Source organism: Micromonospora sp. AP08 (assembly GCF_008085935.1).
GTDB lineage: Bacteria > Actinomycetota > Actinomycetes > Mycobacteriales > Micromonosporaceae > Micromonospora > Micromonospora chersina.
Map to the genome: position 1 here is coordinate 1 of NZ_VSEZ01000004.1, position 382640 is coordinate 382640.

The window sequence follows — 382640 nt, forward strand, 5'->3', positions numbered from 1 at the left end:
CAATCAATTTGGCACTGGCTTATCAAGCACCCTGTTGAGTTCTCAAAGAACAACCACACACCATCCGGAACCCCGCATCAGCAGGACCCCGTCCGGGGCATTTCGTTCGTCCCGCACCCACCGCTCTCGCGCCGGGCACTTTTACTACGTTACCCGGTGGTTTCTGCCGTGTCAAACCGGAGTTTCGCGGTTTGTCACGCCTTCCGCCCTTTTGCCGGGCACCACTATTCGACCGGCTCGCGCCGGGCGCTTCGTGGATTTCGGCAGGACGGCCGCTGCGGTTTCCCGCTCGCTCGTCCGTGTCCCTGCCGGTCGACAACCTTACCCGGTCGGTTCCGCCTCGCCAAATCCGCCTCGCGGCGAATCCGGGGCACCGCCCGGTCCAGGATCCGATGGAGTCAACCATCCTCGCCCGGTCGTCATTCCCGCGCTCCGGCCTCCCAGGTCTTTCGCCTGTTTCGTCCGTTCCGCGCTGGCAGAGAAAAAGTTACGCGCCCGGCGGATTGATCGTCAAATCCGCCGGGCGCGTCCCGCGTCACACCGTCGACGTGGAGCTATCTGCCCAGCTCAACGCCGGCGAAGTTGCGCTTCCCGCGCCGCAGCACGAGGTATCGGCCGTGCAGCAGGTCCGCCGGCGACACCGTCGCGTCCACGTCGGCGATGCGCACGTTGTTGACGTACGCGCCGCCCTCGGCGATGACCCGGCGCGCCTCCTTCATGCTCGGCACCAGGCCCGACTCCTTGAGCAGGCCCGCGACGTCGGGCAGCTCGTCGAGGTGCACCAGACCGGCCTCGGTGAGCGCGGCGCGCAGCGTCTCCGGGGACAGCTCGTCGAGCGAGCCCCGGCCGAAGAGCGCCTGGCTGGCCGCGACGGCCTGGGCCATCTCCCGTTCGCCGTGGACGAGGGTGGTCAGCTCCTCGGCGAGCGCCCGCTGGGCGAGCCGCGCCTGCGGCCGTTCCGCCGTGGCCTTCTCCAGCTCCTCAATCTCCTCGCGGGAGCGGAAGCTGAAGTACCGCAGGTAGCGGCCGACGTCCCGGTCGTCGGCGTTGACCCAGAACTGGTAGAAGGCGTACGGGCTGGTCATCTGGGGGTCGAGCCAGACGGCGCCGGTCTCGCTCTTGCCGAACTTGGTGCCGTCGGACTTGGTCACCAGCGGCGTGGTGAACGCCTCCACGGGGCCGGCCCCCCGGCGGCGGATGTAGTCCACGCCCGCGGTGATGTTGCCCCACTGGTCGGAGCCGCCGTACTGGAGCTGGCAGCCGTGCCGGCGGTGCAGCTCGAAGAAGTCGTTGGCCTGGAGGAGCTGGTAGCTGAACTCGGTGTAGCTGATGCCGGTCTCCAGCCGCGCCTTGACCACCTCGCGGGCCAGCATCTTGTTCACCGGGAAGTGCTTGCCGACGTCCCGGAGGAACTCGACCACCGACATCTCGCCGGTCCAGTCCAGGTTGTTGACCAGTTGCGCCGCGTTCTCCCCGGTGTACGAGACGAACGGCGAGAGCTGGTCGCGGATGCGCTGCACCCAACCGGCGATGACCTCGGGCGGGTTGAGGGTGCGCTCGGCGCTCTCCTTCGGGTCGCCGATCTGACCGGTGGCGCCACCCACCAGCAGCAGCGGCCGGTGCCCGGCCAACTGGAGCCTGCGGGCCATCACGACCTGCATGAGGTTGCCGACGTGCAGGCTCGGCGCGGTCGGGTCGAAGCCCACATAGAAGGTGGCACTCCCGCCGTCGAGCAGCGCGCGCAGCTCGTCGAGGCCGGTCGAGTCCTGGATCAGGCCCCGCCACAGCAGGTCGTCGGTCAGGGAGTCCCGCCCCTGCGGGAGGTTTCTGTCGGTCACGGTCACCGATTCTCCCCCATCACCGGCCCCGGACCGTACCGGGTTTGCCTCTCGGGGGTCGCGACTAGGCTGGCGGCGGCGTCGCGCGAGAGGGAGGGGTCGCCGTGGAGGAGCCGGATCTGACCGGGGGTTTCGTCGCCCTGCTGGGCCTGAAGTTCGACGAGGTGAGCGGGGACCGGGTGGTGATCCGCTGGCAGGTCCGCCCGGAGCTGCACCAGCCGTACGGGATCCAGCACGGCGGGGTCTACTGCTCGGTGGTGGAGACGGCGGCCAGCATCGGCGGCGCCCTGTGGCTGGGTGACAAGGGCAAGGTGGTCGGGGTGTCGAACCAGACCGACTTCCTGCGTGCCGTCCGCGACGGCGAGCTGACCGCGGTCGGCACCCCGATCCACCGGGGCCGCAGCCAGCAGCTCTGGCTCGTGGAGATCACCGACGACGGTGGCCGGCTGGTCTCGCGCGGTCAGGTGCGGTTGCAGAACCTGACCGGCGCCTGATCCCGGGCTGTTCGATTCGCCCGAAAAGAGGGATCTGACGCCGATATCGTCGCGTCGATGAGACCGCCCGCTCCCGACCCGACGTGAGGAAGCTCCTCGCCGCCACACTCGGCGTGCTGTCCGCCATCGGCGGCTTCGTCGACATCGGCGACCTCGTGGCGGCGAGCCAGGCCGGCGCCCGCTTCGGGATGGCCCACGCCTGGGTGCTGCTCGTCGGGGTGGTGGGCATCTGCGCGTACGCCGAGATGGCCGGACGGATCGCGGCGGTGAGCGGCCGGGCGGTGTTCGACCTGGTCCGGGAGCGGCTGGGGCCGCGCGTCGCGCTGCTCAACCTGGTCGCCTCCTGGCTGGTCACGGTGATCACGCTGGCCGCGGAGCTGGGTGGCGTGGCCCTGGCCTTGCAGCTCGCGACCGGGCTGAGCTACCTGCTCTGGGTGCCGGTGGCCGCGGTGGTGGTCTGGTTGGTGCTCTGGCGGATGCGCTTCGAGCTGATGGAACGGGTCTTCGGGCTGGCCGGGCTGGCCCTGCTGGTCTTCGCGGTCGCGCTGTTCGCGCTGCCCACCGACTGGGCGGAGCTGGGGCGCGGGGCGCTGCGGGTGAGCTCCGGTGGCGAGACCTGGTCGGTGTACTGGTTCGTGGCGGTGGCGCTGTTCGCCTCGACGGTCAGCCCGTACGAGGTGTTCTTCTTCTCCTCGGGCGGGGTCGAGGAGCGGTGGAGCGCCGCCGACCTGGCGCACGCCCGCTCGAACGTGCTGATCGGCTTCCCGGTCGGCGGGTTCCTGGCGCTGTCGCTGATCGCCGTGGCGACGGTGGCGTACCACCCGTCCGGGGCGTCGCTGGACACCCTCGACCAGGTGGCCCGGCCCGTGCTGACCGCGCTGGGCGGGGCCGGGCTGGCCGCCGCGGTGCTGGCGTTCTTCGCGGTGACCTTCGGGGCGGCGCTGGAGACCGGGCTGTCGGCCGCGTACGCGGCGTCGCAGTACTTCGGCTGGCAGTGGGGCAAGCGGGTCAGCCCGCGGGAGGCGGCCCGGTTCCACAGCGTGCTGCTGGTCGGGCTGCTGCTCGGGGTGCTGCTGCTGATGACCGCCGTGGACCCGGTCCGGCTCACCGAGTACATGCTGGTGCTCAGCGCGGTGGTGCTGCCGCTGACCTACCTGCCGATCCTCGTGGTGGCGAACGACCGCAACTACCTCGGCGACCGGGTCAACGGGTGGTGGACGAACCTGCTCGGGGCGGTGTTCCTGCTGCTCATCGTCGCCGCGTCGGTGTCGGCGCTCCCCCTGGCGATCATCACGAGGATGGGGCGATGAGGATCCAGCTCGACAAGCAGTTGCTCGACCGGCAGATCGTCGACGTCGACGGCCGGCTCGTGGGGCGGGTCGACGACATCGCGTTCGCCGTCGACGAGGAGGGCTACCCGTACGTGGACTGCCTGCTCACCGGCCAGGCGGCATTGGGGCTGCGGATCGGCGGCCGGATCGGGCGGATCCTGACGGCCGTGGCCGACCGGTTCACCGACGCCCCGCCGGTGCCGCCGCGGCGCGTGGCGCTCACCCAGATCGACCGGGTGGACAGCGTGGTGCGGCTGCGCTGCCCGGCGGCCGACCTGCCGCCCTCGCCGGTGGAGTCCTGGCTGCGCCGGCACCTGATCGACCGGATTCCGGGAGCCGACCGTGCGAGCGGGTGAGCTGCTCGGCCGGACCGCGTACGACCTGCGCGGGCGACGGTTGGGCCAGGTGGTCGACGTGGTGGTGCGGGGCGGCTGGCCGCCGGAGCGGCTGCGGATCACCGACGTGATCGTGGCCGGCCACTGGTGGGCCCGGGTGGCCAGCCGGCTGATCGGCCCGGAGCGGCACCCGTCGGGGCCGTGGCTGCTGCGCGCCGTGACCCGGCTGCTGAGCCGGAGCACCCGCCAGTTCCCCGCCGACTCGGTGCAGCTGCTCCCGCCGGTGCCCGGCTTCCCGTTCGGGGCACCGGCCGACCGGAGCTGAGGCCGGGGCGGCCGCGGGCCGGCGGCCGAATCAGCCCCGCGCCTCGTCGAGGACCGGCGCCTCGACCTCCGCGGAGTCGTCGGGCCGCTCGTGGCGGCGGTGGCGGCGGACCCGGACCTCGGTGATCGCGTGGTGATCGACGCCGGCCACCGCCAGGTCCCAGCCGTCGACGCGGACGCTCTCCCCCGCCACGGTCGGGATGTGCCCGAGGCAGATGAGCACCAGCCCCGCGATGGTGGTGTAGTCGCCCGCCGGGCGGTTGGGCAGGTCGACGCCCAGGTCGGTGAGGTCGTGCACCGGGAAGGTGCCGGGCAGGACCAGCGTCCCGTCCTCCTCGGTGCGGACCGAGCTGAGGTCCCGGTCGGTCTCGTCGTAGATCTCGCCGACGATCTCCTCGAGGATGTCCTCCAGGGTGACGATGCCGTCGACCGCGCCGCGCTCGTCGACCACCAGCGCGATGTGCTGGCGTTCCGCCTTGAACTGGCGCAGCGCGTCGACCACCGGCAGCGAGTCGGGCAGCAGCATGGGGGGCCGCGCGATCTCGTCGACCGGCCGGTCGTCGGGGACGCCGACCAGGTCGCGCAGGTGGATCACCCCGACCGCGTCGTCCAGGCCGCCGTGCCGGACCACCGGCGCGCGGGAGTGGCCGGTCGCGGCGAGGACCAGCCGGGCCGCCTCCGCGGTCGTCCCGCTGTCGAGGGTGAAGACCTGCAACCGGGGTACGAGCACCGCGCGCAGCTGCCGGTCGGCGATCTCCACGGCGCCGGCGATGATGGTCCGCTGCTCCTTGGTGAAGCCGTGGTTGCCGGCCACGATGTCGCGCAGCTCGTCCGGGCCGATCTCCTCCGGCTCGTGCTTCGGGTTCAGCCCGAAGAGGCGGACCACCAGATCGCTGGTGGCGCCCAGGGCCCAGACCGCCGGTCGGGTGACGCTGGCCAGCAGGTCGAGCGGGCGGGCCACGACGAGGGCCCACCGCTCGGCGGACTGCATGGCGATCCGCTTCGGGGCCAGCTCCCCGAAGACCAGGGTGACGAAGGTGAGCGCCAGGGTGACGCCGACGATGGCGACCGTCTCGGCGGCGTCGCCCAGCGCGCCGAGCAGCGGGACGAGGGGCTTGGCCAGCGACACCGCGGCGGCGGCGGAGGCCAGGAAGCCGGCCAGGGTGATGCCGATCTGGATGGTGGCCAGGAACCGGTTGGGGTCCTTGGCCAGCCGGGCCAGGGTGCGGCCCGCCCGGCTGCCGCGTTCCAGCCGCTGGAGCTGGCTGTCGCGCAGCGAGACCAGGGCCATCTCACTGCCGGCGAAGGCCGCGTTGACGATCACCAGAACTCCGACCAGGGCCAGCTGGCTCCAGTAGCTCTGCACGCGCGGTTCTCCCTCGGCCCGACCCGGGCCGGCCGCCGTGGCCGCCCCGGCGCCGACCGTGTCCCGGGCGGCGTGGCCCCTCTGTTGCCCCGCGGGCGGGCCGCGCAATCCTCCGGCGGCGGGTCAGGCGGGAGTCGGCAGGTCCAGCACGTACGCGTCGCCCTCGGGCCGGAAGCCGAGCCGGTGGTAGTAGGGGGCCACCATGCCGTGCGGGCTGACCACCCGGCGGAAGCCCCGGTCGGTGAACAGGCGGCTGCGCCGGTAGACGAACTCGCCCGGGGTGAAGTCGCGGAACGGTGGGGTCACGTAGTCCAGGTCGATCTGGGCCACCCCGCCCGCCTCGGCGTGCGAGACCACGACGCCGACCACCTCGTCGGCGCGGACCACCAGGAACGCCGAGCGGTCGGCGGCGGCCGGGTCCCAGCGGAAGTCCGGGTTGAACCGGGCGATGTCGGCGGCGTGCACCCGCAGGGTGTGGGCCAGGAAGGCGTCGCCGGTGCCCACCTCGACCACCTCGTAGGTCTGCGCGTCGTGCCGGGTGGCCAGCATCTTCCGCAGGTACCAGACGTTGATCACCGCGAGCACCACGTTCAGCCCGACCATGGGCCACACGTGCACGGCGGCGTTGTAGCCGATGAGGATGAGGCAGCCGAGCAGGTTGAGCGCGCGCAGCCGCAGGATGCGGGTCTGCAGGAGCGACCAGACCAGCAGCGCGGAGCCGGCCCAGCCGACGAGTTCCAGCCAGTTCACCCCGGGGAGACTAGTGGCCGCCCTGGTCGGTCGCCTCGGCGGGCAGCTCCAGCACATACTCCTCGACCTCGGCGCCGCGGCCGGCGGCGTACCCCGAGTCCTCGCCGACCACGACGAAGCCGCACTTGCGCAGCACCGCCAGGGAGGCGGCGTTGTCCTTGGCGGCGCGGGCGTGCACCGGCCGCTGCGGCACCTCGCGCAGCAGCGCGGCGAGCGCGGCGGTGGCGTGGCCGCGCCCCCAGTGGGCGGAGTCGATCCAGTAGCTGACCTCGGTGCGCTCCCCGACCGGGAACGCGGCCACGCGCCCGACCACCGTGCCGTCGACGGTCACGGTGCGGTTGACGATGCGCGGGTCGGCCCGGATGCGGGCCCAGTGGGCGTCGAAGGCGGCCCGGTCGGCCGGGTCCTTCGGGCCGAACGCGGCCATCCAGTTGGCCTGCGGATCCTGCTCGTGGGCGAAGAACGCCGACAGGTCCTCGTCGCGTACCGGGCGGAGCCGCACCTCACTGGTCACCCGGCGGAGGATACGCGGACCCACCGACAGGTTCGGGACCTCCGGCCCGGCCCGGGTCCCGGCCGGCCCTGCCGCGCCGGCCGGTCGCCCCGGTTACCTGGGAGTGGGACACCGGGTCCCGTGCTGAGCCGAGGAGGCCGGACATGGCCAGGTACCGACTCCGGCTAGGAGGGCAGCTGCGATGACCGCCATCTTCAACCCGACGGGTCCGGCCCCGGCCCCGGTGCCGACCCGTCCGCTCCCCACCCCCACGCTCACGCCGGTGGCGGTCGGGCCGGTCGGCCCGGTGCTGGAACTGCCCGGCACGCCGGCCGCCGCGCTGGTGCCGGTCACCCACGCGGGCCGGCCGGTCGGGGCGTTCGTCGTGGCCGGCGGGCGGGTCCGTTACCGCCGGCTGGCCGACCCGGACCGACTCGTCGCGGCCGCCGCCGGGGCCTTCGCCGTGGCCGCGCTCGTCACCGCCGTGGGGGTGGTGGCGACGGCCCGGCGCCGGCCGCCGGCGATCCGCACGGTCACCATGGGCCCGGGCGGCCGGGTCAGCCTGCGCGGCGCCCCGCTGCCGCCGCTGCGGCCGGACCGGCGGCCGTGGTGGGCCCGGGCGCTGCGGGCCCGCCGCCTGGTCGTCGACCGCTGACCCGCACCGGGTACGGCCGCCGCCTCCGTCGAGGCCGGCGGCCGTGCCCGATCCCGGACCGTCGAGGTGCCGGGCCCGTCCCGTCACACGGCGGGTGGACCGGCGCCCCGACCGGCGCCGGACGGACCGGGAGGGGCGGAGGATCGTCGGGGTGAACAGGATGCTGCAGCGCCCGCGGAGCCGGGCACTTCGGATGCACACCCTCCGGGCCCGCGTCGTCGGCCCGACCGCGGCCGGCCCACGTGCGCTGGGCCCGACGGCGGCCGCGCCGCTGGCGCTCGCCGCGGCGGCGCTCGGCGCGGTGGCGATCGGCCGGCTCATGATCGCCCGCCTGGCCGTCAAGCGGGCGGTGATCCGTGAGCTGCGGATCGGCCGGCTGGAGGTGGACGACCTGGTCGTCCACCGGCACACGGTCGGTCACCCGGTCGGCGGCAGCACCGCCGGCAGGTCGTAGAGGTCGAGCAGGCGGACCCGGGCCGCGTGGAGCCGGTCCACCACGACGCTCATGAAGCGGGTGGTGAGCTGCCGGCCCAGCGCGTCGTCGGACTCCATCAGCCGGCGTACGCCCGCGGCGCTCAGCTCGACCGCCGTGCTGCGCTGCACCGCGACCGCGCCGAACTGCCAGCGGTAGGGCGGGAAGAGCCAGGACCAGCCGAGCACCCCGCCCGGGCCGATCGTCTCGATCCCCACGTCACCGCGGCCGGGCACCGGGAAGTCCAGCGCCACCTGGCCGCCTCGGACCAGCCAGAACCGCTCGGCCGGCTGCCCGGCCCGGAACAGCCGGTGCCCGGGGTGCCAGACCACCGGGCGGGCGTATCCGGTCAGCGGGGGCAGCCACTCCTCGGGCAACCCGGCGAGGAAGGGGTGTGCGCGGAGCATCTCCAGCGGGGTCATCGGTCGCTCGCCTCCCAGGGTCGGACGGGAAACCCCGGCCGCCCACCGGGTCCCGGTGCGCACGCGTCACGGGGCGGATCGTCCCGACTCCATCGGACTCCCGTCCGGCCCGGAATGTCAGGGCCGTTGGTCCCGAACCGGCCGGGTGCAAGGCCTCTGCCGGCGGGTCGCCCGCCGGAAGACCGTGGAGGTGGACGAAGGAGGACGTGATGACCGACAGATCCGGTGCCCCCGTCGTGGTGGGCGTGGACGGTTCCGCCACCGCTCTGGACGCGGTCCGGGTGGCCGCGCGGGAGGCGGTGGCCCGCCACCGGCCGCTGCGGGTGGTGCACGCGTTCCTGTGGCCGCTACTCGGCACCCCGCTCGGCCCGATGGCGGCCACCCTGCCGCACGAGGACCTGCGGCGGGAAGCGGACAAGCTGGTCGCCGAGGCGGTCGACGAGGCCCGCAAGGTCGACGCCGAGCTGCCGGTGACCGGCGTGGCGCGCGACGGCGGCGCCGTCGCCGTGCTGCTGGAGGAGAGCCGGGACGCGGCGCTGCTGGTCCTCGGCCACCGCGGACTGGGCGGCTTCGCCGAGCTGCTGGTCGGCTCGGCGGCCGTCGGGCTCTCCGCCCGGGCGGACTGCCCCGTGCTGGTGGTGCGGGGCGAGCCGCGCGCCGACGGCCCGGTGGTGGTCGGGGTGGACGGCTCCGACCTCTCCACGGAGGCGATCGGCTTCGCGTTCGCCGAGGCGGCGCAGCGCGGCGCCGACCTGGTGGCGGTGCACGCCTGGCTCTACCCGGCCCCGGTCGGGCCCGGCGACATCGTGCCGCTGGTCTACGACCCGGAGCAGCTGCGTGCGGAGGAGGAGCGGGTGCTCGCCGAGGCGGTCGCCGGCTGGGCCGAGCGCTACCCCGAGGTCCGCGTACGGCGGAAGCTGGTCGCCGGCGCCCCCGCGCCGGTGCTGCTGGCGGAGTCCGCCGACGCGCAACTGGTCGTGGTCGGCGCGCACGGCCGGGGCAGCCTGGGCGGGCTGCTGCTCGGCTCGGTCAGCCACGCGGTGCTGCACCACGCGCGCAGCCCGCTGGCCATCGTCCGGCACCGCCGGGGTCACGCCGCGGGCTGACCCCGACATCCGTCCGCGCCGGCCACTTCCCCCCTCGGCCGGCGCGGACGGCCGTCGGCGTTCGGACGCCACGGGCCGGGTGGTGGTCGACAATGGGCGGAACCGACCGGAAGGATGCCGATGAACCGACCAGTCGTGGTGGGTGTCGACGGATCGTCGACCAGCCTCACCGCCGCCGAACACGCCGCCCGGGCCGCCGTGGCGCGGTCCCGGCCGCTGCACCTGGTGCACGGCTACCTGCATCCCCTCGGCTACGGCGTGCCGCTCAACCCGTACGACCTGGGGGTGCCGGCGCCCACCGAGGAGTCGCAGAAGATGTTGGAGCAGGTGGCCGCCGAACTGGTCGGCCGGCATCCGACCCTGCGGGTGGAGGTGCGCCAGGTGGCCGGCGGCCCCGGCGCCACGCTGGTCGAGGAGTCCCGCCGGGCGGAGCTCGTCGTGGTGGGCAGCCGGGGCGTGGGCGGCTTCGCGGGGCTGCTGCTCGGCTCGGTCAGCAACCAGGTCGCGCAGCACGCGCACTGCCCGGTGCTGGTGGTCCGCCCGGCGGAGCAGCCGATCCCGGTGCGGGGCCCGGTGCTGGTCGGGGTGGACGGGTCCGAGTCGGCCGGGCACGCCCTCCGGCTCGCCGCCGACGAGGCGGTCCGCCGGGACGCCGCCCTCGTGCTGGTCCACGTCCGCACGCCGGAGCGGGGCGCGGTGGCGCCCGACGCCGCCGCCGAGGCCACCGCCGCCGGGCAGGCCGAGTCCGCCGAGCTGCTGGCCGGGGCGGCCGCCCGGATCCGCGCGGACCATCCGGTGCTGAGCGTCGGCGAGCGGCCGGTGGCGGCCGCCTCCCCGGAGCAGGCGCTCATCGAGGCGAGCGGGGAGGCGGCGCTGGTGGTGGTCGGCTCCCGGGGCCGGGGCGGCTTCGCCGGGCTGCTGCTCGGCTCGGTCAGCCAGGCGCTGGTGCAGCACGCCCACTGCCCGGTGCTGGTGGCGCACCCGTACGAGCCGGCCGACGACTGAGTCGCCGGCCCGCGCCGGGGTCGGGCTGATCGGCCGCCGGGTTGCGGCCCGGCTCAGGCCGGGTCGCGGCCGGCGAGCAGGTCCTCGAAGCTGGTGGTGAGCGCGAACGGGTCGGCCGGTTTGGTCGCCGCCGGGCGGCGGTCCACCTGCTCGGCCAGCTCGATGCCGGCCCGCCGGATCCGGGCCCGCAAGGCGCTGTCGTCGCCGTCGCCGGCCCAGTCCTCGGGCGCGGCGAAGACCGCCGTCGGCATGACGACGGCCCGAAGGTAGGCGAACATCGGCCGGACCGCGTGCTCCAGGGCGAGCGAGTGCCGGGCCGTGCCGCCGGTGGCCCCGATGAGGACCGGCCGGTCGGCCAGCGCGTCCTTCTCCACGACGTCGAAGAACGACTTGAACAGCCCGCTGTACGAGGCGTTGAAGACCGGGGTGACCGCGATCAGCCCGTCCGCGCCGGCGACGGCGTCCAGCGCCGCGCGCAGGGCGGCCGGCGGGAAGCCGGTGAGCATGTGGTTCACCACGTCGTGGGCGTGCTCGCGCAGCTCCACCGTGCGGATCTCCACCTCGGCGCCGCGCCGGACCAGCTCGTCGCGGGCGGCCGCGGCGAGCTGGTCGGCGAGCAGCCGGGTCGACGAGGGCTGGCCGAGGCCGGCCGAGACGACGGCCAGGGTGCGGCGGGTCATAGGGCCTCCTCGGGTGCCTTGCCGGTCACGTCGTCGACGGCGTGGACGGTGCTGTCCTTGGCGCCGCCCGCCGCGGCCAGCAGCGAGGCGTGCGTGGGCGCCTCGGGCACGTGCGCCGGGCGCAGCGAGTCGAACTCCTTGCGCAGCACCGGGACGACCTCCTCCCCCAGGATGTCGAGCTGCTCCAGGACGGTCTTCAGCGGCAGCCCGGCGTGGTCCATGAGGAAGAGCTGGCGCTGGTAGTCGCCGACGTACTCGCGGAAGCCCAGCGTCCGGTCGATGACCTGCTGCGGGCTGCCGACGGTCAGCGGGGTCTCCCGGGTGAACTCCTCCAGCGACGGGCCGTGCCCGTAGACCGGGGCGTTGTCGAAGTACGGCCGGAACTCGCGCACCGCGTCCTGCGAGTTCTTCCGCATGAACACCTGGCCGCCGAGGCCGACGATGGCCTGGTCGGCGGAGCCGTGGCCGTAGTGCGCGAAGCGCTGCCGGTAGAGCCCGACCATCCGCTGGGTGTGCTCCTTCGGCCAGAAGATGTGGTTGGCGAAGAAGCCGTCGCCGTAGTAGGCGGCCTGCTCGGCGATCTCGGGGCTGCGGATCGAGCCGTGCCAGACGAACGGCGGCACGCCGTCGAGCGGGCGTGGGGTCGAGGTGAACGACTGGAGCGGGGTGCGGAACCGGCCCTTCCAGTCGACCACGTCCTCCCGCCACAGCCGGTGCAGCAGGTCGTAGTTCTCGATGGCGAGCGGGATGCCGTTGCGGATGTCCTGCCCGAACCAGGGGTAGACCGGGCCGGTGTTGCCGCGGCCCATCATGAGGTCCACCCGGCCGTCGGCCAGGTGCTGGAGCATCGCGTAGTCCTCGGCGATCTTCACCGGGTCGTTGGTGGTGATCAGCGTGGTCGCGGTCGACAGCAGCAGCCGCTCGGTGCGGGCGGCGATGTGGCCCAGCATGGTCGTGGGCGACGACGGCACGAACGGCGGGTTGTGGTGCTCGCCGGTGGCGAACACGTCCAGCCCGACCTCCTCGGCCTTGAGCGCGATGGCCACCATCGCCTTGATCCGCTCATGCTCGGACGGCAGCCGCCCGTTGGTCGGGTCGACCGTGACGTCGCCGACGGTGAAGACTCCGAACTGCATGACCGGCTCCTCGCGTGGGGCCCGGACCACTCCGGCCCGGCATCGCTCCGCACAACATATTTGACGAGTCAACTATTCCGGAGCGGCCCCGACACGACGTGGCCCACCTCACCCCCACCGCGACCCCCCAGCCCCGCCAGAATGATCAAGAGGTTTGCGTCAGGATCCGGGCCGATTCCGACGCAAACCTCTTGATCAATGGCGCTGGCGGGGGACGGGGGCGGTCGGGGTCAGCCGCCGGCCACCGAGGGCAGCACCTGGATCTCGGCGTTGTCCGGGACCGGGGTGTCGAGGCCGCCGGCGTGGCGGCAGTCCTCGCCGTCGACGTAGACGTTGACGTAGCGGCGCAGCTCACCCCGCTCGTCGCGGATCCGGCGCGCCAGCCGGGGCCAGGTGGCGGCCAGCTCGTCGAGGACCGCCCCCAGGGTGCCGGCGGCGGCCACGGTCAGCCGACTCTCCCCGCCCGCCTCGGGCCGGAGCGGGCCGGGCAGCAGCACGGTGACCACTCAAACCTCCGCGGCCCGGACACAGAGCACGTCGGGCAGGTGCGCGGCGACCCGCGACCAGGAGTCGCCGTCGTCGGCGCTGGCGTAGACCTCGCCCGAGCGGGTGCCGAAGTAGACCCCGGCCGGGTCGTGGTCGTCGGCGCACATCGCGTCGCGCAGCACCGAGGGATAGAACGGCCCCTCGGGCAGGCCGGCGGTCAGGGGGTCCCAGCTCTTTCCGGCGTCGGTGGAGCGGTAGACCCGGCAGCGCCGGTCGGTCGGGAACCGCTCGCCGTCCGCCGTCAGCGGGAAGGCGTAGACGGTGCCGGGGCGGGACGGGTGGGCGACGATCGGGAAGCCGAAGTCGCTGGGCAGGCCCGCGGCGATCGAGGTCCAGCTGAGGCCGTCGTCGTCGGAGCGGTAGACGCCGTGGTGGTTCTGCGCGTAGAGGCGCTCGGGGTCGCCGGCGTCCCGGGCGATCTTGTGGACGCACTGGCCGAACTCGGGCCACTCGTCAGGCAGGAAGTACGCCCGGATGCCGGTGTTGCCCGGCGCCCAACTCGCCCCGGCGTCCTCGGTGCGGTAGACCCCGCCGGTGGACATCGCCACGGCCATCCGGCCCGGGTCGCGCGGGTGCGGGAGCACACTGTGGACGGCCTGCCCGCCGAAGCCGGCGGCCCACTGCTCGCGGTGGGGGTGGTCCCAGAGCGCCCGGACCAGGCTGAAGCTGCGACCGCCGTCGTCGGAGCGGAACAGCGCGGACGGTTCGGTGCCCGCCCAGACCACGTCGGGCTGGTCGGGGCCGGCCGGGGTGAGCTGCCAGACCCGACCCAGGCTGGCCCCGGTGTCGGCCGGGAACGCCACCGGCGCCTGCTCGGGCTCCTGCCACGAGCCGCCGAGGTCGTCGCTGGTGGCCACGCTGGGGCCGAAGTGCGAGCTGGTCATGCCGGCCAGCAGCCGGGGCCGGCCGGGGCGCTTGTCGACGGCGACCGCGTAGACCCCGGTCATGGGGAAGTGCGGGCCGCTCACCGCCCAGTCGCGCCGGTCGGTGCTGGTGGCCAGGAAGAGTCCCTTGCCGGTGCCGATCGCGAGCAGCGTCGTCATGCCGGTCCTCCCTTGTCGACGGGTGCCGTGATTATCGCCACACCCACCGACAGGATTCCCGCCCGGCTCGCCGAGCGCCGGTCAGCGTCGGGTCCGCGGCACGTGCCGGCGGTACGCGCTCACCGTCGGGTCGCCCGCGATCCAGAATCGCCACGGCACGTCGTGGGCGCCGGTGACGCCCACCCGCGGCCCGGCGGTGACCGCCGCCTCCGGCACCGGCGCGAGCGGGGGCCGCAGGCGCACCGGACCGTCGCCGAGCAGGTCTGCGCCGTAGACGGACCGGTCGATGCCGAGCGCCGCGCAGAGCCGGGCGGGCCCGCGCGCGAGATCGACGTCCCTGCGTACGGCCGGCCGGCGCTCCCGCGCGACGTCGAGGCCGTCGACCACCTCGCCGGCACGCAGCAGCACCGCCGCGGCCTCGCCGTCCGGCCCGGTCACCACGTTCACGCACCAGTGCATGCCGTAGGTGAAGTAGACGTAGGCGTGCCCGGCCGGGCCGAACATCACCGCGTTGCGCGGGGTGCGCCCGCGGTGGGCGTGTGAGGCGGGGTCGCCGGCGGTGCCCGCGTACGCCTCGACCTCGGTGATCCGGACCGTGACCCCGTGGCCGCTGAGCCGGCAGCCGAGCAGTCCCCGGGCGGCGGGAACCACGGGGCCGGCGAGTAGGTCGGAAAGGACGGAGAGGTCGGTCGCGGTCACCGGAGAACCCTAACCGGATCCCCGAAGGTGAGCACGAATTGCTTTCAACGGGGCGTTGACAAAATGTCGTTCAAGGGTGTGGGATGGACGACATGGTCACGCTGGATAACGACCCGTTCACCGCTCCGGATGCTGCCCAGGCGCGGGCCCACCGCAACTACGCGGCGCTGCTGCGGATCGCCGAGCGGCACGCCGGCACCGACGCCCGCCGCCGCCGCTACGCGCACCCCGACGTCCCCGACGCCTACGAGGCGGCCACGCTGGTGATGGCCCTCGCGGGCGGGGCGGAGCTGGCGGAGGGCGAGGAGCCGGTCGACCAGGCCGACCTGATGGCCGCGCTGACCCTGATCCCGCACGTGCGCGCCGAGGTCGACGCGCTGGAGGCCGGGCTGCTCCAGGTGGCCCGCGGCCGCGGCCTGACCTGGCAGGCCATCGCCTTCGGGCTGGGGCTGGGCAGCGCCCAGGCGGCCCGGCAGCGCTACGAGCGGCTCACCGTGCGCACCGGCACCGGCGACTGACCACCGCCGACTGTCACAGCGGCGGGCGAGACTGTCCCGGACGAGGGCACGGGAGGACGCGATGACGCGCGAGGAGATGCTGGCCTACTGCCTGGCCAAGCCGGGGGCCTGGCTGGACCGGCCGTGGGAGGGCGACGAGGTGGTGAAGGTGGGCAGCCGGATCTTCGCCTTTTTGGGCGCCCCCGAGGGCGAGGCCCGGGTCGGGGTCAAGTGCGGGCCGTCCCGGGAGGTGGCCGACGAGTGGCTGCACCGGTTCCCCGACGACGCCCGCTCCTCCCCCTACATCGGCCGCTCCGGCTGGAACACGCTGCGGCTCGGGGGCGGCATCCCGGACGACGAGCTGATCGAGGCCGTCGACGGGTCGTACGACGCGGTGGTGGCGAAGCTGCCCAAGCGCGAGCGGCCGACGGTCTGACCCCGCGCGGCGGCCGGGGCCACCGCGCGGGGCGTCGGACTCAGCGGGGCACGACCCGCTCGGCGGTCCAGTCCCGCCAGCCGGCCAGCCGGTCCGCGGCGGCCGCGAGTTGATCGGCCACCGGCCCGGGGCCGGTCGAGCCGGGGGTGGTCCGGGCCGCCAGGGCGGAGCGCACGGAGAGCACGTCCCGCACCGACGGGTCGAGGTGCTCGCTGACCGCGGCCAGGTCGTCGTCGGAGACCTCGTCGAGGGCGCAGTCGCGGGCCACGCAGAGCGCCACCAGCTTGCCGGTGATCTCGTGCGCGTCGCGGAACGGCACGTTCCGGCGGACCAGCCAGTCGGCGACCTCGGTGGCCAGCGAGAAGCCGACCGGCGCGGCGGCAACCAGCCGGTCGACCCGGACCGTCATCGTGGAGATCATTCCCGCGAGGGCGGGCAGCAGCAGCTCCAGGGTGTCGACCGCGTCGAAGGCCGGCTCCTTGTCCTCCTGCATGTCCCGGTCGTAGGTCATCGGCAGGCCCTTGAGCATGGTGAGCACGCTCATGAGACCGCCGACCAGGCGGCCGGACTTGCCCCGGGCCAGCTCGGCGATGTCCGCGTTCTTCTTCTGCGGCATGATCGACGACCCGGTGGCGAACGCGTCGTCCAGCTCGACCCAGCCGAACTCGTGCGACGTCCAGAGCACCACCTCCTCGCCGAGGCGGGACAGGTGCACGCCGATCATCGCGGTGACGAAGAGGAACTCGGCGACGAAGTCCCGGTCGGCCACCGCGTCCATCGAGTTGGCGAAGGACGTGCGGAAGCCCAGCTCCTTGGCGACCGCCACCGGGTCCAGCGGCAGGCCGGACCCGGCGAGCGCGCCCGCGCCGAGCGGGCTCACGGCACACCGGTGGTCCCAGTCGCGCAGCCGCTCCAGGTCCCGCAGCAGCGGCTGCACATGGGCGAGCAGCCAGTGGCCGAAGGTGACCGGCTGGGCGTGCTGGAGGTGGGTCATGCCGGGCGCGGCGGTGTCCACGTGCCGCTCCGCCTGCTCGACCAGGGCCTCGGCCAGCTCGACCAGCCGGGCGGCCACGCCGCGGGCGTGGTCGCGCAGGTAGAGCCGCAGGTCGGTGGCGACCTGGTCGTTGCGGGAGCGGCCGGCGCGCAGCTTGCCGCCGAGGCTGCCGAGCCGCTCCAGCAGGCCGCGCTCCAGGGCCGTGTGCACGTCCTCGTCGTCGACCGTGGGGCGGAACGCCCCGGAGGCGCAGGCGGCCTCCAGGTCGTCCAGCGCGGCCAGGATCCTCCCCAGCTCCTCCGGGTCGAGCAGGCCGGCGCCGGCCAGGACCCGGGCGTGCGCCCGGGAGCCGGCGATGTCGTACGGGGCAAGGCGCCAGTCGAACTGGACGCTCACCGACAGCCGCGCGAGCGCCTCGGCGGGTCCGCCGGCGAACCGGCCTCCCCAGAGGCTCGTCCGGTTGGCGGGGGCGCTGTTCTCGGTCAGGCTCTTGTCGTCCACCCCACCCATTGTGGCAGCGCTCACCTTTCGCTCCCGACTGCGGGGCTCACTCGCTTCGCTCCTTCATTCCTCGCGCTCGCACTCACGATCAGAGTCCGCCCAGCCGGGCGTCCCGCGCGGCGGCCATCTTGCTGGGCAGGCCCCAGAGCTGCACGAAGCCCTTGGCGAGGGACTGGTCGAAGGTGTCGCCGGTGTCGTAGGTGGCCATGCCGAAGTCGTAGAGGCTGGCCTCGGAGCGCCGGCCCGTGACGGTGGCCCGGCCGCCGTGCAGGGTGAGCCGCACCTCGCCGGAGACGTGCTGCTGGGCGTCGTCGATGAACGCGTCGAGGGACTTCTTCAGCGGCGAGAACCAGAGGCCGTCGTAGACCAGCTCGCCCCAGCGCTGGTCGACCCCGCGCTTGAACCGGGCCAGGTCCCGCTCGACGGTGACCGCCTCCAACTCCTGGTGGGCGGCGATGAGGGCGATCGCGCCGGGGGCCTCGTACACCTCGCGGCTCTTGATGCCGACCAGGCGGTCCTCGACCATGTCGAGCCGGCCGACGCCCTGGGCGCCGGCGCGCCGGTTCAGCTCCAGGATCGCCTGGTACGGCGTGACGGTCTCGCCGTCGACGGCGACCGGCACGCCGGCGTCGAAGGTGATGACCACCTCGTCGGCGTCCCGCGGCTCGGCCGGGTCGGCCGTGTACGAGTAGAGGTCCTCGATGGGGCCGTTCCAGATGTCCTCCAGGAAGCCGGTCTCCACCGCGCGTCCCCACAGGTTCTGGTCGATGGAGTACGGCGACTTCGCCGACACGTCGATCGGCAGGCCCTTCTCCTCGGCGAAGGCGATCGCCTTGTCCCGCGTCCAGGCGAAGTCGCGGGCCGGCGCGATGATCTTCAGGTCGGGGGCGAGCGCGTTCAGCCCGACCTCGAAGCGGACCTGGTCGTTGCCCTTGCCGGTGCAGCCGTGCGACACGATGGTGCCGCCGTGCTTCTTGGCCGCGGCCACCAGGTGCTTGACGATGAGCGGCCGGGACAGCGCGGAGACCAGCGGGTAGCGGTCCATGTAGAGGGCGTTGGCCCGGATCGCCGGCAGGCAGTACTCGGCGGCGAACTCGTCGCGCGCGTCCACCACCTCGGACTCGACGGCGCCGCAGTCGAGCGCGCGCTGCCGGATGGCGTTCAGGTCCTCGCCGCCCTGCCCGACGTCGACCGCGACCGCGATCACCTCGGCGCCGGTCTGCTCGGCCAGGTAGGGAATGGCGACGGAGGTGTCGAGACCCCCGGAGTACGCCAGGACGACCCGCTCGGTCATGGTGTGGTGCTCCCTTCAACGTTCTCTTCGCGGCGGGCCCACGCGGCGAGCTTCTCGCCCAACGCGGCGCCGCCGACGGCCTCGCGGGCCACGACGAGGATGGTGTCGTCGCCGGCGATGGTGCCGACGATCTCGGACAGGCCCGCTCGGTCCAACGCGCTGGCCAGATAGTGGGCTGCGCCCGGCGGGGTGCGCAGCACGGCGATGTTGCCGCTGGAGTCGACCCCGTTGAGCAACTCGCGCAGCAGCCGGACGAGGCGCGCCGGCGCCGCCTCGGCCTCGCGCAGCGGCCGGTGGCCGTCCTCGGGGATCAGGTAGACGCCCCGCCCGTCGCCGCCGCGCGCGGTGACCGCCCCGAGCTCCTTGAGGTCCCGGGAGAGGGTGGCCTGGGTGACCTGGATGCCGTCAGCGGCGAGCAGGTCGGCCAGCTCGCTCTGCGAGTGGATGGCCTGGTCGCGGATCAGCTCCACGATGCGGGCGTGCCGGGCGGTACGGGTCAGCGGGGCGGTCATGATGCCTCCAGGAGAAACGTCAGCAGCGCCTTCTGGGCGTGCAGGCGATTCTCCGCCTGGTCGAAGACGGCGCTGCGCGGCCCGTCGAGCACCTCGTCGGTGATCTCCTCGCCCCGGTGGGCGGGCAGGCAGTGCAGCACGATGACGCCGGCCGCGGCGTGACCGAGCAGCGCGTCGTTGACCTGGTACGGCAGGAACGGGGTGATCCGGTCCTGGCCGTCGGACTCCTGGCCCATCGAGGTCCAGGTGTCGGTGGCGACCACGTCGGCGGCGCGGACCGCCTCGACCGGGTCGGTGAGGACCCGCACCGACCCGCCGGCGCCGGCGGCGATCTTCTCGGCCCGGGCGACGATCTCGGGATCCGGCTGGAATCCGGCCGGGCCGCCGATCCGCACGTGCATCCCGGCGGTCGCCCCGGCCAGCAGGTACGAGTGCGCCATGTTGTTCGCCGCGTCCCCGACGTACGCCAGGGTGCGCCCGGCCGTGCCGCCGCAGCGCTCCCGGACGGTGAGCAGGTCGGCGAGGAGCTGGCAGGGGTGGTACGTGTCGGTGAGCGCGTTGACCACCGGCACGGTGGCGTGCGCGGCGACCTCGGCGATCCGGTCGTCGCCGTGGGTGCGCAGCACGATCGCGGCGACGTAGCGGGACAGCACCCGGCCGGCGTCGGCGAGGGTCTCGCCCCGGCCGAAGTGGGTGACCTGGGTGTCCACCACGAGGGGATGCCCGCCCAGCTCGGCGATGCCGGCGTCGAAGGAGATCCGGGTGCGCAGGCTCTGCTTGTCGAAGAGCACCGCCACCGACCTCGGCCCGGCGAGCGGCTTGTGGGCGAACCGGTCGGCCTTCATCCGGGCGGCCAGGTCGAGCACGGCCGCCTGCTCGGCGGGCGTGAGGTCGTCGTCCCGCAGGAAGTGGCGGATCATGCGGGGACCTCCGTGGTGGCGGTGGGGGCGGGCGCCGCGGCGTCCAGGGCGGCGGGCAGCGCGGCGAGGAAGGCGTCGGCCTGCTCGGCGGTGAGGATCAGCGGCGGGGCGAGCCGGACCACGCTCGGCTGCACCGGGTTGACCAGGAACCCGGCCTCGCGCAGCGCGCCGGTCACCGCGCCGGAGACCGGCGCGTCGAGCACGATGCCGAGCAGCAGGCCGGCGCCGCGGACCTCGGTGACGAGCGGGTGGCCGAGCCCCTCGACGCCGCGCCGCAGCCGCTCCCCGATCCGCTTCACGTGGTCGAGCAGCCCCTCGTTGGCAATGGTGGCGACCACGGCGAGCGCGGCGGCGCAACTGACCGGGTTTCCCCCGAACGTGGTGCCATGCGAGCCGGGCGTGAGCAGGTCGGCGGCCCGCCCGAAGGCCATACAGGCGCCGAGCGGCAGCCCGCCGCCGAGTCCCTTGGCCAGGGTGACGACGTCCGGCTCGACGCCCTCGGCCTGGTGGGCGAACCAGTGCCCGGTGCGGCCGACGCCGGTCTGCACCTCGTCGAGCACCAGCAGCGCGCCGTGCGCGGCGGTGATCCGGCGGGCCTCGGCCAGGTAGCCGGGCGGCGGGACGACGACGCCGTTCTCGCCCTGAATGGGCTCGACGATCACCATGGCGGTGGCGTCGGTGACCGCCTCGGCCAGGGCGGCGGCGTCCCCGTACGGCACGTGGGTGACCTCGCCGGGCAGCGGGCGGAACGGGTCGGCCTTGGCGGGCTGGCCGGTCAGCGCCAGGGCGCCCATGGTGCGGCCGTGGAAGCCGCCGTGGGTGGCCACCACGTGGGTGCGCCCGGTGAGCCGGGAGAGCTTGAACGCGGCCTCGTTGGCCTCGGCGCCCGAGTTGGCCAGGAACACCCGGCCGGGGCGGCCGGCCAGGGCCAGCAGCAGCTCGGCCAGGGCCACCGGCGGCTCGGCGACGAACAGGTTCGACACGTGCCCGAGGGTGGCGACCTGCTTGGACACGGCGGCCACCACGGCCGGGTGGGCGTGGCCGAGGGCGTTGACCGCGATGCCGCCGACCAGGTCGACGTACTCCCGGCCGGTCTCGTCCACCACGACGGCGCCGGAGCCGGCGACGAGCGCCAGCGGCGGGGTGCCGTAGTTGTCCATCATGGCGGCGCCCCAGCGTGCGACGAGCGTGCTCATGAGTCGACCACCATCGTGCCGAATCCTTCCGAGGTGAACACTTCGAGGAGCGTGGAGTGGGCGACCCGGCCGTCGACGACGTGCGCGGCGGGCACTCCCCCGCGCACCGCCCGCAGGCAGGCCTCCATCTTCGGGACCATCCCGGACTCCAGGGTGGGCAGCAGCTTCGCCAGGTCGTCGGTGGTGATCTCGCTGACCAGGCTGGCCGTGTGGGGCCAGTCGGCGTAGAGGCCGGGCACGTCGGTGAGGACGACCAGCTTGCGGGCGTCCAGGGCGACGGCGAGCGCGGCGGCGGCCGTGTCGGCGTTGAGGTTGTGCAGCACCCCGTCCGCGTCCGGCGCGACGGTGGAGATGACCGGGATCCGGCCGGCCGCGATGAGGTCGGCCACCGCGGAGACGTCCACCGACTCCACGTCGCCGACCTGCCCCACGTCGACCGGTTCCCCGTCCACGTACGCGGGGCGGCGCACCGCCGTGAACAGCCCGGCGTCCTCGCCGGAGAGGCCCACGGCGAACGGGCCGTGCGCGTTGATCAGCCCGACCAGCTCGCGGCCGACCTGCCCCACGAGGACCATCCGGACCACGTCCATGGCCTCGGGGGTGGTGACCCGCAGGCCGCCCTTGAACTCGCTGGCGATGCCGAGCCGGCCGAGCATGGCGGAGATCTGCGGACCGCCGCCGTGCACGACGACCGGCTTGAGGCCGGCGTACCGGAGGAAGACCATGTCGGCGGCGAACGCCCGCTGGAGTTCGGGGTCGACCATGGCGTTGCCGCCGTACTTGACCACGACGGTGGCGCCGGAGAAGCGGGCCAGCCAGGGCAGGGCCTCGATCAGCGTCTCGGCCTTGGCCTGCGCCCGGGTGAGGTCGGCGGTGAGGCTCATGACCGCGTCGGCTTTCCGTTCGCGACTGCGGTACTCCGCTGCGCTGCGTTCCTCGCGCTCACGATGAGTACGCCGAGTTCTCGTGCACGTACGCGTGCGACAGGTCGTTGGTCCAGATCGTGGCCGCCGCCTCGCCGGCGTGCAGGTCGATCCGGATGGTGACGTCGCGGCCGGCGAGGTCCACCTTGGCCCGGTCCTCGGCGGCCGCGCCGCCCCGGCACACCCAGATCCCGTTGACCGCGACGTCCACGCCGTCCGGCTCGAACGTGGCGGCGGTGGTGCCCACGGCGGCGAGGATCCGCCCCCAGTTGGGGTCGTTGCCGAACAGCGCGGTCTTCACCAGGTTGTTCCGGGCCACCGAGCGCCCCACCTCGACCGCGTCGTCCTCGTCGGCCGCGCCGACCACGTCGATGGCGATCTGCTTGGTGGCGCCCTCGGCGTCGGCGACCAACTGCTGGGCGAGGTCGTGGCAGGCGGCCGTCACCGCGGCGGTCAGCTCCGCGACGCTGGGCTCGATGCCGGAGGCGCCGCTGGCCAGCAGCAGCACGGTGTCGTTGGTGGACATGCAGCCGTCGGAGTCGACCCGGTCGAAGGTGACCCGGGTGGCGGCGCGCAGCGCGGCGTCCAGGGTCTCCGGCCCGGCCACCGCGTCGGTGGTGAGCACGCAGAGCATGGTGGCCATGGCCGGGGCGAGCATCCCGGCGCCCTTGGCCATGCCGCCGACGGTCCAGCCGCTCCCCCGGGCCACGGTGGTCTTGGGCCGGGTGTCGGTGGTCATGATCGCCTCGGCGGCCGGGTGGCCGCCGTCGCGGGACAGGCCGCGCACCGCGCCGCGGACGCCCGGGAGGAGCTTGTCCATGGGCAGGCGCTCGCCGATGAGGCCGGTGGAGCAGACCGCCACCTCGCCGGCGCCGACCATGAGCCGGGGGCTGCTGGCGGTGAGCACGGCGGCGGTGTGCTCGGCGGTGGCGTGGGTGTCCTGGAAGCCGGCCGGGCCCGTGCAGGCGTTGGCGCCGCCGGAGTTGAGGACCACGGCGCGGACCACGCCGCCGCGCACGACCTGCTGGGTCCAGAGCACCGGCGCGGCCTTGACCCGGTTGGCGGTGAAGACGCCGGCGACGCCGGCGTCGGGGCCGTCGTTGACGACGAGGGCGACGTCGCCGGCGCCGCTGACCTTGAGGCCGGCGGCCACGCCGGCGGCGCGGAAGCCCCGGGGGGTGGTGACTGTCATGGGGCTACTCCCATCGCGGAGAGGCCGGTGGTCTCGGGGAGGCCGACCATCAGGTTGGCGTTCTGCACGGCCTGGCCGGCCGCGCCCTTGCCCAGGTTGTCGATGGCGCTGACCACGATCACCCGGCCGGAGTCGACGTCGACCGTGGCCTGGAGGTGGCAGGAGTTGCCGCCCGCGGTGGCAGCGGTGTGCGGCCAGGCCCCCTCGGGCAGGACGTGCACGAAGGGCTCGTCGGCGTACGCGGCGGCGAGGACCTCGCGCGGGTCGGCGTCGCCGGTGGGGACGGCCGTGACGGTGGCCAGGATGCCCCGCGGCATGGGCGCCAGGACGGGGGTGAAGGAGAGGCTGGTCGCGCCCGTGGCCTGCTTGATCTCGGGCACGTGCTGGTGGGCGCCGACCTTGTAGGGCGACAGGTCGCCCATCACCTCGCTGCCCAGCAGGTGCGGCTTGGCGGCCCGGCCGGCGCCGGAGGTGCCGGAGGCGGCGACCACCACCACGTCGGTGGGGAACACCGCGCCGGCGGCGATCAGCGGGGCGAGCGCCAGGGTGGTGGCGACCGCGTAGCAACCGGTGCTCGCGACCCGGTCGGCCGCCGCGATGGCGGCCCGCTGTCCGGGCAGCTCGGGCAGCCCGTAGGTCCAGGCGCCGGCGTGGTCGCCGCCGTAGTAGCGGGCCCAGGCGTCGGCGTCGCGCAGCCGGTGGTCCGCGCCCAGGTCGACCACCTTGACGGGGCCGGGCAGGGCCGCGGCGAGGGCCGCCGACTGGCCGTGCGGCAGGGCCAGGAAGACCAGGTCCGCGTCGGCCAGGGTGGTCGGGTCGGTCGCCCCGAACACCAGGTCCAGCCCAACGAGCTGCGGGTGTACGGCGGCGACGGGCCGGCCGGCCGAGGCGTGGGCGGTGGCGGCGACCAGGTCGAACTCGGGGTGCCCGGCGAGCAACCGGAGCAGCTCGCCGCCGGCGTACCCGCTCGCGCCGGCGACTGCGACTCGGATGCCCATACTCACCTCCGCATGACTATGCAACGAAGGCTAGCAGCGATGATCCGTTCCTGCAAGTTAATACGGCACACTGCATGAAGCTGCACAGCCGGCGGGAAGCATCCGGACAAACGACGACGGCCCTGCGGGTAACCCGCAGGGCCGTCGTCGGCAGGTGTTCTCAGGCGCCGCGCAGGGTGGCGCCGAAGCGGCGGGCGGCCTCGGCGACCGCCGCGTCCCGGGCGGCCACCGCCTCCTCGCCCGCGAGGGTCCGGTCCGGTGCCCGGAACGTCAGCTTGTACGCCAGCGACCGGCGGCCCGCGCCGAGCTGCTCGGAGGCGTACACGTCGAAGAGCCGGACGTCCTCCAGCAGCGGGCCGGCCCCCTCGACGAGGGCGCGCTCCACCTCGGCGGCCGGGACCGACTCGTCCACCACGAGCGCCACGTCGATGAGGGCGGGCGGGAAGGTGGAGACGGCCGGGCCGGCCACCACCGGCGCGGCGGGCAGCGCGTCCAGGTTCAGCTCCATGGCGCTGGTCCGCCGGGGCAGCTCCAACGTCGCCACCACGGTCGGGTGCAGCTCACCGGCGTACCCGACGACCGTGTCGTCCACCAGCAGCTCGGCGCAGCGGCCGGGGTGCCAGGGGGCGCGCTCGGCGGCCCGGACGGTGACCCGGTCGGCCGGGATGCCGGCGGCGGCCAGCACCGTCCGGCCGGCCTCGACGGCGTCCGCCCAGCCGGCCGCGCGTCCCGCGCCCCACCAGCCGGCCGGATCCATCTCGCCGGTGAGCGCCACGGCCACGTGCCGCGGCTGGTCCGGCACCACCGCGTCGGCGCGGGCGAACTCCTCGTCGGTCGGGCGCCGGTCCACGCCCATGGCCGGCGGCGCGCCGGCGCCCGGGCGCGGGTGGAACACCGTGCCGATCTCGTAGATCGCCACGTCCCGCTGGCCCCGGCCGACGTTTCGCTTGAGGATGCCGAGCAGCGGGCCGAGCAGCGTGGTGCGCAGCAGCGGCTCCTCCTCGGACAGCGGGTTGGCCACCCGCACCGCGCGGCGGCGCGGGTCGTCGGCCGGCAGGCCGAGCTGGTCGGCCAGCTCCGCGGACACGAACGGGTGCGCCAGGACCTCGACGTACCCGCGCTCGGCGAGCGACCGGGCGACCGCCCGGCGGCGCTGCTGCGACGGGGTGAGGCCGCGGCCGGGGGGCGCGGTGGGCAGCACCGACGGCACCCGGTCGTAGCCGTCGAGGCGGACCACCTCCTCGACCAGGTCGGCCGGGTCGGTGAGGTCGGGCCGCCAGCTCGGCGGGGTCACGCTCAGCACGTCACCGCCGGCCGCGGCGGCGGCGCCGGTCTCGCCCGGGTCCTCGGCGAGCCGGTCGGCACCCCGGGTGACCGTGCAGCCGACCTGCTCCAGCAGCTCCACCACCCGCTCCGTCGGGTACGCCACGCCGACCCGCCGCGAGGGCAGGTCCGCCGGCAGGGTCACCGGCGTGCGCGGCCGGACGTGGTTGATGTCGAGGACCTCGGCGCCGACCGTGCCACCGGCGTGCTCGGTGAGCAGCCGGACCGCCTTCTCCAGCGCGACCAGCGGCAGCGCCGGGTCGACGCCCCGCTCCCAGCGCTTGGCCGCCTCGCTGAACAGCTTGTGCCGCCGGGCGGTGCGGCCCACCATGGCCGGGTCCCAGTGCGCCGCCTCGAAGAGCACGTCGGTGGTGGAGGCGATGACCTCGCTGGTCTCGCCGCCCATCACCGCGGCCAGCGAGATCGGGCCGGTGTCGTCGCAGATCACCATGTCCTCGGCGACCAGCGTGCGGGTGACACCGTCCAGCGTGGTCAGCTTCTCCCCCGCCTCGGCCCGGCGGACCACCAGCGGTCCGCTGATCCGGTCGGCGTCGAAGGCGTGCATCGGCTGGCCGAGTTCGAGCATCAGGTAGTTGGTGATGTCGACCGGCAGCGAGATGCTGCGGACACCGGCCACGGTGAGCCGCCGGGACATCCAGCCGGGGGTCTGCGCGGTCGGGTCGACGCCGCGGACCATCCGCGCGGCGAACCGGTCGCAGCCCACGGTGTCGCGCACCTCGACGGGGTACGCCGGCTCGGCGGTCGCGCCCGGGGCCGGGATGTCGGCCGGGTCGCGGAACGGCACACCGAGGGCGTGCGACAGCTCGCGGGCGAGGCCCCGGACGCTGAGCGCGTACCCGCGGTCCGGGGTGATCTCCAGCTCGACCACGACGTCGTCGAGGCCGACCACCGGGCGGGCGTCGTCACCGGGCTTGGCCGGGGTGTCCTCGGGCAGCACGATGATGCCCGAGTGGTCGTCGCCCAGGCCCAGCTCCTTGGCGGAGCAGATCATGCCGTTCGAGTTGCGCCCGTACGTCTTGCGCGCGCCGATGTGGAAGTCGCCGGGCAGCACGCCGCCGGGGAGGATCACCACGACCCGGTCGCCCTGGGCGAAGTTGCGCGCCCCGCAGACGATCTCCTGCGGCTCGCCGGTGCCGTTGGCGGCGCCGACGTCCACCCGGCAGAACCGGATCGGCTTCTTGAAGCCGGTCAGCTCCTCGATCTCCAGGACCTCACCGACCACCAGCGGGCCGGTGACGGTCTCCCGCAGGTCCACCACGGAGTCGACCTCGATGCCGAGGTCTACCAGCGCCTGCTCCAGGTCGCCGGTGGGCAGGTCGGCCGGGAGGTCGACGTGCTCCCGCAGCCAACTGACAGAAACTCGCATGACTGTTAAACCACCGTCTCCGTAACTCGTGCCCGCACCGTCAGACCCCGAACGCGCGGGTGAACCGCACGTCGCCCTCGGCCATGTCCCGCATGTCGCTGACCCCGTGCCGGAACATCACGGTCCGGTCGATGCCCATGCCGAAGGCGAATCCGGAGTAGACCTCCGGGTCGATGCCGCAGGCGCGCAGCACCCGCGGGTTCACCATGCCGCAGCCGCCCCACTCGACCCACTGCGGACCGTCCCGGTGCTCCGGGAACCACACGTCGAACTCGGCGGACGGCTCGGTGAACGGGAAGTAGTGCGGCCGGAACCGGGTCTTCGCGCCCTCGCCGAACATGGCCCGGGCGAAGTGGTCGAGCGTGCCGCGCAGGTGCGCCATCGTGATGCCCTTGTCGACCACGAGGCCCTCGACCTGGTGGAAGACCGGGGCGTGGGTGGCGTCCAGCTCGTCGGTGCGGTAGACCCGGCCGGGCACCACCACGTAGATGGGCGGCTTGCGGGTCAGCATGGTGCGGGCCTGCACCGGCGAGGTGTGGGTGCGCAGCACCAGGCCCGAGCTGTCCGCGCCGGGCTGCGGCGCGATGTGGAAGGTGTCCATGAGGCCGCGCGCCGGGTGGTCGGCGGGGATGTTCAGCGCGTCGAAGTTGGTCCACTCCAGCTCGACCTCGGGACCCTCGGCCACCTCGTAGCCCATCCCGATGAACAGGTCGCTGATCTGCTCCATGAGGATGCTCAGCGGGTGGCGGGCGCCGCGCGGCCGCCGATCGTAGGGCAGGGTCACGTCGACCCGCTCCTCGACCAGCACCCGCTCGGCCTGCTCGCGCTCCAGGATCTCCTGCCGGGCCGCGTACGCGGTCTCGATGGCGCGGCGGGCCTCGTTGACCCGCTTGCCGGCGTCGGACTTGGCGGCGGGCGGCAGCGCGCCGATCTCCCGGCGCGCGAGGGACACCGGGGACCGGTCCCCGAGGTGCGCGGGGCGCAGCGCGGTCAGCGCGTCCGGGTCGGCGGCGGCGGCGAACGCCTTCTCGGCGTCGGCCACGGCCGCGGCCAGGGCGTCCGGGTCGAGCAGGGCGACCTGCTTCGGGTCGTACGGATCGTTGCGGTAGCTCATGGCGTACGGGCACTCCCTCACGGCGGCGCCGGCCCTCACGGGCGGCTAGGCGAGTCTACGGACGCGCGGCTTCGCCGCAGCCCGCCGGTGGGAGTTTCGCGCAGGAGGAAGGGTCAGGCCCGCCGCCCGCCGGCACCGGCGGGCTGGCTAAACGAACGCCGTGGCGCGTTCATCATCCGGCTGACTCCCCTGCTGTGTGGCCGCGCGGACCCGCGGGTCGGCGCAGAGCTCTCGCTGAAGCGTACAGGCAGACGGCCGCGGCCGCAGCCAGGTTCAGGCTCTCGGCGCGCCCGTGCAGCGGCACCCGCACCCGGGCGTCGGCCGCGGCGGTCAACTCCTCGGGCAGCCCGTGCGCCTCCGAGCCGAAGAGCCAGGCGGTCGAGGCGGCGAGCCGGCCGGCGTCGGCGAGGTCGTCGAGGTCGCTGTCGCCGTACCCCGTCGTGGCCAGGACGGTGAGCCCGGCGGCCCGCAGCGCGGCGACCACGGCGACCGGCTCGGCGGCACGGACCACGTCGACGTGGAAGAGGCTGCCGGCGGAGGCCCGCACGCACTTGCCGTTGTAGGGGTCGACGGCGTCACCGGCGAAGATCACCGCGCCGGCGCCGGCCGCGTCGGCGGTGCGCAGCACGGTCCCGGCGTTGCCCGGGTCGCGGATCTCGGCGAGCACCGCGACCAGGCGCGGTCCGCGCGCCAGGGCGGCCTCCAGCGGTACGTCGAGGTGCCGGCAGACGGCGACCAGGCCCTGCGGGGCGACGGTCTCGGCGAGCGCGGCGAGGGCCTCGTCGGTGACCTCGGAGACCGGCACGTCGGCGCGGGCCGCCCGCGCGGCGAGGTCGGCGTGCCGGTCCAGGGCGGCCGGGGTGCCGAACAGCTCGACCACGGTGCCGGCGCGGGCCAGCGCCTCGCGGACGGCCTGCGGCCCCTCGGCCAGGAACCGGTCGGTGGCCTCCCGGTCCCGCCGGCGCTGGAGCCGGCGGGCGGCGACCACCCGCGGGGTACGCGGGGTGAACGGGCCGGGAACAGCGTCGAGGCGCCTCCCGTGCGGTGCTGACGGCATGGGAGACGCCTCGATCTGCTGGTGCCGGTGGATCAGGCGGCCTGGGCCGCGGCGCCACCGGTGCCCTCGGCCGCCACGGCGGCGCGGGCCAGCTCGACGATCGCGGCGAACGCCGCGGCGTCGTTGACGGCCAGGTCGGCCAGGATCTTGCGGTCGACCTCGATGCCGGCGAGGCGCAGGCCCTGGATCAGCCGGTTGTAGGTCAGGCCGTTGGCCCGGGCGCCGGCGTTGATCCGCTGGATCCAGAGCTGCCGGAAGTCGCCCTTGCGGTCGCGACGGTCCCGGTAGGAGTACTGCATCGAGTGCAGCACCTGCTCCTTGGCCTTGCGGTAGAGCCGGGAGCGCTGACCGCGGTAGCCGCTCGCGGTCTCCAGCAGGGTACGACGCTTCTTCTGGGCGTTAACAGCCCGCTTGACGCGTGCCATCTCAACTCCTTCTTCGGTTCAGGTGGCGCGCGTCAGCGGCCGAGCAGCTTCTTGATGCGCTTGGTTTCGGCCTTGGCCAGTTCGACCGTGCCGGTCAGCCGCCGGGTCTGGGTGGAGGGCTTCTTCTCCAGGTTGTGGCGGAGGCCGGCCTGCTGGGCGACGATCTTGCCCTTGCCGGTCACCTTGACCCGCTTGCCCATACCCGTGTGGCTCTTCATCTTCGGCATGTGGAACGTCTCTCCCTGTTACTGGCCGCTGGTGTCAGCGGTCGGGCCGGTCTCGCCGGCTGCTGCGGTCTCGCCGGCCGCCGGGGTCTCGCCACCTGCCGGGGCGGCCGACTCCTCCGCGGCCCGGTCGCGGGGCCCGCCGCGGGACGCCGTGGCGGCGACCGCGGAGGCCTTCACGGCCCGGTGCGGAGCGAGAACCATGATCATGTTTCGGCCGTCCTGCTTCGGAGCGGCCTCGACGTATCCCAGGTCCGTGATCTCGGACTCGAGCCGGCGCAGGAGCCGGTAACCCAGCTCCGGGCGGCTCTGCTCGCGACCGCGGAACATGATCGTCACCTTGACCTTGTCGCCGGCCTTGAGGAACCGCACCACGTGACCCTTCTTGGTCTCGTAGTCGTGCGGGTCGATCTTCGGCCGGAGCTTCATCTCCTTGATGACGGTCTGCTGCTGGTTACGCCGCGCTTCGCGCGCCTTGAGTGCGCTCTCGTACTTGAACTTGCCGAAGTCCATGAGCTTGCACACCGGCGGGCGCGCCATCGGCGCAACCTCGACCAGGTCCAGGTCGACGTCCGCGGCCAGCTGCAGGGCGCGCTCCAGCGGGACGATGCCCACCTGCTCACCCTCAGGGCCGACCAGTCGGACCTCACGTGCCCGGATCTGCTCGTTCACGCGTGGTTCGACGCTGATGGGGCCTCCTCGAGTCGAGTCTTCCATGGTGCCGACTCCGCGGGCTCCCGGACGGGAGCCGACCCGGAAAGCAGAAGGCCCCGGCGCATGCCAGGGCCCACTCGACCGGTCGGCACGATCACAGGATCGCGCATCCGGGACCGGGACGTGCCCGGAACCGGGAGACCGGGACCCGGCCACCTACGGTGGGCGACTCGGGTGGGAGCAGGCGCTCCGCTTCAGGACCGCCCGGAGGGCAGTCTGGTCGACTCCGCAACACTACACCCTCGCCCCAGCCCTCCCCAAACCGGGCCGACCGGCACGCGGCGGGGCGGTCAGCGCGGCGTGGCCGGGTCGGCCAGGGCGGCCAGGTGGGCCTGGTGCAGGCGGCGCAGGGCGCGAACCGCCTCGACGGCGCGCTCCTTGTCGGCGGCCTGGAGGGCGACCATCGGCAGCAGGTCGTCGTCGTGCAGCTCGAGGCTGGCCCACGGGGCGCCCCGGTCGAACCGGACCCCGCGGATCACCTCCCACGGCAGCTCGTACGAGCCGATCACGTTGCGAACCCGGACACCCCGGGCGTCGGCCACCACCCGGGGACGGGTGAAGAGCAGGAAGCCGAGGGCCCCGAAGACGCCCAGCCCCACCATGGCGAGCTGGTCGCCCCGCTGGAACGAGCCGTAGCCGTCGCCGGTGGCGCCGGTCAGGGAGGTGGCCACCAGGCTGAACACCACCAGCAGCGTGACGGCCGACGTCCAGCAGACCAGCCGGACCCGCCGCGGCCGCACGGTCACCACAGAGTCACTCACGAGACCAGTCTGCCATCCGGCTCGCGCTCCGGTTCCGCCGCCACACGGCGCGGGGCGCGGCGCCCCCGGCCGGCCACCAGCACCGCCACCCCGGTGAGCACCGCCCCCGCCAGCACGGGCAGGCGCACCCCGGGACCGCCGGGCACCGCCACGTCCAGCAGCAGGGCCCCGCCGAGCTGCCCGGCCACCAGCGCCAGGCCGGTGCGCAGCACCCCGGCGGCGCGGACGCCGACCAGCAGGGCGAGCACGATCCCGACGCCGAAGAGACCGCCGACGTAGAGCCACCACTGGCTGGGCCAGCTCGGGTGCCGGGCCAGCGCGGCGGCCAGCGCCGCCACCGCGGCGATCACCGACGTGCTGACCGCGAAGTTCACCGCCAGGCCGGCGGCCGGGCCGACGGCCGCGGCGACCCGCCCGTTGAGCGCGGACTGCAACGCCACCGCCAGGCCGCCGGCGACCGAGAGCAGCACCAGCCCGACCGCCAGGTCGCCGACCGGACGGCCGAGCTGGGCCAGGGTCACCGCGGCGATCCCCAGCAGCGCCCCGACGACCCGGGGACCGGTGAGCGGCAGCCGGCCGGTCGCCGCCAGCCCGGCACGGTCGACGGCCAGGCCGCCGAGGCTGCCCCCGGCCACCTGGGCGATCGTGAAGATCGCCACCCCGAGCGCCGGCACCACGTACGGGCCGATCACCACGATCGCCGCCCCGCCCAGGCCGCCCAGGAAGGCCCACCAGGGCAGGCCGGAGCGGCGCAGCCCGGCCAGCCCGGCGCGCATCGAGGGGACGGCGACCAGCCCGAGCAGCACGATCAGGCAACCGCCGACGTTGTTGACCACCGCGCCGATGAGCGGGTCCCCGGCCCGCTCCCCCAGCTCGGCGTTGACCACGCCCTGGGCGGCCGAGGCCACCCCGCCCAGGACGACCACGGCCAGGGCGGCCGGGACCGGCAGCGGCCTCACAGCCGGCAGGCGTGGATGTTGGTGACGAGGATGGCGCGGGCGCCCAGCTCGTACAGCTCGTCCATGATCCGGTGCACGTCGTCGCGCAGCACCATGGCCTGCACGGCCACCCAGCCCTCCCGGTGCAGCGGGGAGACCGTCGGCGACTCGATGCCCGGGGTGAGCGAGCTGGCCCGGTCCAGCAGGCCGGCCGGCACGTCGTAGGCGAGCATCACGTACCGGCGGGCGACCAGCACGCCGTGCAGCCGGCGCAGCAACTGCTCCTGCTGGGCGCTGCCGGGGGCGCCGGCCCGGCGGACCAGCACCGCCGAGGAGCGCAGCAGCGGCTCGCCGAAGACCACGAGGCCGGCCTGGCGCAGGGTGGCGCCGGTCTCCACCACGTCGGCGACCACGTCGGCCACGCCGAGCCGGATGGCGTTCTCCACCGCGCCGTCCAGCCGGATCACCTCGGCCTTGACGCCCAGCTCGGCCAGGTGCCGCTCGACCAGCCCCGGGTACGCGGTGGCGATCCGGCGCCCGCCGAGCTGCTGGACCGAGTCCACGTCGTCGGGGCGGGCGGCGAACCGGAAGGTGGCCCGGGCGAAGGTGAGGTCGACGACCTCCTCGGCCGGCGCGCCGGAGTCGACCAGCAGGTCGCGCCCCGTGATGCCGACGTCCAGGTCGCCGGAGCCGACGTAGGTGGCGATGTCCTTGGGGCGCAGATAGAAGAACTCGATGTCGTTGGGCTCGTCCCGGCAGACCAGGTCCTTCGGGTCGGTGCGCTGGCGGTAGCCCGCCTCGCGCAGCATCCCGGCGGCCGACTCGGCCAGGGCGCCCTTGTTGGGTACGGCGACACGCAGCATGTGAGTGCTCCTTCGATCGGGGAGGTGATCAGCGGACGGGGCACTCACAGATGTCGGTAGACGTCCTTCAGCTCGAGACCGGTGGCCAGCATCAGCACCTGGGCCTGGTAGAGCAGCTGGGAGATCTCCTCCGCGGCCCGCTCCGGGCCCTCGTGCTCGGCGGCCATCCACGACTCGGCCGCCTCCTCGACGACCTTCTTGCCGATGAAGTGCACGCCCTTCTCCAGAGCGGCGACCGTGCCCGAGCCCGGGGTGCCGGCGGCGGCCTTGGCCTGCAACTCGGCGAACAACTCCTCGAACGTCTTCACGGAAGGCGATTCTTCCAGCCGCCCCGGGTGACCGTGCGCCCCGGGTCCGGCCGGTTCCGGATGGCGGTCAGGTCGCGGTCGCCGGCCGGCCCGGCAGTTGTCCCAGGCCGGCGGCCCGGGCGCGGGCCACGGCCTCGCCCCGGTCGGCCGCGTGCAGCTTGCCCAGGATCGTCGACACGGTGTTGCGGACGGTCTTCGGGGCGACGGAGAGCCGGCGGGCGATCGCCTGGTTGCCGAGCCCGTGCGCCACCAGGTCGAGGATCTCCATTTCCCGCGGTGTGAGTTCCGGGAACGGCCGGGCCGACGCCGATCGGGGGCCCTCGGCGAAGAAGCGCAGCACCCGCTGGGCGATCTCGGTGCCGAAGACCGCCTCGCCGGCCGCGACGGCGGCCACCGCCCGCGTCACGTCGGCCCGGGCGGCGCCCTTGAGCAGGTATCCGGCGGCGCCGGCGCGGATGGCGGCGTACACCGACTCGTCGTCGGCGTGCATGGTGAGCACGAGCACCGCGGCGTCGCCCCGGGCGGTGATCCGCCGGGTTGCCTCGACGCCGCCGATGCCCGGCATGGCGAGATCCATCAGCACCACGTCGGGGCGCAGCTCCCCGACCGCGAGCAGGGCCGTCTCGCCGTCGGCGGCGGTGCCGACGACGTCGATCCCGGGCAATCCGCCCAGCGCTGTCAACAGCCCGTCCAGGAAGATCGGGTGGTCGTCCACCAGGAGCACCCGCACCGGGTCCGGCATGTCAACTCCTCCCGGCCGCGACGGGCACCGGCAGTTCCGCCCGCACACTCGTGCCGCCGCCGCTTCGCGGCTCGACGACGAACGTGCCGCCCAGCTCGTCGGCCCGCTCCCGCATCGACGACAGGCCGACGCCGTCCCGGTGCGGGACGACCAGCCCGCACCCGTCGTCGGCGACCTCCAGCCGCAGCAGGCCGTCCCGGAGGGCCATCCGGACCCGGCAGGTGGTGGCGCGGGCATGACGGGCCACGTTCGTCATCGCCTCGGTGACGATGCGGTAGGCGGCGACCTCGACGGCCGCGCTGGTGACCCGCAGGTCGTGGTCGCAGTCCACGTCGACGTCCAGCCCCGTGGCGCGCAACGCGGCGGCGTGCTCGCGGACGACACCGGGCAGACCGAGATCGTCCAGGGACGGCGGGCGCAGTCCGTGCACGATCTCCCGCACGTCCGAGACGGACTGGCCGATCACGGACTTGATCTTCGTCGCGAGCGGATGGGCGGTGGGGTCCGCGGCGACCCGCTCGGCGAGCACGTCGACCTGGAGGCTGGCCGCCGCCAGCAGTGGCCCCAGCCCGTCGTGCAGATCCCGCCGCAGCCGGCGCCGCTCCTCCTCCCGGGCCCGGACGATGCGCTCCCGCGACTCGCGCAGGTCCTCCTCCAGCCGGGCCGCCCGCACGGCGACCGCGATCTGCCCGGCGAGGTCGCCCAGCAGGTCCAGCTCGCGCGCCTCGAACGGGGTGTCGCCACCGCGCCGCCCGACCAGCAGGATGCCCTCCTGCCGGCCGTTGCTGACCAGCGGGAACGGATGCGCGTCGGCCGGGGGGTCGACCAGGTCACCGGGGACGACCCGGGCGTACGGCACGCGGAGCATGGTGGTGAGCGTCTCCGTGACGGTCTGCAGCAGCTCCTCCAGCGCCTCGGTGCGCGACAGCCGCTCGGCCAGCCGGGTCACCACCTCGTACGGGCGGTCCCGGTCGCCGAAGAGCAGCCGGTCGATCCCGCTCATCAGACGGTCCTTCACCGGGTTGAGGGAGACCGCGACCACGGCGGTCGCCACCAGCGAGGATCCCCGGCTTCCCGCCGGGTCGAGCAGAGCGGAGGTCACCGCGAGGCAGCCGAGGTAGGTGACGACCACGATCGCGGACAGGGCGGTGTAGGTGAGCGTGCGGTCGAGCACGGTGGCGATGTCGAACAGGTTGGCCCGCAGGACGGCCATCCCGGTCGCCACCGGCAGGGCGGCGATGCCGACGCTCTCCAGCAGGGCGCCCACCCACGGCGCGGTCCACCGGTCGACGAGCAGGCCGGTCAGCGTCGTGCCGATGAAGATCAGGGCGGCCAGCGCCAGCCAGGCGAGCCGGCGCCGGTCCACACCGCCGGCCCGACGCCACCGGACGATGAACGACGCCATCGCCGCCAGGGTCAGGGCGAGCAGCGCGAACAGGGTGACGTTCGTGATCAGCGGGGCGAGGCCCGCCAGCGCCGGCACGCCGAACGGATTGGCCGCCGCGTCATCCTCGATCACCCGACCGGGGGTGACCACGACCGAGGCGACGACGACCACCAGCGCGACCGTGGTGGCGGGGCGGATCCACGCCCAGCGCGGCGACGGCGGACGGCCGTCGGGGAACAGCAGCAGCGGATAGGTGGTGGCGCAGACCCACGCGACCGCGAACAGCGCGTTCTGCGCCAGGACCAGCACGGGGCCCATCGGGCAGCCGGGACACGTCGTCAGGGTGTGCTGGGCGAGGCCGTCGAGGACCGCCGCGCCGAACTGGAGCACCCCGACGGCGAGGAACAGCCAGCCGACGCGGTTGGCCGGCCGGTGCACCGCGATCACCGCGCCCACCAGCGGGAAGGCCAGGAACCCGGTGAACCAGACGAGGTCCGCGGCGGTCGGCGGGGTGACGCCGGAGACGAAACCCGCCCCCACCACGGTCAGGCCGTAGCAGGCGATCGACAGGCCGAGGCTGCCGACGGCGACGGCACGGGCGGTGCCGCGACCTGCCACGGGACCCTCCTCGCATCCGACGGTGCGGACGACCCTAACGTCGCCGGTGTCCCACTGTCGCGGGACGTTCGTCCCGTTCCGTCCGGGCGGTCGGGTGGGCACGGCGGGGACGGGCGTCCATCGCGCCCGGGGCGCGGGTCGGCGAAGAGTCGAGGCAGGCAGAACCCTCTCACCACGTTGGAGATCGCATGTCCACGACCACTACCGGCGCCGATGTCGAACCGGTCACGCCGCAGGCTCCGGCGCGAGCCGGACTGGGCGTCGCGGCCGGCGCCTCCCTGGCCCTGTTCGCGTTGATGTTCGGCACCTGGACCCCCGAGTCGCCGGAGGTGGGCCGGACCGACGCCGCCGGCATCCGGGCCTGGGCCGCCGACGCCGCGTCCACCCTGCAGCTCAACGCGTTCGCCGGGGTCCTCTCGGTCGTCGCGTTGCTGGTGCTCACCGCGGGGCTCGCGAACCTGGTCCGGCAGGCCGCGCCGAACTCGGTGCTCGGCGGGCTCACGCTGCTGGGCGGCGGCCTGCTGGCCGCGATCAACACGTCCGTCACCGGTTTCACCCTGCTCTGGGTGCTGCCCGACCTGGCGGCGGTCGACGACGCCACGGTGCAGACGTGGTACGCCACCGCACACGTCGGCCAGATGCTGGGCGAGATCGCCGTGGTGGCCCAGTCGCTGCTGATGGGGGCGTTCTCGCTGGCCGCCCTACGCGGGCGGATCGTGGCCCGCTGGCTGTGCTGGCTCGGCATCGTCCTCGCCGTCGCCGGTCTCAGCAGCGTGGCCGGGGTGGTCGTGCCGTCGCCGGTCTTCCAGACCACCTGGCTGGTCGGGCTCTACGGCTGGGTGCTGTGGCCGCTGCTCGCGTCGATCACGTTCGCGGTGCGGCTGCGCCGCCGGTGAGGCGCTGACGCCCCGGCGTCGCGGGAACGGAGACGGGCCGCCCCCCCCAGGGGGACGGCCCGTCTGCGTGCGCGGCCGGACGGCGTTCAGACGCCGAAACCGACCCGCTTGCCGCTGGTGGCGTCCAGGCCGCGAACGGCCAGCGCGGCGTCCAGCGCCGCCACGGTGGCCGCCCAGCCCTTGTCCTCCGCCGAGCCGGGCAGCCCGGCCCGGTCCCGGGCCTGCTCGATGGTCTCCACGGTGAGCACCCCGTGGGCCACCGGCTTGCCCTCGTCGAGCGCCACCCGGGTCAGCCCCTCGGTGACCGACTGGCAGACGTAGTCGAAGTGCGCGGTCGCGCCCCGCACCACCACGCCGAGGGCGACCACCACGTCGTACCGGCGGGCCATGGCCTGCGCCACCACGGGCAGCTCCACCGAGCCGGCCACCCGGGCCACCACGGACCGTGCGCCGCACGCCTCGGCCGCGGCCACCGCCCGGTCGACCATGTGGTCGGTGAGGTCACCGTGCCAGCGCGCGGCCACGATGCCGACGGTCAGCCCGGCGGCGTCCACCACGGTGACGCCCGGTTCGCCGAAACCCGCCATGTCTACGCTCCGATCTCGTCGCCGGCGACCGGGCGGCCCATGGGCGCCTCGGTCACCTCGTCCAGCCCCTCCAGGAGGTGGCCCATCCGGTCCCGCTTGGTCCGCAGGTAGCGCACGTTCTCCGGGTTGGACCGCACGGGCAGCCCCTCCCGGCCGCTCACCGTGAGGCCGTACCCCTCCAGGCCGGCCCGCTTGGCCGGGTTGTTGGTCAGCAGCCGCATCGAGCGGACGCCGAGGTCGTAGAGGATCTGCGCGCCGGTGCCGTAGTCCCGCGCGTCGGCCGGCAGGCCCAGGTCGAGGTTGGCGTCCACGGTGTCCCGCCCCTGGTCCTGGAGCTGGTACGCCTGGAGCTTGTGCAGCAGGCCGATGCCCCGCCCCTCGTGCCCGCGCACGTAGAGCACCACGCCCCGGCCCTCCTGGGCCACCCGGGCCAGCGCGGCCTGCAACTGCGGGCCGCAGTCGCAGCGCAGCGAGCCGAAGACGTCACCGGTGAGGCACTCGGAGTGCACCCGCACCAGCACGTCCTTCCCGTCGCCCAGGTCGCCCATGACCAGCGCCACGTGCTCGGCCGGGTCGTGCTCGGCGCGGTAGCCGAGCGCCCGGAACACCCCGTACGGGGTGGGCATCCGCGCCTCGGCGACCTGCTCGACCTGCTTCTCGGTGCGCCGCCGGTAGGCGATCAGGTCGGCGATGGTGACCAGGGTCAGCCCGTGCTCGGCGCAGAACTTCTCCAGGTCGGGCAGGCGCATCATGGTGCCGTCGTCGTTGACCAGCTCGCAGAGCACCCCGGCCGGGCGCAGCCCGGCGAGCCGGGTCAGGTCCACGGCCGCCTCGGTGTGCCCGGGGCGGCGCAGCACCCCGCCCTGGCGGGCGCGCAGCGGCACCACGTGCCCGGGGCGGGCCAGGTCGGTCGGGTCGGTCGACGCGGCGGCGAGCAGCCGGATGGTGTGCGACCGGTCGGCGGCGGAGATGCCGGTGCTGATCCCCTCCCGGGCGTCCACGGTCACCGTGTACGCGGTGCCCCGCCGGTCCTGGTTGGTGTGGTGCATGGGCGGCAGGTCCAGCCGGTCGCACTCGCTGTCGGTGAGCGGCACGCAGATGTAGCCGGAGGTGTAGCGGACCATGAACGCGACCAGCTCCGGGGTGGCCAGCTCGGCCGCGAAGATCAGGTCGCCCTCGTTCTCCCGGTCCTCGTCGTCGACCACGACGACGGGCCGGCCGGCGGCGATGTCCGCCACCGCCTGCTCGATGCTGCCAAAGCTGCTCATGCCACTGCCTCCGAGTACGTCGGCGGGATCGGGGTGCGGGCGGGCGGGGTGGCCCGGGACGTGCGCCACCAGGCGTACAGGCCGGCGGCGCAGAACCCGCCGTAGACCAGGTACATGGCGGCCGACGGGTAGAAGCCGCCCTGGAGCAGCAGCGGCACGCCCACCGCGTCGACGGCGATCCAGACCAGCCAGAACTCCACCCAGCCGCGGGCCATGCCGTAGGTGGCGAGCAGGCTGCCGACGAGGATCCAGGCGTCCGGCAACGGCCCCCAGGAGCCCAGCGCGGCCAGCACCGGGTACGCGGCCGCGGTGCCGACCACCGCGGCGGCGAGCAGGCCCAGCCGCTCCGGCCAGGTGGCCCAGCGCGGGGTGACCGCCGGCTGCTCCCCACCGCCGGCACGGCGGTTGCGCGACCAGCGCCACCAGCCGTAGACGCTGACCGCGAAGAAGAAGACCTGCCGGCCGGCCTGGCCGTAGAGGTCGTGCGCCTGCGGGGTGGCGAACACCCCGCCGAGGAAGACGGTGAACAGCAGCGCGTTGCCGATCATGCCGACCGGCCAGGCCCAGACCAGCCGGCGCAGCCCGAGCAGCGCCGAGGCGAGGCCGAAGACGTTGCCGACGATCTCCCGGACCAGCACCGGCGAGCCGGCCACGTGCACCTGGGCGTCGAGCAGCCAGCCGAGCGGGCCCATCAGCGGTCGCCTCCCGCCGCGCGGTCGCCGAGCAGCCGCTCGACGTACTTGGCCAGCACGTCCACCTCGAGGTTGACCGGGTCGCCGACGCCCCTGGCGCCGAGGGTGGTGAGCTTGAGGGTGGTGGGGATCAGCCCGACCGAGAACCAGTCGTCGCCGACCCCCGCGACGGTCAGCGAGATGCCGTCGACGGTGATCGAGCCCTTCTCCACCACGTAGCGGGACAGGCCCGCGGGCAGCCGGAACCGGACCGTCTCCCACTGCGCGGCCGGCTCCCGGCTCAGCACCTCGCCGACCCCGTCGACGTGCCCCTGCACGAGGTGGCCGCCGAGGCGGCTGTTCAGCGCGGCGGCCCGCTCCAGGTTGACCGGGTCGCCGGGGCGCAGCGCGCCGAGCGCGGTGCGGCGCAGCGTCTCCCCCATCACGTCGGCGGTGAAGACGCCGTCGGAGACGTCGACCACGGTGAGACAGACCCCGTTGACCGCGATGGAGTCGCCGTGCCGGGCGTCCGAGGTGACCAGCGGGCCGCGGACCGCGACCAGCGCCGAGTCACCTCCGGTGTCGGTGGTCCGGACGATCTCGCCCAGTTCCTCGACGATGCCGGTGAACATGTCAGGCCTCCCTCTTCCGGGGCAGCGCGGTGATCCGCAGGTCGGGGCCGACCTGCGTGACGTCGGTGAGCTCCAGGTCGATGGCGTCGGCGATGGTGGTCACGCCGGCGTCCAGCAGCGCGGTCGGGCCGGCGCCGAGCAGCTTCGGCGCGACGTACCCGACGATCCTGTCGACCAGGCCGGCGGCGAGGAACGCGCCGGCCAGGGTGGGGCCGCCCTCCAGCAGCGCGGCCCGCACGCCGCGGTGGTGCAGCTCGGCGAGGAGCGCCGCGAGGTCGACCCGGCCGTCCGGGCCGGCCCCGACCTCCGCGGCGGTGGCCACCCAGGTGCGGGCGGCGCCGTCGCGGACCCGGGCCTGCGCCGGGGTACGCCCCGAGCTGTCCACCACCACCCGCAGCGGCTGCCGGATGGCGAGGGTGCCGTCGCGCAGGTTGCGGGCGGTGAGCCGGGGGTCGTCGGCGAGCACGGTGCCGACCCCGGCGATCACCGCGTCGACGGTGCCGCGCAGGGCGTGCACGTCGATCCGGGACGCCTCGGACGTGATCCACATGCTGGTGCCGTCGGCCGCGGCGGAGCGCCCGTCGAGGGTGGCCGCGTACTTCCAGATGAGGTACGGCCAGCCGCGGCGCATCGAGGTGAGCCAGGCGATGTTGCCGGCCTCGGCCTCCTCGGCGCGTACCCCGACCTCGACCTGGATGCCGGCGGCCCGCAGGGTGGCCGCGCCGCCGGAGGCGACCGGGTTGGGGTCCGGGACGGCGACGACGACGCGGGCGACGCCGGCCGCGATGAGCGCGTGGCTGCAGGGGCCGGTGCGGCCCGTGTGGTCGCAGGGTTCCAGGGTGACCACGGCGGTGCCGCCGCGGGCACGCTTGCCGGCCTGGGCCAGCGCGACGATCTCGGCGTGCGGACCGCCCGCGTACGCGTGGAAGCCCTCGCCGGCGACCTCGCCGTCGGCGTCCAGCAGGACGCAGCCGACCACCGGGTTGGGGCTGGTGGCGCCGAGGCCGCGGGCGGCCAGCGCGATCGCGCGACGCATCGCCTCGTCCACGGAGACGCTCGCCATCGCCAGCCCTGTCCTCTCGCTCGCCGGTCACGCGCGGGCGGTTGAGGGAGAAGGCGGCACGGGTGCCGCGGACACGCGGCGGCGGAGATCCGGGGACGGCACAGCCGGCCCCGGGGAGCCCACGCGGCGGCTGAGGGTGCTCAGCGCCCGGCAGGGCCCTCCCCGTCCCGCGCGCTGTCTCCCATCCGGACTTTCTGGGGGCGGACGAGCCGCACCCCAACCGTCGGCCCCGGATTCTCACCAGGTCCACCGTCCGGCCGAAGCCGTCCGGGTCGCGGGCTTACCACGGTCGGACCGTGGATCACCGCCGGTTCGGAATTTCACCGAGCCCCGCCAGCGCGTGGTGGGTACACCGGAAGTCTTACACGCCGGGCGGCGGGTCGCGCCACAGAGGCGAGCTACCTCACAGCGCGGGCCGGATCGTCACGTCACGCCCCGGCGCCGGTCGACCGCGACGTATGAGCCGGGTTGGCTCTTGGCGACCGTCTTCATCTCGGAGGCGACGGCGATCGCCTCGAGCGGGTCGGTGAAGCGCTTGCCGGAGTCGGAGAGGGAGACGCCGATGGAGAGGGTGACGAGGGCGGCCCGGCGGATGTTGCCCCGCCGGTCCTTCAGCTCGACGAAGCCGCGCTCCCGGTCGGTCGGGTCGTAGAGGGCGTCGGCGGCCGTCTCGAAGTCGACCACGGCCCGGCTGGTGAGCGGCCGGACCTGGGACGGGGTGCAGACGATGACGAAGTCGTCGCCGCCGACGTGGCCGAGGAAGGCCGGCGGCAGCCCGATCGAGACCACCGCCCGGTGCAGGCTGCGGGCCAGCGCGGAGATGAACTCGTCGCCGCGGACGAAGCCGTACCGGTCGTTGACGCTCTTGAACCGGTCGATGTCGATGTAGCCGACGGCGTAGTCGACGCCGCTGCGCACCCGGTCGCTGATCTCCCGCCGGATCCGGCTGTTGCCGGGCAGGCCGGTCAGCGGGGAGACCTCCCGGAACTCCTTGTTCCGGCGCAGCGTGGAGCTGACCCGGGCGACCAGTTCGGCGGTGTCGAAGGGCTTGACCAGGTAGTCGTCGGCGCCGGCGCTGAGGCCGTTGACCTTGTCGGAGGTCATCCCCTTGGCGGTCAGCATGATCACCGGCAGGGCCGAGGTCATCGGGTCGGCGCGCAGCCGGCGGGTCAGCTCCAGGCCGTCGATCCGCGGCATCATGAGGTCGACCACGGCGAGGTCCGGCCGGTGCCGCTCGATGACCTCCAGGGCCTCCTGGCCGTCGCCGGCGTGCAGCACCTCGAAGCCGTGCAGCCGGAGGTTGAACTCGACGAAGCGGGCGATGTCCTCGTCGTCGTCGACGACCAGGATGACGTCGGGTCGGTCGCCGGCCGGGTCCACGTCAGGCCCCGGTCGTCGCGCGTTCCGCCAGGCCGCGCAGCCGGCGGACCGCCTCGGCCGGGTCGTCGGCGCCGTAGACCGCGGTGCCGGCCACGAAGGCGTCGGCACCCGCCGCGGCGGCCTGCTCGATGGTGTCCGCGGCGATGCCGCCGTCCACCTCGATGCGCAGTTCCAGGTGGCCGCTCGCGATGTGCCGCCGGGCGGCGCGCACCTTGTCGAGCAGGTGGGGGATGAACCGCTGGCCGCCGAAGCCCGCCTTGATCGTCATGATCAGCAGCGTGTCGAAGCTGGGCAGCAGGTCCAGGTACGGCTCGATCGGGGTGTCCCGGTCGATCGCCAGCCCGGCCTTCGCCCCGGCCGAGCGCAGGTCCTTGGCCAGCGCCACCGGGTCGTCGCACGCCTCGGCGTGGAACGTGACGTTGTACGCGCCGGCGTCGGCGTACCCGGGCGCCCAGCGGCGCGGGTCCTCGATCATGAGGTGCACGTCGAAGGGAAGCTCGGTCGCCGCGCGCAGGCTCTGCACCACCGGGAGCCCGATGGTCAGGTTGGGCACGAAGTGGTTGTCCATGACGTCCACGTGCAACCAGTCGGCGGCGTGCTCGACGGCGCGGACCTCGTCGGCGAGGCGGGCGAAGTCGGCGGCCAGGATGCTGGGCGCGACGATCAGCGGCGGTGCGGTCACGGGGCCAGTGTACGAACGCCGTCACCCGCCGCCCGCAGGGCGGCACCGCCGGGAACCCGCTGTGACCCAGCCGTGACCCCGGGTGCAGAATCGGCCCGTCCGGCGCGGGAAATCGACACGAGAAGCCATCCGCGTCTGGCCGATCGATCGAAACGGGGCGAAACTCCTACAGGGACGGTCACGTATGCTGCTCGCCTGTCGCGGGGAACGCCGCACGGGCCGTGACGACCGGCTGTCATCTCCCGGGAAGGGCGGACGATGCGACGGTGGCTCCTGACGCTGGCGCTGGCCGGCACGGCGACGGTGGTCCTGGCCGGCTGCGTCCCGCCGCACCGGGCCGACGGGGACCTCACCGACGACTGGGCCGCGCTGCCGGCGCCGCGCCTGTTCGTCCCCGCCACGGACGCCTGCCTGCCCCGGCTCACCGCGGTGGTGCAGGCCGCCACCTACGAGACGGTGGACTGCGCGGGCAGCCATCTGGCCGAGGCCGTGCACGTCGGCACCTTCACCGGGCCGACGGCGCAGGGCGCCCGGCCGGAGCCGGGTTCGCCCGCGCTGCGCACCGCCCGCGCCGAGTGTGACCAGCGGGCCCGCGAAGTGATCGGCGGGGACTGGCACTCCGCCCGGCTCACCCTCAACATCGCGCTGCCCCCGGTGACCGCCTGGGTGGCCGGGGCCCGCTGGTTCCGCTGCGACCTGGCCGAGACCGACAGCATCGACAACACCCGGCCGGTCAACCGGCTGGGCAGCCTGCGCGGCGCCATGGTGGGCGACAACTCGCTGGTGCACCGCTGCTTCGACCCCAAGCTGATCGGCGAGAACCTGAACTACATGGCCCCGGTGCTCTGCACCGAGCCGCACCGGGCCGAGTTCGTCGGCGTCTACGAGGAGCGGGACCGGACCTGGCCGGACTTCACCCGGGCGGCCCCGGAGGTGCACCGCCGCTGCATGGCGCTCATCGCCGCGTTCGCCGCCGTGCCGAACAACGCCGACCTGCCGTACCGGGCCGGTTCGATCTTCTATCCGCCCTCGCAGCGGGAGTGGGAGGAGGGCGACCGGGGGGTGCGCTGTTTCCTGTGGAGCGACGACCGCAAGCTGACCCGGTCGATGCGCGGGGCCGGCCCCGAGGGACTACCCGTCATCTGAGCCCCGGTGCCGTATGCTGCACCGCCGAGGCGTACCCGGCGCGCGGCGCCGGTGGCCCGACCACGGACGGCGGGGAGGTCGGTCGCGATGCGGCGATGGTGGGCGGCGGTCGCCGTGGGCGTGACGGCGGCGGTGGCACTGGGCGGCTGCGGCGCGCCGGCCGGGGTCGACCGCGACCTGGCCGACGACTGGCCCGCCTTCGGCGCCCCGACGGCCTTCGTGCCCGACTCCGGCGCCTGCCACCGCACCATCCAGGACGTCGGCTACCTCAGCGGCTACAACCCGGTCGACTGCGCGACCACGCACCGCGCCGAGACGCTGCACGTGGGCACGCTCACCGGCCCGGACGCGGAACGCAGCGCTCCCCCGCGGGCCGGCTCGGCCGGCACCCGGACCGCGCACGCCGAGTGCACCAGACAGGTCAACAAGGCGGTCGGCGCGGACTGGCACGCGGGGCGGCTGCGCCTGTCGGTGGTCTTCCCGTCGGCCCTGGCCTGGACCGGCGGGGCCCGCTGGTTCCGCTGCGACGTCTCCGAGGTGGCCGGTCTGGACGACGGCAGCGTCACCGCGCGCAGCGGCAGCCTGCGCAACGCCCTGAAGGCCGGCTCGCCGCTGGCGCTGGGCTGCTTCAACCCGAAGCTGAAGAAGGACCACGTGGAGGAGATGCAGCCCGTCGCCTGCACCGCCAAGCACCACGCCGAGTTCGTCGGGGTCTACCGCTTCCCCGACATCAGCTACGCCGAGTTCCAGCGCACCTCGCTGCGGGCGCACAAGGGCTGCCGCGGGCTGATCGCCAAGTACGTGAAGGTGCCGAACAACGGCGACATGGTCTACCGGGCCGGCACGATCATCTACCACCCCTTCGAGGAGGAGTGGAACGACGGCGACCGCGGCGTGCAGTGCTTCCTCTGGGTCTCCGACCGGACGCTGACCCGCTCGCTCAAGGGCGGCGGCAGCAAGGCCCTGCCGGTCACCTGAGCGGGAACGGGGTGGGCCCGCGAGCCCACCCCGCCCGGGTCGCTCAGCCGACCTGGAGTGTGACGTCGTCGATGACGAAGCTGGTCTGGAGCGAGGCGTCCTCCACCCCGGTCCATTTCAGCGTCACCGTCTGCCCGGCGTACGCCGCCAGGTTGAAACTGCGCTGCGCGTAGCCGCTCGCCTTGTTGAGGTTCGAGTACGTCGCCAGGGTCGTCGAGCCGACCTGCACGGTCAGCTTGTCGTACGCGACGCTCGTGGTCGTCTCGGCCGAGTCGATGTGCAGCCAGAACGACAGGGTGTAACTCGAACACCCGGCCGGGATGCTCACCGACTGCGACAGCGTGTCGGTGTGGGTGCTGCCGTACCCGTCCAGCCACGCCTTGTACGAGCCCGTCCGCGCCGCCTGACTCGACGAGCTCGTGATGACACCCGACGACGCCGTCCACGGCGCGCTGCCCGACTCGAAGCTGCTGTTGCCGATGAGCTGGCCGCCCGTGCAGCCGCCGGCGCCGGTCACCGTGAGGGTGTAGGCGGCGCTGCGGGTGACCGACCCGGCGCCGGTGACCGTGATGGTGAAGGTGCCGGTGGTGGCCGTCGCGGAGGCGCTGACCGTCATGGTGGCCGAGCCGCCCGAGGTGACCGACGACGGGCTGAAGCTCACCGTCACCCCGCTCGGGGCGCCGGTGGCCGACAGGCTCACGGTCTGGGCGCTGCCGCTCGTGGTGGCGGTGCTGACGGTGGCGGTGGTCGAGCCGCCCCGGGCGACGCTGCCGGAGGCCGGGCTCACCGCGACGGAGAAGTCGTTGGTCGGGGTGCCGCCGCCGACCGCGAGCTGCCAGATCGCGTACGCCACGCCGTCGGCGCTGCGGTTGAGCACCGTCGCGCTGATGTTGCTCGTGGTGTCGCAGGAGCGGTGGTAGCAGGAGTCGTACGCCACGTTCGCGGTGCCGCCCCACTTGGTGGCCTGCGCGCCGGTCTTGCGGGCGCTGGCGCCCGCCGCGTAGCCGGAGGTGGGGATGCCGGCCTGCTGGAAGGAGTAGTCGTCGGAGCGGCCCTGGCCCTCGACGTTCTCCTCCGGCTGGAGGTTGAGCGAGTCCCAGTACGCCTTCAGCGGCGCCGCCGTGGTGGAGGTGAGCCGGTTGATGAAGTAGCCGCCGTTGGTCGAGCCGACCATGTCGAAGTTGTAGTAGCCCTTGATGTAGCCGCGCTGGGTGGCGCTGAGCGAGTTGACGTAGAACTCCGAGCCGTTGAGGCCCTGCTCCTCGTCGGTCCACCAGGCGAACCGGACCCGCTTGGTCATGCTGGGGTTCTGCTGGGCGAGGACCAGCGCGTTCTCCAGCAGGGTGGCCGAGCCGGAGCCGTTGTCGTTGATGCCCGGGCCGGCGGAGACGCTGTCCAGGTGCGCGCCGAACATGACCACCTGGTCGGCCGGGCCCTGCGGCCACTCGGCGATCAGGTTGTTCGACGGGTAGGTGCACGCGGAGCAGTACTGCTCGGTGACCGTGTAGCCGGCGGCCTGGAGCTTGGCCTTCACGTAGCTGACCGAGGCGGTGTAGCCGGCCGAGCCGGCCCGCCGGGTGCCGCCGTTGTTGGTGGCGATCGTGTTGAGCTGGGTGAGGTGGGCCTGGACGTTGGTCACCGAGATGTCCGGCGCGGCGGCGACGAGCGCGGGGGCGGCGCTCACCGGTGCGGGGGCGGCGGAGGCGGCCGTGGTGGTGAGGGTCGTCGTCACGGCGGCGAAGAGGGCGAGCGCGAGGCCCGCGGTCGGCGTTCTGCGTCTCATGGAGACTCCTCGTGGGGGTCGGCGGGGACGTGCTGGCGGGGTGGCGCGACCCGTGGACCCCGGTGGGAGCCTCGGTGTCGGCGGACCGGTGATCGGAACAGTTACATGTATCGATGAAGGAGTCAACGGTGCCGTCACATGACACAAAGCGGGACCGGCGTCGCCGGTCCCGCTTTGGGGTTCACCTGTGGACATTCGACCCGGTGGCCGGGTCCGCGCTCAGCCCTTGCGCAGCACCGCCAGGAACATCGCGTCCGTGCCGTGCCGCTGCGGCCACAGCTGGACCGTGGGGCCGTCCCCCAGCCCGGGCATGCCGGCGGGCAGCAGCGGGCGGGCGTCGACGAAGTCGACCGGGAAGCCGCACCGGCGGGACGCCTCGGTCACCGTCACGTGCGTCTCCACCGTGTGCGGCGAGCAGGTCACGTACGCGACCAGGCCGCCCGGCCGGACCGCGCGCAGCGCCGCGGTGAGCAGCTCACGCTGCAACCGGGTCAGCGGCGGCAGGTCCGACGGCTGGCGGCGCCAGCGGGACTCCGGCCGGCGGCGCAGCGAGCCCAGCCCGGTGCACGGGGCGTCGACCAGCACCCGGTCGAAGTGCCCCTCCGGCAGCTTCGGATCGGCCCCGACCGTGCGCCCGTCGGTGTGCAGCACGGTGACCGGCAGGCCCCTCGTGGCCTGGGCGACCAGCCGGGCCCGGTGCTCGGCCACCTCGACCGCCGTCAGCCGGGCGCCGCGCTCCGCGGCCAGGGCGCCCAGCAGGCCGGCCTTGCCGCCCGGGCCGGCGCACAGGTCGAGCCAGCGGCCGTCCGGCCCGTCCAGCGGCGCCACGGCGAGGGCGTTCGCCACCAGCTGGGAGCCCTCGTCCTGGACGTGCGCGCGCCCCTCGGTCACCGCCGCCAGCTCGCCCGGGGCGCCGCCGGAAAGGTAGACCGCGTACGGCGAGAAGGCGCCCGGCGCCCCGCCGACCTCGTCGGCCAGCGCCACCGGGTCGGCCAGGCCCGGCCGGGAGCACAGGTGCACCGGCGGGCGCTCGTTGTCCTCGATGAGCAGGCGGGCGGTCTCGCGCAGGTCGCCGCCGAGCGCCTCGGCGAAGGCCCGCACGATCCACTGCGGATGGCTGTACGCCAGCGCCAGGTGGCCGATCGGGTCGGTCTCCTCGGACGGGGCGAGCCTCGCCACCCAGCCGTCCGCGTCACGGCCGGCCACCTCGCGGAGCACCGCGTTGGCGAAGCCGGTGGCCCCGGGACCGACCGTGCGGACCAGGTCCACGGTGGACGACACGGCCGCGTGCGCCGGAACCCGGGTGTGCAGGAGCTGGTAGGTCCCGAGCCGCAGCGCGTCCCGCACCGGCGGGTCGATCCGCTGCACGTCCCGACCGGCCGCGTCGGTGATGATCGCGTCCAGGGTGCCGGTGTGGCGCAGCGTGCCGTAGGTCAGCTCGGTGGCGAACGCGGCGTCCCGGCCGGTCAGCCCCTCGTCGCGCAGCATCGCCGGCAGCACCAGGTTGGCGTACGCGTCGTCCCGGTGCACCGCCGCGATCGCCTGGTACGCGACGTGCCGGGGCAGGTCCACGGCCGGACGGGCCGGACGCCGTGCGCCGCCGCGCCGGTCGGCGCCGAAACGCCCCTCGCGCGGCGGCCCGTCACCCCGGCGCCCCGGGCGCTCACCGCGCTCCGGGCGGCCCCGGTCCCGCTCGCCGCCGCGGCCGGCCTCGCCGGAGCGGCCGCCACGCGGGCCGTCGGAGAAACGCCCGGGCTCGGACGGCCCGGTCACGCCAGCACCTCACCGGCGGCGACCCGGGCGCCGCGCGCCCAGTCGCCGGCCGACATGGCCTTCTTGCCGGCCGCGCGCACCTCGCCGAGCTGCACCGGCACGGTGCCCGTGCCGGCCAGCACGCGGGCCTTCTCCACCAGCAGCTCGCCGGGCTTCAGCTCCGGGCCGTTGGCCACCGGGGTGACCGGGCCGAGCTTGACCCGGTCGCCGCGGAAGGTGGTCCACGGGCCGGGGGCCGGGGTGCAGGCACGGATCCGGCGGTCCACGGCGAAGGCCGGGTCGGCCCAGCGGACCCGGGCGTCCTCGACGGTGAGCTTCGGCGCGAGGGAGACCCCGTCGGCCGGCTGCGGCTCGGCCCGGGCGGTGCCGGCCTCCAGCGCGTCGAGCACGGCCACGAGCAGCCCGGCGCCGGAGTGGGCGAGCCGCTCCAGCAGGTCGCCGGAGGTGTCGGCGGGCCGCACCTCGTCGGTGACGGTGCCGTAGACCGGGCCGGTGTCCAGGCCCTCCTCCAGCTGGAAGACGCTGGCACCGGTCAGCTCGTCGCCGTGCAGCACGGCGTGCTGCACGGGCGCCGCGCCGCGCCAGGCGGGCAGCAGCGAGAAGTGCAGGTTGATCCAGCCGAGCCGGGGGATCTCCAGCGCCGCCGGCGGCACCAGCGCGCCGTAGGCGACCACCGGCACGCAGTCCGGGGCCAGCTCGCGGAGCCGGTCGAGGAACTCGGGCTCGCGCGGCCGCGCCGGGGTGAGCACCTCGACGCCGTGCGCGTCGGCCCAGGCGCCGACCGGGGAGCGGACCAGGCCCCGCCCCCGGCCGGCGGGGGCGTCGGGGCGGGTGACGACGGCGAGCAGCTCGTGGCCGGAGGCCGCGATGGCGTCCAGCGCGGGCACGGCGACGGCGGGCGTGCCGGCGAAGACCAGGCGCATCCGGGTCACCGCCCCAGGCCGAACGGGTTGCCGACGGCGTGCGGGCTGAGCTTGACGGTCGGCGGGGCGGCGGCGTCGTACCACTCGGCCTGGCGGATCGCCTTCATGGCCTCCTTGCGGCCGGCCGGGTCGAGCCGGTCGACGAAGAGCACCCCGTCGAGGTGGTCGGTCTCGTGCTGCACGCAGCGGGCCATCAGGCCGGTGCCGACGATCTGCAGCGGGTCGCCGTAGCCGTTGAAGCCCTTGGCGATGACGTTCTGCCGGCGCTTGGTGTCGAAGTAGAGCCCCGGGATGGACAGGCAGCCCTCGGGGCCGTCCTGCTCCTCGGAGTCGGGGAACTCCAGCACCGGGTTCACCAGGTGGCCGAGGACGTCGTCCACGTCGAAGGTGAACACCCGCAGGCCCACCCCGAGCTGCGGCGCGGCCAGGCCGGCGCCGCTCTGCTCGCGCATCGTGTCGGTCAGGTCGGCGATGAGCTTGCGCAGCTCGGCGTCGAAGTCGACGACCGGGTCGGCCGGCGTGCGCAGCACCGGATCGCCGAACAGACGGATGGGCTGAACGGTCACGCGGAGTGGCTCCTTGTCTGGGACGAGTGGTGCCGTACCAGTCTACGGAGTCGATCCGGTCGCCCCGGCCGGCGTACCGCGATCGGTGACCGGGGACGCTTCGTCACCCACGGTGACCGGCAGGGTGGCGTATCCGCGCAGCGTGAGCCGGACCCGCCGCTCGCCCGGCCCGGCCAGGGCGAGGCCGGGCAGCCGGCGCAGCAGGAGCGGGAACGCCACCTGCGCCTCCAACCGGGCCAGGCCAGCCCCCAGGCAGTAGTGCGGGCCGGCGCCGAAGGAGAGCGCGTGCACCGCGGGGCGCCACGGGTCGAACCGGTCGGCCTCCGGGTAGCGGCCGGGGTCCCGGTTGGCCGCACCGAGCAGCACGATGAGCCAGCTCCCGGCGGGCAGGTCCACCCCGCCGTAGCGGGTCGGCGCGGTGCTCATCCGCGAGGTGAGCTGCACCGGAGAGTCGTAGCGCAGCAGCTCCTCGACGTAGCCGGGGGCGAACTCGGGGCGCTCGCGCAGGGTCGCCGCCTCGGCCGGGTGGTCGAGCAGCACCACGAGGCCGTTGCCGAGCAGGTTGGTGGTGGTCTCGAAGCCGGCCACCAGCAGCACGACCAGGTTCGACAGCAGCTCGTCGCCGGAGAGTCGATCGCCGTCGCCGTCGTGGGCCTGGACCAGAGCCGTGGTGAGGTCGTCGGCCGGGGCGCGCCGGCGGGCCGCGACCAGGTCGGTGAAGTAGTCGCGCAGCTCGGTGGCGCCCCGGTCGGCCAGGGCCAGCTCGTCGGGGCTGATCTCCGGCTCCAGCACACCAGTGAGGTCGGTGGCCCAGCGCCGGAACAGCGGCCGGTCCGCCGCCGGCACGCCGAGGAGCGCGCAGATCACCGCCACCGGCAGGGGGTACGCGAATTCGGCCATGAAGTCGACCGGCTCCCCCGCCCGGGCGCGGGCCACCATCCCGTCGACCAGCTCGTCGGCCTGCGCCTCGACCACGTCCCGCATGGCGGCGATCCGGCGCGGGCTGAAGGCGCCCGCCGCCAGCCGGCGCATCCGGCTGTGGTCCGGCGGGTTGGTGCGCAGCATCGACCGGGAGATCGAGGCGACGGCGGGGCTGTCCCGCCAGCCGGGGAGGAACTGGTCGCGCAGGTCGTCGTCCATCACCCCGAACCGGGCGTCGCGCAGGATCGCGTCGGCCTCCGCGTAGCCGGTGACCAGATGGAACGCCGGCCCGGCCTGGACCACCGGGCCGTAGCCACGCAGCCGCTCGTAGGTTGGGTAGGGGTTCACCCGACCCTGGGGGGACAGCAGCAGCGCGAGGGCGTCGGCAGGGTCCACGGTCGGCCTCCCCGGGCTTCGGAAGCCTCCATCATGCTCCCGCCCGCCCGATCCGGCGATCCCCCGCGGCCCGGGCGGTACGCCTCAGGCGCCGGCGCCCGGCTCCCCCGCCAGCACGGCGCCCCCGCCCAGCAGGGCGTGCTCGGGCAGCGGCAGCTGGAGGCCGTGCGCGGCCTCCCAGTCGTGGATCAGGCCGGGCCGGGCCTGCGCGGCGAAGTAGTCGACCGCGCTCATCCCGCCGACCACCGGCTCCTCCACCTCGGCGACCAGCCGGGCGGGGACCAGCGGGAAGCCGCTCTGCAGGGCCGCGCTGAGCCGGCGGTGGCCGTCGACCACGAAGAAGTACTCGCCGGTGTAGCCGATGTTCACCGGCTCCAGGGCCTCGTCGCCGGACCCGGCCACCTCACCCACGAACTCCGAGTCCCACAGCCCGCGCAGGGTGGTGATGTCCTCGGTCGGGTAGACCCGCGCCGGGTCGAGCAGCAGCAGCGGCTGGCCTTCGCGCAGCACGTCCGCGCCGAGCCGGCCCTCGTAGACGTCGATGACGTGCTGGATCACCTGCTCCGGCGTGGCCCGGGTGGTGTCGCAGACCAGGTCGTAGTTGCGCAGCCGGGCCTTGTCGACGCCGTAGCGCACGATGAACCGGCCGCGCTCGCTCTCGCTGCGCTCGCGGAGCTTGGCCTTCGCCTCCTCCAGCGAGGTGTAGCTCTCGGCCGGGCCGGACGGGCGGGCCAGCACCCGCCGGGCCGCCTCGGTCGGCTCGGTGATCATGTGCACCTTGAGCGCGTCGGTGAAGAAGTGCCAGGCCAGCCGGGAGTCCATCACCAGGCTCTCGCCGGAGGCGGCGATGTCCCGCTGGAGCTGGTCGACGTAGCCGTCGACGGCCTGGTCCAGCTCGGCGTGCAGGTTGAGCTGGAGGGCGGTCATCTGCCGCTTCTGGGCCATCTCGCGGTAGAGATCGCCGACGCTGACCCGGCGCAGCCCCAGCCGCTTGGCGATCTCGACGGAAACGGTGCTCTTGCCGCTGCCGAGGTCACCGTTGAAGACGATCGACTGACGAACGGTCACGACTGGTCCACCCCTGATCACCGGCTGATTGACATCATCGAATCCGCGTCGGCTCGACGCACCCCCTGCGCCGCGCCGCGCCCGGGAGCCGTCGTGCGCCTGGGCATGACGGGCGATGCTATCACGCGTCGTCCACCCATTTGCCGGACGAGGTGTCCGACAAACCCCAGGTCACGACCGTACGCGACGGCCCGGGTGCGCCACGTCACGGGTGGCGGGCCAGCTCAGAACAGGCTGAGCGGGTCGATCTGGAGCCGCACCGGGTCGGCCGCCTTGCGGGCGCTGCGCTGCCCGGCGGCCGCGTGCAGCGCCCCGGCCAGGGCGGCGGCCCGCGCCCGGGGCACCCGGACCAGCATCCGTTCCCGCCCCTCGTCGGCCGGCACCGGGCCGAGCACCTCGGCGCCGTCGGGCAGGGCGGCGCCGGCCAGCAGGTCCGCCACCGCGTCGGCCACGCCGGTGACGCTGGCCATCCGCACCGCCGGCGGGAAGCCCAGCTCGCGACGCTCGGCCAGCTCGCGGGTGGCGAACCAGGCGGAGTCCCAGCGCAGCAGCGCCTGCACCGGCGCCAGGGCGCCGTCGGCGACCACCACCACCCGGCCGCCCGCCGGGCCGGGCCGGGCCAGCGCCGCGGCGGCCAGCCAGCGGCGCAGCGCCTCCTCGCCGGCCCGCAGGTCTGCCCGGGTGAGCAGGGCCCACGAGTCGAGCAGCAGCACCGCCCCGTAGCCACCCTCCGCGACCGGCTCCGCGCCGGGCGTGGCGATCACCAGGCCGGCGCCCGCCGGCACGGTGGCGAGCACCTCCTCCCGCCCCGAGGTGCGCACCGGCACCCCCGGGAACGCCCGGCCCAGCTCCTCGGCGGTCCGCCGGGCCCCGGTGACCGAGGCGCGCAGCCGCCGCCCGCCGCACTCCGGGCAGGCGTACGCGGCGGCGACCCGGCCGCACCAGCGGCAGGCGGGCGCCCCCTCGGCCGACGGCAGGCCCAGCGGCCCGGCGCAGTGCGGGCAGCGGGCCGGGGCCCGGCAGTCTGCGCAGGCCACCGAGGGCAGGTAGCCGCGGCGGGGCACCTGCACGAGCACCGGCAGGTCGGCGCGGAGCGCGTCCCGGGCGGTGGTCCAGGCCAGGCTGGGCAGCCGGGCGGAGGCGGCGCCCGGGTCCCGGGCCAGGTGCGGGTCGTCCCCCGTGGGTGCGATGGCCGGCATCCGGGCCCGTACGGTCGCCCGGTCGGCGACCACCTCGCGGGCCCAGCCGGTCTCCACCAGGAGCTGGGCCTCGGCGGTGCGGGCGTACCCGCCGACCAGGGCCGCGATCCCGACGAGCTGGGCCCGGGTGAGCAGCACGTCCCGGGCGTGCGGGTAGGGCGCCCGGGGCTCGGCGTGCAGGTCGTCCCCGTCGTCCCACACGGCGACCAGGCCGAGCCGCTCGACCGGAGCGAACATGGCCGCCCGGGTGCCGATCACCACGGGCACGTCGCCGCGGCGGGCGGCCAGGAAGGCACGGTAGCGGCGGGCCGGTCCGGCGGCCGCGGAGAGGCAGGCGTGCCGCCCCGGCCCGAGGACGGCGGTGAGGGCGGCGTCCAGCCGGTCCAGGTCCCGGGCGTCGGCCACCACGATCACGGCGCCCCGGCCGCCGGCCACGGTGGCGGCCACGGCGTCGGCGTACCGGTCGGCCCAGTCCTCGCCGGGCAGCGCCGACCAGACGGCCCGGGGGGCCCGGCCGGCGGTGAGGGCGCGCAGGAACGCCGGACCGGCCGGGTAGTCCCGCCACCCGCGCGGGTCGACGGGGTCGGCAGCGCCCGGGCCGGTGTCCGCGGAGCCGGTGGCCGGGGTGGCGGGATCGGCGGGGGCCGGCGGGGTGGCGCCGGCGGGGGCCTTCGCGGTGACGTCCTTCTCTACCCGGGCGTGCCGGGGCGGGACGGCGAGCCGGAGCACGTCGGCGAGGCTGCCGGCGTAGCGGTCGGCCACCGCGCGGGCCAGCTCGGCCACCTCCGGCGCCAGCACCGGCACCGGGGAGACCACCTTCTCCAGGTATGCCAGCTTCGGGTGCGCCGACTCCGCGACACGCTCCAGCAGCCAGCCGTCGACGAGCTGCCCGGCGAAGCGGACCTTCACCCGCACCCCGGGACGGGCGTCGGCGTCCAGGGTGTCCGGAACGAGGTAGTCGAAGGGGCGGTCGAGGTGCGGCAGGGGCACGTCCACGCAGACGCGAGCGACCGGCGACCCGTCGGCGGGTCGCCGGTCGCCGCGCCTGGTGCCGGTCAGGCTCCCGCGGCCGACTTGAGGTCGGCGGCCCGGTCGGTGCTCTCCCAGGTCAGGTCCGGCAGCTCCCGGCCGAAGTGGCCGTAGGCGGCGGTCTGCTGGTAGATCGGGCGGAGCAGGTTGAGGTCCCGGATGATCGCGGCCGGGCGCAGGTCGAAGACCTCGGCGACGGCCTTCTCGATCGAGGCGACCGGCACGGTCTCGGTGCCGAAGGTCTCGATGAAGAGGCTCACCGGGTGGGCCTTGCCGATCGCGTACGCGACCTGCGCCTCGCAGCGCTCGGCCAGGCCGGCGGCGACCACGTTCTTGGCCACCCAGCGCATGGCGTACGCGGCGGAGCGGTCCACCTTGGACGGGTCCTTGCCGGAGAACGCACCGCCGCCGTGGCGGGCGTAGCCGCCGTACGTGTCGACGATGATCTTCCGGCCGGTGAGGCCGGCGTCGCCCATCGGGCCGCCGATCTCGAAGCGCCCCGTCGGGTTGACCAGCAGCCGGTAGCCCTCGGTGTCCAGGCCGAGGCCCTCCAGCTCGGGGGTGATGACGTGGTCGCGGACGTCCGGGGTGAGCAGCGACTCGAGCGAGATGTCGGCCGCGTGCTGGCTGGAGACCACGACGGTGTCGAGCCGGACCGGGCGCAGCCCGTCGTACTCGATGGTCACCTGGGTCTTGCCGTCGGGCCGCAGGTAGGGGATCGTGCCGTCCTTGCGCACCTGGGCGAGCCGGCGGGCCAGCCGGTGGGCGAGCGCGATCGGCAGCGGCATGAGCTCGGGCGTCTCGGAGCAGGCGAAGCCGAACATCATGCCCTGGTCGCCGGCGCCCTGCGCGTCCAGCGCGCTCTCCGACGAGCCGGTACGCAGCTCGAACGCGTTGTCCACGCCCTGGGCGATGTCCGGCGACTGGGCGCCGATGGAGACGCTCACGCCGCAGGAGGCGCCGTCGAATCCCTTCTTCGACGAGTCGTAGCCGATCGACAGGATGGTGTCCCGCACGATGGTCGGGATGTCGGCGTACGCCTTCGTGGTCACCTCGCCGGCGACGTGCACCTGGCCCGTGGTGATCAGCGTCTCGACCGCGACGCGGCTGTGCGGGTCCTGGGCGAGCAGTGCGTCGAGAATGCCGTCACTGATCTGGTCGGCGATCTTGTCCGGGTGGCCTTCCGTGACCGATTCGGACGTGAAGAGACGTGTCACGGCACTCCTAAGCATGTGAAGACTTTTAAGGTCGCTCGGCGGCAGTTTAGTCACCGTGCTCCCAGGGTGACCCGGGGAACCGGAGAGTGACCAACCATCAGGACCGCTCCCGCAACCGGGCGGCCACGAGGTCCCAGACGGCGTCGGCCAGGTCCTCCTTGGGCTGCTCGGGCATCCGGTGCACCGACCCGTCCGCCCCGATGACCGTGGCGGCGTTGGTCTCGGCCCCGAACACCTTGTCCACCCCGACCTCGTTGATCACGATGAGGTCGGCGCGCTTGCGGGCCAGCTTGGCCCGGCCGTTGGCCTCGGCGTCGCCGGTCTCCGCCGCGAAGACCACCAGCACCTGCTCCGGCCGCCGGCGTCGGCCCAGCTCGGCCGCGATGTCCGGGTTGGTCACCAGCTCGATGGTGGGCGCACTGCCGTCGTCCGATTTCTTGATCTTACCGGGCGCGTACGTCGCCGGGCGGAAATCGGCGGGCGCGGCGGCCATCACGACGGCGTCCGCGTCGGCGGCCGCCTCCAGGGTCGCCTTGCGCAACTCCTCCGTGCTGCCCACCCGGACCAGGTCCGCGCCGGCCGGGTCGGCGAGCGCGACGTTGGCCGAGACCAGGGTGACCCGGGCGCCGCGGGCCACGGCGGCGCGGGCGAAGGCGTAGCCCTGCTTGCCGGAGGAGCGGTTGCCGAGGAAGCGGACCGGGTCGAGCGGCTCCCGGGTGCCGCCGGCCGTGACCACCACGTGCCGGCCGGCCAGGTCGGCGGGGGCGGCGCCGCCGCGGGCGAGGGCCCGGCGGGCGACCGCGAAGATCTCGCCCGGGTCGGGAAGTCGCCCCTTGCCGGTGTCCTTGCCGGTGAGGCGGCCCACCGCGGGCTCGACGACCACGACGCCCCGGGACCGCAGGGTGGCCACGTTGGCGACGGTGGCCGGGTGCTCCCACATCTCGGTGTGCATGGCCGGCGCCAGCACCACCGGGCAGCGCGCGGTCAGCAGGGTGTTGGTGAGCAGGTCGTCGGCGAGGCCGTGGGCGGCCTTGGCGAGCAGGTCGGCGGTGGTGGGCGCCACCACGACGAGGTCGGCGTGCTGCCCGAGGCGGACGTGCGGCACCTCGTGCACGTCGGACCAGACGTCGTCGGCGACCGGCTGGCCGGAGAGCGCGGCCCAGGTCGGCGCCCCGACGAACCGGAGCGCCGACGCGGTCGGCACGACCCGGACCCGGTGGCCGGATTCGGTGAAGAGCCGGAGCAGCTCACACGCCTTGTAGGCGGCGATGCCGCCGCCGACCCCGAGGACGATCTCGGCGGCCATCGGCGCGGGCGGGGCTTACGGCTGGTCGGTCGGCTCGGCGGTGAGCAGACCCGCGTTGATCTCGCGCATGGCGATGGAGAGCGGCTTCTCCTGGGGGGTGGTCTCCACCAGCGGGCCGACGTACTCCAGCAGGCCCTCACCGAGCTGGCTGTAGTAGGCGTTGACCTGGCGCGCGCGCTTGGCGGCGAAGATGACCAGCGCGTACTTCGAGGTGGTCTTCTCGAGGAGCTCGTCGATCGGCGGGTTGGTGATGCCCTCGGGGTTGGCGATGGATCCCACGAAATAACCTCTGCGTCTTTGTGCACCGCCCGGAGGCGGTGGCCTCTCAACCGCTCGGGCGCGGTCGGGCCGGAGCCAGGAAGGAAGAACCGAGCAAGCCTACCAGCTCCTCGGCCGCGCGCTCGGTCCGGTCGTGCAGCACGGCGTGTGCGAAGGCGGCCGCGACGGCCGGGTCCGGCCGGTACGCCGGCGGGGTGAGCAGCACCAGCCGGGCGTCCGGGACGACGGCCCGGACGGCGAGCGCGCCCGGCAGGTCCAGCGGGAGCAGCACCGGCTGACCCTGCGCGAGGCGGGACCGCACGCCCGCGCGCGGCACCCCGCGCCGGTACGGCCCGATCCGGCTCCACTCCAGCAGCTCGTCGGCCGCGACCATGCGGTCGAAGCCGGTCGCGTCGAGGAAGATCCGGTCGACGCCGTCCACCTCGCCGGGGCAGGCCGGCCGGGTGGTCGCGGCCACCGGCACCCACACGGACGGGAGGCGCGCCCGGACCAGCTCGACGACACTCCCCCCGCCGGCCCCAGAAGGTCCGGCCAGGACAGTGAGCCGAGCCGCCGGGCGCGCCTCGTCATCCATGCTCACCGCTTGTTTCTACACGGTGAGCCGTTCAGTTGGCGGCGAACTCTCCAAGCAGCGCCTTGCGCTGCTGCTCGCCCAGGCCACGCAGCCGGCGGCTGTCAGCGATCTTGAGCTTCTCCATGATCTGGGTGGCTCGGATCTTGCCGATGCCCGGCATCGCCTGGAGCACGGCCGAAACCTTCAGCTTGCCCACGACGTCGTCGGACTCGGCCCGCTCGAGGACGGTGGCGAGGGTGGTCTTGCCCTGCTTGAGCTGCTCCTTCAGCTCAGCACGGGCCTTGCGGATCTCCGCGGCCTTCTCCAGCGCGGCAGCGCGCTGTTCGGGGGTCAGTGACGGGAGCGGCACCAGTTCTCCTCAGGTCCCTAGTACGACGGGCGGGGCGCACCGCCGCATCTGTGAAACGTGGTGTCGCTGGCAACCAAAGGGGTCCGTGGTTCCCAGCGCGGGGAAAACTAGCGGTCAACGGAGTTTTCGGCAACGTGGACGCGCGAAGATCAACGGAAAGTGACCGAGCCGTCAGTCAGTCAGGAGGTGGCCAGGGCGGCCCGGCACTCGGCCAGCACGCGGTCGGTGGCGGCCCGCAGAGCCTCCTGGTCCGGCCCCGCGCCCAGCACCTCCCGGGAGTAGGACGGCAGCACCGAGGGCAGGCTGGAGCCGAACACGGTACGCAGGTCGGCGGCCGTCGCGCCCTGCGCGCCGAGCCCGGGGGCGAGCAGCGGACCGTTCACCGCGGCGAGGTCGTGGCCGGTGTCGCCGATCGTCGCGCCGACCACCAGACCGAAGCTGCCGAGGGGCTCGGCACCCCGGTTGAGCTGGGAAATCTCGTCGATGACGGTCTGCGCGACGGTGCGCCCGTCGGCCCCGACGGCCCGCTGCACGGCGGCGCCCTCGGGGTTCGAGGTGAGGGCCAGGACGAACACCCCGCCGCCGTGCGCGGCGGCCAGCTCGAACATCGGCGCGAGCGAACCTACTCCCAGATAGGGACTCGCGGTGACCGCGTCGACATACAGCGGGCTGGATGGATCGAGGTACGCCGAGGCGTACGCGCTGACCGTCGAGCCGATGTCGCCGCGCTTGACGTCGAGCAGAACGAGCGAGCCCGAATTTCGCAACTGTCGGATAGTTGACTCAAGAATTCCGACACCACGGGACCCGAAGCGCTCGAAGAACGCCGACTGGGGCTTGACGACCGCCACCCGGTCCCCGATCGCCTCCACCACGATCCGGCAGAACCGGTCGAGGCCATCGACGTCGTCGGACAGTCCCCAGCGGGCGAGCAGCCCCGGGTGCGGGTCGATCCCCACGCAGAGCGGTCCCCGCTCGGCCACGGCCCGGTGCAGGCGGGCGCCGAAGGTCTCCATGCGACTCTCCCTCTCCCTCGCGCGGTCTCGCGCCGCGCTGTCCGGCGACGGGTGCGCCGCCGCTCGTGCTCCTGTCCCGGCCGCCACACGGTGGCCGGACCGTCCTGCCGCCACCGGACGCCGGTCGCCGGTGGCCTCCCGCCCGGCTCAGCCCGCCTTGACCGCCGCCTCGATCCCGGCCGCGATCCGGGCCACGTCCGCCTCGTCGGTGACGTACGGGGGCATGGTGTAGATCAGGTCCCGGAACGGGCGCAGCCAGACGCCCTGCCCGACGGCGGCGGCGGTCGCCCGCGGGATGTCCACCTCGTGGTCGAGCTGCACGACGCCGATCGCGCCCAGCACCCGCACGTCGGCCACGCCGGGGGCGCCGCGCAACGGCTCCAGGCCGGCCCGCAGCCCGTCGGCGATCCTCGCCACCCGCCCCGCCCAGTCCCCGGCGCGCAGCAGGCCCAGGGAGGCGTTGGCGACCGCGCAGGCGAGCGGGTTGCCCATGAAGGTCGGGCCGTGCGCCAGCACCCCGTCGGCGGAGATGGCCCGCGCCACCTCCGGGGTGCAGAGCGCCGCGGCCAGGGTGAGGTAGCCGCCCGTGAGCGCCTTGCCGACGCAGAGCACGTCGGGAGCGACCCCGGCGTGCTCGGCGGCGAACATGGTGCCCGTCCGGCCGAAGCCGGTGGCGATCTCGTCGAAGACCAGCAGGATGCCGTGCGCCCGCGTCACCTCGCGCAGCACCCGCAGGTAGTGCGGGTGGTGGAACCGCATCCCGCCGGCGCCCTGCACCACCGGCTCCACGATCACCGCGGCCAGCTCAGCCGCGTGCCGCTCCACCGCGTCCACCAGCGCCGCCTCGTACGCCGGGTCGGGCGCGGTGTCGAAACCGGCCGGCGGCACCGGGGCGAACACCTGCCGGGGCAGCACGTCGCCCCAGAGGTGGTGCATGCCGCCCTCGGGGTCGCAGACGCTCATGGGGTGGAACGTGTCGCCGTGGTAGCCGCCCCGCCAGGTGCCCAGCCGGCGGCGTTCCGGCCGCCCCACGGCCCGCTGGTACTGGAGGCACATCTTCACGGCCACCTCGACGCTGACCGACCCGGAGTCCGCCAGGAAGACGTGCTCCAGGCCGTCCGGGGCCAGCTCCACCAGGGTCCGGGCCAGGCGTACGGCGGGCTCGTGGGTGAGGCCGCCGAACATCACGTGGCTCATCCGGCCGAGCTGGTCGGTGACGGCGGCGTCCAGCACCGGGTGCCGGTAGCCGTGGATCGCCGCCCACCAGGACGACATCCCGTCGACCAGCTCCCGCCCGTCGGCCAACCGCAGCCGCACTCCCTGGGCGCTCTCCACGACGTACGGCGAACTGGCCGCCGGCAGCGCCGCGTACGGATGCCAGACATGCCGCCGATCAACGGCAAGGATCTCGTCAGGCGTCACGGTCTCCCCTCTCCCCTCCCTCCCCTCTCCCCCGCGATCTTGCAGTTCCGGCCCCCGCTGTGACCGGAATGACCGGTGTGCCGGGGCGATAACTGCAAGATCGCGTGGAGGTGGGGGTCAGCGTCCGGCGGTCGTTTCGGCGGCTGCCCGGACCAGGGCCGGGCCGCGGTAGATGAAGCCGGTGTAGAGCTGGATCAGGCTTGCGCCGGCGTCGAACATCCGGGCGGCGTCGTCCGGGTCGAGGATGCCGCCGACGCCGATCACCGGCAGCCGGCCGCCGGTCTCCCGGTGCACGAAGGCGACCACCTCCCGGGCGCGGGCGGCCAGCGGGCGGCCGGAGAGGCCCCCGGTCTCCGCGCCCCGCGCCCGGTCGGCCGGGGCGAGCCCGTCGCGGGCCAGCGTGGTGTTCGTGGCGATCACCCCGGCCGCGCCGCGGTCGAGGCAGACCTCCAGCAGCTCGGCGATCGCCGGCTCGGTGAGGTCGGGGGCGATCTTCACGAGCACCGGCTTCTCCCCCACCAGGGCCGAGAGCAGCGCGTCCAGGTGGGACCGGTCCTGAAGGGACCGCAGCCCCGGGGTGTTCGGCGAGGACACGTTGACCGCGAAGTAGTCCCCGTGCCCCTTCAGCGCGCGGTAGGAGGCCAGGTAGTCCTCGACGGCCTCGTCCAGCGGGGTCACCTTGGACTTGCCGAGCGAGATGCCCAGCGGCACGCCGATCGGGCGCGGCAGCGCCGCGAGCCGGGCCGCGAGGGCCTCCGCCCCGGCGTTGTTGAAGCCCATCCGGTTGACGACGGCCTCGCTGTCGCGCAGGCGGAACAGCCGGGGCCGGGGGTTGCCCGGCTGGGCGTGCGCGGTGACGGTGCCGACCTCGACGAAGCCGAAGCCCAGCGCCGGCCACGCCGGCAGCGCCACCCCGTTCTTGTCCATCCCGGCCGCCAGCCCCACCGGGTTCGGGAAGTCCACCCCGAACACCGTCCGCGGCGCAGCCCGGAAGTATCGCGCCCGCAGCGCCCTGAGCACGGCCGCCCGCCGGGACACGGAGGCCAGCCGCTCCAACGTCCACTCGTGCGCCGCCTCGGCGTCCCCACCGCCGATCCCGAACAACCGAGGCCGCACGACCTTCTCGAAGATCACGCCGCACCCACCCCCGCCGCGGTGATCATGAGGTTGCCGGCGATGTCGATCTCCTCGACTGCCACCAACCTCATGATCGACGGGGTCACGGCGGCCAGGGGCGTCACTCGCCGGCCCGGAGGGCGGCGTGGAGCTCCTGGAGGGGGCGGACGCGCATGTCGCCGCGGATCCTCGCCTCGATGCCCATCACCGCGGCGGCCGCGCCGGGCACCGTGGTGATGCAGGGGATGTCGGCCGTCACGGCGGCGCTGCGGATCTCGTAGCCGTCGGAGCGGGCGCTGGCGCCGGAGCCCTGCGGGGTGTTCACCACCAGGGCCACGTCGCCGCCGAGGATCAGCGAGACCGCGTCCTCGCCCTCACCCGACTCGTAGTGCTTGCGGATCTGCTCGCAGGCGATGCCGTGCCGGCGCAGCACCTCCGCCGTGCCGGTGGTGGCCACGATCTCGAAGCCCAGGTCGGCCAGGCGCTTGATCGGGAAGACCATGCCGCGCTTGTCCCGGTTGGCCACCGAGACGAAGATCTTCCCGGCGGTCGGCAGCGACCCGTACGCGGCGGACTGCGACTTGGCGAAGGCGTGCCCGAAGTTGGTGTCGATGCCCATCACCTCGCCGGTGGACTTCATCTCCGGGCCGAGCAGCACGTCGATGCCCTTGCCGGACGGGGTGCGGAACCGCTTGAACGGCAGCACCGCCTCCTTGACCGCGATCGGGGCGTCGGCGGGCATGGTGCCGCCGTCCCCGGTGGGCGGCAGCATCCCCTCGGCGCGCAGCTCGGCGATGGTGGCGCCGAGCGCGATCCGGGCCGCCGCCTTGGCCAGCGGCACGGCGGTGGCCTTGGAGACGAACGGCACCGTCCGGGAGGCGCGCGGGTTGGCCTCCAGCACGTACAGCATGTCGCCCTGGAGCGCGTACTGGACGTTGAGCAGGCCCTTCACCCCGACGCCGCGGGCGATCTCCTCGGTGTAGCGGCGGACCTGGGCCAGGTGCGAGCCGGCCAGGGTGATCGGCGGCAGGGCGCAGGACGAGTCGCCGGAGTGGATGCCGGCCTCCTCGATGTGCTCCATGACGCCGCCCAGGTAGACCGCGCCGTCGGCGTCGACCAGGGCGTCCACGTCGATCTCGATGGCGTCGTCGAGGAAGCGGTCCACCAGCACCGGGTGGTCCGGCGAGATGTCGGTGGCCCGGCCGATGTAGTCGCGCAGGGTGGCGTCGTCGTAGACGATCTCCATGCCCCGCCCGCCGAGCACGTACGAGGGGCGGACCAGCACCGGGTAGCCGATCTCGTCGGCGATCGCCTTGGCCTCGTCGTAGGAGGTGGCCATGCCGTGCGCCGGGGCGCGCAGCCCGGCCCGGGACAGCACCGCGCCGAACGCGCCCCGCTCCTCGGCCAGGTGGATCGACTCCGGGGAGGTGCCGACGATCGGCACGCCGGCGTCCTTGAGCCGCTTGGCCAGGCCGAGCGGGGTCTGCCCGCCGAGTTGCACGATCACCCCGACCACGCCGGGGCCGCCGGCCGCCTTGCCGGAGGAGTCCTCGGCGTGCCAGACCTCCAGCACGTCCTCGAAGGTGAGCGGCTCGAAGTAGAGCCGGTCGGCCGTGTCGTAGTCGGTGGAGACGGTCTCCGGGTTGCAGTTGACCATGACGGTCTCGTAGCCGACCTCCCGGAGCGCCATGACGGCGTGCACGCAGGAGTAGTCGAACTCGATGCCCTGCCCGATCCGGTTCGGCCCGGAGCCCAGGATGAGCACCTTGGGCCGGTCCGAGGGGCTGACCTCGGTCTCCTGGTCGTACGTCGAGTAGTGGTACGGCGTGGTCGCCTCGAACTCGGCCGCGCAGGTGTCCACCGTCTTGTAGACGGGCCGGATCCCGAGCCGCTGCCGCAGGGTGCGGACGCCGTCCTCGGCGGCCAGCTCGGGGCGGAGCGCGGCGAGCTGGCGGTCGGACAGGCCGGCCCGCTTGGCCCGGCGCAGCAGGTCGGCGTCGAGCACCGGGGCGTCGACGATCTCGGCCCGCAGCTCCACGAGGGCGGCGATCTGGTCCAGGAACCAGGGGTCCATCCCGCCGGACGCCTCGGCCACCTCGGCGATCGAGGCGCCCAGCCGCAGCGCCCGCTCCACCGTGTAGATCCGGCCGTCGTGCGGCATCCGCAGCGCGGCGAGGGTGTTCTCCTTGGTTGCCCCCCGCGGATCCGGCACACTCCAGAAGCCGGCAGATTTCGTTTCCATCGAGCGCATGGCCTTGTTCAGCGCCTCGGTGAAGTTGCGCCCCAGGCTCATGGCCTCGCCCACCGACTTCATGGTGGTGGTCAGCTCCGGGTCCGCGCCGGGGAACTTCTCGAACGCGAACCGGGGGATCTTCACCACCACGTAGTCCAGGGTCGGCTCGAACGCCGCCGGGGTCTTCAGGGTGATGTCGTTGGGGATCTCGTCGAGGGTGTAGCCGATGGCGAGCTTCGCGGCGATCTTGGCGATCGGGAAGCCGGTGGCCTTCGACGCGAGGGCCGAGGAGCGGGACACCCGCGGGTTCATCTCGATCACGACGATCCGGCCGTCGGCCGGGTTGACCGCGAACTGGATGTTGCAGCCGCCGGTGTCGACCCCGACCTCGCGGAGCACCGCGATGCCCAGGTCGCGCAGGCGCTGGTACTCCCGGTCGGTCAGCGTCATGGCCGGCGCCACGGTGACGCTGTCGCCGGTGTGCACGCCCATGGGGTCGACGTTCTCGATCGAGCACACCACCACCACGTTGTCGTGACGGTCGCGCATGAGTTCGAGCTCGTACTCCTTCCAGCCGAGCACGCTCTCCTCGATGAGCACCTCGTGCACGGGGCTGGCGGCCAGGCCGGCGCCGGCGATCCGCTCCAGGTCCTCGTCTGTGTGCGCCATGCCGGAGCCGAGGCCGCCCATGGTGAACGACGGCCGGATCACCACGGGCAGGCCCAGTTCGCCGACGGTGTCGCGGACCTCGTCCATCGAGTGGCAGACCCGGGAGCGGGGCACCAGCGACGACGGGTCGTCCAGCCCGAGGCGTACGCCGGCCTTGGCCACGATGTCCTTGAACAGCTGCCGGTCCTCGCCCCGGTTGATGGCGTCGATGTTGGCGCCGATCAGCTCGACGCCGTACTTCTCCAGGACGCCGGCCTCGTGCAGGGCGACCGCGGTGTTCAGCGCGGTCTGCCCGCCGAGGGTGGGCAGCAGCGCGTCGGGGCGTTCCTTGGCGATGACCAGCTCGACGAACTCCGGGGTGATCGGCTCGACGTAGGTGGCGTCGGCGAACTCCGGGTCGGTCATGATCGTCGCCGGGTTGGAGTTGACCAGGCTGACCCGGATCCCCTCGCTGCGCAGCACCCGACAGGCCTGGGTGCCGGAGTAGTCGAACTCGCAGGCCTGGCCGATGACGATCGGCCCGGAGCCGATCACCAGGACGTGCTTGAGGTCGGTCCGCTTAGGCATCCTTGCGCCCCTCACTCTGCTTCCGGTCGAGGCCGCGGCCCTCGATCAGCTCGGCGAAACGGTCGAAGAGGTAGTCCGCGTCGTGCGGGCCGGCCGCCGCCTCCGGGTGGTACTGGACGGTGAAGGCGGGCACGTCCTTGGCCCGCAGCCCCTCGACCACGTTGTCATTGAGGCAGACATGGGACACCTGGACGCCGCCGAACTCGGTGTCGATCACCTGGTCGGGGACGACCGCGCCGTGCGCCGCGCCCGGCACCTCGACCGCGAAGCCGTGGTTGTGGCTGGTCACCTCGACCTTGCCGGTGGCCCGGTCGAGCACCGGCTGGTTGATGCCGCGGTGGCCGTACCCCAGCTTGTAGGTGCCGAAGCCCAGCGCCCGGCCGAGGATCTGGCTGCCGAAGCAGATGCCGAACAATGGGATCCGCCGGCTGAGCACCTCCCGCGCCAGCGCGACCGGCCCGTCGGCGGTGGCCGGGTCGCCCGGCCCCGGCGAGAAGAAGACCGCGTCCGCGCCGGTGGCCAGCAGATCCTCGATCGAGGAGCCGGCGGGCAGCACGTGGGTGGTGACGCCGCGGGCGGCGAGCCGGCGCGGCACGTTGCGCTTGATGCCCAGGTCCAGGGCCGCGACGGTGAAGCGGTGCTCGCCGACCGCCTCGACGACGTACGGCTTCTCGGTGGTCACCTCCGCGGACAGGTCCGCGCCGACCATCTGCGGCGCGTGGCGGACCCGGTCGAGCAGGGCGGCCGGGTCGTCGTCGACGCTGGAGATGCCGACCCGCATGGCGCCCCGCTCGCGCAGGTGCCGGGTGAGCGCCCGGGTGTCGACACCGCTGATGCCGACCACGCCCTCGGCGGCGAGCCGGTCCTCCAGGCCGCCGGTGGCCCGCCAGTTGGAGCCGATCCGGGCCGGGTCGCGCACCACGTAGCCGGCCACCCAGATCCGGCCGGACTCGTCGTCCTCGCCGTTGACGCCGGTGTTGCCGATGTGCGGCGCGGTCTGCACCACCACCTGCCGGTGGTAGGAGGGGTCGGTGAGGGTCTCCTGGTAGCCGGTCATGCCGGTGTTGAAGACCGCCTCACCGAAGGTCTCCCCGACGCTGCCGTACGCCTCGCCGTGGAACGTGCGCCCGTCCTCCAGGACGAGGATCGCGCTTCTGCGCTTCGCCATTTACTTGACAGCCTTTCCGTCCAGGACCGTCGGCTCGCCGCGCAGGAAGGTCGCCACGATGCGACCCGGCAGCGTCATGCGGGCGTACGGGGTGTTGCGACTGCGACTGGCCAGTTCCGCCGGCTCGATCACGCGGCGGGCGGCCGGGTCGACCAGGGTCAGGTTGGCCGGCACGCCGGGGGCCGGGTCGAGGCCGTGGGAGTCCAGCCCGGCGATCCGGGCCGGTGCGCGGGACATCCGCTCGGCGATCAGGTCCCACTGGGGCCCGAGCACGTCGAGCGCGATGGAGAGCGCCGTCTCCAGGCCGAGCATGCCCGGCCGGGCGTACGCCCACTCGCACTCCTTGTCCTCCACGGCGTGCGGCGCGTGGTCGGTGGCCACGATGTCGATCACGCCCTCGGCCAGGGCGGCCCGCAGCGCGGCCACGTCGGCCGCGGTGCGCAGCGGCGGGTTGACCTTGTAGACCGGGTCGTACGTGGTCGCCTTCTCGTCGGTCAGCAGCAGGTGGTGCGGGGTCACCTCGGCGGTGACCTTCACCCCCCGCGCCTTGGCGTGGCGCAGCACCTCGACGCTGCCGGCCGTGGAGACGTGGCAGATGTGCAGCCGGCTGCCGACGTGCTCGGCCAGCAGCACGTCGCGGGCGATGATCGCCTCCTCGGCGACCGCCGGCCAGCCGGTCAGCCCGAGCCGGGTGGAGACCTCGCCCTCGTGCATCTGCGCGCCCTCGGTGAGCCGGGGCTCCTCGGCGTGCTGGGCGATGACCCCGTCGAACGCCTTGACGTACTCCAGCGCCCGCCGCATCAGCTTCGGGTCGGCGACGCAGTGCCCGTCGTCGGAGAAGATCCGCACCCGGGCCGCGGAGTCGGCCATGGCGCCCAGCTCGGCCAGGCGCTCGCCGGCCAGGCCGACCGTCACCGCGCCGATGGGCTGCACGTCGACCAGGCCGGCCTCCCGACCGAGCCGCCAGACCTGCTCGACCACGCCGGCCGTGTCGGCCACCGGCGAGGTGTTCGCCATGGCGCAGACCGCTGTGTAGCCGCCGAGCGCCGCCGCCCGGGAACCGGACTCGACGGTCTCGGCGTCCTCCCGGCCCGGCTCGCGCAGGTGGGTGTGCAGGTCGACGAGGCCGGGCAGGGCCACCAGGCCGGTGGCGTCGAGCACCGTGGCGTCCGGCGCGGTCAGCCCGGCGCCGGTCTCGGCCACGACGCCGTCGCGGATCAGCAGGTCGGTCGGCGCGCCGCCGACCACACTCACGTTCCGGATGAGGTACGCGGTCACCGGTTGTTCCCTCCGAGCAGCAGGTAGAGGACGGCCATCCGCACGGAGACCCCGTTGGCGACCTGTTCGACGATGGTGGAGCGGGGCGAGTCGGCCACCTCGGGCGTGATCTCCATCCCCCGGTTCATGGGGCCGGGGTGCATGACGATCGCGTGCTCGGGCAGCCGGCGCATCCGCGGGCCGTCCAGCCCGTAGCGGCGGGCGTACTCGCGGGCCGAGGGGAAGTAGGAGTCGTTCATCCGCTCCCGCTGCACCCGCAGCATCATCACCACGTCCACACCGGGAAGAACGGTGTCGAGGTCGTAGGAGACATCGGTGCCGGGGGCGAGCGCGGGTGAGATGTCGACCGGGATGAGGGTCGGCGGGCCGACCAGGGTGACCTTCGCGCCGAGGGTGGACAGCAGCAGCACGTTGGAGCGGGCCACCCGGGAGTGCAGCACGTCGCCGACGATCGCCACGTGCAGGCCGTCCAGGCGGCCCAGCCGGGAGCGCATCGTGTACGCGTCGAGCAGCGCCTGGGTGGGGTGCTCGTGGGTGCCGTCGCCGGCGTTGACCACCGAGCCGTCGACCCAGTTGGCCAGCCGGTGCGGGGCCCCGGAGGCGGGGTGCCGGACGACCACCGCGTCGGCTCCCATGGCCTGGAGGGTGAGCGCGGTGTCCTTCAGGCTCTCCCCCTTGGCCACGCTGGAGCCCTTGGCGGAGAAGTTGATCACGTCGGCGCTCAGCCGCTTGGCGGCCGCCTCGAACGAGATCCGGGTGCGGGTGGAGTCCTCGTAGAAGAGGTTCACCACGGTGCGGCCGCGCAGCGCGGGCAGCTTCTTGACCTCACGCCCGGCCACGGTGGCCATCTCGGCCGCGGTGTCCAGGATCTGGATGGCGGTGGCCGCGTCCAGGTCGGCCCCGGAGAGCAGGTGACGGATCATGAGGTGCCTCCGTGCAGCCGGACCTCGTCGGCACCGTCGGTCTCGGCCAGGGTGACCTTGACGTTCTCGGCGAGCGCCGTGGGGATGTTCTTGCCGACGTAGTCGGCGCGGATCGGCAGCTGGCGGTGCCCCCGGTCGACCAGGACGGCGAGCTGCACCGAGGCCGGGCGGCCGACGTCGGACAGCGCGTCGAGGGCGGCCCGCACGGTGCGGCCGGAGAAGAGCACGTCGTCGACCAGGATGACCCGCCGGCCGTCGATCCCGCCCGGGGGCAGGTCGGTGGGGCCGACCGCGCGGGTGGCGTTCCGGCGCAGGTCGTCGCGGTAGAGGGTGATGTCGAGCACGCCGACCGGGACGGTGACGTCCTCGAAGGTGCTGATCCGGGCGGCGAGGCGCCGAGCGAGCGGGACGCCGCGGGTGGGGATGCCGAGCAGCACGGTGTCGGCGGCGCCCTGGGTCTTCTCCAGGATCTGGTGGGCGATGCGGTCGACCACTCGCGACACGTCGGCGGCGGCGAGGATCACCTTCACCGAGGGTTGTCGCGGCGGCGACGGGTGGGCAGCCGGTGGGTAGGCCACGGCGGACCTCCTTCCCCGCCTCACGGGACGGGTCGTTAAAGGACGTCTGGTAGACCGGGCGGGCCGCGGAGGGCCCGGACCGGGGCTTCACGCCACGTTACCAGCGGTCACCGGGTGGACCGCCGCCGGTCCTGACCAGCGGGTCAGCGTGGAGAAATGCGGACAAGCCGTACGCCCTCCCCAACTGGGGTCGTCACCAACACTTGACCCGGTGTCCCAATCCCCGTACCGTCACGCTCCGTAGCGATAGCTGGGAGAACCCCGAGCAGCACTGGGAGTGTCCGAATGCCCTCTGAATACGCCAAGTCGCTGGGCGCCCGCCTGCGCTCCATCCGCCAGCAGCAGGGCCTGTCCCTGCAGGGGGTGGAGGAGAAGTCGAACGGGCGGTGGAAGGCCGTGGTGGTCGGCTCGTACGAGCGCGGCGACCGGGCCGTCACCGTGTCCCGCCTGGCGGAGCTGGCCGACTTCTACCGCGTTCCCGTCTCGGAGCTGCTGCCCGACGGCAGCGGGGTGCGCCACGAGCCCACCAGCAAGATCGTTCTGGACCTGGAGCGGCTCTACGACGAGGCCTCCGAGGACCTCGCCTACGTCGCCCGGTACGCCCGCGCCATCCAGCAGCAGCGCGGCGACTACAACGGCCGGGTGCTCTCCATCCGCGCCGACGACCTGCGCGCCCTCGCGATCGTCTACGACGCCTCGCCGTCGGGCCTGATCGAGCGGCTCACCGAGCACGGTGTGCTGGTCGCCGACCCGCGGGCGTTCTTCGCGTCCTGACCCGCCCGACACGAAGGGCCCGCGCCGTTCGGCGCGGGCCCTTCGTCGTGTGCGGGGTGGTTCAGCGGGTGGCGTACTCGGCGATGCGGCCGAGGATGCCGTTGAGGAAGCGCGGCGAGTCGTCGGTCGACATCTGCCGGGCCAGCTCGACGGCCTCGCTGATCGCCACCGCGTCGTCGATCTCGTCGACGTAGAGCAGCTCGTAGACCGCGATGCGGGCCAGGTTGCGGTCGACCACCGGCATCCGGTCCAGCGTCCACCCCTCGGCGTAGCTGGCGATCACCTCGTCGATCCGGTCCAGGTGCGCCGCGACGCCCTCGACCAGGCCCACCGCGTAGCCCACGTGCTCCGGGCGGGGCTTCTCGATCCGCTCCAGGTAGCCGGCGAGCACCTCCACGGGCGGCCGGTCCCGCAGGTCGGCCTCGAAGAGCACGTCCAGCGCCCGCTTGCGCGCCTTGCGGCGCGCCGGCATCTGCTGCTTGGGACCCTCGGCCATCAGGCTCGGCCGAGGTAACGGCCGTCGCGGGTGTCGACCTTGATCTTCTCGCCGGTGGTGATGAAGAGCGGCACCTGGACGGTCGCGCCGGTCTCGACGGTGGCCGGCTTGTTGCCGCCGGTCGACCGGTCGCCCTGCAGGCCCGGCTCGGTGTAGGTGATCTCCAGCACGACCGAGGTCGGCAGCTCGATGTAGAGCGGCACGCCCTCGTGGGTGGCGACGGTGGCCTCGGCCTCCGGGAGGAGGTAGTTGGCCGCCTCGCCGACGGTGCCGCCGGGGACGGTGATCTGGTCGAACGTCTCCAGGTCCATGAAGACGTAGTCCTCGCCGTCGGCGTAGAGGTACTGCATGGTGCGCTTGTCGACGGTCGCGGTCTCGACCTTGGTGCCCGCGTTGAAGGTCTTGTCGACCACCTTGCCGGACAGCACGTTCTTCAGCGTGGTACGCACGAACGCACCGCCCTTACCGGGCTTGACGTGCTGGAACTCGACGACGGCCCACAGCTCGCCGTCGAGGTTGAGTACCAGGCCGTTCTTGAGGTCGTTGGTGGTGGCCATTTCCTGCCTTGATCATCAATTGGCGGACAGACCTGTGAAGTCTACTAGCTGTGTCGAACCGGGTCCGCCGCGCTGAGCGCCGGCCACCGCCCACCGGCCCGATCCACCCGCCCCGGACGTGCCGAAGGTCACCGAACGCGGCCGGCCAGGTGGTGCAGGGCCAGCCGGTAGCCGTCCACGCCCAGCCCGCAGATCACCCCGGTGGCCACCGCCGAGACCACCGAGTGGTGTCGGAACTCCTCGCGGGCGTGGATGTTGGAGATGTGCACCTCGACCAGCGGGCCGCGGAGCATGGCGCAGGCGTCCCGGACCGCGATCGAGTAGTGCGACCAGGCGGCCGGGTTGAGCACCACGGCCGCGCCCTCGTCGGCCGCCGCGTGCAGCCAGCCCAGCAGCTCGTGCTCGGCGTCGGTCTGCCGGACCACCACGTCCAGCCCCAGCTCGCCCCCGGTCTTCTCGCACATCGTGACCAGGTCGGCGTAGCTGGTCACCCCGTAGACGTCGACCTGGCGGGTGCCGAGCCGGCCCAGGTTCGGCCCGTTGAGCACGTACACCCTCATGAGCTGATCTCCTCGTACGCCCGCGCCAGCAGCTCGTCCGGCGGCGCCTCCAGGATCGCCGGCCGGGCCAGGCCGTCCAGCACCACGAAGCGCAGCCGGCTGCCCCGGGCCTTCTTGTCCACCCGCATGGCGGCCAGCAGCTCGGGCCAGGCGTCGGCCCGGTAGCCGGTGGGCAGGCCGAGCGCCGCCACCACGGCCCGGTGCCGCTGCGCGGTGGCCGCGTCCAGCCGCCCGGCGAGCCGGGCCAGGGTGGCCGCGTAGACCAGGCCCACCGCGACGGCGTGCCCGTGCCGCCAGCGGTAGCCCTCCACCTTCTCGATGGCGTGTGCCAACGTGTGCCCGTAGTTGAGCACCTCGCGCACCCCGGATTCCCGGAGGTCGCCCGAGACGACGTCGGCCTTGACCCGGACCGCCCGCTCGATCAGCTCGCGGGTCACCGGCCCGGTCGGGTCCAGCGCAGCGGCCGGGTCCCGCTCCACCAGGTCGAGGATCACCGGGTCGGCGATGAACCCGCACTTGACCACCTCGGCCATCCCGGCGGCCAGGTCGGCCCGCGGCAGGCTGTCCAGCGTCGCCAGGTCGCAGATCACCCCGGCCGGCGGGTGGAAGGCGCCCACCAGGTTCTTGCCGGCCGCCGTGTTGATCCCGGTCTTGCCGCCCACGGCGGCGTCGACCATGCCCAGCAGGGACGTCGCCACCGGCACCCAGCGCACCCCGCGCAGCCAGCTGGCCGCGACGAACCCGGCCAGGTCGGTGACGGCGCCGCCGCCCACCCCGACCACCGCGTCGGTGCGGGTGAACCCGGCCTCGCCGAGCCGGTCCCAGCAGGCCGCCGCCACGTCGACGTGCTTGCCCGCCTCGGCGTCCGGCACCTCGATGAGCAGGGGTGCCACCCCGGCCGCGCGCACCCGCCCGGCCAGCTCCTCGGCCAGCCCCTTGAGCGGGGGCGCGTGCAGGAAGGCCACCCGGTCGGCGCCGGGCAGCAGCCGGGGCGGCGGGTCGAGCAGGTCGCGTCCCACCAGCACGTCGTACGGCCGGTCGCCGCCGACCGGGATCCGGGTCACCTCGTCCATCGCCGGCAGCCTAGTCGAGCGGACGGTACCGGGGCGGCGAGTGTCCACTCCGTGGCCGGCACGGCGTCACCGACGGTTGACGGGACGGGTGCGGGCGGTAACGGTGGGACGAAACCCCCAACGGCGGAGGTGCGGGCATGAACCGACCAACCATCGACGGCGCGGACATCCGGGTGCCGGCCACGATCCTCGGAGTGGGGCTCGGCGGCTTCGCCGACGGCATCCTGCTCCACCAGCTGCTCCAGTGGCACCACATGCTGAGCAGCACCGACAGCGACCGGGTCGGGATCAAGCCGTACCCGGTCGACACCGTGCCCGGGTTGCAGATGAACACCGTCTGGGACGGGCTGTTCCACACGGTCACCTGGGTCGCGGTGCTGACCGGCCTCGCGCTGCTCTACGCCCGCGTCACCCGGTCCCGGGGCCGGCTGTGGCGCTCTCCCGCGCTGTGGGGCGGGGCGCTCGTCGGCTGGGGCCTGTTCAACCTGGTCGAGGGGATCGTCGACCACCAGATCCTCGGCATCCATCACGTGCACGGCGGCCCGCACCAGCTCTGGTGGGACCTGGGCTTCCTCGCCCTCGGCGCGGTCCTCGTCGCGCTCGGCTGGGCGGTGCGGCGGCGAGCCGTCGTCGTCGACCTCTGCGCCCCGCAGCGGTGAGCCTCACCCACGCCGGGCACCCGGCCGGCGGTTTCCCGGCCGCCGCGCTCGTACCCCTGGCGCTGTTCTGGGCCTATCTGGCGGCGGCGCTGCGGCAGCGGGACCCGGGCCGGCCCGGGTGGGACCACCGGCGGACGGCGAGCTTCGGGCTCGGCGCGGCGCTGCTCGCCGCCGGGCTGCTGCTGCCCGTGGCCGACCTGCCCCGGCACATGGCGCAGCACCTGCTGCTGGGCATGCTGGCGCCGCTCGCCCTGGTGCTCGGCGCCCCCGGCACGCTGGCGCTGCGCACGGTGGACCGGCGGGTCGGGCGGGCGGCGCTGCGGCTGCTGCGGCACCCGGTCCCACGGGTGCTCGCCCACCCGGTGACCGGGCTGGTGCTCACGGCGGGCGGGCTCTGGCTGCTGTACCTGACCCCGCTGTACCGGGCCACCCTGGCGAGTCCGGCGCTGCACGGGCTGGTGCTGCTGCACTTCGTGCTCAGCGGCTACCTCTTCACCTGGTCGGTTGCCGGCCCGGATCCCGGACCGCACCGCCCCCGGGTACCGGTCCGCCTCGTGGTGCTCGGTGCGGGGGTGGTGGCGCACGCCGTGCTCGCCCAGCTGCTCTACGCCGGCGTGCTGGTGGACGTGCCGGCGACCGGCGACGAGCTGCGGGCCGGCGCCACGGTGATGTACTACGGCGGCGACCTGGCGGAGATCCTGCTCGCCCTCGCCCTGCTCGTCACCTGGCGGCCGGAGCGGGCGGCGCCCCGGCCCGCGGCGGTCAGGGCTTGAGCAGGGCGGCGACCTCGGTGGCGATCTCCTCGGGGTCACGCCCGTCGGTGCGCACGGTCGCGGTGGCCACCTCGGCGTAGAGCGGGCGGCGCTGCTCCATGAGGTGCTTGAGCGTGGCGCGCGGGTTCAGCGCCAGCAGCGGGCGGCCGGAGCCCAGCCCGACCCGCTTCACCGCGTCGGGCAGCTCCACCGACAGGTGCACCACGGTGTGCCCGATCAGCGCGGCGCGGTTCTCCTCGGCGAGGACCGCGCCGCCGCCGAGGGCCAGCACCCCCGGGTGCGAGGCCAGCCCCGCCGCCACCGCGGCGCGTTCGAGGGTACGGAAGTGCTCCTCCCCCTCGTCCACGAAGATCTCCGGGATCGGCTTGCCGGCGAGCTGCTCGATGTCGGTGTCGGTGTCCCGGAACTCGACGCCGAGCGCCGCGGCGAGCGCCCGTCCCACCGTGGTCTTGCCGGAGCCGGGCGCCCCCACCAGCACGCAGACCGGCCGGGTGCTCATTTGATCACCAGCGCGTCAAGGTAGCCGGAGAGGTTGCGGCGCATCTCGGCGACCGAGTCGCCGCCGAACTTCTCCACGGCCGCCTCGGCCAGCACGAGCGCCACCATGGCCTCGGCCACCACGGCGGCGGCCGGCACCGCGCACACGTCGGAGCGCTGGTTGATCGCGGTGGCCGGCTCGCCGGTGACCACGTCGACCGTGGACAGGGCCCGGTTCAGCGAGGAGATCGGCTTCATGGCCGCCTTCACCCGCAGCGGCTCGCCGGTGGTGATGCCGCCCTCCAGGCCGCCGGCCCGGTCGGTCACCCGCCGCACCCCGGTGGCCGTGGGCAGGATCTCGTCGTGCGCCTCCGAGCCGCGGGAGCGTGCCTGCGACCAGCCGTCGCCGATCTCCACGCCCTTGATGGCCTGGATCGACATCAGCGCGGTGGCCAACCGGGCGTCGAGCTTGCGGTCCCACTGCACGTGGCTGCCCAGGCCCGGCGGCACCCCGTACGCCAGCACCTCGACCACGCCGCCGAGCGTGTCGGCGGCCTTCTTGGCGGCGTCGACCTCGGCGACCATCCGGGCGCTGGCCTCCGGGTCGAGGCAGCGCAGCGGGTCGGCGTCGATCCGGGCGGCGTCCTCCGGCGTGGGGCGTAGGCCGGGCTTGGCGGCGACCGGGCCCAGCTCCACCACGTGGGAGACGATCTCGATGCCGAGGGCCTGCCTGACCAGGGCCTTGGCGACCGCGCCCACGGCGACGCGGGCGGCGGTCTCCCGGGCGCTGGCCCGCTCCAGGATCGGCCGGGCGTCGGTGTGGCCGTACTTCTGCATGCCGGCTAGGTCCGCGTGGCCGGGGCGGGGGCGGGTGAGCGGGGCGTTGCGGGCCTGCCCGGCCAGCTCGTCGGCGTCGACCGGGTCGGCGGCCATCACGGTGCGCCACTTCGGCCACTCCGAGTTGCCCACCCGGACGGCCACCGGGCTGCCGATCGTCACGCCGTGCCGGAGCCCGCCGATGACCTCGACCTCGTCCTGCTCGAAGGACATCCGGGCGCCCCGGCCGTAGCCGAGCCGGCGCCGGGCCAGCTCGCCGGAGATCTCCGTGGTGGTCACCTCGACGCCGGCGGGCACACCCTCCAGCAGCGCGACGAGGGCGGGTCCGTGCGATTCACCTGCAGTCAGCCAGCGCAACACAGCGGTCAGTCTGTCACGGCCGGTGTCCGCCGCGTCGCCCTGCCCGCCGCGTCCCGCCCTACGGACGCGCCCGTCCGGTCGGCGGCCGCGGCGCGGCCCGCTGATCTCGTGGTCAGGCCGCGGCGCGGGCCTCCGCCAGCGCGGCGCGCATCGCCTCGCGGGGCGCGGCGACGCCCGTGAAGTGCTCGAACTGGCCGACCGCCTGGGCCAGCAGCAGGTCCAGCCCGGAGACCACCCGGCAGCCCGCGGCGAGCGCCGCCGCGGCGAGCGGGGTGGGCCACGGGTCGTAGACCACGTCGAAGAAGACCGTCGCCGGCCGCCAGTCGAAGTTCTCGGCGAGCGGGTCGGCCACGCCCTTCGGCACCGTCGAGACCACGAGGTCGGCCCGGGCGTGCGCCGGGTCGCCGTCCCAGGGCGCACCGACGAGCGGAACACCGACCGCCTCGGCCATCGGGCACAGCTCCTGCACGGCCTCCGGCCGGCGGGCCACCACGGTCACCTCGGCCGCGCCGATCCGGGCCGCCGCCGCGACGGCCGCCCGGGCGGTGCCGCCCGCGCCGAGCACGGTCACCGTGGCGCCCGACGCGCAGCCGGCGGCCGTGAGCACGTCGACCATGCCGGCGACGTCGGTGTTGTCGGCGTACCAGGTGCCGTCGGGCCGGCGTACCAGCGTGTTGGCGGCGCCCACCGCGGCGGCGACCGGCGAGACCTCGTCGGCCAGCGCGAGCGCCGCCTCCTTGCCCGGCATGGTGACCGACAGGCCGGCCCACTCCGGGCCGAGGCCCGCGACCAGGCCGGCCAGCTCGTCGGCCGCGCACTCGATCCGGGTGTACGACCACCCGGTCAGCCCGGCCGCCGCGTACCCGGCGTTGTGGATCACCGGGGAGAGCGAGTGGGCGATCGGCCGGCCGACGACGGCGGCCTTCATCAGGTGCAGTTCTCCCCGGTGAGCACCTTGTTGTCGCACATCTGCCTCTGCAGCTTCCGGAAGTCGGCGTCGTTCGAGCCGTAGCCCATGGTGCCCTTCTGGTCGACCGTCATGAAGAAGATCCAGTCGCCGGGCGGGGGCTCCAGGGCGCCCTTGAGCGCCGCCTGGCCCGGGTTGCTGATCGGGGTGATCGGCAGGCCGGCCACGTTGTGCGTGTTGTACGGGTTCTTCAGGTCGTTGATCTCGCTCTGCAGCAGGTCGTCGGAGTCCTTCGGGTCCTTACCCTGGAGCCGGAAGTAGTAGTTGATCCCGCTGTCGATGCCGAGGCACTTGCAGCCGATCTTGCCGGCGTAGACCCGGTTGTAGATCACCCGGGAGACCTTGGGCAGGTCGACCGCGTTGACTGACTCGGCCTCGGCGATCGAGGCGGTGATCAGCGCCTCGTACGGGGAGATCTTGCGCTCCTTCTGCGCCCGGTCGACGAAGTTGAGGTCCTGGGTGACGCGCATGAACTCGTCCACCATCATCGACAGGATCTGCTCGGCGGTGGCCTTCGGCGGGATCTCGTAGGTCGACGGGTAGAGGAAGCCCTCGATGCTCTTCGGGCCCTTCTTGCCGTCCTCCCGGTTGAACCAGAAGGCCGGCACGCCCAGCTTGACCGGATCCTTCGCGGCGTCCTGGAACTCCTTGACCGGGATCTTCGTCTGCTTCGAGAGGATCTGGTAGATGTTCAGGCTGATCGTGCCCTCGGGGATGGTCACCCCGTTGACCACCCGGCTCTTCGGGTCGAGCATCAGCGTGATCACGTCCGCGGCCTTCATCTGCTTGCGGACCTTGTACCGGCCGACCTGGATGTTCTTGCTGCGCGAGTTCGCGTCGGCGGCCTCGATGAACGCCTTGGTGCTCTTCACCACACCGGCGTCGTAGAGGGTGTTGCCGATGTCGGTGAGGGTGTCGCCGGCCTTCACCTCGACCAGCGCCTCGCCCGTGCCCGGGCCGTCGTAGTCCGGGGTGACGAAGTGGTTGCGGATCCGGTCGAAGCCGACGTACGCGCCGCCGCCGATGCCGCCCAGCAGCACGAGCGCCATCAGCAGGGCGAAGATGGTCTTGCCCCGGCCGCCACCCGACTTGCCGTTGCGCTTGCGCACGGCACCGCGCCGGTGCCGGCCCTTCTCCCCCCTCTCCGCGTCGTCGAAGCCCAGGTCAAGATCGTCGATCATTGCGTCCGCCTCCGCTGCGCGTCCAGCCAGCTCTGCAGAATCTCCACCGCGGCGGCCTGGTCGACCACCGCTCGTTGGCGCTTTCCCCGGACGCCCCGTTCGGCCAGCCTACGACTCGCGACCACGGTCGACATCCTCTCGTCCGTCAGCGTCACCGGAATCGGCCCCATTACATCGGCCAATCGGTCAGCGTAGGCCAAGACGTTCGCCGCGGCCGGGCCGTGCTTGCCGGCGAGGTTGACCGGCAGGCCGACCACGATCTCGACCGCCTCGTGCTCGGCGGCGAGCCGCACCAGCTCGGCGATGTCGGTGGGCACCGCGTCCGGCGCGGCCGTCAGGTCGCGGGCGAGGGTGACCAGCGGGGTGGCCAGGATGCCGTGCGGGTCCGAGCGGGCCACCCCGACACGGACCTGGCCGACGTCGACCCCGAGCCGGACACCACGGGACAGTTCAGCCATCTACCGGACACCTCTCCCCCGGTACGGGCCAGGGCGGACCGAACGGTCCGCCCTGGCGTCGATCGGTGCCACACATCAGGCGTCGGCGATCGCCTTCTCCACGGTGGCCAGCAGGTTCGGCGCCTCCGCGGCGGGCAGGCCACCGCCCTGGGCGAGGTCGTCGCTGCCACCGCCCCGGCCGGAGAAGGCCGCCTTCACCAGGTCCTTCGCGGTCAGGCCCCGACCCCGGGCGGCCTGGTTCACGGCCACCACCAGGGACGCCTTGCCGTTGGCCCGGGCGGCCACCGCCACCACGGCCGGACGGGCCGGGTCGATCCGGCCCCGGATCTCCTGGGCCAGGGTCCGCACGTCGTTGCCGGCCGCGCCCTCGGGCGCCTCGGTGCCGACGTACGCGACCCCGCGGACGTCCTTCGCCTGCGCGGCGAGGGCCGCGGCCCCGCCGAGCACGAGCTGCGCGCGCAGCTTCTCCAGCTCCTTCTCCGCGTCGCGGAGCTGCGTGACGGTCTGCTCCACCCGGTCGGCGACCTGGTCGCCCGGCACCCGGAACAGCTCGGCGAGCCGGGAGACCAGCAGGTGCTCGCGGGCCAGGAAACCGAAGGCGTCCATGCCCACCAGTGCCTCGATCCGGCGCACGCCGGAGCCGACCGACGCCTCGGAGAGGATCTTGACGAGGCCGAGCTGGGCCGAGCGGGCCACGTGCGTGCCGCCGCACAGCTCCCGGGCGTAGTCGCCGACCTCGACGACCCGGACCCGCTCGCCGTACTTCTCGCCGAACAGCGCCATGGCGCCGATCCGGCGCGCCTCCTCCTGCGTGGTGATGAAGGCGTGCACCTCCAGGTCGGCCAGGAGCACCTCGTTGACCTGCTGCTCCACGTCGTGCAGCACGCTCGGCGCCACACCGGTCGGGGTGTTGAAGTCGAACCGCAGCCGGCCCGGCGCGTTCAGCGAACCCGCCTGGGTGGCCGACTCGCCGAGGAAGTTGCGCATGGTCTGGTGCACCAGGTGGGTCGCGGTGTGCGAGCGGGAGATCGCCCGCCGGCGCGACACGTCGATCTCGGCGTAGCCGGTCTCGCCCGCGCGCACCTCACCGCGGAGCACCTTGGCCCGGTGCACGATCAACCCCGGCACCGGCTGCTGCACGTCGAAGACCTCGAGCTGGCCGCCGCCGACGGTGATGAGGCCCTGGTCGGGCTGCTGGCCGCCGCCCTCGGCGTAGAACGGGGTGGTGTCGAGCACCAGCTCGATCGTGTCGCCCTCGACCGCCGCGGCCACCTCGGCGCCGCCGGCCAGCAGCGCCCGCACCCGGGACTCCCGGTTCAGCTCGGTGTAGCCGGTGAACTCCACCGCCCCGCCGCCGTCCAGCACCGACCGGTACGCCGACACGTCGGTGTGCCCGGTCTTGCGCGCCTGCGCGTCGGCCTTCGCCCGGCTGCGCTGGTCGGCCATCAGCCGGCGGAAGCCCTCCGCGTCGACCTGGAGGCCCTGCTCGGCGGCGATCTCCAGCGTCAGGTCGATGGGGAAGCCGTACGTGTCGTGCAGCTGGAACGCCTTGTCGCCGGAGATCGACGCCTTGCCGGCCGACTTGGTCTCCGCGATGGCGGTGTCCAGGATCGTGGTGCCGGCCCGCAGCGTGGCGAGGAAGGCCTCCTCCTCGGCGTACGCGTACTGGGAGATCCGGCCGAAGTCCTCGGCCAGCTCCGGGTACGACGGGGCCATGCAGTCCCGGGCCACCGGCAGCAACTCGGGCAGCGCCCGGTCCTGGTAGCCGAGGAGGCGGACCGCGCGGATGGCCCGGCGCATGATCCGGCGCAGCACGTAGCCGCGGCCCTCGTTGGACGGGGTCACCCCGTCACCGATGAGCATGAGCGCGGTGCGCACGTGGTCGGCGATCACCCGCAGCCGCACGTCGTCCGGGTGCGACTCGCTGGCCACGTGGCCGGAGTGCGCGCCGTAGCGCTTGCCGGTCAGCTCGGCGGCCTTGGCGAGGATCGGCCGGACCTCGTCGATCTCGTAGAGGTTGTCGACGCCCTGGAGGATGGAGGCCATCCGCTCCAGGCCCATGCCGGTGTCGATGTTCTTCGCCGGCAGCTCGCCGAGGATCGGGTAGTCCTCCTTGCCGGTGCCGGGCCCCCGCTCGAACTGCATGAAGACGAGGTTCCAGAACTCCATGTAGCGGTCCTCGTCGACCGCCGGGCCGCCCTCACGGCCGTACTCGGGGCCGCGGTCGTAGAACAGCTCGGAGCACGGGCCGCACGGGCCGGGAATGCCCATCGACCAGAAGTTGTCGGCCTTGCCCCGGCGGACGATCCGCTCGGCGGGCACGCCGACCGAACGCCAGATCTGGAACGCCTCGTCGTCGTCCAGGAAGACCGTCGGCCAGATCCGCTCCGGGTCCAGCCCGAAGCCGCCCGCCTCGACCGGCTTGGTCACCAGGTCCCAGGCCAGCGGGATGGCGCCGTCCTTGAAGTAGTCGCCGAAGGAGAAGTTGCCGTTCATCTGGAAGAACGTGCCGTGCCGGCTGGTCTTGCCGACCTCGTCGATGTCCGGCGTCCGGATGCACTTCTGCACGCTGACCGCGCGCCGGTACGGCGGGGTCTGCTGGCCCAGGAAGTAGGGGACGAACTGCACCATGCCGGCGTTGACGAACAGCAGGTTCGGGTCGTTGATGGCGGGCAGCGGAGCGGACGGCACCACGGCGTGGCCGTTGGCCTCGAAGTGGGCGAGGTACCGCCGCTTGATCTCCGCCGTCTTCATCGCTGGTGCTCCTCCGGGAAAATCTCTCGGTCGCCGATACGCGGGTCCTCCCGCAGCTCGGCGAACTGGTCGTCGTACGCCTCGCCGCGGGCGAAGGCCTCGTGGATCTCCTGCTCGCGCTCGGCCATCCCGGCCCGGACGTCGTCCACGAAGCTCCGGACCGACTCGACGAGACCGCCGGCGGACTCGGACAGCCCGCTGGCGATGCCCGCCGGCGTGTACGCCTGCGCCGTCCTGGTGGCCTTACGGACCACCAGGACGCCCACGGCCAGCCCGATGCCCAGCCAGAACAACCGCCTCATGCTCTCATCCTCCCGCTGTTCGCCGGCCGGGTCAGCCGTTGCCGCGCCTGGCGGCCCGGCGCTGCTGCTTGATGGTGTCGCGCACCTCGCGCTCGGTCTCCGCGTGCCGGCGGGCGGCGGCGGCCTTGCGCACGCCGTAGCCGAAGGCGGCGACCTTGACCAGCGGGTTCGCGGCGGCGGCGGAGACCACGGCGGCCAGGTTCGCCACGTTGGCGGTGACGTTCTGCGCGTGGGTGGTCATGGTGTCCACCTTGGCGAGTTGCAGGTTGACCCCGTCCAGGGAGGTCTGCACCTGCTCCAGGGCGGTGTTGACGTTCTTCACCGTGGTGTTCACGTCACCGAGCAGCGGCGCCGTGCGGTCGTTCAGGTCGGCGATCATGCGGGTCGTCGCGTCCACGGTGTGCCGCAGCCGCAGGATCGGCACCGCCAGCACGAGCACCAGCATCAGGAACGCGCCGGCCGCGATCAGCGCAGCGATCTCTCCACCACTCACGCCCATGTCCTCCTCAAGCAGTGTCCCGGGGCCCGACGCCCCGGGACGCGCGACCGTACCTACCCGGTCCGCCGCACGCCGACCCGTGACCGGTCAACGGGGCGGACGGGCCCCGCCAGCCCCAGACCCTACCGTCCGTGATGGAAACCGGCTCACGACGGTGAGGGTGTCGCCTCGCCGAGCGGATCGTCGGTGAGGGTCGGGTACGGGTCCTCACCGGTGAGTGACGGATCGGTGCTCGGCTGTGGTCCGGTGCGCTCGTCGTCGATCGCGTTGCGCACCTTCACCGACACCAACGAGCCGGCACACTCCCCCGCTGCGGGCGCGGGCGCCGGAGACGGCGGGGCCTCGCCGGCCGCCGGAGCCGGCACGCAGGTGGGCTCGCGGACCCAGAGGTCGAGGGTGAGTTCGTCCCGGCGCCAGCAGGTGTAGCTCCCCTTCACCTGCTGCTCCGGGCAGCGGTTCACCTTCCAGCGCTCCCAGCCGTCGCGGGCCAGCGCCGCCTCGTAGACCTGGGCGGTCTCCTTCCACGCCTTCTGCGACTCGACGGTGCGTTCGCGCAGCCGGCACTCCTCGAAACACCACCGGCTGCCGCTCACGTTGTCCACCGTCTTCGCCGCCGCCCAGGACGGCACGCCCAGCGCGTCGAGGGTGTCGAAGACCGGGTCGTGGCTCAGCGTGCGCAGCCCGAAGAAGAGCGGCACGGCACCGAGCAGCACCACGCTGACCAGGGCGAGGATGCCCATCCGCAGCCGCCGCCGCTCGCGCATCTGCCGGCGCAGCTCCGAGCGGGCGCCCCGCAGGCCGCCCGCCGCGTCGTCGGCCTCCCCCGGCCCGGCCGCGCCCGGCCGCAGCGCCGGCCCGGCGCCGTCGCCCGGTCCCGGCCGCGCCCCCACCGGCTCGCCCGCGGGTACGACAGCTGCGGCCCGCGCCACCGCCGGCTCCCCGGGCGGTACGACCGCCGCGGCCCGCGCCACCGCCGGCGCGCCGGGTCCCGGCGGTACGCCCGGACCCCCCGGCCCGGGTCGGGTGGGTTCCGGCGCGAGCGGGGCGGCCCGGCCGGCCGGCCGGTCCTCCGGCGCCGGGGGGCGGCCCACCGAGGCGGCCGCGCGGGCCACCGGGGGCGCACCGGCCGCGGCGCGCGGCCCCGACTCGCCGGCCGGGTGCGGGTCGCCCGCCGGCGGCATGCCGCCGTCCGGACGCGCCGAGCCACGGGCGGGACCACGCGGGTCACCGCCCGCGGGGAAGCCACCGGTCCGCGACGGGTCGCCGCCGGGGCCACGCCCGCCGGTCGGCAGACCTCCGGTACGCGCCGGGTCACCGGCCGCGAACCCACCGGCGCCGTCCCGGCCCCGTCCGCCGTGCCGGTCACCGGCGGGCACACCGCCGGTGCGGGCCGGGTCACCGCCCACCCCGAAACCGCCGGTACGGGCGGGGTCACCACCCGCCGCGAAACCGCCGGTACGGGCCGGGTCACCACCGGCCGCGAAACCGCCGGTGCGGTCGTTGTCCGGTCGGGCGGCGCCACGGGCACCGTCGTCCGGGGTGGTCGGCCGGGCGGCCGGGCCGCCGGGCCGGGCCGCGCCGCGCGCGGGGCCGGGCTGGTCGGGCTTCACCGGCGGCACGGCCGCGCCGGCGCGGCCGGCCGGGCCGTGGTCGGAGCCCGCCGGCCCGCCGCGTCGGGCGGCGGTCGGCTCCTCGGCCGGGGGACCGCCGGGGCGGCGGACCGCCGGCATGGCGGGGTCGCTGTGCGCGGTGCGGCCGGCCTGCCGCAGCCAGTCGGCGGGCCGCTCGGGCCGCTGCGGACGCGGCTCGTCGGCCTCCCCGCGCGCCCCGCGGCGCGGGGCCGGCGGAACGTCACCGCTCACGCCAGGTCCACCGGCCGCTTCGGAGGCGGCACGGCGGCCGGTCGGGACGTCGGGCGCGGCACGGCGGCCGGCCGGAGCGTCGGGCGCGGCGCGGCGGCCGGGCGCGGCCGGGCCGTCACCGGCGGCCCGTCGGCCGGACGGCATCGCCACGTCGTCGGGCGCACCCCGGCGACCCGGCGCCGAGCCGGCGTCGGCGTCGGCGGCCCGTCGGCCGGACGGCATCGCCGCGTCGTCGGGCGCACCCCGGCGACCCGGCACCATGCCGGCGTCACCGGTGGCGGCACGGCGGCCCGACGGCATCGCCGGGTCGTCCGGCACGGCGCGGCGGCCGCGCGGCACCGCGGGGTTCTCGGGCGCCGCGTGCCCGCCGGCCGGCGTGGCGGCGCCGTCGGGAGCGCCGCGGCGACCGGGCGGGACCGCCGGTGCGTCCGGGGCTGTGCGGCCGCCGGGCGTCGACGGGGCGGCGGCGGCTCGCCGGCCGGTGGGGGGCACGTCGGCGCCGGGACCGGACCGGGAGCCGGGCGGGGCGTCGGCCGGGGCGCGGCGCGGGGTCGGCGCGGGTCCGTCCGGCCGACGGTCGGCGTCGGGTCCGGCGCCGGGCACCGGCGGGGCGTTCCCGGTGCGCGGCACCACGGGCTGGTTCGGTTCGCCGGCACGGCGACGCCCACCGGGCCGACCGCCGGCGGTCTCCACGGGGGGCATCCCGGCCGTGGACGGTTCGGGGCGCTGCGGGGCGCGGCCACGGCCCGACCCGGCGTCGCCCGCGTGCGACGCGCCGGTCACCGGGTCGGCGGGCGCGGCAGCCCGCGCCGAGGGCACGCCGGTGCGGCCGTTCTCGGGCTCGGCGGCGGCCCGCCGGCCGGAACCGGAGACGGGTCGGAGCGCGGGGTCGACGGCGCCGGGGGCCGGCCGGCGGCCGGCACCGGGCGGAGCAGCGTCGGGCGCCGCGCGGCGGGCACCGCCGGAGACCGGGCGGAGGCCGGGGTCGGCGTCGGGGGCGCCGCGACGGCCCGGTGTGGGCGCGCCGCCCTCGGGGGCCGGCCGGCGGCCGGCGCCGGAAACCGGGCGGACGCCCGGGTCGGCGTCGTCGGGAAGGGCGCGCCGGCCGCCACCGGTGACGGGGCGGCCCGCCGGGTCCACGCCACCGGGCCGCGCGCCGCCGGCCGGACCGGCGGGCGCCTCGGCGCCGTGCCGTCCGCGCGGGGTGGGTGGGGTGGGCGGAACCGCGGCCCGGGCGCCGTCCGGGCCCGGGGACTGCGGCCAGCCGGGTCCGGGGTTCGGTCCGCCGTAACCGCGTTCGGGGGCGGGGCCGCCGCCCGGACCGGTGCGGCCGGGAACCGGGCCGGCGGGAGGCGCGACGCGCGGGCCGGGCGGCCCGCTCACCCGGCCGGGAGCCGGCGGGACCGGGGGTTGCTGGCCGGTCGCCGCGTCCGGGTTCCGGCGGGGCGGGCGGGACGGCTCGCCGGGGCCGCGCGCGGACTCGGCGGGGCGCCGGGACGGTTCGGGTGTGCCGGGCCAGGGGCCGTCCACGGGGCGGCGGGAGGCTGACGGATCGGGGCCGCCGGGGCGGACCGGCGGCGTGGCCGGGCCGGCCTGGGGGACGCGGCGGGCGGGCGGGGTCTCCGGGCCGGGCCGGGTGGCTCCGGGCGGTGGCGCCGCGCCCGGGCGGGCGGCCCGGGACGATTCGGGCACGGGCGGGCCGGGCCGGGGCCCGGGAGCGGCCGGCGGCATCCCGCCCCGCGCGGGCGGCACGGGGCCGGGCGCCTCCCCGCCGGGGCCCAGGTCGCTGCGCTGCTGCTTGGCCGTCCGCAGGTCGTCGATCCAGCCGAACTCCTCGCCGGCGGTCGCCTCGTCCGGCTCGGCGTCGGCCTTGCCCCGCCCCCACCGGCGGCCCTTGGCACGCGGGTCGCGCCGCTCGTCGGGGCCGTCCGCCGGCCGCTCGGGACCACGCGCCATCACTGCTGACCCTCCCCGACGGCGTCGCTGCCGCCCTCGCTCGCCCCGTCGGCCCGCTCGGCGCCCGCCGGTCGGGCGCCGTTCACCGCGGCCTCCGCCCGCGCCGGCGGCGCGGGCAACCCGCGCACGATCCGGCGCAGCAGCGGCAGCCGGGTGGCCACCGCCCGCTCCGCGCCGTGCGCGCTCGGCTGGTAGTAGTCGGTCCCGACGAGGTCGTCCGGAGCGTACTGCTGGGTGACGACGCCGCGGTGGTCGTCGTGCGGGTAGCGGTAGCCGGCCCCGTGCCCGAGGCCCCGGGCGCCGGCGTAGTGGGAGTCGCGCAGCCCGCGCGGCACCGCGCCGCCGCGACCGGCGCGCACGTCGGCGATGGCCGCGCCGATGGCCGTGGTGGCCGAGTTGGACTTCGGTGCGGTCGCCAGGTGGATGACCGCCTGAGCCAGGTTGAGCTGGGCCTCGGGCAGGCCGACGTATTCGACGGCGTGCGCGGCGGCGGTGGCGACGGTCAGCGCGCTGGGGTCGGCCATGCCGACGTCCTCACTCGCGAAGATCACCATGCGTCGGGCGATGAACCGGGCGTCCTCGCCGGCGACCAGCATCCGGGCCAGCCAGTGCAGCGCGGCGTCCACGTCCGAGCCGCGCATGCTCTTGATGAACGCGCTGGTCACGTCGTAGTGGGCGTCACCGTCGCGGTCGTAGCGCACGGCCGCCACGTCGACCGCCTGCTCGGCGACGGCGAGGTCGATCCGGCCCACGCCGCGCGCGGTCGCGGTGGCCGCCGCCGCCTCCAGCGCGGTGAGCGCCTTGCGGACGTCGCCACCGGCGAGGCGGACGAGGTGGTCCTCGGCGTCCGTCTCCAGGCTGAGCGCGCCGCCCAGCCCGCGCTCGTCGGCGACCGCGCGGCGCAGCAGGCCGCGTACGGCGTCGTCGTCGAGGGGCTGGAGGGTGAGCAGCACGCAGCGGGACAGCAGCGGTGAGATGACCGAGAAGTACGGGTTCTCGGTGGTCGCCGCGAGCAGGGTGACCGTGCGGTCCTCGACGGCGGCGAGCAGCGAGTCCTGCTGGGTCTTGCTGAACCGGTGCACCTCGTCGATGAAGAGCACGGTCGGCGGGCCACCGGCCCGGCGCTGCCGACGGGCGGTCTCGATCACCGCGCGGACGTCCTTCACCCCGGCGGTCAGCGCGGACATGGCGACGAAGCGGCGGTCGGTGGCCCGGGCCACCAGGTGGGCGATGGTGGTCTTGCCGCTGCCGGGCGGCCCCCAGAGGATCACCGACATCGGGGCCGCGGCCTCGACGAGTTGGCGCAGCGGGGCGCCCGGGGCGAGCAGGTGGTCCTGCCCGACCAGCTCGTCGATGCTGGCCGGGCGCATCCGGACGGGCAGCGGCGAATCCGCCGCGGCGGCGGTGAACCCGTCGACGCCGCCGGAACCCGCGTGGGCGCTGGGCGCTCCGGCGGGTTCGCCGAGGGTGAAGAGGGCGTCGGATTCCATCACGAGAACAGTACCGGGCCGGGCCGACGGCGCTGGAATCGCGCCGCCGGCCCGGCCCGGATGGTCGTTTCCGGTCAGCCGCGACCCGGGCGGCGACCCCGGTACCACCGGCCGCCGCCGCCGCCCCGCGGGCCCGAGCCGACCCCGGCCAGGTAGAGGGAGAGCAGCAGGAAGCCGATGAGCATGAGGGTGTGGGTGTTGAACAGGTCGGGCGCGCCGAAGTTCGTGTTCAGGAAATCGATCAACAGGGCGAAGCCGAACACGATGGCCGCGATGATGGCGAGCATGGTCGTTCCTCCGGTGGGGGGTCCCAGTAGGTCGGCCACGGATGTACCCAATCGGTCTGTTCGTCAATCTCCACCGTGGAACGCCCCCACCTCCGACGGCGGGCGGCGTCAGCGGTCGGTGGCGAGGATCGCGTACCGCACCGAGTCCCACCAGGAGCCTCGGACGAGCAGGTGGTCGCGGCTGATCCCCTCGCACCGCAGGCCGGACTTCTCCAGCACCCGCGGGGAGGCGGCGTGGTCCGGCCGGGTGGTCGCCTCCACGCGGTGCAGTCCCACCGACCCGAACGCCAGGTCCAGCAGCAGGCCGGCGATCTCGGTGCCGAGGCCCCGGCCCCAGTGGTCGGGGTGCACCACGTAGCCGATCTCGCCGCGCCGGTGCGGCACGCTCTCCACGGTCAGGGTGCCCAGACCGAGCAGCCGGTCCCGGTCGGCCGCGGCCAGCCGGTATTCCGGCCGCGGCTCGCCGCCCGCCTCCTCCCGCCAGCCGGACAGGGCGGCGCGGACCTCGTCCCGGGTGGGCGCCCGCTCGTCGAGCACCCGGTCGAGCACCCGCGGCTCGGTCAGCAGCGCGTGCAGCGCGGGCCCGTCGTCGTCCGCCCATTCGCGCAGCACGCAGCGCGGGCCGGGCAGGCGCACGGGTCGTACGGAGTTGATGGGAGTCACGGTTTCCCCTCTCGTAGGCTGGCCGCATGATCACTGCCGAGGAGGTCCTGTCGGGGCGGGACACCCTGCTCGCCGCCGCCGGCCACCACCCGTACGCCCGGCACGCCCTCTGGCGGGACCACGAGGCGCGGGGCTGGCGGCGGGACGGCGCGGTCGGCTGGCTCCTCCCGCCGGGGCAGGGGCCGGCCGGCGGGGCGGTCGGGGCGGCCGGGCCGGCGCTGGACGTCTTCGCGGGCCTGGTGGCGGACGGGACGCTGCACGCCGGCCAGTGGCTGCACCTGCCCCGGACCGCGGCCGAGGAGGTCGCCGACCGGCTCACCGTGGCCCGGCTCGACGAGTGGGACTTCCTGTGGACCACGACCGCCCCGCCGGAGCAGCCGGCGGAGGAGCGCGTCGTCCGCCTCGGCGAGGCCGACCACCCCGCGCTGGCCGCGCTCATCGAAGTGGCCTTTCCCCGCACCACCTCCCGCCCGGGCGACCCGCGGATCGTCGACTGGTACGGCATCCGCGACGGCGACCGCCTCGTGGCCTGCGGCGCCGACCGGAGCCGGGGCGACATCGGCTTCCTGGCCGGGCTGACCGTGGCGCCGGACCGCCGGGGCCGGGGGCTCGGCGCGGCGCTCACCGCCGGGATGACCCGGGCCCTGTTCGCCCGGTACGACCACGTGGCGCTCGGCGTCTACACCGCCAACGTCGGCGCGATCCGGCTGTACCGCCGGCTGGGCTACACCGGCACCGAGCCGCGTACCTCGGTCCACCTGGGCTGATCCCCCACCCGGGCCCGGCACGGGCTCAGTCCGACCGCGCGGGTGCGGAGACGGCGACCGTGACCGGGTCCACCGGGCCGGCAGGGTCCAGCGCCGGGCCGGGGTGGCCCGGACCGGCGGCCGACTCACCCGGCCGGTGCTCGCCCGGGTCCGGCTCCGCCGCCGCCGTCCGGCGCCCGGCGCGCCAGGCCGGCAGGTAGAGCGGGGCGGCCACGGCGAGCACCACGGCGCCGACCAGCATGGCGACGCTGATGCTGGTGGCGTCGGCCAGGGCGGTCAGCACCACGGCGCCGAGCGCGCCGGCCGGCTGGCCCATCATCGAGTTCAGCGAGAGCACGCTGGTCCGGTACGGCCCGTCGACCTGCCGGTGCAGCAGCCCCATGTGCAGCGGGTTCGACGCGCCGTGCACGGTGTAGCAGGCCAGGTAGGCGATGAGCACGCCGACCGGGCCGGCGAGCAGGCCCATCCCGACCACGGTGACGCCCTGGAGGACGCGCATGAGCGCGGCGGCGGGGGCGGCGCCGAGCCGGCGCAGCAGCAGCGGGGTGAGGGCGGCGCCGGCCGCGTTGGCCAGCCAGGCCGCTGAGCTGGCCGGGCCGAGCAGCGCGGCGGCCCGGTCGGCGTCGCCGACCACCTCGGCCAGGCGCACGGGCAGCAGCGACTCGAAGGTGATCATGCCGAAGCCCCAGAACAGCTCGACGGCGACCAGGGCGAGCAGCACCCGGTTGCGGCGCAGCAGGCCGACGGCCTGGCCGACCATCCGGGGCGCCTCGACCACCGAGGCCCGCACGGCGGCGGCGCCCCGGGCCGGCCGGTGCTCGACCAGCAGCACGGTGAGCGCGACCAGCGCGGCCACCTGGAGGGCGATGGCGACCAGCACGGGCAGGGTCAGCGCGCTGAGCGGCCCGACCGGCCCGAGCGCGACCAGGCCGCCGCCGAGCAACGCGCCGGCGCCGATGGCGATGCCGATGACGGTGCCCGCCCAGCCCAGGCCGCGCTCGTACTCGGCCTCCGGGTCGGCGGCCAGGGTCGCGTCGACGTACCAGGACTCCAGCGGGCCGCTGTCGAGCGCCCGGTAGATCCCCTGCAACGCCGAGACCAGGAAGAACATCCAGAACGAGTCGGCGACCACGAAGAGCACCAGCGAGACCAGGCAGACCGTCCAGGCGACGACCAGCACGGGCTTGCGACCGAGCGCGTCGGCGAGCCCCCCGGTGGGCAGCTCCAGCGCCAGCACGACCAGGCCCTGCGCGGTGGCCACGAGGCCGATCTGGGACAGCGACAGGCCGCGTTCCTGCATGAGCAGGATCATCACCGGGATGAGCAGGCCGCTGGGCAGCCAACGCAGGCCGTAGAGGGTGAGGTAACGGAACCGGACCTGGCGTACGGACAAAGTGGTCACCGGAACTCCTTGGGCAGGGGGTAGGCGGCGAGCCACAGCTGCACCTGCTCGGCGCCGGGCTCGGCCGGGTCAGCCTCGTTGCGGTAGCGCTCCAGGACCTGCCACAGCTCGGCCTTGAGGGCCTCCAGTCGGGCGGCCGGGATGGCCATGAAGATGTCGCCCATACCGAAGGCGTCCCGCCAGGCCGGCGACCACTCGTTCTGCGCGGCGAACCACCGCTCCGCGTGCTCGGCCAGGTGGCGCACCTGGTCGCCCTGGATCCAGTCGATCGCGGCGCGGGCGTCCGGGTCGTCGTCGAAGTCGCTCGGTTCCCAGTTGGTGACGTCGTGCGCGGCCTGCCACCAGCGCTGCCGGCCGGTGCCCCGGTCCGGGTCCTCCACGACGAGCCCCACCTCGGCGAGCTGGCGCAGGTGGTAACTGGTGGCGCCGGTGTTGGTACTGAGCAGCTCCGCGAGCGCGGTGGCCGTCGCCGGGCCCTTCACCCGCAGCGCGCCGAGTAGGCGCATCCGCAGCGGGTGGGCCAGCACCCGCACCTGTCGGTGGTCCAGCCGCACGGCCCGTGGCTCGGGACGCGACCCTTCGTTCTCCATGACTTGCACAATATCTGTGCATAGTTCTCATGCACAAGAGTTGTGCACAGAATCTGTGCATGGGGCGATCAGGCCAGCACCTCGGTGATCCCGCGCAGCCGGGTCCGCAGCAGGCCGGCCGCCCGCGACGAGTCGAGGCGCACCTCCGCGGGGCGGTGCAGGCCGGCTCCGGCGATGGTCGACGTCTTCAGACCGGCCGGGTCGAGGCCCTCGTGCCGGGCCACGAGCAGCCCCATCTCGGCGCGGCTGACCGCCTCCGGGCCGGCCACGTTGAGCGGGCCGGCCACGTCGGAGGGCACCAGTTCCAGCACCGCCGCGGCCAGGTCTGCCACGTGCACCGGGCAGCGGGCCTCGTCGGTGAACAGGACGGCCCGGCCGGCCAGCGCGTCCCGGCAGAGCTGGATCTGCTTGCTCCCCTCCCCCACGATCAGCGACGTCCGCACCAGCAGCGCCCCCGGGTCGACGGCCCGCACCGCCGTCTCGGCGGCCGCCTTCGCCGCCCCGTAGGGGTTGACCGGCGTGGGCGCGTCGTCGTCCAGATAGGGTGCCGGCCGGCCGCCGTGCAGCGCGTCGCTGGACAGGTGCACCAGCCGCGCACCCACCTCGGCGGCGGCGCACGCGACGTGGGCCGCCCCGTCGGCGGTGACCGCCCAGTCGTCGTACCGGTAGGGGGTGGCCACGACGGCGTCGGGGCGTACCCCGGTCAACAGCGCGCGCACGGCGGCCCGGTCGGTGACGTCGAGCCGGCGCGGCGCGACGCCCGGCACCGCGACGGCGGCGGAGTGGTACGTGCCGACCACCCGGTGCCCGGCGGCGACCGCCTGCCGGCAGACCTCGGCGCCGAGGAAGCCGCTGGCCCCCACCACGAGCAGGTTCATCCCGTCCTCCAGACGTCGAAAGGCCCGCGCCATCATGACGCGGGCCTTTCGTCGAATCGGGATCAGGTCGGGTCGGCCACCGGGGCGGCCGGGCCGGCGGTGCCGGCGTGCGGACCGGTCGGCGCCTTCGGCTTGGCGTCGATGCCGGCCTCGGCGCGCTGCTGCGCGGTGATCGGCGTCGGCGCCCCGGTCAGCGGGTCGAAGCCGCCGCGGGTCTTCGGGAAGGCGATGACCTCGCGGATCGAGTCCGCGCCGGCCAGCAGCATGCAGACCCGGTCCCAGCCGAAGGCGATGCCGCCGTGCGGCGGGGCGCCGTACTTGAACGCCTCCAGCAGGAAGCCGAACTTGTCCTGCGCCTCCTCGGCGGTGATGCCGAGCAGGTCGAACACCCGCTGCTGCACGTCGCCGCGGTGGATACGGATCGAGCCGCCGCCGATCTCGTTGCCGTTGCAGACGATGTCGTACGCGTAGGCCAGCGCCCGGTCCGGCGCCTCCTCGAACCGGTCCACCCACTCCGCGTTCGGCGAGGTGAACGGGTGGTGCACGGCGGTCCAGCCGCCCTCGTCGGTCTTCTCGAACATCGGCGCGTCGACCACCCAGCAGAACGCCCAGGCGCTCTCGTCGACCAGCTTGGCCCGCTTGGCGATCTCGATGCGGGCCGCGCCGAGCAGTTCCTGCGCCTCCCGCGCGTTCGTGCCGGCGGCGAAGAAGACGGCGTCGCCCGGCTTCGCGCCGACCGCGTCGGCCAGCCCGGCCAGGTGCGCCTCGGAGAGGTTCTTGGCCACCGGGCCGCGCGCCTCGCCGGTCTCCGCGTCGAGCACCACGTACGCGAGACCCCGCGCGCCGCGCGCCTTGGCCCAGTCCTGCCAGCCGTCGAGCTCCTTGCGGGTCTGGCTCGCGCCGCCCGGCATGACCACCGCGCCGACGTAGCCGCCGGCGTCGATCGCGCCGGCGAAGACCCGGAACTCGGTGCCGCGCAGGTAGTCGGTCAGCTCGGTCAGCTCGACGCCGTAGCGCAGGTCCGGCTTGTCGGAGCCGTACCGGGACATGGCGTCGTGCCAGGTGATCCGCGGGATGGGCCGGGGGATCTCGTAGCCGGCCAGGTCGGACCAGAGCTTCGCCACGATCGCCTCGCCGAGGTCGATCACGTCGTCCTCGGTGACGAAGGACATCTCGATGTCCAGCTGGGTGAACTCCGGCTGCCGGTCGGCGCGGAAGTCCTCGTCGCGGTAGCAGCGGGCGATCTGGTAGTAGCGCTCCATGCCGCCGACCATGAGCAGCTGCTTGAACAGCTGCGGCGACTGCGGCAGCGCGTACCAGCTGCCGGGCTGGAGGCGCACCGGGACCAGGAAGTCGCGGGCGCCCTCCGGGGTGGAGCGGGTCAGCGTCGGCGTCTCGATCTCCAGGAAGTCCCGCTCGTGCAGCACCGCGCGGGCCAGCTGGTTGGCCCGCGAGCGCAGCCGCATGGCCTTCGCCGGGCCGCCGCGGCGCAGGTCGAGGTAGCGGTACTTGAGCCGGATGTCGTCGCCGGCCTCGATCTGGTCGTCGACCGGCAGCGGCAGCGGCGCGGCCTCGGAGAGCACCTCCAGCGCGGTCGCGGTCACCTCGACCTCGCCGGTCGGCAGGTCCGGGTTCTCGTTGCCCTCGGGGCGGCGGGTCACCTCGCCGGTCACCTTGACGCAGAACTCGTTGCGCAGCGCGTGCGCGTCCTCCTCGCGGAAGACCACCTGCACGACGCCGGAGGCGTCGCGCAGGTCGACGAAGATGACACCGCCGTGGTCGCGCCGGCGGGCCACCCACCCGGCGAGCGTCACCGTCGAGCCGGCGTCCGCGGCGCGCAGGCTTCCGGCATTGTGGGTACGGATCACGGCTTGCGTCTCCTCATCGTGGAACAGTCGTCACTCCGCATTCTGTCAGCCCCGCCCGCCGCGTCCGGCGGGCACCCGACAGCCCGACCCGATCCGGGGCGACCTCCGGCCGCCGACCCGCCGGCACCCGACGCGCCGGGGCACCGCCCGCAGCGGACCGTCCCGGGGACGATCGACGGTCGCGACGGTTACCGTGGCTAGGTGCGCGCCGTACCGGGCTGGGCCGTGGCCATCGCCGCCGCCGCACCCGTCCTGCTGCTCGGCGGTACGACCGTCGCGGGCGCCCGACAGCCGGCAAGCTACGACCCCGTCCGCGACACGATCAGCGAACTCGCCGGCCCGGGCGCGACGGACTCCTGGGTCGTGGTCGGCTGCTTCGTGCTGCTGGGCGCGTGTCACCTGGCCACCGCGGCCGTCCTGCACGCCGCCGGTCTACCCAGCCGGTTCCTGCTCGCGGTCGGCGGGGCGGCCACCGTCGCGTTGATCGCCTTTCCGCGGCCGAAGGTCGGCGGATCGCTCGGCCACGGCACGGTGGCGACGGTCGCCGTGTTGGCGCTGGCGCTCTGGCCGGCCGGGTCGGCGCTGCTGCTGCCTCGGGGCCCGGACGCCGGCCACCCGGCCCGGCCGGTGCTGCCGTGGGCGTTCCGGCGGCCGGTGGCGCTCACCGCGACGGCGGTGCTGCTGGCCCTCTTCGGCTGGTTCGTCTTCGAGGTGACCAGCGGGCACCGCGCCGGGCTCGCGGAGCGGGCGACGGCGCTGGGTGTCGGACTCTGGCCCCCGCTGGCGGTGGTATCGGCCCGGCGGACGCACCGACGCTGGCACAGCCCTGCGCGGATCAGTCCTCCGGGTCTGCAGGAAGCAGGTGGTTCACCTCCACCGGCCCCTCGGCGAGGGCCCGGGCCTGCTCCTCGGCCGCCTGGTCGGCCCCGGTGAGCCGGCCGCCGTGCTGGCGCAGGTGCTCCTCCCAGGACGGGACCTGGTAGACCTCCATGAAGCCGTGTGCCCGCTCGCCGACCCGGAACAGCCCCCAGCGCATCGCCCCGGTACGCCTGCGGGACCGTCCGACCGCCCGCATCGCCGCCACGAACGCGGCCTGCCGGTCGGGCGGGACGGTGTAGCGGAGGGTCACCAGCACCGGCCCGGTCCGCGGGTGCGCCTCCAGCGCCAGGTGGGGCTCGGGCCAGTAGACCGCCGGGTCCTGGTCGAAGCCCCGGGTGTCCCGCAGCGGCCAGCGCAGCACACTCACCGCGCCCACCGCCATCAGCACGCCGGCCACGGCCAGCGCCGTCACCAGGCTGGTCAGCTCGCCGAGGGCGCCCCACGCCAGGGCGCCGAGCGCCTGACCACCGGCGAAGACCATCTGGTACACCGACAGGCCACGGGCGCGTACCCAGCCGGGGACGAAGAGCTGCATCGCGGCGTTGATGCCGGACAGCACGGTCATCCAGGCCAGCCCGCCGGGCACCAGCGCGGCGACCACCACGGCCCGCATCGGCACCAGCGCGAGCACGAGCAGCACCCCGGCGTAGAGGAGTCCGGCCAGCAGCAGCCGCTGGGTGCTGGAGAAGAGCTGGCGGATCCGGGGCAGGACGACGGCGCCGGCCACCGCGCCGACGCCGAGCGCGGCGAGCAGCAGCCCGTAGCCGCTGGCGCTCATGTGCAGCCGGCGGCTGGCGACCAGTGGCAGCAGGGCCCAGAGTGCGCTGCCCGGCACCACGAAGAGCGCGGTGCGCAGCAGGATCCGGCGGACCACCGGGGAGTGCCGCACGTACCGGCCGCCGGCCCGCAGCGCGGCGGCGAAACGTTCCGGCATGGGCTCGGCCTCCGGACGGCCGTGCCGCCAGCGCAGCAGGGCGAGTGCGAAGATCACAAACGAGGCGGCGTTGACCGCGAAGACGACCGACACCCCGGCCTGGGCCACCAGCACGCCGGCCACGGCCGGCCCGACCGCACGAGCCAGGTTGACGCTGATCGAGCCGAGGGCCGAGGCGGAGACGAGCTGGGCCCGGGGCACCAGTTCCGGAATCACCGCCTGCCAGGCGGGCAGGGTGAGCGCCTGCCCGACGCCGAGCGCGAAGGTGAGGGCGAGCAGCAGGGCCGGCGGCATCCAGCCGGCCGCCGTCAGCGTGGTGAGCAGCACCCCCACACCCGCCAGGAAGCACTGGACGACGATGAGCAGCCGACGCCGATCGAAGGTGTCGGCGAGCGCGCCGGCCGGCAGTGCGAGCAGCAGTACGGGCAGCATGCTCGCGGTCTGCACCAGGGCGACCAGGGTCGCGGCGTTGGGCTGGTTCACCAACAGCCACTGCGCGCCCACGGTCTGCATCCAGGTGCCGACGTTGCTGGCCAGCACCGCCAGCCAGAGGCTCCGGAACGCGGCGATGCGCAACGGTGTCCACGCCGACGCGGGCACGTCGGGTGCGGGTGTCAGGGGGGCGCTCACCGGGCGGAACGTACCCCGGCGGCGGTCGGTCAGTCCGATGATCGCGGAATCCGCCCCCCGGCCGCCGGGGCCGGACGCGGGAACGGGCCGCCGGTCGCCCGGCGGCCCGTGCGCGTGCGGTCGGTCAGTAGACGCTGACGCCGTAGACGCTGAGCGCCTCGGTCACCGGCTGGAAGTAGGTGGTGCCGCCGGAGGAGCAGTTGCCGCTGCCGCCGGAGGTGAGGCCCAACGCGGTGCTGCCGGCGAAGAGCGAGCCGCCGCTGTCGCCGGGCTCGGCGCAGACGGTGGTCCGGATCAGGCCGGAGACGCTGCCCTCGGCGTAGTTCACGGTGGCGTTCAGGGCGGTCACCGAGCCGCTGTGCACGCCGGTGGTGCTGCCGGAGCGCCGGACGGTCTGGCCCACGTACGCGTTGCCGGCGGCGGTGATGTCCTGGTAGCTGCCGTTGTAGAGGTAGACGTTGCCCGGCTGCGTGGTGGTCTGGTTGCTGTACCGCACGATGCCGTAGTCGTTGCCCGGGAAGCTGGTGCCGGCCCGGCTGCCGAGGAGGGTGGTCTGCGAGGAGTTGCTGTACCAGCTCGACGAGATGTTGGTGCAGTGCCCGGCGGTGAGGAAGTACTTCACGCCGGAGCTGCTGCGCACGTTGAAGCCGAGGGAGCAGCGTCCGCCGCCGCCGGCGTAGATGGCATTGCCGCCGGAGATGCGGGTGCTGAGCACGCCGGACTCCGCCTCGATCCGGACCGCGCCACCGGTGCGGGCGGCGGCGGCCTTGACCCGCTCCAGCTTGGCGCCGGTGACGGTGCTGTCGACGGAGACGACGACCTGGTTGGTGGCCGGGTCGGTCCACCAGGCGGTGCCGGGGATCTTCGCGGACCGCTCCAGTTCGTTGGTGGCGGCCGCGAGCTTGTCGGCGCCCCGGGTGACGAGCTTCGGGGTGGCGCCGGCGGCGCGGACCTGGCGGGCGGCCGCGGCGTCGGTCACCGCGACGACCATGGTGCCGCTGCTGTCGGCGTACGCGCCGGCGGCGCGGTCTCCGAGCTTCGTGGCGAGGGCGGCGGCGGCGTCGGGCGACGCGGGCGAGGCGGGGGCCGCCTGGGCGGGTGCGCCGAGCAGCGAGCCGGTGACCAGGGTGCCGGCCATGGCGACGACGGCGGCGCGGCGGAGCATTGACCTCGTGGGTCGCATGTAACAACCTCCGGGTGGGGGTGACGGGCACTGTCACGCGGACGCGCCCGGGGACAGCCCGGCCGACCTGGGGAAACCGGCCGGACCACCAAAGTATTCACATATTTAAGATCCTAGGCAAGACGTGGCTTTGCCCGAATTCGCAGGGCCGCACGATGTAACCGCGAAGCAACATCGGGGACATCGGCTGTCAGAGCCCGCCGGGGCGCTCAGGAACGGCGGCGGGCGCCCGGGCCCGGGCGCGGCACCACGTCGCGCGGGTCGGTCACCTCATGCCCCTCGGCGCAGCGCAGCGCCGCCCGGACGTCGGCGCCGCAGTCGCGGTGGGCGACGGTCAACGGCGAGCCGTCCGGGTCGGCCAGGTAGCGGTCGCCCCAGCCGAGCACCGCGACCAGCACCGGCCAGAGGTCGAGCCCCTTGTCGGTGAGCCGGTACTGGTGCCGCAGCCGGCTGCCCGGCTCCCGGTACGGCTCCCGGCGCAGCACCCCCTGCTCCACCAGCATGGCCAGCCGGTTGGTGAGCACCTGCCGGGGGATGCCGGTGCGCACCCGCATGTCGTCGAAGCGGCGCACGCCGTTGAAGACCTCGCGGAGCACGACCAGGGTCCAGCGCTCGCCGAGGATCTCCATGGCGCGGGCGATGGTGCAGTTCTCCACCGACCAGTCCAGTGCCGCGGGTCTCATGCCGACCAGGCTAGGTCTGATTGACAGACTCAGCAACGCGCTGCGAGGCTGAGTCCATGACACAGACGCAGGAGCGCAGCCGCACCTTCACCTGGTCCGACCCGGTCGCCGGGGCCGCACACATCGGCCGGAGCAGCGGCCTGGAGCTGCTCCGCGCGATGATCGCCGGGGAACTGGCCGCGCCGCCCGTCATGCACCTCCTCGACATGACCCGGATGGAGGCCGACGAGGGCCGCGTCGCCGTCGAACTGGTGCCGCAGGAGTTCCACTACAACCCGCTGGGCACCGTGCACGGCGGCGTCCTCTCCACGCTGCTGGACACCGCGGCCGCCTGCGCCGTGCACACCACCCTGCCGGCCGGCGTCGGCTACACCTCGCTGGACCTGAACGTGAAGTTCCTCCGCCCGGTCACGGTCGCCAGCGGCACCCTGCGCTGCGAGGGCACGGTGCTCCAGCGGGGCCGCCGCACCGCCCTGGCCGAGGCCCGCCTGACCGACGCGAAGGGCCGCCTGATCGCCCACGCCACGTCGAGCTGCCTCCTGATCCCCCTCGACCAACCCGCCTGACCCACCCCACCCGCCCCCGCGATCTTGCACTTCGAGCCCCTGGAACGCCTGAATCACGGCTTTTGCCGGGGCAGCAAGTGCAAGATCGCGGGGGCGAGGGGGCGGGGGCGAGGGGCGGGGGCGGGGTGGGTTAGCGCGTTGCCGTTAGGCGGGCGGCGCGGGCGGCGCGCTTCTCCTCGAAGCGGGACGCCTGGGTCTCCAGCATGTCGAGGTGGGCGGCGATCTGGTCGCGGGCGGCCTCGCCGTCGGCGTCCAGGCCGGTCGCCTCGAACAGGTTCCACTGGCGCAGCACCGGGACCACCACCTCGTCCCGGTGCTGGCGCAGGTCGTAGATGCCGGCCAGGGCGATCGCCACCGACTTGCGGGCGAAGCCGTCGATGCCGACGCCGGGCATCTGGAAGTCGGCCAGCACGTCGGCGACGGCCCGCATGGCCTGGCTCGGGGCCAGCTCGACGGCGGCGCCGAGCAGGTTGCGGTAGAAGACCATGTGCAGGTTCTCGTCGGCGGCCACCCGGGCCAGCAGGGCCTCGCAGGTCGGGTCGCCGGTCGCCCGGCCGGTGTTGCGGTGCGAGATGCGGGTGGCCAGTTCCTGGAACGAGACGTACGCCAGCGAGTGCAGCACCTCGTCGTCGTGGGTGTTGACGTAGCCCGCCGACATGTGGGTCATCCGGGCCCGTTCGAGGGCCACCGGGTCGACCGCCCGGGTCACCGTCAGGTAGTCGCGGATCGCCGTGCCGTGCCGCCCCTCCTCGGCGGTCCACCGGTGCACCCAGGTCCCCCACGCGCCGTCCCGCCCGAACAGCGTGGCGATCTCGTGGTGGTACGAGGGCAGGTTGTCCTCGGTGAGCAGGTTGACGATCAGCGCGGTGCGGGCCACCTCGGGCAGGGTCGAGTCGCCCTCGGTCCAGGGCTCGCCGCCGAGCGGGCCGTCGAAGGTCCGCCCCTCGCTCCACGGCACGTACTCGTGCGGGAACCACTCCTTGGCCAGCGACAGGTGCCGGTCGAGGTTCTTCTCGACCACGGGTTCGAGCTCGCGGAGCAGAGCGGTCTGGCTGAGCACGGTCACGTCGATCTCCCTACGGTGGCGTAACTTACGCCACCGTAGGTCCAATCGTCGTCAGGCGCCAGCGGTCGCGGGCCCGACCAGCGGTTTCAGGTCGGCCCGGGGCGGCGTCCACTCCCCCGCCGCGGCGGCCACCTGCTCGCCCGAGCGGATGTCCTTCACCTCGTCGCCCTCGGCCCCGGGGAACCAGACGTACGGAATGCCGCGCCGCTCGGCGTACCGGATCTGCTTGCCGAACTTGGCCGCGCTCGGCGACACCTCGGTCGGGATGCCCCGGGAGCGCAGCGCCTCGGCGACCTTGTTGCTGGCCGGCCGGTCCTCCTCGTTGCTGACCGCGACCAGCACGCAGGTCGGCACGTCCCGGGAGACCGACAGCTCGCCCGCGCCGAAGAGCAGGCCGAGCAGCCGGGTCACCCCGATGGAGATGCCGACACCGGGGAAGCGGGCGTTGCCGGAGCTGGCCAGGTTGTCGTACCGGCCGCCGGAGCAGACCGAGCCGAACCGCTCGTAGCCGATCATCTGCGTCTCGTAGACGGTGCCCGTGTAGTAGTCCAGGCCGCGGGCGATCCGCAGGTCGGCGACGCAGAGGCCGGGCGAGTGCGCCGCGGCGGTCTCCACCACGGCGGTCAGCTCCGCGATGCCCTCGTCCAGCAGCGGGTCGGTCACCCCCAGGGCGCGGACCGCGTCGGCGAAGGAGGCGTCCGGCGCGGAGATCTCGGCGAGGGCCAGGCAGGCCTTGGCCTGCGCCTCGCTCGCCCCGGCGGTCTCCGCCAGCAGCTCGGCCACCCTCGCGGGGCCGATCTTGTCGAGCTTGTCGACGGCGCGCAGCGCCGCCTCCGGGTCGGTCAGCCCGACGCCCCGGTAGAAGCCCTCGCAGATCTTGCGGTTGTTCACCTGGATCCGCACCGGCGGGATCGGCAGCGAACGCAGCGCGTCGCCGATCACCAGCGGCATCTCGGCCTCGTAGTGGGCCGGCAGGGTGTCCCGGTCGACGATGTCGATGTCGGCCTGGAGGAACTCCCGGTAGCGCCCCTCCTGCGGGCGCTCACCCCGCCACACCTTCTGGATCTGGTAGCGGCGGAACGGGAACTGGAGCTTGCCGGCGTTCTCCAGCACGTAGCGGGCGAACGGCACGGTGAGGTCGAAGTGCAGGCCGAGGGCGTCGTCGCCGGCCGGACCGTCGGTGTCGGCCTGGAGCCGGCGCAGCACGTAGACCTCCTTCGAGGTCTCCCCCTTGCGCAGCAGCTGGTCGAGGGGCTCGACCGAGCGGGTCTCCAGCGGCGCGAAGCCGTACAGCTCGAAGGTGGCGCGGATCCGGTCGAGCACGAACTGCTCGATCATCCGCTGGGCGGGCGTCCACTCCGGAAAGCCGGAGATGGGCGTGGGCTTGCTCATGGCGTACTCCCTTGGCAGCCGCGCCCTGCGCGGCAGAGTCTCCGTGGGGCCGCGCGGACCGCGCGGTGAGGTCGTGGGCCGCGGCCGGGCTACAGGCCGCGGGTGGGCGCGGCCGGGCGCGCGCCGCCGGTCCCCGACACCTCGACGAGGTACGGGTTGGTCGCGCGCTCGCGGCCGATGGTGGTCTGCGGGCCGTGGCCGGGCAGGACGACCGTGTCGTCGGCCAGCGGGAGGACCTTCTCCCGGAGGCTGTCCAGCATGCGGGGCATGCTGCCGCCCGGCAGGTCGGTGCGGCCGATCGAGCCGGCGAAGAGCACGTCACCGGAGAGGCAGATCTGCTCGGCCTCCCAGGGCGAGCCGGCGCCGGGCATCCGGAACAGCACCGACCCGCCGGTATGGCCGGGAGCGTGGTCGACGGTGATCTCCAGCCCGGCCAGCGACAGGGTCGCGCCGTCGATCAGCTCCGCCACGTCGTCCGGCTCGGCGTAGGGCAGCCGGCCGCCGAAGAGCTGGGTGAGGTCCATGGAGAGCGCCTTCGACGGGTCGGCCAGCAGCTCCCGGTCCTCCGGGTGGACGTACGCGGGGATGCCCCGCGCGCCGCAGACCGGGGCCACCGAGAAGGTGTGGTCGAGGTGGCCGTGGGTGAGCAGCACGGCGGCCGGGTGCAGGCGGTGCTCGGCGAGCACGGCGTCGAGCCGGTCGAGCACCCCGATGCCGGGGTCGACCACCACGCACTGCTCCCCCGGCGCCGTCGCCACCACGTAGCAGTTGGTGCCGAAGGCGTCCGCGGGAAAGCCGGCCACGAGCACGTCCGCTCCCCTTCCGTCCAGGTCGTCGTCCCTGTCAGCAGCCTAGTCGCACGGGCGACCGGGTTTCGCCGACCACCGGCCCCACCCGCCCCGCCGGGCACAGTGACAACGCCCGATAATCCCAGGCTGGACCTCGTACACCACTTTCCCAGCCGGTACCCGTACACTCTGGCGGGCGTGTGGCGTGGCGCACCCTCCCGGCGTACGGGCGGGCACCGCCCGGCGCCGGCCAGAACCAGGGTAGAGGAAGGGGAGCACGGGTGGCTTCCAGCAGGGACCGGCAGCGCAAACTGGCGCGGGCCAAGCTCGACCGGCAGCTCGCCCGGCGGGCCGCGGCCGCGAAGCGCCGCCGGCAGATCCAGGCCGGTGTCGGCGCCGCCGTGGTGCTCGCGCTGATCGTGGTCGGTTCGGCCTGGGCGCTCGGCGCCTTCGACTCAGAGCCGAAGAAGCAGGCCGCCGAGGACACCTGCCTCTGGACCCCGCAGGACGCCACGGCCAACACCAACCTGAAGGAGGTGGGCACCCCGCCCACCACCGGCCTGCCCACCGCCGGCACCCGCACCATGACGGTCACCACCAACCAGGGCGGCCCGATCACCGCCGACCTGGACCTGGCCGCCGCCCCGTGCGGCGCGGCCAGCATCTCGTTCCTGGCCGGCAAGTCGTTCTACGACAACACCAAGTGCCACGAGATCACCACCGAGGGGGCGCTGCGCTGCGGCGACCCGAGCGGCAGCGGCATGGGCGGCCCGGCCTACTCGTTCTACAACGAGAACGTCCCCACCGCGCCCGAGGCCAGCCCCTCCGCCTCGCCGGCGCCGGCGCAGACCCCGGCGTACCCCAAGGGCACGGTCGCCATGATCGGCAATCCGCCGGGCAGCAACGGCAGCCAGTTCCTGATCTTCTTCAAGGACTTCAACCCGCCCACCCCGGGCTACACGGTCGTCGGCAAGGTCACCGGCGGCCTCGACGTGGTCGAGAAGATCGGCGCCCTGCCGACCGTGGACAATGGGAGTGGGGCCAAGGTCAAGCCGAAGACGGACGTGGTGATCCAGAGCCTCACCGTCGGCGAGCCGAACGCCGCGCCGGCCGCCACGAGCGCGCCGGCGGCGAGCCCCAGCGCCGGCTGACCCGGCCCGCCCCACCCTGAGCAGCGGCGAGCACCGCCGTACCCGAGAAGCATGTGAGGAGTGACCGTGACGTCCACGAGAGAGCGGCAGCGCGCGGCGGCGCGGGCCCGCCTCGAGCGGGAGATGGCCGAGCGCGCCGCCAAGGCCCGCAAGCGCCGGCAGACCCAGGCCATCGTCGGCGCCGCGGCCGTGCTGGTGCTCGTCGTGGCCGGCACCGTCTGGCTCGCCACCTCGCTCGGCGGTGACGACAAGAAGCAGAACACCGCGGGCGGCGACGGGTTCTCCCAGTGTGTGTTCAACGAGGTCCCCAAGGAGGGGCGCTCGAAGCAGATCAAGGACGTCGGGCTGCCCGCGACCCAGCAGGCCAGCAAGGGCACCCAGACCATGACGATCGACACCAACCTGGGCCCGATCACCGCCAAGATCGACCGCGGGAAGGTGCCCTGCACCGCGGGCAGCTTCACCCACCTGGCCAGTAAGGGCTTCTTCGACAACACCAAGTGCCACCGGCTCGTCACCGAGGGCATCAAGGTGCTGCAGTGCGGCGACCCGAGCGCGACCGGCAACGGCTGGCGGGAGACCGACGGCACCGGCGGCCCGAGCTACAACCTGGCCGAGGAGAACCTGCCCACCGACAAGCGACCCCCCTACCCGGAGGGCGTCATCGCCATGGCCAACTCCGGCCAGCAGGGCAGCACCGGCAGCCAGTTCTTCATCGTGTACGGCGACTCGCAGCTCGACCCGAACTACACCGTGCTGGGCACCATCACGGGCGGCATGGACCTGGTGAAGCAGGTCGCCGCGGCCGGTGACGACGGCGCCTTCGCCCAGCAGGCCGGTGGCGGTCACCCGAAGAAGGAGATCGTCATCAACAAGCTCAGCATGAGCGACATCCAGGGCGGCTGACCCGCCCGTACGACGCGAAAGCGCCCGCCGGCTGACCGCCGGCGGGCGCTTTTCCGTGTTCCGGGGGCCGGCTCAGGCGCCCGAGGTGACCCGGTAGGCGTCGAAGACCCCGTCGACCTTGCGGACCGCGGCCAGCAGGTGCCCCAGGTGCTTCGGGTCGGCCATCTCGAAGCTGAACCGGCTCACGGCCACCCGGTCGCGGGTGGTGGTGACGGTCGCGGAGAGGATGTTGACCCGCTCGTCGGAGAGCACCCGGGTGACGTCCGCGAGGAGCTTGTGCCGGTCGAGGGCCTCCACCTGGATGGCGACCAGGAAGGTCGAGGCGGAGGTGAGCTTCCAGCTCACCTCGACCACCCGCTCGCTCTGCGCGCGCAGGTCCTCGGCGTTGGCGCAGTCGTCCCGGTGGACGCTCACCCCGCCGGAGCGGGTGACGAAGCCGAACACCGCGTCCGGCGGCACCGGGGTGCAGCAGCGGGCCAGCTTGATCCAGACGTCGCTGACCCCCCGGACCACCACGCCCGGGTCGGCGCTGCTCTGCCGGCTGCGCGGCGGCCGGGTGGCGACGGCGGTCTCGGCGATGTCCTCCGCCGCGCCCTCCTCGCCGCCGTACGCGGCCATCAGCTTCTGCACCACCGACTGGGCGGAGACCTGGCTGTCGCCGACCGCCGCGTAGAGCGAGGCCACGTCGGCCAGGTGCAGGTCCCGGGCGATCGCCATGAGCGCGTCGGAGGTGAGCATCCGCTGCAGCGGCATGCCCTGCTTGCGCATCGCCTTGACGATCGAGTCCTTGCCGGCCTCGATCGCCTCCTCGCGCCGCTCCTTGTTGAAGTACTGGCGGATCTTGGTGCGGGCGCGCGGGCTCTTGACGAAGCCGAGCCAGTCCTGCGTCGGGCCGGCCGTGTCGGACTTCGAGGTGAAGATCTCGATCACGTCGCCGTTGGAGAGCGTCGACTCCAGCGGCACCAGCTTGCCGTTGACCCGGGCGCCGATGCACTTGTGCCCGACCTCGGTGTGCACCGCGTACGCGAAGTCCACCGGCGTCGACCCGGTCGGCAGCGGGATGACGTCACCCTTCGGGGTGAAGACGTACACCTCCTGGCTGGACAGGTCGAACCGCAGCGCGTCGAGGAACTCGCTCGGGTCGGCCGCCTCGCGCTGCCAGTCCAGCAGCTGGCGCAGCCAGGTCATCTCGTCGATGTGCGCCGGCGGGCCGACCACCGGGACGCCCTTGTGCTCCTTGTACTTCCAGTGCGCGGCGATGCCGAACTCGGCGGTGCGGTGCATCGCGTAGGTGCGGATCTGCATCTCCACCGGCTTGCCGGTGGGCCCGATGACCGTCGTGTGCAGCGACTGGTACATGTTGAACTTGGGCATGGCGATGTAGTCCTTGAACCGACCCGGCACCGGCTGCCAGTTGGCGTGGATGACGCCCAGCGCCGCGTAGCAGTCCCGCACCGTGTCGACCAGGATCCGCACCCCGACCAGGTCGTAGATGTCGTTGAAGTCGCGCCCCCGCACGATCATCTTCTGGTAGATCGAGTAGAGGTGCTTCGGCCGGCCGGTCGTCTCCGCCTTGATCTTGGCGGCCTTCAGGTCGGTGGACACCTTCTGGGTCACCTGGCGCAGCAGCGCCTCGCGCTGCGGCTGGTGCTCGCCGATCAGCCGGTTGATCTCCTCGAACCGCTTCGGGAACAGGGTGCCGAAGGCGAGGTCCTCCAGCTCCCACTTGATGGTGTTCATACCGAGGCGGTGGGCCAGCGGGGCGAGGATCTCCAGCGTCTCCTTGGCCTTCTGCTCCTGCTTGGGGCGGGGCAGGAAGGTCAGGGTGCGCATGTTGTGCAGCCGGTCGGCCAGCTTGATCACCAGGACCCGCGGGTCCTTGGCCATGGCCACGACCATCTTGCGGATCGTCTCCGCCTTGGCCGCGTCGCCCAGCTTGACCTTGTCGAGCTTGGTGACGCCGTCGACCAGCAGGGCCACCTCGCCGCCGAAGTCGGCGCGCATCTGGTCGAGGGTGTATTCCGTGTCCTCGATCGTGTCGTGCAGCAGCGCCGCGACCAGCGTGGTGGTGTCCATGCCCAGGTTGGCCAGGATGGTCGCCACCGCGAGCGGGTGGGTGATGTAGGGGTCACCGGACTTGCGGTACTGACCCGAGTGCCACCGCGCGGCCGTGTCGAAGGCGCGCTGGAGCAGCCGGGCGTCGGCCTTGGGGTGGTTCTCGCGGTGGGTGGCGATCAGCGGCTCCAGCACCTCGCTGACCTGCGAGGTCTGCCAGGGCGCGTTGAACCGGGCCAACCGGGCGCGCACCCTCCGGCCGGTCGGCGCGTTGGAGAGGGCGAAGCCGCCGGCGGGCGAGGGGTCCCCCCCGGCGTCGGTCGGGAACGGCACCACGACCGCGCCGCCGTCCGCCTGCCCGTCGGGCCCGCTGCCGGGGCCGGTCACCCGGGCCGGCGGGTTGCCGCCGCTCCGCTCGGTCACCGAGCCGTCCGCGTCGCCTGTCGGGTGCACCGTGCCCTCCACCGGAGGGACGACATCGTGGGACACCGGCCTCCTCACCGCTCGCCGGGATGCGCCGGCCGTGCGGCCGACATCCTGTCCAACCGGCCGAGGGGCCGGAGTTGTTCCGCGCCGGTCACCGGGGGCCTCGCGGCCCCGGCGGCCCCGCACCGCCGGACGGTCACCCGCCCGGTCAAGCAAAGGGCAATGCTACCCGTACGCAGGGTACGCCGCCGCTCCGCCGGACGGACCGCGCCGGGTCCGCCCGACGGGCCGGTGGGTCAAACGGTCAGCAGGGCATGGACCGGACGCGGGGCGAGCCGTTCCCGCCCCTTGAGGAAGCCCAACTCCATGAGCACCGTGAAGCCGGCCACCGTGCCGCCGGCCCGCTCGACGAGGTCGAGGGTGGCCTCGGCGGTGCCGCCGGTGGCGAGCACGTCGTCCAGGACCAGGACCCGGTGGCCGGCCGTGAAGGCGTCCTGGTGCACCTCCAGCGTCGCCTCGCCGTATTCGAGGGCGTAGGAGGCCGAGTGGGTGGCCCGGGGCAGCTTGCCGGCCTTGCGCACCGGCACCACGCCCACCCCGGTGGCGTACGCGACCGCCGCGGCCAGCACGAACCCGCGTGCCTCGATGCCGACCACCGCGTCGAACGAGTCCCGCCCGTGGTACGCGATGATCCCGTCGATCACCTCACGGAAGGCCGTGCCGTCGGCGAAGAGCGGCATCAGGTCCTTGAACATGACACCGGGCTTCGGGAAGTCGGGCACGTCCAGCACCCGGCTGGCGACCAGTCGGGCGACCTCCGGGCCGCTGTCTCCCCGTACCCCGGTGGTGTGGGTCTCCGTCACGGTGCGTCCCATGTCCTCTCGAACGACGGCGGCGTCCGTCATGCCGCTTTCACAGCATGGCGGACGCCGTCCGGTCGATCCCTACCGGGTGTGGGTCAGCGGCGCTTCCCGCCACCGGGCCGGTTGCCCCCGCCGCTGGCGGGACGCCCGCCGCGGGCGCCGCTGGGGCGCTTGGCGGCCGGCCGGGCGCCGACCTTCGGGGCGGCGCCGGCCAGGGCGGCCGCCTCGGGGTCGATGGCCTCCTCGGCGGTGGTCGCCGCGGCCCGCGGCGCGCCCTTCGGGGTGACCTCGCCACGGGCGATGGCGCCCCGGCGGGCCAGCACCCGCTTGTTGTGGGCGCTGATCCGCGGGTCCTGGTTCTTCAGCAGCACCAGCAGCGGGGTGGCCAGCAGGATCGAGGTCAGGAAGGCCACCGCCATACCGACGAAGAGCACCAGACCCAGGTCCTTCAGGGTGCCCGCGCCCAGCAGGCCGGCACCGATGAAGAGCAGGCCGCCGACCGGGAGCAGGGCGACCACCGAGGTGTTCAGCGACCGCATGAGGCTCTGGTTGAGCGCCAGGTTGGCCGCCTCGCCGTAGGTCTGGTTGTTGTTCGCGGTGATGCCGCGGGTGTTCTCCTGGACCTTGTCGAAGACCACCACCACGTCGTAGAGCGCGAAGCCCAGGATCGTGAGGAAGCCGATGATCGTCGACGGCGTGACCTCGAAGCCGACCAGCGAGTAGATGCCGGCCGTGAGCACCAGGTTCGTGAACAGCGACGCGATCGCGGCGGCCGCCATCCGCCACTCGAAGCGGAGGATCAGGTAGATCGCCACCACCGCCACGAAGATCAGCAGACCGAGCAGGGCGCGGGAGGTGACCTGACTGCCCCACGCCTCGGAGACCTGGCTGCCGCTGATCTGGTCGGCCTGGATGCCGAACGACTGCGCCATCTCGGTCTTGACCTCGCTGGCCTGCTCCGCGGTGAGCTGCCCGGTGCGCAGCTCGTAGTACTCCCCGCTGGTGCTGCCGACCTTCTGCGCGGTGACCACCTCGGCGCCGCCGCCCTTGGTCGCCAGCGCCGCGTCGACCTTCGCCTCGGCCTGCTCCAGGGTGCCGACGCTGGCCGGCACCTGGAACGAGTTGCCGCCGGCGAACTCGATGCCCAGCTTGAAGCCGCTCAGCACGAAGCTGAGCACGGCGATCAGCACCAGCACGCCCGCTACGCCGAACCAGAGCTTGCGCTTCCCGACGATGTTGAGATCGGCCTCGCCCCGGTAGAGCCGGGCGGCCAGACCACTCTTAGCCATCTCAGGCCTCCTTGACGCGCGGGTTGCGGGCGGCGCCCGGCTCGGCCGACCGGGCCGGCAGGGCCCGGCCGAGACCGCTGACCCGCGGGGACAGGAACGCCCGGGTCCGGGCGAACATCGTCATGATCGGGTGGCGGAAGAGGAACACGACGACCAGGTCGAGGACGGTCGCCAGGCCGAGCGCGAAGGCGAAGCCCTTCACCGCGCCGACCGAGACGATGTAGAGCACCACGGCCGACATCAGGGTGATGGCGTTCGCCGAGATGATCGTCCGGCGGGCCCGGATCCACGCCCGCGGCACCGCGCTGCGCGGGCTGCGCCCCTCCCGGATCTCGTCCTTGAGCCGCTCGAAGTAGATGACGAACGAGTCCGCCGCCACACCGAGCGAGACGATCATGCCGGCGATGCCGGCGAGGGTGAGGGTGAACCCGATCGACCGGCCGAGCACCACCAGCGCGCCGAAGACCAGCAGCGCGGAGAGCACCAGGCTCAGGAAGATGACCGAGCCGAGCAGCCGGTAGTAGAAGAACGAGTAGATGATGACCAGCAGCATGCCGATGCCGGCCGCCAGCAGACCCGCCTTGAGGTGGCTGTCGCCCAGCGTCGCCGTGACGTTCTGCCGCTCCTGCGGCTCGAACGTCACCGGCAGCGCGCCGTAGCGGAGCTGGCTCGCCAGCGCGTTGGCGCTCTTGTTGTCGAAGCTGCCGGTGATCTGCGAGTCACCGGTCAGCACGCCCTGGATCTCCGGGGACGAGACGATCTCGTTGTCCAGCACGACGGCGACCCGGCACTTGCCGTCCTGGCCGAGCGCGGTCTGGTCGCAGGCCTGACCCTCGTTGTTGAACGCCTCGCGGGTCAGCGCGGTCCACTTCTCCTGGCCCTTGCCCGTGAAGTTCAGGCTGACCACCCACGAGCTGGTCTGGTCGAGCACGGCGTTGGCGTCGTCGACGTCGGTGCCGAGCACCTTGGCCTTGTCGAGCAGGTACTTGGCGCCGGACTCACAGGCCACCGCCTGCTGGTTCTCGTCCTTGATCGACGCCGCCGGCCGCTTGTCGAGCTGGGCGCAGGTGATGGTCGGGACGTTGAACTGCATCCCGACCGGCAGCACCGCGATCTCCTGCGGGGAGAGCGTTCCGAACGGCTTGAGCTTGTCCGCCAGCGTCGGGTCGGCGGTGAGGTCGGCCGGCGCCTGGAGACCGGAGGCGGCGGCCCAGGCGGCCGGGCCCACCTTCTGCTCGATCGCCTTGCGCTGCTGCTCGATGTTCTGCGGCACCGGCGCGGCGCTGGCGCTCGGGCTCGGCGCGGCGGCGCTCGGCGTGGCCGACGGGGTCGGCGCGGCGGCGCTGGCGCTCGGCGTCGGCGCCATGCCGCCCTGGCCGCCGGCGCTCGGCGAGGCGGTGGCCTTGGGCGCGGCGCTGCCGGACGGCTGCGGCGTCGCGCTGCCGGACGGGGCCGGGGTGGCGCTGCCGGAGGGAGCCGGGGTGGCGCTGGCGGTCGGGGCCGGCGCGGCGGCGGCGCCGCTGCCGTCAGTGGCCTTGAGCACCTTGCGGAAGCGCAGCTCGGCGGCCTCACCGACGTCGTTCAGTTCGCGGTTCTGGCCAGGCAGAGAGATGACGATGTTCCGGTTGCCCTCGGTGACCACCTCCGCCTCGGCCACGCCGTAGGCGTTGACCCGGCTCTCGATGATCTGGCGGGCCTCCTCGAGGTTGGCAGCGGTCGGGGGCTTGCCGTCCACGCTGTTGGTGGCCTCGAGCGTCAGCCGGGTGCCGCCGATGAGGTCCAGGCCGAGCCGGGGCTCCAGCCGGTCCTTCCAGCCACCGCTGGCGCCGCCCGAGAAGAACACCAAAAGATAGAGGACGACGAAGATGAACCCGAGCACGGCGAGTTGCCGTCCGGGGCGCATCTGTCCCTGAGGTGGTGCCACGGCTGTCCTGTCTCCCTGTACGGTCGCGCCGCTTCGGCAGCGGCGAGATTGTCGGGCCGGGGGTGTCCGCCCGACTGCTCCGGCGGGTCGGCGCCGCCGGACGGCACGCCTCCCCGGCGCACGACGCGGCGGCGTCGCGCGGGGTACCTCGCGTGCCGGCGTCGAACGCCGACCCAACTATCCACTTGTGTGAGTGAATCCGCTGCCCCGTCCGGGGCCGTGGTCACTCCTTGACCGGCTCGGCTTCCTCGGTGATCGTCTCGGCCTCCGGGGCCTCGACCCGCTTCACCACGCGGGCGATCGCCGGACGCGCGTACCGGGTCTGCACGCCCGGGGCGACCTCGAGCAGGACCGTCTCGTCCTCGACCCCGGTCACCGTGCCGTAGAGACCGCCGATGGTGACCACCTCGTCGCCCACGCCGAGCGCGGACTGCATCTGCTCGGCCTCACGGCGACGCTTCTGCTGGGGGCGGATCATCATGAAGTACATGACGCCGAAGAGCAGAGCGATCATGAGGATCGGCGTCAGACCGCCGGCTCCCCCGCCACTCGCTGCTGCGTAAAGCACGGTTGTCGACCTTCCCATTGGCCTCCGCGCCGCCCCGGAGGGCACCACAGCGGAGGCGGAATCTCACGTCCTGTCAAACCGCGGCGAAGTCTAATCCCTGCACCTGAGAACACCGAATGCGGCACAGATCACGTTCGGATCACGCCTGATCGGTCTGCGCCGAGAACAGATCGGGCACCGGAGGGGCATCCGCGCCAAATGTACCATTCGGCGGCGTACGCCCCAGATGGTGCCAGGCGGCCGCCGTGGCGACCCGGCCGCGCGGCGTACGCGCCAGCAGCCCGGCCCGGACCAGGAAGGGCTCGCACACCTCCTCGACGGTGTCCGGCTGCTCGCCCACCGCCACGGCGAGGGTGGACAGCCCGACCGGGCCGCCCCGGAAGGAGTCGACCAGCGCGGTGAGCACCGCCCGGTCCAGCCGGTCCAGGCCCAGCGCGTCGACGTCGTAGACGGTGAGAGCGGCCCGGGCGGTCTCCAGGTTGACCACCCCGTCGGCGCGGACCTCGGCGAAGTCGCGCACCCGGCGCAGCAGCCGGTTGGCGATCCGGGGGGTGCCCCGGGACCGCCCGGCGATCTCCGCCGCGCCGTCGGTGGTGATCGGCACGCCGAGGATCCGGGCGGACCGGTGCAGCAGCGTCTCCAGGTCGGCCGGGGAGTAGAAGTCGAGGTGGGCCACGAAGCCGAACCGGTCCCGCATGGGTCCGGTGAGCAGGCCGGACCGGGTGGTCGCGCCGACCAGGGTGAACGGCTCGACGTCGAGCGGGATGGCGGTCGCCCCCGGACCCTTGCCGACCACCACGTCGACCCGGAAGTCCTCCATGGCGCTGTAGAGCAGTTCCTCGGCCGGCTTGGCGATCCGGTGAATCTCGTCGATGAAGAGCACGTCGCCCTCGGCGAGACTGGTCAGGATGGCGGCCAGGTCGCCGGAGCGCTCGATGGCCGGCCCGCTGGTCACCCGGATCCCCGAGCCCAGCTCGGCGGCCACGATGTTGGCGAGGCTGGTCTTCCCCAAGCCGGGCGGCCCGGACAGGAGGATGTGGTCGGGCGGGGAGCCGCGCCGCATGGCTCCCTGAAGCAACAGGTCGAGCTGGTCGCGAACCCGATCCTGGGCGATGAACTCGGAGAGGCGCTTGGGCCGGACGCTGGCCTCCGCGTCCCGTTCCGCGTCGCTGACGTACGCCGAGACCAGGTTCTCCCCCGTCATCGGGTGCGGCCCAGGAGGCGGATGGCCTGCTTGAGCAGGACCGGCACGGGCGGGGTCTCCCCGTCGATCGTCTCCGCGACGGCGGCCACCGCCTGCTCGGCCTGGGCGGCGGTCCAGCCGAGCCCGACGAGGGCCTGGCGGACCTGCTCCGGCCAGGCGCCGGCGGTGACCCCGGCCGCGCCCTCGGGGCCGATCGGCACCGGGCCGATCCGGTCGCGCAGTTCGAGGACGAGCCGCTCGGCGCCCTTCTTGCCGATGCCGGGCACCCGGGTCAGCGCGGCGGTGTCGGCGTTGGCGATGGCCTTGCGCACCGCGTCGGGGGTGTGCACGGCCAGCACCGCCTGGGCCAGCCGCGGGCCGACCCCGCTGGCGGTCTGGAGCAGTTCGAAGAGCTGCTTGGCGTCGTCGTCGGCGAAGCCGTAGAGGGTGAGCGAGTCCTCCCGGACCACCAGGCTGGTGGCCAGCCGGGCGGGCTGGCCGACGCGCAGCTCGGCGAGGGTGCCGGGGGCGCACTGCACGGCCAGGCCGATGCCGCCCACCTCCACCACGGCGTGGTCCGGACCGGTCGCGGTCACCGTGCCGCGCACGCTGGCGATCATCGCGCTCCTCCTCGTCGTGCCCGCTGCGCCGCGGCGGCCAGCTTGGACCGGGTGCCGCCGCGCCAGACGTGGCAGATGGCCAGCGCCAGGGCGTCGGCGGCGTCGGCCGGGCGGGGCGGCTCCGGCAGCCGCAGCAGCCGGGTGACCATGGCGGTCATCTGCGCCTTGTCGGCCTGACCGGAACCGGTCACCGCCGCCTTCACCTCGCTCGGGGTGTAGGTCTGCACGGGCAGCCCGGCCCGGGCCCCGGCGAGCACGGCGATCCCGCTGGCCTGGGCGGTGCCCATCACGGTGCGGACGTTGTGCTGGCTGAACACCCGCTCGACGGCCACGGCGTCGGGCCGGTGCTCGGCGACCAGGTCGGTGAGCGAGCGGTCCAGGTGCAGCAGGCGCAGCGGCAGCTCGTCGGCGGGGTCGGTGTAGACGACGTAGTAGGCGACGAGGGTGCAGGGGCGGCCCGGCACGCCCTCGACCACGCCGACCCCGCACCGGGTCAGCCCCGGGTCGACGCCCAGCACGCGCACGCCGCCTCCTCCCCCAGCCGCCAGCAGTACGTGTGTTCGACACCCTACTGGTGCGGTCGGACGGCCGCCGGGCGGGACACGCCCGGCTGTCCGGTCAGCGCCGCGTCGGGTCGACCTCGACCGCGACGGTGACCGGGTCGCCGTGGTCCTTGCCGGCGCGGATCCGGGCCGGGACGGGCAGCAGCCAGCCGGCCCGCCGGTCCCGCCAGACGCTTGTCGACCAGGTGCGGCCGTCGACGGTGGCGGTCACCGGCACCCGGCCGAACGGGCCGGCCGCGTCCGGCGCGTGATCCGGCGGGACCGGGGCGAACACCCAGCCGCCGCCACCGGACCAGCGCACCAGCGTCACCTCGAAGGACGTCGTCCCGCCCGCCATGTACGCCTCCACTCTCCGCCGGATCGACCCGGGCCACCGTCGCACGGCCCCCTGACACGTGGCGGCGGCCCGGCCCGGCGCGAGGCGGCGGGCGCCACACACTGAAGCGGTCGAGTATGTGTCGCCGCCCCATGTGCCGCCGGCCACACAGCTCGTAACTTCTTGCGCCATGACGGCAGAACCCGTGGCGGTCCCCCACGTCGTGCACGTCGACCTCTCCGGTCGCGTCGCGCTGGTGACCGGTGGTGGCAGCGGCATCGGACGGGCCTGCGCCCTGCGCCTGGCGGCGGCCGGCGCGGCGGTGCTGGTGGTCGACCGCAACGTGGAGGCGGCCAAGGCGGTGGCCGCGGAGGCGGGCGGCCGGGCGGAGGGTGTCGACCTGGCCGACCCGGAGGCGGTGGACCGGCTCGACGTCGACGTGGACATCGTCGTCAACAACGCCGGTCTGCAGCATGTCGCACCGCTGCAGGACTTCCCCGTCGAGCGCTTCGAGTACATCCAGCGGGTGATGGTGGAGGCACCGTTCCTGCTGATCCGCCGGGCGCTGCCGCGGATGTACGCGAACGGGTGGGGCCGGATCGTCAACATCTCCTCGGTGCACGGGCTGCGCGCCTCGCCGTACAAGGCGGCGTACGTCTCGGCCAAGCACGCCCTGGAGGGGCTGTCGAAGGTGGTGGCGCTGGAGGGCGCCGCGCACGGGGTGACCGCCAACTGCATCAACCCGGCGTACGTGCGGACCCCGCTGGTGGAGAGCCAGATCGCCGACCAGGCGGCAAGCCACGGCATCGGCGAGGACGAGGTGGTCGAGAAGATCATGCTGGCCCGGGCGGCGATCAAGCGGCTGATCGAGCCGGAGGAGGTGGCCGAGCTGGTCGCGTACCTGTGCTCGCCGCCCGCCGCGTTCATCACCGGCGCGTCGATCGCCCTCGACGGGGGCTGGACGGCCAACTAGTGGCCTCGCGCACAATGTCGGTCATGTCGTCGCCGGTCGAGTTCCTGGAGCTGCTGGCGCGGGAGGCCGCCCCGGTCGAGTTCGAGGGCCCGCTGGTCGCCGCCCGCGCCGCCGGCCTGCCCGCCGAACGCCTCGCCGAGCTGGAGCAGGCGAAGCTGGTGGCGCTGCGGGTCCGCGCGCTGCTGGAGCGGCGGCGCCGCCGGGAGACCGAGCTCTCCGGCCTGTACGACACGGCCAGCGACCTGGCGGGCCTCCGCGACCTGGACGACGTGCTGCGCGCGATCGTGCACCGGGCGCGGATCCTGCTCGGCACCGACGTGGCCTACATGACGCTCAACGACGACGAGCGCGGCGACACCTACATGCGGGTCACCGACGGCTCGATCTCGGCCCGGTTCCAGCGGTTGCGGCTGGAGATGGGCGACGGCCTGGGCGGCCTGGTGGCGCAGACCGGCACCCCGTACGTCACCTCGAACTACCAGGAGGACGACCGGTTCAAGCACACCGGGGAGATCGACGGCGGGGTGGGCGAGGAGGGCCTGGTGGCCATCCTGGGCGTCCCGCTGCGGCTCGGGTCGAGCGTCATCGGCGTGCTGTACGCGGCCAACCGCTCCGCCCGGCCGTTCGCCCGCGAGGAGGTGTCGCTGCTGGTCTCGCTGGCCGCGCACGCCGCCGTGGCGATCGACACCGCGCGGCTGCTGGCCGAGACCCGGTCGGCGCTGGAGGAGCTGTCGGCGGCGAACAGCACGATCCGGGCGCACAGCAGCTCGGTGGAGCGGGCGGCCGCCGCCCACGACCGGATGACCGCCCTGGTGGTGCGCGGCGGCGGGATGGAGGACGTGGCGGCGGCGGTCACCGAGGTGCTCGGCGGGGCGCTGCTGGCGCTGGACGCCGAGGGGCGGCGGCTGGCCCGGGTGGGCGAGATCGAGGAGCCGGACCGGGCGGACATCGTGGAGGCGGTGGCCGCGTCCCGCACCGAGGGGCGCAGCGTGCGCCGGGGTCCGCTCTGGTACGCCGCCGTGGTGGCCGGCGCGGAGAACCTGGGCGCGCTGGTGCTGCGCCCGGACGGCGAGCTGGTCGACGCCGACCAGCGGATCCTGGAGCGGGCGGCGCTGGTGACCGCGCTGCTGCTGCTGTTCCGCCGCACGGTGGCCGAGGCGGAGGGGCGGGTCCGCGGCGAGCTGCTGGACGACCTGATCGCCCGGCCGTTGCGGGACACCGACGCGCTGCGCAGCCGGGCGCGCCGGCTCGGCGTGGACCTGGACTCCCCGCACGTGCTCGTGGCGGTCGGCGACGACGCGATCGCCGCCACCGGCTCGGCCCGGCAGCGGGTGCTCTCCTGGGCCACCACGTACGCCTCGACGCGGGGCGGGCTGGCGGCGGCGCGCGACGGGCGGGTGGTGCTCATGCTGCCCGGCCAGGACGCGGGCGGCGCGGCCCGGGCGGTGGCCCGGGACCTGTCGCGGGTGACGGGCCGGCCGGTGACCGCCGGGTCGAGCGGGCCGTCCACGGGTCCGGCCTCGCTGGCCGTCACCTTCACCGAGGCGGAGCGGTGCCTGACGGCGCTGGGCGCGCTGGGCCGGGCCGGGCAGGGGGCGAGCACGGCCGAGCTGGGCTTCGTGGGGCTGCTGCTGGGCGCGGTCGGGGACTCGGGCGACCGGGACGTGGCCCGCTTCCTCACCACCACGGTCGGGCCGGTGGTGGACTACGACGCCCGGCGGGGCACCGCGTTGGTGAAGACCCTGGAGGCGTACTTCGGGGTGGGTGGCAGCCTGGCCCGGGCGGCGGAGCTGCTGCACGTGCACGTCAACACGGTGACCCAGCGGTTGGAGCGGGTCGGTCAGCTGCTCGGCGCGGACTGGCAGAAGCCGGAGCGTGCCCTGGAGGTGCAGCTCGCCCTGCGCCTGCACCGGCTGCGTACGCCCGCCGGCTGAACCGCACCCGACTCACCGCCGGGGAGGCCGTCCAGGACACCGTCGGCGATCTGCTCCGGCAGGACGCGGTCGTCCAGCTCGGGCGCCAGCAGCAGCGCTTTCAGTGATCTGGAGCCCCGACCCTGTAGGTGGGTCTGGACAACTTCTCCCCGCACAACCACCCCAGGTCCGCGCCGGGTACGACCAACCGGGCGAGGTGGTATTCTTGCCGGCCTATGCGTCCTGACTAGGCTGAATCAAGGCCGAGTTCGCTGCCGTGCGGTACTTACCCTCAACGACCGCGACTATCGGCGGCCACAATCGTCGGCTGAGCCGACGCGCCAAATCGAGATTCGCATACATCGCCCGCTCCAAGATACGCCATGTGGATTACCGGTTCAAGGTCGCACAGCGGACACCAGTCCAATACTGCCGATTCCACTGCACCCATTGATCACCGAGAAAGTGGTGGTTATGATTCCGTGGCTGCGTCACACCGACGCGAGTCCACTGTCCACCGTCCAAAGGAGACACAGTATGAGCAGGTTCACTGGCCGCCGGGTCGCCTCGGTGCTTGCAGGCGCGGGAGCGCTCGTGCTAATCGTCGCCGTGCCGGCCCAAGCGGCTTCTTACTTCCGCGGATACGAGGGGAGCGACTACGCGGGGGTAGGCGCTGACCGCCGGTGGGTCGAGGTGTGCGACATGGAGAAGGACGGCAACGGCGTATATGCCACCTTCATTGTCAGGGGCAGCACGGGCGGCAACACGGTCGGCGACGGCAATGGCTCGGCCGCCGGCTGCGGGAACAGAACGTTCAGCGGCGACGTCCTCGGGTTCTCCATTTGCGAGGACCAGCCCGTCGGCAACTCTTCCTGCAGGACTTACACTCTGTAGGGTGGCAATATGGTCGCATTGGACAGCCCTGCGGTCACGTCGTAATGCGTCAAACGTTGCGGACATTTCTTGAGGAAAATCGCTAGTTAACTGAGCGTGAGTGCGCCGAGGAGAGGCTATCCCCTATATCGGGGGTGGCCTCTCCTTCAAATCTTCCAGTGCGCACGGTGAGCGAGGCCATTGATGGTCCGGTGTCGGCCGGGATCGGCGGGGCGGCGAGCCCCGCGGGTGGCGCCGGCTGACCCGTCGGGCCTGCGGGTCAGCGGGCGCGCAGGCCGTCCAGGACGGCGTCCACGATCCGCTCGGGCAGGATCGGCTCGTCCAGCTCGGGGTGCCAGTGCAGCATCCGCTGGGTCAGCATCGGCGCGGTGAGCAGCGCCATGGCCAGCTCGACGTCGAGGTCGGCGCGCAGCTCCCCGCTGTCCACCGCGCGGCGCAGCACCTCGCGCATCGCCTGGCGCCGGGGCTCGATGATCGCCTCGTAGGCCTGTCGGTGGGCCGAGCTGCGGCTCACCTCGGGCACCAGGCACGGCATGATCTTGCGGACCCGCGGGTCGACGTGCTGGCCCACGGCACCGACCAGCAGCACCAGATCGTCGCGCACCGAACGCCCGCCGGTCCGGGGCGGGACGCCCTTGAGCCGGCGCAGCGCGTCCAGCAGCAGCGCGTCCTTGCCGGACCAGCGGCGGTAGATGGTGGCCTTGCCAACTCCGGCGCGGGCGGCGATCGCCTCGATGGAGAGCGCCTCGATGGTGCTGCCCTCGGCAAGCAGGTCGAGGGTGGCCTCGATGATCGCTTCGTCCGCGCGGACGCTCCGCGGTCGCCCGGGCGACCGCGGAGCATCAGCCGTAGAGGTCATGTCAGACATTGTCCCCGAACCTACGCGGTCCCGGCCAACTCCCGCTCGGTGGCCGGCCGGGCGTCGGTCTCGATCACCGGGCGGCCGGGCATCCAGCGCAGCACGATGACGAAGCCGAGAAGCGCCACCAGCGCGGACACCCCGGCCGCCCAGTGCATCGCCGAGACGAACGAGGTGTTCGCCGCGTCGATGAGCCGGGGGGCGCCGGCGCCGAGCCGACCGGCCACGGCGTACGCCCCGGAGATCGACTCCTGGGCCGCGTCGCGGACCGGGCCGGGCAGGCCGGACACGGCCGTGGCCACGTCGTTGCGGTAGACGGCGGAGAGCACCGAACCGAGGACCGCCACGCCGAGGGCGCCGGCCACCTGGCGGACCGTGTTGCTGACCGCCGAGCCCACGCCGGCCTTCTCCCGGGGCAGCGCCGACATGATCGACTCGGTGGCCGGGGGCATGATGTTGGCCATCCCGGCGCCCTGCACGAAGCCCAGCGCCGAGAAGATCCAGATCGGGGTGTCCGTGTCGATGAGCACGAACGCGCCGAGCGCGGCGGCGGTGAGCAGCAGCCCGACCCCGGCGACCGCCCGGCCGCCGTAGCGGCGCACCATGGCGGCGCTGCGCGGCGCGAAGATCAGCTGGGCGGCCGCGAAGGGCAGGAAGAGCAGGCCGCTCTCCAGCGGGCTGTAGCCGCGGACCAGCTGGAGGTAGAACGCGCCGAAGAACATGACGCCCATGGCGGCGAAGAAGACCAGGCCGACCAGCGCCACCGGGGCGGCGAACCGGGGCACCCGGAACAGCCGGACGTCCAGCGACGGGTGGTCGCTGCGCAGCTCATGGGCGACGAACCAGCCGAGCACCGCGAGCCCACCGACGATCGCCAGCCACACTCGCGGCCGGTCGAAGCCGTGCTCGCCGCCGTCGATGATGCCGTAGGTGAGGGCGACCAGGCCGACCACGGAGAGCAGCACGCCGAGCACGTCCACCCGGCCGGGCCGGGGGTCGCGGGACTCCGGGACGAGGGCGGCCACGAGCACCACGCCGAGCACCACGACCGGCACGTTGATCAGGAAGACCGAGCCCCACCAGTAGTGCTCCAGCAGGGCGCCGCCGAGCACCGGGCCGATGGCCACGGCCAGACCGACCGCGCCGGCCCAGATGCCAATCGCCTTGGCCCGTTCCCGGGGGTCGAACACGTTCGAGATGATCGACAGGGTCACCGGCATGATGGCCGCGCCGCCGACGCCCATCAGGGCACGGGTGGCGATCAGCTGGCCCGGGTCCTGGGCGTACGCGGAGAGCAGCGAGGCCAGCCCGAACAGCGCCAGGCCGACCATCAGGAAGCGCTTGCGACCGAGGCGGTCGCCGAGGACGCCGAAGGTGAACAGCAGCCCGGCGAAGACCAGGGTGTAGGAGTTGATCGCCCACTCCAGCTCGCCCTGGCTGGCCCCGAGGCCGTGCACCGGGTCGGCGAGGGTACGCAGGGCGACGTTGAGGATCGTGTTGTCGAGGACGACCACGAGGAGGCTGATCACCAGCACCCCCAGGATCGCCCACCTCCTCGGGTGTCCGGTGTTCTCGTGCGGTTCCACTCGGGTTCTCCCCCCGACTCACCCGCGTCAAATACGATACGGGACAGACTCGTAACACTGCCGAGCCTAGGTGAGAGTGTTTCGATACGGAACCGGTTCGTATCGTTTGTGCTCCAGGTCACCCCGCCGGGGGGACCAGGCAGGCGGCGGTCGGCTCGGCCAGCGAGGTGAGGCGGGCCGAGAGCGGCGCCACGGGCTCGATCCAGCCCGGGCCGGCGGCGTGCAGGCGTACCCCGGGAAAGTCCTTCCGGAGGCGGACCAGGCGGTGTGCGCGGCCGGTGGCCGTGGTCGTCCAGGTCCTCGGCGGCGGCGCGGAGCTGCTTGCGGGCCGGCTCGACGGCGTCGGCCGGCACCGGTTGGGTCAGCACCAGACGTACCCCCGGGTAGCACTCCACTACCCCGGGGCTCGTCGGGACGGCGCGATCCGGATGCGCCCGCCGGAGGAATGTGCCGGCGGCGCGGGGCGGTCGTGCCCCGCGGCCTCGTCAGCTGGCTTCGCGCACCTGGCGCATGGACGCGCTGAGCTGCCGCTTCATCCAGCGGGCGACGGGCCGCTCGATGAGCCGGTGGATCAGCCACGCGGCGAAGAGCAGGGCCGCGACCAGGGCGGTGATCAGCACCCACGGCGGCATGAGGTCCTGGGCCCGCTCGATGACGGCGAGCCCGACCGTCTGGTGGATGAGGTAGAGCGGGTAGGTCAGTGCTCCGGCGGTCGCGACCCAGCCGGCCTTGACCCAGGCGAAGCGGTTCAGGGCGACCGCCGCCATCACGAGGAAGAAGAGCGTCACGATGACGGCCGTCGGCGCGTAGGCGACGTCGCGGGCCTGGGCCAGGTTCGGCAGCCGGGTGAGCGCGATCAGCCAGGAGAGGCCGACGATCGACCACAGCAGCAGGCTCGGCCCGAAGCGGTGGATGAGGTAGAGGGCGATGCCCGCGATGAAGTAGCTGGAGTGGCTGGCCGCCACCACGTTGGTGAGCCACGGGCTGCCGAGCTTCGGCACGATCAGCGAGGCGACCGTCCAGATGGCGCAGAAGGCCACCACACCGCGGTAGGACAGGCCGCGCGCCACGAGGACGGCGAAGAAGATGTAGAAGCACATCTCGACGGTGAGCGTCCAGTACGACAGGTCGAGGTGCCGGATGCCGAGGAAGTCCTGCATCATCGTCAGGTTGCCCACCACCTCGCGGGCCTGGACCCGGGGGCCCCGGGGCACGGCGACGAGCACGGCGGCCGTGAGCAGGACCGCGAACCAGTAGGCGGGGTAGAGCCGCACGACCCGGGAGACGAAGAAGTCTCCGACGGAACGGCCCCAGGCGCTCATGCAGATGACGAAGCCACTGATGATGAAGAAGAGCTGCACGCCGAGGAAGCCGTACTTGGCGACGGAGTGCACCGGGCCGAAGTTGGTCGCGGCGGAGGCGTCCCAGACGCCGATCTTGTCGCCCACCAGGTGGTAGGCGACCACCATGAGGGCCGCGCCGAGGCGCAGCCCGTCGAGGACCAGCAGGCGCGGTCGTCGGGCGGGAGCGGTCCCGGCGGCCGGCGCCGGCGCACCGACCTGCCGTGGCACTTTCGGGCGTTGGCCGGGCTGAATCGGGTCGATCGTCGGCGCGGCGACCGCGCGCTCGTCCATCGCCTGCGTCATCGACGCCTCCTGGTGGTCACGGCGGTCGCGCCGGTCGGGAAAGGTGGTCATGAGCCGGCGACGCCGACGGCCGGCGCGTTCGGCACCGCCGGCACATCCGTCCGCGCGCGGCGGGAGCGCCAGTAGAGCCACAGCGCGGCGAGGGCGAAGAGTACCAGCACCGTCGGCACGTAGGCGTCGACGGCGAGCCGCCGGGCGAGGCCGTCCATGGTGCCGGACCTCCAGATCAGGCCCCGCGGGATGACGTGGCCGCGGTAGGGACCCGGCCACATGAGGAAGGGCAGGATCGCGGCGACCGCCACGGCGCCGGCCAGCACCCGCGCCCGTCCGTGGCAGCGGCGTACGACGTCGACGAGGACGACCGCCAGCGGGCCGATCCAGATCCAGTAGTGCGACCAGCTCACCGGCGAGATGAGGAGCGTGGTGAGGCCCACCACGACCATCGCCATGGCCTCCTCCCCGTGCCGTTGGAGCGCGGTCGCGAGGGCGAGGCCGGCGACCAGGACGACGGCCACGGACAGCATCCACCAGATGGTGTTCTGCTGGTCCGTCTCGAGCAGGCGCGCCGTGAAGCCCTGGAGGGACTGATTGCCGCCGTAGCGGGGGCTGAGGATCATCAGCACCCGGTGGGAGTCGAACGCCCGCCCGGTCAGCCAGTAGTCGTACGAGCCGCCCGGCTGGATGATCGCGCCCAGCAGCGTGAGCACGGCGAAGGTGGCCGTCGCGACGATGGCGGCCCGGATCCGCCGCGTGAGCAGCAGGTAGAGCACGAAGAGGCCGGGCAGCAGCTTGGTGGCGGTCGCGGCGCCGATGCCGACGCCCTTGAACCGGCTCCGATCGGACAGCGCGAGGTCGGCCACGACCAGCAGCATGACGAGGATGTTGATCTGGCCGAGGCCGAGGTTGCGCTGGAGCGGCTCGGTCCAGACCAGGATCGCGCCGGTGGCGGCGACGAGACCGAGGCGGCCGCGGGTGCCCTCGTAGCCGAGCATCCGGGTGGTGAACCACAGGGCCGCGAGCATCGCCAGGACACCCAGCGTGTTCATGATGTGCAGGGCGACCCGGTCGTCGAACCAGGTCAGCGGGACCAGGAACGGCAGGGTGATCGGCGGGTAGGTGTAGGGAAGACCCATCGAGGTGTACCCGAGCTGGTAGACGGGCTGCCCGTCCAGGAACGCGTGGGTGGCCCCGAGGTACATCATGAAGTCGGTCCCGACGAACGGGTGGTCGCGCAGGAAGGCGACGTATGCCGCGAGCGAAGCGGCCAGCATGGCCACGCCAGGGGCGAGGAGCCAGTTCGGTAGGGCGGTGCGCGGGCGGGCGGCATGATCGGCCGCCACGCCGGCGGCGAACCGGCGGATGCGCTGGATGACCATAGTGGGCCGAATCTTAGCCCGGAACGCCCACACGGGGGGTAACGACCCCTCTCGCTTTCGTGACTTACCGTAGCCAATCAATCGCTCATCGTCATGAGCCGGCGGGGCGGCCGTGACCGGCGCGGGAGCCACGCCTGACCGGCCGGACGGGCACGGCCGCCCCCGAAGCTGTCCCCGAGGGGACCTATCCGCGGCGGGCCGCTCCCCGGCGCCGGAGCAGGTGGGCGACGGTGCCCCAGATGCCCCGCCGGAACAGCAGGACGACGAGGACGAAGATGCCGCCGGTGACCAGGCCGATGGCCTCGAAGCCGGAGAACGACAGCCAGTCCTCCAGGCGGACCACCAGGGCCGCCCCGAGCACGCCGCCCCACAGGGTGCCGATGCCGCCGAGCACCACCACGATGACCGCCTTGCCGGAGGTGGTCCAGTGCAGGACGTCCAGCGAGACGAACCGGTGGCCGACCGCGAAGAGCCCGCCGCCCAGCCCGGCCAGGAAGCCGGAGAGGACGAACGCGGTCAGCTTGTAGCGGTGCACCGGGTAGCCCAGCGCGCGGGCCCGGGCCGGGTTGTCCCGGATGCCGACCAGCACCCGGCCGAACGGCGAGTGCACGATCCGCCAGGCGGCGAGCAGGCCGAGCAGCACGATCGGCAGGATCGCGTAGTAGAAGTAGTAGTCGTCGGTCAGGTCGACCCCGAAGAAGGAGCGCGGCACGCCCTGGAGGCCGTTCTCGCCCTGGGTGACCGACCGCCACTCGTTGGCCACGTAGTAGACCATCTGGGCGAAGGCCAGGGTGACCATGGCGAAGTAGATGCCGGTGCGCTTGACCGCCAGGTAGCCGATCGGCAGCGCGAGCAGCGCCGCGGCCAGCGCGCCGGCCAGCACGGCCGCCGGGAAGGGCAGGCCGGCGTGGATCGCGACCAGCCCGGTCACGTACGCCGAGGTGCCCCAGAAGGCGGCGTGCCCGAAGGACATCAGCCCGGTGAAGCCGAGCAGCAGGTCCACCGAGACGGCGAAGAGCGCCCAGCACAGGATGTCCACGGCCACCGCCGGGTAGAGCCCGTTCGGCAGCCAGAGCGCCACGACCAGGCCGGCGGCGAGCAGCGCGTACCGGACCCAGCCGGGCGCCCGGGCGACGGTGAGCAGCCCGGACGGCGAGGCGGGCCGGGCCGACTCCTCGGCGGGGGTGTCGACGGCGCTGGTCATGCCGGTGCCTCCTCACGGCCGAACAGGCCGGCCGGCCGCCAGAGCAGCACCGCGGCCATCACCACGAACACGACGGTCTGCGACACGATCGGGAAGTCCGACAGGTACGCCTCGCCCCAGGCCTGGATGAGGCCGATGCCGAAGCCTGCGGCCACCGAGCCGAAGATCGAGCCGAGCCCGCCGATCACCACGACCGCGAAGACCACGATGATCAGGTCGGCGCCCATGAGCGGGTTCACCGCCCGCATCGGGGCGGCGAGCACCCCGGCCAGCCCGGCCAGGGCGATGCCGAAGCCGAACACCGGGGTGACCCACTTCCCCACGTCGATGCCGAACGCCCGGGTCAGCTCGGGACGCTCGGTGGCGGCCCGGACCACCATGCCGACCCGGGTCCGCCCGAGCACCCACCAGACCGCGACGCAGAGCAGCACGGTGAAGCCGAGGATGAAGACCCGGTAGGTGGGGAAGTCGAAGAGTCCGAAGTCGACCGTCCCGCTCAGCTCGGCCGGGGTGGCGTACGGGCTGGACTGCACGCCGTACCGGGACTTCACCAGGTCCTGCAGGATCAGCGTGAGGCCGAAGGTGAGCAGGAAGTTGTAGAGCGGGTCGAGCCGGGTCAGCCGGTGGATCACCGCCCGCTCCAGCACCATGCCGAGCAGGCCCAGCGCCAGCGGCATGATCACCAACGCGGCCCAGAACGGCACGCCCGCCTCGGCGAGCAGCACGTACGCCCCGAAGGCGCCGAGCATGTAGAAGGCGCCGTGGGCGAAGTTCACCACCCGGAGCATGCCGAAGATGACCGCGAGCCCGAGGGCGAGCAGGGCGTAGAACGCCCCGCCCACCAGCCCGTTGAACGTGTTCTGCAGGAAACCCGACATCAGCCCGTCACATCTTGCAGTCGGCCGACGGGGCCCGGAACGCCTCGGCCGCCGGAATGGTCTTGAGGATCTTCACGTAGTCCCAGGGCTCGCCCACCTCGGCCTGCGGCTTCACCTGGGCCAGGTACGCGTCGTGGATGACCCGGTGGTCCTCGGCGCGGATCTTGCCGTTGCGCAGGAAGAGGTCGTTGACCTCCTTGCCCTCCAGGCCCTTCACCACGGTGTCCGCGTCGTCGGTGCCGGCGGCCTGCACGGCCTCCAGGTACTGCATGGCGGCGGAGTAGTTGGCCGCGTGGGCGAAGGACGGCCGGGTGCCGGTCTCCTTCTGGAACTTGTCGGCCCACTCCCGGTTCTGCTGGTCGAAGTTCCAGTACCAGGCGTCGGTGTAGGTGGTGCCGGCGAGCGCGGCCGGGGTGAGCGAGTGGATGTCGGTGATGAACATGAGGCCGACGGCCAGCCCGACGCCCTTGTCCCGCAGCTTGAACTCGTTGTACTGCTTGACCACGTTGACCAGCTCGGCGCCGGCCTGCATGGTGCCGAGCACCTGCGGCTTGGGGTTCAGCGTGGGGGCCTTGAGCAGGAACGAGGAGTAGTCGCCGCTGGTGTTCGGGAACGGCGCGCCGTCCTTGCCGACCACCTGCCCGCCGGCCGCGGTGATGGCGGCGGAGAAGTTCTTCTCCATGTCCTGCCCGAACGCGTAGTTCGGGTAGAGGATGTACCAGTTCTTGCCGACCTGCTCGGTGGTCACGGTGCCGGTGCCGTGGGCCAGCATGTAGGTGTCGTACGCGTAGTGGAACGTGTACTTGTTGCAGCTCTTGCCGGTCAGGTCGGTGGTCGCCGCGCCGATGTTGAAGTAGAGCTTCTTCTTCTCCTTGGCCACGTCGGCGACCTTCAGGGCGGCCGACGAGGTCGGCACGTCGAGGATGGCGTCGACGCCCTTGCGGTCGTACATCTCCTGGGCCTTGCTGTTGGCCACGTCCGGCTTGTTCTGGTGGTCGGCGGTCTCCACGCTGATGTTCTTGGTGACGGCCTTGTCGCCGTACTTGGCCTTGAAGTCGGCGATGGCCATCTCCACGGCCTTGACCGAGTTCCGCCCGGACAGCTCCGAGTAGGCCCCCGACTGGTCGTTGAGGACGCCCAACACGATCTTGTCGCCGGTCAGCTTCGAGTCGCCGCCGGACTGCGGGCCACCGCCGCCGCAGCCGGCGACCACCAGCACCGCCGCCGAGGCGGCGGCCACACCCACGCTTCTCCGCATGTCGAAATCCCTTCATACCGCGCGGTCCGCGCGGGTCAGCCGTCGGTTGTCAGATTCCGAGGTACGCCAGCAGCTCGCGCTCCCGCGAGCGCACCTCGGAGTTGTCCATCGCCTCCGCGATGCGTCCCTCGGCCAGCAGGTAGTGCCGGTCGGCGACGCCGGTGGCGAAGTGCAGGTTCTGCTCGACCAGCAGCACGGTCACGCCGTGCTTCTTGGCCTCCCGCAGCAGGTCGCCGACCTGCTGCACGAGCAGCGGCGACAGGCCCTCGGTGGGCTCGTCGCAGAGCAGCAGCCGGGCGCCCATCCGCAGCACCCGGGCCAGGGCGAGCATCTGCTGCTCGCCGCCGGAGAGCATGGTGGCCGCCGAGTCCCGCCGGCTGTAGAGGGCGGGGAACGCCTCGTACACCCGCGCAAGCGGCCACGGGTCGGGGCCGACGCGCGGCGGCAGGGTCAGGTTCTCGGTGACGGTCAGGGTGGCGTACGCGCCCCGGTCGTCGGGGACCCAGCCGAGCCCGAGCCGCGCCCGCTTGTACGCGGGCAGCTTCGTGACGTCCCGGTCGGCGAAGTGGACCGTGCCGCGCTGGCCGGGGTGCAACCCCATCACCGACCGCAGCAGGGTGGACTTGCCGGCGCCGTTGCGCCCGACCAGGGTGACCACCTCGCCGGCGGCCACCTCCAGGCTCACCTCCCGCAGCACCTGGGCCTCGCCGTACCAGGCGGAGAGGTTCTCAATGCGCAGCATCCGCGGCTCCCAGGTAGGCGGTGATGACCCGCTCGTCGGCGCGGACCTGCTCGTACGGCCCCTCGACCAGGACCTTGCCGGCCTGGAGGACGGTGACCGTGTCGGCGAGCCGGCCCACCACGCTCATGTTGTGTTCGACCATGACCACGGTCCGGCCCTCGCGAACCCGGGCGATCAGGTCGACGGTGCGGTCCACGTCCTCCAGCCCCATCCCGGCGGTGGGCTCGTCGAGCAGCAGCACCTTCGGGTCGAGGGCGAGCGCGATGGCCAGTTCCAGGGCGCGCTTGCGCCCGTAGGCGAGGGCCTCGGCCGGGGCCTCGGCCAGCTCGGCGAGGCCGACCATGGCGAGCAGTTCGTCGGCCCGGTCCCGGTAGCGGCGCATCAGCTTCGCCGAGCGCCAGAACCGCCAGCCCAGGCCGCTCGGCGACTGGAGGGCCAGCTCGACGTGCTCCCGCGCGCCCAGCTGCGGGAAGAGGCTGGTGATCTGGAAGGAGCGGGCCACGCCCAGCCGGGCGACCCGCTCCGGGGGCAGACCGGTGATGTCCCGGCCGGCCAGCTCGATCCGGCCGCCGCTGGGCGGCAGGAATCCGGTGAGCAGGTTGAACAGGGTGGTCTTGCCGGCGCCGTTCGGCCCCACCAGGGCGTGCACGGTCTCCGGCGCCACGTCGAGGTCGACCCCGTCGACCGCCCGGAAGCCCCGGAAGTCCCGGGTCAGCCCACGGGCCGACAGGATCGCTTGGCCGGCCATCGCCTCACCCTCCGCACGTCCGTCCCGCGGCGGCCAGGTCGGTGACCGGGGTCACAGGGCCGTCGCGTGGAGGAAACCTACGGCGCACCGGCAGAGCCGAGCCATGTCGATCCTCCACACATTCGGCCGGGAGCGCACGGGCTCGCCCGCCATAGGGGGCGAGCCCGTCGGTGGGCAACCGGACGGATCGGCCGCCGTCGACATGTGGTGCGGCACCGTCACCGGGCCGTCGCGTACTCCGGCAGGTCCAACCCGTCCGCCTTGCTGAAGAAGAGCCGGGTGGCGAGCCCGCGCAGCGGGCGGGAGGTCATGGCCCGCATCGACGCGTCGCGCATCCGGATCGCGGCCCGGCTGGCCGGCAGGAACCCGGATATGCCTCCGCCGGGGAGCTCCTGGCCGCGGGTCACGTGCGGCCGCAGCAGCTCCTCGTAGCGGCGGAAGGCCACCGCGTGGTCGCCGCGGGCCGCGGCCAGCTCGCCGGCCAGCAGGTACGCCCCGACCAGCGCCAGGCTGGTGCCCTGCCCGGTGAGCGGGGACGGGCACCAGGCGGCGTCGCCGAGCAGCGCCACCCGCCCGGCGCTCCACCGGTCCATCCGCACCTGGCCGTACCGGTCGAAGTAGAAGTCGCCGGCGTCCGGTGCGGCGGCCAGCAGTTCGGGGGCGCGCCAGCCGACGCCGGCGAAGCGCTCGGTGAGCAGCCGCTGCTGGGCGGCCGGGTCCCGCCGGTCCACGTCGAGTTCGCCGGAGCGGAAGCTGAAGAAGGCGGCGGTCCGGCCGTCGCGGGTCGGGCGGGTGCCGACCACCCGGCCGCCGGGGGCGTTGTGCAGCAGGAACCAGCCGGTCTCGTCCCGGTACGGGGTGGAGAAGTACGCCAGGTACGCGCCGAGCGGCCGGACGTACGCCGACTCGGGGCCGAACGCGAGGGCCCGGGTGCGGGAGTGCGAGCCGTCCGCCCCGATCACCAGATCGACGGTGCGCGGGGCGGAGCGGTCGAAGGTGAGCCGGACCCCGTCCCCGGTCTGCTCCAGCGTCTCGATCGAGTCGTCGAAGACGTACTCGACGTCGTCCCGGGTCGCCTCGTACAGCAGCCGGGCCAGGTCGCCGCGCTCGATCTCGATGTCGGCCACCATGCCCTCCCCACCGAAGGCGTGCACCGGCAGCCGGGCGCGCACCGCGCCCCGCTCGCCCACGTACGCCATGCCCTTCTCCCGGAGGGTCTCGGCCCGGACCCGGGCGGTCAGCCCCATCCGGTCGACCACCTCCCGGGCGGTCCCCCGCACGTCGACCGCCTGACCGCCGGGCCGCAGACCGTCGGCGCGTTCCACCACGGTCACGGCGAAGCCGTGCCGGCGCAGCCAGAAGGCGAGGGCGGGGCCGGCCACGCCGGCGCCGGAGATGAGCACGGTCCTGTCGTTCATGGTGTTCTCCCGAGTTCGCGCGTACACCGTCCACCGGTTACCGGGAGGACGCTAGGGTCCGGCGCGCCCCGGCGCTGCCGGCGACCTAGTACGCTGCCCGTTCCGGGGCACCCTGCCGAGCGGGTGTACTAGTACGCTTTCGGGATGTCGCAGCGCGATCGGGGTCAGGAGCCGCCGTACCGGCGGATCGCCGCGGAGATCCGCCGTCGGATCGACCTGGGCGAGCTGCGGCCGGGCGACCGCGTGCCCTCGGCCCGTCAGCTCACCCGCGAGCACGGGGTGGCCATCGCCACCGCGACCCGGGTGCTCGCCCTGCTCCGCGCCGAGGGGCTGGTGCTGACCCGGCCCGGTGCCGGCACCGTGGTCGCCCCGCCACGGCGGGAGCCGGCGCGGGCGGAGCCGGAGCTGAGCCGGGAACGGGTGCTGCGCACCGCGCTGGCACTGGCCGACGAGGGCGGCCTGGCCGCGGTGTCCATGCGGCAGATCGCCGCCGAGCTGGGTGTGGCCACCATGTCGCTCTACCGGCACGTGCGCGGTCGCGACGAGCTGATCCTGGCGATGGCCGACGCGGTGCTGGCCGGCGCCCCGCTGCCGGACGCCGAGCCGGCCGGCTGGCGCGCCCGCCTGGACGTGCTGGCCCGGGCGCAGTGGGCCGTCTACCGGCGGCACCCCTGGGTGCCGCACGTCATCTCGATCGCCCGGCCGCAGCCGCTGCCGCACGGCATGGCGCACACCGACCGGGCCCTGCGGGCCACCGCCGGGCTGGGCCTGGACCGGCAGGTGCGCTGGCACGTGGCGATCACCCTGATGGCGTACGTGAAGGGCATCGCGACGAACCTGGAGATGGGCGCGCGGGCGGAGCAGGACACCGGCCTCACCCACGACCAGTGGGTGGAGCGCCAGCAGGCCACGTTCCAGCAGCTGATGGCCGGCGGCGGGCTGGCCACCATGGACGCCCTGACCAGCGGCGGCGTCGACGTGGATCTGGAGACGGTCTTCGACTTCGGCCTGCGCCGGCTGCTCGACGGGATCGCCGCGCTGATCGAGGGCGGGCCCGAGGTCAGTCCGGGAAGGTGACCACCCAGCGTGCGCCCTCGCCCCGGGCCAGCCGGTCCAGCGCCACGGGCGCCTCGTCGAGGGGGATGGCGCCGCTCACCAGGGGCGCCAGGTCCAGGCTGCCGTCGGCGAGCGCGCCGGCCAGCTCCGGCACCTCCCGGTCCGGGTCGGAGGAGCCGTAGACCGAGGAGCGCAGGGTGCGCGCCGAGTGGAAGATGTCCAGCGCCGACAGGCTGAGCAGGTCGTCCTTGGCGCCCATGCCGACCACCGTGACCGCTCCCCCGCGTCGCGTGCAGCGCCAGGCGGCGCGGATGGTGACGGACCGGCCGACGCACTCGAAGGCGTGGTCGACGCCGCGACCCTCGGTGCGCGCCCGCACCTCCTTGGCCAGGGTGTCGTCGGAGCGGAGGAAGTCGGTGGCCCCGGCGGCGAGGGCCAGATCCCGCTTCGCCTCGGCCACGTCGACGGCGAGGATCGGGCCCGCGCCGGCCCGCCGGGCGGCGGTGAGCACGGCGAGGCCGACCCCGCCGAGGCCGATCACCGCGACCGACTCGCCGGGCGCGACCCGGGCGGTGTTGCGGACCGCGCCGGTGCCGGTGAGCACCGCGCAGCCGAGCAGCGCGGCCTGCTCCGGCGGCAGGCCGGGCGGGACCGCGATGGCGGCCCGCTCGGGCACCACCACCTCCTCGGCGAGCGCGCCGAGACCCAGGGTGACCTGGAGCGGGCCGCCGTCGGCGGTCTGCCCCCGGGCCACCGAGGCACCGGTGTTGGCGGCGCAGAGCCAGGGCTCGCCGTGCCGGCAGTGCCAGCAGGCGCGGCAGGCGGGCGCCCAGTTGAGCACCACGGGCGTGCCGACGGGCAGCCGGGTGCCGGGCCCGGCCTCGGCCACCACGCCGGTCGCCTCGTGCCCGAGCACCAGCGGGTACGCGGGCGCCACGGTGCCGTCCACCATGGCCAGATCGGAGTGGCAGATGCCGGCGGCGCGGATCCGGACCCGCAGCTCGCCGGGGCCGGGGTCGGGCAGGCGTACCTCCTCGACGGCCGGCGTGGCGCCCCGGCCGCGGACGACGAGTGCCCTCACCGCTGGATCGCCTTCAGCTCGGTGAACTCCTCGACGCCGTACCCGCCCAGCTCACGGCCGAGGCCGGACTGCTTGTAGCCGCCGAACGGGGCGAGCGGGTTGAAGGCGCCGCCGTTGACGTCCACCTGGCCGGTACGCAGCCGCCGGGCCACGGCCAGCGCCGCCTCCTCGTCGGCGGACCAGACCGCGCCGGCCAGCCCGTACCGGGAGTTGTTGGCGATGGCGACCGCCTCGTCGGTGTCGGCGAACGGGATGACGGCGAGCACCGGGCCGAAGACCTCCTCCTGCGCGAGGGCGCTGTCCGGGTGCACGTCGGCGAAGACGGTGGGCGCGACGAAGTGCCCGCGCGGCGGCAGCGGCGCGTCCGGACCGCCGGCGACGAGCCGGGCGCCGTCGGCGAGGGCGCGGTCGACGTGCCCGCGGACCCGCTCGGCCTGGGCGGCGGAGACCAGCGGGCCGAGCCGGGTGGCCGGGTCGAACGGGTCGCCCGGCCGGTAGCCGGCCACGGCCGCCGCGACCAGGTCCAGCGCCTCGGCGTAACGGTCGCGGTGGACCAGCATCCGGGTCCAGGCCGTGCAGGTCTGGCCGGAGTTGAGCAGCGCGTTGCCGACCCCGACCTTGACGGCGGTCGGCAGGTCGGCGTCGGCGAGGATCACGTTGGCCGACTTGCCGCCGAGTTCCAGGGCGACCCGGGCGATCCGGTCGGCGGCCAGGTGGGCGATCCGCCGGCCGGTGGCCGTGGAGCCGGTGAACGAGACGAGGTCGACGTCGGGGTGGGCGGCCAGGGCCTCGCCGACCACCGGCCCGGTGCCGGGCACCAGGTTGACCACCCCGGGTGGCAGCCCGGCCTCGGTGACCGCGTCGAAGAGCAGGTACGCCGTGAGCGGGGTCAGCTCGCTGGGCTTGAGCACCACCGTGCAGCCGGCGGCGAGGGCCGGGGCCACCTTGGCGACCACCTGGTGCAGCGGGTAGTTCCACGGGGTGATCGCGCCGACCACGCCGACCGGCTGGCGGACGACGAGCGAGTTGCCGATGGTCTCCTCGGCCGGCGGGCGGGCGGCGAGGTCCACCATGCTGCGGAGCACCGTCAGCGGCAGTCCGGCCTGCACCCGGGTGGCGAGCTTGAGCGGGGTGCCCAGTTCGAGGGCCACGGTGCGGGCGATCTCGTCGGCCCGGGCGGCGAGCGCGGCGTGCAGCCGGTCGAGGTGGGCGGCCCGTTCGTCGGGGGCCGTGGCGGCCCAGCCGGGGAAGGCGGCCCGGGCGGCGGCGACGGCCCGGTCCACGTCGGCCGGGGTGCCGGCGGGGACCTGCCCGATGATCTCCCCGGTGGCCGGGTTCTCGACCGGGATCGTCCCGCCGTCCGCCGGGTCGACCCAGTCCCCGGCGACGTGCAGATGACGGCGGACCAGCAGGGCGGGGGGCGCGTCGGCGAGATCCATGGCGTCCCTTCGGGGGCGGGAAACTAGCAGTGGGAGTTTTGACGCTACCCCGGACCGCCGCCGCGTTCCAGAGGGGCCACCGTCCGGGCGTACTCGGCGGCGAGCCCGTGCAGCAACGCGTCCAGGCCGAGGGTGAACGCGCCCTCGTCGACGCTGCGCTGGTGGCCGCGCAGCCGGTGGGCCTGCGTGAGGTGCGGGTGGGCCGCGTACAACTCCGGGTCCTCGACGAAGCCGCGGGCGAACGAGCCGAGCGCCGACCCGGCCACGAAGTAGCGCAGCGCGGCGCCGATGTGGGTGGCCCGGGCCGGTGGCCAGCCCGCCCGGACCAGCGCGCCGTAGACGGCGTCGGCCATCGCCAGCGCGGCCGGCCGGCGGCCCGGGCCCTGCGCCAGGTAGGGGACGATGTTCGGGTGCGCGGCCAGCGCCTCCCGGTAGGAGCGGGCCCAGCGGCGCAGCGCCTCGACCCAGTCGTACCGGTCGAAGACGCTCACGTCGACCGTGCCGGTGACGCTGTCCGCCACGGCGTCGAGGATCTCGTCCTTGGTGGCGAAGTGGTTGTAGAGCGAGGGGCCCTGCACGCCGAGCGCGGCGGCCAGGCGGCGGGTGGAGAGCGCGCCGAGACCGTCGGCGTCGATCAGCGCGAGCGCGGTCTCGACGATCCGGTCCCGGTTCAGCAGGGCCTGGCGGGGACGGGGCACGTCAGACCTCCCCGGTCCGCGAGGTCGCGGCGGCGCCCAGGATCCCCGCCTCGGCGAGAATCCGCTCGATGTGGTCGGCGGACAGGTTGGGGTTGCGGGCCGCGGCGCCGGTCGTGGCGGGATCGTCCAGCAGCTCGGCCAGCCGGTCGGGCTGCAGGCGGGGGTCGGCGGCCACGCTCCACCGGACGTGCTCGTCCGGATCGCGGCTGAGCCGGTCGATGAGGTCCGCCGGGGCCTCCGGATCGTGACGGACGAGCATCCGCGCCCGCGGGTCGGCGGAGTCGGCCAGGCGGGCCAGCCCGACGCGCGGGAAGTTCGGTCGCCCGACCAGCATGCCCGCGGTGATCACCTGGGCCTCCAGATAGGTGGCGAGCAGAACGTCCCCCGGGACCCCGTCGTGGTTCTCGCAGAGGAGCAGCCGGACCGCGAAGTCCTCGTCGGCGGCGAGCCGCGCCACCTGGTCCGGCCGCAGGTGCGGGCTGTACGCGGCGCTGCGCCGCAGTCCGATGTGGGCGGAACGGACGGCCACGTCGAGCGCGTCGGGGTCGTCCCGACAATCGAGCACCCAGCGGGCCGGGGTGAGCCGGTCCGTGGGGCGCACCCGGTAGTCGACGGCGGCACGCTCGGCCTCGGTCAGGCCGGGACGGAGCGAGAGCCGCAGCCGGACCTTCGGATCGGGATCGACCGACAGTTCATCGACGAGGTCCCGGGGCAGGTGCGGATTCTCGGCCACGGCCGCGCGCACGCCCGTGTCCCCGTGGCGGGCCAGCCGCTCGGCCGACGCCCGGTCCAGCCGCGCGTCGATGGCGACGGCGGACAGCTCCCAGCCGTCGGACCACGTCGCGTCGAGCACCTCGGCCAGCAGCTCGGGCCGGTGCCGGCAGGCGCGCCGGGCCACCGCCCGGCGGACGTCGGGGTCGGCGAGCAGCCGGTCGGTGACCTCCTCGGGCGGGTCGGCCCAGCGGGCGTACGCGGAGATCCGCACCACCGGGTCCGGGTCGCCGACCAGCCGGGCGCGGACGCTCGGCGGGCACTGCCACGAGTCGGCCACCGCCTCGCGGACCCGCGTGACGGGATCCGCGGCGAGGCGGGCGTACGTCGGCTCGGGCAGCGGGTCGGGCGTGGCCCGGAAGAGATCCGGCCCGGCGGCGAGCGCCGTGCGGACCGCCGGACGGGCGTCGTCGACGAGCAGGGCGCGCTGCTCGGGGGTGGCGTGCCAGCTGTCGGCCAGCGACAGCCGGATCCGTACGTCCGGATGCGCCGCCGCCGCGCGGCAGACCTCGTCGGGCAGGTGGGCGCGGAAGATCAGCACCGCCTGACCGGCCGGCCCGTGGTCGAGCATCCGCACCAGCAGCTCCGGCGGCGTCGCCGGGTTGCCGGCCACTCCCCGCACCCGTTCCCGGACCAGCTCCGACAAACCACCCTCCCCCGTCGGAATCACCTGCTGACGCACCCTATCGGTGCGCACCCGGGCCGGGAGTCACCGCGTCGGCGGAAGGAGGGGTCTGGACGGATGAAAACTTACACCGCTAGTTTAAGAGCGACCGCCGCCGCCCGCGACGGTCGCCACGCCGACCGAGGGAGCATCGTGGACTTCGCACTGTCCGACGAGGAACGGGACGTCCGGGACACCGTGCGCGCCTTCGTCACCCGCGAGGTGCTGCCGCTGGAGCAGGAGGTGCTGCGCCGCGAGCGCGCCCACCAGCCCGGCCTGGACCGCTCCGAGCTGCGCGAGTTGCAGCTCAAGGCGAAGAAGTTCGGCTTCTGGGGCCTGGCCACCCCCGAGGAGTACGGCGGGATGGACCTGCCCGCGGTGCTCCAGTCGCTGATCTGGACCGAGCTGGGCCGCACCTTCGTGCCGTTCCGCTTCGGCGGCGAGGCCGACAACATCCTGTTCCACGCCACCGAGGAGCAGAAGCGCGAGTTCCTCCTCCCCACCATCGAGGGTGAGCGGATCTCCTGCTTCGCGATCACCGAACCCGGCGCCGGCTCGGACGCCGCGAACATCAAGCTGCGCGCCCGCCGCGACGGCGACGACTGGGTTCTCGACGGCGAGAAGACGTTCATCACCAACGGCAACGACGCCGACTTCGCCATCGTGGTGGCGGTGACCGACCCGGAGAAGGGCGCCCGCAACGGCGGCGCGACCGCGTTCCTGGTGGACCGGGCGATGGGCTGGCGGTCGGAGTTCATCCAGACCATGGGCGAGGGCGGGCCGGCGTCGCTGATCTTCGACGGCGTACGCGTGCCGCACCGCAACATCCTCGGGGAGATCGGCCAGGGCTTCACGCTGGGCATGGAGTGGATCGGCAAGGGCCGCTACACCATCCCCTCGCACGCCATCGGCATCGCCGAGCGGGCCCTCCAGATGGCCATCGACCACGCCAACACCCGGGAGACCTTCGGCGCGAAGATCGGCACCAACCAGGCGATCCAGTGGATGATCGCCGACTCGGAGACCGAGCTGGAGGCGGCCCGCTGGCTGGTGCTGCGGTCGGCGTGGACGGTCGACCAGGGTCTGGACCCGCGGCACGCCTCCTCGATGGGCAAGCTCTACGGCGCCGGCATGGTGAACCGGGTGGTCGACCGGGTGCTCCAGATCCACGGCGGCATGGGCTACACCCGGGAACTGCCGATCGAGCGCTGGTACCGGCAGGTCCGGCTGTACCGGATCTTCGAGGGCACCGACGAGATGCAGCGGCTGATCATCTCTCGCGACCTGCTGCGCGGCTACACGAAGATCGGCGGCCACCTGGCCTGACGCGATCGGATGCCGCGCCGTTCCTGGCATCATCCGGGCAAAGAGCCATGCCGGCGCGGGCGCTCGGGCCCCGACGGACAGGCCATCGTGGACGGATGTATGTCCCTTTCGGCCCTTCGCCTGGAACCCGCCGCCCGGCCCCGGGGTGCCCTGGGCAGAGTCGACCCTAATCGTTGAGCGCCGATGTGGCCATTTCTGTCACCAGCGCGGACCCGGACGCGCGGCGGCGTGCTGCTGATTGCTCCCGGCCTTCCGCGGGTCCTAGCGTCGACCCGACCGAGAGAAGAGGCTCCAGGAGAGCCACCGGGCCGGGGGACACCAGATGAAGCGCAGTCCGCGCCGCCTCGGGGCGGCCCTTCTGACTACCGTCACGGTGTGCGGACTGCTCGTCGCGCCATCGGCCGCCCAGGCACACCCGGCGGAGTCGGGCTCCCTCGACCTGGTGCTCAACCCGGGCGCCGAGGAACGGTCGTACGCCGTCGGCGTCGACGCCACCATGCTCGCCGACTCGTCCGACGACCGGAACCAGATCTACGTCCAGATCAACGGAAGCAACGGCGACAACTGGTCCATCGAGCTCGGCGCGCCCTACGGGCAGGAACTGACGGTCGGCACGTACACCGGCGCCACCCGGAACTCCTTTCGGGAACCCGGCACACCCGGGCTCGCCTTCGGCGGGAACGGCTGGGGCTGCAACACCCTCACCGGATCGTTCGTGATCAACGAAATCACCATGGCGAGCCCCAATTACCTGCAGGATCTCGACGCGACCTTCGAGCAGTACTGCGAAGGCACCGGCGAACCCGACACGGGGCACATCGTCGTGCACAACCCGCCGCCCCCACCGATCCTGACGCTGGCCGTCACCGTCGACGCGACCGGCACCGTCGGCTCCGACGGGTCGGTCACGTTGAGCGGCATGGTGGCCTGCAACCGGGCGACGGACATCGAGCTGTACGGCTTCACGGCGCAGCAGATCAAGGGGATCACCTACGAGGGAAACCTCTACACCTCCTTCCGCTGCGAGCCGGGTGTCACGGCACCGTGGCAGGGGACGGCGGTCTCCAACGGCCCGTACCGCACCGGGCCGATGGAGGTGACGGCCAACGCCTGGGGCTACGACTCCTTCTACTTCCGAGAGCGGTACGGCACGACGACAACGAAGGTTCGCATCACGAGGGACTGACCCGGTCAGCCCGCCAGGGCGTTCAGCGCCAAGTCGACGTCCTCCTCGGTGGTGTAGAGGTGGAATGAGGCCCGGACCCGGCCGGCGCGGACCGCCGCGCGCACCCCGGCCCGGGCCAGCCTCTCCTGCGCGTCCGGCACCTCGACGCTGACGATCGCGCTGTCGCCGGGCGGCCGGCCGAGTCCGGCCAGAAACCGGTTGGCCAGCGCCACGTCGTGGGCGTGCACGGCGGGCAGCCCGATCTCGGCGAGCAGTTCCAGGGCGGGCGCCGCCCCGACGTAGCTGAACCAGGCCGGCGAGATGTCGAACCGTCGGGCGTCCTCGGCCAGCCGCAGCGGCGGGCCGTAGTAGGACGACTGCGGGTCCTGGCCCGCGTACCAGCCGGCCGCGTCGGGACGCAGCCGCTCGCGCAGCGCCGGGGCCAGGTAGGCGAACGCCGCGCCGCGGGGGGCCATCAACCACTTGTACGCGGCCACCGCGACCACGTCGGCCAGCGCGGCGTCGAAGGGCAGCCAGCCCGCGGCCTGCGTGGCGTCCACCGCGACAAGGGCGCCGTGCGCCCGGGCCGCCGCCACGATCGTCTCGTACGGGGCGACGGTGCCGTCCGCGGACTGCACGAGGCTGAACGCGACCAGGTCGGTGTCGGCGTCGATCGCGTCGACCAGACCGGCCAGCGGCACCGTGCGGACCCGGACGCCCCGCTCCTCCTGCGCCAGCCAGGGAAAGAGGTTGGAGGTGAACTCCACCTCCGGGACGACCACCGTGGCGCCCGCCGGCAGCGCGGCGGCCACCGGGGCGAGCAACTGCGAAGCCGTGCTGCCGATCGCCACGTCCGCCGGGGCCACCCCGACCAGCCGGGCGAACGCGGCGCGGGCCCGGCCGACCGACTCGCCCCAGCCCTCGAAGGAGACCCGCCCGGCCCGCCAGTCGGCGAGCACGCGCTGCACCGCCGTCCAGGCCGGGTCGGGCGGCAGCCCGTAGGTGGCGGTGTTCAGCCAGCCGGCCTCCGGCTGCCACAGCTTCTGCGCCTGCTCCAGATCCATGCCACCGACGCTAACGATCACCGCCGGCCACCGGGACGGCCAATCCCCGCCTCGTGGTCCCCGCCCGCGCCGCCGGGCCCGCCGGACGATGGGTCCGACGGGCCCGGCCGGGCGGTCGACTCAGGACGGTGTGTCGGCCAGGGCGGCCCGGCGCGGCGCCGGGACCGGCTCGGGGACCTCGTCGGCCCGGTCGTTGTCGTCGAGCATGGTGGCCTCGTCGAACGGGCGCTGGCCGCTGAGCACGGCCGCGGCCTGCGCCCGGTCGAACTCGCCGGTCCAGGTGCCGACCAGCACGGTGGCCACCGCGTTGCCGGCGAAGTTGGTCAGCGCCCGGGCCTCGGACATGAACCGGTCGATGCCGACGATCAACCCGACGCCGTCGACCAGGTCCGGGCGGTGCGACTGGAGGCCGCCGGCCAGGGTGGCCAGGCCGGCGCCGGTCACGCCGGCCGCGCCCTTCGAGGCGATGACCATGAAGGCCAGCAGGCCGATCTGCTCGCCGACCGCCATGGGCTTGCCCAGCGCGTCGGCGATGAACAGCGCGGCCATCGTCAGGTAGATGGCGGTGCCGTCGAGGTTGAAGGAGTAGCCGGTGGGCACGGTGATGCCGACGACCGGCCTGCTGACGCCGAAGTGCTCCATCTTGGCGATCAGCCGGGGCAGCGCCGACTCCGACGACGAGGTGGACAGGATCAGCAGGAACTCCCGGCCCAGGTAACGCAGCAGGGAGAAGATCGAGACGCCCGACACCAGCCGCAGCAGCGTGCCGAGCACCACGATCACGAAGATCAGGCAGGTGGCGTAGAAGCCGAGCATGATCTGGGCCAGGCTGGTCAGCGCGTCCACGCCGGTCGCGCCGACCACGGCGGCGATCGCGCCGAAGGCGCCGATCGGGGCAACCCACATGATCATCGCCAGCACCTTGAAGACGAGGCGCTGGATCACCTCCACGGCGCGCAGCACCGGCTCACCGCGCCGGCCCATGGCCTGGACGGCGAAGCCGACCAGCAGGGCCACGAGCAGGGTCTGGAGCACCGAGCCCTCGGTCAGCGCAGAGAACAGCGAGGTCGGGATGATGCCGAGCAGGAACTCGACGGTGTCGCCGCTCTCCCCGCCGGCGGCGGACTTGCCCGCGTCGGCCACCTCCGGGCCGAGGTTCAGGCCCGAGCCGGGGTGGATGATGTTGCCGACCACCAGGCCGATGGCCAGCGCCACCGTCGACATGAGCAGGAAGTAGCCCAACGCGAGGCCGCCGACCTTGCCGACCCGGGCCGCCTGCCGGACGGACCCGACGCCGAGGACGATGGTGCAGAAGATGACCGGGCTGATCATCATCTTGATCAGGTTCACGAAGCCGGTGCCCAGCGGCTTCAACTCCTTGCCGACTTCGGGTGCGGCGAGGCCGACCACGATGCCGGCGAGGACGGCCACGATGACCGCCAGGTAGAGGTACCGGGTCCGGTCCCGGCGCGCGGGCCGGGCGGCCTCGGGGGTGGTTGTGGTGGTGGTGTCCATCCTGACAATGTGACCCCGGTCTCAGCGCAGGGCACGCTTGCGTTCATTCTGTTCACCTCCGCGGCTCGCGGCCGAAACCGGACCGGGCGGGTGCGCCAGACTTGCGGGACGACCGGGCGGGAGGAGGGGATCGGTGGCCCGACGGCAGTGGAGCATCGCGGGGCAGCTCTTCGCCCTCCAGGCGGTGGTGGTGACGCTGCTCGTCCTGGCGGGCGCGGCCGGCGCCGTCTGGCTCGCCCGCAGCGACTCCCGGCAGGCCGCGAAGGACGAGGTGCTGGCCGTGGCGCAGGCGGTCGCCGGCTCCCCCAACGTCCGCGCGGCCCTCACGGCCGCCGACCCGCAGGCCACCCTCCAGCCGTACGCGGAGGCCACCCGGGTGGCCACCGGAACGGACTTCGTGGTGGTGATGGCCCCGGACCGGACCCGCTACTCGCACCCGAACCCGGACCGGATCGGGCAGCCGTTCATCGGCGACATCGGCCCGGCGCTGTCCGGCGAGCCGTTCACGATCACCAACGTCGGCACGCTCGGCGAGTCGGTGCGCGCGGTCGTCCCCGTGTACGACGACGAGCACCGGATCATCGGGCTGGTCTCGGTGGGCATCACCACGCGGGCGATCAACCGCAAGCTGCTCGCCCAGGTGCCGGTGCTGCTCGGCGCCGCCGCACCCGCCCTGGCCCTGGCGGCCACCGGCTCCTGGCTGCTCAGCCGCCGGCTGCGCCGGCAGACGCACGGCCTCGGGCCGGGCGAGATGACCCGGATGTACGAGTACTACGACGCCGTCCTGCACTCCGTCCGCGAGGGGCTGGTGGTGCTGACCCGGGACCGCCGGGTGGCGCTGGTCAACGACGAGGGCCGGCGCCTGCTCGGGCTGGCCGACGACGCGGCCGTGACCGACCGGCCGGTCAGCGGGATCCACCTGCCGCCGGCGGTGGCCGAACTGCTCGGCTCCGGCCGGGACGCGCACGACGAGCCGGTCCTGGCCGGCGACCGGGTGCTGGTGGCCAACCAGCGGACCACCCGCTTCGAGGGAGCGGCGCTCGGCACCGTGCTGACCCTGCGCGACCAGACCGAGCTGCGCAACCTGGCCAGCGAGCTGGACTCGGTCCGCGCCCTCACCGAGGCGCTCCAGGCGCAGACCCACGAGTCGGCGAACCGCCTGCACACCGTGCTCACCCTCGTGGAGTTGGGCCGCACCGACGAGGCGGTCCGCCTGGCCACCCGCGACCTGGCGCTCGCCCAGCAGCTCACCGACCGGGTGGTCGGTGCGGTGACCGAACCGGCGCTGGCCGCCCTGCTGCTCGGCAAGTCGGCGCAGGCCGGCGAGCGCGGCGTGGACCTCGTGATCGAGCCGGACTGCCGGCTCGACGACAGCCCGCTGCCCACCACCGACCTGCTCACCGTGGTCGGCAACCTGGTCGACAACGCCCTCGAGGCGGTCGCCGGCGCCCCGCCGCCGCGCCGGGTCCGGGTCTTCGTCGGCGCGGTCGACGACGAACTGGTGGTCCGCGTCGGCGACAGCGGCCCCGGGCTGGACCCGGACCGGGTGGCGGACGCGTTCCGCCGCGGCTGGTCCACCAAGAGCGCCGGCCGGGGGCTCGGCCTGGCGCTGGTCGGGCAGGTGGCCCGCCGGCACGGCGGCGCCGCGGAGGTGACCCGCACCGACGACGGGGAGACGCTGTTCACCGTCCGGCTGCCGGTGCCGAGGGCAGCCCGATGAGCGACATCAGGGTGCTGGTGGTCGAGGACGAGCCGCTGCTCGCCGAGGCGCACAAGGCGTACACCGAACGGGTGCCCGGCTTCGTGGTGGTCGGGGTGGCGCACACCGCGCGGGATGCGATGGCCGCGCTGCGCCAGCGCGGCGGCACGGACGTCGACCTGGTCCTGCTCGACTTCCGCCTGCCCGACCTGCACGGCCTGGACGTGTGCCGGGCCCTGCGGGCGGCGGGCAGCAGCGTCGACGTGCTGGCGGTGACCTCGGCGCGGGACCTCGCCGTGGTCCGCACGGCGGTGTCCCTCGGGGTGACCCACTACCTGCTCAAGCCGTTCACCTTCGCCGCGTTCCGCGACAAGCTGGAGCGGTACGCCGAGTACCGGCGGCAGGCCCTCGCCGACGGCGAGGTGGGCGCCCAGCACGAGGTGGACCGGATGTTCGCCACCCTGCGCGGGGCGACCCGGCACACGCTGCCCAAGGGGCTGGACGAGCAGACCCTGCACACCGTGCTGGCCGCCCTCGGCGACGGTGGGCTCTCCGCCACCGAGGTCGGCCACCGCACCGGGATCTCCCGGGTGACCGCCCGGCGCTACCTGGAGTACCTGGTCTCCGCCGACCGCGCGGTCCGCGCCCCCCGCTACGGCACCCCGGGGCGGCCGGAGGTCGAATACCGGCCGGTGTGAGCCGGGTGCCGCGGCCGTCCCGGCCGGGGCGGGGGTAGCCCTACCGGATGTTCCCGGTGTGCCCGAGCGAGTAGCGGCCGGGCTGCGGCCAGATGGTCAGGCCGTGCGGTCCCCGGCCGACCGGTATTCGTGCCAGCAGCTTGCCGGTCTCCGTGCTCAGCACGTACACCTCGTCGTGGTACCGCCCGGAGAGCCAGAGCTGCTTGCCGTCCGCCGAGAGGCCGCCCATGTCCGGACTGCCGCCGCCGGGGACCCGCCAGGTCGTCCTGGGTTTCAGGCCGGCCAGATCGAGTACGGTCACGCTGCCCTCGTCCCGGTTGGTGACGTAAGCGAGCGTGGACTCGCGGTTGAAGTAGATGCCGTGGGCACCCCGGCCGGTGCGGATGAACCCGGTCTGCCGGGTGGCCCGGCCGTCGAAGACGTACACCCCGTTGGCGTGCATGTCCGCGACCAGGAAGTGCTGCCCGTCGGGGGTGAGCCGGGTGTCCTGGGGCATGCCGTCGGCCGCCTCGGTGAGCCGGAACTCGCGCAGCTTGCGGAGGCTCGCGGTGTCCAGCACCAGCATCCGGTTGGCGAACTCGCAGCTGAACAGCATCGTCTTGCCGTCGGCGGCGTAGTCCATGTGGTTGATGCCGCCGCACTCGGGGAACCGGACCGACCGCACCCGCTGCCAGGTCTTCACGTCGTAGAAGTCCAGCCGCTGGTACGCCTCGGCGACCACGATCGCCTGCTTGCCGTCGGGTGTGAAGTAGAGGTTGTAGACGTCGTCGAGCTTCCGGAACGGGCCCGGCTTGCCGGTCCGCGCGTCGATCGGGACCAGGCCGCCCCGGGGAACCTGGCTGGATGCCACGTAGAGGGTGCGCAGGTCGTAGGAGGGCACCACGTGCTGCGGCTCGGGACCGCCAGGGAACTTGTCCACCACCTGGTAGGTGCTGGGGTCGATCACCCAGACGTCGTTGCTCTTGGTGTTCGGCACGTAGACCAACGGCCGGTCGCCGCGGACCTGGGCGGCGAGCTGGTCGGCGCCGGCCGCGGCGTACACGTTTCCGGCCGCCGGGTACGTCGGCATGCCCGCCACCAGCGGCCCGAACCTCGCACTCGGCGAGGCGGCGGCGGACGGGCTGGTCAGCGCCTCCGTAGCGGGTGCCCGGACGGTGCAGGCGACGAGCCCGGCCGACAGGAACAGGACCGACATGGCGGCCAGCAACGGACTACGGGACATTTCCCCACGATAACGACAAATGCCCGCCGGATCGGCGAGAGTTGCCGACCATCGGCACCCGGCGCGGTCAGCTCACGTTGGCCGGGCCGAGGACGCTCTTCAGGTCGCCCATCAGCGCGGTCGTGGCGGCCACCCGGAACGGGCCGAGGCGCAGCGTGGTGACCTTGCCGCCGTTGAGCAGCTTGACGTGCACCTCGGTGTCGCCCGGGTGCAGCACCAGGGTCTCCTTGAGCTTCTCCACCAGCGGCGGCGTGCAGCGGTGCACCGGGATGGTGAGGGTGACCGGCTTGTTCGCCGGGTTGCTGCTGATGTCCGGCATGGACATGTCCATGGCCATGATCCGCGGCGTGTCGTCGCGGCGGTCGACCCGCCCCTTCACCACCACGATGGCGTCCTCGGCGATGTACTGCCCGATCACCTCGTAGGTGTTGGGGAAGAAGAGCGTCTCCACCCCGCCGGCCAGGTCCTCCAGCGTGGCCGAGGCCCAGGCCCGGCCCTGCTTGGTGACCCGGCGCTGCACGCCGGAGAGGATGCCGGCCAGGGTGACCACCGCGCCGTCCGGCACGGTGCCCTCCTCGGACAGCGCGGCGATGGTGGTGTCCGCCGCCGCGCCGAGCACGTGCTCCAGGCCGAAGAGCGGGTGGTCGGAGACGTAGAGGCCGAGCATCTCGCGCTCGAAGGCGAGCTTGTCCCGCTTGTCCCACTCGCTCTCGCCGATGACCGGCATGACCGTGGTGCTGCCCGCGCCGCTGTCCACGTCGCCGAAGCCGGCGCCGAACAGGTCGTACTGGCCGACGGCCTCCTTGCGCTTGACGTCGGCGTACGCGTCGATGGCGTCGGCGTGCACGGCGAGCAGGCCCTTGCGGGTGTGCTTCAGCGAGTCGAAGGCGCCCGCCTTGATCAGCGATTCGATGGTCTTCTTGTTGCAGGCCACCGCGTCCACCTTGGACAGGAAGTCGTAGAAGTCGGCGTAGTCGCCCTTCTCCTCCCGGCACCGCATGATCGCCGCCACCACGTTCGCGCCGACGTTGCGCACGGCGGCCAGGCCGAACCGGATGTCCTCGCCGACCGGGGTGAACGGCCCGGCCGAGGTGTTGACGTCCGGCGGGAGGACCTGGATGCGCATCCGGCGGCACTCCGAGAGGTAGAGCGCCATCTTGTCCTTGTCGTCGCCGACGGAGGTGAGCAGCGCGGCCATGTACTCGGCGGGGTAGTGCGCCTTGAGGTACGCGGTCCAGTACGACACCAGCCCGTACGCGGCGGAGTGCGCCTTGTTGAACGCGTAGCCGGCGAACGGGACGAGGACGTCCCACACGGCCTGGATGGCCTCGTCGGAGTAGCCGCGCTCGCGGCAGCCGTCCCGGAACGGGATGAACTCCTTGTCGAGGATCTCCTTCTTCTTCTTGCCCATGGCGCGGCGCAGCAGGTCGGCCTGGCCGAGCGTGTAGCCGGCGAGGATCTGCGCGGCGCGCTGCACCTGCTCCTGGTAGACGATCAGGCCGTAGGTGGGGGCGAGGATCTCGCGCAGCGGCTCCTCCAGCTCCGGGTGGATCGGCGTGATCTCCTGGAGGCCGTTCTTGCGCAGCGCGTAGTTGGTGTGCGAGTCCACGCCCATGGGGCCGGGCCGGTAGAGCGCCAGCACGGCCGAGATGTCCTCGAAGTTGTCCGGCTTCATCAACCGCAGCAACGAGCGCATCGGCCCGCCGTCGAGCTGGAACACGCCCAGGGTGTCGCCGCGGGCCAGCAGCTCGTAGGCCGCCTTGTCGTCCAGCGGCAGGCCCAGCAGGTCCAGCTCCTGGCCGTGGTTGAGCTGGATGTTCTTGACCGCGTCGTCGATGATCGTGAGGTTGCGCAGGCCGAGGAAGTCCATCTTCAGCAGCCCGAGCGACTCGCAGGTCGGGTAGTCGAACTGCGTGATGATGACGCCGTCGGAGTCCCGCCGCATCAGCGGGATGTGCTCGATGATCGGCTCGGCGGACATGATGACGCCGGCGGCGTGCACGCCGGTCTGCCGGATCAGACCCTCGATGCCCTTCGCCGTCTCGATGACCTTCTTGACGTCCGGGTCGGACTCGTAGAGGCCGCGGATCTCGCCGGCCTCGGCGTAGCGCGGGTGCTTCGGGTCGAAGATGCCGGAGAGCGGGATGTCCTTGCCCATCACCGCGGGCGGCATGGCCTTGGTGATCCGGTCGCCCACCGCGTACGGGTAGCCGAGCACCCGCGCCGAGTCCTTGATCGCGGCCTTCGCCTTGATGGTGCCGAAGGTGGCGATCTGCGCGACCTTGTCCTCGCCCCACTTGTCGGTGACGTAGCGGATCACCTCACCGCGCCGGCGCTCGTCGAAGTCGATGTCGACATCGGGCATCGAGATGCGCTCGGGGTTGAGGAACCGCTCGAAGATCAGGCCGTGCGGGATCGGGTCCAGGTCGGTGATGCCCAGGGCGTACGCGACGAGCGAGCCGGCGGCCGAGCCGCGGCCCGGACCGACCGCGATGCCCTGGCTCTTCGCCCACTGGATGAAGTCGGCGACCACGAGGAAGTAGGACGGGAAGCCCATCTGGATGATGACGCCCAGCTCGTACTCCGCCTGGACGACGTGGCCCTCCGGGATGCCGTTCGGGAAGCGCCGCTTCAACCCCGCGAACGTCTCCTTGCGGAACCAGGACTCCTCGGTCTCGCCCTCGGGGATCGGGAACCGCGGCATCAGGTTGTGGAACTCGAACATCCCGGCCGGGTCGACCTTCTCGGCGACCAGCAGGGTGTTGCGGCAGCCCTGCTGCCACAGCTCGGACGAGTCGACCGCGCGCATCTGGTCGGCGGACTTGACGAAGTAGCCGCCGCCCTCGAAGCGGAAACGATTGGGGTCGGCCACGTTGCTGCCGGTCTGCACGCAGAGCAGCACGTCGTGCGCCTCGGCCTGCGCCTCGTGGGTGTAGTGCGAGTCGTTGGTGACCACCGGTGGGATGTCCAGCTTGCGGGCGATCTCGGTGAGCCCGTCCCGGACCCGGCGCTCGATGTCGAGGCCGTGGTCCATGATCTCCAGGAAGTAGTTGTCCTTGCCGAAGATGTCCTGGTAGGCGGCGGCGACCTTGAGCGCCTCATCGAACTGGCCGAGCCGCAGCCGGGTCTGCACGGCGCCGGAGGGGCAGCCCGTGGTGGCCATGATGCCCTCGGCGTGCTCGGCGATCAGCTCCATGTCCATCCGCGGCCACTTGACGTAGTGGCCCTCCATGGAGGCGCGCGAGTTGAGCTTGAACAGGTTGTGCAGGCCGTCCCGGTTCGCCGCCCACATGGTCATGTGGGTGATCGCGCCGTTACCGGAGACGTCATCGCTCTTCTGCTCCGGGCGGCCCCACTTGACCCGCTGCTTGTGGAAGCGCGACTCCGGCGCCACGTACGCCTCGACGCCCAGGATGGGCTTGACCCCGGCGGCCATGGCCTGCTTGTAGAAGTCGTTCGCGCCGTGCATGTTGCCGTGGTCGGTGATCGCCACCGCCGGCATGCCGAGCCGCGCGGCCTCGGCGAAGAGGTCCTTGAGCCGGGCCGCCCCGTCGAGCATCGAGTACTCGGTGTGTACGTGCAGATGCGCGAACGAATCGCCCATGCGTGGCGCCCCCCGGGGTGTGGATCAAGGCTGCGTCGGAGTCGACCGACCCACCCTACCGAGGCGATCTGACCGGCTCCACCGTCCGCGCCGAGGGTGGCCCGGGTCTCTCCGCCCCGATGGTGCGGCCGCACACGATGCTGTGCGGGTTGCCCATAGTGTGTGGCACACACTATCGTGTGCTGCATGGTGAGCGACGAGGTCCTCCGGACCCACCTCCAGGAGCTACGACGCGGCACCGTCGTGGTGGCCAGCCTGGTCGCCCTGCGCCGACCCGACTACGGCTACGCGCTGCTGCAACGGCTGGCCGCGCACGGCTTTCCGGTCGACGCCAACACCCTCTATCCCCTGCTCCGGCGGCTGGAGGAGCAGGGGCTGCTGACCAGCGAGTGGAACACCGAGGAGAGCCGGCCGCGCAAGTTCTACCGCACCAGTGACGACGGCGAAGCGGTGCTGGGCCGTCTCCTCGAGGACCTGACCGCGGTGCAGACGTCCGTCACCCGGCTGATCGAAGGAGTGGGACGATGAGCTCCCTGACCGACCGTTACCTCGCGGCCACCCTGCGGGCCGTGCCGCAGCAGCGCCGGGCGGAGCTCGCCGACGAGCTGCGGGCCTCCATCGAGGACATGATCGAGGACCGGACCGCCGGCGGGCAGGACCGCGGCGCCGCCGAACGGGAGGTGCTCACCGAGCTGGGCAACCCCGAGCAGCTCGCCGCCCGCTACACCGACCGCCCGCTCCAGCTCATCGGCCCGCGCTACTTCCTGGTCTGGTGGCGGGTGCTGCGGACCCTGCTCACCTTCATCCCGGCGATCGTCGGCGTGGTGACCGGCGTGGTCAAGGCGACGGTCGGCGGCGAGCCGGGCGCGGCCGTCGGCGCGGGCGTCGCGAGCGGGTTGCAGACGGCGGTGCAGATCGCCTTCTGGGTCACCCTGTGCTTCGCCGTGCTGGAGCGCACCGACACCTCGCTGAACCTGCCCGAGTGGACGGTCGACCAGCTGCCCGAGGAGACCCGGGAACGGCGGGTCACCCTGGTCGACAGCTGCGCGTCGATCGTGTTCCTGCTCGTCGCCGTCGCGTTCCTGCCCTGGCAGCACTTCCAGCCCTGGCTGTCCGGCGACGGCTCCCGGCTGCCGATGATCGACCCGGCGCTCTGGAGTTTCTGGCTGCCGACGCTGATCGTGGTGCTGGTCGCCACGATGGGGCTGGAGATCGCGAAGTACCGGGCCGGCCGGTGGACCTGGCCGCTGGTCGCGGTCAACGCCGCGCTCAACCTGGCGTTCGCGGCGCCGCTGGTCTGGCTGCTGCTCACCGACCGGCTGCTCAACCCGGCGCTGATCGAGCGGTTCGCCTGGCTGCGGGAGGGCGGCGCGGAGGACGTGGCCCAGATCGCCACCGTGGTCACCGCCGTGATCGTGGTCTGGGACGTGATCGACAGCGCGGTCAAGGCCCGCAAGGCCGCCGGCTGACACACCGCCGGCCCGGTCGCGCTCCTCACCGGGGCGCGACCGGGCCGGCGTACGCCGGGCTCAGACGCGCGCCGCGACGGCCCGCCACTCGCGGGCGAGCAGGGCGTACACGGCCTCGTCGGTCCACTCGCCCTTGACGTACTCGTTCTCCCGCAGGTGCGCCTCCCGCCGCATGCCGAGGCGCTCCAGCACCCGCGCCGAGGCGGTGTTGCGGGCGTCCAGCCGGCCGACGATCCGGTGCAGCCCGAGGCCGTCGAAGCCGAGCCGCAGCATCTCCCGGGCCGCCTCCGTCACGTACCCCCGGCCGGTGTGGTCCGGGTGGGCGACATAACCGATCTCGCCCTGCCGGTGCTCGCCGCTGGTCCAGCTGAGCAGCACGTCGCCGACGAACTCGCCGGTGTCCGCCAGGACGACGGCCAGGTTGAGCACGTCGCCCGGCGCGCGCAGCGCCGTGCGCCGCACCACCCGGTCCACCGCCGCCCGGGCGGCCGCGTCGTCGTAGGGCTCGTGGTAGAGGTACCGGCAGACCTCCGGCCGGCCGCGGTAGTCGCGGAGCACGGCCAGGTCGTCGGGGGTGAAGGCGCGCAGCAGCAGGCGGTCGGTGCGCAGCGGCAGGTCGGGGACGAGCATGCCGGCAGGGTACGGGCGCGGCGGCCGGCCGGTCAGCCGAGTTTCCCCCGGCGACCCGGTCGAGACAGCCGAAAGTTGCGTCGGCTGCCGGACTCGTCCGGGTCGTCCGGGCGCCGGCGGGCATAGCCTGGAGGCCCGGCCCACCGGCGAGCACTGGACGCGCTGATGCCTCTCCCGGACGGCACCGACGAGCTGGCCCGGTCGGCCGCGCGCGGCGACCGGAAAGCCCTCGACGCGCTGCTGGTCGCCGTGCGGCCCGAGGTGCTGCGCCAGTGCGCCCGCCTGCTGCCCCACCGCCAGGACGCCGAGGAGGCCTGCCAGGACGCGCTGCTGGCGCTGGCCCGCGGGATCACGCGGTTCGAGGAGCGGTCGTCGTTCCACACCTGGCTGTACCGGCTCACCGCCAACCGGGCGCGCTCCACCTACCGGGTGCTGCGCCGGCGCTGGCAGCTGGAGGCCGGCGGCGTGCCGCTGCCCGACCCACCCGACCCCCGGCGGACCAGCGTGGTGGCCGGCACCCGGCTCGACCTGCTCGACGCGCTCGACGCGGTCCCGCCCGACCTCGCCGAGGCGGTGACCCTGCGGGACGTGCTCGGGCTGAGCTACCGCGAGATCGCCGGCCTGCTCGACCTGCCCGAGGGGACCGTGAAGTCCCGGATCCATGAGGCCCGCCGGCAGGTGCGACGGCGGATGTCCGATGGCTGAGCCGCTCCGCCGGGGCCGCCGACGCGCCGCCCCCGCCGCCGGTGCCCTCACCGCACTCGTCGTCCTCGCCGCCGGGACGCCGGCCTGCGCCGACCGCCCGGTCTCGCCGCTGCCGGTCCGACCACCGGCCCCGGCGGCCAGCACCGTCGGCGCCGCCCCACCGACCACCACCGCCGTCTCAGAACCATCCACGGGTACGCGGCCGAGCCGCAGCCCCGCGCCGTCCCCGCCGACGCGGAGCCGGACGGTCCGGCCGCCCGCGTCGGCGTCGACCGCGCTGTCGAGCGCCTGTCTCGGCGCGGTGCGCTACGACCTGGTCCTCGCCGAGACCGAGCTGGCACTGCTGAAGTCGCTCTGTTTCGCCACCGGCGGGGTGCTGCGAATCCGGGGCATCGGGCCGGGCCTGGTCACGGTGGACCGCGAGGACCTGGTCTCCCGCAGCTACGAGGCCGGCGTGGTGGACATCCGGTTCGTGCGGGCCGGCACCGTCGTGGTCACCATCCCGCAGGACGGCCGGACCTACCCGATCACGGTCGTGGTGGTCTGACCGGGCGGCCTACCGGACCCGCACGCCGGCGAGCAGGGCGTCGACGAAGTCCTCTCCGCTGCCCGGCGGCGGGGTGAGCTGCACGTAGAGCAGACCGGCCGGGGCGGCCCGCCCGGCGGCCTCGACGATCACCGGCCGCCCGTCGGGGCAGGCGAACGCTGCCACCACCCAGTCGACGCCGCCCTGCCGGGTGCGCCGCACCGGTGCCGCGGCGCAGTCCGCGTGCGGGCGTTCGGCGAGGAAGCCCTCGGGCGTGGTGCGGCGGGCCGTGCTGGCGGAGAGGCCCACGAAGGCGCCGGGCACGGCCGGGTCCGCCGCCCAGCGGCCCGGGTCCGGTGACACCACCAGCGCCGGTTCCAGCTCGCCGTCGTCGCCGTACTGCCCGGCCCAGCCGGTGCCGTCGGCCCGCCAGCCGACCGGCAGGGCGACGGTGAGCGGGCCGCTGCGCCCCACGGCGCCGGTCGGGGTGCGGCCGGCCGCGTCGCCCGCGGTGGCGCCCAGGGCGACGACCACCACCGCGACCGCCCCCGAAGCGGCGAGCCGCCGCCGGCGGGGCGGCCGCGGGCCAGCGCCACCGAGGGGCCCGGCGTGGGCCGGCTCGCCCGGGCCGGCGCTGGCCGCGGTACGCGCTTCTGCCCGTCGCAGCCGCGCCCCGGCGGCTGCCCGGAGTGCTGCCCGGAACGCCTCCGCGTCCGGGTAGCGGTCGGCCGGCCGGACGGCGGTGGCCCGGCCGAGCACCGCGGCCACCCCGGGCGGCACGCCGGCCCGCAGCCGCGGCTGCTGCCGGCCGGTCCGGCGCCCATTCGGCGCCGGAGCCTCGCCGAGCAGCCGGAGCCCGAGGCGGCCCAGCCCGAACACGTCCGCGCGGGTGTCGACGACCGCGAACGGGTCGTCCTGCTCCGGCGCCATGTAGCCGGGGGTCCCCGCCCGGGCGGTCAGCCCGGAGGCGGCGGCAAGGGCCTTGGCCAGCCCCAGGTCGGCGACGAGCACCCGCTCGCCGCCCGGCCCCGACCGGAAGAGGATGTTGCCGGGCGTCAGGTCCCGGTGCACCACCCCGTGCCGGTGCAGCACCGCGACCCCCGCCGCGATCTCGTCGAGCAGCGCGACGGCCGCGGCCGCCGGCAGCGGACCCCGCGCCAGCCGGTCCCGGAGGCTGCCGCCGTCCGCCCAGGCCAGCACGGCGTAGGGGCGGCCGTCGGGCAGTTCGCCCACGGCGTGCACCCGGACCAGGCGGTCGTGGTCCAGCCGGCGCAGCAGCCGCGCCTCGTCCAGGAAGCGTTCCCGCACCCGCAGGTCGTGGCTCCAGTTCTCGGCCAGCACCTTGATCGCCACCCGGCCGTCGAGCGCCGGGTCGTACGCGAGCCAGACCGTCGCGAAGGAGCCCGCTCCGAGCAGCCGCTCCACCCGGTAGACCCCGATCCGCGTCGGCGCGGTCACCGCATCACCTCCGCCGATCGCCACCCGGCCGCCGTTCCCTCGACGGTAGACGCCGCACCCGGCCGGCGGCTGTCCCGACGGCGTCGCCTCGCGGTCGTGCGGCGGGACGGTCGGCAACCCGACGAACCGAACCGGCCCGGCCGGAGACCAACAGGGCAGGAGGAGGCCCAGGGAAGGAGACCCGCCATGAACCGTCTCTCGTCCACCGTCCTCACCGGGCTGTGGCCGACGGGTGAGCCGCCCCGACGGGGCCGCAGGCGGGCCGCCGCCCGGACCGCCCTCGCCGTCCTGGCCGCCCTGGTCGGGGCGTCGGCCTGCGCCGACCGTCCGGTCTCGCCCCTGCCGGTCCGGCCACCGACCCCGGTGGCCAGCACCGTCGGCGCCGCCGCGTCGGCCACCTCCGCCTCCCCCGCCCCGGAACGGCCGACGGCCACGCCGCCGAGCCGCAGCCCCGCGCCGCCCCGGAGCCGGACAGCCCGACCGACCGCGTCGACGTCGACCGCGCTGCCGAGCGCCTGTCTCGGCGCGGTGCGCTACGACCTCGTCCTCGCCGAGACCGAGCTGGCACTGCTGAAGTCGCTCTGTTTCGCCACCGGCGGGGTGCTGCGAATCCGGGGCATCGGGCCGGGGCAGGTCACCGTGGACCGGCAGGACCTGGTCTCCCGCAGCTACGAGGCCGGCGTGGTGGACATCCGGTTCGTGCGGGCCGGCACCGTCGTGGTCACCATCCCGCAGAACGGCCGGACGTACCCGATCACCGTGGTGGTGGTCTGACGCCCCACGGTCGCGCGACGGGACGGTCGGCAACCCGACGAACCGAACCGGCCCGGCCGGAGACCAACAGGGCAGGAGAAGCCAACGGAAGGAGAACCGCCATGAACCGTCTCACGTCCACCGTCCTCACCGGGTTGCTGGCCCTCGCCGCCGCCGTCCCGGTGACCGTCGGCGCGCCGGCCTCCGCCGCTGCGCCGGCGGCCGGGACGACCGCTGACCGGGCGCCGATGGGCGGCCGGGCGGCCGTCGCGGCGGTCGAGGTGCTCGGCGTCCACGGCGCCGGCCCGTACCGGATCGGCGCCCGGCTGGACCGGCTCACGGCGGCCGGCCTGATCGACTGGACGGCGCCGGGGTGCGCCGGGGTCGTGGACGCCGGCGCCACCGGGGCCTGGGCCGGGAAGATCATCCTGGCCTTCCGGGACGGCCGGCTGGTGTCGGTGGGCACCGCCACCGTCCCGCCCCGCTCTCCGGCCGGTGCGTCGGTCGGCATGTCCTTCGCCGAGCTGGAGCGCATCTACGGGCGGCGCGGAGCGCTGATTCGCAACGACGCCGGGGACGCCGAGGCGTACCTGGTCCGGTTCGGGTCCCGGGTCGAGCTGTTCACCGGCCACCCGATCCGCCCCGGCGTCGGCTGGTACGAGGCCGGGCTGGCCTCCCACGTCGAGCGGGCCTTCCGGCAGGGGCCGTCCTGCTGACCGGGCCGGAGACGACGTCGCGCCGGGCGACTCGGTCGCCCGGCGCGGCACGCGCTTGTGGTCGAGGTCAGCCGACCGCGGCCATGACCTCGTCGGAGACGTCGAAGTTGGCGTAGACGTTCTGCACGTCGTCGCAGTCCTCGAGCACGTCGATCAGCTTGAAGATCTTGCGCGCGCCCTCCTCGTCCAGCGGCACGTTGACGCTGGGGATGAGGGAGGACTCGGCCGACTCGTACTCGATGCCGGCGTCCTGGAGGGCGGTGCGGACCGGGATCAGGTCGGTCGGCTCGGAGACCACCTCGAACGCCTCGCCGAGGTCGTTGACCTCCTCGGCGCCCGCGTCGAGCACGGCCATCATGACGTCGTCCTCGCTGGTGCCGGCCTTGGGGACGATCACCACGCCCTTGCGGGAGAACATGTACGACACCGAGCCGGCGTCGGCGAACGAGCCGCCGTTGCGGGTGAGCGCGGTGCGGACCTCGGTGGCGGCGCGGTTGCGGTTGTCGGTGAGGCACTCGATGAGCAGCGCGACGCCGTTCGGGCCGTAGCCCTCGTACATGATCGTCTGGTAGTCGGCGCCGCCGGCCTCCAGCCCGGAGCCGCGCTTGACCGCACGGTCGATGTTGTCGTTCGGGACGGAGTTCTTCTTCGCCTTCTGGATGGCGTCGTAGAGGGTCGGGTTACCGGCCGGGTCCCCGCCGCCGGTCCGGGCCGCCACCTCGACGTTCTTGATCAGCTTGGCGAACATCTTGCCGCGCTTGGCGTCGATGACGGCCTTCTTGTGCTTGGTGGTCGCCCACTTTGAGTGGCCGGACATCTCATACCTCCGTCTGTTGACTCACGCCTGCGTCGACTGTCCGCGCCCGCGCCGAACCGGGACCGCCGGGCGGTCGGCTGGGGGGCGGCGGCGGGCGGTGAGCCCTGCCGAACCGCCCGCAATCCTACCGAGGTCGCGTCCCCGCATGTCACACCCGCACCCGGCGCGGGGCCGATGGAGCGCGCGAGGTCCCCGCCGGAGGAGAACCCGTCGGTGCCGCAACCAGGAGAAAAGGTGTCAGGCGGCGGCGCGGACCAGGTCCACGAAGTAGCGGTGCAGCCGCAGGTCGCCGGTGAGTTCCGGGTGGAACGAGGTGGCCATCAGGTGGCCCTGCCGGACCGCGACGATCCGGCCGCCGGCCGGCCCGAGCGACGACTCCAGCTCGGCACGTCGGACGCCGCGCAGCGAGCTGGAGCCGTCGTCAGTAACCCGGCCGAGCACCTCGACGCCCGCGCCGACCCGCTCGACCCACGGGGCCCGGATGAAGATCGCGTGGAACGGCTCGCCCTCGACACCGGCGATCTCCACGGGCGCCTCGAACGAGTCGACCTGGCGGCCGAACGCGTTGCGCCGGACGGTCATCTCGATGCCGGCGAAGCCGCGCTGGTCGGGGCGGCCGTCGAGCACCTCGGCGGCCAGCATGATCATGCCGGCGCAGGACCCGTAGACCGGCATGCCGCCGGCGATCCGCTTGTCGATCGGCTCGCGCATCTCGAAGATGTCGGCGAGCTTGCTGATGGTGGTCGACTCGCCGCCCGGGATCACCAGGCCGTCGACCGCGTCCAGCTCGGCCGGCCGGCGCACCGGACGGGCGTCCGCGCCGGCCCCGGCCAGGGCGGCGACGTGCTCGCGCACGTCGCCCTGGAGGGCGAGCACACCGATGACGGGTGCGGTCACTCCTCGCTCCTCTCGCTCGTCGGACGGGGCCCGGTCCGGGCCCCGTCCGGTCGCCGTCACCAGCCGCGCTCGGCCAGCCGGTGCGGCTGCGGGATCTCGTCGACGTTGATGCCGACCATCGCCTCGCCCAGGCCGCGGGAGACCTTGGCCAGCACGTCCGGGTCGTCGTGGAAGGTGGTGGCCTTCACGATCGCGGCGGCGCGCTGGGCCGGGTTGCCCGACTTGAAGATGCCCGAGCCGACGAAGACGCCCTCGGCGCCGAGCTGCATCATCATGGCCGCGTCCGCCGGGGTGGCGATGCCGCCCGCGGTGAACAGCACGACCGGCAGCTTGCCGGTCTCGGCGACCTCCTTGACCAGCTCGTACGGCGCCTGGAGCTCCTTGGCGGCGACGAACAGCTCGTCCGTCGGCAGCGACTGGAGCCGGCGGATCTCCTTGCGGATCTTCCGCATGTGGGTGGTGGCGTTGGAGACGTCACCGGTGCCGGCCTCGCCCTTCGAGCGGATCATGGCGGCGCCCTCGGTGATCCGGCGCAGCGCCTCGCCCAGGTTGGTCGCGCCGCAGACGAAGGGGACGGTGAACGCCCACTTGTCGATGTGGTTCTCGTAGTCGGCCGGGGTCAGCACCTCGGACTCGTCGACGTAGTCCACGCCGAGGGCCTGGAGGACCTGCGCCTCGACGAAGTGGCCGATCCGGGCCTTGGCCATGACCGGGATGGAGACGGCGTTGATGATGCCGTCGATCATGTCCGGGTCGCTCATGCGGGAGACGCCGCCCTGGGCGCGGATGTCGGCGGGCACCCGCTCCAGCGCCATGACGGCGACGGCGCCGGCGTCCTCGGCGATCTTGGCCTGCTCGGGGGTGACCACGTCCATGATCACGCCGCCCTTGAGCATCTCGGCCATGCCCCGCTTGACGCGGGCGGTGCCGACGACCGGGTTGGCGTTGGTGTTCGGGGAGGTGGATTCGGGCACGGGTCATCGCTCCTTGGACGTGCTCGGGGGGTGGCTGCCAGAAGGCTACGACGGGGTCAACGCCGGGCCGACAGCCAATCAGACCCCCGGTGGCCTGGTCTGTGGTCAGCGTCACGCGGATCGGGCCGCCGCCCGCTCAGCCGGTGGTGACGTCCGCCCGCCGGGTGAGCGTGGGGTCGTCGACGTCGAAGTAGCGGGGCCACTCCCGCCCGCGTCCCATCCGGAACAGGCGTACCAGCGGGCGGCTGCGGGCCGACCGGGCGTCCCGGACCAGGTCGGTGTGCACCTGCCGGGCCAGGGCCAGCCGCCGGCTGGCCGCGATCACCGCCTCGCAGGCCGGGTCGTCGGGGTCCAGCTCCACCGTGCGCAGCTGCCGGGTGAGGTCGTTCTCCGCGGCCTCCCGCTCCTCGGGGACGGCGTCCAGGGCGATCCGGGCCGCCGCGTAGAGCTCCACGCCGTACCGCTGCTCGGCCAGCACCGCGGCGGCGGCCGCGCGGCGCAGCAGGTGCGCGTCGAGCGCCCGGGCCGCGGACTCCGCGCGCGCCTGCAGCCGCTCGACCCGGCCGGCGGTCCAGATGAGGTACGCCGAGACCAGCCCGAGCACCAGGACGGCGCCCACCACCCACCACATGCCCGGCATCGTAGTGCTGCTCCTCATCCCGCCCGGCCCGCGCGGGCACCGGTCGACGCGCTCGTCACAGCGGCCACACCGGCCACCGGGTTCAGCCCAGCCCCGCCCACTCCTGGTCCATGACCCGGCCGTCGGTGGCCTCGATCGCCGCTGCGTATACCTCCAGAACCCGGCGGGCAACCACGGGCCAGTCGAAATTCGCCACCACCTGGTCGCCGCAGGCGGTCAGCGCGGCCCGCTGCCCGCCGTCGTCGAGCAGCTCGGCCAGGGCGGTACGCAGCGCCGCCGCGTCACCGGTCGGGAAGAGCCGGCCGGCCCGCCCGCCGTCCAGCACCCGGCGGAAGGCGTCCAGGTCGCTGGCCACCACGGTGGTGCCGGCGGCCAGCGCCTCGGTGAGGATCATCCCGAAGGACTCCCCGCCGGTGTTCGGCGCGACGTACAGGTGCAGGCTGCGCAGCATGCGAGCTTTGTCCGCCTCGGAGACCAGGCCCAGGAAGGTGACCCGGTCCCGCAGGCCGGCCGGGAACTGCCCGTAGAGGTCGTCGGCGTCGCCCGGCCCGGCCACCAGCAGGCGCAGCCCGGGGCGGTGCGGCGCGAGCGCCACGAAGGCGTCCCGCAGGATCGGGAAGCCCTTGCGGGGCTCGGTGAACCGGCCCAGGAAGCCGAGTGTCCCGCCGGTGCCCGGCGCGCACTCCCCCGGCCAGCCGGGCAGGGGCTCGACGCCGGCGAACTTCGCCACCGCCACCCCGTTGGGGATCTCCACGGCGCCGCCGTCCATGTGCTCGACCTGCACCTTGCGGGCCAGCGCGCTCACCGCGATCCGGGCGGTGATCCGTTCGAGGAGGATCTGGAGCACGCCCTGCGCGGCGGAGAGCACCCGGGACCGGGTCATCGCGGTGTGGAAGGTGGCCACCACCGGCCCCCGGGCGCACAGCACGGCGAGCATCGACAGGCTCGGGGTGAGCGGCTCGTGCACGTGCAGCACGTCGAAGTCGCCCCGGTTGATCCAGCGCCGCACCCGCGCCGTGGAGACCGGGCCGAACGCGATCCGGGCCACCGACCCGTTGTACGGCAGCGGCACGGCCCGCCCGGCCGACACCACGTACGGCGGCAGCGGCGAGTCCTCGTCGGCCGGGGCCAGCACGCTCACCTCGTGACCGAGCCCCAGCAGCGCCTCGGCCAGGTCCATGACGTGGTTCTGCACGCCGCCCGGGACGTCGAAGGAGTACGGGCACACGATGCCGATCCGCATTGCGCCCGCTCCCTCAGATCGTCCCGGTGGTGGCCGCCGGCGGTGCCGCCGGGGCGGTGGAGCCGTCCGCGCGCTGGTCGAGCCACATCCGCTGCAACATGTGCCAGTCTTCCGGATGCCGGGCGATGCCCGCCGCAAGACCGTCGGCAATCCGCTGGGTCACCGCGCGTACCCGGGCGTCCAGCGGGGCGCTGTCCGGGTCGGGCAGCTCCAGCGGGCCCGCCAGGGCGGCGTGGGCGCGGTCCGGCTCGTACCACAGCGAGGCCACGTAGAGCGGCGCGCCGGTGCGCAGCGCCAGCAGGGCCGGGCCGGGCGGCATCCGGGTGCGGCCGCCGAAGAACTCCACCTCGACGCCCCGGGCGGAGAGGTCCCGGTCGGCGAGCAGCGGCACCACCGCGCCCGCCCGCAGGCGATCGACCAGCACGTCGAACGCCGGCCGGTCACCGCCGGTGGTGGGCAGGATCTCCATGCCGAGGCCCTGCCGGAAGGCGAGGAAGCGCTCGTAGACGCCCTCGGGCTTGAGCCGCTCGGCGACCGTGGTGATCGGCCAGCCGGTGGCGGCCACCCAGGCGCCGGCGGCGTCCCAGTTGCCGGCGTGCGGCAGCGCGACCACCGCGCCCCGGCCGGCCGCCACGTCGGCGGCGAGCTTCTCCTGGCCGTCGAGGTGGAACCCGGCGAGGATCTGCTGCCGGCTCAGGCTGGGCAGCCGGAACGCCTCCATCCAGTACCGGGCGTACGACCGCAGGCCGGCGCGGACCAGCCGGTCCAGCTCCGCCTCGGGCAGCTCCGGGCCGACCACCCGGCGCAGGTTGGCGCGCAGTCGGGCCGTACCCTTGCCGCCCCTGCGGTGGGTGCGGTCGGCGCCCGCCCGGAAGGCGGCGGCGACCACGGGCCGGGGCAGCGCGCGGACCAGGCGCCAGCCGGCGACGTAGCCCGCCTCGGTGAAGTTCACTCCCGGCCGACCAGCTGCGCCTGCCGGTACACGTGGGCCATCCGCTGGCCGACCGTGAAGATCGAGACCGCGGCGAGCAGCCAGAGCGCGATCTCCAGGGCCGGGTCGACACCGAGGCCGGTGAGCAGGCCACCCACCCCGACGATCAGCAGCCGCTCGGTGCGCTCGGCGATGCCCACGTTGCAGGTCATGCCGAGGCCCTCGGCGCGGGCCTTCACGTAGGAGACCAGCCCGCCAGCGGCCAGGCACAGCAGCGCCGCGGCCACCCCGGAGTACTGGTGCTCGGTGGCCAGCCAGTACGCGACCGCGCCGAAGACCGCGCTGTCGGCGATGCGGTCCATGCTCGAGTCGAGGAAGGCCCCGAACCGGGTGGAGCCACCACTCATCCGGGCCATCGTGCCGTCGAGCAGATCGGTGAGCGCGAAGACCGTGACGATCAGCGCACCGGCGACCAGATGACCGCGGGCGCCGAAGCCGAGCGCGCCGACGAGCACGCCGACGGTGCCGGTCACGGTGACCGCGTTGGGGGACACACCCGCGCGGAGCAGTCCGCGCGCGACCGGCTCCACGACGCGGGTCATGCCCGCGCGGGCCGTCACTTGGAAGATCTTCGCCATGGCGGTCCCACGATAACGGCCGGCAGCGGCCGGGGACACAGCCGGTCGTACCGACCCGCCAGGCGTACTTGTGCCGGCCCGGTTACGGGTGTGAGATCGAGCGTGGGAGGTGAGCCAGTTCACCGGATCACCGGTCCGCGTACCCGTCGTTGAGGAGATCACCGGAAGATATCGCCGCGGTGCCCGTCCGGGGCCGCTTCCCCGTCGCGCGCGGCGGTCGCCACCACCACCGGTTGAGGGAGGTGCGCCGCGATGGCGCAGAAGAATCAGGAGAAGGGTGTCACCGGCGGCGCGCCGGTGGTGACCGACCCCAGCAGGGTTCGCAACGTGGTGCTCGTCGGGCACTCCGGGGCGGGCAAGACGACCCTGGTCGAGGCGCTGCTCGCGACCAGCGGCACGATCGGCCGCGCCGGCAGCGTCACCGACGGCACCACGGTCTGCGACCACGACCCCGCCGCCGTCCGCCAGCAGCGCTCGGTGAGCCTGGCCTGCGCCCCGCTGCTGCACCGCGACGTCAAGGTCAACCTTCTGGACACCCCCGGGTACGGCGACTTCGTGGGCGAGCTGCGCGCCGGCCTGCGGGCCGCCGACGCGGCGCTGTTCGTGGTCTCCGCCGTCGACGGCATGGACGCGGCCACCGCCGCGCTCTGGGAGGAGTGCGCCGCGGTCGACATGCCCCGCGCCGTCGCGGTCACCCGGCTGGACCACCCGCGCGCCGACTTCGACGAGGCCGTGGCGCTCTGCCAGCGGGTCTTCGGCGACAACGTGCTCCCGCTCTACCTGCCGATGCTGGGCGACGACGGCGAGTCGGTCGCCGGCCTCATGGGGCTGATCACCCGGCGGGTCTTCGACTACTCCCAGGGCCTGCCGGCGGCGGTACGCGAGCCCGACCCGGAGCACCTGCCCGCCATCCAGGAGTCCCGCAACGAGCTGATCGAGGGGATCATCGCGGAGAGCGAGGACGAGACCCTCATGGACCGCTACCTCGGCGGCGAGGAGATCGACACCGAGGTGCTCATCACCGACCTGGAGACGGCGGTCGCCCGCGGCCACTTCTACCCGGTGGTGCCGGTCTGCGCGGAGACGGGCGTCGGCCTCGACGCGCTGCTGGACGGCCTGGTGGCGGCGTTCCCGTCGCCGCTGGAGCACGAGCTGCCCGCGGTCACCGGCGTGGACGGCTCGCCCCGGCCGCCGCTGGCCTGCGACCCCGACGGCCCGCTGGTCGCCGAGGTGGTCAAGACGACCGTGGACCGGCACGTCGGCCGGGTCTCCCTGGTCCGGGTCTTCTCCGGCACCCTCCGCCCCGACCAGGTGATCCACGTGTCCGGGCACGGCATGGCCGAGCGCGGTCACCCCGACCACGACGCCGACGAGCGGGTCGGCCACATCTACAGCCCGCTCGGCGCGACGCTGCGCGAGGTGCCCATGGCGGTGGCCGGTGACATCTGCGCGATCACCAAGTCGGGCAGCGCGGAGACCGGCGACACCATCTCCGCCAAGGACGAGCCGCTGCTCATCGCCCCGTGGGAGATGCCGGAGCCGCTGCTGCCGGTGGCCATCGTGGCGAAGAGCCGGGCCGACGAGGACGCCCTGGCCCGCAACCTGGCCCGGCTGGTCGCCGGCGACCCGACGCTGCGGCTGGACCGCAACGCCGAGACCCACCAGCTGGTGCTCTGGTGCATGGGCGAGGCGCACGCCGACGTGGTGCTCGACCGGCTGCGCGCCGGCGGCGTGGAGCTGGAGACCGAGCCGGTCCGGGTGGCGCTGCGCGAGACGTTCACGGCCGGCGCCAAGGGCCACGGCCGGCACGTGAAGCAGTCCGGCGGCCACGGCCAGTACGCCGTCTGCGACATCGAGGTCACGCCCCTGCCGCGCGGCGCCGGCTTCGAGTTCGTGGACAAGGTGGTCGGCGGCGCCGTGCCGCACAACTACATCCCCTCGGTGGAGAAGGGCGTCCGGGCGCAGATGGAGCGCGGCCTGGTCGGCGGCTACCCGGTGGTGGACCTGCGGGTGACCCTCTTCGACGGCAAGGCGCACAGCGTGGACTCCTCCGACGCGGCGTTCCAGACCGCGGGCGCGCTCGCCCTGCGGGACGCCGCCGAGAAGGGGCAGCCGACGCTGCTGGAGCCGGTCGACGAGGTGACCATCCGGGTGCCCGACCCGTCGGTGGGCGCCGTGATGGGCGACCTGTCCGGCCGGCGCGGCCGGGTGCTCGGCACCGAGCCGGACCCGGACGCCGAGGGCCGCACCCTGGTCCGCGCCGAGGTCCCCGCCACCGAACTGCTGCGCTACGCCGTCGAGCTGCGCTCGATGACCGCCGGCACCGGCACGTTCCGCCGCGAGTTCGCCCGCTACGAGCCGATGCCCGCCCACCTGGCCGAACAGGTCCGCAAGGAGGCCGGCACCCGTCCCTGACCGCGGTCGCTCCCCGGCCCACCTCCCCCACGGGGTGGGTCAGGGGCGGGCGGCCGGGACGGGAGGCATCGGCCAGTGCGGGCGGTCGGCGTCGCGCAGGGCGGCCGCGCGCAGGGCGGCGAGCCGGCGCTCCACCTCGGCGAACTGGTCGGGGGCGAGCGGGCCCCGGCCCAGCGCGGCGGCGTTCTCCTCCACCTGGGCGACCGTACGGGCGCCGGGGATCGGCACCGCCCGGCCGCTGCGCGCCCAGATCCAACCGAGCGCGCCCTGCGCCAGGGTCCGGCCGTCGGCGGTCAGCGCGTCGCGGACGGCGGCGACCCGGCGCAGCCACTCCGGGGCCGGCCGGCCGCTGCGGAACCACTCCAGCCAGTTCGGCGCGGTGCCGCGCACGTCGTCGCGGGGCAGCGTCGACGCCTGGGTGTACTTGCCGGTGAGCAGCCCCATCCCGAGCGGCCCCCGGGCCAGGCTCGCCAGGTCGTGCTTCTCGCAGACGGCCAGCATGGCCGGGGCGTCCCGGAGCACCGACAGGCCGTGCTGCACGGCGGCGGCGCCCCGGGCCACCTGGGCGAAGGCCGCGGCGCGGTCGGCCCGGTCCGTGCTCCAGCCGTACGCCCGGACCAGGCCGTCGGCCACCAGGTCCTCCAGGGTGCCGATCAGCGCCTCGGCCCGGGGCACCGGCAGGTCGCCGAGGTGCAGTTGGTACAGGTCGATCCGGTCGGTGTCCAGCCGGCGCAGCGAGTCGACGACGGCCCGCCGCAGGTACTCCGGCGAGGCGTCCTCCCCGGTGGCCTGCCGGGTCCGCTCGTCGAAGGTGTAGCCCCACTTGGTGGCGATCACCGCCTCGTCGCGGCGGCCGGCGAGCGCCCGGCCGAGGACCCGCTCGCCGTGCCCGGCCCCGTACGTGTCGGCGGTGTCGAAGAGCGTCACGCCGAGGTCGAGCGCGCGGCGGACCGCCCGGACCGACTCCTCGTCGTCGACCGCGCCCCAGCCCAGCGGGCGGGCGCCCTCGGCCCACGGGCCGCCGATCGCCCAGCAGCCCATGCCGAGGGCGCCGACCGCGATGCCGCTGCGGCCCAACGACCGCGTGCTCACTGCCATCGCCGCATCCTGCCACCTTCCCGGGACCCGTGGGCGGCTTCCTCACCCCGGGTGCCGGGCCGGCCCGCGGACCGTCAGCGACCGCCGGGCCGCGGGCCGACGGTCAGCGGATGCCGGGACGGCGGGCCGGCCGGCCGACGGTCGGCGGCCGGCAGCCGGCAGCCGGCAGCCGGAGGGTCAGCGGGCGTAGGCCAGCAGCACCGGGTCGGCCTGCCCCGCCCAGGCGCCGGTCAGCCGGGACGGCGTCGGGGCGTCGGCCGGGGCCGGCCGGCGGACCAGGGCCAACTCCGCGCCACCGGCGCGGATCAGCGTCGGGTCGCCGTCGACCACCTCGTCGACCAGGTCGAACGCCGGCGAGGCGCCGGCCCGGCTGCCGGTCAGGGTCATGCTGGCTGGTCGCACCTCGCGCCGGCCGTCGACCTCGAAGTACTCCTCCGCCTGCCCGGCGTCGGCGAGGACGGCGGCGGCCAGGGCCGGCGGGTAGACCGGGTCGCCGCAGGCGTCGTACACCCAGCGCGGGCCCAGCACGGAGTGCTCGGTGGTGCCGACCAGCCAGCGGTCGGCGCCGGCCAGCGGCGCGGCCCGGTAGGTCAGCGGCACCTGGAGGACCGGACCGTCGCCGGCCCGGACCAGGATCGTCTCGATGCCGACCTCGCCGGCCGGGTCGTCGAACCGGTAGGCGGCCACCCGGGTGACCTCCGCGCCCGCCGTGCCGGCGAACCAGGGCCGGCCGGGCAGCCAGGCGGCGAGCAGGTCGAGCTTCGAGGGACGCAGTTCCGCGCGGTGCAGCAGGGCCATGCCCAAGATCGTACTGCCGGACGCGGGCCGCCGGCGGCCGCCGACCGCCGGCGCGGCGCCTCGCGGCCTCAGGCCGGCCAGGCCTTGGCGAAGCGGCCTCAGGCCGGCCAGGCCTTGGCGAACAGGTCCCGGGTGTCGGCGAGCAGTTGCGGCAGGACCTTCGTGCGGCCGATCACCGGCATGAAGTTGGCGTCGCCGCCCCACCGGGGCACCACGTGCTGGTGCAGGTGCGCCGCGATGCCGGCGCCGGCCACGCCGCCCTGGTTCATGCCCAGGTTGAAGCCGTGCGCGTTGGAGACGTGCCGGACGACCCGCATGGCGTCCTTGGTGAACGCGGCCAGCTCGGCGGTCTCCGGCACGTCCAGCTCGGTGTAGTCGGCCACGTGCCGGTACGGGCAGACCAGCAGGTGCCCCGGGTTGTAGGGGTAGAGGTTGAGCACCGCGAAGACGTGCTCCCCCCGGGCCACCACCAGGCTCTCGTCCGGCGGCAGGCCGGGGGCGAGGCAGAACGGGCAGCCGGTCGGCTTCTCGTACCCGCCGGCGGGCCGGTCCTCGCCCGAGATGTAGGTCATCCGGTGCGGCGTCCAGAGCCGCTCCAGCCCGTCCGCCAGACCGTTGTCGCCGCCGCTGCCGGTGCCGTCGAAGTGCCGTTCCGCCCCAGTCACACGCCGATCCTACGGTCACCGTGGCGGGTCCGGCCCGGCCGGCCGGACCCGCGACGGGCCCGCTCAGGTGTTGGGCGTGCCCTCCGCCGACGGGCCCGAGTTGGTGCGGGACTCGGCGACGTCCCGCACGTGGGCCACCGCCTCCTCGATCGGCACGCCGTTGCGCTGCGACCCGTCCCGGTACCGGAAGGAGACCGTGCCGGCGGCCACGTCGTCGTCACCGGCGATCACCATGAACGGGATCTTCTGCTGCTGGGCGTTGCGGATCTTCTTCTGCATCCGGTCGTCACCGGCGTCGACCTCGGCCCGGATGCCCTTCTTGCGCAGCGTGGTGACGAAGTCCTGGAGGTAGTCGGTGTGGTCCTCGCGGATCGGGATGCCGACCACCTGCACCGGGGCGAGCCAGGCCGGGAACGCGCCCGCGTAGTGCTCGGTGAGCACGCCGATGAACCGCTCGATCGACCCGAACTTGGCGCAGTGGATCATGACGGGCTGCTGCCGCGTGCCGTCGGCCGCCTGATACTCCAGCCCGAAGCCCTTCGGCTGGTTGAAGTCGTACTGGATGGTCGACAGCTGCCAGGTGCGGCCGATGGCGTCCTTGGCCTGGACGGAGATCTTCGGGCCGTAGAAGGCCGCGCCGCCCGGGTCCGGCACCAGGTCCAGCCCGGTCTCCCGGGCGCACTGCTCCAGCACCGCGGTGGCCGTGGCCCAGTCGTCGTCGGACCCGACGAACTTGTCGGGCCGGGCCTCGTCGCGGGTGGACAGCTCCAGGTAGAAGTCGTCGATGCCGAAGTCCTTGAGCAGGCTCAGCACGAAGTTGAGCAGGTGCTTGATCTCGGCGGGTGCCTGCTCCCGGGTGCAGTAGGAGTGGGAGTCGTCCTGGGTCAGGCCGCGCACCCGGGTCAGCCCGTGGACCACGCCCGACTTCTCGTAGCGGTAGACCGACCCGAACTCGAACAGCCGCATCGGCAGCTCGCGGTAGGACCGCCCGCGCGACCGGTAGATCAGGTTGTGCATGGGGCAGTTCATGGCCTTGAGGTAGTAGTCCGCGCCCTCGAGCTCCATGGGCGGGTACATGCCGTCGGCGTAGTAGGGCAGGTGGCCCGAGGTGTGGAACAGCCCTTCCTTCGAGATGTGCGGGGTCCCGACGTACTGGAAGCCCTCCTCGATGTGGCGGGTGCGGACGTAGTCCTCCATGACCCGCTTGAGCACGCCACCCTTGGGGTGGAAGACCGCCAGGCCGGAGCCGATCTCGTCGGGGAAGCTGAACAGGTCCAGGTCCGCGCCGAGCTTGCGGTGGTCGCGCCGGGCGGCCTCCTCCAGCAACTTCAGGTACGCCTTCAGCTCGTCCCGGGTCGGCCACGCGGTGCCGTAGACCCGCTGGAGCTGCGGGTTCTTCTCCGAGCCGCGCCAGTAGGCGGCGGCCGAGCGCATCAGCTTGAACGCGCCGATGAGCCGGGTGTTCGGCAGGTGCGGGCCGCGGCACAGGTCCGACCAGCAGACCTTGTCCTCGTTGGCGGCGAGGTTGTCGTAGATGGTCAGCTCGCCGCCGCCCACCTCCATCACCTCGGAGGAGTCCAGCCCCTCGCCCTTGACCTCGATCAGCTCCAGCTTGAACGGCTCGGCGGCCAGTTCGCCGCGCGCCTCGTCCAGGCTGCTGAAGCGGCGGCGGCGGAACCGCTGGCCGGACTTGACAATCTCCTGCATCCGCTTCTCGAGCTTCGCCAGGTCGTCCGGCTGGAACGGCTTGGCCACCTGGAAGTCGTAGTAGAAGCCGTTCTCGATGGGCGGGCCGATGCCGAGCTTGGCCTCGGGGAACACGTCCTGCACGGCCTGGGCCAGCACGTGCGCGGTGGAGTGGCGCAGCACGTTCAGCCCGTCCGGGCTGTCCAGGGCGACCGGCTCGACCGCGGTCTCCTCGGCCGGCTTCCAGTCCAGGTCCCGCAGCACGCCCTGCGGGTCGCGGACCACCACGACCGCCTTCGGACCGTTCATCGGCAGCCCGGCCGCGGCCACCGCGTCGGCCGCCGTCGTCCCGGCGGCGACGACGACGGGGTCGGCCACGATCGGGGTACGGGGTGCGGACACGGTGACTCCTGTCGTCGACGGGTTCGGATGTGCCGGGTACCGGCCCCTGCGATGCTATCGGTCGCCCCGACCCGCGCCGTCAGCGACGCCGCGCTCCCCCGACCGATCAGTTCCGTCCCCCGTTGAACCTTTCCGCCCCCGCGCCCGAACTACCGGGTGGGGCCGGAGCCGGTTGCCGGCCGCGTCGACACGGATGGGGACGACCATGACGATGACCCGTCGGGGCCCGTGGTGGGCGACGGCGCTGCTGGTCGCCGCGCTCGGCGGCACGCTGGGCTGGCCCGCCGCCGCGAGCGCCGCCGAGGTGACCCTCACGACCTCACCGGCCCAGGTACGCCAGGGCGACGCCATCGAACTGGCCGTGGTGCTGCCGGAGGAGCGGTCCGGCAGCCGGACCAGCCGGATCGAGCTGCGGATGCCCGCGGACGCCCCGATCGGCGAGGTCTACCCGCTGTCCGTGCCGGACTGGGCGCCCACCATCACCACCCGCACCCTCGACCGGCCGGTCGCCGGCATCCACGCCTCGGAACTGAACCAGGTGACCGACGCGGTGACCTGGATCCGGATGCCCGGCGGCTCCACCGGGCCGGCCCGGCTGTCGCTCGGCATGGGCCCGATGCCGGCCACCGACAAGCTGACCTTCACGGTGATCCAGACCTACGCCGACGGCACGGTGGTCCGCTGGGCCGACCCGCCCGGCGGCGCGCACCCCGCCCCCACGGTGACCCTGCTGCCTCCGCTGGCGGGCGCCGCCGCCCACGGTGACCCGACCGCTGAGGCGGCCGGGCACGCCGGCCACGGGGCCCCGGCCGCCGAGGCGCCGGCCGGGGCGGCCACCCCGGCACGACCGGCCGACGACGGACCGAGCGCCGACCTGCTGCTGGGCGGCGGCCTGCTCGCCGGCCTGGCCGGCGGCGCCGCGATCGGCTGGCTCCTGAGCCGACGGCGCACCACCCTGACGCTCCCGCCCGACACCCCCACCCCAGTCGGGACCCGCTGACTCCCGTCCCGCCGGGCTCCGCCGCGATCTTGCACTTGGTGCCCCGGAAAACCGCCCGAATCGGACGTTGGCGGGGCCGCAAGTGCAAGATCGGCGCAGTCGGGTCAGGCGGGGGCGGTGAGCCAGGCCGGGAGGGGTTCGCGGGCGGCCAGCCAGCCGTCCGGGACGCCGCCCGGGGTGCCCACGCCGGTGTGGGCGGCCACCACACCGCCGACGATCGCCGCCGTGGTGTCCACGTCCCCGCCCGCCTCGACGCAGGCGCGGATCGCGGCCGGGTAGTCGTGCAGGTGGGTGGCGGCGACCCAGAGGCAGAACGGGACGGTGTCCTGGGCGGTCACCCGGGAGCCGTTGCCGAGGGCGTCGGCCACCTCGCCGGCCGGGTGGCCGAGCAGCGCGGCGGCCCGGCGTACGCCCCGGTGCACCTCGCCGGCCGGGTCCAGCGCGCCGGCCACCACGGTGAGCAGCCGGGCCGGCTCGGGCCGGTCCCCGTCCAGCCGGGCCCGGGCGGCCAGCGAGGCGGCCACCGCCACGGCGACCGCCCCGGCGATGCCCTCCGGGTGGGCGTGGGTCACCTCGGCGGAGGCGCGGGCCTGGTCGGCGGCGCGCCGGGTGGAGTCGGCGTACCAGGCGCCGAGCGGGGCCACCCGCATGGCCGCCCCGTTGCCGCAGGAGCCCTGCCCGTCGAACGCGGACGCGGCGGCCACCGGCCACGGCGTGCCGGTCCGGATGAGGCGCAGGATGGTGACCGCCCCCGGCCCGTAGCCCCGGTAGGGCTCGCACCGCTGCGCGAAGGCGAGAGCCAGGGCGTCCCGGTCGATCCGGCCGGCCTCGCTCAGCGCGGCCACCACCGAGCAGGCCATCTCGGTGTCGTCGGTCCACTGCCAGGGCGGCGCGGGCAGCCGTCCGTCGGCGAGATCGTTCGGGTGTCGGCCGGGCACGAAGAACTGGGAGCCGAGGGCGTCGCCGACCGACAGGCCGGCCAGCGCGTCGCGGGCGAGCGTGAGGCGGGTGTCGGGGAACAGAGTGAACGTCATCGCCGTCCCAGCTTGCCCGTTTCCGGGGAGTGCCGCAACGCGATCAACTTGCCACGCCGAGTACGGTGCTGACGTGGCAACCGTCCTCCTGGTCGAAGACGATCACGTCGTACGCGGTGCGATGCTGCGCTCCCTCACCGACCGGGGACACGCGGTGCACGCCGTCGGCACGGCGCTGGACGCGCTGCGCCGGGTGGCCGCCGAGACCCCCGACCTCGTGGTGCTCGACCTCGGCCTGCCCGACCTGGACGGCTCCGACGCGCTGCGGATGCTGCGCGGGATCACCGACGTGCCGATCATCATCGCCACGGCGCGGGACGACGAGCAGTCGGTGGTCCGGCTGCTGCGTGCGGGCGCCGACGACTACATGGTCAAGCCGTTCACGGGCGCCCACCTGGACGCCCGGATCACCACCGTGCTGCGCCGGGCCGGCCGGGCCAGCCGCACCGTCCAGCCGGCCGTGCACACGGTCGGCGGCCTGCGGGTGGACGTGGGCGAGCGCAGCGCCGTGCTGGACGGCGAGGCACTGGCCCTGACCCGCAAGGAATTCGACCTGCTGGCGTATCTCGCCGCACGTCCCGGCCGGGTAGTGTCCCGGCGGGAACTCTTGGAGGAGGTATGGCGGCAGCCCTCGGTCGGCGAGGACCAGACCATCGACGTTCACCTCTACTGGCTGCGCCGCAAAATGGGCGAGTCCGCGGCGAAGCCGCGCTACCTGCGCACCGTGCGGGGGGTCGGCTTCCGGCTGGTGGCGCCGGACTGAGGCCGGCGCTGGCCTGGCTCACGGCCGGCATGTGCAGCCTCGTCGCGCTCGCCTTCCTCGTTCCGCTCGGGATCACCCTGTCCGACCAGGCGCGGGAGGAGAAGCTGGCCGACGCGGCCCGGCGCAGCGCGCTGGTCACCGGGGCGCTCGCGGTCAGCACCGACCCGGAGATCGTCCGGCGCGCCGTGGCGGCCAGCGGCGACGACCCGGCGCTACGGCCCGTCGTACACGGGATCGGGGTCGACGAGACCGCGGGCCGTGCCGACGCGGCGGCGCTGGACCGGGCCGCCGCCGAGCGGCGCTCGGTGGTCACCGACGTGGCCGGCGGTGTCCTCCGGCTGGATCCGGTGGTGCTCGGCGACCGGGTCGCCGTGGTGGAGGTCTTCGTCCCCGACGAGGTGCTCGACTCCGGCGCCGGCGGGCGGTGGCTGCTGCTGCTCGCGGTGGCGGTGGCGCTGGTCGGCGCCGCGGTGGTGGTGGTCGACCGGGTGGCCGCGCGGGCCGTCGACGCCACGGGCGAGCTGGTGAAGGCGGCGGTCGCGGTCGGCGACGGCGAGCTGGGCGTCCGGGTGGAGCCGACCGGGCCGCGGGAGCTGGCCGAGGCCGGGCACGCGTTCAACCGGATGGCCGAGCGGCTGGTGGCGCTCCGCGCCGACGAGCGGGAACTCGTGGCCGACCTGTCGCACCGGCTGCGGACGCCGCTGACCGCGCTGCGGCTGGACGCCGAGGCGCTGGAGTCCGACGACACCAGCATCGGCACGTTCAGCGAGGCGGAGCTGGACCGCCGCCGCGGCATCCGCCGGATCCGGCAGGCCATCGTCACGCTCGAGGGTGAGGTCGACCAGCTGATCAAGACCACCCGCAAGGCGGTCGGCCAGGAGACCGGCCCGGCGACCTGCGACGTCAGCGAGGTGGTCCGGGACCGGATGGTCTTCTGGTCGGCCCTCGCCGGCGACCAGAACCGCCCGCACCGGGTGGTCGGGGCGCAGCTGCGGATCCCGGCGCCGGTGCCCCGGGCCGAGCTGGCCGCCGCGCTGGACGCGGTGATCGGCAACGTCTTCCGCTACACGCCGCAGGGCACCGCGTTCGAGGTGGCGGTGAGCCGGCGGGACGGCTGGGTGGCGATCCGGATCGACGACGCCGGCCCCGGCATCCCCGACCCCGACCGGGCGCTGCGCCGAGGCGCCAGCGACCAGGGCTCGACCGGGCTGGGGCTGGACATCGCCAAGCGGGTCGCGCTGCAGGCCAACGGCTCGGTGAGCATCGACCGGGCCCGGCTCGGCGGGGCCAGCGTGGTGATGCTGCTGGCCGACCCGGAGGCGACACCCCGGCAGGTCAACCGGTTCGGCCTGGTGGGCCGGATGGCGCGGGACGCCCGGGAGCCGCGGGCCGGCCGGCGCTGGCCGCGCCCGCGCTGAGCCGCTGGCTGTGGGCCGCCGCAAGTTCTCCTTAGGAGTGGGTTAACGACGGCCGGAACGGCGGCCCGAACTGTCAGGATCAGGACCGAACCCATCAGTTCCGTCGGCCGGGACGCCCCGTAAGAACTCCGGTCGGCGGAGCAGTGCGCGCGGCGGGAGTTCGGTCCCCCCACACCTCGCTCCCGCCGCGCGCCGCTCCCCGTCGAGCCGCACCCCGGGCGTGAGGTGACCGTGATGACGCCGACCGTCAGCCGCCTGCTCCGCTGGGCCACCGTGATCGGTCTGGGTGTCGCCCTCACTCTCGCCGCCTGGCAGGACCCCGTGCACGCGGACGGCCCGGGCCGCTCCGCCGGCCGCCTGCCGGCCGTCGCCGTGGCGGTGGCCGCGGTGGTCGGGTTCGGGCTGGCCCTGGCCGGGCGGCGCCGGCCGCTGCGGGTGTCCCGCCGGCCGACGCCGTCCCGTCCGGTCAGCGCGTCGCGGCCGCCGCGTACGCGTCGATCTCGCCGCTGATCCGGGCCTTCTCCCCCGGCTCCAGGAACGCGGCGGTCACCGCGTCGCGGGCCAGGGCGGCCACCCCGGCCGGGCCGAGGTTCAGCAGGCGGGCGGCCACGGCGTACTCGTCGTTGAGCGTGGTGCCGAACATCGGCGGGTCGTCGGAGTTGATGCTGACCAGCACGCCGGCCTCGACGAGCTGCGGCAGGGGGTGCTCCTCGATGGTCGCCACCGCCCGGGTCCGGACGTTGGAGGTGGGGCAGACCTCCAGCGGGATGCGCCGCTCGGCGAGGTGGGCCAGCAGCGCCGGGTCGAGGACGGCGGAGATGCCGTGGCCGATCCGCTCGGCGCCCAGCTCGCGCAGCGCGTCCCAGATCGTCTCCGGGCCGGTGGTCTCGCCGGCGTGCGGCACCGAGCGCAGCCCGGCCGCGCGGGCCTGGTCGAAGTACGGCTTGAACTGCGGCCGCGGCACCCCGATCTCCGGGCCGCCCAGGCCGAAGCTGATCAGCCCGTCCGGCCGCTCGTCGAGGGCGATCCGCAGGGTCTCCTCGGCGGACGGCAGGCCGGCCTCCCCGGGGATGTCGAAGCACCAGCGCAAGGCGATGCCGAAGTCGGCCTCGGCCCGCTTGCGGGCGTCCTCGATCGCCTCGCAGAACGCGGGCGCCGGGATCCCGCGGTGCACGTGGGAGTACGGCGTGACGGTCAGCTCGGCGTAGCGGACCTGCTGGCGGGCCAGTTCCCGGGCCACCTCGTGGGTGAGCAGCCAGACGTCGTCGGCGTCCCGGATCAGGTCCACCACGCTGAGGTAGACCTCGATGAAGTGGGCGAAGTCGCGGAACGCGAAGTAGTCGGCGAGCGCCTCCGGGTCGGCCGGGACGGGGCTGCGACCCTCGTGCCGGGCGGCCAGCTCGGCCACGATCCGGGGCGAGGCGGAGCCGACGTGGTGCACGTGCAGCTCCACCTTGGGCAGGCCGGCGATGAAGGTGGGCAGGTCGGTCACGGGTTCTCCTCTGCGCGGGCGCCGGTGCGGGCCACCACGAAGATCCGGCGGAACGGGAAGTACACCTGACCCTGCCGCACCGGGTACGCCTCGGCGAGGCGTACCCCCAGCTCGGCGCGGAAGTCGGCCCAGCCGGCGGCGTCGAGCGCGGCGCGGACCGGGCGCAGCGCCGTCCCCTCCATCCAGGCCAGCACCGGATGGTCGGCGCCGGCGGCCGGGAGCAGGTGCACGTAGGTAGTCTCCCAGGCGTCGACGGCGCAGCCGGCACCGACCAGCAGGGCGGCGTAGTCGACCGGGTCCTCGACGGGCGCCTCCCGCAGCAGCGGGGCGAGGGTGTCCCGCCACCGGTCCCGCCCGGCGACCTCGCGCAGCGCCCGGTGCGACGGGGCGGCGAAGTTGCCCGGCACCTGGAACGCCAGCGACGCGCCGGCCGGCAGCGTGGCGGCCCAGCGGGTGAGCAGCTCCTGGTGGCCGGTCACCCACTGGAGCACCGCGTTGCAGACGACCACGTCGACGTCGGGCTCCGGACGCCAGTCCCGCACGTCCCCGACCGAGAAGGAGACCGGCGCCGCCAGGGCGCGGGCCCGGTCGATCATCTCCGCGGAGGAGTCCAGGCCGGCGATCCGGCTCTGCGGCCAGCGGCCGGCGAGGGTCGCGGTCAGGGTACCCGGGCCGCAGCCCAGGTCGACGACCGCGCGGGGCCGCTCCGTCGGGACCCGGGCCAGCAGGTCGTGGAAGGGCCGGGAGCGTTCATCGCCGTAGCGCAGGTAGGTGCTCGGGTCCCACATGACAGCCTCCAAACCGTACGTACGTCTTGCTAGACCGTACGGCCCGACGAGCGCCGCGGCAAGCGGCTCACTAGGCTCGACCGGATGGAACAGCGCAGCTTCGACCGGCTCGGCCGGCACGTCGGCATCATCGGACTCGGCGCCTGGCAGCTCGGCGCGGACTGGGGCGAGGTCAGCGAGAGCGCCGCCCTCGACGTGCTGGGGGCCGCGGTCGGCTCCGGGGTCACCTTCCTCGACACCGCCGACGTCTACGGCGACGGCCGCAGCGAGCAGCTGATCGGCCGCTTCCTGCGCGAGCACCCCGGGCACGGGCTGACCGTGGCCACGAAGATGGGCCGGCGGGTGCCGCAGACGCCGGAGGCGTACACCCTGGACAACTTCCGGGCCTGGACCGACCGCTCCCGGGCCAACCTCGGCGTGGACACCCTCGACCTCGTGCAGCTGCACTGCCCGCCCAGCGCGGTCTTCGCCGACGACCGGGTCTTCGACGCCCTGGACACCCTGGTCACCGAGGAACGCGTCGCCGGGTACGGGGTCAGCGTCGAGACCTGCGACCAGGCGCTCACCGCGATCGCCCGCCCCGGCGTGGCCAGCGTGCAGATCATCCTCAACGCGGTGCGGCACAAGCCCCTGGAGCGGGTGCTGCCCGAGGCCGCGAAGGCCGGGGTGGGCATCATCGCCCGGGTGCCCCTGGCGAGCGGCCTGCTCTCCGGCCGGTACGACGAGCACACGACCTTCCCGCCGGACGACCACCGCAACTTCAACCGGCACGGCGAGTCCTTCGACGTCGGCGAGACCTTCTCCGGCGTCGACTACGACCTCGGCCTGTCCGCCGTGCGCCGGCTCGCGCCGCTGGTCGGCGAGGGCCGGACGATGGCCCAGTTCGCGCTCCGCTGGATCCTCGACCAGCCCGGCGTCACCGTGGTCATCCCGGGCGCCCGCAGCGCCGAGCAGGCCCGGCGCAACGCCGCCGCGGCCGGCCTGCCGCCGCTCACCGAGGTGGAGCTGGCCGCTGTCCGGGCCACCTACGACGAGCTGATCCGGCCGCAGGTGCACGACCGGTGGTGAACCCGGAGCGGCGGCCCGTCGGCGCGGCGTCGCCGGGGACCGGCGCCCGCGGGCATGCTGGAGCCGGGCGCGCGTCGGCGGAGGGAGAGCGATGAGGGGCTGGTTCCGGCTCACCGTGGGGCTGCTCGCCGTCGTGCTCGGTGCCCTGTGGACCGTGTCGGGGCTGGGCTACGTCGAGGGCAGCGTGCTGACCGACCAACGGGTCTGGGCCGCCGTCGGCCCGGTGCTCGTCCTCATCGGACTGGTGGCGCTGTGGTTCGGCATGCGGGCCCGGCGCCGGCGCGGCTGAGGCGCGGAAGCGTCCACAATGCGGAAAGCCCCGCCTCCCGGAAAGGGACGCGGGGCTCACACACCGGCCGGCGCGGCCGGTGCTCCGTCAGCTCAGATGGGGCGGACCTGCTCGGCCTGCGGACCCTTCTGACCCTGGGCGATCTCGAACTCCACCCGCTGGTTCTCCTCCAGCGTGCGGTAGCCGCTGGACTGGATGGCCGAGAAGTGGACGAACACGTCAGCACCCCCGCCGTCGACGGTGATGAAGCCGAAGCCCTTGTCAGCGTTGAACCACTTCACGGTTCCCTGCGCCATGTGTATCTCCTTCTAAAACTGGCGGCCGAGCACGCCGTGCGGCCGATTGGCCGTTTTCGAGCAGCGGCGCCTGAGGCGGCCTCCATCGAAGGAGACTTCTCTCAACCCACGCGTCTCTCAACAGCGTGAGACAGCAAACCACGTACGCAAAAACTTCGCACAGCCTACCCGACGAAATTCTCCGACATGTGACCTGACGGTTGCGGCGGAGCCACTGGCCGGGCCGGTCGGACCATGCGAAAGGCCCCTGTCCACCGAGGTGGAAAGGGGCCTTTTCGTGCGTATGGAATCAGTCGGGCCAGTGGCCGGTGAGCCGGCGTACGCCGACCGCCCCGCCACGGTCCACGGCGGCCCGGACGACCGCGAAGATCGCGCCCTGCAACGCCGCGGCGGCCAGGATCTCGCCCCAGCGGCGGTCCTCGTCGGTGGCGCTGGGCGCGTCGCCGTCGCCGGCCGTGAGCTTCCAGACCTGCCGGAAGATGACACCGGCGACGGTGCCGGCGGCCAGCCCCATCAGCACCCCGACCGGCTTGTAGGCCGCCCTGCCGATGCCCTTGCTCACCTGCGCCTCCCTCGGACGATCAGCAGCGCCACCGCGGTGACCACGGCGCCGGCGGCCACGGCCGCCCACGGCACCGGGTTGCGCCCGACCGCCCCACCCTTCTCGTACGCCTGCGCCCGGACCAGCCGGGCCTTCTCCGCCGCCTGCCCGCGCACCCGGGCCACGGTCAGCGCCGCCTGCTGCCGCAACCGCGCCTTCGCCTGGTCGGCGGAATGCCGCACCAGGGTCTTGACGTCGGCCCGCGCGGCGAGCAGTTCCATGGTCTCACCCAGTTCCACCCGGGTCCGGCGGATCTCCTCCCGGAGCGCCGCCACGTCCCCGGTCCCGTTGCCGGTCATCCCCGCCTCCCGTCCTTCACCGCGGCGGTGACGGTGTCGACGTCCGCCCGGACGCTGCGCACCGTCGCCTCCGGCACCGGCGGGACGGCACGGCTGACCTGCTTCTTGCCGACGAGCGCCAGGATCCCGGCGAGCAGGAACAGCGCCACCGCCACGATCAGCGCCGCCAGCCAGGCCGGCATGACCAGGTCCAGCAGCAGGATCACGGTGGCGACCAGCGCGCCGGCGCCGTAGAGGGCCATCACCCCGCCGCCGCCGAACAGACCGATCCCGATCCCGGCGTGCTTGCCCTTCTGGGTCAGTTCCGCCCGGGCCAGCGCCAACTCGTCCCGCACCAGGCGGGTGACCTGTTCGGTGGCCCGCTGCACCAGTTCCGCGGTGGACGGCTCGTTCCCGGTCCGGGACGTGCTGCGACTCGCGACGTCAGCCATGCTGTCCTCCTTTCATCATCACCGCGCTGTATGCCCGGAGTCGCCGCCCGTCAATCCTGCGCGGAGCGGCCGGTCGGCCCGGCCGCGCACCACCTTCCCGCCCGGCCGCCGGACGGCGGCCGGAACCGGGGCGTGCGCAGCAGGTCCCCCGGAACGGGCCGATCAAACGCAGCCGGCCCGACAAGCCGCGGATCCACCGGCGTCCGGCAGGTCCAACGGCCGGCCGGGGGCGAGGTCACGACGCGCGGAGCCCCCGGCGCCGCGCGGGCTGCCGGGGGCTCCGGAAAGGGGGTACGGGTCAGCGGCGGGCGTCGGCGTGCTCCTCGCGCCCCACGAACACCTCGCTGCGGGCCTCGCCGTCGTCGCTGCCGCCGAAGACCCGCGCGTCGTCGGGGACCTCGGTGTCCGACTGCCGGCGGATCGGCCGGCGCGGCGGCACCGCCTGCCAGGGCGGCGAGCCGGCGGTGTCGCCCAACTCGGCGCGCAGCCGGGGCAGGGCGGTGGGGCGCTGGTCGCGTACCCAGGCGACCAGCTGCTCGCGGACCAGGCAGCGCAGGTCCCACAGGCTGCCGGCGTCGGCGGCGCTGACCAGGGCCCGGACCTTGACCAGGCCGCCGGTCGCGTCGGTCACCTGGAGCACGCAGACCCGGCCGTCCCAGAGCTCGGTGCCCTCGCACAGCCGCCGCAGCTCCTCCCGCATGGCCTGCACCGGGATGGCCCAGTCCAGGTCGAACTCGGCGGTGCCCAGCACGGCCGCCTCGGTCCGGGTCCAGTTCTGGAAGGGGGTGCTGGTGAAGTAGGAGGTGGGCAGGATCAGCCGGCGGTCGTCCCAGATCTGCACGACCACGTAGCTGAGCGTCAGCTCCTCGACCCGGCCCCACTCCCCCTCGACCACCACCACGTCGTCGAGGCGTACCGCGTCGCTGAAGGCGAGCTGGAGCCCGGCGAACACGTTGCCCAGCAGGCTCTGCGCGGCCAGCGCGGCGACCACACCGACGACACCGGCGCTGGTCAGCACGCCGGCGCCGATGCCGCGTACGGCCGGGAAGGTCATCAGCATCACGCCGAGGGCGAGCACCACGATCACCGCGATGGTCAGCCGGCGCAGCAGCACCACCTGGGTACGCACCCGCCGGGCGTGCCGGTTGTTCGGCACGTCCACCCGGAACCGGGCCAGCGCGGTGTCCTCCGCCACCACCAGCAGCGAGGCGACCAGCCAGGCGGCGGCGGCGATCAGGGCGAGCCACAGGGCGTGCAGGACCAGCTGCCGCCAGGGGCTGCCCACCGCGTACGGGGTGGTGAACCGGACCGCGAGCTGCACGGCGAGCACGGTCGCGGCCACCTGGAACGAGCGGTGCGAGTGGTCGGTCAGCTCGGTCATCAGCAGCGAGCGCCGGCCGAGCCGGCGGGTGAGCCGGTGCACCACCTCGACCAGCAACAACGCGACCGCCGCCGCGGCGAGCGCGGCGGCGGCGGTCACGAGGTAGGTCTGCACGTTTCTCCATCTCCCTCCGGGCGGGCGGAATCGGGCAAAGGCCCAATTGTGCCCGGACTATCGCGTATCGGCCAGGCTCACACCCGGCGGTAGCGCGACTGGAGGAAGCAGTAGACGCCGAAGGCGGCGATGCCGAGCGCCATGAGCGCCAGCAGCACCGGCCCGTACGACTGGTCGCGGAGGGTCCGCAGCGCGGCGTCCAGGCCGCGGGCCTTCTCCGGGTCGTACTTCACGGCGGCCACCACGATCAGCAGGCCGGCGAGGGCGAAGACCGCGCCCCGGGCCGCGTACCCGGCCATGCCGAGGCGGCGGGTCAGGGTGTGCGTCTTCGGGCTCATCTCGCCGGTCTTGAGGTTGCGCTCGAACTTCTTCTTGAGCCCGTAGATCACCATGCCGATGCCGACCGCGGCCAGCACCAGCCCGGCGAGCCCGACCAGCCACCGGCCGCCGTCGGAGGCCATCAGCTTCTCGGTGAACTGCTGCTGCTGGTTGGCGGCGTTGGCGCTGGCGTCCTGGACGACCTTGATGGCGGTCCAGCCCAGCCAGACGAAGACGATCACGCGCACGACGGAGGCGATCCGCTCGAAGAGCTTCGCCTTGCCCCGCAGGAAGCGGTGGCCGATGACCGCCTCGAACGCCTGCCAGATCGCCATGGCGAAGAGCCCCACGGCGATGGCCACCAGCAGGAACTTGCCCATGGGCTGGGCGCCGAGGGTGCGCAGGGCGCCGTTCTGGTTGCCCTCCTCCCCCGCCTTGCCGAAGGCGATCTGCAGGGCCAGCCAGGCGAAGAGGAGGTGCACGATCCCGTAGCCGATGAAGCCGGCCCGGGTCAACAGTTCGAGCCACCTGCTGTTCGCGGTCTGGGCGGCGGCGGCTCCGGCGTTCCGGGTGAGAGACATGGCGCCTCAATCTCCCGGTGCGAAGATTTCCAAACGTCGGCCGCCGCCCGGACGCGCGATCAGCTGTTCGGGTCGCGTGCCACCCGGATGACGACCTGCTGGTCGGTGACGCTGTCCAGGGTCACCGAGAAGCCGCCGGCCTGGGCGGCCTGCTGGCCGACGGTGAGCGAGAGCCGCTCGCCGGCCACCTCCACGGTGACCTGGTCGCCCTCGGCCCCGACGAGCTTCGCCTCGACGCCCAGGATGGTGGCGCTGGCCTCGACGCCGCGGTCGAAGGTGACCGTGCAGGCGTCCAGCCCGCAGTCGGTGGAGGCGTTCTCCGAGCTGCATCCGGCCAGCAGCGCGACGCCGAGGGCGAGGCCGGCGAACAGGCCGGCGGCCCGGCGGAGGGGGGTCGGCGAGGGGGAAACGCGTCGGTTCGTCACCCGGCCAAGGGTACGAGACGACGGCCACACCGCCACCCACCGGTGATCGGACCGGGGCGCGTTAGGGTCCCGGCATGCCCGTCGACATCGCCCGCACCCGGGCCGCCTACCCCGCCCTGACCGAGGGCTTCGCCCACTTCGACGGCGCCCCGCGAAGCTGCTCCCCTCCTCCGACGCGGTCCCGGACCGGTTCGAGTACGGCACCCCGAGCGTCCCGCTGCTGGCCGGGGTGACCGCGGCGGTGGACCACCTGGCCACCCTCGACCCGGCCGCAGCGGCGGCGCGGTGCGGGCCAGCGTCTACCACTACAACACCGCCGAGGAGGTGGACCGCTTGCTGGCCGAACTGGACCGGCTGGCGACCACCGGGGAGAGAATGGCCCGGTGAGCTTCCTGGTCGAGGAGAACCCCGCGAAGCACCGCTTCGAGATCCTGGTCGACGACGCGCTGGCCGGGTTCACCGCGTACGTGCCGCGCGGGGAGGTGCTGGTCTTCACGCACACGGAGGTGGACGAACGCTTCCAGAACATGGGGGTGGGCTCGGCGCTGATCCGGGGCACGCTCGACCAGATCCGCGAGCGCGGCGACCGGATCAGGGTGAAGTGCCCGTTCACGGGCGCGTTCATCCAGCGTCATCCGGAATACGCCGACCTGGTGATCCCCGAGCCCTGACCGGGGCGGGCCGACCGACCCGCCCCGGTCCGGGGATCGGGTCAGTGGGCGCCGGCGAGCAGTTCGGCGGCGGCGACGGCGGCGGCCCGGGTCGCGCCGTGGGTGGCCACGTGCACCGCGCCGGTGACCAGCTCGGGCACGCCCAGTTCGACCACCACGGCGTCGGGGCGGGTGGCCAGGGCGCGGGAGACCGCGTCCCGCATCCAGTCGTGCCGGTGCAGGTCCCGCACCACCAGCACCAGCGGACGGCCGGCCGTGCCGGCGCACGGGTCGGCGGGGACCTCCTCCCGGGCGTACCGGGCGGTGGTGGTGCCGGGCGTCAGGGCGGCCAGGGGCGCGGCGATCCCCCACGGGGTTTCCTCGCCGATGGCGATGTTGTGCGGCGGGGCGAACTCCACCACGTGCGCCGGGCCGGCCAGCGGCAGCAGCCCGCCCGTGGTGGCCACCACCCGCAGCGCCCGGCGGGCGGCGGCCAGCCCGATCGCGGAGCCGGCGTCGCCGGGCCGGGCGCCGGACCGGCCGGCCCGGGCGGCGACCGTCCAGGCCGCGAGCTGGCCGACCCGCTTCGCCGCCTCGGCCAGCCGCTCCTCCGGCAGGTCCCCGGCGACCACCGCGGCCACGATGGCGTCCCGCAGCTCGCGGGCGTCGGCCTCGGTGGCCCGCTCCCCGCCCACGCAGATCGCGTCCGCCCCGGCGGCGAGCGCGCGGACGGCCGCCCCGGCGAAGCCGTACCGGTCGGCGACGGCCCGCATCTCCACCGCGTCGGTCACCACCACCCCGCCGAAGCCCAGCTCCTCGCGGAGCAGGCGGCCCAGGATGCGCGGGCTGAGCGTGGCCGGCAGCTCCGGGTCCAGCGCCGGCACCAGCAGGTGCCCGGTCATCACCGCCTGCGCCCCGGCCGTCACGGCGGCCCGGAACGGGGCCAGCTCGACGGCGTCCAGCCGGGCCCGGTCGCCGCCGATGCGGGGCAGGTCGTGGTGGGAGTCGACCCGGGTGTCGCCGTGCCCGGGGAAGTGCTTGGCGCAGGCGGCGACGCCGGCGGCCTGCAGGCCGCGGACCCAGGCGGCGGTGTGCCGGGCGACCAGGGCCGGGTCCGCGCCGAACGAGCGGACCCCGATCACCGGGTTCGCCGGGTTCGAGTTGACGTCGGCGTCCGGGGCGTAGTTCAGCGTCACGCCCACCGCGGCCAGCTCGGCGCCCAGGTCCCGGGCCACCTCCTCGGTCAGCTCCGGGTCGTCGACCGCGCCGAGCGCGCAGTTGCCGGGCCGCGAGCTGCCCCGGGCCGACTCGATCCGGGTGACGTCGCCGGCCTCCTCGTCGATGGCCACGATGACGTCGGGCCGCGCGGCGCGCAGGTTCGCGGTCAGCTCGGCGACCTGCTCGTGGTCGACGACGTTGCGGGCGAAGAGGACCACCGACCCGAGACCCTCGCCGAGCCAGCGGCAGACCCACGGCGGCGGTGTGGTGCCGACGAACCCGGGTTGCAGGACGGCGGCGGCCAGGGCCGCCAGGTCTCCGGTCGCTCCCACGATCCGCTCGCTCATGCGCTGTCGTACCCCCGTCTTCCCCACGGCCCGCCGCCCCGGCGGTGCTGACATGGTCACACCGCGTCCGGAAATAGTCAACAATCCTTACTGTTAGCGGCTGGCACCGCCGGCCGGCCCGTGGGAGAGTGCGACCATGCATTCCGCGCTGCTCGCCGACGCCACCAGCGCCGCGGACATCCCCGGCGTACGCCTGCTCGGCCTGGTGGTCGGCGGCCTGTTCCTGCTGATCGCCATCCGGGCGATGTTCCGCCGGTAGCGGCCGGTTCGGACCCCGTCTCCCCGGGGTAGGGCTCTCGGTGTCCCGGGTGCGCCCGGCACCCGGACGCGGCGAGGGGGAACGATGAGGATCGGCTACTTCCTGTCCAGCGAGGAGTACACCCCGGCGGAGCTGCTGGAGCAGGCGCGCGGCGCCGAGCGGGCCGGCTTCGAGTCGCTGTGGATCTCCGACCACTACCACCCCTGGGTCGACGCGCAGGGCCAGAGCGCCTTCGTCTGGTCGACCATCGGGGCGCTCAGCCAGGTCTGCCGGTTGCCGGTGACCACCGCGGTCACCTGCCCGACCGTCCGCATCCACCCCGCCGTGATCGCGCAGGCCGCAGCCACCAGCGCGGTGCTGCACTCCGGGCGCTTCGTGCTCGGGGTGGGCACCGGCGAGGCGCTGAACGAGCACATCTTCGGCGACCCGTGGCCGCAGGCCGACGTCCGGCTGGAGATGCTCGAGGAGGCGGTCGAGGTGATCCGGGCCCTGTGGACCGGCGACTTCGTCAACCACCACGGCAAGCACTACACGGTGGAGCACGCCCGGATCAACACCCGCCCCGACGCTCCCCCGCCGATCTACGTCTCCGGCTTCGGTCCGAAGTCGATCGAGCTGGCCGCCCGGATCGGGGACGGCTACGTGAGCACCATGCCCGACGCCGACATGGTCCGCCGGTTCCGCGACTCCGGCGGCGGCGACAAGCCCTGCCAGGCCGGCTTCAAGGCCGCGTACGCCGACAGCGAGGACGAGGGCGTGCGGATCGCGTACGAGCGGTGGCCCAACGCCGGCGTGCCGGGCGAGCTGTCCCAGGTGCTCCCGTCGCCGCGCCACTTCGAGCAGGCCGCGCAGCTGGTCCGGCCGGAGATGATGAAGGAGTCGTTCGTCTGCGGCCGCGATGCCGACGCCCACCTGGAGATGATCGACAAGTACGCCAAGGCCGGCTTCGACGAGATCTACGTGGCCAACACCGGCCCGCACTGGCAGGGCCTGTTCGACCTCTACGAGCGCGAGGTGCTGCCCCGGCTGCGCTGAGCCGGGCCGGCCGGTTTCGCGGGTGATCGCCAGGGGTACCTGCGGCCACTGATGAGACTGACCACGCACTCCACGACCCTGCGCCGCGCGGCCAAGAGCCTCTTCGGCTGGACCGCCCTCCGGCCCAACCAGCTGGCCGCCATGCGCGCGGTCATGAAGCGCCGCGACGCCCTGGTGGTGCTTCCCACCGGCGCCGGCAAGTCGGCGATCTACCAGATCCCGGCCAGCCTGATCCCCGGCCCCACGGTGGTCATCTCCCCGCTGCTCGCTCTCCAGCAGGACCAGATCGCCGCGCTCAACGAGCGGCAACGCCCGGAGCTGCGAGCGGTCCGGATCAGCTCCGACGAGACCGCGGCCCAGCAGGCCGAGGCGATCGAGGAGATCCGGGCGGGGCGGGCCGAGTTCCTGTTCATCACCCCGGAGGCGCTGAGCAACCCGGACCGGCTCGCCGAGGTCCGCGCGCTCAAGCCGGCGCTGGTCGCCATCGACGAGGCGCACTGCATCTCCGCCTGGGGGCACGACTTCCGCCCGGACTACCTGGCGCTCGGCCACCTCATCGAGGGCATCGGCCGGCCGCCGGTCGTGGCGCTGACCGCCACCGCCTCCCCGCCGGTCCGCGACGACATCGTCGCCCGGCTGCGACTGCGCGACCCCGAGGTCGTGGTGTCCGGGCTGGACCGCCCCAACCTCTTCCTCGAGGTGGCGCACTGCCCCACCGACGACTACCGGTGGCGGCGGCTGGTCGCGCTGCTGCGCGACGACGAGCGGCCCGGCATCATCTACGTGCCGACGCGGCGGGCGGCCGAGGAACTGGCCCAGCGGCTCACCGACGCGGGCTTCCCGGCGCAGTACTACCACGGCGGGATGCCGACCAACGCCCGCAACGACCTGCACGAGGCGTTCCTCGCCGACCAGGTGCCGATCATGGTGGCCACGTCGGCGTTCGGCATGGGCATCGACAAGCCGAACATCGCGTGGGTCGTGCACGTGGCGCTGCCCGACTCGCCGGACAGCTACTTCCAGGAGATCGGCCGGGCCGGCCGGGACGGCGCGCCCGCCCGGGTGCTGCTGCTCTGGCGCGCCGAGGACGTCGGCCTCCAGCGCTACTTCAGCGGCGGCCTGCCCGACGAGAAGGAACTGGGCGAACTCGCCGCGCTGCTGCGCAAGCAGGCCCGGACCAAGAAGGAGCTGCGCGAGCTGACCGGGCTCGGGCCGCGCAAGCTCGGCCAGTACCTGTCGCTGCTGGAGCAGGTGGGGGCCGCCGAACCCCGCGCCCGGCAGCGGATCGCCGCCCCCCGGTACGCCCCGGCGGCCGCCGAGTCCGGCCGGGCCGCGCTCGCCGAGGCCGAGCGGCAGCAGACCGTCACACGGTCGCGCACCGACATGATGCGCGCCTTCGCGGAGACCACCGGTTGCCGGGGGCAGGCCCTGCTGGCCTACTTCGGCGAGCAGATGAGCGCGGTCTGCGGGCACTGCGACAACTGCCACGCCGGCACCAGCGTCGCCGGCGACGGCGCCGTCGGCCCGTTCCCGGTGCACAGCCAGGTACGGCACCCGGAATGGGGCGCCGGCCTGGTGCTCAGCTACGAGGAGGACAAGATGACGGTCCTCTTCGACGAGGTGGGCTACAAGACGCTGTCCGTCCGCGTGGTGTCCGAACAGGGCCTGCTGGAGCTGGACTAGCCTGACCCGGGCACCGCGGGAGCGGTGCCCGTCGACAACGACGACCACGGCGAAAGGGGCTTGATCGTGATCGAGCAGCCGGCGTACACCGGGTTCGGTTTCTCCGACGAGGAGTGGGGGCTGCTGGTCGGTCTGCCGCAGGCGGTCCTCACCGCGGCGGCCGCGGCCGAGTCCGACGGCACCCGGCGCACCATGGCCGAGAACGCCGCCGGGTTGGAGACCATCGCCGCGGGGCGCGAGTCGGCCAGCCCGCTGGTGGCCGCCGTCGCCGGCGAGGTCGTGTCGCGGGTGGGCGACCCCGAGGCGGGCGCCGAGATGCCGGTCATCACCCCGGACGACCCGCAGGCGATGATCGAGGACGTGCTCGGCCGGGCCGGGCAGGCGTCGGCGCTGCTGGCCGGCAAGATCGACGAGGGCCAGGCCGGCGCGTACCGGCACTGGCTCGTGGAGATCGCCGAGCAGGTGGTGGGCGCCGCCTCCACTGGCGGCATCCTGGGCCTCGGCGGCGACGTGGTGAGCGACTCGGAGCGGCGCTTCCGCGACCGGCTCGCGCACGTGCTCAACGACTGACCGGACTGTTAACAGAAAACCTCACGTCCGTCAATGACGGATATGTCACGCCCCACGAGTGCAACTCCCGGCCTCGTGGGGCGTCGTGCTTCATGAAGGGTGACGAAACACGGGGAGTCGTTCATGGACACGGAATTGACGCGGCAGGTCTTCGACACGGAGCAGGTGCCCGCCGCCGACCGCTTCGGGCTGTGGCTGGACATGCTCGCCGGCACGCCCGGGCTCATGCGGGTACGCACCGAGCACGCCGACAACTTCGTCGCCCGGATGCAGATCCTCGACCTGGGTCCCCTCCAGCTCGTCCGCCACCGCTACCCCCCGCTCGACGCGGTCCGGACCCGGAAGCTGATCCAGCGCTCCGACGCGGACTACTACGTGCTCGCGCTGACCCTCGCGGGCACCGGCATCACCGACCAGGAGGGGCAGCGCGGAATCTGCCGCCCCGGCGACTTCACCTTCTACGACTGCGCCCGTCCCCAGGAAGCCAGCCACCACGGCGACGATAGGGACCAACCGGTCAGCTCCATCGTGGCCTTCATCCCGTACGAGTCGCTGCCGCTGCCGAACCGCCGGCTCGCCCCCCTGTTCGCCGGCCGCATGCCCGGCGACGAGGGGATCGGCGCCCTGCTGGCCGACTACCTCATCCGGCTCACCGGCAATCCCGAGCAGTACCACGCGGCGGACGCCGAGCGGCTGGCCGGCGTCGGGCTCGACCTGATCTCCACCCTGCTGGGCCGGCACCTGGTCTCCGAGGACGCGGTGCCCACCGAGGTGCGGCGGCGGGCCCTGCTGGCCCAGGTGCGCTCGCACGTCCGCCAGCACCTCGGCGACGCCGCGCTGAGCCCGCAGTCGATCGCCGACGCACACCACGTCTCGCTGCGGTCGCTGCACCGGCTCTTCGAGGCCGAGGAGACCACGGTGGCGGCGTACATCCGGGACGAGCGGCTGGAGCGGTGCCGCCGGGACCTCGCCGACCCGGCGCTGGGCAACCGGCCGATCCAGCTCGTCGCCGCCCGCTGGGGCTTCCGCGACAAGGCGCACTTCAGCCGGGCGTTCCGGGCCGCGTACGCGGAGACCCCCCAGGCGTACCGGGCGCGCCACCTGCAGCCGGCACGGATCGTCAACACCACGGCATCCGCAATCAACTCGGGGCCGACATACTGAGTGCGGGCCGGCGGCCGGGCGACCGGCGCGGCCCACTGGTATCGGGGGGCCGTGGCGAGGCGCCCGCGGCGGCAGCTCAGCCGCGGGCGACCGCCCGGTAACGCCAGTCACCCACCCTCGACGGCCCGCACCGGTCTCCGGCCCCGTCGTGCTTCCCCCCAGGACTGACGGCGGGGCCGGTCAGGCCGCCTCCTCCTCCAGCAGCACCAGGACGGCCTTCTCCACGTCCTCGCGGGGCATGTCCGGCTGCACCGGGACCAGCACCCCGTCGTGGTAGAGGTCGACCACCCGCGGGTCCACGTAGGACGTCCGGGCCACCGTGGGCGTGTTGCCGAGCAGCTCGGCGACCGAGCGCATCACCGCCGCCACCGCCCGCCGACGGGCCGTGGTGGAGCGCTGCGGGCCCACCGTGGCCAGCTCGGTGGCGGCCAGCACGGTGGCGTGCCAGGTACGGAAGTCCTTGGCGGTCATCTCGCCGCCGCTGGCGTCGCGCAGGTAGTCGTTGACCTCGTCGCTGCGCACGTCCCGCCAGGTCCGGCCGTCCCAGTAGCCGAACAGGCGCTCCTCGGACCGCCGCCGGCGGCGCAGGTTGGTCAGCACCCGGCACAGCTCCGGGTCCTCGATCCGGCGGACCTGCTCGATGCCGCCCTTGGCCGGGAACTCGAAGACCACGCAGCCGCCCCGCGAGCGGGCGTGCTCGGGGCGCAGGGTCGAGACGCCGAAGGTGGCGTCCTCACCGGTGGCGTACTGGTCGTTGCCGACCCGGAACGTGCCCATGTCGAGCAGCCGCGCGACGGTGGCCAGGATCCGCTCCCGCCGCAGGCCGCGCAGCGCCAGGTCGTGGGCGACCCGGTCGCGCAGCGTGGGCAGCCGGTGGGCCACCTCCAGCACGTGGTCGAACTTGGCCTCGTCCCGCTTCTCCCGCCACTTCGGGTGGTAGAGGTACTGCTTGCGCCCCGCGGCGTCGATCCCGGTGGCCTGGATGTGGCCGTTCGGGTACGGCGAGATCCACACGTCCCGCCAGGCCGGCGGGATGACGAGGTCCTGCAGCCGGGTCAGCTCGTCGGGGTCGCGCACCGGCTCGCCCTTCGGGTCGACGAAGAGCCAGCCCTTGCCGCGCCGCCGGCGTCCGTAGCCCGGCCGGCCCGGATCGCTACGCCGCAATCGCACCGGACACCCGCACCGCCCGTTCCGCCTCGTCCACGGCGGCCACCACCTCGTCGACCTCGATGCCCGTCAACGTCGGGTGGGTTCCTACCCCACCGGAACCGGCCCAATCCCGGTCGATGTCGTCGCGGTCGGCGGCCCCGAGCACCCGGTGCCGGGGCCGGTCGGGCGGCGGGCCCCAGCGCTCCGGCGGCACCGGCCCGAAGAGCACCACCGAGGCGGTGCCGTAGCCGGTGGCCAGGTGGGCCACCCCGGTGTCCCCGCTGACCACCAGCCGCGCGTCGGCCACCAGCGCGGCCAGCTCGGCCAGGCCGGTGCGGCCGGCGAGCACCGCCGCCGGAGGCAGCCCGGCGTCCAAGGCCACCCGGGCGGCCAGGTCCCGCTCGTCGGTCGAGCCGGTGAGCACCACCCGGTGCCCCCGGGCCGTGAGGGTCCGGGCCAGCGCCGCGAAGCGCTCGGCCGGCCAGCGCTTCGCGGGGATCTTGCTGCCGGGGTGCAGCACCGTGACGCCGGCCGGGACGGCGGCCGGCGGCGGGTGGCGCAGCGTCAGGTCGCCGGGGTCGGCCGGGAGGCCGTACCAGTGCAACAGCCGGCACCAGCGGCGCACCTCGTGCTCGTCGTCGTCCCAGACCGGGCCGGCGAGGTGCCCGGCCTCGGCGTTGCGATATGCGAGCAGCCGGCCCGGCCGGGCGCCGGCGAGCATCCGGTGCGACCGCGGGCCCCGCCCGTGCAGGTTGACCGCCACCTCCGGCGGCGGGCCGGGCCACGCCGGCCGGTCGGCCAGCCCCGGGGTGGGCAGCACCCGGTCGACCGCCCCGGTCAGCTCGACCAGCGGCGCCAGCCACGCCGGCGCGGCGAGCACCAACTCGCGGCCCGGGAAGCCGGCGCGCAGGCCCCGCAGCGCCGGGACGGCGGTGGCCAGGTCGCCGACCCCGAGCGCCCGCAGCACCAGGATCACGGGTACGAGGACTCCTGCTCGGCGCAGACCACCATCTCGCGTACGGCGCAGCCGGCCGGCTGGGAGAGGGCGAACATGACCGCGGCGGCGGTGTCGGCCGGCTCGTTGAGCACGGCGTCCGGGCCGGGGCGGTACCGGGCGTCCCGCTCGTCGAAGAAGGCGGTGCGCATGCCGCCGGGGATGAGCAGGGTGACCCCGACCGCGCCGGCCAACTCGGCGGCGAGCGCCCGGGTGAAGCCCACCACCCCGAACTTCGCCGCGCAGTACGCGGTCGCGTCGCTGACCGCCTTCACCCCGAGCGTCGAGGCGACGGTGACGATGCTGCCCCGGGACGCCTCCAGGAAGGGCAGCGCGGCCCGGATCACCGCCGCGGTGGCGAGCAGGTCCACCGTGACGATCCGTTCCCAGGTCTCCGCCGGCACGTCGATGAGCTTCCCCGGCACGTCCATCCCGGCCGCGGTGACCACGCCGTCCAGCCCGCCGGAGCGTTCCGCGAGGTCGCGGGTGGCCGCCTCGGCCGCCCGGGTGTCGGCCAGGTCGCACTCGACCCAGGGCACCCCGTCGGCGGGGCGCTGCCGGTCCAGCACCAGGGGCCGGCCGCCGGCCCGGGCCACCGCGGCGACCACCGCCGCGCCCAGCCCGCTCGACCCGCCGGTGACCAGGACGGTGGGGCCGGTCCCGGGTGGACCGCTGTGCTCGCTCATCGTGCTCCCTTCGCCGTCGACCGGACGACCGTCTCCCCGGCCGGCTCCGCCGCCGGCACCGCCGTGCCGGGCCAGCCCGCCGTGCCCCGCCCGGCCCGGGCCGCCGCGATCATGTCGGTCGTGGAGCGGCCGTCCAGGTACGGCACGACCACGGTGTGCCCGCCCCAGCGGGCCAGGACCTCCGCCTCGGGCAGGGTGTCCGCGCCGCCGCCGCTGGCGTAGTCGCCGCCCTTGACCCAGATGTCCGGTCGCAGCCAGGACAACGCCGCGTGCGGGGTGGGCTCGTCGAAGATCAGCACCGCGTCGACGCAGCCCAGCGCGGCGAGCAGCCGCCCGCGGTCGCCCTGCGGCACGACCGGTCGCTCCGGTCCCTTCAGCCCGGCCACGCTGGCGTCGGAGTTGAGGCAGACCACCAGGCAGTCGCCGAGCTGCCGGGCCGCCTGGAGGGTCGCCACGTGCCCGGCGTGCAGCAGGTCGAAGCAGCCGCCGGTGGCCACGACCGTGCCGCCGGCCGCGCGTACCCGGGAGACCACCTCGCCGGCCGCGGCGGCGCCGATCCGGTCTCCGCCGCCGACGACCACCGCCGGGGCGGCGGTCCGGATCGGGGCGGGCAGGGCCGTGGCCACTCCCCCGCCGGCCACGTACGCGGACGCCTCGGCCACCGCCTCCTGCACCGCCTCGGAGACCAGCGCGCCCCCGGCCAGGGCGAGGGTGGCCGCGGCGGCGAACCGGTCCCCCGCACCGCAGGTGTCCCCCTCGGCGGCCGGGGCCGGCACCACCAGCGGGGTGGAGCCGGCGTGGCAGAGCAGCGCGCCCTCCCCGCCCAGCGTCACGGCCACCGCGCCGGCCTGCCAGCGCCGGCGCAGCGCCTGGGCGCCCCGGGACGCGGTGACCAGCCGGGACGCGCCCGGCGGCGCCTTGGCCAGCTCGCGCGCCTCGGACTCGTTCGGGGTCGCCAGGCTCACCCCGGGCACCGCGGCCGGGCCGCGCGGGTGCGGGTCCCAGACCACCGGCGCCCGGGTCGCGGCGAGCGCCGCGCGCAGCGCGGGATGCCGGGCGACGCCCCGGCCGTAGTCGCTGACCAGCACGGCGGAGGCGGTGGCGATCAGGCGCAGCACCGCCTCGCTGGGCTCGCCCGGATCGCCGGCCGGGCCGCCCCGGTCGTGGCGCAGCAGCACCCGGCCGCGGGCCCGCAGCCGGATCTTCTCCGGGGTGGCCCCGGCCAGCGGCAGCGCGTACAGCTGCACGCCGGCGGCGGCGAGCAGGGTGCCGAGGCGGGCCCCGCCGGCGTCGTCGGCGACCGCGGTCACCAGCGCCACCTCGGCACCTTCGGCGGCGGCGAAGACGGCGGCGAGGCCGGCGCCGCCGGGGCGGTCGACGTGCGTGGTCTCCTCCAGCACCGGCACCGGGGAGTCCGGGCAGAGCCGGTTCACCACCCCCTCGACGTCCCGGTCCAGCAGCGTGTCACCGAGCACCACCACGGGTCCCGTCATGCTCGACCTCCTCATCGGGCCTGCACCTTCCCGTCCGGACCGTCGCCGAGCACCACCTCGACGCCGGCGCGCACCGTGTCGGCCGGCGTCGCGTCCGCCGCGCGGGCGGCGAGCGCCGCGGGCAGCGCCCGGTCGACGTACTCGCAGAGCACGTGGGTGGCGACCAGGTGCAGCTCCTGCACGACCTGGCTGTCCGGCGAGTCGATGGCCAGGGTCTCCGCACAGGACCCGGCGAGCGGGTTGGGCGCGGGGCCGGTGAAGGCCCAGCAGCGCAGGCCGGTGTCGCGTCCGGCTTGGGCGGCGGTGAGGAGGTTGGTGCTGGTGCCGCTGGTGGACATGAGCAGGAGGATGTCGTCGGGTCGGCCGTGGGCGCGGACCTGGCGGGCGAAGACCTCGTCGTAGCCGTAGTCGTTGCCGATGGCGGTGAGGGCGGAGGTTTCGGCGTGCAGGGCGATGGCGGACAGGGGTTCGCGGTCGTCGCGGAGTTTGCCGACGAGTTCGGCGGTGAGGTGCTGGGCCTCGGCGGCGCTGCCGCCGTTGCCGGCGACCAGCAGCCGCCCGCCGGTGGCCAGCCGGTGCGCCAGCTCCCCGCCCCAGCGGGCCAGCAGCTGCTCCGCGTCGCGCAGCGGCAGCAGCGCGGCGGCCAGTCGGGTCAGGTGGTCCTCCAGCACCGTCCCCCCGACGGCCGGCGTGGGCGCCGCCATCAGGCGACCACCCGGGTGGGCCGACGCACGGTGGCCACCTCGGCGTACAGCTCCGCGAGCCGGTCGGCCGTGGTGGACCAGGAGTAGCGGGTGCGGGCGCGCTCCAGGGCCGCGGTGGCGTAGGCGAACCGGCGGATCCGGTCGCCGAGCAGCCCGCGGATCGCCGCGCCGAGGGCCGCCGGGTCGCGGGCCGGCACCAGGTCGCCGGTCCGGCCGGGCACCACCGTGTCCCGGAGCCCGCCGACGGCGGTGCCGATCACCGGTACGCCGCACGCCATCGCCTCCAGCGGGGTCAGCCCGAACGGCTCGTACCAGGGTGCGGCGACCAGCACGTCCGCCGACCGGTACCAGCGGCCCATCTCCTCGCGGGGCACCGCCCCGGTCAGCTTCACCCGGTCGGCGATCCCGCAGGACTCGGCGAGCGCCCGCAGCCGCAGCGCGTACGGGTCGGTCTCCAGCAGCCCGGCGGGCGGGCCGCCAACCACCACGCACTCGGCGTCCGGCACCAGCGCGGTGGCCCGGATGACGTCCTGGAAGCCCTTGCGCTCGACCAGCCGGCCGACGGTGAGGATCCGGGGCCGGCCGCCGTCCCGTTCGGCGACCGGCCCGAGCGGCGCGAAGGTGGACAGGTTCACCCCGGACGGCACGACGGTCATCCCGGCCCGGGGCACCCCCATCCGGACCAGCTCGGCGACCTCGTCCTGGCACTGGGCGACCACCCGGTCGACCGAGCGGCCCAGCCGGCGCTCGTGCGCGACCCGGCCCGGCGGGCTGGTGTCCTGCGCGCCCTGGTGGCGGCGCTTGACCGTGCCGAGGGCGTGGTACGTCTGCACCACCGGCACCCCGGTGCGCCGCCCGGCGGCGAGCCCGGCCAGCCCGCTCATCCAGAAGTGCGCGTGCACCACCTCCGGCTGCCAGTCGCCGGTGCGCCAGCGCTCGGCCAGCCACTCCCCGAACGCCGGCATGTACGGCAGCAGGTCGTCCTTGGCCACCGGCTCGGCCGGCCCCGCGGGCACGTGCACCACGTCGTACCCGTCCGGGGCGCGGACCGTCTCGGGCAGGTCCACGGCGTCCCGCCGGGTGTGCACCCGGACGTCGTGACCGGCGGCCGCGAGCGCGGCGGAGAGCTCCGCGACATGCGTGTTCTGGCCGCCGGCGTCCTCCCCGCCGAGGACGGCGAGCGGGCTGGCGTGCTCCGAGATCATCGCGATGCGCATACTTCCTCCTCCAGCAGCCGGTCCCAGTCGGCGAGGAATCGCTCCAGGCCGTAGCGGTTCCGGGCGGCGGTCCGGGCCGCCGCGCCCGCCCGGCGGGCCGCCGCCGGGTCGTCCAGCAGGCCCCGGGCCGCCTCGACGAGCACGTCGACCCGGGTGGAGAGGGCACCGGCGGACGGCGGCACGGCCTCCACGGCCTCGGTGGTGGCCAGCGCGACCACCGGCATGCCCATGGTCATGGCCTCGACGAGGCTCAGCCCGAGGGAGGTCCACCGGCACAGGTGCAGGTACGCCCGCCGCTTCGCCAGCTCGGCGTGCATGGCGTGCTGCGGCACGTCGTCGTGGCTGGTGAGCCGGTCCGGGGGCAGGCCCAGGTGCTCGGCGAGCCCGGCCACCTTCATGCCGTAGACGTCCAGCGGGGCGAGGTCGGCGAAGCGGGCCAGCAGGTCGGTGCCGGTGACCCGCCAGCGGCGGACCGGCTCGTTGATGACCACGGCGAGGCGGTCCAGTTCGCCGGTCCACTCGACGGCCGGGGCGACCACCCCGTGCTCGACCACCGCCGTGCGGGTGCCGCCGTTGTCCCAGAACAGCTCGTTGAAGTGGGTGACGTGGGTGAGCAGCAGGTCGTCCCGGTCGGCCATGGGGTGCCGGTTGTTCGGCACGTCGCCCTTCGGGGTGTTGTGCTCGACGTAGATCGCCGGCAGGTCCCGGCCGACCCGGCGGCCCAGCCACTCGCAGGCCAGGTCGAACTCCTCGGGCCGCTGGAGCAGCACCACGTCCACGTCGGCCCGGCGCAGTTCCGCCGGGGTCACCTCGACGGCGCTGTCCGGCCACGGGTAGGTCCGCGCCCGGCCCAGCCCGTACGCGCCCCGGTCCGGGGTCACCGGCACCAGGTAGCGGTGCTTGCCGTGCACGAACGACGTGGTCCACGATCCGTGCACGTGCCACACCAGGACGTTCATCCGACCACCCCCCCCGGAACGGTGACCAGCGGCTCCGGCGCGTCGGCGCGCACACCGAGGAGCCGCAGCGCCTCCAGCACCCGGCCCGGCTCCACGGCGGACAGGCAGGGATGGCCGGGGACCGGGCAGCGCACGGCCCGGGTGTCGCGGCAGGCCGCCCCGGCGTCGCCGAGCCGCACGGTGGGCACCCGGTAGGGCCCCCACTGCCCGAACGGGACGGTCGGGGCGAAGAGGCTGACCACCGGCACGCCGAGCGCCGCGGCCAGGTGCGCCGGCCCGGTGTTGCCGACCACGAGCGCGCCGGCCCGGGCGACCACGGCCGCCAGCTCGCCGAGCCCGGTACGCCCGCCCAGGTCGAGGCCGCCCGCGGCGGCCACCTGCGCGGTCAGCTCCCGCTCGTCGGGCCCGCCCGTGACCACCACCCGGTAGCCGGCCGCGCTGAGCACCCGGACGATGCGGGTGGCCAGCTCGAAGGGGCAGGCCCGGGTCTCCACCGAGGAGCCCGGGTGCAGCACGACGTAACCCGGCTCGCCGGCGGCGGGCGGGGCGGGCGGCAGCCGGTCGGTGCGCAGCCGCAGCCCCGGCTCGTCGCCGGCGGGCAGGGCGAAGCCGGCCGCCGCGGCCAGCGACAGCGCCCGCTCCGGCTCGGGCACCCCGACGGGGACCCGGTGCCGCACGTCGAGCAGGGCACCCGGGTAGTCGTCGCTGATCGCGCTGATCCGCGGCACCCCGGCCATCCGCAGCAGCAGGGCCAGGGGCAGCGCCGACTGGTGGAAGGAGGTGAAGAGGACCGCCTCGTCCGCGCGGACGGCGGCGAGCCGGTCCACCAAAGCGCGCATCCCGGCCGGGTCGACCGGCGGGGCGGGGGCGTCGATCCAGGGCAGCGGCCACTCGATGATCTCGTCGACGCCGGGCAGCAGCTCCGCGGCCGCCCGGCCGCGTGGCCCGCAGAGCAGCACCACCCGTTCCGCCCCGGCCGCCACCGCGCGGATGCCGGGGCCGGTGACCAGCACGTCGCCGGCCGCGTCGCTGCGCACCACCAGCACCGTGCCCCGCCGGGGCGCCGGCTCGGGCGCGGCCACGAGCCGCATCCGGCCGAGGATGGTGCCGACCGCGTCCGGCAGGTCGGCGGCGACGCTCGGGGCGGCGGCCACCTCGGCCGCCCGGGTGGCCGGGGTGGGCACCAGGATCGCGGCGGCGCCGGCCGCTGCGGCGGCGGCCATGTCGGCGCCGATGTCGCCGACCAGCACGCAGCGGGTCGGCGTGGTCCCGAGCGCCCGGGCCGCGGCGTGCACCAGCCCGGGGGCCGGCTTGCGGCAGGCGCAGCGGTCCGGCTCGCCGTGCGGGCAGATCTGCCAGCTGTCGAAGGGCCCGAGCAGCTCCTCCACCCGCGCGTTGACCCGGCGCAGGTCGTCGGCCGTGAAGCAGCCCCGGGCCAGGCCGGACTGGTTGCTCACCACGGCCAGGCGCAGCCCGGCCGCGCGCAGCCGGTCCAGCGCCTCCCGGGCGCCGGGCAGCGGGCGGACCTTCTCCGGGTCACCGTTGTAGGGCACGTCCTCGACGAGCGTGCCGTCCCGGTCCAGCAGCACCGCGTCGTACAGGCCGGACGGGAACCGGTCAGCACCCGGGTCAACCCGGGCTGACCTGCACTGATCCCGCTCGTGGTCCCGTCGCACGGGCGGCGGGTTCCCGACCCCCCGAGGAGTAAACATCAACTTCGGCGGAGCCGCCTCCGCCGGTGCCGCACGGCCGGTCCGCACCCCGCTCCCGCCGGCCCGGTCCGGCGTTACCCGCCGCCGGAGAGAAGCTAACCCGACCGCCGTTAGCGGCGGTCGGGGCGGGGGTATGGGATTGCGGTGGCGATTGTGGAAAAAGTGATCGACGCGCCCTCGCAGCAGGTGTTCGACGTGCTCGCCGACGGGTGGACGTACAGCGACTGGGTGGTGGGCACGGTGCACGTCCGGGCCGTGGACGACACCTGGCCCCGGGTGGGCAGCCGGTTGCACCACAAGGCCGGCCCGTGGCCGTTCTCCCTCGAGGACACCTCGACGGTGCTGGAGTGCGACGCCCCGCGCAAGTTCGTGGTGCGGGCCGGGCTGTGGCCGGCCGGCGAGGCGATCGTGGTGTTCCACCTGGAGCCCCTCGACGGCGGCCGGACCCGGGTCACCATCGGCGAGGACTTCGCCGCCGGTCCGCTGCGCTGGGTGCGGAACAAGCTCAACGACCTCGTGCTGCACCAGCGGAACAAGGAGACGCTGCGCCGGCTCGCCGACATCGCCACCCGACAGAAGGCGGACCGGTGACCCAGCGGGTCGTGATCACCGGGGCCAGCGCGGGCGTCGGGCGCGCGGTGGCCCGGGGGTACGCGGCGCGCGGCGCGCGGCTGGCCCTGCTGGCCCGGGGCGCCGCCGGGCTGGCCGCCGCCGAGCGGGACTGCCGCCGGCTCGGCGCTGCCGAGGTGCGTACCTACCAGGTGGACGTGGCCGACGCCGGCGCGGTGCAGCGTGCCGCCGACGACGTGGCGCACCACTACGGCGGGCTGGACGTCTGGATCAACGACGCCATGGTCTCGGTCTTCGCGCCGGCCTGGGAGATCACCGCGGCCGAGTTCCGCCGGGTCACCGAGGTCAACTACCTGGGCACGGTGCACGGCACGCTGGCCGCGCTGCGCCACATGCGCGCCCACGGTCGCGGCGCGATCGTGCAGGTCGGTTCGGCGCTGGCCTACCGGGGCATCCCCTTGCAGTCGGCGTACTGCGCGAGCAAGCACGCCGTGCAGGGCTTCAACGACTCGATCCGGGCCGAACTGCTGCACGGCTGCCCCGGGGTGAAGCTGTCGATGGTGCAGCTCCCGGCCGTCAACACCCCGCAGTTCTCCTGGGTACGCACCCGGCTGCCCCGCCATCCGCAGCCCGTGCCGCCGATCTTCGCGCCGGAGGTGGCCGCGCGGGCGGTCGTCTGGGCCGCCGACCGCGGACCGCGCGAGCTGAACGTGGGCGGCCCGACCTGGCGGGCTCGGCTGGGCAACGTCCTGTTCCCCGGCCTGCTCGACCGGAAGCTGGCCCGGGACGGTTACGACAGCCAGCAGACCGACACGCCGATCGACCCGGCGACCTGGCGGGACAACCTGGACCGGCCGGGCGACGACGAGCGGGACCGGGGCGCCGAGGGGGTGTTCACCGACCGGGCCCGCCGGCATTCGACGGCACTGTGGGTGAGCGCGCACAAGCCCGCCGTGTCCGCGCTGACGCTCGGCGGGCTGCTGCTGGCCGCCGGCGGGCTGGCCCGCAGGCTACGCTGACCGCCCGCACCGGCGAACGTCCGGAATCCTCCGGCGGGCGTCTGTGCGGACCGCACGGAGAGGACTGGCTACCCTCTCAGGTGAACCTGTCGGCCGACCGAGGATGTCCGTGATGATCGAACCCGTGCAGTTGCCCTCTCCGTGGCGCGACGCACGCCTGACCGTCGTCGTTCCGACCTACAACGAGGCGGGCAACCTCCCGACGGTGGTCGAGCGCCTCCTCGCGCTCCCGCTGCCGGGGTTGAAGGTGCTCGTCGCGGACGACAACTCCCCGGACGGCACCGGGGAGGTCGCCGACAAGCTGGCCATCGAGCACCCGGACCGGGTGCTGGTGGTGCACCGCCCGGGCAAGGAGGGCCTCGGCCGGGCGTACGTGGACGGCATCGGGCGGGCGCTGGACGACGGGGCCGACTACGTCGCGCAGATGGACGCCGACCTGTCCCACCCGCCGGAGGCGCTGCCCGGCATGCTGGGCGCGCTGCTCTCCACCCAGGCCGGCGTGGTCATCGGCTCGCGCTACGTGCCCGGCGGCGAGCTGGACGAGAACTGGCCGCTCTACCGGCGCGCGCTCAGCGGCTGGGCCAACCTCTACGTGCACACCCTGCTGCGGGTGCGGATCCGCGACCTGACCGCCGGGTTCAAGATCTGGCGGGCCGACGCGCTGCGCGACATCGGCCTCCAGCGGGTGCAGTCCAACGGCTACAGCTTCCAGGTGGAGATGCACTACCTGGCCACCAAGCTGGGCCACACGATCCTGGAGGTGCCGATCCGCTTCGAGGAGCGCCGCGAGGGTGCCTCGAAGATGACGACCGCCACCAAGATCGAGAGTGCGCTCATGCCGTTCAAGCTGCGCACCCGGCACCGCAACCTGGACAGCTGACCCGCAGGCGCCTTCCACACGGACACCGGCCTCACGCCGCGTCATGACGACGCAGCGTGAGGCCTTTCCGTCGGCCGGCCACGGCCCCGCACCCGCTTTGCTCTGCACCCATCACCGCAACACCCGCCTCACCTGCGCGGCGCGAAGCGGCCCGGCCGCGGCGGCGGCGCGAGCCGGACACGGTGCGTGACCGCTGCGTATGCGGCTGCAGAGCAAAGGCAGTCGGAGAGGGATGCCGGCCGGCGTTGCCGGTCACCGGCAGTGACCGAGGCCTCGGGTCGTCGCGTCGGGCCGGCGGACGCGCGCGGCGCACGCCGCCCGAACCATCGGGGGTCGGTGGTTGGCGGCCGGAGGCGAAAGCCGCGCCCACCCGCACGCTCGGGTCAGCGGTAGACGGTGCGGTGCGCGGCGCCGATGACGCCCGCGTAGAGGCCGCCGGTGAGCAGGCGGTCGCGGGCCAGGGCGGCCCGGGCCGCGTTCGCGCCGGGCGCGCCGTGGACCCCGCCGCCGGGGTGCGCCGAGGCGCTGGCCAGGAAGAGCCGGTCCACCGGGGTGTCCGCGCGGCCCAGGCCGGGGATCGGCCGCAGGAAGAGCTGCTGGTACGCGGCCGCGGTGCCTCCACCCAGCGCGCCGCCGACCAGGCTCGGCTCGGCGTCCTCCAGGTCGGCCGGGCCGGCCACGTGCCGCCCGACGATCAGCGAGCGGAAGCCCGGGGCGGCCTCCTCCAGCACCTCCTCCATCCGCTCCACGTGCCCGGCGACCTCCTCGGCCCGCCAGTCCCGCCGGAAGGGCAGGTGGGTGTACGACCAGAGCGACTCGGTGCCCGGCGGTGAGTGGCTGGGGTCGGCCACCGACATCTGCCCCACCAGCAGGAAGGGGTCCCGGGGCAGCTCGCCGCGGGCCAGCGCCCCCGCGTACGCGGTGAGCCCGTCCAGGTCGGCGCCGAGGTGCACGGTGCCGGCGCCGGCCACCGCCCGGTTCTTCCACGGCACCGGCGCCGACAGCGCCCAGTCCACCTTGAGCGTCGAGCCGTCCCACTTGAAGTGCGCGAGGTCCTCGACCAGCCGGGGCGGCAGCGCCGCCGCGCCGACCAGGTCCAGGTAGAGCGCCGGGGCGGGAACGTCGGCGAGCACCGCCCGGCGGGCCCGCCAGTCGGCGCCCCCGGCGGTACGCACGCCCATGGCCCGGCCGCGGGCGGTGAGCACCCGGTCGACGCGGGCGCCGTACTCGATCCGGCCGCCCCGCTCGACCAGCCGGGCCACCAGCGCGTCGGTGATCCGCTGCGCGCCGCCGACCGGCACCGGCCAGCCGACCTGCTGGCCGAGCATGGCCAGCAGCCAGCCGTACACCCCGGAGCCGGCCTCCTCGGGCGACAGGTCGGTGTGCAGGGCGCAGCCGGCCAGCAGCGCCGGACCGCCGTCGCCGGCGAAGAGTTCGTCGCCGAGCTTGCGTACCGGCACCACGAGCCGGCGGGCCAGCCGCAGCGCGCCGGAGACCTTCAGCCGGCGCAGCAGGGTGAGCCCACCGCGTACCGGCGGGAACGGGCTCGTGATGATGCCGAGCATCGGCTCGGCCACCTGGAGCCAGTCCCCGTACGCGTGCCGCCAGCGGTCGCCGTCGCCGGGGGCGAACGTCTCCAGCGAGGCCGCCGTGACGTCGAGGTCCCGGTTGACCACGGCCGCGCGGCCGTCCGGAAGCAGGTGGGCCAGCACGTCCGGGGAGTGGGTCCAGGACAGCCCGTGCCGCTCCAGGCCCAGGCCGCGCAGCACCGGCGAGGCGTATCCGAGGGGGTAGAAGGAGCTGTAGAGGTCGCTGAGGTAGCCGGGGGCGGTCACCTCGGCGGACCGCACCGCCCCGCCGGGCACCTGCGTGGCCTCCAGCACCAGCACGTCCCAGCCCGCGTCGGCCAACAGGTTCGCGGCCACCAGCCCGTTGTGGCCGGCGCCGATGACGACGGCGTCCGCGGTCGAAATCATCCGATCCGCCTACCCGGCCGGTTACCGGGCGAAACGCGTTTGCCTCGCCGGGGTCGGGGCATCCACTGCCGCATGTACACGGTTGCGCAGCTCATAGGTGGAGTCTGGGGTGCCGGTGGCGAGGGGGGCGAGCTGGTCGTACACGATCCGGCCGACGGCTCCCCGGTGGCCACCGTGCCGGTGGCGACGGCGGACGAGGTGGCCAAGGCGGTCGAGGCCGCCCGCGGCGTGGCGGCGGAGTGGGCGGCGACGGCCCCGGCAGAGCGGGCAACGGCGCTGCACCGCGCGGCCGACGCGGTCGAGGCCGCCGCCGAGGAGCTGGCGCAGGCCACCACGGCGGAGATGGGCAAGCCCCTGGACGACGCACGCGGTGGCGTGGCGGCGGGCATCGGCACACTGCGACAGTACGCCGAACTCGGCCCGGTGCGGGGCGGGCGGACCCTGCACGGCGCTCCCTCGGCGCTGGACTTCATGGCCCCCGAGCCACGCGGGGTCGTCGCCGCGATCACCCCCTGGAACGACCCGGTGGCGGTGTCCTGCGGTCTGCTCGGCGCGGCCCTGGTCACCGGCAACGTGGTGCTGTACAAGCCGAGCGAGCGCACCCCGGCGACCGGCTGGCTGCTGGCCCGGGCCCTGGACCAGGCGCTGCCGGCCGGCGTGCTGTCGCTGCTCACCGGTGGCGCCGAGGTGGGCGCGGCGCTGGCCGGCCAGGACGTGGACGTGGTGGCCCACGTCGGCTCCACCGCCACCGGCCGGGCCATCGCCACCGCCGGCGCCCGCACCGGCGCGAAGGTGTTGCTGGAGAACGGCGGCAGCGACCCCCTCGTCGTGGACGCGGACGTGGATCCGGTCTGGGCGGCCGAGCAGGCGGCGCTGGGCTGCTTCGCCAACGCCGGGCAGGTCTGCGTCGCGGTGGAGCGGATCTACGTGCACCGGGACGTGGCCGAGGACTTCGTCGACGCGCTGGTGGAGCGGGCCGAGGCGCTCGTCGTGGGCCCCGGCCGGGACCCGGGGACCCAGCTCGGGCCGCTGGTCGACCGGCGGCACCGGGACCACGTGCACGGGCAGGTCACCGCGGCGGTGGCCGAGGGGGCGCGGGTGCGCACCGGCGGCGCGGTGCCGGACGGGCCGGGCGCGTTCTACCCGGCGACGGTGGTCAGCGACTGCCGGCACGAGATGGTGCTGGTCCGTGAGGAGACGTTCGGCCCGGTCGCCCCGGTGGTCGTGGTCGACTCGTTCAGCGAGGGCCTGCGCTGCGCGGCGGACTCCCCGTACGGGCTGGCCGCCACGGTGCTGACCGGCTCGATGAGCCACGCCCACCGGGCCTGGCGGGAACTGCCGGTGGGCACCGTCAAGGTCAACGCGGTGTTCGGGGGCGCGCCGGGCGGCGCCGCGCAGCCGCGCCGCGGCAGCGGCCAGGGCTTCGGGTACGGCCCGGAGCTGCTGGACGAGTTCAGCACGGTGAAGGCGGTGCACATCGAGGCCCCGGGCGGCGGCCACTGGTGAACGGGACGACGGGAGCCCGGGACCTGCGCGGTCCCGGGCTCCCGTGTCGTCGCGGGCCGGTCAGCGGCCGCCGCGCGCCTCGCGGGTGGCCTTGTCGTTCGCCTTCTCGATCGCCTTGACCAGTTCCGGCTTGGTCATCCGGGACCGGCCCGGCACGTCGAGCTTCTTGGCCACCTCCATGAGGTGTTCCTTCTTCGCGTTGGCGTCCACCCCGGCGGCCGTGGGGGCCCGCCGGGCGGGGCCGCCGCCGGCCGCCTGCCGGTCGCTCGGGCCCTTGCGCCCCTTCGGCTCCCAGTGGTCGCCGACCTTCTCGAACTCGTGCTTCACGGCGGCGAAGGCGGTGCGGTGCGCCCGCTCCCCCTCGCCGTACGTCTCGACCGCCGAGTCGTGCGTCTTCTCCCAGGTCCGCTGCGCCTTCGCCGGGGAGCGTCGCAGCGTGCTGGGCAGTACCTCGCGCCCGGGCATCTCGTCCTCCTCCGTCTGCGTCGATCCGATATCCGTTCCCGCTGGCCCGGAGGGCAAACCGGTAGCGGGTTTGTCGATTTCCGTCATGGGGTACCGCCGGGCCACGTGCCGGAGGTGCGCCCGGCGCGCGGAGGAGGCGGTCATGGCGGCGACGACGGATGCGGCGGCCGGCGGCCGGCAGCGGGCCCGGATCCCCCGGCGGGTACGCCAGTTGAGCTGGGCCACCTGGCGCGGGGTGCTGGTCCGCGCCGGGCGCAACTTCGTGAAGGACAACTGCGCCGACTGGGCCGCCGCGCTCACCTACTACGGGGTGCTGGCGCTCTTCCCCTCGACCATCGTGGTGGTCGCCCTGGTCGGGCTGGTCTCCGACGGGCCGCGCACGGTGGACACCGTGATCGACCTGGCCCGGGAGATCGGCGCCGGTTCGGTGGTCGGCAACGACGCCTTCGTCACCGTGGTGCGCAACGTGGTGGAGCAGCAGGGCTCGGCGAAGGTGCTGCTGAGCTTCGGTCTGCTCGGCGCGCTCTGGTCGGCGTCCGGGTTCATCGGCGCGTTCACCCGGGCCTCCAACGCGATCTACGGCGTCGAGGAGGGGCGGCCGTTCTACCGGCTGCGGCCCGTGCAGATCGGGCTCGCCGGGGTGTCGCTGGTGCTGCTCGCCGTGGTGGCCCTGGGGCTGATCGTGAGCGGCCCGGTCACCGACTTCGTGGGCGACCGCCTGCACGCCGGCGGGCTGACCCGCCAGGTGTGGACGGTGGCGAAGTGGCCGCTGCTCGCGCTGGTGGCCATGACGCTGCTGTCGCTGCTGTTCTGGATCGCCCCGAACGTCCGGCAGCCCCGGTTCCGTTGGCTCACCCCGGGCGGGGCCCTGGCCCTGCTGGCCTGGGTGGTCGCCTCCTTCGGCTTCGGCCTCTACGTCGCCAACTTCGGCTCGTACGACGTGACCTACGGCAGCCTGGGGGCGGTCATCGCCTTCCTGGTGTGGCTGTACCTGTCGAACTGCGCGCTCATGCTGGGCGTGCAGGTCAACGCGGAACTCCAGCGGGGCCGGATGATCCAGGCCGGCGTGGCGCATCCGGACGAGCCGGTGCTGGCGCCCCGCGCCCCGGCCGACTCCTGACCGGGATTCGTCCCGTTTCCGGGGCCGATGACCGGCTCGACCGGCGGCCGTCGGTTTACCGGCGGCCCCCTCGGGCATGTCTGTCGGCATGGAACGAGTCAGCAGCAAGCACTCGCCCAGGGTTGACGACAACATGGCTCAGGACGTGAGCGGCCTGGTCCAGGGGCCGGGAGCCGCGGGCTCCCGCGTCGAGGAGTCCCGCCAGCCGGAGCCGGCCGGCGAGGACCAGCCGGAGCCGAAGACGGTCACGGCCGGTGCCAGCCGCGGCGGCAACCCGCAGGGAATGAGCATGGACGACGTCGAGGCGCGCAGTCGACTCGGCCGGTTCATCACCATGAGCGCCCTGCCCGGCGACCGCGACACGCTGGTGGCCAACGCCCGGGAGAACCAGGCGCCCGACGACATCATCACCGCCCTGGAAGGACTGCCCGAGGGCACCCGCTACCAGACGGTTTCCGAGGTGTGGGCCGCGCTCGGGCACAAGAACGAGACGACGCGCTGGTGAGCGGACCGCCCCACGGCCCGTGAACAGAAACCGGCGGGACAGGAGGACGACAGACATGAGCGGCGTTATGGAACACGTGGACGTGGCCGTCCCGATCCGCACCGCCTACGACCAGTGGACGCAGTTCGAGGAGTTCCCGCACTTCATGGAGGGTGTCCAGGAGGTCCGGCAGCTCTCCGACACGATGACCCACTGGACGGTGGAGATCGCCGGCGTGAAGCGCGAGTTCGACGCCGAGATCACCGAGCAGTTGCCCGACGAGCGGGTGGCGTGGCGCTCCACCGAGGGCACCCAGCAGGCCGGTGTGGTGACCTTCCACCGCCTGGACGAGGGAAACACCCGGGTCACCCTCCAGATGGAGTTCGAACCGCACGGCGTGGTCGAGACGGCCGGCGACAAGCTGGGCGTGGTGGACCGCCGCACCAAGGGCGACCTGGCGCGGTTCAAGCAGTTCATCGAGCGGCGCGGTCAGGAGACCGGCGCCTGGCGCGGCACGGTCGACCGGCCGACTCCCTGACCCTTCCCCCCGTACGCGAACCCCGATGGCCGCCGGTGCTCCGGCGGCCATCGCCGGGTCCGGGGGCCGTTTGCGATCATCCGGCCCGGGTACCGCAGGGGAATGACCGACAACGACAGCCACGTGTGGCGCGACGAGGAACGCACTCCCCTGCACGAGCTGGACCGGGCGATCGCCCGGTCGACCCTCGACGGGCAGGCCGACGACGCCACCGGCAACGACGCCGGCGAGGAGGCCGCGTTCGGCCACGGGCCGGAGGCGGTGGACCGCGGCGCCGGCCCGGAGGCCGAGCGGCGGGAGATGACCGACGCGGACCGGGCCTACCGGCCGTCGACGACCGGCCGGACCGGCCCGGACGCGATGTGAGCCCGTTCCCCGGGCCGGCGCGGACGTCGCCCTGGGTGCGACGGTCGGTCAGGACGCCGGGCGGGCGCGGCGGGCGCCGACGGCGTGCAGCGCGACGAGCGTGACGGCGAGCACCACCAGCGTCGGGCCGAGCGCGGCCACCGAGACCCGGGCCAGCAGCACCCCGACCGCGGCCGGCACCAGGGCCGCGCCCAGGCCGGCCGCGCCGATCTGCAGGCCGATGGTCCGGTCCGCGTGGTCGCGGCCCACCCGTTCCGCCGTGGTCAGGGTGAGCAGCGGGAAGACCGGGGCCGCCGCGAAGCCGACCACGAGCAGGCCGGCGACGGTCACCCAGCCCGGCGCGGGCAGCGCCACCAGCACGGCTCCCCCGGCCATGCCGAGCAGGCTGCCGCGCAGCACGCGGGCAGTGCCCAGCCGCTCCGCGACCACCCCCTGCACCACCCTCCCCACGAACAGGCTGCCCCAGTAGCCGGAGACGCAGAGCCCGGCGACCGGGGCGGCAAGCCCCCGACCCTCGGTGAGCAGCAGGAACGCCCAGAGCCCGGTGGACACCTCGATGGCCACGTAGACGGCGAAGGCGGCGCCGCCGAGCCAGACGGCCGGCAGCCGCAGCGTCGCGCCCACCGAGCTCCGACGCGCGGGCGCGGCCACGGCGGGCCCGCCGGGCACCACCTGCGGGGCGATCGGGTCGGGCGGCAGGGTCGCGCCGTCCGGCGGGGCGGCCCGCCAGAGCCGTACGGTGAGCGCGAACGCGGTGGCCAGGGCGAGCTGGGCGGCGGCCACCACGGCGTACCCCCAGCGCCAACTCAGGCCGGCGCCGAGCACCGCGGTCATGATCAGGGGACCGATCGCCACGCCGAGCCCGAAGAACGCGTGCATCCAGTTCATGTGCCGGGGGCCGAAGGCGCCGGCCGCGTACGCGTTGAGCCCGGCGTCGATCGCCCCGGAGCCGAGCCCGAGCACCAGCGCGAAGCCCACCATGACGGCGAGCGCGGGGGTGGACGCGTAGCCGGTCAGGGCGACGCCCGCCAGCAGGGTGCTGCCGGCCAGCAGCCAGCCGACGCCGAGCCGGGCGAGCGTGAACCCGGCGAGCACGCTGGAGGTCAGGTAGGCCACCGTGCCGGCCGTGAGGACGACTCCGACCGCCTCCGTGGGCACGCCCAGGTCCCGCCGGATGGAGGGCCAGCCGACCCCGATGAGGCCGTCGGGCAGGCCGAGGCTCACGAAGGCGAGGTAGGCCAGGAGCAGCAGGGCGGGGCGGGGTGGAGCGGGGGCGCGGGACACGGGGACCCATCCTGCCCGGCCCGCCGGACCGGGTCGGCCCGCGGGTGGCCCGGCCCTCAGCCGAAAGGATAAAAAGTGCAATACGGACGGTCGAGAAAACGGACAGCCCATCCAGAATCGGCCGAACGGCTGACGGCGATACCCCTGTGCCGCGCAAGACTTTCGGGATGCAACAGGGCTCCGGTTTCCTCTCCCAGCGTCAGCGCCGCCTGGCGTGGCTCGGCTTCCTGCTCGCCGCCATCCAGGCGCCCGTCGCGGCCAAGCTGGTCGACGACAGCTCCTGGCTGTTCAGCCTCGTGGTGGCGCTCATGGTGGCGACCGTGATCATCGCCGACGACGGCGTACGCCGCACGGCGCAGGCCCGCTCCTCCGACTGATCAGCCCTCGGCCGGGCGCGCCTCGTGCCCCGGCCGACCCGGACTGCGTCGGCGTTCCTTCATCTCCGCCTCGTAGAGGTGCCGCCGTCCGCCGACCAACTCGTCGCGGGCCTGCCGGTCCAGCTCCCGGAAGAGCGCGTAGTACCCGTCGTCGAAGTCCTCGACGATCTGGAAGGTCCAGCGGCCCGCGATGACGTTGCGGCCGAGCAGGTCCCCCTCGATCCGCTCGGCGAGCCGCGGGTGCCCGGCGGAGCGGAACAGCGACACGGCGTCGTCGAGCATCAGGTCGGCGTGCCCGATCAGCTGGTGCAGCGAGTAGAGGTGGCCGCGGGCCCGCTCGACGCACTCCAGCGCCTCGCTGAGCTTGCCCAGGGCCTCGACCGTGGCGTCACTCACGCCGGCCGGCCGGCGGTGCGCCTGGTCCGGTCCGTCCGCCTGCTGTCCCATTCCGTTCCTCCGCGGGGTCGGCTGCGCGGTCTGCGCGGTTTCCTTTGCCCCCGGACGCGCGGGTCAATCCCCGCGGGCGGGGGCTCGGCATCAGCCGGACGACCCGGGCATCGGCCGGTCGGCCGAGGTCGCCCGGCTCCCGTCGCGGCTAGCCTCGGTCACCATGCGTGTGCCGAACAACCGGGTGGCGACCCGTTCCGCGGCGGTGGCCGCGAGGTCCAGCCTCACCACGCTCACCGCCGTCGTCGGCACCGCCGGCCTCGCGGCGGCCGCCGCCAACCCCGGCCTGCTCGCCGCGGTCGACCAGCACGCCGCCGCCGTCCGCGACAGCCTGCACGGCGACCGCCGCCCGCTGACCGTGGCGGCGCTCGCCGGGTACGCCGAGGGCATGCGCGACGCGGCGCGGGAGCAGGGCTGGCAGCGGCCGGTCGAGCCGGTCGACTGGTCGGAGCCGGACTGGGTGCTCACCCGCCTGCTCGCGGTCTGCCTGCTGACCCGCGCGCTGGACCCCCGCGACCTGGCCTGAGACACGGCGGAGGGTGCCCGCGATCGCCCCGCGGACACCCTCGTCGCCCCTTTTCCCTCAGCCGTTCGGCCGGCGGAACTGCTGGGTCTCGTCGCCCACGTTGCCGGACCGGTACGTGCCCTGCGCGCCGGACATCGACGACTGCGGCATCGCCGGGGTGGGCTGGCCGCCCCGGTCGGCCATCTGCCGCTCGTAGTCGCTGCGACCGGCGCCCTGCGCCTGGCGCTGTTCCTTGATCGCCCGGGACTCCTCGGCGGCCCGGTCGAGCCACCGGTCCCAGCGAGCCTGCATCGGCTTCACCAGACCGCCGCCGACGCCGACCACCAGGATGCCCGCGATCGTTCCGAGGAACGCGATGAGCACCGGCGTGGTGACCGTGGTGGCGATGCCCACCTGGTTCAGCGCGGCGATCACGCCGAGCGCCAGGATGAAGACCGCCGTCAGGTCGGCCAGGACCTTGCCGTACGAGAGCCCGCCGAGCGCGCCCGAGACCAGGTCCCGCACCGCGTTGGCGATGGCCGCGGCGATGACCACGATGACGATCGCCACGAAGGCCCGCGGCAGCCACGAGACCACGCCACGGATCAGGTCACTGATCGCGTTGGGTCCCCACACCCCGAAGGCGAACTGCAGGGTGAACAGCAGGACCGCGTAGTAGGCCAGTTTGGCCAGGATGTCGCTGGCGTCGTATCTCGTGCGTGCGAGCGCGCGTTTGATGCCGCCACGTTCGACGGCCCGGTCGAACCCCACCCGTTCCAGTGCCGCGTCCACGATTTTGAGGACGGCTCGGGCGATGAGCCAACCCACCACGAGGATCGCGATGAACGCGATGGCCCTCGGGATGAAGAGCAGCACCGACCTCCAGAAATCGGTCAGGGCGTCACCGATGTCGGCCTGCCCGACCGCGAGGGTTTTCGGCATGTTGTCCCTCCTGTCGCGTGAACTGCGTCGCCCGCATACCCGGTGGTTTCGGCAGCACGCCGGGCCGACCCGGGGCAATTTCCCGACATGTCCGGCTGAACCGGCCCTGACCTGCCCTAACACCCACGGCCGACACGGGCTGTCGGCCGACGCGGGCGCGTGATCGAAACCTGACCGACAGCCTCCGGTTAGGCTGCGGTCATGCCAGGCACCGTCGGGCGGGTCCCCTCGCCATCAGCCCCCACCCCGGGAGCGCCCGCCGGACGGGACGCCACCGGGTCCGCGGCCGCCGCCGTCCTGGCCCACCCGTGGGCGGACACCCCGCTCGGCGCGCCCGAGAGCTGGGACCCGGCGGTCCGCGCCGTGGTCGACCTGGTGCTGGCCTCGCCGGTGCCGATGGCCCTGCTCTACGGCGAGGACCTGGTCCTGCTCTACAACGACGGCTACGCGGAGCTGATCGGCGAACGGCACCCGGCGGCGCTGGGCCGGCCGGCGGCCGAGGTGTTCGCCGACCTCTGGCACGACCCCGCCGCCGGCGAGGTGGTCACGCGGGTCTACCGGCGGGGCGAGCCCTACCTGGAACGGGAGGCGGTGCTGCCGGTCGACCGGCACGGGGCCGGTCCCGCCGAGCCGGCGGTGTTCACCCGCGGCTACTCCCCCGTCCGCGACTCCACCGGCCGGATCGTCGGCGTGCTCACCGTGGCCGCACAGACCACCCAGGTCACCCAGCAGCTGCAGAGCCTCAGCGACTTCGCGGCCGCGCTCTCCGGCACCCTCACCCTGGACGACGTCGCCCGGGTCACGCTGCGCTACTGCCTGCACTCCTTCGACGGCGACCGGGTCTCCTTCGTGGTCGACGAGGGCTCCGCCTGGCGGATGGTCCGCCGGGTCCGGGGCGAGCTGCTGGACGAGGCCGACGAGCGGCTGCCCCCGCTGTGGCGGCGGATGCCCGCCGACTCGGCGGTCCCGATCGTGGTGACCGCGCGCAGCGGCGTGCCGTCCTTCGTCGCCGACGGCCAGCCGCTGCGGGACACCGCGGCGGACCGGCACGACCAGAAGATCCGGGCGCTCGCCTCGCTGCCGCTGCGCTCGACGGTGATCCGCGGCGCGCTGACCGTCGGCTACCAGGCCGCGCACCCCTGGTCGCCCGCGGAACGGGCCCTGCTCGCCGCCTCGGCGGAGCTGGTCGGCCAGGCCGCCGAGCGGGCCCGCCGCTTCGAGACCCAGCACGGCACCGCCCAGCTGCTGCAACGCAGCATGCTCCCGGAGCAGCTGCCCGACCTGCCCCGGCTGCGGATCGCCGCCCGGTACGATCCCGGCGTCGACGGCAACGCCGCCGGCGGCGACTTCTACGACGCGTTCGTGCTGCCCACCGGCGCGCTCGGCGTGGTGCTCGGCGACGTGGCCGGGCACGACGTGCAGGCCGCCGCCCGGATGGGCCAGGTACGCGCCGCGCTGCGGGCGCTGGCCCTCTCCGACCCCCGGCCGGACGCGGTGCTCGGCGGCCTGGACCGGCTGGTGGCCAGCCTGGGCACCGAGGGCGGCACGAACGAGCTCTTCGTGACGGTGGTGTTCGGGGTGATCGAGGCCGACCGGGAGCGGATCACCCTGGCCAGCGCCGGCCATCCCGCGCCGCTGATCCGGCGGTGCCCGGTCGAGGGCGAGCCGGTCGCCGAGTACGTCGAGGTGCCGCCCGGCCCGCCGCTGGGCCTGGGCTGCCACCCGCCGACGGTGACCGTGCCGTTCCGCCCCGGCGACACCCTGCTGCTGTTCAGCGACGGGGTGGTGGAGCGGCGCTGGCAGGACCTGGGCGCCGGCCTGGCGGGCCTGGGCGCGGCGGTGACCGCCGCGAGCAGCGGCGACCCGCGGGCGCTCTGCGCGGTGGCGAGCGCGGCCGTGCCGGGCGCCACCGAGGACGACGTGGCCGTGCTGGCCGTCGAGCACGCGGTCAAGCCGAGCCGCTCGGCCAGCATGGAGGTGCCGGCCGAGCCGACCGCGCCGAGCCGGGTCCGGCACTGGATGACCGCCCAGCTCACCGACTGGCAGGTGCCCGAGGGGGTGGTCGGGGCGGCGGTGCTGTGCACCAGCGAGCTGACCACCAACGCCCTGCTGCACGCCGGCACCGCCGCCCGGGTGGAGATCGACCTCAGCGCGGAGCGGCTGCTGGTCTCGGTCGCCGACTCCGGCACCCGGGGGCAGGTGACCCGGACGCAGACCGACACGCTGAGCAGCCGCGGGCGCGGGCTGGGGCTCATCGAGGAGCTGAGCGACGCCTGGGGCACCGACCCCACGGTGCGGGGCTCGACGGTCTGGTTCGAAATCCTCATCCCCGCCGGCTGAGTCACGCGTCGGCGGGGACCCGGCCGGGTAGAAGGGCAGCCATGCCTGACGACAACCGCTGCGGCGTCCTCTTCGACGTGGACGGCACTCTGGTCGACACCACGTACTTGCACACGGTGAGCTGGTGGGAGGCGCTCCGCCAGGGCGACCACCGGGTGCCGATGGCGCGGATCCACCGGGCCATCGGGATGGGTTCGGACAAGCTCCTCGACCACCTGCTCGGCGCGGAGCGGGACCGGGACGCGGACGGCAAGCTGCGCGACACGCACGACGCGCTGTACGCCGAGTACTGGGAGCGGCTGGCGCCGCTGCCCCGGGCCGTGGACCTGCTGCGGGCCTGCGCCGCCCGGGGACTCCGGGTGGTGCTGGCGACCTCGGCGGCCGAGCACGAGGTGGCCGCCCTGCGGGCCGCGCTCGACGCGGACGACGTGATCGACACGGTGACCTCCTCGGCGGACGCGGCGGAGAGCAAGCCGGCGCCGGACATCCTGGAGGCGGCGCTGGCCCAGTCGGGGCTGGCCGCCGAGCGGGTGGTGTTCGTCGGCGACTCGGTGTGGGACGTGGCCGCCGCCGGCAAGCTGGACGTTCCCTGCATCGGCCTCACCTGCGGCGGCACCAGCCGCGGCGAGCTGGCGGGCTCGGGCGCGGTGGCGGTCTACGACGACCCGGCCAGCCTGCTGGACGGGCTCGCTGACAGCGCGATCGCCGCCCTCACCGACCCGACGAGGTCGGTTCGCGCCCCGCGCCGGGCCGGCGACAGGGTGACCGGTCCCACCGGGGAGAAGACGGACGCCGAGGTATAGGCGGGTCCTCCACGGGGCACAGGTGACCACCTGCCCGCGCCGCGGGCGGTGTGAAGGGTGGTGCCGTGGAACCGGTCGATGTCGCGTTCGCCCTGGTGGGCGTCGGTGCGCTGCTGGCGGGGATCCTGCCCCGGGTGCTGGAACGCCGGCCGCTGTCGATGCCGATCGCGTTCCTCGGCCTCGGCATGCTGGTGTTCCTGCTGCCCACCGGGCTGCCCACCCCGGACCCGCTGCGCTGGCCGGAGCTGACCACACACCTCACCGAGATCGGCGTGATCGTCGCGCTGATGGGCGCCGGCCTCAAGATCGACCGGCCGTTGAGCTGGGCCCGCTGGTCGTCGACCTGGCGGCTGCTGGCCGTCGCCATGCCGCTGTGCATCGCCGCGGTGGCGCTGCTCGGCTGGTGGTGGGCCGGCCTGGTGCCGGCCGCCGCGCTGCTGCTGGGCGCCGCGCTCGCGCCGACCGATCCGGTGCTCGCCTCCGACGTGCAGGTGGGCGAGCCGACGGACGTGGAGGACTCGGAGGACGAGGTGCGCTTCGCGCTCACCTCCGAGGCCGGGCTCAACGACGGCCTGGCCTTCCCCTTCGTGTACGCGGCCATCGCGATCGCCACCACCAGCCTCGCCCCGGCGGACTTGCTGGCCCACTGGCTCGCCGTCGACGTGCTCTACAAGCTCGCCGTCGGGGTGGGCGGCGGGCTGCTCGTCGGCTGGCTGCTCGGCAAGCTCTTCTTCCGGGCCCCGAGCGAGCTGCGGCTGGCCCGGCACGCCGAGGGCTTCCTGGCCCTCGCCGCGACCTTCCTGGCGTACGGGCTGGTCGAGGTGGTCGGTGGCTACGGCTTCCTGGCCGTGTTCGTGGCCGCCCGGGCGATCCGGGCCGCCGAGCGCACCCACGAGTTCCACTCCGTGCTGCACGACTTCGCCGAGCAGGTGGAGCGGCTGCTCACCGTGCTGTTGCTGCTGCTCTTCGGGGGCGCGGTGATCGGCGGCCTGCTCGCACCGCTGACCTGGCCGGCGGCCCTGGTCGGGCTCGCCCTGGTCTTCGTGATCCGGCCGCTGGCGGGCTGGCTGTCGCTGCGCGGCGCGCCGGGCCGCCCGGCCGAGCACTGGGTGATCTCGCTGTTCGGCATCCGCGGCGTCGGCTCGTTCTACTACCTGGCGTACGCCACCAGCAAGACGGAGTTCCCGCAGGCCGACCTGGTCTGGGCCACGGTCGGCCTGGTCGTGGTGGTCTCGGTGGTGGTGCACGGGATCGCGGCCACGCCGGTCATGCAGCTGCTGGACCGGGCGGGCGAACGGACCCGGGACGCCTCAGAGCGGGGCCGGGCGGACGAACCCGCCCTGGACGGCGTCCGGGGCTGACCGCGGCGCCGGCACCCGGGCGGCCGGCAGCTCCAGGCGCAGCCGCACGGTGGTCACCCCGGCGGCGACGTGCACGTCCACGAGGTCGCAGAGCCGGTGCACCAGCAGCAGGCCCCGGCCGCGCACGCTGCCCACCGGCGGCGGGATCCGGCCGGCCAGCGGGTCGGTCAGCTCACCGGGGCCGCTCACCTCGCACACCAGCTCGCCCGCGGCCGCCCAGCACCGCGCGACGGCCGGGCCGGTGCCGTGGCTGAGCGCGTTGGAGGCCAGCTCGGTGACGGCGATCCGCAGGTCGTCGACCCGCTCCGGGGCGAGGCCGGCGGCCTCGGCGACGGTGGCGACCGCCGCCCGCAGCGCCGCGAGGCCCTCCGGCCGGACCGGCTCGGTGAGCGCGCCCCCGGGCGGCGGGGGCAGCGGGCGGGCCAGCCGGCGCAGCACCGCCAGGGGTGGCCGGTAGTCGACGCTGGGCCGGGCCACTCCCCCGCTGACCAGCCAGGGATGGGTCCGGGCGACGTCGCCCAACGTGCCGGCCGGCAGCCGGGACCGGTCGAACAGGCAGCGCGCGGTGAGCGGCTGGTCGGCCAGGCCGAGGTTGATGAGCGCCTCGTGCTCGACGCAGTGCCGGTACGCGGCCGGCCGCCGACCGGGCCAGAGCGCCTCGCCGATCACGCGCACGCGGCGGCCGGGGAAGCGGTGCACCAGACTACGCAGCGTGGCGGCGATAATGGTCGCCGGATTCCGCCCGACCTCCGCCATGTCGGTCAGTTCGACGCCGTCGAGCGGGTCGAGCAGCGGCCGCACGAGGCGCAGCCGGTCGGTGGGCACGGCGACCAGCACCGGCTCACCGGCGGCCCGTCCGGCCTCGACGAACTCCTGGACGGCGGCGCGGTAGTCCCGGTCGTCGGCGTAGAACAGCGCGTCGTGGCGCAGCCCACCCTCCGGGAACGGGGACCGGTCAACGCCGGTCGTGCCGCTCCCCGGCCGACCGCCGGCACCGTTCACCACCCGTACGCCTCCGGGACGAAGAATACCCGTGGGTGACGAGCCGCCTGCGCGCAGTGGCACGGGTCAGCCACGGTCCGCGAGGAGCCGGGCGGCCAGGGCACGGCCCAGGTCGCGGCCGGAGCGCCAGGCGCCCTGCACCCGGGGCCGCCCGAACGCGTCGCCGGCCACGCCGATCCCGTCGTCGTCCAGGTGGTAGGAACCGTCGCCGCCGGCGGCCGGCTTCGCGTACCTCCAGCGGTGCACGTGGGTCAGCTCGGCCGGCTCGGGCAGGCCGAGCAGGTCGCGGACGGCCTGTTCGACGGCCGGGCCGGCGGCGGTCGGCTGGAGCAGGTGCCCGGCGGCGAACTCGGGGGTGGTGTGCGCCACCAGCACCGGGGCGCCGTCGCCGCGCCGGTCGCCGTCGTCGCAGACCACGCTGAGCACCGGGTGCCCGTTGACGAACGCGCCCCGGAAGTCGGGCCAGCGGCGGGCCGGGAAGCCCAGCACCGCGGCCAGCGCGGGCGACCAGCGCTGGGCCGTCACCGCCCGGGTGGCCGCCTCCAGCGCGGGGTCGAGCAGCAGGGCGGCCTGCGGGCCGGGCATGGCGAGCACGACCGCCTCGGCGACCCGCCCGTCCACCCGGGGCCCCGGCTCGACCGTCATGACCAGCCGGTCGTGCGTCACCGGCAGGTCACCGGCCAGGTGCTCCACCAGCGAGCGGAGCCCGCGCGGGGCGGCCCACCGGACCGGCCCGGCCACCTCCTCGCGCCCCCGCGGCCCGTAGGAGACCAGCGTGTCGGTCCACTCCCGGGCCAGGCCGGCGGCGCGCCACCGGTCGACCACACCGGCGAAGTCGGGGTCGTCGACGGTGAACCAGGCGGCCCCCAGGTCGGCGGGGCGGCCCTCGAAGCGCTTGCTGGCCATCCGCCCGCCGGTCACCCGGGCCCGTTCCCGGACCTCCACGGGGATGCCGGCCCGGGCCAGCTCGGCGGCGCACGCCACGCCGGCGATGCCGGCGCCGACCACCACCACACCCGCCCGGTCCGCAGCCATGCCGATGATCGTAGGCGGCGGCCGGCATGAAGGCCGGGTGACGGGGGTAGTGGTACACCTGTTCGAAGGAGAGGTGATCACCATGGCCGACCGCAGCAACGGCAGCAAGGACCCCGTGAACCCGGACGCCGCCGTCAAGGATCCGGACGACTGGGTCACCGGCGACGAGCCGCCGACCGCCGCGCAGGAGTCGTACCTGCACACCCTGGCCCGCGAGGCGGGCGAGGAGGTGCCGGAGGGGCTGACCAAGGCCGAGGCGTCCCGCCGGATCGACGAGCTCCAGGCGGAGACCGGCCGGGGCCGGTGAGTCAGCGCGGGGGCAGGCGGTGCAGCTCGACCCGGTCGAGCCGCCCCGCCGCCACCCGCGCGGTCAGGTAGGTGGCGTGCGGCTGGGCCCGCCGGTCGGTGGGTGAGCCGGGGTTGAGCAGCCGCAGGCCGCCCGGAGCCACGCTGTCCCACGGGATGTGGGAGTGCCCGAAGACCAGCAGGTCGCAGTCCCCGAAGGCGGCGGCGCAGCGCTCCTCCCGGCGGGTCTTCGGCCCGGTCTCGTGCACCACGGCCACCCGCAGCCCGTCCAGCTCGACCCGCGCCACCTCCGGCAGCCGGGCGCGCAGCGGCGGCCCGTCGTTGTTGCCGTACACCCCGACCAGCCGGCGGGACCGCGCCGTCAGGGCGTCCAGCAGGGCCACGTCCACCCAGTCGCCGGCGTGCACCACCACGTCGGCGGCCTCGACCGCCGCCCAGAGCGGCGCCGGCAGGTCACGCGCCCGCTTCGGGACGTGAGTGTCGGCCATGACGACCAGCTCCATCCCCCGATCCTGCCCGCCGCCGGGTCCGCTGTCGCGCGGGCGCGACGGCTCAAGCCCCCTGGCCCTGGTTCTGCATCAGGCCACCGTCCATGAAGTAGGTCGACCCGGTCACGTAGTCGGCGTCGTCGCTGGCCAGGAAGACGGCCAGCTTGGCGATCTCCGACGGCTGCGCGGCCCGCTTCCAGGGGATGCTCTGCACCTGCTGCTCCAGGTACTCCGGGTCGTCGATGGCCCGCTGGTTGAACGGGGTGAGCACCATGCCCGGCCCGATGTTGTTGACATTCATCCGCATCGGCGCGACCTCCAGCGCCAGGCTCTTGGCGAACTCCAGCATGGCGCCCTTGCTGGTGTCGTAGTCGGCGCCGCCGGCCCGGGCGACCTCCTGGTGGATCGAGGTGATGTTGATGATCCGCCCGCCGCCGCCCTGGTCGCGCCGGTGCCGGACGAAGCGGCGGGAGCAGAAGAAGGCCCCGTAGACGTTGGTCCGGATGCACCGGTCCCAGGTCTCGGTGTCGAGGTCGGCGACCGGGATGCCGGAGGCGTCCACCCCGGCGTCGTTCATCAGCACGTCCAGCCGGTCGAACTCGGCGAGGGCCTCGTCGAACATGGCCTCGACCTGGTGTTCCACGCTGATGTCGCCCTGCACCACCACGGCCCGCCGGCCGGTCTTCTCGATCTCGGCCCGGGTGTGGTTGGCCCCGGCGTGGTCGTGCAGGTAGTGCACCACCACGTCGGCGCCCTCGCGGCCGAACTCGATGGCGGTGGCCTGGCCGATGCCCGAGTCGGAGCCGGTGATCAGGGCGGTCCTGCCCGCCAGGCGTCCGGTCATCCGCATGCTCCCTCCGTAGTGGCCGCGCCGGTCGGCACGGCCGGTCGGTCGGTCCGGTCGCCGAACCGCTCGGCGGCCGCAGTGATCCGGCCCGCGGCGTTGATCAGGCCGATGTGCGAGAAGGCCTGCGGGAAGTTGCCCAACTGCTCGCCGGTGACCTGGTCGATCTGCTCGGCGTACAGGCCGAGATCGTTGACCCGGGCGGCGACCTGACCGAACAGCCGCTGGGCCCGGTCCAGCTCGCCGGCCTCGGCCAGGCAGCCGGCCAGCCAGAACGAGCAGATCACGAAGCCCGCGGGGTCGTCGTCCCAGCGGCGCAGCAGGCCGTTGCGGGACAGCCGGCGCTCGACCACGTCGATCGTGGCGCGCATCCGCGGGTCGTCGGCGGGCAGGAACCCGACCAGCGGCATGATCAGCACCGAGGCGTCCAGGTCCTCGGAGTCGAACGCGCCGGTGTACGCGCCGACCCGGTCGCTCCAGCCCCGGTCGAGCACCGCCGCACGCACCTCGTCGCGGGCGGCCGCCCAGCGCGCCACGTCGGCGGGTTCGCCGATCCGGGGCCCGAACCGGACGGCCCGGTCCAGCGCCGTCCAGCACTGCACCTTGGACGACAGGTAGTGCCGCTCGGTGTCGCGCGCCTCCCACATCCCGGCGTCGGGCCGGTGCCACTGCCGCGCGGCCTGGTCGGCGAGGGCGTGCAGCAGGTGCCGCACGTCGGCCGACATCGGGTCGAGATAGTGGCGCATCAGCCACGCCGCGTCGAGGACCTCGCCCAGCACGTCGGTCTGCCGCTGCCGCCAGGCGTCGTTGCCGATCAGGACCGGCCGGCTGCCGGCGTACCCGGCGAGGTGGTCGAGGCGGTGCTCGGTGAGGTCCCGCTCGCCCTCGACGCCGTACATGATCGGCACCGGCTCGTCGTCGATCCGGCCCATGGCGCGGGCCACCCAGCTGAACTGCCGGTCGGCCTCGTCGGGGCAGGCGGCCAGCCAGAGGGCCTGGAGGGTGAGGCTGAAGTCGCGCAGCCAGACGAAGCGGTAGTCGTAGTTGCGGTCCCCGCCCAGCTGCTCGGGCAGCGAGGTGGTGGGCGCCGCCACCACCGCCCCGCTGGGTCCGTAGGTCATCCCCTGCACCACCATCGCGCTCCGGCGGACCAGGTCCCGGTAGAGGCCGTGGTATTCGTGCAGGTCGGCCCAGGACCGCCAGCCGGCGACGGTGTCGGCCACCACCTGGTCGGCGTCGGGCAGCGCCGGCGCGCCGCCCCGGTAGGTCGGGGCGTACCCGAGGGTGAAGTGGTGGGTGCTGCCGGCGCGGGCGGTGAACCGTCCGGCCGCGCCGCCCTCGCCGCAGGTCAGCGGCACGTTGGCGCGCAGCTCCAGCCGGCACGCGCCGGCCGTCGCCCCGATCACCCCGTCGACGTCGGTGAGGTAGGCGCGGACGCGGCCGTACTCGAAGCGGGGTGCGTAGTCGACCCGCATCGGCACCTCGCCGGTGAGCCCCTCGACCACGCGGGCGAGCACCCGCGGCGACCGCAGCCCGACGTGGTGCCCGCGCGCGCCGGGCTCCAGCGCCAGGGCGTCGGTGACGGCCACCGTCCCGGTCGCGGTGCGGAAGACGGTACGCAGTACGAGCGCGTCCTCCAGGTAGGACCGGGTGCTGGTGAACTCACCCTCGGGCCGGATGCTCCAGTGCCCCGCGTCGTCGTCGAGCAGCCGCCCGAACACCGACGGCGCGTCGAAGCGGGGCGGGCACCACCAGTTCACCGCGCCGGCCAGGTCCACCAGGGCCGCGCTGTGCCCGTCGGCGAGGAAGCCGTGCTCGCTGATCCGTCCGGTCCGCACGGCGATGGCTACCCGGCCGGGCGGCCGCCATGCGCGCCGCCATCCGTGCGGGCCGACGCGTTACCGGCCGACGGCAGTGGGAACGCGGCGGGCTGACGAAGGAGGATGCTCATGACCAGACCCTCGAGTCCGACCGCGGCCTGGCGGCCCGGCATGCCGGGTAGCGACAACATCCCCTCCGGTCCCAGCGGTCGTCCGTCGCCGCCGAGCGGGGACGGGCACGGGCCGCAGGCCGGCGCACCGACCGTCACGATCGGGTCGTACCCGGACTATCCGTCCGCGCAGCGGGTGGTGGACTATCTGGCCGACAACCGGTTCCCGGTGGAACGGACCGCGATCGTGGGGACCAACCTCACCCTGGTCGAGACCGTGATGGGACGGCTCACCACGGGCCGGGCCGCCCTGGTGGGCGCGGGCACGGGCGCCTGGTTCGGCCTGTTCATCGGGTTGCTCTTCGGCATCTTCACGGCGGGGAACTGGCTCGCGGTGATCCTGGTGGGCCTGGTGATCGGGGCGATCTGGGGCGCCGTGTTCGGCGCGGTCACCCACGCCATGACCGGGGGCCAACGGGACTTCACGTCGGCCAGTTCGCTGCGGGCCAGCCAGTACGCGGTCACCGTGGACGCGGACCTGGCCGACCAGGCCCGGCAGTTGCTCGGCCGGATGCACCTGACGCCGACGGGCGCCACCGCCCGCTGACCGGTCGTTCCCGACGCCCCGGCGCGTTCCGTCGCGCCGGGGCGTCACCGTGTCAGTGGTAGGCCCGCTCGCCGGCGCGGATCGGGACGTCGACCCGGTTCTCCGGCGGGGCGAGGGGGCAGGCCCACCGGTCGTCGTAGGCGCAGCTCGGGTTGTAGAGGTAGTTGGCGTCGAGCCGGACGCGGTTGCCGGGCAGCACGGTGAGGCCGCGCCCGAAGGTGCCCTTCACGGTGTCGGTCAGGTAGCGCCCGCCGCCGTACGCCTCGGCGCCGCAGGTGGCGTCGCGCAGCGGGAGGAACAGCCCGCCCCCGTACGCCTCGATCCACCACAGGGTGAGCGGGCCCCAGGGCGTCTCCGCGACCGCGACCCGCCGGTACCGCACCACTCCGTCGGGGCCGCCGGTGTCGATGGTCTCGGTGCCGGACGCCGGGCGCAGCGGCGCCTCGACCACGGCGGCCGGGTCGGGCGGGAACCAGCGCAGCCCGGTGAAGCCCGGCCGGTCGGCGGCCGGCAGCGGGCTGCTGGGATGGCTGCGGAACAGCTCGTCCCGGGCGGCCCGGAAGCCGGCCAGGTCGAGGTCGGAGAGGTAGAGCCGGGCCACCCGCTCCCGCCAGTCCTGCACGTCGAGATCGTCCACCCTCCGACCCTAGCCCGGTCGCTCGGTTCAGATTTCAACGTCATCGCCGTCAAGCACCCCTGTTGCACGGCTCACGGCCGAGACGAAGCGCTTGTTTAAATTTTAAATAGTGCTACTGTCGTGGCCATGACGGAGAGCCTGGACGCCGAGCGGATGGCCTGCTGGCGCGCGTACATCGAGGCGAGCCAGCGGCTGTTCACCCAGCTCGAGGACGACCTGCGCGCCGACAGCGAGCTGAGCTTCGCCGACTACCACGTGCTGGTGCTGCTCTCCGAGGCGCCGGGGCAGCGGCTGCGGATGGGCGAGCTGGCCGGCCGGCTCGTGTTCTCGCCGAGCCGGCTGACGTACCAGATCTCCTCGATGCAGAAGCGCGGCCTGGTGGCCCGGGAGTCGTGCCCGGACGACCGGCGCGGCAGCGAGGCGGTGCTCACGGCCGCCGGTCTGCTCACCCTGCGCGAGGCCGCGCCGCACCACCTGCGCTCCGCGCGTACCCACCTGATGGACGACCTCGACGACGCCGAGGTCGCCTGCCTCACCCGGGTCTTCGAACGGCTCGGCCGGCGCCTGCGCGCCGACCGCGACGTGTCGTCCACCCCGGCCGACAAGTAAGGAGCCCGAGATGCCCGCCATCACCGTCGACGACGTCCTCGTCCTGCCCCGCCTGCCGGAGCTCGCCGAGTCCACCACCTACCGTCCGGTGCGCCGGGTGACCACCGCGCCGAGCGGCTACGAGGGCGAGGGCTTCCCGGTCCGCCGGGCCTTCGCCGGGGTGCCGATCACCGAGCTGGACCCGTTCATCCACCTCGACCAGATGGGCGAGGTCGACTATGCCCCGGGCGAGCCGAAGGGCACCCCGTGGCACCCGCACCGGGGCTTCGAGACGGTGACCTACATGATCGACGGGATCATGGACCACCAGGACTCGCAGGGCGGCGGCGGCACCATCACCGACGGCGACACCCAGTGGATGACGGCCGGTCGTGGCCTGCTGCACATCGAGGCGCCGCCGGAGCACCTGGTGATGAGCGGCGGCCTCTTCCACGGCCTCCAGCTCTGGGTCAACCTGCCCCGCGTGGCGAAGATGAACCCGCCCCGCTACCAGGACATCCGCGGCCGGGAGTCGGCCCTGCTGACCACGCCCGACGGCGGCGCGCTCATCCGGGTCATCGCCGGCGAGGTCGCCGGCCACCGCGGCCCGGGCTCGACCCACACGCCGATCACCATCGCGCACGTGACGCTCCAGCCCGGCGCCGAGCTGAACCTGCCCTGGCGGCCGGACTTCAACGCGCTGGTCTACGTGCTGGCCGGCCGGGGCACCGTCGGCACCGACCGGCGACCCGTCCACCTCGGTCAGCTCGCCGTGCACGGCGCGGGCGACGCGCTGCGGGTCACCGCGGACGCGCGACAGGACGCCAACACCCCGGCGCTGGAGCTCTACATCATGGGCGGCCAGCCGATCCGCGAGCCGGTGGCGCACTACGGCCCGTTCGTGATGAACACCCGGGCCGAGCTGATCCAGGCGGTCGAGGACTACCAGGCCGGCCGGCTCGGAGTGGTCCCGGCCGAGCGGGTGCCCCACAGCGGCGGCGAGGGCGACCGCCCCTGACCGCTCGATCCGACGGGCGTCCCGGTTCCCCCGGGGCGCCCGTCGCCGGTCTCAGGAGACGGCGAAGATGCCGGCCACGCCGAGGATCACCATCAACAGGACCGCCACCAGCGCACCCCGTTCCCCCTCCACCGCCTGCTCGCGGTATTCGGTCACGGTGTTCGTCGTCTCGGCGGGCATGCTGTGGCCTCCTCGGTTTCGCGATCCAGGGGTCGGTGCACCCCCACGCGAGCACCCCGCCGACCTGGGGCGGTCAGCGTGCGGGGCCGTGCCGGGGGTCCTACCGTGAGGACGTTGTCGACCTCGGGAGGCTGGAACGTGGCTACGCGGGACTGGTTCCTCTCCGCACAGGAACGCGCCAACCCAGGGTCTGAATTACCCGTCTGGACGAGCGGAAACCTCGCCGAGCCGTTAATTCACGGCGGCGCGTACTTCGACCGGCTGGTCAGCGAGGTGGAACAGCTCCGGGAGGGCGACCACCTCTTCTTCACCGACTGGCGGGGAGACCCCGACCAGCGGATGCGGCCGGACGGCCCGACCGTGGTGCAGCTGTTCGCCCAGGCCGCCCAGCGTGGGGTGGTCGTCAAGGGCCTGATCTGGCGCTCCCACCTCGACGCGCTCTCCTACAGCGAGGAGGAGAACCGCGACCTCAGCGAGGCGATCTGCGCCGCCGGCGGGGAGGTGCTGCTCGACCAGCGGGTCCGCCGCGGCGGCTCGCACCACCAGAAGCTGGTGGTGCTGCGCCACCCCGGCGCCCCGGAACGGGACATCGCGTTCGCCGGCGGGATCGACCTCTGCCACAGCCGGCGGGACGACGCGGCGCACGGCGGCGACCCGCAGCCGGTCGCCATGTCCCCGCGGTACGGCCCGCACCCGCCCTGGCACGACGTGCAGCTCGCCCTCCGCGGGCCGGTGGTCGGCGCGCTGGACACCACGTTCCGGGAACGGTGGACCGACCCGATGCCGCTGGACTCGGAGAACCCGCTGGCCTACCTCCGGGACCGGCTGCGCGGCTCGGACCTGAGCCCGGACCCGCTGCCCGACCAGCCCGCCGACCCGCCGCCCTGCGGGCCGCACCACGTCCAGGTGCTGCGCACCTACCCGGCGGTGCGCCCGCGCTACTCGTTCGCCCCGGACGGCGAGCGGACGGTGGCCCGCGGCTACACCAAGGCGGTCCGCCGGGCCCGCCGGCTGATCTACCTGGAGGACCAGTACCTCTGGTCGACCGAGGTGGCCGACCTGTTCGCCCGGGCGCTGCGCGAGCAGCCGGAGCTGCACCTGGTGGCCGTGGTGCCGCGACACCCGGACGTGGACGGCCGGTTGGCGCTGCCGCCGAACATGGTCGGCCGCGCGCAGGCCCTCGAACTCTGCCACCGGGCCGCCCCGGACCGGGTGCACGTCTTCGACGTGGAGAACCACGAGGGCACCCCCGTCTACGTGCACGCGAAGGTCTGCGTGGTGGACGACGTCTGGGCCAGCGTGGGCAGCGACAACTTCAACCGGCGCTCGTGGACCCACGACAGCGAGCTGTCCTGCGCGGTGCTGGACGACACCCGGGACGAGCGGGCCCCCACCGACCCGGCGGGACTGGGCGACGGGGCCCGGGTGTTCGCCCGGGAGCTGCGGCTGCGGCTCTGGCGCGAGCACCTGGACCGGGACCCGGACGGCGGGGAGGACCACGACCTGCTCGACCCGGCCGACGCCGTCGCGGCGATCACCTCGGCGGCGGAGGCGCTGGAGCGGTGGCACGAGTCCGGGCGGACCGGTCCCCGCCCGCCGGGTCGGCTGCGGCCGCACCGGCCGGAGCGGCTGCCCTGGCACACCCGGCTGTGGGCGCTGCCGGCGTACCGGCTGGTCTACGACCCGGACGGCAGGCCGCTGCGGGCCCGGCGCGCCGGCACCTGGTGAGCCGCCGCGACCGGGTCGCCGGTGGCCAGCGGCTCGTCCAGCGCGTTCGGCCGGGCCGGGTACGCGAACGACACCCGGGGCGAGTAGAAGCCCCAGCAGACCTGTAGCGGGTTGGCCGGCCGGAGCGCGTACACCGGGTGCTCCGGGGCGAGGAATTCCACCGACTCGACCTCGAACGGCGACACCGGCTCGGCCACGTACGGGTAGTCCGCGACGATCAGCTCGCCGTCGCGCTCGGTGAGGTAGCGGTGGTGGCCGTTGTGCGCCTCGGTGCCGGTGTGCCCGACCTGGGCGATCACCTGGATGAGCGGACGCCTGTCGGCCCACGTCTCGGTGACGAGCCGACCACCCCGGACGTCGACCAGGGTCTCCCCCGCCCCGGCGGGGGCGCCGCGGGCGGACGCGTACTGCCGGACCCGCGGGCTGGAGGCGAGGTAGTGCGTCCACCAGCCGGCGGGGGTGTCCCCGTCGGGCGGCTCCATGTCCGCGAGCGAGACACCGAGGAAGGTGAGCGAGTAGGCGCCGAACCCGGAGGTCTGGGTCTCGTCGTCGACCACGTACTGGCAGAGGAAGACCTGATGGTCGGGGTGCGGGCGGAGGCCGGCCGGGACGAGCGCCGCGACCGCGTCGGGGTCCGCCGGGAGCCAGCTGAACAGCAGGGTCCGGGCGTTGACGACGAGTTGCGGAGCGGCGGGATCCAGCACGGTGCCTCCGTAGACGTGTACACCTGGACGCTACGGGCGGTCCCGTCGGCGGGACAACGACGGAAAGGCGACACTCTGCGCCGACTGTCGGGTTTCATGTTGACCGGTCGGCCCGCCGGATCGTCCGTCCGGTCAGCCGGTGCGGACCGCCTCGCCCCACGGCGCCGGTCGGCCATCCGAGGGATTCTGCCCCGGTTCACACGCTTCATGCCTTGACACGGCTTAAGTACATCGTACTTTCGGCTAGATTTTCTCCGGCCGATCAGGTTAAGGTGGCTTCCGAATGGCCTGACTGAAGCTAAACCGAAGCCTCACGTCTTTTTGTTTCGCGGACGAGGTGCAGGGAGGACCACCCATGACCGCGCACACGATCAGCGAACCGGCGACAACAACGCCGTCCACGACCGAGAAGCTCGACCCGCGGGCGCTCACCGACAGCGCCGCGGACCTGCTCAACGCGATGGCGGCCCTGCCCGCCAACCACCCGTCGCGCTCCGCGCTGCGCGACCGGGCGATCGAGGCCTGGCTGCCGCTCGCCAACCACCTCGCCCACCGCTACAGCGGTCGCGGCGAGCCCACCGACGACCTGGCGCAGACCGCCGCCGTCGGCCTCATCAAGGCCATCGACAAGTTCGACCCGTCCCGCGGCGTCGACTTCGCCGGCTACGCCATCCCGACCATCATCGGCGAGCTGAAGCGCCACTTCCGCGACCGCACGTGGGACATCCGGGTGCCGCGCCGCCTCCAGGAGCTGCGGCTGGCCATCTCCGACGCCAACAGCTCCCTGCTCCAGAGCCTCGGCCGCTCGCCGACGGTCGCCGACATCGCCGGCCACCTCAACCTCACCGAGGAGGAGGTCCTGGAGGGCCTGGAGGGCGCCCGCGCCTACAACGCGGTGTCGCTGTCCACCCCGACCGGCGACGGCGACCGGGCCACCGAGCTGGGCGACATGCTCGGCGGCGAGGACGGCGAGTTCGAGCTGGCCGAGCTGCGGGTGGCCCTCGGGCCGGCGCTGGCCACGCTCGACGAGCGCGAGCAGAAGATCCTCACGCTGCGCTTCTACGGCAACCTGACCCAGTCGCAGATCGCCGAGCAGATCGGCGTCTCGCAGATGCACGTGTCCCGGCTGCTGGCCCGGGCGCTCACGAAGCTGCGCGGGCAGCTCGACGGAACGTACTAGGGGGTGGCGGCGGTGGCCGGGTCGGCGGGCCCGGCCACCGTTCACGTCCACTCCGGCCCGGTCGGCGATGCGCCGGCCGGGCCGTTCCGCGCTCAGCGCAGGACCAGGAGGTCCAGCGCGTCCACCACGGGGGCGTCCGGAGTCCGTCGCGCCGCCGCGCGCAGCCGGCGCAGCCCCCGGTCGTAGTCGGCGTCGTCGAGCAGCATCAGCGGGGTGTGCGCGGCCCGCCGCAGCCCGTCCGCGGCCGCCCGCAGCGACCGGGCGCTGACCTGGGGCACCGGCTCCAGCGCCACCGGGGCGAACCCGGCCGGCTCGAACGCCGCGCAGACCTCGGCGACCGAGGGATAACCGTCCAGCACCCGCAGCGCCTCCGGGAACCAGCGGAACAGGCTGACGCCGCCACCCCGGCCCGCGAAGACCGACCGGATCAGCACCGGAGCGCCGGGCCGCAGCACCCGGCGCAGCTCGGCCGCGACCGCCGGCAGGTCGGGCAGGTGGTGCACCACCGTGGAGAGCCACGCGCCGTCCAGGCCGGCCGCCGCGAGCGGCAGCGCCTCCGCCCGGCCCGCCACCATTCCCGGGTACGTCGACCGGGCCCGCATGGCCGCGGCCGGCTCGACCGCCAGCACCCGCACCCCGTACCAGTCGCGGAAGGCGGCGGCCCAGGCGCCGGTGCCGGCGCCCACGTCGAGCACCCGGTCGCCGGGTCCCACGGGCAGGTGCCGGGACACCGCGTCGCGCCAGCTCGCCAGGCCCTCGGCCGGCAGGTGCCGGGTCGCCGCGAAGGCGGCGGCCGAGGGTTCGTCGTACGCCATCATGGCCATGACCCTCACTCCACGCGATGAAGCGGTCACGGTCAATGTGAGAAGTCGAACAGGACCCCGCGCCGGCCGCCCGGTCGGGAGTGCGAGAGTGGGTCGGTGCTCTCCGACGTCTCCCTGGACCTGCCGGTCCGGCCGGTGCTGCCGGCGCTGGTCGAGGCGCTGGGCGCGGCCGGCGCGGCGGTCCTGGTGGCGCCCCCGGGCACCGGCAAGACCACCCTGGCGCCGCTCGCGGTGGCCGCCGAGGTCCCCGGCCGGGTGGTGATCGCCCAGCCCCGCCGGGTGGCCGCCCGGGCCGCCGCGCACCGGATGGCCGCCCTGCTCGGCGAGCGGGTCGGCGAGCGGATCGGGTACGCCGTGCGCGGCGAGCGCCGGGTCGGCCCGCGGACCCGGATCGAGGTGGTCACCACCGGCCTGCTGGTGCGCCGGCTGCACCACGACCCGGAGCTGCCCGGCGTCGGCGCGGTGCTGCTCGACGAGTGCCACGAACGGCAGCTCGACGCCGACCTGGCGCTGGCGTTCACCGTGGAGGCGCGCGGCACGCTCCGGCCGGACCTGTGGCTGCTGGCCATGTCGGCCACCCCCCGCGCGGACCGGTTCGCCGCGCTGCTCGGCGGGGGTGATCCCGCGCCGGTGGTGCGGGCCGAGGCCGCCCTGCACCCGGTGGACCGGATCTGGGCGCCGCCGCCCCGCCCGGTCGCCGCACCCGGCGCGGGCCGGGTGGACCCGGCGCTGCTGGACCACGTGGCGGCCACGGTGCGCCGGGCGCTGCGCGAACGGGACGGGGACGTGCTGGTCTTCCTGCCCGGCGCCGGCGAGATCGCCGCTGTCGCGGGCCGTTTGGCCGACCTGCGTGACGCGGTCGCCGTGCTGCCCCTGCACGGCCGGCTCCCCGGTTCCGCGCAGGACGCGGCGCTGGCGCCGCTGCCGGGACGGCGCCGGGTCGTGCTGGCCACCGCCGTGGCGGAGAGCAGCCTGACCGTGCCCGGGGTACGCGTCGTGGTGGACGCCGGGCTGAACCGGGTGGCCCGTACCGACCTGGCTCGCGGGCTGGGCGCGCTGGTCACCGTGCCGGTCTCCCGGGCGGGGGCCACCCAGCGGGCCGGCCGGGCCGGTCGGGAGGCGCCGGGGGCGGTCTACCGGTGCTGGTCGGAGGCGACCCACGCCCGACTCGCCCCGCAGCCCGAGCCGGAGATCGCCACCGCCGACCTGACCGGGTTCGCCCTGGAACTGGCCGCCTGGGGCACGCCGGACGGCGCCGGCCTGGCGCTGCCCGATCCCCCGCCGCCGGCCGCGCTGGCCGTCGCCCGGGACACGCTGACCACCCTCGGCGCGGTCGACGCCGACGGCCGGATCACCGCCCGGGGGCGGGCCATCGCGGCCGCCGGCGCGCACCCCCGGCTGGCCCGGGCACTGCTCGATGGCGCGGAGCGGGTCGGCGCCGACCGGGCCGCCGAGGTGGTGGCACTCCTCGCCGAGGAAACCCTGGCCGGCGCGAACGACGACCTGACGGCCCTGTGGCGTCGCCTCCGCACCGCCGCCGACCCGGCCGCCACCGCTCGCTGGCGCGCCGAGGTACGCCGCCTCCGCACCACCCTCCCCACCCCACCCCCTCCCCGCGATCTTGCAGTTGGCGCCCCGGCAGAAGGGGCGAAAGGCCCACGACGGGGGCGCCAAGTGCAAGATCGCGGGGTCGACGGGGCGGAGGGGCTCACGGATGATCTTGCGGCGGGGCTTCTCGTCGGGTTGGCGTACCCGGAGCGGTTGGCTCGGGTCCGGCGGGTTGGCGGGTCGGCGTACCTCATGGCGGGTGGGACGGCCGCGGAGCTGGCGGGCGGGTCGGGGCTGGTGGGATCCGTTTGGTTGGCCATCGCGGTGGCCGACCGCTCCCCCGGCGCGCCGACCGCGCGGGTCCGGCTGGCCACCCCCGTGGACGAGGCGACCGCCCGGGAGGCCGGCGGGCCGCTGCTGCGCGCCGCGCGCGAGGTCGGCTGGTCCGGCGGGGACGTGGTGGCCCGGGAGGTGGTGCGGCTCGGCGCGATCGAACTGGTCGACCGACCCCTCGCCGCGCCCGACCCGGCGGAGCTGGCCGAGGCGGTGCTCACCGGGCTGCGCCGGGAGGGCCTGGCGCTGCTCACCTGGACGCCGGAGGCCACCGCGCTGCGCCGGCGGCTGGCCTGCTGCCGGCAGGCGCTCGGCGACGGGTGGCCGGACGTCTCCGACGCCGCGCTGCTCGCCGCCGCACCCACCTGGCTGGGCCCGGAGCTGGCCCGCGCCCGCCGCCGGGCCGACCTGGCCCGGGTGGACGTGGCGGCGGCGCTGCGGCGGCTGCTGGACTGGCGGCAGGCGGCCCGCCTGGACGAGCTGGCGCCGGAGCGGCTCCCGGTGCCCAGCGGGTCGCGGATCCGGCTGGACTACGCCGACCCGGCCGCCCCGGTGCTGGCCGTGAAGCTCCAGGAGACGTTCGGCTGGCAGGACGCGCCGCGGATCGCCGACGGCCGGGTGCCGGTGCTGCTGCACCTGCTCTCCCCCGCCGGCCGGCCGGTGGCGGTCACCGCCGACCTGGCCTCCTTCTGGCGGACCGGCTACCCGCAGGTGCGGGCGGAGCTGCGCGGCCGCTACCCCCGCCACCCGTGGCCGGAGGACCCGACCAGCGCCGAGCCGACCCGGCGGGCCAGCCCGCGCCGGCGCTGACCGGCTACTCCTCGACGACGTCGGCGATGACCACGGTGACGTTGTCCGGGCCGCCGGCCCGCAGCGCCAGGTCGATCAGCTTGGCCGCGCACGCCTCCCGGTCCGGGTAGCCGCCGAGCACCTCGGCGAGGGTGTCGGGGCGGACGACGTTGGAGAGGCCGTCGCTGCACAGCAGCCACCGGTCGCCGGCCCAGGGCACCATCGTGGCGTAGGTCGGGGAGACCTCGTCGCCCTGCAACGCCTGGGTGACCACGGCCCGGCGGGGGTGGCTGCTCGCCTGCTCGGCGGTGATCACGCCCTGGTCGACGAGCATCTGCACGAAGGTGTCGTCGCGGGTGACCTGCTTCAGCACGCCCTCCCGGAACAGGTAGGCCCGGGAGTCGCCGACGTGCGCGAGGGCCAGGCAGCTGCCGGTGCGGGCGAAGAGCAGCGCGGTCAGGGTGGTGCCCATGCCCTGTCGTTCCGGGTCCTCCTCGACCGCCCGCCGGATCCCCGCGGTGGCCCGCTCGATGCCGCCCTGGAGGGCGGCGACCAGCGCGTCCTCGGGGGTCTCCACGTCCAGCGGCGCGAACGCGTCCATCGCGATGCGGCTGGCCAGGTCACCGGCGGCCATGCCGCCCATGCCGTCGGCGACGGCGACCAGCCAGGTGCCGGCGTGCTGGGCGTCCTGGTTGCCACTGCGGATCAGCCCACGGTCGCTCGCCCCGACGGAACGAAGCTTCAGGGTCATGGGAGGCAGCCTGCCAGTTGGAGGACTCGGTTGTCTCTAGGAGATCAGGACCATGCTACGTGGCGCGGCGAATCTCACTGTCGGCGGCGGGGTGCGGGCCATCGGGCCAGATCGATTGACAGCGCGAGAACACGCTGGAAACATCGATGCGGTAGTGGGAGCGCTCCCAGCTCCCGGCCCCCTGCTGAGCACGGAAGGAACCTCCGTGACCCCATCCCGACGCCGGCTCACCGCCCTCGCCGCGGCCGCCGCCCTGGCGCTCACCGGCGGCACCGCCGCCCCGGCCCGCGCCCAGGTGCCGCCGGACGCCCCCGAACAGCTGCGCAACGGCGACTTCAGCGCCGGCACCTCCCCCTGGTTCTCCTACGGCACCGGCGACCTCGGGGTCACCGACGGCCGGCTCTGCGCCACCGTCCCCGGCGGCCTGGCCAACCCCTGGGACGCCGGCATCGGCCAGGACGCCGTGCCGCTCATCGCCGGCGCCGAGTACGAGCTCTCCTTCGAGATCTCCGCCACCCCCGGGGCCGCGGTCAAGGCCGTGCTCCAGCTCGGCAGCGCGCCCTACACGACGTACGCCAGCGTCGACGCCACCGCGACCGGCGCCGCCCAGCACGTCGCCCGGACGTTCACGGCCCCGGCCGACAACGCCGGCGCCCAGTTGATCTTCCAGGTCGGCGGAAGTCCCGAGGCGCAGACGTTCTGCCTCGACAACGTCTCGCTGCGCGGCGGCGAGGCGGCCCCGCCCTACGAGCCGGACACCGGGCCGCGGGTGCGGGCCAACCAGGTCGGCTACCTGCCCGGCGGGCCGAAGAACGCCACCGTGGTCACCGACGCCGCCGAGGCGCTGCCCTGGCAGCTCAGGTCGGCCGCCGGGACCGTGGTGGCCGGCGGGACCACCACCCCGCGCGGCGTCGACCCGGCCTCGGGGCAACGGGTGCAGACCGTCGACTTCTCCGCGTACCGCACCCCGGGCACCGGCTACACCCTGGTCGTCGACGGGGAGACCAGCCACCCGTTCGACATCTCCGGCACCCTCTACGACCGGCTGCGCGCCGACTCCCTCCAGTTCTTCTACGCCCAGCGCAGCGGCACCCCGATCGACGGCGACCTGATCGGTGCCGCCTACGCCCGCCCGGCCGGCCACCTCGGCGTGGCGCCCAACCAGGGCGACACCGAGGTGCCCTGCCAGCCCGGCGTCTGCGCCTACTCCCTCGACGTGCGCGGCGGCTGGTACGACGCCGGCGACCACGGCAAGTACGTGGTCAACGGCGGCATCGCCACCTACCAGCTGCTCAACGCCTTCGAGCGGACCAGGACCGCCGAGAGCGCCGCCGGCGGACCGGCGCTGGGCGACGCCACCCTGCGCGTGCCGGAGCGCGGCAACACGGTCCCGGACATCCTCGACGAGGCCCGCTGGGAGCTGGAGTTCCTGCTGCGCATGCAGGTGCCGGCCGGCCAGCCGCTCGCCGGGATGGTCCACCACAAGATCCACGACCGGAACTGGACCGGCCTGCCGCTCGCCCCGCAGGACGACCCGCAGCCCCGCGAGCTGCACCCGCCGCCCACCGCCGCCACGCTCAACCTGGCCGCCGTGGCCGCCCAGTGCGCCCGCCTCTTCGCCCCGTACGACGCCGCGTTCGCGGCCCGCTGCGGCGCCGCCGCGAAGACCGCGTACGCGGCGGCCAGGGCCCACCCGGCGGTCTACGCCTCGGCGACCGACGGCACCGGCGGCGGCGCGTACGACGACACGAACGTCGCCGACGAGTTCTACTGGGCGGCCGTCGAGCTGTGGCTGACCACCGGCGCGTCGGCCTACCTGACCGACCTCACGGCATCGCCGCTGCACACCGCCGACGTCTTCGCCACCGGCGGGGCCTTCGGCTGGCAGAGCGTGGCCGCGCTGGGCCGGCTCGACCTGGCCACCGTGCCCAACGGCCTGCCGGCCGCCGAGCGGACCCGGATCCGCGCTTCGGTGACCGCCGCGGCCGACCGCTACCTGGCCACCGTGCGGGACCAGGCGTACGGGCTGCCGCTGCCCGGCGGGGCCGAAGCGTACGTCTGGGGCAGCAACAGCAACCTCGTCAACAACGCGATCGTGCTGGCCACCGCGTTCGACCTGAGCCGGGACGCGAAGTACCGGGACGGGGCCGTGCAGAGCGCCGACTACCTGCTCGGCCGCAACGCGCTGAACATGTCGTACGTGACCGGCTGGGGCGAGCAGCACGCGCGCAACCAGCACAGCCGGATCTTCGCCCACCAGCTGAACCCGGACCTGCCGAACCCGCCCGCCGGTTCCCTCGCCGGTGGCCCGAACGCCGCCCTCCAGGACCCGTACGCGGCCAACCTGCTCGCCGGCTGCGCGCCGATGTTCTGCTACGTGGACGACATCAACTCGTACGCGACCAACGAGGTGGCGATCAACTGGAACTCGGCGCTGGCCTGGCTGGCGTCGTTCCTCGCCGACCAGGGCGTGGCGGCGGCCGTGCCGGCGCCCACCTGCGCGGTCACGTACACCACCCACGGCAGCTGGTCGGACGGCTTCACCACCCAGGTCACCGTGAAGAACACCGGCACGGCGGCGGTGAACGGGTGGAGCCTCCGGTGGGCGTTCGTCGGTGACCAGAAGGTGAGCGGCCACTGGTCGGCGAAGGTCACCCAGTCGGGCGCCACGGTCACGGCGGAGAACGAGTCGTGGAACGCGAGGATCGCCCCCGGCGGCACGGTCACCTTCGGGCTGAACGGCGCCACGTCCGGCGGCCCGAACCCCAACCCGAACCTGATCACCCTCAACGGCGGCGCCTGCACGCTGTCCTGACGGATCCGCACCGAGGGGTGGTCGTCCACGGCGGCCACCCCTCGCGCGTCCCGCACGCGGCGTCGCGTGACGGGCACGATCCGTAACGGTAGGGTCGGCGCGAGTCCGGGACGTCCACGATGGAGGCGGATGTGAACGAGGCGCTGCGGATCGCCATGGCCGAGGCGGGCGAGACGGCCGAGTCCCTGGCCGGGCGGATCGGGGTGGACCCGAAGACCGCCGCCCACTGGGTCAACCCGGGCCGGGTGCCGCAGACCCGGCACCGGGCCCAGGTCGCCGCCGCGGTCCGCCGGGAGATCGGGGAGCTGTGGCCGGACGTGGTCCGCCGCCGGGAGCCGGTCTGGTTCCTGCCCTGGGCCGAGGTGGAGAGCCGGACGGACACCCTCCGCTCCTTCCAGCCGTCGGTGCTGCCCGGCCTGCTCCAGACCGCGGAGTACGCGCACGCGGTGCTGAGCAGCGGGCCGCTCGGCGCGGACGAGGTGGAGGGTTACGTGGCCGCCCGACTGGCCCGCCAGGCCGCCGTCTTCGACCGGCCCCGGCCGCCGCTGACCATCTTCGTGGTGGACGAGGCGGCGCTGCGCCGGGGCGACCCGGAGATCATGCAGCCGCAGCTCGACCACCTGGTCAGCATGGCCCAGCGTCCCCGGGTGCTGCTGCACGTGCTGCCGCTGCGGGCCGGCTTCCACCCCGGCCAGGCCGGGCCGTTCGTCATCGCCAGCAGCGACGACGCCGAGGACGTGGCCTATCTGGACGACCAGGCCGCCGGGCGGACCACGAAGGACGTTGCCGCCCTCTGGCAGGTCTGGGACACTCTCAGGTCGGTGGCGCTGCCGCGCGACCAGACCATCCACCTCCTGAAGGCACGGCCATGGCTGACCTGACCGGCGCCCGCTGGCGCACCAGCACCCGCAGCAGTTCCAACGGCGGTGACTGCGTCGAGGTCGCCGACAACCTGCCCGGTGTCGTCGCCGTCCGCGACTCCAAGGACCGCGCCGGCGGCACCCTCACCTTCACCCCGGCCGCCTGGCACGCGTTCGTCGACGCCCTCCGCGAGCCCGCCCGGGGCTGACCGGGCCGGGTACCGTCCCCGCGTGGCGTACCTCTTCCTGCTGGGCGCGATCACCGCCGAGGTGATCGGCACCAGCCTGCTCAAGGCGACCGACGGCTTCACCCGGCTCTGGCCCACGCTCGGCGTCGCGGTCGCGTACCTGTCGTCGTTCGGGCTGCTGTCCCTGACGGTCAGGGACATCCCGGTCGGCGTCGCGTACGCGGTCTGGTCCGGGCTCGGCACCGCCGCCATCATGGCGATCGGGGCGGCCTTCCTCGGCGAGCCGCTGAGCCTCGCCAAGGTGGCCGGCGCCGGCCTCGTGATCGCCGGGGTGGTCGTGCTCAACCTCGGCGGCGCGCACTGACACGGAAACCGGGTGGACGCCCGCGGCGCGCGTCCGCGAGGGTGGCGGCCATGGACGGGGACGGACTGTCCGGCGCGGAGCGCCGGGTGTGGGCGGCGCTGCCGGCAGGGACGCGTGCCGCCCTGGCCGGACTGCCGGCGGCGGACCTGCGGACACTGCTGCTCACCGTGGCCCGGGACCGGGCCGCGACCGTCCGCCCGGCCGAGGTGGTGCGGCGCTGGCGCGAGGACCGCTTCGTCCGCCCGGCCGATGTCGACCCGCGCGCGCTCGCCCGGCTGGAGGCCCGCGTCTGGGACCTGCTGCCGGCCGACGTGGCGGGGGTCGAACTGTCCCCCGTCGCCCCGCTGGGCACCTGCGCCGCCGTGGCGCCGGTGAGCCAGAACCGGATCGTCGGCACGACCCGCGGCACCGAGGTGGTGAGCGACCCGACGAACGCCCTGGCCGTCGAGGCGGCGGTACGCCGGCGGCGGGCCGGCGAGGTGCACGTGGCCGCCGCGCACCGGGTGCTCCGGGCGCAGGACTTCGGCCCCGGCGCGGGAGCGCACTTCCGGCTCTTCACGCTGGTGTCCAGCGCCCGGGACACGGGATCGGGCCGCACCGAGGCACGGCTGCTCGTGCGGCACCTGACGTTCTGGCGGTCGGTGCTCACCGAGCTGGCCGGTCCGGCCACGCCGGCGCTGCACGTCACGCTCCTCGACGACCCCGTCCTGGCCGACCGGCTCGCCGACACTGTCCGCCCGGCGCTCGCCGGCGGGGCCGTGCCGCTGCGGGACGAACCGGAGCGGGAGCGGGGGCGCGGCTACTACGTGGGCGTCGCCCTGCGCCTCACCCTGGCCGGCGGCGACCGGGAGGTGGGCGACGGCGGGTTCACCGACTGGACGGCCCGGCTGACCGGCGACGCCAAGGAGCGCTGCCTGATCTCCTGCCTGGCCACCGAGCGTCTGGTGCGTCCGTGAGCCGTCTCGTGGTCCAGCGGATCCGGCTGCGCTGGACCAGCCGGGACGCGGCCGCGGCCACCGTCCGGGGCCGGCTCCCCCAGACGTACGCGCTGCCGCGACTGCCGGCCGGCGGGCTCACCGTGCACGAGGTGCTGCGCGACGAGGCCGCCGACTACCGGCCGGTGGAGGAGGTCCGGGAGGGCGAGGGCGCGGCCCGCGAGGTGGGGCTCTGGATCGAGTGGCGCGACGGCGTGGCGCTGGTCGACCGGCTACCGGGCCACGCCTCGTTCCCGGTGCGGCGGGCCGGCGCCCGCCTCTTCACCCTCGCCCCGGGCCAGCTCGGGAGGTGGCGGGCGAACTTCCGGTTCACCGGCTGCCAGTGCTCCGCCCGCTGGTGGTACGAGCAGTGGACCGTGCACGTCGCCCACGCGCCCGCCCACGCCGATCTGTTCCGGGACGCGCGCTGGTCGCGGGACCGGGACGATCGGGTGCACCTGTACGGCGGTCCGCGTCCCGGCCGCCGCTGAGCCGGCGTCAGGCCACCGGCCGCCGCATGGCGACCCGGTCGGCCGGGTCCAGCCCGAGCGCCGCCTCGGCGGCCAGCAGGCCGGCCAGCCCCGGGGTCACCTCGGCCCCGGTCAGCTCCCGGAACCCGCAGCGCGCGTAGTACGGCCCGTTCCACGGCACGCTGCGGAACGTGGTCAGGGTCAACGCGGGCAGTCCCACCCCGGCGGCCCACCCGGCCACGTCGTCGAGCAGGCCCCGGCCGATCCCCCGCCGCGCGTACCCGGGATCGACGCTGAGCTGCTGCACGTGCGCGCAGCCGTCGACCAGGTCGACCACCGCGAAGGCCACGGGCCGGTCCGCGGCGTCGACCGCGACCCGTAGCCGGCCGGCCCGCTGGGCCGCGGCCAGCACATCCAGCGGCAGCGGTGGCATGTCGGCGACGTCGGCCATGCCGATCTCCCGGAACGGGGCGCCGGAGGCCACCTCGATCCGCTGCACCTCGGTCACCTCGTCGGCCCGGGCGGTCCTGCTGCGCTCCACGGCCCGACCCTGGCAGAACGCCGCCGGGCCGGCGAGCCGATTTCCTGCGGCCCGACTCCTCAGGCGCACCGCCGGGTCGGCGAGGTGGCGGTGTCCGGAGCGCCCCGACACCACCACGTCGGCGATCTGGTGTCGATCATGTGCCGGTGTGACCGGGGTCGCGCGGTGCGGGGACATCCGACCCACCCCGCCCCGCCTAGGGTCGGGGTCATGACCGTCAACGGGGACGTCAGCGTCGACCTGCCCGCCGTGCGCGCCGCCGTCGCCCGGCAGGCCGCCCGGGTGACCGAGGGCATCGACGACATGGCGCGCTACCTGACCGCGCAGGTGGCCGACGAATCGCACCGGGAGGTGACGGGGCCGCTGCTTCCCGGCGCCGGGGCGAGCGGCGTGGTCCGGCACCGGGGCGAGGTGCTCGCCGCCTGGGGTGATCCGGCGACGCCGGAGATGCTGTTCAGCGGCACCAAGGCAGTCGTCGCCACCGTCGCCGGGGTCGCCTTCGATCGGGGCCTGCTCGACCCGGCCGCCCCCGTGTCGAAGACCGTCGACCACCCGTTCCTCACCGGCCTCGCGGTCGAGGGGATCACCTGGGAGCACCTGTTCCAGCAGACCAGCGGCTGGACCGGCGAGCTCTGGGGCAAGCCGACCGGGGTGGACGCGCAGAGCCGCCGCGAGGGCTTCGAGCGGGAGGGCGCGCCCGGCACCGGGTGGGCCTACAACGACGTACGGGTGAACCTGCTCTGCCTGGCGCTGACCCTGCTGTTCCGCCGGCCACTCGGCGAGGTGCTCCACGAGGCCGTGCTGGAGCCGCTGGGCGCCTCCTCTTCCTGGTCCTGGCACGGGTACGCGGACTCGCTCGTCGAGCTCGACGGGACCCGGGTGCCGGTGGTCAGCGGCGGCGCGCACTGGGGCGGCGGGCTCTGGATCTCCGCCGCCGACCTGGCCCTGCTCGGCGAGGTCTACCGGGGCGGCGGGACCTGGCGGGGCCGGCGGTTGCTCAGCGCGGAGTGGATCCGTCGCACCTGGGCGCCGTGCCCGCTCAACCCCGACTACGGCTACCTCTGGTGGCGCAACGACTCGGGCCGGGTGCAGCCGGGCGCGCCCCCGACGGGCCGCTGCGCGCGGGGCAACGGAGGCCGTCACCTGCTCTGGGTCGATCCTGCCCGCGAACTGGTCATCGCCTCCCACTGGGGCGACCGGGTCGCCGAGCTGATCACCGAGGTCTCCGCAGCCCTGCCCGCACGCCGCTGATGGGCCCGGTCTCGCCGATCCCGCCGCCGGGCGCGCTGCGCACCCTCTCGCTGGCGACGCTGGCCAACACGGTGGGCTCCGGGCTCTGGCTGGCCGGTGGGGCCCTCTACCTGACCCGTGACGTCGGGCTCTCCCCCGCCGCGGTCGGCGCCGGCCTGACCGTCGCCTGGCTGGTCGGGCTGACCGCCAGCGTGCCCCTCGGCGCGCTGGCCGACCGGCGCGACCCGCGTACCCTCCGGGCCGCCATCCAGCTGGGCCAGGCGGTCGCGGCGGCGGCGTACCTGCTGGTGGGCTCGGTGCCGGTGTTCCTCGCGGTGGCCATCCTCGAGACGCTGCTGGCCTCGGGCAACCTGGCGGTCCGCGCCGCGCTCGTCGCCGCGGTGGCCGGGCCGCGGGGCCGGGTGCACGCCTTCGCCACCCTGCGCGCGGTGGCCAACCTGGGCATCGCGGTCGGCGCCGCGCTGGCCGGGTTCGCGCTGGCCGTGGACAGCCACCGGGCGTACCAGGTGCTGGTGGTCGGGGACGCGGCCACCTACCTGCTGTCGGCCGCGCTGCTGATGCGGCTGCCGGCCCACCCGCCGGCGGCGGGCGCTCCCGCGGCCGGCCGGCCGCGGCGGGCGCGGGCGCTGCGGGACGTGCGGTTCCTCGCCGTGAGCGGCGCGTCGGCGGTGCTGGCCCTGCACCTCACGGTGCTCACGCTCATCGTGCCGCTGTGGACGGTCACCCGGGCCGGCGCGCCGCCGCCGGTGGTGTCGGCGGTGCTGCTGACCAACACGGTGCTCACCGTGCTGCTGGCGGTCCCGTTGAGCCGGGGTGCGGACACCGCCGCCCCCGCGGCCCGGAAGCTGCGGCGGGCCGGCCTGGTGCTGGCGGCGGCGACGCCGCTCTACGCGGCCACCGCGGGCCTGCCCACCGTCGCGGCGGTCGTGCTGCTGCTGGCCGCCACGGCGGTGTGGACGTTCGGCGACCTGTGGCACGGCGCCGCCGGGGCGGGGCTCGCCTACGACCTGGCCCCGCCGGACGCCATCGGCGCCTACCAGGGGGCCGACGGCCTGCTCGCCGGCCTGGCCCGGGCGGTCGGCCCGGCCCTGCTCACCCTGCTGGTGCTCGACGGCGGGGTGCCGGGCTGGCTGGCGCTCGGCGCCCTCTTCGCCGGCGTCGGCCTGGCCGCACCGGCACTGACCCGGTGGGCGCTGGCGAACCGGGAGCCGGCCCGGGCGGTGGCCGGTGATCGTCCGGCCGCGCCCGTGTAGCAGCATGGCGACATGACGGACCAGCAGACCATCGCGATCCGCCCCGGCGGCCCGGCGGACGCCGCCACCGTGCTGCGCCTGCTCGACTCGGCCACCGCCTGGCTCGTGGCACGCGGCCGGACCGGCCAGTGGGGAACCGTGCCGGCGTCGACCGACCCGCGCCGCATCGCGCAGGCCGACGCGTGGGCCACCGGCGGCGGGCTGTACCTCGCGACGGCCGGCGACGACGCGGTGGGCGCCCTCGTGGTCGGGTCGGCCACGGCGTACGTGCCGCCGGCCACCGAGCCGGAGCTGTACGTCAACCTGCTGGTCACCGACCGGGCGTACGCGGGACACGGGATCGGGGCGCGGCTGCTGGCGTACGCGGCGGAACTGGCCCGCGACCGTGGCCTGGGGCTGCTCCGGGTGGACTGCTACGGCGGGGACGACCGGGCGCTGGTCCGGTTCTACGAGGGCTGCGGCTTCACGGCCACCGACCGGTTCACCGTGGAGCGGGAGGGGCGCGAGCCGTGGCCGGGGCAGGTGCTGGAGCGCCGCCTCGGCTGACCGGTCAGCCGATCTCCTCGTCGACGAAGCACCAGCGCCACGACTCGCCGGGCTCGATCGAGCGCATCACGGGGTGCCCGGTGGACTCGAAGTGCTTCGTGGCGTGCTGGTAGGGCGAGGAGTCGCAGCAGCCAACGTGCCCGCAGGTCAGGCAGGCCCGCAGGTGCACCCAGTAGTCGTTGCCGATGGCGACGCAGTCCGGGCACTCGGTCGTGGTCTTCGGGTCGGCGTCACCCGCGTCGGTCAGGTGTGCGCAGCTCACTCGTCGGCCTCCTGTCGCAGCAACGACTCTTCCAGGTCCAGGTCACGGTAGGCGTGGACCAGGACCTCCTCCGGGATGCGTCCGGAGTCGCGGGCGGCGCGGAACACCTCCCGCTCCGCGTCGATCATCTCTTTCCGCAGCCGACCGTACGCCTGCGAGGGGGTCTCCCGCGCCGTGCCCCCGAGCCGTTCCCAGGCCAGGTTGGTGCGGCTCTGCACCAGCCCCCGCAACCGTTCCACGACCGCCTCGGGCGCACCGTCGGCGAGTTCCTCCAGCCGGTCCCGGGCGGCGCGGCTGGCCTGCTGCTGCACGGCGGCGGCGGACAGCGCGTCCTGCACCGGGTCGTCCGGCGGCAGTTTCGCGGCCCGCGCCACGGCCGGCAGGGTGGCGCCCTGCGCCACGAGGGTCACCACGATCACCGCGAACGCCAGCCAGATGAACAGCTGCCGGGGGTACTCCCGGCCGTCGGCCAGGGTGAGCGGCAGCGCGAGCGCCGCGGCGAGGGTGACCACCCCGCGCATCCCGGCCCAGCCGATGACGAGGGGGACCTGCACCGGGGGCGGCGCGTCCCGGCGGCGGACCCGGGGCACCAGCCGGGTCACGTAGGTGGCCGGGATGAGCCAGACGAACCGGGTCAGCACGACGGCGGCCAGCACCGCGGCGGTGATCCCGACCAGCCGGCCCGCCGGCTCGTCCAGGTCGCGCAGCACCTCGCGTAGTTGCAGGCCGACCAGCAGGAAGACCAGCCCTTCCAGCAGGAACTGGATGAGCCGCCAGAACGCGCCCACCTGGAGCCGGGAGGCGGCCGACATGAGCAGCGGCTGCTTGTGCCCGATGCCCAGCCCGGTCACCACCACGGCGACCACCCCGGAGGCGTGGATCTCCTCGGCGGCGAAGACCACCGCGAACGGCACGATGAGCGACAGCGCGTTGTCGAGGACCGGGTCGGTGATGCGCTTGTGCAGGTGGCCGAAGACCACCACGCCGAGCAGGCCGACCACGACGCCGCCGCCGGCCGAGACGAGCACCTCGCGTGCCACCTCGCCGGCGCCGACGTGCCCACCGGCGGCGGTGGCCGCGGCGACCGCCACCCGCAGCAGCACCAGGGCGGTGGCGTCGTTGACCAGGCTCTCGCCCTCCAGGATGGTCACGATCCGCCGGGGCAGGCCCACCCGCCGGGCCACCGCCGTGGCGGCGACCGCGTCGGGCGGCGCGACCACCGCGCCGAGGGCCAGGCAGATGGCGTACGGCACGCCGGGCAGGATCAGGTGGACGACGGTGCCCACCACGAACGCCGTGAAGATCACCAGCCCGACGGCGAGCAGCAGGATGGGCCGGATGTTGAGCCGGAACGCGGGCACGGAGGTCTTCAGCGCCGCCACGTAGAGCAGCGGCGGCAGGATGCCCACCAGCACGAGTTCCGGGTCGAGGCGCACCTGCGGGAGACCGGGCAGGAAGGACAGGCCGAGGCCGAGCACGACGAGCAGGATCGGCGCCAGCAGGCCGAGCCGCCGGGCCAGCGCCGCGCCGAACGTCGCGATCGCGAGAAAGACCACGACCTCGATCAGAGCTTCCATGGGGTACGAGCCTAGGTGTTGCCGGGCGCCCCGCCGGTGCCCGCCATCGTGGCGAGCCGGCGGGCGAGCAGGCCGACGGCCTCCCGCAGCTCCGGAGGCTCCAGCACCCGCGCCTCGAAACCCAGCCGGGCCACCTGCACGGCGAGCCAGTCCAGGCCGTCGCCGCCCACGGTGAGGACGCACCACCCGTCGGCGTCGTCCTCGACGCGTCCCACCTGGGGCGGCACCAGCTCCCGGACCCGTTCGGCCGACGCGTGCACCCGCACGCGGGCGAGATACCGGTACGGCGACCCGGTGACGGACCGCTGCACGTAGGCGACCGGGTCCGGGTGCTCCCGCGCCCGGAAGCGCCAGGTCGTCGCCACCACCTCGCTCATCCGGTCCAGCCGGAAGGTGCGCCAGTCGTCGCGGTCGACGTCCCAGGCCATCAGGTACCAGCGGCGGCCGGTGGTGACCATGCGCACCGGCTCGACCGTCCGCTCGCGCTCCCCGCCGTCGCGGCCGGGATACCGGAACCGCACGCGCACGAGGTCTCGGCAGGCCCGGGCGAGGGTCACCAGCAGCTCCGCGTCGATCTCGACGCCGGGGCCGACGAGCGTCTCGGTGGCGGCATGCACCGCGCGCACCTCGGCGCGCAGCCGGGCCGGCATCACCTGGTCGAGCTTCGCGAGCGCCCGCAGCGCCGCCTCGCCGGCGCCGGCGACCGTGCCTCCCGAGGCCAGCCGCAGGGAGACGGCCGTCGCGATCGCCTCCTCGTCGTCGAGGAGCAGCGGCGGCAGCCGGGTGCCCGCGCCGAGCTGGTAGCCGCCGCCGACGCCGGACGTCGCGTGCACGGGGTAGCCCACGGCGCGCAGCCGCTCCACGTCGCGGCGTACCGAGCGGTCGGTGACGCCCAGCTCGGCGGCGAGTTCGCCGGCGGTCCAGGACGGCCGCCGCTGCAGCAGCGCCAGCAGCCGCAGCACCCGTTCGGTCGTCGCCTCGACGGTCATGTCCGCATGGTTCCACAGATTGCGGAACGATGCTGTCCGCGATTCGGGGCAGACTGTCGCCATGACCGAACAGACGCGGACCGTCCAGATCACCTTCGACTGCGCCGACCCGGCCGCGCTGGCGGCCTTCTGGGCAACCACCCTCGGCTACCGCCTCCAGGACCCGCCCGGGGGCTTCGAGTCGTGGGAGCAGGCCCTGGACGCGATGGGCGTGCCGCCGGAGCGGCGCAACGACGCCTCCGCGGTGGTCGACCCCGCCGGCACCGGGCCGCGGCTGTTCTTCCAGCGGGTGCCGGAGGCCATTGGGCGGGAACAGGTAACCACCATCACAACGACCGGCGGGCGACCAAAGAACCCGGTGCATCTCGATGTGCGAGCCGCCCCCGGCCTCCAGGGCGACGCGCGGATGGCGGCTCTGGAGGCGGAGGCTGACCGACTCGTGTCCCACGGTGCCACCCGGCTCAGGCGCTACGAGCCTGCGCCGCCCCTCGAAGCCGGTCACATCGTGATGGCCGACCCCGAGGGCATCGTGTTCTGCCTCGACTGATCAGCCGCTAGTGCCCGATGCGGCCATCACAGCCAGGCGCGTCGCGCCTGGCTGTGATGGCTGGCTGTTACGCGGCGCCGGTGACGATCGCGCTGGACACGAGCCTGTTGCCGTCGGTGTCGAGGGTGGTCAGGTACCGGACCGCGATCCGGAAATCGCTGCAGGGCGACGGAGTGACCGGGTCGGACGGGTAGAGGTTGTAGGTGGCCGTGACGGGGATGTCGAGCTCTTGCTGGGGCACGAAGACGTCCTGCTTACCGCGTGCTTCGCAGGCCAGGTCGGCGCTGGTTCCGATCACGTTGCGCAGGATGGTGATCTCCCGGACCGGGTTGGGCGGGATGATCGGGTCGTTCGGGAAGGCCGGAAGTTGCGGAGTGATGACCTGGACCTGGCCGGTGAAGGTGAGCGTGCGGGACGCGATCACCGCTGACCCGCTCAACGGGATGAGCCGCACGGCCCCCTTCTCCTGGGCCGACGCCTGGGTGCCGGTCCCGACCAGTGCCAGGGCGGCGATCGAGGCGGCCGCGATCACGGCGCGGGTGAATCTCCAAGCAAGCATGCACGGGCTCCCTGTGGTCGTGCGCCTCGGCGCGTGAGGAACCGGGACGGCACTGCACTATCGCGCCTACCGCCCGGTTTGGACGTCTTTGACCGAAGCTAACCTCTCGCGGCCCTCTCATCGGGCATATCGACGGCATTAACCCCGGCAAGTCCCGCCCCGCACGTCACCGCACCGGCATCGACGGACGTGAAGACGCCCCGGAGGATGGAATCCCGCGCCCCCGCTCGGCGCCGGCCACCTCGTCATGGCCCCCCGGAGGGCAACGAGTTCTGCCTCGACTGATCAGCCGTGCCGCACCGCCGTGCTCACGCGGCGGTGCGGAGCTTCGGCAGCACCTCGGCCCCGAACGTGTCGATGAAGGCGCGCTGCTCCTGCCCGACGTGGTGCAGGGCGATCTGGTCGAAGCCCAGCGCCACGTACTCCTCCAGCCAGCCGACGTGCCGGCCGAGGTCGGCGGAGACGTTGACCACCGAGGTGACCCGCTCCATGGGCACCTGCGCGCTGACCACGTCGAAGTGGTCGGCCAGCTCCAGGTCCCAGCAGACCGGCGGGGCGAAGACGTTGCTGCGCCACTGGTCGTACGCGATGGCCTCGGCCTCGGCCTGCTCGGCGGCCCAGCTCACGTGCACCTGGAGGTGCAGCGGCCCGCGCCCGCCGGCGTCCCGGTAGGCGTCGATCATCCGCCGCAGGTGCTCGACCGGGGCGTTGACGGTGATCAGGCCGTCGGCCCACTCGGCGCACCAGCGGGCGGTCTCCACGCTGACCGCCGCGCCGATCAGCGCGGGCGGCTGCTCCGGCCGGGTCCACAGCTTCGCCCGGTCCACGGTGACCAGCCCGTCGTGGCTGACCTCCTCGCCGGCGAGCAGCGCCCGGATCACGTCGACGCACTCGCGCAGGCGGGCGGCGCGGACGTCCTTGCGCGGCCAGCCGGTGCCGGTGATGTGCTCGTTGCTCGCCTCGCCGGTGCCGAGCGCGGCCCAGAACCGGCCCGGGTACATGGCGGCCAGGGTGCCGATGGCCTGGGCGATGATGGCCGGGTGGTAGCGCTGGCCGGGCGCGTTGACCACGCCGAACGGCAGGTTGGTGGCCTGGAGCGCGGCGCCCAGCCAGGACCAGGCGAAGCCGGAGTGGCCCTGCCGGGCGCTCCACGGCGAGAAGTGGTCCGACGACATGGCCGCGTCGAAGCCGGCCCGTTCGGCGTGGGTCACCGCCGCCAGCAGCTTCGCCGGGTGGATCTGCTCGTGGGACGCGTGGAAGCCGAACACCGTCATGGGCGCATCTCCTACCCATGACGGCGTCCGGCCAATCGCGACTACTCGGAGTGCGCGCCGGCCCCGGCGCCGACCTCCCCCTCGCCGACCCAGACGGTCTTGGTGTTGCAGAACTCCCGCATGCCCACGGCGGACAGCTCGCGCCCGTACCCGGAGTTCTTCACCCCGCCGAACGGCAGCTCCGGATAGGACGTCGTCATGCCGTTGATGAAGACGTTGCCGGCGTCGAGGTCCACGGCGAAGCGCTCCTGCTCGGCCGGGTCCGTGGTCCAGGCGTTGGAGCCGAGGCCGAAGTTGGTGCCGTTGGCGACCTCGATCGCCTCCTCGTAGGAGTCGACCCGGTAGAGGCCGGCGACCGGCCCGAACACCTCCTCGGACCACATCCGCATCCCCGGCCGCAGGTCGGTGACCACGGTCGGCGGGTAGTACCAGCCGTCGCCGGACGGCTTCTCGCCGCCGCACAGCACGGTGGCGCCGTTGTCGACGGCGTCCTGCACCTGGGCGTGGATCTCGTCGCGGCCACCCTCGCTGGCCAGGGGGCCGACGTCGGTGTTCTCGTCCATCGGGTCGCCGACCCGCAGCGCCGACATCCGGGCCGCGAACTTCTCGGCGAAGGCGTCGAAGACGTCGGTGTGCACGATGAACCGCTTGGCGGCGATGCAGGACTGGCCGTTGTTCTGGCAGCGGGCGGTGGTGGCCACCTCGGCCGCCTTGTCCAGGTCGGCCGAGGGCATCACCACGAACGGGTCGCTGCCGCCCAGCTCCAGCACGGTCTTCTTGATTTCCCGGCCGGCGATCTGGGCGATCGAACGGCCCGCGGCCTCGCTGCCGGTCAGCGTGGCGGCCCGGACCCGGGGGTCGCTGAGGATCCGGTCCACCTTCTCAGACCCGACCAGCAGGGTGGTGAAGGCGCCCTCCGGGAAGCCCGCCCGGCGGAACAGCTCCTCCAGGTAGAGGGCGGTCTGCGGGACGTTGGAGGCGTGCTTGAGCAGCCCCGTGTTGCCGGCCATCAGGGCCGGCGCGGCGAACCGCATCACCTGCCACAGCGGGAAGTTCCACGGCATCACCGCGAGCACCGGGCCGATCGGCTGGTACCGCACGTACGCCCGCTTCGCCTTGACCGCGGCGGCGTCGGCGGGCTCGTCGGCGAGCATCTTCGCGGCGTTGGCGGCGTAGAAGCGGCAGGCCGTGGCGCACTTGGTGACCTCGGCCTTCGCGGCCGCGTACGTCTTGCCCATTTCCGTGGTCATGAGCCGCGCGGTCTCGTCCCGCTCCGCCTCCAGCAGGTCGGCCGCAGCGATCATCCACCGGCCCCGTTCGGCGATGGTGGTGCCGTGCAGTTGCTGGAAGGCGAGGTCGGCCCGCTCGATGGCCGCGTCGACCTGCTCGTCCGACATCGGGTCGTACGTCTTGAGCACCTGTCCGGTGGCCGGGTTGGTGGTGGCGATGGGCATGTCGTACTCCTGTCACTCGAACAGCGAGTGCCGCACACCCGGCTCCTCGCGGTGGCGCGCGGCGCGGCGGCGCTGGATCACGACCAGGTCGACCACGGCCACCGCGGCGAGGATCGCGCAGACGACGCCCAGCCAGGTCACGCCGGCGGCGAACGCGAACACCGCGAGGACGGTCATGACGACCAGGCCGAAGAGGGCGAGGGCGAGCCGCAGGTTCAGCGCGCTGTACGCGTGGCCGACCGTGCCGCGGGCACGGCGGGGCTGTGATCGCGTCATTCCTCGGGGCTACCCCGGCACGGCCGGGGCTAACCGGTTCTCCCGGGCGCTCCGTCGGGCGGCCGGTGATCCCGGACACCAAGCGGGTACTCCCCGGATGCGAACCGCCCGCGCGGTGCGTTACACCGGTCTGCCGGGACCGGCGGAGATCCCGCCGGCGGCGGAGAGGACGGGCATGACCACGACGCACGCGGTGCCGGTGACGGTCGCCGTCTCGCGGCGCGCCGACCCGGCGCGCACCGACGAGATGGTGGCGTGGATCCGGGCCGGTACGGCGCTGGCCGAGAGCTTCCCCGGCTTCCTGGGCGCCGGATTCGTCCGCAGCGCGCCCGGCTCCCCCGAATGGCACGTGATGTACCGGTTCGCGAACCACGACACGCTGCGCGACTGGGAGGACTCCCCGCAGCGGCACTGGTGGCTGACCTCGGCGCAGGGCATCGTCGAGCACACCCGGACCGAGCGCCGCACCGGCATCGAGGGCTGGTTCGACGCGCCGGTGGACCACGTGGTCGAGACGTTCCCGGCCGGCGACGCCGAGCCGGCCGCACCGGCCGCCCCGCCGCGCTGGAAGCAGGCGGTCACCATCTGGCTGGCGTTCTTCCCGCTCAGCCTCACCGCCACCCTGCTCACCGCCCGGTTCATCGCCGACGTGCCCCTCGCCGCCCGGACACTGCTCATGACGCTCTGCCTGACCCCGCTGATGACCTACCTGGTGCTGCCCCGGATCACCCGGGCGCTGCACTGGTGGCTGCACGGTCAGCCGGCGCCGTGGCGCCGCCTCCCGACCCGGCGCTAGCACCATGATGTGACCGACGGTTGTCGATGCCGGAAAGGTGACAGCGCCCCCGTCCGGACGGCCGAGGCGCATAGGGTCGACGCGCCGCTTCACGCCGCCGGACGGGGGACGGTATGCCTCGACGTTGGATCGCCGCGCTGGCCTGCCTCGCGGCGCTGATCGCGCTCGCCTGCGACGGCGAGGGCTCGGCGTCGCCCCGGCCGTCGGGCTCCGCGCCACCCGGCGCGCCGAAGGTGCTGACCGCGCTCGGCGACTCGGTCACCACCGGCTTCGGCTCCTGCCTGGTGCTGGTGAGCTGCGAACGCAACTCCTGGTCCAGCGGTGGCGGCGTCCGCGTGCACAGCCTCTACCGGCGGCTGCGCGACGACAACCCGACGCTGCGGGCCTACAACCGGGCCGTCCCGGGCGCCCGCGCGGCCGGCCTCACCGACCAGGCCGGGGCCGCGGTACGCGACAGGGCCGACCTGGTCACGGTGCTGATCGGGGCGAACGACGCCTGCCGCGACGACATCGCCGAGATGACGCCGGTGGCCACCTTCCGCAAGCAGGTCGACGCGGCCCTGGCGGTGCTGCGCAAGGGCCGGCCGAAGGCGCGGGTGCTGGTGGTCAGCCTGCCCGACCTCCACCGGCTCTGGGAGATCGGGCACACCGAGTCCCGCGCGGTGCGGGCCTGGTCGCGCGGCATCTGCCCGGCGCTGCTGGCCGACGCCACGTCGACCGCGCCGGCCGCGGTGGCCCGGCGGGCCCGGTTCCGCGAGCGGATCGACGCGTACGACGGGCAACTGCGCGCCGCCTGCCGGACGTACGGGTCCCGCTGCCGCTGGGACGGCGGCGCGGTGCACCGGACCCGGTTCAGCCTGGACGAGGTGAACGCGCTGGACTGGTTCCACCCGAACGCCGCCGGCCAGGACCGGCTCGCCGACGTCGCCTGGGACGCGTCCGGCTGGGCCGACTGACCGTCCCCGCGGCGGTGTGGGCCGGGCCGGCCGTCAGGGCCGGCGCGGGCCGGGCAGCTGCCGGGGGCCGCCCCGGTAGAGGGCGCGGGCCCGGTCGGCGAGGTCCTTGGTGGCCGACGAGTTGGCCCAGGTCCCGAGGATGATCGCGGCGCCGGGGATCACCTTGGCGAACATCCGCTTGGCGGCGCGCACCCCGGCCATCCGGGCCAGCCGGACGCCGAGCTGGAGCATCACCCGGCCCAGCGGGCGCTCCCCGCCCATGCCGAACAGCGCGCCGGCCCGCTCCCGCCCGGCGGCCACCCCGAGGGCGAGCCGGGCGCTCTCGGCGACCTTGTGCACCCGCTGGAGGACCAGCAGGTCGGTGGCCCGGTCCGGGTGGACCGGGTCGACGCCGTACGCGGCCGCCACGTGCAGCACCAGCCGCGCCTGGGTCCAGGCCAGCACGCCCACGTCGATGACCGCGCCGGGCAGCCCGGCCGCACCGGAGACCGCGCCGGAGAGCCGGGCGTGGTTCACGAACTTGCGCACCGCCTGCTCGGCCAGCTCGTCGGCGGGGACGTCGGGTCGCTGCGCCCGTTCCCGGTCCGCCCACTGCGCCGCCTCCGGCCCGAGCCGGCGCACCGCCTCCAGGGCCAGGTGCTCCGGGGCGTACTGCGGATCGTCCCGCATCCGGTCCCAGAGCTTCGCCGGGGGCGCCTCGGGCGCGTCCACGGGCGCGGCCGGCTTCGGGGGAACGGTGGGCTCGCCGTCGACGGGGGCGGGGTCGGTCACGAGGGGGCTCCCGGGGGTCGGTACTGCGGGGGCGGAGCGGTCAGCGCCGGCGGGACGACAGCCGGGTCGCGAGCTGCTTGAGCTTCGCCTGGTTCTCCGGCTTGGCCAGCTCGCGCCGGCCGCGGTCGACCAACTGCTGGCCGCGGGGCGACCGCAGGAAGGCGCTGAGCCGTTGCACCAGTGACATGACGTCCTCCTGTCCGCGGTCCCCTCTCATGTGTACCCGGGACCGGCAAGTCCCTGGTACCCGGGCCGCCCCTGCGGCAACCCCGGCCGCGGGTCAGCCCAGGATCTCCTTGACCACCGCGTTGGCGCGCCACTCGTGCTGGGCGTACGCGTCGGGGAACGCGGAGACCTGGACGGCCTGGGCCGCGACGGTGAGCGGCAGGTCCTGCCAGCCCGGAATCTCCTCCAGGGCGGAGAGGAACGCCTTGGTGGCGTACTCCGGGTCCATCAGCTCCTCGACGGTGCCCCAGCCGCTGCTCGGACGCTGCTGGAACAGCCCGACCGAGTCGTGGTCCCAGCCGATGGCCTGGTGCGGGTAGTTCTGCGACTCGGGCAGCACGCCGCTGGCGTAGTTCAGCAGGGTGCTCTCCTGCATGGCGGTGGCCACCGCGATGACCAGGCCGCGACGCGGCACGCCCATCTCCCGGCCGGCCTGCACGATCTTCTTCGCGTTGTTCATCTGGGTCTGGTCCAGGCCGGCGACCGGGACGATCCGGCGCGGCGTGGGCTTCGCCTTGGGCTTGGGCTTCACGGTGGCCGAGGGGGTGGCCGACGGGCTGGCGCTCGGGGTGGCCGCCGGAGCGGTGCTCTCGCGGGCCAGGTCGCGGGAGGCGGCGTCGACGGCCGCCCGCTGGGCGGCCTCCGCCGGCACGGCGGGGTTCGGGGTGTCGCCGGCCGCGCGGGCGCCGATCTGACTGAAACCGCCCACCAGGCCGAGGCAGCAGACCGCGCCGGTGGCCACGGCCATCTTCGTCCGGCCGGGCCGGGCGGCGAGGGGGTTCAGGAGAGCGTTGAAGCGGGTACGCAGGGAACCACGGGGAGTGGAGGCCGCAGGAGAAGCGGTCGACTGAACGGTCGAGGGGGTATCGTCCGAACGGTCAGCCGTGCCGCCGAGGCCGTACTGGTCGTCGAGGGTGCCGTCGTCACGCATTCGACGAGGCTAGACAGGGCAAACCGGGATCACCCAGGCCCAAACGGTGGCCCTCGCCACACTTCGCACTCCCAAAACCGGACAACAGTCAGCGGCCGGGGGCGGCCGGTGACGGACCTCGCGACCCGGGAAAACCTCCGGTCCACCCCGGGTCGCGTCGCCCTGGGCAGGAACCTCGCAGCCCTCCCGGCCGCGCCCAGTGATCGACTAACTCGTCCTTTCGGCGGAACCGGACCCGGCCCGTCAGGGGGAACGATCCCGTCACCGACACCGAACTGTGATCATCGTTCGGCCCGTAACGGAATGGACCACCGCGGCCGGTACGTTGGCCGAACCGGGAGGCCGTGCGCGCACGGCCCACCCGTACGCGTCGACAGGAAGGTCCGAACCGGTGCTCGACCCACACGAGCTCTACGAACTCAGCGACGATCTGCCCGACCTCGGCCAACCGGTGCTGATCCAGGCGCTCACCGGCTTCGTCGACGCCGGCAACGCCACCCGGCTGGCCCGGGAGCAGCTGCTCACCTCCCTGGAGGCCCGGCCGATCGCGCGCTTCGACGTCGACCAGCTCTTCGACTACCGCTCCCGCCGGCCGGTGATGACCTTCGTCGAGGACCACTGGGCCGACTACGACGCCCCGGCGCTGGAGCTGCACCTGCTCCGCGACGACGACGAGACCCCGTTCCTCCTGCTCACCGGCCCCGAGCCGGACCTCCAGTGGGAACGCTTCGTGGCCGCCGTCGCCGCACTCTCCGCCCGCCTCGACGTGCGCCTCACCGTAGGGCTCAACTCGATCCCCATGGCCGTCCCGCACACCCGGCCCAGCGGCGTCACGGCGCACGCCACCCGGCCCGAGCTGATCTCCGGCTACGAGCCCTGGCTCCAGAAGGTCCAGGTGCCGGCCAGCGTCGGCCACCTGCTGGAGTTCCGCCTCGGCGAGCAGGGCCGCGACGCCCTCGGCTTCGCCGCGCACGTGCCGCACTACGTCGCCCAGACCGAGTACCCGGCCGCCGCCGACGCGCTGCTCTCCGCCGTGTCCCGCAGCACCGGGCTGCTGCTGCCCCGCGACGGCCTCGGCGCCGCCGCCGAGGTGGTGCGGGTGGAGATCGACCGTCAGGTCGCCCAGACCGAGGAGGCGGCCACCCTGGTCCAGGCCCTGGAGGAGCAGTACGACACGTTCGCCCGGGGCCGCGGGGAGAAGAACCTGCTCGCCCAGGAGACCGGCCCGCTGCCCACCGCCGACGAACTCGGCGCCGAGCTGGAACGGTTCCTCGCCGAGCAGACCCGCCCCGGAGACACCGACACCCCGCGGGCGTGACCCGGCGGGGTGGCCGCCGATGCGGCAGGCTGGAGACATGCGCCTGGCGACCTGGAACGTCAACTCGGTGAAGGCCCGCCTCCCCCGGCTGCTCGACTGGCTGGCCACCACGAAGCCCGACGTCGTCTGCCTGCAGGAGACCAAGTGCCCCGACGGGGCGTTCCCGGTCGCCGAGGTGGGCGAGCTGGGCTACGAGGCGGCCAGCCACAGCGACGGCCGGTGGAACGGGGTCGCCATCCTGTCCCGGGTGGGGCTGGCCGACGTGGCGGTCGGCTTCCCCGGCGAACCGGGCTTCCCCGATCCGGAGGCGCGCGCCATCTCGGCCACGTGCGCCGGCCTGCGGGTCTGGTCGGTGTACGTGCCGAACGGCCGCTCCCCCGACGACCCCCACTACGCGTACAAGCTGGCCTGGTTCGCGGCGCTGCGGGACGCCCTGGAGCCGGAGCTGGCCGGCGGCCTGCCCCTCGCCGTCTGCGGGGACTTCAACGTGGCCCCGACCGACGCCGACGTCTGGGACCCGGCGCTCTTCGTCACCTCCACCCACGTCACCCCGGCCGAGCGCGCCGCCCTGGCCGCGCTCCGCGACCTCGGCCTCGACGACGTGGTGCCCACCCCCATGAAGGGCCCGCACCCCTACACCTACTGGGACTACCGGGCCGGCATGTTCCACCAGAACAAGGGCATGCGGATCGACCTGGTCTACGCCTCCGCGCCGTTCGCCCGCGCCGTCACCTCGGCGTACGTGGACCGGGAGGCGCGTAAGGGCAAGGGCCCCTCCGACCACGCCCCCATCGTGGTCGACGCCGAGCTGGTGCCGACCGTCGAGACGTTCTGACCCGGCTCGTTAGGGTGGAGCCATGGCAGTCGTGAAGATCAACGCGATCGACGTCCCGCCCGGCGCCGGCGAGGAGCTGGAGAAGCGGTTCGCGGCCCGGGCCGGCGCCGTGGAGAACTCCCCCGGCTTCCTCGGCTTCGAACTGCTCCGCCCGGTCGCCGGGGAGAGCCGCTACTTCGTCTACACCCGCTGGGAGACCGAAGAGGCGTACCAGGCATGGGCGCAGGGGCCGTCCCGGGCCGCGCACGCCGGCGGCGAGGGCGGCGAGCCGCGCAAGCCGGTAGCCACCGGCGCCACGCTGCTGGAGTTCGAGGTAGTCCAGCACGTCCCCGGCAAGGGCTGACCGCCTCGATCATCATCGTCAGCTCGTGAGGCGCGCTGCCGCACGCCCGGGTCTGCCGCCTCCTGCTCAGCGCCTGCGAACTTGATGTCGTAGGTGACTCATAACCGGCGTCGCCGACGCCGGGCCCATCGGCTGAGTCATCCACGTCATCACGTTCGCAGCGGCCTTTGGGCCATGCCCGACCCGCCTCGGGTCGCCAGGACCCAGGCGTCAGGGGTTGCGGGTGTCGAGGAGTGAGGCGAAGGCGATCACGTTGTCCTGGTAGCCGGTGCGGCCACCGACCCACTCGCCGCCGCACGTGATGAGCCGCAGCTCCGCCGGGCCGGAGTCGCCGTAGACCCGGTCGGCCGGGAGGTTGGCCTTGTCGAAGTACTCGACGGTGTCGACCTTGAAGGTGACCACGCTGCGGTCGGACCGGGTCACCTCGATCCGGTCCCCGGGCTTCAGGTCGTGCAGCCGGTAGAAGACCGCCGGACCGCTCTTGGTGTCGACGTGCCCGACGATGATCGCCCGGCCGGGCTCGCCGGGCACCGACCCGCGATTGTACCAGCCGGTCTGATGGTGCTGGGTGAGCGGCGGGACGTCGATCGAGCCGTCCCGCGCCTGGCCGACCGGGGTGACCGGGGCGGTGACCTTGATGGCCGGCACGGCGAGGCGGACCGGGAGGCTGGCCGGCTCCCGCGCCCGGGCCGGTTCGGCGCTGTGCCGGCTCGACCCGGTCGCCGCGTCGGCCCAGTCGAACGGCCCGGCGGTCCGGCCCAGGCCGGCGCCGGTGGCGAAGACCCCGACCAGCACGAGCAGCACGGCGAGCGGCGTCGACCACGGGCTGCGGGCGCGGGCCCGGGCCGCCCGGGCGGTGGGCTGTGGGGTGGGGTTCGCGGCCATGGCGGGCCTCAGCGCCGGGCGGCGCCACGGAGGGTACGGGGCTGCCGGCGCGACGCCGCCACGCCGACCACCGCGCCGACCACGGTCAGCCCGAGGCCGACCGGCACCAGCAGGCCGCCGAGGCCACCGCCGCCGGCGGTGCCGCCGAAGCCGGTCGCCGGCCCGCGGCTGGGCTGCACCCGCTTGACCACCTGGAGCATGGTGGACGCGGTCTGCCCGCCGGGGCACTCCAGCTTGACCCGGTAGTTGCCGGGACGGGTGCGTTCCCGGACCATCGGCGAGGCGGTGAGCAGGCCACGCTGGGGCTGCACCTGGATCCGGCCGAACGCGTCGGAGACCACGGTCGCCGGCACCGTGTTGTCCCGACAGCTCGCCCGGATACCGACCAGGAAGCCGGCCTCGACGGTGCTCGGGGTGACCTCCACGAAGATCACGTCGGCGGGCGACGGCCGCGTCTCGGGCTGCCCGGGCACGGGCTCGGCAGCGAGCACGGGAGCGGCAAGCACGGGGCCGCCAGCGGGCACCGGAGCGGCAGACAGCGGGGCGGCGGACGGGCCGGCCTGGGCGGGCGTCGCGCCGACCAGCGGGGCGGTGCACGCGGCGGCCGCGACCAGCAGCGCCGCACGTCCCGTGACTGACACCATGCCCCCTCCCGGCCCCGCGTCGGCGGTGAACGGGCGGCGGGCCACCCGTCCTGCCGTACTGGGATGAATCCTCTCACCCCGGGCCGCACATCACATCCGATCCGCTCCGGCGGTCGCGTACGCTCGGGTCGCTGTGACCTCCACCGACTTCAGCGCCGCGCCGCCGGCCCACGCCGCCCGTATCCGCACCTTCCACCCGCGTCGCGGGCGGATGAGCGACCGGCAGCGCGACGCGCTGGCCCGGCTCTGGCCCGCGTACGGCCTGGAGATCGACGACCTGGACGGGCCGTGCGATCCGGCGGCGCTGTTCGGACGGCGGGCGCCGCTGGTGCTGGAGATCGGGTCCGGCATGGGCGACGCGACCGCCGCCATGGCGGCCGCCGACCCGGACCGACACTATCTGGCGGTAGAGGTGCACACGCCCGGAATCGCCAACCTGCTCGAACTGGTCGAACGGCACGGCCTCGGCAACGTGCGGGTCGCCAAGGGCGACGCGCTGGACCTGGTGCGGGCCATGCCCGAGGGGTGCCTGGACGCGGTGCACGTCTTCTTCCCCGACCCGTGGCCGAAGGCCCGCCACCACAAGCGGCGGATCATCCAGCCGGCGCACGTGGCGCTGCTGCGCTCCCGGCTGGCCCCCGGCGGGACGCTGCACTGCGCCACGGACTGGGCGGAGTACGCCGAGGCCATGCGGGAGACGCTGGCCGCCGACCCGGGGCTGGTCGACGTGCACGACGGCTGGGCGCCCCGCCCGGCGCACCGGCCGGTGACCAAGTTCGAGCGCCGGGCGCTGACCGCCGGGCGGGAGATCTTCGACCTGATCCACCGGCGGCGCTGAACCCGGTTGGCGCGGCGGCCCATGATCCAGGCACGATGGGAGCCGCCATGACTCTCACCGCCGCGCTGCCGAAGAGCGCCGACCCCGACACCCTCTACGACGCGTTCGCCGGCTGGGCGTCCGAGCGCGGTCTCGACCTCTACCCCCACCAGGAGGAGGCGGTCATCGAGATCGTCTCCGGCGCGAACGTGATCATGAATACCCCGACCGGCTCGGGCAAGAGCCTGGTGGCGATCGCGGCCCACTTCGCGGCGCTGGCCGACGACCGGACCACCTTCTACACCGCGCCGATCAAGGCGCTGGTCTCGGAGAAGTTCTTCGCCCTCTGCGAGGTCTTCGGCGCGGAGAACGTCGGCATGCTCACCGGCGACGCCAGCGTCAACGCCGACGCCCCGATCATCTGCTGCACCGCGGAGATCCTGGCCAACCTCGCGCTGCGCGAGGGCGCCCGGGCCGACGTCGGCCAGGTGATCATGGATGAGTTCCACTTCTACGCCGAGCCGGACCGCGGCTGGGCCTGGCAGGTGCCGCTCATCGAGCTGCCGCAGGCGCAGTTCGTCCTGATGTCCGCCACACTCGGCGACACCACCCGGTTCGTTGACGACCTGACCCGGCGCACCGGGCGACCGACCGCCGTCGTCCGCTCGGCCGAGCGGCCGGTCCCGCTCCTCTTCTCGTACGCGATGACGCCGCTGCACGAGACCCTGGAGGAGCTGCTGGCGACGAAGCAGGCCCCGGTCTACGTCGTGCACTTCACCCAGGCGGCCGCGCTGGAGCGTGCCCAGGCGCTGATGAGCGTGAACGTCTGCACCCGGGCCGAGAAGGACATGATCGCCCAGACGATCGGCAACTTCCGGTTCACCTCGGGCTTCGGGAAGACGCTGTCCCGGCTGGTCCGGCACGGCATCGGCGTGCACCACGCCGGCATGCTGCCCAAGTACCGCCGCCTCGTGGAGACCCTGGCCCAGGCCGGGCTGCTCAAGGTCATCTGCGGCACCGACACCCTCGGCGTCGGCATCAACGTGCCGATCCGCACCGTGCTGTTCACCGGCCTGTCGAAGTACGACGGCACCCGGACCCGGCTGCTCAAGGCCCGCGAGTTCCACCAGATCGCCGGCCGGGCCGGGCGGGCCGGCTTCGACACCCTCGGCCGGGTCGTGGTGCAGGCCCCCGAACACGTCATCGAGAACGAGAAGGCCCTGGCCAAGGCGGGCGACGACCCGAAGAAGCGCCGCAAGGTGGTGAAGAAGAAGCCGCCGGAGGGTTCGATCGGCTGGGGCGAGCCGACCTTCCAGCGCCTCGTCGAGGCCGAGCCCGAGCCGCTGACCTCCAGCTTCCAGGTCAGCCACTCGATGCTGCTCAACGTCATCGGCCGCCCCGGTGACGCGTTCGCCTCGATGCGGCACCTGCTCACCGACAACCACGAGGACCGGGCCGCCCAGCGCCGGCACATCCGCCGGGCCATCGCCATCTACCGGGCACTGCGGGCCGGCGGCGTGGTCGAGGAGCTGCCCGAGCCGGACGAGCAGGGCCGGCGGGTGCGGCTCACCGTCGACCTCCAGCTCGACTTCGCGCTCAACCAGCCGCTCTCCCCGCTCGCCCTGGCCACCATCGAGCTGCTCGACCGGGAGTCCCCGGCGTACGCGCTGGACGTGCTCAGCGTGATCGAGTCGATCCTGGACGACCCGCGCCAGGTGCTCTCCGCGCAGCAGTTCAAGGCCCGTGGCGAGGCGGTCGCCGCCATGAAGGCCGAGGGCATCGAGTACGAGGCCCGACTCGAACTCCTCGACGAGGTGACCTGGCCGAAGCCCCTGGCCGAGCTGCTGGAGTCGGCGTACGAGATGTACCGGCAGGGCCACCCCTGGGTCGCCGACCACCAGCTCTCCCCGAAGTCGGTGGTCCGCGACATGTACGAGCGGGCCATGACGTTCCCCGAGTACGTCCAGTTCTACGGGCTGTCCCGCTCCGAGGGCCTGGTGCTGCGCTATCTCGCGGACGCGTACAAGACGCTGCGGCAGACCGTCCCCGAGGACGCGAAGACCGAGGAGCTGGTCGACCTCATCGAGTGGCTGGGCGAGCTGGTCCGCCAGGTCGACTCCAGCCTGATCGACGAGTGGGAGCGGCTGCGCAACCCGTCCGACGTCGCCGAGGTGGCCGCGTCGCTGGACGACCGGCCGCCGGCGGTCACCCGCAACGCCCGGGCGTTCCGGGTGCTGGTGCGCAACGCGCTGTTCCGCCGGGTCGAGTTGGCCGCCCTGCGCCGCTGGGACCTGCTCGGGGAACTGGACGCCGAGCAGGGCTGGAACGCGGACGCGTGGGCCGACGCGCTGGAGCCGTACTTCGAGGCGTACGACTCGATCGGGGTGGGGCCGGACGCGCGCGGGCCGGCGCTGCTGATGATCGAGCAGGGTCGGGAGAAGTGGACCGTACGCCAGATCCTGGACGACCCGGAGGGCGACCACGACTGGGGCATCAGCGCCGAGATCGACCTCGCCGCCTCCGACGAGTCGGGCGCCGCCGTGGTCCGGATCATCGACGTCGGACAGCTCTGACCCCGCTCGCGCCGCGGGGGTGGACCGGAGACCGGCCCACCCCCGCGGCGTCGGCGGATCAGTCGCGCGGGGTCTGGAAGGCCACGCGGCGACGGCGGAACATCACGAACAGCACGGCGCCGAGCGCGAGCACGGCGGCGCCGACGCCGGCGAGCGCGACCGCCGGGGCGCCGGTGACCGGCAGGCCGCCGCCGGAGCCACCGTTGCCGTCACCCGAACCACCGTTGCCGTCACCGGAGCCGCCGGTGATGACGATGCGGGCGGTGTTGTTCGCCGGGTTCGACTCGGTGGACGAGGTCGCGCCGTCGACCACGATCGTGCCGTCGGTGCCCGGAGCTGACTTGATCTTCAGCTTGACGGTGGCCTTGATCCGGCCGTAGCCGGAGAAGACGCTGGGGAACTCGCTCTCGAAGTTGCAGCGCAGCTTCGCCGACTCCGGAAGCTGCTTGCCCGGCGTGCCGTCGGTGTAGCACCACTCGGCGGGCAGCAGCACCGTGCCGCTCGGCGCGGTGATGACGACGCCCGGGCCGCCGCCGTCGGACGGGCCGTTGTTCACGACCTCGTACGCGAGGTCGACCGTCTGGCCGACGGCGCCCTTCACCGGCGGGGCGGTGACGGCGACGTCGAGCGTGTTCTTCTTGGTCCAGAACTGGATGTCGGCGTAGTTGTCCGACTCGTCGAGCTCACGCTCCACGACGGACCGCTTGGCGAGGCCCGCCGCCACGGCCTTGGCGTGCAGCTTCTCGGCGGCGGAGGCGAACGACGGGCCGGTGCCCCGGGTGGCCGCGGCCTTCTTCGCCGCCTCCGCCTCGCCCGCCAGGGCCGTGCTGAAGGCGGCGTAGTTCTCGTCCGGACCGGGCAGGTTGCGGCCGAACGTGATGTTGAACAGCGACGCGCCGGTCTCGTCGTCGAACAGCAGCAGCCCCTCGCCGGGCTTGAGCGTCAGCGGCACCGTGCAGGTGACCTGGCTCGGCCCGTACACGTAGGGCGCGCCGGTGTCCTTCGGGTAGTAGTCGACGTAGGTGCAGTCGCTGTACCGCTCGACGAAGGTGGCGCCGGTGGGCAGGTCGACCCGGACCGTGAAGTCCGTCGCCGGGCTGTCGCCCTCGTTCAGGACACCGCTGTAGAGCGGGACGCGGTCGCCCGGGCCGACCGGGTGCGCCTTGTCGTTCAAGTTGTCGGCGGCGGCGACCAGGTCGGGGCCCGACGCGACCACGGTGACCGGGAACGAGGTGGTGTTGTCGCCGGGGTTGGCGTCGTCCTCCGCGCCGGCGATGGTCACCGTCACCGAGCCCGCGTCGCCGGGCGTGGCGCCCGTGCGGCTGGCCAGCGACACCGGGTAGACGTTGGTGACCTGCCCGGCCGCGAGGCTGCCGACCGTGCAGGTGACCTTGGCGTCGGCCAGCTTGCAGGTGTCGTCCCAGTCCGACACGGAGGCGGTGACCGCGTCGGAGAGCTTGCTCAGGTCGAGCGTGACGGTCACCGCGGTCGCGTCGGCCTCGCCGTAGTTGTAGACGTACATGCCGATGGTGGTGCCGCTGTTGTCGATCTCCGCGACCGGGTCGCGGTCGAACGAGACGGAGAGGTCGGGCAGCGGGTCCGCCGCGTGGGCCGGGGCGGAGAAACCGAACAACGCGGTCGTCGCCAGCACCGCCGCGCCGACGGCGAGGCGGGGCCAACGGGCCGTGAGGGATGTCATGTGAGCTCCGAGAGAGAACGGGGGAAGCCCGCACTCTAGTTGATGATCAGCAACCGCGGTGTCCCGTGCGAAGAGGGCGCTCCAGACCCCTGGGCGATGTCAGACCCGTCGATTAGAATGTATGTACTAATCGAGCTTTTGACCTGGGAGGATGCTCGTGACCGCGCCCACCTCCGCCGCCCCCGTCACCCCCTACGCCACCCTCCTCGGGTTCACCCGCTACGTGGACCGCACCGGGCCCACCAAGGCCACCTTCGTCGGCGGCCTGCGCAAGCAGCGGGCGAGCCGGCACGGCTTCAACCCGCACGGCCAGTTCGTCAAGGCGCTCAAGGCCGATGTCGCCTTCCACACCGGCGGGACGCACCTGGCCCAGGTCGCCGACCTGGTCAAGCCGCGCTGGCGCCCGCTCTACGAGGCGCTCGTGCCCGGGGCGACCACCTGGCTGCACTCGCTCGGCGAGCCGGCCGGCGTCGACCTGGCCCAGACCCGCGACGCGCTGGCCATGCTGGGCGACCTGCCCGTGAAGATCAACCCCCAGTTCGGCGTGCGCTACGCCGACGGCCGCGCCGAGGCGATCCGGCTGCACTTCGACGAGGCCCCGCCGAGCGAGGAGACGACCCTGGCGACGCTGCACCTGATGGCCCGGCACATGGACGCGGTCCTGCCGCACGCCGAGCCGGTGCTGGTCGACGTCCGGCGCGGCGAGTCCCACCGGATGCCAGCCGACGTCAAGCCGGAGCAGGTCGAGCAGTGGCTGGCCGGCGAGGCCGCCGCGTTCCGCGCCATCTGGTCCACCGCCGCCTGACCCGACCCACCCCCCCGACGAGCGGCCGCCCCTCCCCGGGCGGCCGCTCGTCCGTGTCGACCCCGGCGTCACGATCGCCCCGGCGCCCCGGTCGCGCCGCCGTCACGCTCGCGCACCGGCGCGGCGAGGGCGTTCACGGGGCGTACGGGGCGAGTGGGTTGGCCAGGGTGCCCACGAACTGGAGGGCCGCCGACGGGTCCGCGAGGTCGACCATCTGCTGGTTGTTCCGCAGTTGCAGCCGGTTCAGGCAGGAGAGCGCGAACTCCGGGGCGAACAGGTCGTGCCGGTCGGCCAGATGCGGCACCGACTCGAGGTAGGCGCGGACGCACTCGGCCACGGTCCGCCAGAAGGTCTCCTCGTCGGTGACGCCCTCGGTGGCCAGGATCGCGTTGAGGTGGCGCAGGAACGAGTCGAACACGTCGGTGAAGACGCAGAGCACCTTGTCGTCCTCGGGGACGGCGGCGCGGATCCGGCGGACCGCCTCGGGCAGGTCGGCCTCCGGGTCCATCACCACGATCTCCTCGGCGATGTCCTTGAAGACCACCCGCTCCACCACGCCGTCGCCGAGCACCAGGATGACGTTCTCGCCGTGCGGCATGAAGGCCAGGTCGTAGGCGTGCAGCGCGTGCAGCAGCGGCACCAGGTAGGCGTCCAGGTAGCGGCGCAGCCAGTCCGCCGGGGCCAGCCCGGACGCGGCGATCAGCGCACCGGCGAACGAGCGTCCGGCCCGGTCGACGTGCAGCAGCGACGCCATGGTGGCCAGCCGCCGGCCGGGCTCCAGCCCCGGCACCGGGCTCTCCCGCCAGAGCGCGGCGAGCATCTTCCGGTACGGCGAGTACCGGTCGGTCGCCGCCTCGAACTGCCGGTGCCGGTAGCCGATGGCGGCCCGCTCGCGGATGATGGTCAGCCCGGTCCGCCGGAACACCGGGTCGGCGGCGATCAGGCCGGCCAGCCAGTCGTTGATGGCCGGGGTGTGCTCCATGTACGCGGCGGACAGCCCGCGCATGAAGCCCATGTTGAGCACCGAGAGCGCGGTCTTCACGTAGTGCCGGTGCGGGTCGGTGACGTTGAAGAAGGTGCGCACCGACTGCTGGGCGAGGTGCTCGTCCGGCCCCTCGCCGAGCGGCACGAGGCGGCGCCGGGCCACCTCGCCGGCGAAGGTGACGGCCAGCTTGTTCCACCACTGCCAGGGGTGCACGGGCAGCAGCAGGTAGTCGGCCGGGTCCAGGCCGAGCCCCGAGAGGGTACGGGCGAAGCCGGCCAGGGTCTCCGCCCCCAGTTCGGCGCACAGGTGGGTGTCGTAGTCCAGGTCGGCGGCGCAGGTGAACGTGGTGTGGTCGCGGTGGGCGGCGAGCCACAGCAGGCGGACCGGCCGGCCGGCCTCCGGGGCGTACCGGTGGTGGTCGTGCACGCCCCAGCCGATCCGGCCGCTGTTGGCCACGAAGCACGGGTGGCCCTCGGTCATCGCCGTCTCGATCTGCTGGAATTCGGCCTCGACCAGCTCGGCCGCGTCCCGCTCGGGCCGGGCCAGCTTGTACGCGAGCCCGGCCAGGGTGGAGGTGATCTCCTCCAGGTAGACCGGCAGGACGGCGTCGGTGAGGCCGAGCGCGCCGCGCAGCTCCAGGCAGAGGTCGACGGCGTCCAGTGGGGCCTCCCGCCCGTCGACGTGCCGGGTCAGGCCGGCGGGATCGATCCACCAGTGGTTCAGGCTTAGCCGCCGGGCCGCGAAGCGGTACTCGACGCTGCCGTCGTCGCCGCGTACCCGGTATCGGCCCGGGCCCTGCGGCTCGGGGGTGATGAGCCGTTCGTGGGCGAACTCGGCCAGGGCCTTGCGGACGAGCTGGCGGTTGGCGGCGGCCCACAGCTCGGGGGTGAGGTGGTCGACGGCGGCGGGGGTGGTCACGCGGGGGCCTCTCTGCGGGTGGCGGCCAGGAACTGCTCGCGGGTGCAGACGCTGAGCAGGGCGGTCTTCTCGGGCTTGGCGACCGGGCCGACGACGGTGAAGCCGACGGCCGCGTTCAGCGCGTGCACGGCGGTGTTGCGCACGTCGGGCTCGACCACCACCCGGCGGGTGGCCGGGTCGGCGAAGAGCCAGTCCAGCACCGTGGTGATGACCGCGAGGGTGAAGCCGCGCACGGGGGTGTCGCTGGGCGCGCAGAGGAAGTGCATCCCGACGTCGCCCTCGGCCGGGTCGTAGAGCCCGACCAGTTCGACCCGGGCCGGGTCGTAGCGCTCGGCGAGGAACGCCGGCCGGCCCCGCCAGGACCCGAGATACGCGTCGTGGTGCGGGTGCGCGGCGATCCGCCGGTACTCCTCGGCCACCCGGGCCACGTCGGCGTCCTGCATCATCCAGAACGCCGCCTTGGGGTGGGTGACCCAGCCGTGCAGCAGTGCGGCGTCGGCGTCCGGGTCGAGCGGGCGGAGGCGGAACTCGCCGAGCCGCGGGTCGTCCCGGCGGTGGATGGCCACGGTCACCGGGCCGCCTTCCGTTCGCGACTGCGGGGCTCGCAGAACCGGCTCACTCCTCGCGCTCACAGGGCCACTCCGGCGGGCGCGCCGAACTCCTGGAACGCGATGCTCTTCTCGATCGGGTAGTGCTCGCGGCCGGTCAGCTCGCGGATGATCCAGGAGTTGCGGTAGGGGCCCATGCCCAGGTCGGGCGACGTGACGCTGTGCGTGTGGGTGCCGGCGTTCTGGAGGAAGACGCCCCGTCCCGTGTGGTCGATGCTGTAGTTGCGGGCCACGTCGAAGCGGCCGTGCCCGTCGAAGCGGAGCCGGTCCCGGATCGGGTCGAGGAAGGCGGGCACCTGGTAGCGGTAGCCGGTGGCCAGCACCAGCCCCTCGGTCTCCAGAGTGAGGTCGCGGCCCTGCTCGACGTGGCGCAGCCCCAGCGCGTACGTGCCGCGCGCCGGGTCGTACGCGGCGTCGGTCAGCGCCGTGTTGGTGAGCAGCCGGGTGGGCACCGGGCCGCCGACGCTCTTCACGTAGAGCAGGTCGAAGATCGCGTTGATCAGCTCGGCGTCGATGCCCTTGAACAGCCCCTTCTGCTCGGCCTCCAGGCGGTAGCGGGTCGCCTCCGGCAGGGCGTGGAAGTAGTCCACGTAGTCCGGGGAGGTCATCTCCAGGGTGAGCTTCGTGTATTCGAGCGGGAAGAACCGCGGCGAGCGGGTGACCCAGTTGAGCTGGTAGCCGTGCGTGTCGATGTCGGCCAACAGGTCGTGGTAGATCTCGGCGGCGCTCTGCCCGCTGCCGACCACGGTGATGCTCCGCTTGCCGCGCAGCGCGGCCCGGTGCTCCCGGTACCGCGAGTTGTGGATCACGTCGCCGGCCAGCCCCTCGCAGGCCGGCGGCACGTGCGGCGGGGTGCCGGTGCCGAGCACCAGCCGGCGGGCCCGGTGGGTGATCCGCCGGCCGCCCGCCCGGGCGTGCACCACGTACCGGTCGTCGGCCGGGTCGTGCTCGATCGCGGTGACCTCGTGTCCGAACCGGACGGCGGGCAGTTGGGCGGCCGCCCACCGGCAGTACGCGTCGAACTCGGCCCGCAGCGGGAAGAAGTTCTCCCGGATGTAGAACGGGTAGAGCCGGCCGGTCTCCTTCAGGTAGCTGAGGAAGGAGTAGGGCGAGGTCGGGTCCGCGAGCGTGACCAGATCGGCGAGGAACGGGGTCTGGAGGTGGGCGCTCTCCAGCAGCATGCCGGGATGCCAGTCGACGTCGTCGCGGGCCTCCAGGAACAGGCCGTCGAGGTCGTCGATCGGGGCGGTGAGGCAGGCCAGGCCGAGGTTGTACGGGCCCAGCCCGACGGCGATGAAGTCATGGGTCGACATGGGTGTTCTCCAGGGCGGGCGGCCGGTCAGCCGACCGGGGTCAGCTCGTCGGCGGTGCGGGTGCGCGCGTACCACCCGGCGTGTTCGGCGATCAGGTCGAGGACCGCGGCGACGTCGTCCCCGGTGGTCTCGGGGTTGAGCAGGGTGAACTTCAGGTGGTGGGCGCCGTCGACCCGGGTGCCGGCGACGAGCGCGGCGCCGGAGGCGGCGAGCGCCTCGCGGGCGTACAGGTTGGCGTCGTCCACGAGGTCTGCGGCCAGGCCGGCGGGGCGCCAGCGGAACACCAGGGTGCTGAGCGTCGGCCGGGTGACCACCTCGAAGCGGGGGTCGGCGTCGAGCAGTCGCCAGGCCGCGCCGGCCCGGTCGACCACCTCGTCGAAGAGCGCGCCGATGCCGTCCGCCCCCATGATCCGCAGGGTGAGCCAGAGCTTGAGCGCGTCGAAGCGGCGGGTGGTCTGGAGGCTCTTGTCGACCTGGTTGGGGATGCGCTGCTCGACGGCACGAGCCGGGTTGAGGTAGTCGGCGTGCCAGGTGGCGTGCCGCAGCGTCCGGCCGTCGCGGACCAGCACGGCGCTGGAGCTGACCGGCTGGAAGAAGGACTTGTGGAAGTCGACGGTGACCGAGTCGGCCCACTCGATGCCGTCGAGCAGGTGCCGGCGGGTGGGCGAGACCAGCAGCCCGCAGCCGTACGCGGCGTCGACGTGCAGCCAGACGCCGGCCGCCGCGCAGATGTCGGCGACCTGCGGCAGCGGGTCGATGCTGCCGAAGTCCGTGGTGCCGGCGGTGGCGACCACGGCCATCACGAGCAGGCCGTCCGCCCGGCAGCGGGCGATCTCCCGGGCCAGCGCGTCGGGGCGCATCCGCCGCTGCGGGTCGGTGTCGACGGTGCGGACCGCGTCCGTGCCGAGGCCGAGCAGCCGGGCCGCCTTCTGCACGCTGAAATGGCCGGCAGCGGAGGTGAGCACCCGCAGCCGCGACAGCGCCTCGGGTCCGGGCCGCAGTCCCGCCCGCACCCGCGTCTCCTCCCGGGCCAGCAGCAGCGCCTGGAGGTTGGAGTGGGTCCCGCCGCTGGTGAACACCCCGTCGGCCGCGGGACCGAGGCCGATCCGCCCGGCCGTCCAGTCGATGAGCCGGCGCTCGATGAGGGTGCCGCCGGCGCTCTGGTCCCAGGTGTCCAACGAGGAGTTGACCGCAGTGAGCACCGCCTCGCCGAGCAGCGCGGGGATCACCACCGGGCAGTTCAGGTGGGCCAGGTAGCGCGGGTGGTGGAAGTAGACGGCGTCGCGCAGGTAGACGTCGTGCAGTTCGTCGAGGGCCGCGCCGGTGTCGCCGAGCGGGCGGTCGAGGTCGACGGCCGCGACGCGCGGGGCGAGGTCCTCCGGGCCGACCCCGGTGAACGGCCGGTCCGCGGTGGCCACCCGGCGGGCCACCCGTTCGACGCCCTCGGCCAGCACGCCGCGGTAGCGGTCCAGCGAGCGGGCGGTGAACAGGTGGTCCCGGGCGGCGGCCGGGCCGGCGCCGGCCGAGGGGGCCGGAACGGTTGCTCCGGGCAGGCTCATGGGCAGTCCTCAGTGGTCGGAGGCGGACACGGCGTCGGCGCGACGGCACGGCGCGGTCCACGCGGTCCGGAAATGATCGCGAAGTTAGGTTACCCTAACCTAACTTCCGGTCAAGGCGGTCACCGGACACTCCAGTAGCCGAGCGAGGTCACCTGGTGCCCGCCGGACAAGCGGGCCCGGCTGGCCTTCCTCACCCCGGGTCGAGGCCGACCACCCAATCCCGGCCTGACGACGGCAGCGCCCGCCCGGCACGGGGCCGGGCGGGCGCTGGGCGGTACGGGTGGCTCAGGCGGCCAGGTACTTCTCCAGGTCGTCGACGATCTTGTTGGCGGCGCCGACACCGATGCCGGTCATCCAGACCTCGTCGGAGACCACGTGCGCCTTGCCCGCCTTGACCGCGGACAGGCCCTGCCAGAGACTGCCGGCGGTGACCTTCGCCTGCTCGGCGGCGGCCTTCTCGCCGTACGCGGTCACGAAGACCACGTCGCCGTCGACCTCGTTGACCCGCTCGGGGCTGACCAGGTCGAAGCGCTTGTCCTCCTTGCCCTCCAGCAGCTGCCGCTCGGGGCGGCCCAGGCCGGTGTCACCGACCACGATGCCGGAGAACGAGTCCGGACCGTAGACCCGGATGTTGCCCGGGATGAAGCGCACGATGGAGACCTTCCGCGACGAGGCGTCGCCCAGCTTCGCGCCGAAGTCCTTCGCCCGCTTCTCGTACGCGGCCAGCAGGTCCTTGGCCTGCTGCTCCCTGCCGAGGGCCTTGCCGTCGAGGAGGAAGTTCTCCTTCCAGGTGATGCCCACCTTCTCGGTGAAGACGGTCGGGGCGATGGCGGACAGCTCGTCGTAGAACTTCTCCTGGCGGAACTTGCTGCCGAGGATGAGGTCCGGCTTGAGCGCGTTGATCGCCTCCAGGTCGGGCTCGGTGAGCACCCCGACCTCCTTGATGCCGGCGAGCTTCTCCGCGCCGAAGTAGGTGGGCCAGCTCTTCGCCTCGCCGGCGGTGGCCGCGCCGACCGGGGTGACGCCCAGCGAGAGCGCGGTGTCGATCTTGTCGGTGTCGAGCACCACCACGCGCTTCGGCTCGGCGGGCACCTTCGTGGTGCCCATGGCGTGGGTGATCTCCCGGGTCTCCCCGGCGGCGGTGCCGGAGACGGGATCGCTCTCCCCACAGGCGGTGAGGCCCACGCCGAGGGCGAGGGCCGCGGTGAGAGCGGCGGCGAGACGACGCATCAAAAAAGTCCTTTCCTGACAGGTACGGGTCGACGCGCGGTCAGGCGTCGCCGACGGAGGCGCCGGCCGGGGCCGGCGTGGCGGCCGGAACGGCCGAGGTGTGGGTGAGGGCGGGCACGACGAGCGGGGCGCCGGTGACCGGGCAGGGCACGACCACGCAGTCGAGCCCGAAGACGTCGCGGACCAGGTCGACCGTGAGGACCTCGCGCGGCGGACCGGCGGCGACCACCGCGCCGGCGCGCATGGCGACCAGGTGGTCGGCGTACCGGGCGGCCTGGTTGAGGTCGTGCAGCACGGCGACCACGGTCCGGCCGCGCTCGGCGCGCAGCCGGTGCAGCAGGTCCAGCACCTCCACCTGGTGGGCCAGGTCGAGGAAGGTGGTCGGCTCGTCCAGCAGCAGCGCCTCGGTGTCCTGGGCCAGGGTCATGGCGATCCAGACCCGCTGCCGCTGCCCGCCGGAGAGGGTGTCCACCGGCCGGTCGGCGAGTTCCGCCACATCGGCCATGGCCAGGGCCGCCTCGACGGCCCGGCCGTCCTCCGCGGACCACTGACGCCACCAGCGCTGGTAGGGCTGCCGGCCCCGGCCGACCAGGTCGGCCACGGTGATCCCCTCCGGCACCAGCGGGCTCTGCGGCAGCACGCCGAGCCGCCGGGCCACCTCGCGGGTGGGCAGGTCGCGGATCGCCGTGCCGTCGAGCAGCACCGCGCCGCGGCGCGGGGTGAGCAGCCGGGCCATGGTGCGCAGCAGCGTGGACTTGCCGCAGGCGTTCGGCCCGACGATCACCGTGAACGCGTCGGCGGGCAGGTCGAGGTCCAGACCGTCCAGCACGGTCCGGGTCTCGTACCCGGCGACCAGGTCACGGGTGGACAGCATCGCGGTCACGACCGCCTCCCTCGGGTCCGCAGCAGCAGGAAGATCAGGTAGGGGCCGCCGATCGCCGCGGTGAGCACGCCGGCCGGGAGCTGGGTGGGCGCGAACAGCCGGCGGCCGGCCAGGTCGGCGAGCACCAGCAGCAGCGCGCCGAGCAGGGCCGAGCAGAGCAGCGGCGGGCGCTCCGCGCGGACCAGCCGCCGGGCCACCTGCGGGGCGACCAGCGCCACGAAGTCCACCGCGCCGGCCTGGGCGGTGACCGTGGCGGCGGCCAGCACGCCGGTGGCGGCCAGGCCGATCCGCCGGGCCACCGGGCGCAGTCCGATCCCCCGGGCGGTGTCGTCGTCCAGCGCGGTGCTGCGCAGCGCCCAGCCGGCCCAGAGCAGCACGGGCAGCAGCACGGCGAGGGTGCCGGCGATCCAGGCCGCCTCGGTCCAGCCCTTGCCGGCCAGGGTGCCGATCAGCCAGAGCTGGGCGCGCAGCCCGTCGATCGGGTCGGCGGCCAGCATGACCACCTCGGTCAGCGCCCGGAGCGCGAACGCCACCGCCACGCCGGCCAGCACGAAGCGCTGCGCGGCCAGGCCGTGCCGCGCACCGAGGGCGAACACCAGGAGGGCCGCCACCAGGCCGCCGACCAGCGCGGCCGGCGCCACCAGGACCGCCGCGGCGCCGCTGGTCAGGGCCACCGTGGCGGCCAGCCCGGCGCCCTGGGTGACGCCGATGACGTCGGGGCTGGCCAGGGGGTTGCGGGCCACGCTCTGGATCAGGGTGCCGGCCACCCCGAAGGCCGCCCCGGCCAGCGCCGCGAGCACCGCGCGGGGCAGCCGCAGGTCGAGCACCACGAGGTCGTACGGGGTGCCGGCGCCGGAGAGCGCCCGCAGCACGTCGCCGGGCGCCACGTACGGCGTCCCGAGCGAAAGACTGCCCACCACGGCCCCGGCGAGCAGCACGAACAGCGTGACCGCGACCAGCACCGGCCGCCGACGCACCGGCACGCTGACCGGCCCGACCCGCACAAGCAACCGCCCCGCCAGGCCCCCTCCCCCGCGGCGATCTTGCAGTTCGGGCCCCGCAGGTGAGGCATCTGCCCTGTTTGCCGGGGCCGCAAGTGCAAGATCGCGGGGGCTGGGGGTGCTCATGCCGTCACGACCTTGGCGCGGCGGACCAGGAAGGCCAGCAGGGGGGCGCCGACCAGCGCCGTGATGATGCCGGCCGGGATCTCGCCGGGTGGGGCGACCAGCCGGCCGACCACGTCGGCGCCGAGCACCAGGGCGGGGCCGAGCAGCGCGGCGACCAGCAGGGTCCACCGGTGGTCGGCGCCGACCAGGGCCCGGGCCAGGTGCGGCACGGCCAGCCCGACGAAGGCGATCGGCCCGGCGGCGGCCACCGCGGCGCCGGTGAGCAGCACCCCGCCCACGCCGGCCGCGAGGCGGACCAGGGCGATCCGGTGGCCGAGGCCGCGGGCGACGTCGTCGCCGAGGGCGAGCGCGTCCAGGCCGCGGGCGGCCAGCGCCGCGAGGACGGTGCCGGCGAGGACGAACGGGAGCACCTGCCCGGCGACGGCGACGTCCCGGCCGGTGAGGCCGCCGACCACCCAGAACCGGTACTCCTCGAAGGTGCGGGCGTCGATGCTGAGCAGCGCGTACACGACGGCGCCGAGACCCGCGTCGAGGGCCGCGCCGACCAGCGCGAGGGTGACCGGGCTGGCGCCGTCGCGGGTGCGGTTGGCCACGGCGAAGACCAGCAGCCCGGCGAGCAGCGCGCCGGCGATGCCGAACCAGACGTACCCGGTGAGCGTGCTCACGCCGAAGACGGCGATGGCCAGCACCACGCCGAAGGACGCGCCGGCGCTGACGCCGAGGATGCGCGGCTCGGCGAGCGGGTTGCGGGTGACGGCCTGGAAGAGCACACCGGCCAGGGCGAGGGCGACCCCGACGACAAGCCCCAGGGCCGTACGCGGCAGCCGCAGCTCGCGGACGATGGTGGTGGCCTCGCCGTCGTCCGGGGCGACCAGCGCGTGCCACACCTGGTCGACGGGGAGGTGGCGGCTGCCGAGCGCCAGGCTGGCCAGCAGCGCGACGAGGAGCAGGAGCGCCGCCGCCAGGGTGACCGCGAGGCGGCGGGGCACGCCGCGGCGGGTGGGGGCGTCGGCCCGGGCGGGCCGGACGGCGACGGTGGTCACGGGGGTGTACGCCTCTCGGATTAGGTACGCCTTACCTTAACCGAGCTGGTTAGGCTCGCCTAACTCGGCGGTGTCGATGCGTCGCTTGCGCCTCCACCAGGGGGAGGCGGCAGGGTGGGCGGCATGGACGGTGCGACGCGTTACTCGATCGGCGACCTGGCCCGGCGGACCGGGCTGCCGGTGAAGACCATCCGTTTCTGGTCCGACCGCGGGATCGTGCCGCCGACCGACCGCGGCCCGACCGGGCACCGCCGCTACGACGCCGACGCCCTGGCCCGCCTGGAGCTGGTGCGGACGCTGCGCGAGCTGGGCGTCGGCCTGCCCTCGGTGCGCCGGGTGGTGGAGCGGGAGGTCGCGCTGCCCGAGGTCGCCGCGGCGCACGCCGATGCCCTGGCCGCCCAGATCCGGGTGCTGCGGTTGCGCCGCGCCGTGCTGACCGTGATCGCGCGGCGCGGCTCCGACGCCGCCCGGGCCGAGATCCTGCACCGGTTGGCCGGGCTCGCCGAGGCGGAACGGCGGCGGCTGGTCGACGAGTTCCTCAACGGCGCCTTCGCCGGCCTGACCGACCCGGGGTTCGCGGGGATCCGCCGCTCGCTCACCCCCGAGCTGCCCGACGACCCCGCCGACGAGCAGGTCGAGGCGTGGGTGGAGCTGGCCGAACTGGCCCTGGACCCGGACTTCCGGGCCGGCCTGCGCCGGCTCGCGGAGCAGCACGAGGCCGACCGGGCCGGCGCGCCCGGGGTCCGGCGGGACGCCGTCGCGGTGGTGCGGGCGGAGGTCGCCCCGGCGCTGGCCGCCGGCGTCGACCCGGCCTCACCCCACGCCGACCCGGTCGTCGCCGCGGCCACGAACCGGTACGCGCGGCTGTGCGGCCGCCCCGACGACGCCGACCTGCGCCGCCGGCTGCTGGACCGGCTGGAGGCCGCCGACGACCCGCGCCGGGAGCGGTACCTGCGCCTGCTCTCCGTGGTCAACGGCTGGCCGCCGCCGGAGAGCCTGACCCCGGTGCTCGACTGGTCGATCCGGGCGCTGCGGGCCCGGCAGCCCCTAACCTGAGGACATGCGATTCGACCAGCACACGGTGGTGCTCCTGGTCCGCCCGGACGACGCGCCCGACCTGCCGCAGGACGCCCTCGACCGGCTCCAGGACGCGCACCTGGCGCACCAGGCCGGGCTGGTGGAGCAGGGCGCCGTCCTCGCGGCCGGCCCGTTCCTCGGCGGCGACGACGAGCGGATCCGCGGCATCGCCGTGCTCTCGGTGGACCCGCAGATGGCCCGCGAGCTCTACGCCAACGACCCCGCCGTACGCGCCGGGCGCCTGGTCGCGCAGGTGCTGAGCTGGATGGTGCCGGAGGGCAACGTGCGCTTCGAGCAGGTGGCGGTGCCCCGCTCGATGCTGGAGGCGGCCACCGGCGACTGACCGGCCCGCCTCACTCCGCGCCCATCACCAGGCCCTCGATGGTGTGCTTCTGGCGGATCGGCACGAGGGTGTCGACCACCGGGCAGCGCAGGTGCGCCCGGACCTCGTCCGGCAGGCCGGCCCAGTAGTCCCGGGTCACCGCCATGTCGTGGTGGGCGGCGTTGCCCGCGCCGGGCGCGTCGACGCCGAGCACCAGCACGGGCCGGGCGAGGTCGCTGACGTTCGGGGTGCCGCGGTGGATGGTGAGCGCGGAGCGCGCCGAGATGTCGCCGCGCTTCGGGTACTTGCGCACCGCGCGGGCCTCGTAGCGGGGGTACCGGTCCTTCGGGGGGAACATCTCGTGGTCGAAGTCGCGGCCGTCGTCCCACTGGGTGCCCGGGGCGATCTCGAACGGTCCCATTTCCTCCACCGTGTCGACGGTGGTCAGGTTGAACGCCAGCGAGGTGAGCCGGCGCCGCAGGCGCGTCTCCTCGGGCATGGGGAAGTCCCGGTGCCACGGCTGCGTCTTCGCGCCGGGGAACGGGATGTCGAAACCCAGCTCGACGATCTCGTACTCGGGGCCGAGCACCGCGCGGCACACCGACACCACCCACGGGTGGGTGACCAGGTCGACGAAGCCGCGCAGCCGCTCGGGGTGGATCTCGACGTACCACCGCTCGGGGCCGCGGCCGACGGCGCCGTCGGGCCGGGACCGGGCCTCCCGGAACGCGGCGTGGATGTCCTCGTCCACCCGTTCGACCCAGTCGACTCCGAAGGCGGCACGGCACGCGGTGATGCCGTCGCGGTAGAGGTCGCCGAGGGCCTCGACCGGGGTCTCGTCCTCACGCACGTCCGATGTCATCGGGCCTCCTCGTCCGGCGGACGACCCGAGTATTACAACGTTGTAGAAGGCTCGCAAGAGGGTCCGAACCACTCCTGCGAAGGGTTGTCAGTCCTCGGCGGCCTGGCGGCTGCCCGGCACCACCGGCATGGGCCACACGCCGGTGCGCGGCGGCCCGGCCGGGACCTCGACCTGGTGGTCCGCCCAGACGTACGTCTCGGGCAGCAGGTCGGTCACCGGCACCGTGCGCAGCGCGTCCGGCGGCCCGACGATCACCCGGATCGACGGGAAGTAGTCGAGGAGCACCTGCCGGCACCGGCCGCAGGGCGGGATGACGCCCCGACCCCGGTCCCCCACCGCCACGATGGTCTCCAGGTCGCCGGCGCCCTGGGTGGCGGCGGCGCCGATGGCCACCACCTCGGCGCACGGGCCGCCGGTGAAGTGGTAGACGTTCACGCCGGTGAAGACCCGGCCGTCGGTGGTCCGCGCGGCGGCGGCGACGGTGTGGTTCTCGCTGCGACAGCGCAGCTTCGCGACAGCGGTGGCGGCCTGCACCAGCGCCCGGTCGGTGTCCCGCATGATCATCCGTCCCCGTCGTCGACCTCGCCTCGGCGGAAACTCTAGCCGGACCACCCGCCCCCACCCGGGAGGGCGCGCGGGGGGGTGGCCGCGGCAACCCGGCCCGGCGGCGGCCGCCCGGTAACCCGGGGGCGCTGCGCCGCGCTGCTGCCTATCCTTGGCGACGAGATGCAGAATCCAGCCGCACCCGCCGTACCCGAGACCGTCCGCGACCTGCACCGCCGTCTCTCCGCCCTCATGTTCCGCGACCAGCGCCGGCTCCAGCGCCGGCTGGACGGGGTACGGAAGCTGCGCGACCCGCAGCGACGGGAGTCGGCGCTGGCCGAGATCGCGGCCGACGTGGCCCGGGCCGAGGCGCGGCTGGCCGCCCGGCGGGCCGCCGTGCCGACGGTCACCTATCCGGCGCAGCTGCCGGTCAGCGAGCGCAAGGACGACATCGCCGCCGCCATCCGCGACCACCAGGTGGTGATCGTGGCCGGCGAGACCGGGTCCGGCAAGACCACCCAGCTGCCCAAGATCTGCCTGGAGCTGGGCCGCGGCGTCACCGGGCTGATCGGCCACACCCAGCCCCGCCGGCTCGCCGCGCGGACGGTGGCGGACCGGATCGCCGAGGAGCTGGGCACCGAGCTGGGCGACGTGGTCGGCTACAAGGTGCGCTTCACCGACCAGGTCGGCGACAACAGCCTGGTCAAGCTGATGACCGACGGCATCCTGCTGGCCGAGTTGCAGACCGACCGGATGCTGCGCCAGTACGACACGCTGATCATCGACGAGGCGCACGAGCGCAGCCTCAACATCGACTTCATCCTCGGCTACCTCCGGCAGCTGCTGCCCCGCCGCCCCGACCTCAAGGTGGTCATCACCTCGGCGACCATCGAGACCGACCGGTTCGCGAAGCACTTCGCCGACGCCGAGGGCAACCCCGCGCCGGTCGTCGAGGTGTCCGGGCGGACCTACCCCGTGGAGGTGCGCTACCGGCCGCTGGTCGAGGTCACCGAGGCCGAGGAGGAGGACGAGGCCGACGAGGAGAACGTCCGGGACCAGATTCAGGCCATCGGCGACGCGGTCGAGGAACTGGCCGCCGAGGGGCCCGGCGACATCCTGGTGTTCCTCAGCGGCGAGCGGGAGATCCGGGACACCGCCGACGCGCTCGGCAAGCTGGTGCAGAAGAGGCGCTCGCTGCTCGGCACCGAGATCCTGCCGCTCTACGCCCGGCTCTCCACGGCCGAGCAGCACCGCGTCTTCGCCCCGCACGCCGGGCGCCGGGTGGTGCTCGCCACCAACGTCGCGGAGACCTCGCTGACCGTCCCCGGCATCAAGTACGTGGTGGACCCGGGCACGGCCCGGATCTCCCGCTACTCCAGCCGGCTCAAGGTGCAGCGGCTGCCCATCGAGCCGGTGTCGCAGGCGAGCGCCAACCAGCGCAAGGGCCGCTGCGGCCGCACCTCGGACGGCATCTGCATCCGGCTCTACGACGAGCAGGACTTCGACAGCCGGCCCGAGTTCACCGACCCGGAGATCCTGCGCACCAACCTGGCCTCGGTCATCCTCCAGATGACCTCGATCGGCCTGGGCGACATCGGCGCGTTCCCGTTCATCGACCCGCCGGACCGGCGCAACGTCACCGACGGCGTGAACCTGCTGCACGAGCTGGGCGCGCTGAACCCGGCCGAGACCGACCCGGCGAAGCGGCTCACGGCGCTCGGCCGGCGGCTGGCCCAGCTCCCGGTCGACCCGCGGCTGGCCCGGATGGTCCTGGAGGGCGAGCGCAACGGCTGCGCCACCGAGGTCATCGTGATCGCCGCCGCGCTCTCCATCCAGGACCCCCGCGAGCGACCCGCCGACAAGCAGGCCCAGGCCGACCAGGCGCACGCCCGGTTCGCCGACCGGGAATCGGACTTCGTCGCGTACCTGAACCTGTGGCGCTACCTCCGCGAGCAGCAGCGGGAGCTGTCCTCCAGCGCCTTCCGGCGGATGTGCAAGGCCGAGTACCTGAACTACCTGCGGGTACGCGAGTGGCAGGACATCGTCAGCCAGCTTCGCCAGGTGCTGCGTACCTCGGACAAGGGGGAGGGCCGGCGCGGCGGCGGCGCGGACCTGCCGGAGGAGATCGACACCCCGAAGGTGCACCAGTCCCTGCTGCCCGGCCTGCTCTCCCACCTGGGGCTCAAGGACGCGCAGAAGCACGAGTACCTGGGCGCGCGCGGGGCGAAGTTCGCGATCTTCCCGGGCTCCGCGCTGTTCAAGAAGCCGCCGCGCTGGGTCATGGCCGCCGAGCTGGTGGAGACCTCCCGGCTCTGGGGCCGGGTGGCCGGCCGGGTCGAGCCGGAGTGGGTCGAGCCGCTCGCCCAGCACCTGGTCAAGCGCAGCTACAGCGAGCCGCACTGGGAGAAGAAGCAGGCCGCCGTGATGGCCTACGAGAAGGTCAGCCTGTACGGCATCCCGATCGTCACCTCCCGCAAGGTCAATTTCGGCCGGATCGACCCGGCGTTGAGCCGGGAGCTGTTCATCCGGCACGCCCTCGTGGAGGGCGACTGGCAGACCCACCACCAGTTCTGGCGGGACAACCAGCGGCTGCTGACCGAGGTGGAGGAGCTGGAGAACCGGGCCCGGCGGCGGGACATCCTCGTCGACGACGAGACGATCTTCCACTTCTACGACCAGCGGATCCCCGCCGACGTGGTCTCCGGCCGGCACTTCGACACGTGGTGGAAGAAGACCCGCCGGGAGCAGCCGGAGCTGCTGACGTTCACCCGTGAGCTGCTGATCAACTCCGGGCGCGGCGGCGTGGACGAGAGCGACTACCCGGACGAGTGGCGGGCCGACGGCGTCGCCCTGCCGCTCACCTACACCTTCGACCCGGGCACCCCGACCGACGGCGTCATCGTGGACATCCCGCTGCCGCTGCTCAACCAGGTGCCCGCGGAGAGCTTCGACTGGCAGGTGCCCGGCCTGCGCGAGGAACTGGTCATCGCGCTGATCCGGTCGCTGCCCAAGGCGATCCGGCGCAACTTCGTGCCGGTGCCCGACTACGCCCGGGCGGCGCTCGCACAGATGCCGGCCGGCGAGGAGCCGCTGCTCGACGCGCTCACCCGGCAGCTGCGCCGGATGACCGGGGTGACCGTGCCGCCGGACGCCTGGGACGTCAGTAAGCTGCCGCCGCACCTGCGGGTCACCTTCCGGGTGCTCGGCGAGGACGACAAGCCGGTCGCCGAGGGCAAGGACCTGCCGGCCCTGCAACGCGAGCTGCGCCAGGAGGTACGCCAGGTCGTCGCCGCCGCCGCGCCCGACGTGGCCCGGACCGGGCTGACCGGGTGGGACATCGGCACCCTGCCGCGCACCATCGAGCAGGTCCGCGCCGGGTACGCGGTGACCGCGTACCCGGCCCTGGTCGACGAGGGCACGACCGTCGGGGTGAAGGTGTTCGACTCCCCCGCCGAGCAGGAGGCCGCGCACTGGGCCGGCACCCGGCGGCTGCTCCGGCTGACCGTGCCCTCCCCGGCGAAGTTCCTCCAGGGGCGGCTGAGCAACGAGGCCAAGCTGGCGCTGTCCCGCAACCCGCACGGCGGGGTGCCGGCGCTCATCGAGGACGCCGCGGGCGCGGCCATCGACAAGCTCATGGCGGACGCGGGCGGCCCGGCCTGGGACGCCGAGGGCTTCGCGGCGCTGCGTGACCGGGTGCGCGCCGACCTGGTCGACACCGTGGTCGAGGTGATGGGCCGGGTCCGCCAGGTGCTGGCCGCCGCGTACGCGGTGGAGCAGCGGCTCGGCGCCACCCGCAACCTGGCCGTGGTGGCCGCCCTGGCCGACATCCGCAACCAGCTCGGCGGCCTGGTGCACAAGGGCTTCATCACCGAGGCCGGGTACGCCCGCCTGCCCGACCTGCTGCGCTACCTGACCGCGATCGAGCGCCGGCTGGACCGGCTGCCCGGCAACCCGCAGCGGGACAAGCAGCAGCAGGACCGGATCGCCGTGGTGCAGAAGGAGTACCAGGACCTGCTCGCCGCGCTGCCGCCCGCGAAGCGGCAGTCCACGGCGGCCCGGCAGATCCGCTGGATGATCGAGGAGCTGCGGGTGAACGTCTTCGCCCAGGCGCTCGGCACCCCGTACCCCGTGTCGGAGCAGCGCATCTACCGCGCCATGGACGAGGCCGAGGGCCGCTGACGGCGTGCGGGCGGGGCCCGGGTGGTGTCCGGGCCCCGCCGTCACGTGTGCTGGTGTTCAGATGCCGTAGATGAACTCGGCGTCGGTGGCGCCGCCGCTGTTGGCGTTGCGCAGGTAGACGGTGTTGTTACCCGGCCGGCGCACCCCCGGGGTGTCGATGCCGTCCTTGTTCCAGTCACCCGGCACCGCCACGTCACCGGACGCGCCGTTACCGAACACGAACTCCGCATCGGTGTTGTTCGTGGCCGTCGACGTGCCGTTGGTCAAATACCACGTCGAGTTACCCGGCCGGAACACCCCGACACTGTCGAAACCGTCCTTGTTCCAGTCACCGGCCACCGGCTGATCGCCGGACCCGCCATGACCGAACACGAACTCGTAATGGGTGTTGTTCGTGGCCGTCGACGTGCCGTTGGTCAGATACCACGTCGAGTTACCCGGCCGGAACACCCCGACACTGTCGAAACCGTTGTTGTTCCAGTCACCGGCCACCGGAATGTCACCGGACGACCCGCTACCGAACTTGAACTCGTAATCGGTGTTGTTCGTGGCCGTCGACGTGCCGTTGGTCAGATACCACGTCGAGTTACCCGGCCGGAACACCCCGACACTGTCGAAACCGTCGTTGTTCCAGTCACCGGCCACCGGAATGTCACCGGACGACCCGCTACCGAACTTGAACTCCCGCGTCGCCGCCCCACTGTTGACATCCCGCAGATAGAACGTCGACGTCGACGGCCGGTACACCCCCACCGTGTCCACCCCGTCGTTGTTCCAGTCCCCCGACACCGGAATGTCCTCCGCCGACACGTCCTCGGCGATGTTGTCGTAGCGGACCGGGGTGTAGTAGCCGGCGTAGTCGGCTGACCAGTCGCGCTCGATCGTGTCGCTGCTGCCCGTCTGCTCGATGACCGTGGGCTTGGTGTGAGCGGCATCGGCCCACTTGACGAAGAGGGCGACGTGGTTCTCGTCGCGGTTTCCGGTGTGCCGCAGCAGGGCGTCACCCGGCTTGAGTTCGCTGCGGGCGATCGGATAGGACCGCTCGTGCAGGTTGCCGGTCCAGAAGCTGTCCCCGAGGCCGCCGAGACCCCACGCCATCGAGACGAAGCCGGAGCAGTCGGTGCGGTAGTCACCGTACTGGTTCCGGTAGCACCGCTCCTGGCTGTAGGGGACACCACCGACGCTGAGCCAGCTCCGCGCCCGGGTGATCGCTTCCGAACGGCGCACGGTCTTGTCGGCGCCGTTGTCGTCACACCGCAAGGGCGTGGTCGTGACGGAGGCGAGGGACTGTCCCGGCTGGGACGTGAGTCCCGGGTAGGCGGGCAGCGCCGGGTCTCCCGGCACCTCCTCGGTGGTCGACACCACCGAGCCGGCCGACGTGTGCGGCACGGCCGATGCCATCGCCGGCGTCATCGCCGTGGCTGCGACCAGCACAGCGAGCGGCACCAGGGACCGGCGGGCCAGCCGGCCGCCCCGTCGAGCGAATGAGTGCATGTGCTTCCTCCCGTTGTGACGGCGGCTCTGGCCGCGTCTGCCGGAAGTCTGAGGAGTGCGGCTGACGCCCGGCTGGAGGGTCAACTCCCGTAGTCGACCCCGTACTGACCGCTGGAAAATCGGCCGTGCCGGCTCTAGGCTGACGATCTTTCGGCACGGGGAGTAGTCGGTCATGGACGATCAGAGGCGTGACAGCGTCGGTGAGCTGGTACGGAGCGCCCGGATGGACAGAGGCCTGACCCAGGCGGATCTCGCGGAACGGGCCGGGGTCAGCGTCGGCCTGGTACGGGATCTCGAGCAGGGGCGCAGCGGGCGACCCCGCGCGCGTTCACTACAGGCGCTCGCGGACGCGTTGGGCCTTCCCGACGACGAGCGCGCGCGGATCACGCGGCCGGCGCGACCGCCGCAGCGGCAGCACGTCGACGCCGCCGGTCCGGCACAGCTCTCGGTGCTGGGCCCGCTCCTGGTCACGCGCGCGGGTCAGCCCGTGCCGCTGAATGCCGGACGGCACCGGGTCGTGCTGGCACGGCTCGCGCTGACCCCGAACCGGCCGGTCAGCCGCGACGAGCTGATCCACCTGTTGTGGGGGGACCGCCCGCCGCCGTCGGCCGCGAACGTGGTGCAGACACACGTCAGCCGGCTCCGTCGCCTGCTGGAGCCGAAGTCGCAGCCGGACCGGCCGCCGATGGTGGCGCTGGTGTCGGGGGGCTACCAGCTTCAGGTCGACGCCGACCAGCTCGACCTGGTGCGGTACCGGTCCCGCCTCGTCCAGGCGGGTGCGCCGGCCCTGCCACCCCAGCGTGCCTTCGACCTGCTTCTCGACGCTCTGAGCCGGTGGCGCGGCGACGCCGCCGAGGACGTGCCGGAACTCGTCGGCGATCCCCTGGTCACGGCGCTCGCCGAGGAACGCGTGGAGGTCACGGTCCGGTTGGCGCGCCTCGGGGAGGCGCTACGCCACGAACGGCAGGTCCTTCCGCTGCTGCGCTGGCTGGCGGCGCGGCATCCGTGGCACGAGTCGCTGCACGCCCGCCTGGTGGTCGCGCTCACCGCGGCCGGGCAGCAGGCCGCCGCGATCGAAGCCTTCGAGGGTATCCGCCACCGGCTCGCCGACGAGCTCGGCATCGATCCGGGCACCGAGCTCGTCGAGGCCCGGCAGGCCATTCTCACGGGTCCCGCCGGCCGGCAGCACGGCGTGCCGTCCGCGGCCGGCGGTGTGACGCCCTGGCAGGCGCCCGCGCCTCCGCCGGACTTCTGCGGTCGCGCCGGCGAACTGCGGCGGCTCGAGCGGGCGCTGCGCTATCCCGGCGGAGACGCCCCGGTCGTCTGCGTGGTCGCCGGCATGGCCGGTGTGGGCAAGACCAGCCTCGCGCTCAAGGCGGCCCGGGGCGTCCGCCGGGACTTCCCGGACGGGCAGCTCTACATCGACCTCCGCGGAGACGACCGGCCGGTCGCGGTCGCGTATGCGCTCGCCCGGCTGCTGCGGGCGCTCGGCGTCGAGGTCCGCGCCATTCCCGGGGACGCGGACGAGGCCGGCGCGCTCTACCGCAGCATGCTCAACGACCGACGGGTCCTGATCGTGCTCGACAACGCGCGCAACGCCGCCCAGGTCCGCCCGCTGCTGCCCGGTCCCGGTGGCAGCGCGGTCCTGGTCACGAGTCGCAACCAGTGCGAGGAGCTGGACGGCGCGGTTCGTATGCTGCTGCCGGTCTTCGCACCGGACGAGGCGCTGGGCCTGCTGCGGGCGAAGCTGGGAGCGGCCCGGATGGACGCCGAGGGCAAGGATGCCGAGGCGCTGGTCGACGCGTGTGGGCGGCTGCCGATCGCGGTACGGCTGATGGCCGGCCGGTTGGCGGGCCGCCGGGAGAGCACGATCGCCGACACCCTGCGGCAGCTCGCCGACGAGAGGTCCCGGCTCGAACAGCTGAGGCTGGGCGACAGCACCGTGACGAGCAGCTTCGCGATCAGCTACCGCGACCTGCCCGCGACTGTGGCCGAGGTCTTCCGGGCGGCCGCGCTCATCCCCGGGGAGAGCGTCTCGGTCGCCGCGGTCGCCGCGCTGCTCGGGGCCGAGCAGCGGGTCGTCGGCCCGGCGCTGGATCACCTCGTCGCGGAGAACCTGCTCCAATCCAGCGGAGCAAGCCGCTACCGGTACCACGACCTGCTGCGTCTGTACGCGCTCCGGGCTGGTGAGACCCAGCAGGCGCCGGCGGAACGAACAGCGGCTCTGGGCCGTCTCTACGAGTGGTACCTGAGCCGGACGGCGGCCGCCATGACCCTGGTCTACCCCGGCATGGTGCGGCTGCCGGTCGACGTCGACCCGACCGGAACCGACTTCCGCGATGTCGACGCCGCCACGGCATGGCTGCACGAGGAGGCGGGGAACCTCGTGGCGGCCATCGAGGCCGCCCCGGTCAACGGGCACCCCGCGCGAGCCTGGGAGCTGGCCGACCAGCTGCGCGGCTACTTCTTCGTCTCGGGAGACGCGGTTGCCTGGCTGGCGAGTGGGACCGCCGGGCTGGCCGCCGCGGAGGCCGAGGGCGACATCCGCGCCCAGGCGGCCATGCACCAGACCATCGGTCAGGCACACTGGGCCGCCGGGAAGCATGACCTCGCCGTCGCGGCCTACCGTCGTGGCATCGCGGCGGCACACCGCAGCGGCTGGCTCGTCGGTGAGGCGTACCTGTCCCACAATCTCGGTCTCGTCCAAGCCGAGCTGGGCCACGTCGACGAGGCGCAGGAGCTCTACCGGCGGGCTCTCGACCTCGGGACGAGCTCGGACTTCGACCACATCCGGGCGGTGACGTTCAACGACCTGGGCACCCTGTGCCACGAGCGCGGACAACTGTTGGAGGCGGTGGGATACCTGACGGCGGCGCAACGACTCAACGAGAAGTCGGCGCGCCTCCCCTCGGCGATGGCGAACCGGCACAACCTGGCGATGGTGTTCCGGCAACTGGAGGACTTCGAGGCCGCACGCACCCACTTCGAGGCCGCCCTCGAGCACTACCGTCACACCGGATCCACCTTGAACGAGTTGTCCGTCCTGGACGAACTGAGTCACCTCGACCGCCAGCTGAACGAGTGGGTGTCCGCGGTGCGCAACGCCACCGAGGCGCTGCGGCTCACCCGGCAGCTGCGCAACCTGCGGGCCGAGGCAGGCGTCCTCAACACGCTCGGCTACGCCCTGCTGGGCAGCCGCGCGCTCGACGAAGCCCGGGCCCGGTTCACCGAGAGCCTGACGATCAGCCGGAGCCACGGCTTCCCGTACTTCGAATGCCAGGCGGGCATCGGCCTGGCCGACACCATGCTGTCGAGCGGTGCCGCCGAGGAGGCCGGTCGTACGGCGGCGGACGCGCTGGACATCGCCGTCCGCAAGTCCTACGGGGCCCTGCACAGCGATGCCCTCATCGTGCTGGCCAAGGCGGCGCTCCAGCGGGGTGAGGCGGAGGACGCCGCGCAGCACTGCACGGCTCTCCGCGACCTGCTGCGGACGACCCACCTGCCCGACCGGAGGCGCGAGTGCGACGCCCTCGAGGCGCGGATCGGCAACCTGGTCCCGGTGGCCTGACCGGCGTGCGGGCGGGGCCCGGGTGGTGTCCGGGCCCCGCCGTCACGTGTGCTGGTGTTCAGATGCCGTAGATGAACTCGGCGTCGGTGGCGCCGCCGCTGTTGGCGTTGCGCAGGTAGACGGTGTTGTTACCCGGCCGGCGCACCCCCGGGGTGTCGATGCCGTCCTTGTTCCAGTCACCCGGCACCGCCACGTCACCGGACGCGCCGTTACCGAACACGAACTCCGCATCGGTGTTGTTCGTGGCCGTCGACGTGCCGTTGGTCAAATACCACGTCGAGTTACCCGGCCGGAACACCCCGACACTGTCGAAACCGTCCTTGTTCCAGTCACCGGCCACCGGCTGATCGCCGGACCCGCCATGACCGAACACGAACTCGTAATGGGTGTTGTTCGTGGCCGTCGACGTGCCGTTGGTCAGATACCACGTCGAGTTACCCGGCCGGAACACCCCGACACTGTCGAAACCGTTGTTGTTCCAGTCACCGGCCACCGGAATGTCACCGGACGACCCGCTACCGAACTTGAACTCGTAATCGGTGTTGTTCGTGGCCGTCGACGTGCCGTTGGTCAGATACCACGTCGAGTTACCCGGCCGGAACACCCCGACACTGTCGAAACCGTCGTTGTTCCAGTCACCGGCCACCGGAATGTCACCGGACGACCCGCTACCGAACTTGAACTCCCGCGTCGCCGCCCCACTGTTGACATCCCGCAGATAGAACGTCGACGTCGACGGCCGGTACACCCCCACCGTGTCCACCCCGTCGTTGTTCCAGTCCCCCGACACCGGAATGTCCTCGGTGCGGCCGCCTGCGGCATCCCAGAGGGCGTCGACGAGGAGCTGGGCGTCCGGCGCCATCGGCTGATACCGGTCGGGATAGGCGGACACTTGCACCGCCTGGCAGACCTCGCCGATCGGCGCGGTGGCCCAGCTGCCGTTCGGGTACTCCCGCTGCATGGCGCTGAGGAAGGCGTTCGTGGCGTAGGCCGGGTCGAGCCGCTGGGCGCGCGTCCCCCACCACTCCTGCTGCTGGAACAGGCCGAGGCTGGTGTGGTCCACCTCGGTGCTGACGTTCTGCAGACGGGACTCGACCAGCACGGTGGCGATCGCGATCACCCCGGCGCGCTGGGCCAGACCGCGCTCCCGCACCGCCTCGACCACCTCCCGCGCGCAGGAGACGCGGTACGCGGTCAGGTTGTTGCGCATGTCCGACGTCAGCTGCGGATTCAACCGGCTGGCCACCGCCGCATCGGTCGCCGTGGGGCCGGCGGGATCGCACGGGACGGTCTCGTAGACCGCGGTGACCGGGGCCAGCGCCGGTGGCAGATCCGGCTGCTCGGCGCCGTCCACGGCCCACGCCGGTGCACCTTGGGGGACGGCCGTGCTGAGGACGACCGTGGCGCAGAGCAGCGCCATTCTCGACAGGCTGAGGTTCATTCGCGCGACACCCTCCAACTACCGCCCTGTCCCACCGGACGGGCTCGTGCGTCAGAGGCTGCGGCACGCTCCTGGAGGGCAGCTGAAGCGCGGCCGACCGGACCAAACCCGTACCGGCAGCGCCTCATGAACCCGGATGTGACTAGAGCGGCTCCACGCCGGCCGGCAGCTGGTCGGCGGCGGTGGCGTCGTGGACGTACTCCAGCAGGATGCGGCGCAGCTCGCGGCCGGCGTGGGTGGGCACCACGTCACGGCGGCGGGCCACCGCGATGGTCCGGCGCACGCCGGGCGGGGCGAGCCGGGTGACCCGGATGCCCGGCCGGCGGGTGACCGCGATGCCGGGCACCAGGGCCGCGCCGAGCCCGGCCTCGACGAAGCTGAGCACGGCGTCCAGCTCCCCGCCGTCCACCGACAGGGTCGGCTCGAAGCCGGCCTCCCGGCACGCCTGGAGGGTGGCGTCGCGCAGGTCGTAGCCCTGGCGGAACATCACCAGGGGCTGGTCGCGCAGGTCGGTGATGCGCACCTCGCCCCGCTCGTCGGCGGCCGGCAGCGGGTCGACCGAGGCGACCACCAGGCTCTCCCGCAGAATCGGGTCGGCGCGCAGCCCGGGGTCGGTGCCGGTGGAGGGCTCGATGATCAGCGCCAGGTCGAGGTCGCCGCGGAGCAGGTCGCGGACGAGATCCTGCGAACCGCCCTCCTCGACGCGCAGGTCGACGGTGGGGTGGGCGTCGCGGAACCGGCGCAGCACCGGGGGCGCCAGCGAGGTGGCCAGGCTGGGCGTGGCGCCGAGCCGGACGCGGCCCCGGCGCAGCCCGACCAGTTCCTGCACCTCCCGGGTGGCGGTGTCGACGTCGGCGAGGATCCGCTTGGCCAGCGGCAGCAGCACCTCGCCGGCCGCGGTGAGGGCGATGTTGCCCCTTACCCGTTCGAAGAGCGGGGCCCCCAGGTCGGTCTCCAGGGCGTGAATTTGCTTACTGAGCGAGGGCTGGGTGATGCCCACCAGATCGGCAGCTTGGGTGAAATGTCGTACTTCTGCGACCGCGACGAAGTACCGGAGCTGATGGAGCTGCATCTGTATAGCCTATGGCTATCAAGACTGCGAAGTCGATGCATTGGACGCCTGATCGAACTGCTCCTAGCGTCGGTCGCGTGGTAATCACGAAAACTCGGTCGCCCATCCGCTCCAACGTCGGCCTCAAGGCCGTCATGGCGGTGACGGGCATCATCCTGGTGCTGTTCCTGGTCGCGCACATGCTCGGCAACCTGAAGATCTTCACGGGTGAGACCTCGTTCGACCACTACGCGCACTGGCTGCGCGAGATCGGCACGCCGCTGCTGCCGTCGACCTGGTACCTGTGGATCCAGCGCACCGTGCTCACGGTGGCCGTGCTCGCGCACATCGTCTCGGCCACCGTGCTGGCCCGGCGCGCCCGGGCCGCCCGCCCGGTCCAGTACGCGCACCGCCGGAAGATCCACGTCAACTACGCGGCCCGCACGATGCGCTGGGGTGGTGTGATCATCCTGCTCTTCGTGATCTACCACCTCCTGGACCTGACCACGGGTCACCTGAACCCGCAGGGCGACGCGGCCAACCCGTACGGCAACGTGGTCCAGGACTTCGCGGCGGACCGCTGGTACGTCACGCTCTTCTACACCCTGGCGATCGTCACGCTCGGCTTCCACCTGCGGCACGGCGCCTTCAGCGCGTTCCGCAGCCTCGGCCAGCAGACCCCCAAGGGCGAGCGCCGGGCGCGCGCCGCGGCCCTGGTCTTCGCCGTCGCGCTCTGCGCCGGCTACCTGGTGGTCCCGTTCGCCGTACTCACCGGATTGGTGGCCTGACATGGATCTCTACACCAACGGCGACCCGATCGCCGACACCAAGGCTCCCGACGGCCCCATCGAGACCCGCTGGGACCGCCACCGGTTCGAGATGAAGCTGGTCAACCCGGCGAACCGGCGGAAGCTGACCGTGATCGTGGTGGGCACCGGCCTGGCCGGCGGCTCGGCCGCGGCGACCCTGGCCGAGCAGGGCTACCAGGTGAAGTCCTACTGCTACCAGGACAGCCCGCGCCGGGCCCACTCGATCGCCGCGCAGGGCGGCATCAACGCCGCCAAGAACTACCGCAACGACGGCGACTCGGTGCACCGCCTCTTCTACGACACCGTGAAGGGCGGCGACTTCCGCTCGCGGGAGTCGAACGTGCACCGGCTGGCCGAGGTCTCGGTCAACATCATCGACCAGTGCGTGGCCCAGGGCGTCCCGTTCGCCCGCGAGTACGGCGGCCTGCTCGACACCCGCTCCTTCGGCGGCGCGCAGGTGCAGCGCACCTTCTACGCCCGGGGCCAGACGGGCCAGCAGCTGCTGCTCGGCGCGTACCAGGCCCTGGAGCGGCAGATCGGCCTGGGCAACGTGGAGATGAACGCCCGGCACGAGATGCTCGAACTGGTGATCGTCGACGGCCGGGCCCGCGGCATCGTGGTCCGCGACCTGGTGACCGGCGAGATCAGCACCGAGATGGCCGACGCCGTCGTGCTCGCCTCCGGCGGCTACGGCAACGTCTTCTACCTCTCCACGAACGCCAAGGGCTGCAACGTCACCGCCTCCTGGCGGGCGCACCGCAAGGGCGCGTACTTCGCGAACCCCTGCTACACGCAGATCCACCCGACCTGCATCCCGGTCTCCGGCGACCACCAGTCGAAGCTGACCCTGATGAGCGAGTCGCTGCGCAACGACGGCCGGGTGTGGGTGCCCAAGGCCAAGGGCGACGACCGCAGCCCGCGGGACATCCCCGAGGACGAGCGGGACTACTACCTGGAGCGGATCTACCCCTCCTTCGGCAACCTGGTCCCCCGGGACATCGCCTCCCGCGCCGCGAAGAACGTCTGCGACGAGGGCCGCGGCGTCGGCCCCGGCGGGCTCGGCGTCTACCTCGACTTCGCCGACGCCATCAACCGACTCGGCCGCAAGGCCATCGAGGCGAAGTACGGCAACCTCTTCGAGATGTACGAGCGGATCACCGGCGAGGACCCGTACGAGGTCCCCATGCGGATCTACCCCGCCGTGCACTACACGATGGGCGGACTCTGGGTCGACTACGACCTCCAGTCGACCATCCCGGGCCTGTTCGTGATCGGCGAGGCGAACTTCTCCGACCACGGCGCCAACCGGCTCGGCGCCTCGGCGCTGATGCAGGGCCTGGCCGACGGCTACTTCGTGCTGCCGAACACCATCGCCAACTACCTGGCGTCCGGCCCGCTGGAGAAGGTCGACGGCAGCCACCCCGAGGCGGTCGCGGCGCGGACCGAGGTCGAGGACCGGATCCAGCGGCTGCTGGCCGTCAACGGCGACCGGACGGTGGACTCGTTCCACCGGGAGCTGGGCCAGATCATGTGGGAGCACTGCGGCATGGAGCGCTCCGAGGCCGGGCTGCGCAAGGCGATCGACGAGATCCGCACGCTGCGCGACGAGTTCTGGCAGCGGGTCCGCGTCCCGGGCGACGGCGAGGGGCTCAACCAGTCGCTGGAGAAGGCCGGCCGGGTGGCCGACTTCTTCGAGCTGGCCGAGCTCATGTGCATCGACGCCCTGCACCGCGAGGAGTCCTGCGGCGGCCACTTCCGGGCCGAGCACCAGACCCCCGACGGCGAGGCGCAGCGCGACGACGACCGGTTCTCCTACGTGGCGGCCTGGGAGTACACCGGCACCGGCCTTCCCGTGCTGCACAAGGAAGACCTGACCTTCGAATACGTCCACCCCACGCAGCGGAGCTACAAGTGAACCTGACCCTGCGCATCTGGCGCCAGAAGGGCCCCGAGGACAAGGGTCAGATGGTGACCTACCAGGTGCAGGACGTGTCCCCGGACATGTCCTTCCTGGAGATGCTCGACGTGCTCAACGAGCGGCTGATCCTCGACGGCGACGAGCCGGTCGCGTTCGACCACGACTGCCGCGAGGGCATCTGCGGCATGTGCAGCCTCATGATCAACGGCGAGGCGCACGGCCCGCAGCGCGGCACCACGGCGTGCCAGCTGCACATGCGGCAGTTCTCCGACGGCGACACGATCGACATCGAGCCGTGGCGGGCCCGGGCCTTCCCGGTGGTCAAGGACCTGGTGGTCGACCGGAACGCCTTCGACAAGATCATCTCCGCCGGTGGGTACATCACCGCGCCGACCGGCAGCGCGCCCGAGGCGCACTCCACGCCGGTGGCCAAGGCCGACGCGGACGCCGCGTTCTCCTCGGCCGCCTGCATCGGCTGCGGCGCCTGCGTGGCGGCCTGCCCGAACGGCTCCGGAATGCTGTTCACCGCCGCCAAGATCACCCAGCTCTCGCTGCTGCCGCAGGGCCAGCCCGAGCGGTACACCCGGGTGATCGGCATGGTGGACGCGCACGACGAGGCCGGCTTCGGCGGCTGCACCAACATCGGCGAGTGCGCGGCGGCCTGCCCGAAGGGCATCCCGCTGAACACCATCGGCCGGCTCAACCGGGACTACCTCAAGGCGACGTCCAAGCGCGCCGGCACCCCGGGCTCCTGACCCCCCCGACCGTCGAGCCACCCCGACCGCCGCGCCCCGCACCGGGGCGCGGCGGTCGCCCTTTCTCCTGGGGTACGCGAGGTGCCCCGCCGGTTCAGGCCCTCCCCCGCGGGTAGCAGTCCGACGGACGGCACCGAGAGGGGACATTCAGGCATGAAGGCACTGACCTGGCACGGCAAGCGTGACGTCCGCGTCGAGGACGTACCGGACCCACGGATCGAGGAGCCGACCGACGCGGTCATCCGGGTCACCTCGACCGCCATCTGCGGCTCCGACCTGCACCTGTACGAGGTGCTCGGGCCGTACCTGAAGCCCGGTGACGTCCTCGGCCACGAGCCCATGGGCGTCGTCGAGGAGGTCGGCCCCGGGGTGACCGGCCTGAAGCCCGGCGACCGGGTGGTCGTCCCCTTCAACATCGCCTGCGGCTCGTGCTGGATGTGCGACCGCCAGCTCTACGCCCAGTGCGAGACCACCCAGGTGACCAGCCAGGGCAAGGGCGCCGCGCTGTTCGGCTACACCTCGCTCTACGGCTCGGTCCCCGGCGGGCAGGCCGAGTACCTGCGGGTGCCGCAGGCCCAGTTCGGCCCCGTCAAGATCCCGGAGACCGGCCCCGACGAGCGCTGGCTCTACCTCTCCGACATCCTGCCCACCGCCTGGCAGGCCGTGAAGTACGCGGACACCCCGCCCGGCGGCACCCTGGCCGTGTTCGGCCTCGGCCCGGTCGGGCAGTTCAGCGCCCGGATCGGGCGGCACCTCGGCGCCGGCCGGGTGATCGGGCTGGACCTGGTGCCGGAGCGGCTGGAGATGGCCCGCCGGCACGGCATCGAGGTGCTCGACGTCAGCGAGCTGGACGACGTGCCCGGCGCGCTGATCGACCTGGTCGACGGGCGCGGCCCGGACGCGGTGATCGACGCGGTCGGCATGGAGGCGCACGGGGCGCCGCTGGGCAAGGTCGCCCAGGCCGCCGCCGGGCTGCTGCCGAACAAGCTGGCCCAGACCATGACCGACAAGGCCGGTGTGGACCGCCTCGTGGTCCTGCACGCCGCGCTCAAGGCGGTCCGGCGCGGCGGCACCGTGTCGGTCTCCGGCGTGTACGGCGGCGAGCAGGACCCGATGCCGCTCATGGAGATGTTCGACCGGGGCGTCCAGCTGCGCATGGGGCAGTGCCACGTGAAGCACTGGATCGACGAGATCATGCCGCTGCTTGCCGGCGACGACGACCCGCTCGGCGTCGAGGACCTGCGGACCCACCGGCTGCCCCTGGCGCGGGCGCCGCAGGCGTACGAGATGTTCCAGAAGAAGCAGGACGGCTGCGTCAAGGTCGTGCTCGAACCGTGAGCCGGACGGTGGTGATCACCGGCGCGACCAGCGGGATCGGCCGGGCGGCGGCCCGGGAGTTCGCCGGCCGCGGGGACCGCCTGGTCCTCGCGGCCCGCTCCCCCGCCACCCTGGCCGAGGTACGCGACGAGTGCCGGGCGGCCGGCGCCGACGTGCTGGCCGTACCGGTGGACGTCACCGCGGCGCTGAGCCGTGCGTGCGCGTCGGCTCCGCTGCCCGGGCCCGCGCCGCCGGATCCGCCTGCCCTGCCTCGTCGGCTCCGCTGCCCGGGCCCGCGCCGCCGGATCCGCCTGCCCTGCCTCGTCGGCTCCGCTGCCCGGGCCCGCGCCGCCGGATCCGCCTGCCCTGCCTCGTCGCCTGCGCGGGGTGGCGGGCGGATGGCTACCGTGTACTGCGGGACACGGCGGAGGGACGGACCATGCGGGAACCGGACGACCAGGCACTGGAGCGGGCAGCCGGCGGGCGGCTGTGGCGGATGGCGGGGCTGGCCGCGGTCGCCGGGCTGGCCTGGGCGGCGCGGGACGTGCCCGCGCAGCTCGGCGGCCGGCTCACCGGTGCCCGCGCGGAGCGGGCGGCCCGCTCGCCGCGCTTCCGCGACGGCACCTTCCACAACCCGTCGGGCACCCGCAGCACGATGGTCGCCGACCCGGGCCGCAACCTGGTCAAGGAGCTGATCTTCGGCAAGCAGAAGCGGCGACCGGACAGCGCCGTGCCGCTGCTGCGCCCCGCCGACCCCGCCCCGGCCGATCCGGCCCGCGAGCTGAGCGTCGTCTGGTACGGCCACGCCTCCACGCTCGTCGAGATCGAGGGGCACCGGGTGCTGCTCGACCCGGTCTGGAGCGACCGCTGCTCCCCGTCCGCGCTGGTCGGCCCGCGCCGCATCCACGAGCCCCCGGTGCGCCTCGACGAGCTGCCCCGGCTCGACGCCATCCTCATCTCGCACGACCACTACGACCACCTGGACATGGAGACCGTACGCGGGCTGCTCGAACACCAGTCCGCGCCGTTCCTCGTGCCCCTCGGCGTCGGCGCCCACCTGGACCGGTGGGGCGTGCCGGAGGACCGGATCGTCGAGCTGGACTGGTCGGAGAGCCACCGGGTGGGCGGGCTGACGCTCACCGCCACCGCCGCCCAGCACTTCTCCGGGCGGGGGCTGCGCCGCGACGGCACGCTCTGGAGCTCCTGGGTGGTCGCCGGGGCACAGCGGAAGGTCTTCTACACGGGCGACTCGGGCTACTTCGACGGCTACGCCGAGATCGGCGCGGAGCACGGCCCGTTCGACGTCACGCTCATGCAGATCGGCGCGTACGACCGGGCCTGGCCGACCATCCACATGTTCCCCGAGGAGGCGGTCGCCGCCCACCTCGACCTGCGCGGCGGGCTGTTCGTCCCGGTGCACTGGGCCACCTTCAACCTGGCCCTGCACGACTGGTCCGAGCCGGTGGACCGGCTCTGGGCCGAGGCGAAGGCCCGGGACGTCCGGCTGGCCGTGCCGCGCCCCGGCGAGCGGGTGGTGGTGGACGAGCCGCCGGCCGTGGACGGATGGTGGCAGGCCGTCGCGTGACACGCGCCCGAAAAAACCGGACAAGCAGTCATTCGAGGGCACATTTGTCTACTCTGTCCGCGTGAATGATGCCATCAAGCGGGCCGTCGACCTCACCGTGGCCCTGGTCGCGCTGCTCGTGGCGGCGCCCGTCCTGGCCGCGGTGGCGGTCGCGGTGCTGCTCACCATGGGCCGGCCGGTGCTGTTCCGGCAGGCGCGGATCGGTCGCCACGGCCGCGAGTTCACCATCCTGAAGTTCCGGTCCATGGCGCCCGGCGCCGGCGGCTTCTCCACCGCCGACGACGCGCTGCGGCTGACCCCGCTGGGCCGCTGGCTGCGGGACACCAGCCTGGACGAGCTACCGAGCCTCTGGAACATCGTCCGTGGCGACATGAGCCTGGTCGGGCCGCGTCCGCTGCCGACCAGCTACCGCTTCCGCTACACCCCGGAGCAGTTCCGCCGCCACGAGGTCCGGCCCGGGCTCACCGGGCTGGCCCAGGTCAACGGGCGCAACGCGCTCGACTGGGACGAGAAGTTCGCCCACGACATCCGCTACGTCGACCACGGCGGCCTCCTGCTCGACCTGCGCATCCTGGCCCGTACGGCGGTGGCCGTGCTGCGCCGGCAGGGCATCAGCGCGCCGGGCAGCGCCACCGCGCCCGAGTTCCGCGGCCGTGCCGTCGCGGAGCAGCCGGTCCCGGCGACCGCCGGCAGCGGCGCCCGGTGAGCCTCGACCTCGTGGTCGTCGGCTGCGGCGGCCACGGCCGGGAGATCGCCCAACTGGTGGCGGCGGTCAACGACGCCGCCGCCCGGCCGCCCTGGCGGCTCGTGGGCTTCGTCGACGACAACCCCTCGGAACGCAACCGCAAGCGGGCCGAGGCGGGCGGCACGCCGTACCTCGGGACGCTCGCGGCGCTCGGCCACCTGCCCCCGCAGACCCACGTCGTGCTCGGCCTGGGCGATCCCCGGGTCCGGCGGACCGTCGGCGCGCGGGTGGACGCGCTCGGCCTGCCCGCGGCCAGCCTCGTGCACCCGGACGCCACCGTGGGGGCCGACCTGGTCGCGGCCGAGGGCCTCGTGGTGTTCGCCGGCGGCCGGATCACCACCAACGTCACCGCCGGCCGGCACCTGCACGTCAACCAGAACGCCACCCTCGCGCACGACTGCGTGGTCGGCGACCACGTGTCGCTGCACCCGCTCGCCGCCGTCTCCGGCGACTGCCGCCTGGACGACGCCGCGCTGGTCGGCGCGGGGGCCGTGGTCCTGCCCGGGCTGCGCGTCGGCGCCGGCGCGACCGTCGGCGCGGGCGCCTGCGTGGTGCGCGACGTGCCGCCCGACACCGTGGTCAAGGGCGTGCCGGCCCGCTGACTCAGAGCACGAAGGCGTCCGTCCAGAGGGCGCCCGAACGGCCGGAGAGCGCGTCCAGCATGGCCACCGCCTGCCCGTCGGTGAGCTGCGCGACGAAGTCGACGATCGCCCGCCCCCGGGCCCGGCCGATCCGGTCCGGGGTACGCGGGTGCAGCTCCGCCTCGGCCAGCTCGACCAGGTCGTGCAGCCGGCGGGGCAGCCGGGACTCCTCCTCCGGGTCGAGCAGCCACTCCCAGAGCGCCTCCACGAGGGTGCCGAGCAGCCGCGCCTGGCCGCGCTGGTGCAGGGCCAGGTCCGGGCGGGCCAGCACGAACCGGTGGTGGACGAACTTGAGCACCTGCACCTCGTGCCACTGCGGCCGGGCCAGCAGCACGTGCCCCGAGCGGACGTCCGGCTCCGGGGTCACCGTGATGGCCTCCACGAACCGGGTGGACCAGCGCGCGGAGAACCGGGCCACGTACTGCTCGGCCTCGATCGAGCCGTCGAAGGGCAGCGCCAGCAGCCCCTCCACCAACTCCTCGCGGACGTGCTCGACGGCGGCGGCGAACGCCTCGTCGTCGGCGATCCAGGCGTCCTTGCGGTGCAGCTGGCGGCGCAGCCGCTCGATCGCCGCCCCGGGCCGCCGGCCGGCCTCGGCCAACGCCGAGGAGGTGATCGCCCGGAAGTGCCCGCACTCGCGCTGCCAGGCCATCAGCTCGGCGGCCACCGCGCCCTGCTGGAGCACCCCGACCCGGTAGAAGTCCTCCACGTCGTGGATGGCGTACGCGATGTCGTCGGCGGTGTCCATGATCGACGCCTCCGGGGTCTGCTGCCAGTCCGGGATCCGGCCGGCGAACGGCTCCCGCGCCTGCCGCAGGTCGTCGACCTCGGTCCGGTACGCGCCGAACTTCGCCGACCCGCTCTCCGCGTCCTCCGGCGGGGCGGCCGCGCCGCGCGGCGCCGGGTCCAGGTGCCGCGGGTGCGGGTCCGGATGGTCCAGCCGGGTCCACGGGTACTTCAGCATCGCCGCCCGGACCGCCGCGGTCAGGTCCAGGCCGGTGGTCGCCGCGCCGCGGATCTCCGTGCTGGTCACGATCCGGTACGACTGGGCGTTGCCCTCGAAGCCGTCGGGCAGGCCCAGCCGCTGCCGGGCCAGCCGGTCCAGCACCCGCTCCCCCAGGTGCCCGAACGGCGGGTGGCCGAGGTCGTGGGCGAGCGCGGCGGCCTCCACCACGTCCGGGTCGCAGCCGCCCAGCTTCTCCAGCAGGTCGCGGTGCGCCGGGTCGGCGGTCAACCGCTCGGCGATCGCCCGCGCCACCTGCGCCACCTTGAGGCTGTGGGTGAGCCGGTTGTGCACGAGCAGCCCCGAGCCGCCCGGGCTGATCACCTGGGTCACCCCGTTGAGCCGGGCGAAGAAGGGTGACGCCACGATGCGGTCCCGGTCGGCCCGGAACGGGCTGACGGCGAGGTCACCGAGGGCCCGGGCGCTGCCGCCGAAGAGCCGCCGTGCCCGCGGGTCCGCAGGTTGTTCCATGATCGCCACGCTAGCGCAGCGTGCCGCCGGTCGCGATGCACCTGTCCACCCCTGGGACCGCTGTGCCGGATGGGGTCCGCCGGGTGCCGCGCGCCCGGCCGTGGCGCCACCGGCACAATGGCTGCCGAACCCACCGGAGAAGGCGGATCAGATCGTGACCCAGTCTGTGCACCAGCGGATCGCCGAGGAACTCGGCGTCGCCGAACGTCAGGTGCGGGCGGCCGTGGAGCTGCTCGACGGCGGCGCCACCGTGCCGTTCATCGCCCGCTACCGCAAGGAGGCCACCGGCCTGCTCGACGACGCGCAACTGCGCACCCTGGAGGAGCGGCTGCGCTACCTGCGCGAGCTGGACGAGCGGCGCGCCGCCGTGCTGGAGTCCATCCGCGGCCAGGGCAAGCTCGACGAGGCCCTGGAAGCGCAGATCATGGCGGCCGACTCGAAGTCGCGCCTGGAGGACATCTACCTGCCCTACAAGCCCAAGCGGCGGACCCGGGCCCAGATCGCCCGCGAGGCCGGGCTGGAGCCCCTCGCCGACACGCTGCTGGCCGACCCGGCGCGGGACCCCCGCGACACGGCCGCCGGCTACGTCGACGCCGACAAGGGGGTGGCCGACGCCGCCGCCGCGCTCGACGGGGCCCGGGCCATCCTCATCGAGCGCTTCGCCGAGGACGCCGACCTCATCGGCACGCTGCGCGAGCAGATGTGGTCGCGGGGCCGGCTGGTCTCCCGGGTACGCGAGGGTCAGGAGACCGCCGGCGCCAAGTTCGCCGACTACTTCGACTTCGCCGAGCCGTACCCGAAGCTGCCCTCGCACCGGATCCTCGCCATGTTCCGGGGCGAGAAGGAGGGCGTGCTCGACCTGACCATGGACCCGGAGGCCGACGGCGACTCCGACGCCGTGGCCACCGGCCCCACCCGCTACGAGGCGGCCGTCGCCGGCCGGTTCGGGATCGCCGACCAGGGGCGGCCGGCCGACCGCTGGCTCACCGACACGGTGCGCTGGGCCTGGCGTACCCGGATCCTCATCCACCTCGGCGCCGACCTGCGGATGCGGCTCTGGCAGGCGGCCGAGGAGGAGGCCGTCCGGGTCTTCGCCACCAACCTGCGCGACCTGCTGCTGGCCGCGCCGGCCGGCGCCCGCCCCACCATGGGCCTCGACCCGGGGCTGCGAACCGGCGTGAAGGTGGCCGTGGTCGACGCCACCGGCAAGGTCGTCGCCACCGACACGATCTACCCGCACGAGCCGCGCCGGCAGTGGGACGCCTCCGTGCACACCCTGGCGACCCTGGCCGCGGCGCACGGCGTCGAGCTGGTCGCCATCGGCAACGGCACGGCCAGCCGGGAGACCGACAAGCTCGCCGGTGACCTGATCAAGCGGCATCCGGAGCTGAAGCTGACCAAGGTGGTGGTCTCCGAGGCCGGCGCGTCGGTCTACTCCGCGTCCGCGTACGCCTCGCAGGAGCTGCCCGGGCTGGACGTCTCGCTGCGGGGCGCGGTCTCCATCGCCCGCCGCCTCCAGGACCCCCTGGCCGAGCTGGTGAAGATCGACCCGCGCTCGATCGGCGTCGGGCAGTACCAGCACGACCTGTCGGAGGTGAAGCTCTCCCGCTCCCTCGACGCGGTGGTGGAGGACTGCGTCAACGCCGTCGGCGTCGACGTCAACACCGCCTCCGCCCCGCTGCTCACCCGGGTCTCCGGCATCGGCGCCGGGCTGGCCGAGAACATCGTGCTGCACCGTGACGCCAACGGGCCGTTCCGCACCCGGGCCGAACTGAAGAAGGTGCCCCGGCTCGGGCCGAAGGCGTTCGAGCAGTGCGCCGGCTTCCTGCGGATCCCGGGCGGCGACGACCCGCTCGACTCCTCCAGCGTGCACCCCGAGTCGTACCCGGTGGTGCGGCGGATCCTCGCCCACACCGGGCAGGACCTGCGCGCGCTCATCGGGAAGTCGACCATCCTGCGCGGGCTCCGGGCGACCGAGTTCGTCGACGACACGTTCGGCCTGCCCACCGTCACCGACATCCTCGCCGAGCTGGAGAAGCCCGGCCGCGACCCGCGCCCGGAGTTCCGGACCGCCACCTTCGTGGAGGGCGTCGAGAAGATCAGCGACCTGACGCCGGGGATGGTGCTGGAGGGCGTCGTCACCAACGTGGCCGCGTTCGGCGCGTTCGTCGACGTCGGCGTGCACCAGGACGGCCTGGTCCACGTCTCCGCCATGTCGCACACCTTCGTGAAGGACCCGCGCGACGTGGTGAAGTCCGGCGACGTGGTCCGGGTCCGGGTGCTCGACGTCGACGTGCCCCGCAAGCGCATCTCGCTGACCCTGCGGCTGGAGGACGAGGCCCCGGCCGGCGGCGGACGCCCCCAGGGCGGCGAGGGGCGCCGCGACCGCGGCGGTCAGGGCGGCGGTCAGCGCGGGGACGGCCGGCGTGGCGGCGAGGGCGGCGCCGGTCAGCGCGGTGGCGAGCAGCGCGGCCAGGGTGGCGGTCAGCGCCGCGGTGAGGGCGGTCAGCGCGGCGGTGAGGGCGGTCAGCGTGGCGGCTCGCGCGGCGGGCCGCAGCAGCGGCCGGGCCGGGGCAACGGGGCTCCCGCGCCGGCCAACAGCGCCATGGCGGACGCGCTGCGCCGCGCCGGGCTGGCCTGAGGTCTCCGGGGGCTGTCGAGCTGACGTCACCGACGACTCGGCCGGACGGCGCCAGCGCCGACTCAGCTCGACAGCCTCACGATGAGGACACCGACCGGCGTGAACGGCCGATGTCCTCCGACGACTGAGGCCGGCCGCGCCCCTGCCCGCACGAGGCGACGGCGCCGGGAACTGCCGCGCAGCGGTCACTGCTTTGCGGATCTTGGACAGTTTCCGTTCGCAGCGAACGCCAACTGTCCAGGATTCCGAGCGATCGCCCGTGCTGGCGGCGGGCCGACCGCGAGGTTCGGCCTGCCGGAGATGCGGTGCGGCACACCGGCCTGGCCGGAGATCGTTAGGCGCTGTGGAGGAGGCTGCACGCCCCATCTTCGTCTGATCTTGGCGACCTGCCGTCGACTCCGAACGGCAACTCGCCAAGATCCGCGCGTCCGCTCGTGCCGCCGAGCCTGCGGTCGCGGCTGTTCGGCGCGGACCCGGAGCCCGCCCCGCCGCCGCTCGTGGTCGGGCGGGGCGGCCGGGACGGGGAGTCGGCGCCCCTGGCGACGCTGCTCAGCGCGCGTCTCGAGGCGGGCGACGACTGGCGCTGACCCGCGCCGGCCGCTCGGCCCGCTGCCGCGGCACGCCCCGCGTGGACCGCCGCTCCACCCGTCGCCACCAGCAGAGCTGCACGATGAGGGTGAGCAGGCCGGCCAGCACGATGGCGGCCAGGTTGATCACGAGCTGGAGGGCGGAGCCGGCCGCCTCGGGCCAGACGCCGTAGGCCGCCGCGACCGCCACGTTCGCCGCTGCCGGCACGGTGGTCACCGAGATGAGCACGCCGACCAGGGAGCCGGACTTCTTCGAGGTCAGCGAGAGCATGCCGGCGACGCCGGCGAGCAATCCGACGACCCAGGAGAGCGCGTCCGGGCGCCAGATGAAGTCGGTGAGCGGCCGCTCGGCCAGCAGCATGTCCCGGCTGACCAGCCCGGCGGCGGTGAGCGCCCAGGTGCTCAGCACGGTGACCAGCATGGCGGCGAGGAAGCCGACCACCAGCGCCTGCACCGACCGGCCGATGACGCGCGGCTGCCGGCGCAGCAGCGCCACGCAGAGCGCGGCGAGCGGGCCGAACTCCGGGCCGACCACCATCGCGCCGACGATGAGGATGGGCTGGTCGAGCAGCACGCCGATGCCGGCGATCATCGTGGCCACGGTGATCAGCGCCAGGAAGGTGCCGGTGAGCACCGTCTGCTCGCCGGTCTTGGCGGCGATCTCGTCCCACACCACGGCGTCCTCGCCGTGCCCGGGGGCGTCCTCCGCGGCCCGGTCCGCCGCCGCGGACAGGGTCAGCTCCACGTCGTCGGCGGCGATCGCCCCGTGCGCCTCGACGCCCAGCTCCTGGAGTTGGCGCAGCACGCCGTCGGCGCTCTCCCGCACCACGTCGCAGGTGATGTAGTCACCGGCCGGCTGGCGGGCGGCCCCGGCCAGCACCACGAGGTGGGTGACCCCGGGATTAGCCGCCAGCAGCTCGGCCACCGCGCTCGACCGGTCCGCGGGCGCGATCACCCTCAGGTGCAGCATCGACCGCCTCCCCCTGCGTCTCCGGCGGCCCAGCGCCGCCGGCCGCCGAACTCTACTCGTCCCGCCATCCAGCGGGGAGCGTCCCGCGCACCGGGCCGGAGCAGGTGTTTCCGGGATCAGCCGGCCTGAGTCCGACAGAAGGAGGATCTTGGACAGTTGCCGTTCGCTGCGAACGGCAACTGTGCAAGATCGGGAGCCGCACCTGGTCCGGGCGGGGTGGCGCGGGCGCGCGTACCCTCGCGGTCGTGGGTGGGGACGACGGCCTGGAGTGGCGGGAGCGGCAGCGCCGGGCGGTGCGGGCGCACGCGGCGGCCGACGCCCGGCAGCGCGCCGCCGAGCAGGCGGAGGCCGCGGAGTTGGTGGCGCGGTTCGCCGCCGAGGCGCTGCGGCGCGGGCTGCGCACCGACCGGTTGACGGCGGCCGGCTACGACGGGCGCGGCCGCTACCGCACCCGGATCACCGGCTGGTACGTGGATCGGGCGCGGACCCGGGCGGTGGACACCGAGGGTCGTTTCTACCTGCTCACCGTGCCGCCGGGCCTGCGGGCGCGCCTGTTCGGGGCCGACCCGGAGCCCGCGCCGCCACCACTGGTGGTCGGCCGCGGGGGCCGGGACGGCGAGTCGGTGCCCCTGGCGACGCTGCTCAGCCTGCGTCTCGAGGCGGGCGACGACTGGCGCTGAGCCGCGCGGGCCGGCGGTCGGCCCGCTGCCGCGGCACGCCGCAGGCGGACCGCCGCTCCACCCGCTGCGTAATGCGAAGAATGATCTTAGGCGCCCTTGGGCAACACCCCTGAACTGCTGCTTCGTTGACCCTCCCAGAGACCAGCGGGGCGAAGCCCCGCCGAGAACCGGGGGCCAGACGATGGCGGTGCGCGAACAGGACGTCCGTTACCGGCCGGCCGGCGGTGTGGACGAGCCGGTGCTGCTCTCACCTCCGGATGTCGGGCCGCTGGAGGAGTCGTACCTGCTGCGCGCGCTGCGCTCGGGCTGGGTTGCACCGGTGGGTCCCGACGTCGACGCCTTCGAGCGGGAGGTCGCCGAGCGGGTGGGCACAGCCCACGCGGTCGCGCTCTGCTCCGGCACCGCCGGGCTGCACCTTGCCCTGGTCGCCCTCGGGGTACGGCCCGGGGACGCCGTACTGGTGCCGACGCTGACCTTCGTGGCGACCGCGAACGCGGTGGTCTACACCGGTGCCGAGCCGGTCTTCGTCGACTGCGAACCGGACACCGGCAACCTCGATCCCGAACTGCTCGACCGGACGCTGCGCGATCTGCGCCGCTCCGGCCGGAGGATCGGAGCGGTGCTGCCGGTGGACATGTTCGGCTCGTGCGCCGACTACGGCCGCATCCTGCCGATCTGCGCGGCGGCCGGCGCACCGGTGGTGGAGGACGCGGCGGAGGCACTCGGTGCGGCCCGGGAGGGCCGAGCAGCCGGCTCGTTCGGTCGGGCCGGAGTGCTGTCGTTCAACGGCAACAAGATCATCACTACCTCGGGCGGCGGCATGCTGGTCTCCGACGACGGGGACCTGGTGGCCCGCTGTCGCTACCTGTCCACCCAGGCCCGGCAGCCGGTGCCGCACTACGAGCACACCGACACGGGCTACAACTATCGGCTGAGCAACCTCCTGGCCGCGCTCGGTCGGGCCCAACTCCGTCGCCTCGACGGCATGCTGACCCGGCGGCGCGCCCACCGCGAGCGGTACGCCAAGCTGTTCGCCGGGGTCGCCGGGGTGCGGCTGCTCGCTGACGCCGATGCCGCCGCCAACTGCTGGCTGACCAGCATCGTCGTGGACCAGGAAACTGCCGGCTGGAGGGCTGCGGACCTGGGCCGGCACCTGGCGGCACACCGGATCGAAACCAGACGGGTCTGGAAGCCCTTGCATCTGCAACCGGTCTTCGCCGGCTCCCGGGCAGCGCTCTCCGGGGCCGCCGAGCGGCTGTTCGCCGACGGGCTCACGCTGCCGAGCGGCTCGGGAATGAGCGACCATCAGGCAGCTCGGGTGGCGGAGGCGATCGACCGCTTCCTGGAGGGGCGGTGACGGGCGGACGGCGAAGCCCCACTGCGGTAGGGCCCCTCGTGGGCGCTGTCGAGCGGCCGCCTGGGACCGTCGCGACGACGAGTATCGTGCCGGCGGAGTCGCCGGAGAAGGGGGCGACGCGGCCGCGCCACCAGCGGTCGTCACCCCTGCGAACCGCTGGGCACCTCGTGGCGGCTCAGCTCGTGGTCGGGGCGGCCAGCCTTGTGATCAACGTGCTGGCGGCCCGCGCCATGGGGCCGGCCGGCCGTGGCAGCCTCGCCCTGCTGCTCCAGGTCGCCTACCTGACGAACATGATCGCCGTGGCGGGCACGGACCGCGCGTATCCGGCAAGCATCTCGCTGCGGCGCGGCGCGCGGGCCGCCACCGGCGACGCAGGACGCCTGCTCGCGCCGTCCGCCACGGTCGCCCTGGCGGTGAGCGCGCCGATCGTGTTCGCCATCGGCGCTGGAAGTCCGAGCGGCGGCTGGCTCACCCTGGTCGCCTTCGTGGTCGCTGCGCTCGCCATGGTGTCCGCCTCGGCGACACGCACCGGCGCGGCCGCCTCCGGCGTCGCCGGTCCCTTCGTCGCGGGCACCATCGCCGGTCAGCTCGTTCTCGTCGCAGCCGTGGCGGTGGTGGCCGCTCGCGGCGTCGACTCCCCCGGCGTGTGGCTGCTGGTCTACGGCGCTTCGCTCGGCACCGCGCCAGTCGTCAGCTGGACGCTGCTGCGTCGCGGGCGGGCGGGAGCGACGGATGCGCCGCCCGACCTCGGGCCGGCCCGCCGGCTCGGTCTCCGGCTCCTCCCCGCAGGGCTGGCGAGCATCGTCATGCTCCGGACCGACCGGCTGCTGCTGCCCTGGCTCGGCTCGTACGAACAGCTCGGCATCTACATCGTGGTCGCCACGGTGGCGGAGTTCGCGACCTGGCCCGTCCAGTCGTACGTGGACTCCCAGGCGCCCCGGTGGCACCACCGGTTCCTCGCCGGCACGTTGGGACGCGTACGCCCGCTCCTGGGCGCCGCCGCGTACGGGCTCGTGGCGGGGGCCGCCCTGCTGATCGCCGGTCACCTCCTGGTGCCCACGCTGTTCGGGTCCGAGTACCGCGATTCGGTCGGACTGCTCACCCCTCTGGCCGTGGGCACTCTCTGCTACAGCGTGAGCCGGGTCGCCGTCGGTCTCGGCGTGGTGTCCGGGAGGGCACGTACCGCGCTGGTCGCCGACATCCCCGCCATGGTGGTTGCGGTGAGCGCGTACTTGCTGCTCATCCCGCGCTGGGGGGCGATGGGTGCGGCGGTCGGCTCAGCCATCGCGTACGGGACCGGCGCCGTCCTTGCCGTCCTGGCCGCCTTCACCATGTCCGCCGCCGCGCCCGGCCCCTCGGCGGGCCGAGGCCGACGATCAACCCGGACGGGCGATCCTCAGCCGCAGCCGGCGCTGCCGAACTGACCTCTGGAGAGACCACCAGCCATGCCGCGCGTGATCCAGCCGTACCCCATCGCCAACGCCGCCCGCCCCGCCGTGACCGGACCAGAGGCGTTCGCCCGGCGACCGCGACCCGGGGCGTCCGCGGTCCTGCTGACCGCCGTGTTCGTGGTGGCGCTGGCCGGACGCTTCTCCCTCGACCGGGCCGGCCTCCCCATCCCGGGCGGCGGCGATCTCCGGAAGCCGCTCTGTGCCGCTCTGCTGGGGGTGGCGATCCTGTGGCAGGTCATCAGGACGACACGCGGTGAGGCCGGGCCTTGGCCCCGGTTGTTCCTGGCCTTCAGCGCCCTGGTCGGATTCCAACTGCTGGCCGCGCTCTGGGCCCCGTGGGGCGCCCGTGTCGACCAGGCGACCTGGGACCTGGTGTTCCTGTGGGTCCTCGTGCTCGTGACCGTCGCGTTCAGCGCCGGCGATCCTCGGCGTGCCGCGACGGTGCTGCTGGTCCTGATGCTCGTCGCGGGAGTCGTCTACGCGGTGGGCGCCCTTCAGGCCGGCCCCCAGAGCCAGGGCCGGTACTCCGCGTTCGGTGGGGGGCCGAACGTCTTCGTCCGCGTCGTGTCGCTGGGCGTGATCGCCTCGGTCACCCTGGCGCTGCGTTCTCGGCGGTGGTGGCTCCTGCTGCCGCTGCCGCTGCTGGGCGCCGCAGCAGTGCTCTCCGGCTCCCGCGGGGGGCTGGTGGCCCTGGTCGGAGCCGCCGTCATCTTCTTCGTCTTCTTCGCCCGGCGGCGGGCCTCCATCCTGATCGGTACCGTCCTCGTCGGGGGTCTCGTCAGCTGGACGGTGTGGACCGCCATCGGTGAGACCGTCACCTCGGTCGCCGCGACCCGCTACTCCAGCACCGGCATCGAGAGCAGCGATTTCTCCGCACGCCCTGAGCTGCTCTCGGCGGCCTGGGAGATGTTCCTGAGCCATCCGCTGACCGGCGCCGGGCTTGACAGCTTCAACGCCACCGTGGGCATCGGCTATCCCCACAACTACCTGGCTGGCCTGGCCGCGGAGACGGGTGTCATCGCCGTCGGCCTGCTGGTGTTCGCGATCTGTCGTTGGTGGCGGGACGGACGTCCCTGGTCCGCCGCGCCGAAGGAGCAGATCGGCTGCGCCGTCGGGGCCATCTACATCCTGCTGGCCAGCATGTTCTCCGGCGACTACTTCGACACCCGTTTCTTTTGGATCCTCGCCGTCGTCGCGGTTCAGCGGTCCGTTCGCCGTCCCCGAAACATCGGGCAGAAGCAGGAGGTCGCGCCATGGCAGAGCAGCCGCGGGAACCGCGTCGGGTTCTCGTCCTGAACCACTACGCCAAGCCGTTGTCGCACGCGGGAGGCACTCGGCACGTCGAGCTGTTCGGGCGGCTGACGGGCTGGGAGTGGCGGATCATCGCCGCCCGCCTGGACCATCTCACCCGCCGGGAGTACGTGCCGGACGGCCCTCAGTTCGTAACCGTGTCGGTGACCAGCTACACGCGCAACGACCACCGTCGGGTGCTGAGCTGGATCAGCTACGCCCGAAACGCGTTCCTGGCCGGCCTACGCCAGCCGCGTCCGGATGTGGTGTACGCGTCGTCGCCGCACATCCTGACCCCGGTCGCCGGTTGGGCACTCGCCCGGCTCCGCCGGGCCCGGTTGGTGCTCGAGGTCCGCGACCTCTGGCCCGAGGCCGTGGTCAGCACCGGCTATCTGCGCCGGGGGTCACCCACCCACCGGATGCTCCGGGCGCTCGAACGGTGGCTCTACCGCCGCGCCGACCGGATCGTCATGGTGGCGCATGCGTGGGAGTCGTACTTCGTGGAGGCCGGAGTCGACCCGGCGAAGCTGGAGTGGGTGAGCAACAGCGCAGAGCCCGAGGACTTCCGGCTACAGCCCGAGACGTACCGGCCACTTCGAACGCGGGTACCCGTGAGGGGCAGGCTCTTCGTCTTCGCCGGCTCGCACGGACCGATCAACGGCCTCGACCGGCTGCTCGACGCGGTGGCCGAGTTGCCTGAGCACACCTTCGTTCTCATTGGCGACGGCCACGACAAGCAGGACCTGGTCCGACGGGCGACGGCCGAGGGCCTGTCCAACCTGCACTTCCTCGACGCGGTGCCGAAGGAGGAGCTGCGCGGAATTCTGGGCGGGGCGGACGTCGGGATCCACGTCCTCGCGGACAGTCCGGTGTACCGCAAGGGAGCCAGCCCCAACAAGCTGTACGACTACCTGGCGGCCGGACTGCCGGTGCTGAACAACTGCCCGGGCGAACCGGAGGACATCCTGATGTCCAGCGGCTCGGGCCTGACGGTGCCGACGGGCGAGCTTGCGGCGGGCCTGCGCAAGTTGGCCGACCTGGACGACGGCACGTTGATCGAGATGGGCCGGCGCGGCCGCCGGTACATCGAGCAGCACCGTTCGCGCACGGTCATGGCGGAGCGACTGCAGCGGGTGCTGGATTCGGTGACATCGGCTCGGTGACCGTGTCGCCCGGCCGGCTCGGGACGACCTGGTCGCCCGGTCGGTGACCCACCTCGCGGGTCGGCCGCGCCGCTGACTCCGGGCGGGCGCGCCGGTGGTGGGTTCCGCCGCGGGCGTCCTGCCCGTACGCCCCGCCGACCGCCCCGGGATGTGGTGAGCTGTACGGGTGGCGGGACTGGGTCTGGTGCTGCACCCCACCCGGGACGTCTCCGAGGTGGTCGGGATCATCGAGCGGTGGGCGTCGGGCCACCGCAAGACGCTGCTGGTCCGCGCCGAGGACGGGCACCGGGTGCCGTCCTGCGTCGAGCCCGTCCCCGCGGACGAGCTGGCCGGCCGCGCCGACGCCCTGATCAGCATCGGCGGCGACGGCACCATGCTGGGCGCGCTGCGCCTGGCGGTACGCGACCCGAAGCCGGTGCTCGGCGTGCACCTGGGCCGGCTCGGCTTCCTCGTGGAGGTCGAGCCACCGGACCTGCCGGAGGCGCTGAGCCGGCTCGCGGCGAAGGACTTCACCGTCGAGTCCCACGCCTGCCTCGCCTGCGACGTGTGCGGCGACGACGTGGTGGCCTTCAACGACATCGCGCTGGTCCGCCAGCCCGGCTCCGGGTTCGTCACCGCCACGCTCGCGGTGGACGGCCAGCGGTACGGCTACTACCGCTGCGACGCGCTGGTGGTGAGCACGCCGACCGGCTCGACGGCGTACAGCTACGCGGCGGGCGGCCCGCTGATCTCGCCCGCGGCGGACGCCGTGGTGGTGACCCCGTCGGCGCCCATGGCGGGCATCTCCCGCTCGGTGGTGCTCGCACCGGACGAGAGCATCCGGCTCGACCTCCGGCCGAACTCGGCGGCGGTCGCCGTCGAGATGGACGGGCTGGTGATCAAGGAGGCGGCGACCGAGGGGGCGGTGCAGATCCGCTACCGCCGGGACGCCGGCCGGGTGGTCCGCTTCGACCCGCAGCGCTACCAGGAACGCAACCAGCTCAAGCTGAGCCTGCTCGACCTGCCGTTCCTGCCCGACCAGCTCCGCGAGCTGCTGCCCGAGGAGCTGCGCCGGGAGCGCGACCAGCGGGAGCTGGAACCGCCCTGCTGACGCGGGCCGGCGCGGGTCAGGCCCGGCTGAGCACCTCGGTGACCAGCGCCTTCGCCTCGTCCTGGATCCGGGCGAGATGCTCCGGGCCCCGGAACGACTCGGCGTAGATCTTGTAGACGTCCTCGGTGCCCGACGGCCGGGCGGCGAACCAGCCCGACGTGGTGGTCACCTTGAGCCCGCCGATCGACGCCCCGTTGCCCGGCGCCGTGGTGAGGATCGCGCTGATCGGCTCGCCGGCCAGCTCGGTCGCGGTCACCTGCTCGGGCGACAGCTTGGCCAGCACCGCCTTCTGCTCCCGGCTGGCCGGGGCGTCGATCCGGGCGTACGCGGGCGCGCCGAAGCGTTCGGCCAGCTCGGCCCAGTGCTCGCTCGGGGTCTTCCCCGTGGTGGCGATGATCTCCGAGGCGAGCAGGCAGAGCAGGATGCCGTCCTTGTCGGTGGTCCAGGTGCTGCCGTCGCGGCGCAGGAAGGAGGCGCCGGCGCTCTCCTCGCCGCCGAAGCCGACCGCCCCGTCGAGCAGGCCGGGCACGAACCACTTGAAGCCGACCGGCACCTCCAGCAGCGGGCGGCCCAGGTCGGCGGCGACCCGGTCGATCATCGAGGAGGAGACCAGCGTCTTGCCGACCGCCGCCGCCGGCCCCCACTGCTCCCGGGTCCGGAACAGGTGGCCGATGGCCACGGCCAGGTAGTGGTTGGGGTTCATGAGGCCGCCGTCCGGCGTGACGATGCCGTGCCGGTCGGCGTCGGCGTCGTTGCCGGTGGAGACCGCGAACCGGTCGCGGGCCGCGATGAGCGAGGCCATGGCGTTCGGCGACGAGCAGTCCATTCGGATCTTGCCGTCCCCGTCGAGGGTCATGAACCGCCAGGTCGGGTCGACCGTCGGGTTGATCACGGTGAGGTCGAGGCGGTGCCGCTCGGCGATCTCCCCCCAGTACGCCACGCTCGCCCCGCCCATCGGGTCGGCGCCGATGCGCACCCCGGCGTCCCGGATCGCGGCGATGTCCAGCGCGGCGGGCAGGTCGTCGACGTAGCGGGCGAGGAAGTCGTACTCCCCGGTGGTGTCGGCGGCGCGCGCCCGCGCGTACGGGATGCGCTTCACCTCCTTGAGCCCGGCGGCGAGGATGCTGTTCGCGCGGTCCTGGATCCACTTCGTGACGTCGGTGTCGGCGGGCCCGCCGTGAGTGGGGTTGTACTTGAAGCCGCCGTCGTCGGGCGGGTTGTGCGACGGCGTGATCACGATGCCGTCGGCGAGCCCGGCCGTGCGGCCCCGGTTGTGGGTGAGGATGGCGTGCGACAGCGCGGGCGTGGGGGTGTAGCCGTCCCGGCTGTCCACCAGCACGGTGACGTCGTTGGCGGCGAGCACCTCCAGCGCGCTGACCTCCGCGGGGGCGGAGAGCGCGTGGGTGTCCCGGGCCAGGAAGAGCGGCCCGTCCAGGCCCTGTTCCCGCCGGTAGTCGCAGAGCGCCTGGGTGACGGCGAGGATGTGGTCCTCGTTGAAGGCGTTGCGCAGGCTCGACCCGCGGTGCCCGGAGGTGCCGAACGAGACCTGCTGAGCGGGGTCACCCGGATCCGGGTGCCCGGCGTAGTAGGCGGTGACCAGCCGGGGCACGTCGACCAGGTCGGCGGGCTCGGCGGGCTGGCCGGCACGAGGATGGGCCACGGTCGGAACCTCCAAGCGAAGTGCGGGCGGATCAGGGCTCGACGCGCTGGCCCTTGCCGATGACGACGATGCCGTTGTCGGAGACGGTGTACCGCTGGCGGTCCTTCTCCAGGTCGACGCCGATCTCGGCGCCCTCCGGCACGTAGACGTTCTTGTCCAGGATGGCGCGGCGGACCACCGCGTGCCGGCCGATCTCGACACCCTCCATGAGCACCGAGCCGTCCACGTGCGCCCAGGAGTGCACCTTCACCTTCGGCGAGACGATCGAGTTCTCCACCAGCGAGCCGGAGATCACCGAGCCGGGCGACACCATCGAACTGACCGCGCGGCCGACCCGCTCGCCCCAGGCGTGCACGAACTTGGCCGGCGGGTACGGCGGCTGGTTGCTGTAGATCGGCCAGTCGAAGTTGTAGAGGTTGAACACCGGGTGGACGTTGATGAGGTCCATGTGGGCGTCGTAGAAGGAGTCGAGCGTCCCCACGTCCCGCCAGTAGCCGCGGTCGCGGTCGGTGCTGCCCGGCACCTCGTTGTCCTTGAAGTCGTAGACGTTGGCCTCGCCCCGCTCGACCAGCATGGGGATGATGCTGCCGCCCATGTCGTGCTTGCTGGTCTTGTCCTCGGCGTCGCGCTCGACCGCCTCGCAGAGCGCCTTGGTGCTGAAGACGTAGTTGCCCATCGAGGCGTAGATCTGGTCGGGCGCGTCGGGCAGCCCCACGGCGTCGGTGGGCTTCTCGCGGAAGGCCCGGATCCGCCGGCCGTCCTCACCGACCTCGATCACCCCGAACTGGTCGGCCATCGACAGCGGCTGCCGGATGCCGGCCACGGTGACCGCGGCGCCCGAGGCGATGTGGTCCTCCACCATCTGCCGCGGGTCCATCCGGTAGATGTGGTCGGCGCCGAAGACGATCACGTGGTCCGGCTGCTCGTCGTTGATCAGGTTGAAGCTCTGGTAGATCGCGTCGGCCGAGCCGGCGAACCACCACGGGCCGCGGCGCTGCTGCGCCGGCACCGGGGTGACGTAGTTGCCGAGCATCGTCGACATCCGCCACGTCTGCGTGATGTGACGGTCCAGCGAGTGGGACTTGTACTGGGTGAGCACGACGATCTTGAGATAGCCGGCGTTGGCCAGGTTGGAGAGGACGAAGTCGACCATGCGGTACATCCCGCCGAAGGGGACGGCCGGCTTCGCCCGGTCGGTCGTGAGGGGCATCAGGCGCTTGCCCTCCCCGCCGGCCAGGACGATCGCGAGCACCTTGGCAGCCATGCACAGACGCTATCCATCCCGCACCGACTTCACCACTCGTACGGGCACGTTTCCGCACCCGGTGCGGCGGGGGAAAGCACGCTAGGGTGCCGGTCATGAGCGATTCCGCCCGGCTGCGTGTCGACCTGCTCACCCGCGAGTACCCGCCGGAGGTCTACGGCGGCGCCGGGGTGCACGTGGAGTACCTCGCGCGCGAGCTGCGCCGCCTCGCCGACGTGCGGGTGCACTGCTTCGGCGCGCCCCGCGACGAGCCGGGCGTCACCGCCTACGCCGAGCCGGCCGCGCTGGCCGGCGCGAACGCCGCGCTGCGCACCATGGGCGTCGACCTGGAGATGGCCGCCGGCGCGGCCGGCACCGACGTGGTGCACAGCCACACCTGGTACGCCAACCTGGCCGGACACACCGCGAAGCTGCTGCACGGGGTCCCGCACGTGGTCACCGCGCACAGCCTGGAGCCGCTGCGCCCGTGGAAGGCCGAGCAGCTCGGCGGCGGCTACGCGCTTTCCTCCTGGTGCGAGCGGACCGCGTTCGAGGCCGCCGACACGGTCATCGCGGTGAGCAAGGGGATGCGGCGGGACGTGCTGGCCGCGTACCCGGCGGTCGACCCCGAGCGGGTGCGGGTCGTCTACAACGGCATCGACACCGCGCAGTACGCCCCGGATCCCGGCACCGACGTGGTGGACCGGCTCGGCATCGACCCGGGCCGCCCCAGCGTGGTCTACGTCGGCCGGATCACCCGGCAGAAGGGCCTGCCGTACCTGCTGCGGGCGGCCCGGGAGCTGCCCGCCGACACCCAGCTCGTGCTGCTGGCCGGCGCCCCCGACACGCCGGAGATCGCCGCCGAGGTGGAGGGCCTGGTCGCCGAGCTGCGGGCCGGCCGCTCGGGCGTGATCTGGATCGCCGAGATGCTGCCCAAGCACGAGGTGATCCAGGTGCTCACCCACGCCACCATCTTCGTCTGCCCGTCGGTCTACGAGCCCATGGGCATCGTCAACCTGGAGGCGATGGCGTGCGAGACAGCCGTGGTGGCCACCGCCACCGGCGGCATCCCCGAGGTGGTCGCCGACGGCGAGACCGGGCTGCTGGTCCCGATCGAGCAGGCCGGCGACGGCAGCGGCCGGCCGCTGGACCCGGAGCGCTTCGTGGCCGACCTGGCGGCGACCATCAACGACCTGCTGGCCGACCCGAAGCGGGCCGAGGAGTTCGGCCGCGCCGGCCGCCGCCGGGCCGTCGAACACTTCTCCTGGGACACCATCGCGCAGCGCACGCTGGAGGTGTACCGGTCGGTGGGCGCCGCCGGCTGACCTGAGCGCGAAGCGATCTCGCGCAGTAGGTTGAACCGGTGACTGGACGGTTCCCGATCGAAGACGTCTCCCCCGTCGTCTCCTGCGGTCGCTACCCGGCCAAGGCGGTGGTCGGCGAGATCGTGCCCGTGTCGGCCCGCGCCTACCGGGAGGGCCATGACGCGCTCGGCTGCAACGTGGTCTGGCTCGGCCCGGACGGCGCCGCCCGCCCGTTCACCCGGATGCGCCCCGGCGAGCCCGGCCAGGACCGCTGGCACGCCACCATCCGCCCCGACGCGGTCGGCACCTGGCGGTTCACCGTGGAGGCGTTCCAGGACCCGTACCTGACCTGGCAGAACGCCGTCACCAAGAAGCTCGCCGCCGGCCAGGGTCCGGCCGAGCTGGCCAACGACCTGGCCGAGGGCGTCCGGGTCCTCGAAGCCGCCCTCGACCTCGTGCCGAAGGACGACCTGGACCGGGTCCGGGCCGCCATCGCCGCGCTGCGCGACGCCGACGAGGACCTGCCCCGCCGGGTCGGCCCGGCGCTCGACCTGGCCCCGCTGCTGTGGGACCACCCGGTCCGCGAGCTGGTCACCACCGGCGAGGAGCACAGCCTCTGGGTCGACCGGCCGCGGGCGCTGTTCTCCGCCTGGTACGAGTTCTTCCCCCGCTCCGAGGGCGCCGTCGCGGCCACCGTCGACGCGCCCGCCCGCTCCGGCACCTTCGTGACCGCCCTGGACCGGCTGCCCGGCGTCGCCGCCATGGGCTTCGACGTGCTCTACCTGCCGCCGATCCACCCGATCGGCCGGGTCAACCGCAAGGGCCCCAACAACGCGCTCACCGCCGGGCCGGACGACGTCGGCTCGCCGTGGGCGATCGGCGCCGCCGAGGGCGGCCACGACGCCATCCACCCCGACCTGGGCACGCCGGAGGACTTCCGCGACTTCATCGCCGCGGCCGCCGAGCAGGGCCTGGAGGTGGCCATGGACCTGGCGTTGCAGTGCGCCCCGGACCACCCGTGGGTGACCGAGCACCCGGAGTGGTTCACCACCCGGGCCGACGGCAGCATCGCGTACGCCGAGAACCCGCCGAAGAAGTACCAGGACATCTACCCGCTGAACTTCGACAACGACCCGGAGGGCATCCGGGCGGAGATCCTGCGGGTGGTGCTGCACTGGGTCGGCGAGGGCATCCGGATCTTCCGGGTCGACAACCCGCACACCAAGCCGTTCGACTTCTGGCACTGGCTGATCTGGGAGGTCAAGAAGGTCGACCCGGACGTGCTCTTCCTCGCCGAGGCGTTCACCCGCCCCGCGATCATGCACGGCCTCGGGAAGATCGGCTTCACCCAGTCGTACACCTATTTCACCTGGCGCACGTCGGCGGCCGAGATGCGGGAATACTGCACGGAGCTGGTCGCGGCGGCCGACTACATGCGGCCCAACTTCTGGCCGAACACGCCCGACATCCTGCACGAGTCCCTCCAGCACGGCGGCCCGCCGATGTTCAAGATCCGGGCGGTGCTGGCCGCGCTGCTCTCCCCCTCCTGGGGCATGTACGCCGGCTACGAGCTGTTCGAGCACGTCGCCCGCCCCGGCGCCGAGGAGTACCTGGACAACGAGAAGTACGAGCTGCGCCCCCGGGACTGGGCGGGCGCGCAGGAGCAGGGCCGCTCGCTCGCCCCGTTCATCGCCACCCTCAACCGGGTCCGCCGGGACAACCCCGCCCTGCACCGGCTGCGCAACCTGCGCTTCCACGACATCGACAACCCGGCGCTGCTCTGCTGGTCCAAGCACGACCCGGACACCGGCAACACGGTGATCGTGGTCTGCTCGTTCGACTCCCGCGCCGTGCAGTGGGGCAACACCACCCTCGACATGCCGGCGCTCGGCTTCGACTGGCACGAGCGGTTCACCGTGCACGACGAGCTGACCGGCACCGACTACGACTGGGGGCAGCGCAACGCGGTGCGGCTCGACCCGTACCTGCAACCCGCGCACGTGCTCACCGTGCGGCGGCCCGCCCCGCCGGCCGAGCCCGAGGCCGCGCCGCCGGCCCCGGCGGCGCCCGACCTGACCGTCGAAGACGTACCCGCCGACCTCTCCGGCGGCACCGCCCCGACCGCACCGGCCGCGAAGGACGACGCACGATGGACCAGCTGATCGCCGGCCAGGCGCACGACCCGCACGCCACGCTCGGCGCGCACCCCGCCGACGGGCGCACCACCATCCGGACCCTGCGCCGGGGCGCGACCGACGTGACCGTCGTCGCCGGCGACGAGCGGCACCCCATGAAGCGGGTGCACGACGGGGGCGTCTTCGAGGCCGTGCTCCCCGGCGAGGTGCTCGACTACCGGGTCGAGGTCGACGGCGCGGTGCACGACGACCCGTACCGCTACCCGCCCACCCTCGGCGAGCTGGACCTGCACCTGATCGGCGAGGGCCGGCACGAACGGCTCTGGGAGGCGCTCGGCGCCCGGGTCTTCGACGAGGGCGTGGCGTTCACCGTCTGGGCGCCCAACGCCCGCGGAGTGCGGGTCGTCGGCGACTTCACCGGCTGGGGGCCCGACGACGGCTGGCCGATGCGCTCCCTCGGCTCCAGCGGGGTGTGGGAGATCTTCGTTCCCGGCGCCACCGTGGGCAGCCGGTACAAGTACCGCATCCTCGGCGCCGACGGGCACTGGCGGGACAAGGCCGACCCGATGGCAGCCCGCACCGAGGTGCCGCCCGCCACCGCCTCCGTGGTGCACCACTCCCGGTACGCCTGGGGCGACGCCGACTGGCTGACCCGCCGGGCGCGCCGGCAGCCGCACCAGGAGCCCATGAGCGTGTACGAGGTCCACCTCGGCTCCTGGCGCCCCGGCCTCGGCTACCGCGAACTGGCCGAGCAGCTCACCGCGTACGTCACCGAACTCGGCTTCACCCACGTCGAGTTCCTGCCCGTCATGGAGCACCCGTTCGGCGGCTCCTGGGGCTACCAGGTCACCGGCTACTACGCCCCCACCGCCCGGTTCGGCGACCCCGACGAGTTCCGCCACCTGGTCGACCGGCTGCACCAGGCGGGCATCGGGGTCATCCTCGACTGGGTGCCGGCGCACTTCCCCAAGGACGAGTGGGCCCTGGCCCGCTTCGACGGCACCCCCCTCTACGAGCACCCCGACCCGCGCCGCGGCGAGCACCCCGACTGGGGCACGTACGTCTTCGACTTCGGCCGCCGCGAGGTGCGCAACTTCCTGGTCGCCAACGCCCTCTACTGGCTGGGCGAGTTCCACGTCGACGGCCTGCGGGTCGACGCGGTCGCCTCGATGCTCTACCTGGACTACTCCCGCCAGGAGGGCCAGTGGGCGCCCAACGTGCACGGCGGCCGGGAGAACCTGGAAGCCATCGCGTTCCTCCAGGAGGTCAACGCCACCGTCTACAAGCACCACGCCGGGGTGGTGATGGTCGCCGAGGAGTCCACCGCCTGGCCGGGCGTCACCCGGCCCACCGCCGAGGGCGGGCTGGGCTTCGGCTTCAAGTGGAACATGGGCTGGATGCACGACACCCTGCTCTACACCTCCAAGGACCCGATCTACCGGCAGCACCACCACCATCAGCTCACCTTCTCCCTGGCGTACGCCTGGAGCGAGAACTACGTGCTGCCCATCAGCCACGACGAGGTGGTGCACGGCAAGGGCTCCCTCACCGGCAAGATGCCCGGCGACATCTGGCAGCGGCTGGCCAACGTCCGGGCGCTGCTCGCGTACATGTGGGCGCACCCCGGCAAGCAACTGCTCTTCATGGGCTGCGAACTCGCCGACGACCGCGAGTGGAGCGAGGAACGCGGCCTCGACTGGTACCTGCTGCACGACCCGGCCCGGGCCGGCGTGCAGCGCCTCGTCGGCGACCTCAACCGGGTCTACCGGGAGACCCCGGCACTCTGGGCGCAGGACACCGACCCCGCCGGATTCCGCTGGATCGCCGGGGACGACGTCGCCAACAACACCGTCTCGTTCATCCGCATCGCCCCCGACGGCCAGACCCTCGTCTGCGTGGCCAACTTCTCCGCGCTGCCGCTGGAGGGCTACCGGGTCGGCCTGCCCGCCGGCGGCGCCTGGACCGAACTGCTCAACACCGACGCCCACCACTACGGCGGGTCGGGGGTGGGCAACCTCGGCACCGTGCACGCCGAGAGCGTCCCCTGGCACGGCATGCCGGCGTCAACGGCGCTGCGGGTGCCGCCACTCGGCGTCCTCTGGCTCCGCCCCGCCTGAACGCCACTGCCCTCCTCCCGCTTGCTCGCTACTCGCGGCCCGGTGGTCCGTGGCGTGGGGTCCGTGCTCCGTGGCGTGGCGTCCCGTGGCCGGCTGCCGGATCTTGGCGAGTTGCCGTTCGGGGCGAACCGTAACTCGCCAAGATCTCCGGGCGCCGCGCGCGATATGCACGGAGAGTAGCGCCATCGCCCGCGATCACTACGCTGCGTCGAGATGTCGCGCGGAGCCGCGATCGACCTGAACGGACGTGCGTCACCCTCCGTACCGCTGGACGGATGCCGGACACCCGTGACGGACGAGGCGGAGGAGCTTCGATGGCGTGGAGCAGAAGCACAACCAGGCGACGGAGGACGGCGGGCTCGTCCCGTAACCGGAAGATCGCGGGCGGCGTGGCGCTGGCCATGACGGCCGGTGCGGCGTTCGCGGTCGCCACCGGCACCGGCCAGGCCGCCGAGAACTGCCAGGGCCTGGACACCGCGCTGCGCAACAACCTGACCTTCATCGCCGACCAGCGCCGCAACCCGGACGCCAACTCGGCGGCCCGGATCGCCAACCGGCAGGCCGTGGTCGACCTCATCCAGCAGCGCCGGACCGCCGCCGGCTGCACCGGGACGGTCGAGGTGGCCGGTGCGGTCTGCCCGAGCGTGCCGTGGGAACAGGCGATGGGCACGCAGCTCGGCCGCGCCTGGGCGGTGACCGAGCAGATGGCCGGCGAGCGCTCCGGCCAGCTCGTCGACCCGCAGGTCACCCGGGCACGGGTGAAGCGGCTCACCGGCCTCGTGAACGAGGTACGCGGCATCGTGCAGGGCGCCCAGGAGGCACAGGCCGGGAAGGCCGGGGCTGCGGCCGGCGGAGCTGGCGGGGCTGGCAATTCCGGTGGAGCTGGCAATGCGGGCGGAGCCGGTGAAGCTGGTGGAGCTGCCAATGCAGGCGGAGCCGGCAAGGCTGGTGGTGCGGCCGGCAAGGCTGGTGGTGCGGCCGGCAAGGCTGGTGGTGCGGCTGGCAAGGCTGGTGCGGCTGGCAAGGCTGGTGCGGCTGGCGGCGTGGCGGGTGGCGCGGAGCGGGCCGCCGGCATCATCAACGCGATCGGTGGCCTGCTGGAGCAGATCGCCGCCATCGTGCAGGCGGCCCAGCAGGCGGACGGCGGCCAGCAGGCCGGTGACGGCCAGCAAGCGGACGGCGGCCAGCAGGCCGGCGACGGCCAGGAGGCGGACGGCGGCCAGCAAGCGGGAGACGGCCAGCAGGCAGGCGGGGCGCCGGGCGATGAGCAGGGTGCCGGCGCGCAGGAAGGCGCGGGCCAGCAGAACAGCGGCGAGGCGGCAGCGGACCAGCAGGGCCAGGCCGAGCAGCAGGACGGTCAGGCGGCCGATGGGCAGCAGAACGGCGACCAGGCCGCCGACGACGGAGACCAGGCCGCGGACGGCGACCAGGCCGCCGACGGCGGCCAGGCGGCAGCCGCCGGGAAGCGGGTCGCACAGCGGCTTCAGCAGGTCCGAGCGCGCATCCAGCAGCTCCGGGCGATCGTCCAGCAGATCCGCGCCGCCCGCCAGGCCGCCCGCGACCAGCGCGGCCAGGGCCAGGACGTCGGCCAGGGCCAGAGCGGCCAGGGCCAGGACGTCGGCCAGGGCCAGAGCGGCCAGGGCCAGGACGTCGGCCAGGGCCAGAGCGGCCAGGGCCAGGACGTCGGCCAGGGCCAGAGCGGCCAGGGCCAGGGCCGGGGCGCCGACCAGGCTCCCGGCCGGAACAAGGGCATGAACCAAACCGGCGAGGGCGTGAACCAGGGTGGCCAGGGACAGGTCTACATGGTGGCCGACCCGAGCGTGCCGGGCTGCGCCCCGGCGGACCCGGGCCAGGGCATCGGCAACGCAGGCGGGCAGAACGACGCCGACCAACAGGAAGGCGCGTCGAACGGCAGGAGCGACGACCCCTCCGACTCAGCCGCAACCGACCCGGCCGAGGCCCCAGGCGCCGACGCCGGCACGACCGACCCCACTGCCGACACCGACGCCGCAATGACCGGCGCAAAATGAATGACGGACCCGGCATGACAAACCGCACCTGACCCCGCCCGACAAGCCCCCCAGACCCCGACACCACGTCGATCATGAGGTTGACGGCACTGGAAGAGATCGACTTCGCCGTCAACCTCATGATCAACGAGGAAAAGGGCAGGGGCTCAGACCAGGCCGGCTTCGCGGAGGAGTTTCCAGAGGCCGGCGCCATCCGGCGCCGCGAGCCACTTCTGGCCCACCGGGCCGGCCGAGGGGCGGCCCGGTGGGGTGGGCAGGCTGCCGGCGAGCACCGACTGGGTGGGCGAGAGGCGGCGGATCGCCACCCCGGCCACGTTGTCCGGGTGGGCGGCGGCGAACTCGCGGTAGATCTCCTGGTCGTGCTGCCCGTCGTCGCCGATGAGCAGCCAGCGGACGTCGGGGAACTCCCGGGCCAGCCGGGCCAGGGTGGCCCGCTTGTGCTCGCGGCCGCTGCGGAACCACCGGTCGGCGGTCGGCCCCCAGTCGGTGAGCAGCAGCGGACCGGCCGGGTAGAGGTGCCGGGAGAGGAACCGGGTCAGCGTAGGGGCGACGTTCCAGGCGCCGGTGGAAAGGTAGAAGACCGGGGCCCCGGGGTGGGCGGTGACCAGGCGCTCGTACAGCACCGCCATGCCGGGGACGGCGGCCCGGGCGTGCTCGTCGAGGACGAACGTGTTCCAGGCGGCGAGCAGCGGCCGGGGCAGCGCGGTCACCATGACCGTGTCGTCGATGTCGGAGAGGATGCCGAACCGGACCTCCGGGTCGAGGATGCGGACCAGCGCCTCCACGGGTTCGGCGTCGGCCACGCTGAGGCGTACGCAGCCCCAGCCCGGGGTGAAGTCGGCCTTGATGACGGTGTCGACGAAGCCGCTGCGGTCCGCGGTCGCCTCCTGGGTGACGCCGCCCGCCTCGATGGTGACCTTCGCGTGCTTGGCGGGCAGGGTGGTGAAGCTGCGCCAGCCCCGGACCTTCTCCAGCCGGCCGCGCTGGCGGGTGTCGGGGCGGCCGAGCAGCACCCGGCAGAGCACCCGCGCCCAGCCGGGCGCGCCGTACCCGGCGTACGCGATGATGTTGGCCTGCCACCCGGTGCGCCGCAGCCGGCGCTCCACCAGGCCGTGCAGGGCGTCCTCGATGCGGGCGGCCCGGTGCAGTTGCGGCACGGCCAGTTGGTCCGGTGGTGTGGGTGGCACGCTGTCACCCTGCCACAACCCGCGCGCACCGGCCACGCGAGTGGTCTGCGCCGATCCCCCCGCCGCCCGACGCCGGGCGTGACAGACTGCGGTCGAGGCGACGACGGGGGCGTTGGTCGTGTCGAGACCAGAGCGGGACCCGGGACGATGGCGTCCGGCGCTGGACCGGCCGGCCCTGGTGGCGCTGCTGCTCGGCGTCGCCGGGGTGGGCTACCGGCTGGTGCTGACGCTGCTCACCCTGCCCACCTCGAACAGCGACGAGGCGACCTTCGGCCTGGCCGCCCTGCACATCGCCACCGGCAACGAGCGGCCGGTCTTCCTCTACGGCCAGCGCTACATGGGCATGCTGGAGTCCTACCTGGCGGCCCCGCTGGTGGGCTGGGCCGGGGCGAGCTGGCCGGTGCTGCGGCTGCCGCTGCTGGCGCTCTACGCGGTCTTCCTGTGGTTGGCGTACCGGTTGACCCGCCGGCTCTTCTCCCCCTGGCTGGCCACCTTCGTGGTGGGCCTGCTGGCGCTCGGCTCCGAACGGGTGGTCCGCGACCAGCTCACCGCGGTCGGCGGCCGGCCGGAGGTGAAGCCGGCGGTGCTGGCGATGGTGCTGATCGCGGTGGCCCTCGGCGAGCGCCGGGTCCGGCACCGCTGGCTGGCCACCGGCCTGTTCGGGCTGCTGGCCGGGGTGGCGCTCTGGTCGGACTGGCTGATCGTGCCCTACCTGGCGGTGGCCGGGTTGCTGCTGCTCTGGGCCGCGCCCCGGGACCTGGTGGGCTGGCCGGGGGTGCTGCTCGTGGTGGGCTTCGTGCTCGGTGTCGCGCCCATGGTGAAGGACAACCTGGTTGCCCCGGACGGGCAGGACTCGCTGTCGGTGTTCCGGGAGATCAGCACGAAGGACGGCGCGACCCCGTCGCTGGCCGAGCGGCTGCACGGCGGCCTGTTGGAGGGGGTGCCGCTGGCCTCGGGGCTCTGCCCGATGGACGGCTGCGCCCGCTGGGCGCAGTGGTTCGGGCTGCTCTACCCGGTGCTGCTGGTGGCCGCCGCCGGGCTCGCGCTGGTCGCGTTCCGCCGGGCCACGGACCCGGCCGCGCGGACCCGGGCCGTGGCGGTGCTCGCCCTGGTCGCCGGTGCGGCGCTGACCCTGCTGGCATACGTGCGCAGCCCGCTCGCCGCGACCGACCCGCTGGGCAACTCCCGCTACCTGTCGGTGCTCCAGATCTCGCTGCCGGCGGTGCTCTGGCCGCTCTGGCGGGCCGCCGCGCACGCGGTCCGGGCCACCGCGGGCGGGGCCGCCCGGCTCGCCGGCGCGCTGGCCGGGCTGGTGCTGGCCGCGCTGGTGGCCGCCACCCTCGCGGGCACCGTGGCGTTCGTGGCGGACGCCCCGTCGCTGCGCGCCGAGGAGCGGCAGGCCCGGGAGCTGGCCGACGCGGTGCGCCGGGCCGGGCTGCACGAGGTGTACGGGGACTACTGGACCTGCAACCGGCTGATCTTCAACACCGGCGAGGCGGTGGTCTGCGCGGTGCTCGACGGCGACCTGAGCCCGGGGCAGAACCGCTATCCGGCGTACTGGAAGCGGGTGGGGCGGGCGGCCCGGCCCGGGTACGTGGTGGCCGTCGGCTCGTCGGCGGAGCGCGGGCTGCGCCGGATGCTCGGCGACCGGGCCGACGCGGCGGTGGTGGCCGAGGTCGGCGGCTATCGGGTGTACCACCCGGATGCCGCCGTGCGGCCGTGGCGCTGAACCCGGGCCGTACGCTGTGCCGATGCTCATCCTGCTGCCCCCGTCGGAGGGGAAGGCCGAGGCCGGCACCGGCCGGCGGCTGGACCTGTCGAAGCTCTCCCTGCCGGAGCTGAACCCGGCCCGGGAGAAGGTGCTCGGCGCACTCGTCGACCTCTGCGCCGGCCCGGACGAGGCGGCGGCCCGCGAGGCGCTGGGGCTGAGCGAGGGGCAGCGCGGTGAGCTGCGGCGCAACGCGCGGCTGCGGGCGGCGGCCACCGCGCCCGCCGGGCGGATCTACACGGGGGTGCTCTACGAGGCGCTCGACCTGGCCACGCTGCCTCCGGCGGCGGAGCGGCTGGCGCGCCGCTCGGTGCTGGTCAGCTCGGGCCTGTGGGGCGCGGTACGCCTCACCGACCGGATCCCGCCCTACCGCTGCCCGGTCGGGGCGCGACTGCCGGGCGTCGGGGCGCTGTCGGCGTACTGGCGCGCGGCGCTGGCGGAGGCCATGACGGCGGCCGCCGGGAAGGGTCCGGTGCTGGACCTGCGCTCCGGCGCGTACGCGGCCACCTGGGCGCCGCGCGGGGCCGTCGCCGAGCGCACCGTGACCGTGCGGGTGCTGCACGAGCGGGAGGTCGACGGGGCGCCGACCCGGTCGGTGGTGAGCCACTTCAACAAGGCCACCAAGGGCCGGCTGGTCCGCGACCTGCTCACCGCCGGGGCCCGGCCGCGGACCGCCGACGCGCTGGTCGGTGCGCTGCGCGAGCTGAAGTATCAGGTCGAGGAGCAGCCGGGGGCGGCCGGCCGCCCCCGCCAGGTCGACGTGGTCGTCACCGAGCTCTGAGGGCGGCTTGCCGCAAATTTTGCTCAAGGCTCGGTCGCAGCGGTTTCGCGGTGCGGACGGCGGGGGCCACGGTTAAGGAACCCCGACGCCGACCAAGGAGCTGTTCCGATGGCCCCCGAGTCCACCGCACTGCTCGACCGGCCCCGCCAGTCGTCACCACCCCCGCCACTGGACTGGCTCACCCTGGCCGACGCCTTCGAGGTCGCCTGCCTGGTGCGCTGCACCCCGCCCCCGGCCACCGACGCCCGCCGGCTCGACGTCGGGGCGTACCGGGGCGGGATCGCCGAGTTCAACCGCGAGGACGCGGCGCACCGGATGCGGCAGCTGCTGCACCGGCTGGACGTGCCGGTGAACCACGAACTGGCCACCGGCGGCCTGCGCCGCCGGTACGAGCTGCACCGGCTGTCGGTGCCCCGGGAGCACCGGCCGGCGTACGCGACCCTGCTGGAGGCCGGCTGGCGGCAGGGCCGCCGGGAGCTGCTCGGCGGGCCCTTCCCCGGGGCGTCCACGGCCCGCCGGGTGTGGCGGCCGCGGCTGGCCGCCGCGGCGTGGCGGGCGGCGCTGCTGGCCGGCGGCCGGCACGTACGCCGGCACAGCCTCGGCATCCGGCTGGCCGACCGGGACCTGGCCGCGGTGCTGGTCCGGGGCGCGGCGCTGCTGGAGGTCCCGGCGGTGCTGCGGCCCGGCGCGGGCTGCTTCCTGGTGAGCGTGGCCAACGGCCCGCACCGGGTGCGGATCACCGAGAGCGCCAAGCTGGCCCCCGCCGCGGCCTGCTGACCGCGCCCCGCCCGCGGTCACCGCACGGCCGCGGGGGCGGGGTCGGGCGGCCGGGCTTGCGCGGCGGGTGGTCGGCGGCGCACAGTTCAGCCCGTGAGCCGACACTGGTCTGTGCGCGGCCGGCGCCGGACGGCGGCCCCGCTGGCGCTGTTGCTGCTGCTCGTGGCCGGCCTGGCCGGCTGCCGGGACGAGCCCACGGAGCCGGTGCGGATCCGGATCGCGACCGGTAGCCCCACGGCCGTCTACCACGCCTTCGGCCAGTCGCTGGCCGCCCTGCTCAACCGGGAGCTGCCCGGCGTGCGGGCCAGCGTGGTGGTCACGGCGGCGTCCGCGCAGAACGTCCGGCTGGTCGGCTCGGGCGAGGCGGAGCTGGGCTTCACCCAGGCCGACGTGCTGCCGCCGCACGCGCCGGAGCACCCCACGGTGCTCGCCGTGGCCCGGGTCTACGACGACCTGCTGCACCTCGTCACCACCGCCGGCGGCCCGGTACGCACCCTCGCCGACCTGCGTGGGCGGCGGGTGTCGGTGGGCGCCGACGGCTCCGGCACCGAGGTCACCGCCACCCGGCTGCTCAGCGTGGCGCAGCTCGGCGGCACGGTGGTCCAGGAGCACCTCGGCTTGGACGACTCGCTGGCGGCGCTGCGTGCGGGCCGGATCGACGCGTTCTTCTTCTCCGGCGGCCTGCCGGTCCGCGGCGTCGCCGAGCTGGCCGGGCGCACCTCGATCCGGATGGTCGACCTGGGCGAGTGGACCGAGCCGCTGCGCAGCGGCTACGGGCAGGTCTACGTGACCCGGGACATCCCCCGCTCGGTCTACGGGGCGGACCCGGTCAGCACGGTGGCGAACCCGAACTACCTGATCGTCCGCGCCGACCTGCCGACGAAACTGGTGCGCGAGGTGACCCGGCTGCTGATGGACCGCCGGGAGGAACTGGCCGCCGCGCACCCGGCGGCCGGCCGGATGAGTCCCCGGGCGGCGATCGTCACCACCCCGCTGCCGCTGCATCCGGGCGCGGCGGAGTGGTACCGGGCCACCAAACCCTGAGGCGGGGTCAGCGCCGCCCGGTCTCGGAGCCGACCCGTTCGACCGGGCCGCCGCCGGGCGCCGCGGCGGGTCCGTCCGGCTCGGCCGGCTCGTCGGGGGCCGGGAACCACACCTCGGCGACCAGCCCCCGGGGGTCGCCCTGGCGCATGGTGAGCCGGCCGTCGGAGGCGTCGACCAGCACCGCGACGATGGTCAGCCCGAGCCCGGCGCCGTCGACGTTCTGCACGTCCGGGGCCCGCCAGAACCGCTCGGTGGCCTGGTCCAGCTGGCTGGCCGTCATGCCGGGGCCGGTGTCCCGGACCTCCAGGGCGGTCCCGCCGTCGGCCGGCCGTACGGTCACCGTCACCGCTCCCCCGGCGCCGCTGAACTTGACCGCGTTGTCGATCAGCGCGTCGAGCGCCTGGTCGATGGCGGTCGGCACGGTCCGGGCGTACACGGGCGCCCCGGTCGTGTCGAGCGCGAGGGTGACCGACCGGTGCCGGGCCAGCGGCAGCCAGGCCGCCACCCGGGAGGCGGCGATGCCGGCGGCGTCGACCGTGACCCGCTGGTTCTCCTCCCGCTCGGCGCGGGCCAGGGTGAGCAGCGCGTCGAGCACGGTGGCCAGCCGGTCGGTCTCCTCCAGCGCGAGCTGGTGCTCGGCCCGGCCGTCGGGGTCGGTCAGGCTCGGCCCCAGCTCCTCCACCCGCAGCCGCAGCGCGGTCAGCGGGTTGCGCAGCTGGTGGCTGGCGTGCGCGACGAACGCCCGCTGCCGGTCCATCACGTCGGAGACCGCGTCGGCCATGTCGTTGAAGCTGGTCGCCAGCCGGCGCAGCTCGGGCGGGCCGAGCCGGGGACGGACCCGGGCCCGCCGGTGGCCCTCGGCGATCTCGTGGGTGACCGCGTCCAGCTCGGTGACCGGGCGGAGCACCCAGCCGGCCAGCCCGAACGCCGTGGAGACGCACGCCAGCACGGCGAGCAGGCCGATGCCGGCGAGCAGCAGCCACCAGGCGGTGACGGTGCGGCGCACCTTGGCCGCCGGGGTCGTGGTGATCACGGCGCCGAGCACCTCGCCGCCGTCGTTGATGGGGACCGCCACCACGAGCGGCCCGTCCCCCCAGGGCCAGACCGACTCCGGCCCGCTGAACTGCTGCCCGGAGAGCGCGGTGTCCAGGGCCGGGTCGGTGCCCGCGCCGAACTCCCAGCGGGCCGAGGCGGCCACGGTGCGGCGGTCCCGGTCCACCACGGCGGCGCCGACGCCGTAGAGGTCGTCGTAGGCCGCCAGTTCCCCGTCGAGCGGGCCGGGGGTGCCGCCGCGCAGCGCCGGGCCGGCCAGCGAGGCGAACCGGGTGGCGTCGGCGAGCCGGTCGGCGCGGACCCGGTCGGTCTCCCGGGTGGCCAGGGTGGCGGCGAGGGGGGTCTCCAGGGCGAGCAGCACCAGCACCATCAACAGCAGGTAGCTGATCACCAGCCGGCGGCGCACCGGGGCCTCCTCACTCGCCGCGGAGCCGGTAGCCGACCCCGCGGACGGTCTCGACCAGCGTCGGGTCGCCGAGCTTGCCGCGCAGCGAGCCGACGTGCACCTCGACGGTGTGCCGGTCGGCCCAGGTGGTGCCCCAGACGTCGAGCAGGATCCGGTCCCGGGGCACGGCCACCCCGGGCTGGCGGGCCAGGGAGAGCAGGATGTCGAACTCCTTGCGGGTGAGCGCCACCGGCCGGCCCGCCACGGTGACGGTCCGCCCGCCCACGTCGATGCGGACGGCCCCCGCCTCGATGAGGTTGCGTTCCGGCACGGTGTGCGCGGCCCGGCGCAGCACCGCCTCGATCCGCGCCTGCAGCTCCACCATCGAGAACGGCTTGACCACGTAGTCGTCGGCGCCCAGCCGCAGCCCGAGCACCCGGTCGCGTTCCTCGCCCCGGGCGGTCACCGCGATGATGCCGAGCTGGCTGCTGCGCCGGCGCAGCTCCCGGCACAGGTCGGTGCCGTCGCCGTCGGGCAGGGTCAGGTCGAGCAGCACCAGGTCGCACGGCGCGGCGGAGAGCGCGGCCTCGACGGTGGCGGCGTGCTCCACCTCGTATCCGCGCCGGGTGAGCGCGGACGACAGGGCGGCGGCCACCCGACGATCGTCCTCGACCAGGAGGATCCGCACCCGTGTCTCCATCCGCTCGACGTGCTGCCCTGCGAATGGTGGCAGACGTGGCGCGGCGGGGGGAGACCCCGGGCGCACCGTCGAGACGGCGGACGCCGCCGGTGAGCTAAGGTTCCGCTCTGTGTCCGCAGCTGCCACCACACCTGACTCCCCGGCCGCCGGCCCCGTCGGCGCCCCGTCCGCCGGCCCCGACCGTCCCGGTGGCGCCGGCGGTGGCGTGGACGCGGACGGCTGGGTGGACGACCGTCCGGCCCTGTGGCGGCGGTACCCGGCCGCGACCGCGCTCGCGCTCTACGCCCTGCTCCGGCTCAGCGGGCTGGTCATCCTCGCGATCTTCGCCCACCGGGCGGGGGCCGACTTCTGGTCCCTGCTGAACAACCGTTTCGACGCCCTCCGGTACGTGCAGGTCGCCGAGCACGGGTACGACCGGGGGCTGACCGCCGACCATCCGGAGCAGTTGAAGAGCAACCTGTCCAACCTGCCGTTCTTCCCGCTCTATCCGGGCCTGATCGCGTTGGTCGCCGCGGTCACCCCGTTCTCCGCCCCGGTCTCGGCGCTGATCGTGTCGTGGGCGGCCGGCCTGGCCGCCGCGTGGGGCATCTACGCGGTCGGCGCGCACGTGGCGTCCCGCCGGGTCGGGCTGATCCTGGTCGCCCTCTGGGCGCTCCTGCCGCACGCCGTCGTGCAGAACATGGCCTACACCGAGACGATCTTCACGGCGCTCGTGGCGTGGACGCTGTACGCCCTGCTGCGCCGGCAGTGGCTGACCGCCGGCCTGCTCTGTCTGGTCGCCGGCCTGTCCCGCCCCACCGCCACGACCGTGGCCGCCGCCGTGGGGTTGACCGCGCTGGTGGCGATCGTCCGTCGCCAGGACGGCTGGCGACCGTGGGCCGCGGCGGCGCTCTCCCCCCTCGGCTACCTGGGCTACCTGGCCTGGGTCGGGCATCGCCTGGGCCGGGTCGACGGCTACTTCTACCTGCAGGAGAAGATCTGGCGGATCGGCTTCGACGGCGGAGCGTCGACGTTCACCACGTTCAAGCAGGTGCTGACCAAGCCGGAGAACCTCGTCGCCTACACGTCCACCCTGCTGATGGGCCTGGCCGTGGTGCTCATCGTGCTGCTCGTCTCGCACCGGTACCCGCTGCCCCTGGTGGTCTACTCGATCGCGTTCTTCCTCATCACCGTCGGGACGGAGAACTACTACTGGGCGAAGGGCCGCTACCTGGTTCCGGCCTTCGCCCTGCTGCTGCCGATCGCCGTGGGGCTGGCGAAGGCCCGCCGGAGCACCCTGCTGGCGGTATTCGGGTTCCTCCTGCTCGTCTCGGGGTGGTACGGCACATACCTGTGCCTGGTGTGGCACGCGTCGCCCTGACCGGCCCCGCCGCCCGACCCGGGCGGGCCGCCGTCAGATGCCGAAGACCTCGTCCGCGACGGCGTCCCGGACCCCGTCGGTGAAGCCCCGGAAACCCGGGTCGGCGTGACTGGCCGGCACGCTCGTCACGTTCTCGCCGGTGGCCTCGGCCACGGCGTCCACCAGCGGCGGGAAGTCGATCTCGGCGTCGGTGAAGGAGTCGTCGTCGGCCTGCCCGAGGTTGATCACCTGCTGGACGTCGTCGGTCGGGGTGTCGGGGTCACCGGCCCAGTCGGCGCCGGCCCGGTAGCACTCGTCGTAGACGCCCCGCTGGCCGTCGGTCCAGTCGTCGTCGTAGCTCTGCATGCCCACCCCTCCGCGGCCGCCGCACCCCGAGCATGCCGGCTCCGGGCGGGCGGCCGGGGGCGTACGCCGGAACCGGCCCACGGCGGGCGGGCGCGGGTCTCTAGGCTGCGGTGGTGATCTACAAGATTCTGGCCACCAGCGAGTGGGACCAGGCGCAGGCGGCCGGGCGGTTCACCGGCACCGCGATGGACCAGCAGGACGGCTTCATCCACCTGTCGGCGGCCGACCAGGTGGTGGAGACGGCCCGCCGGGTCTTCGCCGGGGTCGCCGGCCTCACCCTGCTCGCGGTGGACGAGGCGCGGCTCGGCGACGCGCTGCGCTGGGAGGTGTCCCGGGGCGGGGCGCTCTTCCCGCACCTCTACGCCGCCCTGCCGGTCGACGCGGTGCTGGCGGCGCACGCCCTGCCCGCCGACCGGCCCGCCGCCGACGCGGTGGCGGAACTGGTCGCGTGACGGCTCGTTATGCTGCGTCGAGCCCGCGCGCCGGCTCCGGGAGTCCGGCGCGGTCGGGTGGTCCTGGCCCGGCCGGGCGCGCGGCGGTCAACCGGCGCGGCCGCCGGGCACCGACGGCGCGACGACGCGCCCTGCGACGATGCGAGTTGACATGACTGACACCACCAACCGGTCCGCCTCCGTCTTCGTCCACCCGACGGCCGACGTGGAGGACGGCGCCCAGGTCGGCGACGGCACCAAGGTCTGGCACCTGGCCCACGTCCGGTCGAGCGCCCAGGTGGGCGCCGGCTGCGTGATCGGCCGCAACGTGTACGTCGACGCGAACGTCACCGTCGGCGACCGCGTGAAGATCCAGAACAACGTCTCGGTCTACCAGGGCGTGACGATCGAGGACGAGGTCTTCGTCGGCCCGTGCGCGGTGTTCACCAACGACCTCCGCCCGCGCGCCCAGAACCCGGACTGGACCATCACCCCGACCATGGTCCGCCGGGGCGCCTCGATCGGCGCCAACGCCACCCTGGTCTGCGGTATCGAGGTGGGCGAGTACGCGATGATCGCCGCCGGCTCGGTGGTGACGAAGGACGTCAAGCCGTACCAGCTGGTGGCCGGCAACCCGGCCCGGCCGAAGGGCTGGGTGGACTCCAAGGGTGAGGTCGTCTCGCGGGACGTCGACAACCCGCCGCACCAGGGCTGAGCGCGCGACGGGGGCGGCGACCGGACCGGTCGTCGCTCCCGTGCCTCGCGGCGCCGGTCAGTCGCAGAGCCGGCCGATCTCGTCGCGGAAGCGGTCCATCGGGTTCACCCCGGGCGGGCCGAGCAGGTACGCCTTCAGCTCCCGCCGCGCCCCGGCCATCGGGTCGTCCCCGGCCCGGGTGACGGCCAGGACCTCCGGCAGCTCACGGCAGTCGGGGGAGAGCAGGTACGCCGCGCGCGCCGTGGGGAAGGTGCGGCGGAACTCGTCCTCCGGCAGGCCGGCCGGGTTGGCCACCACGTACGGCCGCTCGCTCTGCACCCAGTCGGAGACCACGCTGGAGACGTCGCTGACCAGCAGGTCGGTGACGTTGAAGCAGTCGAACAGGGCCGGGGTCCGGCCGGTGACCACGAGGTGCGCGGCGCCGTCCAGCGAGGTCGGGTCGGTGCGGCCGCCCGCGGCCCGGATCCGGGCGACGATCCGCTCGTGCGCCGCCCGCGCCTTCCCCGACCGGGTGCCGGTCAGCGGGTGCGGCTTGTAGATCAGCCGCAGGCCGCCGGCGGCGAGCAGCCCGGACACGATCCGCTCCCCCATCAGCACCAGCGAGGTGTGGTACGGGTCGTCGTCCAGCCAGCCCTCCCAGGTGGGGGCGTAGAGCACGGTGAACACGTGGTCGGCGGCGCCCGAGCCGAAGGTGTGCACCCCGGCGAGCTGCGGCCGGCCGATCTCCACGATGTCGCGGTCCAGCACGCCCACCCCCGCCCGGGCGAACCGCTCCCGGCCGGCCGGCCCGGCCACCCACACCTCGTCGTAGACCTTGCTGTACGGGTTGACGCTGGCCTGCTTGTCGCTGTCGCCGTGGCCCACGAAGACGTGCTTCACGCCCGGCTCCCGCAGCAGGTGGATGTTGGCGCCGACGTTGGCCACGTAGAGGGCGACCCGGATCGGGGCCAGGTCGAGGTTCATGAAGTCCACCCCGGCCGGTACGCAGATCACCGGCAGCCGGGTGTCGGCCAGCTCGTGGAAGGCCTCCTCGGAGCGCAGCAGCACCACCGCGCGCCGGCCGGCCGCCTCGACCGGGGCGAGCCACATGTTGACCTGGTAGACGTCCTTGGCCGGGCCGGCGAAGTAGAGCGCCACCTCGGGCCGCTCCCGGGCCAGCCAGTCGTGCACGGCGGGCAGCACGCCGGGGGCCTCGTCCCGGCCGGGCAGCCGGGTGAGTGTCAGCACCGCGGCGGTGACCAACCCGGCGACCAGGGTGACCACGCCGGTGACCACCACCGGTGCGACCCGGTCGGTGGCCGCGGCCACCACGGCCGCCGGCACGAGCAGCACGTTGAGCAGGGGCAGCCGCAGGCCGGCCAGGCGCCGCGCCCAGGCCGGCGGGACCGGCGCCCGGCGCAGCGCGCCGAGGTCGAGGTTGCGGGTCAGCGCCGGGGTGGCGGCCCGCCCGTCGACCGCCCGGGCCAGCGCCGTGGTGCCGACGGCCACGGTCCAGAGGGCGGCGGGCAACAGCAGCACCGCGAGCGTGCCGGCCCGGCCGGGGCGGACCGCGCTCACCACCAGCAGCGCCACGGACAGGTCGCGGACCAGGCGTCGGAAGACCAGCCCGACGCCGGCCTTGCGGAGCAGCCCGCCGGTCTCGGCGTACCGGGTGGCGAGGGTCAGCTCACCGGCGATGACCACCGCCGCGGCGACCGCGTACGGGACCACCAGACCGACGACCCCGGAGAGGATCATGACCCCGTAGCCGAGCAGCGTCAGGCCCGCCACGGCGAAACCCCGCTGGCTCCGCACCCTGTTGAACAACGGCCCGCTCCCTGTCCGCCCCGACGTCGAGGTGATCCGGCACCCGGGCAGCGGCCACCTGAAGGGCACGTGACCCCAGTATTGCCGGGGTGCCCGACGGGCGGACGGGAGATGACGATCCTCACCCCCAGGTGCGCAGGGGGCGCGACGCAAGCGGGCCCCGGCCGTCACACGGCCGGGGCCCGGGGGCTGCGGGTGGGTCAGCCGCCGATGACCACCCGGCGGACGCCGGTCCAGCGCGCCGGGTCGGTGACCCGACGGCCGTCGACCAGCACCGTCACGCCCGGAAGGTCGGCCGGGGTGAGGTTGCGGTACTCGGCGTGGTCGGCCTGGATCACCGCGGCGCCGACCGGCTCGCCCTGGTAGCCGGGGAGGCCGTGCGCGGCCAGCTCCTCGTTGGAGTACATCGGGTCGGCGACGTACGGGACGGCGCCCCGCGCGCGCAGCGCCTCGACGGTCGGGAAGACGCCGGAGAAGGCGGTCTCCTTGACGCCGCCGCGGTAGGCCGCGCCGAGCACCAGCACGCCCACCCCGGTCAGGTCCCCGTACGCGGCGGCGAGCAGGTCGACGGCGTACTCCGGCATGGCGGCGTTGGCCTCGCGGGCCGAGCGGACCACGGTGGCCGCCGGGTCGTTCCACAGGTACATCCGCGGGTAGATCGGGATGCAGTGGCCGCCGACCGCGATGCCCGGCGAGTGGATGTGGCTGTACGGCTGGGTGTTGCAGGCCTCGATGACCTTGGTGACGTCGACGCCCACGGTGTCGGCGAAGCGGGCGAACTGGTTCGCCAGGCCGATGTTGACGTCGCGGTAGGTCGTCTCGGCGAGCTTGGCCAGCTCGGACGCCTCGGCGGAGCCGAGGTCCCAGACGCCGTTCGGGCGGTCGAGGTCGGGGCGCTCGTCGAAGTCCAGCACCGCCTCGTAGAACCGCACGCCGTGCGCGGCCGACGCCTCGTCGATGCCGCCGACCAACTTGGGGTAGCGGCGCAGGTCGGCGAAGACCCGGCCGGTGAGCACCCGCTCCGGGCTGAACACCAGGTGGAAGTCCTGGCCGGCGGTCAGGCCGGAGCCCTCCTCCAGCATCGGCGCCCAGCGGCTGCGGGTCGTGCCGACCGGCAGCGTGGTCTCGTAGCTGACCAGGGTGCCCGGCTTGAGCCCGCGGGCGATGGCCCGGGTGGCGTCGTCCATCCAGCCGAAGTCCGGCACGCCCTCGGCGTCCACGAAGAGCGGCACGACCACGACGACCGCCTCGGACTCGGCGACCGCGGCGGCCGTGTCGGTGGTGGCCGACAGCAGCCCGGCGGCGACCGCCTCCTTCAGCTTGACGTCCAGGTCGGCCTCGCCGGGGAACGGCACGGCACCGTCGTTGACCAGCTGGACGACCCGCTCGGAGACGTCGGCACCGATCACCCGGTGCCCCTTCGAGGCGAACTGCACGGCGAGCGGCAGACCGATCTTGCCGAGCGCGACGACGCAGATGTTCATGAAACTACTTTCCTCCAGAGGGCCAGATTCGGCGCAGGCGGGCAAGGAACCGACCGGGGGTCACCGGCGTGATCGCGACGATCACCTGGCCCTTGTGATTGGTGGTGGGCGTGACGAGGTGGAACCGGACGCCGTGCCGGGCCAGCAGCCGTGGCGCCGCGACGCGGCGGTCCGTGCGCAGCGGCGCCGAGGCCGTCCCGCCGAGCGCGGTCACCTTGGCGCGCACCACCCGGCGCTCGCCGTTCGCCGCGACGACCGCGAGCAGCCGGTCCATCGCGAAGTCCGTCCGTACGACGGTACCGGTGCCGTCGGGCGCGACCGACGTCACACCCGTCAACTCGCCCACGCTGACCTCGATGGCCTCGGCGGACAGCTCGGACAGCTCGGCCCATCGGCTGTGTGCGGTGACCACCAGCGCGCGGGCGCCGGTGGCGTCCCGGCCCCAGTCCAGCCTGGTCGCGGACAGCTTCGCCAGCGCCTTGGCGGCGTGGTCGGTGATGTCGTACCAGTCGTCCGGGTAGCCGAACGCCGGGTCGCGGAAGCCGACGTGGTGGGCGTACCAGCGGCCGTCCTCGACGGTGACCTCGGGCAGCGCCTTGTCGGACTGCTGCCGGATCAGCTCACCGAGCTGCGCCAGGTCGCCGTCGCGGGCGACCGCCACCCGCACCCGCACGTCGCGCGCCATCCGGGCCAGGACGCCCTCGGTCAGGTACGCCTCGGCGAGCTTGCGGATCCGGTCGTGGACGTGCTGCTGGACGTCCGGGGACAGCTCCAGGAACTCCGCCCGGAGCAGCTTCGCCACCTCCCAGCTGAAGTGGCGCAGCAGCACCGCGTCCCGGCGTGGGCCCGGCTCGATCAGCCCCGCCACGAAGCCGACCAGTTCCTCGGCGCAGCGCAGCCGCTCCTCGAAGCGGCTCGCGTAGGTGATGTTCTGCGCGTTCTCCCGCTTGACCGCGTAGTAGTACTCGTAGTCGGCGAGGACGGAGATCTTCTTCGCCCGGAAGCACGCCTCCAGCGTGAACGGCTGGTCGCTGCCCATCGGCATGTCGGTGCGGAACCGGAGGCCGTGGCGCTCGACCAGGTCCCGCCGGAACAGCTTGGTGTTCGACAGCGACCAGGGCAGCGGGCTGTCGAAGAGGTCCAGCCGTTCCTCGGTGCTCGCGTAGGCCGCCTGGTGCACGTAGCGCTTGTTGGTGCCGACCATCCGGCCGAGCACCACGTCGGACTCCCACCGGTCGGCGGCGGCCACCAGGCGCTCCAGCGCCTCCGGGCCGAGGTGGTCGTCGGAGCCGATGAAGAAGACGTACCGGCCGCGGGCGTGGTCCAGCGCGAGGTTGCTCGGGGCGGCCGGGCCGCCGGAGTTGGCCTGGTGCAGCACCCGGACCGTGTCCGGGTAGCGCTCGGCGAACCGGTCCAGCTCGGCGCCGCTGCCGTCGGTGGAGCCGTCGTCGACGGCCACGACCTCCAGCCGGTCCAGCCCGATGGTCTGCCCGACCAGCGATTCCAGGCAGGTGGTCAGGTACGGCATGGTGTTGTAGACGGCCACGACCACCGTCACGTCGGGCTGCCGGCTCACGGTGCCGTCCTCCGTTCGCGACTGCGGGGCTCGCAGACCCGGCTCACTCCTCGCGCTCACGCGCCCACTCCCACCGAGGTCGGGGTGGCGCCGGGGGCCGGATCGCCGGCCGGCGGGGCGTCGGGCAGCAGCCGGGAGTAGACGCCGTCGAGCACCTGCGCCTGCGCCTCCCAGGTCCAGCCGGCCAGCAGTCCGGGCCGGTCGTACGCGGCGCGGTAGCGCTCCGGGTCGGCGAGCACCGCGCTGACCGCCCGGACGAAGTCGGCCACGTCCTCCGCCGTGAACACCTCGCCCTGCCCGGTCTCCCGGACAGTCTCCGCCATCGTCCGCACGTCGGAGACGACCAGCGGGAGGCGGGCGTGTGAATACTCGAAGAACTTGGTGATCAGCGCGATCTCGTGGTTGGGCCAGTGCTGGATCGGGATGACGCCGACCTGCGCGCCGGAGAGGAACCGGACCACCTGGTGGTGCGGCACGTAGGGCAGCAGGTGCACCCGGTCCGCCACGCCCAGCTCGCCGGCCCGGGTGACCAGGCCCTTGACGTAAGCCGACGTGGGCTTGTTCACCACGAACGCGACGTGCGCGCCGGGCAGCCGGGGCAGCGCCTCGACCATCACGCCGAGGCCGCGCTTGGCGGCGGCCACCCCGCTGTAGACCAGCAGCGGGGTCTCCGGGCCGATGCCGCAGAGCGCCCGGATGTCCGGCACCGGCTCGCCCGCGTCGGCCGGCAACTCGTCCACCGCGGGGGCGTTGAGCACCACCGCCGGGCGCTCGGCCAGCCCGTGCTCCCGCTGAAGCAGGTCGGCCAGGCCACCGGAGACGGTCATCGTGGCGTCCGCGTACGGCACGTACTCCCGCTCGTGGGCCACGTTGCCGGGCAGCCAGCGGGCGTTGTCCCGCCACGGCTGCACGCCGGGCAGGTACTCGTGGGCGTCCCAGACCAGCGCGATCCGGCGGCCCTTCGCGGCGGCCCGGACCTTCGCGCGGGCGCCGACGCCGATCATCCGGAAGTCGTTGGCGTGGATCAGGTCGGGTGCCAGCTCGTCGACGACCGGGCCGTAGGCCAGCTCGTAGTCCCACAGCCCCGGCTCGAGGCGGCGCCACGCGCCGTCGCCGCGCAGCCGCTGCCAGAACAGCGTGTACGCCCGGTCCCAGGGACCGTCGAGCTTGCGGCCCTTCCGGGCCTGGTTGAGCTGCCGGTTGCGGAAGCCCACCCACTTGCGGGTCAGGCCGGCGAGCTTCTCCTCGGCGCGCAGGGCCGCCCAGGGCAGGCCACCGGGCCGGCCGGCGCCGGACTCCTTGGCCGCGGTGGTCAGCGCCGCCCGCCGGACCGCCAGGTCGGCCCGCCAGGCCTTCACGGCCTGGGTGCGGTGGGCGGCGATGCCGGACGGCGGGTAGGCGAGCGGCCGGCGCAGCCACGCCCGCCGGAACTCGTGCCGGCGCTTGGCGAGCGGCTCGGGCATCGGGATCAGGCGGACCTCGGCGTCGCCGAGCCGCCACTGCTGCGGCTGCCCGACGGGCGCGCGCCCGAGGAGGACGACGTCCCAGCCGGCCTCGGCCGCCGACCGGGCGGCCTTCTGTACCCGGGAGTCACCGATGACCCCGTTGTCCACCAGCATGACGACCCGTCCCCGGGTGGCCGCCGCTGCGGTCGTGCCGTCAGATCGCATTCCTTGCCCGTCTCCGTCGTCGCCAGCACCGCACCCGCGGACGGGAGCGAGTCTACGACAACGGATCGGCCGCGAACGTCCGCCGCCGTCGGTGGTCCGCGCCCTCCTGTGCCGGTTGCTACCCTCCATGCTGTTCGACGCCAGGTGGCCACCCGGTTCGCGGGTCCCGGCCGGCGCCGAGCCCCCGACGGGCCGGGTGAGCCGTCGGATCACCCCAGCTCAGCGCGGACGGGATCGCAAAATGGACGTGGTGACGACCGAGGAACCGAGCCGGCCGACGCCGGCTGCCTCCACCGAGCCGGCGAGCCCCGACCCGGGCCGCGCCGGCCTCGGCCGGCGGCTGCGGGACGCCACCCGGTACGCGCTGCCCGCGCTCGCGGTGTACGCCGCGATCCGGCTGGTGAGCGTGCTGACCGTCTACGTCTGGGCCCGCAACGTGGGCACGTCCCCGCTGGGGCGGCTGGTGCGGGCCGACGGGACCTGGTACATGGCGATCGCCCAGCACGGCTACGACGGGTACGAGAAGACGCAGAGCAACATGGCGTTCTTCCCGCTCTTCCCCGGCCTCACCGCGGGCCTGGACCGGATCTCCCCGCTCGGCACGCCCGAGGCGGCGGTGGCCGTGGCCTGGGTGGCCGGGCTCGCGGCCGCCTGGGGGCTGTTCGCGATCGGCGCGCACCTGCACGACCGGCGCACAGGCGTGCTGCTCGCCGCGCTGTGGGCGGCGGTGCCGCACGGCGTGGTGGAGTCGATGGGATACAGCGAGAGCCTGTTCACCGCCCTCGCCGCCTGGACGCTGTACGCGCTGCTGCGCCGCCACTGGGTGACCGCGGGGGTGGTCTGCCTGTTCGCCGGCCTGACCCGGCCGACCGCCTCGTCGCTGATCCCGGTGGTCGGGCTGGCCGCCCTGCTGGCGATCGTCCGGCGCCGGGACGGCTGGCGGCCCTGGCTCGCGCTGCTGTTGGCCCCCGCCGGCTGGCTGGGATACCTGGCCTGGGTGGGTGCGCGGACCGGGCGGCCGGACGGGTGGTTCCACATCCAGTCCGCCGGCTGGGGCACCAGCTTCGACTTCGGCTTCTACACCGTGGAGCGGGCCCAGAAGGCCCTGGTCCAGGTGGCGGCGCTGCCGCTGCTCGTGGTCACCGTGGTGGCGCTGCTGGCGGTCATGTTCTTCGTGCTGAGCCTGCTCGACCGGCAGCCCTGGCAGCTGCTGCTCTACAGCGGGCTGCTGCTGGTCACCACGCTCGGCGCGGCCGGCTACTACCACTCCAAGGCGCGTTTCCTGCTGCCCGCGTTCCCGCTGCTGCTGCCGGCGGCCGTGGGCCTGGCCCGGGCCGGCTGGGCCCGGGCGACCACGGTGCTCGTGACGGTGGCGCTCTTCTCCGCCTACTTCGGCGGCTACCTGCTGCTGATCTGGCGGTACTCGCCCTGACGGTCAGCGGGTGAAGGGGCGGACGTCCCAGAGCCAGACGTCGTCGACCCGCTGCCCCGGGCCGTACAGCGCGTCGAGCACGGCCTTCAGGTCGTCGTGCCGCCTTGCTCCCCGGTCGGGCAGCGCCACCGCGTCGGCCTTCCAGTACCGGACGTCGGCCCGCGCCTGGGCGATCTCGGCCGGGCCGACCGCGGTGTCCCGTTCACCGCGGGCCACGGCGGTGAGCAGCGCGGCCGTGGGCTGCGGGTCGACCCCCCACCGGCCGGTGGCGTCGGTGGCGGAGACCGGCCCGAGGAAGTAGCCCCCGGGCACCGCGAAGCCGGCCACCGCGACGGAGCTCCAGTAGAGCGAGGTCATGCCGTTGAGCGGCACCGGCACCAGGGTGCGGCCGGGCGCCGTGTGGTCACGCCAGGCGCCGCTCGTGACGAAGTCCGGCACCGGGTTGCGGCCACGCGCCTCCAGCGGCAGGGGCAGGACGGGCAGCAGCGCGGCGGCCATGGCCACGGCGCCCGCCCGGGCGACCAGGCGGCCGGGCGGCCGGTCCCGGCGGGCGGCGAGCCGGTCCCCGGTGACGGCCAGCAGCACGCCGAGCGCCGCGGTGGTGATCAGCGCGAACCGGGCCACCACCACGGAGTCGAACACCGGCAGGTCCTGCACCAGCGCGAACGGCGCCGGGATGTCGGTGCGGCGGGTGCCGGAGGTCCAGGTGGTGCCGACGGAGAGGAGCGCCGAGGCGAGGCCGACGGCCCCGACCAGCCGGGCGGTGATCTCCCGGCGCAGCCACCAGAGCGCGGCGGACGCGACCACCAGCAACGGCCAGCCGTAGAAGCTGGCCTGCTCGGTGGTGTTCGGCCCCCACTCCACGGCGCTGGTCGGGCTGCCGGCCACCGACCCGGTGGCGAACCGGACGTACGAGCCGAGCTTCAGGGCGTACATGTCCGGTGCGCCGGGGTGACCGACCCGGTGCTGGGGGCCGGCGAACTGCATCCACAGCGGGTAGGCGGCCGCCACGGACACCAGCACGGCGGCGATCGCCAGACCGGGCAGCAGCGGGCGCAGCCGCCGCACCGCGTCGCGGGGCCGGAACGCCAGGTATGCGAGGGCCAGCAGGAGGCAGCCGAGCGCGGTGAGGAAGAGGATCTCCAGGCTCACGAAGAACTGGGCGACCACGAGGCCGCCCAGCACCAGGCCGTCGCGGACCACGTGCCCGCCTCGGGACAGCGCGACGACCCGCCAGACGATGAACGGCACCAGCCACTGGGCGGTGATGTGCGGGTGGCCGTTGCTGTGCGACACCAGCGCCGGCGCGAAGGCGCAGAACAGGCCGCCGACGAAGGCGGCCGCCCGGGAGCCCACCACGTGTCGGGAGAGCACGTGGTACCAGGCGTAGCCGGTGCCGGCCAGGTTCAGCGTGATGAACAGGAGGTAGGAGAAGGGCGCGCCGAGGAGCAGGGTGACCGGGGCGAGCACGAGCCCCGGCAGTTGCAGCCCGACGTTGGTCATCAGGTTCACCCCGGACGGGGCGTTCTGGAGCGTGGTGAAGAACGGGTTCTCCAGGTGGCTGACCGCGTGCGCCGCGTAGGCCAGCATCCACTCGTTGAAGCCCTGGTCGTTCGGCCGGCTGCCGAGCAGCAGCCCGTCGGGGTCCGGCCACCCGCGGGCGGTGACCCAGAGGGCGCCGGCGAGGTAGCCGAGCGCGACCAGCACGCGCGAGCGCCAGGGCCGGACGGCCGTGCGCTTCCGGCCCGCCCGCTCAGCCGGGTCGGGATCTTCGTGAGGCGCCGCGACGGTGTTACCGGCGGGAACGGGCTCGCGGTCGCGGGTGTCGGGCGCGGGCCCGGTCATGGGGGAAGTCTACCGAAGCGTCCGCTTTATCCCGTGGCTCGCCGAGGGGATGTCGCGGGGCGACGCCGCGGTGGGCGGCGACCGGGGCGGGGCGAACCGGGGGCACGGCGGCCGGCCCCCGCCACATGGCGGGGCGTTCCGCGCCGGAGACGGCGTTATTGTAGTGTCCGCACCCTGTCCGAGGGCCGGGCCACGGCCGTCGGCGGAGCAGGCACCGCGTCCGGCCGACCGCGAGGTCCGGCGTACCGCTGATGGAAAGGTCCCTCCCGGCTCATGGCCCCGCTCGGTGGACGTCCGGCGATCGTCGCCCCCCGACCCGGTGGCGCGGGCCGACCGTCCGGGTCACGACGCGGCATCTCCCCACCTCCCCAGGATCGGAATCGATGAACAACGGGCGAACTCTCTGGGACTCGTTGAAACTCCCCCGGCCGCGGCGATCCGGGTCCCGACCGCACATGATCTACCTCGCGATCGGCTTCCCGCCGGCGGCGAAGAGCTGCGCCTACCGCATGCGGGAGACGGCGAACCAGTTCGCCGCCGCGGGCTGGGACGTGACCGCGGTCACCATCGCGGACGAGGCCTGGGAGCGCGAGTACGGACTCGACCACACCCTCTCCCAGGGCCTGGACTCCCATGTCCGGGTGGTGAAGCTGCCGCTGTTCCGGGATGACCTGGAGACCGACATCCGCTCCTTCACCGAGCAGCGCGCCCTGGCTCACCTGGACTACCTGGCCAATCTGCGGAAGCAGAACCTGAAGGTCTTCCCCGAGCCGGTCTTCGGCGGCTGGCGCCCCGCGCTGGAGAAGGCGCTGCTCCAGATCCACCGGGAGCGGCACGCCGACCTGCTGGTGACGACCTGCGCCCCGTACGTCAACTTGGCCGCGACCTGGAAGCTGTGGGAGACCCACCGGGTGCCGTACGTGGTGGACTTCCGCGACGGCTGGTCCGTCGACGTGATCAACAACGGCGAGGCGTTCCCCAAGGAGTCGGTCTCCGGGCAGTGGGAGATCAAGCTGCTCACCAACGCCGTGGCCATCTGGAACGTGAACGAGCCGATCTCGCGCTGGTACCGCGAGCGCTACCCCGAGCTGGCGCACAAGATGCGGATCGTGCGCAACGGCTACGACGCGGCCAGCATCCCGGCCCAGGTCCGTCCCGCTCCCCCGGACCGACCGCTGACCTTCGGTTATCTCGGTGCCCTGAACCTGCCCGTGCCGCTGCTGAGCGCCGTGCTCGAGGGCTGGCGGACGGCGCGCGCGGAGGACCCGGCACTGGCGGACGCGCGCTTCGAGGTACGCGGCCACATCGGCGCCGCCTGGGCGCGCGGCGACAACGCGCACGCCGAGCTGCTCAGGGCCGCCGCCGCCGACGGCGTGCTGGTCGGCGGCTCGGTGCCCAAGGCCGAGGTGGTCGACCTCTACTCCCGCTGGGACGCGGTGGTGCTGATGGTGACCGGCGGCCGGTACATGACCTCCGGCAAGGTCTACGAGTACATGGCCACCGGCCTGCCGGTGGTCTCCGCCCACGAGGCGGACCACGACGCCTCCACCGTGCTGTCCACGTACCCGCTGTGGACCGGGGCGGTCGGGCTGGACCCGGCCGAGCTGGCCGGCGCCTTCCGGCGGGCCGCCGCGATGGCCCGCACGGCCGACGGGGCCGAGCGGGAGAAGGCCCGGGCCGAGGCGCGGCAGTACGCCCGCGAGGAGCAGCTCATCCCCGCCGTCCGGGAGGTCACCGAGCTGGTGCTGGGCACCGGCGGATCGTCCGGCACCCCGCAGGTCACCCCCGCCGGCGCGCGCGTCCTGGCCAGAGAAGGTAGGTCATGATCGAGGTCCTGATGGTGCTGGGCGCCGTCCCCGGCCGGGTGGCGGTCCTCACCGACGCGCTGGAGCAGTTCCGCGCCCTGGGGGTCACCGTGCGGGTGGCCACCACCTTCAACCCGGCGGAGAAGATCCCGGCGGCGACCGAGCTGGCCGAGGTGCACCTGCTGCCGACGGCCAAGGAGCTGGGCCCGCGCTTCGGCCGCATGATCAAGCGAGCCAGCCCGGGCCGCCGGCCCTGGCTGCGCGCCCAGCGCGACCCGTGGGTACGCCGGCACGCCAAGCGGGCCGACGTGCTGGTCGCGCTGGACGCGCAGGCGCTGCACACCGTCTGGCAGCTGGCGCAGCGGTACCGCCGGGCCGACGCGGTCTACGGCATCGCCCCGGCGCTGCGGGCGGTGGAGAAGCGGTCGGCCGATCCGGCGCGCTACCGCCGCCCCCGGCTCACCACCGTCGGCCCCTCCCCGGCCGTGCTGACGAGCGCCACCCGCAGCCAGACCGTCGACCTGGCGAAGCGGATGTTCGAGATCAGCACCGGCAAGAGGGCCATGAAGCTCGGCCCGGTGCGCTGGTTCTGGCAGGGCGCCGTCACGGCCCCCGGCCTGCCGGAGCGGCACCGGGGCAAGATCGCCCGGCGGGTCAGCGGCAGCATGCTCAAGACCGGGCACGGCGCCAGCGCGAAGCGGTTGGCGCTGGCGGCGCAGGGCCGCCTGAAGAGCCCGACGACCAAGGGGCAGCTCCTCGGCCCGATCGTCGACGCCGAGCTGGCCCAGGGCAAGGTGCCCGAGCACCTCATGACCGTGGTGCGGGGCCAGCTCAAGCTGGCGGACGGCTTCCTCAAGAAGCGGAACCCGGGCAAGGCCGCGCCGCACGTGCTGCGCGCCTTCAACCTGATGTTCCACCGGATCGTGCAGTTCGACGGTCCCACCTCGCCGCTGGCCGAGGATCCGGAGAAGTTCCTCGCGCCGCTGCACAACAGCGAGGCCGGCAGGGCGATGGCGACACCGCGCGGCCGGCAGAGCCCGGCGGAGTTCCCGCCGGCCGGCCGGCCGCACCGGATGCTCTTCTTCACCGGGCTGAACGACAACTTCCTCGGGCCGATCCTCGAACGCTACGAGGCGATGCCCGGGGTGGAGGTCCGCCGGCTGAACCTGATGGAGGAGTCGATCCTCCCGGTGCTCAGCAACGGCCGCACGAACGTGGTGCACCACATGCTCGCCGGCACCTCCAAGCGGGCCGGGGAGGTCCAGGAGGCGTGGGGCCCCCACCTCGAGTGGGCGGACACGGTCTTCGTGGACTGGTGCAACCTGGGGGCCGCGATGCTGACGATGATCGACCCGGGCACCACCCGGGTGATCGTCCGCCTGCACAGCTTTGAGGCGTTCAGCTGGTGGCCGCACCTGACCGACTGGTCCCGGGTGGACGACGTGGTCTTCGTCTCCGAGCACCTCCGCGACCTGGCGCTGGCCGCGGTGCCGCGGCTGCGCGCCCCGCAGGGGCCCCGGACGCACATGATCAGCAACGCCATGGAGCTGCACCGGTACGTGGCACCGAAGGTCTCCGCCGACAGCCGGTTCACCCTCGGGCTGGTCGGGTTGAGCTCGCTGGCCAAGGACCCGCGCTGGGCCCTGGCTGTGCTGCGGGAGCTGCGCCGGCGGGACGAGCGGTACCGTCTCAAGCTGATCGGCGACGACCTCAACCCCGAGCTCAGCCCGGCGATCGCGGCGTACGTCCGGGAACTCGACGCCGAACTGGCCGAGCTGGAGTCGTCCGGCGCCGTGGTGCGGACCGGCCGCACCGAAGACGTCCCCGGCGCGCTCACCGACGTCGGGGTCATCCTCAGCACCTCGCTGCGGGAGAGCTTCCACTGCGCACTGGTCGAGGGCGCGGCCAGCGGCGCCGTACCGGTGGTGCGGGACTGGCCGTTCTTCGCCGGCCGGCCGCACAGCGCCCGGAGCCTCTTCCCCAGCGACTGGGTGGTGAGCACCCCGGAGGAGGCCGCCGAGCGGATCCTGGCCCTCACCGCGTCGGAGGAGGTCTGGCGCGAGGCGGGCCGGGCGGCCGCGTCGCACGTGCTGAGCACGTGGGACTGGTCGGTCACGCAGAAGGACTTCGACCGGCTGCTGCTGGAGCCGCCGGCCACGGCCGACTGACCGTCGCACGAGCGGGAAACAATTCGGCCGGCTCCCCGGAGGGGGAGCCGGCCGAACCGTTTGTCCAGGGTCAGCGCGAGGTGCCCGCCAACTCCCGCTCGTCCTCGGGCCGCCGTGCCGACGGAGTACGTGCCCCGCCGGCCGGAGGAACGCCCAGCAGCGAGCTGTACACCTCGTCGAGGATCCGGGCCTGGGCCTCCCAGGTCCAGCCCTCCAGCAGGCCGGGCTTGTCGTAGGCGGCCCGGTAGCGCTCCGGGTCGGCGAGCACGGCCCGGACGGCCCGGACGAAGTCGGTCAGGTCCTCGGCGGTGAACACCTCACCCTGACCGGTGGCCCGGGCGGTCTGCGCCATGGTCTTCACGTCGCTGACCACGATGGGCAGCCGGGCGTGCGAGTACTCCAGGTATTTCGTGATCAGCGCCAGTTCGTGGTTGGGCTTGTGGTGGATCGGGATGATGCCGGCGTCCGCCGCGGACAGGAACGGCACCACCTGCCAGTGCTTGACGTACGGCAGCAGGTGAACCCGGTCTTCGACGCCCAGCTCGACGGCCCGCGAGCGCAGCGCCTCGGAGAACTGGTTGTCACCGTTCGGGTTCATGGTCACGAACGCGAGGTGCACCTCGGGCAGCTCGGGAAGCGCCTCGACCATGATCTGGCAGCCCCGGCTCGGGTTCACCGCGCCGGCGTAGACCAGCACCGGGGTCCGCTCGTCCACTCCGCACAGCGCCCGCAGGTCCGGCACGTCGCGGTCGGCCTCGGCCGGCGGCGCCATCGGCGCGTTGAGCACCACGGCCGGCCGCTCGGGCAGGTCGTGGGTCTCCTGCAGCAGCTCGGCGAGGGTGTCCGAGACCGTCACCACGGCGTCCGGGTAGGCGGCGTACTCGGCGGTGTAGGCGATCTGGGCCGGCAGCCAGCGCGGGTTGTCCGCCCGGCCGGTGATGCCGCCGACGAACTCGTGGGCGTCCCAGACCAGCTTGGTCTTTCGTCCGGCGGCCCGGGCCCGCAGCATCGCCCGCGCGCCGACCCCGAGCATCCGGAAGTCGTTGGCGTGGATGATGTCCGGCTTCAGCTCGTCGATCGCCGAGCGGAACGCCAGCTCGAAGTCCCACAGGCCCGGGTCCAGCCGGCGCCAGCTGCGGTCGCCCAGCAGCCTCTGCCAGAACCGGACGGGCAGCCGGTTGAACAGCGCCTCCGGGTCGGTCTGGGCCTTGCGCAGGCGGCGGGTCTCCCCGCTCCGCAACCGCACCCACCGGGCCAGGGCCGTGGCGGCGGCGCGGGACGGCAGCTGGGCCGCTCGGCCCACGGCTGCGGGAACCCCGCCGCCCTGAGCCTGGGCGCGGACCCGGCGCTCAAAGAGGTCGGCCTGCCAGGCCTTGATCTCCTGAACCCGGTAGGCGGCCTTGGTGGTCGAGGCGTAGGCCAAGGGTCGCCGCAGCGAGCGGCTGTAGTCCCGGGGCAGCCGGTGCAGCGGCTTCGGCACCCGGAGCAGCCGCACCTCGGCGCCGCCGATCCACCAGTTGTCCGACTCGGAACGCGCGTTGCGGATGCCGAGGAGGAAGACCTCCCAGCCGGCGTCGGCCGCCGACCGGGCGGCCTTCTGGACCCGTGAGTCGCCGTGCACGCCGTTGTCGACCAGCATCACCACCCGTCCCCGGGTCGGTCGGGCATTGCTCTTCGGGCCTGCTTGCATCGGGTGCTTCTCCTCGTTGACGGGGCAGGGCACGGGCTGTCGGCGGATCAGCGGAGGAAGGCGTCGAAGGCCTCGGCGGTCCGGCGCCCATCGTGGTGGTCACGGACGTATCGCGCGCCCTCCGCAGCGAGGGCGACCGCGGCGTGCCTGTCGTCGAGCAGCGACTCGATCGTCTTGACCAGGGTGCTGGGCGTGGCGTTGGCGATCGGCGGCTGGACGCCGGCCGCCCGGTGCGGCCCCTCGCTGACGTACGCCACCACGACCTTGCCGGCGGCCATCCCCTCGCAGGAGAAGGTGCCGTAACTACCCATCACCAACTGGTCGACCACGATGTCGGAGTCCTGCACCAGGCGACGCATCTCGCTGTGCGGCAGACCCTCCACCAGGCGCAATTCGATGATCCGTCGATCGTGGAGCTCCTGCAACCGGGGCAGGAGCCGGTCGGTGCCCTTGGTCCACCGCTTCGACGGCGCGTGCAGCACCACCGGCCGGGCGCGTTCCAGCACCGGGCGGTCGCAGGCCCAGCCGTCCACGTCGACGATCAGCGGCGCCCAGGTGGCGAACGGCACGTCGTCCAGCAGGTCTGGGGTGGTCACGAAGAACGGCAGGCCGCTCTCCTCGGCGGTGCGCCGGTTCCGCTCGGCCACCGTGGTGAGCCGCTCGCGCAGCTCCTCCGGCGCGTCCCGGAACGCGGACTCGGCGTGCCGCTCCAGGTGCGCGCCCGGATGGCGGATCTCGCTGCCGTGCGCCAGCAGCGCGACCTTGAGCCGGGCCCGGCGCAGCGCGGGCAGGTCCGCGGCGATGTCGTCGCCGTTGCCCCGGCCGAGCACGGGGCGGAACGCGTCCACGATCAGGTGCGTGTACCAGCCGAGCACCCGCCGGGCCTGCTCCATCTGCACGTCGAGGCGGTGTTCGCTGGGGTAGTGCACGTACCGGTCGGCCGGGTAGCGGTAGGTGGCCGGCGGCTTGGCCATCACCAGCTCGATGCCGACGTCCGTCCGCGCGGCGGTGATCGCCACCGCCAGGGCGGAGAGCTGCCCGGCGTAGTTCGCGGTGCCCAGCCCCAACCGGACCGGACCGGCGCCGAGCGCCCGCCACGGGCCCGGGGTGCCGGCCTCGATCGGCGCGACCGGAGGTTCCTCCGGTGCGGGCGTCGCGTCACCGCCGCGCTGCCAGGCCCGCTGCACCGCCTTCGCGAAGGAGGGCAACGAGCCGGGCGCGAAGAAGTCGCCGGTCCGGTGCGGGGCCAGGTACTCACGGACCACCCGGCTGTCCGCCGCGACGACCCGCAGCCCGGCGGCGACGTACGTGTCGAGCAGCGCGAGACCGGCGTCCGGCTCGAACCCGAACACGGCCACGTCCGCCGAGGCGAGGAACGCGGCCGTCACCGTGCGCGGGCGTGGCACCTCGTGGATCCGGCGCCGGGCCTTGCCGGCCCGGCGGATCAGGTCCTGGGCCGCCGCCCGCTCGGCTTCGCCGCAGACCAGCGCCAGGTGGAACTCGGGCAGCCGGGCCAGGGCGCGTACCACGCCCGCCAGCGCCCGGTCGCCCGCGATCCCGCCCGCGTGTACCAGGAGCGGCGTGCCGGCGGGCAGCTCACAGAGTTCGCGTACCGAAGGGGTCTCCCAGGGCCGCGTGCCGGCGGCGGCCCGGCGGAGCGCGATGCGCCACCGCCGGGGAATCCGCCGCCGCACCGCCGAGACCGTCCGCCGAACCGGCGCCGGGCTCATCGCAGTGCCGGCTCCGCGTCGTTGCCGCTGGCCACGACGGACACGACCTTGCCGTCGGACGCGGACTCGAGGAGACCGGCGGCGACCCGCACGGTACGCAGACCCTGCCGCAGCGTGACGATGTCGCTCTGCTTGCCCTCCACGGCGTCGCGGAAGCGCTCGTGCTCGACCAGCAGCGGCTCGCGCTTCGGGATCGCGTAACGGACCATGTCGCCCTCGGCCACGCCGCGGAACGCGCGCAGCGCCTCCCACTCGGTGTCGATGGCGGCGTTGGCGTAGAAGGTCAGGTCGGCGGTGAGCGTGTCGGCGACGAAGCAGCCCTTGTCGCCGGTCACCACGGTGGACCGCTCCTTGAGCGGGCTCAGCCAGTTGACCAGGTGGTTGACCATCGTGCCGTCGGCGAGCTGGCCGACGACGGCGACCATGTCCTCGTGCAGCCGGCCGCTGCGGGAGACCGTACGGGCCGACACGGAGGTGTATTCCTGGCCGGTCACCCAGGCGGTCAGGTCGATGTCGTGGGTGGCCAGGTCCATGACCACGCCGACGTCGGCGATCCGGTGCGGGAACGGGCCCTGGCGCCGGGTGACGACCTGGAAGACCTCGCCCAGCTCGCCGGCCTCCAGCCGGGTGCGCAGGCTCTGCAGTGCCGGGTTGTAGCGCTCGATGTGCCCGACACCGGCGACCAGGCCGGCGGCCTCGAACGCCTCCACCAGCGTGGTGGCGGCCTCGACGGACTGGGCCAGCGGCTTCTCGATCAGCGCGCAGACGCCGTTGGCGGCCAGCTCCAGGCCGATCCGCTCGTGCAGCGCGGTCGGGCAGGCGACGACCGCGTAGTCGATGCCCATGGCCAGCAGGTCGGCCAGCTCGGGGACGACCGGGGCGCGGAGCGTGCCGGTCACGTCGCCGGCCGGGTCGACCACGCCGACCAGCTCGACGCCGTCGAGGTTGGACAGCACCCGGGCGTGGTTGCGGCCCATGGCGCCGAGGCCGATGAGGCCGGCGCGCAGCTTGCGGCCCTGGCTCATCGGGCACCCCCGGCGAGGTTCGCGCCCTCGGCGATCCGCTCCAGGTCGGCCGGGCTCAGCGACGGGTGCACCGGCAGCGAGACGACCTCGGCGGCGGCCCGCTCGGTCTCCGGGAGGTCCCACGGGCCCGGCTTGCCGTCGGCGTCCAGGTAGGGCTTGAGCCGGTGGATCGGGGTCGGGTAGTAGACGGCGTTGCCGATGCCCAGCTCGGTGAGGCGGGCCATGGCCGCGTCCCGGTTGCCCTCCACCCGCACGGTGTACTGGTGGTAGACGTGCTTGGCGGCGTCCGCCACGGGCGGGGTGACCATGCCGGTGATCTTCGAGTCGAGGAACTTGGCGTTGGCCCGGCGCTGCTCGGTCCACTCGGCGAGCTGGGTGAGCTGCACCCGGCCGATCGCGGCGGCCACGTCCGTCATCCGCATGTTGGCGCCGACGATCTCGTTGGCGTACCGCTGCTCCATGCCCTGGTTGCGCAGCAGCCGCAGGGTGCGGGCCAGCTCGGCGTCGGCGGTGGTGACCATGCCGCCCTCCAGGGCGTGCATGTTCTTCGTGGGGTAGAAGCTGAAGCAGCCGGCGGTGCCGAAGGCGCCGACCGGGGTGCCGTTCAGGGTCGCCCCGTGCGCCTGGGCGGCGTCCTCGACCACGGCGAGGCCGTGGCGCTCGGCGATCGCCATGATCTGGTCCATGGCGGCCGGGTGGCCGTAGAGGTGGACCGGCATGATGGCGACGGTGCGCGGGGTGACCGCGGCGGCGACCGCCTGCGGGTCGACGCAGAAGCTGCCCGGCTCGATGTCCACGAAGACCGGCTCGGCGCCGACCAGCCGGACGGCGTTGGCGCTGGCAGCGAACGAGAACGAGGGCACGATGACCTCGTCACCCGGGCCGAAGCCGAGCGCCATCAGGGTGAGCTGGAGCGCGGAGGTGCCGGAGTTGACGGCGACGCAGTGCCGGCCGGCGACCAGGTCGCCGAACTCCTCCTCGAACGCGGCTACCTCGGGGCCCTGCACGACCCGGCCGCTCCGCAGCACCCGGACAGCCGCCTCGATCTCGGCCTCGCCGATGATCGGTCGTGCTGGGGGAATGAACTCTGGATGCGGCCCGACCATGGGGCTTCCTCCTGTCGACACGTTGCTCATTGGGGGGAACGTTCTGGGGATGGTAGCGGTTTGTGGTGAAAACAACCTGGTCGCGTTCAATGTCCGGCCAGTTGTTCTCTGCTGTTCATGATCGACGGCCGGCCGCCGACGACGCGACCGGGGGTGAGACTTCCACCTCGTCGCGGACAGGCCCCAAGCATGCTACCCGCAGGGCCGCGACGATCGCGGAGGCCAGTCGGGGCACCTCGTCGAGCTCCAGCGGCGCCCGGGAGATGGCCATCCGCCAGTAGACCGGACCGACGATCAGGTCCACCGCGGCGCGCCGGTCGGTGTCCGGGGAGAGCTCCCCCCGCTCGACCGCACGGCCGATGAGGATCCGCCCGACGGCCTGCTGGTAGTCGTCCAGGGCGGCCTGGAGCTTCTCCGCGATCTGCGGGTTGCGGGCCGCCTCGGCCAGCAGGTCCGGGATGATCTGCGAGGCCAGCCGGTGCCGCAGCGCGCGGGCCATCACGTGGAGCAGGATCTCCAGGTCGCCCAGGAGGCTCCCGGTGTCCAGCAGCGGCAGGTTGCGCCCCGCCGCCGCGGAGACCATGTCCAGCACGAGGTCGAGCTTCGAACGCCAGCGACGGTAGATCGCGGTCTTGCTGACCCCCGCCCGGCGGGCCACCGCCTCGATGGAGAGGCGGCCGTAGCCGACCTCGGCCAACTCCTGCATCACGGCGGCGCGGATGGCACTGGTGATCTCCCCGCGCAGCACCGCCGCGCCGGCCGGGGCACGCCTCTTCTCGGTCGTCACGTGGGACAATGTAGCGCAACGACGGTACGGTTGCGTCCCGACGTGTTTTGGACTACCTTTCCGGCAGCAGCGAGGCACCCTCCCCGCCCGGCCGCGCTAAATTTCCACGCCGCGACACATCTCTTTCAGCTCCCCATCGGCACGAAAGATCGGAGCGCCTGACCATGGCCAACACCGCGGTGGCCGACCCCGAATCCGGGCTGACCCGGGCCCAGCTAGCCCAGCGGTACGGGCTGCGGGTCGCCGGGGAACGCCCACCCCTGGCCGAGTACGCCCGAAAGCTGTGGGCGTACCGACACTTCATGACCGCGTACTCGCGGGCGAAGGTCGCCTCCTCGTTCAGCAACACCCAGCTCGGGCAGCTCTGGCAGGTGCTGACACCGCTCACCAACGCGGCGGTCTACTACCTGATCTTCGGCGTGATCATCTCGCAGAACCGGCACGTGCCGAACTTCATCGCGTACCTCTGCACGGGTGTCTTCATCTTCACGTTCACGCAGAGCGCGGCGCTCCAGGGCACCAGCGCGATCACCGGCAACCTGGGCCTGATCCGGGCGCTCCAGTTCCCGCGCGCCGCGCTGCCGATCACCGTCACCCTGGTGCAGCTCCAGCAACTGCTCATGTCGATGGTGGTGCTGGCCGGGATCGTGCTGTTCACCGGCGAGCCGATCACCTTCCGCTGGCTGCTGATCGTGCCCATGCTGGTGCTTCAGTCGATCTTCAACGTCGGCCTGACCATGATCATGGCCCGGATCGGCTCCAAGGTGACCGACCTCAAGCAGGTCATGCCGTTCGTGCTGCGCACCTGGCTCTACGGCTCCGGTGTGCTCTACAGCGTCAAGCTCTTCGAGGACCGGCTCCCCGGCTGGGCGGCGACCGCCCTGGAGTCCAACCCGATCCTGGTCTACATCGAGCTTGCCCGGTACGCCCTGCTCGACTCGGCGTACCCGGAGCACATCGCCTCGTCGCCGCTGCGGCTGTGGACCCTCGCCGTGGCCTGGGCCGTCGTCTTCGGCATCGGTGGCTTCGTCTACTTCTGGCGCGGAGAGAAGGAGTACGGCCGTGGCTGACCAGACCCAGCCGGCGGGCAACGCCGCCGTGGTGGACGCGGGACGGGTCCCCACCGTCGTGGTGGACGACGTGCACGTGATCTACAAGATCCACAAGGGCGCCACCGGCGGCACCACCCCGGTCTCCGCGCTCAAGCGGATCGTGTCCCGGACGAACGCGCCGAACATCCGCGAGGTGCACGCGGTCAAGGGGGTGAGCTTCACCGCGTACGAGGGTGAGGCCATCGGCCTGATCGGCAGCAACGGCTCCGGCAAGTCGACCCTGCTGCGGGCCATCGCCGGCCTGCTCCCGCCGGCCCGGGGCGCGGTCTACACCCAGGGCCAGCCGTCCCTGCTCGGCGTGAACGCGGCCCTGCTCAACGACCTGTCCGGCGAGCGCAACGTGGTGCTCGGGTGCCTGGCCATGGGCATGACGCCGGAGGAGGTCAAGCGGCTCGCGCCGGAGATCATCGAGTTCTCCGGGATCAACGAGCGCGGCGACTTCGCCTCGCTGCCCATGCGCACCTACTCCTCCGGCATGGGCGCCCGGCTGCGCTTCGCCATCTCCTCGGCGAAGAAGCACGACGTGCTGCTCATCGACGAGGCGCTGGCCACCGGTGACCGCAAGTTCCGGGCCCGCAGCGAGCAGCGGGTCCGGGAGCTGCGCGACAGCGCCGGCACGGTCTTCCTGGTGAGCCACTCGATCAGCTCGATCCGGGACACCTGCGAGCGGACCATCTGGCTGGAGAGCGGCGTCCTCAGGATGGACGGCCCCACCGACGAGGTCTGCGACGCCTACGAGAACCAGAAGTAGCCGTCCGGGAGCGCACCGGTCCCGGGCTCGCCCGGGTCGGTGCGCTCCGTCGTACGCGTTAAGGTTTTCTGGTTGCCGGCGAAAGTTCACCACCCGGTCATCCAGGCGCAAATCCCCATCCACCCGCAGAAGTGAGGAACGGCAATGACGCAGGACCGCACCCCCGCCCCGGACGCCCAGCCGGCGAGCCCGGCGCCCTGGCGCCCCTCGCGGACGGTGGCCGTGATCCTCGCCGGGGGGACCGGGACGCGTCTCGGGCTGGGCATCCCGAAGCAGCTGCTGAAGATCGCCGGCAAGCCGATCATCGAGCACACCCTGGCGGTGTTCGAGGCCGCGCCGGAGATCGACGAGATCATCGTGCTGATGGCCGCCGGCCACGTGCCCGACGCCGAGCGGATCGTCGCCAACGCCGGCTTCCGCAAGGTCAGCAAGGTGATCGAGGGCGGGGACACCCGCAACGACACCACCCGGATCGCGCTGGACGCGGTGGGCGAGGGCGACGTCAACATCCTCTTCCACGACGCGGTGCGCCCGCTGGTCAGCGCCCGGATCGTGCGCGAGTGCGTGAACGCGCTCTGGACCTACTCGGCGGTGGACGTGGCCATCCCGTCCGCCGACACGATCATCCAGGTCGACGAGGACGACTGCATCACCGGCATCCCGGTCCGCGCCACGCTGCGCCGCGGCCAGACCCCGCAGGCGTTCCGCTCCGGCACCATCCGCGAGGCGTACCGGCGGGCCGAGGGTGACCCGGACTTCGCCGCGACCGACGACTGCGGCGTGGTGCTGCGCTACCTGCCCGGCACGCCGATCAAGGTGATCGACGGCTCGGACGAGAACATCAAGGTCACCCACCCGGTCGACGTGCACCTGGCGGACAAGCTCTTCCAGCTCGCCGCCGCCCAGGTGCCCAAGCTCACCGACCACCGCAGCTACTCCGAGGAGCTGACCGGCCGGACCATCGTGGTCTTCGGCGGCAGCTACGGCATCGGCCACGACCTCACCGAGCTGGCCCGTCGCTACGGCGCCCAGGTCTTCCCGTTCAGCCGCTCCACCACCGGCACCCACGTCGAGCGGGCCGAGGACGTGGCCGCCGCGCTGAAGACCGCCTTCGAGGCGACCGGCCGGATCGACCACGTGGTGGTCACCGCCGGGATCCTGGAGAAGGGCGCCCTCGCGGAGATGGACGAGGAGACGATGGAGCGCCTCCTGCACGTCAACTTCGTGGGCCCGGTCACCATCGCCCGGCAGTCGCTGCCGTACCTCCAGCAGACCAAGGGCCAGCTGCTGCTCTACACGTCCAGCTCCTACACCCGGGGCCGGGCGCGCTACGCGCTCTACTCGGCCACCAAGGCCGCGCTGGTCAACCTGACCCAGGCGCTCGCCGACGAGTGGGCCGAGTTCGGCGTACGGGTCAACTGCGTCAACCCGGAGCGCACCGCCACCCCGATGCGCACCAAGGCGTTCGGGGAGGAGCCGGAGCACACCCTGCTCTCCGCCGAGGCGGTCGCCCAGGCCTCCCTGGACGTGCTGATCTCCGAGCTGACCGGTCAGGTGATCGACGTCCGCCGGGCGCCCGGCGAGGCCGTCGCCGCGGTGCCCGCCCAGCCCGGCGCCCGCGACGCGGACGACGGCTCCAGGTCGCAGCGCGGCGCCAGACGCGCCGAGCTGGAGTCGTCGGAGCTGCCCACCGGCATGGACGCCTGAGCCGCGGGACGGGACGAGCCAGATGCGTGGTGACCTGGTCCGGAAGCTGCTCGCCCGGGTGCTGACCACCGGGCTGGCGGTGCTGGCCTTCCTCGTCGTGGCGCTCACCGGGGCGACCGGCTGGGGGCTGGCCGTCGCGGTGGCCGCGCTCGCCGCCACCGCCTGGGAGCGCCGGGTCCGGCCCACCGCCGACGGCCTCGCCGAGTCGGTGCTGGTCGCCGCCGGCATCCTGGTCGGCTACGCCCGCCGCCTGGACGCCGGCTTCGACCCGGCGCTGGCCGCCACCGCGCTGGTCCTGCTCGGCCTGGTGCTGCTGGTCGGGCCGCTGCGCGACGCCGGCGCCCTGGAGATCCGGGCCGCCAACCTGCCGGTCCGGTCCTGGACCCCGCTGGTCGCCGCCCGGCTCGGCGACGCGCTGCTGGTGGTGCTCGCCCTCGTGGCGCTGGCCGCCGGCCTGGCCCTGCCCGCCTGGGTGGCCCTGGTGGCCGCGCTGCTGGTCGCCGCGGGCTGCGGCGCGGTCGGCCTCGACCTGGCCCGCCGCCGGTTCCGGCCGCCGGCCGGCGGCGGCCCGGTGGGCCGGGCGCTGCGCCGGCACCAGCCCGAGTTCGTCCTCTACTTCTCCGCCCCGCCCGGCTCCGAGTACCAGGTCACCATGTGGCTGCCCTACCTGGAGCGGATCGGCCGGCCGTTCATGGTGCTGCTGCGCGAGCCCGAGTTCCTGCCCACCGTGGCCGCCGCGACCCGCGCGCCGGTGGTCTTCTGCCCCACCCTGAAGACCATGGACGAGGCCCTGGTGCCGAGCCTGCGGGCGGCCTTCTACGTCAACCACGGCGCGAAGAACAGCCACTGCATCCGCTTCTCGCAGCTCACCCACGTGCAACTGCACCACGGTGACAGCGACAAGGCGCCCAGCGCCAACCCGGTCTCGGCCATCTTCGACAAGATCTTCGTGGCCGGTCCGGCGGCGATCGAGCGGTACGCCCGCGCCGGCGTGGAGATCCCCGCCGAGAAGTTCGTCGTGGTCGGCCGCCCCCAGGTCGAGGCCATCGAGGTACGCCGGGAGCCCGCCACCGCCCCGGCCCACCCGACCGTGCTCTACACGCCCACCTGGACCGGGCACCACGCCGACGCCAACTACTGTTCGCTGCCGGTGGCCGAGACCGTGATCCGCCGGCTGCTCGACCGGGGGGCCACGGTGATCCTGCGGGCACACCCCTACACGGCCCAGAACCCGGCCTCGGCGCGGCAGCTGGCCCGCCTCACGGAACTGCTCGCCGCGGACCGGGCGAAGACCGGCCGGGCGCACCTGTGGGGGGCGGCGGCCGGCCGCGACCTGACCCTCACCGAGTGCGTCAACCGCGCCGACGCGCTGGTCTCGGACGTCTCCGGGGTCATCTCGGACTGGCTCTACTCCGGCAAGCCGTACGCGGTCACCGACATGGGGGTCGACGGCGAGCACTTCGTCGAGCGGTTCCCCCTCGCCGGCTCCGGCTACGTGCTGCGGCGGGACATGTCCAACGTGGACGAGGTGCTGACCGCACTGCTGGACACCGACCCGAAGGCGGCGGACCGCTGGGCCACCCGGGTCCGCTACCTGGGCGACTTCCCGGCCGAGTCGTACGCCGAGGTGTTCCTCGACGCCGCCCGCCGGCAGCTCACGGCGGACTGGGCCGCGCCCGCCCCGCGGGACGGCTCGCCGGTCCCCTCCCCCGCCGCCTGAGCCGCCGGTCAGAGGTACGCGTCGAGGAGGGCGAGCACGGCGGCCGGGTCCTCCACGTGCGCGTTGTGGCCCAGCCCCGGCAGCGTGGCGACCGGCACGCCCAGCTCCTTGAGCTGCGCGTCGGTCACCATCGGGTCCTGCTCGCCGCGAGCCAGCAGCACCGGCACGTCGGTGGCGGCGAGCAGCGCGGGCAGCCGGGGCTCCCCCACCGCGAACGCGGCCGGGTCCATGGCCAGCCGCCAGCGGCCGTCCTCCCGGCGCAGCCCCGCCTCCACCACCGGGTGGTCGGGGGCGAACAGCCCGGCCAGCCCGGACACCCGCAGGTAGCGGCGGGCCGCCTCGTCCCGGGTGGCGAACCAGGTCACCGGGCGGGCGGCCAACTCGTGGGCCTTCTCCAGGTCGGCCGGGGACCACACGGCCTTGATGCCGAGCCCGACCACCGCGTCGACCGGCAGGCGCCGGGACCGCGCGGCGAGCGCCAGCGCCACCACCCCGCCGAGCGAGTGCCCGAGCAGCACGAGCCGGTCGTGGGGGCCGAGCCGCTCGGTCACCGGGCCGAGCCCCTCGACCACCCGTCGGGCGAGGGCCTCGAAGGAGTAGCCGGGCAGCGGCGGCGACCAGCCGTGCCCGGCCAGGTCGGGCGCGAGCCAGCGCCCCGCCCAGTGGCGCTCCAGCAGCGGCGCCCAGGGCAGCCACACCTCACCGGTGGCACCCATGCCGTGCAGCAGCAGCAGATGGCGGGTACCCGTCTCGTCGCCCATACGGCGCAGTGTGCCACCGGACGGACACCCGGCGCGAGAGCGGACACGGGCGCGGACGACGTCGGGCACCGGCTCGGTGGAGCCGGTGCCCGACGGGAGGGGTGATCAGGCGGAGTAGCCGCGGGTGGCGGCCCAGTTCGCCAGGTCGATGGTGCTCATCCAGTACGCGGGCAGCGCCGCGTTCGCCGAGTCGGCGATCCGGACGGTGCGGCCGTCGTTCTTGTAGCCGACCACGGCGATGTAGTGGCCGCCCGGGAACGAGTGCCAGCCGCCGTCGGTGTCCGTGGCGTCGCCGGCGATGTTGACCACCACGCCCCGGCCGTCGGTGATCGCCTTGACCACGTCCGCCTGGAGCTGGTCGATCTCGGCCGGGCTCGCCGAGCCGCCGAACATGTGGGTCCGGTACGGGTTGCCCTTGACCATCTGGTTCAGGCCCCGGGTGGTGTCCTCGGCCGAGTTGGTGCCGTTCTCGCCGGCGTTCAGCGGGGCGATCATCGCGTCCTGGGTGGTCTCGACGCCACTCGCGCTGAGCGCGTTGCGCACCGCGGCCGGGCCGCAGTTCCAGTAGGCGGTCTGCGCCTCGTAGGTGTAGTCGAGCACCTTGCTCGACGGGGGCTTCGGCTTGGCCTTCGGGGTGGTGTCCGGGTCGGCGGCGGCCTTGGCGGCCGGCTTCGCGGCCGACGGCGACGCGCTCGGCGAGACCGAGGGCGACGGGACGGCGACCCGGGCCTCGCCCCGGCTGGCGACCTCACCGAGCCGGGAGCCCAGCTCGGCGACCGAGGCGGTGTTCTCCTGGGGGGCCGGGGCGTCGTCGGTGGCGGCGACGGCGGCGCTGGCGCCGCCGGCCAGCACGAGCGCCGCGGCCGAGCCGGCGATGATCCGGTACGGGCGTTCGGTCACGAGGCGGCGCAGCTGACGCTTCAGGTGGTGCTTCACGGTTTCCTCCACGGGGCGTGGCGGCACGCGCCGGCCCGGCACGCGGAGGAACTCACGCGCGCTGCGGGGCGGATGGCCGGGGAACGGGGAGCGCCCGGGGGGCCGGGCGGTCGGGGCGGGTTGCCGGTTTCGGTCGCCCTCAGGCGAGCGCCGGCACCGCGATGCCGTGGAGGCGGGGGGACGAGCGGGGGGTGGGCACGAGGAATGGCACTCCTTCCGTGACCGCCGACCGGGTTAGCTGACGGATTCGGGCGGGAAGTACGCCCTACCGCAGGCCGTGGCCCGCGGATTCACCCCGATGTTGCTGTGGGTCCCCGGTTCGTCAGAGCACGATTAGGCGGGTCGGCGCGGCGTCGCCTCTTGCGATCGAAAACCGCTCCGGACGCGCTGACACTACCGGTGGGTATGCCGGCTGCCAAGCGCTCCCACCTGCGTAAACCTCGTGCACCACTACGGATATCGGAACAGTCGGTCACTCACTTCACTCAATGGGACGAGCAGTTACGGCGGCGCCGCGCGGCCAAAAGCGGACATCCGGTGGCGACCAGCGCGGAATTGCGGGTGTCAATCGCCCGGCCCGGCACCGATGACCGTTTCCGCGGACGGGTGACAGGCCTCACCGAATTCGGATAACGATTCGGTCGAGCTCGCCGGGTCAGCCGGCCCGGGCCGGGCGCCAGCGCGCGCCGGGCACGGCGGCCGGGACCGGAGCCGGCGCCGCCCCGTCCCGACCCCGCACCGTCGCCGGGGCTGCGCCCGGAAGGGCGGGGCGCAGCGCGCCGGCGGCCGCGTACGCCTCCGCGGCCAGGGTCCGGGCCGCCTCGGCGGCCAGCTCGGCGTCCCGCCAGGCCCGCCGCTCCCGCTCGGCGGCCGCCGCCCAGCCGGCCCGGCGGCCCTCCCGTACCGCCCGGGCCAGCACGATCTCCTGCTCGGCCGGGTGCCGGCGCGGGTCCCACCCGTTGCGATGGGCCAGCACGTCGGCGAGCTGCCGGGCGCTCAGGTCGCCCCGCCAGTGCGCGGCCATCGCGGCGTGGTGCAGCCAGCGCTCCCGGGCCGCGTACTCGGCGGGTGTGCGCGGGGTGTGCGGCGCGGGCAGCGCGGCGGTGCCGGCGAAGCGGCGGGCGGCCGCCTCGGCCTCGTCGTACGCCCGCCAGGCCCGGTCCGCCTCGCCCTGGGCGGCCAGCCACTGCTCCCGCCGCCTCCGGGCGGTCTGCGCGGCCCCGGCGGCGGCCACCGCCACCTCGTCGGCGTAGCGGCGCAGGTCGGCCCGGCGGGCGGCCTCCTCGGCGACCCGGTCGGGCGCCGGATCGGTCCCGTCCTCCCGCTCGGGGCGGGCGACCAGCACGGCGAGCAGGCCCAGGGCCAGCAGGAGCAGGGCCGACCAGATCGCGGCGGCCTCGGGGACCTCGGTCAGGAAGCGGTAGAGAACGGTCTGCGGCATGGTCGGCACCTCACGGGAGAGAACGTGGTGGAGAGGTGTCCGCACGAGCCGTGAAAGCGGCGGGGTGCACCGGGAACGGGTGCCGGGCCGCCGACGGGCGGGTGCGGGGGTGAGGTTCGGTGCGTACGGCGGGCGCGGGCCGGCGGGCCCACGGTCGGGTCAGCGGGCGGGCGGGGCCCGGGAGCCGACGGTCGCGGGAACCAGCCCGGCCAGCACGACAGGTCGCCCCGCCGGGCGGGTCACGGCCCGGGGCGCGGCCACCGGCTCGGGCCCACCGACCGGAACGGCCCGGTGGTCGACGGGTGCGACGTCGCTGAGGTGTTGCCCGGCGGCGCCGGGCTGGAGGGTCCGGCCCTCGACCGGGGCCACCGCGGAGGACGCCACCGGCGTGGTCGCGGCGCCGCCGACCGGCAGCGTCGCCGCGCCGAACGAGCAGGCGGCGAGCACGGCCAGGCTGGCCAGTGTGCGGGCGATCCAGCGCGCCACCCACCACACGGGACAGGTGAGCGCGATCGGCAGCACGGGTACAAACTACCGCCGATGCCGCCACATCGCACCGCCGCCGGGCGTGTCGCGCCATCCGTCAACCGGCGTCCGTCCGGCATGGACGATCGGCCGGCACAGGGCGGCGGGACGCCGTTGCCGGCCCGGGCATCGGTGGGCGACGTCGGCGGGCCGCGCCCGGCTCAGCCCGGCCCGCGCCGCCCGGCGTACTCGATGGACCTTGCCGGGGTGGCGGGTGCCGCGACCGGTCCGGCGGGGGCCGGCCGCGGGGCGGGCACGGACGGCGCCGGCGCGGCGGTGGCCGCCGCCGGACGGGCACGGCGGGGCGGCCCGAGACGGCGCATCAGGGGCATCTCCACCCAGTGGTGCAGAGCCGCGGCGAGCAGCAGGTTGAGCAGCAGGAGACCGAGCACCGCGAGCGGCCCCCACCACCCGCGCAGACCCGTGCCCCAGTCCCCGGTGAGCCGCAGCACGGTGGTCATGACCAGCACGTGCACCAGGTAGAAGGCGAACGAGACCTCGCCGAGCCAGACCATCAGGCGGGACCGCCACGGCGTGCGCCGGCCCCGGACGTCGGCGTCCGCGGCGGCGGTGATGACGAGCAGGTAGGCCACCGCGAGCAGGGCCGCCCAGAACTCGGCGCGGATCCACTGCGCGGCCACCACCCAGGTGGCCACGAACAGCAGGCTCGCGGCGGCCAGGTTCGGCCCCCGCCAGCGGCCCCGGCGCAGCAGTTCCGCCGCGGCCGCCCCCATCCAGAACTCAACGGAGCGGGTGACCGGGAAGATCTGGGTGAACCACCAGCGGCTCTCCTCGGGCACCAGGAGTTGGGCGGGCCACAGGGCCAGGATGAGCAGCGGCACGGCGATCACCACCGCCCACAGGACGCCGACGCGGGCCCGGCGCAGCCACGGCAGCACCAGCGGCAGGCACAGGTAGAAGGCCAACTCGCAGGAGAGCGACCAGCTCACGTTGTTGACGCTGTAGAAGTAGCCGTCGAGGGGGATCCACGCCTGCACCAGCAGGAGGTTCCCGATCGCGGCCCACGGGGCGACCGGGTCGGCGAACCAGAACGCGACGGCCAGCGCCCCCGCGAAGGTCACCAGGTGGTTCGGGTAGATCTTGGCAATCCGGCGACGAAGGAAACTGCGCCGCGGCTCGCCGTCCCGGTACGACCACACCAGCACGAATCCGCTGAGGACGAAGAAGAACTCCACTCCGGACAGGCCCAGGGCGAACGCCCGGTCCAGCACCGCCCTGACGCCGGGCTCCGCGACGATCCGCATGGTGCCGACGTGGAAGGCGAACACCAGGAGGGCGGCGATCCAGCGCAGCCCGGTGAGCGACGGCAGCCGGGTGGCGCGGGTGGCCGGGGCGCTTGTCACCCGGGGCACCCTACCCGGTGGTAGCCGGGGCCGCCGACGGACCGCGCTCGCACCGATCCTCGTACGCCTGTTCGACAGCAGGGTAGGATCGGCGGCGTGTCCGACGTCGCGTACCAGCCCTCGATGCTCGACCTCGCCGAGCAGGGCCCTTCCCTGGGCCCGCTCGCCGGGCGGCTGCGCCGGCACGAGCTGAGCCGGGGCGCCTGGGTCGACCACCTCCCGGGCTGGGTGGCGGGCTCCGACGCGGTGCTCGACACGCTGCTGCACGAGGTGCCGTGGCGGGCCGAGCGCCGCACCATGTACGACGCCGAGGTCGCCGTCCCCCGCCTGCTCTGCTGGTACGGCGCCGGCCGGCCGTTGCCCCACCCGGTGCTCACCGCGGCGCGCGACACGCTCACCCGGCACTACGCGCCCGAGCTGGGCGAGCCCTTCGTCACGGCCGGCATGTGCCTCTACCGCGACGGGCGGGACAGCGTGGCCTGGCACGGCGACACCCAGGGCCGCTCCGCGCACACCGACACCATGGTGGCCATCGTCTCGTTCGGCTCGCCCCGGCCGCTGCTGCTGCGCCCCCGGGGCGGCGGCGGGACCAGCCTGCGCTTCCCGCTGGGGCACGGCGACCTGGTGGTGATGGGCGGGTCCTGCCAGCGCACCTGGGAGCACGCCATCCCGAAGACCGCCCGGCCGGTCGGCCCCCGGGTCAGCGTCCAGTTCCGGCCCGCCGGGGTGGCCTGACCCCAGCCGGCCCCGGGCCCGAGCCCGCGCCGTGCTAGAAACAACTCTCAGGGTCGATCACGCCCCCGTCACCTGACGACGCGAAGGGCGCAGCATGACCCAGTCCCCCACCTCCCGCCGGTCCCCGTGGCGCCTGCACGGCGACGGGCGCTCCGTCACCCCCGGCGACGTGGTCCACCCCGACGAGCGGCTCTCCTGGCCCCGGACCATCGGCGTCGGCGTGCAGCACGTCGTCGCCATGTTCGGCGCCACCTTCACGGTGCCGCTGATCACCGGCTTCCCGCCGGCCACGACGCTCTTCTTCTCCGGGTTGGGCACGCTGCTGTTCCTGCTGATCACCGGCAACCGGCTGCCGTCGTACCTGGGGTCGTCGTTCGCCTTCATCGCCCCGGTGCTGGCCGCGAAGACCGACGGCGGGATCGGTGCGGCGCTCGGCGGCATCGTGGTGGCCGGCGCGGCGCTGGCGCTGGTCGGGGTGGTGGTGCAACTGGCCGGGGCGCGCTGGATCGACGCCCTCATGCCGCCGGTGGTGACCGGCGCCATCGTGGCCCTGATCGGGCTCAACCTGGCCCCGGTGGCCTGGGACGGCGGCGGCAGCGGCACCGGATTCAAGTCGCAGCCGCTCATCGCGGTGATCACCCTGGTCGCGATCCTGGTCACCACGGTGCTCTTCCGCGGCTTCCTGGCCCGGCTGTCGATCCTGCTCGGCGTGGTCGTCGGCTGGGTGCTGGCCGCGCTGCTCGGCAAACTCGACCCGGCGGCGGTCACCACGCTGAAGGAGGCCGACTGGGTGGGCCTGCCGCAGTTCCACGCGCCGAGCTTCGGCCTGCGCGCCGTGGTGCTGGTCATCCCGGTGATCCTGGTGCTGATCGCGGAGAACGCCGGGCACGTCAAGGCGGTCGCCGCGATGACCGGGCGGAACCTGGACCGGGACATGGGCCGGGCGTTCCTCGGCGACGGCGTCGCCACCGTGCTGGCCGGCGCGGGCGGCGGCTCCGGCACCACCACGTACGCGGAGAACATCGGCGTGATGGCGGCGACGCGGGTCTACTCGACGGCCGCGTACTGGGTGGCCGGGTTCGCGGCGGTGCTGCTCGGGCTCTGCCCGAAGTTCGGCGCGCTGATCCTCACCGTGCCGGCCGGCGTGCTGGGCGGCGCCACCACGGCCCTGTACGGCCTCATCGCCGTCCTGGGCGCCCGGATCTGGATCGAGAACCGGGTCGACTTCCACGACCCGGTCAACCTCATGACCGCCGCGGTCGCCGTGATCGTCGGCGCGGCCAACTACACCCTGACCGCCGGGGACCTCTCCTTCAACGGCATCGCCCTGGGCACCGCCGCCGCCCTGGTGATCTACCACGGCATGCGTCTGATCGCCCACCTCCGCGGCACGACCCCGGCCTCCCGCCGGGGCCCCGAACCGGAACTCTGACCCCGGGATGCGGGAAGGGGCCCTGCGGCGCAGCCGCAGGGCCCCTTCCACGCGTGACGGTCAGTCGCGGTCGATCTGGTGGCCGATCACCGTGGGGCCGAGCATCACCGCGAAGCCGGAGCCGTCGCGGCGGGGGTCGGCCGGCGGCAGCTCGACCGGGTCGCCGGTGGCGGTGGCGCCGACCGGGCGCGGGCCGATCCAGGCCACGGCCAGGTCCAGCTCACCCTTGAGGAACCGCTGGGCGCGCACGCCACCGGTCGCCCTCCCCTTCGCCGGGTACGCCTTGAAGGGCGTCACCTTGACCGTGGCGCCCGTCGAGGTGACCACCATCGGCTCGCCGTGACCCGGGTCGTCGGTGCGGACCGCGCCGAAGAAGACCACCCGCGCGCCGGCCGGCAGGTTGATGCCGGCCATGCCGCCACCCTTGATGCCCTGCGGCCGGACCACGGACGCCGCGAAGCGCAGCAGCGACGCCTCCGAGGAGACGAACGCCAGGGTCTCCGCCCCGTCGGTGAGCCAGGTCGCCCCGACCACCTCGTCGCCGTCGCGCAGCGAGATCACCTCGAACTCGTCCGAGCGGACCGGCCACTCGGGCGCGCAGACCTTCACCACGCCGTGCCGGGTGCCGAGCGCCAGGCCGGGTGAGCCCTCGGCGGACGGGCCGAGCGGGGCCAGCCCGACGACCGTCTCGCCGGGCTCCAGCGGCACCAGCTCGGCGGCCGACATGCCGCCGCGCAGCGACACCGTGCCGGACTGCTCGGGCAGCACCGGCAGCGGGAGTACGTCGATCTTGAAGGCTCGCCCGGCGCTGGTCACCAGAAGCACCCGGCCGCGGGCGGTGGAGTGCACCGCCGCGCGTACCGCGTCGTGCTTGACCCGGCCGCTGCGGCGGCGCGCCTCGGCGGCCTCCTCCGACTCGGCCGCGGTCCGGGCGACGAGCCCGGTGGCGGAGAGGATGACCTGGCAGGGGTCGTCGGCGACCTCCAGTGGACCGGCCGGCACGGAGGCCGCCAGGACCTCCTTGAGGTCGCCGTCGACCAGGGTGGTGCGGCGGTCGGCGCCGGACTGCTTCACCACGGCGGCCAGCTCGTCGGAGACCAGCTTCCGCAGCACCTTCGGGTCGTCGAGGATCTTCGACAGCTCGGCGATCTCGCCGCGCAGCTTCTCCTGCTCGGCCTCCAGCTCCAGCCGGTCGTACTTCGTGAGCCGGCGCAGCGGGGTGTCCAGGATGTAGGTGGCCTGGATCTCGGAGAGCTTGAACTTCTGCATGAGGCCGTCCTTGGCGGCCTGGGCGTCCTCGCTGGCCCGGATCAGCTTGACCACCTTGTCGATGTCGAGCAGGGCGATCAGCAGGCCGTCGACCAGGTGCAGGCGCTCCTCGCGCTTGCGCTTGCGGTACGCGCTGCGCCGGGTCACCACCTCGTAGCGGTGGGCCAGGAAGACCTCCAGCAGCTCCTTGAGGCCGAGGGTCTGCGGCTGGCCGTCCACCAGGACCAGGTTGTTCACGCCGAAGGACTGCTCCAGCGGGGTGAGCCGGTAGAGGTCGGCCAGCAGCGCCTGCGGGTTGACACCGACCTTGCACTCGATGACCAGCCGGGTGCCGTTCTCCCGGTCGGTGAGGTCCTTGACGTCGGCGATGCCCGTCAGCCGCTTGGTCTTGTTGACCTCGTTGGTGATGGCCGCGATGACCTTCTCCGCGCCCACCCCGTAGGGCAGCTCGGTGACCGTGATGGCCTGCCGGCCCCGGCTGCCCTCCAGCGGGCCGGTCTCCACCCGGGCGCGCATCCGCACCACGCCGCGCCCGGTCTCGTACGCCCGGCGCACCTCGTCGAGGCCGAGCAGCAGACCGCCGGTGGGCAGGTCGGGGCCGGGGACGAACTCCATGAGCTTGTCCAGCGTGGCGTCCGGGTGGTTGATCAGCCAACGGGCCGCCTGGACCACCTCGGCCAGGTTGTGCGGGATCATGTTGGTGGCCATCCCGACCGCGATCCCGGACGCGCCGTTGACCAGCAGGTTGGGGAAGGCCGCCGGCAGCACGGTGGGCTGGGTCAGCGAGCCGTCGTAGTTGGGCTCGACGTCGACGGTGTCCTCGCCCAGCTCGCCGACGAGCAGCATGGCCTCGCGGGACATCCGGGCCTCGGTGTAGCGGGCGGCGGCCGGGCCGTCGTCGGGCGAGCCGAAGTTGCCGTGCCCGTCGATGAGCGGCACGTTGAGTGAGAAGTCCTGCGCGAGGCGGACCATCGCGTCGTAGATCGCCGCGTCGCCGTGCGGGTGGTACTTACCCATCACGTCGCCGACGATCCGGGCCGACTTCACGTGGCCCCGGTCGGGGCGGTGGCCCTGCTCGTACATCGACCAGAGGATGCGCCGGTGCACCGGCTTGAGCCCGTCCCGGGCGTCGGGCAGGGCTCGCGAGTGGATGACCGAGAACGCGTACTCCAGGTAGGAGTCCGAGACCTCGTTGACCAGCGGGTTGTCGAAGACCCGGGCGCCGGCCTGGTCGAAGGCGGAGAGGTCCGCCTTGGCGCGGTCGTCCTTGCGGCGTGCCATGGTTCAGCTTTCCCTTCGAAGAACCCGGTGGTCAGGCGTCGATGGCGTCGCGGTCGACCAGGTCGGCCGATTCGATGAGCCAGTTGCGGCGGGGCTCGACCTTCTCGCCCATGAGCAGTTCGAGGATCCGCTCGGCGGCCTCGACGTCGTCGAGGGTGATCCGACGGACCGCCCGGGTCGCCGGGTTCATGGTCGTCTCCCAGAGTTCGTCGGCGTCCATCTCGCCGAGACCCTTGAACCGCGGGATGGGCGTGACGATCTGCTTGCCGGCCTTCTCCAGCTTGCGGACCGTCGCCTCCATCTCGGCCTGCGTGTAGGTGTAGACCGTCTGCGGGTTGCGCCCCCTGGTGGTGATCTTGTGCAGGGGCGGCATGGCCGCGTAGAGCCGGCCCGCCTCGATCAGCGGTCGCATGTAGCGGGCGAAGAGCGTGATGAGCAGGGTGCGGATGTGCGCGCCGTCCACGTCCGCGTCGGCCATGATGAGCACCCGGCCGTACCGCAGCGCGGAGAGGTCGAAGGTACGCCCCGAGCCGGCGCCGAGCACCTGCACGATCGCCGCGCACTCGGCGTTGTCCAGCACCTGCTGGAGGTTGGCCTTCTGCACGTTGAGGATCTTGCCGCGGATCGGCAGCAGAGCCTGGTATTCCGAGGAGCGGGCCATCCGGCTGGTGCCGAGCGCGCTGTCCCCCTCGACGATGAACAGCTCGCTGCGGTCCACCCCGGTGGCGCGGCAGTCGACCAGCTTGGCCGGCATCGACGCGCCCTCCAGAGCGGTCTTGCGCCGGGCGGCGTCCTTCTGCTGCTTCTGGGTGAGCCGGACCCGGGCCGCGTCGACGATCTTCTGGAGCACCGTCCGGGCCTCGGCCTTGGTCTTCCGGTCCTCCAGCCACGCCTTGAGGTGCGCCTCGACCAGGCCCTGGAGCACCTTGGTGATGCCCGCGGTGGAGAGCTCGTCCTTGGTCTGCGAGGTGAACTGCGGCTCCGGGATCCGCACGTGCACCACGGCGGTCATGCCCTCCAGGACGTCGTCCAGGGTGGGCGCGTCCTCCTTGGGCTTGAGCAGGCCGCGGGTGTTGCGGGCGGCCTCCGCCAGGGTGCGGGCCAGGGCCCGCTCGAAGCCCTTGCGGTGGGTGCCGCCGTGGGCGTTGCGGATGGTGTTGGTGAAGCACTCGACGGTGCGCTCGTAGCCGGTGCCCCAGCGGAACGCCACCTCGACCTCGGCCCGGCGCTGCACGTTGGACTGCATGACGCCGGTGGCGTCGGCGGCGTTCTCCCGGTAGGTGCCCTCGCCGGTGACCAGCAGAGTGCCCGAGACCGGGCGGTCGCCGGCCGGGGCGAGGTATTCCACCATGTCGGTGAGGCCGTTGGGGAAGTGGAAGTTCTCCTCGACGGGCTTCTCGCCGGTCTCGTCGCGCAGCCGGTAGGCCACGCCGGGCACCAGGAAGGCGGTGTTGCGCAGCTTGAGCCGGACCGCCTCGATGTCGAGCGCCGCGCCCGTCTCGAAGTAGCGCGGGTCGTGCCACCAACGGATCGAGGTGCCGGTGCGCTGGCCGCGCTTCATGGCGCCGACGATCTGGAGGCCGGGGCCGGGGGTGAACGGCGCGTCCGCCCCGTCGCCGTCGAAGATCCCGGGCACGCCGTGCCGGAACGACATCGAGTGGACCTTGCCGCCGCGGCGGACGGTGACGTCGAACCGCCGGGAGAGCGCGTTGACAGCCGACGCGCCCACGCCGTGCAGGCCCCCGGAGGTCTTGTAGCCGGAGCCACCGAACTTGCCGCCCGCGTGCAGCCGGGTCAGCACCAGCTCGACGCCCGAGATGCCGGACTTGGCGTGCACGTCGGTCGGGATGCCGCGACCGTCGTCGTCGACCCGTACCGAGCCGTCGGCGTGCAGGATCACGTCGATCTTCGTGGCGTGACCCCCGACACCCTCGTCGGTCGAGTTGTCGAGGATCTCGTTGACGAGGTGACCCACGCCACGGCTGTCGGTCGAGCCGATGTACATGCCGGGGCGCTTCCGGACGGCATCGAGGCCCTCCAGGTGCGTCAGGTCGTCGGCCCCGTACAGGGTCTCAGGCTGTGCGGTCAACTGGTCGTACTCCCAGGTCTCGGCGGTGTGGTGCCGGTCACCGTGTCGATTCCCCAACTCGATCGCCACGGGCGGCGCGCCGCAGCGAGCCTAGCCCGGCGCTCCGACAGAGCTGTGGCACCCGTGCGGTGCGTTGTCCGGTTAGGCTCCGGGCGGTCCGTGCCACCGCTTTCGTGCAGGGGGCTGGAGCGAGGAGGCGTCCGTGCTGGACAACGTCGTGAACAGCCCGATGTCTTCCCGGGCCGCCGCCGGGGACGACCCGGGCGACCGCTTCGAACGGCTCTACGCCGAGGCCGAGCGGGGCGCGGCGGTGGTGCCGTGGGACCGGGACAGCCCACACTCGCTGCTCACCGAGTGGACCGAGCGGGACCGACCGGACCGCGCCGGCCGCCGCGCCCTGGTGGTCGGCTGCGGCTTCGGCCGGGACGCCGAGCACCTGGCCCGGCTGGGCTTCGCCACCGTGGCCTTCGACATCTCCCCCACCGCGGTGCGGACCGCCCGCCGCCGCCATGCCGGCTCCCCGGTCCGGTACGAGACCGCCGACCTGCTCGACCCGCCCGCCGCCTGGCTCGACGGATTCGACCTGGTGCTGGAGAGCATGAACGTGCAGGCGCTGCCGGCCGGGACCCGGGAGCGGGCGATTCCGGCGGTGGGCCGGCTGGTCGCGCCCGGCGGGACCCTGCTGGTGATCGCGGCCGGCCGGCGCGACGACGAGGAGGTCGACGGGCCGCCCTGGCCGCTGACCCGGGCCGAGCTGGACGCCTTCGCCGCCGGGCCGCTCGTCCCGGCACGGACCGAGGAGATCGTCGCCCCGGACGGCGGCCTCCGCTGGCGCGCGGAGTTCCGCCGGCCCGCCTGATCCAGGGCCCGCCACGGCCGCCCTGCCCACCGCCGCCGTGGCGCTGGGCGCTCTTCCAGGCCGACCCACGACATCGACCTGGTGCTCGTCGGCCTCGGCTCGAACAACCCGGGGCTCAGGGGAGCACGGCCGTCCCGAGCACGTGCGGTGCCGCCGGACCCGGTATACCGGTCGGCGGGAAGCGGAACCGGTCCAGCTCGACCACCGTGAAGCCGGCCGCCCGGATCGCCGCCACGGTGTCCCGCGCCGTGTGGCAGCCGGCGCAGCAGAGCGGCCAGAGCGTCGCGTCCGCCGCGCGCTGGACCCGGCGCAGCCCGGGGGTCTCCGCGACGACGTGCTCGTAGAAGCGGAGCTGCCCGCCCGGGCGGAGCACCCGGCGCGCCTCGCGCAGCGCCACCGCCTGGTCCGGCACCGAACAGAGCACCAGCGACAGCACCACCGCGTCGGCGCTCGCGTCGGCGACCGGCAGCGCCTCGGCCAGGCCGGCGGCCACGGTCACCGGCACCGGGGCGTCGGGCACGGCGGCCCGGAGGACGGCGCGCAACCGGGGCTCCGGCTCCACGGCGAGCACCCCGGTCACGGTCGACGGATAGTGGCGCAGGTTCCGCCCGTTGCCCGCGCCGACCTCGACCACCCGGCCCCGCAACCCGGCCACCAGGCGGCGCCGGTGCGCGGCGGCGCCGGCCCGGTCCATGGCGACGCTGGCCCGGGCGAAGACCCGCGCGAAGATCGGATGCGAGACGGCCATCAGGCACGCACCGGTGGGCCGCCGAGGGCGAGCAGCACCGGACCGGCCGCGCCGTCGGCCAGGTCCCCGAGGCGTACGCCGTCGAGCACGGCGAGGAAGGCGGCCTGGGCCCGGCGCAGCTCGCCGCGCAGCCGGCAGCCCGCCACCAGCGGGCAGGCCGGCTGCTCGCAGTTGACCACCTCGTCGTCGCCCTCGAAGGCCCGGACCACGTGGCCGACGGTCAGCTCCCCGGCGTGCTCGGCGAAGGTCACCCCTCCGGAGCGGCCTCGGATGGTGAGGAGAACCCCGAGCCGCTGCAACCGCTGCACCACCTTGGCCACGTGGCTGCGCGGCAGCGCGAGTTGCGTGGCGAGCTCGTCCACCGTCGTTCGGGTCGGGGAGGCGGCGGTCAGCATGGCGATGCGCAGCGCCATGTCGGTCGACCGGTTGAGCTTCACGCCTCGACCCTAGCCAGCGGTCGCTCGTCGCGACACGGGTCGAACCGCCCGTTGCCGGGTGTGACGAGCGCTACCGCGACCCCGGGACCTTCGACCCTGAAGAGGAACTTTGGATGCCTGTTCAGTGGGGAGCGACCCGTTCGACGCCCCAAGGAGTAATCGTGCTTTCGGAATCCTCAGCAGCGGTGGTGACGGCGACCCTGCCCGCCGTGCAGGCCAACGGCGAGGCGATCACCGGCCGGTTCTACCAGCGGATGTTCGCCGCCCACCCGGAGCTGTTGAACATCTTCAACCGGAGCAACCAGGCCACCGGCACGCAGAAGGCGGCGCTGGCCGGCGCCGTGGTCGCGTACGCCGAGCACCTGATCGGCGGCAGCGCCGTGCCGTGGGGGCCGATCCTGGACCGGATCGCGCACAAGCACGTCTCCCTGGGCATCACCGCCACCCAGTACACGATCGTCGGCCGGCACCTGATGGCCGCGGTGGCCGAGGTGCTCGGCGAGGCGGTCACCCCCGAGGTCGCGGCGGCCTGGGACGAGGTGTACTGGCTGCTGGCCTGCGAGCTGGTCGCCCGGGAGGCGCGCCTCTACACCGAGGCCGGGGTGCCGGAGAACGGATCGGTGTGGCGCGAGTGGCGGGTCACGGACAAGACGGCGGAGACCCCTGACGTGGTGTCGTTCACCCTGGTCCCCGCCGACGGCGGACCGGTGCCCGGCTTCACCGCGGGCCAGTACACCTCCGTCGCCGTCGACCTGGGGGGCGGCTGCGGCCAGCAGATCCGGCAGTACAGCTTCTCCGGCCGGCCCGGCGCCGACCACTGGCGGATCACCGTGAAGCGGGTACGCGGGACCGGCGGCGCGCCCGACGGCATGGTCTCCGGTTTCCTGCACGAGCGGGTGGCCGTCGGCGACACGCTCCGGCTCAGCCCGCCGTTCGGCGAGGTCAGCGCGCTCGGTGGCGGGGAGCCGCTGCTGCTGGTCAGCGCCGGCATCGGACTGACCCCGGCCATGTCGGCGCTGGCGCACCTGGCGGCCACCGAGCCCGAGCGGCCCGTGACGCTGGTGCACGCCGACCGCAGCGGGGCCGCGCACGCGCTGCGCCACGAACTGCCCGCGCTCCAGGAGCGGCTGCCGAACCTGTCGGTACGCCTCTGGTACGAGGACACCGCCGGCGCCGAACTGGCCGGCATCAAGGCGGAGATCGCCGAGGGGCTCGTCGACCCGGCGCTGGTCCCGCTCGCCCCCGGCGCGTACGTGCACCTGTGCGGGCCGGTGCCGTTCATGACCCTGGTCCGCGGCGGCCTGCTGCGCCGGGGCGTACCGGCCGAGCGGATCGCGTACGAGGTGTTCGGTCCGGGCATGCTGCGCTGAGGCTCGCCATCCGCGCCGACCGGGCCGGTGTCGGGCAGCGCCCGACACCGGCCCTCGCCGTCTCCCGGCAAGCCCACCCTGGTCCGACCCGCCACCCGGCTCGCACGACGACCGACCTGAACCACCGCACGCCACGCTCCGTGAGGACCGCTCCCAACCCGACCCCCCCTTCGGACTCGCTTTGCTCTGCAGCCCCATAGGCATCGCTCACGGAGGGTTGCCGGTGCGTATAGGGCTGCAGAGCAAAGGCGGGCGAAGGGGGGTGGCGGTCGGGGAGTCCAAGTTCGCGTATTGCCTGCTCAGGCCGAGGCTGCTGGCGGCGACCGCGGAGGCGGCCGCTCAGCGGTGCCGTCACGCTTCGTAACCGCGACCGTCGAAGGGGGCAGTCACTCAGGGTCGCGTCCGGCCCCACGGACGGCATCGGGCCACCGGCCGGCCGCAGCACGGCCCGCGTTCCCGGTCAGGCCCAGCGGGCGACCACCGCGGCGAGCACCAGCAGGGTGCCGACCATCTCGATCAGTCCCACCCGTACCGGGGTGAGTCGCCGGCCGGGCAGGATCCCCGCCCGGAGCAGCAGCAGCGCGAAGACCCCCGCCACCGCCGGCCCCCATCCGGCGGCCACCGCCACCGCCAGCGCCACCAGGTGGTACGCCAACGAGGCCCACCGGTACCGGGCGCTCCCCCGCTCCCGGATCATCGTCTTGACGTACAGCACCGTGCCGACCAGGTACGCGCCGACCGCCGCCGCCACCCCGACCAGGTCGCCCGGCGCCACCTCGGCGACGGTGCCCACCACGAACACCATGAGCAGGCTCTGCGCCACCGACGCGAGGTCGTTGAGCAGGGCCCGTTCCCGGCGAAGCCGGGCGTGCCCGGCGTTGACCGCGAGGAGCACGGCGTAGAGCGGGACGTAGCCGAGGACGGCGGGGCGGGCGAGCAGCACGGGCACCCCGAGCAGCGCGGTCGCCCCGCCGTAGACCAGGAGCTGCGGCCGTACCCGGTCGGCGCGACCGGTCTTCACGGCGAGCAGGGCGTAGTACGAGAACAGGTAACCGGCGAGCCCGACGCCGAGCAGCGGCAGGTGCAGCCAGCGCGGACCGGTCACACCGACCGCCGCGACGAACGGCAGGAGCAGCATGGCCCAGGCGCCGTGCTGCGGCGGCAGCCAGCGGTTCCGGCGGCCACGGGCCGGTCGACCGGACCGCGCGGCCACGTGCCCGGAAGCAGGTCCGGCGGCGGGCCGGTCGGAGGCGGGGCCGGCGGCAGGACTGGTGCCGGTGGCGTGCAACGGTCGGACGGCGCTCATCCGCGGGCGACCGTGAGCAGCACCACGGCGTCCTCGTCGGCGTGCAGCGCGTGGTGGGCGTCCGGGATCACCAGCAGGTCTCCCGCCGAACCCGGCCAGGTCTGGTCACCGGCGGTCAGGCGGACCCGTCCGCGCAGCACCTGGAGCGTCGCGTCGCCGGGGCTGGCGTGCTCCGCCAGGGCGTGGCCGGCGACCAGCGCGACGAGCGTCTGACGCAGCAGGGTGGTGGGACCGCCGTGCAGGGTCCGGGCGCTGCGCCCGCTGCCGGTGGCCCGGGCCAGGGTGAGCTGCTCCTCGGCGAGCACGGACAGTGAGGGCGAGGACACCAAACACCTCCCGGTCGGATCGGCGCGGGCACCGGGGCACCGGAGCCGGGCGCGCCGCTTTGCCCAGCTTCGCCGCTTCACATGGGGTCGACCAGGGGCTTTGGTCCCGAATTGGAAACTCCACAACGGAGATTCGACTTCTCGGGAGAAGTCGATGATCTACAGGTTAGGTCCTGGTCGCCAGGGTAGGGACCACTCATGCGCGTCCTTGGAATCAACGCGATCTTCCACGACCCCGCGGCCGCCCTGGTGGTCGACGGCCGGGTGGTGGCCGCTGCCGAAGAGGAGCGGTTCAGCCGCCGCAAGCACGGCAAGCGGCCGGTGCCCTTCTCCGCCTGGGAGCTGCCCGAGCTGTCCGCGGCATGGTGCCTGGCCAGCGCCGGGATCGACGTGGACGCCCTCGACGCGGTCGCGTACTCCTTCGACCCCGGCCTGTGCCGCGACGCGGCCGAGCTGGGCCTCAGCGACCCCTGGGACTGGCTGCGGGTCGACTACGCCCGGCGGGCCCCGCAGTTCCTGGCCGCCGCCCTGCCCGGGCTCGACCCGGAGAAGGTGCGGTTCGTGCCGCACCACGTCGCGCACGCGGCCTCCGCCGGCCTGGCCGCCCCGCCGGCCGGCGAGGACACCGCGGTGCTGGTGCTCGACGGCCGCGGCGAGGTGGCCAGCCACCTGGCCGGCGTCTACCGCGACGGCCGGCTGTCGCCGCTGCACTCCCAGCAGCTCCCCCACTCGCTCGGCCTGCTCTACGAGGACCTCACCCGGCACCTGGGCTTCCTGCACTCCAGCGACGAGTACAAGGTGATGGCGCTGGCCTCGTACGGGCAGCCCCGGCACCTGGGCCTGCTCCGTGACCTGGTCCGGGCCACCGACGACGGCGGCTTCCAGGTCGAGCGGATCGACTGGTCGAGCATGGCCAAGGCGGTCGCGGCCGGCGGCGAGCTGGCCGAGGAGCACGCCGACCTGGCGTCCAGCGTGCAGGTGCGGCTCGAGGAGGTCGTCCTCGACCTGTCCCGCTGGCTGTACGACGCCTCCGGCGGCGCCACCACCCTGGCCATGGCCGGCGGGGTGGCGCTCAACTGCGTGGCCAACGCCCGGCTCGCGGCCGAGGGGCCGTACCGGGACGTCTGGGTGCAGCCGGCGGCCGGCGACTCGGGCACCGCGCTCGGCGCTGCGCTGCACGTGGCCGGTGAGCTGGGCGACCGGTCCGCCCCGATGGCCGGCGCCGACCTGGGCCGGGGCTGGTCGGACGAGGAGCTGGAGGCGGAGCTGCGCCGGGCGGCGCTGCCGTACACGCGGCCGGCGTCCATCGCCGCCGAGGCGGCCCGGGTGCTCGCCGACAACGGGATCGTCGCCTGGTACCAGGGGCGCAGCGAGTACGGTCCGCGGGCGCTCGGCCACCGGTCGCTGCTGGCCCACCCCGGCGACCCGGACACCACCCGCCGGATGAACGACGTGAAGGGCCGCGAGCAGTTCCGGCCGATCGCCCCGATGGTCCGCGCGGAACGCTTCGCGGAGCTGTTCGACGGCGTCTACCCCAGCCCGTACATGCTCTTCGTGCACCGGGTGAAGCCGGAGTGGCGGGACCGCATCCCGGCGGTCACCCACGTCGACGGGACCGCCCGGGTGCAGACCGTGCACCCGGAGACCGAGCCGGTGGTGGCCGAGCTGCTGGCCGAGTTCGAGCGACGCACCGGGCTGCCCGTGGTGGTGAACACCTCGCTGAACACGGCCGGGCGGCCCATGGTGGACACTCCCCGCGAGGCCATGGAGCTGTTCGGCTCCGCCCCGGTGGACCTGCTCGCCCTCGGCCCGTTCGCGGTGCACCGCCGCGCGCTGGGCGGCGCCCGATGATCAGTGTGGTCGTGCCCACGCTGGGGCGGCCCAGCCTGGCCACTCTGCTCGACGCCCTGGCCGGCCAGCTCGACGAGCTGCCCGGCGCCGAACTGCTGCTGGTCGACGACCGGCGCGACGACACCGGGGAGCTGGCCGTACCGGGGGCGCTCGCGGCGTACACGAAGGTGCTGACCGGGCGTGGCGCGGGCCCGGCGGCGGCCCGCAACCTCGGCTGGCGGGCGGCGCGCGGCGAGTGGGTGGTCTTCCTCGACGACGACGTGGTGCCGGCCCCGGACTGGGCCCGACGGCTGCGCGCCGACCTCGCGGTGGCCGGCGGGACCGGCGGCGTGCAGGGCGTCGTTGACGTCCCGCTGCCCGGGCACCGGCGCCCCACCGACTGGGAACGGGGCACCGCCGGCCTGGCCGCGGGCCAGTGGATCACCGCGGACATGGCCTACCGCCGGGCGGCCCTGGCCGCCGCCGGCGGCTTCGACGAACGCTTCCCCCGCGCCTACCGGGAGGACGCCGAACTGGCCCACCGGGTGCGGCGCGCCGGCTGGGACCTGGTCCGGGGCCGGCGGCGGGTCACCCACCCGGTGCGGCCGGAGAGCCGCTGGGTCAGCCTGCGCACCCAGCGCGGCAACGCCGACGACGCGCTGCTGCGCCGGCTCTACGGCCGCGGCTGGCGCGCCGACCTCGACCTGCCCCCGGGGCGGCGGCCCCGGCACGTGGCGGTCGCCGCGGCCGGCACCGTGGCGCTGGCCGCAGCGGCGCTGCGCGCCGCTCCCCTCCGCTCCGCCCGAGCCCGGCGCGCGCTCGGCGTGCTCGGCGGCGTGGCCGCGCTCGGCTGGGCGGCCGGCACCGCCGAGTTCACCCGGGTCCGCGTCGCACCCGGCCCGCGCACCCCCGACGAGGTCGCCACCATGCTGGTGACCAGCGCGCTCATCCCGCCGCTCGCGGTCGTGCACTGGGTACGCGGCTGGCGGCACGCCCGCGCCGTCCCCGCCGGGGACCTCGTCACGGGGGCGGGACGCTGATGTTTACGTCCTTGTCCCAGGGCAACTTCTCGGCCATGAAACCGTCGGGCCCCGCCCTGTACGACGCGGTGCTGCTCGACCGTGACGGCACCCTGGTCGAGGACGTGCCCTACAACGGCGACCCGGAGAAGGTCCGGCCGCTGCCCGGCGCCCGGGAGGCGCTGGACCGGCTGCGGGCGGCCGGGCTCCGGCTGGCCGTGGTGACCAACCAGTCCGGACTCGCCCGGGGCTACTTCACCGAGCGCGACATGCACGCGGTGCACGCCCGGATCGAGGAGCTGCTCGGCCCCTTCGACCACTGGGCCATCTGCCCGCACGACGACACCGACGGCTGCGCCTGCCGCAAGCCGGCACCCGGACTGGTGCACGAGGCCGCCGGGGCGCTCGGCACCGCGCCCCGGCGCTGCGTGCTGGTCGGCGACATCGGCCGCGACATGGCCGCCGCGCTCGCCGCCGGAGCCACCGGGATCCTCGTGCCCACCCCGGTCACCCGCCCCGAGGAGGTGGCCGAGGCGCCTGCCGTCGCCCGGGACCTGCCCGGCGCGGTGGACGAGATCCTGCGCCGGGACCGGGCGGTACGGCCCGTGGTGCCGCGCACCGGGCGGGCCGGCACGGTGCTGGTGGCGCGCAGCGACTCGGCCGGCGACGTGCTGGTCACCGGCCCCGGCATCCGCGCGGTGGCGGCCGGGGCGGAACGGGTGGTGCTGCTCTGCGGGCCACGCGGCCGGGCGGCCGCGGAGCTGCTGCCCGGCGTCGACGAGATCATCGAGTGGCCGCTGCCCTGGATCGACGGCTCCCCGGAGCCGGTGGACCCCGACGACATGCGGCGGCTCACCGCCCGGCTGGCCGCGGTGGGCGCCGACGAGGCGGTCGTCTTCACCTCCTTCCACCAGTCGCCGCTGCCCCTGGCCCTGCTGCTGCGGATGGCCGGCGTCCCGCGGATCAGCGCGATCAGCGACGACTACCCCGGGTCCCTGCTGGACGTCCGGCACCGGGTGCCGGTCGGCGTGCCCGAGCCGGAGCGGGCGCTGTCGCTCGCCGCGGCGGCCGGCTTCGCCCTGCCCGCCGGCGACGAGCCGGTGCTGCGGCTCCGCGCCGACCTGCCCGCGCCCGCCGTCGACCGGCCCGCTGGCGACTACCTGGTGGTGCACCCCGGCGCGTCGGTGCCGGCCCGGGCCTGCCCGCCGGAGCGGTGCGCCGAGATCGTGGCCGCCCTCGCGGCTGACGGGCACCGGGTGCTGGTCACCGGTGGGCCCGGCGAACGGGAACTGACCGCCCGGGTGGCCGCGGCCGGCGGCACCGACCTCGGCGGAACGACGGACCTGGCCGGGCTCGCCCGGATCCTCGCCGGGGCCCGCTGCCTGGTGGTGGGCAACACCGGGCCGGCCCACCTCGCGGCCGCCCTCGGCACCCCGGTGGTCAGCCTCTTCGCCCCGACCGTCCCCTTCGGGCAGTGGGCGCCCTACCGGGTGCCGACGGTCCGGCTCGGCGACGCCGGGGCGGCCTGCCGGGACACCCGCGCGGCCCGCTGCCCGGTCGCCGGGCACCCCTGCCTGAGCGGCGTCGACCCCGCCCGGGTGGTCGCCGCCGTCCGCCGGCTCGTCCCCGGCTGAATCCAGCCGACCCGCCCCCGCCCCGCCGCCGACGAGGAGAGAGATGAACGTTCTGCTCTGGCACGTGCACGGCTCCTGGACCACGTCGTTCGTGCACGGGAGACACCGGTACCTGGTGCCGGTCACGCCCGACCGCGGCCCGTACGGGCTGGGTCGGGCGCGCACCTACGAATGGCCGGAGAACGCCGTCGAGGTGACGCCGGAGGAGCTGGGACGGACCGACGTCGACCTGGTGATCCTGCAACGGCCCGAGGAGCTGGAGCTGGCCGAGGAGTGGCTGGGCCGCCGGCCCGGCCGGGACCTGCCGGCCATCTACGTCGAGCACAACACCCCCAAGGGCGACGTGCCGGACACCCGCCACCCGATGGCCGACCGGGACGACCTGCTGCTCACCCACGTCACCCACTTCAACGAGCTGTTCTGGGACAACGGCGGCACCCGCACCGCCGTCGTCGAACACGGCATCGTGCCGCCGAAGGTGGAGTGGACCGGCGAGCTGGACCGGCTCGCCGTGGTCACCAACGAGCCGGTACGCCGCTGGCGGGTCACCGGCACCGACCTGATGCCGCGCTTCGCCGCCGTCGCCCCGCTGGACGTCTTCGGCATGGGGGTGGCCGGGCTGCCCGAGCGGACCGGGCTGCCGCCCGATCGGCTGGCCGCCCACGACGACCTGCCGCAGGAGCGGATGCACGCCGAGGTGGCCCGGCGGCGGGCGTACCTGCACCTGTGCCGCTGGACGTCGCTCGGGCTGAGCCTGATCGAGGCCATGACCATCGGCATGCCGGTGGTCGCGCTGGCCACCACCGAGGCCGTGGACGCCGTCCCGCCCGACGCGGGGGTGCTCTCCACCCGGGTGGACACCCTGGTCGAGGCGGCCCGCTGGCTCGCCGAGGACCGCGACGCGGCGTACCGGCTGGGGGCACGGGCACGCGAGGTGACGAAGGAACGCTTCGGGCTCGACCGGTTCCTCGCCGACTGGGACCGGCTCATGGAGGAGGAGACATGCGCATCGCGATGATTTCGGAGCACGCCAGCCCGCTCGCCGTCCTCGGCGAGGAGGACGCCGGCGGGCAGAACACCCACGTGGCGGAGCTCGCGGCCGCGCTGGTCGGCGAGGGGCACGACGTCCGCGTCTACACCCGTCGGGACTCCACCGTCCTGCCCGAGGCGGTGGCCACCGCGGACGGCTACCAGGTGTGCCACGTGCCGGCCGGCCCGGCGCACCGGGTGCCGAAGGACGAGCTGCTGCCGTACATGGGCGAGTTCGGCAGCTGGCTGGCCGACACCTGGCGGCGCGGCGACTGGACCCCGGACGTGGCGCACGCGCACTTCTGGATGAGCGGGCTGGCGACGGTGCACGCCGGGCGGCGGACCGGGGTGCCGACGGTGCTGACGTACCACGCGCTCGGCACGGTCAAGCGCCGGCACCAGGGCGCGAAGGACACCAGCCCACCAGGGCGGATCGGCTACGAGCGGACGCTCGGCCGGGCCGTGGACCGGGTCGTCGTGCAGTGCGAGGACGAGGTCGCCGAGCTGGTCCGGATGGGCGTGCCCCGGTCCCGGATGGCGCTCGTCCCGTCTGGCGTGAACCAGGCGGTGTTCCGCCCCGACGGCCCGGTCGCCCCGCGCGACCCGGCCCGCCCCCGCCTCCTCACCGTCGGCCGGATGGTCGAGCGCAAGGGCTTCCTGGAGGTGGTCCGGGCGCTGCCCGCGGTGCCGGACGCCGAGTGCGTGGTGGTCGGCGGCCCGCCGGCCGACCTGCTCGCCGCCGACTCGTTCGCCCGGCGGCTCTCCGCGCTGGCCGAGTCGTGCGGCGTGGCCGACCGGGTGAAGCTGGTCGGCGCGGTGCCCCGCGAGGAGATGGGCACCTGGTACCGCTCGGCGGACGTGCTGGTCGCCGCACCCTGGTACGAGCCGTTCGGCCTCACCCCGCTGGAGGGAATGGCCTGCGGGGTGCCGGTGGTCGGCACCAACGTCGGCGGCATCGCCGACACCGTCGTGGACGGGCTCACCGGTGACCTCGTGCCGCCGCGCGACCCCCGCGCGCTCGGCACCGCGCTGCGCCGGCTGCTGTCCGACAAGGTCCGGCGGTTCGCGTACGCCACGGCGGCGCTGGACCGGATCCGCAGCCGGTACTCCTGGAAGCGCTGCGCCGAACAGCTCGGCGCGGTCTACGCCTCGCTGACCACGGCCTCCCGGCCAGCGCCGGCGGTGGCCTGATGAGCCACCACGACACCCTCGACGCCCACCTGTCCGGGCTGGCCGCGGCGCTGCTGCCGTACCGGCGGGAGGCCGAGCGGCTGGCCGGCTGGGGCACCGAGCTGGCCTGGACGCTGGCCCGGGGCGGGCGGCTGCTGGTCGCCGGCAACGGCGGCAGCGCCGCCGAGGCCCAACACCTCACCGCCGAACTCGTCGGCAAACTCCGCGACGACCGCGAACCCCTGTCCGCCATCGCCCTGCACGCCGAAACCTCCGCCCTCACCGCCATCGGCAACGACTACGGCTACGACGAGGTCTTCGCCCGCCAGGTCCGCGCCCACGGCCGACCCGACGACATCCTCCTGCTCATGTCCACCAGCGGCACCAGCACCAACCTCCTCACCGCCGCCCAGGCCGGACGCGACACCGGCCTACGCTGCTGGGCCTTCACCGGCCCCGCCCCCAACCCGCTCGCCGACCTGTGTCACGACGTGCTCGCCGTGCCGTCCCCGGACAGCCAGGTGGTGCAGGAACTGCACCTGGTCTCCACGCACCTGCTCTGCGAGTACGTCGACCAGGCGCTGCCGCTGATCCGGCAGCTGCCGACCGCGTCCGTACCGGCGCCGCGGGCCGGCACGTACGCCCGGTGGGCCCCGCCGGCCCCGCGCCGCGCCGAGCCGGCGGCCCACGGCGGCCGCGATCGGCACGACGGGGCCGGCCGGGACGGCCTGGTCCTGGCCACGGTGGACGGCGTGGCGCCGTTCGCCGGGGTGCAGCACGCGAACGGGCACGGCCGCAACGGGCACGCCGGTCCGAACGGGAACGGGCACGGCCGCAACCGCTCCACCGGCACGGGCTGGGTGGAGCCGTGAGCGGGCCGCTCGTGGTGGTCGGCGACGCGCTGCTGGACCGGGACGTGACGGGCGCGGTCAGCCGGATCTGCCCGGACGCCCCGGTGCCGGTGCTGGACGAGCACGCGGCCACGGACCGACCCGGCGGGGCCGGGCTGGCCGCGCTGCTCGCCGTCGCGCCGGACACCGAGGTGGCGCTGGTCACCGCGCTCGCCGACGACGCCGGCGGGGCCCGCCTCGCCGAGCTGCTGGACGAGGCGGGGGTGGCGGTCTACCCGATGCGCCTGCCCGGCGCGACGGCCGAGAAGATCCGGCTCCGCGCCGGCGGGCAAACCCTGCTCCGGCTGGACCGGGGCGGCGAGCCGCAGGCGCCGGGCCAGCCCTCGGAGGCCGTGCTCGACCTGCTCTCCCGGGCCCGGGCCATCCTGGTCAGCGACTACGGTCGCGGCCTGGCCCGGCAACCCGCGCTGCGCGCCGCGCTGGCCGAGACGGCCGCCCCGGTGGTCTGGGACCCGCACCCGCGCGGCCCGGCCGCGGTGGCCGGGGCCCGGCTGACCACGCCGAACCTCGGCGAGCTGCGCCGGCTCACCGGGGACGCGGGCGCCGGCTCGGGCCTCTCCACCGCCACCCGGGCCGGGCACGAGCTGCGCCGCCGGTGGCGGGTCGGCGCGGTCGCGGTGACCATGGGCCCGGACGGGGCGGTGCTCTGCCACTCCGGCGGCACCCCGCTGGTCGTGCCGCCGCCGTCCCCGGTGGCGCTCGTGGAGGACACCTGCGGCGCCGGGGACCGGTTCGCCGCCACCGCCGCGCTGGCGCTGGGCGACGGCGCGTCGACCGCCGAGGCGGTGCAGGCGGCGGTCGAGGCCGCATCCGCGTACGTGGCGGCCGGCGGGGCGGCCGGCCTGCACCGGGCGCCGGAGCCCCCGCGGCCCGCGGAGGGCGCCCACTCCGCCGAGGAACTCGTCGCGAAGGTACGCGCCGACGGCGGCAGAGTGGTCGCCACCGGCGGCTGCTTCGACATCCTGCACGCCGGGCACCTGGCCACCCTCCAGGCGGCCCGCCGGTTGGGCGACTGCCTGGTGGTGTGCCTCAACTCCGACCGCAGCGTCCGGGGCCTCAAGGGACCGGAGCGGCCGGTCCACCCGGAGCAGGACCGGGCCCGGCTGCTGGCCGCCCTGGACTGCGTCGACACCGTGGTGGTCTTCGACGAGCCCACCCCGCACCAGGTGCTCGCCCGGCTGCGCCCGGACGTCTGGGTCAAGGGCGGCGACTACGCCGGCGACGGCGCGCCCGAGCTGCCCGAGGCGGAGCTGGTGCGCCGCTGGGGCGGGCGGGTCGTCACCGTGCCCTTCCTGGCCGGCCGGTCCACCACCGGCACCATCTCCGCCGCGCGCCAGCGCGGCCTCCACCTCGTCAAGGGAGCGGTATGAGCGAGCGTCAGCGAGCGAATCATCAACGCAGTGCGCCTCAGGGCGGCACGGAGCGAAGCGGAGTGCCGGCATGAGCAGGGATCTGAACGGTCGGGCCATTCTGGTCACCGGTGGGTCGAGCGGCCTGGGCGCGGCGGTGGTGACCGCGGTGGCCAAGGCCGGCGGGCGGCCGTACGTGCTGGACCGGCAGGCGCCGGCCGACGGGGTGCCCTGGGTCGAGTGCGACCTGGCCGACACCCGGGCCGCCGAGGCGGCCACCCGGCAGCTCGCCGAGCAGGCCGGCGGGCTGGACGGCGTGGTGACCGCCGCCGGCATGGACGTGCCCGGCCGGCTGGCCGACGTCGACGGCGCGACGTGGGACCGGATCGTGACCATCAACCTGCTCGGCACCGCCGCGGTGATCCGGGCCGCGGTGCCGCACCTGGAGCGGTCGCACGGCACCGTGGTGACCGTGGCGTCCACGCTGGGCGTGAAGGCGGTCAGCGACGCGACCGCGTACTGCGCCGCGAAGTTCGGGGTGGTCGGCTTCACCCGGGCGCTCGCCGCCGAGCTGGCCGGGACGGTCGGCGTCACCCTGCTGATCCCGGGCGGGATGCGGACGGCGTTCTTCGACGACCGGGACGACCGGTACAAGCCGGGCCCGGACGCGATCCTCAACGACCCGGCGGACACCGCCGAGGCGGTCATGTTCGCGCTCTCCCAGCCGCCCGGCTGTGCGGTACGCGAGCTGGTGGTCTGCGCCGAGCAGGAGTCCTCGTACCCGTGATCCTCGTGCTCCGGGCGCTCGGCGTCGGCGACCTCGCCACCGGGGTGCCGGCGCTGCGCGCGCTGCGTGCCGCGTACCCCGGAAAGGAGCTGGCGCTGGTCGCGCCGCGCTGGCTGGCGCCGCTGGTGGAGCTGGTCGGGGTCGTGGACCGGCAGGTCTTCGCGGACGGGCTGGGCCACCTCGGGTGGTCCGGCCCGCCGCCCGCGGTGGCCGTGAACCTGCACGGCCGGGGCCCGGAGTCGCACCGGATGCTGGCCGAGGCCCGGCCGCGGCGACTGCTGGCCTTCGCCAACGCCGACGCCGGGTGGCACGACGGTCCACCGTGGCGGGCCGAGGAGCACGAGGTGGACCGGTGGTGCCGGATGCTCGGCTGGTACGGCATCCCCGCCGACCGCACCGACCTGGCGCTGCGCCGGCCCGGGGCCGGTGGGCTGCCGACCGGGGTGACGGTGGTGCATCCGGGCGCCAAGGCGGCGCAGCGGCGCTGGCCGCCGGAGCGCTTCGCCGCGGTGGCGCGGGAGCTGTCCGGGCGGGGCCACCGGGTGGTGGTCACCGGCGGTCCCGGCGAGCGGGACATCGCCGCCGAGGTGGGCCGCCGGGCGGGGTTGCCGGCCGACGCGGTGCTGGCCGGCGCGACCGACGTCGGTGAGCTGGCCGCGCTGGTCGCCCACGCCCGCCTCGTGCTGTGCGGGGACACCGGGGTGGCTCACCTGGCCACCGCCTTCGCCACCCCGTCGGTGCTGCTCTTCGGCCCGGTGCCGCCCTCGTGGTGGGGACCGCCGCCGGACCGGCCGTGGCACGAGGCGCTCTGGGCCGGGCCGCGCCCGGCCGGGGACGGCCCGGGGGTGCACCCGGCGCTGGCCGAGCTGGACGTGCCGGCCGTGCTGGCGGCGGTGGACCGGGTGACGGCCGCGGCCCGGTCGCGTTTGGCAGCGGTGCGCCGGATTCCGGCGCAGGAGGCTCGCCCACCCCTTGCTACCCGCCGGTAGCTTCCCGCCGTACGCTGAGCCGGTGAACGGGGACTACACGCAGGAGTTCGTCGAGGTCGACGGGGCGCGGATCGGCGTCCAGGTCCACCCGGAGCCGGACGGGCCACCCGGCGCGCCGGTGGTGGTGATCTGGCCCGCCATGGGGGTCCGCGCCCGCTACTACCGGCCGTTCGCCGCCGCCCTGCGCGAGGCCGGGCTGGCCGTCGTGGTGGTCGACCTGCGGGGCACCGGCGAGAGCACCCCCACACCGTCCCGCGGCTGCCGGTACGGCTACGCCGAGCTGGCCACCGACGTCGGCGCGGTGCTCGACGCGCTCAAGCCGCGGCTGGACGGCCGGACCCGGCTGCTGCTCGGGCACTCGCTGGGCGGGCAGGTCGCGGTGCTGCACCAGGCGCTGCACGACGCCGACCGGGTGGACGGGCTGGCCCTGGTGGCGGTGGGCATCCCCTGGTGGCGCGGGTATCCGGGGCTGCGCGGCTGGGGCGTGCTGCCGTACACCCAGGGCATCGCGGCGGTCGCCCGGCTGCTCGGCGTCTGGCCGGGCTGGGGGTTCGGCGGCCGGCAGGCGCGCGGGGTGATCCGGGACTGGGCGTACACCGCACGGACCGGCCGCTTCCCGGTGCTCGACGGGGTCGACGCCGAGGCCGCCGTCGGGCGGGTCCGCACGCCGGTGCTCGCGGTCAGCGTCGACGACGACCAGTACACACCGCACGAGACGCTGGACCACCTCTGCGGCAAGCTCGCCGCCGCACCGGTGACCCGGCACCGCTACACCGTCGCCGAGGCGGGCGCCCCGCTGGACCACTTCACCTGGGTACGCGCCGCGGCCCCGCTGGCCGCCCAGGTCGCCGCGTTCGCCGCCACGCTGCCGCGTCGCTGACCCCGGGACGCGCCGGACGGGCGGGCCGGAACCGGGCGGCGGATCCGCCACGCGGAAAACGGGTGCGTAGCCGCGCCGAAGGTGGGTAAGCCGCACCGCCCGAACACGGCGGAGGGGGATCAGATGTCCGAACGGCACACCGCGTTGCGCTCGATGCACGATCTGGGCCTGGCGGCCTGGTTCGGCGGCTCACTGATGGGCGCGCTCGGCGTCAACGGCGCGGCGGCGAAAATCGACGACTCGACCCAGCGGCTGCCGGTCGCCTCGGCCGGCTGGGCGCGCTGGACCCCGGTCAACGCGGCGGCGATCGGCGCACACCTGGCGGGCGCGGTCGGCGAGCTGGTGACCGAGAGTCCACGCGTGGCCGCCCAGTCCGGGGTGGCGAAGATGAGCACGGTGAAGACGGCGCTGACCGTGGGCGCGCTGGCGGTGACCGGCTACAGCCGGCTGCTTGGCATGCGGCTCCAGAAGGCGGGCGGGCCGCCCGTCGAGGGGGCCACCGAGCCGAGCTACCAGACGCCGTCGAACGTGGCCGCCTCGCAGCGGCAGCTGAAGCTGCTCCAGTGGGCCATTCCGGCGCTGACCGGCGCGCTGGTCGTGGTGTCGGCGTACATGGGTGAGCAGCAGAAACCCGGACAGGTGTTCCGGGGCCTGCTGGGCCGGGCCGGCGGGCTGGCGAGCGCCCCGATGGCGATCGGCAAGATGGCCGGGATGGGCAAGATGGCGGGGATGGGCAAGATGGCCGGGATGGGGAAGATGGCCGGGATGGGCATGGCGAAACGACCGATGGCCATGGCCGGCAAATGATTGTCCCGCGGTCGGCGGCCCAGCTCGGGGGGTGCCGGCCGCGTGGCGTACCGGGTCCGGCGCATGACCGGACCGGTGGCGGGCAATCAGCACGGGCACGGGGGAATCCAGCCAGGTGAGGTGGCCATGACCAGCAAGGACCGATCGGGTAGGGGCGAGGGGCGGGGGCCCGAGGCGGCCGCGCCGTGGGGCACCACCGACGGCTTCGACGCCGACCCGCCGTGGGGCGCGGGCGAGGACGACCCGATGGACGAGGGCAGCGAGGAGAACGCCGTCCCCGAGGGCCGGCGGGGCGAACGCCGGGCGGCGGGCGCCGGGCCGGGCGGGCCGAAGGCCGGCCGGCACGGGTTCGGCCGGGTGGAACCCACCCGGACCGCCGAGGCGGGACCCGGCGCGCCGCCGGATCCGGCGCCGTCGCGACGGACCTTTCCCGACGACCGCGCCGACGGGGATCTCGGGGACAACGCGCTGGAGGACGCCACCGGAATGCGTCCGGAAGGGGTCAGCCGGCGCGGCTGACCCGGACCGCCGGACCCGACGACGACACGACGCCCGGGGCGCCTCACCGCCCCGGGCGTCGTCGTACCGTCCGGTCAGGAACCGGTGCCGTCCTCCCCCGGCCGGCCCAGCGCCGACGGTTCGTTGTCCGGCACCGGCGGCTCGGCCACCGGACGGCCGGTGTCGTCCACCAGGCCCGGGGCCATGCTGCCGCCGTGCGCCTCCTCGGCCTCCCGGGTCGCCCGGGGATCCCGGTCGTCCCGGGCCAGGCCACCGGGCTCGTCCCGCCGCTCGTCCACGCGCTCCCCCTCGCTGTCGTCCCTCGGCACCGCCGGTACCCGGGAGGTGCCGGCGGAAACCTCACGCCCGCGCGGCGGCGGGCGCGACGCCGAGCAGCCCGGCGAGCCGGGCGGCGTCCCGCTGGGCCTGGTCGCCGCAGCAGTTGTTGAACAGCACGTGCAGCTCGCCGCACTGGTCGGCCAGCTCGCGCAGCAGCACGGACCAGCGCCGCAGCTCCTCCTCGCCGTAGGCGTAGCGGAACCGGTCCTGCTTGTCGCCGCTCTCCCAGGCGGTGCTGTGCCCGTGGAACCGCACCACCGCGAGGTCGGTGGTGGCGATGAGGATCGGCGGCACCGAGGAGGCGTGCCCCTGGGGCATGTCCACGCAGACGTACCCGAGCCCGTTCTCGCGCAGGAACGTCACCGTGTCCACCACGGCGTCCTCGGTGAACCAGGAGGAGTGCCGCAGCTCGACGCTGACCGGCCAGGGCCGGCAGCGGAGGGCCGCGGACAGGATCCGCCGCTTGGCCGCGTCGCCGCAGGCCAGCCACGGTGGGAACTGGAGCAGCACGGCGCCGAGCCGGTCGGCCTCCGCGAGCGGCGCCAGCGCCGCGTGGAACCGGTCCCAGAGTTCGTCGTACGCCCCGGCGGACAGGTCCCGCCAGCGGATCCGGCTCGGACCGCCGGCCGGGCGCAGTTCCCGGGGCAGCGCGTCGACCGGGGTGTGGTGGCCGGTGAAGAGGCGGAACGCCTTGACGTCGAAGGTGAAGCCGGGCGGGGTGGCGGCCGCCCAGCCCTCCGCCGTCTCCGGCGCGGGGATCGCGTAGTACGACGTGTCCACCTCGACCAGGCCGAAGCGCTCGGCGTACCAGGCGAGGCGGCCGGCCGGGGTGTTGGCCGCGCGGGGATACCAGCCGGAGCGGACCAGCATCTGGTCGGCCCAGGAGGACGTGCCCACCTTGATGACACCCATGTAATTCAGTGCACCGCGATCCGGACGAATCGGCAACCCGGGACCATCCGGTGTGTAACCGGGAAAGTGTCGGTGGCGGGTCGTACGGTGTGCCCGGTCCTCGATGAAAGGCAGGCGGCATGAGCGTCTCCGACCAGGTCCTCACCGGCGAGCGGGCCGACCTGCTCGCCACCCTCCAGCGGCACCGCGGCTTCCTCCGGCAGACGGTGACGGGGCTCGACGACGAGCAGGCCGCGCGGCGCAGCACGGCCAGCGAGCTCTGTCTCGGCGGCCTGATCAAGCACGTCGCCGGCACCGAGCACCGGTGGATGCGGTTCGCGGTCGGTGGCGCCGAGGCGATGCAGAGCGAGCCGGTCGACTGGGCCGGCCAGTTCCGGATGGCCGAGGGCGAGACCCTGGCCGGGCTGCTCGCCGAGTTCGACCGGGTGGCCGCCGAGACGGACGAGCTGGTGACGACGCTCGACCTCGACACCGCGCACCCGTTGCCGAGCGCGCCCTGGTTCGAGCCGGGCGCGAGCTGGACCGTGCGCCGGGTGCTGCTGCACCTGATCGCCGAGACCGCGCAGCACGCCGGGCACGCCGACATCATCCGCGAGTCCATCGACGGGGCGAAGACCATGGGCTGACCGGCGGTGAGGTGACCGATCTCACCCGCCTCGATGGGGCGGACAGCGGTTTCCGGTGTGACGCCACGGCCGGTGGCGGCGCTGAGGGACACGAGATGAACGGACACCGCATGGACCAGGAGACCGTCGAGCGCCTGCTCGTCGGTCCCGCCGCCGACGCGCAGGACGGTCCGGAGGCGCTGGTCCGGTTCCTCGCCGCCGTCCGCGCCGCTCCCCGCCCGCACGAGCTCAGCGGCGAGGGGGCGGCCCTCCAGGCGTTCCGCATGGCGCAGGCCGGCGACCCGGTCCCGCTGCCGGTGTCCCGTCCCGAGCGACGGCTGCGCGCCGGGCTGGTCGGCGCGAAACTCGCCCTGGCCGCCCTGCTGGCGACCGCCACCGGCGGTGTCGCGCTCGCCGCCGTCACCGGCCACCTGCCCGGCCCGCTGGGCGGCGGCGGTGGCGCGGGCACCACGGCGAGCCCGAGCGCCGGGGCCGACGGCCGGCCCACGCCGACCGGCGATCCGAGCCACCCGACCACCCCGGCCGGCGTCCCGACCGACCCGTCGGGCAGCCCGTCGGCGCTGGCCGGTCTCTGCACGGCCTACCGGGCGAAGAACGACGCGGAGCGGGGCTCGGCCCTGGAGACCCCCTCCTTCGCCGACCTGGTCTCGGCCGCCGGCGGGCGGGACAAGGTTCCCGGCTACTGCGACCGGCTGCTCCCCGGGAAGGACAAGCCGGCCGGGTCCGGCAGCCACCCGACGCCGCCCCAGCCGAGCGTCGGCCCGACGCGTCGGGCCGGAACCCCGCCCACCACCCCGGTGACCGGTCGGCCGGAGGCCGCGTCCAGCAGCCCGACGGCCGGTTTCGCGCCGACCACCAGCCCGGGCAACCCACCGGCGGAGAAGCCCGACTCGGTCCGCCCCTCCCCGCGCTGACCGGGCCCGCGCCCGATCCGCGGCCGCGCTGTCCCGGCCCGCCGGCCGCTCGGCCCGGTGACCGGCACCGCACCGGCTGATAGCTTGCCCCGGTGACTCCGCGGCGTCGCCGACTGGCGATCCTCTTCCGGCTGGCCGTCGTGCTCGGCGTGGTGGCCGGCATCGTGCTCACCGCGCTGGGCCCGGCCACCGTGACCGGCCTGCTGCCGTACTTCACCATCCAGAGCAACGTGGCCGTCGGCGTCTTCGCCGGCTACGCCGCCTGGCGGGCCTGGCAGGGCCGCCCGGAGCCGCCGAGCGCGCTCAAGGGCGCCGTGACCCTCTACATCACCATCACGGGCACGGTCTACCACCTGGTGCTCGCCAACCCGGCCAGCCCGTTCGCCATGGTCCAGCCGCACCGGGATCCGGGCGAGTGGTGGG

General features: G+C 74.1%; 353 protein-coding genes, 5 pseudogenes and 2 riboswitches. Of the genes and pseudogenes, 143 read left to right on the plus strand and 215 right to left on the minus strand.

Going from position 1 to position 382640, the window contains the following annotated elements:
• Positions 1 to 554 precede the first annotated feature (554 nt).
• Positions 555 to 1844 (minus strand): tyrosine--tRNA ligase, encoded by a 1290-nt coding sequence (gene tyrS, locus FXF50_RS08410; RefSeq protein WP_370464088.1) that lies wholly within the window; start codon positions 1842 to 1844, stop codon positions 555 to 557.
• Between the two features lie 98 nt (positions 1845 to 1942).
• On the opposite strand from tyrS, the gene FXF50_RS08415 reads away from it, so the two are divergent.
• The 4 genes from FXF50_RS08415 (at position 1943) to FXF50_RS08430 (ending at position 4323) form a co-directional block, all read left to right on the plus strand.
• Positions 1943 to 2332: a PaaI family thioesterase gene (locus FXF50_RS08415; RefSeq protein WP_148426668.1), complete on the plus strand. Its 390-nt coding sequence runs from the start codon at positions 1943 to 1945 to the stop codon at positions 2330 to 2332.
• Positions 2333 to 2415: 83 nt separating this feature from the next.
• Complete coding sequence (locus tag FXF50_RS08420; protein WP_148426669.1) at positions 2416 to 3642, plus strand: NRAMP family divalent metal transporter; 1227 nt, start codon at positions 2416 to 2418, stop codon at positions 3640 to 3642.
• Positions 3639 to 4019 carry a hypothetical protein gene (locus FXF50_RS08425; protein ID WP_148426670.1) on the plus strand — a complete coding sequence of 127 codons (381 nt, stop codon included), beginning with the start codon at positions 3639 to 3641 and terminating at the stop codon, positions 4017 to 4019. Before FXF50_RS08420 ends, FXF50_RS08425 begins: the two co-directional genes overlap by 4 nt.
• Complete coding sequence (locus tag FXF50_RS08430; RefSeq protein WP_148426671.1) at positions 4006 to 4323, plus strand: PRC-barrel domain-containing protein; 318 nt, start codon at positions 4006 to 4008, stop codon at positions 4321 to 4323. The genes FXF50_RS08425 and FXF50_RS08430 overlap by 14 nt, the downstream gene beginning before the upstream one ends.
• A gap of 30 nt (positions 4324 to 4353) precedes the next feature.
• On the opposite strand, the gene FXF50_RS08435 is transcribed toward FXF50_RS08430, so the two are convergent.
• The 3 genes from FXF50_RS08435 to FXF50_RS08445 all read right to left on the minus strand — a co-directional run bounded on the left by FXF50_RS08435 (position 4354) and on the right by FXF50_RS08445 (position 6952).
• Positions 4354 to 5688 (minus strand): hemolysin family protein, encoded by a 1335-nt coding sequence (locus FXF50_RS08435; protein ID WP_148426672.1) that lies wholly within the window; start codon positions 5686 to 5688, stop codon positions 4354 to 4356.
• 123 nt (positions 5689 to 5811) lie between these two features.
• The gene (locus FXF50_RS08440; protein ID WP_148426673.1) at positions 5812 to 6438 is read right to left on the minus strand and encodes a YgjV family protein; all 627 of its coding nucleotides are present in this window, start codon (positions 6436 to 6438) and stop codon (positions 5812 to 5814) included.
• 10 nt (positions 6439 to 6448) lie between these two features.
• Positions 6449 to 6952 carry a GNAT family N-acetyltransferase gene (locus FXF50_RS08445; protein WP_148426674.1) on the minus strand — a complete coding sequence of 168 codons (504 nt, stop codon included), beginning with the start codon at positions 6950 to 6952 and terminating at the stop codon, positions 6449 to 6451.
• 181 nt (positions 6953 to 7133) lie between these two features.
• Between FXF50_RS08445 and FXF50_RS08450 the strand changes: the two genes are divergently transcribed.
• Both FXF50_RS08450 and FXF50_RS08455 read left to right on the plus strand, forming a co-directional pair.
• Positions 7134 to 7586 carry a hypothetical protein gene (locus FXF50_RS08450; protein ID WP_148426675.1) on the plus strand — a complete coding sequence of 151 codons (453 nt, stop codon included), beginning with the start codon at positions 7134 to 7136 and terminating at the stop codon, positions 7584 to 7586.
• A 160-nt stretch (positions 7587 to 7746) separates the two neighbouring features.
• Positions 7747 to 8040: a hypothetical protein gene (locus FXF50_RS08455; RefSeq protein WP_255509972.1), complete on the plus strand. Its 294-nt coding sequence runs from the start codon at positions 7747 to 7749 to the stop codon at positions 8038 to 8040.
• Here FXF50_RS08455 and FXF50_RS08460 read toward each other — a convergent pair.
• Positions 8004 to 8480, minus strand: a complete 477-nt coding sequence (locus FXF50_RS08460) for a cyclic nucleotide-binding domain-containing protein (RefSeq protein ID WP_148426676.1) — start codon at positions 8478 to 8480, stop codon at positions 8004 to 8006. The two genes, FXF50_RS08455 and FXF50_RS08460, sit on opposite strands and share 37 nt — an antisense overlap.
• A gap of 209 nt (positions 8481 to 8689) precedes the next feature.
• On the opposite strand from FXF50_RS08460, the gene FXF50_RS08465 reads away from it, so the two are divergent.
• Both FXF50_RS08465 and FXF50_RS08470 read left to right on the plus strand, forming a co-directional pair.
• A complete protein-coding gene (locus tag FXF50_RS08465; RefSeq protein WP_148426677.1) occupies positions 8690 to 9586 on the plus strand; it encodes a universal stress protein in 897 nt (298 codons plus the stop codon).
• Positions 9587 to 9700: 114 nt separating this feature from the next.
• Complete coding sequence (locus FXF50_RS08470) at positions 9701 to 10591, plus strand: universal stress protein (protein WP_187399587.1); 891 nt, start codon at positions 9701 to 9703, stop codon at positions 10589 to 10591.
• A 53-nt stretch (positions 10592 to 10644) separates the two neighbouring features.
• On the opposite strand, the gene FXF50_RS08475 is transcribed toward FXF50_RS08470, so the two are convergent.
• The 5 genes from FXF50_RS08475 to FXF50_RS08495 all read right to left on the minus strand — a co-directional run bounded on the left by FXF50_RS08475 (position 10645) and on the right by FXF50_RS08495 (position 14695).
• Complete coding sequence (locus FXF50_RS08475) at positions 10645 to 11271, minus strand: FMN reductase (RefSeq protein WP_148426679.1); 627 nt, start codon at positions 11269 to 11271, stop codon at positions 10645 to 10647.
• The gene (locus FXF50_RS08480) at positions 11268 to 12407 is read right to left on the minus strand and encodes an LLM class flavin-dependent oxidoreductase (RefSeq protein WP_148426680.1); all 1140 of its coding nucleotides are present in this window, start codon (positions 12405 to 12407) and stop codon (positions 11268 to 11270) included. The genes FXF50_RS08475 and FXF50_RS08480 overlap by 4 nt, the downstream gene beginning before the upstream one ends.
• 230 nt (positions 12408 to 12637) lie before the next feature.
• On the minus strand, positions 12638 to 12913 hold the full coding sequence (locus FXF50_RS08485; RefSeq protein WP_148426681.1) for a ubiquitin-like small modifier protein 1: 276 nt from the start codon (positions 12911 to 12913) through the stop codon (positions 12638 to 12640).
• Positions 12914 to 13996, minus strand: a complete 1083-nt coding sequence (locus FXF50_RS08490; RefSeq protein ID WP_148426682.1) for an exo-alpha-sialidase — start codon at positions 13994 to 13996, stop codon at positions 12914 to 12916.
• Positions 13997 to 14077: 81 nt separating this feature from the next.
• Positions 14078 to 14695 (minus strand): DNA-3-methyladenine glycosylase, encoded by a 618-nt coding sequence (locus FXF50_RS08495; protein WP_148426683.1) that lies wholly within the window; start codon positions 14693 to 14695, stop codon positions 14078 to 14080.
• A 92-nt stretch (positions 14696 to 14787) separates the two neighbouring features.
• On the opposite strand from FXF50_RS08495, the gene FXF50_RS08500 reads away from it, so the two are divergent.
• The gene (locus tag FXF50_RS08500; RefSeq protein WP_091321695.1) at positions 14788 to 15213 is read left to right on the plus strand and encodes a DNA-binding protein; all 426 of its coding nucleotides are present in this window, start codon (positions 14788 to 14790) and stop codon (positions 15211 to 15213) included.
• 61 nt (positions 15214 to 15274) lie between these two features.
• The gene (locus FXF50_RS08505; RefSeq protein WP_148426684.1) at positions 15275 to 15628 is read left to right on the plus strand and encodes an MmcQ/YjbR family DNA-binding protein; all 354 of its coding nucleotides are present in this window, start codon (positions 15275 to 15277) and stop codon (positions 15626 to 15628) included.
• Between the two features lie 40 nt (positions 15629 to 15668).
• Here FXF50_RS08505 and argH read toward each other — a convergent pair whose 3' ends face one another.
• From argH to FXF50_RS08605, 20 genes are all read right to left on the minus strand, one after another.
• On the minus strand, positions 15669 to 17132 hold the full coding sequence (gene argH, locus FXF50_RS08510; RefSeq protein WP_148426963.1) for an argininosuccinate lyase: 1464 nt from the start codon (positions 17130 to 17132) through the stop codon (positions 15669 to 15671).
• A gap of 79 nt (positions 17133 to 17211) precedes the next feature.
• The gene (locus FXF50_RS08515; protein ID WP_148426685.1) at positions 17212 to 18417 is read right to left on the minus strand and encodes an argininosuccinate synthase; all 1206 of its coding nucleotides are present in this window, start codon (positions 18415 to 18417) and stop codon (positions 17212 to 17214) included.
• On the minus strand, positions 18414 to 18929 hold the full coding sequence (locus tag FXF50_RS08520) for an arginine repressor (protein WP_148426686.1): 516 nt from the start codon (positions 18927 to 18929) through the stop codon (positions 18414 to 18416). The genes FXF50_RS08515 and FXF50_RS08520 overlap by 4 nt, the downstream gene beginning before the upstream one ends.
• Positions 18926 to 19849 (minus strand): ornithine carbamoyltransferase, encoded by a 924-nt coding sequence (gene argF / locus FXF50_RS08525; RefSeq protein ID WP_148426687.1) that lies wholly within the window; start codon positions 19847 to 19849, stop codon positions 18926 to 18928. The genes FXF50_RS08520 and argF overlap by 4 nt, the downstream gene beginning before the upstream one ends.
• Positions 19846 to 21045 (minus strand): acetylornithine transaminase, encoded by a 1200-nt coding sequence (locus FXF50_RS08530; RefSeq protein ID WP_148426688.1) that lies wholly within the window; start codon positions 21043 to 21045, stop codon positions 19846 to 19848. Before FXF50_RS08530 ends, argF begins: the two co-directional genes overlap by 4 nt.
• On the minus strand, positions 21042 to 21929 hold the full coding sequence (gene argB, locus FXF50_RS08535; protein ID WP_148426689.1) for an acetylglutamate kinase: 888 nt from the start codon (positions 21927 to 21929) through the stop codon (positions 21042 to 21044). The genes FXF50_RS08530 and argB overlap by 4 nt, the downstream gene beginning before the upstream one ends.
• Before the next feature lie 58 nt (positions 21930 to 21987).
• Complete coding sequence (gene argJ / locus FXF50_RS08540; RefSeq protein ID WP_148426690.1) at positions 21988 to 23160, minus strand: bifunctional glutamate N-acetyltransferase/amino-acid acetyltransferase ArgJ; 1173 nt, start codon at positions 23158 to 23160, stop codon at positions 21988 to 21990.
• Positions 23157 to 24158: an N-acetyl-gamma-glutamyl-phosphate reductase gene (gene argC, locus FXF50_RS08545; RefSeq protein WP_148426691.1), complete on the minus strand. Its 1002-nt coding sequence runs from the start codon at positions 24156 to 24158 to the stop codon at positions 23157 to 23159. Before argC ends, argJ begins: the two co-directional genes overlap by 4 nt.
• A gap of 160 nt (positions 24159 to 24318) precedes the next feature.
• Positions 24319 to 26868: a phenylalanine--tRNA ligase subunit beta gene (gene pheT, locus FXF50_RS08550; RefSeq protein WP_148426692.1), complete on the minus strand. Its 2550-nt coding sequence runs from the start codon at positions 26866 to 26868 to the stop codon at positions 24319 to 24321.
• Positions 26869 to 26908: 40 nt separating this feature from the next.
• The gene (gene pheS / locus FXF50_RS08555) at positions 26909 to 27982 is read right to left on the minus strand and encodes a phenylalanine--tRNA ligase subunit alpha (RefSeq protein ID WP_148426693.1); all 1074 of its coding nucleotides are present in this window, start codon (positions 27980 to 27982) and stop codon (positions 26909 to 26911) included.
• A gap of 172 nt (positions 27983 to 28154) precedes the next feature.
• Entirely contained in the window at positions 28155 to 29039 is an 885-nt protein-coding gene (locus FXF50_RS08560; protein ID WP_148426694.1) for an RNA methyltransferase, read from the minus strand.
• A 32-nt stretch (positions 29040 to 29071) separates the two neighbouring features.
• Positions 29072 to 29464, minus strand: coding sequence for a 50S ribosomal protein L20 (gene rplT, locus FXF50_RS08565; protein WP_091263835.1), 393 nt, complete (start codon positions 29462 to 29464; stop codon positions 29072 to 29074).
• Between the two features lie 32 nt (positions 29465 to 29496).
• Positions 29497 to 29691: a 50S ribosomal protein L35 gene (rpmI, locus tag FXF50_RS08570; protein ID WP_148426695.1), complete on the minus strand. Its 195-nt coding sequence runs from the start codon at positions 29689 to 29691 to the stop codon at positions 29497 to 29499.
• A gap of 18 nt (positions 29692 to 29709) precedes the next feature.
• Positions 29710 to 30360, minus strand: coding sequence for a translation initiation factor IF-3 (gene infC, locus FXF50_RS08575; RefSeq protein WP_091263828.1), 651 nt, complete (start codon positions 30358 to 30360; stop codon positions 29710 to 29712).
• 332 nt (positions 30361 to 30692) lie between these two features.
• Positions 30693 to 31163 carry a PH domain-containing protein gene (locus tag FXF50_RS08580; RefSeq protein WP_255509954.1) on the minus strand — a complete coding sequence of 157 codons (471 nt, stop codon included), beginning with the start codon at positions 31161 to 31163 and terminating at the stop codon, positions 30693 to 30695.
• Positions 31160 to 32122 carry a DMT family transporter gene (locus FXF50_RS08585; RefSeq protein WP_148426696.1) on the minus strand — a complete coding sequence of 321 codons (963 nt, stop codon included), beginning with the start codon at positions 32120 to 32122 and terminating at the stop codon, positions 31160 to 31162. Before FXF50_RS08585 ends, FXF50_RS08580 begins: the two co-directional genes overlap by 4 nt.
• Positions 32119 to 32964: an ATP phosphoribosyltransferase gene (gene hisG / locus FXF50_RS08590; protein ID WP_148426697.1), complete on the minus strand. Its 846-nt coding sequence runs from the start codon at positions 32962 to 32964 to the stop codon at positions 32119 to 32121. The genes FXF50_RS08585 and hisG overlap by 4 nt, the downstream gene beginning before the upstream one ends.
• A gap of 44 nt (positions 32965 to 33008) precedes the next feature.
• Complete coding sequence (locus FXF50_RS08595) at positions 33009 to 33290, minus strand: phosphoribosyl-ATP diphosphatase (RefSeq protein ID WP_221623237.1); 282 nt, start codon at positions 33288 to 33290, stop codon at positions 33009 to 33011.
• A gap of 49 nt (positions 33291 to 33339) precedes the next feature.
• Positions 33340 to 34014 (minus strand): response regulator transcription factor, encoded by a 675-nt coding sequence (locus tag FXF50_RS08600; protein ID WP_148426698.1) that lies wholly within the window; start codon positions 34012 to 34014, stop codon positions 33340 to 33342.
• A gap of 1 nt (position 34015) precedes the next feature.
• Positions 34016 to 36019 (minus strand): histidine kinase, encoded by a 2004-nt coding sequence (locus FXF50_RS08605; RefSeq protein ID WP_148426699.1) that lies wholly within the window; start codon positions 36017 to 36019, stop codon positions 34016 to 34018.
• A gap of 188 nt (positions 36020 to 36207) precedes the next feature.
• Here FXF50_RS08605 and FXF50_RS08610 point away from each other — a divergent pair, with 188 nt between their 5' ends.
• Positions 36208 to 36915: a hypothetical protein gene (locus tag FXF50_RS08610; RefSeq protein WP_148426700.1), complete on the plus strand. Its 708-nt coding sequence runs from the start codon at positions 36208 to 36210 to the stop codon at positions 36913 to 36915.
• An 86-nt stretch (positions 36916 to 37001) separates the two neighbouring features.
• On the opposite strand, the gene ribH is transcribed toward FXF50_RS08610, so the two are convergent.
• From ribH to rpe, 7 genes are all read right to left on the minus strand, one after another.
• The gene (gene ribH, locus FXF50_RS08615; RefSeq protein WP_148426701.1) at positions 37002 to 37502 is read right to left on the minus strand and encodes a 6,7-dimethyl-8-ribityllumazine synthase; all 501 of its coding nucleotides are present in this window, start codon (positions 37500 to 37502) and stop codon (positions 37002 to 37004) included.
• Positions 37503 to 37504: 2 nt separating this feature from the next.
• The gene (locus FXF50_RS08620) at positions 37505 to 38770 is read right to left on the minus strand and encodes a bifunctional 3,4-dihydroxy-2-butanone-4-phosphate synthase/GTP cyclohydrolase II (RefSeq protein ID WP_148426702.1); all 1266 of its coding nucleotides are present in this window, start codon (positions 38768 to 38770) and stop codon (positions 37505 to 37507) included.
• Positions 38767 to 39462 (minus strand): nicotinamide riboside transporter PnuC, encoded by a 696-nt coding sequence (pnuC, locus tag FXF50_RS08625; RefSeq protein ID WP_148426703.1) that lies wholly within the window; start codon positions 39460 to 39462, stop codon positions 38767 to 38769. The genes FXF50_RS08620 and pnuC overlap by 4 nt, the downstream gene beginning before the upstream one ends.
• On the minus strand, positions 39462 to 40073 hold the full coding sequence (locus FXF50_RS08630; protein WP_148426704.1) for a riboflavin synthase: 612 nt from the start codon (positions 40071 to 40073) through the stop codon (positions 39462 to 39464). Before FXF50_RS08630 ends, pnuC begins: the two co-directional genes overlap by 1 nt.
• A 1-nt stretch (position 40074) precedes the next feature.
• Positions 40075 to 41136 (minus strand): bifunctional diaminohydroxyphosphoribosylaminopyrimidine deaminase/5-amino-6-(5-phosphoribosylamino)uracil reductase RibD, encoded by a 1062-nt coding sequence (ribD, locus tag FXF50_RS08635; protein WP_148426705.1) that lies wholly within the window; start codon positions 41134 to 41136, stop codon positions 40075 to 40077.
• Between the two features lie 169 nt (positions 41137 to 41305).
• Positions 41306 to 41478: riboswitch (FMN riboswitch) on the minus strand.
• 81 nt (positions 41479 to 41559) lie between these two features.
• Complete coding sequence (locus FXF50_RS08640; protein ID WP_187399588.1) at positions 41560 to 42624, minus strand: response regulator; 1065 nt, start codon at positions 42622 to 42624, stop codon at positions 41560 to 41562.
• Positions 42518 to 43198, minus strand: a complete 681-nt coding sequence (gene rpe / locus FXF50_RS08645; RefSeq protein WP_148426707.1) for a ribulose-phosphate 3-epimerase — start codon at positions 43196 to 43198, stop codon at positions 42518 to 42520. Before rpe ends, FXF50_RS08640 begins: the two co-directional genes overlap by 107 nt.
• A gap of 258 nt (positions 43199 to 43456) precedes the next feature.
• On the opposite strand from rpe, the gene FXF50_RS08650 reads away from it, so the two are divergent.
• Complete coding sequence (locus tag FXF50_RS08650) at positions 43457 to 44344, plus strand: septum formation family protein (RefSeq protein ID WP_148426708.1); 888 nt, start codon at positions 43457 to 43459, stop codon at positions 44342 to 44344.
• A gap of 87 nt (positions 44345 to 44431) precedes the next feature.
• Complete coding sequence (locus tag FXF50_RS08655; protein ID WP_148426709.1) at positions 44432 to 45322, plus strand: septum formation family protein; 891 nt, start codon at positions 44432 to 44434, stop codon at positions 45320 to 45322.
• A gap of 43 nt (positions 45323 to 45365) precedes the next feature.
• On the opposite strand, the gene FXF50_RS08660 is transcribed toward FXF50_RS08655, so the two are convergent.
• From FXF50_RS08660 to pyrR, 20 genes are all read right to left on the minus strand, one after another.
• On the minus strand, positions 45366 to 47105 hold the full coding sequence (locus FXF50_RS08660; RefSeq protein ID WP_148426710.1) for a M28 family metallopeptidase: 1740 nt from the start codon (positions 47103 to 47105) through the stop codon (positions 45366 to 45368).
• Positions 47106 to 47324: 219 nt separating this feature from the next.
• Positions 47325 to 48878 (minus strand): RsmB/NOP family class I SAM-dependent RNA methyltransferase, encoded by a 1554-nt coding sequence (locus FXF50_RS08665; RefSeq protein ID WP_255509955.1) that lies wholly within the window; start codon positions 48876 to 48878, stop codon positions 47325 to 47327.
• Positions 48875 to 49801, minus strand: coding sequence for a methionyl-tRNA formyltransferase (gene fmt, locus FXF50_RS08670; RefSeq protein ID WP_148426965.1), 927 nt, complete (start codon positions 49799 to 49801; stop codon positions 48875 to 48877). Before fmt ends, FXF50_RS08665 begins: the two co-directional genes overlap by 4 nt.
• A gap of 5 nt (positions 49802 to 49806) precedes the next feature.
• A complete protein-coding gene (def, locus tag FXF50_RS08675; protein ID WP_148426711.1) occupies positions 49807 to 50367 on the minus strand; it encodes a peptide deformylase in 561 nt (186 codons plus the stop codon).
• Between the two features lie 42 nt (positions 50368 to 50409).
• Positions 50410 to 51684, minus strand: a complete 1275-nt coding sequence (locus FXF50_RS08680; protein ID WP_148426712.1) for a cytochrome P450 — start codon at positions 51682 to 51684, stop codon at positions 50410 to 50412.
• Positions 51685 to 51768: 84 nt separating this feature from the next.
• Positions 51769 to 52752: an AAA family ATPase gene (locus tag FXF50_RS08685; protein ID WP_148426713.1), complete on the minus strand. Its 984-nt coding sequence runs from the start codon at positions 52750 to 52752 to the stop codon at positions 51769 to 51771.
• Positions 52753 to 52976: 224 nt separating this feature from the next.
• Positions 52977 to 54947 (minus strand): primosomal protein N', encoded by a 1971-nt coding sequence (locus FXF50_RS08690; RefSeq protein WP_148426714.1) that lies wholly within the window; start codon positions 54945 to 54947, stop codon positions 52977 to 52979.
• Positions 54948 to 55006: 59 nt separating this feature from the next.
• Positions 55007 to 56197 carry a methionine adenosyltransferase gene (metK, locus tag FXF50_RS08695; RefSeq protein ID WP_255509956.1) on the minus strand — a complete coding sequence of 397 codons (1191 nt, stop codon included), beginning with the start codon at positions 56195 to 56197 and terminating at the stop codon, positions 55007 to 55009.
• A gap of 97 nt (positions 56198 to 56294) precedes the next feature.
• Positions 56295 to 57503, minus strand: a complete 1209-nt coding sequence (coaBC, locus tag FXF50_RS08700) for a bifunctional phosphopantothenoylcysteine decarboxylase/phosphopantothenate--cysteine ligase CoaBC (RefSeq protein ID WP_148426715.1) — start codon at positions 57501 to 57503, stop codon at positions 56295 to 56297.
• Between the two features lie 15 nt (positions 57504 to 57518).
• Positions 57519 to 57782 carry a DNA-directed RNA polymerase subunit omega gene (rpoZ, locus tag FXF50_RS08705; RefSeq protein WP_007075826.1) on the minus strand — a complete coding sequence of 88 codons (264 nt, stop codon included), beginning with the start codon at positions 57780 to 57782 and terminating at the stop codon, positions 57519 to 57521.
• A gap of 46 nt (positions 57783 to 57828) precedes the next feature.
• Positions 57829 to 58362 (minus strand): guanylate kinase, encoded by a 534-nt coding sequence (locus FXF50_RS08710; protein ID WP_148426716.1) that lies wholly within the window; start codon positions 58360 to 58362, stop codon positions 57829 to 57831.
• 25 nt (positions 58363 to 58387) lie between these two features.
• Positions 58388 to 58705 (minus strand): integration host factor, actinobacterial type, encoded by a 318-nt coding sequence (mihF, locus tag FXF50_RS08715; protein ID WP_013285515.1) that lies wholly within the window; start codon positions 58703 to 58705, stop codon positions 58388 to 58390.
• A gap of 179 nt (positions 58706 to 58884) precedes the next feature.
• Positions 58885 to 59721, minus strand: a complete 837-nt coding sequence (pyrF, locus tag FXF50_RS08720) for an orotidine-5'-phosphate decarboxylase (RefSeq protein ID WP_148426717.1) — start codon at positions 59719 to 59721, stop codon at positions 58885 to 58887.
• A gap of 147 nt (positions 59722 to 59868) precedes the next feature.
• Positions 59869 to 61143, minus strand: coding sequence for an adenosylmethionine--8-amino-7-oxononanoate transaminase (locus FXF50_RS08725; protein ID WP_148426718.1), 1275 nt, complete (start codon positions 61141 to 61143; stop codon positions 59869 to 59871).
• Positions 61144 to 61260: 117 nt separating this feature from the next.
• Positions 61261 to 62277, minus strand: coding sequence for a quinone-dependent dihydroorotate dehydrogenase (locus tag FXF50_RS08730; protein ID WP_148426719.1), 1017 nt, complete (start codon positions 62275 to 62277; stop codon positions 61261 to 61263).
• 103 nt (positions 62278 to 62380) lie between these two features.
• On the minus strand, positions 62381 to 65728 hold the full coding sequence (carB, locus tag FXF50_RS08735) for a carbamoyl-phosphate synthase large subunit (RefSeq protein WP_148426720.1): 3348 nt from the start codon (positions 65726 to 65728) through the stop codon (positions 62381 to 62383).
• Complete coding sequence (gene carA, locus FXF50_RS08740; RefSeq protein ID WP_148426721.1) at positions 65721 to 66896, minus strand: glutamine-hydrolyzing carbamoyl-phosphate synthase small subunit; 1176 nt, start codon at positions 66894 to 66896, stop codon at positions 65721 to 65723. Before carA ends, carB begins: the two co-directional genes overlap by 8 nt.
• Positions 66897 to 68174 (minus strand): dihydroorotase, encoded by a 1278-nt coding sequence (locus FXF50_RS08745; RefSeq protein ID WP_148426722.1) that lies wholly within the window; start codon positions 68172 to 68174, stop codon positions 66897 to 66899.
• Positions 68171 to 69097, minus strand: a complete 927-nt coding sequence (locus tag FXF50_RS08750) for an aspartate carbamoyltransferase catalytic subunit (protein WP_107076304.1) — start codon at positions 69095 to 69097, stop codon at positions 68171 to 68173. The genes FXF50_RS08745 and FXF50_RS08750 overlap by 4 nt, the downstream gene beginning before the upstream one ends.
• Positions 69094 to 69675, minus strand: a complete 582-nt coding sequence (gene pyrR / locus FXF50_RS08755) for a bifunctional pyr operon transcriptional regulator/uracil phosphoribosyltransferase PyrR (RefSeq protein ID WP_148426723.1) — start codon at positions 69673 to 69675, stop codon at positions 69094 to 69096. Before pyrR ends, FXF50_RS08750 begins: the two co-directional genes overlap by 4 nt.
• 285 nt (positions 69676 to 69960) lie before the next feature.
• Between pyrR and FXF50_RS08760 the strand changes: the two genes are divergently transcribed.
• Positions 69961 to 70449: a transcriptional regulator gene (locus FXF50_RS08760; RefSeq protein WP_013285505.1), complete on the plus strand. Its 489-nt coding sequence runs from the start codon at positions 69961 to 69963 to the stop codon at positions 70447 to 70449.
• 61 nt (positions 70450 to 70510) lie between these two features.
• Here FXF50_RS08760 and nusB read toward each other — a convergent pair whose 3' ends face one another.
• The 4 genes from nusB to aroB all read right to left on the minus strand — a co-directional run bounded on the left by nusB (position 70511) and on the right by aroB (position 73135).
• On the minus strand, positions 70511 to 70921 hold the full coding sequence (gene nusB / locus FXF50_RS08765) for a transcription antitermination factor NusB (protein ID WP_187399601.1): 411 nt from the start codon (positions 70919 to 70921) through the stop codon (positions 70511 to 70513).
• Positions 70922 to 70944: 23 nt separating this feature from the next.
• Positions 70945 to 71502, minus strand: a complete 558-nt coding sequence (efp, locus tag FXF50_RS08770; protein WP_007075814.1) for an elongation factor P — start codon at positions 71500 to 71502, stop codon at positions 70945 to 70947.
• Positions 71503 to 71630: 128 nt separating this feature from the next.
• The gene (gene aroQ, locus FXF50_RS08775) at positions 71631 to 72062 is read right to left on the minus strand and encodes a type II 3-dehydroquinate dehydratase (protein WP_148426725.1); all 432 of its coding nucleotides are present in this window, start codon (positions 72060 to 72062) and stop codon (positions 71631 to 71633) included.
• Positions 72059 to 73135: a 3-dehydroquinate synthase gene (gene aroB, locus FXF50_RS08780; RefSeq protein WP_148426726.1), complete on the minus strand. Its 1077-nt coding sequence runs from the start codon at positions 73133 to 73135 to the stop codon at positions 72059 to 72061. Before aroB ends, aroQ begins: the two co-directional genes overlap by 4 nt.
• A gap of 137 nt (positions 73136 to 73272) precedes the next feature.
• On the opposite strand from aroB, the gene FXF50_RS08785 reads away from it, so the two are divergent.
• On the plus strand, positions 73273 to 73794 hold the full coding sequence (locus FXF50_RS08785; RefSeq protein WP_148426727.1) for a DUF2243 domain-containing protein: 522 nt from the start codon (positions 73273 to 73275) through the stop codon (positions 73792 to 73794).
• Positions 73791 to 74567 carry a cytochrome c oxidase assembly protein gene (locus tag FXF50_RS08790; protein ID WP_148426728.1) on the plus strand — a complete coding sequence of 259 codons (777 nt, stop codon included), beginning with the start codon at positions 73791 to 73793 and terminating at the stop codon, positions 74565 to 74567. Before FXF50_RS08785 ends, FXF50_RS08790 begins: the two co-directional genes overlap by 4 nt.
• On the opposite strand, the gene FXF50_RS08795 is transcribed toward FXF50_RS08790, so the two are convergent.
• The 12 genes from FXF50_RS08795 to FXF50_RS08850 form a co-directional block, all read right to left on the minus strand.
• Positions 74557 to 75066 (minus strand): shikimate kinase, encoded by a 510-nt coding sequence (locus FXF50_RS08795; RefSeq protein WP_148426729.1) that lies wholly within the window; start codon positions 75064 to 75066, stop codon positions 74557 to 74559. The two genes, FXF50_RS08790 and FXF50_RS08795, sit on opposite strands and share 11 nt — an antisense overlap.
• Positions 75063 to 76241 (minus strand): chorismate synthase, encoded by a 1179-nt coding sequence (gene aroC / locus FXF50_RS08800; RefSeq protein ID WP_148426730.1) that lies wholly within the window; start codon positions 76239 to 76241, stop codon positions 75063 to 75065. Before aroC ends, FXF50_RS08795 begins: the two co-directional genes overlap by 4 nt.
• 112 nt (positions 76242 to 76353) lie before the next feature.
• A complete protein-coding gene (locus tag FXF50_RS08805; RefSeq protein WP_148426731.1) occupies positions 76354 to 77169 on the minus strand; it encodes a shikimate dehydrogenase in 816 nt (271 codons plus the stop codon).
• Positions 77169 to 78389, minus strand: a complete 1221-nt coding sequence (gene mltG, locus FXF50_RS08810; RefSeq protein WP_148426732.1) for an endolytic transglycosylase MltG — start codon at positions 78387 to 78389, stop codon at positions 77169 to 77171. The genes FXF50_RS08805 and mltG overlap by 1 nt, the downstream gene beginning before the upstream one ends.
• Entirely contained in the window at positions 78386 to 78847 is a 462-nt protein-coding gene (gene ruvX, locus FXF50_RS08815; RefSeq protein ID WP_148426733.1) for a Holliday junction resolvase RuvX, read from the minus strand. Before ruvX ends, mltG begins: the two co-directional genes overlap by 4 nt.
• A gap of 75 nt (positions 78848 to 78922) precedes the next feature.
• Complete coding sequence (gene alaS / locus FXF50_RS08820) at positions 78923 to 81601, minus strand: alanine--tRNA ligase (protein WP_148426734.1); 2679 nt, start codon at positions 81599 to 81601, stop codon at positions 78923 to 78925.
• A complete protein-coding gene (locus FXF50_RS08825) occupies positions 81598 to 81903 on the minus strand; it encodes a DUF6167 family protein (RefSeq protein WP_148426735.1) in 306 nt (101 codons plus the stop codon). The genes alaS and FXF50_RS08825 overlap by 4 nt, the downstream gene beginning before the upstream one ends.
• 31 nt (positions 81904 to 81934) lie before the next feature.
• A complete protein-coding gene (locus tag FXF50_RS08830; protein ID WP_148426736.1) occupies positions 81935 to 82396 on the minus strand; it encodes a DUF948 domain-containing protein in 462 nt (153 codons plus the stop codon).
• A 152-nt stretch (positions 82397 to 82548) separates the two neighbouring features.
• A complete protein-coding gene (locus tag FXF50_RS08835; protein WP_148426967.1) occupies positions 82549 to 83166 on the minus strand; it encodes a hypothetical protein in 618 nt (205 codons plus the stop codon).
• 3053 nt (positions 83167 to 86219) lie between these two features.
• Positions 86220 to 87710: a replication-associated recombination protein A gene (locus FXF50_RS08840; protein ID WP_148426737.1), complete on the minus strand. Its 1491-nt coding sequence runs from the start codon at positions 87708 to 87710 to the stop codon at positions 86220 to 86222.
• A gap of 74 nt (positions 87711 to 87784) precedes the next feature.
• Positions 87785 to 87997: a hypothetical protein gene (locus tag FXF50_RS08845; protein WP_148426738.1), complete on the minus strand. Its 213-nt coding sequence runs from the start codon at positions 87995 to 87997 to the stop codon at positions 87785 to 87787.
• 108 nt (positions 87998 to 88105) lie between these two features.
• Positions 88106 to 88660 (minus strand): GNAT family N-acetyltransferase, encoded by a 555-nt coding sequence (locus FXF50_RS08850; protein ID WP_148426739.1) that lies wholly within the window; start codon positions 88658 to 88660, stop codon positions 88106 to 88108.
• 26 nt (positions 88661 to 88686) lie between these two features.
• Between FXF50_RS08850 and FXF50_RS08855 the strand changes: the two genes are divergently transcribed.
• Positions 88687 to 89427, plus strand: a complete 741-nt coding sequence (locus tag FXF50_RS08855) for a GNAT family N-acetyltransferase (RefSeq protein ID WP_148426740.1) — start codon at positions 88687 to 88689, stop codon at positions 89425 to 89427.
• Between the two features lie 25 nt (positions 89428 to 89452).
• Here FXF50_RS08855 and FXF50_RS08860 read toward each other — a convergent pair whose 3' ends face one another.
• The 4 genes from FXF50_RS08860 to aspS form a co-directional block, all read right to left on the minus strand.
• The gene (locus FXF50_RS08860; RefSeq protein WP_148426741.1) at positions 89453 to 90829 is read right to left on the minus strand and encodes an MFS transporter; all 1377 of its coding nucleotides are present in this window, start codon (positions 90827 to 90829) and stop codon (positions 89453 to 89455) included.
• The gene (locus FXF50_RS08865; protein WP_148426742.1) at positions 90826 to 91419 is read right to left on the minus strand and encodes a helix-turn-helix domain-containing protein; all 594 of its coding nucleotides are present in this window, start codon (positions 91417 to 91419) and stop codon (positions 90826 to 90828) included. The genes FXF50_RS08860 and FXF50_RS08865 overlap by 4 nt, the downstream gene beginning before the upstream one ends.
• A 68-nt stretch (positions 91420 to 91487) precedes the next feature.
• Entirely contained in the window at positions 91488 to 92297 is an 810-nt protein-coding gene (locus FXF50_RS08870) for a sugar nucleotide-binding protein (RefSeq protein ID WP_148426743.1), read from the minus strand.
• A 62-nt stretch (positions 92298 to 92359) separates the two neighbouring features.
• Complete coding sequence (aspS, locus tag FXF50_RS08875) at positions 92360 to 94165, minus strand: aspartate--tRNA ligase (RefSeq protein WP_148426744.1); 1806 nt, start codon at positions 94163 to 94165, stop codon at positions 92360 to 92362.
• Between the two features lie 201 nt (positions 94166 to 94366).
• Between aspS and FXF50_RS08880 the strand changes: the two genes are divergently transcribed.
• On the plus strand, positions 94367 to 95098 hold the full coding sequence (locus FXF50_RS08880) for a DUF998 domain-containing protein (RefSeq protein WP_148426745.1): 732 nt from the start codon (positions 94367 to 94369) through the stop codon (positions 95096 to 95098).
• Here the strand turns inward: FXF50_RS08880 and FXF50_RS08885 are convergent.
• The 3 genes from FXF50_RS08885 to FXF50_RS08895 all read right to left on the minus strand — a co-directional run bounded on the left by FXF50_RS08885 (position 95001) and on the right by FXF50_RS08895 (position 98474).
• Positions 95001 to 96608, minus strand: coding sequence for an MFS transporter (locus FXF50_RS08885; RefSeq protein WP_255509957.1), 1608 nt, complete (start codon positions 96606 to 96608; stop codon positions 95001 to 95003). The two genes, FXF50_RS08880 and FXF50_RS08885, sit on opposite strands and share 98 nt — an antisense overlap.
• A 124-nt stretch (positions 96609 to 96732) precedes the next feature.
• Positions 96733 to 97791, minus strand: coding sequence for a S1 family peptidase (locus FXF50_RS08890; protein WP_148426746.1), 1059 nt, complete (start codon positions 97789 to 97791; stop codon positions 96733 to 96735).
• Positions 97792 to 98000: 209 nt separating this feature from the next.
• Positions 98001 to 98474, minus strand: coding sequence for a helix-turn-helix domain-containing protein (locus tag FXF50_RS08895; protein WP_148426747.1), 474 nt, complete (start codon positions 98472 to 98474; stop codon positions 98001 to 98003).
• A 56-nt stretch (positions 98475 to 98530) separates the two neighbouring features.
• Between FXF50_RS08895 and FXF50_RS08900 the strand changes: the two genes are divergently transcribed.
• Positions 98531 to 99040 carry a PaaI family thioesterase gene (locus FXF50_RS08900; protein ID WP_148426748.1) on the plus strand — a complete coding sequence of 170 codons (510 nt, stop codon included), beginning with the start codon at positions 98531 to 98533 and terminating at the stop codon, positions 99038 to 99040.
• 130 nt (positions 99041 to 99170) lie between these two features.
• Here FXF50_RS08900 and FXF50_RS08905 read toward each other — a convergent pair whose 3' ends face one another.
• The 3 genes from FXF50_RS08905 to FXF50_RS08915 form a co-directional block, all read right to left on the minus strand.
• Complete coding sequence (locus FXF50_RS08905; RefSeq protein WP_148426749.1) at positions 99171 to 100106, minus strand: acyl-ACP desaturase; 936 nt, start codon at positions 100104 to 100106, stop codon at positions 99171 to 99173.
• 51 nt (positions 100107 to 100157) lie between these two features.
• A complete protein-coding gene (hisS, locus tag FXF50_RS08910; protein ID WP_148426750.1) occupies positions 100158 to 101498 on the minus strand; it encodes a histidine--tRNA ligase in 1341 nt (446 codons plus the stop codon).
• Positions 101499 to 101587: 89 nt separating this feature from the next.
• A complete protein-coding gene (locus tag FXF50_RS08915) occupies positions 101588 to 102307 on the minus strand; it encodes an MBL fold metallo-hydrolase (protein ID WP_148426751.1) in 720 nt (239 codons plus the stop codon).
• Between the two features lie 260 nt (positions 102308 to 102567).
• On the opposite strand from FXF50_RS08915, the gene FXF50_RS08920 reads away from it, so the two are divergent.
• Both FXF50_RS08920 and FXF50_RS08925 read left to right on the plus strand, forming a co-directional pair.
• A complete protein-coding gene (locus FXF50_RS08920) occupies positions 102568 to 103437 on the plus strand; it encodes a peptidylprolyl isomerase (RefSeq protein WP_148426752.1) in 870 nt (289 codons plus the stop codon).
• A gap of 66 nt (positions 103438 to 103503) precedes the next feature.
• Complete coding sequence (locus tag FXF50_RS08925; protein WP_148426753.1) at positions 103504 to 104343, plus strand: peptidylprolyl isomerase; 840 nt, start codon at positions 103504 to 103506, stop codon at positions 104341 to 104343.
• 72 nt (positions 104344 to 104415) lie between these two features.
• Here FXF50_RS08925 and FXF50_RS08930 read toward each other — a convergent pair whose 3' ends face one another.
• From FXF50_RS08930 to FXF50_RS29250, 9 genes are all read right to left on the minus strand, one after another.
• Positions 104416 to 106863 carry a bifunctional (p)ppGpp synthetase/guanosine-3',5'-bis(diphosphate) 3'-pyrophosphohydrolase gene (locus tag FXF50_RS08930; RefSeq protein ID WP_187399602.1) on the minus strand — a complete coding sequence of 816 codons (2448 nt, stop codon included), beginning with the start codon at positions 106861 to 106863 and terminating at the stop codon, positions 104416 to 104418.
• 257 nt (positions 106864 to 107120) lie between these two features.
• On the minus strand, positions 107121 to 107687 hold the full coding sequence (locus tag FXF50_RS08935; RefSeq protein WP_107077860.1) for an adenine phosphoribosyltransferase: 567 nt from the start codon (positions 107685 to 107687) through the stop codon (positions 107121 to 107123).
• Positions 107688 to 107782: 95 nt separating this feature from the next.
• Positions 107783 to 108976, minus strand: a complete 1194-nt coding sequence (gene secF / locus FXF50_RS08940; protein WP_148426755.1) for a protein translocase subunit SecF — start codon at positions 108974 to 108976, stop codon at positions 107783 to 107785.
• A 1-nt stretch (position 108977) separates the two neighbouring features.
• Positions 108978 to 110900 carry a protein translocase subunit SecD gene (gene secD / locus FXF50_RS08945; protein WP_187399589.1) on the minus strand — a complete coding sequence of 641 codons (1923 nt, stop codon included), beginning with the start codon at positions 110898 to 110900 and terminating at the stop codon, positions 108978 to 108980.
• A 223-nt stretch (positions 110901 to 111123) separates the two neighbouring features.
• Positions 111124 to 111468 carry a preprotein translocase subunit YajC gene (gene yajC, locus FXF50_RS08950; protein ID WP_187399590.1) on the minus strand — a complete coding sequence of 115 codons (345 nt, stop codon included), beginning with the start codon at positions 111466 to 111468 and terminating at the stop codon, positions 111124 to 111126.
• A gap of 139 nt (positions 111469 to 111607) precedes the next feature.
• A complete protein-coding gene (ruvB, locus tag FXF50_RS08955; RefSeq protein ID WP_148426756.1) occupies positions 111608 to 112672 on the minus strand; it encodes a Holliday junction branch migration DNA helicase RuvB in 1065 nt (354 codons plus the stop codon).
• On the minus strand, positions 112669 to 113271 hold the full coding sequence (gene ruvA / locus FXF50_RS08960) for a Holliday junction branch migration protein RuvA (RefSeq protein WP_148426757.1): 603 nt from the start codon (positions 113269 to 113271) through the stop codon (positions 112669 to 112671). Before ruvA ends, ruvB begins: the two co-directional genes overlap by 4 nt.
• Positions 113268 to 113795 carry a crossover junction endodeoxyribonuclease RuvC gene (gene ruvC, locus FXF50_RS08965; protein ID WP_148426758.1) on the minus strand — a complete coding sequence of 176 codons (528 nt, stop codon included), beginning with the start codon at positions 113793 to 113795 and terminating at the stop codon, positions 113268 to 113270. The genes ruvA and ruvC overlap by 4 nt, the downstream gene beginning before the upstream one ends.
• Positions 113796 to 113889: 94 nt before the next feature.
• Entirely contained in the window at positions 113890 to 114171 is a 282-nt protein-coding gene (locus FXF50_RS29250) for a DUF1905 domain-containing protein (protein ID WP_187399591.1), read from the minus strand.
• A 169-nt stretch (positions 114172 to 114340) separates the two neighbouring features.
• Here FXF50_RS29250 and FXF50_RS08975 point away from each other — a divergent pair, with 169 nt between their 5' ends.
• The 3 genes from FXF50_RS08975 (at position 114341) to FXF50_RS08985 (ending at position 117930) form a co-directional block, all read left to right on the plus strand.
• Complete coding sequence (locus tag FXF50_RS08975) at positions 114341 to 115123, plus strand: 3-hydroxybutyrate dehydrogenase (RefSeq protein WP_148426760.1); 783 nt, start codon at positions 114341 to 114343, stop codon at positions 115121 to 115123.
• A gap of 14 nt (positions 115124 to 115137) precedes the next feature.
• Positions 115138 to 117057 carry a helix-turn-helix domain-containing protein gene (locus FXF50_RS08980; protein ID WP_148426761.1) on the plus strand — a complete coding sequence of 640 codons (1920 nt, stop codon included), beginning with the start codon at positions 115138 to 115140 and terminating at the stop codon, positions 117055 to 117057.
• Between the two features lie 516 nt (positions 117058 to 117573).
• On the plus strand, positions 117574 to 117930 hold the full coding sequence (locus FXF50_RS08985) for a hypothetical protein (protein ID WP_148426762.1): 357 nt from the start codon (positions 117574 to 117576) through the stop codon (positions 117928 to 117930).
• A gap of 259 nt (positions 117931 to 118189) precedes the next feature.
• On the opposite strand, the gene FXF50_RS08990 is transcribed toward FXF50_RS08985, so the two are convergent.
• The 10 genes from FXF50_RS08990 to FXF50_RS09035 all read right to left on the minus strand — a co-directional run bounded on the left by FXF50_RS08990 (position 118190) and on the right by FXF50_RS09035 (position 129645).
• Positions 118190 to 118798, minus strand: a complete 609-nt coding sequence (locus FXF50_RS08990; RefSeq protein WP_148426763.1) for a TetR/AcrR family transcriptional regulator — start codon at positions 118796 to 118798, stop codon at positions 118190 to 118192.
• Positions 118799 to 118809: 11 nt separating this feature from the next.
• Positions 118810 to 120375, minus strand: coding sequence for an MFS transporter (locus tag FXF50_RS08995; protein ID WP_148426764.1), 1566 nt, complete (start codon positions 120373 to 120375; stop codon positions 118810 to 118812).
• A 485-nt stretch (positions 120376 to 120860) separates the two neighbouring features.
• Positions 120861 to 122021, minus strand: coding sequence for an acyltransferase (locus tag FXF50_RS09000; RefSeq protein ID WP_222866042.1), 1161 nt, complete (start codon positions 122019 to 122021; stop codon positions 120861 to 120863).
• Positions 122022 to 122068: 47 nt separating this feature from the next.
• A complete protein-coding gene (locus FXF50_RS09005; protein WP_148426765.1) occupies positions 122069 to 123397 on the minus strand; it encodes a glycosyltransferase 87 family protein in 1329 nt (442 codons plus the stop codon).
• 184 nt (positions 123398 to 123581) lie between these two features.
• Positions 123582 to 124601 (minus strand): branched-chain amino acid ABC transporter permease, encoded by a 1020-nt coding sequence (locus FXF50_RS09010; protein ID WP_148426766.1) that lies wholly within the window; start codon positions 124599 to 124601, stop codon positions 123582 to 123584.
• Complete coding sequence (locus tag FXF50_RS09015; RefSeq protein ID WP_091309901.1) at positions 124598 to 125479, minus strand: branched-chain amino acid ABC transporter permease; 882 nt, start codon at positions 125477 to 125479, stop codon at positions 124598 to 124600. Before FXF50_RS09015 ends, FXF50_RS09010 begins: the two co-directional genes overlap by 4 nt.
• A gap of 7 nt (positions 125480 to 125486) precedes the next feature.
• A complete protein-coding gene (locus FXF50_RS09020; protein ID WP_148426767.1) occupies positions 125487 to 126737 on the minus strand; it encodes an ABC transporter substrate-binding protein in 1251 nt (416 codons plus the stop codon).
• 49 nt (positions 126738 to 126786) lie between these two features.
• Positions 126787 to 127479 (minus strand): ABC transporter ATP-binding protein, encoded by a 693-nt coding sequence (locus FXF50_RS09025; protein ID WP_148426768.1) that lies wholly within the window; start codon positions 127477 to 127479, stop codon positions 126787 to 126789.
• On the minus strand, positions 127466 to 128227 hold the full coding sequence (locus FXF50_RS09030; protein ID WP_148426769.1) for an ABC transporter ATP-binding protein: 762 nt from the start codon (positions 128225 to 128227) through the stop codon (positions 127466 to 127468). The genes FXF50_RS09025 and FXF50_RS09030 overlap by 14 nt, the downstream gene beginning before the upstream one ends.
• Before the next feature lie 218 nt (positions 128228 to 128445).
• On the minus strand, positions 128446 to 129645 hold the full coding sequence (locus tag FXF50_RS09035) for an FAD-dependent monooxygenase (protein WP_148426770.1): 1200 nt from the start codon (positions 129643 to 129645) through the stop codon (positions 128446 to 128448).
• Positions 129646 to 129789: 144 nt separating this feature from the next.
• On the opposite strand from FXF50_RS09035, the gene FXF50_RS09040 reads away from it, so the two are divergent.
• Positions 129790 to 130722, plus strand: coding sequence for a TetR/AcrR family transcriptional regulator C-terminal domain-containing protein (locus FXF50_RS09040; protein ID WP_148426771.1), 933 nt, complete (start codon positions 129790 to 129792; stop codon positions 130720 to 130722).
• Here FXF50_RS09040 and FXF50_RS09045 read toward each other — a convergent pair.
• The 4 genes from FXF50_RS09045 to FXF50_RS09060 are packed head-to-tail and all read right to left on the minus strand — an operon-like array spanning position 130706 to position 135336.
• On the minus strand, positions 130706 to 131782 hold the full coding sequence (locus tag FXF50_RS09045; RefSeq protein WP_148426772.1) for a zinc-binding dehydrogenase: 1077 nt from the start codon (positions 131780 to 131782) through the stop codon (positions 130706 to 130708). The genes FXF50_RS09040 and FXF50_RS09045 overlap by 17 nt on opposite strands.
• Positions 131779 to 133221, minus strand: coding sequence for an aldehyde dehydrogenase family protein (locus FXF50_RS09050; RefSeq protein WP_148426773.1), 1443 nt, complete (start codon positions 133219 to 133221; stop codon positions 131779 to 131781). Before FXF50_RS09050 ends, FXF50_RS09045 begins: the two co-directional genes overlap by 4 nt.
• Before the next feature lie 44 nt (positions 133222 to 133265).
• A complete protein-coding gene (locus tag FXF50_RS09055; protein ID WP_148426774.1) occupies positions 133266 to 133919 on the minus strand; it encodes a TetR/AcrR family transcriptional regulator C-terminal domain-containing protein in 654 nt (217 codons plus the stop codon).
• A 1-nt stretch (position 133920) separates the two neighbouring features.
• A complete protein-coding gene (locus tag FXF50_RS09060) occupies positions 133921 to 135336 on the minus strand; it encodes an LRV domain-containing protein (protein ID WP_148426775.1) in 1416 nt (471 codons plus the stop codon).
• Positions 135337 to 135507: 171 nt separating this feature from the next.
• Between FXF50_RS09060 and FXF50_RS09065 the strand changes: the two genes are divergently transcribed.
• Entirely contained in the window at positions 135508 to 136680 is a 1173-nt protein-coding gene (locus FXF50_RS09065) for an acyl-CoA dehydrogenase family protein (RefSeq protein WP_148426776.1), read from the plus strand.
• A gap of 373 nt (positions 136681 to 137053) precedes the next feature.
• On the plus strand, positions 137054 to 137866 hold the full coding sequence (locus FXF50_RS09070; RefSeq protein WP_148426777.1) for a DUF6299 family protein: 813 nt from the start codon (positions 137054 to 137056) through the stop codon (positions 137864 to 137866).
• Between the two features lie 5 nt (positions 137867 to 137871).
• Here FXF50_RS09070 and FXF50_RS09075 read toward each other — a convergent pair whose 3' ends face one another.
• Both FXF50_RS09075 and FXF50_RS09080 read right to left on the minus strand, forming a co-directional pair.
• The gene (locus FXF50_RS09075) at positions 137872 to 138909 is read right to left on the minus strand and encodes an aminotransferase class V-fold PLP-dependent enzyme (RefSeq protein ID WP_148426778.1); all 1038 of its coding nucleotides are present in this window, start codon (positions 138907 to 138909) and stop codon (positions 137872 to 137874) included.
• Between the two features lie 120 nt (positions 138910 to 139029).
• Positions 139030 to 140424, minus strand: a complete 1395-nt coding sequence (locus FXF50_RS09080; RefSeq protein ID WP_148426779.1) for a cation:dicarboxylate symporter family transporter — start codon at positions 140422 to 140424, stop codon at positions 139030 to 139032.
• A 133-nt stretch (positions 140425 to 140557) separates the two neighbouring features.
• Here FXF50_RS09080 and FXF50_RS09085 point away from each other — a divergent pair, with 133 nt between their 5' ends.
• Positions 140558 to 142144, plus strand: coding sequence for a sensor histidine kinase (locus FXF50_RS09085; RefSeq protein ID WP_148426780.1), 1587 nt, complete (start codon positions 140558 to 140560; stop codon positions 142142 to 142144).
• Complete coding sequence (locus FXF50_RS09090) at positions 142141 to 142821, plus strand: response regulator (RefSeq protein ID WP_148426781.1); 681 nt, start codon at positions 142141 to 142143, stop codon at positions 142819 to 142821. Before FXF50_RS09085 ends, FXF50_RS09090 begins: the two co-directional genes overlap by 4 nt.
• Positions 142822 to 142861: 40 nt before the next feature.
• Here FXF50_RS09090 and FXF50_RS09095 read toward each other — a convergent pair whose 3' ends face one another.
• Both FXF50_RS09095 and dnaE read right to left on the minus strand, forming a co-directional pair.
• A complete protein-coding gene (locus FXF50_RS09095) occupies positions 142862 to 144043 on the minus strand; it encodes a hypothetical protein (protein WP_148426782.1) in 1182 nt (393 codons plus the stop codon).
• A 67-nt stretch (positions 144044 to 144110) separates the two neighbouring features.
• Positions 144111 to 147647 (minus strand): DNA polymerase III subunit alpha, encoded by a 3537-nt coding sequence (gene dnaE / locus FXF50_RS09100; protein WP_148426783.1) that lies wholly within the window; start codon positions 147645 to 147647, stop codon positions 144111 to 144113.
• 186 nt (positions 147648 to 147833) lie between these two features.
• Here dnaE and FXF50_RS09105 point away from each other — a divergent pair, with 186 nt between their 5' ends.
• A complete protein-coding gene (locus tag FXF50_RS09105; protein ID WP_148426784.1) occupies positions 147834 to 148175 on the plus strand; it encodes a PadR family transcriptional regulator in 342 nt (113 codons plus the stop codon).
• The gene (locus tag FXF50_RS09110) at positions 148172 to 149116 is read left to right on the plus strand and encodes a permease prefix domain 1-containing protein (protein ID WP_148426785.1); all 945 of its coding nucleotides are present in this window, start codon (positions 148172 to 148174) and stop codon (positions 149114 to 149116) included. Before FXF50_RS09105 ends, FXF50_RS09110 begins: the two co-directional genes overlap by 4 nt.
• A gap of 60 nt (positions 149117 to 149176) precedes the next feature.
• Here FXF50_RS09110 and FXF50_RS09115 read toward each other — a convergent pair whose 3' ends face one another.
• Entirely contained in the window at positions 149177 to 149746 is a 570-nt protein-coding gene (locus tag FXF50_RS09115) for a GNAT family N-acetyltransferase (RefSeq protein ID WP_148426786.1), read from the minus strand.
• Between the two features lie 165 nt (positions 149747 to 149911).
• On the opposite strand from FXF50_RS09115, the gene FXF50_RS09120 reads away from it, so the two are divergent.
• Both FXF50_RS09120 and FXF50_RS09125 read left to right on the plus strand, forming a co-directional pair.
• Positions 149912 to 150451, plus strand: a complete 540-nt coding sequence (locus tag FXF50_RS09120) for an RNA polymerase sigma factor (protein ID WP_148426787.1) — start codon at positions 149912 to 149914, stop codon at positions 150449 to 150451.
• Positions 150444 to 150998, plus strand: coding sequence for a hypothetical protein (locus FXF50_RS09125; RefSeq protein WP_148426788.1), 555 nt, complete (start codon positions 150444 to 150446; stop codon positions 150996 to 150998). Before FXF50_RS09120 ends, FXF50_RS09125 begins: the two co-directional genes overlap by 8 nt.
• Before the next feature lie 9 nt (positions 150999 to 151007).
• On the opposite strand, the gene FXF50_RS09130 is transcribed toward FXF50_RS09125, so the two are convergent.
• A complete protein-coding gene (locus FXF50_RS09130) occupies positions 151008 to 152435 on the minus strand; it encodes a serine/threonine-protein kinase (protein WP_148426789.1) in 1428 nt (475 codons plus the stop codon).
• Between the two features lie 186 nt (positions 152436 to 152621).
• Between FXF50_RS09130 and FXF50_RS09135 the strand changes: the two genes are divergently transcribed.
• Together FXF50_RS09135 and FXF50_RS09140 are read left to right on the plus strand one after the other, a co-directional pair.
• The gene (locus FXF50_RS09135; RefSeq protein WP_305069332.1) at positions 152622 to 153209 is read left to right on the plus strand and encodes a hypothetical protein; all 588 of its coding nucleotides are present in this window, start codon (positions 152622 to 152624) and stop codon (positions 153207 to 153209) included.
• A 101-nt stretch (positions 153210 to 153310) separates the two neighbouring features.
• The gene (locus FXF50_RS09140; protein WP_148426790.1) at positions 153311 to 153904 is read left to right on the plus strand and encodes a hypothetical protein; all 594 of its coding nucleotides are present in this window, start codon (positions 153311 to 153313) and stop codon (positions 153902 to 153904) included.
• A 67-nt stretch (positions 153905 to 153971) separates the two neighbouring features.
• Here the strand turns inward: FXF50_RS09140 and FXF50_RS09145 are convergent, their stop codons facing one another.
• The 7 genes from FXF50_RS09145 to pgsA all read right to left on the minus strand — a co-directional run bounded on the left by FXF50_RS09145 (position 153972) and on the right by pgsA (position 160044).
• A complete protein-coding gene (locus FXF50_RS09145; RefSeq protein WP_091310004.1) occupies positions 153972 to 154721 on the minus strand; it encodes a YebC/PmpR family DNA-binding transcriptional regulator in 750 nt (249 codons plus the stop codon).
• Positions 154722 to 154958: 237 nt separating this feature from the next.
• Positions 154959 to 155618: a pyridoxal 5'-phosphate synthase glutaminase subunit PdxT gene (pdxT, locus tag FXF50_RS09150; protein ID WP_148426791.1), complete on the minus strand. Its 660-nt coding sequence runs from the start codon at positions 155616 to 155618 to the stop codon at positions 154959 to 154961.
• A gap of 56 nt (positions 155619 to 155674) precedes the next feature.
• Positions 155675 to 156592, minus strand: coding sequence for a pyridoxal 5'-phosphate synthase lyase subunit PdxS (gene pdxS, locus FXF50_RS09155; RefSeq protein ID WP_148426792.1), 918 nt, complete (start codon positions 156590 to 156592; stop codon positions 155675 to 155677).
• Positions 156593 to 156728: 136 nt separating this feature from the next.
• Positions 156729 to 157232, minus strand: a complete 504-nt coding sequence (locus tag FXF50_RS09160) for a hypothetical protein (protein WP_148426793.1) — start codon at positions 157230 to 157232, stop codon at positions 156729 to 156731.
• Positions 157233 to 157314: 82 nt separating this feature from the next.
• Complete coding sequence (locus FXF50_RS09165) at positions 157315 to 158475, minus strand: glycosyltransferase family 4 protein (protein ID WP_148426794.1); 1161 nt, start codon at positions 158473 to 158475, stop codon at positions 157315 to 157317.
• Positions 158476 to 158488: 13 nt separating this feature from the next.
• Positions 158489 to 159427, minus strand: a complete 939-nt coding sequence (locus tag FXF50_RS09170) for a phosphatidylinositol mannoside acyltransferase (protein ID WP_148426795.1) — start codon at positions 159425 to 159427, stop codon at positions 158489 to 158491.
• Positions 159424 to 160044, minus strand: coding sequence for a phosphatidylinositol phosphate synthase (gene pgsA, locus FXF50_RS09175; protein WP_148426796.1), 621 nt, complete (start codon positions 160042 to 160044; stop codon positions 159424 to 159426). The genes FXF50_RS09170 and pgsA overlap by 4 nt, the downstream gene beginning before the upstream one ends.
• A gap of 252 nt (positions 160045 to 160296) precedes the next feature.
• Here pgsA and FXF50_RS09180 point away from each other — a divergent pair, with 252 nt between their 5' ends.
• Positions 160297 to 162459 (plus strand): elongation factor G-like protein EF-G2, encoded by a 2163-nt coding sequence (locus FXF50_RS09180; protein ID WP_148426797.1) that lies wholly within the window; start codon positions 160297 to 160299, stop codon positions 162457 to 162459.
• Between the two features lie 39 nt (positions 162460 to 162498).
• Here FXF50_RS09180 and FXF50_RS09185 read toward each other — a convergent pair whose 3' ends face one another.
• From FXF50_RS09185 to thrS, 4 genes are all read right to left on the minus strand, one after another.
• A complete protein-coding gene (locus FXF50_RS09185; protein WP_148426798.1) occupies positions 162499 to 163557 on the minus strand; it encodes an aldo/keto reductase in 1059 nt (352 codons plus the stop codon).
• Between the two features lie 177 nt (positions 163558 to 163734).
• Complete coding sequence (locus FXF50_RS09190) at positions 163735 to 164355, minus strand: hypothetical protein (RefSeq protein WP_148426799.1); 621 nt, start codon at positions 164353 to 164355, stop codon at positions 163735 to 163737.
• 98 nt (positions 164356 to 164453) lie between these two features.
• Positions 164454 to 165020: an HIT domain-containing protein gene (locus tag FXF50_RS09195; RefSeq protein ID WP_148426800.1), complete on the minus strand. Its 567-nt coding sequence runs from the start codon at positions 165018 to 165020 to the stop codon at positions 164454 to 164456.
• A 63-nt stretch (positions 165021 to 165083) separates the two neighbouring features.
• On the minus strand, positions 165084 to 167108 hold the full coding sequence (gene thrS, locus FXF50_RS09200) for a threonine--tRNA ligase (RefSeq protein ID WP_148426801.1): 2025 nt from the start codon (positions 167106 to 167108) through the stop codon (positions 165084 to 165086).
• A gap of 205 nt (positions 167109 to 167313) precedes the next feature.
• Between thrS and FXF50_RS09205 the strand changes: the two genes are divergently transcribed.
• Positions 167314 to 168108, plus strand: a complete 795-nt coding sequence (locus FXF50_RS09205; protein WP_148426802.1) for a DUF1775 domain-containing protein — start codon at positions 167314 to 167316, stop codon at positions 168106 to 168108.
• A gap of 104 nt (positions 168109 to 168212) precedes the next feature.
• On the opposite strand, the gene FXF50_RS09210 is transcribed toward FXF50_RS09205, so the two are convergent.
• Positions 168213 to 169142, minus strand: coding sequence for an ADP-ribosylglycohydrolase family protein (locus tag FXF50_RS09210; RefSeq protein ID WP_148426803.1), 930 nt, complete (start codon positions 169140 to 169142; stop codon positions 168213 to 168215).
• A gap of 73 nt (positions 169143 to 169215) precedes the next feature.
• Here FXF50_RS09210 and FXF50_RS09215 point away from each other — a divergent pair, with 73 nt between their 5' ends.
• From FXF50_RS09215 to FXF50_RS09225, 3 genes are all read left to right on the plus strand, one after another.
• Positions 169216 to 169905: a response regulator transcription factor gene (locus tag FXF50_RS09215; RefSeq protein WP_107160748.1), complete on the plus strand. Its 690-nt coding sequence runs from the start codon at positions 169216 to 169218 to the stop codon at positions 169903 to 169905.
• 29 nt (positions 169906 to 169934) lie between these two features.
• Entirely contained in the window at positions 169935 to 171323 is a 1389-nt protein-coding gene (locus FXF50_RS09220) for a HAMP domain-containing sensor histidine kinase (protein WP_187399592.1), read from the plus strand.
• A gap of 234 nt (positions 171324 to 171557) precedes the next feature.
• The gene (locus tag FXF50_RS09225) at positions 171558 to 171833 is read left to right on the plus strand and encodes a hypothetical protein (protein WP_148426804.1); all 276 of its coding nucleotides are present in this window, start codon (positions 171558 to 171560) and stop codon (positions 171831 to 171833) included.
• Here the strand turns inward: FXF50_RS09225 and FXF50_RS09230 are convergent.
• Positions 171790 to 172815, minus strand: a complete 1026-nt coding sequence (locus FXF50_RS09230) for an adenosine deaminase (protein WP_148426805.1) — start codon at positions 172813 to 172815, stop codon at positions 171790 to 171792. The genes FXF50_RS09225 and FXF50_RS09230 overlap by 44 nt on opposite strands.
• On the minus strand, positions 172812 to 173603 hold the full coding sequence (locus FXF50_RS09235; protein WP_148426806.1) for a trans-aconitate 2-methyltransferase: 792 nt from the start codon (positions 173601 to 173603) through the stop codon (positions 172812 to 172814). The genes FXF50_RS09230 and FXF50_RS09235 overlap by 4 nt, the downstream gene beginning before the upstream one ends.
• Before the next feature lie 84 nt (positions 173604 to 173687).
• On the opposite strand from FXF50_RS09235, the gene FXF50_RS09240 reads away from it, so the two are divergent.
• Complete coding sequence (locus FXF50_RS09240) at positions 173688 to 174671, plus strand: aldo/keto reductase (protein ID WP_148426807.1); 984 nt, start codon at positions 173688 to 173690, stop codon at positions 174669 to 174671.
• Between the two features lie 91 nt (positions 174672 to 174762).
• On the plus strand, positions 174763 to 174960 hold the full coding sequence (locus FXF50_RS09245; protein WP_148426808.1) for a hypothetical protein: 198 nt from the start codon (positions 174763 to 174765) through the stop codon (positions 174958 to 174960).
• Between the two features lie 92 nt (positions 174961 to 175052).
• Here the strand turns inward: FXF50_RS09245 and FXF50_RS09250 are convergent, their stop codons facing one another.
• The 7 genes from FXF50_RS09250 to FXF50_RS09280 all read right to left on the minus strand — a co-directional run bounded on the left by FXF50_RS09250 (position 175053) and on the right by FXF50_RS09280 (position 179406).
• The gene (locus FXF50_RS09250) at positions 175053 to 175256 is read right to left on the minus strand and encodes a cold-shock protein (protein WP_091424054.1); all 204 of its coding nucleotides are present in this window, start codon (positions 175254 to 175256) and stop codon (positions 175053 to 175055) included.
• 289 nt (positions 175257 to 175545) lie between these two features.
• A complete protein-coding gene (locus tag FXF50_RS09255; protein ID WP_148426809.1) occupies positions 175546 to 175818 on the minus strand; it encodes a DUF4235 domain-containing protein in 273 nt (90 codons plus the stop codon).
• On the minus strand, positions 175815 to 176156 hold the full coding sequence (locus tag FXF50_RS09260) for a DUF3618 domain-containing protein (protein WP_091310072.1): 342 nt from the start codon (positions 176154 to 176156) through the stop codon (positions 175815 to 175817). The genes FXF50_RS09255 and FXF50_RS09260 overlap by 4 nt, the downstream gene beginning before the upstream one ends.
• Complete coding sequence (locus tag FXF50_RS09265) at positions 176153 to 176587, minus strand: phage holin family protein (RefSeq protein WP_091310076.1); 435 nt, start codon at positions 176585 to 176587, stop codon at positions 176153 to 176155. The genes FXF50_RS09260 and FXF50_RS09265 overlap by 4 nt, the downstream gene beginning before the upstream one ends.
• Before the next feature lie 298 nt (positions 176588 to 176885).
• The gene (locus FXF50_RS09270; RefSeq protein ID WP_148426810.1) at positions 176886 to 178082 is read right to left on the minus strand and encodes a mechanosensitive ion channel family protein; all 1197 of its coding nucleotides are present in this window, start codon (positions 178080 to 178082) and stop codon (positions 176886 to 176888) included.
• Between the two features lie 77 nt (positions 178083 to 178159).
• Positions 178160 to 178981: a DUF1206 domain-containing protein gene (locus FXF50_RS09275; RefSeq protein WP_148426811.1), complete on the minus strand. Its 822-nt coding sequence runs from the start codon at positions 178979 to 178981 to the stop codon at positions 178160 to 178162.
• Between the two features lie 59 nt (positions 178982 to 179040).
• Positions 179041 to 179406, minus strand: a complete 366-nt coding sequence (locus tag FXF50_RS09280) for a hypothetical protein (RefSeq protein ID WP_148426812.1) — start codon at positions 179404 to 179406, stop codon at positions 179041 to 179043.
• A gap of 148 nt (positions 179407 to 179554) precedes the next feature.
• On the opposite strand from FXF50_RS09280, the pseudogene FXF50_RS30240 reads away from it, so the two are divergent.
• Both FXF50_RS30240 and FXF50_RS09290 read left to right on the plus strand, forming a co-directional pair.
• Positions 179555 to 179692, plus strand: a pseudogene (locus FXF50_RS30240) (cysteine desulfurase-like protein); the annotation flags it as partial.
• A gap of 97 nt (positions 179693 to 179789) precedes the next feature.
• Positions 179790 to 180077 (plus strand): GNAT family N-acetyltransferase, encoded by a 288-nt coding sequence (locus FXF50_RS09290; protein ID WP_148426813.1) that lies wholly within the window; start codon positions 179790 to 179792, stop codon positions 180075 to 180077.
• Positions 180078 to 180118: 41 nt separating this feature from the next.
• Here FXF50_RS09290 and FXF50_RS09295 read toward each other — a convergent pair whose 3' ends face one another.
• Positions 180119 to 181621 carry a glycoside hydrolase family 3 protein gene (locus FXF50_RS09295; RefSeq protein ID WP_148426814.1) on the minus strand — a complete coding sequence of 501 codons (1503 nt, stop codon included), beginning with the start codon at positions 181619 to 181621 and terminating at the stop codon, positions 180119 to 180121.
• 136 nt (positions 181622 to 181757) lie between these two features.
• Between FXF50_RS09295 and FXF50_RS29775 the strand changes: the two genes are divergently transcribed.
• The 5 genes from FXF50_RS29775 to FXF50_RS09315 all read left to right on the plus strand — a co-directional run bounded on the left by FXF50_RS29775 (position 181758) and on the right by FXF50_RS09315 (position 186332).
• Entirely contained in the window at positions 181758 to 181880 is a 123-nt protein-coding gene (locus FXF50_RS29775; RefSeq protein ID WP_255509958.1) for a hypothetical protein, read from the plus strand.
• A gap of 84 nt (positions 181881 to 181964) precedes the next feature.
• Positions 181965 to 182915 (plus strand): TIGR03557 family F420-dependent LLM class oxidoreductase, encoded by a 951-nt coding sequence (locus FXF50_RS09300; protein ID WP_148426815.1) that lies wholly within the window; start codon positions 181965 to 181967, stop codon positions 182913 to 182915.
• A 51-nt stretch (positions 182916 to 182966) separates the two neighbouring features.
• On the plus strand, positions 182967 to 184598 hold the full coding sequence (locus tag FXF50_RS09305; RefSeq protein ID WP_148426816.1) for an ATP-dependent DNA helicase RecQ: 1632 nt from the start codon (positions 182967 to 182969) through the stop codon (positions 184596 to 184598).
• Between the two features lie 66 nt (positions 184599 to 184664).
• Positions 184665 to 185168, plus strand: coding sequence for a hypothetical protein (locus FXF50_RS09310; protein ID WP_148426817.1), 504 nt, complete (start codon positions 184665 to 184667; stop codon positions 185166 to 185168).
• Between the two features lie 123 nt (positions 185169 to 185291).
• Positions 185292 to 186332 (plus strand): helix-turn-helix domain-containing protein, encoded by a 1041-nt coding sequence (locus FXF50_RS09315; protein ID WP_148426818.1) that lies wholly within the window; start codon positions 185292 to 185294, stop codon positions 186330 to 186332.
• Positions 186333 to 186512: 180 nt separating this feature from the next.
• Here FXF50_RS09315 and FXF50_RS09320 read toward each other — a convergent pair whose 3' ends face one another.
• From FXF50_RS09320 to FXF50_RS09355, 8 genes are read right to left on the minus strand one after another with little or no spacing between them, the layout of a single operon-like run.
• A complete protein-coding gene (locus FXF50_RS09320) occupies positions 186513 to 187502 on the minus strand; it encodes a DNA topoisomerase IB (protein ID WP_148426819.1) in 990 nt (329 codons plus the stop codon).
• Complete coding sequence (locus tag FXF50_RS09325) at positions 187486 to 188457, minus strand: glycosyltransferase family 9 protein (protein WP_148426820.1); 972 nt, start codon at positions 188455 to 188457, stop codon at positions 187486 to 187488. Before FXF50_RS09325 ends, FXF50_RS09320 begins: the two co-directional genes overlap by 17 nt.
• Positions 188454 to 189161, minus strand: a complete 708-nt coding sequence (locus tag FXF50_RS09330) for an SDR family oxidoreductase (protein ID WP_148426821.1) — start codon at positions 189159 to 189161, stop codon at positions 188454 to 188456. Before FXF50_RS09330 ends, FXF50_RS09325 begins: the two co-directional genes overlap by 4 nt.
• A complete protein-coding gene (locus FXF50_RS09335; RefSeq protein ID WP_148426822.1) occupies positions 189158 to 190654 on the minus strand; it encodes a PfkB family carbohydrate kinase in 1497 nt (498 codons plus the stop codon). The genes FXF50_RS09330 and FXF50_RS09335 overlap by 4 nt, the downstream gene beginning before the upstream one ends.
• Positions 190655 to 190665: 11 nt before the next feature.
• A complete protein-coding gene (locus FXF50_RS09340; protein ID WP_148426823.1) occupies positions 190666 to 191358 on the minus strand; it encodes an SIS domain-containing protein in 693 nt (230 codons plus the stop codon).
• Positions 191358 to 192575, minus strand: a complete 1218-nt coding sequence (locus FXF50_RS09345) for a glycosyltransferase (RefSeq protein ID WP_148426824.1) — start codon at positions 192573 to 192575, stop codon at positions 191358 to 191360. The genes FXF50_RS09340 and FXF50_RS09345 overlap by 1 nt, the downstream gene beginning before the upstream one ends.
• Positions 192560 to 193534 (minus strand): glycosyltransferase, encoded by a 975-nt coding sequence (locus tag FXF50_RS09350; RefSeq protein ID WP_091310136.1) that lies wholly within the window; start codon positions 193532 to 193534, stop codon positions 192560 to 192562. The genes FXF50_RS09345 and FXF50_RS09350 overlap by 16 nt, the downstream gene beginning before the upstream one ends.
• Positions 193531 to 195210 carry an HAD-IIIA family hydrolase gene (locus tag FXF50_RS09355; protein ID WP_148426825.1) on the minus strand — a complete coding sequence of 560 codons (1680 nt, stop codon included), beginning with the start codon at positions 195208 to 195210 and terminating at the stop codon, positions 193531 to 193533. The genes FXF50_RS09350 and FXF50_RS09355 overlap by 4 nt, the downstream gene beginning before the upstream one ends.
• A gap of 198 nt (positions 195211 to 195408) precedes the next feature.
• On the opposite strand from FXF50_RS09355, the gene FXF50_RS09360 reads away from it, so the two are divergent.
• The 3 genes from FXF50_RS09360 (at position 195409) to FXF50_RS09370 (ending at position 197715) form a co-directional block, all read left to right on the plus strand.
• Positions 195409 to 195837: an SRPBCC family protein gene (locus FXF50_RS09360; RefSeq protein WP_370464089.1), complete on the plus strand. Its 429-nt coding sequence runs from the start codon at positions 195409 to 195411 to the stop codon at positions 195835 to 195837.
• On the plus strand, positions 195834 to 196835 hold the full coding sequence (locus tag FXF50_RS09365; RefSeq protein ID WP_148426827.1) for an SDR family oxidoreductase: 1002 nt from the start codon (positions 195834 to 195836) through the stop codon (positions 196833 to 196835). Before FXF50_RS09360 ends, FXF50_RS09365 begins: the two co-directional genes overlap by 4 nt.
• 112 nt (positions 196836 to 196947) lie before the next feature.
• The gene (locus tag FXF50_RS09370; protein WP_148426828.1) at positions 196948 to 197715 is read left to right on the plus strand and encodes a polyprenol monophosphomannose synthase; all 768 of its coding nucleotides are present in this window, start codon (positions 196948 to 196950) and stop codon (positions 197713 to 197715) included.
• Between the two features lie 383 nt (positions 197716 to 198098).
• Here FXF50_RS09370 and FXF50_RS09375 read toward each other — a convergent pair whose 3' ends face one another.
• Positions 198099 to 199691, minus strand: coding sequence for an NAD(P)/FAD-dependent oxidoreductase (locus FXF50_RS09375; protein ID WP_148426829.1), 1593 nt, complete (start codon positions 199689 to 199691; stop codon positions 198099 to 198101).
• A 72-nt stretch (positions 199692 to 199763) separates the two neighbouring features.
• Between FXF50_RS09375 and FXF50_RS09380 the strand changes: the two genes are divergently transcribed.
• Positions 199764 to 201197 carry an aldehyde dehydrogenase gene (locus FXF50_RS09380; protein ID WP_148426830.1) on the plus strand — a complete coding sequence of 478 codons (1434 nt, stop codon included), beginning with the start codon at positions 199764 to 199766 and terminating at the stop codon, positions 201195 to 201197.
• A 60-nt stretch (positions 201198 to 201257) separates the two neighbouring features.
• Here FXF50_RS09380 and FXF50_RS09385 read toward each other — a convergent pair whose 3' ends face one another.
• A complete protein-coding gene (locus tag FXF50_RS09385) occupies positions 201258 to 201662 on the minus strand; it encodes a ChaB family protein (protein WP_091310160.1) in 405 nt (134 codons plus the stop codon).
• Between the two features lie 142 nt (positions 201663 to 201804).
• On the opposite strand from FXF50_RS09385, the gene FXF50_RS09390 reads away from it, so the two are divergent.
• From FXF50_RS09390 to FXF50_RS09405, 4 genes are all read left to right on the plus strand, one after another.
• Positions 201805 to 202782 carry a YihY/virulence factor BrkB family protein gene (locus FXF50_RS09390; RefSeq protein ID WP_148426831.1) on the plus strand — a complete coding sequence of 326 codons (978 nt, stop codon included), beginning with the start codon at positions 201805 to 201807 and terminating at the stop codon, positions 202780 to 202782.
• Between the two features lie 88 nt (positions 202783 to 202870).
• Positions 202871 to 203287: a DUF2795 domain-containing protein gene (locus FXF50_RS09395; RefSeq protein WP_148426832.1), complete on the plus strand. Its 417-nt coding sequence runs from the start codon at positions 202871 to 202873 to the stop codon at positions 203285 to 203287.
• Between the two features lie 55 nt (positions 203288 to 203342).
• Entirely contained in the window at positions 203343 to 203804 is a 462-nt protein-coding gene (locus FXF50_RS09400) for an SRPBCC family protein (RefSeq protein ID WP_148426833.1), read from the plus strand.
• Positions 203805 to 203906: 102 nt separating this feature from the next.
• On the plus strand, positions 203907 to 204170 hold the full coding sequence (locus tag FXF50_RS09405) for a hypothetical protein (RefSeq protein WP_148426834.1): 264 nt from the start codon (positions 203907 to 203909) through the stop codon (positions 204168 to 204170).
• Positions 204171 to 204218: 48 nt separating this feature from the next.
• Here the strand turns inward: FXF50_RS09405 and FXF50_RS09410 are convergent, their stop codons facing one another.
• A complete protein-coding gene (locus FXF50_RS09410; RefSeq protein WP_222866043.1) occupies positions 204219 to 205454 on the minus strand; it encodes a sugar MFS transporter in 1236 nt (411 codons plus the stop codon).
• A 167-nt stretch (positions 205455 to 205621) separates the two neighbouring features.
• Here FXF50_RS09410 and FXF50_RS09415 point away from each other — a divergent pair, with 167 nt between their 5' ends.
• Positions 205622 to 205831 carry a hypothetical protein gene (locus tag FXF50_RS09415; RefSeq protein WP_091263536.1) on the plus strand — a complete coding sequence of 70 codons (210 nt, stop codon included), beginning with the start codon at positions 205622 to 205624 and terminating at the stop codon, positions 205829 to 205831.
• Here the strand turns inward: FXF50_RS09415 and FXF50_RS09420 are convergent, their stop codons facing one another.
• Complete coding sequence (locus FXF50_RS09420; RefSeq protein WP_148426836.1) at positions 205832 to 206278, minus strand: hypothetical protein; 447 nt, start codon at positions 206276 to 206278, stop codon at positions 205832 to 205834.
• A gap of 163 nt (positions 206279 to 206441) precedes the next feature.
• Here FXF50_RS09420 and FXF50_RS09425 point away from each other — a divergent pair, with 163 nt between their 5' ends.
• Entirely contained in the window at positions 206442 to 206804 is a 363-nt protein-coding gene (locus tag FXF50_RS09425) for a DUF6401 family natural product biosynthesis protein (protein ID WP_148426837.1), read from the plus strand.
• A gap of 57 nt (positions 206805 to 206861) precedes the next feature.
• Here FXF50_RS09425 and FXF50_RS09430 read toward each other — a convergent pair whose 3' ends face one another.
• The gene (locus FXF50_RS09430; RefSeq protein WP_148426838.1) at positions 206862 to 207725 is read right to left on the minus strand and encodes a hypothetical protein; all 864 of its coding nucleotides are present in this window, start codon (positions 207723 to 207725) and stop codon (positions 206862 to 206864) included.
• 201 nt (positions 207726 to 207926) lie between these two features.
• Between FXF50_RS09430 and FXF50_RS09435 the strand changes: the two genes are divergently transcribed.
• From FXF50_RS09435 to FXF50_RS09445, 3 genes are all read left to right on the plus strand, one after another.
• A complete protein-coding gene (locus FXF50_RS09435) occupies positions 207927 to 210065 on the plus strand; it encodes a SpoIIE family protein phosphatase (protein WP_148426839.1) in 2139 nt (712 codons plus the stop codon).
• A 41-nt stretch (positions 210066 to 210106) separates the two neighbouring features.
• Complete coding sequence (locus FXF50_RS09440) at positions 210107 to 210868, plus strand: HAD family hydrolase (RefSeq protein ID WP_148426840.1); 762 nt, start codon at positions 210107 to 210109, stop codon at positions 210866 to 210868.
• 65 nt (positions 210869 to 210933) lie between these two features.
• Positions 210934 to 212229, plus strand: a complete 1296-nt coding sequence (locus FXF50_RS09445) for a sodium:proton antiporter (RefSeq protein WP_148426841.1) — start codon at positions 210934 to 210936, stop codon at positions 212227 to 212229.
• Here FXF50_RS09445 and FXF50_RS09450 read toward each other — a convergent pair.
• Entirely contained in the window at positions 212179 to 213234 is a 1056-nt protein-coding gene (locus FXF50_RS09450) for a sensor histidine kinase (protein WP_187399593.1), read from the minus strand. The genes FXF50_RS09445 and FXF50_RS09450 overlap by 51 nt on opposite strands.
• A gap of 63 nt (positions 213235 to 213297) precedes the next feature.
• Positions 213298 to 214245 carry an NAD(P)/FAD-dependent oxidoreductase gene (locus FXF50_RS09455; protein ID WP_370464093.1) on the minus strand — a complete coding sequence of 316 codons (948 nt, stop codon included), beginning with the start codon at positions 214243 to 214245 and terminating at the stop codon, positions 213298 to 213300.
• A gap of 58 nt (positions 214246 to 214303) precedes the next feature.
• On the opposite strand from FXF50_RS09455, the gene FXF50_RS09460 reads away from it, so the two are divergent.
• Positions 214304 to 214573, plus strand: a complete 270-nt coding sequence (locus FXF50_RS09460; protein ID WP_255509959.1) for a DUF3072 domain-containing protein — start codon at positions 214304 to 214306, stop codon at positions 214571 to 214573.
• Between the two features lies 1 nt (position 214574).
• On the opposite strand, the gene FXF50_RS09465 is transcribed toward FXF50_RS09460, so the two are convergent.
• From FXF50_RS09465 to FXF50_RS09475, 3 genes are read right to left on the minus strand one after another with little or no spacing between them, the layout of a single operon-like run.
• Entirely contained in the window at positions 214575 to 215075 is a 501-nt protein-coding gene (locus tag FXF50_RS09465) for a metallophosphoesterase (protein ID WP_148426844.1), read from the minus strand.
• Between the two features lie 49 nt (positions 215076 to 215124).
• Positions 215125 to 215904 (minus strand): glucose 1-dehydrogenase, encoded by a 780-nt coding sequence (locus FXF50_RS09470; protein WP_148426845.1) that lies wholly within the window; start codon positions 215902 to 215904, stop codon positions 215125 to 215127.
• Positions 215901 to 217742, minus strand: a complete 1842-nt coding sequence (locus FXF50_RS09475) for a glycoside hydrolase family 15 protein (protein WP_148426846.1) — start codon at positions 217740 to 217742, stop codon at positions 215901 to 215903. Before FXF50_RS09475 ends, FXF50_RS09470 begins: the two co-directional genes overlap by 4 nt.
• 111 nt (positions 217743 to 217853) lie before the next feature.
• On the opposite strand from FXF50_RS09475, the gene FXF50_RS09480 reads away from it, so the two are divergent.
• Complete coding sequence (locus FXF50_RS09480; protein WP_148426847.1) at positions 217854 to 218441, plus strand: general stress protein; 588 nt, start codon at positions 217854 to 217856, stop codon at positions 218439 to 218441.
• A gap of 52 nt (positions 218442 to 218493) precedes the next feature.
• Here FXF50_RS09480 and FXF50_RS09485 read toward each other — a convergent pair whose 3' ends face one another.
• Positions 218494 to 219078, minus strand: a complete 585-nt coding sequence (locus FXF50_RS09485; RefSeq protein WP_091310220.1) for a DUF1684 domain-containing protein — start codon at positions 219076 to 219078, stop codon at positions 218494 to 218496.
• Positions 219079 to 219204: 126 nt separating this feature from the next.
• Between FXF50_RS09485 and FXF50_RS09490 the strand changes: the two genes are divergently transcribed.
• Complete coding sequence (locus tag FXF50_RS09490) at positions 219205 to 219687, plus strand: MarR family winged helix-turn-helix transcriptional regulator (RefSeq protein WP_148426848.1); 483 nt, start codon at positions 219205 to 219207, stop codon at positions 219685 to 219687.
• A gap of 10 nt (positions 219688 to 219697) precedes the next feature.
• Entirely contained in the window at positions 219698 to 220684 is a 987-nt protein-coding gene (locus FXF50_RS09495; RefSeq protein WP_148426849.1) for a pirin family protein, read from the plus strand.
• Positions 220685 to 220735: 51 nt separating this feature from the next.
• Here the strand turns inward: FXF50_RS09495 and FXF50_RS29780 are convergent, their stop codons facing one another.
• Positions 220736 to 220864 (minus strand): hypothetical protein, encoded by a 129-nt coding sequence (locus FXF50_RS29780; RefSeq protein WP_255509960.1) that lies wholly within the window; start codon positions 220862 to 220864, stop codon positions 220736 to 220738.
• Between the two features lie 138 nt (positions 220865 to 221002).
• On the opposite strand from FXF50_RS29780, the gene FXF50_RS09500 reads away from it, so the two are divergent.
• Entirely contained in the window at positions 221003 to 222592 is a 1590-nt protein-coding gene (locus FXF50_RS09500; RefSeq protein WP_148426974.1) for a phospholipase D family protein, read from the plus strand.
• Here FXF50_RS09500 and FXF50_RS09505 read toward each other — a convergent pair.
• Positions 222541 to 223296, minus strand: a complete 756-nt coding sequence (locus tag FXF50_RS09505) for a hypothetical protein (protein ID WP_148426850.1) — start codon at positions 223294 to 223296, stop codon at positions 222541 to 222543. The two genes, FXF50_RS09500 and FXF50_RS09505, sit on opposite strands and share 52 nt — an antisense overlap.
• A gap of 355 nt (positions 223297 to 223651) precedes the next feature.
• Between FXF50_RS09505 and FXF50_RS09510 the strand changes: the two genes are divergently transcribed.
• Positions 223652 to 224476 carry a SigB/SigF/SigG family RNA polymerase sigma factor gene (locus tag FXF50_RS09510; protein WP_148426851.1) on the plus strand — a complete coding sequence of 275 codons (825 nt, stop codon included), beginning with the start codon at positions 223652 to 223654 and terminating at the stop codon, positions 224474 to 224476.
• A 92-nt stretch (positions 224477 to 224568) separates the two neighbouring features.
• On the opposite strand, the gene FXF50_RS09515 is transcribed toward FXF50_RS09510, so the two are convergent.
• A complete protein-coding gene (locus tag FXF50_RS09515) occupies positions 224569 to 225300 on the minus strand; it encodes a class I SAM-dependent methyltransferase (protein ID WP_148426852.1) in 732 nt (243 codons plus the stop codon).
• Between the two features lie 96 nt (positions 225301 to 225396).
• Here FXF50_RS09515 and hrpB point away from each other — a divergent pair, with 96 nt between their 5' ends.
• Positions 225397 to 227991, plus strand: a complete 2595-nt coding sequence (gene hrpB, locus FXF50_RS09520) for an ATP-dependent helicase HrpB (RefSeq protein WP_148426853.1) — start codon at positions 225397 to 225399, stop codon at positions 227989 to 227991.
• Between the two features lie 4 nt (positions 227992 to 227995).
• Here hrpB and FXF50_RS09525 read toward each other — a convergent pair whose 3' ends face one another.
• Positions 227996 to 228721: a PP2C family serine/threonine-protein phosphatase gene (locus tag FXF50_RS09525; protein WP_148426854.1), complete on the minus strand. Its 726-nt coding sequence runs from the start codon at positions 228719 to 228721 to the stop codon at positions 227996 to 227998.
• 205 nt (positions 228722 to 228926) lie between these two features.
• Here FXF50_RS09525 and FXF50_RS09530 point away from each other — a divergent pair, with 205 nt between their 5' ends.
• From FXF50_RS09530 to FXF50_RS09555, 6 genes are all read left to right on the plus strand, one after another.
• Positions 228927 to 231536, plus strand: a complete 2610-nt coding sequence (locus FXF50_RS09530) for a glycoside hydrolase family 9 protein (protein ID WP_148426855.1) — start codon at positions 228927 to 228929, stop codon at positions 231534 to 231536.
• 119 nt (positions 231537 to 231655) lie between these two features.
• Positions 231656 to 232417, plus strand: a complete 762-nt coding sequence (locus tag FXF50_RS09535; protein ID WP_370464090.1) for a DUF5753 domain-containing protein — start codon at positions 231656 to 231658, stop codon at positions 232415 to 232417.
• Positions 232405 to 232605: a DUF397 domain-containing protein gene (locus FXF50_RS09540; RefSeq protein ID WP_148426856.1), complete on the plus strand. Its 201-nt coding sequence runs from the start codon at positions 232405 to 232407 to the stop codon at positions 232603 to 232605. Before FXF50_RS09535 ends, FXF50_RS09540 begins: the two co-directional genes overlap by 13 nt.
• A 22-nt stretch (positions 232606 to 232627) precedes the next feature.
• Complete coding sequence (locus FXF50_RS09545; protein WP_148426857.1) at positions 232628 to 232948, plus strand: multidrug efflux SMR transporter; 321 nt, start codon at positions 232628 to 232630, stop codon at positions 232946 to 232948.
• Between the two features lie 50 nt (positions 232949 to 232998).
• A complete protein-coding gene (locus FXF50_RS09550) occupies positions 232999 to 233904 on the plus strand; it encodes a hypothetical protein (RefSeq protein ID WP_148426858.1) in 906 nt (301 codons plus the stop codon).
• Entirely contained in the window at positions 233901 to 234413 is a 513-nt protein-coding gene (locus FXF50_RS09555) for a hypothetical protein (protein ID WP_148426859.1), read from the plus strand. The genes FXF50_RS09550 and FXF50_RS09555 overlap by 4 nt, the downstream gene beginning before the upstream one ends.
• Before the next feature lie 7 nt (positions 234414 to 234420).
• Here FXF50_RS09555 and FXF50_RS09560 read toward each other — a convergent pair whose 3' ends face one another.
• A complete protein-coding gene (locus tag FXF50_RS09560; RefSeq protein WP_255509961.1) occupies positions 234421 to 234933 on the minus strand; it encodes a GNAT family N-acetyltransferase in 513 nt (170 codons plus the stop codon).
• Positions 234934 to 235143: 210 nt separating this feature from the next.
• On the opposite strand from FXF50_RS09560, the gene FXF50_RS09565 reads away from it, so the two are divergent.
• From FXF50_RS09565 to FXF50_RS09575, 3 genes are read left to right on the plus strand one after another with little or no spacing between them, the layout of a single operon-like run.
• Complete coding sequence (locus FXF50_RS09565) at positions 235144 to 236184, plus strand: serine hydrolase (protein WP_222866044.1); 1041 nt, start codon at positions 235144 to 235146, stop codon at positions 236182 to 236184.
• Complete coding sequence (locus FXF50_RS09570) at positions 236184 to 237437, plus strand: MFS transporter (protein WP_148426860.1); 1254 nt, start codon at positions 236184 to 236186, stop codon at positions 237435 to 237437. Before FXF50_RS09565 ends, FXF50_RS09570 begins: the two co-directional genes overlap by 1 nt.
• A gap of 12 nt (positions 237438 to 237449) precedes the next feature.
• A complete protein-coding gene (locus FXF50_RS09575; RefSeq protein WP_148426861.1) occupies positions 237450 to 237983 on the plus strand; it encodes a GNAT family N-acetyltransferase in 534 nt (177 codons plus the stop codon).
• Between the two features lie 4 nt (positions 237984 to 237987).
• On the opposite strand, the gene FXF50_RS09580 is transcribed toward FXF50_RS09575, so the two are convergent.
• The 3 genes from FXF50_RS09580 to FXF50_RS09590 are packed head-to-tail and all read right to left on the minus strand — an operon-like array spanning position 237988 to position 240811.
• Complete coding sequence (locus FXF50_RS09580) at positions 237988 to 238245, minus strand: UBP-type zinc finger domain-containing protein (RefSeq protein ID WP_091310274.1); 258 nt, start codon at positions 238243 to 238245, stop codon at positions 237988 to 237990.
• The gene (locus tag FXF50_RS09585) at positions 238242 to 239822 is read right to left on the minus strand and encodes a Na+/H+ antiporter (RefSeq protein WP_148426862.1); all 1581 of its coding nucleotides are present in this window, start codon (positions 239820 to 239822) and stop codon (positions 238242 to 238244) included. The genes FXF50_RS09580 and FXF50_RS09585 overlap by 4 nt, the downstream gene beginning before the upstream one ends.
• Before the next feature lie 11 nt (positions 239823 to 239833).
• Positions 239834 to 240811, minus strand: coding sequence for a YafY family protein (locus tag FXF50_RS09590; protein ID WP_148426863.1), 978 nt, complete (start codon positions 240809 to 240811; stop codon positions 239834 to 239836).
• Between the two features lie 61 nt (positions 240812 to 240872).
• Between FXF50_RS09590 and FXF50_RS09595 the strand changes: the two genes are divergently transcribed.
• Entirely contained in the window at positions 240873 to 241358 is a 486-nt protein-coding gene (locus FXF50_RS09595; RefSeq protein ID WP_148426864.1) for a VOC family protein, read from the plus strand.
• 67 nt (positions 241359 to 241425) lie between these two features.
• Here the strand turns inward: FXF50_RS09595 and FXF50_RS09600 are convergent, their stop codons facing one another.
• From FXF50_RS09600 to FXF50_RS09615, 4 genes are all read right to left on the minus strand, one after another.
• Positions 241426 to 241917 carry a hypothetical protein gene (locus tag FXF50_RS09600; protein ID WP_148426865.1) on the minus strand — a complete coding sequence of 164 codons (492 nt, stop codon included), beginning with the start codon at positions 241915 to 241917 and terminating at the stop codon, positions 241426 to 241428.
• 308 nt (positions 241918 to 242225) lie between these two features.
• A complete protein-coding gene (locus tag FXF50_RS09605; RefSeq protein WP_148426866.1) occupies positions 242226 to 243191 on the minus strand; it encodes a TIGR03885 family FMN-dependent LLM class oxidoreductase in 966 nt (321 codons plus the stop codon).
• Positions 243192 to 243232: 41 nt separating this feature from the next.
• A complete protein-coding gene (locus FXF50_RS09610) occupies positions 243233 to 244645 on the minus strand; it encodes an NADP-dependent succinic semialdehyde dehydrogenase (protein WP_148426867.1) in 1413 nt (470 codons plus the stop codon).
• A 12-nt stretch (positions 244646 to 244657) separates the two neighbouring features.
• Complete coding sequence (locus FXF50_RS09615; RefSeq protein WP_148426868.1) at positions 244658 to 244921, minus strand: DUF6343 family protein; 264 nt, start codon at positions 244919 to 244921, stop codon at positions 244658 to 244660.
• 175 nt (positions 244922 to 245096) lie between these two features.
• Between FXF50_RS09615 and FXF50_RS09620 the strand changes: the two genes are divergently transcribed.
• Together FXF50_RS09620 and FXF50_RS09625 are read left to right on the plus strand one after the other, a co-directional pair.
• A complete protein-coding gene (locus FXF50_RS09620; protein ID WP_148426869.1) occupies positions 245097 to 245717 on the plus strand; it encodes an antibiotic biosynthesis monooxygenase in 621 nt (206 codons plus the stop codon).
• Between the two features lie 113 nt (positions 245718 to 245830).
• Entirely contained in the window at positions 245831 to 246673 is an 843-nt protein-coding gene (locus tag FXF50_RS09625; protein ID WP_148426870.1) for a GDSL-type esterase/lipase family protein, read from the plus strand.
• A 33-nt stretch (positions 246674 to 246706) separates the two neighbouring features.
• Here the strand turns inward: FXF50_RS09625 and FXF50_RS09630 are convergent, their stop codons facing one another.
• The 3 genes from FXF50_RS09630 to FXF50_RS09635 form a co-directional block, all read right to left on the minus strand.
• Positions 246707 to 247444, minus strand: coding sequence for an EcsC family protein (locus tag FXF50_RS09630; protein WP_148426871.1), 738 nt, complete (start codon positions 247442 to 247444; stop codon positions 246707 to 246709).
• A gap of 40 nt (positions 247445 to 247484) precedes the next feature.
• Entirely contained in the window at positions 247485 to 247631 is a 147-nt protein-coding gene (locus tag FXF50_RS29255; protein WP_167544525.1) for a hypothetical protein, read from the minus strand.
• Positions 247632 to 247724: 93 nt separating this feature from the next.
• Positions 247725 to 248600, minus strand: a complete 876-nt coding sequence (locus tag FXF50_RS09635) for a peptidase M23 (RefSeq protein WP_148426872.1) — start codon at positions 248598 to 248600, stop codon at positions 247725 to 247727.
• A 391-nt stretch (positions 248601 to 248991) separates the two neighbouring features.
• On the opposite strand from FXF50_RS09635, the gene FXF50_RS09640 reads away from it, so the two are divergent.
• The 3 genes from FXF50_RS09640 to FXF50_RS09650 are packed head-to-tail and all read left to right on the plus strand — an operon-like array spanning position 248992 to position 251096.
• A complete protein-coding gene (locus FXF50_RS09640; protein ID WP_148426873.1) occupies positions 248992 to 249918 on the plus strand; it encodes a proteasome assembly chaperone family protein in 927 nt (308 codons plus the stop codon).
• Between the two features lie 37 nt (positions 249919 to 249955).
• The gene (locus FXF50_RS09645; RefSeq protein ID WP_148426874.1) at positions 249956 to 250753 is read left to right on the plus strand and encodes an exodeoxyribonuclease III; all 798 of its coding nucleotides are present in this window, start codon (positions 249956 to 249958) and stop codon (positions 250751 to 250753) included.
• 22 nt (positions 250754 to 250775) lie between these two features.
• Positions 250776 to 251096: an antibiotic biosynthesis monooxygenase gene (locus tag FXF50_RS09650; protein WP_107076513.1), complete on the plus strand. Its 321-nt coding sequence runs from the start codon at positions 250776 to 250778 to the stop codon at positions 251094 to 251096.
• A gap of 210 nt (positions 251097 to 251306) precedes the next feature.
• Here the strand turns inward: FXF50_RS09650 and FXF50_RS09655 are convergent, their stop codons facing one another.
• Both FXF50_RS09655 and FXF50_RS29260 read right to left on the minus strand, forming a co-directional pair.
• On the minus strand, positions 251307 to 251981 hold the full coding sequence (locus FXF50_RS09655) for a class F sortase (RefSeq protein WP_148426875.1): 675 nt from the start codon (positions 251979 to 251981) through the stop codon (positions 251307 to 251309).
• 8 nt (positions 251982 to 251989) lie between these two features.
• The gene (locus FXF50_RS29260; RefSeq protein ID WP_187399594.1) at positions 251990 to 252625 is read right to left on the minus strand and encodes a hypothetical protein; all 636 of its coding nucleotides are present in this window, start codon (positions 252623 to 252625) and stop codon (positions 251990 to 251992) included.
• A gap of 133 nt (positions 252626 to 252758) precedes the next feature.
• On the opposite strand from FXF50_RS29260, the gene trmB reads away from it, so the two are divergent.
• Together trmB and FXF50_RS09665 are read left to right on the plus strand one after the other, a co-directional pair.
• Positions 252759 to 253463: a tRNA (guanosine(46)-N7)-methyltransferase TrmB gene (gene trmB / locus FXF50_RS09660; RefSeq protein ID WP_148426876.1), complete on the plus strand. Its 705-nt coding sequence runs from the start codon at positions 252759 to 252761 to the stop codon at positions 253461 to 253463.
• Positions 253464 to 253510: 47 nt separating this feature from the next.
• On the plus strand, positions 253511 to 256015 hold the full coding sequence (locus FXF50_RS09665) for an RNA helicase (RefSeq protein WP_148426877.1): 2505 nt from the start codon (positions 253511 to 253513) through the stop codon (positions 256013 to 256015).
• 58 nt (positions 256016 to 256073) lie between these two features.
• Here FXF50_RS09665 and FXF50_RS09670 read toward each other — a convergent pair whose 3' ends face one another.
• A complete protein-coding gene (locus tag FXF50_RS09670; RefSeq protein WP_148426878.1) occupies positions 256074 to 257714 on the minus strand; it encodes a peptidase in 1641 nt (546 codons plus the stop codon).
• Positions 257715 to 257871: 157 nt separating this feature from the next.
• Between FXF50_RS09670 and FXF50_RS09675 the strand changes: the two genes are divergently transcribed.
• Positions 257872 to 258519, plus strand: coding sequence for a hypothetical protein (locus FXF50_RS09675; RefSeq protein ID WP_091263986.1), 648 nt, complete (start codon positions 257872 to 257874; stop codon positions 258517 to 258519).
• 133 nt (positions 258520 to 258652) lie between these two features.
• Here the strand turns inward: FXF50_RS09675 and FXF50_RS09680 are convergent, their stop codons facing one another.
• The 8 genes from FXF50_RS09680 to FXF50_RS09715 form a co-directional block, all read right to left on the minus strand.
• Positions 258653 to 260422 (minus strand): IucA/IucC family siderophore biosynthesis protein, encoded by a 1770-nt coding sequence (locus FXF50_RS09680; protein ID WP_148426879.1) that lies wholly within the window; start codon positions 260420 to 260422, stop codon positions 258653 to 258655.
• The gene (locus tag FXF50_RS09685; RefSeq protein WP_148426978.1) at positions 260419 to 260988 is read right to left on the minus strand and encodes a GNAT family N-acetyltransferase; all 570 of its coding nucleotides are present in this window, start codon (positions 260986 to 260988) and stop codon (positions 260419 to 260421) included. Before FXF50_RS09685 ends, FXF50_RS09680 begins: the two co-directional genes overlap by 4 nt.
• 62 nt (positions 260989 to 261050) lie before the next feature.
• Positions 261051 to 262343, minus strand: coding sequence for a lysine N(6)-hydroxylase/L-ornithine N(5)-oxygenase family protein (locus FXF50_RS09690; protein WP_148426880.1), 1293 nt, complete (start codon positions 262341 to 262343; stop codon positions 261051 to 261053).
• Between the two features lie 26 nt (positions 262344 to 262369).
• On the minus strand, positions 262370 to 263902 hold the full coding sequence (locus tag FXF50_RS09695) for an aspartate aminotransferase family protein (RefSeq protein WP_148426881.1): 1533 nt from the start codon (positions 263900 to 263902) through the stop codon (positions 262370 to 262372).
• Between the two features lie 285 nt (positions 263903 to 264187).
• A complete protein-coding gene (locus FXF50_RS09700; RefSeq protein WP_148426882.1) occupies positions 264188 to 265132 on the minus strand; it encodes an ABC transporter substrate-binding protein in 945 nt (314 codons plus the stop codon).
• Between the two features lie 40 nt (positions 265133 to 265172).
• Positions 265173 to 266015: an ABC transporter ATP-binding protein gene (locus FXF50_RS09705; RefSeq protein ID WP_370464091.1), complete on the minus strand. Its 843-nt coding sequence runs from the start codon at positions 266013 to 266015 to the stop codon at positions 265173 to 265175.
• Positions 266012 to 266992, minus strand: coding sequence for an iron chelate uptake ABC transporter family permease subunit (locus FXF50_RS09710; protein ID WP_255509962.1), 981 nt, complete (start codon positions 266990 to 266992; stop codon positions 266012 to 266014). Before FXF50_RS09710 ends, FXF50_RS09705 begins: the two co-directional genes overlap by 4 nt.
• A gap of 146 nt (positions 266993 to 267138) precedes the next feature.
• Entirely contained in the window at positions 267139 to 268185 is a 1047-nt protein-coding gene (locus FXF50_RS09715; protein WP_148426884.1) for an iron ABC transporter permease, read from the minus strand.
• Between the two features lie 123 nt (positions 268186 to 268308).
• Here FXF50_RS09715 and FXF50_RS09720 point away from each other — a divergent pair, with 123 nt between their 5' ends.
• Both FXF50_RS09720 and FXF50_RS09725 read left to right on the plus strand, forming a co-directional pair.
• On the plus strand, positions 268309 to 269241 hold the full coding sequence (locus tag FXF50_RS09720) for a MerR family transcriptional regulator (protein WP_148426885.1): 933 nt from the start codon (positions 268309 to 268311) through the stop codon (positions 269239 to 269241).
• A 4-nt stretch (positions 269242 to 269245) separates the two neighbouring features.
• A complete protein-coding gene (locus tag FXF50_RS09725; RefSeq protein ID WP_148426886.1) occupies positions 269246 to 269605 on the plus strand; it encodes a YciI family protein in 360 nt (119 codons plus the stop codon).
• 10 nt (positions 269606 to 269615) lie between these two features.
• Here FXF50_RS09725 and FXF50_RS09730 read toward each other — a convergent pair whose 3' ends face one another.
• Positions 269616 to 270446, minus strand: coding sequence for a phytanoyl-CoA dioxygenase family protein (locus FXF50_RS09730; protein WP_148426887.1), 831 nt, complete (start codon positions 270444 to 270446; stop codon positions 269616 to 269618).
• Positions 270447 to 270533: 87 nt separating this feature from the next.
• Positions 270534 to 271004 (minus strand): cytidine deaminase, encoded by a 471-nt coding sequence (locus FXF50_RS09735; protein WP_255509963.1) that lies wholly within the window; start codon positions 271002 to 271004, stop codon positions 270534 to 270536.
• Positions 271005 to 271172: 168 nt separating this feature from the next.
• Between FXF50_RS09735 and hrpA the strand changes: the two genes are divergently transcribed.
• Entirely contained in the window at positions 271173 to 275168 is a 3996-nt protein-coding gene (gene hrpA, locus FXF50_RS09740; RefSeq protein ID WP_148426889.1) for an ATP-dependent RNA helicase HrpA, read from the plus strand.
• A gap of 57 nt (positions 275169 to 275225) precedes the next feature.
• Here hrpA and FXF50_RS09745 read toward each other — a convergent pair whose 3' ends face one another.
• The gene (locus tag FXF50_RS09745; RefSeq protein ID WP_148426890.1) at positions 275226 to 276746 is read right to left on the minus strand and encodes a VCBS repeat-containing protein; all 1521 of its coding nucleotides are present in this window, start codon (positions 276744 to 276746) and stop codon (positions 275226 to 275228) included.
• Between the two features lie 88 nt (positions 276747 to 276834).
• Between FXF50_RS09745 and FXF50_RS09750 the strand changes: the two genes are divergently transcribed.
• Positions 276835 to 280230 (plus strand): BTAD domain-containing putative transcriptional regulator, encoded by a 3396-nt coding sequence (locus FXF50_RS09750; protein ID WP_148426891.1) that lies wholly within the window; start codon positions 276835 to 276837, stop codon positions 280228 to 280230.
• Positions 280231 to 280288: 58 nt separating this feature from the next.
• On the opposite strand, the gene FXF50_RS09755 is transcribed toward FXF50_RS09750, so the two are convergent.
• On the minus strand, positions 280289 to 281395 hold the full coding sequence (locus FXF50_RS09755) for a VCBS repeat-containing protein (protein WP_187399596.1): 1107 nt from the start codon (positions 281393 to 281395) through the stop codon (positions 280289 to 280291).
• A 418-nt stretch (positions 281396 to 281813) separates the two neighbouring features.
• Positions 281814 to 282749 (minus strand): LysR family transcriptional regulator, encoded by a 936-nt coding sequence (locus FXF50_RS09760; protein WP_187399603.1) that lies wholly within the window; start codon positions 282747 to 282749, stop codon positions 281814 to 281816.
• 29 nt (positions 282750 to 282778) lie between these two features.
• Between FXF50_RS09760 and FXF50_RS09765 the strand changes: the two genes are divergently transcribed.
• The 8 genes and pseudogenes from FXF50_RS09765 to FXF50_RS09800 all read left to right on the plus strand — a co-directional run bounded on the left by FXF50_RS09765 (position 282779) and on the right by FXF50_RS09800 (position 290453).
• Positions 282779 to 283510 (plus strand): succinate dehydrogenase cytochrome b subunit, encoded by a 732-nt coding sequence (locus FXF50_RS09765; RefSeq protein ID WP_148426894.1) that lies wholly within the window; start codon positions 282779 to 282781, stop codon positions 283508 to 283510.
• Position 283511: 1 nt separating this feature from the next.
• Complete coding sequence (locus FXF50_RS09770; RefSeq protein ID WP_148426895.1) at positions 283512 to 285446, plus strand: fumarate reductase/succinate dehydrogenase flavoprotein subunit; 1935 nt, start codon at positions 283512 to 283514, stop codon at positions 285444 to 285446.
• Entirely contained in the window at positions 285443 to 286204 is a 762-nt protein-coding gene (locus FXF50_RS09775) for a succinate dehydrogenase/fumarate reductase iron-sulfur subunit (protein WP_091310398.1), read from the plus strand. Before FXF50_RS09770 ends, FXF50_RS09775 begins: the two co-directional genes overlap by 4 nt.
• A gap of 153 nt (positions 286205 to 286357) precedes the next feature.
• Positions 286358 to 287542, plus strand: coding sequence for a zinc-dependent alcohol dehydrogenase (locus FXF50_RS09780; protein WP_148426896.1), 1185 nt, complete (start codon positions 286358 to 286360; stop codon positions 287540 to 287542).
• Between the two features lie 11 nt (positions 287543 to 287553).
• A pseudogene (locus FXF50_RS09785) lies at positions 287554 to 287715 on the plus strand (SDR family NAD(P)-dependent oxidoreductase); the annotation flags it as partial.
• Between the two features lie 245 nt (positions 287716 to 287960).
• Positions 287961 to 289106 carry an MBL fold metallo-hydrolase gene (locus tag FXF50_RS09790; RefSeq protein WP_148426897.1) on the plus strand — a complete coding sequence of 382 codons (1146 nt, stop codon included), beginning with the start codon at positions 287961 to 287963 and terminating at the stop codon, positions 289104 to 289106.
• Between the two features lie 61 nt (positions 289107 to 289167).
• Positions 289168 to 289812: a sugar transferase gene (locus tag FXF50_RS09795; protein ID WP_148426898.1), complete on the plus strand. Its 645-nt coding sequence runs from the start codon at positions 289168 to 289170 to the stop codon at positions 289810 to 289812.
• Positions 289809 to 290453, plus strand: a complete 645-nt coding sequence (locus FXF50_RS09800; RefSeq protein WP_148426899.1) for a NeuD/PglB/VioB family sugar acetyltransferase — start codon at positions 289809 to 289811, stop codon at positions 290451 to 290453. Before FXF50_RS09795 ends, FXF50_RS09800 begins: the two co-directional genes overlap by 4 nt.
• 1 nt (position 290454) lies before the next feature.
• Here the strand turns inward: FXF50_RS09800 and FXF50_RS09805 are convergent, their stop codons facing one another.
• On the minus strand, positions 290455 to 291966 hold the full coding sequence (locus FXF50_RS09805) for a deoxyguanosinetriphosphate triphosphohydrolase family protein (RefSeq protein WP_148426900.1): 1512 nt from the start codon (positions 291964 to 291966) through the stop codon (positions 290455 to 290457).
• 154 nt (positions 291967 to 292120) lie between these two features.
• Here FXF50_RS09805 and FXF50_RS09810 point away from each other — a divergent pair, with 154 nt between their 5' ends.
• Positions 292121 to 294607, plus strand: coding sequence for a Tex family protein (locus FXF50_RS09810; RefSeq protein WP_187399597.1), 2487 nt, complete (start codon positions 292121 to 292123; stop codon positions 294605 to 294607).
• Positions 294608 to 295156: 549 nt separating this feature from the next.
• On the opposite strand, the gene FXF50_RS09815 is transcribed toward FXF50_RS09810, so the two are convergent.
• Positions 295157 to 296164 (minus strand): DUF389 domain-containing protein, encoded by a 1008-nt coding sequence (locus tag FXF50_RS09815; RefSeq protein ID WP_148426901.1) that lies wholly within the window; start codon positions 296162 to 296164, stop codon positions 295157 to 295159.
• A 245-nt stretch (positions 296165 to 296409) separates the two neighbouring features.
• Between FXF50_RS09815 and FXF50_RS09820 the strand changes: the two genes are divergently transcribed.
• From FXF50_RS09820 to FXF50_RS09845, 6 genes are all read left to right on the plus strand, one after another.
• Positions 296410 to 296844: a hypothetical protein gene (locus FXF50_RS09820; protein ID WP_148426902.1), complete on the plus strand. Its 435-nt coding sequence runs from the start codon at positions 296410 to 296412 to the stop codon at positions 296842 to 296844.
• A 187-nt stretch (positions 296845 to 297031) separates the two neighbouring features.
• A complete protein-coding gene (locus tag FXF50_RS09825; RefSeq protein ID WP_255509964.1) occupies positions 297032 to 298201 on the plus strand; it encodes a DegT/DnrJ/EryC1/StrS aminotransferase family protein in 1170 nt (389 codons plus the stop codon).
• A gap of 167 nt (positions 298202 to 298368) precedes the next feature.
• Positions 298369 to 299625, plus strand: coding sequence for a lipopolysaccharide biosynthesis protein (locus FXF50_RS09830; protein WP_148426904.1), 1257 nt, complete (start codon positions 298369 to 298371; stop codon positions 299623 to 299625).
• Between the two features lie 21 nt (positions 299626 to 299646).
• Positions 299647 to 300948, plus strand: coding sequence for an O-antigen ligase (locus FXF50_RS09835; protein ID WP_148426905.1), 1302 nt, complete (start codon positions 299647 to 299649; stop codon positions 300946 to 300948).
• Entirely contained in the window at positions 300906 to 302105 is a 1200-nt protein-coding gene (locus tag FXF50_RS09840; RefSeq protein ID WP_148426906.1) for a glycosyltransferase family 4 protein, read from the plus strand. Before FXF50_RS09835 ends, FXF50_RS09840 begins: the two co-directional genes overlap by 43 nt.
• A 166-nt stretch (positions 302106 to 302271) precedes the next feature.
• Complete coding sequence (locus tag FXF50_RS09845; RefSeq protein ID WP_148426907.1) at positions 302272 to 303195, plus strand: NAD(+)/NADH kinase; 924 nt, start codon at positions 302272 to 302274, stop codon at positions 303193 to 303195.
• Positions 303196 to 303211: 16 nt separating this feature from the next.
• On the opposite strand, the gene pgm is transcribed toward FXF50_RS09845, so the two are convergent.
• Together pgm and glgC are read right to left on the minus strand one after the other, a co-directional pair.
• Positions 303212 to 304855, minus strand: a complete 1644-nt coding sequence (gene pgm, locus FXF50_RS09850) for a phosphoglucomutase (alpha-D-glucose-1,6-bisphosphate-dependent) (protein ID WP_148426908.1) — start codon at positions 304853 to 304855, stop codon at positions 303212 to 303214.
• A 31-nt stretch (positions 304856 to 304886) separates the two neighbouring features.
• Entirely contained in the window at positions 304887 to 306119 is a 1233-nt protein-coding gene (gene glgC / locus FXF50_RS09855; protein WP_091310463.1) for a glucose-1-phosphate adenylyltransferase, read from the minus strand.
• Between the two features lie 95 nt (positions 306120 to 306214).
• On the opposite strand from glgC, the gene glgA reads away from it, so the two are divergent.
• From glgA to FXF50_RS29535, 4 genes are all read left to right on the plus strand, one after another.
• Entirely contained in the window at positions 306215 to 307423 is a 1209-nt protein-coding gene (gene glgA / locus FXF50_RS09860; RefSeq protein ID WP_148426909.1) for a glycogen synthase, read from the plus strand.
• A gap of 38 nt (positions 307424 to 307461) precedes the next feature.
• On the plus strand, positions 307462 to 309564 hold the full coding sequence (locus FXF50_RS09865) for an alpha-1,4-glucan--maltose-1-phosphate maltosyltransferase (RefSeq protein WP_148426910.1): 2103 nt from the start codon (positions 307462 to 307464) through the stop codon (positions 309562 to 309564).
• Positions 309552 to 311654, plus strand: coding sequence for a 1,4-alpha-glucan branching protein GlgB (gene glgB, locus FXF50_RS09870; RefSeq protein ID WP_148426911.1), 2103 nt, complete (start codon positions 309552 to 309554; stop codon positions 311652 to 311654). Before FXF50_RS09865 ends, glgB begins: the two co-directional genes overlap by 13 nt.
• 389 nt (positions 311655 to 312043) lie before the next feature.
• On the plus strand, positions 312044 to 313684 hold the full coding sequence (locus FXF50_RS29535) for a hypothetical protein (protein ID WP_148426912.1): 1641 nt from the start codon (positions 312044 to 312046) through the stop codon (positions 313682 to 313684).
• 146 nt (positions 313685 to 313830) lie between these two features.
• On the opposite strand, the gene FXF50_RS09880 is transcribed toward FXF50_RS29535, so the two are convergent.
• A complete protein-coding gene (locus tag FXF50_RS09880; RefSeq protein WP_212837085.1) occupies positions 313831 to 314871 on the minus strand; it encodes an App1 family protein in 1041 nt (346 codons plus the stop codon).
• A gap of 78 nt (positions 314872 to 314949) precedes the next feature.
• Between FXF50_RS09880 and FXF50_RS09885 the strand changes: the two are divergent.
• The 4 genes and pseudogenes from FXF50_RS09885 to FXF50_RS09900 all read left to right on the plus strand — a co-directional run bounded on the left by FXF50_RS09885 (position 314950) and on the right by FXF50_RS09900 (position 319241).
• Positions 314950 to 316600, plus strand: a pseudogene (locus tag FXF50_RS09885) (ArnT family glycosyltransferase).
• A 22-nt stretch (positions 316601 to 316622) separates the two neighbouring features.
• Positions 316623 to 317420, plus strand: a complete 798-nt coding sequence (gene yaaA / locus FXF50_RS09890) for a peroxide stress protein YaaA (RefSeq protein ID WP_187399598.1) — start codon at positions 316623 to 316625, stop codon at positions 317418 to 317420.
• A gap of 108 nt (positions 317421 to 317528) precedes the next feature.
• Positions 317529 to 318197 (plus strand): hypothetical protein, encoded by a 669-nt coding sequence (locus FXF50_RS09895; protein WP_148426916.1) that lies wholly within the window; start codon positions 317529 to 317531, stop codon positions 318195 to 318197.
• Between the two features lie 93 nt (positions 318198 to 318290).
• A complete protein-coding gene (locus FXF50_RS09900; RefSeq protein WP_148426917.1) occupies positions 318291 to 319241 on the plus strand; it encodes a TAXI family TRAP transporter solute-binding subunit in 951 nt (316 codons plus the stop codon).
• Between the two features lie 7 nt (positions 319242 to 319248).
• Here the strand turns inward: FXF50_RS09900 and FXF50_RS09905 are convergent, their stop codons facing one another.
• Both FXF50_RS09905 and FXF50_RS09910 read right to left on the minus strand, forming a co-directional pair.
• Positions 319249 to 320700 (minus strand): HAMP domain-containing sensor histidine kinase, encoded by a 1452-nt coding sequence (locus FXF50_RS09905; protein WP_148426918.1) that lies wholly within the window; start codon positions 320698 to 320700, stop codon positions 319249 to 319251.
• A 10-nt stretch (positions 320701 to 320710) separates the two neighbouring features.
• Positions 320711 to 321379, minus strand: coding sequence for a response regulator transcription factor (locus FXF50_RS09910; RefSeq protein ID WP_187399599.1), 669 nt, complete (start codon positions 321377 to 321379; stop codon positions 320711 to 320713).
• 109 nt (positions 321380 to 321488) lie between these two features.
• On the opposite strand from FXF50_RS09910, the gene FXF50_RS09915 reads away from it, so the two are divergent.
• Positions 321489 to 322739 carry a glycosyltransferase family 39 protein gene (locus tag FXF50_RS09915; RefSeq protein WP_148426920.1) on the plus strand — a complete coding sequence of 417 codons (1251 nt, stop codon included), beginning with the start codon at positions 321489 to 321491 and terminating at the stop codon, positions 322737 to 322739.
• A 33-nt stretch (positions 322740 to 322772) separates the two neighbouring features.
• Here the strand turns inward: FXF50_RS09915 and FXF50_RS09920 are convergent, their stop codons facing one another.
• Complete coding sequence (locus tag FXF50_RS09920; RefSeq protein ID WP_148426921.1) at positions 322773 to 323084, minus strand: hypothetical protein; 312 nt, start codon at positions 323082 to 323084, stop codon at positions 322773 to 322775.
• Positions 323085 to 323197: 113 nt separating this feature from the next.
• Here FXF50_RS09920 and FXF50_RS09925 point away from each other — a divergent pair, with 113 nt between their 5' ends.
• Together FXF50_RS09925 and FXF50_RS09930 are read left to right on the plus strand one after the other, a co-directional pair.
• Positions 323198 to 323536: a DUF952 domain-containing protein gene (locus FXF50_RS09925; RefSeq protein WP_148426922.1), complete on the plus strand. Its 339-nt coding sequence runs from the start codon at positions 323198 to 323200 to the stop codon at positions 323534 to 323536.
• Positions 323537 to 323687: 151 nt separating this feature from the next.
• Positions 323688 to 324230, plus strand: coding sequence for an acyltransferase (locus FXF50_RS09930; RefSeq protein WP_148426923.1), 543 nt, complete (start codon positions 323688 to 323690; stop codon positions 324228 to 324230).
• A 57-nt stretch (positions 324231 to 324287) separates the two neighbouring features.
• Here the strand turns inward: FXF50_RS09930 and FXF50_RS09935 are convergent, their stop codons facing one another.
• The 4 genes from FXF50_RS09935 to FXF50_RS09950 all read right to left on the minus strand — a co-directional run bounded on the left by FXF50_RS09935 (position 324288) and on the right by FXF50_RS09950 (position 330766).
• On the minus strand, positions 324288 to 326036 hold the full coding sequence (locus FXF50_RS09935; protein WP_148426924.1) for a CDP-glycerol glycerophosphotransferase family protein: 1749 nt from the start codon (positions 326034 to 326036) through the stop codon (positions 324288 to 324290).
• Positions 326037 to 326236: 200 nt separating this feature from the next.
• On the minus strand, positions 326237 to 327520 hold the full coding sequence (locus FXF50_RS09940) for a nucleotide sugar dehydrogenase (RefSeq protein WP_148426925.1): 1284 nt from the start codon (positions 327518 to 327520) through the stop codon (positions 326237 to 326239).
• 4 nt (positions 327521 to 327524) lie between these two features.
• Positions 327525 to 329096: a glycosyltransferase gene (locus tag FXF50_RS09945; protein ID WP_255509965.1), complete on the minus strand. Its 1572-nt coding sequence runs from the start codon at positions 329094 to 329096 to the stop codon at positions 327525 to 327527.
• 56 nt (positions 329097 to 329152) lie between these two features.
• Positions 329153 to 330766 carry a glycosyltransferase family 4 protein gene (locus tag FXF50_RS09950; RefSeq protein WP_370464092.1) on the minus strand — a complete coding sequence of 538 codons (1614 nt, stop codon included), beginning with the start codon at positions 330764 to 330766 and terminating at the stop codon, positions 329153 to 329155.
• A 241-nt stretch (positions 330767 to 331007) separates the two neighbouring features.
• Here FXF50_RS09950 and FXF50_RS09955 point away from each other — a divergent pair, with 241 nt between their 5' ends.
• A complete protein-coding gene (locus FXF50_RS09955) occupies positions 331008 to 332198 on the plus strand; it encodes a glycosyltransferase family 39 protein (RefSeq protein ID WP_148426926.1) in 1191 nt (396 codons plus the stop codon).
• A gap of 3 nt (positions 332199 to 332201) precedes the next feature.
• On the opposite strand, the gene FXF50_RS09960 is transcribed toward FXF50_RS09955, so the two are convergent.
• Positions 332202 to 334043, minus strand: coding sequence for a hypothetical protein (locus tag FXF50_RS09960; RefSeq protein ID WP_148426927.1), 1842 nt, complete (start codon positions 334041 to 334043; stop codon positions 332202 to 332204).
• 455 nt (positions 334044 to 334498) lie between these two features.
• Between FXF50_RS09960 and FXF50_RS09965 the strand changes: the two genes are divergently transcribed.
• Positions 334499 to 335869 (plus strand): glycosyltransferase, encoded by a 1371-nt coding sequence (locus tag FXF50_RS09965; RefSeq protein WP_255509966.1) that lies wholly within the window; start codon positions 334499 to 334501, stop codon positions 335867 to 335869.
• Positions 335866 to 338016 (plus strand): glycosyltransferase family 1 protein, encoded by a 2151-nt coding sequence (locus FXF50_RS09970; protein WP_255509967.1) that lies wholly within the window; start codon positions 335866 to 335868, stop codon positions 338014 to 338016. The genes FXF50_RS09965 and FXF50_RS09970 overlap by 4 nt, the downstream gene beginning before the upstream one ends.
• A 70-nt stretch (positions 338017 to 338086) precedes the next feature.
• On the opposite strand, the gene FXF50_RS09975 is transcribed toward FXF50_RS09970, so the two are convergent.
• The 5 genes from FXF50_RS09975 to FXF50_RS09995 form a co-directional block, all read right to left on the minus strand.
• A complete protein-coding gene (locus FXF50_RS09975) occupies positions 338087 to 339706 on the minus strand; it encodes a glycosyltransferase family 4 protein (protein WP_148426929.1) in 1620 nt (539 codons plus the stop codon).
• A 47-nt stretch (positions 339707 to 339753) separates the two neighbouring features.
• Complete coding sequence (locus FXF50_RS09980; RefSeq protein WP_255509968.1) at positions 339754 to 341400, minus strand: glycosyl transferase family 1; 1647 nt, start codon at positions 341398 to 341400, stop codon at positions 339754 to 339756.
• Between the two features lie 32 nt (positions 341401 to 341432).
• Complete coding sequence (locus tag FXF50_RS09985; protein WP_091310520.1) at positions 341433 to 342461, minus strand: Gfo/Idh/MocA family protein; 1029 nt, start codon at positions 342459 to 342461, stop codon at positions 341433 to 341435.
• Entirely contained in the window at positions 342458 to 343567 is a 1110-nt protein-coding gene (locus FXF50_RS09990; protein WP_148426931.1) for a DegT/DnrJ/EryC1/StrS aminotransferase family protein, read from the minus strand. The genes FXF50_RS09985 and FXF50_RS09990 overlap by 4 nt, the downstream gene beginning before the upstream one ends.
• Before the next feature lie 115 nt (positions 343568 to 343682).
• Positions 343683 to 344354 (minus strand): TetR/AcrR family transcriptional regulator, encoded by a 672-nt coding sequence (locus FXF50_RS09995; RefSeq protein ID WP_148426932.1) that lies wholly within the window; start codon positions 344352 to 344354, stop codon positions 343683 to 343685.
• Positions 344355 to 344518: 164 nt separating this feature from the next.
• On the opposite strand from FXF50_RS09995, the gene FXF50_RS10000 reads away from it, so the two are divergent.
• The 4 genes from FXF50_RS10000 (at position 344519) to FXF50_RS10015 (ending at position 349644) form a co-directional block, all read left to right on the plus strand.
• Positions 344519 to 345424 (plus strand): ABC transporter permease, encoded by a 906-nt coding sequence (locus FXF50_RS10000; protein WP_148426933.1) that lies wholly within the window; start codon positions 344519 to 344521, stop codon positions 345422 to 345424.
• The gene (locus tag FXF50_RS10005) at positions 345417 to 346217 is read left to right on the plus strand and encodes an ABC transporter ATP-binding protein (protein ID WP_148426934.1); all 801 of its coding nucleotides are present in this window, start codon (positions 345417 to 345419) and stop codon (positions 346215 to 346217) included. The genes FXF50_RS10000 and FXF50_RS10005 overlap by 8 nt, the downstream gene beginning before the upstream one ends.
• A gap of 144 nt (positions 346218 to 346361) precedes the next feature.
• Positions 346362 to 347924, plus strand: a complete 1563-nt coding sequence (locus FXF50_RS10010; RefSeq protein WP_255509969.1) for a bifunctional cytidylyltransferase/SDR family oxidoreductase — start codon at positions 346362 to 346364, stop codon at positions 347922 to 347924.
• 22 nt (positions 347925 to 347946) lie between these two features.
• Complete coding sequence (locus tag FXF50_RS10015) at positions 347947 to 349644, plus strand: CDP-glycerol glycerophosphotransferase family protein (RefSeq protein WP_148426935.1); 1698 nt, start codon at positions 347947 to 347949, stop codon at positions 349642 to 349644.
• A gap of 8 nt (positions 349645 to 349652) precedes the next feature.
• Here the strand turns inward: FXF50_RS10015 and FXF50_RS10020 are convergent, their stop codons facing one another.
• From FXF50_RS10020 to FXF50_RS10040, 5 genes are all read right to left on the minus strand, one after another.
• Positions 349653 to 350405, minus strand: a complete 753-nt coding sequence (locus FXF50_RS10020; RefSeq protein ID WP_148426936.1) for an alpha/beta fold hydrolase — start codon at positions 350403 to 350405, stop codon at positions 349653 to 349655.
• A 105-nt stretch (positions 350406 to 350510) separates the two neighbouring features.
• Positions 350511 to 351353 carry a C39 family peptidase gene (locus tag FXF50_RS10025; protein ID WP_187399600.1) on the minus strand — a complete coding sequence of 281 codons (843 nt, stop codon included), beginning with the start codon at positions 351351 to 351353 and terminating at the stop codon, positions 350511 to 350513.
• Between the two features lie 196 nt (positions 351354 to 351549).
• Positions 351550 to 351691, minus strand: a riboswitch (cyclic di-AMP (ydaO/yuaA leader).
• 305 nt (positions 351692 to 351996) lie between these two features.
• On the minus strand, positions 351997 to 352782 hold the full coding sequence (locus FXF50_RS10030; RefSeq protein ID WP_148426938.1) for a hypothetical protein: 786 nt from the start codon (positions 352780 to 352782) through the stop codon (positions 351997 to 351999).
• 159 nt (positions 352783 to 352941) lie between these two features.
• A complete protein-coding gene (locus FXF50_RS10035; RefSeq protein ID WP_148426939.1) occupies positions 352942 to 353304 on the minus strand; it encodes a hypothetical protein in 363 nt (120 codons plus the stop codon).
• A 164-nt stretch (positions 353305 to 353468) separates the two neighbouring features.
• On the minus strand, positions 353469 to 354671 hold the full coding sequence (locus FXF50_RS10040) for an acyltransferase (protein WP_148426940.1): 1203 nt from the start codon (positions 354669 to 354671) through the stop codon (positions 353469 to 353471).
• 96 nt (positions 354672 to 354767) lie between these two features.
• Here FXF50_RS10040 and FXF50_RS10045 point away from each other — a divergent pair, with 96 nt between their 5' ends.
• Both FXF50_RS10045 and FXF50_RS10050 read left to right on the plus strand, forming a co-directional pair.
• A complete protein-coding gene (locus FXF50_RS10045) occupies positions 354768 to 355406 on the plus strand; it encodes an alpha-ketoglutarate-dependent dioxygenase AlkB (RefSeq protein ID WP_148426941.1) in 639 nt (212 codons plus the stop codon).
• A gap of 94 nt (positions 355407 to 355500) precedes the next feature.
• The gene (locus FXF50_RS10050; protein WP_148426942.1) at positions 355501 to 356838 is read left to right on the plus strand and encodes a uracil-xanthine permease family protein; all 1338 of its coding nucleotides are present in this window, start codon (positions 355501 to 355503) and stop codon (positions 356836 to 356838) included.
• A 60-nt stretch (positions 356839 to 356898) separates the two neighbouring features.
• On the opposite strand, the gene FXF50_RS10055 is transcribed toward FXF50_RS10050, so the two are convergent.
• Both FXF50_RS10055 and FXF50_RS10060 read right to left on the minus strand, forming a co-directional pair.
• Entirely contained in the window at positions 356899 to 359388 is a 2490-nt protein-coding gene (locus tag FXF50_RS10055; RefSeq protein WP_148426943.1) for a DNA topoisomerase (ATP-hydrolyzing) subunit A, read from the minus strand.
• 31 nt (positions 359389 to 359419) lie between these two features.
• Positions 359420 to 361534, minus strand: a complete 2115-nt coding sequence (locus tag FXF50_RS10060; protein ID WP_187399605.1) for a type IIA DNA topoisomerase subunit B — start codon at positions 361532 to 361534, stop codon at positions 359420 to 359422.
• 145 nt (positions 361535 to 361679) lie between these two features.
• On the opposite strand from FXF50_RS10060, the gene FXF50_RS10065 reads away from it, so the two are divergent.
• Positions 361680 to 362336, plus strand: a complete 657-nt coding sequence (locus FXF50_RS10065; protein WP_255509970.1) for a bifunctional 2-polyprenyl-6-hydroxyphenol methylase/3-demethylubiquinol 3-O-methyltransferase UbiG — start codon at positions 361680 to 361682, stop codon at positions 362334 to 362336.
• A gap of 115 nt (positions 362337 to 362451) precedes the next feature.
• Here the strand turns inward: FXF50_RS10065 and FXF50_RS10070 are convergent, their stop codons facing one another.
• Both FXF50_RS10070 and FXF50_RS10075 read right to left on the minus strand, forming a co-directional pair.
• Positions 362452 to 363084, minus strand: a complete 633-nt coding sequence (locus FXF50_RS10070) for a class I SAM-dependent methyltransferase (RefSeq protein ID WP_148426944.1) — start codon at positions 363082 to 363084, stop codon at positions 362452 to 362454.
• Positions 363084 to 363521 carry an Rrf2 family transcriptional regulator gene (locus tag FXF50_RS10075; protein WP_148426945.1) on the minus strand — a complete coding sequence of 146 codons (438 nt, stop codon included), beginning with the start codon at positions 363519 to 363521 and terminating at the stop codon, positions 363084 to 363086. The genes FXF50_RS10070 and FXF50_RS10075 overlap by 1 nt, the downstream gene beginning before the upstream one ends.
• Positions 363522 to 363634: 113 nt before the next feature.
• On the opposite strand from FXF50_RS10075, the gene FXF50_RS10080 reads away from it, so the two are divergent.
• Positions 363635 to 364891 (plus strand): globin domain-containing protein, encoded by a 1257-nt coding sequence (locus FXF50_RS10080; RefSeq protein ID WP_148426946.1) that lies wholly within the window; start codon positions 363635 to 363637, stop codon positions 364889 to 364891.
• Positions 364892 to 365351: 460 nt separating this feature from the next.
• Here FXF50_RS10080 and FXF50_RS10085 read toward each other — a convergent pair whose 3' ends face one another.
• Together FXF50_RS10085 and FXF50_RS10090 are read right to left on the minus strand one after the other, a co-directional pair.
• Positions 365352 to 366197: a YwiC-like family protein gene (locus FXF50_RS10085; protein WP_148426947.1), complete on the minus strand. Its 846-nt coding sequence runs from the start codon at positions 366195 to 366197 to the stop codon at positions 365352 to 365354.
• On the minus strand, positions 366194 to 366523 hold the full coding sequence (locus tag FXF50_RS10090; protein ID WP_148426948.1) for a cupin domain-containing protein: 330 nt from the start codon (positions 366521 to 366523) through the stop codon (positions 366194 to 366196). Before FXF50_RS10090 ends, FXF50_RS10085 begins: the two co-directional genes overlap by 4 nt.
• Before the next feature lie 198 nt (positions 366524 to 366721).
• Here FXF50_RS10090 and FXF50_RS10095 point away from each other — a divergent pair, with 198 nt between their 5' ends.
• The 12 genes and pseudogenes from FXF50_RS10095 (at position 366722) to FXF50_RS10150 (ending at position 379447) form a co-directional block, all read left to right on the plus strand.
• Entirely contained in the window at positions 366722 to 368374 is a 1653-nt protein-coding gene (locus FXF50_RS10095) for a carbamoyltransferase C-terminal domain-containing protein (protein ID WP_148426949.1), read from the plus strand.
• Positions 368371 to 369393, plus strand: a complete 1023-nt coding sequence (locus tag FXF50_RS10100) for a glycosyltransferase family 2 protein (protein ID WP_148426950.1) — start codon at positions 368371 to 368373, stop codon at positions 369391 to 369393. Before FXF50_RS10095 ends, FXF50_RS10100 begins: the two co-directional genes overlap by 4 nt.
• A 35-nt stretch (positions 369394 to 369428) precedes the next feature.
• Positions 369429 to 371006 (plus strand): HAD-IIIA family hydrolase, encoded by a 1578-nt coding sequence (locus FXF50_RS10105; RefSeq protein ID WP_255509971.1) that lies wholly within the window; start codon positions 369429 to 369431, stop codon positions 371004 to 371006.
• 43 nt (positions 371007 to 371049) lie between these two features.
• Complete coding sequence (locus FXF50_RS10110; RefSeq protein ID WP_148426952.1) at positions 371050 to 372024, plus strand: glycosyltransferase; 975 nt, start codon at positions 371050 to 371052, stop codon at positions 372022 to 372024.
• Entirely contained in the window at positions 372009 to 373226 is a 1218-nt protein-coding gene (locus FXF50_RS10115; RefSeq protein WP_148426953.1) for a glycosyltransferase, read from the plus strand. The genes FXF50_RS10110 and FXF50_RS10115 overlap by 16 nt, the downstream gene beginning before the upstream one ends.
• Positions 373226 to 373792: pseudogene (locus FXF50_RS10120) on the plus strand (SIS domain-containing protein); the annotation flags it as partial. The gene FXF50_RS10115 and the pseudogene FXF50_RS10120, both read left to right, overlap by 1 nt.
• Before the next feature lie 281 nt (positions 373793 to 374073).
• Positions 374074 to 375486 (plus strand): PfkB family carbohydrate kinase, encoded by a 1413-nt coding sequence (locus FXF50_RS10125; protein ID WP_148426954.1) that lies wholly within the window; start codon positions 374074 to 374076, stop codon positions 375484 to 375486.
• A 70-nt stretch (positions 375487 to 375556) separates the two neighbouring features.
• The gene (locus tag FXF50_RS10130) at positions 375557 to 376252 is read left to right on the plus strand and encodes an SDR family oxidoreductase (protein ID WP_148426955.1); all 696 of its coding nucleotides are present in this window, start codon (positions 375557 to 375559) and stop codon (positions 376250 to 376252) included.
• Positions 376249 to 377241: a glycosyltransferase family 9 protein gene (locus tag FXF50_RS10135; RefSeq protein ID WP_148426956.1), complete on the plus strand. Its 993-nt coding sequence runs from the start codon at positions 376249 to 376251 to the stop codon at positions 377239 to 377241. Before FXF50_RS10130 ends, FXF50_RS10135 begins: the two co-directional genes overlap by 4 nt.
• Before the next feature lie 22 nt (positions 377242 to 377263).
• The gene (locus tag FXF50_RS10140; RefSeq protein WP_148426957.1) at positions 377264 to 378121 is read left to right on the plus strand and encodes an alpha/beta fold hydrolase; all 858 of its coding nucleotides are present in this window, start codon (positions 377264 to 377266) and stop codon (positions 378119 to 378121) included.
• Positions 378122 to 378244: 123 nt separating this feature from the next.
• Positions 378245 to 378928 carry a hypothetical protein gene (locus FXF50_RS10145; protein ID WP_148426958.1) on the plus strand — a complete coding sequence of 228 codons (684 nt, stop codon included), beginning with the start codon at positions 378245 to 378247 and terminating at the stop codon, positions 378926 to 378928.
• A gap of 126 nt (positions 378929 to 379054) precedes the next feature.
• On the plus strand, positions 379055 to 379447 hold the full coding sequence (locus FXF50_RS10150) for a hypothetical protein (protein ID WP_148426959.1): 393 nt from the start codon (positions 379055 to 379057) through the stop codon (positions 379445 to 379447).
• A 74-nt stretch (positions 379448 to 379521) separates the two neighbouring features.
• Here the strand turns inward: FXF50_RS10150 and FXF50_RS10155 are convergent, their stop codons facing one another.
• Positions 379522 to 379755 carry a GTPase activator gene (locus FXF50_RS10155; RefSeq protein ID WP_091310628.1) on the minus strand — a complete coding sequence of 78 codons (234 nt, stop codon included), beginning with the start codon at positions 379753 to 379755 and terminating at the stop codon, positions 379522 to 379524.
• Positions 379756 to 379786: 31 nt separating this feature from the next.
• The gene (locus tag FXF50_RS10160) at positions 379787 to 380677 is read right to left on the minus strand and encodes a DUF72 domain-containing protein (protein WP_148426960.1); all 891 of its coding nucleotides are present in this window, start codon (positions 380675 to 380677) and stop codon (positions 379787 to 379789) included.
• Between the two features lie 119 nt (positions 380678 to 380796).
• Here FXF50_RS10160 and FXF50_RS10165 point away from each other — a divergent pair, with 119 nt between their 5' ends.
• From FXF50_RS10165 to FXF50_RS10175, 3 genes and pseudogenes are all read left to right on the plus strand, one after another.
• On the plus strand, positions 380797 to 381303 hold the full coding sequence (locus tag FXF50_RS10165; protein WP_148426961.1) for a DinB family protein: 507 nt from the start codon (positions 380797 to 380799) through the stop codon (positions 381301 to 381303).
• Positions 381304 to 381398: 95 nt separating this feature from the next.
• The gene (locus FXF50_RS10170; RefSeq protein ID WP_148426962.1) at positions 381399 to 382217 is read left to right on the plus strand and encodes a hypothetical protein; all 819 of its coding nucleotides are present in this window, start codon (positions 381399 to 381401) and stop codon (positions 382215 to 382217) included.
• Positions 382218 to 382309: 92 nt separating this feature from the next.
• A pseudogene (locus FXF50_RS10175) lies at positions 382310 to 382640 on the plus strand (hypothetical protein); the annotation flags it as partial.

Coding starts and splice junctions, on each gene's coding strand:
- FXF50_RS08425 (WP_148426670.1), top strand. CDS start 3,639: ATGAGGATCCAGCTCGACAAGCAGTTGCTCGACCGGCAGATCGTCGAC.
- FXF50_RS08450 (WP_148426675.1), top strand. CDS start 7,134: ATGACCGCCATCTTCAACCCGACGGGTCCGGCCCCGGCCCCGGTGCCG.
- FXF50_RS08455 (WP_255509972.1), top strand. CDS start 7,747: ATGCTGCAGCGCCCGCGGAGCCGGGCACTTCGGATGCACACCCTCCGG.
- FXF50_RS08460 (WP_148426676.1), bottom strand. CDS start 8,480: ATGACCCCGCTGGAGATGCTCCGCGCACACCCCTTCCTCGCCGGGTTG.
- FXF50_RS08465 (WP_148426677.1), top strand. CDS start 8,690: ATGACCGACAGATCCGGTGCCCCCGTCGTGGTGGGCGTGGACGGTTCC.
- FXF50_RS08470 (WP_187399587.1), top strand. CDS start 9,701: ATGCCGATGAACCGACCAGTCGTGGTGGGTGTCGACGGATCGTCGACC.
- FXF50_RS08475 (WP_148426679.1), bottom strand. CDS start 11,271: ATGACCCGCCGCACCCTGGCCGTCGTCTCGGCCGGCCTCGGCCAGCCC.
- FXF50_RS08480 (WP_148426680.1), bottom strand. CDS start 12,407: ATGCAGTTCGGAGTCTTCACCGTCGGCGACGTCACGGTCGACCCGACC.
- FXF50_RS08490 (WP_148426682.1), bottom strand. CDS start 13,996: ATGACGACGCTGCTCGCGATCGGCACCGGCAAGGGACTCTTCCTGGCC.
- FXF50_RS08500 (WP_091321695.1), top strand. CDS start 14,788: ATGGTCACGCTGGATAACGACCCGTTCACCGCTCCGGATGCTGCCCAG.
- FXF50_RS08505 (WP_148426684.1), top strand. CDS start 15,275: ATGACGCGCGAGGAGATGCTGGCCTACTGCCTGGCCAAGCCGGGGGCC.
- argH (WP_148426963.1), bottom strand. CDS start 17,132: ATGGGTGGGGTGGACGACAAGAGCCTGACCGAGAACAGCGCCCCCGCC.
- FXF50_RS08515 (WP_148426685.1), bottom strand. CDS start 18,417: ATGACCGAGCGGGTCGTCCTGGCGTACTCCGGGGGTCTCGACACCTCC.
- FXF50_RS08520 (WP_148426686.1), bottom strand. CDS start 18,929: ATGACCGCCCCGCTGACCCGTACCGCCCGGCACGCCCGCATCGTGGAG.
- argF (WP_148426687.1), bottom strand. CDS start 19,849: ATGATCCGCCACTTCCTGCGGGACGACGACCTCACGCCCGCCGAGCAG.
- FXF50_RS08530 (WP_148426688.1), bottom strand. CDS start 21,045: ATGAGCACGCTCGTCGCACGCTGGGGCGCCGCCATGATGGACAACTAC.
- argB (WP_148426689.1), bottom strand. CDS start 21,929: ATGAGCCTCACCGCCGACCTCACCCGGGCGCAGGCCAAGGCCGAGACG.
- argJ (WP_148426690.1), bottom strand. CDS start 23,160: ATGACAGTCACCACCCCCCGGGGCTTCCGCGCCGCCGGCGTGGCCGCC.
- argC (WP_148426691.1), bottom strand. CDS start 24,158: ATGGGCATCCGAGTCGCAGTCGCCGGCGCGAGCGGGTACGCCGGCGGC.
- pheT (WP_148426692.1), bottom strand. CDS start 26,868: ATGCGAGTTTCTGTCAGTTGGCTGCGGGAGCACGTCGACCTCCCGGCC.
- pheS (WP_148426693.1), bottom strand. CDS start 27,982: ATGAGCTACCGCAACGATCCGTACGACCCGAAGCAGGTCGCCCTGCTC.
- FXF50_RS08560 (WP_148426694.1), bottom strand. CDS start 29,039: ATGCCGTCAGCACCGCACGGGAGGCGCCTCGACGCTGTTCCCGGCCCG.
- rplT (WP_091263835.1), bottom strand. CDS start 29,464: ATGGCACGCGTCAAGCGGGCTGTTAACGCCCAGAAGAAGCGTCGTACC.
- rpmI (WP_148426695.1), bottom strand. CDS start 29,691: ATGCCGAAGATGAAGAGCCACACGGGTATGGGCAAGCGGGTCAAGGTG.
- hisG (WP_148426697.1), bottom strand. CDS start 32,964: ATGCTGCGTGTCGCCGTACCCAACAAGGGCGCCCTGGCCGAGTCGGCC.
- FXF50_RS08600 (WP_148426698.1), bottom strand. CDS start 34,014: ATGCCGGACCCGGTGCGGGTGCTCCTGGTGGACGACCACCCGATCTTC.
- FXF50_RS08610 (WP_148426700.1), top strand. CDS start 36,208: ATGTCCACGACCACTACCGGCGCCGATGTCGAACCGGTCACGCCGCAG.
- ribH (WP_148426701.1), bottom strand. CDS start 37,502: ATGGCGGGTTTCGGCGAACCGGGCGTCACCGTGGTGGACGCCGCCGGG.
- FXF50_RS08620 (WP_148426702.1), bottom strand. CDS start 38,770: ATGAGCAGCTTTGGCAGCATCGAGCAGGCGGTGGCGGACATCGCCGCC.
- pnuC (WP_148426703.1), bottom strand. CDS start 39,462: ATGGGCCCGCTCGGCTGGCTGCTCGACGCCCAGGTGCACGTGGCCGGC.
- FXF50_RS08630 (WP_148426704.1), bottom strand. CDS start 40,073: ATGTTCACCGGCATCGTCGAGGAACTGGGCGAGATCGTCCGGACCACC.
- ribD (WP_148426705.1), bottom strand. CDS start 41,136: ATGGCGAGCGTCTCCGTGGACGAGGCGATGCGTCGCGCGATCGCGCTG.
- FXF50_RS08650 (WP_148426708.1), top strand. CDS start 43,457: ATGCGACGGTGGCTCCTGACGCTGGCGCTGGCCGGCACGGCGACGGTG.
- FXF50_RS08655 (WP_148426709.1), top strand. CDS start 44,432: ATGCGGCGATGGTGGGCGGCGGTCGCCGTGGGCGTGACGGCGGCGGTG.
- FXF50_RS08660 (WP_148426710.1), bottom strand. CDS start 47,105: ATGAGACGCAGAACGCCGACCGCGGGCCTCGCGCTCGCCCTCTTCGCC.
- fmt (WP_148426965.1), bottom strand. CDS start 49,801: ATGCGCCTGGTCTTCGCCGGCACGCCCGCCGTCGCCGTGCCCGCGCTG.
- coaBC (WP_148426715.1), bottom strand. CDS start 57,503: ATGGCCGCCGAGATCGTCCTCGGGGTCGGCGGCGGCATCGCCGCCTAC.
- pyrF (WP_148426717.1), bottom strand. CDS start 59,721: ATGGAGACCTTCGGCGCCCGCCTGCACCGGGCCGTGGCCGAGCGGGGA.
- carB (WP_148426720.1), bottom strand. CDS start 65,728: ATGCCTAAGCGGACCGACCTCAAGCACGTCCTGGTGATCGGCTCCGGG.
- carA (WP_148426721.1), bottom strand. CDS start 66,896: ATGGCGAAGCGCAGAAGCGCGATCCTCGTCCTGGAGGACGGGCGCACG.
- FXF50_RS08750 (WP_107076304.1), bottom strand. CDS start 69,097: ATGATCCGTCACCTGCTCTCCGGGGCCGACCTGGACGCGGCCACCGCC.
- FXF50_RS08760 (WP_013285505.1), top strand. CDS start 69,961: ATGCCCTCTGAATACGCCAAGTCGCTGGGCGCCCGCCTGCGCTCCATC.
- nusB (WP_187399601.1), bottom strand. CDS start 70,921: ATGCCGGCGCGCCGCAAGGCGCGCAAGCGGGCGCTGGACGTGCTCTTC.
- efp (WP_007075814.1), bottom strand. CDS start 71,502: ATGGCCACCACCAACGACCTCAAGAACGGCCTGGTACTCAACCTCGAC.
- aroQ (WP_148426725.1), bottom strand. CDS start 72,062: ATGAGGGTGTACGTGCTCAACGGGCCGAACCTGGGCCGGCTCGGCACC.
- aroB (WP_148426726.1), bottom strand. CDS start 73,135: ATGGACGAGGTGACCCGGATCCCGGTCGGCGGCGACCGGCCGTACGAC.
- FXF50_RS08785 (WP_148426727.1), top strand. CDS start 73,273: ATGAACCGACCAACCATCGACGGCGCGGACATCCGGGTGCCGGCCACG.
- FXF50_RS08795 (WP_148426729.1), bottom strand. CDS start 75,066: ATGAGCACCCGGCCGGTCTGCGTGCTGGTGGGGGCGCCCGGCTCCGGC.
- FXF50_RS08805 (WP_148426731.1), bottom strand. CDS start 77,169: ATGAAGGCCGCCGTCGTCGGCCGGCCGATCGCCCACTCGCTCTCCCCG.
- mltG (WP_148426732.1), bottom strand. CDS start 78,389: ATGATCGACGATCTTGACCTGGGCTTCGACGACGCGGAGAGGGGGGAG.
- ruvX (WP_148426733.1), bottom strand. CDS start 78,847: ATGGCTGAACTGTCCCGTGGTGTCCGGCTCGGGGTCGACGTCGGCCAG.
- alaS (WP_148426734.1), bottom strand. CDS start 81,601: ATGAAGACGGCGGAGATCAAGCGGCGGTACCTCGCCCACTTCGAGGCC.
- FXF50_RS08825 (WP_148426735.1), bottom strand. CDS start 81,903: ATGAGGCGGTTGTTCTGGCTGGGCATCGGGCTGGCCGTGGGCGTCCTG.
- FXF50_RS08835 (WP_148426967.1), bottom strand. CDS start 83,166: ATGCGCGAGCGGCGGCGGCTGCGGATGGGCATCCTCGCCCTGGTCAGC.
- FXF50_RS08840 (WP_148426737.1), bottom strand. CDS start 87,710: ATGGAATCCGACGCCCTCTTCACCCTCGGCGAACCCGCCGGAGCGCCC.
- FXF50_RS08845 (WP_148426738.1), bottom strand. CDS start 87,997: ATGCTCGCCATCATCGCGGCCATCGTGTTCGGCTTCGCCCTGTTGATC.
- FXF50_RS08855 (WP_148426740.1), top strand. CDS start 88,687: ATGATCACTGCCGAGGAGGTCCTGTCGGGGCGGGACACCCTGCTCGCC.
- FXF50_RS08865 (WP_148426742.1), bottom strand. CDS start 91,419: ATGGAGAACGAAGGGTCGCGTCCCGAGCCACGGGCCGTGCGGCTGGAC.
- FXF50_RS08870 (WP_148426743.1), bottom strand. CDS start 92,297: ATGAACCTGCTCGTGGTGGGGGCCAGCGGCTTCCTCGGCGCCGAGGTC.
- FXF50_RS08890 (WP_148426746.1), bottom strand. CDS start 97,791: ATGCGACCCACGAGGTCAATGCTCCGCCGCGCCGCCGTCGTCGCCATG.
- FXF50_RS08895 (WP_148426747.1), bottom strand. CDS start 98,474: ATGAGACCCGCGGCACTGGACTGGTCGGTGGAGAACTGCACCATCGCC.
- FXF50_RS08900 (WP_148426748.1), top strand. CDS start 98,531: ATGACACAGACGCAGGAGCGCAGCCGCACCTTCACCTGGTCCGACCCG.
- hisS (WP_148426750.1), bottom strand. CDS start 101,498: ATGAGCAAGCCCACGCCCATCTCCGGCTTTCCGGAGTGGACGCCCGCC.
- secF (WP_148426755.1), bottom strand. CDS start 108,976: ATGGCTAAGAGTGGTCTGGCCGCCCGGCTCTACCGGGGCGAGGCCGAT.
- ruvB (WP_148426756.1), bottom strand. CDS start 112,672: ATGACGGGGGAGAACCTGGTCTCGGCGTACGTCAGCGACGCGGAACGG.
- ruvA (WP_148426757.1), bottom strand. CDS start 113,271: ATGATCGCCAGCGTGCGCGGCACGGTGACCGCGACCGGTCCGGACCAC.
- FXF50_RS29250 (WP_187399591.1), bottom strand. CDS start 114,171: ATGGCGGGCGGGACGACGTCCTTCGAGGTGACGCTGGTGCGCTGGTCC.
- FXF50_RS08975 (WP_148426760.1), top strand. CDS start 114,341: ATGACGGCAGAACCCGTGGCGGTCCCCCACGTCGTGCACGTCGACCTC.
- FXF50_RS08980 (WP_148426761.1), top strand. CDS start 115,138: ATGTCGGTCATGTCGTCGCCGGTCGAGTTCCTGGAGCTGCTGGCGCGG.
- FXF50_RS08985 (WP_148426762.1), top strand. CDS start 117,574: ATGAGCAGGTTCACTGGCCGCCGGGTCGCCTCGGTGCTTGCAGGCGCG.
- FXF50_RS08990 (WP_148426763.1), bottom strand. CDS start 118,798: ATGTCTGACATGACCTCTACGGCTGATGCTCCGCGGTCGCCCGGGCGA.
- FXF50_RS09000 (WP_222866042.1), bottom strand. CDS start 122,021: ATGACGCAGGCGATGGACGAGCGCGCGGTCGCCGCGCCGACGATCGAC.
- FXF50_RS09005 (WP_148426765.1), bottom strand. CDS start 123,397: ATGGTCATCCAGCGCATCCGCCGGTTCGCCGCCGGCGTGGCGGCCGAT.
- FXF50_RS09010 (WP_148426766.1), bottom strand. CDS start 124,601: ATGACCAGCGCCGTCGACACCCCCGCCGAGGAGTCGGCCCGGCCCGCC.
- FXF50_RS09015 (WP_091309901.1), bottom strand. CDS start 125,479: ATGTCGGGTTTCCTGCAGAACACGTTCAACGGGCTGGTGGGCGGGGCG.
- FXF50_RS09020 (WP_148426767.1), bottom strand. CDS start 126,737: ATGCGGAGAAGCGTGGGTGTGGCCGCCGCCTCGGCGGCGGTGCTGGTG.
- FXF50_RS09025 (WP_148426768.1), bottom strand. CDS start 127,479: ATGCTGCGCATTGAGAACCTCTCCGCCTGGTACGGCGAGGCCCAGGTG.
- FXF50_RS09030 (WP_148426769.1), bottom strand. CDS start 128,227: ATGGCCGGCCAAGCGATCCTGTCGGCCCGTGGGCTGACCCGGGACTTC.
- FXF50_RS09035 (WP_148426770.1), bottom strand. CDS start 129,645: ATGAACGACAGGACCGTGCTCATCTCCGGCGCCGGCGTGGCCGGCCCC.
- FXF50_RS09040 (WP_148426771.1), top strand. CDS start 129,790: ATGTCGCAGCGCGATCGGGGTCAGGAGCCGCCGTACCGGCGGATCGCC.
- FXF50_RS09050 (WP_148426773.1), bottom strand. CDS start 133,221: ATGGATCTCGCCGACGCGCCCCCCGCCCTGCTGGTCCGCCGTCATCTG.
- FXF50_RS09075 (WP_148426778.1), bottom strand. CDS start 138,909: ATGGATCTGGAGCAGGCGCAGAAGCTGTGGCAGCCGGAGGCCGGCTGG.
- FXF50_RS09080 (WP_148426779.1), bottom strand. CDS start 140,424: ATGGACACCACCACCACAACCACCCCCGAGGCCGCCCGGCCCGCGCGC.
- FXF50_RS09090 (WP_148426781.1), top strand. CDS start 142,141: ATGAGCGACATCAGGGTGCTGGTGGTCGAGGACGAGCCGCTGCTCGCC.
- FXF50_RS09095 (WP_148426782.1), bottom strand. CDS start 144,043: ATGTCCCGTAGTCCGTTGCTGGCCGCCATGTCGGTCCTGTTCCTGTCG.
- dnaE (WP_148426783.1), bottom strand. CDS start 147,647: ATGGGCGATTCGTTCGCGCATCTGCACGTACACACCGAGTACTCGATG.
- FXF50_RS09105 (WP_148426784.1), top strand. CDS start 147,834: ATGGTGAGCGACGAGGTCCTCCGGACCCACCTCCAGGAGCTACGACGC.
- FXF50_RS09110 (WP_148426785.1), top strand. CDS start 148,172: ATGAGCTCCCTGACCGACCGTTACCTCGCGGCCACCCTGCGGGCCGTG.
- FXF50_RS09115 (WP_148426786.1), bottom strand. CDS start 149,746: ATGCTCGTCCCCGACCTGCCGCTGCGCACCGACCGCCTGCTGCTGCGC.
- FXF50_RS09120 (WP_148426787.1), top strand. CDS start 149,912: ATGCCTCTCCCGGACGGCACCGACGAGCTGGCCCGGTCGGCCGCGCGC.
- FXF50_RS09125 (WP_148426788.1), top strand. CDS start 150,444: ATGGCTGAGCCGCTCCGCCGGGGCCGCCGACGCGCCGCCCCCGCCGCC.
- FXF50_RS09135 (WP_305069332.1), top strand. CDS start 152,622: ATGAACCGTCTCTCGTCCACCGTCCTCACCGGGCTGTGGCCGACGGGT.
- FXF50_RS09140 (WP_148426790.1), top strand. CDS start 153,311: ATGAACCGTCTCACGTCCACCGTCCTCACCGGGTTGCTGGCCCTCGCC.
- FXF50_RS09145 (WP_091310004.1), bottom strand. CDS start 154,721: ATGTCCGGCCACTCAAAGTGGGCGACCACCAAGCACAAGAAGGCCGTC.
- FXF50_RS09160 (WP_148426793.1), bottom strand. CDS start 157,232: ATGCCGGGCATGTGGTGGGTGGTGGGCGCCGTCCTGGTGCTCGGGCTG.
- FXF50_RS09165 (WP_148426794.1), bottom strand. CDS start 158,475: ATGCGGATCGGCATCGTGTGCCCGTACTCCTTCGACGTCCCGGGCGGC.
- pgsA (WP_148426796.1), bottom strand. CDS start 160,044: ATGGCGAAGATCTTCCAAGTGACGGCCCGCGCGGGCATGACCCGCGTC.
- FXF50_RS09180 (WP_148426797.1), top strand. CDS start 160,297: ATGGCGCAGAAGAATCAGGAGAAGGGTGTCACCGGCGGCGCGCCGGTG.
- FXF50_RS09185 (WP_148426798.1), bottom strand. CDS start 163,557: ATGGCAGTGAGCACGCGGTCGTTGGGCCGCAGCGGCATCGCGGTCGGC.
- FXF50_RS09190 (WP_148426799.1), bottom strand. CDS start 164,355: ATGGCCCTGCTGCACCGCGCGGAACTGCGTCCCTCGAAGCTCGACCTG.
- FXF50_RS09205 (WP_148426802.1), top strand. CDS start 167,314: ATGACGATGACCCGTCGGGGCCCGTGGTGGGCGACGGCGCTGCTGGTC.
- FXF50_RS09210 (WP_148426803.1), bottom strand. CDS start 169,142: ATGACGTTCACTCTGTTCCCCGACACCCGCCTCACGCTCGCCCGCGAC.
- FXF50_RS09220 (WP_187399592.1), top strand. CDS start 169,935: ATGTGCAGCCTCGTCGCGCTCGCCTTCCTCGTTCCGCTCGGGATCACC.
- FXF50_RS09225 (WP_148426804.1), top strand. CDS start 171,558: ATGACGCCGACCGTCAGCCGCCTGCTCCGCTGGGCCACCGTGATCGGT.
- FXF50_RS09235 (WP_148426806.1), bottom strand. CDS start 173,603: ATGTGGGACCCGAGCACCTACCTGCGCTACGGCGATGAACGCTCCCGG.
- FXF50_RS09240 (WP_148426807.1), top strand. CDS start 173,688: ATGGAACAGCGCAGCTTCGACCGGCTCGGCCGGCACGTCGGCATCATC.
- FXF50_RS09245 (WP_148426808.1), top strand. CDS start 174,763: ATGAGGGGCTGGTTCCGGCTCACCGTGGGGCTGCTCGCCGTCGTGCTC.
- FXF50_RS09250 (WP_091424054.1), bottom strand. CDS start 175,256: ATGGCGCAGGGAACCGTGAAGTGGTTCAACGCTGACAAGGGCTTCGGC.
- FXF50_RS09260 (WP_091310072.1), bottom strand. CDS start 176,156: ATGACCGGCAACGGGACCGGGGACGTGGCGGCGCTCCGGGAGGAGATC.
- FXF50_RS09265 (WP_091310076.1), bottom strand. CDS start 176,587: ATGGCTGACGTCGCGAGTCGCAGCACGTCCCGGACCGGGAACGAGCCG.
- FXF50_RS09275 (WP_148426811.1), bottom strand. CDS start 178,981: ATGTCTCTCACCCGGAACGCCGGAGCCGCCGCCGCCCAGACCGCGAAC.
- FXF50_RS09295 (WP_148426814.1), bottom strand. CDS start 181,621: ATGAGCGAGCGGATCGTGGGAGCGACCGGAGACCTGGCGGCCCTGGCC.
- FXF50_RS29775 (WP_255509958.1), top strand. CDS start 181,758: ATGCATTCCGCGCTGCTCGCCGACGCCACCAGCGCCGCGGACATCCCC.
- FXF50_RS09300 (WP_148426815.1), top strand. CDS start 181,965: ATGAGGATCGGCTACTTCCTGTCCAGCGAGGAGTACACCCCGGCGGAG.
- FXF50_RS09305 (WP_148426816.1), top strand. CDS start 182,967: ATGAGACTGACCACGCACTCCACGACCCTGCGCCGCGCGGCCAAGAGC.
- FXF50_RS09315 (WP_148426818.1), top strand. CDS start 185,292: ATGGACACGGAATTGACGCGGCAGGTCTTCGACACGGAGCAGGTGCCC.
- FXF50_RS09330 (WP_148426821.1), bottom strand. CDS start 189,161: ATGAGCGAGCACAGCGGTCCACCCGGGACCGGCCCCACCGTCCTGGTC.
- FXF50_RS09335 (WP_148426822.1), bottom strand. CDS start 190,654: ATGACGGGACCCGTGGTGGTGCTCGGTGACACGCTGCTGGACCGGGAC.
- FXF50_RS09340 (WP_148426823.1), bottom strand. CDS start 191,358: ATGGCGGCGCCCACGCCGGCCGTCGGGGGGACGGTGCTGGAGGACCAC.
- FXF50_RS09345 (WP_148426824.1), bottom strand. CDS start 192,575: ATGCGCATCGCGATGATCTCGGAGCACGCCAGCCCGCTCGCCGTCCTC.
- FXF50_RS09350 (WP_091310136.1), bottom strand. CDS start 193,534: ATGAACGTCCTGGTGTGGCACGTGCACGGATCGTGGACCACGTCGTTC.
- FXF50_RS09370 (WP_148426828.1), top strand. CDS start 196,948: ATGATCGAACCCGTGCAGTTGCCCTCTCCGTGGCGCGACGCACGCCTG.
- FXF50_RS09375 (WP_148426829.1), bottom strand. CDS start 199,691: ATGATTTCGACCGCGGACGCCGTCGTCATCGGCGCCGGCCACAACGGG.
- FXF50_RS09380 (WP_148426830.1), top strand. CDS start 199,764: ATGTACACGGTTGCGCAGCTCATAGGTGGAGTCTGGGGTGCCGGTGGC.
- FXF50_RS09385 (WP_091310160.1), bottom strand. CDS start 201,662: ATGCCCGGGCGCGAGGTACTGCCCAGCACGCTGCGACGCTCCCCGGCG.
- FXF50_RS09390 (WP_148426831.1), top strand. CDS start 201,805: ATGGCGGCGACGACGGATGCGGCGGCCGGCGGCCGGCAGCGGGCCCGG.
- FXF50_RS09395 (WP_148426832.1), top strand. CDS start 202,871: ATGGAACGAGTCAGCAGCAAGCACTCGCCCAGGGTTGACGACAACATG.
- FXF50_RS09400 (WP_148426833.1), top strand. CDS start 203,343: ATGAGCGGCGTTATGGAACACGTGGACGTGGCCGTCCCGATCCGCACC.
- FXF50_RS09405 (WP_148426834.1), top strand. CDS start 203,907: ATGACCGACAACGACAGCCACGTGTGGCGCGACGAGGAACGCACTCCC.
- FXF50_RS09415 (WP_091263536.1), top strand. CDS start 205,622: ATGCAACAGGGCTCCGGTTTCCTCTCCCAGCGTCAGCGCCGCCTGGCG.
- FXF50_RS09420 (WP_148426836.1), bottom strand. CDS start 206,278: ATGGGACAGCAGGCGGACGGACCGGACCAGGCGCACCGCCGGCCGGCC.
- FXF50_RS09425 (WP_148426837.1), top strand. CDS start 206,442: ATGCGTGTGCCGAACAACCGGGTGGCGACCCGTTCCGCGGCGGTGGCC.
- FXF50_RS09430 (WP_148426838.1), bottom strand. CDS start 207,725: ATGCCGAAAACCCTCGCGGTCGGGCAGGCCGACATCGGTGACGCCCTG.
- FXF50_RS09435 (WP_148426839.1), top strand. CDS start 207,927: ATGCCAGGCACCGTCGGGCGGGTCCCCTCGCCATCAGCCCCCACCCCG.
- FXF50_RS09440 (WP_148426840.1), top strand. CDS start 210,107: ATGCCTGACGACAACCGCTGCGGCGTCCTCTTCGACGTGGACGGCACT.
- FXF50_RS09465 (WP_148426844.1), bottom strand. CDS start 215,075: ATGGAGCTGGTCGTCATGGCCGACACTCACGTCCCGAAGCGGGCGCGT.
- FXF50_RS09470 (WP_148426845.1), bottom strand. CDS start 215,904: ATGACCGGACGCCTGGCGGGCAGGACCGCCCTGATCACCGGCTCCGAC.
- FXF50_RS09480 (WP_148426847.1), top strand. CDS start 217,854: ATGACCAGACCCTCGAGTCCGACCGCGGCCTGGCGGCCCGGCATGCCG.
- FXF50_RS09490 (WP_148426848.1), top strand. CDS start 219,205: ATGACGGAGAGCCTGGACGCCGAGCGGATGGCCTGCTGGCGCGCGTAC.
- FXF50_RS09495 (WP_148426849.1), top strand. CDS start 219,698: ATGCCCGCCATCACCGTCGACGACGTCCTCGTCCTGCCCCGCCTGCCG.
- FXF50_RS29780 (WP_255509960.1), bottom strand. CDS start 220,864: ATGCCCGCCGAGACGACGAACACCGTGACCGAATACCGCGAGCAGGCG.
- FXF50_RS09510 (WP_148426851.1), top strand. CDS start 223,652: ATGACCGCGCACACGATCAGCGAACCGGCGACAACAACGCCGTCCACG.
- FXF50_RS09515 (WP_148426852.1), bottom strand. CDS start 225,300: ATGGCCATGATGGCGTACGACGAACCCTCGGCCGCCGCCTTCGCGGCG.
- FXF50_RS09525 (WP_148426854.1), bottom strand. CDS start 228,721: ATGACCCTGAAGCTTCGTTCCGTCGGGGCGAGCGACCGTGGGCTGATC.
- FXF50_RS09535 (WP_370464090.1), top strand. CDS start 231,656: ATGGAGGCGGATGTGAACGAGGCGCTGCGGATCGCCATGGCCGAGGCG.
- FXF50_RS09540 (WP_148426856.1), top strand. CDS start 232,405: ATGGCTGACCTGACCGGCGCCCGCTGGCGCACCAGCACCCGCAGCAGT.
- FXF50_RS09550 (WP_148426858.1), top strand. CDS start 232,999: ATGGACGGGGACGGACTGTCCGGCGCGGAGCGCCGGGTGTGGGCGGCG.
- FXF50_RS09565 (WP_222866044.1), top strand. CDS start 235,144: ATGACCGTCAACGGGGACGTCAGCGTCGACCTGCCCGCCGTGCGCGCC.
- FXF50_RS09570 (WP_148426860.1), top strand. CDS start 236,184: ATGGGCCCGGTCTCGCCGATCCCGCCGCCGGGCGCGCTGCGCACCCTC.
- FXF50_RS09575 (WP_148426861.1), top strand. CDS start 237,450: ATGACGGACCAGCAGACCATCGCGATCCGCCCCGGCGGCCCGGCGGAC.
- FXF50_RS09585 (WP_148426862.1), bottom strand. CDS start 239,822: ATGGAAGCTCTGATCGAGGTCGTGGTCTTTCTCGCGATCGCGACGTTC.
- FXF50_RS09590 (WP_148426863.1), bottom strand. CDS start 240,811: ATGACCGTCGAGGCGACGACCGAACGGGTGCTGCGGCTGCTGGCGCTG.
- FXF50_RS09595 (WP_148426864.1), top strand. CDS start 240,873: ATGACCGAACAGACGCGGACCGTCCAGATCACCTTCGACTGCGCCGAC.
- FXF50_RS09600 (WP_148426865.1), bottom strand. CDS start 241,917: ATGCTTGCTTGGAGATTCACCCGCGCCGTGATCGCGGCCGCCTCGATC.
- FXF50_RS09605 (WP_148426866.1), bottom strand. CDS start 243,191: ATGACGGTGTTCGGCTTCCACGCGTCCCACGAGCAGATCCACCCGGCG.
- FXF50_RS09610 (WP_148426867.1), bottom strand. CDS start 244,645: ATGCCCATCGCCACCACCAACCCGGCCACCGGACAGGTGCTCAAGACG.
- FXF50_RS09615 (WP_148426868.1), bottom strand. CDS start 244,921: ATGACGCGATCACAGCCCCGCCGTGCCCGCGGCACGGTCGGCCACGCG.
- FXF50_RS09620 (WP_148426869.1), top strand. CDS start 245,097: ATGACCACGACGCACGCGGTGCCGGTGACGGTCGCCGTCTCGCGGCGC.
- FXF50_RS09625 (WP_148426870.1), top strand. CDS start 245,831: ATGCCTCGACGTTGGATCGCCGCGCTGGCCTGCCTCGCGGCGCTGATC.
- FXF50_RS29255 (WP_167544525.1), bottom strand. CDS start 247,631: ATGTCACTGGTGCAACGGCTCAGCGCCTTCCTGCGGTCGCCCCGCGGC.
- FXF50_RS09635 (WP_148426872.1), bottom strand. CDS start 248,600: ATGCGTGACGACGGCACCCTCGACGACCAGTACGGCCTCGGCGGCACG.
- FXF50_RS09645 (WP_148426874.1), top strand. CDS start 249,956: ATGCGCCTGGCGACCTGGAACGTCAACTCGGTGAAGGCCCGCCTCCCC.
- FXF50_RS09650 (WP_107076513.1), top strand. CDS start 250,776: ATGGCAGTCGTGAAGATCAACGCGATCGACGTCCCGCCCGGCGCCGGC.
- FXF50_RS09655 (WP_148426875.1), bottom strand. CDS start 251,981: ATGGCCGCGAACCCCACCCCACAGCCCACCGCCCGGGCGGCCCGGGCC.
- FXF50_RS29260 (WP_187399594.1), bottom strand. CDS start 252,625: ATGGTGTCAGTCACGGGACGTGCGGCGCTGCTGGTCGCGGCCGCCGCG.
- FXF50_RS09665 (WP_148426877.1), top strand. CDS start 253,511: ATGACTCTCACCGCCGCGCTGCCGAAGAGCGCCGACCCCGACACCCTC.
- FXF50_RS09670 (WP_148426878.1), bottom strand. CDS start 257,714: ATGACATCCCTCACGGCCCGTTGGCCCCGCCTCGCCGTCGGCGCGGCG.
- FXF50_RS09690 (WP_148426880.1), bottom strand. CDS start 262,343: ATGTCGACCCATGACTTCATCGCCGTCGGGCTGGGCCCGTACAACCTC.
- FXF50_RS09695 (WP_148426881.1), bottom strand. CDS start 263,902: ATGAGCCTGCCCGGAGCAACCGTTCCGGCCCCCTCGGCCGGCGCCGGC.
- FXF50_RS09700 (WP_148426882.1), bottom strand. CDS start 265,132: ATGCGTCGTCTCGCCGCCGCTCTCACCGCGGCCCTCGCCCTCGGCGTG.
- FXF50_RS09720 (WP_148426885.1), top strand. CDS start 268,309: ATGGACGGTGCGACGCGTTACTCGATCGGCGACCTGGCCCGGCGGACC.
- FXF50_RS09725 (WP_148426886.1), top strand. CDS start 269,246: ATGCGATTCGACCAGCACACGGTGGTGCTCCTGGTCCGCCCGGACGAC.
- FXF50_RS09730 (WP_148426887.1), bottom strand. CDS start 270,446: ATGACATCGGACGTGCGTGAGGACGAGACCCCGGTCGAGGCCCTCGGC.
- FXF50_RS09735 (WP_255509963.1), bottom strand. CDS start 271,004: ATGCGGGACACCGACCGGGCGCTGGTGCAGGCCGCCACCGCTGTCGCG.
- hrpA (WP_148426889.1), top strand. CDS start 271,173: ATGCAGAATCCAGCCGCACCCGCCGTACCCGAGACCGTCCGCGACCTG.
- FXF50_RS09750 (WP_148426891.1), top strand. CDS start 276,835: ATGGACGATCAGAGGCGTGACAGCGTCGGTGAGCTGGTACGGAGCGCC.
- FXF50_RS09765 (WP_148426894.1), top strand. CDS start 282,779: ATGCATTGGACGCCTGATCGAACTGCTCCTAGCGTCGGTCGCGTGGTA.
- FXF50_RS09770 (WP_148426895.1), top strand. CDS start 283,512: ATGGATCTCTACACCAACGGCGACCCGATCGCCGACACCAAGGCTCCC.
- FXF50_RS09780 (WP_148426896.1), top strand. CDS start 286,358: ATGAAGGCACTGACCTGGCACGGCAAGCGTGACGTCCGCGTCGAGGAC.
- FXF50_RS09790 (WP_148426897.1), top strand. CDS start 287,961: ATGCGGGAACCGGACGACCAGGCACTGGAGCGGGCAGCCGGCGGGCGG.
- FXF50_RS09805 (WP_148426900.1), bottom strand. CDS start 291,966: ATGGAACAACCTGCGGACCCGCGGGCACGGCGGCTCTTCGGCGGCAGC.
- FXF50_RS09815 (WP_148426901.1), bottom strand. CDS start 296,164: ATGCTGCACCTGAGGGTGATCGCGCCCGCGGACCGGTCGAGCGCGGTG.
- FXF50_RS09835 (WP_148426905.1), top strand. CDS start 299,647: ATGCCGCGCGTGATCCAGCCGTACCCCATCGCCAACGCCGCCCGCCCC.
- FXF50_RS09840 (WP_148426906.1), top strand. CDS start 300,906: ATGGCAGAGCAGCCGCGGGAACCGCGTCGGGTTCTCGTCCTGAACCAC.
- glgC (WP_091310463.1), bottom strand. CDS start 306,119: ATGGCTGCCAAGGTGCTCGCGATCGTCCTGGCCGGCGGGGAGGGCAAG.
- glgA (WP_148426909.1), top strand. CDS start 306,215: ATGAGCGATTCCGCCCGGCTGCGTGTCGACCTGCTCACCCGCGAGTAC.
- glgB (WP_148426911.1), top strand. CDS start 309,552: ATGGACCAGCTGATCGCCGGCCAGGCGCACGACCCGCACGCCACGCTC.
- yaaA (WP_187399598.1), top strand. CDS start 316,623: ATGCTCATCCTGCTGCCCCCGTCGGAGGGGAAGGCCGAGGCCGGCACC.
- FXF50_RS09895 (WP_148426916.1), top strand. CDS start 317,529: ATGGCCCCCGAGTCCACCGCACTGCTCGACCGGCCCCGCCAGTCGTCA.
- FXF50_RS09910 (WP_187399599.1), bottom strand. CDS start 321,379: ATGGAGACACGGGTGCGGATCCTCCTGGTCGAGGACGATCGTCGGGTG.
- FXF50_RS09920 (WP_148426921.1), bottom strand. CDS start 323,084: ATGCAGAGCTACGACGACGACTGGACCGACGGCCAGCGGGGCGTCTAC.
- FXF50_RS09930 (WP_148426923.1), top strand. CDS start 323,688: ATGACTGACACCACCAACCGGTCCGCCTCCGTCTTCGTCCACCCGACG.
- FXF50_RS09940 (WP_148426925.1), bottom strand. CDS start 327,520: ATGAACATCTGCGTCGTCGCGCTCGGCAAGATCGGTCTGCCGCTCGCC.
- FXF50_RS09950 (WP_370464092.1), bottom strand. CDS start 330,766: ATGCGATCTGACGGCACGACCGCAGCGGCGGCCACCCGGGGACGGGTC.
- FXF50_RS09955 (WP_148426926.1), top strand. CDS start 331,008: ATGGACGTGGTGACGACCGAGGAACCGAGCCGGCCGACGCCGGCTGCC.
- FXF50_RS09960 (WP_148426927.1), bottom strand. CDS start 334,043: ATGACCGGGCCCGCGCCCGACACCCGCGACCGCGAGCCCGTTCCCGCC.
- FXF50_RS09965 (WP_255509966.1), top strand. CDS start 334,499: ATGATCTACCTCGCGATCGGCTTCCCGCCGGCGGCGAAGAGCTGCGCC.
- FXF50_RS09970 (WP_255509967.1), top strand. CDS start 335,866: ATGATCGAGGTCCTGATGGTGCTGGGCGCCGTCCCCGGCCGGGTGGCG.
- FXF50_RS09975 (WP_148426929.1), bottom strand. CDS start 339,706: ATGCAAGCAGGCCCGAAGAGCAATGCCCGACCGACCCGGGGACGGGTG.
- FXF50_RS09985 (WP_091310520.1), bottom strand. CDS start 342,461: ATGAGCCAGGGCCGCAAGCTGCGCGCCGGCCTCATCGGCCTCGGCGCC.
- FXF50_RS09990 (WP_148426931.1), bottom strand. CDS start 343,567: ATGGTCGGGCCGCATCCAGAGTTCATTCCCCCAGCACGACCGATCATC.
- FXF50_RS10000 (WP_148426933.1), top strand. CDS start 344,519: ATGGCCAACACCGCGGTGGCCGACCCCGAATCCGGGCTGACCCGGGCC.
- FXF50_RS10010 (WP_255509969.1), top strand. CDS start 346,362: ATGACGCAGGACCGCACCCCCGCCCCGGACGCCCAGCCGGCGAGCCCG.
- FXF50_RS10015 (WP_148426935.1), top strand. CDS start 347,947: ATGCGTGGTGACCTGGTCCGGAAGCTGCTCGCCCGGGTGCTGACCACC.
- FXF50_RS10020 (WP_148426936.1), bottom strand. CDS start 350,405: ATGGGCGACGAGACGGGTACCCGCCATCTGCTGCTGCTGCACGGCATG.
- FXF50_RS10030 (WP_148426938.1), bottom strand. CDS start 352,782: ATGCCGCAGACCGTTCTCTACCGCTTCCTGACCGAGGTCCCCGAGGCC.
- FXF50_RS10050 (WP_148426942.1), top strand. CDS start 355,501: ATGACCCAGTCCCCCACCTCCCGCCGGTCCCCGTGGCGCCTGCACGGC.
- FXF50_RS10055 (WP_148426943.1), bottom strand. CDS start 359,388: ATGGCACGCCGCAAGGACGACCGCGCCAAGGCGGACCTCTCCGCCTTC.
- FXF50_RS10070 (WP_148426944.1), bottom strand. CDS start 363,084: ATGGCCGTCTCGCATCCGATCTTCGCGCGGGTCTTCGCCCGGGCCAGC.
- FXF50_RS10080 (WP_148426946.1), top strand. CDS start 363,635: ATGCCTGTTCAGTGGGGAGCGACCCGTTCGACGCCCCAAGGAGTAATC.
- FXF50_RS10085 (WP_148426947.1), bottom strand. CDS start 366,197: ATGAGCGCCGTCCGACCGTTGCACGCCACCGGCACCAGTCCTGCCGCC.
- FXF50_RS10095 (WP_148426949.1), top strand. CDS start 366,722: ATGCGCGTCCTTGGAATCAACGCGATCTTCCACGACCCCGCGGCCGCC.
- FXF50_RS10100 (WP_148426950.1), top strand. CDS start 368,371: ATGATCAGTGTGGTCGTGCCCACGCTGGGGCGGCCCAGCCTGGCCACT.
- FXF50_RS10105 (WP_255509971.1), top strand. CDS start 369,429: ATGAAACCGTCGGGCCCCGCCCTGTACGACGCGGTGCTGCTCGACCGT.
- FXF50_RS10110 (WP_148426952.1), top strand. CDS start 371,050: ATGAACGTTCTGCTCTGGCACGTGCACGGCTCCTGGACCACGTCGTTC.
- FXF50_RS10115 (WP_148426953.1), top strand. CDS start 372,009: ATGCGCATCGCGATGATTTCGGAGCACGCCAGCCCGCTCGCCGTCCTC.
- FXF50_RS10130 (WP_148426955.1), top strand. CDS start 375,557: ATGAGCAGGGATCTGAACGGTCGGGCCATTCTGGTCACCGGTGGGTCG.
- FXF50_RS10145 (WP_148426958.1), top strand. CDS start 378,245: ATGTCCGAACGGCACACCGCGTTGCGCTCGATGCACGATCTGGGCCTG.
- FXF50_RS10150 (WP_148426959.1), top strand. CDS start 379,055: ATGACCAGCAAGGACCGATCGGGTAGGGGCGAGGGGCGGGGGCCCGAG.
- FXF50_RS10160 (WP_148426960.1), bottom strand. CDS start 380,677: ATGGGTGTCATCAAGGTGGGCACGTCCTCCTGGGCCGACCAGATGCTG.
- FXF50_RS10165 (WP_148426961.1), top strand. CDS start 380,797: ATGAGCGTCTCCGACCAGGTCCTCACCGGCGAGCGGGCCGACCTGCTC.
- FXF50_RS10170 (WP_148426962.1), top strand. CDS start 381,399: ATGAACGGACACCGCATGGACCAGGAGACCGTCGAGCGCCTGCTCGTC.